This is a genomic window from Paenibacillus sp. FSL H7-0943 (assembly GCF_037963265.1).
Classification (GTDB): Bacteria; Bacillota; Bacilli; order Paenibacillales; family Paenibacillaceae; genus Paenibacillus_AQ; species Paenibacillus_AQ odorifer.
Genome location: NZ_CP150148.1, coordinates 403,701 through 865,073, shown reverse-complemented (window position 1 = coordinate 865,073; position 461,373 = coordinate 403,701). Strand labels below are relative to the sequence as shown.

The window sequence follows — 461,373 nt, the reverse complement described above, 5'->3', positions numbered from 1 at the left end:
CGCTATTGTTAATCACGACGAGTATTTTACTTTCTGGATAATAAGCACACTCTGTATATAAATTATCCGTAATATACTTTGTTTCCTTTAACTCATTGCCGGCAAAACGGATCACATTTAACAGCAATCTTGTATTTTCAAAGCTTAAGGTGAAAGAAGGCAGGTAGATCCCCGTTCCTTTACCAAAGGCATGGGTGGACAATGTTATCATCCCACTCTTTTCACACAATACCGCTGCTGAGCCATCCGTAAGATAGATGTTATTTTTAGGTGTTATGCTGGCTCCTTCAGGCACTAAACCTTGCTCATCTCTAGCCTCAAATGTCCATCTTCCATGAGCTACCTTGGAGCCTGTATCCTCATCCAGACCAAGCACATGTGCCATTCTGAAAAAGCTGTCATAACCATCAAGCGCCGAAGGCTGATTGATACCTATAAAAGTACCGCCCTCATAAACCCATTCTGTCAGTAAGTCCACGCACTTATGGTCACTCCAGTATTCTCCACCACTCCATGCTGAACCTGCCGAGCCGGCATTGATCACTACATCACACTCTTGTAATACTCCCTTACGGATATCTTCAAAATCAATGAACTGCACCTCAACCGGCAACCCGGACAAAGCCTCGTTGATATGAATCAGATCATGCATATACGTTTCATGGAAATGCCCGGACAAGGTCCACGATCTCAATTTGCCCCAAGCGTGCAAAATGGCTACCTTCGTCTTAATGTGATACGGTTTGCCTTTATGATGCAGCTCTTTAATTTCTCTGAATTCATCCGCGATCTTTTCGATATAATCACAAAAATCCGGATAAGGCTCTACAAGATGCAAATATCCGCCCAGTCCAATCCGATCTATAGGCTCTCTGAGCAAGGCGCGCCGGATATTAATCCAATACTTTTTGGCATCGAGCGTAGGGTTACCTCCCTCCATAAACGTAGGAAGCCCTCCCAATCCAACCGGAAATAAATAGGGATGCAGCCGAATCTCATGGGTATCTACTTTTACACCAGAGCAAAGCCTTGCCTCATACCCTGAGAACACACATTTAATCATCCCGTCAAAACCAAACTCCTCAAAACGGTCATTGTAAGGCTCCATGCCAACCCAACTATCATCATAGAAGACATACGCCAGCTTATCGTGCTTATGCACAATATCAATTAATTGCTTACCAAATTCGATGACAAAATCATTGATAAATGCCATATAGTCCAGCTTCCGCTGCTGCGCCGGGATATGACTGACCCGATATTTCCCACCATTCACAAAATCCTCGGCCGTGAGCGAATACCCATATTTCTTGGCAAACAGATCAAGCGCCCTTGAGCTTACCGTAAAATCATATGAACCCCAGTCCGAGAACAAATGGCGATTGCGCTCATCACTTCCCCAGATCCAGGCGAAATTATAAAAGAGGGAGGTGAACCGAACCACTGTTGTTTCCTTATGCTTATGACACCAATCTTCTATCCAATGGAGTAAATATTTTTGCGTTTCTACATAGATGGGATCAATCTGCATCAGATGCTCTTTTTCCCAGTGATTCGTGGTGTGATTGTACATGGAGATCTCTTCCCAAATCCGGTAGACCATGAAGCTGACTGTGTATTTATGCCAAGGCGTTATTCCAGTAATGACTACATTTCCCGATTCCCGCTCATAATTCCACAGTTCTCTTGGAACCTCTTCGCCCGTCGTTCGGTCAAAAACCTGCCAGTACTTAAACGCCTCTTTGGAATCATTCACTCGGAATTGTTCAGCAAAAAAATCCTCCATCAGATAGATGGATAAATAATCTTGTACCGCTACCTTCGGATTAGTTATTAAAAAGCTCTGCTGCAGCTTGTCTGAATTCTGGGACGCCCATTCGTTATGATCTCTGATGATGCAGATTGTAGAATAAATGCCGTATCCTGCGTTGATAATCTCATCGGACAACTGTGTGCCGTCACTGTCACGGATGACATCGGCACCCCAACGTTCAGCTAATTCCAGGGTCAATGCCTCATAACCGGATTCTCCCGGCAGTGTAAAGGCCCCCGTTGTTTGTTTGGACAACTTGGATCCCTCCTATTTAAGCATATCGGATAGAAAAGCTAATGCTAAGCCTTGCCCCCAGCCTTGAATCCAGTCTTTTGGAATATTGCGGTATCCTTCCCGGTCCTTCATAACCGCTGTTCCGCCAGAGACACCCAGTACCCGTCCATCTTCGCTGATATTGTTCAAAATACCTTTCAGGGCTTTTTGCACATATTTGGTATGCAGCGGATTGCCGTTATTGATCATAGCAGCCGCAATACCGCAAGACGCGGATACTTCTTCATAAGACTCCTCGTCATCGAGTACTGTCCGCCACAGGCCGTTCTCCGTTTGCACCAGCTTGAGTGCGGCCAGCTGATCGCGCAGCGAACACTCCACGTCCATACACTGCGGATACAGATACCATTCTTTCAAAAGCTTTTTAACTTGCGACATGGTGTATGCGCCCCAAGCATTCGCTCTGCCCCAGAATAGTCCAGACATGTGATCCTGCTTCACATTATTGTAGCCATGGTACCAAAACCCGCTGCTAGGATCTTGCAGGTATTTGATATGCCAATAATATTGATTCAAGGCATCTTGAATCATTTCCTGATCCTTTAATTTGCTTCCTACACGGAGCAGGAAAAATGCCGCCATAAACAGGGTATCCGCCCATGCCTGTTCTGGAAAATCATTAGAAATAGAGACGGTATGCTGCAACACATGATCTCCGAATCTAAGCGCATTGTTCTGCAGATAATCTACTTTGCTCATCACAATATCCCAATATTTCTGATTGCCTGTTTCCTCATACAAAGTGATCAGCATATGGCCCATGGCACAGGTATTTACCGTCCAATCCGGCAGACCCAGCTCGATATATTCATCTGCCCACTGGACAAGCATATCCAAATACTCTTTATTTCCTGTAGTTTCATAAGCTCTGGTTACCCCATAATAAGCCACACCACAAGGCCAGTCCCATGTTAAATCCATCGCCATTGTTTTTCTGACCACTTTGTCGATGACCCTTAAAATCTCTTCTCTGTCATAAGTTAATTGAAGCATCTTGTTTCTCCTCTCTTTCGCACACGCCCCCAAAGGCGCTTGAGAGCTGTCCGTCCATATTGTAAACGCTTTACTAACTCTATTGTAAGTAGTAAAATGGTCTGATTCTAAGCATATTCATAACTAAACTGTGCAATTTCAACCATTAACTAGTAGTTCTTATATTTCGAGATTGGCCGTGACTACAGAGAATGTTTGGACTTCCGGCCGCTGTTTTCGTAAGAATTTCTTGATTTTATACCGCTCTTCGCGGTGGAAATCTGCTGACAAAGGCGGACGCTAACGCTCCTACAGTTCCAAACTTCTCCTCCGCCACTTTTTTCCCAAATTGTATAATATCAAGTTCTCTTTATATAGTTGAATTTGATATAACGTTAACCTATAATCTACTCAACCTACGTAATAAGAATGGGAGTATTGAGAATATGCCCAGAAAAAAGAAGCCCGTCATTGAATACCGCCACTACAGCTTACCGATAAACTTTCCTATCTTGCTGTTAAGCGGTGAACGTTGGAAGATTTCTGATATTAAAAGTGAACATCTGCATTTCCATAATCATTTGGAGATTGGCATTTGCCATTCGGATAGCGGCATCATGGAGATCAAAGGAGAATCTGTGCCTTTTAAAGCCGGAGATGTGACCTTCATCCCTAGGTATCTCCCTCATACAACTTATAGTTCGCCGAATGAAGCCAGTCTGTGGTCTTATATCTTTTTTTCGCCTGAGGATCTTTTTCAGCAATCCTTCAAGAGCGCTTACAGCAACTTTGAGCCGAATCTGTGGGCTATAAAGGGAACAAACTGTATTTTGAATAAAGAGGAACATCCCAAGGTTTATACCCTTGCGACATCGGTCGTGGAGGAATTGAAACAAAAAAATCCTTACTATCAAGAAAGTGCCTACGGCTTATTGTTATCGCTTTATATAGAACTCCTAAGAATTCATTCCCGGTATGAACCCTTGGTTAATCAAGAAACAGAGCATAGCCTGAAGGGCGATTTTGTCATCTCACCCGTTCTGGAATACATCACTACAAACTACATGATGCCAATTACTATCGATTTTTTAGCTGATCTGTGCCACCTAAGTACTACTCATTTTCGCAGGAAATTCCATGAGATTATGGGGTCCGCACCTCTCGACTTCCTAAACAGTACCCGTATTGAAGAGGCCTGCAAGCAGTTAAAAAGTACGGATGATTCCATTCTCTCCATCTCTGAGCAAGTAGGTTTTCAGTCCATATCCAGCTTCAACCGATGTTTCTCCAAGCTTATGGGTGAGTCACCTAAACAATGGCGTAAAGGCGCACAATCCGAAGCACAATCCGCTAAAGCGTCTATATTGGAATTTACGGGGTGGGTATGATCCATTTATCCATTGGTCTATTCTAGATCATCTTTCTCCCGATCGTTTTATATAACATGGTTCTTATCTTCTTTAACTGCGCAAAGTTTTCTTCAAATGAAATGCTGTGGGTCAGTGCCAGCCCTTTTGAGAAATCTTTTTTATATAGAAAAATTGATTCCAAATACAAACCTATGACATGAATCTGATTCCAAGTAGGATAACTTGAATTATGATAGAAGACAGTCAGCGTTTCTAATGCATAAAAATTATGACACCATCTCGCTTCCTCCATTATGTACTTCATTGCCGGTCCGTTATTGTTAATCATTATGTCTCGGAATTCATCTAAATGATTAGGCTGAACATCGACATATTCAATTGCATAAAATGGCTTTACATGCCGTTTTCGCGCGCCTTCCCCTGGTGTAGGGTACGTGCTGTTTGGTGTGGTTACAAGTAACTCCATACGGATTGTTTCGAGCACGAAAGGTATATTCACATTTTTTAAGTTAGGTAAAATGATTTCGGCATCTTCTTTTTCCTTGATCTGCATTAGGATAAGATAATCCCATATAATGAATTCTCCATGTTTTTCGGCTGTTTTGTTATGACTGTAAACTGAAATATCCTCCACAGCATTATTTTGAGCCATGGATCCTAGAACGTCTGTGAGTTGGCTCTTTATTTCTTTTTTCATATGCTTTTTATACTTCTTATCAACTCCGATACTCCAAGCAATATAATAAGTATCATTTTGTGGTGTCAGTTTTAGATTCTCTACGCTTATTTTCTTATCCATTTCTGTTTCCCTTTCTGTACAAGTCCCCAGCCATCGATGTATAATTCGTCTAAGATTTCTAATAGCTCGGAAGGGGTCTGAAGCAAGGCTGCTTATGGTTAATCGTAACGCTGCTTCCCAATAAACGCAAATAAGCCCCCCCTCTGAACTGCCCCATCAAGCACAACAAAAAGGCATGCGTCCGGTACACTACCGAATTCATACCTAACAATTCACCTAATAAAATAAGCTGTTATGTGATAAGGCTAGCCTTTACTTGACCTCACAAAATCTATTTAACAAGGGAATGATTTGTTCCTTGCTCATAGGGGCGTCGTGCCCCGGGATATACGTAGTAAATGAAAGAGTCGATAAAAGCTCAATATATTCTTTCATTTTTATCGGATCAATTTTACCTTCTCCATGATAATAATCCCCGCTATGTGCATCGCCTGCGAATAATACTCCCGCTTCTTTTATATATACAACACAAGAATCGTCTTCATGTGGCCCTCCTACCTTTATAATCTGGCAAGTGGTGCCCCCTAAATCCAGCGTTAAAGCATTCTCGAACATAATATTTCCTGTGCTAACCTTAATCTTATCAAACGTATCATATTCTTTTTTCATACAGTTATAGGCGAATTCTATTTCTTCTTTGGTCTCTAAGCGTTTTACAACAGCTTCTTCATCCCATTCCCATTCTTTCAGGCGCTTTAGTGCCTCATTCGTTGCTGAAGAGACTATAGTTTCCCCGTCAAAAGCATGCATACCAAAGGTATGATCCCAATGCCAGTGCGTGATCAAAGCATATTTGGGACGTGGCAGATTGTTATCATCTAAACACTTTATAAAGGCATCTAAATGCGATTTTGAATTGCCACAATCAATCATAATTGAAAAGCTGTCACCTACAACATATCCCAAAACAGGTCTGTCTGTTTCTCTGACGTTTTCTAAATAATAAATAGAGTCATTTATTTGTTTCAGTTTCATCCTATGGGTTCCTCTCCTTTATGGATACAGGCTAAAGTTACGCTCTATGGAGGAGATGATTACCTATTTATAATGGATGAAGCAGGTCCCATTGGGCAAGGGAGAGTTTAGTTATATTCACATTGTACTACGACGTAGTTCATAAAAATATTGCACAATCGGATGCTTTAACTGCATCTTCTCGCTCATGTTTAAAATTCGCTTTTTCCCAACCCGTCTGTCCACTAAAGCCAGAATATTCAATAAGATATCATCGCTCTCTATGCTTTCCTCTATAGAAGTAGATAGAAACTTATTAGCTATAACGATAAAATTCGATTTACTTAATGAGGTCTGTGCTGATAAAAGCTCCTTTGCAATTTCTGATATTTTTCTGCTTCTTGCAATGACTATTAGACGATCCTCCGGGATGATCCCTTTACTATCTTTTCTAACCGCTTCGATGTCTTCAGGGTGGATTGGAATTTGGAGTTCTGAATCATTCTTAATCTCCTGCTCCGTCTGATACCATCTGATTGAGCTAGTTCTATCATTCATATTGAGTACGTTCTTTTTATCTACCGAAATATAACAGCTCCCTGATTTATCAGGTAAATAACGGTAGCTGCTTGCGCGATATTCAACCTTGCCGGATAACGCGGGACATAGAAAACTCTCCAGTTGTTGCTTTAATTTGCTCCAGGACATGTATCCTCCAACAAGACGATCTCTTCTCCTCGTCCTTGTCTTATTTTTATATTTTCTTTCCCCCAAGAACACATAACATCCACGATCTTATTGGCTGTAACGCCATATTCCGTGAGGCTGTATTCAACTTTTGGCGGCATCTGCTGGTACACGAATCTTTTGACAAGCCCATCCCTCTCAAGTTCACGAAGCTGCTGGATCAGAACCTTTTGTGAGATGCCTTGAATATTACGCTGTAATTCACTTGTTCTTTTGGTACCGGACATCAAAAAGCAAATGATCAAAGCTTTCCACTTTCCGCCGATGATTTCTAGTGTTGCCTCTATCCCTAAATGATATTGTTTCATAGAATAACACCTCGTTCATGCTGATCAAATTAAGCTTACTCAAAACTTCATTGTTGCATATATTTTTTTCGGAGTCCAGTACACACCTCGAAGTAACCATCTTACTTTATTGTGTGTATTTTCTTTTTTTACAACCTGCAAGATAATAATAATATTCATAAATAATATAGGCCTGAGAATGGAGATTCATCATGAAAACACTAGTGATTTTGGCGCATCCGAACCTTGAGAATTCGAGGGTCAACCAGTGCTGGAAAGAAGAACTGCTATTATATCCCAACGATATTACCCTTCATGAGATTTATAAGGAGTACCCTGACTGGAATATTAATGTTCCTAGAGAGCAGAATCTAATGGAAACATATGACCATGTGATCTTTCAATTCCCGTTGTATTGGTACAGTTATCCGCCGCTATTAAAAAAATGGTTTGACGATGTGTTGGCTTACGGATGGGCTTATGGATCAAACGGGAACAAGCTTAACGGGAAAAAGTTAGGGCTGGCCCTGTCCATCGGTGATAAAAAAGAAAATTATCAGCCAGCGGGCTCTGTTTCTTTTACCGTAGACGAAGTGATCGCACCCTTTAAAGCCAGTGCCAAACATGTAGGCGCAGAAGCCCTACCGTACTTTGCTGTTTTTGGAGCTTCATTTCAAGCCAGCGATGAAGAAATTTATACTAGCGCAAAAGAATATATCGAATATATCTTTAATCACCGTATTTGACACAAAACAAATTGGGCTATCCTTAGTCTTGTTCAAAGACTTCAAGGATAGCCCATAGCATTGTTGAAGCAGTCTAAAGATTCTCTGTAGTAAGGGTGAAGCCTTCGATCACGGCATCTTCGTCAACCTCAATCAAAATGCAGCGTCTCCCATGATAATTCACTTGCTTCACATATTTTAAATCCTGCGGGCTGACCGAAATCGTAGCTACCTTTGTATCGATCTTAATCGATTTGGTAGTGAATTTCGGCATTACGCTGCTCGCCTTCATCTCATAATGCTTATCGTCAACGATCGTTTCAAACGCCCGTTCCACTTTTTCCATTGTCACGTTCTCTACGCCACTTACCGTGAGTACACGTTCCAGATCTCTATAATCGAGCTTTGGAGGTTCTTCCTTATCGTCGTTGGTTTCGATGACCTGATGGATCTCCTCGTACACCTGTGCGAGAGTGGTTGCATCAAGCTGTTCGCCCGCCACTTCCTTCACGATGTCTTCGAATATAGCTCTCTCTTCCAGAGCCGTATTGGATCTTTCGGCATTCAAGACCTCTCCGACAAAATGCGGATCTGGAAAGTTCGATTTCCCCGTACAATACAGAATGCGGTTCACATCGGAATAATTGTCCGTCACGCTTGGGTAAAAGAAACCTTGCTCCGGCGTACTTAACTTGACGATCGGATCTACAATGACATTGTACTTGAACTCCCGCTCCACGTAATCAAACAAGAGAGCTTTCCGTTGTTTCTCCGTGGAATTCACGCTGCATAGGATAAAAGGATGCGCGAATAGTTCGTTTTTCTCACTTTCCTCGGCTTCATCGTTTCTATCTTTAGTCGGGCGGAAATATTGTCCGCGAACGAAAGTGATCACCGTATCCCGTTCATAATGAGTATCCGCCATCATTCTGTCCACCAACAGCAGCATCAGATCCTGCCATTCATCCGGATCCCCTGTCACCAAAGCTTGATGAAGCATCACCTGCGCCGGCTCCTCCGCTTCCGCTTGAAACTTCAACTCGAACAATTTCTGATCCAGTTCACCGGTCAGGAGTTTTTTGAAATTGCCCATATACAGCTCCTGCTTCTCTCTGTCCACCATTCCAAACGGCTGGCGCTCCCAATGATAGATTTCGTTGCTTTCCTTCATAATATACACGTTGAGAATATCGTAAATACTCATTAAATCGTGATCCAGCTTAAATTGCTTGCGTATATGCGCGACTTCTTTCTTTATCATGATTCGTTAGACAACTCCTAGGAAGATTAATTGGTCTTTTCAGTATAAAGGATAAAAAAAAGCTTCGCTAGAAGGGGTTTTTAACGTTACTTCATTTCAGTTTTGTTCCAAAGCAATAATACAACGACTTTACGTGATAATACTAGGCGGCTTAATCAGTTGAGACTCACGAATCGCTTGTGGGCGCGATAGTCTTCACTCTCTACTTTTGCAACAATGCTCTCTTGGGTCCAAAAATTATAAAACTGATCGCGGCCAACACCCAGACACCAATACCGCCATAGAGCATCACCAAACCAAAGCCGTGTACAAGCGAGGCATGGACGATAGCTCCGGATGCATCCAGTGAAGATAGTTCTGGAAAACCCTGATTGAGAGACGAAGTGTTTCCGGCAGCTGTTTTTTCGGCCAAAGATCGCAATTGTAAAACATCGACAGTCTCAGGAAAAGCTTTCTTCAAATAAGAAAAGATGCCTTCCTGTAAAATGAAGCCCATTACGGCAATGTTGATGGCTAGACTGATTAATCTGGCACTCATGTCTATGCCGGAAGCCATACCTGCACGAGTACTAGGTACCGAGCCGGTAGTCGTGTTGGTGACAGGCGTGTTGGTTAATCCCAGCCCAATACCAGCCAACAGAGAGCCGGGGAGCATAGTCAACCAGCTGGCGTGATCACCGCTGCTGCCATACTTCATCAAAATGAAGCCCAAGCCGATAACGAATAGACCCAATGGGATAACTATGCGCGGTTGGTAGCGGAGCGAAAATCGCTCTGCCAGAGGCGGAATTACCAGGGTGGGCAGTGCATAAGCCAGAACAGACAACCCGGCACTTACGATGTCGTAATCAAGCCCGCTCTGGAAATAAATTGGAAGATAGATCATGAATGGCCAAAAACTGAAATTCATCCCGACGGAGCCAAGGAGAGCACCAGAAAAATTACGTACCTTGAATACGGAAAAGTCGAACATTGGATGAGCACTGTGCTTCTCCGCAAATAGAAATACTATGAAACTTATTGCCACTGCAACAAGGATGCTGAGGGATGCTGTACCTCTAAAACCAAGTTCCGACCCTTGTGTGATAAAATAGACCAGGCCAAAAACCGTCAACGAAAGCGTGACGATGCCGATAATGTCCAGCTTTTTTGCCTGTGGATCGCTGGACTCCTCCACGCCGCTGAAGACAAGGATCAAAGTAAAAAGGGTCAGCGGGACATGGACCAGAAAAACCCAATGCCAGTTCAATACAGCCACGATCATACCGCCAATGATAGGTCCAAAACCGAGACCGATACCAAACACGATCCCCCATGTGCTAAAGGCTTTGCTGCGTTCTTCTCCTTTCTGAAACCGATGTGAAAGAATGGCTATCTGGCAAATCTGCATCGCGCCAGCACCCACGCCTTGAAGGAACCGGCTGGCGATCAGAACCGATGTGCTTTGCGCCAAGCCACAAATCAAAGATGTAATACCGAACAAGATAAGGCTGATAATAAAAATACGCCTCCTTCCATACCGGTCAGCCAGCGTTCCAACAGCCATCAGAACTGTCGCACAGGCAATGGTGTAGGCGTTCATAATCCATTGCATATCCTTGAGGCTACCGTGCAATACCTTTTCCAGGGTAGGCAGTATCACAGGCACACTGGAAATTTCGAGGCCAAACATCAATGCGGACAAACATATAGCAGCTAATGTGATTATATTTTTGCGGGAGTGGGAGAGTCTCATTGGGAGTTTCCTCCAGACTCATCAATACGTGCCTGTAAATCTTCTGTACCTACTTTATTTAAATCAAATTTTCTCAATGGTAGCCATCCTCTCTAACTTTCCAAGTGTAGATCATCATTTTGGTGAGAGTCATATTATATAATGTAAATTATTCATTTTACATATTATAATCAATCAATTATGATGATTTAACAAAGTAATTAAAGGAGTTTTAATGAATTACCTTAAATATAAAGGAGGCCATCCAAAGTGGATCATGTAGACAAACAAATTCTCTTCTATCTTCAAAATCAAGCGAGGATTTCAATGACAGAACTGGGGAAATCCGTAGGTCTGTCTCAACCTGCGGTTACGGAACGAGTTAGAAGAATGGAAGAGAAAGGAATCATTGAGGAATATCGCACCATCATCTCCCCTGAAAAAATCGGGAAAAATACGGCAGCCTATATGTTGTTTCGGACTAGAGACTGCCTGGCATTTCTTGACTTTGTCCATGCCTCTCCCCAAGTTGCCGAGTGCCACCGTATAAGTGGAGAACACAGCTATTTATTAAAAGTAGTTACCGAATCTACACATGCTCTTGAAGAGTTTGGCAATCAATGTGATAAGTATGGAACCTATACGATCCTGATTGTTATGTCTTCACCGATAGATCATAGATTTCTCATTCATTCTCTCGAAGAGGCATCTAAAGTTGACTAATGCCAAGCAGAAGGACAACGAGTTTACAGAGAAGTAGCTTTATTAAGAGCGTCTTACAATAAGCAGGAATAAATGTTTAGTTAAAAAAAACGACATCTCTGTCGTTTTAAGGAATACGTATGGTGGCACTTTAGCGGATCGAATCGCTGACCTCCTTTTTTACTACTCATTTATCGCATGCTCTAATGCATAGTCTTCAAGCTGAATATCTACCTGTTGATTCATGGCCAGCTTGGCTAGTTGCTCACCAAGAAAGGGTCCCATCGTTAATCCGGATGATCCTAGTCCATTAGCAACAATTAGTTTATTCCATCCTTGAACCCTGCCCAACACGGGAAGAAAATCTGCTGTAAATGGACGGAACCCTACTCTTATCTCATTTAGGCTACAGTCCGCAAGACCGGAAGCCGTTTGCAGACCTTTATTTAATATTTCTTGCATCCCTCCTGCGGTTACAGCAGTATCATAACCTACGACATCATTTTCGTGAGTAGCACCTACCACGATATTTTGATCCGCAAATGCGAGTATATATTGATCTGTAGGCGGCATTACCACAGGCCATTGCTCTGTACTCGCTTGTTGAGCAAGCTTCAAATGCATAATTTGAGCTTTTTGATAACGCACCTGAAGCATGATCCCAAGCGGATGAAGCAAAGCGTTAGACCAAGCCCCTGCGCACACAATCACTTCATCCGCTGTGAATGTCTGTTCTCCTACACTAACCCCTTTAATTTCATGTTCATCATGTTCTAAAATAGCATCGCCCTCAATCATTTGCGCACCATTACGCTGAGCAGCCCTTAGCAAAGCATCACGTAATTCACGTCCGTTCACTCTTGCTGCACCGGATACATGAAGCGCATGATAACCTTCCGACAATAAGGGAAACTTCTCTTGCGCTTCAAGATCCGTCAGCATCGTAAGTTCCCCTATTTCAGGGGCCTCCTCTCTGCGCAGCTCCGCTCTTTCTTTCATCGCGAGTAACTTTTTCAAATCCTCATGGATACATATCGCTCCAACTTTTGCGTATCCAGTCTCGGTTTCTCCAGCCTCTTCCAACTCTTGAATAAGTGCCGGATAAAAGCTTGCTCCCGCTTTAGCAAGACGATACCATGCTTTGTTTCTGCGTTGAGACAACCATGGACAAATAATCCCTGCTGCTGCATCCGTCGCTTGTCCAACATCCTTACGATCTATAATGATGACCTCAGCACCTAACTTACTTAGCTGATAAGCTGCTGAAGCCCCTAATATGCCTGCACCAATTACAATAACCTTGTTCATATTCGAAGTCCCTTCAGTTATTCATTTTTTTAATCATTCACTACTTACCCATTGTATCTTAAATTTGACATTTATAATGAATTATCGTACTATAAATCTCACTCAGTTAAAAGTACTTTAATTGGAGTACTAAAATAAAAGTGTTATTCAGAAGAAAGAAGGAATACAGTTGAAGTTTTCACAGTTTTTGAAGTCCAAAGGGGCCATTGGTTCTATTTTTATGGGTGTGTTCTATGCCATTGCGATGCTTGGTATTTTCTTACCAGGGTATACAGCACTTCCAGGGAACATGGATGATTTAAAAATTGCTATTGTCAATGATGATGCAGGTCAATATGGGGCTCAGATTTCGAGTCAGTTCTCGGAGAGCTTACCATTCAAAACGATAAAAACCGATGTATCGAATAAAAAAGCGATGGATGAATTAGAACATAATAAGTTAGCTCTAGTTGTCCATATTCCAGAAGAATTTTCAGCCAACGTTCAAAGCGGTAAGGTATCCGCAAGTATTGATTTCACAGTCAACGAAGCTTCTGCCACCATGGTATCTTCAGCCATGTCTTCCGTGGTAGGAGAAATTAACAAACAATTAAGCGCGAACTTCTCAGAGCAAACCGCAAAAGGTGTGTTAATGAACTTTAACGTACCAGAAGAACAAGCCACCGCAATGGCTACACAAATTGAAAATAGCTATGTCGGGAATTATGTTGTCATCAATGATGTTCCGGACGGCATGCACAACAACATGTTACCTATGTTCTTAACTATGGCTGGTTATGTTGGGGCAATGATTGCCTCCATGCAATTAGTTGCTTCTTTTAAAGCGAACCGCGGGAAAGCAAGCAAGACAAAACTGTTTATGTTCGTTCAATTCACAGCTTTATTAATCGCTGTATTATCAACAGTCGTTGCTTTAACCATTGCCTTCTCTGTTGCAGATGTAGACCTATCCTTACTGTTACCAGTTGCTGCTCAACAAATTCTAATGTATATGGCTGCATTCAACGTGTGTGCGATTATGGTCTTCCTAGTTGGCGAAGGCGGTATGGTCTTAAATATTCCAATCCTGCTCATGCAAACCATCGCCAATGGTGCTACCATGCCTCGTGATATGATGTATACACCATACGATTGGTTCGGCCGCATCACCCCGATGTATTATTCTGTGCAAGCTTATTTGGCACAAATGTTTGGTTCCATTAGTCCAGCCCCCTTCTTATGGGGATTAGCAGGCGTATTTGCCGGGGCTATGATGATTAACATTGTAATCGTCCGGTTTGTTCATAAACCTGTACCTGTGACTAAAGAAACTATACTGCCCGTTGAAGTTAAAAATACAGCTGAAATAACCGCCTAGGTTTGGTAAGATAGAGTTTAGCCAACAATTAGGAGTGGGTTCTGTGATGTCAATTCAAATTTATATCTTAAGTAAGTTAATGGATGAAAATAATTATCCTTATAAATTAAAAAAAGAACTATCCACCCCTATTCCTTTTGATAAATTGCTCAATCTATCTGAAAGCAAACTATATTATCACTTTGAATCTCTTACGAAACAGGGCTTAGTTGAACAGGTAGAGATTATCAAAGAAGAACATCGTCCAGACAAACAGGTGTTTTCCATTACCGATAAAGGGCGCAAGCAGCTCCCGCTCAAAATTTATAAGGTAATAGAAGATGCAGAATCTATTTCAGATATGATTGTCGCTCTTGTGAATCTTCGTTTTGTAGAGACTGATAAAGTGATCCCGATTATCGAGAAGAAAATTGAACAGTCACTTATAAAAAAAGATCAATTAAATCAAATCTACCAGCAAATAGATGTAGATAGCTCCACTCGTGAAAGTGTAGATTTCATGGAAAGCTACTACGCTTCTCAACTTGAGCAATCTATACACTGGTGGAAAGTTCTTTTAGAAAAGCTGAAAACGAAAACGATATAAAAAAGAATGCCTTGGATTATTGCATAATCAAGGCATTTTTTTTTTATTTCCAGCATCAATCACACAATAGCTTTTTTCAGTTATTCACTTTTAATTAATAAATATAAAAAGTATGGAGCACCGATTAAAGCCACGATTACTCCTGCTGGTATTTCAGTATTGGCTACTACCATTTTACCAAGCGCATCTGCAATAACAACTAATCCGCCACCGATTAATAAACATACGGGAATCATTATTTTATGGCCACGAAAGAGTCGTCTAACTAAATGTGGAACTACTAGTCCTACGAATCCAATACTTCCACTAACGGCAACCGCTGGTGCCGCCAATAAGACACTACACACTAAAAACCAAACACGATATTTATTTAGAGATACCCCTAAACTAATGACTACAGGATCGTTAAGCCTTAGTACATCCAATATAAGATGATTCCGAATTAATAAAGGCACAATAAGAAGTAACCAAGGCAGCATAGCATACACGTGACTCCAATTACTATTCCCTATGTTCCCTGCCAGCCACACCTTAATCATCTGATATTGCGAAGGATCTAGTACGAAGGTTAACACAATCATAAATGCACTAATCGCAGCCGCAACAGCAATACCAGTATAAATTAATCGAATGGGAATAATGCCTTGATTGCGATCATAGGAAAGCATAAATAATAGAGCGACAACGATAAATCCGCCCAATAAAGCATACAGTGGCTGAACATACGTATGTAAGCCGGTTGAGCTATTTTGTAAGAGTAAAAATAACATCATGGATAATCCAGCACCAGCATTTATCCCCAGTATGCCCGGGTCGGCCAAAGCATTTCGGCTTATAGGTTGCAGCAGCATTCCTGCTATTGCCAACGCGCCACCTACTAGAAAACCCAAGATCATACGTGGAATACGGAACTGAAAAAGTACAAGCTCCTGCCTCGGTGTTCCATTTCCCAATACGGTTTGCCATAACTCTTGTAAGCTTAAGCTGCTTTGACCAGTAGATACACTATATATAAAGCCTAGCAGTAAAATGATTGCTATAATTATAAATTTCCATCTTAGCTTCACTATAGTTCCCGCCTTTCTTTACGTGCCAAATATAGAAAGAACGGAACACCAATAACCGCAATTACAGCACCTACAGGGATTTCATAAGGGGCATTTACGATACGTGCCACTAAATCAGCAAGCACAACAAGGATGGCTCCCAGAATTGCGGATAATGGAATAATATAACGATAATCCACACCCACTATGTAACGTACCAAATGCGGAGCAATTAAGCCCACAAAGCTTACAGATCCGGCTAAAGCACATGAAATCCCAGCTAACATAAATGCGGCTAAAAGCGAAAGATTTTTGATAAGTTTTATATTAACGCCTAACCCTTCCGCTGTCTCATCCCCTACAGAAAGTATAGTAATCGACTTTGAAATTACGATGGCAAGTAATAGCGCAAGAAGCATCCACGGCAACATTTGCTGTAGATGGGCCATGCTAATGCCACTTAAACCTCCTCCATACCAAAAAGCCACCTGCTGAGCCACTGAAAAAAAGATACTTATTCCTTCACTTAGGGCAGTTAGCATAGCAGAGATGGCAGCACCCGCCAATACAAGCCGAATAGGCGTCATGCCTCGTTTACTTAATAAACCCACACTAAAGACTAAACCCGCTCCCAATCCCGCACCTAGAATACAGAGCCAAAGTGTACCTGTGAATGAAATCGTCGGCAGGAAAACCATAGCAATAACTAACGTGACCCCGGCCCCAGCATTTAATCCAAGAATCCCCGAGTCGGCTAAAGGATTGCGACTAATCCCTTGAATAATCGCTCCACTTACTGCAAATCCAGCGCCTGTTGCCATAGCGGCAAGTACCCGGGGTAAACGAATCGACTGGATCACCTGATGAGTAGACGCCTTATCATCAAAAGCGATGATCGACATGAATACATCTGCGAAGGGTATTTTTTTCGCGCCAAGGGCCATAGCAAGCACTAATACACCTATTAATAGGAGGAGCATGAGGATTAGCAATAATAAAAAGGAGAACTTTTTTTCTCCTGCTAGTGATGATTTCTGAACATTTGCGGCCAATGTTTCCAACCCTTTCCCTTCACTTTACAAAAAGAGCCAGCCAAGGGCCAGCTCAGATGCAAAATAATATGATTTCTAACGCAAGTCAGAGGATGTGGTGAGCAAAAATTTGACGGCCCGACTAATCGCACCCGAGATTACACTCACATGCTCCTCTTGCTCAAGCAATGCCCAGCTTACTTCAAAGCTTGGAAGGTGTAAGGCCATCATGCTGTTACATAAATCCAAGCTATCCTTGACCATATAATCGAGCTCTTCTCCACCGGCAATCATAAGCGTTTTAGGTAACTGACTTAGTGTATTGCTGTGTAAATCAGCTTTAAAACTCTCATACTCCTTTAAAAGTGCGTAATCATTCCACCAGATGGAAGCACTACTTGCAATATAATGTGAGAACAAGGTGGGTTGTGTAAACAACGCATGCAGAACAAATAATCCGCCAAAGGAATGACCAAACAATGCTTGCTTCTGCTTATTGATAACAAACCGCTGGGCAATGGCTGGCATTAACTCTTTTTCAAAAAAAGCTAGCAGCTCATCTGCCCCGCCAAATTCAGGCCAAGGCTCCCCGTTGGGACGTTTCGGTAAATTCGCGAGCTCGGCTGGCATGGTTAGATCATAGGTTCGACGCACGGTATCAAACGCCTCACCCCCAGGATAACCAATTCCAACAACAATCGCGGGTGGATAGCCTTTAGGCTTACGCGTCAGCAATCGGGTGATTTCAGCAGCGGTTTCAAAAAGCCCATTGCCGTCAAGAACATAAATGACGCCGTAGCCATCTTTTGCAGACTCATCCAACGGTTTTGCAATAAAGATTTCATAGTCCTTATGATTAGCTTTACTCGTGATCAGCATCGTTTCATAGTTTGGTTTTACGTACGGTTTGATAATCATGGCAGCAGGAACGCTACAATATCGTCCATCGTTTTTTGATAAGCAATTAATCCACTGGATCTCCAGTGATCGCCATCCACCTCGAACACTTTACCTGCTTGAACTGCTGGCAGCGCCTTCCATAAAGGACTAGCTTTAATGTCTGCCAGGAAAGCATCTCCCAGACCATCATTATCGTTAATAAAGATATAATCCGCGTCTAAATCAGACAACATTTCCAGCGAAATATCAGCGGACATTTCACCTTCTACAAGAGCACTTTGAGCAAAGCCTAGCTCACTCAGCACATAACCCCCGTAATGGAAGTTACCCACTAAAAAGATTGCACGGGCATTCGCATTAATATAAATTGCTTTTTTACCGGCAGAAACGCTGGCTAACTGTGCTTTAGTTGCTTCTAGCTTTGTATTGTAAGCAGCAATAGCTTCTGTTGCTTTATCCTCTAAACCTAGCAATTTCGCAATCGTTTCTGTGGCCTCCACTACATTGCCGAGTGCATTCTTAAACACGTAAGTTGGAGCAATTTGCGAGTAGTTTTCATAAACACCATTTTGTGCATAAAAAGCAGTGGGGAATATAATTAATTCCGGCTCCAAATCTACTACAGATTCTGGAGAGGGAACACCATGAGCGAAGCTGATTTCTTTTACACCACTTAACGTATCCTGTAGATACTGCTGCGGTCTTTCACCCGTGGACCATTGGGCTACTGGGGTTACACCAAGGGTAACTAAGTAATCCTCTAGACCAGGGGCATACACCTTTTGTACAGTCCCCGGAATGTTTACTGTATTGCCTACTTGGTCAGTTACTACAAACGCATCTCTAGCCGCTACTTCCGTTTCTTGTACAGCGGGTTCATCGGTTGCAGTTGCACTCGCTTCACTGGTTGTTACTGGAGTATCTGTTGCTTGCTGATCAGCTGTATTATTGCCGCCGCAAGCTGTTAGTAGAATGGATAATAAACCAACCATTACAACATAACTTATTGTTTTTGTATTAAACCCCTTCATGATAGACCTTCCCTCTTTCCTATATTCTCAATAATAATCATTCTCAGTATTGAGTGTATAAGAGATAGGACGCATTGACCATGTAACATCTTATGATTAGACATGTACATTTTCAAGGTATCATCATTACTGCAACTTCCTCTAGCATTCGTTTTAAAGCCACAGGAGAGTATTCAAACCAAGGATCGGAGTGAATAACATAGATTTGTCCCTGTTCGATAGCCTCTAACTGTCTAAACCCAACATCTCTCTGCAAATGATGCCAAGTTGCTCGTGACTCATCATCGGGGCAGATAATCGTAAACAGCTTATCTACCTTCAATTTACCTAATTCATCAAAAGTAATCTCAGTATTATATAGACCGGGCTGTTCATAACTAGATTCCGCTCCCAAATCCTGAAATAAAAGATGCTGAATGCCTGTATTACAATAAGCAAAGATTTGCTGCTGATAGATACGTATAACTAGAACTTTAGGTGGTGTAGAGTTCCAGCCTAATCCGCGACGAACGTCTTCCAATCTTGCCCTATATTGCGTGATCCACTGTTTCGCTTCTTCTTGTTTATTTAGTCGGGCAGCAAGTTCAGTTAAGGCTACTAAACAATCTTGCTTATCATCCAGCCAATAGATTGGAAAATGATCCTCTATCCGTTTTACCAGCTCTGACGACAAATCTTTGGGAGAAATAAGAAGATCAATTGGCAAATGCAATAGCTCATTGGGGCTGCAATAATTTTTGTTTTGCGTCAAGGTTACCTTATGCTCGATTTCTTGCGCCCACAAATTATAGTAGTACGGTGTCCACTTTGCACTTAAAGGTGCAGCAAACGGGATGATCCCTGCCGCGTGTAGATACCCCATCATATTCCCAGTTACAACACCGATATGAGATTTTTGCTGGCTGGAATACATCGTTGGCGAGATCCCTTCAACCTTTTTGAACACTCGGCTAAAATAAAACTCATCACTATATCCAACAGCCTCTGCTATAAACTTTAAGCGAACATCTTCCTTTTGCAATAATTGTTTAGCCTTTTGAATCCGCAGCTGGGTAACGAACTCCATTGGACTTTGTATATATTCCTGTTTGAACGCTGAGGAAAAATAACTGGAGCTAAGGCCAGAAAGATTAGCTAAATGTGCTAAAGACAAGTGCTTCGTGAAATTCTCTTCTATATATTTTCTAACCTCAGTTAAATCTGTCTTTTGCGATTGTTTTTGCATGCTGTCACCTCTTTACTGCTTATATAAATGCACTTAACTCTTTATTCATTCATTAATTGATAATCATTATCAATTATACTTTTGTTTTTGGGGGGTGGCAATGGCTGGGGAACGTTCTATAAAAGTGTGCTCAAAAAAGAAGACGCTCAGGGGACTAATCCCCTCGCGTCTTCTGTGTGTAACTATAGGCTGCTGCTGCCCAGAGTAAGTCTTTTATTTTGAATCTACAGCCGGAGCCGGAGCCGGAGCTGCAACTGCTGCGCCATTCTTTTGCGAGTTCTCCTTCACTTGACCTTGCTCTAAAGGCTGAACAGGCGCACCAATGTTAAAACTTTCAATGATTTTCCCTAGTGTAGCTTGGTCAAAATCTACTTGGGAATACAACTCTACTGTATAGCCATCCTCTTCCCAAATCACAATTCCATTTGCATAATAAACCTTAGTCCCGTTAATTACTTCTGTCTTCACTTCTTCCGTAGTGCTGATCCCATTGTCCCCGCCCTTGGAGATTAAAAAATTCACAGCATTCTCACCGGAATTATACTGCACTTCAACCATGCTGGTCCCCTGAAGAACACAATTCACAAACTCATAGTCTCCCATCCAATCGGGTGCCGGGAAGTTCATGCCAAGTGCTGCACGTGCTTCATCTAGGCTCAACTTAGCTGCAACCGGCAATTCAATGACCGCATTCTCCCCACCTTGGGCATCTTCAGATGGAGTCATTGACTGTGCAGCCGATGGGATTTCCTTATCGTATTGTGTGATTTCGAGATTTCCCACTTCAAACTTTGCCATGATCGACTGGAACATATCCTGTGCATAGGAGGTTGCAGAGAATGCTCCACCCAGACAAATTACTGCACTGCCAATCACTATTGCATTTCTCCAGCTGCTTTTTTTCATCGTTATCCCGTCCTTTATCTCTGATTGGGGGTTAAGTGCCCCATGGTCCAATTTGTATATCAAGCGGTTATAGATTCTTTCTTTGGCGGTAGTGCTGCCCTGTTCGGCATTCTCAAGCAGTTCTATGGTTTTGCTGAATTTGGTGAGATCATCTTTCTTATTCATTTTTGAACCCTCCTGCCTTTAAGGAAATATGCAGTTTTTTCAAGCTTCTATATACTACGACACCGATATTGGACTCACTAACTCCCATGATCTGTGCAATTTCGGAATTTTTCAGCCCAGCCCCATATTTCATTGCAATGATATTTCGTTCCTTCTCACGCAGCTTGGAGAGCGCCTTGAACAGTGCCTGATTATTATCCTCACGGATCGCCAGCTCCTCAGGAGACGGCTTGGGAAATATAAGCTCCAGCAACGAATCCAGTGAGGTATAGCTTCTTTTCTTCTGCGCCCGAAAGTAGTCCGTCACAGCATTTCTTACAATGGCAAACAGCCACACCTCAAAATTCGATTTTTCTTGTGAAAAACTATAATACTTACACATCACCGTCTCAAACACCTGACTGCATATGTCCTCTGCCGCGTGGTGGTTATTAATCCGATAACAGATATATTTGTAAACACGTTGGTAGTACGTATCATACATCCGGGTAAATTCCTCTTTGGACATGATAGCTTCACGTGATCTTTCGGTATTCATGTAACGCTCCACTTTACCCTGGATAACCTCCATCTCCACCCTCCTTCCACTCACCTTCATCGAAAAGCTAAACAAATTGCGCAATTTGTTGTGAAGAAACTTACATATGTTAATACGGAGAAACGCCCAAACCATTAACAAATCTTTTGATATAATCGTGGGATGGCAAGAAACCATCATACAACTTATAGTTCACCAAATGGAGACTGGGGACCTTTTTCAACGTTGGTTCATGAGATTAACAATCACAACACAAAAAACGCAACCCCGAAAGGCTGCGTTAATGTTAACCCCTAACTTCCTGTTCTCCCTAATCTAATTAGTTATTTTTGCAGGTGCAAGCTTTAGTAATTCCACGGTTAGCCGCTGCTCCGCTTCCTCATCAATACGATACCCATCAGCTTCTAAGCGTTCAATTTGCCGATCCAAGAAATAAACCGTATTTAAAATCTCAGTAGCACCCAGTACAGATAAGACGGGTTTTAATGCATATTCAATCGCTAGAAGATGGCCTAACGAACCCCCAATAGCAATAGGTACAATTCGCTTACCAACCAGCGCTTTTTGCGGAAGGAGATCTAAATAGGTCTTCAAGATTCCCGTATAGGAGGCTTTATAGATAGGCGTTAATACGGCGACAATATCCGCTTCTTCCACTAGCGCATTGGCCCGCAGAATCGCCTCACTGGCGAAATTGGCCGTAAGCAAATCGTCCGCTGGTAACTCATGTACATAGATCGAATGATGCCAAATCCCCTCTTGCGTTAGAAATCTTTCAACCTGCTGATGAATAGCTGTTAATCGAGATTTTCTAGTATTTCCTCCATTAATAATGACTGCTTTGCTCATTACACATTCCCTCCTGTGCTCGCACCGGTTAGTGCTTTTTCAAGTGTTGTTACAACAGGTACAGATAGCCCTAAATTTCCTCGAAGCGTATAACTCTCATATTCAGTACGGAATAAGCCTCTACGCTGTAATTCAGGAATCACTAATTCAACAATATCGTTAAAGCCCTCCGGGAAATGGGGAGGCATCACATTAAATCCATCTGCACCATCGTTTAAGAACCATTCTTCTAATTGATCTACGATTTGTTCAGGGGTTCCAACGATTTCCCGGTGTCCGCGTGCTCCAGCGATACGCTCATAGATTGCACGAATAGATTGCAGATTCTCACGTTTGGCGATATCACGAATAATGTTGTAGCGGATCCGCGGATTGGTGTCATCTTCAATTGAACTGAATTCCGGAAGTGGTTCTTCGACATCATACCCTGACAGATCAATGTTAGTGAAAGACGACAAATACGATAATCCTACTTCAGGTAAAATATAGCTGTTTAATTGCTGCTGCTTCAACAAAGCTTCTTCCTCTGTTTTTGCTACAGTAATAAATACACCCGGCATGATCTTCAAGTCCTCTGGTTTACGTCTATATTTAGCCAACCGCCCTTTCACATCACGATAAAAGGTTTGCGCTTCTTCAAGCGTCTGCCATGCTGTAAAAATAACCTCTGCGGTCTTCGCGGCTAACTCTTTTCCAGATTCCGATGATCCGGCTTGAACAATCACGGGATGCCCTTGTGGTGTGGTTGATGAATCCAGTGAACCCTGTACCTTAAACCAAGCTCCCTGATGATCAACAGGATGTACCTTTTCTACATCTAAATACCGACCTTGCTCCTTGTCGATGACCAGCGCCTCAGACTCAATAGACAACCAGAGTTGTTTGACAACCTCCACAAATTCCTCAGCACGTTCATAGCGGGACGCATGCTGCAAATGTTTATCCTTACCAAACAGGAGAGCTTCACCCTCATTGGCTGATGTTACTACATTCCAGGCGGCACGCCCCTTGGACAAATGATCAATCGCTGCGAATTTACGCGCTACATGGTATGGATCGTTATAGGTAGTAGTCAACGTGGCCGTTAGCCCGATATTCTTAGTCACTGCTGCAAGTGCGGAGATAATAATAACGGGATCTAGCTTTAATGATGATTGTGCATTTCCGGACAGCTTTTGACCTAATACATCTGCAAAAAATATCATATCGAACTTGCCACGCTCAGCCGTTTGTGCAATCTCCGTTAAATACTCCAAATCAAATGCCCGACTTGCCCCTGAAGAAGGATGACGCCAGCTTGCTACATGATGACCGGGTAGATTAATGAATGCCCCTAATTTCATTTGTTTTTTTGTCATGTTAACCACTCCTATTGTTTGATTTTCTATTAAGGAAATCCGTACACAAAGGCGGATGCTCACGCTCCTACAGTTCCAAACTTCCCCTCTGCCACTCTCCCTTTTTAGATTGTTGTAGAGTCAACTTATATAAAAAATTATTTAGCAAATGGATTAAATTCGTTCGTATATAACTCTTCCGGTTTCACTTGGCCTTCTTTTAGCTCCCCATTTGCCACAAGCCAATCAATCCAGACATCGTATTCCGAGGGTGTAATCACGCCGCCTTTTTCAGAGATACCCGTACTCTTCCAAAACTTAAGATTATCTATGGTTTCCTTTCGTTCACGCTTATTAATAATTTCCTCGAATCGTTTAATTACTTCCTCCCTAGGTGTCGTTCGGGCCCATTCAATGGCTTTTGCAACTCCATCTACAAATTGCCTGACGGTATTCGGATTCTCCTTGATATACTGATCTGTAAAGAAATAATCACCCGCAGTAAACTCTGTGCCAAACACATCAATATCCTTAAAAATTTCTGCGACCCCACCTGTTGTTAAAGCCCGATCCCGGGCAATCCCGCTTAACATAACCACATCGATCTGATGATTTCGCAGAATCTGTTCTGCACTAGAACTTGGAACTGTCACTAAGGTTACTTGTTCAATTTCCTTTTCGGTCAAGTTGCCTTGGCGTAAATAATCTTTAATGACGAATTCCGAATGGGCACCGAGAATATTCACCCCTACTTTTTTACCAATAAAATCTTTAGCCGACTTTATAGCTCCCCCCTCGAGGGCATATGCACCTACATACGTATTTTTATCACTGCCGTAGGAGCCAATGACGGACTTTATTTTTACATTCTTGGCGTAGGATTTAATAATGGCTCCATTGAATGCTGCACCAAAGTCAATTTGTTTCGTCGCGGTTAATTGAATACTTTCCGGACCACCCACGCTGTCACCTATAGACTCTAACTTCAAATCTCCTAGGTAACCTAAATCGGCGGCCAGCTCTGGGAAAGACACACTTCCAGGTGCAGACTGATATTGCAGGATCTGATCTTCTCCACTTTTGGCGGAGGACTTCCCCTCTGAGCAGCCAGATAAAATACCACTAACCAAGCCTACAAGTATAAGCAGTGCTACTGTTTTGTTCATCTCGCTTCTCCTTTTCCAAATGAATTGTATTTTTCTGAGCTACAGTTCCAAACTTCCCTCCGCCACTCTTCCTTTTTAGATTGTTTTAAGTACAATTAATTCAATTTATTTAGTTGGTATTATTCATAAAAAATATCACTTCATAATCCCCATTCTATTCATTCACCGGTTGCTTCCATTTAGAAAATTTACGCTCAAGCATAGTCAAGCCTTGGTTGATTAGCAAACCCAACAAAGCAATGGTTAATATACCGGCGTACATTTGAGGGATCTGAAAGTTATATTGAGAATAAGTGATTAAATAGCCTAAGCCTTCTTTTGCCCCTACCATTTCTGCCGCAATCAACACTAATATCGCCCCTGTTCCTGCCATTCGAATCCCTGTAAAAATAGTTGGCACGGATGCCGGCAAAATCACCTTTAGAAATAACTTAAACGACTTAATATTCATGGATTTGGCCGCTTTTATAAGCAAGGGATCAACGTTACCTACAGCAGCAATCGTATTTAGAAGAATAGGCCATGTACAAGCAAATAGGACGATCGTAATCTTGGAGGTTTCACCAATCCCTAACAGCAGCATAAATACCGGAAGTAAAGCGAGCGCAGCCGTGTTTCGAAACAATTCCAACACTGGATTTAACAGCTCTCGGGCCAATGGATACCAGCCAATCAGTAATCCTAACGGGATCGCAATCACTAACGCTAATGCAAATCCACTGAACGAGCGAATGATACTCGCTAAGAAATGAGTGAATAGCTCACCTGAAGCTATCAAATTCCATAAGGCGGTGATTACCTCAGAAATAGGCGGGAAAAATGCTGCGTCAACTAAGCCGGTCCGTGGTGCGACTTCCCATAGTAAGAACAATAAGACTAAGACAATGGACTGTTTGAACACCTTAAGCACGCCGGAAAAAGAAATAGGATTTCGTTTCTTTAGCTGTAACGTTGAATGAACAGACTTAACGGATTCGATGGGAATCCCCCCCCTTTATAGATTAAATATATGCACCTTTGTATTCAGGTTCATGCAAATAACCCCATACCTCATGTCGAGCCTTCACAAAATCAGGATGTGAGCGAATATCCGCATCTTCCAATCGTGATTGAAGCGGAATATCTACAATCTTCCTCACCGTCCCGGGCCCTGGTGTCAGTACGACTACCCGCTCCCCAAGATAAACGGCCTCATCAATGCCATGCGTAATAAATATGATGGTTTTTTGGGTCTTCTGCCAAATCCGTAAAAGCTCACTTTGCAGGGATTCACGTGTTTGGGCGTCCAGTGCGGCAAAAGGCTCATCCATTAACAAGACATCTGGGTTAAAGGCAAGACTTCTGGCAATGGCTACACGCTGCTTCATCCCCCCGGAAAGCTCATGTGGATAACGGTCTCCGAAATCACTAAGCCCAACTAACGAAAGAAAATGCCCAACCTGTTCGCTACGTTCATGCTTCGGAATCCCCTTTGCTTCTAACCCAAATTCAATATTGCCACGCGCGGTCTTCCACGGAAATAAAGCATACTGCTGAAACACAATACCTCGATCAAGGCCTGGACCTGTTATTGGGTGACCATCTATTAAAATGCGACCCTGTGTTGGGGATGATAAACCACTAATCAAATCAAGCAAAGTTGACTTACCGCACCCGCTTGGCCCCACTATCGTTATGAATTCACCTTTTCTTACGGAAAAGTCCAACTCTTTTACCGCCGTGAATTGCTGCGTTCCCTCCTTTTGCTTAGAATCTCGGACACTGAACGTTTTGGTGACACTCTCAAATCTGATTTTCTCAGCAGCAGCCATTGACTTCACCTCTTTTAGTTATTATTACGGGAAAGTGATTGTTCGCCAAAAAGGCTCAGATGACAACGACTAGCGTTTGTCCCCTGAGCCTCTGGTTGAACCAGTCAGCATATTCCGTTTCGTACTCACGATCACTAAAATTTAAACATCAATAATTTGTATTAATCTGATGGGATTACTATATTTTAATCCGCTGGGGTTGTCAACAATAAATTCATAATTATGGAATTAACTAAACAAACCTTACTTCATGTTCACTAACCTTAAATATTCCGAACTTCAACAACCTTTCCCAAGTCCACATACTGCTCATGATCCAACTTCACCTTCACTCTGCCCCTTCGGCGTTTCTCACGCCATTCACGAAGATCTCCCTCCGTTTCTAAGCGAAGCTCCGCGATTTCCAAGGCACGATCCAGAATATATTTACTCGTATAGAGCACCGTTTGTATTCTTTGACCACCTAGCATGATAGGAGACGTAATTGCTTTCCATTCCTCGACCGTAAATCGTACATACAGATCTTCTTCAGTACCCGGGCGACAAGGAACCTCTTTAATCTCATTACGCCGCAGCACCTTCCAATCCGCTACTTTCCCTACCCAGTGAATCCCCGTTTTTGCAGGATCAATGAACTTTTTGCGGGATTGGCACATCGCTACGTATTCAATTTGCGTTAGGATCTTCTGATTTGCAAGATTCCTTAACGGCATATGATAAAAAGCTTTCCCCAGCGCCACCTCCACTTGTTCGGGTCCCCGGACAGAACCAACAAGCACATTTTTGCCCGCGAGTTGGTTGGTATAGTATTCTTTCGTGCCGCGTGGACGAGTCGAGCGTTCATAAGCTTTTTCCGGACTATCCTGAATAATCTCATCCAAGAATCGCTCCACTAGGCTTGTAGAATTCGGTAGGAATGGCAAAGCGCCAATATTCAATAGCTCGATGCTTTTGTAGAATCGGTGGGTCTTATACCGCTCCTCATCCGGGTAGGGGAATAAAACATAGGCGCCAAACATGCTTCGCTCATATTCTTCCGATCCCTTCTCCTGATACACAATGGCATCCCGATAACGGTGCATGGTGTTGATGTCATCCTCTTCAGGACCAGGCTGCCTATAAGTGCGGTGATAGGAAGTCCCTTCATAAGCCGGATTTAACCGATATTTCGCATCAAAAACATACTTATACTCTTTGATTTTGCCAGCATCCTTCTTCTTCAGTGTCAGCACATTATCCGGACGCTGATTGAGCGTCGGTGCCTTATCCGAGCTAGGAATCGCATTATAATACAGGATGAACTGCTCTCCGTTAACTGGATTCTCGTACACCATCTTAGCGCTCTGCGAGCGGTCAAGGGTAACAAAAATACCATTCCGATTCACCTTAATAATATCCTGCTTCACCAGCTTATACTTCTGACCCAGAAGCTGATTCAACTTGAGGAAGCACCAGTATTCATAGAGCTGCGCGACATCCTTCATAGACAGGCGCAGCAGATCACCTTGGATCGACAAGCCTTTGAGCAGCATTAGATAACAGCGATAGACCTCGCGGTATCCAGGGGCCATCTGCAGCACCAGTGTAACGGACATCTGCCTCAGTACTCCAGCCTCACGCAAAAAATCCATCTTGAGCACCCGCTCTAGTTGAGTGAGCATGTTGTCTAACCTTTTTATAAGTAATGGATCTGGGGTTCGGTTTTTAATCTTCCAGCGACCCTTGAGCTCTTTCAGCTTTCCATGAATGCGTTCCAGCATCCAGCGGATGAACCGGTTTTCATTAGTATCATAGGCGAGGCGTCTTCGTGTCTCCATTAAATGTGTGGCTGTGTAATTTCGGCTGCCGATGGTCAAGAATCCATGGTTCATGTCTTCTCTTAATCGTTCGGGATGCTTCGCGAGCTCGCGGATGTTCTCTCTTCCTGCCTTTTTGACCCGATTGGCATCCACTAGTCGGCAGTCCTGAAGCAGAGCGTAATGGGGATTCTTGTTAATCCGCTCAACCGCATCCAGAAGCTGTCTAAAAACATGCTGAAGTATGGTAAAAAACTCCGTCAAGCTCTGATGCTGCGTCTCCCGCAAGCCTGTTAGTTGGTAGGTTTTGCGCAAAAAATCAAAGGCCAAATTATAAATCTGCTCATTCACTTCATTTAAAATATTCTGGTAATCCAGCTTGTAATCCATTTTAGAGGGGAAGATCTCCATCTCTACCCGCAGCAAAGCCTGTCCCGAACTGCGGATCTCCCATTCCGTCAAACCGACCTCATTCCCAAAGTTCAGCACACCCGCAAGAATAGACTCCCCTAGGGGCTTAATTGCCTGCCGAAGCAGCACATTGTCATGATAAAAAGAGAGGTTAGCAGCGGTCTTCCTCTGAATCACCAGCTCATACGACTGTGTCTCATAAAAACAAGGAAAGACCGACTCCCCCGGCTGCCAGTCCACCATCCCGTGAGCTTCAGGAGAAAACACTTTAATCTGAACATTACCAAGCCGTTCGGAGCATGTAATCCCAAACTGAGCATTTACCCACTCCTGACTAGAAGAACGATGAAGCTGCAAGGTCTCCACAGTAGGATGATATGGCCTTCCTTGAAGAAAAAGCGTAAAAAGCTCCGTTTCTACACGGAGCAATTCTACCGCCTGATTAAGAGAGCCAGTATGAGGTGAATCCATCTTCCTCCAGCCTCCTAAGCATAAAAGCCAATTTACGCGCACTTTGTGGATGTTTGGCTGTAGGGGGAGTTTGTCCAGCAGCCCATTTCAGGTAGAGTGGAGAAGCATCATTGTCCATAAGATCTTCAATATTTACCGTCACACCAGATCCGGTACCAAGAGCCCCTTTCATCAATTTCAATAATACCCGGCGAACCGAAGAATGGCTCCCTTGAATACGCGGCAGTATCTTTTGCAGCAGTTGCCAGTCAAAGGCTTCTTCCTCACTCATCAGCTTGTACCGTTCGTTATAGATCATATAGAAGCAAATCGCATCCCGTACCCGAAAACCTACATGAGCGTGGATATCCTCAAGCAAAGCATTGATCTTAACCAATCTCTCTGTCGTCCGTACAACAAGCTCTTTGTTGGTATCATAGGCATCCACTAGCTGCAAATAATCGGAACGTAGAAAAAGATGATTCAGTTCGGCAACGTCAGAGCTATCACTGGTCTCTACCTGCACACCCAAATCCGGATACTGCTGCAGATTAATATAATTGAATTCTAGTGTATTGGCTCGATCCAGTACCTTTTTGCTAAAAGGATGTGTCGTTTCGTCCATGTTTACAGTCCCGATTAAGAACACATTCTCCGGAATACCAAGACTGCCATACTTCACTTGATCCTCAGATGTATCCAGCATGGTAGAAGATATGAGATCCTGTGTCTGGATCTTTCCCTCCTGCCAGTCCTGTGTTTCCAGCACACTTAGCAGGTCACTGAAATAATGCTCTACCCGCGCCAGATTCATCTCATCCATGCAGATAAAATAAGGTTTATACTGATTCTCCGGTTTCCACGCCTCTACTAATACTTCCGTGAGCGGACCCGGTTTGAACCTGCCCGAAAGATCCTTGTACCCCAACAGATCCGCAGGATCACTCCAATCTGGCCGCACTGGGATCAAGGTAAACTGGCCGTTATTCCCCGTTGCACCAAGAGCTTCTGCAAACAGCTTCACCAACCGAGTCTTCCCTGTTCCGGATATGCCTGCCAGAATGACAAAAGGCTTTGTCTTTAGCGAGAGGTAAAAATTCTCGATAAGGTGCTCAGGGAAGAAGAAACCTTTGCGACGGATGTGGGATTGGATTTGGTGGAGTAATGTTGTAATACTAGAATCTGATGGCGGTAGAATAGGAATCACCTCATGCGGGCTCTCCGTATTGGAGGCAGCCTCATCTTGATCTAGAATGGTAAAATCAGGCCAAGTGACCTCTGGCGTTAGCGATTGAAGTACTTGAAGTCCTTGTCTTGAAAAGCGAAACAAATATCCTTGATTAACTCCGCCTCCAGAATGAAGCGGACCTTGGGTTAAGTTCACTTGCATAATTTGCTGATTAAACTGTTGTAGCATAATGGGCGGAATGAGTTTCACATACTCCGTCCGAACCAAACGACCATCCTCTTGCCAGTTCGTATTGGCCATAGAGCCTGGCTTGGTTGCTTCAACCGCAGCATCTGTTACATGGCTTACATAACGAATAGCTTTATTAGAATAATGGAGGATGATATCTCCTTGTTCAACTTCCTTCATCGTCTCCCAATGATATAGCTTTCGGCCTTGCGAATTCAGTAGGGGCGCCCACAGAATCCCCTCTTCCTTCTCCGCTTGAATAGTCGTTCCCTGATTCACCCACCAAACATTAGGCTTCGACTTAAACGTTATAAACGCTAAACGGTATTCGAAAGGAACTCCTGTGGCAAAGAAATCTATGTATTCAGCTTGATCTTCAGGAACAACAACCTGAGGTCTCTTCGCATCATCTGCTTGTTGGTTCGTTCTCTCTTGCATAATGTAGGAATAGGAATGCGAGAAGGTTTCAATTAATAAATTCTTCAACGTTTGGTTTCCGTTATAGCGGAGTTGAAGGGCTTCCCGACCAGCAGATACTTGATCAATTTTAAATAATGTGGCTTCATAGTTCCGATCTTCATGGACCAGCTTAACTTTTCGCCCTTCACCTAAACTAGGCTGTTGACCTTGATTAGCTTCCAAAAAATCCGGATGAAACTCAACAGGAATATGAGTGCCATCACGAAAAATGGAAAAGTCCACCTTTTTCCGACCGATTAAGTTAGGGATCTCTGTATCCTTCCACCAGCTTCGTAGTTGTTTGATCATTTATGTTAACTCCCTTAGTACAATGATAGGTAACTCATAGGTACTTCTAGTTTTTTTGCTTTATTCTCTGTACGTGAAGCTTGCGAATCTCCGCATCGGTTATATTGGCATGAAGCAAATGCTCATAAAACGTTTGTATTTGCGCCGGAGAGATAGAAGGTTCAGGAGTTCCTGTTTTTAAACTGATCAGCTTCCTAGAGATAAACTCACTTAGTTCCACATCAAAGACAACCAGTTCGTCCGAGTGGATTTTCCGAAGATCCGAATAATACTGAACCGACATCTCATCGTGAATGAAACCATAGAGATAAATTTCACTGCAGCTATATCTTGTATCAGGCTCTCGATGGCCTTAATATGTCCATAGTTTTGCTTCAGCGGATTATACATCTTGTAACGATTGCTCACTGACCATTGATGATCCGTTCGCCCACCTTTAATTTCTCCATTGTAGTTTTTCGTCTCAATGACAAATAAGCAATACGGTGAAATAACGATATGATCAATCTGGGTGTAACCTGTTCGAGACTTGGGATTAGGGAGCATTAGATCGCTTAACGATTTACACTCCTTAGGTAACTGATCGAGTTGAATATTGATTTTATGCTCACCTAACTCTCCAATTCGTGTGGAAGCAACCTTCGGTTTCGACTTGGGAGTTTGTGCCTTACGCACTGCCTGTGGTGGCTTAGTGTCGGATTTTTTAAAGAAGGACTTTAGCGCTTTAAACATAGCAAAACCTCGTCTGATATAGATTTACAATATGTATGGTTATTCGACAATATGGGAAGATATCCCTTTATTCATATCATAAATGGAGGTCTGCCCTCTTTTGAATGAACAGCATCTAAAAAACAAAAATTCCAAATATATATAAAGAAAAAAAGACTGTCGCATTGACAGTCCGAAAATAAGATATGCGTATATCCCCTTTGGTTCCGATACCTATGTGCTTCTCCGCTACCCGCAGGGCATGTCTTAGTCCGAGAGAAATGAAGGGGCAGTAAGGGCATGTTCAAGCTGCATGCCATCCTTTAGTCCTTGAAGATATAGACGTTCATAAAGAACGGCTTGCTTCGATTGAAGCTTATCCTCCCAGTGCTCAAACTCTGGCATACGTGCAATGTCCATGGAGTCAAACAACGCTTGAAAAGCTTTGCGCTCTTCTTCAAAAACATATCTAGGTTCGGATTGATGTTCAATCTGTGCGGTCACCTCATCCAATCGACCTTGAATCGTCTGTAAAAACCATGCCGGAAAGCCCACCATATCCCCTCCAAGATAGAAACTCAAACGAAACGACACTGTATGTCCGTTTTTTTCTTGGTACATCCGATTAATGAGTTCGTCAACCTTACGACTCTGAGCCTGAACCGCTTCATTGCTGCTTAACGGAATTCCCTGCTCCAGTGATTGCAGTCCGAGTTCATTCAGCTTGCGCTTTTCCTCCTCATATTTGTGCTTCAGATGTTGCATTGCACCCCCACCTTCCTGGAAAAGCTATGTCTGTAGACGATGTGCAGAGATTTTAATGCGGTTATCGGTTTATTTTATTTTAATTCGATATTCGCATTAAAACAACCGTTACCTCGCATACAATTTGGTTAAATTGTGAGGTGACACGGAAATGAGACATCGCAAAGAGCCCCCTGGTGACAAAAACATTATCGGGACGCGAGTTGTAGCTATTCGAAAAGCTAAACGAATGAAGCAAAAAGACTTCCTCGCCAAGTTGCAAACCTTCGGTTTAGACATTAGTCCGACTAGTTTATCGCGGTTGGAAGGTCAATATAGGCTTGTGCAGGATTATGAAGTGGTTGCCATTGCGAAAGCATTGGATGTTTCTGTTGGGGAGTTGTTGGGGGAGGGTTAGTGCCGGAAGATTGGGATATAGTTCGAGAACTGTAGTACATAGCTGATCTATCATGAACATTCCGTGTTACAACTAAACTAGTATCCTTAGTCAATTAATTCATATCACTTTCATATAAAACCAGATATAAAAAAAGGAAGGCATCCCTCCAATTTGCTAAGACGGGATGCCTGCAACACCCATGAAATTAATTTATGTTGTTCTTAGAATTGTTACCATACTACATACACCATATTAGATTTTATTGTTACTCAAATTTCTAAAATTCCATTTCAACTAATTCCTCAAAACTAATTACTTTAATAGGAGAATTGAACAAGTAAGGGCTAATCATTGATTTACTTATTACAATTAACGGTCTAACTTTCCACACTTCTAAATTATTTATTTGAATTTGATTATTAGACAAAACAATCTGTAGATTTTTTTCGAACCAATCTGCACGCCTTTTGTGTTTAGTTACAATGCAACTATCTTTTTCTGAATCTACGAAAAGCTTACAAAGTTCATGATGTATTTCAAAAGGAGTGCTCGCACGATTTAAATCTTTACATTCAACTAACCAGATAATTTGCTTATTAGGGTTTATAATCATAACATCTATATCCCCGAGTTCTCCCTTTTCGCCTGAAATCTTTTGCTTGCCTATTTTTTTTACTTGACTTTTAACAATAAGATCGCGATCTGTTTTAATGTATTGTTCAACTTTTTGATTAAATTTATTTCCCGTTTCATTGACAAGCTTGCTGATATATTGCTTCATCTCTAGAGACTTTGCTTTAAATGTACCATTAACAATCAAATTAAAGAAATAATACAAAGAATTGTATAAATGATTATAACTAAAAATTATAAAACCATCTTGAAGTATGATGGGTCTTCGTAAATAAGATAATTCTCTATTAAACCTCCAAGGCCAAACATCATATTTTTGAAACGGTGTACCGGGATTAATAAATGAACTCCTCATTGATAGGCTCATTAAAGCAATGAATTGATTAAAGACAGCGTCTGCTACACCATATTTATCCTGGGCGACTAGCTTCAATTTTTCAACCGGCTCACAAACTATAGGCACTTCTTTTTGAATAGATAGTTCCAATAACAGCCCTGCTAATTGTAAGAATTCTATATAACTCAATCCAAATTCTTTAACAAAACCAGCATTAAACTGCACGTCAGTTGATTCGTCTTCTGTTATATCGTCCTCAGAATCTATCCAATTATATTTAAAACCCGCTATTCTTTGATGTACGTTCCCCCTTATAATCATATTGTGGAAACCATTATAAATATCCGCAAACTTATTAGCACGCGTGCTAAAAACTCCATTATCAATTATGATATCAACCTCCCCCAGTTTATATCTAATAAGATCACTTTCTTGACCGAGAGAAATAATCCGTGAAGCAATCGCAATTAAACGATCCAAGGACTCCAAAGTGAAATTGCGACTCCCTTTTTTGGGTGAAGCAGCAGCATATTCTATCAGGAACCTAATTGCTACACTAGCTTGATTGAGTTCCTTTGTCTCTTTTTCAATTTGTTTAAATGCATAATCTTCTTCAGGAAAACATGCCATAAATGCCGGAGCATTTAAATCTAATGTCATTCTTTTCTTTACTGCGGAGTCATTATACATAACCAGTGTATTAATTAAAGTAGATGGCTCAAATAGTGCAGTTTCTTTCTCTAAATTCTGAAAAAGGAAACCTACTATCTCATTTAATAAGTTCTCTTTCTCGGTTAAACTCTCGGATGGTACAAATTTCTCGTTTACAAAATTTGAAATTTCCATCAAAAGAAAATTTTCATCTTCAGGTTGAACCGGTCTGAAAGGCGGTAACGTTCCAATAGGGGTAAGTTCTGATAAACCTGGGTTTGTCAAAATAATCTTCTTTTTTTCTAAAGGGAACATTACTTTGTTTAATCCATCTAATAGTAATGCTCTATCCAATATAATACCTTCCCGTTCAAACATATCTGCCATGCCTTGCAGCAAGTGCATCATTATTTGTTTCTCACCTAAGTTATCTGCTCTGGATAGTAGAGTAGTAAATGATTTATCAATATCTAAACAAATGATGTTTTTAAAACCACCTGTTATATAAAAAGGGGTACACTCTTCATCATAATTAATGGGTACTTGTTCCCATTCCTCAATCGCCTTCAAGTTAACCTCAACATTTATGGTTTCATAAGGTAATTGTTCAATATCCTTCAATAAAGAAGCAACTTGCCATATCCAATATGTAAGCATGTCTATAACTAAATAATAATATTTCATTTCGTATTCATTATTTAGCGCTTTTTTAGGAACAACCCAAATCCATCGTGATGAAGTAACCTCAACTGCAAATCCAAAATATTCATTCTGAACTTCTTTAGGTACATTGCAAAAAAATATAGGAATGAGGCTATTTAGATAAACAGAAGATACTTCAATGGTTGCATTTGTGTATCGCGATGGTACCACATGTACTCTTGAATGTAAAAATGCTTCCTGCTTTAATGGAAGACCAGTATTAGTTCTTAAAAATAACGCCGCCTTTTCTGAATCTAATGGCAATCTAAACTGATAGCCCTGAGATCGATAGAAAAAAAATAAATCTAATTCGTCAAAATAAACTAAATCAACCTTGGTTTTAAAATTTTCTTTGTTAATCACATATTTATAGAGCCTTAGAACTTCGTCTTGTTCTAACGTAGAAATTACAGATAAACTTTCTAAATTTATAACTAGAATTGGGAATTGAAATTTTTCCTCTATTAAAAACGATATTTCTCGACCGAAATTTTGAATTGCTATAATAAAAAACATATTATTAGGAGGATGCGGATGTTGTCGAAACAATTCAATTGTATTAATAATAGTATTTTTCAGTGCTGTTGCTACATGGTTACCGTTTGCCTTTGTGAACATTTGGTTTGCATCGTAATCTTCTAAGGGATCAGTTACAGTCAATGTTACTGCTACTTTATTTGAATCCAGATTATAAATGCCTTCTTTAATAAAAAAAAAGTTCGTAGTTAATTTAGCTAGCAGATTGGAACCCATCTTTTGCATAGACATCTCTGAGCTTAGTTCGGCAGCTTCATTTATAGCAGTAGCCAATTTATTCAAACAATTATATTCTTGAGCTTTAGAAAAAATATAATGGATCAATGATGAAATAATTAAGTGAGGAGAAGTAACTATAATATTCCCTTAATGGTTTGAGGTTTAATATCGTTTGGTCGGGTACATATTTTTCTTTAGTTGAACCTAGTTCAAAACAGAATTCATTTAATATTTCTATAGATATTTCAGTTTTTAATAGCTCAGCCATAGTGAAAGTAACGGAATTTGTTAGACGTTCCAAGTTATGTTTTGATGGAATTTTAATCTTGTGATTACTATCACTCGAAACAATGACTCCATAATTTAGCCCAGCTTTTTTCAACATACTATCACTTAATGATAAAATTGTAAGCACTACTTCCTCAATATGATTCATAAACTTCGATTCCCCATGGCTCAATTTCACAAGGTTAAGTCCTCTTAAAATCAATCTCAATTGAAATGAACCATTAATAGAAATTCCAGGAAATACAATGTATCCTCCCCCAACAAAATGAATATTTTCAGTAAATAAATTTTCACTGGGATATTCATAATCAAGAAACTCTAAGTCTAGCGAATCTAAATTATTGCATAAATCCTCTAATTCACTCTCGTTTCCTTCCTTCTTATTAGGGTCTGGAGCAATCGAGGCACAATAATGACATAACGCATCTAGTCTTAGATGATAATCTGCATTCTCTGGCATTAACCTTAATGCAGATAATTTTCTTATTAGTCTAAAACTATTGAATGCTTTCAATTCTTTAATTAGCTTTATATGCATTTTTCCACTTCCATTCAAAATCATCGGTAAATATTATTTATATAGATAGGGGAAATCCTCCAACATAGAGTATTTAAAAATATTAGTAAATGTAAGCCCTCTTCCGAGAAAATCGAGACCGATCACGGAAACTCAGCCTTCATCTACGCTCAAATCATCGGCTAATGTAAGAACTCCAAGGTGCCACGCTTCAAATAATAATAAATGGGAACTCTCATACTCTTACAATACTTTGTAAAGATTTTCAATTATAATTCTAAATTTCTTTATTAATTTCAATAATAATTAACCCAATCCGGCTGATTTTCTCCGACAGTTTTTTCAACAATACTAATCCAGTCCGCGATTTGCTGAAGTTTTACCTGCAATTCCTCCAGACTGAGATTACCATCTTCCGCGTCATCCCACAGATTGCTGAGCGCATGTTTAACACCGTCTTCCGGAAAAAATATTGAATCATGATGTAAATTCATCATAAGGGCTCCTTCGCCATCCTTAGCGCACTTACCATTAATAGCGATATGATTAACTAACCATCCGTCAACTGTCCGCTCTATTCGATAGACGTCCGGATGCCCCCACCTTCTGTTATATACGGAAAAGTTCATTTTTTTGTTTAGCGTGTCATCTCCTTTGGTTTCCATCATTTCCCCTCCTCCTCTAATTTCATTCAACAAAGCAGTAAGCATATCATAATGATCATAAAAATCGATTATGTTATTTTCCGGAAGCCTTCCACTATTGATCATCAACCATTTCGATAATATTGGAAGCATTCCCCAATGAAGGATTTGGATTATTGGATGCAAGTTAGAATAAATTTTTCGCAGCCTTGCATGATCAAATGAGAAGCCCTTGCTATTTTTATAGTCATCATAAAATCTTCCAAAGGATTTTAAAAATAGGACTTTGGCAGTTTCTAACTGTCCGATTACCTCATGGTGCTTCTTGAGTATTTTTTGGATATCCTCAAGCTTTCTTGGCTTAAGAATGAATTTCCCACCGTTTTGTTCAAAAAAATACTCTAAATTATAAGCGATGTCCCTCTTACGAAAATGAAAAACCGTCTCGATTTCTAATAGTGAATATTCCCTTGACAGTTCAAAATCCCCTCTTGAAATTCCACGAATAATTGAGATTAATAAATTCCTTCGCCTTGCAGTTGTTTCTGTTATCGACATTGTTTCTTCCTCCATCATCTACATCTGTTGATATTAAAAATCTGGCACCCACCGTGGCACATCTCATAGCTTTCACAGTTTCGACACTTAGAGATGGACTGTTCCTGTACGCTGGGCTTGCTTAATCTCTCACGCATTTTGATGAATTCTTCTCCAAATCTCCATCCATCCTGTAGTGAATGCTTCCTTAAATCAATTCCATTCCCAGAGATATCATTCATGAACGAGCATGGATAAAAGAGCAGGTTTTCTGATATATAACCTGAAAATCTAGCAGCTTCACAAAAATCCACTGTCTCCTTTAAGAGAGATTCTCCCATCAGTGGCAGATACGAAATCATACAACTATCAAATCCTATCTTGCATTTTTTGAATTTTTTTAAGAACTCAAAAAAACCCTTAATTTCATTTCCATCCGTCAGACACAATTCATCTGAGGAATGTACGGGTTTATAATTCAAAAACACGATTGCATTGACGCCTTCTAGTTGATTGGATTGCTCCTCCATCAATTCCATTGCCTGGAGAAGGCTACGTTTATTAAGCATAAAATGAATATTGACTTTAATACCGTATTCCCCAGCTCGTTTAATAACATTCAATGCATCCACGTAAGGTTTATACCAGCTGACAGCCATTGCACCACAAAATTTTTTCGTTGCCTCATAGATCTCATCCGTCATACCTTGTCCGTTTGTTGTATATGACGGAACAATGTTATGTTCGCGTGTTTTTTGCAGTATCTGTACAAATTGAGGATGCTGGTTAGGGTTCCCTCCACCCAAAGCCACCTGTAAAACTCCTGACTTTTCCGCCTGCTCCATGACAAGCTCGTAATCTTCCAAACGCATGGAATAACCATGCCTGTTTGAAGCGCGATAACAAAAATAGCATCCACGCTCGCAATAATTTGTAATTGCTATATCCAGCAGTTCTGGCCCTACTTTGTTATAGAATGGGTCGCTCCCCTCTTTGCCATATCTTATAAACGTTCCCTCTTCCTTATCAAAACCAAGGATGTATCCGCTTTCTTTACAATTTCGAATCAACCAACTCCCCATCACCAACCCCCGATTTTGCCGTTAAAATATATATCTTCTTCACAAATCAGAAAGCTTTCCATACAAAAATATACTTCCGCAGCCGAATTCCCATCTGAACTAAGATTACCGTAATACACCTTTCTGTTTTCTGCCAACAACTTCTCTACTACTTTGACTGTTTCTTCATCGTAGCGTTGCTCTTGCAGAAATTCGGCGATACCACTATAAGATGTTCCATACTCCTTTAAATATTGCCTTATCTCCTGCTTATTCTGATCAACTGCTTCGTATAAATCTTCAAAAATCTGATTAATCGGAGATGCCCCTTCGACTCCTAATCCTTTTAAAAAATAATCTTTATTAAGTTCTTCCTTCATTGAAATAATGAAGGAAGTAGAGGAACTGTTTGTTACAAAGTCTTGTCTGATCTTCATATACTAATCTCCTTTAAAGCCTGATTCAGATTATCTAACCCGTTTTCTCCATATTCGATCAGGTTGTCGGCGTTATAGCTCATCAGATTTAGATTGAGCTTTAATAAAGTTTGATGTTCGCTCAGCTCCAAATTATGAATATTCCCCCAATCTAACAACTCTTTTATATACAAGTAATCAGCAAAAATTTCATATTCCTCTTGATAGTACTTCATATACTCTTTTTTTAAATCTCTAGCATATTGAAAAAAGGCTCTAAGGATCCTCTTTGTGTAGAATTCTGCAAAGGAATTCTTTCGCAGATGCGACAAATCAACTATTTTTTTTTCAAGTTCTTCATAAAGAAAATCATCATTAGCAATACAATAATATACACCAGCTATATTTAGTATTCTCATGTTATTCTCCGAATTCATCGAGAAGCAATTTCGAAAAAAGCTTAACGTCGATAGAAATGTCCCTACAAAAATTGTTTTCCTGATCTAAACGTTCAATTATCAAATCGTATTCATCGCCCTTCCTAACCTTTTTGAGATGACGTAAAATTTCCTTTACATTACATAAAATTAAGCTACTTTTATGCTGATTTGTTTCATTCAGTATGTAAACAGCTACCTCAGGCGATATTTCAAAAAGTTTGTGCCATAAATCAAGCGCACTCCAGTATTCCAATTCAAGTAAATAAATTACCAATCGATATAATTCGGAATGATTCACATTCCAATTATCAACACTCACATAATTAGTAATATCTTGTACCATAGTATTAAATGGCCAGATCGACTCCGACCGCGAACTGGTGTAGATATTTTTCTCCTGCCGTTGAACACCAAACATTCTCTTAATAAATGCATCGTACAGATCTAATTTTTGGACAAGCACATCAAGCGCTTCAAACAGTAAATGGATATTGATATTTCTAAAAAACTCACAGTCATATTTGATAATTAGGTCACGAACAATCTTTTTCGCGTAGCGTTCATTCGTAATAAGCTGCATTTTCCATAATTCCGCATCCTCGGCTGTAAAATGACGATCCTCAAGTCCCCAAATATGTTCCCAATATAGAGTTTCATACTCAGGAAGATTTTGTATGATTGGCAATAGATCCTCCTGCGACTCGGTTCGTGCTAAATAGAAAATGTATTTTTGAACGCCTTCTTTGATTGTCAGATTCTCTTCGTTCATTTGGCTCCAGAACTCCAAAAAAGCTTGCTGCTCTGCAAGGTGGGTTAAAATATAGTTTGTAATGCAGAAATCTCGGAACTCATCAAAGGTAAAGCTGATAACAACGGTGTTTCTCTTTAACATACCCATTTTTATTATCTGTTCGTCTTTGAATATAACCTCATTATCAAGCATTTTATAAAGCAATTCTTGCTCTGATTCATTGAAAATTCCCGATGGGATATTAAAGAACGATTTTTCACGAATCATGTACTCCGAAATTTTATCAAGCAGGGCATTTAAAGAGTCTTGATTATTTAATATCTGTTGATTTTTTTGATATTCAAGTGATTTAATAGCCAAATAACTCTTGAAAACATCATATTTGTAAACATCATATACATAGATTAGCTTCTTGTTTTCGTTCACTTCGCAAAAAAATCGCAACAGCAGTATATCATTCGTTAATGCGTCATAGAATCTATTCGTTAATGTATTTTCCCTAATCGTGATCCCAAAAAAGCGTAGATAACCCCGGAAGATCCGCTCCTTGAAATCGTTTCCTCTTTGCCACATATCGATATGTTGATAAGCACTCGAATACATACCTTCTTCAATCACCGCAAAACGTTCCTGAAAGAGCTCATTTCGGGTTGTCATAATCACCTTAATATATGGATAATACTTACATTCTTCAAGGAAATCCCGTATACCCTGACCAAAGTTCTCCACAAGTGTGTTCTCATTTAAGCCGTCTATGATAATTACAAAGGGCCTTTGGCTGCGTTGCCACTCACGAAGTAAAATTTTATTTGCATAGAGAAATGGGTACCTCCCGTCAAGAGATAATTTTCGCTTTATGAAACCCATTGGATTGTCCCTAAAATCATAGGCATTAAAATATAGTGCGCAATATTTTTTTCTTATTAGGAAATTCAACGCGAAGTCACATACAAAATTTGTTTTCCCCTGCCCGGCATCTTTGCTTAATAGGATATATTTTTTCATTATAAAGTCGATGTTCTCTTTTATATTAGATAAGTAATATTTAACGGAGTTGTTAAGACTGTTCTGTCTGACATCGAAGTACTTTTCTAGGTCCTTGTATGACTCATTATTCTCCCCCAATTCATCTAATAAGGAAATAGCATTTGAAACTCTGTCTTTTAGATAGGTGGATACCTGTTCCAAATCCGTTGATAAAAAATCCTCCGTAAAATCGGAAAAATCAATGCTCTCTTTGCCAATATTTTTTAGGTCTACATTCATACTTTTAAAATCAATAATTTTCACATCATTGATTGCCTTTTTCAAAAACAACAGGGGATCTGAGAAATATCGGAGATTTTCTTTATATCCACCCTCTTCCACAAATATATCCGCAATATACTTTTTACTTCTCACATTTTTCTCGATCTGGCTTTTCGTATATTGGGTACAGGTCTCTTTCAGCAACATATAATATTCATTTGGTTTAAAATTTTCTTTCATTAGCAAATCCTGAAACGTTTTCACAGATGACATGCGTACACCAAGTGCGCCGCTGCTATTATAAGCCTGCATTTGGAGAATACCCACAACTCTGTTATCGCAAAAAACTGGAGAACCAGATAATCCCTCGTAATTATCAGCTGCTCCACCCGTAATTGCTGATAGACAATAATCCCAATCAGTTCCCAATAATGGAGAAAAATCAAATCCAGTTCCTTTTATATGATGCTCATGCTGTTGGGACGTAATGAATCCCCTAACGGACCAGGGAGATGCTTCATCTAATATTTCATCATCCGAAAAAAAATCTGCTACGCTGTATGTATAGTCGGATTGACTGATCTCCATCAGTACTGCGAATTCATTCCCTTTTATAATGTGAGCCTCAATCTCTTTATCATCGATACATACCATATGACAGTCTCCGCAGGCCACATGTTCAGCCGTTAAGACGAGATTTGGCGCAATTATAATTCCAGTTCCGTTTTGGATACGCTCACCTTGATAATATGATTGTACCCTGACTATATATTTCTCCATATAGTTCTCCTTAGATTTCGATTTGCCGTTGTGCAAAAACCATAGAATAACCATATTGATCCTGCATATTGAGTAATTCTTTTTTTTGTCTGATTTCATAATTAAAATATATATTTTTATTTCCACTTAAAATGGCTCTTGCCAGCAAATCATTTTCCGGATGTCGATTTTGTTTTCCGCCGTCTGTAGAAACAAGTATTCTTTTACCCTTTGTCTTTTCTAGTAACGTTATATTTGGCTTTGTTGTACCGTGGTGTGATAGCTTGATGACATCATATTCGTCTGTCAGATACTTTGCCCAATTATCGCTATCCGAGTCACCTGCAAATAACAGTCTTATCCCCTTATATTCTATTTCAGTTACAATTCCTGCATTGTTGACATCATTCATATGCGCTAGTGTAGAAGTTCCTATCCAATGTTCAAGCCGCGCCTCAGAAGCCGATATGTATTCCTCGGAAATACCGGGCTCTATTTGTAGTTCCATTAAGCGTTCAAACAAAAGTGAAAATTCCACATGATCTGAAAGTTCATAATTGATACCAAAGTTTTTGATCAACTCAATATTTAGTTTATGTGCCAATCTCTCTAACGAAACTTCGTTTGGAGATAACACAATTATTCTACAGTCTCCAATTTTAATAGCATCATTGACCAAATGACTTCTACTATCAATACTTCTTTTGATTACCCTATCATCAAACTGCATGTTTAGCTGATAACCGTTCTGAGCGCATAGTTCCTCAAAGCTTTTGCTATGAACTGCCGATATTGGGCCGTCATCAGCGTTAATCTGCATGGATAGCTGACCCAATACTATCTCCATCCGTTTCTTTTGCAAATCCCCAATTACAGACCGTCTTCTCTCTTGAAATTCATCCCGCATAAACAGCGTGTTGAAAAATCCGTTAAACCAAATATTATCTACCTTGATGATGCGAGGCGCGGACGAAGGACCGTTCTCGCGTAAAAATTCAATTGCTCCTTCTATGTGATCCTGATCTATGTGTGTAATGAGCATCAATATTACCCGGCATCCTTTTTGGTTTAACTGGATCAACAAAGGTTTCAGTTCGTTTTCGTATGTGGGTTTATATCCGCAGTCGACAATGATACACTCCCTATTGTCAAACTCTACAACAAAACAATCTCCCGCTTTGGCGGGAAGAAAGTGTACAATACAATTGCTCATAGTAAGCCCTTCTTTCTATTGACTGTTAGCAATTATGCTTTTATTTCATGACTATTTATGGAAAAGTGATCATTTATTTAGGTTATCATAAATTTTACCAATCTAAAATATTACAAATTTAAAATATCATCCCAAACTTTCATATGTATCCTATCATTGTATACATTGTATTAAAAAATCCCATCACCAAAAGGCATAAATTTTAACATTTTTAATATTGAACTTAGTCCTAAACTTTATAATTATTCATAAATTCATCTGTCAACTTAATTGCCTACTCTTTCTTTACGTCATTCCTTTCTAAGTATCAATATCCTGTAGTCTAGGTCATTCATCGCCAACTACACCGTAAGAAAAATCTCAAAGTAAGCACAAAAACCGCAAGACTCACCTTCTAAAGGTAGGTGATCTGCGGTCTTCTGTCTTTACTATGGTTATAGGTAAGGTTGCTCCAATATTATGAAATTTCTGTTCAGTATGAATTACTCCTGCTAAAGGAGTCGTCAAATCCGCATCCCACCGTTGCACGTTAAAATAATGTCTTGCTACAAATCACGATTTCCGCTTAATTAAATAACAATAAAGAGGGGTACTCCGACCCTCTTTACTATTTTGCGCCAATACATCTCCGGTTTAATTGTCCTTCCGCACCCACAGTGAGCAGCACTCCACATACGTAGAGTAGGCAGTGTGAACAAACTTTATATGATGAGCCCCCATCAAATGAAAGCCAGACTACGGAAGAACGTGGTTTGGCATTTATTTTTTTATACCCATTCCTACCTCACCCAATAATCTTCACAGCATTCTCTTTAATCTGTGTAACCATCTCTACAAGTCTTCGTTGCTTCGTTCCATCAAACAGCTTAATGAAGCTCTGTGGCTTGTCAAAAGGCGGTTTAATCAGTTCAGACACATTGTCGATATAACCGTTCTGGACAATATAATCAATTACCTTTTTGACAAAGACAATCTGCCCCTGACTCAGCGACTGATCATTGATGAATTCCGAAAAAGCAGCCGTTGCCGCCTCATATTCCAGCTTGGCAATTTTGCGCACCAGCAAGCCGAACGGAGTGTCCTTGAACTCCCGCTGATAATCCTCTGCTGTGCCAAGTTCGCCTGTAAAAATCTTCTCCAATGCTTCATAGTCCAGCGCCGTTAACGGAATATTATTGCGGAGCTTATGAATCACAAGATTGTCCCGGTTCTTCTCAATATAGCGGTTAACCTTGAGCTTATAATCCTCAAAGGTATAAGCCTCGTACATCGCTTTTCCCTCATGGATTTCAAGAACCTCATCGGCGAGATTGGTATAAATCGGGTTCTTGCCGCCTTCATCTACGATAAATTTAATGAGACTGCGTAGCTCCGTGCGTACTTTTTCAAAATTCAGTATATTAGCACTTTCCCAGAACTCATCCGTTCCTATGGTTTGGATAAGCGGCAGTTTTTCTCTAACCTGCGGTATAGTCGCACGCTGCAATAGGGTGGTAGCTACCTCTATGAGTTGCTTCTTACTCTTCTTGTATTGTGGCGATTCCTCAACCTGTGCAAGCATAAGTCCATACATTAAATTATCAAAGCGTTTGGCATGCTCATCTACATCATCCATATAGACAATAGGCGCAAGATATTTAATCAGATTGGATTGATCCTGCTCCAGAAGGCAGACAAAAGCCGCATTATGTTTATACTTCTCTATGTATTGCAGCTGCATTTTTACAGATATTAATTCCGTATTAAGAGCTTGAATTTGTCCAATTACTATTTCTATCAAATCAGTACGAATCAATTGATAGGGTTCATCTATAAAGATAGACTGCTGCATATGATGAATTATCCGGACCCGCTTGGCAAAAATAGCTTCGGACAAGCTGTAGGCTTCATTCCCCTGCAATCCCTCCTTATGTTGACGGAAGAACTCAAAGTTGCCCAAATAATCAAAAATAACAAAAAGTGTCTTGTCCTCTCCCTCTCCAAACAGATCATTACGAAGCCTTGTCCCCCGGCCAATCATCTGCCAGAACTTAGTTTTGGAACGAATCCGTTTGAAGAACACCAGATTGACGATTTCCGGCACATCTATACCTGTATCCAGCATATCCACCGTTACGGCGATATAAGGACTTTTATTGGGTATTTTGAAATCATCAATCAAGCTTTGCGTGTAATTATCCCCCGATACAATTCGCTGGGAAAAATCACCCTTATACTGAGGGTATAGTTTATTAAATCGATCTACGATGTACTGTGCGTGTTGTTTGGTTTGCGCAAAAATAATCGTTTTTCCCAGTCGGTCTCCACCTGATACTTTGATCCCCTGGGTCATTAAATCCTCCAGTACTCGATCCACAGTTACCTGATTAAAAATAAATTCGTTGATTGCTGGAGAGGGAATAAATTCAGGCATCTCGCCATCATCATCTGTGAAATCCTCTTCGTATCGCGCCTTGTCATCCTCGGAAAGAGTCTCATAAGTGATGCCCTGCTCCAGAAACTTCGTCGTAACTTCAATATTATGATATGGCACCAGAACGTGGTCTACCTCAACAGCCGTCTCGTAAGGATAAGCATAGGTCGGCACACCGCTCTCCATCTCGAAGAAATCATACGTATTACGATCTACTTCCGTCTTGGGAGTTGCTGTCAGCCCCACAATAATGCCATCAAAATATTCAAAAATGGTACGGAATTTCTTAAATATACTCCGGTGTGCCTCATCCACAATAATTAAATCGAAGTGGGCGGGAGTGAATAAACGCTTGCCATCATCGCTCTTAGCCCTATCAATCGCATTCAGCATCGTTGGATAAGTGGAAAAAACAATACGAGCCGTCTTGTCATCCTTATTGCTAAGCAGATTACAAAGAGACATATCCGGCAGATAGTTCTTAAAATCGTCCTTCGCTTGTTTGACCAAGGCTTTTCTGTCGGCCAGAAATAGGATGTTGGTCACATACCCTCCACGGGATAACACATCAGTTAAACTGGAGGCTGTTCTTGTCTTCCCGGTGCCAGTCGCCATAACCAGCAAAGATCGTCTATGACCTGTCCCAATATTCTCGCATACCGCACGAATCGCTTCCTTCTGATAGTAGCGGTCTGTGATCTTATCATCAATAACCACTTCATCCAAAACCTTGCGTTCCTTCCGCCGATTCATCAGCTTCTGCAGATCTGACTTGGAGAACACACCGCTTACCTTACGCTGTGGAGAGGTAATGTCATCCCACAGATTGGTCTCGAATCCGTTGGTCGTGAACATCATCGGACGTCTGCCAGTCATTTGCTCCAGACAATCTGCATACAGCTTGGCCTGATGGGTTCCGACCTTCGGGTCCTTGGAGGTACGTTTTGCTTCAATGATTGCCAGAGGCAAGCCATCCTTGCCATAAAGCACATAGTCGGCATATCCTTTCCCCTCATTATTAGGCATCCCGTACAGTTCTACTTCTTCCCTTACATCATCACCGATTGTCCAGCCAAGTAGCTTTAGGTCTACATCTATGTATTTCTTGCGCGTGCGGAACTCCGAGATATCCTCTGGAGTAAAATGGCGCTCTTCCTGGTGCTGCTCTTTGTCAGCGGTGAGCTTGTTACTCATTGCCGCAATCTGAGCACGTAGAGCTTCAATTTCAGATTCTTTTTGCTCTATTAAACTGTCTTTCTCTTTGATCCTGGCTTCATCCAGAATTACCTTCTCTACAGGGATATTACTCTCTGCGAAATGGCGTTCTTCATAATTAGCACCATAGCAATAATCAATCCACTGCACGAATTCAAATAAAGCGGCTAGTGACAACACCGCATCACTACTGTTGATCGCCTTATCCGTATGTACCGCAAGATTCCCCAGCTTGATAATATAGGAAAGCTTGCCCCAAGTCTGGTTGTCCATCGCGAATTTAAAAGTAGGTTCATGAATCAACGCCTGCAAATTGTCCTTATACGGCATGGTGATGGTGTTATCAGCAGCGTAAACCCATTTCACAGCAAGCTCAAAAGCCTTACGGCTACCTACTGCCGCCATTGCCGGAGAGGTGGCAAGCACCCTCTCCGCTTCAATGGAAGCTGTAGCAAATAACTTATATTCCGTTTGTCCCTGTAAGAATTCAAAGTTAGCAGGCATTGGATTCACCTCACGGGTAGAATGTGGTAGAGATTAATTGAAAAGAGAAAATGATTAGTATAAGCAATTCGCTTGTTATTCGAAGTACTCGCTCATTAGGCTGTCGAAGAGGTGCTGCGTCTCGTCTATGGCTTGTTTGACGAGAGATTTTTGTTCTTCGATTTTGGTGACGATGTTGGCGAATTGGGTTTGGAGTTCAATTGGCGGCACAATAATATCTAAATCATTTAAAATTTTCAAATTAATGTTTTTTTGAGCAGACTCAGGTGCTTGGGCTTCAATAATTTTTTGAGAGAAATCAAACCATAAATATACAAAAATATTATTTGTCTGCTCATTCGCAGTAAATCCTACAACACTATCTGGAAAACACGCATCAAATCCTAAAATAGCAGTTTTTGCGATATTTGCAGCTATTGTTATGCATAAGGTTCCAGCATCCCATTTTTTAGATTGTTGCAACCCTAAATCTGAATAAGTCTGCTTATATTCTTTTATGATAAAATCCGCATTAGCAACATCACCTGTTTGAATAAGTGGATGAGCACCACCTAAAAGAGCAGGCTCATTTCTAGGTCTATGTTTTGAGATTCCCCTATTCAAATCTCCGATTTCTGAAAGTTTCTTAATATCCCATTCTTTTTCATTAGTTATTGGGTCACCAAACATTTCGAAATAAGTTGATTTTATCAGATTGTCCAGCCTTGCAAGCTGCTGTTTACGCATAGCAAGCAGTTCAGCGGCAGTGTCTAATGTTTTGACAATTTGCTTTTGTTTATCAAGAGGTAGTATTGAAATTGGAATTTCTTTAATGGTTTTTACAGACAAGTGTTTAACAGTTACAAACGAAGTTGCTCGTTCAATATCTTTTAAGGCTTTTGGTAAAAAGTATAATACGTATTTTTCTATAACTTCATTTGATGAGCACCATATTTTGCAAACTCGTTGATTTAGCAATGCATCGACACTATTCCAAGGTGCAATATTAAATTCACCATCCATGCCAATAAGCAGATCACCGTTTTTCACTATATATTTTTTATCAAAGTTTTCTTTTGTGTAAGTGGTTGTATATCCTCTCATAACATCTCGTATCCTGATTAATGGTGTATCTTGAGAGTTATCAGTAAAGAGTTTTGAATCAAAGGCATATCCACTTATAATATTGCAGATATCACCAATCGTTTTGTTAACCATCAATAAGCACCCTCAATTCCTCCATCTTGGCAGCAATATCAAGGTTCAGCTCATTCAGACGAGCCATGATTACTACTGGCTTGTCGTACTCTACCTTTTCATACACAACTTTTTTATATTTATTAATGGAAAGATCATATTCATTCGCTTCAATCACAGTTTTATCCACCAGGAAGCTCTGCTCTGTTGGCTGACGGTCAGCTTCACCTTCAAGTTTATGGTAACGGGCAATGATATCTGGGATATCATTAGCCTCGATGGACGAACGTTTATCATCTAGAGAATAACCGTCCGCTTTCATATCATAAAACCATACTTTATCCGTACCACCCGCACTTGTCTTAGTAAACAACAGAATAGCCGTGCTGACTCCTGCATACGGTTTGAATACGCCGCTCGGCATGGAAATTACCGCTTGAAGCTGATGATTCTCTACCAGCTCTTTGCGAAGTGATTTATGCGCCTTGGTCGAACCAAACAAAACGCCATCTGGCACGATACAAGCGCAGCGACCACCTTTACGAAGAATACGTAGGAAGAGCGCTACGAATAAAAGCTCCGTCTTTTTTGTATCAGTGATAGATCTCAGGTTTTCGTTGATACTCTCAATATCCACGGTTCCAGTAAACGGAGGATTTGCAAGCACAATATCATAGGCAGATGCCGTATTATTCTGTCTGGATACACTATCCACATAATCAATATGTGGCTGGCTAATGGAATGGAGCATCAAATTCATGGCAGACAGACGCAGCATGGTTCTGTCTGTATCATAACCTGAGAACATCGCACCTGAGAAATGTTCCCACTGCTCGCTGGTCATCTCAGACTCGTATTTTTCACGAATATATTCGGCAGAAGAGACAAGAAAACCCGCTGTACCACAAGCCGGGTCAACGATCTTATCATTAGGTGTGGGTGCAAGCAGATGTACCATCAAGTCGCGAATATGCTTGGGTGTTCTGAACTGACCGTTTTGTCCAGCCGAAGCCAGTTTGCCTAGCATGTACTCGTAAAGATCACCCTGCATATCCAGGTTCTTAATATCATGTTCATAAAGCTCATCAAGACCTGTGATCATCTTCTGCAATACTTGCGGAGTTGGAACTAGGAACATGGCATCCTGCATATAACGCGAGAAAGCCGTCATGTTCGTTCCATTCATTGCTTTGATAAAAGGAAATACCTTCGTGCCAACAATATCATAGATGATTCGGGCATCTTTGGTTTTGAATTTACTCCAGCGCAGTTCTTGTCCATCTTCGTCCTGCGGGAATATCTTCGGCATGGCTTCACCGCTTAAAGCTTCAAAACTCTCATTCTCTAATTCCTTCTCATCGAGAGAACGAATAAACATTAAGTAGGTAAGCTGTTCAATAACCGTTAATGGATTACTGATACCACCTGCCCATATATCAGACCATATTTTATCAACCTTGTTACGAACTTCTCCTGTTAGCATCCATATTGCTCCATTCTATTCCATAATCACTCTTTATTCGATAATACTCCCTATATTATACACTTATCTCATCAATCAAAGTACCCAAATTACCTATACTTCCACTACCCTCCGTCAGATCTATAAAACAAATTTGAACCGTAACTCCGTCATTACTTCTGTATATAATAGGTGCTGTAATTTCAGACATTACGGTTGTCCAAGGATAGACCAGAATCACGGTTCGAGCGTTATATTTGTTATGATACGCATAGGCTTGATACATGTCCGCTTGCGAGATTCCGTAGTCTTTAGAAGGCGACAGAATTCAGAATCATTTACTATTACAAGCAGCATAATTGTGCCAATGACACTCTACTCTTTATTTACCATCAAAAAAATCCATCCCTGATTCAAGATGGATGATATTCCTCTATTTAGTTTTATGAATGAATTCAATATAATGATTTAATGCTGAACTGTGCCTATTATGCCCTCTGCTATTTTATTAATATACTCTGAATTGTTCACTATTTTTTTTAACCATTACATCCAATTCTAGCGTCGATGAAACATTATACAGACTTTTATCAATGATCCTTAACTTCTTCATACCAGTATCTATATTTTCAATTGTTCTTATATAAGCGTCTATAGTACTTGAAATATAGTGCTCTCCGTTTTTCTTTCTTTTTGTTTGAGTTAACCAAGTTTTAAAATCCTCTTTAAGCTTCATATAACCACCTCGTTTTTTTATAAATCTACCATGTTTATGATGTGAAAAATATTAATATCCTTCTTCTATCGCTCCATCCTCGCTCACAAACAATATAGTGATATTTGTTCGTTCTTTTGCTAACTTAGGAAGTCGTCCCCACAATACACGATATTGTTTCATATTTGGCAAGGCGATGCTATATTTAGCATTTGGATCATCCATTCGTTGAAGTATCTCTCCTAGCATAGACAAGAAGTAGTTCACTCTCATAGCGCTTCTTGAACCACAGCCTTTGACTTCAATGACCCATCGTTCTGTTCCTTTATATGCATCTATATCTATGCCACGTATCTTACCCATCGCAATATGAGTAGTCCACCCTAATGACGTCAAATAGCGATTTAACTTTTCCTTTACATCATCTTCTTGTAATTCATTAATCCCTACGTAATCTTGTATTATCAATTCCTGTTCCATCGTAGCTCTAATGATCTCATTAAGATGAATATTCTTCGAATAGACTTCCGAATACCATCGGAATAACAAGCCATATGTAATTATCTGATCATTGTCCTCTGCTGTGAATACTTGTGTGTCGGAATCAAGAAGCCGAGGTGGGTATTCTTTAACACCATTAAATTCGCCGATCCTTGTTAATCTTCTTTCTTCGTTTACTGCACGTAGATAATTATAATTATTATTCAGATGATCCCCGTTGCACCATTGGCTGATCCTGGCTGATTGTACATCCTTGACACAAATTCTTTTGGCTAAATACTGAATTTCAGTTTGCTTCAATAACACAACTCCTTTGACTTTTGTTAACTCAATAGCTTCATAGGTCAGTATTAATGCTGCAAACCATACAGACCCGCAAACGTCATCTGTAATATTTTCATAAACATTTATACTCATATACACACCCCTTACTTTTATGGTTATGCCAAAATACTTGCCACTCCAGACTGTATAATCAATGATTACTTTTATACAAAGTAGATGCTGGTGTATCTAGTAACACTCTATGATTTATTATTGCTAATTTAGTATGGTTTTTGTCATATCTATTAGTATCCAAGATTTTTTCATAAAAAAAAGCCCTCTCTGTCCATTAAACAGATTAGGCTGACTCGACTTTAATTCTTTATTCTGATTGGTTCACTCCATACTATACATGTTGAGAAGATCATAAATATTCAGCCAAACATGATCTTATCCCATAGGCTAGATCCTGAAGCGATACGAGGTCCAGTATGTATGTTAATCTCGCAAGCAATACTCCTAAAAGGATTAACGGAACTGAATGCTCGAATTCATACAAAAACCGAGAAAAAGCACTTCTTTTATAAGTGTCTATCTCTCGGTTACCGTTTTTCAATCCGTTATATTAATTAGTTAGGTTGCTCTTCCATCGCTCGAATGGATTCATCCACCTTTACCATCATGGAACATTCGACTCTTTTGCGGAAGACGTCACAGCTGAAGTCATAGGTTCCGACCAGGGAACCCGTCGCGTGCAGCGCATTGGCGGGACAACCGCCGCTGCAGTAGAGTTTCGCCCAGCAGTCCTTGCATTCCGGCTTCGAGTAGCAGTTGCTCTCTTGGAATTGACATTGCAGCTCCGGTTGTGTGATGCCATCCCAGAGGTTTCCCATGCTGTATTCTTCATCCCCGACGAACTGGTGACAAGGAAAAAGCTCTCCCCAAGGGGTGACGGCAAGATATTCGGTTCCTGAACCACAGCCAGTGATTCTCTTCTGGATGCAAGGTCCTTCCGAGAGGTCTAGCATGTAGTGATAAAAGGTAAAACCCTTACCTTGTTCACCGCGACCGATCATTTCCTTCGCGAGAATTTCGTACTGGTTGTATATCTCCGGCAGGTCCTCCTCGGTAAGTGCATAGGGCTCCTTTGGATCACAGATGACCGGTTCCATCGAAATTTTGTCAAAACCAAGGTCTGCGATATGAAATATATCGTTGGTGAAATCGACATTGTTACGAGTGTAAGTTCCTCGTACATAGTACTCTTGGTCTCCGCGCTTACGAACGAATTCCTGGAACTTCGGAAGAATATGATCATAGCTGCCTTTTCCGTTAACCGTTTGGCGAAGCCGGTCATGAACCTCTTTTCTTCCATCCAGGCTTAATACGACATTGTACATTTCCTGATTTAAAAACTCGGTGACCTCATCGTTCAGCAGCATCCCGTTCGTCGTGAAGGTGAAGCGGAACTTCTTTTTGTATTCTTGTTCTTTGCTTCTTGCATAAGCTACGATCTGTTTAACCACTTTCCAGGCTAAAAGTGGTTCCCCGCCGAAAAAGTCAATGTCCAGGTTTCGATGATGACCTGAGTTTTCAAGCAGATAATCGATAGCTTTTTGTCCAACCTCATAGCTCATGATTGCTCGATCTCCGTTGTATTTCCCCTGACTAGCGAAGCAATAGTCACATGACAAATTACAGGTATGCGCAACATTGAGGCAGAGTGCCTTGACATAAGTTTTGCGTTTTTTTAAATCGAGCGAGAGGTTCTCATACTCATCTTTTGTAAAAAGCTGTCCATCATTTATAAGCTCCTCGATATCCACGATGGTTTCTCGAATGTCGCTCTCGGAAATGCTGGAATCATCTTTATATTTATCCAACATTGTTGTCACGATTTGATCGACAGAAGTTTTCTCATAATCCGCTATAATTTCATATGCTAGGTCATCAACAACATGCACCGAGCCACTATAGGTATCGAGCACGATATTGTATCCGTTTAGTTTATATTGATGAATCATACTTACTAATCAAGCTCCTTTTGCACACAAGTAGAAACGGCTTCGCCATCCTTTAGGGATAGTATCCATTTCTTAAAAATAGCCGCCCATCAGCAGAGCAATGGGCGGTAAAATTCCGAATCCTATCTGTTCATTGCATTTTCACACTTCTGGTTTGCAACGCCGCAGGAAGTTTTACAAGCGGACTGGCAAGAGGTCTGGCATGCGCCGCATCCGCCGTGTTTTGCGGTATCCATCAGTTTGCGGGTGCTTAGGGTTACGATTCTTTTCACGTTAAATAACTCCTTCTGTAATTTCTTGTGTTCACTTTCACTTAATTTCCATGGAACATCGTAGCAACATCACGCAAGTACGTCTATGATGCCCGTCACCTAACAGAGTAGAGAGGGCTTAAACATAAGTATCAACGTTAATTTTCGTGCAATCGTTCATGCTTGTGATCGTAGGATGCGGTAGCCGGAACCAGAGTCAGGGCAATACTAAAAAAGTGAAACAAAAAAGAGACGGCAATGATGCCATCTCTTTAACAACATTTTTTCTCATACTTGTCCGTAAAGTCCAATAAATATAAGGATCTCATAGCACTGTATCCTTCCTTACCAGTAGAGCGACACTCTCCACATGCGTGGGTAGACAGTGTGAACAAACTTATATGAGGAGCCTAAGACACTCTTGACAGTTTATCTGCTCTTGAATAATCAATGAAGTTATTTATTTTTATAATGTACTACGCCTTAGTTCATAAAAATATTGCACTATTGGATGCTTTAACTTCATCTTCTCACTCATGTTTAAAATCCAACCGTTTTGATAGAAGGCGGCTCCGAGCATAACATCTATGGCGTGCTGCAGAGGGACGAGAATGGCCCTCCTATCCATAACCGAACGGATGCTTTTTGTACTCTAAGGGGCTTGAGCCGACTCTATTTTTGAACACACGACTAAAATAGTACTGGCTCTTATACCCTACCTTCACGGCCAGATCCCCGATTTTGATATTCGGCATTACGTCATCCAGAATCTCCTTCGCCTTCGATATCCGAAGCTCGGTGACATAGTCAAGGAATGAAGCACCGATTTCTTGCTTCATACGCTTACTAAGATAGGTTTGGTTGATATGAAATAGTGCTGCTACTCGAGTAATAGACAGCTCCGGATCCTGATAATGACTGTCAATATACTCGGTCACTTTTTGGATAAGCACTGTTCCATCCCCTGTATACCCGGGAAGCTCCCGCTCCTTATCCACCCTGTCTTCATGTGAATGCAAAGGATATTTTACCTGAAGATGCTCATCGATCCGATGAAGCAGCTTGTTCAGATCACTCTTCGGCACAGGTTTCAATACATAATCGAATGCTTGCAGTTGCACGGCTTGACGCGCATATTCAAAGTTATCGTACCCGCTGATGATGACAACCAGAACCGACGGGCAGCGTTCGCGCAATATGTTCATCAGATCGAGCCCATTCATATTCGGCATGTTGATGTCCACAAGACATACATGTGGTGGGGCTTCCTCCACCATATTCAATGCTTCGTTTGCACTTTTCGCTTCTCCTGCAACCTCAAAAAGATACGGACTCTCCTCAATGTATTGTCGCAAGCCTTTGCGAATGATCGTTTCATCATCGACGATGACAATCTTCCACATCTTCATTCCACTCCCCGTCCAAAGGTATTCGAATGACCATAACGGTAATGCCATCTTCGCTCTTCACTGCAAGGCCATATGGCACTCCGTAAGCTAGTCGAATGCGATGGTTTACACTGTATAGCCCAAAGCCTGTGGCAGAACGATCATATGTATCATCAAGAAGGGCTTGATTTATCTGCACAAGCTTCTCTTCCGGAATCATAACCCCATTATTTTCAACCTTAATGACCAAATAATCGGCCTGTTTATATGCTGTAATCGAAATTTTGCACTTTTGATCCCCAAGTGGCTTAATCCCGTGATAAATCGCATTTTCCACCAAAGGCTGCAGTATGAAGCGAACGACTTGGCACTGAGCAAGCTTTTCATCATATCGAAGCTCGTAGTCCAGAATCTCCTCATATCGCACACCTTGAATATGAAGATAACTCTCGACATGGTACAACTCCTGATCAAGCAGAATGTAGGGACTGCCTGTGCCAAGCCCTAATCGGAAATACGCGCTAAGCGCTTCCACCATCTCCACCACATTGTCTGCTCCATGTTCCGTTGCCATCCACTGGATCGTATCCAATGTGTTGTATAAAAAGTGCGGCTTGATCTGCTCATGAATCAGTCTGAGTTCCATCTCCTTTCGGTCCTGCTCCACAGCGTATAATTGAACAAGCATGTCATTGAAGCTTCGTCCAAGATCGCCGATCTCATCCGAGCGCGTAACATCTGCTCGTATGGTTTGGTTGCCGTTCTGCACATTTTCCATTACCTGGCGAAGCGACTGAATTGGACGAATAATGGAAGAAGCAAGCAGCACCAGAAAGACGATAAACGCACTACCGATAAGAACGCCTACCAGCAATGCAGTCCGCTGGGTTTTGATCACCGCTAACGATAGACTTGAATTCGGTACTTTGAGTACTAACTTCCAGCCTTCCACATTTTGAATTGGAGCCTCAAATACACTCATGTTCTTCTTATCTGCTGTATCCTCCGCTCCATCTTCTTCACCCAGCTCTCTGCAATCGACGATAAGCTGGCCTGACTGGTCATATAGCATTACATCTTGAGCAATCTCCCTCATCTTCTTGACGGAGACGGCTGCGGCAATATAAGCTACCTCATCATTCACCGATGGATTCACGCGATAAAGAATGACGACGATTTCGGCTGCATTCGCTTTGGATACGATCGGATTGCTTACCACATAATTGGAATCTGAATTCAGCAGTTTTCGATAGTAGGGTCGGTTTAGTATCGAAAAAGGCTTGTCCCTTGCTGACCAGGAATTTCCGTGAATATCCACCACGCGTATGGATTCGTACTCTACTTTCTTCTTCGCCTCGAACTTATCGAACTCTTGCAGCAATTCATCTCGTGTCCACTGATGGTCCGAAGCTAGAGAAGCAAGCATGTCTATCTCTCCAATGCGCTGATTAAACCAATAATCAATCTGGTCGCTGCGTGCAGTAACCACTTGCTGCGTTAAGTTCTTATTCAAAGGGACAACCGTATGGTTCATCTCCAAATATATTGTTACAAGCAATGCAACGAACAGCAGCAAGAAGCAGCCTCCTGCGATTAACGTAATTTTTAAGTGAATTGATTTCATTGTAATCATAGCCCTTCACAATATCCGTTTCTTACATGCCCGAAAAAGACAAAAAAACACTAATCTGTGCAAATACATAATGCTGTACTAAATCTATAATAGGTCTTGTGCATATTTTCACATGAAATAACATTCATGTCTAGGCTAGAGATAAAGGATTTGCCTAGCAAATCTTCCTCTCCCTAGTGTATGTAACCAATCCACAACAGAATGAAGGAGATATTATGCGAACTCACACGAAAAAGCTGTTATCTATTCTACTAGTCCTCAGTCTTATGTTCACGCTTGCTGCTTGCGGCAGTAAAGATGCAGAGCCCGCTGCAGATGCAAACGGAGTTCAAGTCTTTGAAGGAGTTGGGCAAGGTAAACATGGCGATATTAAAGTACAAGTCTCCTTATTAGATAACAAGATCACTGACATTAAAGTGACAGAGCATAAGGAAAATGAAGTACTTGCAGAACCTGTTTATACGCAGCTCAAGCAAGAGGTCATGGCAACTAACAGCGCAAAAGTTGATGCCATTAGCGGATCTACAGTTACAAGCAAAGGATATCTCGAAGCCATTCAAGATGCAATTACGAAGTCTGGACTTACCCTTGTCGCTGGCGCTGCAGTCAGTGGAAGCAAAGACAAAGAAGAAGTCGAGCAAACCTATGATGTTGTCGTCATCGGTGCCGGGGGTGCTGGCTTTAGTGCGGCTATCGAAGCGAAGAGCGCTGGAGCTAATGTAGTTCTGCTCGAGAAAATGCCAGCTGTTGGCGGCAACACATTGATTTCCGGTGGTGAGATGAATGCGCCTGACAACTGGGTTGAACGTGCTCTTGGCATCACAGATGACACGGCTGACTTGTTCTATAATGATACGATGAAAGGCGGAGACAACCTCGGGGATCCAAAGATGGTTCGTATTCTTGCCGACAATGCTCTAGCATCTGCCGAATGGCTGCGCGATGATATCAAGGTAGAGTTCTTACCTGATCATCTGTTCCAATTTGGTGGCCATTCCAGAAAACGTGCGTTGATTCCTGTAGGTCATACAGGTGTTGAATTGATTACTAAGTTAAAAGCCAAAACAGACGCTGATCAAATCACGATCAAAACGAATATGAAAGCCGAAACCTTGCTGAAGGACGAAAGCGGCAAAGTAACAGGTGTAACTGCGACTTCGGGTACTGGCGACAAAATCACATTCCATGCGAACAAAGGCGTCATCATCGCTACCGGTGGTTTTGGATCCAATGTAGAGATGCGTAAGAAGTATAACCCTACAATGGATGAAAAATATATGACTACCGATACACCAGGATCTACAGGTGATGGTATCGTTATGGCAGAAACGATTGGCGCCAAACTGACAAACATGGAGAGTATTCAAACGTATCCAATCTGTAATCCTGAGACAGGTGTTATTTCTCTGGTTGCAGACTCCCGCTTCGATGGTGCAATCCTGATTAACCAAGAAGGCAAGCGCTTCGTTGAGGAATTAGAACGTCGTGACGTTATTTCTAAAGCAATTCTTGCCCAAACGGGTGGATATACGTATCAATTATGGAATCAAGGCATTGAGGATATTGGTAAAACGATCGAAGTTCATCAAGACGAATACGATCAACTCGTTAAACAAGGCTTGCTCTTTAAAGCCGATACGATTGAAGAGGCGGCTGATTTCTTTAAAATTGACTTGAACACTTTGAAAGAAACGATTAATAAAGTAAATGATTATGCGAAAACAGGTAAAGACCTTGATTTCAAACATCGCGGTGGATTGAAATCTCTTGAAAAAGGCCCTTACTACATCGAAAAAGCTGTACCCTCCGTTCACCATACAATGGGCGGCTTGGTGATCGACGAGAAGACTCGCGTTTTGAATGAAAAAGGCGAAGTCATCCCTGGGTTGTTCGCTGCAGGTGAAGTAACAGGGGTCATTCATGGTACAAACCGTCTTGGCGGTAATGCCATCGCTGATATCTTCACATTCGGCCGGATTGCAGGCAAACAAGTTGTAGCAGAGTAATCTTATTTTTTGTGTAACTGCTCTATTAATAAGTTATCCTTAAAAATGTACAAGATAGTTTGTAAAGTGCAGGTTGACTCTAACTTTCAAGCTGCCCTCTATGACATAGCAAACCGCCCTGTTCGCAACATTGCGAATGAAGTGCCCCCTTAAAGTTAGACAGGTATATAATTAAGCGACTTGTTGGGCCTGAGTTCGGTACTGTACCGGACTCAGGCCTTTTAGTTTTGCCTTAATTCGCTTGTTTTTGTAATAATCGATGTATTTTGATAGCTCTTGTTTGAAATGTGTGATACTTTCGAATTCCTTTAAATATAGAAATTCAGATTTCATGATACCAAAGAAGTTCTCAATGACGGCGTTGTCGTAGCAATTACCTTTACGGGACATACTTTGCTTGATATCTCGTTCTTCAAGGGCATGACGATACTGCTTCATCTGATAGTGCCAGCCTTGGTCAGAATGAATAAGGAGGTTATCTTCATCGGTTAATCGACGGAATGCTTGATCTAACATCGTTGAAACAAGCGAGTAGACAGGCCTTGAACCGATTGTATACGTAATAATCTCACCATTATATAGATCTAGAATTGGAGATAAGTACAGCTTTTCTCCAAATAATTTAAACTCTGTAATATCCGTAACCCACTTCTCATTTGGATTCTCAGCGTGGAAGTTACGTTCTAATATGTTCGGTGCGAGTTTGCCAATCGTCCCTTTATAGGAACGATATTTCTTCATACGTACCACACACTTTAAACCCAATACCTTCATCAAGCGTTGTACCTTTTTATGATTCACATGGTGTCCTCGATTCACTAACTCGTCACGAATACGACGATAACCATAACGACCCTCATGCTCCTCGTAAATCGCTTGAATAACGTCTTTTAGCTCCTTATCTCTATCGGGCATACCAAACGTTTTTACCACGAAATAATACGTACTACGAGGGATATCTGCTAGCTGCAGGAGGGCTTTCACCGAAAATTCGTTCCTTAGTTCATAGACTACTCGTGCTTTGTCTTGTTTGGTGATTTTTCCTTGTTTTGAATTAAGGCATTCAACTTTTTTAAATATGCATTTTCCATTCTCAAACGCTCTACCTCTGCTTGTAATGCCTCAACAGACCCTTCTTTTAACGTTTGAATCTTTCGTTTATTAGGTTCTTTTTTCATGGATGGACGCCCCTTCTTCTTTGGTTGTAGGGCGTCCATTCCATGTAACTCTAAGCTTCTATGCCAGCTTAAAATGGTACTATGACTCGCAATATTAAATATCGCAGCCGTTTCTCTAACAGACGTCCCGAATTCGTTCATATAATTAAGTACGTCTAGTTTAATCTGTGCAGGATATGATGTATAGCCCTTTTTAAAAGCTTCTTCACCATGATGCTCATATTGACTAATCCAGTTTAAAAAGACAGAATTGTGAAATTGCAATGGTTTTTAAGCTCTCGGATCCCTTTTTATAACGCATAATAGCTTGGATTTTTTCGTCTGTACTGTACCTGGTCATAAAAAAACTGCACCTCCAAATGTTAGTTATGTCTAACAATTGGGGTGCAGTTCATAATTAGGCGGTCAATTTTGAACTATCGTGTCCCATTAGCGTAATAGTTTTTTTAAATTTGTGATTGAGCTATAAATTCTTTTGCCTAATTACTTTAAACTTAACTTATTTAATATCTCTATAAATTGACTTTTAGTTTCAGGCTTCTTATCATTTTTTGTGAAGTTTAACATATAAATAGCCTTTCCTTTTATAGGTAGTGATGCATAATAAATATCATGTGTTCCTGTAATACCTGAGGCAGCAGAACCATTATCGGAATCTAATGTAATTAATCTAGATTTACCCAAAGGTAGATCAATATATTCATCATTAGTTACACTACTATGATTAGGCATTTGTGTTAGAAAATTAAAGTTATCCATGTAGTTAATTGCACTAACTGTTCCTCTATTCTCGTCGTTTTCATCTAAAAAATTATATACAACAGTTTCACTTTTATCAAGCTTCCAATCTTTAGGTAACACAATATTTAACAATGTTAAACTATCTTGATTGTTTACAATCTCGTTAGAAGACTCTCCATTATTTTGTTTTGCTTGGTTGGTTGAGGTTGATATTCCTTCCCGCTGCGGAGCTTCGACATTAGAACAAGCCGAACAGATCAGCATAAAAATTAAAAGGCATGAGCTAATAGCTTTGTTTCTCATAAATACCTCCTGTATTTGTTATTATTGTTTTAGACTATATATATGCTTATAAAGTTGTAAGTTTGTGGAAGTAATATGAAGAAGCTACCAACTTTATTCAACAATCCTGCCAGTTAGCTTAACGTGAACATCTATAGGAGAACGCTAAGTTATCCGAACGTATAAAGTTGGGACTACAATCTAGTGCAAGACAGGGTACACGTCGAGTTTCAATTCCGCCATACGGATACACGTTCAACGAGACGACAAACGCCCTTGAAATTGACGAGAATACCGCCCCAATCGTGCGAGAAATATTCGAGTTATACTTACACAAAGGTCGGAGAATGTTCACGATAAGCAATGTCCTAATGCGTAGGAGTATTCCGACCCAAGGGCTAGCGCGGGTGTTTCAAATGCAGGCACCAAATGGCAACAGAGCACGATTAAGGGCATTTTATCCAATCCCGTATATCTAGGTAATCTTGTTTATCGGCGTGAAGAAACGACAGGAACACTTGCAGAATCGGAACTATATAAAATTCGCAGAAAAGTCGAAGCGGATAAGCAAATTATTACCGTAAACACTCATCCTGCATTAGTGTCTGACGAAGATTTCGAAGCGATTCAAGTACTCATGCGTAAGAAGGGTACGCATAAAAGCAACGGTAAAGAAAGCCTGTTTTCCTATATCGTTGTTTGTCCTGCTTGTGGTAGCGGAATGCACTTCAAGCCCGATAGACGACGTAAAGGGGCGTATGTTTGCGGCGGATACGTTAAATATACATCTAGTTACTGCTCGTCGCATATTATCGCAGAAAAAGAATTACTACAAGCAGTTAAGGACGACCTAGCGGCGTTGGTTAGGGATAACGTAAGTATGGATAGGCTATACGGTATTGCCGAGGAAAAAGCTAATTCGGTACACACTAATACCAAAAAGGAATTGGCGCGTATTGACAAAGAATTAGCCGAAATGGATAAACGCTTTGACAAGCTGTTAAGTCTACACGTTGATGATAAGATTACGTCAGAGCAATTCAAGCAACAAAACGAACGAATAGTAAAGCAACAACAAGAATTATCGAATAGAAAAGCTGAACTAATTGTATTGTTTGAAGCAAGGCAAGACCTCACCGAACAATTACAAGTTTTCAAAAAAGAAATAGAACGGTTCTCGACCCTCGACATTAGCGATGTACAGGTCGTGAAACACGTTCTAAAAAGGTTAATACAGAAAATTGAAGTATTCGAGGGCGAAAAGATTAAAATTCACTATAATCTCTCTAACCCTCTTCCACAGAACTAAGATACAGTTTAATCGGCTGTGTCTTTTCTTTCAAGTCTTACTGTACACTCCACATGTGTAGAGTAAGCAGAGTCAACACATACATTATTTCAAAATTTGGGTTGCCTAAACCGAGTTGTCATGTATAAACAGTATTGGGAAGCAAGTAAACTCATAACTTACTTCTGTTGATTTCTTGCTCCTGGAGCAAATTCATCCCGACACCATTTGATAAAATTACCTGAGTGAAGGAGATAGGTCTTAGCAGTATTTTCGGCAATTAAGCCACTGCTCAATTTGTCGGACACTTCCTTCTCATATTCTTCAAATAATAGTTCCAGTCGCTTTATAACATCCGCTGGCGCTTTCATAAATTTTCCTCCATAGCATCGCTTTCTCGATTCTCCGTAATACATTTCAAGCCAATTAAAATAAATCAATGGCATCCTATTCTGACATGTTCCATTCAACGTTTGCCACATGAGCAGTGAGATTTCTAAATGTTCCAAACAATCCTTTGGTAAAGCTAACGAAACCTTTTTTCTCACTTATTTCTGACTCACTCCGATATTGATTAATCTTAAGCAGCGGAAAAGTTATAGATCCTAAAAAAGACTGCTTCCATTAAAATATCCAGCATAATGAGCAGTTAAACATCTATTTCACGGAAACTCATGATATCCTTTGTCGGAACGCTGAATGTGTCCTTTAAACGTATTATCGGGTTATCGTAATCACTCAACTGACCGAATAACTGTTTACTGAAGTAGTTGATTATATATCTGTAAATACGAAATATCTTCTGTTTGTTGTTCAGTCGGTCATTATAATCAAATATTACCTTTGATATATCTGCTTTAAAATTGACACTGAATATTTTACGCTGTTGTCGCCATTCAGAAAGAATGTCTGTCCTGCAGAGTACTCTGCACATATCTTGCATTATTTCTGGTCCGTATAATATATGCTTAACATCCGAATGCTCATGTATCCCTTCACTAAAGAGAAATCCATTAACACACTTATCTTGAGAGACATTTTTTGAGCCAGCAAATCTCCGCTTAATCATACCGACAGAATGCTTGTTATCATCATTACAATAATCATCCCAATTTACGAGTACTTTATTATAGTAAGTTTGCAATTTCCCTTGATTCTCTTTAAACTCTAGGCCGTTGCTTTGTAAGAACTCTTTCAAACATGTCTCATTTACCAGCGCATCAACAAGATTGTAAAGTGGCTCTCCATCTGGATTATTAACACCGATTCTAGTTGTCAAGTGATTAATAGAGACTTGTTCAAAGATGACTTCATTAAAGCTGAGCTTTAATTGCCCTCTTTTCCCAGCCACATATCCAAAAAAATGATTAATATCCACATTTGAAACTTCTGAGACATCCCTCAAGATTCGCATGTTTGATGTAAAGTATTTCCTCACATCAACTGCAGGAATAGTCAAAATATCCGCTAATGAAAAAATAAGCTTAGCATCATCCGTTGTATCTAAAAGCTTTGTCATAAAACTTCACCTTAAGTTTATATTTAAATTTGTTATTATCGTTAATTTTAGATATCTCGTCAGTACAAAAAGCAAGAGGTGGACCTAAAAGGAATAGGTTCCACTCCGTAAGATTACTCGACATCATCCGAAGTATAGACATGACCGCATTTTGTGCATGTGAATACTTGATCTCCAATGCCTTGAGTTGTTACTTTCTTATCGACTTCGTGACACGTCGGACACGAAATATGAGTGTAATGGCTAGGGCAGTTAGGGTTCTCACAATAATATTCTGCTTGTGACCCTACACCACCGATATTCGTCTTAGTTCTTCCGCAACTGGTACATTTCATTCAAACGACCTCCCTTAGAAGAGCATCATGTTTCCACCTGTAGATATTCACCAAAGGCGTTTATTATTCCTGCTTAAAAATCAAGAATCGACAATAATTTGAAGTCGCAAGGCCCCCCCTTAAACTTCATGCCAATAGCCAGAATGCATTACTTGTTGATCTTCCTTATACCTGGCTCAAAATCGTTATTAGACCATTGAATAAACGTGGATGCATGCCGGAGGAACGTTTTGGCGGTCTTTTCTTCAAGTTTACCGTCATTCATCTTCTTTGTGACCTCTTGCTCATATAACCCTTCCCCCTATAAGTATTAAGACCATTATATTAGAAAGGGAAATTTCTTATAAGTAATTGGTGATTATGACTGGAGTATTGTGAGTCGGAGATTGTGATCAAGAATATCATCGTAACAAATAACCAGTTTGTCGGAACTCATTAAGCATCTGATTTAAAGCTTTCCCAATGTGGAGACGAGTCACAATTTGTTTCCGCTCAAGGTTATTACTTGCTTCAACCCAAGAATACCCGCCTTCCAGTGATTTTAACTTATCCAGAAAAACTTCCTTATTAATTTGAACATACCCCATAAAAGTGTCCTTCTCTAAAGTGTCCTCGAATAGCAGTACGACCTCAAAGAATCTCCGCCGCGCATACCCCTCTTCAAAGCTAACTTCGTCATATATGAACTCATTCAATTTATAGTGTGGACTATCTTTTGTAAAATACTTCATGGCGAATTCAGGATTAGACTTGTACTCACTAAAAGTGAAAAATCCCCATTCAGGAACAGGAGTACTATACTGAGCGCTGTCAAGAACTGCAACTTGTCTACCATAGAGTTGAGTACCAAAATATTTGACACTTAACATTTGATACATAGTTGATGAATTGGTCATCGCATAAGCATAAAACTCCGACCGAGCTTCTCGACTGTCCTCTTCAAATTCCAACGTGATTGTTAATTCTGGATTAAAGATATTGTAGTAAGTATCTTCATCTTTCGTCCATTCTTCTTTATTCTCAAGCCGTTTAATGATCTGCTCGAAGGGAGATCTGGTCAGTAAAAAGCGCTTCTTCCACAAGTACTCGATATTATTGATATCAGCACTTTTATCGATATCGGTATTTGTGTCACCAACTCGGGTGTAAATATGGTTGGCGCGAACTCTTCTTCCTACGTTGGGAAAGTCCTCGGTCAAAAAATAGGGCGTGTCGGTGCTGTTCTTAATTATCAAGACATCAACTTCACGGTTTGAAACCATTAATGTCCGCATTTCAACTCGAGGACGAATACCAGTTACAAACTTTTTACTTTTCAAAAAATCAATCATCTGCTGCTGATTCCTTCGATTTTCATTGTCCTCAACTCCAACTACTTCGAAGGTTTTGTCGGCAATACCAAAGATGATGTAGGCATCCCTATCAACTCGGTTGTTTGCCATGCAGATAATATCGTGTAATAGGTCTGCTGTATTGGAATGAAACTTCTCCTTGAAGTCCCAAAAATCGTCTTCTCGCCTAGAATCAATTAACTCCAGAATTTTTTTCTCCAGTTCGAAATTCCTCAAAAGTTGTCACTTCCTTTTTTTAAAAAAGCTACAAGTCTTATTGCAATGATAGCATCCTCTTTGCAGCTTACCTTCACTGAACACTTTTCTCAATTCTGCGCAGAACATATGATGCTAAAGTAAACAAGTCTATAGCATCCTCCTCAGACATACTCCATTCTATTTTAGCAGAGTGCGCTGTAGGATTTCTAAAGGTTCCAAACAATCCCTTGGTCAGACTGACGAATCCTTTCTGCTCACTAATCTCAGATTCAGTCTTATACCCATTAATTTTGATTAAAGGATCACTTCCCGTAAATGCTTCATCAACAAGTTTTGCTCCATCACTCAGCAAACCAGTTTTATCCCTTATCATAGAAGCAATACTCTTCGTAGCTTCCAAGACTGCGTGAAAGTAGTTGTTTTGAAGCAATTCAGGTTTACAATACTTAAGGAGGTGTGGATGCAGTTTTCGAGTTGCTATTTTTTCTGATAGTCTTGACACTCTAATTTCCGCTTCGCTAAGAGTGTTTGCTACCTTCACCTTGTGAAACTTCCCATCTTCCTTATACTCTAGTCCCCGAAAAATTAATATTTTGTTCATCTGCTCCAGTAAATCAAGATATACGTCTAATTGACCCACGTATCGGCTTGGAGCTAGAGCTTTCGTAATGAAGGATAACACACAGTTTCCCGATTGAGTCTCATTCTGCCTGTTCGCGAGAGCATTATACAATCTTTTCCACTTCGTCATAAGTGGATCAATATCCTTATATTTCAATGCCTCCAAGTAGTGCTCAATTTGAGATCCAGTAATGCCGTTGTTGGTATCGGCAATTATCCGACATAACGCTTCCAGTTCTACATCTTTAAATGATCTCAAGTTAATACTCACCATAATTTCCACCTCATTCCTTCATTCTATTCAACCGAATAGATGCTAATCTTAGACTTATCCATTCTAGTGGTAAAGGTAACTTACTTTTTCATGATTAATACTCTCTCAAAATGTATATAGCTTTGCTTGGTAACATCGAACAAATAAACATTCGTAGGATAATGAAGATTTTCATTATCTTCTGAAAGAACAAGCTGAGTAGGTGATAATGAATATAGGACATGCAGGTACCTTTTATCTACATCCTCTGGAGTTGGTGAAACCACATACCCCCAATGTCTCTTCATATATCCCAATAAATATGTCATCGCCTTTACAAGAACACACGTTAGTACAAAAAACTGAACTATACAGTATAGTATGTCTCCTGCAAATTCTACTTTAGTCTTTCCTGAAGTGAAAAATGTGTCGCTAAGAACCATTGAGTATATTACAATGTTTAGAAATACAACAACGAAAATCAACCGAAGAACTTTCTTCTCAGAAATATTGTAAGGTAAGCCGCTCTTCTTCTCCTTGAAATATTTCATCAAGCAAACAATACTTACTATGATAAGTCCAATCAAATAAAAAACTGCCAGAATCCCAGAAACAGCTTCGGTATACTTATAACTTTTCACCTGAAAATAAAGCGCACCTAAAATCATCCCATATATTATAAAAAGTACAATCAGAAGGATGAAGATGCAAAGAGTCTGCAAAGCCTTCTGGTGTTTAGGAACAAATAGCTTATCAAATTTACTTGAGGTTAAAGTCTTAAAAACGAAGTTTATTGCAAAGATAAGAGTACTGCTCAGTAATAACTTCAGAAAAAAGTCCATGTCGATCTCCTTTTTAACTCTATAATTAATTTATTACTTTTCCTTGCGAATACCTTTAAACTTCCCACCAGAAGTTTTCTGATCCATGATACGTCCAGTGCCTGGATCACGTTTTGCCCAGTTCCCGTTAGGAATTTGAAATTGGGTACGTTGTTTAACTGCACCCTTACGAAATCCGCTACCTGTATTTTTAGCCATGTTATTTCCACCCTTCTCATCTAAATTCTTATGATTTGTCTGCTACGAAACAGTGGTGCTCATTATTCTCCTACTTACTCTCCTTCTCCGCTTTCTTTTTTTCAAGATATGCTTGATGCTGCTCTTCCGAAACTTCAAAACAAATTGCTTTAAGACCCAACTGTGCTGCTGTTACAATGGTTCCGTCTTTTCGGCGAATAGACTTCCGACAAATTAAAATTTCTCTTCTCTCCCTTAGTTTTATATTTTGTAATATCCACACTTGAGCATTTTTCCGAAAAAAGTTTATTTCAGGTATACACTCTAAATTTTTAATGAGGATTAAGATACCTTCTATCTAGTCTAGTCCTCTACCGTTTTCAAAATTAAATTTGAAAACGAAATGATAAAAAAGAGTTTGACATAGATTTCAATTCTTATTTTGAAATCCCTCTTTGTTTAAAGGGGACTTCTCCCCTTAGAACAAGCTGCTATATACAAATTGTCTGCCGCCCTCTTCGAGCTGCTCTTCTTGCCGCTGCAACAACCTTTGATCATGAAGCTTAATAAGTTGTGTGCTAACTGAGTTGTTTTTCTTACCAAGCACATCGGCAGCTGTTCTAGCTGTAATTTTCCTATGCTGATAAGCCAATTCCAAAAGATCTTTTGAAGCATCGCCGAGATCACCAATAATCTCTACTGATGTTTCGGTTTGAGCGACCAAAACCACTTCTTCGCCCTGCAAGCTCTTTCGTAAATTGTATAAATGATCTTCTTCTTCATTGAGATTAATTAAATACAAATACTTATTATGGGTTTTGGACTCTTGTAGAATCCATTTCAAAGGCTTAATGATCACTTCATCAATTCCAGACCCATTCATGCCTTCTACTTGCACCATATCATAAACCAAAATTGATCCATATGGAGCTTCTTCGATCTGCTTCATGACCTTCTGGTTCAGCGGAATCATTGATCTTCTTCCGATTAAGCTTACCTTCGTGTCAACAGCAGGAAGTAAGTTAACCTTTAGCATAATGATCCACCACTCTTATTAGATTTGGAGACTCGATTTCAATTCCGGTTTTGAAATCTCCCTCTTCTTAAATTTATAACACCTTAAGAAGGATGTCAACCCCTCACACATTAATTATTATATAATAAAATGTACCTGGGAAATATTTCCCTTTGTCTAATAGCTCTAGCCGATCTTCGTAGATACGATATATACTATCGTGAGTTCTAACATAAAACTCTGCATCTGAAGACCAACCAAAGGCAGTTCTACGCACATTATTAAAACCCTTACCCCTATCCTGTTCAGGCAAACGACTGGCTCTGGTGAAAATAGCCTTTTCAACAATCTTATCATTTGAAGATCCAAAATCAACATGATCTCTAAGAGAGTCAACAATACCACGACCAGTATCAGAAATCGCAATCTCGACTCTGCCGGGTTGAGTGCTCGTTTCTTTATAATACTGTACACATGAATAACATTCAGCATCACTTACTTCATCCGCATGTTCTACGGCATTCTGTGCCAATTCAGTCACAATTTCCGCGATATCTGAGATTCTATTGATATGAAGTCCCTTCCCCTTCATTATCCGTTTTATTGACCGCTCCAAATCTTCAATGTCCCTATCACACCGAGAAATACGTAGCTCGTCAAGTTCTTTTTCCTTACGTTTACGATTTCGGTTATAGTAGTAATCCATATTTATCATTTTCTCAAACGACAGTTTTACATCTTCAGGGCAAGATGTGAGAAAATTCATCCGTTCCATATAACCAACAATGTCGAACTTATCAGATCTAGAGTCATATCTTGGCGGTATAGTTTCTAAAAAATAAAACCGATCCAAATAGTTTAATGTAGACAGGAGAACAGTAAATCCAGCAGGCGTTAGCCACTTCAATTGACCCAAATCAACCTTTAATGGGCCATATTCCATTATTTCATCAAATATATAAGCACAACTGTCCAGCCATGAGTGAATATGATAAATGTTTTTAAATTTCTCAGCGGTTTCTAACAATAGTCGCTTCTCCCAGCCTTTTGATCTGTAATCATTTCCATTTTACTCCCATTCAGTAGATGGGTCAAAGACTTATTTCTTAATTGCTAGTTCTCTACATGTATAGATTAAGTAGAGTCAATACATGCAATAACTATTAAAAAAGATGCATAAACCTCTCAAAGGTTTATGCATCTTTTTGATTGTTAACAATCAGTCTAAGAGTAGGCTCAATTTCCTTAAGTTTAAGTGATCCTTTTTCCATGGTACAAAGCATTTCGATAAACTCCCGCGGTACACCACTCTCATTGATAATTTGTAGCTCATTTTTAAAATTATCTTGGAGCAACATCTTTATACCTTTATTCAACAAAATAGGCTTAGGAACAGGAATCACATCATCTAATGGCTCTTTTGATCTCATCTTATGAATAGACATTTGCTTCAATAAAGAAGTATATCTGCTCTGGTCAATTATCCCAAGCTCTTGAGCTCGATATAACATAGCTGCGATTGATACTTTCCAATATTTTTTCAACTCAATAAAGTGAATCAATTTTGTGGAAGTAACTGTCTTTGCAAATGCCTCTGCTGGTAATAGTAATGCTGATGCGAAGCGATTGGCCTGATTCTCAATGATCTTGAATTCCTCTCTTGAAAGGATATCCTGGTTGTGAATATGATTGTGCATTAAGCGATGGCCAATTTCATGAGCTGCATCAAATTGTCTTCTTGCTGCAGACTCCTTATCATTCCCTAAAAAAATATATGGGCGCCCTTTTCTGGATTGGCAGAACGCATCTACTTTCAAGCTCTCCATATCAATAGAAAAAACAACAATACCGTTTCGTTCCATAAGGTTAACTATATTGTTGATAGGATTTTCTCCAAGTCCCCAAAACTGTCTTACATTCACGGCGAGAATCTCTATAGAATCATCATCCCAATCAGCTTGATCAAATGAAGATAAATCAGGCAAATTCAGTTCGGGGAATTCAATATACTTTTGGAGATAATCATAAATATACCCTGCAAGCTTTGATTTATTATATTGAATTTCCTTATTCTTTTTCGTTGCTGCTGCAGATGCCCTAAAGAAAGTATTACCTATGATATGTTCTTCATAAGTCTTATAGAAAAAACTCTTAGGGAAATCCAACTCCCTTATAATCCCCATCATCGTGCTGGGCTTTGGTTCATTTTCTCCCAGCTCATATTGAGATATGGCTTGCTTAGAAAGGCCTACTCTAGACGCGAGTTCATTAATGCTTAGGCCTCTTACTAAACGAGCCTCTTTAAGCCTAGCAGGGATGAATCTCTGATCTTCATTAATCATATTACTTTCCTACTTTCATACTGACGGATCAGATTTCAGCTTTAGAGGGATATCCTCGTCAGTTTGATGCGCTGTCTCCTTAAACGGTATCATGATATCGTCACTGTATTCATAAACATTAATCGGTGTCACATTGTCCAAACTTTTACTTAATACCATACTCGTAGTATCCTCTAAAAATATCCAATCCGTATGATCAGGCAGTAACGCACCTTCTCTAATTGAACCATCATAAGGATCATATGCAACAATTAAACCAAAGGGGTAACTGTCCGTGCCTAACGGATGAAATGCCCTCTGGTATTGAATGTCAATATCTGGGGAGTCCTCAGGTAAACCTTCCTCAATTAACCTTGGGATGTTTGAGACAGAAAAGTTCATTCTGTAAGTACTCGCACTGTCAAACATGTCTTTTTTAGTTGCTAATGGTAATACAAGAACAGATATATTCCTTAGCTTTTCTCTTAATACTATGTAGGGATGAAATCCCGACTTTTTCATCTCAAATTCAATCTGCAGGTGCGGATGTTCCTTAATAGAATTCATTACCTCAGTGTTAACAAGGTCATAACGGTTTTTGGGAATTGAAGTATCTGTTACTATATCAGAGAATAGTTCTAGGTATAGCTGATGCCTCTTAAATCCTTTTTTAATACCTTCACATATAACTGTTCGTTGCTCCAAGAGAAGCATACATTTTTGATATATTTCAGTACTCATAATTCATCCCTCCCGATTGTCGATGCCCTTAATACTAAGGTATACCAAAAACTATTTTTTGTCTAGTTTTGTATATATTAATTTTATTTTGTAAAGTTACACCTTGTTCATCGGATAATTGTCAACCCATAATGAACAATTATATCTTATTTCACTATCAAAAAGAGCAGGCTGTAACTCACAAAGGAGTTTAACCTGCTCTTAAATATAATCTCTTCGGTTTTTTAATTGCCCTAATAAAGAATCTAAAGGCAAGCTTGGTATCTCAGCAATAATAAAATTATTCTCTATTACGTAGATACAGATGGGGTCATTTATTCATCTCTGCTCTGCATCATTTTTTTAACCCAATTAGTCAGTCTACCTGATTTATTTTCGGCAGCATACCACTTATCGTTAACATTAACAACCGCACACTGATCAGTTAACAAATAAAATGTATTTTTTTCAAAAGTAGTCAGTCTCTTTTTAGAAAGACTCTTAATAAGATCTTCTAGTTTTACGCCTTTTTCATCCAGCCATTTTTTGAAACCAGGTTCCTCTGTATTAAGTTCTTGATGTAAGCAGAGCCAATTAATTATAAACCACTCTATTTCATCAAGTTCCGCAGGCTGCCACTCAAAAAATAAAGGCTCATGATCAAGTCCTTCTTTTGGGATAAAAATATAACTTGTCTCCCAGCCTATTTTATCATCACTCTTTTTAGCCTTAGTCCGCAAAAAGGGATGAAAAGCTTCAAAATCCAGATCTTCGCCTGTTGGCAAAGCTTAGGACCTCATCGGCGAACTCTTCAGTATCATGCGCATATGTTACTAGAACTTTTGGTGGTGCCTTCTCCATTAACCCACTCTCATTTCCGACTCGAATTTTGTAATGAAATCTGTTATTTCAGTAAGAAAATTACTCTCTTTGCTGAATAAATAACTTTTCTATTATAACATGCAGATTAATACAAATTATACTGCCTGATAGTTCGTTTGCCTGATAGTTCGTTTCTAATGCAAACAGCTGTGTAGATCGCTTTAGGGCAGCGAACGGTCGGACACCGGTTACGGGCGCAGAGGCGCGCCGTGCCAGTTGGTCCGCCAGCTGCTGCAGATCACTTTAGGGCAGCGATTACGCTCTCAGTGTCCACAAAAATAATGAAATAAATTTTAAAAATAGTTTCCCGGTGTCTTCTTTTCATTTAGGTTGAATTCCTGTGGATTTTCACATCAATTTTACATCAAGTCTCTTCTCCGCTATCTGTACCACCAACGTTTTTACTCTGTACCATATTGAAAAACCTAAGTAAATAAAAGGATTTCATTTCACTATTCCACCCTTCACCAACATCGCCACCGATTCCACATGCACCGTATGCGGGAACATGTCCACCGGAGTTACCTCCACTGTCTTGTACCCGCCATCTTCGAGCACCCGCAAGTCTCTTGCCAGTGTCGACGGATTACACGACACATACACCACACGCTCCGGCTTCATAGCCAGGATCGTCTCCAAAAGTCGCGGATCGCAACCCTTACGCGGTGGATCGACAACGATAACATCCGCCGTAATCCCCTGCTCTTTCCAGTTAGGGATTACATCCTCAGAGGCACCAACCTCGAACACTACATTCTTCATCTCATTTAACTTCGCATTCGCCCGAGCATCCTCAATTGCCTCAGGCACAATCTCTACTCCATATACCTTGGCTGCATGCTGCGCCAGAAAGAGGGAGATCGTACCGATGCCGCAATAGGCATCGATAACCGTTTCGTTGCCAGTTAGTCCGGCATATTCAACGGTTTTACCGTACAGCACTTCGGTCTGTGCCGGGTTCACTTGATAGAACGAACGCGCTGAGATAGCGAACTGTACATCGCCGATGTAGTCATAGATGACGTCTCTGCCCCACAGGACGCGGGTTTCGCCACCGAAGATGACATTCGTACGCTGAGTGTTGACGTTCTGGCAGATGCTGACTACATCCGGCAGCTGTTCACGGATGCTGCCAAGCCAGGCGTCCAGGTGTGGGATGTCGCGGCCGTTGGTTACAAGAACGACCATCATTTCACCGGTGCGGAAAGCTTTCTTCACGACGACATGACGCAGCAGGCCACGGCCAGTTTCTTCACTATAAGCAGAGATGCCAAGTTCTCTGCCAATGTCTTTCACCTTGCGCACAACGTCATCATTATCTTCGTGCTGGATCAAGCAGGTTTCCATATCGATGATGCGGTGACTTCCCCGTGCGTAGAAGCCGCCCACAAGACCGCCTTCTGTAACCCCAATTGGCACCTGTGCCTTATTGCGGTAACGCCAAGGTTCGTCCATGCCGAGTGTAGGGCGAACAAGAATGCCATCTGTCTGAGCTACTCCAGCGCCATCAGTCGTACCATCCACGATGCCACCATCGTTAGCACTATCTATCTGACTCTCAACAGCTTCATTCTCTTTGCTCTTTCCGCTATCCCCGCCACCACTCACCCGAAGCTTCCCAATCCGCTCCAGGTTGTCCACCACCAGCTGCCGTTTCCACGCCAGCTGAGCAGTGTAGTCCATATGCTGCAGTTGGCAGCCGCCGCATTGGTCATAGATCTCGCAAGGCGCCGCGATGCGGGCGCTGCTCGCTTCTACTATATTCAGCAGTTTGGCGTAGCCATACTGCTTTTTGGTCTTGAGCACCCTTGCCCGGACTTTCTCTCCGGGAAGGGCTCCCTGCACAAAAAGGGTAAAGCCTTCTACGCGGCCTACCCCTTCACCTTCATGGGTCATGCCGATAATATCGAGCATAACCTCATCATTTTTATTCACAGGCAGTCCGGCGACAGGCGTCTTGCCGGCTGGGCGGCTGGTGCTGCGTCCACTGCGGTGTTTACTCATTATTTATAGTTCACTTCTTTCATTATCATCGCTGTATAATCCCACACTCTTGCTTTCAATCAACCTAATTATTCTGAGCAAAAATCCGCAGATGCTGCGGCAAAATCCGAAAACGACCCGGCAGCTCTCCGCCAAGTTCTCCATCCAAGTTCAATTGGACATGCCCTGGAGAGATTACATCCATTGCATCCGTACGGAAATACACAACCTTTTTATCCTGCAAATGCTCGCCACGAAGGGCCAATCTAACCAAACGGACAAACTCTGCCAAGTTGCATTTTTTAACCGCAATAACATCTAACAGACCGTCATCGATTCGAGCGCCGGGAGCAAGCTTTTCAAAGCCGCCAACAGAATTCGTATTTGCAATCAGGAACAGCATAAACTCATCATGAATAACCTCCTGCCCATTGGCACGAATGATTAGTTCCTGAGGAGATAGGCTGACCATTTTTTCAATACCTTTTAAATAGTACGCAAGCTGCCCTATCATGGTCTTCAGCTTACTGGGAACTTCATAGGTCAGTTCGGTTAGACTGCCACCGCCTGCTATATTAATGAAATAACGATCATTGGCTTTACCGATATCAATCGGACGCGACTCTTGACGAAGGATCAAATCAACGGAATCTTCCCAATTCTTCGGGATCCCCATCGCACGTGCAAAATCATTGGTAGTCCCAAGTGGCAATACGCCAAGCGGGGGGAGATTAGGTTTCTCCGCCATACCATTGATAACCTCATTTAAAGTGCCATCCCCACCGGCTGCTATGATTAGATCATAACCGCGCTCTACTGCATCCGCAGCAGCTAACATAGCATCGCCTTCTCCGGTCGTTGCATGGCAGGAGGCTTCAATGCCACCCGTATCCAGCCGGTCCAAAATGTCGGCGAGCCGCTTCTTCATTTCTTCCCGTCCAGAAGTGGGATTATAAATCAATCTCGCAGTTTTCATTACCGGAACGCCACCTGTTTTTTATAATAGAATAACCTAATTGATTATACCTAATTCGGACCACTACAATCAATGTCAGAGGACATTTATCGTAAATATTCCATTATACAACAATTCACGACACCTTATTAGGCAAAAATAACTATATATATGTCTATGCAGCAAATCCCGTATTATCCACGGAAATGGGCACTATTTTTCATGATTAAGTGGGCTAAAAAGGAAACTTTTTAACTCTTTTTTCGAATCTGTTCGAGGAGTGTCTCTACCTGTCTCTCAATCCAATGCGCAAGTAGCGGGTGCGGCAAAAGCGTCTGGCCAGAATACTTATAGGTTAACCCTTTAAGTCTGTTCGGAACCACATGTTTAGTGAAATAACCTTCACTCAAAAAAAGCGGCGCCACCAATACCTCGTGACCCTGCTCCTGCCAATACTCCACTTTGATTCTTACACTGTCCGGATTCAGCAGACCATAATCGGCCGCCGCTACGCCGCTCACCTCACGTACACGTCCTGCCAGTGAAGAGATGCCCTGCTGCCAACGCTGGCGGAAGCCATCATAAATGCTGCCGTGACCTACCAACAGAATCGTCTCACGTTCAGGTTCCGTAGACAGCTTACGGAGCTTGTCCCAGATCATCACAGCGATGTCCGGGTCATCGTCGACAGGATAACCATAGTGAACCTTAGCCTTCACGTGGAACGGCTCTAAATCGGTCTCACGTTCAGGTGCAGGTTTAGCCCCTAGTGCATATTCTATTTCATCGACATGTGTGCTTCCCGAGGAAACGAACAATGGGATCACAATTATATCTGTGACCCCTGCATGTTCCAGTTCATTTATTCCATCTTGAATCAGACGGCCCTCTACCAGCTCTAAAAAAGAGATCACCACTGGCATCTCTTCATCTAGCGATAATTCGCTTACGGCCTCTTCCACGATCGACACCCAAACCTCGTCGCGGGAGCCGTGACTGATAATAAGTACGCCCGGTACCATAAATTAGCGTCCCAAACGTTCCAGCGTTAATTTATAACCATCATTTCCGTAGTTCAGGCAACGTTTTACACGGGAAATAGTAGCTGTACTTGCTCCTGTCTCTGCTTCGATCTGATTGTAGGTCGAACCTTTGCCAAGCATACGCGCTACTTCCAGTCGTTGCGACAGCGATTGAATCTCGTTCACGGTGCACAAATCATCAAAGAAAACATAACATTCTTCCATATTCTTTAATGTTAAAATGGCTTCAAATAATTGGTCTATACTTTTATCATTTAACTTCTTAAGTTGCATCAATTTTTCATCCCCTAAAAGTTCTATCAGCATTAGTTTCTCTGATTAAGCTCCGTACAAAACTAGCTCCGGAAACATCAACCTAATGTCACTATCCTGCCTTTACTATATTGCACTGGAGCGCATTTTTCAAGCATTAACGATTTCACGCTGTAAAGAACGAAAATGATGGACAAACGTCCACCCCACGCGCACACCATTTATGTACCCCAATACAAGTATTTTTCTCTACATAAGAATTATCGCCTACACTATAGTACTACAAAAGCGCCGAAAATCAAGCTCGTACACGGTTTCTTCACTACTTTAACCTGTTTATAGGCATACGCCCTTTTCCGCTCCTATCCCTATTACCCGGGCATTCGTCTATACCGTATGTTCGCCCATGACATACAGTATAGCAGACCACTAACAAAGGAATGTGATATTATGCCTGATCATTACTATAATCATTCCCGCCGGAATCAGCGTTCACTGAGCGATTCGTATAATGCCTCTGCCTACCCCGGCCTCAGTTCATATGCGCCCTCAGCTCTCCCAGGTGAGACCGGAATCCTTCCTGCTTTAGGAGCAGAAGCTGCCACCGAAACTGCACTAGCGCTCCCTGCAGCTGAAGCTGCAACAAAGGCAAGCGGCGGGCTTGCCGGACTGCTCAGCGGCTTAGGCGGCGGTGGCGGAATTGGTGGGAATATGGAGCAAATCAAAGGTATCATCGATCGTATGGGCGGCATTGACGGGATCGTAAACTCTATGGGTAAAGTACAAAAGGTGATGTCCGGCTTCCAGCAGATGGCTCCAATGGTTAAGCTGTTCATGGGTAGCTTCGGTAAAAACAAAGGCGCAGCAGGCGCACTAGCCGCCGAAGAGGATGCTGCCCTGTACAGTCCTAATCGCCGCAAAAAAAAGCGCTCCACCTCACCCCGTCGCAAATCTACTACAACTACTCGCCGACGCTCTACTTCTTCCACCGGAAAACGTCGCCGCAAATAGCGGTGACGTTTTCTAGCTATGTATCAGAAAAACAGCAATTCTCGCAGGAAAGAGATTTGCTGTTAGCGCTTCTGCTCTATTTTTACTTAAACCAGCCACTCCGTCGAAACCATCGGAACATCCCAAAACCAACCACCAGCATAAACAACAACACGGCAAAATAACCATACTTCCACTCTAGTTCAGGCATCTTCACAAAGTTCATTCCGTAGATCCCGGCGATAAGCGTCAGCGGCATGAATACCGTCGTGATTACCGTTAGTGTTTTCATAATCGAATTCATCCGGTTGGAATTGAGTGAAATGTAGCTGTCACGCAAATCCGCTGTCATTTCCCGATCAGCCTCAATCATATCGGAGAGCTTTAGCAGATGGTCATAAATATCGCCAAAATAAATCCGTTCCTCGCCATTGCTCTGGACATGCTGTGAATTCACGATCCGGTACATCAAATCGCGCATCGGCACAATCGTCCGCCGCATTTTGAGGAGTCTTCCGCGCACGCCAAACACCTGGCTCATCAATTCCTCCACCGACTCACTGCTGCCGCTGCTCTCCAGATCCGCAAGCTCGTCCTCTAAACTGTAGAGACATGGAAAATACTTGTCCACCAGCTTGTCCATCACCGTATATGCAGCTGCCATCGGCCCACCCGACCAGCCTTTTCGACTATGTATTTCGCTCTTCACCTGTTCCCACGCTTCATTCATCTCTGCTTTTTCCTGATGGTGATAGGAGACAAGAAAGTTCGCGCTTAAAAATAGGTCAACCTCCTCAGCATCCAACGTCCGCTCATTCAGCGCATGCAGCACAAAAAACTGCACATTCTCATAATGATCCAGCTTCGGCCGCTGCAACACATGCATACAGTCCTCTATCGCTAAGGGGTGAAAATGAAAATATTGATCCAGCAAAAGCGTTTCTTCTGGCGTAGGCGTAGCAAAATCTGCCCATATCCAAGCATAATCCTCCAGCCGGATATTTTGCAGAGGGATCTCTGTCAGCACCTCACCTTTATGTGTGACAACAAGTGTACGTATCATAAATGTTCCTCCGCTTCATCTTCTTCCACGCCTCTATTGTACAGCAAGAAGACAACTCTTCCAAAAAGCAAAAAACATAGCCAGCAGCACCGCTCAAGCTAGACTAAGAAACATTTGGTGCTTCGTCGTTCGTTAATGCTCGATTCATTTGTGTAAGGTTGGTTGCGCTGGGGGCGAGCTGTCCTTATTCTCTGCTGTCGGTATCGGGTTTATGAGTGAGATGAATTCATAGCTGTGAATTACTATCGCTATTTTTACTAATTAGTTGGTGAAAAGGTGCTCATAAGGGATAGTAAACAACCCTTCGATCGTAAGCAGACTGACCTTGATTTCGCAAAAGGTTGAGTCCATCGCCTCGCGTTCATTTAACGTAAGTAACATATGGTTTACTTTGGGCTGGTAGTGACCGTGGGATAGGGATGCAATTCTTGACTGTAAAGTTGAGTGCAAGTGGGAATTGTGAATATAGTGATGCTCATGGACGGCAGAAAAGCAGGGAGAAAGAGAATAGGGTTGGGTTGGGTTGGGTTGGGTTGGGTTGGGTTGGGTTGGGTTGGGTTGGGTTGGGTTGGGTTGGGTTGGGTTGGGTTGGGTTGGGTTGGGTTGGGTTGGGTTGGGTTGGGTTGGGTTGGACTAGTTACTTTGCGCAAGATTGGACTGTGGTGCGGTGGATTCCGTTGGAATGTGTTACGTCGGACTGGGCTGAGTTATTTTGTGCCAGGTTACGTTACGATGGACTGGATTAAGGTGCGCTGGATTCCATTAAAATATGGTAAATTGGGCTAGGTTACTTTGTGCAGGGGCTGGACTTCGGTGCGCTGGATTCTGCTGAAATGAGACAAGTTGGACAGTGCTGATTTAATTTGGGCTAGGTTACGTTACGATGGACTGGATTTAGGTGCGCTGGGTTCCCTTGAAATGTGTTAAGTTGGGCTGCATTGATTTAGTTTGATCTAGGTTACGTTACGATAGACTGGATTAAGGCGCGCTAGATTCTGCTGAAATGTGTTACGTGGGGCTTTGCTGAGTTAATTTGGGCTAGGTTACTTTGTGCAGGGCTGGACTTCGGTGCGCTGGATTCTGCTGAAATGAGGTGAATTGGGCTGCGTTGAGTTAGTTGGATCTAGGTTACTTTACGATGGACTGGATTAGGGTCGCTGGGTTCCCTTGAAATGTGTTACGCGGGGCTGGACTGAGTTAATTTGGGCTAGGTTACTTTGTGCAGGGCTGGACTTCGGTGCGCTGGATTCTGCTGAAATGAGGTAAATTGGGCTGCATTGATTTAGTTTGATCTAGGTTACGTTACGATAGACTGGATTAAGGCGCGCTGGGTTCCCTTGAAATGTGTTTAGTTGGGCTGGTCCACCTTCATACAAGTCAGGTTCCATCGTTCTAAGACATATATGCCCTTCCTTTTACTTCTTCGACCCTATTCTACTAATTCTAAGGCATTTATGCCTTTATTTTTGCTTCTTCGACGTTAGTTCACCAATTCTAAGGCATTTATGCCTTTCTTTCTGCTTCTTCGACGAAGTGTCTCCAATTCTAGGGCAATTATGCTCTTCTTTTTATCACCATCCTCGAATTTCGTAAATTCTACGGGATATATACCGTACATTCCCCATCCATCGCCAAACTTCGTCATTTCTACGGGATTTATACCGTACATTCCGCCTCCATCGCCAAACTTCGTCACTTCTACGGGATTTATACCGTACATTCCCCCTCCGACGCCAAACTTCGTCACTTCTACGGGATTTATACCGTACATTCCCCCTCCAGCGCCAAACTTCGTCATTTCTACGGGATTTATACCGTACTTTCTCCCTCCAACGCCGAATTCAGACATTTCTACGGGATTTATACCGTACATTCTTCACTCTCCTCATGTCCAAACAACAAAAAAAGATGTCCGCAGCCCAATGGCTAACTGACATCTTTATTAAAGGGTGTTTAAAAAATGATTTTGAAAATCAGACCTGCTAATACCGCACTGATTGGAATCGTGATGAACCAAGTGACCACAATACGTCCGGCTACTCCCCATTTCACTGCAGAGAAACGTTTGGCAGAGCCTACCCCAAGGATCGCTGATGTGATCGCATGCGTTGAGCTTACTGGCAAATGCAGCAGCGTTGCTGAGAAAATAACAGATGCCGCGGAAATATCAGCCGCGAAACCGTTAATAGGTTCGATTTTAAAAATCTTCGTACCCATAGTCTTAATAATCTTCCAACCGCCAATGGAGGTACCGAGCGCCATAGCCGTAGCTGCAGCTATCTTAACCCACAAAGGGATAACATCCATAGTTTCTTGACGTCCTGAGGTAACGAGTGCAAAAGTAATGATCCCCATCGCTTTTTGCGCATCATTCGTACCATGTGTGAACGACTGTAACGCTGCCGTAAGGACCTGCATAGAGCGGAAGCCCTTGTTGACCGTATGTGGACTACGCTTGGCAAAGATCCATTTCAGGATGGTCATGATAATATAACCGATAACAAACGCAATGATTGGGGAGAAAATCAGTCCTTCGACAATTTCCACAAACCCGCCCCAATTGATGTGTGCTGAGCCTGCCCCCACGTATACTGCACCCGCTAAAGCGCCGATCAGTGCATGAGACGATGAGGATGGAATCCCGAGCCACCAAGTGATCAAATTCCAAATAATCGAAGCAATCAGCGTGGCTATTATGATATCCAACCCATTTTCAAGCAAGGTCGGGTCGGTGATACTTCCGCCGATTTTTTTGGCCACACCTGTAAACATCAAGGCCCCAACAAAGTTCATCAGTGCTGCCATAATAATTGCTGTTCGCGGTTTTAAGGCACGTGTTGAGACAGAGGTAGCAATTGCGTTGGCCGTATCATGGAATCCATTGATAAAGTCAAACGCAAGCGCGAGAAATATAACAATTCCAAGAATCCATATAGATGTTTCCATATTCTAGTACCCCTTATGAGTTGCGCATGATGATCGATTCCAACATGTTGGCTACATCTTCACATTTGTCTGTAGTGGTCTCGAGCCGCTCATACAGTTCCTTGCGTTTAATCAGCTCAATCGGGTCTTTTACAGTTTCGAACAGGACCTTAGTACAAATACGAAGCACTTCGTCCCCTTGATTCTCAAGGTCATTCAGACGGATTGTATATTCACGAATCGCAAGCAGCTTCTTCTGGGAGAGCAAATGAACCGCTTTTTGGATTTCATAAGCACACTGACGAAGGATTTCGGCGAATTGTACAATGTATTCATCCGGGTCAAGAAGGTTGTACATATAGAAACGTGAGGCGGATGCCTCCAGACCATCGATGACATCATCCATGCTTGTGATCAAGTCCATAATGTCGTCACGTTCAAGCGGCGTAATAAACGTCTTGTTCAATTCTTTGATGACGGTGTGCGTGTAAGTATCACATTGGGATTCGTACTTTTTCATCTCTGCAGCGAAATTATCGACATTATTCCGGAGATCAGTGATATTCTGAGCAAAGTAATCTGCAGCTTGGACAATAGTATCGGCCATATTTTCCAGCGTCTCAAAGAATATGTCCTTTTTTCTCAACTTCATTGTTTTAAACCCCTTTACATAAAATTACCGTGAATACAGAGCCATTCATATGTAAAAAGCATGAAAATGAATGACAACCCTTGTTATCTTATCATATCCGTACAAGGTATAGAAGCTATAGAAATGAACTTTTTTACACTCTATTAACACATACCCATTATTCCGAACACAAATCTGTATAACACTGGATATTCCGACTTTCTTATGTTGTACCATCCGCCCCGCCATATACCACATGACTGCTAAATGAAGGTGCATTAGGGACCACCAAAATATGGGTAATTCCTGGATACATCAGCTCTTCTTTTCCATCCCTCACAAAGCGGATCACATCCCCTGGTTCACGCGACCATCTGCCTTTGGTGACCTGTCCCCGCTGAAAAAGCAACGCTTCCCCGCCAAGCTCCACATCAATCTGAAGTCTTCCGACATCATCAAGCACTTTATGATCGGCTCCAATAACCATCACATTGGCCGCTTCCACCGGATTATCGTTATTTAGATCCAAATGAGGTTTGTCATTCACATAACGCTGATAGGTCTGACGTTTAGGATCATATTTATAGTCAACTTTATAACTTTTGAGCAGATAGTTTATGCTAAATTCAGCGGCTTTCTCTCCGTCCGCCGGTATGTAATCTGGATTGTTAAAAAGATACCCGGGTACCTTCACACTTTGCGCAAACCCAAGCTTCTCGGCACCTTCCCGCAGTTTGGCTGCGTTGCTGTACAGGTTATGAGGTGCTTTTCGCGCTTTATCCCGCCAAAAATAAGCTCCGGCACGGCCGATCTCGTCCATATCTTCTTTTTTCTCTTTTTGCAAAATGGCGTAAGCTGCCGGACTTCCTCCTGCATGCACCGTCACACCACCGTAGCTCTCGCCAATATCCAGCAGATAGGGGCGGATGCTGCGAATCGGTCCGATTTTCACCACACCTGTATGGCTCTGAAAAATACCAATCAAACGCGTAATACCACCTTCGGCAAGAATCTCATACAAAATATCTGCTTCACTAACCCCCGATTGCGGCCGGGCGGCAGGAGCATTATTTATCATTACGGCCAAGGGACGTGGAAGACTGTCTTCAGAAACTGGAAGACCTGTTAATCCGGATACGAGCTCAGCAGCGGGATCAATGGTAGGTGAGGGTTGAATCGTTTCGATAGGCGTGGGCTCTGCGGTAGGCTGCTGTGTCGGGGTGATCTCATTATTTGCACTCTGTGTTCCGCAAGCGGAGAGCAATAGGGTGGTCAATACAATGGCAGATAACAGACGGGAAGAAGAGCAATTTACTTTCATAAGCTTGTAGTTCCTCCTAAACGTTTTATGAAACTCACTGATTCCTTCCATTTAATCACAGTCAGTCCCATTTGTCTTGATCACCTTCTCCCTTTTTTCATAGCAAGCATAAGGAAATTTTATAGCATGGAATAGATAAATTCTTATATTAAAAAAAGGGTACAGCCATTGCGGCTGCACCCTGCGGGTCTCTTATTCATTCAGTTAGTCTAGCTTCCAGCAATTCAGACTTAATGTCCCATACTGATAAGCCTGAAAAATCCGCTCTGCCTTCCTGCTGCCATCCGCTGTTCCCATCGCGTAAAAGAGAGGTGCAAAATGCTCTCTTCCATAAGAAGGAACCGCATCGCGTACATGTGGAGCTTTTTTCTCATACGCAAAAAGTGAAGGCAAATCCCAGGCTTCTAGTCCCTTGGCAATCCAGGCATCGAATTCAAGTGCCCAATCCTCAGGCTGCTCACTTTCACTTAGCATCCGCAAATTGTGAACAAGTCCACCGCTTCCAATCAGCAGTATGCCTTCGTCACGAAGCGGTGCTAACATCCGCCCGATATTGTACTGCTCCTTGGGAGAGCGCAGAGAATCGACGGATAAAGCAACTACCGGAATGTCGGCGTTGGGGAACATTTTTTTCAGTATCACCCAGACTCCATGATCGAGTCCTCGCCCCAGAACGGGCTGATGTGATAGATTGTTATCCTTGAAGAGCTCAGAAATCCGTCTTGTTAGGGCCGGATCGCCCGGGGCCGGATAGGTCAGCGTGTAAACTTCTTCAGGGAATCCGTAGAAGTCATGCTGTGTCTCGTGCAGTTCATCAACGGTAAGTAGCTGTTCAGGGCTATCCCAATGCGCTGAGAAAACTACTATACCGCGTGGCGCTTCAAGTTCTTGACCAAGCCGCTCCAGAAAACGGGTATACTCGTTATCCTCCAGTGCGAGGAGCGGAGAACCGTGCGCAATAAAAAATGACGGTAATTTCATAGGATGCCAACCTCCATAACCCAGTATATGGTGTGCATCTTTATTTTACCGCTTATTGCAAGTTAATGCGAATAAAAACCTTCTCCTAAATCATCCAATTCTGCCACTCTGTCTGCAGATGCTCTTGTTCGTTCATCCATTCTATAGTCCGCTTAAGCAGCTGCTGCTGCGCCGGTCCAGAAGAAAAGGTGTGATCCCCTTGAAAAATGATCTCTTTATCGCAACGTCCTTCGGGACGTGTCCAGAACAGCTTCTGGTAAAGAAAAGCGTAATCCACCGGAATGACATCATCAGAGGTGCCATGAATGACGAGTACATCGCCGCTAAATTTGCTCGCTTCTTGGAAGGGCTGAAAAGCCGCCAAAGAATTAAAATATACCGGCGTAAACGAGTAGCCCACATAATCGGCTGATCCATTCTTCACAGCACGATCATACGCCTCCCGCCCTACAATTTTCACAATATCATTGAAAGGATAACCAACAGAGGCCCATAACACGAGATTCTTCACGCGGCGATCGCGAATACTTGTCAGCAACGCCACCGCGCCACCCAGGCTATGGCCAATCAGCGTCACGCGCTGTGGGTCCACATCAGCAGAGCTAATTCCGTAATCAAGCACCGCTCTAGTCTGAGCGATCATCGATTCCATGTCTTCGCCGCCATAATTCCCGCTGCTCTCGCCGCAGCCCACATAATCAAAACGAATAACCATATATCCCTCTTGTGCCAGCTCACGAGCAGCCTTCACAAAAATCCGGTCTACGCCAATACGATTCCCCACAAATCCGTGGCAGATCACGGCTAATGGCAGTCTATCCTTGCAACGCGAAGAGGTTCCCTTCTCTTTGTTCGGGTAATGTATGCTCGCCGTCAATTCTTCTCCGTTATGCCGGATTACAATATTCCGTTCCATTGCCGCATCCTCCTATAATTATATTTATAATTTAATTTATTTTAATTTATTAGAATTCCGATTAACTTAGTATGAATTATAATCTAATTATAAAGATTTCGTTCATATTGTCAACAGCAAGGGGACAATTCTTAATAAACGCACGGAGTATTTGGGCATTAGAGTCTGCGCGACAAACAGGGTGTCCCGTAAGATATGAACATGACTCTAGGGCTCCCACGTCGAGTGGATTGAAACCGCCAATCCGGGATTCAGCAGCTCTATCGGATTCACTTGCTCCAGCGGACTCAGCAGCTCCTTCGGACTCAGAAACTACATCGAACTCAGCAGCTCCTTCGGACTCAGTAACTACATCGGACTCAGTAACTACATCGGACTCAGCAGCTCCTTCGGACTCAGTAGCTTCAGCGGACTCAGTAGCTCCTTCGGACTCAGTAGCTCCAGCGGACTCAGTAGCTCCAGCGGACTCAGTAGCTCCAGCGGACTCAGTAGCTCCAGCGGACTCAGTAGCTCCTTCGGACTCAGTAGCTCCTTCGGACTCAGTAGCTCCTTCGGACTCAGTAGCTCCAGCGGACTCAGTAGCTCCTTCGGACTCAGTAGCTCCAGCGGACTCAGTAGCTCCAGCGGACTCAGTAGCTCCAGCGGACTCAGTAGCTTCAGCGGACTCAGAAGACCCTATTCGCAGATTTAGCACACTTTTTGAATTCTATCGGACCCCATAGTCGCTATCACCCTATAAAACAGCAAATAAGAGCTACTTTTCGAGCAATAGCGTCACTGGGGTCCGAAACTGTACTGAAAAGGCGATAATTTGGCTAATAACGTCATCTGAGTCCGAAAGATGGTGGAAACTACGACAACCGGGGGTCTGGGAGCTCTCGAGTTCCCGGGGTTCCCGGAGTTCCCGGGGTTCCGGGGTTCCGGGGTTCCGGGGTTCCGGGGTTCCGGGGTTCCCGGGGTTCCCGGGGTTTCAGAACCCCACCAAAAAACAACAGAGCAGCGATCCCAGTATCGGAGGATCGCTGCTCTATTGTTTTTTCGAGATGAATGACCAGGGTTGTTAATCAATCGTAGCTGTCGTTAAACATCTCATGGGTTTCATGGGTTTCATGGCTGCCTTGCCAATCCTTAAGCAGGCCCTCGGGGGTATCTTCCGCGGAAATCCCGCTGCTGAATCCATCGGATTCAGCAGCTCTATAGGACTCAGAAGACCCTATTCGAAGATTTAGCACACTTTTTGAATTCTATCGGACCCCATAGTCGCTATCACCCTATAAAACAGCAAATAAGAGCTACTTTTCGAGCAATAGCGTCACTGGGGTCCGAAACTGTGCTGAAAAGGCCATAATTTGGCTAATAACGTCATCTGAGTCCGAAAGATGGTGGATGCTACGACAACCGGGGGTCTGGGAGCTCTGGAGTTCCCGGGGTTCCCGGAGTTCCGGGGTTCCGGGGTTCCGGGGTTCCGGGGTTCCGGGGTTCCGGGGTTCCGGGGTTCCGGGGTTCCGGGGTTCCGGGGTTCCGGGGTTCCGGGGTTCCGGGGTTCCGGGGTTCCGGGGTTCCGGGGTTCCGGGGTCCCGGGGTTCCGGGGTTCCGGGGTCCCGGGGTTCCGGGGTTCCGGGGTTTCAGAACCCCACCAAAAAACAAAGAGCAGCGATCCCCAGTATCGGTGGATCGCTGCTCTGTTGTTTTTTCGAGATGAATGACCAGGGTTGTTAATCAATCGTAGCTGTCGTTAAACATCTCATGGGTTTCATGGCTGCCTTCCCAATCCTTAAGCAAGCCCTCGGGAGCATCTTCTGCGGAATCCCACATGCTGAATCCATCGGAGCCGCCCCAATCCCCCATTGAATTATTGGGCGTAGGCTCGAAACCGTTGCCCATGGATCTTCCCTGTTCTTTCTTGTTCTCATGTTCCATAAAGCTCCCAACCTTTCCCAATGCTATATTGATCAAGCAACAACATTATCAGTGTTCACTCTTCTAAAAGGATTATGCATATCGCCATAGAAATGGTTGTCCTTGCGTAGACCTGTCATGCAAACGTATACTCTAGGTTAAAGACTATACCGATTAACAACACTGGAGGTTTACATCCAAATTATGAAAGTGAAAGATATGATTAAGGAAAATAACGCCCTGCGTGAGCAGTTGACGCCCTTCAATCGCTCCTATTTAGAAGATATGATCCTTGCGGTGCGAGCCAGTCGAATTGACCCTCTGCGCGGAGAGGAACTTTTGCTGGATGCGGCCAAGCTGCTGTTGAAGGAACAACGTAAAGGGAAAAATGCCAAGCAAGTATTCGGCGAGAATCCGCACGATTATTTTAAAGAAATCATAGACAGTGTTCCCGGGCGCCCGGTGCGCAGTAAATGGAACTATTACTTGATGATTCCCTGCGCAGCTCTGACCTGTCTTTTTGGGATATTGGCAATCGGTGGACTCTTCTTCCAATGGACTGACGATTCACCTGGAATGTTCGGACAGATCAGCCTTTTCACCCTGCTCGCTGTGGGAGTAGGCTCCATTATCTTAATTGAACTCATTATGAAATGGATGTCTTCCTTGTCGGAAAGCGATGCACCCAGTGCCAAACCTTTTGATATAAAAAGCCTTGGCATCTATATCGGCATTGCAGTAGCTGCTGTATTTATCGGTATGTTCCTCGATCGGTTATTTCCGGTCATTACAATATCCCCGTGGGTAAGCTTAATTCTGTGCATCATTGGGGGGTTGGGACTGAAGTTTATATTTTTCAAAAAATAAAGTTCTAGGCTGAAAATTTTATTCCATCCGATAGATAGGGGGAAACTTCCATGATTAAGAAGCATTATATTCTCTACTCCGTTCTAGCTATAGCCTTAGGGCTAGGCATAGTGCCCAGTGCTATTCACGCCGAAGGTGCTACCAGCCCTCCTGGGGAAGGCTCTAAGGCAATAACCCAAGCAGCTAGCAATAATCATGCAGAGGCTGTCTATAAAGCTGCGTTACCGCTGTTATCTACCTCTGACAAGTTACCCGAAGCCATAAAATATTTGAACTCCAATATGTATGCGGTAGGTTCGTATCATGCAACAATGATGACGCTGAAGCTTGAGAATCTGCATAAAGCTGCGCTGCAAGCCTGGGAGAGTAAATTCAGTACCAGCACTGTCCAGCGGAAGCTCACCGCCATTTATAAAGCAGGCGCCAGCATGTCTTCTCTTGCCGCTATTACTGATGATCTCCAACTGCGTACACTGCTGAAAAGTGCCAGCGAAAGCGGATATAAGCTGGAGACAGCAGAGGGTACTTTTTTCCCGGTGATCGATTATGGGGCTTACCGCAAGTACAAGCTATACGTCACCAATGATATCAGCGCTTATATTACCATTATGGCCACCGAATCGGACCTGCCCTCTTCCAAGGACAACGGGCTAGTTATCGCCTGGACTGAGGTAGCAGCCAGAGCTTTATCTCAAGAGCAATTCATTCAAAATCATCCGAAATCAAACCGAATTTCTGCTGTAAAAGCCTTGTATACTATGTATGTGAATAATACGTTTTACGGCCAGAATAACACTCCTCTCTTCCATTATGACAATCTGGAAATGGATTTGGAGGCGCAAAAGGCTTATTCCAGTATTCTGACCAAAAATAATGACAACAGCCCATTTCTACAAAAGCTGGATAGCTTCATGAAATTAATGAAAGACAATAGCTATAAATTGACCGATGAGGTCGAGCAATATCGTAAGACTTCGTTACCTCTCTAATAAAGAAATCACAAAAGCCCGTCCCTGAAATGAATAGGGACGGGCTTGTTTATGTTCATTAACGTGATTATGAAGTGGATGCGAGCATTAAATAAGGATGTTAAAGAGATTAGAATCCTTATTGATCTCTACATAATCGACGCCCTTCTGCTGCATCCGTTCGATGAGAGGTTCGTAGGCATCCGTTGACAATAATTCAATGCCAACAAGCGCGGGACCATTTTCTTTATCATGCTTCTTGATATACTCGAAACGGGTAATATCATCGTGAGGTCCAAGGATTTCGCCCAAGAACTCACGCAGCGCACCTGCACGTTGCGGGAAGTTCACCATGAAATAGTGTTTTAAGCCTTCGTAAATCAATGAACGCTCTTTGATCTCCTGCATCCGGTCAATATCGTTGTTGCCGCCGCTTATGATACAGACAACTGTTTTGCCGCGGATTTGATCACGATATTGATCAAGCGCTGCGATAGGCAGCGAACCTGCTGGCTCAACCACTATGGCATTCTCGTTATATAGTTCCAGAATCGTGGTACAAGCTTTACCTTCAGGCACCATCACGATGTCATCCAGATGACGGGAACAAATATCGTACGTCAATCCGCCAACACGTTTTACAGCCGCTCCGTCCACGAACTTATTAATTTCCTTTAGAGTCACCACTTCTCCAAGCTTAATCGCTTCCGTCATAGAAGCTGCTCCGAGTGGCTCCACACCAATCAACTTGGTAGAAGGACTAACTGTCTTCACATAGGTGGCTATGCCCGCTGCCAGGCCGCCTCCACCAATGGTTACGAACATAAAGTCTGCAGGGTTGTCCAGACTCTCCATCACTTCCATTGCAATGGTGCCGTTGCCCGCAATGATTCGTGGCTCATCAAAGGGATGGATCAACGTCATCCCATGATCTATACAAGCTTGCAGTGCTTCATCATAAGCGTCATCAAAGGTATCGCCCTTCAGAATGACCTCAACAAACTCACCGCCGAACCGCCGAACCTGCTTAACCTTCTGGTTAGGTGTAGTGCTTGGCATATAGACCTTGCCTTTAATTCCAAGCGCCTTACAGGAATAGGCTACGCCTTGTGCATGGTTGCCCGCACTCGCACAGACAATGCCTTTCGCTCTATCTTCTGCTGACAAACTACGAATCATATTATAAGCTCCGCGGATTTTGAAAGAACGTACAATCTGCAAATCCTCGCGCTTCAAATACACATCACAATCATACTTGGCTGACAGCACAGCATCACGTTGTAGGGGTGTCCGGATTATGACTTCACGCAGTACGTGATGAGCCCGCACAATATCTTCCATTCCTACGATTCGGTCTTCCTCTTCTCTCATAACCCTCTCGCCTCACTATCTATCTGTTATTCTACTTCTTGTAACATACTCTCCCGAGGACATTTTTTCAAGCATCCTAATCAGTGATAAAGAAAAAGAGACTAAAGGAACCCTATAGTCTCTTACTAATATTTGCTATCCCTACGCTATGAAACCTACTAGTCCTGTTGCTTCAGCATCCACTTCACCAGGTCTGGTAAGCTTGTCCACAAACGTGAATGTACAATAACATATTCGATAGCCTCGTTAGCGTCACCCACGCCTACAAAATCAGGCAGGTTATGCGGCAATCTTTTGATACCTAACAGATAATCTGGCACATGCTTGTTCACATTCTTCGCCACGCGGTATAGCATTTTGAGCTGGGAAGTAATCCCGTTCTTCTTATATTCTAAAACCATACGGTCATATGCTACTGTTGCTGCTGCATCCTTGCCGAACTTCTCCAGTACCTTCTCGGTCTTCTTAAGCTTATTAGTGTAAAGGTACGTTGCCGTTAGAAGGTAACGTGCACCTGTGTTATCTTCTGGGTTCAATTCTAGAATGTGCTCCAGCGTCTTTTGTGCTTCTTCTGCATTTCCGCTAAACCAGCAGGAGTCAGCGTAGCTTTTGCAGATTCGAATGTACGAACGTGTCTCGTAAAGACCCCAGAAATGTCCTTTGTTCTCAGTGAAAAAGGCTTCTCCAAGCTCACGCGCACCCGCTTCCATCCCTGCTTTCAGATAAGCACGGGCATCTGCTTCATTCTCAGCTTCCTCTGCCAAAATGAGATAGGCATCCGGACTGTCCGGATAAACTTCCAATGCCGCTTCTGCTAGCTGGATCCGGCGATTGGATGCTTTAGTTTCCATTGCTTTTTGCAGCAAAGCCTGTTCCTGATCCTTCGGAGTGCCTGAAACGTTGAGCAAAAGTAATTCTTCCTCTGCCCCGCCCATGCCATACTGTTCGATATAATTAAGCATCTCTTTAACTTTTCTGGAGATGGTAGGTGCAGTAACCTCATGTTTGATCGCTAGATCAGCTTGAGTTTGAAGGAATCCATATTCCTCAGACAAGATAAACTCGATAGCTGCACAGAAGGAGCCCATTTTCTTCACTGCAGGCTTGATGTGACGGGAATAACCATTCCATAGAACCAGACCTTCCCAGATTAGCTCCCGGTCATAGCTGTCTCTCATGGTCTCAATAAGATGCAGAGCCAATTGCTCATGCGCCGGATGCTCCCATTTCAGATCACGTGACACCTTTTTTTTGAGCGTAGTTAGGGTAAGCTTAGCTTCAGGAATTGCTGCCGCTTCTGGTTTCTCGGCCACAGCCACAGTAGCAGCGGATTCTTCCGTTGTTACCAGTCGCATGATGGATTCCACTGCAGAAGTTTCTTTCCCTAGGCAGCATTTCTTATATTTTTTCCCGCTTCCGCAAGGACACATATCATTTCTTCCAATCTTACTCAAAACGAATTCCCCCTTAAATCTGTGAGTAGCCATTCGCCATAAGCGTATCGCTAGTATGCACTATAAGTATCAACATTTTCAGGCACGAGGCATCCTTTATAAGGTTACTGCACAAAGTCTGAAGGACTCCGATTTAAAAGGGCCTTCCCATGATCGGAAAGGCCCTTATCTGTATATATCCGCACATTTTCCCCCGTACGTGTAGTATTATAGCACTTCTTCTATCACTTGTCAGTCCTTTTTTAGGACTTAAAGCGCAAAAAATTGCTAGATACAGTGCTTTATCCTTATACCAGAGCCTTCATAGCGATGTCGCTGCGATTCTGTTTCCCGGAAAAAGAGATTCCTTCAGCCCTAGCATAGGCTGCTGAACGAGCTTCGGCAATCGTAGCACCCAGGCCTACCACGCCTAAGACCCGTCCGCCGTTCGTTACCCAGCTGCCATCTGCCCCCCGTGCTGTACCGGCATGGAAGATCAGCCCTCCTTGGCTGTCCTCAAGCCCTTCGATCGGCACTCCCTTAGGATAAGAGCCTGGATATCCTCCAGAAGCGAGAACCACGCACACCGCTGCTTCGTCGCTCCATTCAATGTCGATATCCACAAGTCTACCCTCGGTTACTGCCAAAAAGATTTCTAACAAGTCGCTCTTCAATCTAGGCAGCACGACCTGTGTCTCCGGATCCCCAAACCGGGCATTAAATTCGATGGTCTTTGGTTTACCTTCTGGAGAAATCATCAGCCCTGCGAACAAAACGCCGCTGAAAGAACGGCCTTCAGCTACCATAGCCTTGGCTGTTGGCTTAATGATGGTCTCAATCGCTTCTTGGATAATCGCCTCGTCGATATGCGGCAGAGGCGAATAGGTACCCATTCCACCGGTATTAGGGCCTTTATCTCCATCGTAAGCGGGCTTATGATCCTGAGCGGCAGCCATCGGACGCACTGTCTCTCCATCAACAAAAGCCAAAATCGACATTTCCTGACCCGCTAGGAACTCTTCAATGACAACCTGAGCGCCAGCCTCACCAAACACTTTGGTTACCATAATATCAGCTAGTGCCTGCTCTGCCTCTTCCCGTGAATAGGCAACGGTCACGCCTTTTCCTGCGGCAAGCCCATCTGCCTTGATTACGATCGGCAGCGGTTGCTCGCGTAAGTAAGCCAGTGCAGCTTCATAGCCATCAAATTTTTCATAGGCTGCTGTCGGAATATTATATTTGTGCAAAAGATCCTTCATAAAGGTTTTGCTGCCTTCGATCTCAGCTGCATTCTTACGTGGACCAAACACTGGAATAGCCTGTGCTTCAAAAGCATCCACAATGCCCCCTGCTAACGGATCATCCGGTCCGATTACGACAAGGCCAACTTCCTTCTCTTTGGCAAAAGCCGTCAGACGATCGAACTCGAACACACCGATAGGCACAGATTCTGCTAGCTGCGCGATTCCGGCGTTGCCGGGTGCGCAATAGATTTTACCAACCTTGGGGCTTTGGGACAGGCTCCAAATAATCGCATGCTCCCGGCCGCCGCCGCCAACCACTAAAATATCCATTAGAATAAAATCCTCCCAGCGTTCTAGTGTTTGAAATGACGGACGCCTGTGAAGACCATAGCAATTCCATACTCATTCGCGACCTTGATCGATTCTTCGTCTTTAATGGAGCCGCCTGGCTGAATAACTGCGGTAATACCTGCTTTAGCTGCCATTTCAAGTGTATCTCCCATTGGGAAGAAGGCGTCAGAGGCAAGGACTGATCCTTTGGACTTCTCGCCAGCTTGTTCAATCGCAATTTTTGCCGCGCCAACGCGGTTCATTTGCCCTGCACCTACGCCAACTGTCATATCATCCGCCGCTAATACAATCGCATTAGATTTCACATGCTTAACTACCTTCCAGCCGAACAACAGCTGTTTCAATTCTTCTTCGGTTGGCTTACGGTCCGTAACAACTTGCAGATCATCCGGGTTCACAGAATGCACATCGCTCTCCTGTACAACCATTCCTCCATCAATAGAGGTGACTACGAAGCTGCTCTTACGCGCGCTAGCCGTGCTAAGATTGCCGATTTTGAGCAAACGCAGGTTCTTTTTCTTCGTAAGGATTTCCAGTGCTTCATCCGTAAACCCTGGCGCCAATACGATTTCGAGGAAAATCTCTTTCAGCAGATTAGCAGTGTCTGCATCGATAATCCGGTTAGCGGCTACAATTCCGCCAAAGATAGAGGTTGGGTCTGCGTTGTAAGCTTTTTGATAAGCTTCGTATACACTTTCACCGACACCTACACCACAAGGATTCATATGTTTAATGGCTACGACAGCAGGTTCTTCAAATTCTTTCACGATTTGCAGCGCTGCGTTAGCATCGTTGATATTGTTGTAGGATAATTCTTTGCCATGCAATTGCTCAGCTGCTGTAAGAGTATCCCCCGCAGCCAAAGGCTTGCGATAGAAAGCCGCTTTTTGATGCGGATTCTCGCCATAGCGCAGATCCTGAATTTTCTCATAAGTCACGGTGTAGCGCTCAGGAAGCGGTTCGCCAGTAACATTAGCCAAATAATCGGAAATTAAGGCATCGTAAGCCGCCGTATGACGGAACACTTTTGCCGCAAGACGTTTGCGTGTTTCCAGCGTTGTATCTCCACCTGCGCGAACCTCTTCAAGCACTGTAGCATAGTCGTTAGCATCTACCACTACACTTACAAAAGCATGGTTCTTCGCCGCAGAACGCAGCATCGTCGGTCCGCCGATATCGATATTCTCGATGGCTTCTTCATACGATACATCCGGTTTAGCAATGGTTTCCGCGAACGGATACAGATTTACTACTACCAGATCAATGTAGTCCAGACCAAGCTCTTTCATTTGACGCGTGTGTTCCTCATTGTCACGAACCGCTAGCAATCCGCTGTGTACAGCCGGGTGCAAGGTTTTGACACGTCCATCCATGATCTCCGGAAATCCTGTAACATCGGAAATGCCGATGACTGGAACACCTTCCTTAGCCAAAAGCGTGCTTGTTCCACCTGTGGAAATAATCTCTACGCCTAATGCAGACAACTCGCGGCAAAAATCCACGATACCTTGTTTATCCGATACGCTAACTAGCGCTCTTTTGATACTCACTTTGAATAGTCCTCCTTCGGGTTGTACGTGCGATTTAATGTGATGACATCTAAAAGCTTGGGAAATTACTATAAGAAAGAATCTGACTCTATTACCTACTACACGACACATAATGCCGCTTATGCAATATTTCCCGAGAAATACCCTGAAATCTCTCCGCCTGTCACCAAATGTCGATCCAAAACTTCGAATGGCTACAGTGTGGCTTACTTTTCGCGGATAATCGTCTTTCTTCCACTTAGTTCCACTTTCCCGCTGGCAAAAGCGCCCACCACTTCAGGATACAACTCATATTCAACCTTATGAATCCGTTCCGCCAATGAATCCGCCGTGTCGTTATCCAACACAACTACGCTACGCTGAGCAATAACTGGCCCGGTATCCATACCTCCATCGACAAAATGCACAGTGACTCCCGTCAGCTTCACGCCATAATCCAGCGCTTGGCCGATCGCATCCTTTCCGGCAAAAGCAGGCAGCAGCGATGGGTGAATGTTAATAATCCGACCCGCATACGGCGTTAAAAGCACTGGTGTAATGAGGCGCATATACCCTGCCAACACAACCAGCCCGATTTCCCGCCGCTGAAGCTCTGCTACAATCTCTGCTTCGTAGAGTTCACGGCTGGCGAAGTCTTTTGGCCGCAGCAAGAGGGCGGGAATTCCCGCATCCTCCGCACGTTGTGCTACAGGCGCTTCCGGCTTGTCCGAGACAAGCAATTCAATCCTGCCGTCTCCAAGCAAACCTGCTTTCTGTGCCTCGATCAGTGCTGCAAAATTGCTGCCCTGCCCCGAAGCAAAAACAGCGATTCGACTTGATTGCATCACACTTCAGCTCCAGTAAAGGTTACTTTGCGTTCCCCTTCTGTTACTTTCCCAATGATATACGCCTCTTCTCCGCTAGCTTTAAGCAGTTCAAGAGCGCGTTCTCCATCAGCAGCGCTAACTACCAAAACAAGACCAATTCCCATATTAAAAGTAGTGAACATATCACGGTTGCTTACGTTTCCTTTGTCCTGCATCAATCCGAAGATTGGCAGAATCGGCCACGATCCGTAATTGATCTCCACATCTACATTATCAGGCAATACGCGTGGGATATTCTCGATAAATCCGCCACCCGTAATGTGAGCCATACCTTTTACCGGAAGCTGCTCCAGCAGTGCCAGCAAAGGCTTCACATAAATCTTAGTTGGTGCAAGGAGTACATCCGCCAGCGGAGCGCCAAGCTCAGGAAGCACGTCATTCAGGCCATAACCCTCTTGCTCAAGCAAAAGCTTACGCACCAGCGAGAAGCCATTGCTGTGCACACCACTGGAAGCCAGACCAATCACTGTGTCGCCAGCAGCGATGTTAGCGCCTGTTACCAGCTTCGCTTTGTCAGCTACGCCCACTGTGAATCCAGCGATATCATATTCACCTGCTGAATACATACCCGGCATCTCAGCCGTTTCGCCGCCAATCAGTGCACAACCCGCTTGGTGACAGCCTTCAGCGATTCCAGCTACGATAGCCTCGATTTTCTCCGGCACCACTTTGTCGCAAGCCAGATAGTCGAGGAAAAAGAGTGGCTCTGCGCCTTGCACTACAATGTCGTTCACGCACATAGCTACAGCGTCGATGCCAATCGTGTCATGGCGATCTGCCGCGAACGCGATTTTGAGCTTTGTGCCTACACCATCGGTTCCCGATACAAGCACTGGCTCTTCATATTTATCTTTATTGAGGCCAAACAGCGCTCCGAACCCACCAAGATCCGTCATTACTTCTGGACGGTAAGTACGTTTTACGTGCTTTTTCATGCGTTCTACCGCTTCATTACCAGCCGCAATATCCACTCCGGCGTTTTTATAAGCTTCCGACACTATTGGACACCTCATCTTTTAATAGTTTAGAGCGCGTTTGGGCGCATTCGGCTTTTGGGTGGTTGTAGGGGAGTTATTGCGAGGAATGTTTGGACTTCCGATCGCTGTTATGGTTGGATTTCCTGATTCGAACCGCTCTTCGCGGTAGAAATCCAACCATAAAGGCGAACGCTACGCTTCTACAGTTCCAAACTTCCTCTCCATAACTCCCTCCAACCACCGGTTTGTCCCTACTGCAAGCCGCAGTGCGCGCCTTGCACACGGACCTCAAGACCTCGGTACATGAGCTGCGCCATGCACCTCCTTATGCGAGACAAGCGGCCCTCGTATTTGCGAAGCAAACAGAGGGAAGCTTGGCGAGCCAGTCCCGGCGGCGGATGCAGCCGGGGGGCGGAGCGCCGTAAAGCGTGTCCCGTCCGTGCGCAGCACACAGGGACAAAGCGAGCACTCGTACCCAAGTCTTCTTAGCAAGTTATAACCTAACTCCTACCGCCGAGCTTTCGGGTGGCCGGAGGGCAGAGCCCTTCGGAATCCCCCTTTGAAAGGGGGACTTAGGGGGATGTCAACACGAGCAGCCATCTTTCTCTGCCCCGCCAAAATCCACCTGCGTCGGGTAATCATTATCAAAGCAAGAAAGGCAAAGTCCGCCTTTGTAGTCGTCTTTGTTGTGTCCACCAATGGAAGAGATTAAGCCTTCCGGCGACAAAAATGCCAAGGAATCGGCGTTGATCTCTTCGCACATTTCCTCAATGGTCTTGTAGGACGCGATGAGGTCGCGGCGGTCTGGTGTATCAATGCCGTAGAAGCAAGGATTCTTGAACGGTGGCGAAGTAATCCGCACATGCACTTCAACAGCTCCCGCTTCCCTAAGCAGATTGACGATTCGGCGTGAGGTCGTGCCACGAACGATAGAATCATCGATCATAACGACACGTTTGCCATCAACTACGCTGCGCACGGCGCTCAGCTTCATCTTCACACCTTGCTCACGCAGTTCTTGGCTCGGCTGGATGAAGGTTCGTCCAGTGTACTTATTCTTAATGAGCCCAAGCTCATAAGGAATTCCCGTTTGCTCGGCATACCCGATGGCTGCTGAAATACTGGAATCCGGCACCCCGGTTACGAGATCAGCATCGACAAAAGCTTCCAGTGCCATGCGGCTACCCATCCGCTTACGGGCGGAGTGCAGGTTAGAGCCGTTCATATCACTGTCTGGGCGTGAGAAGTAAATATACTCCATCGCGCACAGCGCTTTACGTTTGGGTTCGGTAAAACGGTCCTCCAAGAGACCGTTTTTGTCGAGGACTAGCAGTTCGCCCGGCTCAATATCTCGAACCAGCTGTGCCCCAATGACCTCTAATGCGCAGGACTCGGAAGCAAAAATATAAGCTTCACCAATCCGTCCCATCACTAGCGGACGCAAGCCATGGGAATCTGAAGCGACAATTAACTTATCATTTGTCATAAGCAGAAAAGCAAACCCGCCAACGAGCTGCTGCAGCGCATCTTTTGCCGCTTCAACAAAATCCTTTGGCGAACGGGCAATTAAATGCGCCAGCACTTCTGTATCACTCGTAGTTTGAAAGATCGATCCGCTTTGCTCCAGCTGTTTGCGGATCAACGGTTCATTTACTATGTTGCCGTTCGTAGCAATTGCCAAATCGCCGTCACGATATTTAAATACCAGCGGCTGCGCATTGGTTAAACGGCTGTCTCCACTAGTGGAATAACGTACATGCCCAATGGACATGTCTCCAACCAATGAGGCAATTTTGTCCTTGTCGAATACTTCTTTTACTAACCCCATCCCGCGGTGATAGTTGAAATCGCGACCGTCTGCTACGCAGATTCCCGCACTTTCTTCTCCACGGTGTTGTAAGGCGTGTAAGCCGTAATAAGACATGGACGCCGCTTCCGGGTGTCCGAAGACCCCGAAAACGCCGCATTCTTCTTTTAATGTGTCAAAAATATCTCCCGAGCCCGTTCCTTCATTGTAAAAGTCACCAGTCCACAGGATAGGAGTCTCCTGCTCTTTCCCGGTCTTTATTTCATAAGACATGGAATAGCATCCTCCCAAACGAATTTCAATTCTGCTACAGCTTCATCTAGTGCGGACACGCCGTCCAGATTTACGCGCAGTCTGTCTCCACCTACAGTTCCGATGATTTCCACGGGAACACCACTGGCTGCAATCGCTGCTTTCAGCTCTTCCGCACGTTCAGGAGCGGCTGTCAGCACAATGCGTGATTGGCTTTCGCTGAACAAAGCTACATCAGATCTAAGACCGTTAGCTGAAAGCTCAACGTTTGCTCCGATTCCGCCGCTGATACAGCTCTCTGCAAGCGCTACGGCAAGTCCACCTTCGGACAAGTCATGTGCGGAACGCACCAGACCGCCACGAATTGAGGTAAGGACTGCGTTCAGTAGTTTTTTCTCAGTAGCCAAATCCAAAGCCGGAGGACGACCTTCGGTCACACCATGAACAGCATATTGGAATTCACTGCCGCCCAGCTCAGCCTTGGTCACTCCCAGCAGAAGAATAGAATCGCCTTCTTGCTTGAACCCTTGAGTCGTAATATGATCCGTGTCCGCTACTAAACCAACCATGCCGACAACCGGCGTTGGATAGATGGAACCCGTAGTATTTTCGTTATAAAGACTGACATTACCACCGATAACCGGAGTATCCAGCACACGACATGCTTCAGCCATACCATCAACCGCACGCTCCATTTGCCAGAACACATCAGGCTTCTCAGGATTTCCAAAGTTCAGATTATCCGTAATAGCCAGCGGTTCAGCACCGGAACAAACGATGTTACGTGCCGCTTCGCTGACTGCAATACGTCCACCCACTTCAGGATCAAGATGAACATAACGGCCATTACAGTCTGTAGTCATCGCAAGTCCTTTACGAGTACCATGAATGGTAACTACAGCCGCGTCAGACCCAGGACGTACAGCTGTGCTCGTCCGCACCATGTAATCGTATTGATTGTATACCCATGCTTTACTTGCTACGGTTGGTGATCCAAGTACTGTACGCAATGCACCGCCCAGATCCGTAACTTCCTCATAACGAAGGGTATCTACCTTTTCATTCGCAATATAATAAGCAGGAACCTCAGAAGGTTTGTTATATACTGGACACTCATCCACGAGCGCCGTTACTGGCATGTCACCAACAACCTCGCCGTGATGATACAATTTCAAGCGGCCATCATCCGTAACTTTACCGACTTTACAGCAGATAACACCCCAGCGGTCAAAAATCTCTTGTGCCTGGGCCTCATCCTTCGGCTCAACGACGAACAACATCCGTTCTTGTGATTCTGAAAGCATCATTTCGTAAGGCGTCATGCCCTCTTCACGTTGTGGCACCTGATCAAGATACAGCTCCAGACCGTTGCCTGCTTTACTTGCCATCTCCGCACTAGAGCATGTAAGACCCGCTGCACCCATATCCTGAATCCCGATAACGATGCCGCTGTCGATCAGTTCTAGACAAGATTCCATTACGAGCTTTTCCATAAATGGATCGCCGACCTGTACAGCGGTACGTTTAGCTTCTGATTCCTCACTAAGCTCTACCGATGCAAAAGTGGCACCATGAATTCCATCACGACCTGTAGGAGGACCTACATAGAAGACTGGGTTGCCAACACCCTTAGCTACACCACGTTGGATTTTGTCATGATCAATTAGACCGACACACATTGCGTTAACAAGCGGGTTACCGTCATAGCTATCATCGAACATGATTTCGCCGCCAACCGTTGGAATCCCGATACAGTTACCATAACCGGCAATACCAGACACTACATGTTCGAACAAATACTTCACTCGATCACTTTCCAGCTTCCCGAAACGTAGTGAATTGAGGATTGCGATAGGTCTGGAGCCCATGGAGAAAATATCACGAATAATCCCGCCGACACCCGTTGCCGCACCTTGGAAAGGTTCTACCGCTGAAGGGTGGTTATGACTTTCGATTTTGAAAACAACCGCTTGGTTGTCACCGATATCTACAATCCCTGCACCCTCGCCAGGTCCCATCAGGACACGTGGTCCGGAAATTGGGAAACGTTTCAGGAGGGGTTTGGAGTTCTTATAGGCACAGTGCTCGGACCACATTACGCTGAATACGCCGATTTCAGTGTAGTTCGGCAAACGTCCCATAAAAGACTTGATCAGCTCATATTCGCTGTCCGACACACCGAACTGGCTGTAAATTTTCTGCTCCGCAATCTGTTCTGCGGTCGGTTCCTTAACGGATACTTGCTGCGTCATGACGATCCCTCCAAGTCTTCAGTATGGATGTAAACATTCTTTTGCCGTCTTCTGAACCAAGCAAACTATTAGCCGCGCGCTCAGGGTGAGGCATCATGCCAACCACATTCCCTTGTACGTTACTAACACCCGCAATATCGGCTACGGAGCCATTAGGATTATCGCTATAGGTAAACACAATCTGATTGTTAGCTTTCAGCTCTGCCAAAGTCTCGTCATCACAGTAGTAGTTGCCTTCACCGTGTGCGATTGGGATGATGATTTCTTCATCTTTAGCATAGTCAATAGTAAATGGGGTTTCATTATTAACAACCTTAAGCACTGTATCGTGACAGCGGAACTTCATCGACATGTTGCGGCGAAGCGCACCTGGCAGCAAACCAGCCTCAGTAAGAATTTGGAACCCATTGCAAATGCCTAGCACGTATTTCCCTTGCTCTGCTGCTTTAGCAACTTCCGCCATAACAGGAGCAAAGCTCGAAATCGCGCCACAGCGCAGGTAATCACCATATGAGAATCCGCCTGGAACCAAAATGCAATCATACGCCGACAAATCCGTCGCTGTATGCCACACATAGTCGACTGGTTCGCCGAGACTGTCCTCTACCGCCTTGTAGCAATCAATATCACAGTTGGAGCCTGGGAAGACAAGTACAGCAAATTTCATGTCGTTTAGTCCTCCAATTCGTAGCGGTAATCCTCGATCACCGTGTTGGCAAGTAGCTTTTCGCACATTTCCTTGAGACGAACTTCCGCTTCAGCACGGTTATCCGTATCCAAAGTCAGCTCCATATATTTCCCGATACGCAAGCTTTCAACTTCTTGGAAGCCTACCGAATGAAGTGCTCCTTGTACTGCTACCCCTTGTGGATCAAGAACGCTTTTCTTTATGGTGACATATACCGTCGCTTTTAACATATGCTTGTAGTTCCTCCTAAATTTTAATGAGCATACCCTCTGAAACTGAAATTCTACAATGAGTACATTTAGCTTCAAAAATATATACTGAATTTATTCCCATGAGTGCACACACTATGTTGAACTATAAAGACTTGCCAGTAAGACGATGATAAATGTCCAGATAACGCCGTGTAGTTTCTTCTACTACTTCCAGTGGGAGCGGATCAGGTTTACTATTCTTGTCCCAGGAAGATGCAGATAGATACGTACGAACAGGCTCTTTATCCATACTATCAATTTCAATATCAAGCGCGTATTTATCCTTAGCCCAGAAGCGGGAAGCATCCGGTGTAAAAATCTCATCGATCAGAATCACCTTACCGTCCAACAAGCCGAATTCGAATTTGCAGTCCGCAAGAATGATCCCACGCTCAGCACAATACTCTCTAGCAAAAGCGAACAGCTTTAAGCTCTTTTCCTGCAGCTCAAGCGCCAGATCAGCTCCGATTAATTCCTGCATTTTCTCAAACGGAATATCCTCATCGTGACCTACATCATTTTTAGCCGCAGGAGTAAAAATCGGTTCTGCCAGCAGCGCGTTTTTGCGGAGGTTAGCAGGAAGTTCAATACCATTTACCTTGCCGGTTTCTTGATACTGTCTCCAGCCGCCGCCAGTGATGCATCCACGCACTACGCATTCGATATCAATACGCTCCGCTTTGCGTACCACCATGACACGGTTTCTGAGAGCCTCTTTGTCCTTAACTACGTCGCCGAGCAGATCCACATCGATATGAACGACATGATTCTCCATCAGCTCTTTAGTCTGTCCGAACCAGAACGCACTCAGACGGTTAAGCACATTGCCCTTTTCAGGGACCGCCGGGTCCAGCACATAGTCAAAAGCAGATATCCGATCCGTAACTACGATCAGTACATTTTCCCCTAAATCGTATAGCTCACGAACCTTCCCTTTGTAGAGCAGCGGCGCATTGATGAGTTCCACGGCTGTGGATACGGCCGATGATGTCATGACCTTTCCTCCCTTGAACTAATGATCTTCCTAATAACTAATTGGTCTCAAAGGCGTAACTCCGAGGAATGTTTGGACTTCCGATCGCTGTTATCCTCAGATTTCCTGATTGAACCGCTGCTGCGGTAGAAATCCGAGGATAAAGGCGAACGCTAACGCTTCTACAGTTCCAAACTTCCTCTCCATTACTCCTTCGACCGATTTCTTTTATTCCTAGTTCCTTAGTTCACCACTAACTTATCTTTTTTAGAGTCTCAAAGGCGTAACTACAAGAAATGTTTGGACTTCCGATCGCTGTTATCCTCAGATTTCCTGATTGAACCGCTGCTGCGGTAGAAATCCGAGGATAAAGGCGAACGCTAACGCTTCTACAGTTCCAAACTTCCTCTCCGTTCCTTATCGACCAGTTGCATTTCAATTCTGCACAACCTTAACCGCTCGTACTATTCCTAGCTCCTTAGTTCACCACTAACTTATCTTTTCTTAGATAAGTTCTAGCTTGCGGAAGATGGTATCCACATGCTTAAGGTGCCAAGAAGGGTTAAATGCATCTTCAATCTCTTCTGGGGTGAGGACATTAGTGATTTCAGGTGTAGCTTCCACGATATCACGGAACTGCTTTTGCTCTTCCCAAGCTTGCATCGCACGTGGTTGAACAGTGTCGTATGCTTGCTCGCGGCTGAAGCCTTTATCAATCAGCTTGGTTAAGATCCGGCCAGAGAAAGGAACGCCGAAGGTACGGTTCATGTTACGCTTCATATTCTCTGGGAATACAGTCAGGTTCTTCACGATGTTTCCGAAACGGTTCAGCATGTAGTTCAGCAGCATTGTTGCATCCGGAAGGATGATACGCTCCACTGAAGAGTGCGAGATATCGCGTTCATGCCAGAGCGGCACGTTCTCGTAAGCTGTAACCATATGTCCGCGAATCACGCGGGACAGACCGGAAATATTCTCGCAGCCAATAGGATTCCGTTTATGCGGCATAGCAGATGAACCCTTTTGACCTTTGGCAAAAGCTTCTTCTACTTCGCGAATCTCACTCTTTTGCAGAGCGCGGATTTCGGTAGCGAATTTGTCTAGCGAGGTTGCTACCAGAGCAAGAGCTGCCATATACTCAGCGTGACGGTCGCGCTGTAGAGTTTGTGTCGAGATCGGCGCAGGGCTTGTACCCAGCTTACGGCAGACAAATTCTTCTACGAATGGATCAATGTTGGCATACGTACCCACGGCTCCGGAGATTTTGCCAAATTGCACACCGTTCGCAGCATGGCGGAAACGCTCCAGGTTACGTTTCATTTCTTCGTACCACAATGCCATTTTCAGACCAAAAGTAGTTGGCTCAGCATGAACCCCATGTGTACGGCCCATCATCGGTGTATCTTTATAAGCAATAGCTTTATCTTTAAGGATCTCAATGAAGTTAATAATATCCTTCTCTAGAATCTCATTCGCTTGACGCAACAAGTAACCCAGTGCTGTATCCACCACATCTGTGGAAGTAAGGCCGTAGTGTACCCATTTGCGTTCTGCGCCAAGGCTTTCGGAAACCGCACGAGTAAAGGCGATTACGTCATGACGTGTTTCCTGTTCGATTTCATCAATACGTGCGATGTCGAATTTAGCATCCTTACGCAGCTTAGCAGCGTCTTCATGTGGGATGACTCCCAGCTCCGCCCATGCTTCACAAGCGCATATTTCCACTTCCAGCCACGCTTTGAATTTATTCTCCTCAGTCCAAATGGCCCGCATCTCGGGTCTGCTGTAACGTTCGATCATATTCTTTAGTTCCTCCAAAGTTTAGATTGCTCCACCCAGGATAAGCCGTCTCCGGTATCCTTGCACAGCAGATTGATATGACCCATCTTACGACCAGTCTTACTCTCAGTCTTGCCATATATATGAAGCTTAGGTACAATACCCAGCTTATTATCTTTTTCCTCATGTGTACAGGTCGCTTTAATCGCACCATCCAAATGCTGACCTAATACATTTACCATAACTACAGGTGTCAAAAGCGTTGTATCGCCCAGCGGCAGATTACAAATCGCCCGGACATGCTGCTCGAACTGTGAGGTCACGCAAGCATCCATGGTGTAATGGCCGGAATTATGCGGCCTTGGTGCCAGCTCATTGACGAACAATTCACCGTCCGCTGTGACGAACATTTCCACGGCAAGCAGTCCAACCGCATTCAGGCCTGCGATTAAAGTCTCAGCCAGCTCGCAAGCTCTGCGCTGAATGTCCGCTGACACTCTTGCAGGCACAATGGACAGATGCAAAATATTGTTTACATGAATGTTCTCAGAAGGCGGGAAACTTTTGACCTCCCCAGATGCACTACGTGCAGCAACAACGGATATTTCGCATTGAAAAGCTACAAACTTCTCAAGCACCAGCTCCGGAATCACCTCACCGGGTGCAACCTGCCGGAAGGCTTCTTCCAGCTCTTCTTCCTGACGAATCACAGCTTGACCCTTGCCGTCATAACCGCCTGTGGCTGTCTTGAGCACACAAGGTAGTCCAAGTTCAGCCGCCGCCTCTTTTAGCTCCGCAAGGCTGTCCACCTTCCGGTACGGGGCGACCGAAACGCCCGCCGCCTCGATGGCGGCTTTTTCGCGCAGCCGATGCTGCGTGGTATACAGCAGCGCGCTGCCCTGCGGCACGTACGATTCTTCCGCCAGCAGCGCGGCAACGCCCGCGTCGACGTTCTCGAACTCGTACGTGATGACGTCCGCGCGGCGGGCCAGCTCCCGCGCCGCGTCCCGGTCGTTATACGCCGCCGTAATCTGCGGCGTAACTTGACCGCTAGGCGCATCCGGCGCAGGATCCAGCGCCACGAAGCGGTACCCCATGGCGCTGCCGGCCAGCGCCATCATGCGCCCGAGCTGCCCGCCGCCGAGCACGCCGACGGTCGAGCCGGGCAGCAGCGTCCGGACGGTGTCTGCACCGGACGCTTGTGCGGCTGGCGAAGCTGCGCCGCCAGCCTCCTGCAGCTTCAGCTCCTCCGGCCTCATAAGCTGTCGCTGCTTTCCAATACTTCATCGCGGATCGCATCCCGACGCAGCTGCACACGCTGCTGCACTTCGGGGTCGAACGCTCCGATGATCTGTGCGGCCAGCAGGCCTGCATTTACAGCGCCTGCCTTACCAATAGCTACCGTTGCTACCGGTATGCCTCCAGGCATCTGCACGATGGAGAGCAGCGAATCCAGCCCATTAAGTGCTTTCGACTGCACGGGCACACCAATCACTGGCAGGATCGTCTTTGCAGCCACCATACCCGGCAAATGCGCGGCGCCGCCTGCTCCTGCAATAATCACGCGAATGCCGCGGCCAGCGGCTTCCTCCGCATAGCGGAACATCAAGTCCGGTGTACGGTGCGCGGATACTACCTTCTTCTCATAAGACAAACCCAGCTCTTCCAGCACCCCACAAGCGTGCTCCATCGTATCCCAATCCGACTTACTACCCATGATGACAGCTACCTGCACAGACATGATTCGACCTACCTTCCAATCACTAGTATGAGATATCTTTATCTTGTAAATCCGAACAAGCAGAGACTACATTCTCGTCCTTCAGGGATGACTATCGTTTTCCTTAATAATATAAGGTTGATGTATTACGTGTAACTTATTCCTTATATTAAAAAAGCCCGATGTCCAGACGCATTTTGCTGCGGGAGGATCGGACTAGTAAAGGAATTAGGAAAAAACACTCCCGCTTGCCTCTCACCAAACTGGCATTAAGCGCGGAAAGCTGCACAATGCATCACTCCATTATCTGGACTGCATTATCGCATTCTAGCATCCTATTTCCTCGTAGTCCGGTAATTTACGGTTCCCGGGTAGAAACTTCCGGGCCATATTCCCGGTTTTATACGAGCTCTTCATGACATCAGTTTAACAATCCCCTACACATGATGTCAACTCAAACACGAACATTGGTAAAATCACCATAATAAATGTTCGCTTTTGGGCGAATTTAAATTCTCAATAACCTTATATTTTGTGAAGAAGCACTTCTTTCCGTACGCTCCTACCTCTAGCGCTCTATGGTGTTTAAGCTCCAGATTAAGACCTGTACAGCCTTAAATTGAAAAAAAGGAACGCTATCAGCGTCCCTTTGAACTCTATATTATTTTACAACCAGCACTGGAATACGAGCGCTTTGTACTACATTATGGCTGACACTGCCCAGAACAAATTCACGTATACCGCCAAGCCCGCGGCTGCCGATAACTATGATGTCTATAGCATTTTCCTTAGCATATTTCAAAATCACTTCCGCAGGAGATCCTTGTAAAAGCTCAACCTCAGCATTCAGGCCTTCAGCCTCAAGGCGTCCCTTCACTTCTTCTGTAGTCTGCACTGCCAAATCATAATATTCTTTATTTACTGAAGCTGGTAGTGGTGCAAGAGCTTCTCCGATAAAAAATCTTGGGAATTCAAATGCGTGTACGACATGCAATATAGAACCTGGTGTGACTTTAGCGAGTTCAATTGCGCGCTCCAATGCTTGATTAGAAGCCTTTGAACCGTCATAGGCTAGCAAAATTTTAGAGAATAACATGTACGCCACCTCTTTTTCTAGTTTGTAATCCTAAAGACTATTATCTTAAAAAATAGCTGTACAAAAAGATATTCAGCAGCAGCAGAAGCGGAATTCCGATCCTGAAGGATGTATGACGCGTCTTGTGGCGCTTACGGTACATGGCAATCAGCACACCTAGTGCGCCGCCCATGGCTGCCAGCAGAAAAAGTGTTTTCTCAGGTACACGTTCTCGCCTTTTGCGGGCTTTGTTCTTGTCCTCGGACATCACTACATACCCGATTATATTAATTACCACAAACCACAACATTACAACCTTGACCATTCTCCCGGGCTCCTCCTCCTTGCTTCCTATCTCTATTATATTCCCCTTTTGCACAAAAAACCAATCATCCTTACACGCTCTGCCAAGTCTGTTAAGTTGCTTTTAGCTGCTTCTGCTTCGTATCCTTCATCCATACCCAGGATAAAATTGTAGCCAACACCGCCGCAATCCCACCTAACCAGAATCCTCCGGTCAAGCCATATACAGAGCTCATCCAACCTGCTACGAATGGCCCTGCTGACATCCCTATCGCATAAACGGCCTGATAGAAACCCATAGCTGTAGCCCGTTTAAAAGGATCTATTTCTGATACGGATTTACTCAACAGCAGCGGAAAAATAAGTCCCTGCATAAAACCATTCCCCACCTGAGTCAGACAAAGCGCCGCTAACGTCGGCATAGAAGGAATGAGCAGCGTAAACAGTGCGCTTCCCGCAAAGCCTAGCATAAGCTTCCCTCTATCACCCAGCAGCCCTCCAAACAGACGTGAGCCGTAGAGCGTTGCGATGGCATGCGGAATCATAAAAGCGAGTGTTAGCCAGCCCAAGCTTTCTTTGCTTGCTCCGATATTCAGCGCCTGGTTCGGAGTATATCCGAACATTGTTATAAATAGCACACAGTGTGCCAGCACAGACAACAGTGATACTTTTACCAGCAAAGGTTCCTTTACGACACCAGCCAGCTCCTTGATCTGTATGGCATTTTGCCGTTTTTCCTGCTTTTGTTCCGGTAACCGAAGCGCAAGTATTAGTGCCGCAATAGCTACAATTCCCCCAATCAGGAAGGGGGCATTCCAGCCCCAATGCTCTACCATATAGCCGCTGATCATCATGCTGGTCAATTGGGCGATTACTGTAGTGAATTGCAGCATGCCCATCGCTTTTCCAGCTTCCTCTTTTGGAAAATATCCTGCGAACATCACAGAGTACACAACCCATGCCGATGCTGCTATCCCGGATACCGCACGTGCTGCCAACGCCCACCCCGGCTGTGCTCCCCACATAAAAAGAAAACAGCTGACTCCACTCGCAATCAATCCCAGATAGATAAACGGCCGCCGCCTATTTAAATAATCTGAACCGATGCCAATGGGTATACGGAATAGGATCTGCATTAACCCATATATCCCAAGCACCATGCCCATCATAAAATACGATGCTCCCAAATGCTCAACATATGGTGAAAGCACCGGCACATAAATATAAGAAGAGAACCAAAACATAAATACAATAACCAAAAAGAAAAACCTGCTGCTTCCTTGCCCCTGTGGGCGATCTGCCGCTTTCAACGGATTCGCCTGCTGCTCAGCTGCCACCTAATCACCTGCTCCACTCATTTGCTTTCCATTCTAATTCAAAGCCTATCCGTAGACCACATAAACTTACTAGGATAGAAAAAAGACTACTGAGCACACTCAGCAGCCTTCATTATTCTAATCATTCGTTTTAATTGAAGCTAACCATCCGATGATTCCTACTACTTATCCTTCTTTTGTCCTTCAAGCGCTGCTTTCAGCAGTTCCCCAAGGTTAGAACCAATGCTTTCCTGCTTGCTGTATTGCTGCACCAGCTTTTGCTGTTCACGTTTATTAACATGCTTGTGATCCTTATCTAAGGTCTCTGTGATTCCACAGCCTAGACATTGTACGAACACGCCTGCTTTACCCTCTTTAAGCTCCATTTTCTTATGGCACTGTGGGCAGCGGCGATTCGATAGTCTTTTCTCACCTGCACGGGTGTAACCACAGTTATCTGCAGGACACACCAGCAGCTTCCCTCGTTTGCTCTTCTTCTCGAGTAGTCTTGTACCGCATTCCGGACAATGACTGTTAGAGACATTATGCGGCTTATATTCTGCTCCGCTAGTTTTCACACCTGTTACCAATTCCTGTGCCATACCGCGGATACCTTGTAAAAAGAGCTCCGGTTTGCCTTGACCACGCGCTATTTTCTCCAGCTCAGCTTCCCAACGTGCGGTTAGATCCGGGGTTCGTAGCTGAGTGGATACCAGCTCGATTAACTGCTTACCTTTTCCTGTCGGATGCAGGAGATTACCTTGCCGCTCAATTGTATCGGAGCTTACCAGCTTCTCAATAATATCCGCGCGTGTAGCCGGGGTTCCGAGGCCGTGCTTCTCCATTTGCGTCAACAGCGAAGCTTCATTATAACGCTTCGGTGGCTGTGTTCGGCCAGCACGCACCATACAGCGGCCAATCGTGACAGTAGCCCCTTCGCGCAGCTCAGGCAGCTTTACACTGCCCGCTGCCGGCTCGTCCGCAGATTCCTCCTCGTCATCACTACTCATATCCCCGCCGTATACTTCGCGCCAGCCGGCATCTTTTACTGTCGTCCCTTTGACATGGAAGCTTTCGCCTTCCACATTGACGGTTACAGCTACCGCATCATAACGAGCTGGCGGATAGAACAAGCTTATAAAACGCCGCACAATCAGATCATACAACTTACGTTCCTCAGTACTCAGACCATTTAACAATACGGTCTGTTCTGTAGGAATAATAGCGTGGTGATCACTGACTTTACTATCATCCACGATTCGCTTCGTAATCGGCAGCTGCTTGCGCAGCAATGGACGTGCTAACGCTGCATATGGACCGACCGCAACACTATCCAGTCTTTCCTTGAGTGTGCCCGTCATATCTGAAGTTAAGTAACGACTGTCCGTACGCGGGTATGTGACAAGTTTATGCTGCTCATATAACCGCTGCAGCACACTGGAGGTCTGCTTCGCGGAGAAGCCGAACTTCCGGTTCGCATCACGCTGCAGTTCAGTCAGATCATAAGCCAGTGGATGAGGTTCACTTTTCTCACTCTTCTGTACCTTAATAATACGGCCGCTGCGTCCTGTAAGCTTATCCTTTAAGCTGGCTGTCTTATCCTTTTCGAATATTCGACCATCACCGTTACTGGCCCGCCATGCCGCTTGGAAATCCCCAAAATCAGCAGTCAGCGTCTCAAAATCGACGGAACGGAAACCCGTAATCTCCTGTTCACGATCCATGATCATCCCTAATGTCGGCGTTTGTACCCGTCCTGCTGAGAGCGGCGAACCGAACTTACAGGTCAAAGCTCTTGTGACATTCAGTCCAATCATCCAATCCGCCTCTGCGCGGCAACGTGCAGATTCATACAACCGATCAAATTCCCGGCCCGGACGGAGTTTTGCAAATCCCTCTTTAATTGCCTTATCAGTCTGCGAGGATATCCATAACCGCCGGAATGGCTTTTTCCACCCTGCCATATTCATAATCCAACGAGCCAGCAGCTCCCCTTCACGAGCAGCATCTGTAGCAACAATAAGCTCCTCAATGTCCTGACGCTTCATTAGGTGCTGGACAGCTTTATATTGCTGGTTGGTCTCCCGCAGCACCTTCAGCTTGGTCTTCTCCGGCAAAATCGGCAGATCCTCCAAGGCCCAAGTTGCAAACTTTTTATTATAATCCTCTGGCTCTGCCAGGCCGACCAAATGACCCAGCGCCCAGGTAACCACATATTTTGGACCTTCAATATAACTCTTCTGTTTATTATTGCATCCCATGACCCGTGCAATCTCGCGTGCAACAGACGGCTTTTCCGCCAATACTAGTGTCTTCATAATGCTCCCCTTTCCACATCAAATTTCATTATAGCATTAAATGAATGTTAGCAAATATCGTCAGGCTTTACCGTATGCCTCTGTTATACACTAGATCATATCTGATACCCGAAAGGAGTCATAGTCAATGAATGAACAAGAAAGCTATAATATATTATCTATAGGATCGGTTAGAGGTACAGCACATAATTTGCGGCTTGAAATCAACCCGGAATTCAGACCAGCGCTTAAAGGTTTATCTCAGTTTAGTCATTGCCAAGTGCTTTGGTGGCTGCATGAGTTTGCAGAGGATCATTTCCGGCAGACTACACAGATTCAGCCTCCTTATGATGCGACCTTAACTGGAGTATTCGCTTCCCGTTCCCCTATTCGCCCTAATCCGATTGGGCTAAGTGTAGCAGCAATCCTGTCTGTCGATGTAGACTCTAGAATAGTAGAGGTGGCCGGGCTTGATGCCTATCCGGGCACACCGGTTCTCGACATCAAAGCCTATTTTCCTAGTGCAGATCGCGTAATGGAAGTGACTGTTCCCGATTGGGCTGCTGTTTGGGGCGACTGGACAGCAAATCATTGAAGTAATCGTGCTAGACACCATTTCTATTAACTGTTATGGGAGGACATCTCTTGAACAATCGCCAACTAATCATTCAAGCCTTAGATCTCATTGAGGATCGCTTAACCACGTTTCTTCCTGTAGCTGTCCTCTCCAAAGAAATGGGATACTCCCTTTATCATTTCACCCGTCTATTTCAAGCAGTCACTGGGATAGCACCCGGCGACTATATAGCCAGACGCAAAATCACTGAAGCAGCCTTAGACATTCATCGAATGCCAGAACGTTCACTCCAGGACATTTCATTAGACTATAACTTTAGTAACTATGAGACCTTTACCCGTGCCTTCAAAAGAATGCTGCACACGACTCCCTCTCTTGTTCGAAAAAGACTTACTGAAACGAAACTCCCTTTGCTCCCTAGACTATATGAACAGGATCTACTTCAAGTCCTTTCTGATAGTGATCTCTCCCCCCAGCTCGTTGATTTCGGAGAAATTATACTTCAAGGACCCGTAGTTAAAGTAGACCTAGATTTCTCCGTCATTTCTGATACTTGGCCTTTGCTTTTCAATAAGGTAGCCACTATATCGGATAGAATACAGCCTGAAAAATATTATCAGCTTGGCTTCTGGCCAGATGACTATGAGAGTAATGGGTTTTCGATCATGTGTGCCTGCGAGCTTAGTCCTATAAAAGCAGACCACAATCAGACTTTCCCCCTTCAGATCTTACCACCCATACGTTATCTGAAATTCATCCATAAAGGCCGCTCTTGTGATATCCCTTCTACCTATAAATATATCTACGGAATCTGGCTGCCGAAAACAGAATACAGGATGTCCATTCCATTTGAATTGGAATATTATGGTGAATTGTACCTTGGACCAGATAACGAAAACTCGGTGAGTGAAATCTATATTCCATTAGAATTTTTACAAGAAGAGACTACGTTGTCGTCTTTTATAGATGACAACCGTTACTCTTAGAAATATAAAGATATTATAGTTTTTCAGCTTATAAATTCTCATTTTTTAACAAAAAGCCCGTATCTGCTATGCAGACACGGGCTTCTTTTTGCTTATGGGATTAATAGTTACTTTTGCTCCACCTGAATCGTTTGTTCAAGCTCCGGATAATAATGTTTAACTTGTTTTCCTTCTTCATCCCTTAATGCTTTATGATTTTCATCAATGGAGTAAGTAAACGGCTTAACTGTAATTGTCTTTGGTGTTTGCGCGAACGGTATGAAATCTTTGTCTACCAAAGGATAGACTATAGCTGGCAAGTTAAATGAACCACCCGATGAGAACGCATTACCTAGTTCATCAACGATTTCATAGAACATTTCAGAGGTTGTGTATCCATCCTTTTCTTTCACAGTTGGCGCTTTACCTTCTTCGCTGAGCTGTAATCTGCTTGTGGCTGGAGTTAATTCCAGCTTGGTAATCGTATAACTGAATTCTTCTGCCTCTTTTGTTTGGTTCAGATCAAGCTTGATAATTCCTTCCGTTACTTTTTTCACCGGCACCTTGATTACAAAAGGCTCTGCAATTTGTGTAACCGGCACACTGATGCTTAATTCAAATTCATCCCCCAAAGCCTCTATATTATTTAGATTTCTGTAATCGTATAAAATAGCATTCTTTTTTCCCTCAACATCACCAAAAGATGACATTTGGCTCTCCAGTTTTTTCCCATTCGGCAATTTCACTTCTGCTGAACCCAACAACCCTTTTTCGGACTGGTTCATTGTCACTTTCGCATGTTGTTCTGTTAGCGATGGATCGAACTCAATCGGTTCAATAATCATCTCAGCCATCATCTTATCATTATCAATGCCTTCCCGTTCAATCGCAAAAGCCAACCGCGAGCCGTCATAATAGGCATCGGTAACCTTTAAGGTCACTCCATCATGGGTAACGCTTTGGTTAGGGGCAGTAGATAATCCTTTTTCCTCAGCAGCATTTAGACCTTTATCGTCAATCCCCTTAAAAATACTTCCTACAACAGGAATCTGCTTCAATGTTTCAGCCATGACCGGGGATACAAATCCGCTACCGATTATCCCCGCACCCAACACTGCTGCTGCCGAGGCAGCCACCAATGATTTTTTCAGAAACTTATTTCCATTCTTTCTTGATGCTCGTTTTTCCATTCCCTCGTCTCCTATTCGCTTCATAATTGAATCGCTGAAACTGTCTACCGGCATTTCATGATTTTGGAATGTTTGACGAATGTGCTCCATCTTCTGACTTTCAGTTGGATCTTGCCATTTCTCCATGAGGGCTGCCTCCTTCATTCATTCTTTGCCGGACTAATTTTTTGCGTAGACGTTCAAATTTCTTGCGTAAAGTAGCTGAATTACAATCCATAATCTGACCCATTTCTTCAAAGCTGTACTGCTCAACCACCTTAAGAATCAGGAGATTGCTCTCTTCGGCTGTCAGGTCATCCATAAATAACTTCTGCAATGGCTCCTCATCGTTAGGATTATAATAGGCTTTGGGCTGCTGCTCTTTATATAGCGACAACAGACGGTTTCTTCGCTTGCGTTTGCGAACCTGATCCAGACAATGATGATAGGCCACTTTATACAGCCATGCACTAAAAGAGACTCGTTTCTCATAACGTCTGAGTTCCTGATACACTTTTACAAATATATCTTGCACAGCATCCTCTGCTTCTTCATGACTTCTCAAAATATAATAGCAATACGTATAAATCTTTCTTTCATAGGCTTGTATTATAGTTCTATAGGCTTCGCGGTTACCCGCAAGTACCTGATCGATAGCCTCTTCAATTATTGTTTGATTCACTTGGACCCCGGGGCTGCGACGTTCCAAAGAATCACCTCCTTGTTATTGACTACAACTATATAACGAATGTGATCCCTTTAATTGTGACAGGCTCGAAATAAATTTTCCAAATATGTTAGAAACACCATCCGGTTTTCAATAAAAAAAGCGACTGCCCCGATTGATGTTCGGAGAAATCGCTTCTATAATAATATTCCATATTTATAAATTACTTACTTATTCGTACTAATGGACACCTTTTAACGCTATACATGCTTCAAAATATACAGTATCACTATTCTGACCGCGTACATATATACCATCATCCGTTACAGCTGAACGTAAAATAGTCAGTTCATCCCCAAACTTAGCTTCTTGTAGATAAGTAATCCGGAAGCGTGTGAACTCTGCATTATCCCATTCCGCTAAAATGAGCGCATCACAACATAAATCCCCGTATCGGGCATTATTCAAATGTCCGTTGCTGTCCAGCCCACTATATCTTACCTGATACCGATAAGCTTCTTCCATAGTAATATCAGAAGGGATCGTTACCTTAACAGGCATATCGCCTACTGAATCGCCATTATAGTGCTTAACCTGAACTGGAAGGGCATTCGGTCTAAGTATCTTTCTCTTCTCAATATCTACTAAAGCCCATATGGATCGTGCTGTGGCGATTTCTATATGATCTGCATCGAAAATACGATAATCCCGTTGCCACAGTGCCCCTTTAGTGCCTTTGCTCCAGGTATGTACGCTAAGCACATCATTCGGGCGGGGAATACGCTTAAAATCAAGATCTAACGTAATCATCATCCAGCCCATTCCTGCATTCAGAATTTCTTCCACACTTATCCCCAAATTACCCACTGCGAAGTCTGCCGCACATTGCATGATATCCAGAATAAAGGATAACTTACCCTGCGAACGATAATCCGTGTCGCTCGCATGTACAGAAAAATCTTCTATCCACACAAGATTGCTACTGTTGTCCATTGTTTATCCTCCTGCCATGCAAAATATCCTTGCATTTACTTGAAGTATCCACATATACCACTGCTCTATCCACATAAATTGGGGACTACTTTCATTTTTGAATATATTTTATTATTTCATCCACATGTTAGTAACTTTTATAATTTCGTTAATTCCCCATAACTTATCCACATTTTTAAAATTAAGCGGTAAAGGGAACAAAAAAGCCATTGTTGATAAATCAACAATGGCTTCGTGTGCTTGGCAACGTCCTACTCTCCCAGGACCCTTCGGTCCAAGTACCATCGGCGCTGGAGGGCTTAACGGTCGTGTTCGGGATGGGTACGCGTGGAACCCCTCCGCTATCGCCACCAAACATGCATCTGTGAAACAGACGCTGCCGCGTGAAATTCAGTTCATCACAGAAGTGACAATGAATTTCTAAGCGTGTTACAGGCTTGATGCCTGAAAACTGAATCCGAAACGAATCTGCATTCTACGTATAGGATAAGCCCTCGACCGATTAGTATTGGTCAGCTCCATGCATTGCTGCACTTCCACCTCCAACCTATCTACCTCGTCGTCTTCAAGGGGTCTTACTAATTGGGAAATCTCATCTTGAGGGGGGCTTCACGCTTAGATGCTTTCAGCGCTTATCCCGTCCGTACGTAGCTACCCAGCCATGCTCCTGGCGGAACAACTGGTGCACCAGCGGTACGTCCATCCCGGTCCTCTCGTACTAAGGACAGCTCCTCTCAAATTTCCTGCGCCCACGACAGATAGGGACCGAACTGTCTCACGACGTTCTGAACCCAGCTCGCGTACCGCTTTAATGGGCGAACAGCCCAACCCTTGGGACCTACTTCAGCCCCAGGATGCGATGAGCCGACATCGAGGTGCCAAACCTCCCCGTCGATGTGGACTCTTGGGGGAGATAAGCCTGTTATCCCCAGGGTAGCTTTTATCCGTTGAGCGATGGCCCTTCCATGCGGTACCACCGGATCACTAAGTCCGACTTTCGTCCCTGCTCGACTTGTAGGTCTCGCAGTCAAGCTCCCTTATGCCTTTGCACTCTGCGAATGATTTCCAACCATTCTGAGGGAACCTTGGAACGCCTCCGTTACTCTTTAGGAGGCGACCGCCCCAGTCAAACTGCCCGCCTGACACGGTCCCCGTACCCGATAAGGGTACTAGGTTAGAACCTAGATACGATCAGGGTGGTATCCCAACGGCGCCTCCACCGAAGCTTGCGCTCCGATTTCTACGGCTCCCACCTATCCTGTACAGATCGTACCCAAATTCAATATCAAGCTGCAGTAAAGCTCCATGGGGTCTTTCCGTCTTGTCGCGGGTAACCTGCATCTTCACAGGTATTAAAATTTCACCGGATCTCTCGTTGAGACAGCGCCCAAGTCGTTACGCCATTCGTGCGGGTCAGAATTTACCTGACAAGGAATTTCGCTACCTTAGGACCGTTATAGTTACGGCCGCCGTTTACTGGGGCTTCGGTTCATAGCTTCGGGTTACCCCTAACCACTCCCCTTAACCTTCCAGCACCGGGCAGGCGTCAGCCCGTATACTTCGCCTTGCGGCTTCGCACAGACCTGTGTTTTTGCTAAACAGTCGCTTGGGCCTTTTCACTGCGGCCCCCTCGTGCTATTCACACTACCGGGGCACCCCTTCTCCCGAAGTTACGGGGTCATTTTGCCGAGTTCCTTAACGAGAGTTCTTCCGCGCGCCTTAGAATTCTCTTCTCGCCTACCTGTGTCGGTTTGCGGTACGGGCACCTTCTCCTGGCTAGAGGCTTTTCTTGGCAGTGTGAGATCATGACCTTCGCTACTACAATTTTCGCTCCCCATCACAGCCCAGCCTTATCGATGTGCGGATTTGCCTACACATCAGCCTCACTGCTTAGACGGACATCCATCAGTCCGCGTCACTACCCTCCTGCGTCACCCCATCGCTCATAGCGGATTACGGTGGTACAGTAATTTCAAACTGTTGTCCTTCGACTACGCCTTTCGGCCTCGCCTTAGGTCCCGACTTACCCTGAGCGGACGAGCCTTCCTCAGGAAACCTTGGGCTTTCGGCGGATCAGATTCTCACTGATCTTTTCGTTACTCATACCGGCATTCTCACTTGTGTAGTGTCCAGCGCTCTTTTCAGTACACCTTCAACCCCTACACAACGCTCCCCTACCCCAGATACATAGTATCTAGCCATAGCTTCGGTGGTGTGTTTAGCCCCGTTACATTTTCGGCGCAGAGTCACTCGACCAGTGAGCTATTACGCACTCTTTCAATGGTGGCTGCTTCTAAGCCAACATCCTGGTTGTCTGTGCAACTCCACATCCTTTCCCACTTAACACACACTTGGGGACCTTAGCTGATGGTCTGGGCTGTTTCCCTTTTGACAATGGATCTTAGCACTCACTGTCTGACTCCCGGCAATAAGTATATGGCATTCGGAGTTTGACTGAGCTTGGTAATCCTTGCGGACCCCGCACCCAATCAGTGCTCTACCTCCACTACTCTTATACCGAGGCTAGCCCTAAAGCTATTTCGGGGAGAACCAGCTATCTCCGAGTTCGATTGGAATTTCTCCGCTACCCCCACCTCATCCCCGCACTTTTCAACGTACGTGGGTTCGGGCCTCCAGTGCGTGTTACCGCACCTTCACCCTGGACAGGGGTAGATCACACGGTTTCGGGTCTACGTCCACATACTAATTCGCCCTATTCAGACTCGCTTTCGCTGCGGCTCCACCTTCTCGGCTTAACCTTGCATGTTAAACGTAACTCGCCGGTTCATTCTACAAAAGGCACGCCATCACCCATTAATAGGGCTCTGACTTTTTGTAAGCACACGGTTTCAGGTTCTATTTCACTCCCCTTCCGGGGTGCTTTTCACCTTTCCCTCACGGTACTGTTTCACTATCGGTCGCCAGGTAGTATTTAGCCTTAGCAGATGGTCCTGCTGGATTCATACGGGGTTTCACGTGCCCCGCACTACTCGGGATCCGTCTCGGAGAGAATACAGTTTAGGCTACAGGGCTTTTACCTCTATCGCGGGCCTTTCCAGACCTCTTCACCTACCATATTCCTTTGTAACTCCATGTGAGACGTCCCACAACCCCTAAGAGCAAGCTCTTAGGTTTAGGCTGTTCCGCGTTCGCTCGCCGCTACTGACGGAATCACTATTGTTTTCTCTTCCTCAGGGTACTTAGATGTTTCAGTTCCCCTGGTCTGCCTCTACATTTCCTATGTATTCAGAAATGAGTAACTGCGAATTACCACAGCTGGGTTTCCCCATTCGGACACCCCCGGATCAAAGCTTGCTTACAGCTCCCCGAGGCAGTTTCGTTGTTCGCCACGTCCTTCGTCGGCTCCTGGCGCCTAGGCATCCTCCGTGTGCTCTTATTAGCTTAACCTTGATTCTTCCGAAGAAAAATCTCACTAATAACATTTACTTGTTTACACAAGTTGCTAAAAGATGTTCTAAAACGCAAATTCGTTTCGGTATCCAGTTTTCAAGGATCAAGTCTTACTTGAGAGCTTAAACTCTCAAAACTGAGCAACGAGTGAGTAACAGGCCTAAACCTGAGTTTTGGAAGCTTAGCTTCCGATTTGAATGTCCTCATTGCAGAGAACGATTCTCCATAGAAAGGAGGTGATCCAGCCGCACCTTCCGATACGGCTACCTTGTTACGACTTCACCCCAATCATCTACCCCACCTTCGGCGGCTGGCTCCCTTGCGGGTTACCCCACCGACTTCGGGTGTTGTAAACTCTCGTGGTGTGACGGGCGGTGTGTACAAGACCCGGGAACGTATTCACCGCGGCATGCTGATCCGCGATTACTAGCAATTCCGACTTCATGCAGGCGAGTTGCAGCCTGCAATCCGAACTGAGACCGGCTTTGATGGGATTGGCTCCACCTCGCGGCTTCGCTTCCCGTTGTACCGGCCATTGTAGTACGTGTGTAGCCCAGGTCATAAGGGGCATGATGATTTGACGTCATCCCCACCTTCCTCCGGTTTGTCACCGGCAGTCACTCTAGAGTGCCCAACATTACTTGCTGGCAACTAAAGTTAAGGGTTGCGCTCGTTGCGGGACTTAACCCAACATCTCACGACACGAGCTGACGACAACCATGCACCACCTGTCTCCTCTGTCCCGAAGGCCGCTGCTATCTCTAGCAGATTCAGAGGGATGTCAAGACCTGGTAAGGTTCTTCGCGTTGCTTCGAATTAAACCACATACTCCACTGCTTGTGCGGGTCCCCGTCAATTCCTTTGAGTTTCAGTCTTGCGACCGTACTCCCCAGGCGGAGTGCTTACTGTGTTAACTTCGGCACCAAGGGTATCGAAACCCCTAACACCTAGCACTCATCGTTTACGGCGTGGACTACCAGGGTATCTAATCCTGTTTGCTCCCCACGCTTTCGCGCCTCAGCGTCAGTTACAGCCCAGAAAGTCGCCTTCGCCACTGGTGTTCCTCCACATATCTACGCATTTCACCGCTACACGTGGAATTCCACTTTCCTCTTCTGTACTCAAGCCACCCAGTTTCCAGTGCGACCTCAGGTTGAGCCCAAGGTTTAAACACCAGACTTAAATAGCCGCCTGCGCGCGCTTTACGCCCAATAATTCCGGACAACGCTTGCCCCCTACGTATTACCGCGGCTGCTGGCACGTAGTTAGCCGGGGCTTTCTTCTCAGGTACCGTCACTCCGGTAGCAGTTACTCTACCGGACGTTCTTCCCTGGCAACAGAGCTTTACGATCCGAAAACCTTCATCACTCACGCGGCGTTGCTCCGTCAGGCTTTCGCCCATTGCGGAAGATTCCCTACTGCTGCCTCCCGTAGGAGTCTGGGCCGTGTCTCAGTCCCAGTGTGGCCGTTCACCCTCTCAGGTCGGCTACGCATCGTCGCCTTGGTGGGCCGTTACCCCACCAACTAGCTAATGCGCCGCAGGCCCATCCCTCAGTGACAGATTGCTCCGTCTTTCATTCTTCTCTCAGGAGAAAAAAGAAATTATCCGGTATTAGCTACCGTTTCCGGTAGTTATCCCAGTCTGAAGGGCAGGTTGCCTACGTGTTACTCACCCGTCCGCCGCTAAGTTATTTTGAAAGCAAGCTTTCAAAATAACTCCGCTCGACTTGCATGTATTAGGCACGCCGCCAGCGTTCGTCCTGAGCCAGGATCAAACTCTCCAATTAGTATTGAAAAGAGCGATATGCTCATTTTGAAACATCTGACGAGAAAATTAATTCTCTAATTTTGGATTTCACTTACGTGATTTCCTACTCACTCGTTGTTCAGTTTTCAAAGATCAAGTTCTCGTTGGCGCCGTTTAATGTCTCAGCAGCAACTCTTATAATATATCATGTTGTTTTCAGAAATGCAAGCTTTATTTTTCGAAGCTTTTTATCAGCCTCGTCTGTATCGCCTGTACGCTGTCTAACAACGCTTACCTATAATACCCCAACTATTAATAGAAAAGCAACCCCTAATATAAAAATAAACAACTAGCTTAATAATTAAGCTAGTTGTTTATTTAATAGAGTTATGTTTCTAGCGACGAACTTAATAGTATTTTGCCGCAGTATATTTGCTTGAGGCTTTAATTAAATCGGTTTTCTTATCACTCTTTGAAAGTCCTGCATCCACTGTAGTATCAATGGTAACCCACTTCCCATTAAGCAACACTTCGTTCCAGGCATGATATTGCGTAACGTAGCTTGTATTCCCCATTACCAACTTAGCAGGAACATCTACACTCCGCAGCATTGCGGCAAAAAGAGAAGCGTAATCATAGCAAATCCCTTTTTTAGTAGTCAATGTCTTATCGATGCTTGGAATATAATCAGTAGTTACACTATTAGCAAGAGAGTAATCATATTGTACATTCGCAACTACATAGTTATAGATCGCTTTAACTTTCTCTTCGTCTGTTGTTTTGCCTTGTACTAATTGTTTAGCTTTGACAATCGCTTTATCAGAAGAACTCCATTTCACATTCTGTACGGAGCCCAAATATACGGAATTCGAGTCACTCATGGTTACGTCTACTACTTCGGAATATAACGCTTTGTATTTATTGCCGGTTGTATTCACCAGAACAGAAACCTTATAAGTCCCATTTCCTTGTTGCAAAGGGAAGTCCTCAGCTTGTCCAGAAGCATACAAGTTATATGTATAGCTGCTGTTATCTTTGGTGATCATGAGTTTGATTCTTTTATCTTTCGGAATATCATAGTTAATACCAATAACACCTTGAGCCACTTTGGATGTAATCAACCAGCTGGCATCTGCACTTGCAGCTTGAGCTGTACTTACCGGAACTGAAGTCATTAGGACGAACAACGCCACCAGCATAAAATAAATCTTTTTCACGGATAAAACTCCTTTCGGTAGCTGGCTGCCATCCTTTCGGGAAGGCCCTTTAGCTTTGCGTCCCTACCTTTCGATAGGTTTGCCGTTATCGTATAAGCTCTATCTGTTCTAGCTTTACTAGATATAATTGATAGAATCCATTTGAAACAAACAAAAAAAGCCTCTTCATTCGGTAGCTGGCTGCCATCCTTTCGGGAAAAGGCCCTTTAGCTTTGCGTCCCTACCTTTCGGAAGGTTTGCCGTTATCGTGTTTAGCTTTCATAGTATAATACTATCATATTTATAGTTGTGAACAAGACCTAATTTACTAGATTACCCATTATTTTATAAATATCTCCCGGTATTTGTGTTTTCTTGTCATTCACTATTCTCCTTTTGTTAATTTGGCATGAACAATCAGCCGATGCGTTGGATTCACTAACGGATCACATGTAATCAGAGTAAGAATCTTATCCTTGTCATTCCCGTCAAGAACGGAGACATCACTCGGATCTACAACAGAAATATCGTATACCTCATAGTTAAACACCTGATCACTAGTCTTTACCGTGATAACATCCCCCACAACAACCTCATTCAATCTGTTAAACAAACGACCCGTAGTTCGAGCCCGATGCGCCGCGATTGCAGCATTCCCGATCTCTCCAAGGGGTGCCGTTTCTTTCATATGGGCTGCAGCATGTTTCATATTAGCTTTTGTAGCCCCTTCTAATACAGGCAGCTTCAAATCAATCTTATCGATTTCAATTAGTGCGATTACTTTGCCACCGACTTCAATCTCCGGTTCAGGCTTTTCTGTCTCTTGGGGTTGGGGCTGTGCCTGGGCATCCAGAACCGATTCCTCTGCTAACAGCTGAGTAACTTCAGCATACCTGCTCCTCAGATCTGACTGGGGAGTACTATCGGCAGTGCTTAGTTCAGCCGTTTCTAATAACTTCTCCTGCTGCCTGTCGTTGTACCATTCGTTAGCTGTCGGATATAACATGATAAGTATCCCAGCCAGTATGAGTAAATAGGAGAATTTACGCAATGTTATTCACCTCCGTATATTGTTTCTATGGTTATATACAAATCAAGCAGAAACAGCTACTTGCCTTTAAGCATAGCAACTCCTTCTGCCTGAAATTAATGTTTAAAATACCCATTTACGACTTCCAAAGAAATTGATGATCACCGTGATAAAGGTAACCAGCACCTTGGAGATCAAGACTTGAATACCTAGTTTGTCTGTCAACAGATGCATTAGCAGCAGTGATATTCCGAGCACTACCAGATTCAGCACGATAAACTTGACCAGCTGCACGCGGTCGAAGCCTTCTTTATTCCCCCGGTTGCGATCACGAAAGGTTACTTTTTTATTCAAAATAAAGCTATTCGCCGTGCCTGCACTATAGGAGATCACCTGCGCCAATGCGTATACCATCCCTAGTGAATTCAACAATGTAAAAATCACAAAATCAATAAGCGTATTGAGCAAACCTACGGCATTAAATTTGAGGAACTGTATGAATGCAGCGCGCAAGTTCTTATCTGACATCATTGTGGTCCTTCCGGCGGTCCAGTTGTTCTTCGTTCTGGTAGCCTTTAGTCTCACTAACAATATATAGCGGTCTATCTTTAGACTCGTCATAAATCCGTCCGATATACTCCCCAATCACACCCAACAGCATCAGAACGATACCGTTAAAGAGCAGATTAACGCCTACAATGGAAGCCCAGCCCGGAACCGTCCAGGAGGTAAAAAATATCTTTTGAAACAAGACGAAAAATAAATAGAGAAAGCTAGAGAATGAAAGGAAGAATCCAATATACGTAGCAATCTTAAGCGGCTTATGTGAAAAAGAGGTGATGCCATCTAACGCAAAACGAATCATTTTCTTCAGCGGATATTTGGTTTCTCCGGCAAAACGTTCTTCCCGTTCATATTCCACCATAGTCTGCTTGAAGCCAACCCAGCTCACCAAACCTCTGACATAGCGGTTCTTTTCTTTAAGTCCCCGCAGGACATCACATACCTTACGGTCAATAAGACGGAAATCGCCTGTATCCGTAGGAATATCCACACTTGTCATACTGCTGAGCAGGCGGTAAAAAAGCTTCGCGGTGACCTTTTTGAACATCGTTTCTCCGTGGCGCTTCAGGCGTTTCGCATATACAACGTCGTAGCCCTCTTTCCACTTCTCGATCATTTGCAAAATGACCTCCGGAGGATCCTGAAGATCAGCGTCAATAACAACAACCGCTTGACCTTCGGCATAGTCCATGCCAGCTGTAATCGCTACCTGATGTCCGAAATTACGCGAGAAGTCAATCAGCTTGACATGCTCGTCTCGTTCACAGATCTCCCGAATCATCTGGGCGGAACGATCACGACTGCCGTCATTGACGAAGACCAGCTCATAAGTATCGCCGCACTCGTCCATTACTTTTTTCAAACGTTCATAAGTATGGCTAATTACTTGCTCCTCATTGAACATGGGTACAATCACACTATATCTGGCTTTCACCTTTATTCCTCCTACAAGCTTTTTGGAGCGTTACATCCATCTACACTTCATAATAACGCTGCATGCATAAACTTATTTTATAGATTTTTATTAAATCCTAGAAAACCCAAGTAGGGAACCAACGCAGCATATCTTTCACGTAATCTCCACTGACCTGCATCCCTGACAGTACCGGGTAGAAAGCGATAAAGAGCAGCAAAGCAACAGCTACATAGACATACTGTACGTAACGGGCCTCAGGGAATTTAGTATCCAGCAACTTCATTATATATACAATACCAAGAATCATAAATGGCACCATAGCAAAATAATGGTAAATAAATGTTTCTCTTGGGACAAGCATCCACGGAACATATTGCGAGAAGAAGGCAATCCAGATCATGTAGAGATTCTTATCTTTACGTTTCAGCGTAATCCACAGTGTTGCCAACATTGCAAAAATACCCGTCCACCAGATAAGAGGATTCCCCATAGTCACTATACTGCTGACCTGACCTTCCGGCAAACCTTCACCACCGCTAAAGAACCAGACCGGTCTCTTCATAAACGGCCATTGCCACCATGAGGAAGCAAAAGGATGTGTAGCTACAAGCTGGCTGTGGTAGTTGTACATATTCTTTTGGGAATCAATCAAACCTTTTATAGTGAAGCCCTCTGCTGATGCAGATAACCCCGGCACAAAAGATAAGCTATAAATAATTACTGGAATAATTACAAAGAACCCGATACAACTAGCCAACGTAATAATAGTCTTTTTCCAAAAAGAATCTACTGCTTCACGACAGGTGCCCAGCAATTCCTTGTCTTTAATCTTCCCCTCTGCCAGCAGGCGTCCGGAGGCTTGGTATTCTCTGTAGCGTTCAAAAAGGGAGATAGCCAGCATAATGGCCAGCCCTGCTCCTCCATAGAGCACAATCCATTTCGAAGCTACGCCGATTCCGAAGAATAAGCCAGACCAGAATAACGGAATTAATGTTTTTCTTAAAGGCTGCTTGTAGAAATTCATTGTGTAATACCGCTGCATAAAATAGAACATCAACATAATGAAGAATACTCCGTATACGTCAATCGTGGAGATTCTTGTCTGTGTGAAATGCATGAAATCCAGCGCAAACAATCCTGCCGCGAGGGCGGAGTATTTGCTTTTCTTAAACAAACGAAGCGCCATTACATATATGAGAGGTAACATGGCAACTCCGAACAATGTTCCGATAATACGCCAGCCGAATGGATTGACTCCGAACAGCTCCATACCTATGGCAATCAAAAGCTTGCCAAGCGGTGGATGCGTATTCTCGTAAGGCACTATCCCGTGTGTATATTCATAAGCTGTTCGCGCATGATAGATCTCGTCAAAATAAGTACTATTCATAAAGTTAGAATATTCCGGAATGAGCGCCTGCTCGTCAAAAAGATTGGCCGCTGCTCCTCTTTTAGGTACTGCGTTAGCATCCGGTGTCACACCAGCAATAGGAAGGGGGATTCTTTCTCCCCCCTGCTCATAAAAGGCCATTTCGTTCAAAGTGAACCCTGGAGAGGTAACTGTTAACTTCACATATCTCGCTGTAACGTTCAGGGGTTGGCTTTTCCAGATGAAGACATTCCCAACATCCTCACTGACATCCATCGGACTGCTCCAGACCTCAGGATTGTCGCTGAATTCCAGCTTGAACTTCCCCGTGCCCACGCCACCAAAGATATTGACCCGTTCCAATGGTTTACTCTGCCCCAAATCTACATAGAAGCTTTCACCACTGGCAGCAGGCTCCCATAAGGTCTCTGGAGATTTAGTAGAGCCAAGATTATATAAAGCAAGCGCTGCGTAAACGGCCGTAATAGCTATTATGCATATCCAATCTATACGCTTAAACTTCATCGTTAAATCGCCCTCCCTTCTGATGCGGTTTAATTTGCCCGACAACTCTCAAATCTTCTTCATACTGTTCTTCCGGTGTAATTGGCGCTGGAAGAGGTTTTATTCCCTTGCGGACATACACATCGTATCCGATATTCAGCATATAAAGCAGCAATGCTAGATTAGCTATAGCAGTCACTAATACGATTCCGTCTGCACCCGGGCTAACATCTGCATTCAGGTGGGATAAGGTGTACGCCACATTGATGTATTGCGTTAAGCTGAATCCGAGAAATAGCGATAAAAAGCGGCGGTCCCGACTTTCTATATAAGTAAACAAACAAAGAATAAGAGCAGGGAACATATAACGTTCATGCATTTTGGTGCCAAGCACAAAGACCACTACTATAAGCACCATGCCGATAAAATAGGATTTGGTCAGGTCCAAGCGATCCTTTTTAAAGGAATAAAATGCCGCAACAGCTACAGCCACTAAAATAAATATGAAGCCCCATACACGGTATGGAATGCCAAGCCAGGTTAGATCAAGGGATGACCACATCGGATCAGTCAGTGCATACAGATTAAATGCATTCACTGAAGAATACGGATAGGAAGATAACGTACTCTTGTAAAGATCAATAATCCCTACCAGACCTCCGTTATTCCAGAAAAACGGTGCCGCAAGCAATCCGAAGATCCCTAATCCATACAAAGCTCCGAATCCAAGCTGCTTCCAAGCGCGGTGATGATAAAAAGCAAGCAACAATACCGGCGTGAATATCAACGCTTGCGGTTTAATTAGCGTCGCTAAGGCAAACAAAATTGCGGAGCGAACAAACTTTTTGTTCGCAGCGCCATGGATACTGAGCAGCAGGAAGATCAAAAAGAATGAATCTGCTTGTCCCCAAGCCGCTGAATTAATAAGTACCGCTGGGTTAAACAGAAACAACAGCATTAAGCCGAAAGCTATTCCTGTGCCGAGTTTTTTGCGTGACATTTTATAAATGAAGTAGCCGAGCACCAAATCAGAAAGGATCGCAGGGAGCTTGAAGAGCAAATTCTCTCCACCTGAGCCCTGAGTGAATCCTAAAACGCTACGAATGGCGCTAAGCACGTACAATATGTACAAATAGCCAGGAGGATAATCGGCAAAATAACCTTCTTCATAAAATTTGCCTGGACCTAAATCCACCATACGCTGTCCCCAAGAAATAAAGGTATTCATATCATTCTGATATCCTTGCGCGGTAAGACCAATCCATACTCTCAGGATAAAAGCAATTCCGATGGCAATGCTCAGCCATTTGGAATAAATATTCTCAGGCTGCTTCATAAGCTTCTCACTACGGAATGCCTTAGTATAAAGCACTGCAAAAAACACGCTAAACAGCGCTGAGATCAGCAACATCTTAGTTGGAGATACTTTATGTGGAGTGTCTGCCTTTTTGTCGCCGGCATCTGGACTAACCGCTGAACTATCCAGCGAAATGACGTTAGCCCCTTCAGGAGCCGCGTCTAATTTTTCTACAGCAAAATCATCAAAATAAGCCTTACCTTGAATCAAGCTAGAGTAGCCGCCCAGACTTGCACCTATGCCAAATGACTTCTGCTCCGGTCCTGTCTGGCCGATATATTCAAGATACTGCCATTCACCTGCCGTATCAGTTACGCTGGGATACCCCCCGCCTACTCCAACGGCAAGAATGTTGGCGCCCATTCCCTCCCCTGCTGTACTTACTACTTTGATCCATCCAGAGATTTTATAATAACTATTCGGCGTAGCCTCAATCGTCTGCACCCATTTCGAATGATTGGGCTCGATATTCTCAATGACTGCCGCCTTGCTGCCGGAATGAACTTCCTCCGATTGGATTGAAAGTAGGCCTGAATTATCTCCTGAAATCCACATATCCTTAGTCCAGTTAGAAGGCGCATCATCTCCCCCCTCCTCAAAGCCAGGGTTCTGCAATAGATTCCCCTCTGCATAAATGCTTGTTACAGGAAGCACAAACAATAACAGCATCAATACAGTCATTACGGCCGCACGTGTACTCTTGATCATCGTCCCAACCTCACCTCGTCCTATATTCATCTTAGTCCAGCCAAAAGCATATCCCTTCTGAAAAACAACTCCCGAATTAGTGTATTTCACCGTTGCTAAGAAATCATTTGGATTGATTTTCTCATAAAAGAGCATATAAATATAGGGTATGTTAACCTTATCTGGATCGCAGACCCTTCCATCCACAATATTCCATTCCATAGGATCGCTCTAAGCTTCAAGGCTCTTATATAGACTCTTATATAGAATAGAAGAATCGCAGTGGCTAAAGCAAATACCGGAGCAAAAAAACAGGCCATTCTATCAGCATAAAGCGAGAGAACTAACAAAATGGTAAGACCATAGGACCACCTAGGGGTTTGAAGTATTTTCAGTACAAAATCAACAGAGATCAGGATCAAGGAGGGAACAAATTGGACTCTAACGCCAAGGCTGCCTCGTCCTGAACATCACCTCTTCAACAATATAATCTAAATCATAGATGATGAAAAGCTAGAAACATAGACTAGCCTGAATGGTTAAGTGCCAACAAAAATATAAAAAAAGGGCCCCCTCAGTTATGAAGGAGCCGTTGAATGCACATCTGTATGCTATATATGAGTTAGCCCGCACTACCAAGAAATACATAACGAAGAATAATCAGAATAGCAAGTACCCACATCATCCAGTGAATATCGTATTTTTTCTTGCCAGCAAGGTTAGCTACACAAGCAAGGATTACATAAGTTACGATACCAAAGGAAATACCATTAGCAATATTATAAGTGAAAGGCATGATTACTAGAGTAAGGAACGCTGGAATCGCAACAACCATATCTTGAAAATCAATTTCGCGAATCGATTGTGCCATGAGCACACCTACGACAATCAATGCTGCGGCTGTAGCAGATCCAGGGATCAGAGCCACTATTGGTGCAAGGAATAACGCAAGCAAGAAGCACACACCCGTTGTTACAGCTGTAAGACCTGTACGTCCACCTTCAGCAACACCTGCCGCGCTTTCTACAAAAGCAGTAGTAGTGGAAGTACCCAATGCCGCACCACCAGCTACAGCGATGGCATCGACAAACATTGCATTACCTACACGTTTGTTACCTTCTTCAGGGTTGTCCATAATACCAGCGCGTTGAGCAGTACCTACAAGTGTACCAAATGTATCGAACAATTCTACAAAAGTGAATGTTGCGATTGCTGAAACAATACCGGTGTGCAGGATACCATCCCAGTCAAATTCGAAAAAGTTCAATTGCGTCAGGTCAGGCACCCAAGGGGTTGTCGGACTGGACAAAGAGCCAAAATCAACTACACCCATCAGTATACCCGCGAGGGTTGTACCCAAGATACCGAATAAAATCGCACCTTTAACTTGCAGTACCATCAGGATGGAAATAAGAAGCAATCCGATAATTACCAATTGTACATCAGTGTTCTCTAGGCTACCCATATGAATAATTGTTTCAAAGGATAGGACATCTGTGAATGTATTGGCGGAAATATCTTTACCAGCTTCGACACCAATCGTCATCAAACCACTGTTCTTAAGCCCAAGGATTGTAATGAACATCCCGATACCTACGGTAATGGCATGCTTCAAGCTGTCAGGAATGGCTGTCAGTAAGATCTGCCGCACTCGGGTAACCGTGAGCAGGATGAAGATCAAACCGGAAATAAATACTGCGGTCAGACCCATTTGCCAAGTGAATGGATGTTCTGAGGTTGCAGAAGACAAAATTACGGAAGCAAAGTATGCATTAAGTCCCATACCTGGTGCCAATGCTACTGGAAAGTTTATAAACACGCCCATTGCAATGGTGAAAATACCTGCTGCCAGCGCAGTCGCTAGAAATACAGAGTACCAGCCCATATCGATGCGGCCAAATGCTGTTAATGTGCTCGGATTAACCGACAGGATGTAAGCCATGGCCATGAACGTAGTCAAGCCGGCCATTATCTCTGTACGTACTGTAGTGCCGTTCTCTTTCAACTTGAAAAACCGATTCAAATTGTTCTCCCCCTAAGGTATGTTGTGGCTGACAGCAACAAAAAGCCGGTATCTGATCGACACCGGCTCGAAAAAAAGAGTAGCACCCATGACTATAGCCCTAGATTCAGGACAATACGGGTTGCTCAGCTCTTCTTAATCGTAGCCAGGTCATTACGGTGACCTCGTAGAAACTTCCAGGCCTATTCCCGGAAATATACGAAAGAATTATGTTGTTGTGCTTTATCATTTTAGGTGGACATCACATAAGTTGTCAATGAAAAAAGCGAACATTTTCGACTTTATTTTTTCTATTGTTCGTAATTCATACATTTTTATCTTTAACTTCAACCCCAAAATTCTTTAAATCATGCAGCTTATTAACTATCAAAAGCCTTTTCAAATGGGTATTTTTCCCTATAAAACAATTTCGATGTTCCCTGGCTTATTGGCCTTTGGAATACTGATAGCTATGCCAAGAATTAGCAAAATGCCCTATAGCTAAACAAATCACTGCAATACCCAACCAGAAAGATCTGCCCCATATAGCCGCAAATCCAAATGCACAAACAGGGAGAACTGCCATGGGAATCGGAAGAAACAATAATGGAGCCCATAATAATCTGAATTGCTGTCCCTTAACCATATAACGAATCCATAAACCGTAATAAATCGTGATAAACACAAAGATAAGTGCAGCCCAGATCCCGAATTCTACATTTTCAAAGTTATCCTTTGAAATCGCAAGAATGGCTATACACCCCAACTGCCCTACTCTCTCCAAAAGAGTGTAGACGATGCCGGCATCTTTTAAACCGCTGGGAACATGATCGGGCGGAAACTTAATCATCAGTAAACTTGGGGCAAGAATAACCATAGCTATCAGTGTTCCAATAAGTGAGAATCCCATTCTAATGGCTCCTATAAGTATATTTTTCCCAGTTTATCACATTCTCTAAAGTTGCTATATAGGGTCCGTCACAAGCTTCACGGTTAATAAAAAACCTGCAGTCCCTTAATAAATAAGGAGCTGCAGGTTTCTTATTGCTATATGCTATTCCCACTCAATCGTTGCAGGTGGTTTCGAAGTAATGTCATACACTACGCGGTTTACATTCTCAACTTCGTTGACAATACGTACAGAGATTTTTTCAAGAACATCCCATGGGATACGTGCCCAGTCAGCGGTCATGCCATCGATGGAAGTTACTGCACGAACACCTACTGTGTAGGAATACGTACGAGCATCACCCATAACTCCGACACTCTTCATGTTAGGCAGGGCAGTGAAGTATTGCCAAATTTCACGGTCTAATCCCGCTTTAGCAATTTCTTCTTGCAGAATGTAGTCAGAATCACGAACGATGGTAAGCTTGTCCTCTGTTACTTCACCCAAGACACGAATAGCAAGACCTGGACCTGGGAAAGGCTGACGCCATACGATCGCACGTGGCATGCCAAGCTCTTCACCGAGTTTACGAACTTCGTCCTTAAACAAGGTGTTTAGCGGCTCGATCAAGCTGAATTTCATATCTTCTGGCAGGCCGCCCACATTGTGGTGGGATTTAATGGTTTGCGCTGTAGCTGTTCCACTCTCAACGATATCCGTATAAAGCGTACCTTGTGCAAGGAATGAAAAATCTCCGAGCTTAGCTGACTCTTCGTCGAAGCAGTAGATAAACTCGTTACCAATGATTTTACGTTTTTGCTCAGGGTCTTCAACACCTGCAAGTTTGCTCATGAAGCGATCGCGTGCATCGATTTTCACTACATGAATATCGAATTTGCCTACGAAAGTCTCCATAACGCTTTCTGCTTCACCTTTACGCAGAAGGCCGTGGTCAATAAACATACAGGTCAATTGATCTCCGATTGCACGGTGGATAAGCATAGCCACAACGGAAGAATCCACTCCGCCACTAAGAGCGCAGAGTACTTTTTTATCTCCGACTTGATTGCGAATATCTTGAACGGCTTCATCGATAAACGATTCCATTGTCCATTTGCCGTCGCAACCACAAACTTGGTATAAGAAGTTCGAGATCATCTCGTTACCTTGAACGGAGTGACGTACTTCTGGGTGGAATTGCACAGCGAACAGTTTGCGCTCAGCGTTGCTCATTGCTGCAATTGGAGCACTTTCTGTACCTGCATCCAGCTTGAAGCCTGTTGGAAGCTCAACTACATGGTCACCGTGGCTCATCCATACAGTCTGGCGGTTCTCCAATCCTGCAACTAAAGCAGTTCCTTCTGCAAAGTCAACATCAGCTTTACCATATTCCCGTTTAGCCGAACGTTCTACTTTACCATCAAGCTGATGAGCCATCAGCTGCATACCATAACAAATACCGAAGATCGGCACTCCTAGATCATAAATAGCCGGATCTACGTGTGGTGCATCTTCAGCGTATACACTGCTAGGTCCGCCGGAGAAGACAATTCCTTTAGGCGAAAGTGCTTTAATCTTGTCAACTGGCGTATTGTACGGCAAAAGTTCGCTGTATACTCCCAGGTCCCGAATTCTGCGCGCGATAAGTTGGTTGTATTGTCCCCCAAAATCGAGAACGACGATAATTTCATTTGGCTTGTTCATTACGTGCCTCCCTTGATTATTGGATTCATTATACTCATGGTTAATTCTCATCGTCAAGGAAAGGAGGACACGCCTCTCATAATCAGAGAGTGATAAAACTTCATGCAGAACCTTCCTTGCTATGGCATAAATTAGATAGCGGATCTAAGCGTTATTAGCCGTTTATGTTAAACGGAAGGTAATGAGCAGACATTCGCGAATAAACGCGGCCGCATCAGAAGCCGCAGGTTCGCCGCCAAGGGCGGGAGCGGAGTCTACGGGATTGTCGCGGGCAGAGATCACGGCTGTGGAGGCCGAAGCTGGCGCGTACGCCAGGGTCTCCCACTGGCGGACAAACTGCCGGACGGCTACATCTAGTCCGGCATCGTAAATCCGCAGGGAGTCCACATACTCCCTGCCAGTAACGCCGGGCGGCGGCGGTCCAAACCGCTCCGCCAGCCCGTGCCAAGCCAGAGAGGCCGCGCGCAGCTGCCTCTCCCGGCTCAAGCTGCTGCCGCGACGCGCGGCCAGCAGCAGAGCCAGGCTGCGCCGCCAGCGCCAAGCGGCGGCGGGAAGCAGCGCCGCGGCAGTCAGCGGCGCTGAAAAGGGCCCGCCCGCCAGCGGCAGGGCGGGCAGTTCCGCGCTGCGCGTTGCTTGCGGTGCGACTGCTGCGGCCGCAGGCCGTGCCGGCGCAGGGAAGCCAGCCGCAAGCGCAGGACCCGGCGTCGGATCGAAAGGAACCCAACCTGCGCCGGCAAAATAAACCTCTACCCAAGCATGCGCATCCCCTTGGGTGACTAAATACTTCGCCGGCATGGCTTCCTCCTGCTGGGTCCCAGGTCCGTAGCCTTGAACATACCGCGCTGGAATACCTGTGCTTCGCAGCAATACGGTCATCGCTGTGGCAAAATGCACACAGTAACCTTGTTTGGTCTCAAACAGGAAATGATCCACAAAATCAGCCCCAGCTGGCGGAACCATGGTATCCAGCGTGTAAGAATACCCGTTTTGCAAATAATCCCGAATGGCGGTTGCGGAGTCATATCGGTTGCCCGAGGAAGCTGTGAGCTTCTCTGCCAGAGCTTTCACTCGCTCAGGTAATAAATCAGGCAGCTGCAAATATTTGTTCTTTATCTCTTGAGGATCAGCATCACCCAACCCGCGCAGCAGTACTGGATTACTCTCGGGAAGTATAGAATCAACTATATACTCAGTGATCCGAGTTGACCCCACCGAATCTGGCAGACGAAAGGTATCCCTGTCCTTATTCGCCAGAACATAACCAAGCTGGCTGCCATTGGATAGTTGAACTGTCTCAACATCTGTTATGGTGCCCGCATTGAATACAGGAATTCCACCGGAAGAGGGAATAGCAAATTGTATCCGCTGTTGCAAAGTCCGCCCCCCATTAGTAGTGGTTACCGTCGCCGGAATCTGAGGCAGGCTGGACAAGTTAAGCGGAGTAAACTCCTCACCACCTCTGATCCAACGGCGACCGTCATAGTAGGCAATGCTCTCCCCGCGCCAATAGGTACGCTGACTGGTCAACGCTGTGAAGACTGGCTCGGTATTGCGTGATAATGGAGCACCCAGTTCTCCATCATTTGTACTATACCCTGTTGTTCCTGCAGGTATAGCCTCATTATCTTCCGGCATATGGCCCGAAGCCCATTCCTGCAGCTTTTCAAAGGTTGACTGGAGTGTAGTTTGGTTAGGCGGTCGTACTTCATATACCTGCCCACCAAACCATGCTGTCATCATGACGAATATAGCAGCCGCTAATGCCAAAACTCCCCATCGGGCATACGGCAGGTGAATGCTGCCCACCCGTTCCCGCAGACGGAGCAAACCACTCATTGCTTGCATCCATACAATAAGCCCCACTGATATTACAACATCCGTTGTCGTATTAACGCCAAAGCCAATATCCAGAACTAATAGATAAATGAGGGTCACCGCTGTAAACAGCAGCGTACTACCTCTGAAAAGTGCAAGCTGCTGCACCGAAGATACCAGCAGCCCCCAGCCAACAATCAAAATCAAAAGTCTGCTGATCTCGCTTAGCTGAGAAACATGCCCGGAAAAGAGCAAAATCAGATCATTTGGAATTTCTACTGCATAAATGCCCAGCCATCCTGTCCCTACGCTCTCGCTGCATAGATATAGCCAAGCTGTTCCGATCATCAAACATTGGATACTTAGCAATAGCCACCCGGGAATCTGAAGGATTCCCCACATCAACAGCACGGCAGCAGAAATCATCAGAATCTGCAGCAATCTAGCAGTATCTTCCAATGAAGTCGTTCTATATAAAGGGAGCAGCCATTCTAAAAACAGCCCCAAAATAGCCAAAGAGAACAGCATGCGATAATACAGAGGTATCTTTCTCTGTTTACCGGCATGACTGTTCTCCAGTTTTTCCAAATGGAGCTGCTTTGGTTCCTTCCCACTGTGCTCATTCATAGAGAAGCTTGTGTCACCCGGTATCCGCTTACCGTAGCGTTGGTTTTCCGGATGATTCATGGTACTCTACCTCCCTGAGCCTGTAAGCTGGCAATGCATCATCCAGACAAAACATCCGTGCTCCCAGACGACCCAGACTATCCCCGACCGTTCCCCGCACAGGCTGGCGGATCTCCTGCAGCATTACCTCAGCAGGCAGCGGAGCTGGCTGATCCCAAGCATAATAGAGCTCAACTTTTACACCTTGCACTAAGAATTTAGCGATAACCTTAGCGGATTGTTCCTCTAATCTTCCGGTCACTATAGCAACGGTCATTCCCGGAATCCAGCCTCTAGAAGCATCCTCCAACAGCTCGGACAGGGTTCTTGTTCCATTCGGAGAAATATCAGTTAGAATATCCAGCACTCTCCCTGGGATTTTACCCAGTCCTTCATGCCTAGCCATTCCTTCCGGCCAGCCTCCGCTAAATAACTGGACATAAGCACCTGACTGCTCAGCAAAGAGCATCAGCCCCATCGCCGTTGACACCGCCTTCTCAAATACCGGAGGCTGCTCCTCCCGACTGCCACGAGGTGTAAGTGCATTGGCTGGAATCTCATAGCTTTTGGGATCATTAGCCAACACGATACAGCTCATTCTTGCCTTTTCACGCTCTGGAACTTTGCTCTGCAGATTTCCTAGCCGGGCGCTGTTCTTCCAATGAATTCGGCTAAGCGGATCACCGGGCTCATATTCCCGCGATTCCATGGTCTCATCATTGCTGCTTCTTCCCCTTCTGGAATAGAGCGAATTACCGCTAATAAAGCCGCTATCCGGGACTGCTCCGCCATAATATAGGGGGGCTGGCAGCACTTTAACCCTATGCTCTTCAGCAGGCTCAGATCGGCCTGTGAACCAGCCGGGCAAATCTCCCCAAGTTACTCTACAGCCCTGCAAATGATGATGTCCCCGCGGCATATTCTCAAGAAGGTAGGTGTATTCAAAAGAGCGTCTGAATCCCGGAAACAGTAGCTTGTGATGTCCTCTGTCCCCCCAAAAATCAGCGATAGTCAGCCATGGCAGTGGAAGCCGGGCAGAGAAATTCACCCGCACCTTCACAAGCAGTGTACTTCCAGCTATCGGTCTTACTGGAGTGATTGTCCGTTCAATCTTTATCGCCCGTGGACCTGAAAGTTGAACAATCAGTCCGCCAACCATGATAACGCCTACAGCGATCAGCAGAAATAAGAGTGATGCGCCTCCGCGCCATGCATATAAAACACCTATAATTCCAGCCACAGTCAGCATCCGCAGCCATTCAGCCAACGCACTACGGCTACGCGGATAGCTTCTAACTCTTTCAGTCTTGTTATTTAATTTGTGTTCTACTTTTTTTGAAGAGGACAATGGAACGAACACCCTTCCTTTGGGTCTAGACTTGTTCCCAGCTGAGGAACTTATTACTATCTATTCTTCCCATGAAAAAGGGTGCCCAGACATTGTTTTTTTCTTTTAAAAAAACTGCCTGAGCGCTAAATCTCAGAAGGCTATTATCCGGCGCTCACCTTCCGTCACGCTTATATTTAAAGGAGGATGATCGGCTGTCTCCAGCAGCTCACGCAGCGATACCCAGATAGAACCGCCAATCATCTCCACACTGGCACCGTTTATCTTTTGAACATGATCAGGAAGATTTAACAGGAGTTCCTTGTTCGCCACATCCGCGATGATATCTTTGCCGTTCCAGGCAATCTTCCCACTGCGACTGCCCGCATCCCAACTAATCTGCCCTCCCAACCGTTCGATCACAGCGCGAAGTGGCACCATATATTTCCCTTTTTGCAGAGCATATTCACCTGGCGCCAGCTTCGTCTCCAGCTTTCCAACCTCCAGCACCAAAGGTTTGCCGGGCGCAAACAGCTCTGCATTCGGTATGATATTCGAGGTGATCCAAGCTTCCGAAGGTTTCACTCTGCCCAAGCTATTTGCTTTTGAGGAGACTCTGAATTGTACAGGCTCCACCGTCTCATCTAAAAGGCCAAAGCTGTACCCAGCAGCCTTATAACGCGCAATAATATCAGGCAGTGCTTTAACACTCTCCTGATGGCCGCCGCCATCATGCAGCAGAAGAATAACCCGAGAGGACTTCAGATCTGCAGTTGACTCTTTTAAGATTTCTGACGCCGGTACCCCTTTGCGTTTAGAATCCCCGCTGTCCACCGTCCAATCCGTAACGATATAACCGGCTTGCTTCAACAAATTGAAGTAGGTATTATCAAAGTGATCAAAGGTTCCGCCCGGGGCGCGGATAAGTTGTGGGCGAACCCCTGTAATGCCCCGAACAATTTCTTCGGTCTTTTTAATCTGGCTCCAAAATTCAGTGAATCCACTATATAAATCATGGTAATTATGATTATAGGTATGATTGCCAATAGCATGTCCTTGTTCCCATATGGCATTAATTAGCTCTGGATGGCTTTTCGCTTGATTACCAAGGACAAAAAAGGTCGCCTTCACACCTTGCTGCTGTAAAATTTTTAGAACGTTGAAGGTATTGTCACTCGGTCCGTCGTCAAATGTAATATAGACCGTTTTTGAAGCTTTCTTTGCGGCCGTAATTGCTGAATATGTTGTCGACACCTTGGATACTTGTGCCGTACTGGAATTCAATTTAACTTCTGGAGAAGCAGTCACAATGGACTCTGCTTTAGGAGGCAATTCTTGCATCGCCACTAACGGGAGATTATTCTTAACAGAGACAGACTCCGCGCTTGCGGAATGTAATGAACGATTCATCCAAGAATCTACACTCTCCCCTGCATTCCATCCCAGCATTACGATGACGATTACAACCATAACAAGCAATCCGCTTATCAAGTTTCGGCGGCCGTGAGTGTTTTTGTTACCTTTCATCTTCTCTACCTCCAGCATTCTATTGGCTCAAAAGCCATTTGGTAGATTGTATGAAGACAAGCTTCAAAATAGAATAAGGCAACTGCCCCTTGGAGAGTGAGAATCTTATGGAAATGCTGAACTTTATACAAGAATTATTCAGCAAATATGGATATAGCGTATTGTTTTTTGGATTGCTGCTCGAATTCGTTGCCTTGCCGTTTCCCGGAGAAACTACCATGGCTTTTGCAGGTTTTCTTTCCTATACGGGAAGACTTGATTTCATAACGTTGATTCTAGTGGCGTTTGCTGGGACCACAGCCGGGATGACCCTCACCTATTTTGTCGGCTTAAAAGCCGGAATGCCCTTCATCCAGCGATACGGAAAGTGGTTGCTGTTCTCCCCTGCCAAGCTGGATAAAACGCAAAAATGGTTCGAGAAATACGGCAGTATCCTTATTTCCATCGGATATTTTATTCCAGGCGTTCGTCACTTTACCGGCTATTTTGCTGGTATAGTTGCGCTGCCCTTCCGTAAATTCGCCCTCTACGCTTATAGTGGAGCATTATTCTGGGTAGTGCTGTTTCTTGGCATAGGACGGGTATTTGGTCCGCAGTGGATGGGTATTTTCCATTTATTCGAGTTATATGCACTATGGATTATCTCTGGCGGTGTAGCTATAGCTGCCCTTGTAATCCTGTATCGCTACCGCAAAAAGATAAGCATCCGCCTGTTCCCGCGCAAAGCTGCCATTAAGCTACAGACTCAGGTTAAAAAAACTTCCAAGGGACGGTGAAGCCACCGCCCTTTTTAAGTACGTTTTTTCTTGCTGCGTACCCCCGCGTATCCTGCGAGTAAAAGCGCAACTATGGCAAATCCCGCTCCCCCAGCAAACCCTACCATTCTTGGTTCTACCCCTTCTAATAGCCACCCGGCGAACAGCATAGATAATCCCAGCAGCGTATTTCCTACTGCAGACAGGAGTCCAAACACAAAGGGCTGCATAGCAGATGGGGTTTCCTGCATAACGAGCGTATCCAGACAGGCATTCCCCGTCCCCCCGGCAAATGACAGCAGGATGTATAACATAAATGCTACCGCAAAATGATTGCTGACACTGATGCCCATCAATAATACTCCTTCTAGTAAAAGCCCTCCGATGGCTACAATCAGCAGCCCCTTTTTTAAATAACGTGAGGTAAAAAAACTAAGGCTAAGACCGATGCCAAGCGCCGCATAAAATGCCCCCACTCCAATATCCCCCGCGTGAAATACCTGTATCGCATAGACACTGATCAGTACATTATCCAGACCATTTAGCAACGGCACCAACAGCTCATAACCGAAAATGACCTGCAACGTTAAGCTTCCGCCAATTACCATTCCCAGAGCACGCAGCCGACCGTATTGTGCTTCTTTATCGGATTTTTCTAAGTCCCCCTCAGGAGAATATGTAGCCTTCTTAGCCACCGTCACCATTTCCGTATGTTGTGGAAAATCGATACCGTAAATTAACATCGCTGCGATTAAAAAAGACACTGCATTCATAATGAACGCTGCCTCCGGACCAAACCACATCGACACCACCCCTCCACTGAACGCTCCAAGGATCAGCACGCAGCCGCTCATTAACTGCTCTAGTCCGTTGACGGTCAGCAGAGAATCTTTGGTGACGAGCAAGGGGATAGTGGACCTACGAACAGGGCTGTAAATGGCTTCACCCGCTGCCAGCAAAAAACTTGCCATATATAACAACCACAACTTCTCCTCCCCATCCACCCATAAAAAGGCTAAGGCTACTGGGACCCTCAGCATATCTGTAGCTATCATGATATATTTGCGTGGAATTTTGCTGCTAAGTATGCCTCCAAGCGGGGCCAGAAATAAATAAGGAAACAGTCTCACACCTAACGAAATCCCTACCGCCATGCCTGATCCCGTCAACTGCAGAACCAGCGCCAGTACTGCAACGCTAGTAAAACGATCACCAATTCCATTGATCAAGCCGGCTGTGAACAATCGTGAATATCCCTTATGACTCCTAAACATCGCAACAGCTGAGTGATTATTCATAAAATAAACCTCATTTCATCTATTTATACACATATCTAATTAGATATTAATCGAATCATTAATTTATGACAATGCTTTATTTTCAAGGATTTGCTAAGATGAAATACAGCATTACTTCACGGAAATCTCCGGGAAAGAAGGAATTGTCTTTTGAAAATAGATCGATTGCTCTCTATCGTTATCCTGCTAATGAACCGCCGCCTAATTCAGGCGAAGGAGCTAGCCGATATGTTCGAGGTATCTGTGCGCACGATTTATCGTGATATTGAAAGCATTAATGGGGCCGGAATTCCTATCGTCACCTATCAGGGAGCGAACGGTGGGATCGGGCTTATGGAAGGATACCGGCTGGACCGCAATGTTTTGACGGATCGTGAGCTGGCGGATATTTTCACGGCTCTGCAGAGCGTCTCGTCTTATGGAGGAAATGAACATACTCTGCTCATGGAAAAAATCAGCAGCGTAATCCCGCCCTCCCAATCCGCCGCCTTCCGCAGCAAAACGACTCAGCTCATCATCGACTTCTCCCCATGGGGTCTTCAACGTATTCTGGAAGAAAAGCTTGCCACTCTAAAAGAAGCACTTGAGGAAAGCGTGACCGTAAACTTTGATTATGTGGATGCTGCGGGTCAGACAAGCCAGCGTTCGGTAGAGCCCTATACTTTAGTGCTAAAGGGGCAAGCATGGTACTTATATGGATTTTGTCTCAATCGTCAGGATTTCCGTCTATTTAAGCTGTTGCGCATGAAAGAGCTCGTTAAGAATACCCAAGTTTTTATTGCAAAAGATGTGGATGCAAGCGAGCTGCCTTGGAGCAACGAGTATCAGAGATCAACCGTAACAACAGCAACACCCATCGTTTTGCAGTTTAAGGCTGAAAGCAAACATCTAGCGGAAGAGCGGTTTGATTCTACCGAGCTACTGCCCGACGGTAATGGAGGTTACAAGGTAACCATCAACTATCCTGAGGATGGATGGCTGTATGGTTTCCTGCTAAGCTTCGGGATGCATGTAGAAATCTTAGAGCCACCGCATATTCGGCAAAAGCTGGGGCAGCTTGCAGCAGGCATAGCAGCAAAATATACAACCTAACAATAAACCTGACGGAATGCCGTCAGGTTTATTGTTCTATACTGAACTTAAAGCGGGCGCTCGAGAGCTTGCATACCTTTAAAGGAGTGTTAAATATGGGACATGAACATGTAGAGCAAGGAGATCTTAAAATTTGTCAAAGCTGTGGGATGCCAATGCCTACGGCGGAATTGCTTGGAACGGACCAGAATGGCAACAAGATCGAAGATTACTGCGTGTACTGCTATGAGAATGGCGCATTCAAACAGCCTAATATCACGTTGCAAGAAATGGCTGACATTTGTACAGGCTATATGGTCGAAGAAGGAATGGATGAGAATGTTGCCCGTAAACTTCTCGCGGAGCAGCTGCCACATTTGAAACGCTGGAGTGATCCTGCAGCTGTGTCTCCAGCTAACTAATAGCATCACAACAAAAAGAAGCGCCCTAGGAACCATAACGGTTCGTGAGACGCTCCTTTTCCCATTCTTTTTTAGCCCAGTTTTTTATTGATTGTCCTGCTGTGGCTGCACTTCTTCCGTCTTCAGGAAGTCTGGCTGCGGTGAAGTCTTTTTAATAAAGAAAGCCAATACCAAAGCAACTACAGTGATCCAGGTAGCAATGTTAAAGGCATGCGTAACCCCGCTAATTGTAGCCTCTTGCGTAAGCTTAAGCATCGCTGCTTTATCGTTTAACGAAACCGTTCCGCTCATAAGCGTATCAGTGATTGTGCTCTTCGTCTTATTGGTCATTAGACTGACGAACAACGCCATTCCCAGCGCGCCTCCGACCGTCCGCAACGTATTCGACATTGCTGTACCATGCGAGCTTAAACGCTGTGGAAGCTGGTTAAGTCCAGCCGTTACAATCGGCATCGATAACATCGACATGCCTAACATCCGAACCGTGTAAGTAATAATCATATGCGTATACGTCGTACTGTCTGTAAGCTGGCTGAATTGCCAGGTCGTAATTACTGTAATAATCAGGCCTACCACAGACAGCCATCTTGCCCCGATTTTATCAAATATAATCCCCGTGATTGGAGACATAATTCCCATTAGAATGGCTCCCGGCAACAGCATAAGACCGGACTCCATTGGCGTAAAGCCACGGATCGTCTGCAAATAAATCGGCAGCAAAATCATACCCGAATATAAAGCCATCGTAATGATGATATTGATTAATGTCGTGAGTGAATACATATTGTATCTGAAAATCCGGAACTCAAGCAGTGGTGTCTCAGCCTTAAGCTCTCTCCATACGAATAAAGCCAGTGCAATCACACCCACAATGAGGCAGGTAATGACTGTTGCACTTCCCCAACCATCGGTTCCAGCATCACTGAAGCCGTACAACAATCCCCCAAAACCAATGGTAGACAGGATAACACCCGTTTTATCCAGCTTCGGAGAAGTTGTTTGCCCTACATTTTGCATTGTTTTCATACCTAGCAAGGTAGAAAGAATAGCCAGCGGAAGAACGATAAAGAACAATACGCGCCAAGAATAGTTCTGAACTACCCACCCTGACAACGTTGGACCTACAGCTGGAGCAAAAATCATGGCTACCGCCATTAGCCCCATCGCTTTTCCCCGCTCTTCAATTGGGAAGATGCGAAGAAACACAATATTCATTAACGGCATCAAAATCCCTGCGCCAACCGCCTGAATGACTCTGCCGACCATGATCATTTCAAAGCCTGTTCCGATTCCACAGACAAGTGTACCTAACGAAAAAAGTGACATCGCGGTGATGAATAGCTGGCGGGTCGTAAACTTTTCCACCAGAAACGCACTAATCGGTATCAGCACACCGTTCACGAGCATAAATCCCGTTGTTAGCCACTGTGCCGTATTCGTTGCGATTTTTAGATCGTCCATTATGCTCGGCAATGCCACATTAAGAAGTGTTTGGTTCAAAAGTGCGACAAATGCACCTATTAAGAGCGCTGCAATAATCGGTCCTCTACGTATTCCCTTAGTTGCCGCTGCAGCGTTACCTGTAATTGTACTCATAAATTCTGTTTGTCTCTCCCCTGCTCTAAGATCTGAATGATTTCGGTATGAATCCTAAGTAATTCGCCTGCATCCTCGGCAGGTATATTGGATAGTGGAAGTAAGTGTCTTCTGAGCGATTGCTTACTTCTTTCCCTGATCTCTCTGCCCTTTTCAGTAATCGCCAAGTTGTATATACGCCGATCTACCTCAGAGCGCTGTCTTGTGATCAAATCGGCTTTCACCATCCGGTCCACTACGCCGCTCGCTGCACTGTTCCCCAAATGTAATAGCTCGGCAAGATCTGTAATGCCAATATCGGGATTTGCAGATATTTTGCGGAGAACCATCAACTGTGTTGGTGTGATGTCCAGCTCTTCGGCATCCTTCCACAGCAACTGCTGAAATGCATGGCTAATCCGGCGAAAAGAGGAGAAAATATCATCTAATTGCTGCTCCTTATCTTCCAAATCTTCACCTCCAAAGAATTAATTAGTTAGATCATCTAATAGTTCGCATGCGTACTATTTTACACCTTAACTAAATTTCGGTCAATAATTTGCTGTAACTTTCTGAAAGATAATTTTATATTGCAACATGAAAATCATACATAAGTGCACAAAGCATAAAAAAAGCGAACCAAGGTAGATCCTTGGCCCGCTTTTTTTCGTCTGAACAATGCTCAGGTTAAGCTGTATGAACTTTCAGGTAAAGTCTGCTGCTGAGGCTTATCCTGCAGTTTTAAATTAGATGGCTTAGTCTCTTCCTGGCTGCTGGCAATTGACATCATCAGCTTAATCCGATTCGCTTGGTTGACTACGCTGACTCCAGCATCATAGTCAATCGCCACGATATTTGCACCCGGATATAATTCCTTAAGACCTTTAATCATCCCACGCCCGGTGATATGGTTGGGCAGGCACGCGAACGGTTGAATACAGGCGATGTTGTTCACACCATTATCCAACAAATCCATCATTTCTGCGGTTAAAAACCAGCCCTCACCCATCTGATTCCCTACGGACACCAGTCGGCTGGCCTTCTCGGCAAGACCATAAATATTTTCCCGTCCTTTAGCCAGCCCCGCATCCTCAAGGGCAACCTTAATCGGCTTACGGTAAATTTCCAGATAAGAGATCAGCATGGGATTGATATAGCCGAGCCGTTTGCTTTTGCCGAATTGCTCAGCTTTGTAGATCGGATTATATACACAATAGAAAATGAAATCCAGGAAGTCCGGCATTACCGCTTCCCCGCCCTCTGCCTCGATCATCTCTATAATGCGGTTATTGGCATCCGGATGGAATTTGATCAGGATCTCACCGACAATGCCTACTCTTGGTTTAGTAATACCTGTAACGGGCAGCTTGCAGAACTCTGCAACAATCTCACGAATCAGGCGTTTGTATTCTCGGAATGAAAAGTTGGATAAGCTTGCCTTGCAACGCTCCATCCCTTTGCGGAATAGAACTTCCGCACTTCCTGAAACAACCTCATGCGGCCTAAAGTGATTTAACATCCGCATCATAAGATCACCATAACAAGCGGCAGCTATCAACCGATTCGCCAGCTTAAGACTGATACGGAAACCCGGCTGATTCTCCATCCCTGAAGCGTTGAGTGAAATCACCGGAATTTGTTCAAGGTCTGAATCCTTTAAGGCTTTGCGCAGCAAAGAAATATAATTCGTAGCCCGGCAGCCGCCACCCGTCTGTGACATAATCACAGCAGTACGATCCGGATCGTATTCCCCACTTTTCAGCGCCGACAGAATCTGGCCAATCGTCACAATTGCCGGATAACACGCATCATTATTAACGTATCTCAGACCTTCTTCTGTCTCTTCGGGTCCGGTCGTCTCAAGTATCTTCAGACGGTATCCGGCATCGCGAAACACCTGCTCAAACAATTCAAAATGAATAGGCGACATCTGTGGTGCAAGAATGGTATAGGTCTCTTTCATTTCCTTCGTAAATAACACATTAGCCTGCACTTTTGGCGGCTTTTGCGGCACTACCTTACCTTTTTCACGCTCACGCATTGCCGCCAGCAATGAACGAAGCCGAATGCGCGCTGCACCAAGATTGCTGATCTCATCGATTTTGATCAATGTATATACCTTGTTATGTCTTTCCATAATATCCTGTACGGCATCACAAGTGATCGCATCGATCCCACAGCCGAAGGAAGTCAATTGAACAAGCTCCAGATCCGAGCGGACTGCAGCAAGGCGGGCTGCACGGTACATCCGGGCATGGTAGGTCCACTGATTAACAACAGCCACATCCCCTTCGCTGTGGTCCAGATGGCAGACAGAATCTTCTGTCAGCACGGCGAGTCCCATCCCGGTTATCATATCCGCTATCCCGTGATTAATCTCAGGATCGGCATGATAAGGGTGCCCACAGAGCAGGATTCCTTTGGTTCCAGTATCAGCTAGATACACAAGGGTCTCTTCCCCTTTGGTACGCACATCACCTTTGGCGTTATCAGCCTCTGTAAGTCCCGCTTGCACCGCGGACGCAATCTCTTCTCGCGGAATGCTGGTAAATGTCTTCACCAGCCCTTTGGTCAGCGCAGAAATATCATCGAAGGTCAGGAATGGACTGACAAGCTTGATTCCATTGTCCTTTAACCCATCCATATTGTTGCGAATGACTTCGGGATAAGAGGCGACCACTGGACAATTGAAGTGATTATCCGCAGCTTCATCTTCTTTTTTCTCATACACCACCGCTGGATAAAAAATAAAATCGACACCTTTACTGATCAGGCTTTGCACATGTCCATGCGCCATCTTCGCAGGATAACATATCGATTCTGAAGGAATCGTATCCATTCCGCTTTCGAAAAGCTTCTTGCTTGATTTAGGGGAGAGAATCACCCGATAGCCCAGTTTGGTGAAAAAAGTGTGCCAGAACGGGTAATTCTCAAACATATTCATGGTACGGGGAATCCCGACGGTCCCCCGCCATGCCCCTGTTTCCGGTAAACTCTCGTACTCAAAAAACCGTTCATATTTATACTGCATCAGATTCGGCAGGACATTTTTCTCTTTTTTGACTCCTGCGCCGCGTTCGCAGCGATTGCCGGTCACATAAAAGCTCTTATCCGGAAAACGACTGATCGTCAGCGCACAGTTATTCCCACAGCGGCCACAGCGGCCTGAGGAGACCTCATATTTAAAGCTGGCAAGCTCCTCTGCTCCAAGCAGCGTACTGGATCCGTTAACCCCTGCTTGCTCACGCGCAATCAGTGCACAGCCGTAAGCTCCCATTACGCCAGCTATATCCGGTCTAACCACCGTCCGCCCCGTCAAGGACTCAAAGGCGCGCAATACAGCTTCATTATAGAAGGTACCGCCCTGAACGATGATATTTCGCCCTAAGTCCTCCGGATTGCGGATTTTAATTACCTTTTGCAGAGCATTCTTGATCACAGAGTAGGCAAGACCCGCCGATAAATCCGCTAATGATGCGCCCTCCTTCTGAACCTGCTTGACCTTAGAGTTCATGAACACCGTGCAGCGCGAGCCCAAATTAACAGGCTGAGTCGCTTCGAGTGCAGTTTTGGCAAATTCCTCGATCCCAAGTCCGAGGGCAGAGGCAAAGCTCTCCAGAAAAGAGCCACAACCGGCTGAACAAGCTTCATTGAGCATAAGGCTGTCGATAGCACCGCCACGGATTTTGATGCACTTCATGTCCTGCCCACCGATATCCAGTATGAAATCTACTTCTGGCATGAACTTGGAAGCTGCCTTATAGTGTGCAACAGTCTCTACTTCTCCGCCATCTGTCCGCAGAGCGGCCTTGATTAACCCCTCACCGTACCCTGTCACATATGATCCTGCGATATGGCAGCCTTCAGGCAGAACCCGGTAGATCTCCTTCAGTGCATCGCTGACCGAATGCAGCGGGTTGCCTTTGTTGCTGCCATAAAAGGTATAGAGAATTTCGTCAGCCGAACCGGTTAACACGAGTTTAGTTGTGGTTGAGCCGGCATCAATTCCTAGATAACAAGGTCCACGATATAAGGCTAAATCTGATCTCGCTGCAGAGGCTTTGCCGTGACGAAGCCGAAATTCTGCAAGCTCAGCGGCATTCTCAAAAAGCGGAGGCAATTCAGCATCCGCAGCTCGATCCGCAGTAAAATCAACCGCCGCAATTCGCGTGATCCAGCTTGAAAGTGGCAATACGACTGGATCAGCTTCGGAGAGCGCAGCTCCAATCGCCACGAAATACTGTGAGCGTTCCGGGAACAGGATATCCTCCTCCGCCAGCTCCAGCGTTTCCGCAAAACGCTGCCGCAAGGCAGGCAGAAAGGTCAGCGGGCCGCCAAGAAAAGCCACCCGTCCTCGAATCGGACGTCCACAAGCAAGACCGCTAATCGTCTGATTAACGATACTCTGAAAGATCGAAGCCGCCACATCCTCCCGGCGCGCTCCTTCATTAAGCAGCGGCTGTACATCGCTTTTGGCAAATACACCACAGCGTGAAGCTATGGGATAGATTCGCTCATGCTTCTCCGCCAAAACATTTAAGCCTGCCGGATCGGTCTGCAGCAGCGCTGCCATCTGATCGATGAACGCTCCTGTTCCGCCAGCGCAGGCTGTATTCATACGCTGCTCAATGCCGCCCCGAAGATATATTATCTTAGCGTCCTCTCCACCCAGTTCAATCGCCGTGTCACATTCCGGGATCAGCGCACTGATCGCCTTCGTACAGGCAATCACCTCCTGAATAAAGGGAACTCCACCTAATTTGGATAAAGACAACCCCGAGGAACCGCTTACAGTAAGCCTAGCTCCCCTCTCTGGGAATCTGTCACGTACATCAGACAGAAGAGAGAGGGCCGCTTTTTTAATATCGCTATAATGTCTTACATAGTCTTGATAAACAATGATGTCCCGCTCTATGACAACTAATTTAGCAGTAGTTGATCCGATATCAAGCCCAATATGCAGCATTATCACTCCACCACCTCTTCTTGCTCCAAATTTGAAGCAATTATGAGGAAACTATATCATGACAACACCTTATATAAGCTGTTAAAAATGTAATAGACATCAATAAAAAGTAATTAGTAAAATTTATGATTCGCTTATTCCTGCTATCGTGTTTGCGACATGCCCTTTTACCCGTACCTTCCGCCATTCTTCCACTAATATCCCCTGCTCATCAATCAGAAAAGTAGATCGCACAATTCCCATAAATTCTTTGCCGTAAAGTTTCTTGAGCTGCCATACGCCGAACATTTCACTTACCTTATGATCCTCATCAGACAGCAGTGGAAAGGGCAAACTATGCTTCTCTGTAAATTTAGCGTGTGATGCCAAAGAGTCCGGACTAATGCCCAGAACAACCGCACCCACCGCCGTGATTTGATCAAAAGCATCACGAAATTCACAGGCCTCCTGCGTGCAGGCTGGTGTCATATTTTTAGGGTAAAAATATAAGATGACCTTTCGGCCCAAGAAATCACTCAAACTAACCTCATGCCCATTGGAAGAGGGAAGGGTGAAATTGGGCACTTTTTGTCCAATAGCTACTTCGATCAAGATATATCCACTCCTTCTTAAGATTGGGGAATTATTCCTAAATTGCACGTATCCCCAAAAGAAATTATAATGTAGTCAACGTGAATGCGAAAGGAAGAACGAGAAATGCCACCTAGAAAGAAAAGGCACGCAAAGACTGGTAAGTCAAAAAAGAAACCGCTGCTTTGGACGCTGGCCATTATACTCCTCCTTATTATCGGTGGGGCCATTTTCTACATTACAACCATTTACAATGAGCTTGGTAGCATGTCGAATACTGAAGATTCCCCTTTTCAAAATGCAGAGACCGTTGATGTCGACACCCCTGAGCCTCCTAAGTGGGAAGGTACAGAGCCTGTTAATATCCTATTAATGGGTGTAGATGCCCGAGGTGTGAAGAAAGGGGAAATCCCCCGTTCAGATACAATGCTCGTCGCTTCTCTCGACCCTGTGAAGAAGAAAATCAGTGTATTTTCAATACTGAGAGATACGTACGTTCCGATTCCAGATCATGGCGAGAAACGTATTAATACAGCGATTATTTATGGACCTAATACTGCGATGCAGACCGTCAGCGATCTGCTCGGTATCCCAATTCAATATTATGTCTACACGGACTTCCAAGGATTCATCAAGCTGGTTGATGCCGTTGGGGGTGTGGATTATGAAGTCGAAAAAGATATGGTCTACAAAACCGTTGCAGACGGTCCGGAATATGATATTGATCTAAAAAAAGGATATCAGCATCTTGACGGCAACATGGCGTTACAATATGTTCGCTTTCGGCATGACGCTACCTCTGATTTCACTCGAACCGAGCGCCAACGCGGTTTTCTCAAGGCTGTGGCTGATAAGCTGATCAGCACCACCTCCATTGTCAAGCTGCCAAATATCCTGTCGCAGGTTACGCCTTATATTGAAACCAATATGTCAGTTAATGATATGTGGAAGCTGGCAAGCGTAGGGTATAATAGCAGTATGGGTGGCAGTGAGCAAATTCCGCCAATGGATCTGCTCACTGAGGAGACTACAAGTGACGGATCACAGGTTATCGGAATTCGTAGCGAAAAGAAGCTAAAAGAATTTATACAGGATACCATAAATGGTCCTGAGCCAACATCAACCCCTACATCGGAGAACACCTCCAATAGCAGTTCTGGCGGGACCAATTAAGGGCCTGACAAGCAAAGTTCACATGTACACAAAGCAGTGACTTGGTATAATACGGGCGGACAACGGAAAACACCGTTGTTCGCCCGTTCCCTTGAGCACCAACAATCGAAAGGATGATCACATTATGAATCGCTCCACATCTGAACAACTTTATCACGAAGCCCTCCAGCATATCGTTGGGGGTGTAAATAGCCCTTCCCGCTCCTTCAAAGCCGTTGGCGGCGGAGCACCTGTATTTATGAAACGCGCCAGTGGATCTCACTTCTGGGATGAAGACGGCAATGAATATATCGATTATCTCCAAGCCTATGGACCGATCATTACCGGCCATGCCCACCCTCATATTACCAAAGCAATTACGACAGCAGCAGAAAATGGTGTTCTTTACGGAACCCCAACCCAGCTCGAAATTAAACTTGCTAAAATGCTAAAAGAAGCCATTCCTTCTATGGATAAAGTACGTTTCGTCAATTCTGGAACCGAAGCGGTTATGACAACGATTCGTGTAGCCCGTGCCTATACAAAACGCAGCAAAATCGTAAAATTCGCTGGCTGTTACCACGGTCACTCTGATCTGGTGCTTGTAGCAGCAGGATCCGGACCTTCTACACTTGGCATTCCAGATAGTGCCGGTGTTCCAAGCAGTATCGCCCAGGAGGTAATCACCGTTCCCTTTAATGATCTGGACAGCCTGAAAGAGGCGCTGGAGAAATGGGGCGAAGATGTCGCAGCTGTTATGGTTGAACCGATTGTGGGGAATTTCGGCATGGTGATGCCTAAGCCTGGTTTCCTCGAAGGACTTTGCAAGCTGGCTCACGATAATGGCTCCCTTGTTATTTATGACGAAGTCATTACTGCCTTCCGCTTCCATTATGGTTCTACACAAACCTATGCGGGGCTGGATAATCATGAGGACATTACTCCTGACCTTACTGCACTTGGCAAAATCATCGGTGGCGGCCTGCCTATCGGCGCTTACGGCGGCCGCAAGCATGTTATGGAACAGGTAGCTCCACTTGGACCGGCATATCAAGCCGGCACAATGGCGGGCAATCCTGCGTCTATCTCTGCAGGGATTGCTTGTTTAGAGGTTCTGAGTGCAGAGGGTGTATACGAAGAAATGGATCGGCTTGCAATCCGCCTCGCCGATGGACTTAAAGCATCTGCAGACCGTCATGGCATTCCACTGACAATCAACCGCATCCGTGGTTCGTTCTCCACTCATTTCTGTAATCATCCGGTTACGAATTATGACGAGGCCCAGGATACAGACGGCGAATTGTTCGCCAGCTTCTTCCGGCATATGCTGAACCGTGGCATTAACCTTGCCCCTTCGAAATACGAAGCTTGGTTCCTGACCACAGCACATACTGATGCAGATATTGATGCTACACTTGTCGCAGCTGAAGAATCCTTCCGCGCTATGGCGACTGAGAAATAAGAATGGATTATGAAACGCAGTGCTCTATAAGCTGAATAACAGCTGCATAGATTAAGGGGCTGTCCCAGTCCCATAAACCGCAAATGTTAAAAGAGCAGCGATTCTCCTATATTGGAGGATCGCTGCTCTACATTTTTACTCATCCACAGTCTGCATCTGTAGCTTGTGGCAAGCTTAAGCCAGCCGTTCTCAAGCGTCAATTTCTCTAGGCTACGTAACAGGTATCGCCGGACCTTCCCCGTGTTTAGTGCAAGGGTTAGGGAGCTTCGATAGATAATCAGGGAAATCCTCCCTATAATTTAGCTAATTTAGCGGAAAACAAGGAACTTACCCGTTTTTTAGGGAGAAAATCCCTAATTCTGTTCATTTACAGAGAATATAGGTTGATAGTGACCACCTTTATCTACGGATTTCATCCGCTAACAGCGTTTGGAAGTCCAAATATTCTACTACTCTCATGTAAAATCCACCTGCTTGTCCAACGTAATCTCAGTCATTAACGGTCTTAACATTTGCTCGCTCCCAGGCACTAGTGAAAACTCTACACCCTCCAGATGCTCCGGCAGCGTTGGGGCGACCAAGAATTGCATTTGTGTATGCGCTCCACCTCCATGACCACCATGCGGCTGCACTTCATATTCATTCTCACCCGCCACTTCAAGCGTTAAAGCCGTTCGAAGATGAATATGTCCTACAGCTTCTTTTAAATATTTGATTTCCACAGTAACTATGCTGAAGGCTTCATACTGCATAGCATGCGTAAGTATATATTCACATTCTTCAACGACCGTCCGCTTCACAATCGGAAGTACTCCCAGCAATAAACCAGGCTCTTCCCAATATTGTCTTCTGGGTACAGTTTCATTCATAAGGTGCAAATGCTGCACAATCTGAGTAGTATTCATCTCGAATCTAGTTGCCCATTCCTCAAGTAGCTTACTATCAGGGGATAATCGTTTCTTGCCTGTTATAGCTTTACGTTCCTGAATCAGACTCAAAATCTGCTCATCAATCTTTTTAACCTCATCATTGTATTCGTTGGCGAATCCTCTAATTGGCATTCTGCTCCAGTTCATTTAACGCCCTCCTCTTATTACTAATTTAAATCCATTAATTGTAAGGGTACATCCTTTCGATTGATTTGTAAAATATTTGAAATATCATAATCTTGCCGATAGGTAAAAAAAAAAGCGACCATCAGCTTTACGCTGTAAGGTCGCCCGCTTTTTAATTCAGAGTTACTCGCCTACTCATATAAGTTCCGGATCTCCACGCCCTGAGGCAGCTTAAACGGATTCTCCTTGTTAATTCGGTCATAGAACATAATCCCATCGAGATGGTCTATTTCATGCTGGATGATGATAGCTTGGTAGCCTTTAAATTTAAGGACAACCTCCTTGCCCTCCAGATCATAACCCTTCACCTTCACGGTTTCATACCGAGGTACAAAGCCATGCACGGGACGATCAACGGACAGACAGCCCTCGCTTTCTGGTAAGTACACCATAGACAAGGAGTGGCTTATGATCTTAGGGTTAACCCAAGCATGCTCTACAGCCCGCCCTCTCTCGTCTGTAAGATACATCGCGAACATCCGCTTCTCCAGTCCGATTTGATTCGCCGACAGACCTACGCCAGAGCGCAGCTTATATTCTTCGGAAATCTCCGGGTCCTGACTGTTCTTCAGAAATTGAAGCATACATTGCAAAGCCTCACGATCTTCCGCGTGTAATGGAAGCTCCACTGGTTGTGCTACGGTACGAAGTACGGGATGACCCTCCCGCACTATATCATCCATGGTGATGATATATTCAGCATTATATTTTGAACTAGACAATATTCCATCCACCTTTTCCTTACGGGCTTAATTTAATTTCTTATGATGTATAGTATGCAGCTTTATGGATTTATGAAAGCAGTTCGCAGTTTGCTGCTGTAATTAACATCGAATCCAAGTCCTGTCGCCAAAGCGGCAAGGGGTAAGTAGGTTTTGTCCTCCTTGCCTACCTTTTGCAGAAAAGCTGGAGTATCAATAGCCACGTTCTCTCCATTCACCTTAATAAATTTCGAGCCAATGGTGATCACAACGGTTCTTCCACCATACACGATGGTAGCGCTGGAGGTTTTGTTATCCCACTTCCCGCTTGCGCCCACGGCATTTAGAATATCTTTTAGCGCCAAAAAGTTCTGCCCATTTTTAAGGATAGGCTTATTGGGTGTATTCAACTCCACGCCCTTCACTACAATCGACATCGGTACCGATGCAGTAGCCATTGTAGCTACAGTAGGAACGCGATACTCTCCCCATTGTAACTCCGCAAAGACCTTAGCAATAGTCTCGTATCCAAGCTGCGTCGGGTGAAAATCAGTTTGCCCTGCTCCAATAATATGTGTCAGCGAGCCTTCTACCCCGGCAAACTTAGCCGCAACATGAGCTACAAGCACCTTCGCTCCCTCTTGGTTCACGCTTGCAGCTACACTATCCGCTGCTTCCGTAAATTTGCCCGCTGCCGTCATTAATCTGTTGTACATTTGACCAAGCGCAACCTTAGGGGCAGGCTGATATTGATCGGCCAGTATAATCGTCGTTTGCGGACTTACCGCACGAATATTCTCCAGCACTGCCTTCACATTTGTTTGATAATCCGCTAGCCGCTGGTCCAGCTGTGTTTGGAAATCCGCATCCGTCAGCTCCTTGAACTGCAAGAACAGACTGCTTACATCATTCCCACCAATCGTAATGGTAATCAGATCAGCTTCCTTAAGCTCTGCTGCGATCTGCGGAGTTAGCTTCACGAACTGCTCTATTCGTGGATCTGGGAGACCTGCCTGAACTCCTTCAACAGTAATCACTGAACCATCCTTGATCGCTCCTGTGTAATTACGTAATCCGGCCGTAGTCAGCCCTAGAATACCATAATTAGTAAGTGCACTTCTGCCATGATACCAGCCCTGCTCAAGCAATCTCTCCGCATAGCCGTATGGCTTAGTATTCACGTCCGTCATTCCTGGCTCGTAGCCAGCAGTAATGGAATCACCTAGAGCTACGATGCGAAAGACATCTTGCCCAGAGTCTTGTATTGCAGTCGTGTCAGCCGCATTTGCCGTGCCTGCTCCTACGCTAATCAGCGCAGATAACAAAAGAAGGCTGCTTATGCCAGCTGCCCAAATTTTTTTCCAATTGCCTAGCATCGTATCCCTCCCAAATTGTTCTAATTCCATTCTACCATCCCAGTATAGCAACGCAAAAGAGCGGCCTCCTATATTCAGGAAACCGCCCTCGCAAATCACTGGCTATTATTGTCTGAATCTTCATCTGACTCTAACTTCTGCCCTGCACGCTCCAGATATTTATCATAACGGTCATCCAGCTCATATCCAATCTTACGATAACGTAATGTTTCTTCCACAATAGGATCGAGCGTAGTCTGAATACGAATTTCATATTTAGGTGAGATTTCCCGGATTTCCTTAGCCGTACGATCGCCTTGTTCCATCTCACCATCTACCAACATTTCGCTCAGCTTGCGTTCCAAATCATCCTTCTCACTCATGCTGTATCGTCCTCCCTAAAGCTTATATCCTGTTGCTTCAGCATTCTTCAGTGACGAAACCAAATATTCGTGAATGTGGCCATTACTTGCTACTACATGGCGTGTACCAATATCATATGAACGTCCTAGGGTATCCGTAATCTTGCCTCCTGATTCAAGTACAAGCAGTACTCCTGCTGCACAGTCCCAAGGGCTTAAGCCCACTTCCCAATAGCCATCTACACGGCCTGCCGCCACATAAGCTAAATGTAGAGCAGCCGCGCCTCCGGCACGAATACCACGAATCTGCGGAAGAATACTTTGCAGTCCGGCCATATTCACAGGTTGTGCAAACTCACGATCCGGCGGAAAGCCCATAGCAATCAGGCTGTCCCCAAAATCAGTCTCCGTAGAGACCGAGGTAGGGACACCGTGCATATAAGCTCCCTTTCCTTTTTCAGCGACGAACATTTCATCACGAGTCGGATCATAAATAACGCCTACTGTTAGTTCACCGCGAATCACCAATGCTATGGAGACACAGTAAAAAGGAAATCCGTGTACGAAATTAGTCGTACCATCTACAGGATCTACAATCCACAAATATTCATGCTCACGAGCTTCTTCCAATGCAGCGGTAGCCGCTGCTGCTCCCGGCGAAACCCCCTCTTCCCCGAGAATGGCATGGTCGGGAAAATGTGTCAGGATCAGCCTGCGGATCATTTGCTCAACGCCTTTATCAACTTCCGTAACCAGATCTTGTGCTGAAGTTTTTGTATTCAGCTCCTTCACGAGACCCTGTCTGCTCTTTATCCATTCTCCTGCTTTGGCAGCCGCATTAATGGCCACCGCCGTATGTCCCTTGCTTGTTACTACATAGGGTTCACGTTCATTCTTACCCTCTGGATTTAAAGGACTCATATCTTCACTCCACTTTCTTGAACATAATCGCCAATGGCTTTAATTCTAAAGCAATCCTATTCACAATACCGTGCAATACGTCAAAACGTTCCCCAAGTTCCCAAAGTTCCGCCAAAAGAGGACCCAATTCTCACCTGCGAGCATAAATGCCCCAGGTCCATATAAAGACGATAAGCGATTAAAGTTTCATTCAACGTACCCTATTTCAAGTTACATATCAAGTCATGATAGGACCCGTATTCGGGACCTATCTCCTTATTTTCATTGTTTAAGGTTCAATATTCACGCTTGCCCCATTTAATAAGGAAATTCCGTTACCGGCCTCAGCCAGCTCCTTCATAGCCTCCATCAATCCAAATAACGCGCCATCTTTTAGTTTCGCCTCAATCATAACATCGACAGCAGGCGTATCTGCGGCAATACGTTTCAGAAAAGCCAGCAAAGGCGCAGGTTCCACGCCATCCGCATGGCTGCGCGGATCAGACGGGCTGCGCGGACTGGATACATGAATCTTAGGCGGCAAAAGCTCTCCAGAAGGAACGTCCTTCTGTGCTAGCTCGCTTCGCCATGTCTGCAAAATGTCAGGCCACAGCTCCCAAGGGAGCTCTCCTTCATTATTCACCCATTGGTGGTGAATATCCAGCACCATCGGTAATCCTACGCTCTGACTGACTGCCAGTGTCTCCGGAGCTGTAAATGTCTTATCGTCATTCTCCAGCGTTATACGCTCCTGCAGCGCTGCCGGCAGCGCGCGGAAATGCTCCTCGAATCGCTTCGCCGCTACAGGCTTGTCCCCATAAGCTCCGCCAATATGGATATTGTTCTTCGCCATGGCAGGAAGCCCCATAGCAACTAGCATGTCCACATGGTACTGCAAATCCCGTACGGAGTTTATCAGCACCTCCGGACGGGGTGTACTAAGTACTGTAAAGTGATCTGGATGAAAAGAAACACGCAGCCCGTGCTTTTTCACATATTGGCCCACTTCCGCAAATTCCTCGGCGAGCGCCGCAAACGGATTCCAGTCCTGCAAATCCGGATGCGTCGCCAAAGGAATGATTTTGGAAGTGAGGCGGTACACCATGATGTCCGAAGCCACATTATGCTTCATCAACCGCAGCGTATTATGCAGATTCATTCTAGCGATGTTCTCCAAACGCCGAAGTGCCGCTTCACGGTCATCCAGCTTCTTAAAAGAGGCCATCGTCATTGTCTTAGATGGGGAGCAGTCTTTGATAACGGTGGACATCGCTACATATCCGAAGCGGACAATCATCCCTGTGCTCCAAAAAACATTTCCTCAGCCAAAGCCGTCTGCACTCTGGACTCTTCTTCATTCAGCTTACGCACAAGCTCCATCTCGACCGCGGTAACCTCATGCCCTTGAAAATTAATCTCTGCAATCGAGGCTGAAATTTTGACAATGGCTACAGCTACATTCTCAGGGGTGTAAGCAATAACCTTTTGGCCCGTTGGATACACACGAAAGCCTTGTTTCACCATTTTGGTGCGCCCATATTCCAGCAGCTCGTACAGCTCTTGTTCACTCTTGAATTTGCAGACGGAGTTGAATTCTGTTTGAAAACCCATGTTTCTTCTCTCCTTCCAGTCGGGATATTCCCGCTATAGCTTCTATTACTCGTTGTCGTACTTAAGACCTTGTTTAAAATTATAGCGCTCCAAGGCTAACTCAATCATTCGGTCTAACAGAGCTCTATAAGATACACCCGTCTCACGCCACAATAGCGGATACATGCTGTAAGGAGTGAAACCAGGCATCGTGTTCACTTCGTTAATTAGAATTTTACCATCCGATTTTCGCAAGAAGAAGTCTGCCCGGGTAATTCCACTGCCCTCAATCGCTCGAAAAGCAACTATCGCGGACTCCTGCAAACGATCGGCCACTTCAGAATCCACTGGTGCAGGAATCATCATTTGCGATTTGCCGTCCGTATATTTGGCTGCGTAATCATAATATTCACCAGAAGAAACGATTTCACCCGGAACAGAGGCTTCTGGTTCATCATTTCCAAGCACGCCAACCTCTACCTCACGCGCATCCACAAACTCCTCAATAATAACTTTGGTATCATAGCGGAAAGCAAAATCAATGGCTTTTACAAGACTATCCTTATCGGCAGCCTTAGAAATACCTACACTTGAGCCTAGATTGGCAGGCTTCACGAATACCGGATACCCCAGTTTATCCTCTACACCAACAATCAACTCATGACGTTTTCTTTTCCAAGCGCTGATGTTGAAATAACAAAACTCGCATTGATCCAGACCGGCATCAGCGAACAGCTTCTTCATGACCACCTTATCCATACCTGCCGAAGAGGCAAGAACACCAGCACCGATGTAAGGAATATTCGCCATTTCGAACAACCCTTGAATCGTTCCGTCCTCACCATACGTGCCGTGCAGCAGCGGGAACATTACGTCCACTGTTTGGTCAGCACCCGATAATCCACTAAATACCACGTTCAGGGCTGTGCCCATATCTTCGGTCGCTTCTGCAAGCTTGAGCTGCTCCACTTGGCTGTAAGGCGCTGATAACTTCTCTCCAACCTTCCACAATCCCTGTTTTGAAATGTAAAAAGGTATAATCTCATATTTATCATAATCAAATGAGTTCATCACGGCAAAAGCCGTCTGTAGCGATACCTCATGTTCTCCTGATTTGCCCCCGTACACCAGCCCTACGGTTAGTTTTGCGTTCCCCATTCCCTTAACCTCTTTCTGTATTATAAATAGTCGTTAATATGAAAAAAACGGTATTTCGTTTGATCAGTCCATGCGTAGGAATCACGATAGTCCCAATACCGATGACGGCTGCTAACGGTACGTGCATTCACAAGCGGCATACCTCCTGCATCAAAAGCTGTGACGATTGTGCTGTGCTGATACTGCCCGTTGCCATCCCAGTCATATTGAATGATATCGCCCAGCATCAATTGCTCCGGTCGCTCCATGACTTCCGCACGCAAGCCACTGCTCCGACTTCCGCTCAAATAGCGTTGCAGACTGTCTGACACAGCCCAGCTATAGCTCCACCATTCTTGTTTGCCTTGGTAACCTTTGTACCACCAGCCCGTTTCTCTTTTACCAGTATAGTTGATAGGTGCTCCCCCTGCAAAGAGACATTGGGAGACATAATTTGTGCAATCCACCTCGAAGGTTTCGAACTCCGGATTGCCGTCTTTCCACCAGCGGTCGGCATACGCCACAGCTTCTTCACGGTTATAACGAACCTCTCTTGAACCTGCAATTTCTCCGAGGACATTCCGGTTTAGCAGGGGCTGTGATGGCAGCGGTGCCGGCAAAGCCTCTCCCCATTTTGATAGTCTGCCCGATAGCTCTACCTCTGCCCGATGAACCGTATTTCTTTCAGGGACACTTCGTTCCACACCAGCAATCTCCCAGCCCCCACCGTCCCGTACAAAGGTCAGCCGCTCCAGCTCGATAATATCCTCGCGGTGGTTAACGCCGCCTTTTTCATAATAAAGCGCACTATGCAGTGTAACCTCTGCTACTACCTCAGTCGGAGTCTGCCGGACGGTCCGCAAAGTCTTAACCCCTGTCTCTCCGCGCAAAGGAGTTATCCCACGTTCTTTATACCACTCAGCAAGACGTCTTGAACGCTCCCCTTGTTCTACCAGAAAACGCGGATCTTTAACGGATACGGAAACGGTATGCGATGATGACTTAGGCTCCACCCTGGCCTTATTCACTTGATCAACATATACATAAAGACTTTGCTTCCACTGTTGTTCCATTATACTCGCGCCCCTTCTTTCCCTTTTAACTGCTGTTCTATGTATATGAAAGGAAACAGGCCGCTATACAGATCGGTTGAATAGTTAAGGATGTTTCAGGCAAAAACTCTAACCCCAAGTCCGACATCTCAATCCAACATGGACAACGAGGACCCTATCACCTAATGACTGAGGAAGAGAAATTCAGTGTGTATTTCGCCTAATAATTAAGTAAAACCAAGGATTCCGGTGAATTCTTTCGAATTATCTCCTTTAAATGGCTCTTTTTGAGGTAAAAAGAATATCCCGAAACGATACAATATAACAATGGAAGGGTAGCTTGGGCATTTTCTCAGGCATAATTCGGGCTTTAGATGTAGGAAAAAAAACTTTACTCCCCACTTTGTAACCGTTATAATTAAGCTAGAAGCAATTTGAAATTGGGTTTCATTAGACGAAACAAGGAGGCGCATATATGCCAAGCAAGGATCATTTTTCATTGGCTCGGACCCTGGAATCAGGCGGCAAATCTTATCGCTATTATGATCTGAAGTCCCTTGAGGAACAAGGATTGGGCTCTATTTCTTCCCTGCCTTTTTCGATCAAAGTCCTACTAGAGGCTGCTGTACGTCAGTTTGACGGACGGGCAATTACTGAAGAACATGTGAAACAACTGGCCGATTGGTCAGGTGACATTGACCGTAATAAAGAAATTCCATTTATCCCTGCTCGTATCGTGCTTCAGGATTTCACCGGAGTTCCGGTAGTCGTGGATCTCGCAGCTATGCGTGATACTGTAAAAAAAGCCGGAGGAGATCCTAAACAGATCAATCCGCTTGTCCCGGTTGACCTTGTAATTGACCACTCTGTCATGGTTGATGCTTTCGGTACAGCAGACGCCTTGGAATACAATATGAACGTTGAGTTCGAACGCAACGAGGAGCGTTACCGTTTCCTTCGTTGGGCACAGACAGCTTTTAACAACTTCCGTGCAGTTCCACCAGCAACAGGTATCGTGCACCAGGTAAATCTAGAGTATTTAGCTTCCGTTGCCACTACTAAAACTATCGATGGTGAAACTGTCGTTTATCCAGATTCCCTTGTAGGAACGGATTCCCATACCACGATGATCAATGGTCTGGGTGTTGTGGGCTGGGGTGTAGGCGGTATTGAGGCTGAAGCAGGAATGCTTGGACAACCGCTCTATTTTGTTACACCTGATGTAGTGGGCTTCAAACTTACAGGCAGCCTTATCGAAGGAGCTACAGCAACGGATTTGGCACTGACAGTAACTGAAATGTTGCGTAAAAAGGGTGTAGTCGGCAAATTCGTCGAATTCTACGGACCTGGCCTTGCTAACATCAGTCTGGCTGACCGGGCAACTGTTGCCAACATGGCGCCAGAATACGGAGCAACTATCGGTTTCTTCCCTGTAGATGACGAGACACTCGCTTATCTTCGCAGCACGGGCCGTCCGGATGATCTGGTGGCGTTGGTTGAATCTTATTACAAAGCACAAGGGATGTTCCGTACCTCGGATACGCCAGACCCTGAGTTCAGCGATGTGATTGAGCTTGACTTAGCTTCTGTCGTTCCTAGCTTGGCTGGACCAAAACGTCCGCAAGACCGGATCGAACTTACGCATATGAAGGAAAATTTCGAAGGTATTATCCGTACACCTGTAGACAAAGGCGGTTATGGTCTCAGCGATGAGAAAATCGCTCAAGTCGTAGAAGTGCAGCATAAAAATGATACTACCAGCAAGCTCAGCACAGGCGCAGTCGTAATCGCAGCTATTACTAGCTGTACGAATACTTCCAACCCTAGCGTTATGCTTGGAGCAGGTCTTTTGGCGAAAAAAGCTGTGGAACGTGGTCTGACCAAACCAGCTTACGTTAAGAGCAGCTTGACTCCAGGATCCTTGGTGGTTACTGAATACCTGCAAAAAGCAGACTTGCTGAAACCACTCGAAGCACTGGGCTTCTACTTGGCTGGTTATGGCTGTGCCACTTGTATCGGTAACTCCGGTCCATTGCCTGAAGAAGTTAGTCAAGCCATTACTGACAATGACATGACCGTAGCCGCAGTCATCTCCGGTAACCGGAACTTTGAAGGCCGCGTACATGCTCAGGTAAAAGCAAACTACTTGGCTTCACCGCCGCTCGTAGTTGCTTACGCACTGGCTGGTACAGTAAATATCGATTTGCAGACTGAGCCACTTGGATTTGATCCGCAAGGTGAGCCAGTATTCCTGAAAGATATCTGGCCAACCACTGCTGAAATTCGTGAAGCCATTGGTCTCTCCCTTAGTCCGGAGATGTTCCGTAGCAAATACGAAAATGTATTCACCGCTAACGAACGTTGGAATTCGATTCCTGTTCCGCAAGGCGAGCTGTATGAGTGGGATGATAATTCCACGTACATCCAGAATCCGCCATTCTTCGAACATCTGGCAGACGGTCTGGGAGACATTAAGGATATCAAAGATGCACGCGTTCTAGCGCTGCTTGCTGATTCCGTGACAACCGACCATATCTCACCAGCGGGTAATATCTCTACCTCTGGTCCTGCTGGCGAATATTTGCGCGATCATGGTGTAGAACGTGCAGACTTCAACTCCTACGGCTCACGCCGCGGAAACCACGAAGTCATGATGCGCGGTACGTTCGCTAACATTCGGATTCGTAACGCAGTAGCTCCTGGTACAGAAGGCGGCGTTACTACTTTCTTGCCAAGCGACGAGGTTATGTCCATCTATGATGCTTCCATGCTCTATCAGGATGCTGGACAAAATCTGATCGTCATCGCTGGTAAGGAGTACGGTACAGGAAGCTCACGTGACTGGGCGGCTAAGGGTACGCTTCTACTTGGCGTTAAAGCAGTTATCGCTGAGAGTTTTGAGCGGATTCACCGCAGCAATCTGGTCGGTATGGGTGTACTCCCACTTCAATTCCAAGAAGGCCACGGCTGGAGCAGCTTGGGACTGACCGGACGCGAGACCTTCAACATTACTGGTCTCGATAACAACGTGGCACCAAGTCAAGAGCTAACTGTCACGGCTACCCGTGAAGACGGCACACAATTCGATTTCCCTGTCATTGCAAGACTCGACAGCACAGTCGATATTGATTACTATCGCAATGGCGGTATCCTGCAGACTGTTCTTCGCCAGATGCTGGCAGATGCTACAGACTCTTCCGCGGTGTCGGTAGAATAGATTTAAAGTAACTTAAAAAGGGACTGTTTCACGGCCATGAGTGGCTGTGAGCAGTCCCTTTTTCATGGGGTGGTTCCAGCAGCCAATTTGTGGCGGGTGAGGTGCCACTGTCTGTTGTCTTTGGGATCTTCACCATTGCTGCGTGAGGCTCAGGGGACATTTAGGATTCCGCGCGCCTCAGGGGACGCCTAGGATTCCATGCTATCGGACTCAGATGACTCTATTCGCTCGATTATCCGACTTTTGGCGTGGGATCGGACTCAGATGACTCTATATGCTGGATTATCCGACTTTTGGCGTGCGATCGGACTCCATAGTCGCTATTGGCATAAAAAACACGCTGAATGAGCCCATTTCTGCCGAATAGCTGCACTGGGGTCCGAAGCTACGACAAAATGGCTGTCAATTCGCAAATAGTGTCCCCTGAGTCCGCACGTCTCAGGGGACACTTAGGATTCCGCGCTATCGGACTCAGATGACCCTATTACCTCGATTATCCGACTTTTGGCGTGCGATCGGACTCCATAGTCGCTATTGGCATGAAAAACATGCTGAATGAGCCCATTTTTGCTTAATAGCTGCACTGGAGTCCGAAACTACGACAAAATGGCTTTAAATGGGCAAATAGCGTCCCCTGAGTCCGCACGCCCCAGGGGACGCTTAGAATTCGGCGCTATCGGACCCAGATGACCCTATACGCTCGATTATCCGACTTTTGGCGTGCGATCGGACTCCATAGACCCTATTGGCATGAAAAACATACTAAAGGTTCCCGTTTTGGTCGAATAGCTGCATTGGGGTCCGAAACTACGACAAACTGGCTGTAAATTCGCAAATAGCGTCCCCTGAGTCCGCACGTCTCAGGGGACGCTTAGAATTCGGCGCTATCGGACCCAGATGACCCTATACGCTCGATTATCCGACTTTTGGCGTGCGATCGGACTCCATAGACCCTATTGGCATGAAAAACACTCTACAGGAGCCCATTTTTGCCGAATAGCTGCACTGGGGTCCGAAACTCTGCCAAAAAGGCTTTAAATGGGCAAATAGCGTCTTCTGAGTCCGGAAGCCTCAGGGAATATCTAATTATCAACCCGAGATTACTTGTGTACGAGTTATGAGATACTTGGGTTCGTGGGTTCGTGGGTTCGTGAGTTCATTAACTCGTGGGTTCGTGGGTTCGTTGGCTCGTTGGCTTGTAGGTTCGCGGTGGATTCTCTACCCTCCCGTCCTTCCATCCTCCCGCCCCTCCGTCCCTCTGCCTATCTAGACCCGGGGTTCAAACGCTCGAGCCTCAGCATTACGAGTTACTGAGGATTCCAAAGAAACGTATATTCACTGAAGCTCACCAAACCAACGCAAGGTAGGGGAGCCGTTAGCCATTAGCTAGCCGTCAGTTAGCTGTTGATTACCCATCAGTTAGCCGTTAATTACCCATCAGTCAGCCGTCAGTCACTCATCAGTTACCCATCAGTCACTCATCAATTACCCTCAGTTACCAATCAGGCTGTCAGTTACCCATCGTTTCCTGCCACTTACCCACAATAGGCTAGTCCCTCCCCAAAACAGCAAAGCAGCGATCCTCCAGTAACGGAGAGATCGCTGCTTTGCTGTTTAACAAGGTATGTCTCAGCCAGCGAATTAAGGAATCATCATGCCCATTTCACTAGCCGCTTCCTTCAGTACCGCGGCATATTCCACTAGCGTATCTCGGGATAGGCGACTAACTGGGCCTGACAGCGATAACGCCGCGATCACATTTCCACTGCGGCCCGTAACAGGCACCGCCACCGCGGCCGCGCCGGGCTCGCGTTCCTCGAAACTAGTGGCATATCCGAGCCGGATAATGTCATTAAGCTGCTCTTGATAGACATCCTTCTCAACATAGTTCGGCCATCCCGAACTCTCCAGCAATTCTTTCAGCACCTCTGGAGGAGCATAGGCTGCCAGCACTTTACTTGATGCGCCCACAGATAAAGGCAATCTCGCACCGATCTGCGCCACTCGCCGGATGGCCTGCTGACTCTGAACCGCCTGAATCCGCACACGTTCTATGCCGTCGCGTAAGTATAAACTAACGGTCTCCCCTAACCGATCCCGCAGCCGTTCCATTGACGGCAATAATACCGCGGCCGACTCATCAAAAGCAGGCAAATGCGTAGACAATTCCCAAATTCGTATACCCAAACTGTATTTCTCAGTGGCCGGATTACGAATGAGGAAGCCCTTTTCCTCCAAGGTTGCCAGCAGCCGATGGACGGTACTTTTATGTAAATCAATCTTTGAAGCGATCTCCGTCAACCCTAAATCTCTGTCCTGCGTAAAACAAAGCAATATATCAAGCGCACGTTCTACCGCACGCACTGTAAGCTTTCGGTCCTCCATGACAATCTCCCCCTCGTGTTTCATCAAATGAAACTCGGTTACATTATAACTAACTCTATCTTAGTGCAAAACTCTATGGAAAGTCCAGTATATTCACTCCGCCGGAGTTGTGCCAAAAATGTGCCGGAAAAGGTTGGGCCGCACTTTACAGTTACATTACAAAAGCGTCTAATTCATTGACTTTGTAAGGGCTTTTTCATACGATTAACATATTAAATTATCTACTGATGCTTTAGAATCATTTTTACAAATTCTTCTAGGCACTAGTACTCACATCATTCTTAGGAGGGGACCATATGGATCTGGCAACTCGCCAAACCGGCACAACCGTCTCCCGTCGACCTAAACTACCTAAACAAGGCAGTTCGTCCCGGCTATCGCTGCGGATGATTCGTGTGAAGCATATTATCGTTGCACTGCTATTATCTATTTTTTTCTTCTTAGCCTTCTGCTTTGTCTCACTTCATGGCTATATCGCCTGGGTATTATCTAATCCAACGGTCGCACCTCTGTATTCCAATCCCATGCAGGCCAAAGGTCTCGCATACGAGGATGTGACGTTTCCAGCTAAAGATGGAAGTCGGATGATGAGCGGCTGGTATATTCCCTCCGAAGGGGCTACCAAAACTATCGTGTTCAGCCATGGCTATGGCGCCAACCGGGAAGAATCTTGGGTACCTATGTACGATCTCGCTCACTATGCACACAGTCTTAATTTCAATGTCGTGATGTTTGATTACGGCTTTGCTGCCCAAGGCAACAAGGATATTGCAACCGGAGGTAAAAAAGAGTCCCAGCAGCTTCTAGGCGCTATTGATTTTGCTAAGGAACGTGGAGCTGAGGAGTTAGTGGTATGGGGCTTCTCCATGGGAGCTGGCACAGCACTGCAAACAGGATTAGTATCAGAGGACATTGACGCGATGATTCTGGACAGCACCTTTTTGTTAGAACCAGATACGCTGTATCATAATATTAAGCAAAATATTGATCTGCCCCGCCAGCCTTCCCTGGCGATTATGGAAATGCTGTTCCCAGTTCTGAACGGTACGGGGCTGAATCAAATTCCTTATGCGAAGGTCAAATCCGAAGATTATCCTTTCCCTATTCTACTCATGCATGGAACCGAAGATGATAAAGCTCCTTATCCTATTGCCGAAAAGCTGGCCGCGAACCAAAGCAATCCGTTCTCAGATTCCTGGGTCGTAGAGGGCAGCCATCATGAATTGCTGTTCCGTGAGCACCCGCGTGAGTATTTGCGGCGAGTCTCTGCTTTCTTAGGAAATGTTCAACTAGCCAAAACCTACAATGGCAACCAGCCGGCGATGGCAAGTAACTAGTTAAGCACTACAATCCGCCTCTGTCCCCTGATGGGTCAGTTGCTTCAACCATTTACCACGGCGAAAACGCACGTAACCTATAACCAATCGAACAGCCTCTTCCAGGGACAGAAAGAAGTATACCCAGGGAAGAGGCTGTTTCCATCCCCATGACAACAGTAGCCCTAGAGGCACCCCAAGCAACCAAGTTGTGGAGGCTTCCATAATAAAGACGAATTTACTATCGCCACCACTCTGCAGGATCCCTCCCGCAATCATCATATTGCCCACCTTTATCCATAAAAAAAGAGCAAAAAAGCAGATAACGGAAGTGGCCATTCGGCGTTCTTCCAATGTTAAGTTAAAGGCTGAGACGTAGAGCGGGGCAAGAACAGCAATAAGCACACCAAGCAGCAATGAAATCCCTACTCCTATTCGAACAAAAAAACGAGCATACTGAAAAGCACCTGCATTATTATTCTCTCCCAGCTTATGTCCGACCATAATGCCAGCTGCACCAGAAAGCCCTGCCAGAAGTCCAATCGTCAACCCCTGCAGCGGAAAGGTCACTGTCATAGCGGTCATCTCTGCTGTGCCCATACGGCTATATATAACGGAATAACATGCCTCCCCTAAGACCCAAACCAATTCCGTTAAAACAATAGGCGCTATCGTTCTTAAAAAGGGTATGCACAGCGTTTTCGAAAACAAACTTAGTTCCTTAATTCCTCCGGCACCCGGCAGCTTTCCACGATATACGGCTCCGACAATCAAGGCACTTTCGACTATACGTGAGATTAACGTTGCATATGCCGCACCTGCAAGTCCAAGCGCTGGAAATCCCCAATGCCCAAAAATAAGCGCATAGTTTAAAATAATATTCATTCCTACAGCAGCTATGCTAACAATCATTGGATACTTTACATGTCCTGAACTTCGTAGAACCGCCGAATAGAGCATCGTCAACATCGTTGGAATATAACTGAGGGCAACGATTTTCAGAAAAATGTACCCATTCTCCAACACTTCTTTATCCGTTGTAAAAATAGACAGGCATAGCCGAGGGTTGAAAAAAACAAATATCGTAAATGAACCCGACAAGATCAGGCCAATTCCAAGACTTAATCCCAGTAGTGGTGTGACGCTCTTTCGGTCTTTACTCCCCCAATATTGAGCCGCGTATATAGCAAGACCCGTAGCAAGACCCGCCAGCACCACTGAAATCACGCTATAGATTTTACTAGCCATCCCAACCGAAGCGATTGCTACACCCCCAAGCTGCCCTACCATCAATTGATCTACTAAATACAGCACCGCCATGACTAGACTTTGGAGGGATATCGGTACCGCTAATTTTAACAGCTGATTATAAAATTGCTTCTTCTCAAGCTTGTTCATACCCTCATCTCATTTCTCAAAGTTTTTCTGCTACCCCATAGGATTTCATTAATCGGTCCACACGACAAAAAAAAGGTACACCCTCCTTTTCGCGAGGTTGTACCTTTCGGTATCATTGCCTTTATTTTCCTGTATTATTTCACCATATCAAACAGTTGTCAACGATATTATTATCGCGTTCTTATGCTCTTCATAAGCTATCATGAGCACACATATAATGGACTGATGAAGACATATCACGGGAGGTTTTCTTGGAATGTTATATGTATACGGGCCGATGCTGCCAGTACGTATTTTAGAAGAAATCGTATTCTGGAAAACACAAGAGAAAGAGCATACCGAGGTTATCAAAGCAATCGTACCTAACCTGGAGGAACCCTATGTTAAACTGCTGGATGAATGGGCAGTGGTCTTCGGTGCCACAGAGATGGCCGCTCAGCAGTTATTGAATTCTGCCCTCTCTGCTTCTCCACCAAGTCAGGCTGAACTCACTGCGGAAACAGAAAAGCTGCTGCATATCTCCTGTACCCAATCCCAAGAATTTGTTCGACAGCTTTTTGCCATTATGGAAAGTAGCGCAGCCGTCAAAGCCGTCCCCCTTGCAACCACTGTGATCCTGCATATTATTCGCGAATCAGAGTATTTCCTTGCCGTACTGCACACTCTGAGCTCGCCCGGACAGCTCACGCAAATTATGAGAGATTATACAGCAGCCGACTATGTCGTAAGAACAGAAGAGGACAATGTCACGCGGAATGAGGGACTTATTCCTTCTACAGATACTATCCTTGATATTCGTGAAATGAGTGCTGTGCCAATTGGCGGACATACGCTGCCTCCATTGCCTTATGCTTATAATGCGCTGGAACCATACATCGATGAGAAAACCATGCGGATTCATCACGATAAACACCATCAAAGTTATGTAGATGGACTAAATAAAGCAGAGAACAAGCTAGCTGAGGCTCGCAAGAAAGGAGATTTCGATCTCGTTAAGCATTGGGAGCGGGAGCTAGCCTTTAATGGGGCAGGCCACTATCTCCATACAATATTCTGGAACGTAATGTCTCCACAAGGTGGCGGGCGTCCAACTGGAGCCTTACTGGAAGCCATTGAACAAAGCTTCGGCAGCTATGACAGCTTCAAGAAACAGTTCACAGAAGCTGCGAATAAGGTTGAAGGTGGCGGCTGGGCTATTCTCGTCTGGAGTCCACGCAGTCATAGACTGGAGATTTTGACTGCGGAGAAACATCAGAACCTGTCACAATGGGACGTGGTTCCGTTACTGGCTCTGGATGTATGGGAGCATGCCTATTACCTTAAACATCAGAATAATCGGGCCGATTATATTGAGGATTGGTGGAAGGTCGTTAACTGGCCTTACGTCTCAGAACGTTATGCTGCTGCCAGTAAACTGGCCTGGAAGCCTTTTTGATATTATTTCAATTCACAGTGAACATCACTCTTATTCCCACACCCTGACCAAAAAGGACCCATCATTCACATTACGTGAACGATGGGTCCTTCCAATTTCGAGGTATGCACCCCGATATTTATTCCTTAATCAAGCTTAGAAACTCCGCACGAGCGGCGGCATCCTCACGGAAGACCCCTCTAGTAGCCATAGTTACCGTTTTGCTGCCTGGCTTCTTCACTCCGCGTGCACACATACACAGATGTTCTCCCTCCACAACAACCATAACACCGTGGGGGCCTAGCACCTCCGTCATAATATCAGCAATTTGCGCCGTAATGCGTTCTTGAACCTGTAGACGCCGGCTTACTGCTTCAACAAGCCGAGCTAATTTGCTGAGTCCAGCAATACGTCCGCTCGGAATGTATCCTATATGCACTTTACCAAAGAAAGGAGCCATGTGGTGTTCACATTGGCTGTAATAGACGATATCCTTAACAATCACTAGCTCTTCATGAGACTCATCAAAAGTAACGCCGAGCGCCTCGCGGGGATCTATCGAATAACCGCCGAATATCTCCTCGTACATCCGCGTAACACGTGCCGGTGTTTCCAGCAGTCCCTCGCGGCCGGTATCTTCACCGATTAATTCTAATATTTTCTCAACGTGATACTCGATTTGCTCACGGTTCTCTGCAACTTTACCGTTCACATATTCCTTGATGTTCCCCATGATGTCTCCCCCTTCCGCACCCGTATACATGTTATCCGGACCCGGTTACTTACTTCTACGTTTATTCCCTTTAGCTGCTCCTGGGCGCGCACCTGGCTGTCCCTGAGTCTTCATCATTTGCTGGGCACGCTGCATTTGCTTCCCGTTCAGGTTATAACCCATTTGCTTTGCAACCTTTTGCAGCATTTCAGGATCATTCTGCATGTTTGTCATTTGTTTGCGCAGATAATATACACCGATGAAAAAACCACCGATGAGACCTACGACCAATGTAATAATAGGTAATGCGATACTCATCTAAAGCCCACCTCTACACTCTATTGTCTGCATCGCCATATGGCACGCGAATCTATCATAGCATTTCAGGAACTGGACAGCAATTGGCAATATGCAACCTGTCTATGAACTTTTTCCTCCATTAATATCGCTGTCCTCTCGTGCCTTCTTCCCAGTAAGGAGCACATCCTGCGCCCGGCTTAGCATTTCCCTCACCGTGCTATCCTCCTCGCGCTCTAAACCCGCTTCTACAGCCGCTAGAGCCTCATCACCGCCAATACGTCCAAGCGCCCAAGCAGCAGTGCCCCGCATCTCTGGCCGCGGCTCTTTCAGAACAATCTCTGATAGCTTTGGCACAGCCCCGGCTTCCTTAAAATTGCCTAGGGCAATGATCGCATTTCGCTGCATCGGCTTTTTGCCTCTCCAGGCTGCTGAGCTATTGCCGAATTTCTCTTTGAACTCACGATTGCTAAGATCAAGGATCGGCAGCAGCAGCGGCTTCACAATTTCAGGATCAGGTTGCATCTGAGGGCGATGATTCCAGTTCTTACCTCTATTCTTGGGACATACAATCTGGCAAGTATCACAGCCGTATAGACGATTGCCGATCTTGGTCATATACTCCTCGCTGAGGAACCCTTTAGTCTGCGTCAAAAAAGAAATACAAGCCTGTGCGTTAAGCTGACCCGGACCCACCAGCGCTCCGGTCGGACAAGCATCAATACACTTGGTACACTCCCCGCAGCCTTCTTCAACAGGTTCATCCGGAGCAAAAGGAATGTTCGTAACCATTTCCCCAAGATAAATCCAAGATCCCCATTTGGGCGAGATGATAGAACAGTTTTTGCCGCTGAAGCCTATTCCCGCTCTTTCCGCTACCGCTCTATCTACTAGAACACCAGTGTCCACCATACTTTCCAGCACAGCCTCTGGTACACGCTCGTGAATAAATTCCTCTAGCTTACTTAAGGCTTCCCTCAGTACATGGTGATAATCCCTGCCCCAAGATGCCCGGGCGAGGATGCCTCTACGTGCACCCGGCTCAGATTTAGGAGGGTTCTCCATTTTAGAAGGGTAAGCCACTGCAATCGAAATAATAGATAACGGTTTGTCTCCAGAAGACAATGCTGGAACTGTCCTTTTATCCAGATCGGGTTCCTCGAAGCCAGATTCATATCCTTTGTCCCGGTGGTCTTGCAGTATATTTTTTAAATATAAAAAAGGTTCTGCTGTTGTAAACCCGATATCATCAATACCGAGTGATGTCGCAGCCTCCTGAATCTCTGCTTTAAGCTGTGCCCACTTGGAAGGCGGGGGAGCATACGATGACTGAAATGTATTGGTCATTTCCGCCTTCTCCTTTCATATCTTCGCTGACTTTCTTATAATCTATTCAGTTTTGACAGAGGCCACCATATATAATCAGCCCTGCCGACAATCATATCCTGTGAAATAGAGCCGAAGTAACGGCTGTCCTTGCTGGCTGAAGCATGACGGTTATCGCCCATTACAAAATAATTGCCACTTTCCACGGTTAACGCTGCAAAATCCGGATCTTCAATCTCAGTATCGATATAGGGCTCATTCACTATTTTTCCATTCACGTATAACTGATGATTCCGTACCTCTATGATATCTCCAGGTATGCCAATCACTCGCTTCACTAAATACTCCTTATGACTAGGTCCGGTACTTGGATCATGAAGAATGACAACATCACCATGTTTTGGATTTACGAAGAGCAATGAAATTTTATTAATGAAGAGCCTCTCACCCTCCCAGAGCGTTGGCTGCATAGACTGACCTTTAACCGTTGATATATTGAACACAAAAACATTAAGAACAGACATCACAGCAAAAACAATCACAGCTGTAAGCAGCCAATCCTTCATTTCCGAGACCAAACGACCGCCCAGGGTAGTCTTGGATCTGGAGGATCTATGTCTTTGTTTCCTATTTCTCGTGTAATCTACTTGGGGCTCCTGATTCAATATGTCACCTCTGTTCTCAATAATTGAAGTCTATACTTGCAGATATTATAACAATAAAAAAGCATATCTCCCAGCCATTAGCAATGGACTTCTGGAAAATACGCTCGAGTATGAATGAAACAGACTATATCGTCAGCTATAGTTCTTTTTTCTAGAAAATGTTTCCGCTTTCGCAGCTGAGTGATCAAAATTACCCAACAATGCTCAGCTTCCGGACAGATTTAAAGATTTGATTCTCGCTATATCCCATAGCTTCATACAATGGCAAAGCAAAAGAATTATGCTCATCGACGGCTACATAGATACCACTGACTTTACGAGCTTGAAACCTGGATTCCATAGCTGATACCAGACTTCTACCGACTCCTCTGCGGCGATAATCAGGATGTACAGCAATCCGGAAATAACAACCGTGGTTTTTCTCAATTGTACCAATCAGTGCTCCAACAATTTCTTCTTCATCTTCCGCAACTACAATGAGATCTGAATCCCAAGAAAGCTGCCTGGAGAAAGGCTCGATAGTGTTCTCGAAACACTCTTCCGATAATGCGGTTTGCAGCAAATCAGTCACAGGGCTAACGTCGCTTAATTGAAAGGAACGAACGTGCATTCTTTAAAATCTCCCTTGTCTATGGCTTATGAATTTAACAAAAAGAAGGGGTTCCCTTAACATAGAGAAAATAAAAAAAAGCATCAAATATCGAGGAATACCTGCTTTTAAATCTATTAAAGCACACTTTTCTCGTGATATCATCATTTTTCTTTTGAAAGCGCTTAATATCAAGCGTTTACATTTCGGATGGGGTTCATTTCTTCATTAAAAGGGTATTAATAAGGATATATGTCTATAGGTTAGGGACTATTTATTTTAACATTCTAAATACAATTGTAAAACCCTTTCCCTCTCCAATTATACTTTATAAACATTTATGTTTGTTTAGTGTTGCATTATTGGTCTAGATACGGTTTAATTAAAGTATCCTATTGGGCGAAACCCTATAGTACATATTTACAATAAAGGATTTTGACGTTAGTTCGCCAGAATTCTTTATCTATAACAAAATTCTAATATAACTCAGGAGGGATTTTTCCATGGCATTTCAATTACCGGCACTTCCTTATCCGAACAACGCACTCGAACCACACATCGACGCATTGACGATGGAAATTCACCATGACAGACACCATAACACATATGTAACTAATCTGAATGCAGCTTTGGAAAAAGCACCTGAATTGCAAAGCAAAAGCATTGAAGAGCTTCTTACAGATCTGAACGCTGTACCTGAAGCTATCCGTACTGCTGTTCGCAACAATGGTGGCGGACACGCTAACCACACTTTGTTCTGGGAAGTTATCGGACCAAACGGCGGCGGCGCACCAACTGGCGCATTGGCTGAAGCTATCGATAAAGAACTGGGCGGATTCGAAAAATTCAAAGAAGATTTCGCAGCAGCAGCAACTACTCGTTTCGGCAGCGGCTGGGCTTGGCTAGTTGTTAAAGATGGCAAACTGGCAGTAACAAGCACACCTAACCAAGACAACCCAATCAGCGAAGGCGCTACTCCAATCCTCGGACTGGATGTATGGGAGCACGCTTACTACCTGAACTACCAAAACAAACGCCCTGATTACATCAAAGCGTTCTGGAACGTAGTAAACTGGGAAGAAGTTGGCAAACGTTACGAAAGCGCAAAATAAGAAATTCCATTTGGCTTATGCCATTTAACTAAAAAAGAAGGTATCTCAGAGCCGAATAGGCTAAGGGATACCTTCTTTGTTTAGGTTGGAGATATAGAGAGATAAAGATAAAGACAGAGATTGACTGATTGATTGATTGATTCAGATCCTCCCAGACACCGCATTTCACGCCGCTTGCGTCGCTTAAATGGATGCAACTGGATCGGTATAGATCGAAATAGATCGGTATAGATGAGAATAAATCGGAATAAATCGCAATAAATCTATACTCGGCTTACGAGAATCTGCGTTTGGAGTCGCTGAGCAATAGATTAGGGAATAACTCCCTAAAATTCTGCGATATACTCCATAAACACGAGTAATTAGGGAAATACTCCCTAAAAATCATCCGTTTTGGGCATAAAACCGATATTTTCCTAATTATTAGGGAGGTTTTCCCTAAAATGATCAATTACAAGCCAAATCGACCTATTTTTAGGGAAAAATTCCCTAATTAAGTCTTTACCACTCTCGTAGCCATAGAACACCAGAAGAATTTAGTTGGAACAAGACTGAACTAATCTGAAACAAATAAACAAATATTTGCTACGAAGAGACTGAAGCATACGACCCTACTTAGGCGCATACGACCATACTTAGGTGCATATGACCCTATTTAGGCGCATATGACCATACTTAGGTGCATTTGACCCTACTTAGGCGCATACGACCCTACTTAGGCGCGTACGACCATGCTTTGGTGCATACGACCATGCTTTGGTGCATACGACCATGCTTTGGTGCATACGACCATGCTTTGGTGCATACATCATACTCACGTTTTGTACATTTAGCACTTTAGCAACGCAACACGGCGAATCTTCTACTTCTCTAGCTTCGCCCGCTCTTCCTGCTCATCAAAATAAAGGTTCAGTAGCTTCAGAAAAACGTTAGGGAACGCATAGTTAGCCATGTCTTCGCGGCTGATCCAGCGCACTGCTCCGCCATCCTCTGGACTAGCGGTCCCGTCCTCAAATCTCTCGATAGGCATGCTGCTGTCGATCCCCGAGAATAAGTCCGCATCCGCGTTGTACACCGCCCGTCCTTCTGCCGCTATCGGCAGCGGAAGGGCGTCCTCTTCGCTGCAGCGGTACACCTGCAGCGTCCACACGATATGGCTGAAGATATGCTCAGCAGCCATCCAGTGCTTCTCAGGCCGGGCAGAGATCCCGGCCTCCCGCAGTGACCGGCGCAGCCGGTCCAGCGCCGCCGCTTCCGGCAGCCGCGCGCCTTTGGCGCCGCCTTCCACAGGCGGTGCCGGCCAGTGCGGCAGCTCCCACATGCGGGCTAACAGCCCGCTTTGTGGCCGCTGCCGGATGAGCACTTGGCCCGCGTGGGCACCGCGGCCCTCAATCAAAGCCGCCAGCCGCTCCTCAGGGCGCGGCGGCTTGGCCTTGGTCTTGACGGGCAGCGAGGTCTCGCAGCCCGCCAGGCGCGCGGCGCAATGCTCCATCACCGGGCAGGTTAAGCAGCGCGGTGATTTAGGAGTGCATACGAGCGCCCCGAGCTCCATCAGCGCCTGATTAAAAGATGCCGCTTCCCCCTCCGGGATCAGTTCAGCTGCCAGGCGCTCCATCTTTACGCGGGTGGGTCCCTTGGCGATATCATCCTCTATCAGGAAGTATCGGGACAACACCCGCATCACATTGCCGTCGACCGCTGGCTCCGGCCGATTGAACGCAATGCTAAGGATAGCCCCTGCCGTATAAGGTCCCACTCCCTTTAAACTGAAGACGGCCTCGCGATCATTGGGCACCTGCCCGCCATACAGCTCTTTGACCTGTTTGGCCGCATGCTGTATATTGCGAGCACGAGAATAATAACCTAAGCCTTCCCAGCACTTAAGCACGTCCTCTTCTGGTGCATCGGCGAGCGACTCCACGGTAGGAAACCTTTCGATAAACCGATTGAAATACGGGATTACCGTATCCACCCTTGTCTGCTGCAGCATTATTTCAGAAATCCAAATATAATAAGGATTGCGGTGCCGACGCCAAGGCAAATCCCGTTTCTGCCCTTGATACCACTCCAGCAAATGATAGCTGAAATATTGCTTAGCCTCCCGCAGCTCCTGTTCGTCTTGAACTTGTAGATCTTGTTGTGTCATTATAACGCTCCTTGCCCTTCTATAATCAGGGTTCAATTTATGAACCTGGCCCTTCCACGACAGCAAAAGCCGAAGCCAAATCACGGCCATGTGTTATCGTAAGATGAATGGTGTACCTCTGTCCATTTGGCAGATCTAGTCTGCTCCAAGCTTCACACGATAAAGTTACCTCTGGTTTTCCTTTAGCATCAGGCAATATCTCAATATCCTGAAACCCAACTACATTGCCGATGCCACAGCCTAAAGCCTTCACAACTGCTTCCTTGGCAGCAAAACGCCCGGCTACGAACTCAGCCAACCTCCCGCTTCGCTCTTCAGCAAGTTGATATTCTTGCTCTGTTAAGACGCGCTGGTTAAATTTCTTACCCAGTCCTCTATTTATTACCTCTGAGATTCGTTCAATTTCTAACACATCATGTCCGATTCCGTAAATCAACACTTCACGCTCCTTATGGACGTGTATCCCATTTTGCTTCAATAATGGTATGATCAATCATATGAAGTATTATTAAAAGTAATAGTCCTGCAAGATTCTTTCTGCTATCTTAAAAGAAAATGCGCTCTAAGTCTAATAAGACTATCCAGCGACTTCACGATAGACTAGCTGATTTACTTCATTTTTATATATGGAGAGGGGATTACCCTATGAATCATCGTAATTTTGAAATACCTGCCGGAGACGGAGCTGTTCTCCGCTGCTCACACTTCCCAGCCCAAGGCAAAGCCAAAAGCGTTATAGTTATAGCCCATGGCTACAAAGGTTTTAAAGATTGGGGAATGTTTCCTTACATAGCCACAACTCTCAGCCAAGAGCATGAAGTAATTACTTTTAACTTCTCTCATGCTGGCATCGGGGAAGATCTGCTGCATTTCACTGAGCTTGAGAAGTTCGCCCGCAACACCTATCGCCGCAGCTTAAAGGACATGGAAATCCTGTTGTCCTATCTTAGCCAACACCCGAAATTCGGCAGCCTGCCCTTATTCCTTCTCGGCCACAGTCTCGGAGGGGGAATTTGTTTGGTCTACACGCTTGATCATCCCAATGAGATCAGCGGAGTAATCTCCTGGAACGGGGTTACGAAACTCGATTTGCTGACGGAAGAACAAAAGCAGCAGATGAAGGAAACAGGAAGAACCTATGTCCTTAATGGACGTACTGGCCAACAAATGCCGCTGGATGCTGTAATTTTAGAAGACATGGAGAACAACAAAGAACGCTATAACATCCTTGAACGCATACAGAAAGCGTCCTTCCCAGTTGTCCTTATTCAAGGCAGTCAAGATGGAGTACATCTCCGCCAAGGATCTGAGCATCTCATTAAACTTCGGCCAGATATTAGCTGGGTGCAGGTTCCTGAGGGTAATCATACGTTCAACACTGTGCACCCTTTTGCTGGCACGACTCCGCAATTAGAGCTCGCGATTGCTGCGACAACTAATTTTATCGATCAGACACTTACGCTTACAGAATAATTATTCTTCTTAGTCTATCCAGCTATCCAACTCACAAAAACCGCCACGAGCTCTGCTGCTACGCAGACCCGTGGCGATTTCTAGTTCAACCTATTCTAAATCCCCGGAATAACATTACGCTTATGTGCCGTTCTCCGGTAATAATTCTCAAGCTTCTCAGCTACTTCAGGATTAACCTGTTTACCTTCCAGATAGTCGCTGTTATCGTCATAAGTAATGCCCAGCTCGGTTTCATCCGTCTGACCCGGCCATAAGCCCGCCGTAGGTGCTTTTGTGACAATATCCGCAGGCACACCGATATGTGCAGCCAATTGACGTACCTGACGTTTATTAAGTGTGGATAGTGGTGTAATATCTACAGCGCCATCGCCCCACTTCGTGTAGAAGCCGGTAATCGCTTCAGAAGCATGATCCGTTCCTACTACAATCAGATTGTTCTCAAAAGCGAGTGCATATTGCATAACCATACGTGTTCTGGCTTTAACATTTCCTTTGCCTTGATGCGTCATATGGCGGTGTTGGCCTATTGATTTCAGACCATGCTCAACTTCAAGGGCAATTTCATTTACCGCTTCCTCAATGTTGGTCTCCACAGTATGAGTCAGATTAAAAGCTTTGGCAACATCATAGCTGTGCTCGATATCTTCCTGAACCCCATAAGGCTGGAATACTCCAAGCGTCATATACTCTGTGCCTTTTTCTGCCGTCAGCTCGTCCGTAGCCTGTTTACAAAGACCCGCGGCTACCGCACTGTCCACTCCACCACTAATGGCGATCAATAATCCTTTAGCCCCTGCGTTCAGCACGTACGACTTTAAGAAATCAACCCGTTTGCGTGCCTCAACCTCTACATCAATCGTTGGCTTCACGCCAAGATCCGCAATAATTTCCTTCTGTAAACTCACCAAACACACCTCGTTCCATCAGAAATGGTTCCATATCCATCAAAATATCCACCCAAACGAAGCTCATGCTTCTAAGCATATTCTATCCCATTATTGCTCTTATATTTTGAAAAATCCCGCATGCAGCCGATTTGCCGGCTGATGCGAGATTATATGGAATAACTGTTTTTACTGGCACAAACGATTGAAGACTTCTTTCAATTCAGCAGCAATTTCAGCAGCCGAACGATCTTCTACGCCATGACGTTCAATAAAGTGAACGAGTTCTCCATCCTTCATCAGTGCGATGGAAGGTGAGGATGGCGGATAAGGAGCAAAATATTCACGTGCTTTAGCAGTAGCTTCTTTCTCTTGACCTGCAAACACTGTGAACAAGTGATCCGGAGTGATTTCATTTTGCAAAGCCTGAGCTACACCTGGACGACATTGTCCAGCAGCACAACCACAGACCGAATTTACGACTACAAGCGATGTTCCTTTTGCGGTTGGAAGAGTAGCTTCCACCTCTTCTGGAGTCATAAGCTCCTGAAACCCGATACTTGTCAGGTCATCACGCATAGGCTGAATTGAATCTCTCATATATTGATTAAAAGACATGGACATTTCTCTGCACTCTCCTTCACTTTTCAACTGTTTGTCAGATAATATTACAGCAGTACTTACTAACTTTATTATACATTCATACTCTGTGAAAGCAAGAGATGCTGTAGAGGGTGATTCAATCTAAGAGCGAACCCCGCTGGGTTCCTCCTTATCCAGTGGGAAGGAGATCGTAAATACCGTACCCTCTCCTTCTACGGACTCTACATTTATTTTACCGTTATGCCGCTCCACAATACTAAGACACAAGGATAAGCCTAGACCTGTTCCCTGAATTTTCGTCGTAAAAAAGGGTAAAAACAGCTTCTCGCGTTGACTTTCTGACATACCAACACCGCTATCGGTGACAATCAACTCCACTTTATCATGAGTACTGCGTGTCTCCAGCGTCAGCACCCCCTTGGGTCCCATAGCCTCCATACCATTACGTCCTAAATTGAGAATAAGCTGCTTGATTTCCCGGACATTTAGCTCCAATTCATGCAGTGATGGGCTCAGCTTCAGTTCCACACTTTGACCGCGAAGATTAGCATCAGCCCACAGCAATGGACTAACTTCTTCTATAATATGGTGCAGCAGCACCTTCTCTTTATCAGAAACCCGGCTCTGTGCCAAGGATAAAAAATCATTAATAATACTATTAGCGCGGTCCAGCTCTTCCATCACAATCTGATAATAAGAATCCAATTCTTGAGCACTCTTTTCTCTCATCAGCTGCAAAAAACCCCGAACTACCGCCATAGGATTACGAATCTCATGGGTAATTCCAGCAGCCATCTGCCCGACCAAGCTCAAACGTTCCACATGATCCAGCTCTACACGTAGTTTTTCCTCATTGGTCATATCCTGCACAATAATTACAGCACCACTTGTTACCCCTGAGCTCTTATGCATTAACGGCGCTGAATAAATCTGATAGATGCGCGACTCATGAATCATTTTTTCACTGGAACGCCGTTTAGAGCGGATATTATCACTTACCCGCATATATGCCTGTGTATCCACTGAGCTGTGAAAAAACTTTTTTACCGGTTCGTCAATAATATCCTCTTTTCGCAAATTGGGATAATGAGTCCTCATCATTCCTAACATACAATCATTAAGATCAGTTACAACTCCGTGTTCATCCAGAGACATAATACTCAGAGGGACTACATTGGTAATCTGCTGTAGCTTCTCGGACTCCCACTGGAAACTTTCACTGATACTCTCCATTTGTACTTTATCCCGCAATCTACTTCTAACCATCTCAACAAAATATACAAAAACACCACCTAAAGCGATGGTGAAAAACAGATATACCGTAATCAGAAATGCTTGCACGGAATTTGATTCATATATATTTTCCCCGCCTATAATCGGGACTAACGCAATAAATAGCATGCTTGGACAAAGAATCATCCATAACATACCGATCTTCTCAACTACTGTACCTTTCTTAAAAGGTTTGGCCAGTCCAAACAGCAGCGGATATAATAAAACCCCTGAATTCAATATCACGTTACTGATTCCTGTAGGCTCCGCAATGATTACATTGCAGATAAGCAAGAAAATGGACAGCAAAATGCCCGAACGGGTAGTTCCATATAAAATACCAATATACGCAGGGATTAATCCTAAATTCAAATAGGCTACACCAAACAGAGTTGTCGAAAGAAGAGAGCACAGGATAAGACTAAACGTACACGCCAAAATTAAAAAGGTCTGATCATTTGGGAGCTTCCCCTTTTTCCGAGTCACAAATCTACGGTCCACCCACCATTGAAAAAGAAAAAGAAAGGAGCATGCTGCCGATATTTGCAATAAGATATCCTTAACCGCACCAATAATTACAATCACACCCCAAAATGGACAAATTACCCTACATGCTTAGATTAAAGCACAGGATTACTCTCCTGACAACGATAATCACCTAATGATTGGACAAGACTGGTTACATGTGAATCAGAATGGTATGATTCCGTTAGGAATACCCGCGGAAATCGCTTCCGTGTCTTAACATGTAAAGGAGTAAAATTTCATGAGCAATTACGATGTGATCGTCATTGGGGGCGGCCCTTCGGGTCTAATGGCAAGCGTGGCCGCTGCAGAACACGGGGCATCCGTTCTGCTAATCGACAAGGGAGCAAAACTAGGCCGAAAGCTCGGAATATCCGGTGGCGGACGATGCAATGTTACCAACGTCAAGGAAAGAGACGAGCTAATCGCCCATATTCCAGGAAACGGGCGTTTTTTGTATAGTGCCTTCGACCATTTTAATAACCAGGATATCATCGCCTTTTTTGAAGGTTTAGGCATTGCATTAAAAGAAGAAGATAACGGGCGGATGTTTCCCGTTTCCGATAAGGCCTCTAGTGTCGTATCTGCCTTAATTAGCAAAGTACGGAGTCTAGGCGTGCAGATTATGACCGACAGTCCCGTCTCAAGAATAATCTATAACGAAGGGGCTGTTAAGGGAGTCCAGCTGAGCTCGGGCAAGACGATCGCCTGCACTGCTGTTATCATCGCCACCGGAGGCAAGTCTGTACCACAGACCGGCTCCACTGGAGATGGCTACCCTTGGGCAGAAGCCGCAGGGCACACGATCACCGAGCTGTTTCCGACAGAGGTGCCGATTCTTTCACGGGAAGAATGGATTAAGTCCGGCGAGCTGCAAGGCCTGTCGCTACGTGATGTAGCCCTCACTGTGTGGAATCCTAAAGGAAAGAAGGTCATCTCTCATCGAGGAGATATGATATTCACCCATTTTGGATTATCAGGGCCCATTGCACTGCGGTGCAGCCAATTTCTGAGACAGGTCCAACGTAAATCCGGCACAGATACGGTGGAGATGTCCATTGATCTCTTCCCTGATCTGAACACACAGGAAGTAGAATCAATGTTGCAGGATAAGCTGGATCAGGAACCTAAGAAAGCAATCCGCAATTCGCTAAAAGGGCTGTTGCCAGAGCGTCTCATCCCCCTCTTGCTGACTAAAGCTGACTTAGATGAGGATATAACCGGTCATCACGTCTCCAAGAATGGATTGCTTCTATTAGCTGGGATTTTGAAACGCATGCCGGTTTATGTGCATGGCACCCGTTCCCTATCCGAGGCCTTTGTTACCGGGGGCGGGGTAAACCTGAAGGAGATCGATCCCAAAAGAATGGAATCGAAGCTTATGCCGGGGTTATTCTTCTGCGGCGAGGTACTCGATATCCATGGCTATACAGGAGGCTACAATATAACAGCGGCCTTCTCAACAGGATATACAGCAGGCAAGCACGCTGCTGACATTCGACTGGGATAATCTCTAATGCAACGTGAATATCCTCCAAGCAGCTTACTACTTTGAAAATGGCGGTCTGCGCGATTCTCTCATTAATTGGAGAATCGCTCCTCTGTTTTGGGTTCCTCAGCTGCTATGTGGAGCGTCTGTCCTAATCAGCTACTGCGGCTTCGGACCCAGATGACGTTATTGGCGAATTTATCACCTTATGGGCAGTGTTTCGGACTCCAACGACGCTATTCATTATAACGAGGCTCATATAGGGTGTTTTTCATGGCAATAGAACTATGGAGTCCGTTAGCATCCCAAAAGTGGAAAAATAGTATGTTTAGGGGCAGCTGTGTCCCATAGGCTAGCTAGGTACCTCGTACGTACGTGCGCACAATAGATCGAATCAAGACAACAAAAGAAGAGTGCTCCAGCAGCCTTTTCACGGCTTATGGGGCACTCTTCCGTTCTATTTATATCTTTATTTCGCTAAGCGAAATGTTCCAAATATTCTAGAGCTAAACAGTGCAACGATATAGCCTAGCGGGATGAACAGGATAATCCCAAACCATCCATATAAGGAAATACAGATCAGCGCAGAACAAATGATTGAAAAAGGAAGCAGTAAGATAGGGACCGCACGCAGCCCCGCTTCGGCTTTTTGTTCCTTTGTAAACGGCAGAATTCCGATGTAATCATCTCCCACGAATAACGACCAGAACGACAACAGCCAATTGGTCATGAGAGAAACTAAAACTATAAAGCCCAGCCATTTGAACCCTGATGGAATGATAAATATCGCTAGAAGGGACACAGCAGTAAACGATAAGTAGAGCTTTAAATGGGCAGGATTCCGTACAAGGGCCTTAATCGCTGCCGCAGAGAAACGGCTCTCGGCAGTTTTTGATTTTAGCAAAGGCTGTGATTTCCGGAAAATCCACGGCTTATGGCGGGTCGGACGTGGCTTATCCAGTACGCCGCGGAGTAATAGGGCCGCTATTTTCATCCGCTGCTTATAATCTTCACGCACATCGTTCATGAACGTCCCACGCATCACTATACGCCGCTGAAGAGCGATTACCGCTACGACTGCAAAGAGTGCTGCAATCAGCAGCATAAAAACTGGACTGTTGTTCCAAAACGTAGCTGCACGGAAATAAATCCCACAAGGAACGGAGATGGCCAGAATCAGCCACAGCCAGCGCCGCCAGCCTTGCTTTTGTACTTTTACAATATGCCCAAGTAATTTAACGCACCAGCTACATGCCAGAGTCAGAGCGAACAGCGCCCATACCTCGGATGACAGCATTCCATACCCCCGAACCAGAAAAGGTAATAACAGCACAAAAGCTGCACAGAACTTCAACGATGTTACGATCAGGCTGTACAGCAACCCGCGGAACATGATCGTATTTATCCATCGCTGCCGTTGTCTTAGAAATAATAGATCGCCTTCCTGCAATAATAGCACCAGTCCCCCTCTACAGAGCAGGAGCACAAATAATGAAGGAATCAGCATAAACGGCAAATCTGCACTCCAAGCTGGCAATGCCTCGTTCCAGAACCCGTAATATAACCGTCCTCCCAGAAATCCCCCGGGAATCAGTATATATAACAGCACAGTCCAATCGGCAGCCGTACGAATAATAGCAGATTGCTCACGCCAATGAGAAAATAATCGCCGCCAGAATAGCTTTTTGGAGGTAGGAAAAGCAAACCCTCGCTGCTTCTGCTTACTCATGTCAGTTCGTCGAAGCAATCAAACAACGACGCCTCCGGCAACCCAGCATAATCACGTATATCTTCGAGCGTTCCAGCAGCGGCAACCCTGCCACCCGAGATCAGCACAAAATCATCGCAAATTTTCTCAGCAGTATCCAATACATGCGTAGACATTAATACACCAGCTCCGCGCTGCCGCTCCGCTTCCAGCAGTCGCAGGAAATCTTTAGTAGCCCGAGGATCCAAGCCGATAAAAGGCTCGTCCACAATATAAACATCCGGCTGTACCAAAAAGCCAAGCATCAGCATCATTTTCTGTTTCATACCCTTAGAGAAACCAGCTGGAAGATCATCACGGACATGATTCATGCCGAACTGCTTCAGTAACCTCTCCGCCGTTTCTTGAAACTGCTCATATTTTAGTCCATAAGCAGCAGCAGCCAAATCTAAGTGCTCCCATAAGGTCAAGTCCTCATAAAACACCGGCTGCTCCGGTACATAAGCATAGGATTTATTAACTCCATTAAAGGAGACCTTAGCTTTGGTATTCTTAAGCAAACCGAGCAGTGTTTTGATTGTAGTACTTTTTCCCGCACCGTTTGGTCCGATCAGTCCGAGCAGCTGTCCACGCCGCACCTGAAATGAAATATCGAATATGCACGGGGCACCTGCTTCATAGCCTGCTTCATCGATCTCAACATCGAGTACAATCTCTTCGTCGCTCTCGGTATCCCCTGTTATTTCTACATTCTCCATATTCGCCAACTCCTAAATATTTCTAATGAATATTATTATCGAAATTCCAACCCAGAAAGATAGCTTCTCTAATCGTACTATATATACTTTCTCCAAGGAAGCAAACTGATTTTTTCACAGCTCAGAGAACTACTCTCCTATTTAAAAAAGAAACCTCCCATTAAAGAGAGGTCTGTCCGAGAAGCTCTAGGTTATTTGTTGCTGAAATTTCTTCTTCACGTTTAATTGCCGCTTCATCTCTACGCTCGACTTTACCACGCAGCATTAACAGTAACACTCCGAGCAGGGCTGTAAGCAAACCAGAGAGAATGAAAGCCGGGACAGGTCCTGACGCTGTAACTAAAGCCCCACCGGCCACAGGTCCCAAGATAACAGCCGCACTTGTTAGACTGCCTATAGTTCCAAATACACGGCCCGTGTATTCCGCAGGGGTCCGCTGTTGCAGCATAGAATTGAAGGGAATGAACGCAAGGCCTGCTCCCACACCAGCAAACATAAAAGAACCAAATAAAGCGATGTTCATCCATAATCCAGCCTGACCGTGGGCAGTTACAATTCCTGCACTTGAGAAAACAACCCCCATAATTACAGCTCCCAATCCCATGAAGACGAGCGTATGTTTACCACTGCCTATACGGCTTACAAGCAGGGCTGACAGTAAGGTGCCAAGACCACTGGCTGCCACACACCAACCCAGCAGATCACCGTTCACACCCGGAATTTCCCGGAATAACGTTACAATCTGCGAATCACCAATTTGCAGCATTAGCAGCACTAGTACCAGCATAGCAATCCCGCAAAGTACTACTGGCATTCCCACGATCACCTGCAGACCCGCCGACATTTCTTGGCGAAAAGACTTCCGAGCACCATTCTCCCCTGTGTTATCCTCTGCTGCATCTTTCTTCAGTGCAGCCGCACGCGGCAGTCCTATTAAGATGACCGCCGATAAAATGAAGGTAGCCGAGTCAATCACATAACAAGCGGCAATACCAAATGCGGCAACCAGCAGTCCACCTAGAGCAGGACCTACAATTTTGGTTATTTGTTCAATAGATGAGCTAAGCGCCATGGCTTTATCCATCTGGGCCGCAGGGACAAGCTCCTTGAGCTTTCCGCTTTTGGCTGGTGAAAAGAGTACATCCATGATCCCTTTAGCCACCAGCAGGACATATACCTGCCAGAGAGAACCTGCAAATACCAAACAAACAACGATTCCGGCACGAGCTAGATCCGAACCAATCATCAACGCCTTGCGGTTAAAACGATCACTTAAATAACCTGCAAATGGCCCTCCTAAGAGCAACGGCACAGCCATACATAAAGATATAGCCGTAATTTCCCACGGTGTAGCATTCCATTTAAAACCTACCATTGTCAGTAGTGCTAGGATATGCAACCAGTCTCCCACATTCGATACAAGCTGTGCGGCAATAAGCAGCATAAAGGGCTTATTCGCCGTCAGCTTTCCTTCTTTTGAATCATGAGCCAGCCGTTCCTCCATCTTACTTCACTCCCCGTTACTATTTCTCGATGAAGTAATAGTAAAATATTGGAGAACATCAATCATCCGTCTGGAGGCGTAAATAGCGCTTGAACCTAAGACTGAAATTCTTATCCTTTCAAAGACTGAAATCAAAAAAACCTTCGTTTTTATCGCATTCAAAAAATTGTTTGATTTTTAATAATTAAAAGTGTGCTCATTGTGACAAATCACATGTTCTTCATTCGCTCTTTCACGTATTCTAAGGTTATCTCAAGGTTCGTTGCACAGGTAACCCGTGCACTAATGACTATTGATTGCAAACTGTGCGATGAGTTCACACATGATTAACGATAGAGGGTGGAGAAGCATGATACAATCTTACGAACGTGATACGCAATTAACACTACATTTGTACCGGGTATTTGCCAAGTCTTTTAAGAGCATTAATGAACATGCTGTTACCGGCAGCAAAATTGAAGGTTTTAATCCGACTGCCTTTGCCGTTATGGAAGTGTTGTATTATAAGGGACCACAACCCATTCAACAAATTGGCGCCAAGCTGCTGCTGCAAAGCGGCAACGTTACTTACGTAATCGATAAGCTTGAGGAACGCGGCTATTTGCAGCGTAAGCCTTGTCCGAGCGACCGCCGTGTGATTTTTGCGGAGCTGACTACGGAAGGTGAACGTCTCATGAATGAGATGTATCCGAAATATTCAGAACGCCTGCATCTTGCTTTCAGCGGTCTGAATGATGATGAGAAGGAACAAATGATTGTTCTGCTCAAAAAGATGGGTCTACAAGCTGAGAAGCTATCCCCTCTTCCTCGTAAGTAAGAGTCGCTTATTTATGTGTTTTAGACAAGCTGTTATTGATTTCTGTTAATGTTAAAAAGAAAACCAATAGGCGATTCTCCGATTTATTTGAGAATCGCCTATTGGTTTTTTTGTTCTGCGGCGGCTTACTTGAGCAGATGATATAAGTCCTTATGACCCCTCTGAGCAAAATTCGAGTGCCTTTTTACAGCCTCCGTTAGCCGAACATTAGTTGGGAACTGATCAGTTAGGGCAGTAAGTCGATGCCGAAGACGGACTTTGAGGTCCGCTTTTGGCAAACCTCGGATCATCATCATCCTTATTCGGCAGGACTTGCGTGCACACTTCCGATTGGACTTGTCGTGCACGCTTCCGATTGGACTTGGCGAACACACTTCCGATTGGACGTCCCTTCTAGCTGACCGTAACTACCACTCTCAGTAAAATCCACTTTTGATATAACCCGCTATATTTTCAGCGCCCGATCTTGATGGGAACCTGAGCAGTAACTAAAGGAATAACTGCATTCTATACAGCTATTTCGTATGCAAATCGGATTATTCTAACTTTAAGTGTATTCTGTACAATTAAAAACCAGAAAAAGTACCCCTAGGCGAGTAAATCAAGAAAATAGATGCACTAAATACAGCTATATATCTATTGAAGAGTTACCGACAGGATTATAGTTGTACGAAATACAACTAAATATGTCTAACGACTGCTTCCACTGCTTCCATCGACGCTCTACTCTAGAGGTTACATCAATCTGGCGTGCCACCCATCCGTTATTCCATGTGATACTCCGTCCGTTAGTCCATGCGTCATTCCATATGCCACACCGTCGGTCAGTCCCTGCGTCATTCCATGCGCCACTCCAGGGAGTTAATTCGTATGGTTCAACCACTTTAACACGCTATCTACCTAATAAGTTATGCCTTTTTCAAGGACGATGAAGCATCCTCTACTGAAGGCACACCCTTGCGCAAACCCCAGGAAATTATCAGCGACAAAACAGCGAAAACTGCCATTACGATAAATAATGAATGAAGACCACCTTCAAGGGCATCACGCAGACTGTTTGATACTTCCCCAGACAGGTTGGTTCCTGCATGTGATCCAAGCAGCTTATTAATATCATCTCCTGAGATGTTTGAATCTGGTTGTTTTCTTAACAGCTTATCAATATTCAAGTTCAGCCAGGAACCAAAAATAGCCACCCCAACAGTCTGTCCTAAAGAACGCGTGAACGCATTAAGCGCTGTAGATGCTCCCCGTTGCTCATACGCAACAGAGGACTGCGCGATAATCGTAAAGACTGTAGAAGAATACCCAAAGCCAACTCCACAGACCAGCATCAAGCATAAGAGCAGCAGCTGTGAAGACTCCCCTGTTAAGAAAGCCAGACCAATAGCCCCGGCAGCGATCATAATCAATCCAAGCATTGCGGTTCGACGCGAACCCGCTTTTAGAATCATCCGCCCTCCGGCGATCGAACCAAACATCCAGCCTACCGACATCGGCGCCAGTAGCAAACCTGAGATGGCGGCGCTTTTTCCGGATACACCCTGCACCCATAATGGCACATACGTAGAAAGCCCAATAATTAATGTGCTTACCAGCAGGTTAGCCCCAGTAGACACCGCTATGTTGCGGTTCGAGAATAGACCCAGCGGCAACATAGGTTCAGGAGCACGACGCTCCACAAAGAAAAATAAGACTAGCAGGATAACAGCCACAATTAGAGTTGCAATTAGCAGTGGGGATGTCCACTCCAGATTCTGTCCTCCTGTGGAGAGACCGAAGAGTAATGCGCCCATACCAGCAGCGAATAGCAGCACCCCTGCCACATCAATTTGTGCTTTCCGGCGTACCTTTTCTTCCTTCAAATAACGGGCAATAAATACCATTGCTAGTAAACCAAATGGCAGATTAAAGACAAATACCCAGCGCCAGCTTAGGTAATCTACAACATATCCTCCAAGAAGAGGGCCTACCAAAGAGGAAATCCCCCATACAGAGCTAAGTAATCCTTGTGTCTTCGCTCTCTCTTCAATACTGTAAATATCCCCGATAATGGTAAAGGTCATTGGAATGAGCGCACCCGCGCCAATCCCCTGTATTGCCCGGAACAGGATCAGCTGTTCCATACTTTGCGAAATACCGCATAATAATGAGCCTAATAAAAAAACAGCTGCCCCCCACATGAACACAGGCTTGCGTCCAAAGAGGTCACTGATTTTGCCGAAAATAGGAGTAGTAATAGCCATTGCCAGCAAATAAGAAGTGAATATCCAGCTAAGCCACTGCATTCCCTGAAATTCACCTACGATAGCTGGACCCGCTGGTCCTGTTACCGTTCCTTCAATCGCAGCCAGAAAGGTAGCTAGCAGCACCCCTATCAGTATTAATTTACGTTCTAAATCCCCTGTTGACTTCAATGTTCCAAACCCTCTCTTTATGTAATCAAATCATTGCCATTCCCCACGCAGAAGCGCATGCAGAGTCACATCCTGAAAGCCGGAAGGGGTCTGACGATATTGACGCAGTATACCTTCCTTCTGAAAGCCGAGCGTTTGAACCAGCCTCTCCGCACGATTATTATCAGGATGACACAGCGCTTCTATCCGATTCAGCCCCATCCTATTGAAGCCGAAGTTGAGCACTAAACCAAGCGCTTCTTTCATATATCCAAGCCCCCATAAGGCAGGCGCCAGATCGCAGCCAATTTCCCCGCGGTAAGCTCCCTGTAACTGCCAATAGTTATACCCGCAGCTCCCTATAACTTCACCTCCGGGTCCTACAATACTCCAGCGTAAGCTGTCCTCTTCCTGAGCCATCTGTGATAAAAATGCAATCAGTTGCTCAGTCTCTTCGATAGAGGATAATGCTGGAGCCCCCAGCCAGCGGGTGACCTCTGGATGAGACCAGATCTGATACAATGCTGAAGCATGTTCAGTAGTCATAGCACACAGCTTCACTCTACTGCCGACCAGTGTGGGTATCACTCCATTGCAGATGTACAAGTCTCTGCCCCCCTTCAACTTATCAATTATACATCATTCAAGAGTATATCCTTAAGATAAAAGTTCTAAATTCTTTAACATTGAAAAGAACAAATTCTACGCGTTAACGTAAAAAGACGTCTGCAACAGGGAGCAAACACTCCCTAAATACAGACGCTTTTTATTAAACTTAACTACAATGATTTCATTCCGCTTCATGAATAACTTCACTGCATAACACCTGAAGTTTGGCTCGAATATCCTTGAACTCTTCAATTCCAGTCCCCGTAATACTGTACCCTTCGGTATGGGCAGTCAGAAAGTTGTCCAGTGTCAGCTTTTCCAATTCCTGTTTCACTTCGCGTTCTCCTACACGATACCCCAGATCTTCAAGTCCGAGCAGCATCTCTGAGATCGTCACATCTTTATCCCGTGCACAATAAAGCATATGAATTCCTATGAACAAGTTCTGTACATCAGCGCGCATATTCCACCTCTTCCGGCTATATAGCCTTCGGTATTTATACTAGCATTACCCTCTGACCGATCCCCGGAAACATTATTGTGGCTGTTCCGCATTTCATGGACTTCAAGGAACATTCCATATTGTTACAGATTGGTATTGTCGCTTGACGTATTATGTCTAGCTGTACTATGTTGATAATTACAGTTATGAGTTCATATTTGAATTTAAAGTACAGGAAGGTGATGCTTCATGTTTCAAGCTATGCCTTACGATGGAACACGCAACGAGCAGTTTGAAGCGGTTCTAATCCAACTAGAAGCATTAGTAAAGGACGAACCAAGTGCTACGGCCAACCTGGCCAATGCTTCGGCACTGCTTAAACACGCTATGCCGGATACGAATTGGGCCGGTTTTTATTTATTTGATGGCAAGGAGCTTGTGCTCGGGCCTTTCCAAGGTCTTCCTGCCTGCATCCGCATCCCGTTGTCTCGTGGAGTCTGCGGAACGGCTGCTGCGGAACGACGCACGTTAGTAGTTGGAGATGTGCATGCATTCCCGGGACATATCGCCTGTGACGCCGCTTCAAACAGCGAAATTGTTGTCCCGCTGATCAAGGATGATCGTTTGCTTGGCGTACTCGATATCGACAGTCCGCTGAAAGATCGTTTTGATGATGAGGAACGCCGGTTCCTGGAGCGGTTCGCAGCCCTGGTATCGGAAGTTATCTAAAGCAGCTCTGCCCTATAGAGCATAAGAAATAGGCTGTCTCATTTGTAGGAATCTCCTACTTATAAGACAGCCTATTCTTGTTGAGCCTATAGCCGTACCGGACTGATATTCCAAATCTCCGCGGCGTAGCGGCTAATCGTGTTATCACTTGAGAATTTACCGGAATGACCAATATTTATAATAGACTTTTTCAGCCACTCCTGACGGTTGCGGTATGCCCGGTCAATCTCGACATGAGTCTCGACATAACTTGCGAAATCCTTAAGCACAAAGAATTCATCGTTATTATCCAAAAGAGAATGGAAAATGGTCTCAAACTCCGCACCATGACAGCATATAGGTCCCGGATTAACCAACTGATCCAATACTTCCTTCACACGGCTATCCCCATTGTAGATATCACGTGCGTGATAGCCGCCATGCTGATAATAATCCATTACCTGCTCAGCACGAAGACCGAACAGGAACATATTGTTGTCCCCTACCATCTCATGCATTTCCACGTTAGCACCGTCCATCGTACCTACGGTTAATGCACCGTTCATCATAAACTTCATATTCCCCGTACCGGAAGCCTCTTTACTCGCTGTAGAAATCTGTTCACTAATATCCGCAGCAGGAATGATCTTCTCGGCCAAGGATACCGAATAATTCTCAAGGAAAAAGATACGGATCTTGCCTTTAACATCCGGATCCTTGTTGACAGCCTCCGCCACAGTATTGATCAGCTTGATAATTCGCTTCGCCAAATGATAGCTTGGTGCCGCCTTTGCTCCGAATATAAACGTGCGCGGTACCATATCCATCGAAGGATTATCTTTGATTTGGTTGTACATATGCAGAATATGCAAAATATTTAGCAGCTGCCGCTTATAAGCATGCAGGCGCTTCACCTGAACATCAAAGATAGAGTCGGGGTCTACATGTACTGAATGCTTGCTGTAAATGTATTCAGCCAACTTGAGCTTATTCCGCCGTTTAATGCTGGCTACTTGTTCCTGGAAGGAAGCATCCTCACAATATTTAATCAAACCAATCATCTCTTGCGGATGGCTCATCCAGCGGGTTCCTATCGATTGATTGATAAGGTTAGCCAGATCCGGATTGGCATGCATCAGCCAACGCCGGTGAGTAATCCCATTCGTCTTATTATTGAAGCGGTGCGGGTACATTTCATTAAAGAGCCGCATTTCGCGTTTCATCAATATTTCTGTATGCAGCGCTGCTACCCCATTGACACTATGGCTCGCCACAATCGCCAGATGAGCCATGCGAACCTGATCGTCATGAATAATTGCCATCTGTGAAATCCGGTCCTGATCGCCGGGATAACGACTCATCAGCTCGCCGCAGAAGCGGGCATTAATCTCTTCAATGATAAGAAAAATACGTGGAAGCAAGTCCCTGACCATTTGAATAGGCCATTTCTCCAGGGCTTCGCTCAAGATCGTATGATTTGTATAGGACACCATACGAGTTGTAATACTCCACGCTTCATCCCATCCTAATCCATGTACATCCATCAGAATCCGCAGCAATTCAGGAATTACAAGCGTCGGATGTGTATCATTGATATGAAGTGCAACCTTGTCGGGCAGCGATTGTATAGGGAGTCCAAGCTTTCCAAAGGTTCGCAGAATACTTTGCAGGCCAGCGCTGCAGAGGAAGTATTGCTGCTTCAACCGCAACAGCTTGCCTTCGTATTGAGAGTCATCCGGATACAGGAACTCCGAGATGGATTCTACGGAACGTTTATATTCCAGGAATTTATGATAGTCTGATCCGGCAAAAGAGCCAAAGGTTCTGGTAGGCTGGGTGATGGACTCCGCGCTCCAGTTGCGCAGTGTATTCACATGCCGCCGATCTGCACCAATGATAGGCACATCATACGGAACTGCACGAACGGCCTCATATTGACTATGCTCAAAGATAAGCCGCCCGTTCTCCTCCCGAGTCTCAATCACGCCCCAGAACCTTACTTCTACCTGCTTGTCTTCACGACGCACTTCCCATACATTATCATTTTGCAGCCAGTAATCGGGCAGTTCCACCTGATACCCGTCAACGATTTTCTGCTCGAACAGGCCGTATTTATAACGTATGCCGCAACCATGCCCCGCATATTGCAGGGAGGCCAGTGAATCCAAGAAACAAGCAGCTAGACGTCCAAGTCCTCCATTGCCAAGCCCAGCGTCGGCTTCTACCTCCTCAATATCCTGCAGCGAGAAACCAAGATCGGCCAATCCCTCACGCACGACCTCCAGCACGCCCATATTCAGCAGATTGTTCCCCAGAAGTCTTCCGATCAGAAACTCCATAGAAAAATAGTATACCTGCTTATCCTTATCCGTCTTGTACTTTTGATTGGTATCCGCCCAATTTTTCCCGGCATTCTCGCGAATCATGTTGCCTAATATTTTATAGACATCAGCATTCGAGGCTTCCTCCAAAGGTTTGCCCAATTTACTGATGAGCGTCTCGCGAAACACCTGTTTGAAAGTTTCTTTATCGTTAAACAACAGCAGGTTCCTCCTGACAAAAGCTTTTTTTAGGGATGCATTAGACTATGCCTGTAGATCAGATAGGTTATACTGTTTCGTTTCATCTAATCCAGTTGGTTTATATTTTGCTGCTCTTGGCGATGACAAATGGACGTTTACTATCCCCGACGAGAATTCGATTCTTACTTAAATGTACGTCCTTATCCATGATCACATTCTCAATAACAGCATCTTCCTCTATAATGCACTTCTGCATAATTACAGAGTTGATGATCTTCGCTCCTTTACGTACCTGAACCCCACGAAAGATCACGCTGTTCTCCACCGTTCCAGCTATAATGCAGCCGTTAGCCACCAGTGAATTGCTGACATTTGCGCTCTCTAAATATCGGGTAGGAGCCTCATATTTAATCTTCGTCTGCACTGGACTTTCTTTGAACAGACTAAAGTAATTCTCCTGCTGAAGCAGCTCCAGACTATTCTTATAATAGCTTTCCAATGAATTAATTACGGCATGATAGCCATGATACTCATAAGCAGCGATTTTGAATTTATGGCGGTTTTTCTGGATCACATCACGGAAAAAGTAACTCTCCCCATGTGCAATGCAATGTTCCACCTGCTCCAGGAACAGTTTTTTCTCCATAATGAAGATATCGAGATATAAATTGGGATGATCCTTCTCATGATGGATATTGGTCACATTATTCTCTTCGTCCACTTCAATACGCTGGCATAACTCATGCTCTGGCTGCAATTGCTCTATTTTTTTGTATACTACTGTAACATCGGCACCCTTCTCCAAATGGTAGCTGTACAAGTCCTGGAGATCGATAGTATTAATATGCTGGCTGCCGGAAAACACAATATATTTAGCAGATCCCCGTTTAAAAAGATCCAGATTATTATGATAATGCTGAAGGTCGCCAAGAGAAGTATCGGTGGGATCATTCCAGTCCGGAGGCAAAATAAATAGTCCCCCATGCTTGCGATTCATATCCCAAGATTTCCCGTCACCCAAATGGTCCATTAAAGAACGATATTTACGGCGAACAAACAGGCCCACGCTCTCCAGATCCGCACGCATCATATTGGAAAGCACGAAATCTATCAACCGATAACGACTGGCAAAAGGTACGGCTGCACCACAGCGGAAATAAGTGAGTTCATTTAGTTTATCGAGTTCATGATCCAGATTAATTACACCCATGAGTTGCTTCATCGGAATCCACCGTCCTCTTATAATTTATAAGAAAGTATAAGTTTCACTATATACTTTATCCTTATAAATCTCGCATAAACGCTTACCGTCCCTAGAAGGACGCCGAAGGCGTTTTAGCTTGATTATATGGTTTTGGCCACAGCTGATTTACGTTTTTTGCTTTTATTGTCGATCAGCAGAATTTCGTTCTCGTTCTCCCGCTCGATGCCTATTTCCATATAATCGTCGATTACCGTATTTTCACTAATAATCGCTTTATGAATGCGTACGTTCTTACCAATCTTAACCTTAGGCATAATTACGGAGTCCGTAATCACACTGCCTTCACCTACTTCTACGCCATAAAAAAGAACCGAGTGCTTCACTTCACCATGCACAATGCAGCCTTCATTAATAATGCATCCTGACACTTTCGCCCCAGGTGCGACATATTGAGCAGGTTGATTCGGATTGCGTGTAAATATGCGCCAGCTGGGATCATTTAGATTAAGCGGTGGATTATCGCTCAGTAAATCCATATTCGCTTCCCACAGGCTTGCTACCGTACCAACGTCTCTCCAATACCCTTCAAAAGGGTACGCAAATAAAGAGTTCCCGTCTTCCAGCATCAAAGGAATGATATCCTTACCAAAATCGTGAGATGACCCTATATTCTCTCCGTCCTCCAGTAAATGCTTGCGGAGAATTTCCCATTTAAAGATGTACACACCCATAGAAGCTAGCGTGCTTTTTGGCTGTGCAGGCTTCTCCTCAAATTCGTAAATTTTCAGATCGTCCTCCGTATTTAAGATTCCAAATCGACTTGCTTCCTCCAGCGGAACGTCAATCACAGAAATTGTGCAATCTGCATTTCTCTCCTTGTGGTATTGCAGCATAGCATGATAATCCATTTTATAAATGTGATCACCGGATAGAATAAGAACATGCTCGGGGTCGAACTGATCTACAAATTTAAGATTTCGATAAATCGCATCGGCTGTTCCCCGATACCAGCTGCTTCCATTCTCACGTTCATGCGGTGGCAATACGAATACTCCACCATTCTTACGGTTCAAATCCCAATCACTGCCTACTCCGATGTAAGAATGTAGTATAAGTGGCTCATACTGTGTCAATACACCGACAGTATCAATACCCGAGTTGGAGCAGTTACTTAAAGGAAAGTCGATGATCCGATAAGTGCCCCCAAAATAGACAGCGGGCTTGGCAAGCGATTTGGTTAAACCTTTCAATCTTTTGCCTTGGCCTCCAGCCAATAGCATGGCTACCATTTCTTTTTTCTTCATGGAAAAGCCTCCCTTGACTTATGGGTAATATAAAGTTCAGCAAACCTAGGATGAATGAACAGAATTCCAAAAAGAAGTGAATTAGAAAAGAAATACACCAGAAAGAAATGAGCCTTGATAGGAAGATGACAAAGTTGAAAAAACGAGGAAGGAAATTTTACACGTTCGGATGATCTAACCTAAAATAGGGAGAGCATTCTCCAAAATCAGGAGCCTGAATCAGGAGATTATCCTTATTGTAAAGTGTTCTATATTCTTCGTCAAAACCCTTTATCGCAATTCCGAAAATCCGGAATTTTTAACCCTGTTTGTCATTAAACACGTTAATATTCCTTATAACTAGATTAACCAATTTAAAGCCATGTGAAAGAAATTCACTCATTTATTCTAGAAAAAGAATCATTCGGTCTTCAGCAAACATTCAACCGGATATGGCATAATGAAGCTATCTATCACCGATTTGGAGGAACCTATGATGAAAGCAGTACAAGGAGTTCGACTTCTGCTCGTAGATGATGAGCCTCATATATTACAGTTCCTGGAGCTGGGTCTCCTTAACGAAGGTTTTGAAGTACGAACCGCGTCGGACGGGCTAAGCGCCATTTCGATTGCAGCTGAATTCAAGCCCCATGTAGCTATCCTGGATGTTATGATGCCGGGTATGGATGGATTCGAGGTATGTCACTATCTGCGCTCAGAAGAGACAGAGGTAGCTGTCATCATGCTTACTGCAAAAGACGAAGTGGATGATCGCGTAAAAGGACTATCTATTGGTGCTGACGACTATATGGTCAAGCCCTTCAGCTTTGATGAATTACTAGCGCGGATCCAAGCGCGGCTGCGGAATCAGTTTCCGGGGCTGCTAGGTGAGGTCCGCTGCGGTCCTTTCCGAATTGACAGTCGGCGAAAGGAAATTCGCTTCAGGGAGGAAGTACTTGAACTCTCCCCTACGGAATACGAGTTATTACAGTATCTCGTTATCAATCACGGCCTTGTACTCAGCAAGCCTATGATTCTTGATAAAGTGTGGGGCTATGATTTTGGCGGTGAGGAAAATATTGTTGAGGTCTATATCCGTTCGCTTCGTGAGAAGCTCGGAGATAAGGAGCACCGTATTATCCGTACCCTGCGGGGCGCAGGCTACCGGGTGGATCTATGAGCACTCCCATCTTCAGATGGCTTCGCAGACTGCCTGCACCACGTTCCTTGCGTAAACAGCTGCTTGCCACATCGCTGCTTATTCTATCAGGATTGCTGCTGCTAATTGGAGTCTTACAATATATCCTTATGCGAGATTTTATATACAGCAATAGAGCCGAGTCTATGGAAGCGCAAATACGTTCTGTCCCCCGTGAGATGTTTTTTAACTTTTTTAATTCCTATGACGAGGACAGCACAGGTATAAATGACACGAACAACGAGTTTAACAGCAATTTCCCGTTGGAAAGAGAAGACATGAATAAAATGCCAAGTGGGCTGCGAACTGGCGAGAACCGGCGCCCGCTTCTGCTTGATGCCCATACAACTCTCGCCATGTACAGCTCGGATGGCACCTTCAGGGATTTACAGCAATTAACCCTCTCAGATATAGCAGCACCCAGGCTGACCAATGAGCAATACGATGCGCTGCTGATTCACACCACGGATAGGGCAACAGGAAATTACAAGCTCATCCAAGCTGAAGACGGAACTGAACATCTAGCTATATTCATGAATCTTTATAGACCTGGAAATACTAGATTGCTGCTGCAAATGAGTGTGAGCACAGGGCCATTGACGGATGTGATAATGCAGCAGCTGCTGATCTACGCAGGTTTGTCAGTGATTGCTTTATTGACTGGATTATTCCTATACTTACCGGCCCTGCGAAAGACGTTAGTTCCTCTATCTAATATGGGAGAATCGGCTGAGATCATTAATGCCGGTAATTTGGACATTCGGTTTCCAGTTGACCAAGGACAGGCCGAGATCGACAAGCTTGCTCATTCATTCAATGGTATGCTCGAACGTCTCGAAATATCCTTTCATAATGAACGGGAGGCCAAGGAGCAGATGCGCAGGTTCGCTGCCGATGCTTCCCACGAGCTTAGAACTCCGCTTACCTCAATACACGGTTTTCTTGAGGTCTTGCTGCGGGGCGCCGCCGATAATAAAGAACAGTTATATAACTCGTTGCGAAGCATGCATGGTGAATCGAAACGGATCAACAAGCTGGTCGAGGATCTGCTACTGCTCGCTCGAATGGATGGAGCTCCACAACTGCAGATGACTGATCTGATTCTCAGCGAGGTAATTCACGAAATGAAGCCGCATCTGCTTTTGCTCGCGGATCAACGTAAAGTTACATTTGATATCTCCTATGGCATCCGTGGTAAATATGATCCCTATAAGCTCAAGCAGGTGATTCTGAATCTGTTCCACAATGCAGTTCAGCATACCAATGCCACGACAGGGAGCATTCATCTCTCTTTGCAAGCGGAAGGAAATCAAGCTCTATTAAGCGTGCGGGATAATGGCTACGGAATTCCCGGAGAGCACATCCCACATATCTTTGATCGATTCTACCGCAGTGACTCCTCTCGTACACGTAAATACGGCGGATCAGGGTTGGGTCTCTCCATTACAAAATCTATTGTCGAGGCACATCACGGCAAGATTAGTGTAAATAGCACCGTTGGCGAGGGCACAACGTTTACGGTTAGTCTGCCTTGCGAGGAAGGATTAGCCAAGGAAGAGTAACAACCGTTATAATTAAGAGGAACTGGAGCATCGCTCCACAAAACTTAAGCGTATGCTTTCGTTGCCAGTTTTGCTATGTAGTCCATTCTAAGGAGCATCGCTCCACATAACTTTTAGGAGGTAAATACATGTACGAAATCGCCGTAATTGGCGCCGGTCCTGCCGGTGCAAGCGCAGCCCTGTTCGCCGCCAAGGCGGGCAAAAAAACGCTGCTGATCGACAACGATAAGGGCATGACCCGCAGAGGTTGGTTTGAGAACTTTTATGGAATTTCCGAAGTAGGTGGTCCTGAGCTGGTAGAAACCGGGCATAAGCAAGCCGTTAAATTTGGCGCTGAGCTGGTTTCCGAACAGGCTATCAACCTCACCTCCAGCGGCAATGGTTTTGTCATTGAAACTGAAGATGGAATTATCTATGAAGCAAAACATGTCATTCTTGCCACAGGCGCCCTTACAGATCTAGCTGTCAAAGCTGGTGTGGAGATTAAGGATGGTACAGAGCCAAGAATCAAAACTGTAGTAGCCGTTGATGCTGAAGGCAAAACGAATATCGCAGGCATTTGGGCAGCTGGTACTGTTGCTGGAGTAAGTGTACATGCCATTATTACCGCAGGCGATGGTGCGAAGGTAGCTATTAATGTAATTAGCGAGTTAAATGGTGCGCGTTACGTTGATCATGATGTGCTGAAAGCTTAATCTATACTCAAAACATAAATCCGGAGGATGATTCTTAGGAATCGGTCTTTCGGATTTTTTCGTCACCCAGGAGAAACAAGTTACGAAATTTAAAAATAACTGCACTTGATGCAGCTATTTCATACAATAACACCCACACGGCTGTTTTAAGTGTATTTTATGCAACTAAAAACAGGCTAACTGAGCATTCTAGCTAAAATGTAAAGATATAGATGTATCAAGTGCAACTAAATCGATTTGCAGCTGTCCCCCCATACTTTTAATTGTATAAAGTACACTTATTTGCTCGTCCCTCACCGTCCTTTGAACACCACACGCAAAAAAACTGCTTCAAAACCTCATCCCACCGCCGAAGCCGATGTTATGATCGTTTGAAACAGTTCCTCTCCCTCAACTGTGTATACTCCAATGCAAGGAATCCACTTCTTCTTCTCTTCCCTTAAGACTAGCAGCCAGCTCCTGCAAATACGGAACCAATAATGGGCGCAAATCCTCCCGCATCAAACCTACCTCCAGCGTGGCTTTAATGTAACCAAATTTATCACCAATATCATAACGTTTGCCGATTAAATCCAGCGCCAGCAATCCTTCTTGCCGGCATACCTCGTGCAAAGCATCCGTCAGTTGATATTCACCGCCCGCTCCACGTTTGAGGTTAGCCAGCACTGAGAATATCGAAGGCTCCAAAATGTATCGCCCCATAATGGCGTATTCTGAAGGTGCTGTTTCAGGCGAGGGCTTCTCTACCAATCCTTTTACTTCATGAACTCCATTTAGTGAGCCGCTGGAAGCTATAATCCCATATTTGTTAACCTCCTGCCGTGGCACCTGCTGCACACCGACGATAGTCTGCTCCTCTTGCTCATACAATCTCATCATCTGCAGCAGCGCCGGGTCCTCCGAAACCATAATATCGTCACCAAGCAAAACAGCAAAAGGTTCATCACCGATAAATTGTTCCGCACAAAGGATGGCATGGCCTAGTCCCAGCGGCTCTTTTTGCCTAATGTAATGGATGCTCGCTAGCTCACTGATTAGCTGGACTTCACGAAGTAGATCCTCTTTCCCTTTTTCTAAAAGCGTCTGCTCCAGCTCCACCGATTTATCAAAATGATCTTCAATCGACTTCTTATTGCGGCCGGTCACGATGATAATACTTTCAATACCAGAGCGGACGGCTTCTTCTACGATATATTGAATCGCTGGTTTATCCACAATGGGCAGCATTTCTTTTGGCTGAGCCTTAGTGGCAGGCAGGAACCGAGTGCCTAAGCCCGCGGCGGGAATGACAGCTTTTCTAATCTTCATCATGAATCCCTCCCTTGCAGTTTATTTACGGAGATGGGTCACAGGGTGCTCACGAATGTTCTTTTGCTGCCCCTTACCTTCATAGAACTCTTGGACAATATAAAGCGGACGTCCCTTAGTTTCGTCATAAATCCGGCCGACATATTCACCTAGTATTCCTAGCATAATGAGTACAAATCCGTTGAAGGTCAGCGTAATTCCAATCATCGAAGCCCAGCCCTTAACAACTGAGTCTGTAAAAATCACCAGGTACAAAACATACATAAGGTACAGAAAACCAGAAGCCGACAGCAGTGCGCCCAAATATCCTGCCAGCTTCAGCGGCTTATAGGAAAAGGAGGTGATTCCGTCCAAAGAGAGCTTGATCATACGTTTTAGTGGATATTTAGTTTCCCCCGCCAGACGTTCATCCCGTTCATATTCAATCGCCTTCTGACGGAAACCAACCCAGCTGACCAGTCCGCGCACGAAACGGTTTTTCTCCGGTAGACGTTTGAGCTCTTCGCAGACCCTACGATCTATGAGCCGAAAATCACCCGTATCCACAGGGATAGAAATATCGGTTGAATAACGCAGAATTCTATAAAAGAGGCTGGCCGTCCACTTTTTGAATAAGGATTCACCATTACGCTTCACCCGTTTAGCATATACAACTTCATACCCCTTCTTCCATTCCGCAATCATGTCCAAGATCAGCTCAGGCGGGTCTTGCAAATCAGCATCAATAATGACAACTGCATCCCCAAGGGCATAGTCCATTCCGGCAGTAATAGCGATCTGATGTCCAAAGTTACGTGACAAATCGATCAGCTTCACACTCTCATCCCAGTAGCTATATTCCTCGATCATCTGGGCACAGTTGTCGGTGCTGCCGTCATTCACGAAGATCAGCTCATACACTTCCTCCGTCATTGCCATCACTTTTTTAATACGGCGATACGTTTCCTGAATGACTGCCTCTTCATTAAACATCGGTATAATAATGGAATAGCGCACGTTGATACTCATGAGCAGCTCCTCCTTTAATTTGAATGCTGAAGCGTGCCTGTAAATGTATTAGCACGCTTCGTATCCTCAAACACTGAACTAGTTAACTGTAACTTTGTATAACGTTCCGCTGTTGCCAGCGTCGTTTCCTGCCCAATCCGCTGCTGGAACCTCTGTGCCATTGTCGGTAATCCAGGTAGAGAGCGTAGAATTCCCTCCACGTCCACCACCCATACCGCCGCTGCTCAGCAGGAAGTATTTCACCTTTCCACTCTTTACTAACGCCTTTAGGGTATCTGTGGTATATACTGTGTCCGAATTGGAAAAACCGTTCAAAATAACAACCGATGCCCCCTTATCGACGATATAAGGAGCTGCTGTGCCATAATCCAATACGGCAAACAGATAAGGCTCCCCGGTATTATTTTCCTCCAGATAGGACAACAGACTCTCGTTCGCACTTGTGGCGCTATTACGCCCAAAGTTGCTAGAATTGCCGCCCATTCCTCCTCTGCTCTCACTGCTCCCTGGTCCTGCTTCAGGGGTTTGGCTATTCAGACCATAAGTAATTGGGGTAGCTGCCCAGTAGAGCGGGCCAATTAACAATACTAGTACAGCAACAATACTTGCCGAGAAAACAAATGGCTTCTGCTTGCCTTTAAGAACGACCAGCACCAAAGAAACAACTATACCGGCAGCCAGAATGCCAATCGACCAGCCCCTGCCAATCGTATCGTCATAAGGATGAATAATGTAACATTGAAAAACTGCTGTAACCAGCGTCGCAACTGGCAATAGCCATGACAGCCAACCAGAGTGCTCACGATACAGACTCCAGAGCTTTGACCAGCCTGCACCGACCAGCGCGGCTATCGGCGGAGCCATCATCACCAGATAATATTGATGGAAGAATCCCGCAATACTGAAGAATCCCATCACCGGCACCAGCCATGCTAACCAGAATAGAGCTTCTTTATGCCCTTGCGTAAAGTTCCTTCTCCGCAGATTAGCGAATAATCCAATACAACCAAACAATACAAAAGGCAGCATCCAGCTTGCCTGACCTGACAGCTCTGATTGGAACAGGCGCAGTGGACCTGCGGTTCCAGTATTGAACATTCCTCCACCGCCGCCATTCATGCCGCCGCGTTGTCCTTGGCCCCCACCTTCACCACCAAATTTCCGGTTTTGATTATCTGTTCCACCGCCGAGTGGTTGCCCTGGAGAACCTCCATCATCGGTGCCATTTTGACTGTCTGAGGTTGAATTTATGCCTTGCCGACCCGAAAATGCTCCACGTCCGCTATCCGTACCATTTTCAGCATCTGCCCCGTTCATAGCGGGTCTTTCACCGTTCATAGCTGGCATCTCGCCATTCATGTTCGGCATCTCACCACCATTCATTGAAGGCATTCCACCTCCGCCACCACCTGTCCCCCGATCACCCGTCAATCGCGCGACACCATTATAACCAAAGGCAAGATTGAGCACGGAGTTAGTACCGCTGCTGCCGATATAAGGTCGTTTACTAGCGGGAATCGAATCCACTATCACTGCCCAGGATAACGAGACCACGAGTAATATAGCTGTCGAGGCCGCTAATACTCCAGTTTTTCGCTTCCAGTTCACTTTCGCAGCCAAGACATAAAAGAGATAAAAAGCCGGCAATACCATATAAGCCTGCAACATCTTCTCATTAAACCCAACACCGATTAAAGCGAATGCGGCAAGGAGACTGCCCAGCTTATTACTCTTCGTTCCTTTAAATAAAAACCAAACCGCCAACAGTAACGTGAATACTAACAAAGCATCAATGTTATTCGTCCGGCTAACAGCCGCCGCTACTGGAGTTGTTGCCATGGCCAGCGCTGCTAAACGAGCTGCTGCTTTACCAAAGGTAGGTTTTACCAGAAGGTATACGAGCAACACGGAGCCCACGCCCCCAAGCGCCTGAGGTAAAATTACACTCCAGCCATGCAGCCCGAAAATGAGTGCGCTAAGAGTCTGAATCCAAAAGGTGACCGGTGGTTTATCCACCGTGACTGAACCTGCAGAGTCGAGTGAAGCGAAGAAGAAATTATGAAAGTTTTGCAGCATACTTCCCACGGCAGTGGTGTAGTATGTATTCACATAGTGGTCATTCCAAACTCCATAACCGTACAAAAAAGCAGCGAGTATTAAAATGAGCCACAGTATAAGATCCGAGCTTATTTTTCTAGCAAAACTCATCTCCATTTCACTCCTATCCCTTGATCATTCTATATGCCGGCAGTTCTGTAACTCCGGCCCAAGCTTTCCGTAGGTGTATTATTTCATCCATACCTTAACTCTCAATGAGTGCAAGCTGAATGTTTGCTGAATAAATGAGGCTGCCGGAACGCAAAAAAGACCCCACAATGTGGAGCCTTTCGGTACCCTGTTCAATCCAAACTATGTTATTCCATCTTGCCTATGGCAACAAGCTTATTCACCGTGTTCCAGTTGCGTGCGGTAATGGGCATCCCGAGTATTTTGTCAAAAGGGACTTTAAAAAGCGATGATTGGCTCACACTGACCTCATATAATATATACATCTCTCTGCCGACAAAACGCACTTTATCCGGTCCATTCTCATAAGTGCACAGTTTATCCAATGCTTCCCCTGAAGGCTCGGCTGGTAAAAAAGTAACATACCATCTTTTGAATTCCTCTGGCTCGGACAGCTGAAAAGGATCGTTAGCGATCACATTCTCCATTTCTGCTAAAGTACGGATAATAACAGAGACCTCGAATCCAAAAACCTCATGAATCTGACGTTCAATGACTCCTCTAAGCAGGCTTACCGAACCTTCATCACTCTCAAAAACGACATTTCCACTCTGAATATACGTTCGTACATTTGCAAATCCAAGAGACTGAAACATCGCCTTCAGGTCCAACATTTTAATAATTTTGTTCCCGCCGACGTTAATTCCACGCAGCAGCGCTATATAGGTAGTCATAGAATACGCCTCCGTTTTTGTGCCATGATCAGCTTACCTCTGCGGCTAAGGTGTGTAGACGTTTACGAACTTCTTTTACCAGCAGCTCCTTCTCTGGAGGCGAAAGCCCCTCCACCAGACGTGCGGCAGCGATCGGCAAAATCCAGCGGTCTACGTCCTCATAAGTGTGTCCTGATAATCTGAGATACTCTTGAATGTATCCCTTAGTTAATCTTTTTCTTATAAAACCTAACATTAATTTGGAGAAGGCCGAAGCTCCCGGAGGCATAGCTCCCAAACTGAACATCACTACGGAACGCGCAGCATCTCCAGCAGGTTCTCCCACTACACCCGTCATCCAGTCGATCACCCAGAGCTGTTCATCCATAAGCACATTGTCGGGATGAAAATCCCCATGACATAAACGAGTGCCTTCCGGCAGCTTCTCCAGATACTTCAAAATGACGGATTTTTCCTCTTCGCTCAGCATAGGGGCAACCATGATCTGACTTTTCAGCATATCCTTTTGCTGGCCGATTTCCTCTGTAGTTTCAAGCTTATGTAAATCACAATGAAGCCCCGCCATCAGCCTGGCATATTGGGTAACTTTCCAAGGCTTCTCACCCATCACCTTTAGTAAAGAGGGACCCTGAATTTGTTGAAAAACGATACCTTGTCGATTCTGTTCAGAAATAAGCTCAAAAGGCTGGGGGGTCCGAACACCCCGCGCATGTACAAACTGGCTGATTTTATATTCCCGGCTGACGTGTTGCTCTGCTATATCCTCCCGGTACAATTTAAGAATCCTCTGATCGTCATGCTGCCAGATCTCCGCTGTTCTGCCTTCCCCAACAAGCTTGGCCTTCATTCGGTATCCTCCATTTAGTCCAGATTAATGTGGGTAAAATGCTCAACTACCGGAAATGGGTCGTAGTAATGGTGAAGGAGTGCTTTCCATTCCTGATATTGGCTGGATTCTCTAAATCCAACAGTGTGGTCTTCAAGCGTTCTCCACTTCACCAGCAACAGATACTTATGATCATCCTCCAAGCAATGTTGTAATTCATGGCCCATATAACCTTCTATCGAGGAGATTAAGCTTGATGCCTCCTTGAAGCTTTGCTCAAATTCAGTAGTCAAACCAGGCTTCACTTGCAGCATCGCAGCTTCCAAAATCACACTCATCATCTCCTAAAGTTATTAATTTAAAGCATCCCGGAAAAATTCATGATAGAAATTAATGATGACCAGCAGTATTGCTAGTGACTCGTTGACACTGCCTACCTCCAGCGAATGATTGGCATCATCGATTCTATACACCTTCAAATGATTCAGCCCACTAATTTCACCCGAATGCTCTTCACCAAATAAGGGGTCACTGCCTCCATAAATTACAGTCCCCCGACTCCGCTGAATCAGCGGCACCGCCTCAGGCAACGGGGTGATATATAGATGAGACGTCTTCTTCTGTATTTCTAGCTCATCAGCTATTCTACCTGCAATAACAGCTCCCATGCTTTTACTTATAAAAAGAAACCTCTTATAATCCGGCAGAGAAGCAATCACGGCTTTACATTCCTCAATGATAATACTCATTTCTTCACGCTTGAAATCCACCCTAGCACTCTGGTAACCATATTCTAAAAGCAGAACATCACAATTATGCTCCCGGGCAGCTTTAGCCGCATAATCCAGCAGAGAGCGATCAGCTGAATAATTTTTACCCGGAAAAATAACAGCCAGCGCTTTGGAACCTTGGGTGATATATTTATGTTTAACCTCTCTACCCCAATAAGAGGACATAATGATATTGCTAACGTTCATACATGTTTCCCCTCTTCTACTCCTTAGACGGATTTAAAATGTTTAAAGAAATCTATCGTTTCTTGCAAATCTGCCTCATCTTTATAGATACTCATTACTCGCCCAATTTCAAGCGCAAAATCTACATATCCATTCGGCTTAGCGGTAATGATTGTTCCATCGACAACGACGTTAGATACGCCGGATTCATTGTCCACATAAACCTTACCATCCAGTACTCCGGCAGCCTTAAGAATGGATACCCCACCGCAAATGCCCGCGATGACTTTGCCTGCTCGATTCAGGCTTCTGATTAAATCTAATAGAGCCTCCTGCCCTATTAAATTATCTGTTTCCCCACCAGGGATAATCAATAAATCTATGGTGCTAACGTCCACATTTTCAACCAATACGGATGGATTCACAGAAAAACCCTCGCAGGAGATTAACGCCTTATCTTCCAAACCTAAGGTATAAACCTCACCCTTTGTTTTCATAAAATAAGCTGCCAATGTAACCTCAAACTGCACAAAGCTATCATATATAAGAATATATGTATTCAATGATGGATCAGCTCCCCTGTTCTCAAAAAAAGTAACCTCTATTCTATGTATCTATCATTATAGCATCATCGCCCTCTCCTGAAACTTACGGACTCAGAGGACGCTAATCAATAACAACTATGCGCTCCGCTAAGATTCCGAATGTGGGATTTCACCTAATTACTCATAACAAAAAAGGACACAAGCATCCCAACAGCCACCTTTTATGGCTCACGAGACACCTGTATCCTCCTATTTAGAGCTATTGCTACGACTGCGGCGCTATCTGTTTATTTTTACCTCGGCTCACAACAATTTCAGCGCAAATCCATAATATCAACGGAATAATCACCTGGAAAGGAAGCGCATATATTGGATAAATAGTATAGGCAAAATGCTGCATCTCCATAATATCCTTAAAGATAAATTGTGAGAAATAAACCATAATCAATCCCAGCTGAAGCACAACGGATCGGTAGCTCTTCAGTTTGAACAACTTAGCGACTCCAACACTAGCCACATATAAACATAAGCTGGCCTTTATGAATATCGTGATTACAAATCCAAGTGCTGATGATGCCTCCATTCGGGTCAAAAAATCCCCTATATTAATCCTACTAACCGCAACATACGAGGGGAAGTATAAGCTTTGAACAATATCAGGATTGAGAATCAGCAAATTCCGCAGAGAAACGAGCAAAATCACCACACCAGAAATCAGCAATCCGCTTAGCAGAATCTTTTTGGCTGAGTCTTTTGCCGGCAAATGACTAAATACGCCCATAAAAAGAACAATTTCAGCAAAAGGAAAAGTAAATGATCCAATTGTATCTGCAAATATCGGTGACCATCCACTGTCAAGAAAAGGCTTCAAATAGTGATACTTAAGCTTGGGAATGGCTAAGATTTCAATAAACAGAATCTCCGCTAAAAGAAGCAATAGAAATAGCTTAGCACATCTCCCAATCACCTCAATCCCTGCCTTAACCACCCAAATACATAACAGACCCACGCATAACATAGGTGCAATCATAGGCGTCTCTGTCAAGGCAACCGTTTTACTAAACTCCCCAAAATTCCGTAGAACAAGTGCCCCCATATGCAGTGCATACCATATATATAGACAGGACACTACTCTCCCAAAGATAGATCCAAATACGATGATCAATATATCAAATAGATTCTTACCCGGAAAAAGCACATGAAATCTGGCGTACATAAACAGCAGGGGAACCGTTAATGATATGGCTAAAAGTAGAGCAATCCAGCTACTGTTGCCCGATTTTCCCGGCAGTCCCATGAATAGTGAAGTTCCAATAATAAATAGAACAACAATACTTATAGAATGCCCTGTGGGTATGATCTCTTTTTTCATGCTTAAATCTCCTCTTGGGCTTGTAACTAGAATAACTTGCTGATCCAACTCACAATTAAAGGTGAAGGACTAGGAAGCTGCCATTTCATGGCCAATGCAAAAGCTATACAGAAAGAAAGCAGACATAGTGTAGTACACACATAAAAATCCCGTTTCATCCCTTGCTTTAACAGTCCGTAAGGATCTATCAATACAACAAAAAAGTATATCATCACAACGATAACAGCCAATTTAATCACCTATTCTTGATGGATCTGTATAGACCTTGAGTTCTGAGCACTGCTCTCAATAATAACTGTTGAATTTACAACCACATCTAGACTAGAGAATTCTCGTTCCCAATCTTTATCGAGCTTGGTCCAGGTCTTAGGCATATTCTCAAAGATAATCTCTCCGAATCCAAAAATATCGGAATGATATTCCTGCTGCACCTTTTTAATTACAGAGAGAGTATTCTCCTGTAATTCCTTAGCGGCACGCTTCTCTATAACATTTTTACTATTCAGACTAGTGAATCCTTCAGTAGTCATTACCTCATCAAGCCCGGTATGCGTGACCATATTTACCTGTAATTGGAGTTTACCGTTTATCCAAACAGGCTTTACTTTTGTTTTATTAGAAAAGATCTCAAGTGTGAAGTCGGGGGCTCCCTTTTCGTTATTCACGGTTAACACCCCACCCTTTATCTTATCTTTAATAAACAACATGAATTTGGTCTCTTCGCCACTCAGCTTGCCTATCATTTTATCCATTCTGAAGATAGCTGTACCGCTGACACGCGGATTTTTCTGGCCATTTTTCTCGTGAATATAAATAAGAGGAGCTATAGCACAATCCCCGGGCGTCTCCAGCTTTTCAATGAAGTCCCAAATCTCCACAACCGGGGCCGTACTTACATTTTGTTCAATTGCCATCTGCTGAGCAAGACCATAAGACATAATAGTTTCTGTTGAGCTATTTAAATTAATTACTTCCTGAGCCGTCTTCTCTTTAGAAACAAACACGTATACATCTGATCGAGTTTCTGTATCTCTGTTATACCAATCAATCACTTTTACAACCCCTTCCTTGGCTACTTCCTCACTAATAATGATCGCCTTGGAATGGCTCCAAAATAATTTCTTTCCCGTAATTGAAATCATACCTCGCACAATTTCAAATAACGTTTTACCTGAAAGACTGACCATCTTATAACCCGCTTGACTGGATTTCATCCCCTCTTTCGTATCCACGATTTCGACCGTTGCTAACAGCTTTCCGTCAGAATCTTTATCGATGCCAATGCCTGCTACAACCGCCCTATCTTCAATTTCGGCGTAATCCCAACAGCCCAAGATACTGACCAGAAGTAATAGCGATATACAAGCTAGCAACCCTTTTTTAATTTTATTCATGACCGATTCCTTACTTTATTTGCCGCTTTTCTCTTTCGGTTACGTGCTCCAATCATCGCCGGACGTAAATACATGTGCCACCACGGCGCCCTTATAGCTGTATCCTTAATATCCTGCGGGCGAATAGAACCTACTCCAAGCATGTATTGAACTCCAAAGGAACGTAAACTCATCAAATGAATAACTAAACCGATCACACCTAAGAAATACCCGTATAACCCCAGAAAGAAGGTAGCCAATAGTAAAAGCGATCTTACCACGATTAGAGGACCCGTCAGTGTAGGGTTAAGCAAAGCCATAATTCCTGTTAAACCCACTACAATAATCATAGGTGCGCTAACTATTCTTGCTTCCACAGCCGCCTGACCCAACACAAGCGCACCTACGATGCTAATCGCCTGACCAATGTAGGTCGGTATTCGTTCTCCTGCCTCTCGCAGAATTTCAAAAATCGTTAGCATGAACAAAACCTCGACCACAGTCGGAAAAGGAACGGCTACTCTCGACGTTGAAATACTAAGTAACAACATGGTAGGAATCATTTCCTGACTATAGGTAACTAAAGCTACGTACAAAGCAGGAATACTAATAGACAAAAAAGCTCCAAGTACCCTTATCATTCGGTTAAACGAACCAAAGTAATAGTTAATATAATAATCAGCACTGGCCTGAAAATTCTCCACAAACAAATAGGGCACTGTCATTGCATAAGGGCTGCCTTCCATTAATAAGGCAACTCTCCCCTCCATAATTTTGCTTACTACAGAATCAGGACGTTCTGTGCTTCCCGTCATTTCAAAGGGTGAAAAAGGTTCATCTCGAATAAGCTCCGAAAGAATAGATGTATCCAAAACAACATCTATGTCCACCTGCTGAATTCGGTTCTGCAGCTCTTTAACAACATCCGGTGAGGCCAAACCTTCAATATAACAAATACAAGTTTCTGTTTTGGAGCGGACCCCGATCTGGCCATAAATCAACTTTAAGTCCGGACTTTGCACTCTTCGGCGAATGAGAGTCAAGTTTACAAGCAGTGACTCTGTAAAACCTTCTCGTGGACCCTTGACGCTTTTTTCCGTCACAGGCTCTGCGATAGCCTTAGTTTCCCACCCCTGTGCACTAATGTTTAGCGCACCCGCAAAACCATCCATCAGAAATAATGTTTTTCCAGCTACGACCGCGCTAACCATCTCATCCAAACTCGTAGAGCAGACTACATCGCTAATATTAATAACCATCGTCCGGATTTTCTCCATCAGTTCAGCTCTATTCCCACTATCCATTTCCGTAAAATCAAATTTCATTAGGGGCTTGATCACCCCATACTGAATCATTTCCCTGTCAACCATCCCGTCAACATAAACTAATCCGCAGCGGATGCCGTCACTATGAATATTATTTAGCACTCTTATCCTAAGCGTTCCATCATTATTAAAGATTTGCCGAAACAGACTCAACATATCATCCAGTGACGTACTTAGAGTCTGCTCAGACTTATCGTTATTTTGAGAGTTGTTACTGATCCCCTGTGCTGATTGTTTCTCCACAGTAGTCACTCCTGTCACAATAGGTTTCCTAGAAATTATCCCCTGCATCTCCCCCTTTTATCCTCCAAAATTATGCTAAAAAGGGATCAACAAGAAAGAAGCAGGTATACTCCATATACTGGATTCTTTTCGGTCTCCGAAACCTAATCATCCCTTGAGCTCATGCAAATAACGACTCTTGAGTCCGTTAGCATTGAATCACACTCATCACTTGGGGCTTACTGACCTAGCACAAAAACACCCAACACATCATCAGGCGCTTTCGGACTCAGCCACGATAACACCGCATACATCCTCAGGCGCTTACTGATTCAGCCACGATAACACCCTAAACATCCTCAGGCGTTTACGGATCTAAGGCGATAACAACGAGTACATCCTCAGGCGCTTAAGGACTCAGAAGGCGTTATTTGCTCAATTATCGCCTTTTGGGCACAGTTTCGGACTCCAGTGCAGCTATTTCATCCAAAGTGGCTCTGATCGGGCGATTTTTATGCCAATAGCGACTATAGGGTCCGATAGCACGCCAAAAGTCGATAAATGCATCGTTTAGGGGCTACTGGGTCCGTTACCGCCGCATCCCACTCATCTCTGGGGACTTACGGACCTAACACAATAACACCCAACACACATCAGGCGCTTTCGGACTCGGCCACGATAACACCGAATACATCCTCTGGCGCTTACGGACTCAGGAGACGTTATTTGCATATTTATCGCCTTTTGGGCACAGTTTCGGACTCCAGTGCAGCTATTTCATCCAAAGTGGCTCAAATGGGGCGTTTTTCATGCCAATAGTGACTATAGGGTCCGATAGCACGCCAAAAGTCGATAAATGCAACGTTTAGGGGCTACTGGGTCCGTTGCCGCCGAATCACACTCATCCTTTGGGGCTTACTGACCTAGCACAAAAACACCCAACACATCATCAGGCGCATACGGACTCAGGAGGCGTTATTTTCTCATTTATCGCCTTTTGGGCACAGTTTCGGACTCCAGTGCAGCTATTTCATCAAAAGTAGCTCAAATCGGGCGTTTTTTATACCAAAAGCGACTATGGGGTCCGATAGCACGCCAAAAGTCGATAAATGCAACGTTTAGGGGCTACTGGGTCCGTTACCGCCGAATCACACTCATCCCTTGGGGCTTACGCACCTAGGCACGATAACATCGAATACATCCTCAGGCACTTTCGGCTCAGCCACGATAACACCCAGTGCATCCTCAGGCGCTTACGGACTCGGCCATGATAACACCCAACACATCATCAGGCGCATACGGACTCAGGAGGCGTTATTTTCTCATTTATCGCCTTTTGGGCACAGTTTCGGACTCCAGTGCAGCTATTTCATCAAAAGTAGCTCAAATCGGGCGTTTTTCATGCCAATAGTGACTATGGGGTCCGATAGCATGCCAAAAGTCGATAAATGCAACGTTTAGGGACTACTGGGTCCGTTGCCGCCGAATCACACTCATCCTTTGGGGCTTACTGACCTCGCACAATAACACCCAACACATCATCAGGCGCATACGGACTCAGGAGGCGTTATTTTCTCATTTATCGCCTTTTGGGCACATTTTCGGACTCCAGTGCAGCTATCTCATCAAAAGCGGCTCAAACCGGGCGTTTTTCATGCCAATAGTGACTATGGGGTCCGATAGCACGCCAAAAGTCGATAAATGCTGCGTTTAGGGGCTACTGGGTCCGTTAGCGATCTCTTGCGTGCAAATTACATACCATGAAGCAACGTTTGTTTTAAGAGCGTGGTGGATACGAGCATGAGATTAGGTTTGGGGTTGGCAGCTCCGAGATAGCAACTTGATCTAGGCGCTTGGCACTGGCAGCTCCGAGATAGCAACTTTGATCTAGGCGTTTGGCACTGGCAGCTCCGAGATAGCAACTTTGATCTAGGTGCTTGGCACTGGCAGCTCCGAGATAGCAACTCTATCTACCCTTTTGGGTTGGCATCTTGTTCTAGTAGTTTGGCACTGGCACCTTTAAGCTTGCAGATTTGAACTAATAAAGCTGGCGTTCGGGGCATACGGTCAGCAGCAAAAAGACACAGGTGCCCCAGCAGTCATGATCATGACTACGGGACACCTGCGTCTTTTTTATATCTTGTATTGCTGCACGATTATTGAAGCTGCTCAAACAGGCGGAAGATCACGGTCGCTGCTTGCGCTCTTGTAGCCTTGCCGTTTGGTCCAAATTGGTTGGATGTCATACCGTTAATAATTCCACTAATACGCATCACTTCTACAGCTTTGGCTGCATCCGCAGACAACTGGTTCACATCAGAGAATGCTTCACCAGAAGCATTTGTTCCGTCAGTCAATGGGATATTAATCGTCTGAGCCAAACGATAAATCATGACCGCCATTTCCTGACGAGTAATCTCCTCGCTTGCACCAAAGTTGCCATCCACTTTGCCTTTAACAATACCGAGCTTTTGAGCGCTCGCAATCGGACTGGCATACCATGCCCCATCCTTAACGTCTGTAAATGTGCTTACAGCCGTCTCATCTAGTAAATCAAAAGCGTTCATCAATATTTTGATGAATTCTGCACGGGTCACATTTCCACTTGGATTAAAGTGTTCAGCATCCATCCCTTCAATTGCACCTCGTGCTGCGAGTGCTTCAATGCTGTTTACCGCCCAATTAGCTGTAGCGATATCTTTGAATGAAACATTCGAGTGAACCACTACATAACTGCCAAGCTGTTGCAAATTTAACTCAAGCATCTGTGTTCCTGTATTAAATCTTCCGTTCTTAACGATCTCTAGTTGCTGATTACTGTTCAAGTAATAAACCACTACTTTATGAGCTTTCTCACCAGACTTCAGCGTATAAGGAAGTGCCAGCTTGATCCCCGATGTCTTCAGTACATCGCCTGGAATAACCACACCATCTACGCTAAGACTGATGTCTTTAATTGTACCTGCATTCAACTGACTGCTTACCGAAAGTGGCAATCCGGATATATCTCCAGTGCCCACAATAAGCTTAAGTTTGCTGTTCTTAGCATCTTTGTAAGTCTTCAGGAAATTTTCCGGCAGCATTATGCTTGCTGTTCCTGTATCAATCTTGAGGGATTTAACATTCCCCGCTGCTGCCAGTGACTGCAGTGGCAGCTCAACTACAATTTGTTTCGCGTTTCCGGTAGGATTCACGACAATGGACAGAATACCATCCTTTGCATCCTTTGCTGCCTTTTCAACATCTGCGGCAGCCAGTTCAGCCAATGCATTTCCATCTGCTCCGATGATCGTCTGGACAACGATTTTACCATTGCTTACAGCAGGGGCAGCTGTCGCAGACGCGCTAGGCGACGGTTTTGCCGTGGCTACCGGCACATAAGTACCCGGTGCATCTGTTGGTTTCGGCGTTGCCGTTGGCGTTGGTGTCGTTGTCGGTGCAGGTGTTGATGTTGGCGTAGGTGTTGGCGTAGCTTCTGAAAGCAACTTCAGGCCCGCAACCGCCGCAGTAAGCTGACTTAATGCCTCATCAATGTCTGCCTGAGTAGCAGTTCCACTCTCCAGCAACATCACTGCACGTGCTACCTCTTTCTCAAGAGTATTCCAGCTCTCCTCTACATAAAGGCTCTTATCCAGAGCCTCTATTGCTCTAAGCTTCTCCTCCAAGGCTGCCGTTATGAGAGGTGGATTTACAGAAACTAATGTTAAGGTATACGTTCTGGTCGTTGTTTTATCCAGTGCCGTCACAATGACCTTGTAACCCGTTTGAATTTCTCCCGCAATAGTAATGCTATCGGGTTCATACACAGCGAAGGTAACCCCTACCGGCACAGTAAGTCCTTCCTTCAGCTCATCAAGTGTAGTCGTATCCGGTAAAATAATTTCTTTGGCTACCTGATCAATAGATCCGCCCGGAATTGTGATTCCGCTGATCGTTGCATCATGAGCTTCGACAGGCTGTAAGGCTTCAAAGGCATTTTTCAAATTGGAATATGCCACATTAATATCACCATCGGTAGCACCGTCATTTGCATAAGTGGCTTTAGCAGCCTCTAGTGCAATGCGTAGTGCATCCCATTGCTCAGGCGTTCCGGTATAATTCTCTTCATTTACCGAAGGATCTTCCGCTGTATCAATGGCTGCTTTAAGTTTAGATTTATCGTACCTCACACTGATGCGGCAACTGGCAGCAATATCGGTGCCCGCCACTTTACCAAATATAGTGAAGTCTGTAGCAATGGTGAGTTTGTTAAGGGGAATTTCCTCCCATACCACACTTGCCAAGCCTGTCGTTTTATCGGCGTAAGTTACCGTAACCTTAGCTGGAAGATTAGGCACGACGTTAACTGTCGTACTCACCGCAATCTGTTCAATGCTTACAATCGCACCATGGTCGCCGGGAGCAGGAACTTCTCCTTCTGGCTTAGACGAAATTGCCCGCCATTCCTTAACGCCTGTCCAAATACTAGTGGACTGCTTATTAAGAATCAAACGGAGTTTATCCGTCTTCACCTCGTCAAAGGTTACCTCGTTAAATGCATTTCTTGCTTTGCCTTTCTCGCTCAGGCCCGTTACCGGTAAGTATTTTCCGGCATCCTTATCCCAATATTCGAAGCTGTAATCTCCCGGTACCTGTACACCGCCTTCATCATCATAGAAGTACACGGAGCTGCCTGACAAAGTCACGGGCTCTTTCCAGGTCAGTTGTAGCCAGTGGCTTTCACCGGGACCGCCCCAGTTCCCATACTGAGTTTCTGCTTCGCTATTGTAAATACTTGCTGAAGTATAAGGGATATAACCATCATTAATGCCATATACAGACTCCCATGCCGAAGTGTAAGAGGCACTAGGGTTAGCCAAAAGGGCAGCATTTCTGTATCTAAGGTTCTCCACCGCCATCCGCATTTGACCCGTTGCCACTTTGATCTCTTCCAGCGTATATTCTCCCTGAGCCAGCAATGCCTTGGCAGCAGTCAGCGCAGCTTGCAGCTCTTGCCATGTTGCCGCAGTAAAATCATCCTTGTTCCGGACAAGTCTGCCGGAATCCCGATCCGCAAACTTAGCGATCATCTCTGTCAGTTCTGCAGTAGCTACAAATACGGTGACTGGAACCTTCACGACAGTTTCAAGTTCCCCATCGCTGACAGTCAGGCGGTATTCATATTCACCAGTCGCCTTAAAGGTTGCTTGCAGCATGGCCTTATCAAGCCCTGTCTCCTCTACTTCTCCTTCACCTGAAATCTTCTCCCAGGTATAAGTCAGCTTGCCACTTGGCAATCCATCATCAACGATTTGCGGCATAATCGTCAGAGGCACATTTTGCTCAACCTTCAATGGTGTTTCTAGATAAACCTTTGGTGCCTGATTGGCAGCCGCCTTAACCTCCAGATTATTGTTGTAGATCTGAATCTCCTTGATGGCGGTCGCAAGTTCCAGCGAATGCGTCACATGAATGCGAATCGCTGCAGTGTTAACCTTTTGGAACTCTACATTGTTATAGTTAGAAGCAATATACTCCGGATAGCGGAATTGCCCCTCCACTGGTTTCCAGCTTCCATCAGCATCCTGATATTCGACACCAAATGTCTGTGGTGTACCATAACCGTTCAGAAGCCGGTCATTATAGAAATAGACTTTTACATTGTCCACAGCCTGGACTCCATCAAATTTGAACGTAACCGTATCGACGGAATTCGGCGAACCTCCGAATAAAGCTGTGTTTGAGGTATGATTAATCGATGCGATTGTCGAATTGTCCGCCAGGTTGCGGATGTTCGAACCGCTCTTGATATAAGTCGATTCAACAGTAGTGCCTGAAGCAACAGCCAGATTCGTACCGTCATTAACAATATCTACGCCTGCTTTATTAAACATATCGACAGTCTTCTCATTGCTGGCTAGGGATGTTTGATCTGCCGCAGCAAGCGTCGTAGCACTGCCTTTTTCATATAACACCTGTGTCTTCGAGTTGTCGCCAACAGCCCCAGTTACATCACCTGAAGGTTTTTCCACCTTACCAGTAGCTGTATCATAAATCAGATGGGACATTTCGTTAGTTGTCATTACGAGTTCATCATTAATGAAGAGCGAATAACCTGCTGGAATACCTTGATAATGAGGATTGTCACTGTATTTAGCAGGATCCTGCCATACGATAGATAAGTTAGCATCATGATAACGCACGTTATCTACAGCAAAATAGTCATAATCAACATTAATCGGCCATAGCTCGATTTTGTCATCTGTCCGTGGCTGAATACCCGCCATATCTTCAACCACAGTGTAATTCATCATGCCAAGCGTATCGTGGTGAATCCATGCCCGTACCATATCTCCACTAGGGTTAGGAGGATTGTCTTTTGTCCATGGCGTGCCGAAGAAGTAATCCTCCAGCCAGAAAAATTCATTAGAGTCCAGGTGGTCCGTATTGCCCGGCTCCACTGTATGCAACCAAGCGCCCCAATCAAACAGTGTTTTGTAAACGTCACTGTTGATGTTATCTATAGGATAATAGCGCAGAGAGGCACGAACGGTATTAATATAGTTGCCGAAGTTACACCATGCGAACTGGTCTGTACCGAAGGCATCCGTCTTGCCATTCTTGAAATCTTCCACCCGCTTCATAATGCTGTTCTGATCCGCTGTAAAGAAGGGAAAGATCGGATAATAATTTGGATCTGCGTAATCAGACAACTGGGATAAATATTTCGCCTCATATCCTTCTTCACCTTCAGTTGGTACTACACCAAAGTTAAAGACAAACATGTTATTATCCCGCCAAGGGTTGAAAACATCGGTACCGCCTACAACTTTTTTGTGCAAAAAGCTGCCTGTACCATTCGTATCTGCCACACCGTCACCATCAAAGTCAGCCTTGTCGTACCACATCTCATTCAGAATTGAATTCTTAATATTCTGCGCCACAGTGTTCATTTTAGCTGCACCCGCAGTATCCCCAAGCTGCTCGTACATCTTCGCTGTTGCCACTGCATTGGCGTAGGTAGTAGAAGAACCATCCAGCCGGGCATAGTTACCACTGCCATTCCAGTGCATGGATACGGTATCTCCGTCATTACCTGTAATCGGACCGTGGTTATAATAAACAAGATTTGGATTAGTGCCTTTAAAATGTTCAAGTGTGCCGGTAACATCAGTGGCGGAAAAATCAGCGAACTTCTTCAGTATTTCCTGACCACCACCGTAAATCTTGTAAGCATCCCAGCCTACTTGCGACGTGTTCTGCATCATATCCCAAGTCCAGATGTTAGGACGTCCGGGATTATTTTTATAGTTCTTATTCTCGGAATATTCCCCCTGAGCCAGCCAGGTTCCATACAAGTAGGAAGGATCACGCAGCCATTTCAGATCCTGCATCGCCCATGGTACACTGACCGTAATCCCGTTGTTGTAGCCGAGAACGCCCTCCATGTTCATCGGGAACTGCCAGTCATTGCCCGGAATGTTGGCATCCAGCAAATTAAAGCGGTTACACCACCAACGATAATAAAGTACCTTCTTCACATTCTCATCGGGAACATCGATATATGGAATGTTCTCTGCCCACCACTCGTTGTACTCCCGCACCTGTGCGGAGAAGGCTGTATCATTGCTGTCAGCAGCCTTAAAGCTCTCATAATGCAGCTTTGAGCCTGGTATTTCATCCGCGAGCCAACCCATGACTACCTTTTGGTCAACGGAGCCACCGGCGGGCACTGTAATCTCTTTAACCAGTTCATTTCCGGAAGGACTCATGCCGTTTCCGCTCAGGTGAACATCCACGTAGGACATTGCTTCAACTACCTTTTGCCCGGCTTTGCCTATCATTAGCGGAGCAGCCACTCTGTAACCCACCAGCTCATCACCCTCAGCCGCTGAGACGAAAGGTGATTTAACCTTCATCGTCAACGTTATATCGCTGGCTGTAGGATTCTTCAATTGAAGCAGCGTTACAGCACTGTTATAGCTGGAAATAAATTTCCGCTGGTTAATCTCCAGGCCTCCGCTTGTGTAGGTCTGATTCTCATGACTCGGGTAGTTCTTCCGCACATTTTTCCGTTCCGCCAAGTCTCCTGTAGAAAGGGTGATGTTATACATCGTGTCCTTGTTCAAAGTATCCGCGTAATGCACTGTTCCCACAAAACCCAGCTTGGTATTATCCTGAGTCTTCATGTACAAAGCGCTTCCCCGGCTGAACAGAGTATTGGCGCTAACTTCATCGTTCACATCATCCGGAATGACACCTTCGTTAACAAGCAAGGCATCAAGCCAAGGCAAATCGGAATTATCTTTTGCAAAAGCCTCAAAATCAAAAGCTTCAATCGCTTGCATCATTTCTCCGACGGTGACATCGCTGAAATTAACGCCTTCCTTAACAATAGAATTATCCTTCCACTTCGCCTGCCCGTAATCGGTGCCTACACCTTCATGATAGAAATCAGTCGTGTAGTTAGCCGATACGGGAACAATCCCTGCATTTAATACCACAGCCGCGCATAATGCCGCTACAGAAGCTCTTCTGGGCCATTTATGACTTGTCATTTGGATGAATTCCTCCTTTTTATCCCTTGATTCCTGTTAATGTAATGCCCTCAACAAAATATTTGTTGCCGATCAAGAAAAATACTAGACAAGGAGCTGTAACGACGAGCGCCAGTGCCATGACCTGTTCATAGTTCGGAATGCGCATCCCGTTCACAATATACAAGCCCATAGGCAGCGTATAATCTGCTTCAGTCTTCAAATAAATCATGGTGTAGAAAAATTCATTCCAACAGTTGATAAAGCTGAACAACGCCACAACAATCATTGCGGGACGTATAAGCGGCAGCATGATGCGGGAGTAGATACGGAAGTAACCCGCACCGTCAATCTTGGCAGCTTCACTGAGTTCTAGTGGAATCGTCATGAAAAATTGCCGGAGCAAAAAGACAAAATACGCGTTGCCGCCTGCACAGAAAAAGGCTGGAATAATAAGAGCAGGTTTGCCAGCCAGTCCCAAAGAAGTGTACAGAGAATATTGTGGCAGCAGGGTTACGGCACTAGGCAGCATCATCGTACTGATGACCAGCACGAACCACATCCCGCGCAGCGGAAAGTTCAGCTTAGCAAAGGCATACCCCGCAAAGCTTGTCGTCAGCACCGTCCCGATCACATAAGGAACTACAATCGAAACTGAATTCCAGAGCTGCCGCAGGAACTGAATACGTTCCAACCCAAGCCGAAAATTATCGACATTTAGTGACTCAGGGAAAAACACAGGCGGCCGCGCCAGTATTTCTGTATGGCTCACGAAGGCACCTCGCAGCAGCCAATAAAGCGGAAAAGCAAACACCACTGCTAGCAGACAGGAGAGCAGAATCAGCCCGGTATTGATGGCTTTAGCTCTTTTCTTTTTTTTCTGGATACTTGTATAATTCATAATTGCGGTAGCCGCCATTATCTCGCCTTCTTTCTTTTGCCCATCGAATCGTCCCTTTTAAATGCGCCCTGGAAGTAGAACAGCACACCAGTAATGGCCATAGTGATTAGGAAGACGACCCATGCCTCAGCAGACGCCAAACCGCGCATCCCTACCTGAACAAATGAATGGTCATAGATCATAACGTTGATAAAATAAGTCATCCGATCGGGTGCACCATTTCTGGACAACACCACACTTTGCGTATAAATTTGGATAGAGGTCATCATGCACATAATCAATTGGAAAAAGAGGACAGGCTTGATCGTCGGATAGGTTACTTTGAGGAACTTGTGCCAAGCATTTCCCCCGTCCATCTCGATAGCTTCCAGCAATTCTCCCGGAACATCCTGCAGCGTAGCGATGAACACAACAATCGTCCCACCACAGGTCCACAAGCTCATGATAAACAATGTCTCAAAAATACGGATGGGATCTGTCAGGAAATCAACAGGGGCTATTCCTATCTGCAATAAAATCCAGTTAAGCAATCCACCCTTGGCTTGGTTCTGTAGAAGCATCTGCCACACAATTGTTGTCGCCAGCATCGGAACTACAGACGGCAGAAAGAATATAGCCCGCATCAAGTTTCTGCCGATAAATTTACGGTTCAATAAGAGTGCAACAACCAGACAAAAGGTGATTACAAGCGCCACGTTAATGAAGGCATAAATCAAGGTTACCGTTATGGATTTCTTGAATTCGGAGCTGGTATTGGTGAATATGTACCGGAAATTATCCAGTCCAATCCACTCCATAACTTGGCTTCCGCTCATAATCGTTATTTTATGAAAGCTGTAAAACAAACTGGCCAACATCGGATAAAGCGTCAATACCAAAAATCCAATAATGGCCGGTGCTGCAAACAAATATCCAGCCACCGCCTCTTTGGTGACACCTCTGGCATGCTTTTTAACATAGACCGCAGCCGTTTCGGTTTTGCTCTCTGGGTTCATAAGCAATAGCCCTCTTTTCAAATATAAGCTCTAATTAGGAAACCTTGCCGCTCTCGAACAACTGCTTGATCGCTGGCATGATCGCGTCATAGACTTCTTTAACACTTTTCTTACCTGCCAACGCCTGATCAATAGATTTCTCATATTCAGTATTCATCTTGAGGTAGGCAGGAACGTAATATGCAGGCCATTGTGCGATAGAGTCTTTCGTTGTGGAATAACTAAGGATAGTTTCTTTTGCGCTTTCAGGAAGATCGGAGGTCCACTTTTCAACCAAGGTAGGATCGGTATACCAATCTGCCTGGTTCGGCAACCACGCACCACTCTTCAGCAGCTCCAGACTGTTCTCAGGGTTGACCATGTAAGCATAGAATTTCTTGGCTTCCTCAATGTGCTTCGATGTATTGTACACAACAAGCGGAGCACCACAGTTCATCGTTACTGCCTTTTCCATCTTAGGCAGAACGCCAACGCCGATATCTTCATTACCTTTGATATTAGCTAGATCCCAAGAGCCGCTGATTGCCATGGCATAACCACCACTCAAAGCGTCTACCGCAGAACCAATTCCGGAATTCCAAGTGTAATTGAAAGCGGATGCAACCTTGTCTTTGTTAACGAGATCAGCTAGCTTCTGGATGGCATCAACCGTTTTGGGAGAATCCCATTGAAACTCCTTTCCATCCGGGGAAACAATCCCACTACCGTTGGCATAAGCTGCCCAGAAGTGGTGGAACTCCCGTCCCGCTGTCATACCAAGCCCGTAGTTCTCGGTCAGAGCAGCATCAAAGCCTTCATCTGCCGCTGTTTTTCCTTTAGTATCTGTCGTTAGCTTTTTCGCGTTTGTCACGAATGTATCCCAATCCCACGCATTTTCAACTTTGGAGGGTGGATATTCAAGACCTGCTGCATCAAATTTGGACTTGCTATAGTAAAGCAGCTCCAACTGGTTGGATAGGCCGACTCCAATCACTTTTTGCTCAGGTGAATGGATTGTAATCGCTGATAGTTTTTCAGGAATGCTTCCGTCCGCTAATAAATCGCTGATATCTTCGATAATTCCCATTTCATTGTACTTTTGGATATCGCCTTCACCCATATAACTGATATCTGGAAGTTCACCGGATTCGAGCCGGGTCTGAATAAATGTATCAAAGGAGCCATCTGCTGGAAGTACTTGTGCATTGATTTTCACTCCGGTGTCGGCTGTATATTTTTCTGCTGCCGCTTCTACCAGCTTTTTCTGTACATCATCACCCCAATACAATAATTCCAAGGTTACATCTTTATCAGGCGTAGTTTCTTTGTTGGCTGCTCCAGACCCTTCAGATGCCTTTGGAGCCGCGTTGTTGGAATTGCCCGAACAGCCTGCCAGTGCGGAAAAAACCATCATTGATGCTAAAGATAGAACTAGAGTACGTTTTCCAAACTTCATGTTTGTTGCCTCCCTTTTTTTCATATCTATTTATTTCAAGCCAAGCATTTAAAGCTTTAGCCTAAAATCATCATGGTTTGTCATTCTTAGCGATTACAGACAAGGGCTGAATATTCCTCCGCCTGCCAGTCTTACGCGAGGCTCTAGTATCCCCTCAGTTGTGCGATATTCGAGCTTATCCTCAAGCAGCACATATCTTGACGGATATGCAGCGTAACTTGTTACGATCCAGCCCTCCGAGTCTTCTTCAATATAACCGTTAATACAGCGCATCTTTCCGCGTGGATCCCTGTACAAATATGTGGTTGTCCCGAAGCCCATTAGATAGGCCACTAGCTCCTCCCCCATATCCCAATCATCTCCTGTCACACCCGAGAACAGCGAAGCAAACAAGGAATCACTTGCCCCCACAAATACGGATTGCCCAAAACGGTTTCGCGACAATTCTGGCATGTTCAGGTTAGGAGCTGCCACACTATATGTAGAGGCTGCCTCTCCAGGCAACAAACGGCGTGGAGTAGAGCGTACATTCCAATCGTAACAATTGAATACTGCCATCGTAGAACGGTAAGCGGCTTCCAAATATTCAGGGTCTCCAAGGAATTCATAGGCAACCCGGGATGCACCTGCTACCAATCCACCCCAAAGGGAATGAATCATATACGACAAAGCTTCCCACCAACGATCCGGATTCTGCACTCTGTAATCATTGCTGAATCCGATATTTGCCAGAATTAGTTGCCCATAACGCTGAGCCTCCTCTTTATTTCCAAGGTGACACAATGTTTCACAGGTAGGACCAAATCCTGCATTATCGTAAAAATGCTCCGTTATAGCTCCCTCATACTGCTGTATCCCTGTCTCCAGATTTCTGCCAAATTGCTCCCATAAGGTAAGTAGACGTTTATACTCTTCTGAAAGACCGCTCTGCTTCAGTGCCTCTAATAAATCAAGAATATAGAGCACAAATATACCATTTAGACGGCTCTCATCCTGCTCGCGCTGCCCACTATGCCGCTCAGGGTCTAATCGAAGGCACATGATTTCAGCAGCCCATTGTAGATATTCTCTAGGAGAATGAATTTTAAGTAATGAACCATCCATTCGTGACAATAGATAAAAGACATGCCCAATATAATCCAGATCATAAATGCGGTAGAATTCTCCATACAAGGGACGCGGATGATTGAAATCTCCGCCTTCAAACCAATGCTCCTTCACATCCAATACTGCGGCAATCTCGGCCTTAGCTACTTGTTCGGGGACAGCCTTGGCCATGCTATTCTTCATCAGAAGAAAAGCAACCTTACCCAGCGATTCTCCCTGATTCGATAGCGGACGGAAGGCATATGGCCTCTCAGCCTCACCTGTCCCTCCAAAGTTGTTATTTACCAACCACTCGGCTCTCTTTTCCAGAATCCGGTCAATCGACTCCAGTACATTCCAGACCAGGATATCGGTCCGTCCATCTTCTAGCCCCAGCTCCAGCTTATGTTCTCCCGGCTCCAAACGCTGTAAAGATATGTTATAGCTGCTGCCTGACTCCAACCGTACAGCTTCGTTCGTAATATTCTCCTGGCGGATCAGCTCCGTTGCCGGTGAAGTGTTATACAAACGCAGCTCACGTAGAGCCTGGCCCTGCGGCAGATCAACAACAGCTTCGAACCTTCCTCCCCGGGTTAATACAGGCGTATAGCTCCAGCGTGGATGTCCATAGGCCATACCCTGCCTATAGAAATCATCTCGATTCTGACAGGGATGGAATATGTATTCCCAGCTGGAGGTCTCTCCAGCGTCAAGATCCAGCGGACTGTAAGCGCCACCATATATCCAGTCGGCAGCTGCAGATTCGGTCATAGATGATCCGTCCTCCACCAACGATAGCCGATGATACAGCAGACCATCCAAAGAAGGGGAGACCTGCTCAAGAAAACGATTCTTATAACTACAATAAGTACCTACGGTTACTGTTCTGCCCTGAACACCATAAACACCCAGATGTGGTGCTTCGTTGCTCCGTCGAATGGCAGCAATTTTAGCGAAATCTCCACCAAGATGGGGGAATACTGCACAGGACTGACTCATATTGCGCTGCACATTTTCATCTCTGTACATGACATAAGCGAGCGAAAACCACACATGAAGTCCATTAATTCTTACAGACTGTGTTGAGCGGTTCATAGCTTCAATAGTCCATCTTAGTCGCTCATCTTCCAAAGAATATGTAAGTCTGATTGCAATCGGCGCGCCTTCAAAATCCACAATTACACGGTGTTTTCCTTCTGGCGTGATTTTGGGCAACAGATCAGTGCTTTTTATGATATTCCCGTCTAGCTCTATTGTCCATTCTCCGAATAGCTTATCTGTATCCGCATAACCTGCCTCTTTCAAATAAGACGGATCAACTACCCAATTCATTTCACTAGGGTCGCCTTGTAATATCAGAGACTGAAGTGCTCCGCGGTCGCTTAACTCCATCCTGAAATTTTCGTTGCCTAGAATCGTCATTGCCTAGCACCTCTTCAATATTTTAAGTTAAACGTTTAGATTTATGAGGAAAAAGGAGCTGTGAAACTTATTTTTGTCTCACAGCATTTTTTAACGTAGCCACAGAATCACGTTCGATCAACCGGCACTCCGGCATGGTCAGTGAATCCATCTTCGTCCCCTTGATTAAATTGAACAAAACCTCAATAGCTTGATAGCCCATCTCATGTAGCGGAAGTCCCATTGTTGTTATACGCGGGCGTAAGTAATCACTGAATTCACGATTATCAAAACCGACAACCGACAGATCATCCGGTATTTTAAACCCTTTTTCCTCTGCCGCCTGCAAAATACCTACAACCATTACATCATTCATGGAAAGAATCGCGGTTGGAGGCTCCGGCAAAGCGAGCAACTCGGAGGTAAGACGATACCCTGATTCCCTCTCCCAGTCTCCCATCTTAATTAACAGTGGATCGAACGGTAATTGATATTCAGTAACGGCCTTGTAATAACCGTTCAGTCTTAATCTGGAAGGGATTGAATCCATCAAACCACTGATTACAGCAATTCTGCTATGTCCTTGGTTAACCAAGTAGGACATGGCTTGGTAAGCAGCTTGCTCATCATTATACTGGATAGAGATATCGTCCTGTGTGTAAGAGTAGGTATACACAATAGGCTTACCTTCCGTATCGATTAAACCCGTTAAATCACGGGGATGAACACCGATATAAATAATCCCATCCACTTGATTACTGAGCAGTTCGGCAACCGCATTAGCGGCATACTTTCGATAGTCTTCCGTATTCGAGAAGTTACGGCCGATACGCTTGTCCAAACGAAGATTCACCAGTAAAATATGCAAATCATTACGATCTCCAAAATCATTAATTCCATCGATAATATCGGGGGTGTTAAATACCGTCACATCTTCTGCAATAACACCTATTGTATTCGTACGGTTGAGTTTGAGACTCTTCGCAATAGCATTCGGCTTATAATTCAACTCCTCAATGGCTGCAACAACTCGTTCCCTTGTATCGGAACGTACATTGCGGGTACCATTAAGCACATAGGAGACTGTAGCAATCGAAACATTAGCCTTTGCGGCTATGTCTTTAATGCTGGTTTTCCTCATTACACCTTCTCCTATCTTATTATGGGAACTCTTTTAATCACGTTGTTAAACGTTTAGATTATTTTTACAGTTAAAATATACCACGCGTATTTATTGCTTTGCAACCCCTTTTTTGCTATTCTCAAAAAATCCTCCTGTTCGTCCCCCGTTTCGTTTAGAATTGATTTATCTGTTGTTCATTGGATAAAAATAAGATATAGGAGCTTGAGCTTGCTATGACACCATTTACTGAGAGAGTTATTCATATCATACAGTCTATACCAGAAGGTAAAGTGATGACTTACGGAGGAGTTGCCCGCGCGGCAGGCAGCCCAAGAGGAGCGAGGCAGGTCGTTCGCATCCTTCATTCCATGAGCAAAAAATATAAGCTGCCCTGGCATCGGGTCATTAATGCTAAAGGAATGATCGCACTAACTGAGGATGAGTCTAACTCCCTCCAGAGGCTCTATCTACAGGGAGAGGGAGTTAGTTTTAATGAAAAAGGTGTGGTAGATCTGAAGCAATTCCAGTTTGAGCCGGAGTGTGCCGATTAGTACCCTCTGGTAACTCTTCGTCTTTCTCCGGTGCCAAGAGCATTGAGTAGACAATACATCGTCGCGTAAATGACCAGCAGGACAAAGGCAATGAACAAGCTGAAAAATACGGACTGGAGATTCAGGCTATCCAGAACAAGTTGATACAACTGATGCCTGTCCGTCAGGACGTCCCAGCTATTGAGTCTGTAGACTCGGCCAAGCAGTACACCATATCCCCCGAGCATACATGCCGCAAGCACGAATACCCATGACCACAGCAGGTTGCTTTTACGATAAATGACCGTCTGGAACTGATACAATGAGAAAAAACCGGTCAACCATCCACTCCAAGTGAACAATAAAAGAGTGACCAAGTCATACCAGTAGCGATTCTGAATGGCTCCCTCCACGATATATCTACTTTTTCTTACCGTTAAATGCACCAGATCAGTCATGAGATAAGGCGCGTTGGGAAAGAACAGCAGCCACGCGACACCCAAAGGAAGAAGTAATAGACCGCCTATCTTCCTTTTGTCTAGCTCATAAGCAGCCATGGAGAATAAAAACGGAATCCAAGCTAAGAACAAATTCCAAATTAAAAAAGCGTAAAACGAATCCGTCTGAAGTGACACTACACGATATACCGCCAATGTAGCGACAGACAATCCCGCCAAGAGCATAAACACCTTCGGATAATTCAATTCCTTCATGAGCTTATATTCTCCTTATCGATATTGATTACATTAAACTTATACCCAATTGTACAAATTCAGAATTCCGAAGTCCAATTTTAATACAAAAGCCCAGACGCAAGAATAGCGCCCAGGCCGACTTTATTTATTAAGCTCAAGTACCGCTGATTAGTTCAGAGGCAATGCTGGCTTCTTGCGTCCTGTCAGACCTCGTAGTCCACCTGCATCCTCCTGACAGGATAATGCCGTACACTCCCTAAACGCCGCATGACTGCATCCGATACATTTATTGTGATTAATACTGCTAAGAGCTTCATTGATCGCTTCACCGGTATGCTGATAGAACTGTGCCTCTCCTATTTTGTCATATAGCCCGGTTCTCTTAAGAAGCTCAAGCGGCTGCGGCTGAACACCGGAGATCATCAGTTTCCCTCCATCAGCATGGAGATGCCGCACCAGCTCCGCCAGATTGGATTCACCCGTAGTATCCATGAATGGCACTTTTCCCATCCGCATTAATATAATTTTCGGCTGATCGGAGCCATAACCCGGCATGGTGTCATCAAATCTATACGCAGCGCCAAAAAACAGCGGCCCTTCCACGGTATAAATCCCAATCTGCGGACAATCATGACTCTCCGTTACCATATGTGCTCCTACCTTGACGGAATTAGGATCAGGCAATACTTTGGATACCAGATGAACCTCTCCCATCCGTTTCACAAACAAAATCACCGCAAGAATCAATCCCACCTCTACGGCCAGCGTTAAATCTGCAAATATCGTCAACAAGAAAGTGATGAATAATACCAAAGAATCGCCTGTTTTGATTTTAAGCAAATGAAGAAATTGTTTACGCTCACTCATATTCCAAGCTACTACCATCAAGATAGGAGCCATCGCTGCCAACGGAATACTAGAAGCATAGGGTGCAAACAACAGAAGAATTAGGAATACCACTACCCCATGAACGATCCCTGAGATCGGAGAAACTGCGCCGCTTTTGATATTTGTGGCGGTTCTGGCAATGGCACCTGTGGCTGGAATTCCTCCAAACAATGGAGCTGCAATATTGGCGATTCCCTGACCAATCAGTTCACGGTTGCTGTTATGGCGGCTGCCTGTCATCCCATCAGCTACGACAGCTGACAATAAGGATTCAATAGCACCCAACATCGCGATGATAAAGGCCGGACGAATCAGCAGTGTAATCCGCTCCCAGGTAATGGTCGGAAAACGGAAGCTTGGCAGTGTATTAGGGATATTCCCATAGGCCAAACCAATCGTAGTCACCTTACCGCTAAAAAATAACGCTGCTATGACAGTCGCACAAAGAAGACCGACCAATGAACCCGGCACCTTCGGAGCAAAGCGAATCGCTAGGATAACAACGGCCAGACAAATCGCGGCGGTCAGGATACTATATCCATTGATCGTCGATAGATGAAGTCCAATTTCTTTCATGTTATCTACAAAGCTCTCGTGCCGTTCAATATCCCTTAACCCAAGGAAGTTAGCAATCTGTCCGGTGAAGATAATAACCGCTATTCCTGCTGTGAAACCAATCGTGACCGGCTTCGGAATAAATTTAATCAGTACACCCAGCCTTAACAATCCCATGAGGACTAAAATAACCCCCGCCATCATCCCCGCTAACAGCAGGTTCTCATAACCATACTGCATCCCAATGGCGAACAAGATAGGAATAAATGCACCTGTCGGTCCACCAATCTGAAATTTCGATCCCCCGAACAATGAAATACATATGCCGGCAACGATTGTCGTATAAATGCCATATTCCGGCTTTACACCAGAAGCAATAGCAAATGCCATCCCTAAAGGAATGGCAATAACCCCGACGATTGTCCCTGATATCAAATCCTTGCGAAAAGCGTTCATGTTGTAGCCTTTATAACGACCCCGCCCTGTCATGTTCAAACCTTCTTTTCTTTAAATATCTGATTATTTGAATATAAGAAGAACATTACTCTAGGACGCGACTGTTGTCAACGCCAAAATAACGTTAATCTATTCCATTTTCACTCGCCGCGCATGCCTTCCAGCAATGAAATGGTATTCACGAGATGGTTATCAAATATTTGTTTGGCCACGACCAGAAGGTCCTTGATCAGAGGATCACGTAAGGCATAAATGACTGTGGTGCCTTCTTTCACACTGGTTACTACATTTTTGGCGCGTAAAACAGCTAGCTGCTGGGATACAGCAGAACCTTCCGAGCCGAGAATAGCCTGCAGTTCATTCACATTCTTCTCACCTTCGCTAAGCAGCTCCAGAATACGAATACGCATCGGATGAGCCAGCGCCTTGAAGAATTCGGTCTTAAATTGCTGAATTTCGGTGTTCATAGCTTTCTACTCCTCATGCTTAACTTTCTGAATCTAATGTTATCTTTGTATGTTATCTTAGTCCCTAAGAAGCGTCAAATACTGAAGGGATAGATTCGCACATCACGGACCTGCAATTCTACGAACACACCCAGTGCCATAGGTTCACCGAGACACTCGAACATCACTAACCCTTCACCTATTCGTAAAAATCCTGTGCCATCTTCTTCAATATTCTCCAACACGCCCGTAAAAATAACCCTATCCTGTTCGAGCCTGATGTTGAACTCACCTGCAGGCACAGGATGGATATCCACCCACCTCATAAGCAGCTCCGAAAGCTCGAATTCCACATCCATTTCTGCCCCTGGATTCACAGGAGCACCACACCAGATTCCCCGGCCCTCCCCAAATTCTGTGAGAAAGAATACCTCGTCCTTTTTCAAACCACTTTTTGTAATTTTGATTTGCATAGCCAATACTCCATCCTAATGATTTATAACGATCATTATATCATGAGAATTAGCCCAATTTATCAAGTATAATTCTGGGTTGCCTTATTCAGATAAGTACTAGGATGTAACCAAGGATGCTTAAAGAACTCACTTTTACTGGTAATCTTCCGCGAGACACTCAGGTCATAATCGATCATAGACTTTATCTGCTCTGCAAAGGCCTCCCCTTTTACCAGCATTCCCAGCTCAAAATCGTGGCAGGCACTTCTTTCGTTGATATTATATGAACCATGAAAAACGGCTTGTGATCTATGATCATAGGTAATTTTCCAATGGGAAAATCGACCGGTGGCACTGTAGTCATAGAAGGAAACACCGTTAATAAACGGCATATACATATTGCCTCTTACCGCCGCGCGATTTGTAGGATGATCATTAACCTCCAGCGGGTTACAAATGTTCAAATTACACGAGCATTCCGGACCAAGCAGCCCGAGCCGATCCCAAAAATCCTGATCAATCAAATAAGGATTCACGATGATAGTCTCTTCAGCCGCGTAAGTAATTAAATCCAGATAATATTGTTGAATCAGGTTAACCGGGTTACCTGGAAAGCTTGCTAACAGCGTACATTCTTCCTCACCAAAATGATAATCCACATCAGGATAATAAAAGACATCATTCACATCAAAATGATCTCCGCCTAGAAGCAGCCAGCGAGAATAGAACATCGCATTCAAAGGCTGCGCTGCAGCGCCGCGAATCCGGAAGCAACCATCATGCCACTCAGCCTCTTTACTAGGAATCCCCTGTGGATGTCCATCTATACTCATTGCAGAGGATGCCTGCACTGGGGTCTCATACGTATATTGGTCACCAATATTTACACTGCCTATAATCGAGGTTACCCCATCTATGACCATAAACTTCCGATGATCGATGACATTCAGTCCTGTAACCTCAACATCCTCTTGCACTTTATCCTGCAGAAACAGGATACTTTCCGGCACTCCCTCTTGCTCCAGCGCCTTTCGTTTCACCCGCCATTCAATGGCTGTATAATACGAATTGAAGGTATTCAGCAGCTTGGCTCCTGCATTCTCAAGCTGATCAGCAATCTTGGAGAACTGGCCGTACTCCAGATTATTTCCGTACCCCAAAGCCGTCAATGTGTAATTGACCATAACCCTTACCTTAACGCCACGCTTAAGAGCATAAAACAGTTCATCTGCAACCAGATTGCCCGAGCGATCATTAAAAAAAAGCATGACAGACAGGTGGATATAATGCTGCGCTTTTCTGATCTCCTCTAATATCATTCCTAGACACTCCGGACCATTCACGTAAGGTGTTACTTGATTATTCCACGTAGTCTGCGGAGCCAGAACCTTTAGCTTGCCTGAGTCTAGTCTGCCCAATACTTCAGTAAGTTGTTCCAGTAAGCTTGGGCTAAATCCAGGAAGCTGGAATAGCTGCTGACTTGTCGTAATGACTCCGCCAAGCGTCTGACGATAGGCTCTGGCAGCCTCTAGGTCTATCCCCTCAAGCTTACGCTCCACCTCTTCTCCTGCTACACCCATAATACGGGCAAGCGATCCGCCGGATAGATAATAATTCAAGAAATCAATCATATTTCTCTGTGTCTTCATATGTAAAGTCCCCCATCGTTTATATTGCATGCCTTTGAATCAAGGTAAGGATAGATACCCTAGATCTCCTTTTTATAAACGGGGTGAAATGCAAAATAGGGATGCCCCACAGCCTTTATGGCTATGGATCATCCCTGTTTAGGTTTAAATAGAATTCGCTAAGAATGGAGACAGCTTATTTTACCTGTTCTGCGCTAAATACTTTAACATCTAGAGGAGCAGCCAAGAATTCGCCAGCTTTAGCTGAGAAAGCAGTGAAATGAGCGCTCGTATTGTGGCTGGATACTGCTTCAGCATCACGCCATTGCTCAATCATAATAAATGAGTTGGCTTCTCCAGCATTCTCATATAGCTCATAAGAAAGGTTACCCTCTTCAGCATGAGTAGCAGCCAGTAATGCTTTAGACTCCGTCAAAAACTGTTCGCGACGCTCTGGATTAACTTTAAGTACAGCATGAATAATGATCATTGTATATTCCTCCTAAGATTAGTGTTTATGGTAGCGTGTTGGCTTACTAACTTTAACAATTATTTCCACTCAGCAACTTTATCGATAGGCAGACGAACAGAGGGGTAACCTGCATCAACAGCTTTACCAATGGAGAGCAGCATTACAGGAACATAACGATCTTTTTCCATACCAAACGCTTCAGCGATTTGGTCTTTTTCAAATCCACCAATTGGGTTTGTATCGTAACCATGTGCACGAGCAACCAGCATCAGCTGCATAGCAACAAGTGCGCCATCGATAAGCACGGTGTCTCTGTTAATTTCCCGTGGCAGGTTAGCGAAATGAGCGGATAATCTGGTTAATTGATTTTCTTTTACTTCAGCAGGCATAAGTCCACGTTCAACAGCCGTACCGTAAATTTCTTCAGCGTAATCGAAGTTGTTCAGATCACCAAAGATGGCAATCATAGCCGCAGAAGTCTCTACTTGTACGTTATTAAAACGAGCGAGAGGCGCTAAAGTAGCTTTAGCTTCGTCACTTTCAATGACCAGAAAACGCCAAGGCTGCATGTTCACTGAAGATGGAGCAAGTGTAGCTTCGGCAAGGATCTGTGTCATTTCTTCTTTGCTGATTTTAACGGATGGATCATATTTGCGGATAGAGCGGCGTCCTGTAATAATTTCTTGAAAATCATTTGTTTGTGTAGCGTTCATATGTTTAATTCTCCTTTGAGTGTGTTTTGTAAGTTACAACAGAATGATATTAGATTGCAGACGATTGAGCATATCAATGAGCACTGCTCGCTCCTGATCGTTAAAACCTGTTAGAAGAGTAGCGATAAACCGCCTTTTCTCTTCGCTATATTTAACCATTCTTTCCCGACCTTGATCGGTTAATGAGACCAATGTGACCCTGTTATCGGCTGGGTTATTGCGGCGAGCGATCATGCCACTCTCTTCCAATCCCTTCAGATGACGTGTGACGGCTGCCGCATCAATATCCATTTCCTTTTGCAGACTGATTTGGCTGACTTCATCTACCCGAAACAGTTCATGCAGGAGGCGAAGCCGTGTGGGACTGATCCCTGCACAACGTTCAAATTTTGGAGAGATTCCTTTGTTTAAGGCCTGCAGCAGTTCAAATATATGTTCTTCCTCAGGACAGTACTCCGTCAAAATATACCTCCTTTCTATATTTAATTGCATGCAATTGTTTTGTATGAAATTATACTAACGCATAATCATTGACCCGTCAACTAATATATCAAATCATTTGTAAAAAATCAACATTGCTTATCCTCATCCGGTGCTATACGCTTGAACAAAAGAGGAGGATACCTATGAGAATATCCCTGATTCAGCTGGATATAGCATTTGGCAATCCCACTATGAATTATGCTGCTGTTGCCCAGAAAATAAATGAAGCCGCTGTCGCTGCCCCCGATTGTCTGATTCTCCCTGAGCTATGGACCACTGGTTATGATCTAACTCGCTTAGAAGATATTGGCGATCCGGAAGGAGAAATTACCAAGGAATTCATCTCCAGCTTAGCTAAACAATATAGCATCAATATCATCGCTGGTTCTGTCGCTAGCCGAAATGATACTGGTGTAACTAATCGAATGTATGTATTTAATCGATCAGGTGAGCTCGTCGGACAATACAGCAAGCTGCATTTGTTCCAGCTGATGGATGAACATTTGTATCTACAACCGGGAGAAGCCAAAGGACTATTTATATTAGACGAAACGTTATGTGCAGGGCTAATCTGTTATGATATTCGTTTTCCGGAGTGGGTTCGCGCCCATACTGCACAAGGGGCGGAAATCCTGTTCGTCTGTGCTGAATGGCCACTGTCCAGAGTGTCCCACTGGCGGGCGCTATTGATCAGCCGGGCCATCGAGAATCAATGTTATGTTGTAGCCTGCAACCGTGCAGGCAGCGATCCTGCCAATATCTTTGCTGGGCATTCAATGATTATTGATCCTTGGGGAGATATTGTGTGTGAGGCTTCTGAAGAGGAACAAATTCTAACCGGAGAGATCGATTTACATCAGGTGCGTGAGATTAGGAAACAAATTCCGATTTTTTCGGACAGACGTCCTGAGTTGTATAATTAAAAGAGCGTGATTGTTGAATATTAAAAAAGACGTTACGTAGGCTGGCTCTAGCCAGCTTTCCGTTACGTCCTTTTTTAACAGACTCCAACCCATGCTTAGATCTCAGGAATACCGCTCGCGAAGCACCCGCGTTGCATCGAGCACACGTGGATCATCATAGTCCAAGTTGTATCCTGTCTCTTGCTGCAAAATGCCGGATGGTCTAAGGGACACTCCCCGATGAATTAAAGCCTGAATAATTCCCTCCACAAACACTGTTGCCACTTCAGGTCCACCTAGTTCACCAAGTCCAGCAATCGTCTCTGGACGAACCCGTGGATAAGCTAATGAGGAGTCTCCTCCGGAGGCTTGCGCATAGAAATTCCGAATTTGTTCACCACGTTCTTGACCCGAGCCAGAAACTACGACAAAAGCATGTACAAAATAGGCATTGTTCTGCCTACGCTGAGCAATACCACAAAACTTCCGGCCACCAATGGCCAGATCGAAATCACCAGGGCAGTAAGAACCAACAATCTCACCAGCCTCAATTTGCGCCGCAGCCTGTGGATGACTTATAGCAACCGCTTCCGTGATCAAAGCAGCCAAGAGCCTAAAGTCATCATGAAAGTCCAGCTTTCCACGTCCTTTGGGCAGAACTAGAGAAATATTAATGATCCCTGCATCCAGAGGCACCGCAGCCCCGCCGGAATGCCTAACCGCCGTTCTAATCCCTTGCGCCTCAAGCGTAAGCATCGCCTGAGCTGCACACGGTAGCTTACTGTCCCGAAGTCCAAGTGCCACACCACCAGAATGACTCCACAGATGTAAGCTAGGAGGTATAAGTCCCGCTCCAACATCCCGGCATAAGGTTTCCTCAAAAGCGAACGGGACCAGCATATCCTCTAAGCTCCCTGCTTCTGTACCTTTGCTCTCATCCCTTGCACTCAGATGTTGAAAGAGCCCCATTTCTGAAGGAAGTTTACTAAATATTGAATCATACTCACGAGTATCCACCAAAGCCCCTCTTTCCCGAATATGAGCCACGAGACCTGCTATTCTCTACCAGCTAAAGATCCAAGCCTATCCGTATAAATAATGATAGTAATATTGTAACCGATCTGTCTCCATGCTGTGAGCAGAGAATTGAAATGAGGTTATGATAACGCTATTCTTATAGTAAATGGACTTACCCCAGAGCATAATAGGGGAAGCCCTAAATTCATGCTATCCCAAACGTTAAGGAGTGATGCTGCATGACAGGAGACAAGCTGACCAAAGAACGACAGCTAACCAAAACAAAGCAATGGGAACAAGCCCTTAACCACCTTTATATCAACTTTTGGGATTACAGCCATGACGCATTAAATAAATTCGCTGATGAAGATATCCACCAGGCAAGAGTGAACTGCCGTAAGCTGCTAAGTCTATTATCCATTCTTGATCCGCGGCACACTTCAGGCCTGTACCCTATTTTCAAAAAAGCGCAAAAGAGATTAGGTAAAGTGAGAGATGCAGATGTTCTAATAGAATCTTTCAAGAACAAGCGCAAGCAAGCGAAGGAGAACGGAGATTCCAAAACTGCAGACCTGTTAAAGGCAGTGATTGCTTACCAAAAGGATAAGCGCAAAACTTACCGCAAGAAGCTTGCTAAGGAGCTGCCTGAACTAATCAATGAAGACCTCGAGGAAAAGTGGAAGACCTTCCTAAGCGAGCAGCTTGAAGCCCTAGCCGCCAAAAAGAATGTTAACGTTGTTATGCGTGAGCTTGAGATCGCTTATGAGCAGAAGAAAAAAACCTGTAAAGCTATTTTCCATGAAGACAATGCCGAATCTAAAGAAGCCTTCGACGCTTTGCATCAGCTAAGAATTGCTGCTAAGGAACTGCGTTATACCGCGAGTGCAGCCGATTTTGCATTAAATCAGAAATTCCATGCGCATGAGGAGATCTATAAGGAGATTCAAGATCAACTTGGGCTGATTAACGACAAACGTCTATGGCTGGAAACACTGAATGCTATTGGACGTGAAGAGCTGGACATCGGTAAAAAAGCATGGAATTCCTTCACGTCGCAATTAAAGGATGAAGTGCTCGATGCACTGCATCATAATGATGTCATTCCTATCCAGACACAAACGAAGTAGCTCCATACAACATTGCAAATGGTCCTTTCTATTCAGCCGTTGTATCTGATGCACCATACTCTTCAATATTCAGTTTCACTTCATACGTAATCGGAATCTCGCTAAAGGTTTCATCCCAGTTATCCTCTACGCTCCGCCATACGGCTGGATGTTGAATACGCAAAGCGTTGCCGAAACCTGCAACCTCTGTATGCAGCTCCTTCTGCATTTTTTTCACAGTGACCTGAAGCATGTCTAAGACATGCTTCTCCAGCACTGCTTTATCCTCCTTTACAATTCCGTCATGTAACTTTTTTGCACTCTTGGCAAAAGCCTCACCATATCTCCCCGTAGATTCTATTTTCACATGAAAGGAGATCTTCCCATCCTTCACATTGGCCTTATACTTGCTACCCAGGGATTTGATTTCATAGGTAATGAGCTTATTGTTAGACGGGTCGTATGCTTTGAGAGCACCCCCCTCTCCCTTTCCAGTCAGCCAGACCATTCCTTCCAGCTCCGATGCATCTAAAAAACCAACGAGCTTTCCCGTTTTCCCTTTAATTACGCCTGCTCCATCCAGCTTTGTCTCCTTCTCTTTTTCTAAAGAAATTACATTCTGCAACATGAAACTTCTTTTACCATGCAAAGGACCCGCTACTTTAGCTATTGAAACCGGCTCCCATATCCTCGTGCTCCGACTTCTATTCACAAAAATCCCCTCTAATACAAATGAAGGGGTTTGGCCCGGCAGCGCATTTTCCAATACATCTCTAGCTTTTCCCTTGCTGACATATAGTAGAACACTGGGACGGATATCGTTATCCCTGCTAAAGAAATCAATTAACTCAGAAAACTTGGTAGAGCGTGCAAGCTTCTCACCGATCACAATGACCTTAAGGTGATGTCCGATCGGAGTACGTCTAGTACGCAGTGAAAGTGCCCGTAATGCTTCAAACATCGAATCACTTACTTCACTCATGTTATAGTAATTTCTGGTTGAGGATGGGGAAGCCCCAGACTTCATACCTGACCCTCCTGAGCCTTGAGGAATCGTAAACTGGTAGGTACTCATTATTTGGGCAGGCATAGGATTCCCCCCGCCTCCTTGCTGGGTTGCCTCCTCATCCCCTGTCTCCTCCGCACTGTCCAGGGCAACGCCAATCTCCATACTTAACTCCTCAACTGGTGTACTGCTCCAGCAACCGGTCAACAGAATACATACTATAAGAAATGTAATCGACACTCTCCATTTTTTCATGAAGCCGCCCTCCGGAAATGTGCGATGATCAACAGCGGCAATGGAATTAATCCAAATAAAACGATCATCCAATTACCTACGACTGTCCCTAATGCAAATAGAGCATTCACATTTGGTGGCATTCTGGAAACTACATAGGCTAATGGAAGTATAGCCAATAAGCAGCTATTAAATCGTTTATGAAATATTTGAGAAACTCCCAAAGCAGCAGCATAAATAGTGATGCAGAAGGTGCAGAAAATTTGCATAATCCAGATTACCAGCAGCAGCGATTCAAACCTCTCAAAAATAAGATAATTCACCTCAAAGCTTCGCACTAGATCAAGAAATGGCCAAGTTCTTGTGACCACTCCATCTATAGAAAACGCACCAATAGTCATTACAACAGCTAAAAGATAAAAGAACGTTGATATACATGATCCAGCAATAATTACCTTTACTGCTTTTTGTGGCTTATCCATAAAAGCAACAACGAACAGCATCGCTTCACCAGCAGTAAAAGTCAGAATGGTCGGCCTGATGCCCTTCCATACCGGTCCTAAACCATCTCCAAGGAAAGGCCGCAAATTATCGATATCGAAAACTTCAATACTAAGCAAGCATACTCCAACAAAAACTGTCCAAGTAATCGGAACAATCAACCTACACATGCTAGTGATGGCATTAAGTCCTCCTCTGCATAAATAGAAGGCTATCCAAATAAATATGGCAACAATAGCCCAAGGAGGCGTTCCCTCCAGCAGAAAAAAAGAGGTCACTTCCTGTACGGAACGTGCTTCAAAACTGGCTATACACAGAAAATAAACAATCACTAATATAGAGAGCATCAATCCAAGTGGCTTGCCAATGATTTTCCCGCTAAATTGAAAGATAGTTTGACCTGGAAACCGTTGACTAAGTTTCACTATAATTAAACCTGTTAAAAAGGTAATTACTCCCCCTAAAAAAACGGAGATCCACACGTCTGGAGTTTCACTAGCCTCTACAATCGTCCGAGGAAGTGTAATTATCCCTGCCGCAATAGTATAATTGGCTAGTATGATTGTCGCTTGAACAGCAGTAATTCGATCCTTCACCTCGGCACTCATATTCTCTTCCTCCTTTACTTAGATCTCTCACCCTTTGCGTCGGGGGTCCTTCGGCTTCAACAGCGTAGGACGGCCTGTTAGAAATTGCAGTGGCATACGGAATATAAAATCTTTCCAATCCTTAGTCTTATACGGTATAAACATGCCAAGATAGGGTATGCCAAAGCTTTTTAGCTTGATTAAATGGGCACTCAGGAAAAGAAAAAATAATACAACTCCATATAATCCAAAGACTGCTGCAAAAAACATAGCCACAAAACGGAGCATACGCAGCGTCATTCCCGCACTATACATAGGGATGGTGAAGGAGGAGATTGCTGTAACTGAAACAACGATGACTAGAATTGGACTCACAATTCCCGCTTCTACCGCGGCTTGGCCGATGATTAGACCGCCAACAATCCCCATCGCGGGACCGATAGGTTTAGGCAGCCGGAGTCCAGCCTCCCGTAATATTTCGATTGAGGTCTCCATGATCAAAGCTTCGATTAATACCGAAAAAGGTACACCTTGGCGGGAGCTGATGATTGAAATGGCCAACTTTGTCGGAATCAATCCCGGCTGAAAGGAGAGGAAGGAAATATATAGTGCCGGTGCAAACATTGATATCAATGCGGCGAGAAAACGCAGTAAGCGCACCAACGACCCCACCATCCACCGATCGTAATAATCCTCTGGGGATTGCAACAGCATCCCGAAGGACACGGGCATGATCAAGGCAAAAGGTGTGCCATCCAGCAGGATAGCTACTCTCCCTTCCAATAACGCTGCCATTACGCGGTCAGGTCTTTCCGTATTCTGAATCTGCTGGAATGGCGTGAAGCTATTATCTTCGATTAATTGCTCCACATAACCAGATTCTTGCACATCATCTATATCAATCGTCCTAATTCTTCGTTTGACTTCTTCGACAAGTTCATCATTCGCGATATCTTTGATATAAGTTAGAACCAGATCCTTCTTCATCCTCTTTCCTACAGTAAAAGAAATCATGGCTAGCTCTGTGCTCTGCCCATGTCGGCGCAGTAATGCCGTGTTATCACTTAACGTCTCATTAAATCCGCTTCGAGATCCCCGCAAGACAGCTTCTGATTCAGGCTCCTCTATCCCTCTTGTGTTCCCCTTCGGGGTGCTGAGCACAATAGCCTCCGGTATCCCTTCTACTAACAGCACTACAGAGCCGAACAATACCTTTTGAAGGGAGAGCTTCACATTATCCGTAAACTCAACTTCCGAAATAAGCACGATCTCATGAATGAGAATATCTTTTAGATCCTTTGCTTCCGGTATCGTATGGGGATCCTTAAAAACCTTATAGGCATCCATTAAAGGCTTCAGAATATTCCGATCCATTTTATCTTTATCTGTCAGTCCATCTACAAATATAAGGGCCGCTTGCAGCTTTATACCTCCGATACGCAACTCCCGAAAACTCACATCATGCATATCTGTGCTCATCTCTTTAAATCTTTGCAAATCCTCCCGAAATTGACCGCTATAGCTTGCTCCTGTAGGAGATTCTTCACTGATTCCAACGGAATCGTCCGCCTTAGTAACCTTTTTCGTATTGCTAGAACCTAGAGATGCTTCTCCGTAAGGAACCCCACCACCTATGCTGCCGGCAGCTTTTTTTGCTCTAGTACTTATCGTATCTTCCTTTACATTAGCCCAACTCATCATCCGGATTAGAATAAACGGAACGAAAAAGATCATAATAGCTTGGAAAATCACACTCCATTTAGGAATTATCTCTAGAATAATATTCCACACCCTCATCACCTCCTTTATAACTGTGTTCGTATTTTTTACCGAAGATGGGTAAATCATGCACGCAAAAAAGACCCCACAATATGGAGTCTCCCTAATTTCATCTTTAAAATTATCGCCTTATGCTTGAAGAACCTTGTTCAGTATGCCTTGGTAGGCTGCTTTCGGACGCAGACCGACCAGCTTTTCCACGGGCTGCCCCTCTTTATATACAATGACTGTAGGCATCCCCATAACACCCGCTTCTCCAGCCAAATCCGGCAGTTCATCACAATTCACCTTAACAATAGAAACATCGTCTCCATATTCCTGGTGAAGATCTTCCAGAACAGGCAGCAGCACCTTACAAGGGGGGCACCATGGCGCACCATAATCCACCAGTACCGTTCCTCCACCACGTATTTCTGACCGCACCCAATCCGCACTATCGGCATTTATAATAGACATTTGCCATTCCTCCTCATATTTTTCAACACCAGCAGTACTATTCCAAGTTCTCCAGTGGACACGTTCCCAGCTTGCTCTCATCCTGCTCCTGCAGAATAGATGCCATTCGTTCTTCCAAATTCCTCTTGATCTGATTCAGCTCTACAAGCTGACGTTCAATATCTTCCAATTTACTGCGGTATAGTGGCATCACTTCTGCGCAGAAAGCTTCTTTGTTCTTCAAGACACAATGTAGAAAGCCCGCGATCTGCTCTGTCGACAGACCCAGGTTCAAATATAGTTTAATCGTTTCTACCGTCTCTACAGCAAGTGAAGAATACTCCCGATATCCGTTGGCCTGACGGATCGGCGAGATTAATCCTTGACTCTCATAGTAACGAAGTGAACGGACGCTTACGCCCGTCAGTTTAGCAAGCTCACCTATTTTCATAGCATTCTCCCCGGGGTTCATGAGAATTGTTCTACCCCAGTATAAACCCTGACACCAATGTTAGAGTCAACAAAAAAAATCCAACCGCGGCTAACCTGCAGTTGGACTCGTGTTTTATGTTAAAACAGGTATATCCGCTTATATCCTATAATAATCCTGCCGCCCAAAGTCCACCTCTAAGAATCATCTGGCGAAAGGGCTCTACGGAAAATGACGGCAAATGATGACCAGGCATTAAATAAACAACCCGGCCTAGACCAAATTCATGGCACCAAGCCGCCTGCCTCATTGCCCCATCATGAGGATATTCCATAAGCACAGTTGTTTCGAAATAGGGATGCTGCTCAAAATAATAAGGCTCATCATCGATCACAAATTCTTCGATCCCCTGCATAATGGGATGCTCCCGTGCCGGTATAGACATCTGGAGCGAAGTGAATTCTGGATGATGAGTGAAATGCGCTCCCAGCATAGCGCCTAGCTCCTGATTACGCTGTAAGGAGATTCCGTTATGTACCACTAGTAATCCACCACCGTTAGCCACATAGGAGAGCAATGCGCTGCTTTGTTCCGCCGGTATTTTATCATCGGAGAATTCGGTATAAGAGATCACCAGCTTGTAGTCAGATAATGTTTCTTTATTAAGCAGCCCATAATCCTCCGAGGAGAATACCTGCAGGTCATTGGCAAGGATCTGCTCAATCTCCCGGTCTACTCCCGCAAATGGGTGATATTTAACCTCCGAATAACTTCCGAGTGCCAGTGCTTTTAGTGTAGACATCCTATCATCGCCTTTCTTCGTGTAGTTTTTTTGATTACGGAAACCCATCTACCAAGGCCATGTATTTCCATCCACATCAAGATAGGCCGGCTCATCCCCTAGATGCTTTTTATACTCCATAACCTGACTTATAATCTGGTCTGCGGACACATCGGGTGAAATATCCGCTTGCTCATTTTTTTCGCCATGCATATAAGTCTTCATCCAGCCGGGGTGAAACACCATCACTTGACCCCCAAGCGTCTTTAGATGATTGTGCATCAGGGAGGATTGCATATTGAGAGCCGCCTTAGACATGCAGTAGCCGTACATATTAATACGTTTATTTCTGCCAATGCTGCCCGCTTCCGAAGAAATATTAACAATCAATTTATCCTTACTTTGCAATAAAAGTCCCATAAGTGCATTGCTGACTCTCAACGCGCCTAGCGTATTCACATTATAAATCTCCGCCATGCCCTCATCATCCATATCCACCAGCATCGTAGCATCATCTGCGGAATGAATAATTCCGGCATTATTAATAAGAATATCAACATGCCCCGTTCTGCTGGCGATAGCCCTTGCTGCCTGCTTTACACTGTCCTTACTACCAATATCGAGTGGAATAAGTTCCAGCTGTTCCGGATACTCCTCTTTAAGCGCTTTCAGTTCATCTGTATCTCTCATGTATTGTCCAGCAAATACTGAGAACTGTTTCTCTAAAAGAGAGTGCACAAGAGACAATCCGAGACCCCGATCAGCTCCAGTCACACATGCAACTCTGTTCATTCTTATCAACACTCCTACCTAGTAAGGATTATTGAAGCAAGTTGTCTTCCTTTCACCTTAGCATGCCATCCCCTTTTTTTCAACGCGCTAAAATGAGGGTTTAGTCATCCTTGGATTAGCTGCTCCAGAATCCTTTTTGTTTTAAATTTAATATATGTTACAATCATGATTACAGGTTGTTAACAACACAATGGTTAGTAAAATAACGATCCCAGGAGGGTGATATCTATGTCTATTCAACAACTTCATACATTGGAAGATCTTGAGCAGTATGTGGCTAAACCTGGCAAGAAGCTGCTGTTCAAACACAGCACTACCTGCCCGATTAGCGCCAAAGCTAATGAAGAATTCCAGGCTTATCTAAAGGATGCGGATACTGCAGCAGCAGTAGTTCTAGTCATCGAGGATCGTCCAGTTTCCAATCAAATTGCCGAGGATTTCGGGATTAAGCATGAATCTCCACAGCTCTTCCTGCTTGAGGATACTGAGGTCCGCTGGAACACTTCCCACTGGAAGATCACAAGAGATGCTATCAAAGAGGCTGTGAACCAATGAGCCAGCAAGTGATTGTTTATTCAACAGCAGGCTGCAGCGACTGTAATCTGGTCAAACAATATCTTACGGAGCAAGGTATCCCTTTTGAAGTAAGAGATGTTATGACTAGCACCGTCTATCAAGAGGAAGTCGAAAAGCTTGGTTTCATGGGTGTTCCTGTTACTGTAGCAGGGGATCACGCCACCAAAGGATTCAATCTTCCCGAGCTGAAAGCACTTCTCGAAGCTGCTCAGTAATTCATTCGTTTAATTATTTAGCACTTGATATATGCTTACAAAAAAGGGGATTCCAGCAGCCACTCGGCAAGGAATCCCTTTTTTTCATTGTTCTAAAGCTTAGGGTTCCTCACGCATAAGATTTGCCACGACCAGTACATCTACATTTCTGGCCGAACGCAAAATCTGTTTAGTGACATCCCCGCGTAGCCATTTGCGCACCCATGAGCGTTGGGACTGGCCGATAATAATCTGTGTGCTCTGTAAGGCTTGAGACCTTTCAAGCAGCAAGGAAGACACTCGTGCCGGGAGCACGTTAGGAATCATCTTAAACGTTCCACCCAGTCGTTCCGTCAATTCTTTCAAATCATTAATTCGTTTATCGTAAGAAGGCCCGCTCTGCTTATATTCCTGTACGTACGTAACATACCAGCAAGCTTTTAGACGATAGGCAATCCTAAAACCGCGCCGAATCAGACGTTCCGCATGATCTCCTAAGGTGATGCACACATAGATCACTTCCTGCCGCCGCCAAGGTCCCCGCAGCGACCCGACACGTTCCCAGGCCTCCAGACGTTCATCCACATCATCAGCAATTTCCCGCAGCGCCAGTTCACGGAGGGCGATTAGATTGCCGATTTTGAAAAAAGCACCCAGCGCCTGATCCACTTTGGTCATCGCATATATTTTTCCATCCTTCATCCGCTCTTGCAGTGTTTTGGGGGATACATCGATAAGTTCAACTTCGTCGGCCCGTTGCAGAATGCTGTCCGGGAAAGTCTCTCTAACTCTAACTCCGGTAATTTGTTCTACTGCATCATTCAAGCTTTCTAAATGCTGAACATTCACTGTGGAGATTACAGAGATCCCCGCATCCAATAACTCCATAACATCCATATACCGCTTCTTATGCTTGCTGCCCGGCATATTGGTATGTGCCAGTTCATCTACCAGTACGACCTCCGGATTACGCTTAATAATAGCTGCCGTATCCATTTCCTCAAGGACAGTCCCCCGATAGTCAATGCTCAGTCGCGGAAGGATCTCCAGATCACCGATCTGTTCAAGGGTTTCTTTACGTCCATGCGTTTCTAGTAGTCCAATAACAACATCGATCCCTCTCTTTAAGAGATCATTTCCTTCTCGCAGCATCTTATAAGTCTTGCCCACCCCGGGAGCAGCACCAATGTACACTTTAAATGTGCCCCCACGAATCGCATCGATTTTATCCTTTACTTCCTGAGTGCTTAATCTGTGATAGGCATCAGCTTTCCGCTCATTTCGGCTCTGCCGGGTAGGAAGAACACGTTCTCCCTCACGCTCAGCACGATCAGCCACGAAAAACACATCTACTCCACGGATTTGCTTTAACAATGAGTTAGCAATCGAACCCTTCCACAGCTCCTGCCACGCCGTTTGCTTAGAGTGACCCATAACGATACGGGTAATATTATGCTGGATGGCGTATTTCACTAGAAGTCCCGGAATCTCCCTCTTCGAGCGAAAAGAAATCTCCTCCATCGAGGCCCCAATCTTCTCAGTCAGCTTCCATAGGGATCGCTTGAAGGTTGCTGCTTCCTTAGAGGGCGTCAGGCCCTGCTTCCAGAAGGATACCACCGCCAGATCTCCGTTTAACCGTTTAGCGATTTGCTGCCCACGGCGGATATGAATCGAGCCATTCCAATAATACTGTGCGGACACCAACACTTTTTCGGCAATCCCCGAAGCCCCCAGCAATCCTTGCTCCTCCCGATGCTTCTCCAGCGAACCATTAACATCCTCCGCAACCATTCTCAGCGCCAGCTCCCGCAGCTTGCTTAGATTCCCTTTGTTAAAAAGCGAAGTCCGCTGCTTCTTGCCCAAATGTCCTTCGGACAAACGTTGAAGTATCTTTTCCGGAGTCACATCAATTAGAACGATATCATCTGCAAGGGTGAGCACTTCCGCAGGCAAGGAATATTCCACCTCAATCCCCGTCCACTTCCGCGCAAGATCTGCTGCGCCTTCCAGCTCGTATACGTTTACAGTTGTGATGACACTAATTCCACAGCCCAATAAATATTTGATATCCTCCAGCCTAGTCGATCTCTCCGCACCCTCGCGATTATGATGAGCCAATCCATCGGTCAGTACAACCTCTGGATTACGCGCCACAATGGCCTCCACGTCCAGATCCTTCTTCTCGATCTCCTTCTGAAACCAATGAATACTTGGAATCCGTTCCAAGTCACCCAGCTGATCCCTTGTTTCTGGACTTTGGTTGGTTGAAACCGCACAGATTACAACATCGATGCCCTGTGCTTTCAGCGCCTGACCCTCACGCAGCATCTGATAGGTCTTGCCTGATCCACTGACCGGACCTATATAGATCTTCAGACGTCCACGATGCAGCTCATAAATAGAGAGCAGCAGTTCCTCCGGCGTCTTCCTCCGATATGTTCCCATCAAGACCACTCCTTAATAACCCGTTCACCCATTCACTCTTCTATGCCAGAAAGCAAGATATCCCTGACCCAGTTTGAACAATCGGGCAGGGATATTAGCTATATTTATTTGTTCGTTAATTTCTGCAGCTCCATGTTCAGCTTCAGAACATTTACCCGCTTTTCACCAAACAGCCCTAGATCGCGACCTTCGGTCTGCTTATTCACTAGCTCTTCCAGCTGCGCGGCTGGAATCCCAGTCAAATTACTGATCCGGGGAATCTGCACAATTGCCGACGCAGGAGTGATATGCGGATCAAGACCTGAACCCGAGTTGGTTACTAAATCAACCGGCAGCTTGTTTACAGGCACATCCGGATTATCAAGCTGCCACTGTGTGATGGAATCCTTCGTCCGCTGCAGCATATCCGGGTTGGATGGGCCGTAGTTATTGGAGCCTGAGGCTTCCGCTTTATAATCAATGCTGGATACACGGCCATGGAATAATGCCGGGTCCGTAAAGCTTTGCCCGATGAGTTCTGAGCCCACAACTACTCCAGCGTCATTCTTCAGCTGACTGCCGTTCGCTTGCGATGGCATCAGAACTTGAGCAATCGCTGTAGTAGTCAGAGGATAAATCACTCCGCAAAGAACAATAAACACTAGACATAGCCGTAATATAATAAAGAAATTAGCCCCCTTCGATGATGACAACTGTTCTTCAGCGTCCGCATTCGATTTTCTGTTATTCACGATGCTCTCACCCTTTCAATGATTAGTCAATCCGTTGTTATATCCATACACTTACGAGCAAATCAATAAGCTTGATGCCCGCAAAAGGAACGACTACTCCACCTAAACCATAGATAAAAATATTACGTCCCAGCAGCTTCGTAGAACTCATCGCTTTATACGAGACACCTTTCATAGCCAATGGGATCAGCAGCGGAATAATAATCGCATTAAATATTAATGCAGATATAATTGCCGAGCTAGGTGAACCCAATCCCATGACATTCAGGGCTTCCATTTCGGGAATGGCGAGCATGAACATTGCCGGAATAATTGCGAAGTATTTAGCGATATCATTCGCAATACTGAACGTTGTCAACGCGCCCCGCGTCATCAGTAGCTGTTTACCAATAGCTACAACCTCAATGATCTTCGAGGGATCGGAGTCCAGATCAACCATGTTTGCTGCTTCCTTAGCGGCTGTAGTCCCACTGTTCATCGCTAAGCCCACATCAGCTTGGGCAAGGGCAGGTGCGTCATTCGTACCATCACCAGTCATTGCCACCAGCTTGCCTTCGTTCTGCTCACGGCGGATAACCGCTATTTTATCCTCAGGTGTACTCTCTGCAATAAAATCATCTACCCCTGCTTCACGGGCAATAGTAGCTGCGGTCAGCGGATTGTCCCCTGTACACATGATAGTCTTGATTCCCATTTTTCGCAGCTCATCAAACCGCTCTTTCATCCCTGGCTTAACCGTATCCTTTAAGTAAATAAGTCCATAAATCCGGTTGTCTACCGCAACAGCAAGCGGGGTCCCCCCCATCCGAGCGATAGCATCGGAATTACTGTCGAGGTTCGCGGGAATGACTCCGCCCTTCGACTGTACCCATTTCTTCACGGAATCGACTGCCCCTTTACGAACAGATCGTCCATCAAGTAGATCTATACCACTCATCCGGGTCTCAGCCTTAAACTCTACGAACTCTCCGCCTTCAGCAAGTTTGCTGTCATAGCTGCGCTCCAGCTTCTTAGCCAGCTCAATAACCGAACGTCCTTCCGGAGTCTCATCCTTTAGCGAACTAATAGCTGCCCAAGCCGTAAGCTCAGCTTCCGTTTCATCTCCAACAGGCACAAAATCACTCGCCATCCGGTTTCCGAAAGTAATCGTACCGGTCTTATCTAGAATCATTGTATTAATGTCACCGGCAGCTTCAACGGCCTTCCCTGACATAGCAAGGACATTAAACTGTGTGACGCGGTCCATCCCTGCTATCCCGATAGCGGAGAGCAGTCCCCCGATTGTGGTCGGGATCAGACAGACCAGCAAAGCGATCATAACAGGAATATCTAGATCAACGCCCAGATAAGTCGCAATAGGCCGCAAGGTCACTACTACAATCAGGAAAATCAACGTCAGACTGATCAAGAGTGTATTTAGTGCAATTTCATTGGGTGTCTTTTGACGTTTCGCCCCTTCAACGAGGGAGATCATCCGATCCAGGAATGACTCACCGGGATCACTGGTAATTTTGACTTTAATCTCATCACTGACTACCCGGGTGCCGCCTGTGACTGAGCCGAAATCTCCGCCAGCTTCCTTAATAACAGGTGCAGATTCACCTGTAATTGCCGATTCATCTACGGAGGCCAGCCCTTCAATTACTTCACCATCGCCAGGGATAAGTTCTCCCTGACTGACGATGACGATATCTCCTTTACGAAGCTCGGAAGAAGAAACGGTCTTCACAGACCCTCCAACGAGTTTGTTAGCTGTGATATCCTGTTTCGTTTTCTTGAGTGAATCCGCCTGGGCTTTCCCGCGGCCTTCAGCCAGCGCTTCAGCGAAGTTGGCAAACAGCACTGTGAATAGCAGAATGAACAACACTGTGATATTGAAGCCTACCGATTTCTCTGCATTAAAATATCCGGGGGCCAGTACCATAAGCAATACAATAATCGTACCGATTTCGACTACGAACATGACCGGATTTTTGATTAACGTCACCGGGTTAAGCTTAATAAAGCTATCCTTTACAGCGCTTAGGAGTATGGGTCCCGTCAGCAGCTTTTTTCTTTTTACAGTACTCATCTTGTTCTCCCTCTTCCTACCGTAAGGTCAAATATTCTGCAATCGGGCCGAGCACAATGACCGGCAGAAACGTCAGAGCCCCGATAATTACAACGGTACCAATCAGAATTCCGGTGAACAGACCATTGTCTGTGCGGAATGTGCCAATCGTCTCAGGAACTGGCTTCTTCTGGATCAGTGAGCCTGCAACTGCCAGCATCGCGATTATAGAGACATAACGGCCAAGCAGCATTACGATCCCGGTTGTAACATTCCAAAAGGTGGTGTTGTCCGCAAGCCCTTCAAATCCTGAACCATTGTTCGCGGCAGAAGAGACATATTCATATAACACTTGGCTAAGTCCATGGAATCCGGGATTCGTGATGGAACCGTTGCCCAAGTCCGTTAAGAACGCACCTGCTGTTGGTACAAGGATAATGAACGGATGCACAAGGATAGCAATCGCAATTAGCTTCATCTCCTTGGCTTCTATCTTTCGCCCGAGAAACTCTGGTGTTCTGCCAACCATTAGTCCACATAAGAAGACACCCATGATGGCATACATCAGCATATTGATTAGTCCGACACCTTTTCCCCCAAAGACGTTGTTGAGCATCATTAGGGCCAGAGGGGTAATGCCACCCAGCGGTGTCAGCGTATCATGCATATTGTTAACACTACCTGTCGTAGCTGCCGTTGTTACCGAAGTGAACAGCGAAGATTGCGGGATACCAAAACGTACCTCTTTACCTTCCATGCTGCCTTGCGAAGACTCGATCCCCAGCGCATTGATAGCTGGATTGCCTTTGGTTTCCGCATAATAATTCAATCCCAGCAGTAGTACGAACAAGGTCATCATTGCTGTGAAAATCACCCAGCCCTGACGTTTGTTCTTAGCGAACAATCCGTACATATATGGCAAAGAGGCTGGCAGCATCCACATAGAGAGAATCTCCAGAACGTTCGTAAGTGGATTAGGGTTCTCAAAAGGATGTGCTGAATTGGCTCCGAAGAAGCCGCCACCATTCGTACCTAAGTGTTTAATTGATTCCAAAGAAGCGACTGGACCGATAGCGATTTGTTGCGTCTGCCCTTCAAGTGTAGTGACCTCAAGCGATGGCTTGAGCGTTTGTGGCACATGCAATCCTACCAGCACCAATGAAACTAGCAGAGCTAATGGAATGAATACACGAATATGTGCTTTTACGAAGTCCTCGAAAAAGTTCCCGACTGATTTCTGTCCTGTAATCCCTCTGACAAAAGCAACCGCAACAGAAAATCCGCTCGCTGCAGACGTGAACATCATCATCGTGATGACTGCCATTTGTGAAAAATACGATAGTCCCGTCTCCCCGCTATAATGCTGCAGGTTCGTATTGGTCATAAAGCTGATCACCGTATTGAATGAAAGCGTCTGTTCCATATCGGCAATTCCATTCGGGTTCAGCGGCAATCCCCGCTGTAATCTCAGAAAAATATAACTGAAAGCAACCAGTACGATATTAGTTAAAACAAAGCTGAGTGCATACTTCTTCCAGGACATTCCGTCCCGTTTTTTCAGGCCGATCAGCTTATAAATACCTTTCTCTGTGCCTGCAAACCAGCGATCCGTACGATTCGGTTCGTTAGAAAATACATGATATAAATACGTTCCCATCGGCTTGACCAGCAAGATGAGAATTACAATTACGACGACTATTTGCAAAATGCCCATGAATGCCCCTCCTTAAAATTTCTCAGGATGAATCAACGCGTAAACCAGATATATAAACAACAGTAGGGTAACAGCGATTACTAGAATCACAGCTTATCCCTCCCCGTATCCTCAACTACACCTGCGCACCAGCGCATAAAGCCATAAAATAACCCGTAAATTACAGCTAACGAAGCCACCATATACAGATCCATCATATCTTCCGCACTCCTTCCATTATCCTTGATGAGGTGATCTATCGATTAGAAAATCAGCATCACCACTATGGGAATAGATTACATAGCTCGCACCAAGTCTTTTATAGACCAATCTAGGATTTATTGAACTTGTAATCACAAAAATCGGCTGTGTCGTCCAGGTACGGCACATCTGAATATAGCGGCAGCAAAGCGGAAAGCTGCTCTCAAACAGATATACCCTGCCTACCGGGAACGATGGGCGAAACCAAGTGCTCTGATGGCGGGTATCCACTAGAATAACCTGCTCAATCCCGAGCTCCTCAAGTAAAGCTTTCTCAGCCACATTGTTGGTTAATCCCGCCATCTTAATACCCCTGAACTTCAGAAGTTTAATGAAATGTTCTCCCGCCTTTGTAGGCGCACATACAAGCACATATTCATTCTGATCCGTCATCTTTTTTTCTCCTCCTGCTCATTTACAACAAGGAGGCAACGAAAATCTCCGAAAGGATGTTGACCTATCGTCATTTTCGGGCACAACCTAAAGCTCGGTTGTGTCACGTCATTAGACGCTGCCTTACAAATACCGCTAATGATGAATTTAGCGACCTCTTAGGGGAGGCCTCCATAAATGCTTTGCTTCTAAGAGCACAGCAAAAAGCCACAAAGGATCTCCTCTGTGGCTCGCTAGCGGTCACATTGCACTCATCCTCTCTCCATACGCTTACGAGGTTAGCTGTCGGATTCGGGCGGTGAGAGTCGCCCTACCTGTATAGATGCAAGCTCACTCACACCCTCTACAGGATTCACCCCATAATCGGCTTCCGACTCTCACATCGGCTGCCGATTGTTGGTTCCCCCGCTTTCCTTACCGGAAATTAAGCGGATCAAATATTCGATTGTCGTTGAAACAGGAGTAATCATACTCTTATGCACGAAGACTTGTAAAACCTGAATGATGCCAAAATAATGCAAATTAAAAACTATTTTCCCATTAGATAGCGCTTACTTGATATCTAATCTCTCTATATCTCTTGTTTACTCGAGTTTGGAGCGTTTAATCGCTATCTATAGTACATGTGATTTTATTCACCTTTTTAGAGCGAAAATACTGCAAATTCCCATTATAGGTAGAAACGCAAGAAGCTGAGGCTGAGCGAGAAAGAGGCGCGATAACACGCCATAAATACCTATTTACCTCGTTTTTCAGTCGTAGTCGGCAGGATATGGTTAAAATTGCTCTAAAAGAACATTTTCCGTTTTTTACAGAAAATCTTGAAAAGAGTATGATTCGGGTTGAATCTAATTCATGAAAAACAATCAACGCTGAGTTCCTGCATTCGCAGGGAACGGGGGAACCATCAGGCCATCTGGCCTACTTGGGGTGAATCCAAAGGAGACTGCATAAGTCTCAATAGGTAGGGCGACTCTCACCGTCCGAATCCGACAGCTAACCTCGTAAGCGTAAAGAGAGAGACCCTTGATCCGCCACGCTTTGGCCCAGGTATATCTGCCTGTAATCCAAAACCGCAGCAGAGGTCCTCCTCTTGCTGCGGTTTTTGCGTTACCTAAGCTTATTAGGTGATAGCACGCTGGATGGGGTGAATGTTTTGAAGCACTATTATTTAGGGATACATCAAGGGCTGCTTGAGCCGATAAGTCTAAATTACGTTTGTTTCGGGGCCTTGTGGTTCGAAGAACATAATCACAGGTACATTGTAGGCTATGCATTTGGCCAGAACCAGATCCAAGCCCTTCGCCAGTTCAGCACACCTTCTTCTTGTAAAGACTGTTTAGACTCTAAGATTGTATATGAGATATATAAAAAAATTCGAGAACAACAGCAGCAGCAGGATTGGTCATCACACCAAAAGCTCCCGTGGTTTACAGCCTTCAAGGAGCCTTGGAAAGATGTAAGCGCCGGTTGGTATGTCTTGAGATCCCGCAGCACCTTTCCCTTACATCTATCTGTTATACGAAAAGAGAAGTTCCGACTATGGCTAGAGCATACCGCAGTCTGTGAGAATAAAATGGAGATGCTCGCTTGTGTAGAAAAGGCTAGTGTCACTCATCATGTTGACTTAAAGCTTTTGGAAATCTAAGGAGGAACCCTACTATGGACCAGCGCAGACTATCCCGCATTGAAGTATTTGTATTGGATGAACCCGAGCCTATTCACTATGGAATGGAAGGGGCTGAAGGCTGCCGTTATGGTATTCTGAAGCTCACCTGTAAGGGAGGCTGCAGTTGGGGGGCTTGTCTGATCTCTGCCAACACCAAAAATTTCGATCTTATTAAATGGAGTTCTTTTTTACGGGCCATCTGTCATTGCCGTCTTGAAGAAGCGCTGGATAAGGTCCGCCGCGAAGGTTCAGATTGGGAGCAGGTTAAGCTTGAGCTAGTTCAGGGTGCTTTGCAGGATTTAAAGGCCAAGCTCCAGGGTAAATCCTTGGCAGGGCATATTCAGCAAGGGCGTCTGTACAGTGTTGCAGCAGGGGGGAGCAATTCCAGAAGTGAACGGCTCTACTACAAGCCTTCAAAAGCTTTATCCACTGCCTCCCAGCAGAAACACAGTTGCCCGGAACCAGACACCGCCGATCTCATCAATAAATCCATCTCTTACTTTTCTATATTATAGATTCAAGCAAATCTCTCAATCTGAAAGGATCGTGTTCACCATGCCTGACCCCTTACCTCCCGAGTCCACCTACAGTACTAAATTTGCAGAGTGTGTTCAAAAGTATACTAATGAAGTCTACGTACTTAGTTCCATGTTGTTAGAACAATCTAATGAGGCAGACAAGATTACTATCCGCACCTTCACAGAGCTTCATAAAATATATCGTCAGGATGAATTCGATCCTCAGTTATTCTCTATCCACGCTTACCGCACTTGTATTCGCCAGTGTGCTGATTCTTTTGCCCGGCGCTCGCTTCTATCGGCTAAGGCATTACCTTGGGAGGAACAGCTTGTGAAGGTATTGTGGTACGGCTTAAAGCTGCCTCTTTCTCAAATAAGCATTATTCTGCAAAAAAGTGTTCCTGCATTGAAAGCACAGCTTAGAGCTGTACGGGAGCAGATGACCGCCCAAGCGGATGTACTAACGAGCGCAAATCTTTCTATAATTTAGTCTCTGACTAGAATTCAGACAATCTTTAAGCGTATGAAGCATCTAACGGACTCAGGAGCCTTTAATTGAAGCTTTTCCTCAAATATGGTCGGCGTTCGGACTCCAGAGTCACTAATTGTTTATAGAGCACCAAATATACGCCTACTTCCACTCAATAGCATCACTGGAGTCCGCACCCCCTTCAAAAGACCTTGAAATCGCCAAATAACGCCTTCTGAGTCCGAAAGTAAAAATCCCGAGCGATGAACGTCTCGGATCGTCTTAAAGCAAGCCCTAATCATCTTCCACCAAGACAAGGCTTACGGACCCAGATGACGTTACTTGCACGTTTATCGCCTTTTGAGCATAGTATCGGACTCCAGTGCAACTATTTGGTTAAAAGAGCTACTAATTCACCATTTTTCATGCCAATAGCGACTATAGTGTCCGATATCTTGCTAAATCTCGATGATTGCTGCATTTAAGTGCTGCTGGGTCCGTTAGCTATATCAGCTCGTATACAAAGAGATTGCCAACTCAAAAACGGGGATATCCCAGCAACCATAAATGGCTGTTAGGATACCCCCGAAAATTCAGTTCCTACTATTACACTTTACTCTTACGCGCCTTACCGTACATCCACAATCCTGCCAACATCCCCACTATAGCAACACCAGTCAATACGCCTTGAACGAAATCCATAAAAGTGGAGCCATCCGGAAGCATTCTACTAACCGTAGCCAGCGATACCGAACTCATTAAAAGCATAATGGTATATTGTTCGCTTGTAGACATCATTAGCACTCCTTAAAAGTTATATGAGGTCTTCTTAGATCTTGTAAGCTTTCATTGCTTTTCTGATTTCTTTAATACTTGGGCGTTTGCCGTACATCAGTACGCCGGTACGATAGATCTTGGCTGCCAGCCATCCGAAGATGAAGGTAGTCACAAGCAGGATCAGCAGCGATACAATGACTTGCCAGATCGCCACCTCGCCGACACCAATTCGGAGCAGCATCGTCAATGGTGAGGTGAAAGGCACATAACTCGCTATCTTAACCACTAGAGTATCTGCATTGGAGATACTGAACAGTGGAACATAGAACGCTACGAAGCCTAACATCATGATTGGCATTACCGCCTGACCGAGATCCTCCGTACGGCTGACAATCGAACCTACAGCCGCATACATCAAGGCATAGAGGAAGTAACCTAATACGTACAAGACAAATCCATAGAGCAGCAAGTTAATATTGAGCTGGCCTAAATCGAGATCAAAATCAGCCAATACAGTCGCATTATGCGGGAGCGTCAAATTGACGACGATCGCTGCGACAAAGATCCCAATTTGCAATATTCCTACTAGGAAAACACCGATAACTTTACCGAACATTTGCGCTAAAGGTGAGGCACTTGTAATCAGAATCTCCATAATCCGCGAGCTTTTCTCAGAAGTTATCTCTGCGGCAATCATGTTGCCTGTCATCATAATGGACATAAAGAACAACATAAGCATGGCATATACGATAATGTAGTTAATGGCTGGAGTGTCCTCCTGAGAGCTTTCACTGCCACCGCCTGCGTTAAGCTGTTGTGTAGTAATCTGCACAGGCGTTGACATTGCAGCAATCTGTTCAGAGGTCAGCTTGTCGCCAACGATGAATTGTGTGTTTGCTTGCTGAAGTGCATTTTGGAGATAAACTTGCACATCTCCGTTTAGTTCCCCATCATTACTATGATAAGTAACGGGTGGAAGCCCTTCACCAGTAGGTTCCGCAAAAGTAACATAACCTTCTACGGTCTCTTCATCTAATGCTTTCTTTAACTCGGCATCCTCCGCAGAAGCATATTGTACTATCTTAGCCTGTGGCATGCCCTCTGGCGCAGTATAAGCCTTCAACAATTCTGCAACCTGATTTCCCTCTTCAGCAATCACAGCAATTTGAGTAACTTCACTTTTGGCCGAATCACCCTTAAACTGATCGATGATATAGGGAAGATTCATCCCTATGCTGAGCAATAATACTAGAATCAAAGTAGTAATCATAAATGATTTCGTTCTAACTTTATTTTTAAAGGTAAAGCCGATAATTGTCCCCATCTTATTCATTAGATTCACCCACCGCTCTGATAAAGATTTGGTTTAACGTAGGTTCCTTGATTTCAAAATGCTCCACTTCACCCTGTGCTATCGCCTGCTGTAAAATACGCTGTGCTGCACCGATCTCACTGATCGATAACAGATACCCACGCTCCAGCCGTTTAACTGCTGTAACACCTGCGATGGACTCCAGACCTTTTACCTCATTAGCTGTACGCAGCAATACTTCTTCCCGCGGGTAGCCATTCTTGATCGTGCGGATATCCCCTTGAACGACCGTATTGGATCGATCGAGAATCGTAATGTTACGGCATAGCTCTTCCACATGCTCCATCCGGTGCGTAGAGAAGAGGATACTTGTTCCCGAATCACGTAATTCTTTGACCGTATCTTTCAGCAGCTCCACGTTTACTGGATCCAGCCCGCTGAAAGCTTCATCTAGAATCAGAATCTGCGGCTTATGAACGACAGCGGCGATAAAGCCCATTTTTTGCTGATTTCCTTTGGAAAGCTCTTCTATTTTTTTATTGTAATAATCCGGAACCTCGAATCGATCCAGCCAATAGCGCAAGCTCTTATCTGCATCACTAGCTGACATCCCACGCAGGCGGGCCAAGTAAACGATTTGATCGCTGATCTTCACCTTAGGATATAGTCCACGTTCTTCGGGCAGATAACCCATAAGTTGCTGCAGTTCACTGTTGAAAGGTTTTCCGTTATACAAAATATTGCCCTCATCAGGGTAGATTAGGCCGAGCACCATACGCATCGTGGTTGTTTTCCCCGCGCCGTTCGCCCCCAGTAATCCGTAAATTTCCCCTTTACCTACGGTTAGGTTAATTCCGTTTACTGCGGTTTTTTCTCCATATTGCTTAACTACACTTTCCAGCTTTAAGGCTTCCATTTCTCTAGTCCCCTCTCTTGTGGTCAATTAGAATAGGACGATGACCCTGTGTCCATAAACTTAATATTTCGTCCAGCTCCAAACTGCGGCTCTTGATAACCTTTACGCCCAAGTCATGAATGCGTTTCTCGTTTTCAGAAAATTGTTCTATGATAAAAGAAGCTACACCCGGTGTATCCATGGTAAAGTGCAAGCCTCCTGGCAACTCAGCCGATAACTCCGCAAGCTCCTCTTCATCCGCAGCATTCACCCAAACCTCGGTCCAAGCACCGAACAGACTGTCTTTTTCAGCCATACCCAGCAGTTCTCCCCGATGCATAAGGACGATATAATCCGCCAGCCGTCGCACCTCATCCACAATGTGTGTGGAGATGATAATCGTTGCGTTGTGCTCATCCATATATTTACGAAGTGTCTCGATCATAATCTTCCAGGCAAAAGGATCAAGACCCGATGAAGGTTCATCCAATAGCAGCAGACTTGGCCGTGCCGCAAGTGCTGCAGCAATTTCGAATTTCCGGCGCTCCCCTTTAGACATCTTCGAAAGTCTCGTATGATACGGAACCTCAAAGCGATCCATCAGCTCGTGAAAATACTGATCGTCCCAATTTGGATACCAATACTTCCGAAATCGCGCTGCCTCCTCTGCATTCCAGTGGTTCTCCTCAGTAATTGACGTTTCAGGAACATAGGCAATGGTCTGGCGAAGCTCCAGAGACAACCCGCTATCATACCTGTTCTCGAACCAATAAATCTCGCCTTCCTCTGGATTAGTCAGCTGCATCAGCAGATTCAGCAGCGTGCTTTTGCCGGATCCATTCTGACCTACCAAAGCTGTAATATATCCTTTAGGCAGATTCAGGGTCAGTGGCCCTATCGTCTTGTTTCGCCGCCGTTTAAGTACATTCCGCAATTCTATAGCCATCTGTACCATATGAGTAAGCGCCCCCTCTCAATCCTTTTCTCTATACTTACGTTCTACAATCTCCATAAAAATCTGTTCAAGTTCATCCTTGCTGCAATGTACCGATCGGGCGATATCCACTGCACTTTCAAGTGCTTTGCCAACCGTTTCACGTTTATATTCTTCCATTGCTCCGTCACCTACATGGGATACAAAGGTACCCGTTCCTTGTCGCGTTCGCAGCAAACCTTCGTTCTCCAGATCCTGATATACCCGCCGCACGGTAATTACACTGCATTTCAGATCTCCTGCGAACTCACGAATCGAGGGCAGCAGCGTACCTTCTGTAATGACTCCGCTAATGATTAATGATCTAAGCTGAGTCTCTATTTGATGATAGAGGGGCTCTGCACTATTTTCGTTGATTTGTACCGGTATCCACATTATTTACACCTCGCCTTCCACTCTAGCGTGCTAGAGCGCAGTCCTTGCCATTTCCGATTTTTTATATGAGATTGCGACTTTTCAGCCGATGTATAGTCCATTTAGAGAATAACTGCACAGATATTGTTCCCAGCAGAAGTGACCCCCACATGATCGGAGATAACAGCCCCCACTCCTTAGAATAGGAGATACTGTATAAGAACAAACTGCCTCCGCCCAGTGTAACTAGGAACGATGTTGCCCACGATAAAACTACGATAAGCAATGTTAGCCATAGATAAGCTTTGCCGCTAAAAAGATATTCAATAAAAATATATAGACCTGAGACCATGAATCCGAAGCCGAGCCAAGTAATCGCAAAAGCTATATACGATGGAACCGCCAGCTCTGCCCGGAAATTCTCTCCTAACAAGTAAATAATACCGAAGAATAACGTGCCATTTAGAGTAAAGGAGATCACACCCTGAAGTTTTCTCCGCAATAATATTACTGAAGCTGGAATCGGTAAAGTTCGTAAGTAAACCAACATTTTTGTGTATGAGTCTTCACTCCAATATTTCATGGAACGGCGAGAGAATGTTAATCCCAATAAGGGGATAAAGGAAAGAAATAAGAAATCCGCTAGCATCGTCCGATCCTGCTCACCTAGTACATCATTTGCTATCAGGCTAGTCAGTCCACCAAGATAACTCATAAAAACAACTGTTATCACGAGGGTCCCTAATATTTTTAATTTGTCTCCGCGAAAATCAGAGCGCAACATAAACCATGAATCTTTTAATGTTCTCATTAATGCTAACCTCGCTTTACAATGTCTTCAGCGTCTAGCAGAAGCAGGTGTTCATATCCCTGTGCTTACTGTATATATCTATATACACAGTATATGACCTTGGTTTTTCATTGTCAATCCTGTAACTGGAAATTATTCTAAAGAAATAGGAGGTTTGGGCAACCTCATACTTCAAGCTTATGAAGACACTCTCAGACGTTAGGTAACGCTTATTAATTGAGATTAACTACAATGAGGGGGAATTGAGGCAGAATGCTGCTACGGGGGCGAATGTAGCTGGGATAATGGAGTTTATTAGATAATTCATTCTGGAAATGAAGTAGTAAGAGCTCACTCTTGCTTCTATGCAACGTGTTGGTGTGATGTGTGTTGAGGGAGGCGGGTATGGCGGATGGTGCGGTATCGGGGGCGGGGTGCTGATTCGGCTGCTGACTGGTTCAGGTTTCGGGTGTGGGATACCGTTTCGGCTGCTAGTGCAGTTTCAGGTATGGGATATGGGCGACTGCCGGGCGGATTAACATTAGGGAAAAACTCCCTAAAATCTGCCCAACCGAGCTTAGATTATTAGTTTTTAGGGAAATCCTCCCCAAAATTTCAGCTATTACTCCGTTATTGAGCTAAATCCATTCACTTTCAGGGAGGATTTCCCTAATTATGGCCTTTTTTAGCTAATTTCGTGCATTATCAGGGAGGTTTTCCCTAATTGCGTCTTTTTCGAGCTAACTTCGTTCAATTTCAGGACAGATCCCGAAGCTCTACAAACCAAAATAAGCCCATCACCCGCAATCCCTACTCAGGAACATGCGGATATATAGGCTTATTTCATAACTATTTACGGTTCTGCTACTCTAGTGCTGTTCATTCGCTCAACGCACTAAACTCTGTGCTCTATTCAAGCACTTATTTTACGCACCCAAAATAACTTCCCACACCGGCTTGGTGTGTCCACCTGGATACAAAACATACAACAGCACGTACACCATAACGCCTGTAATCGCTGTGATAAACCAGATTATGGATGTCACTCTGCCCCACTTACGGTGCTTGGAATACTTCGCCTTGAAACCAAGTGTTAACGTAGTAAGTCCGAATACCGCAGCTACGGTTGCCAGAACGATATGGAAGATCAAAAACACTTGATAAATCGTCTTCAGTTCATCCGGTCCACCCCATGAGGTATTTCCCACAAACAACGTTCTCGATACGTAAACAATAAAAAACAGCAGCGCAGCGATAGCGGCAGCAATCATCGTTTTCTTATGCGCCTCGCGTTTGCCCTTGATAATGAGCCACCAACCTATAGCCACCAGCACCGCGCTGATCACGATGAATGACGTACTAATAGTCGGAAACACTGTGAAAATATCCATGATTCTCCCCCTCGGCAGTCTACCAGTTATGCACGGTTCAAGTTGCTCTCCTGAAGTGTTGAGGATGGCGTCGACAATTCATCGTCGTCTTGTCCGTTCTCTTTTTTATACCAATGATAGAACACATAAGCAAGCATAGAGGCAAAAATAAATTCCTGAATGAACTTCATCGCGATGCCTCCCACCTGTTGATCTACCTTCGGCGACATCACTTCAAAGAATGCAGGACCTCCAAAATTCTGAAGTAAAACAGAGGGGTCTCCCGAGATACAATAGCCCATAGCACGCGCCCAAGTCTCTGGATCACTGTAAGTGGCGTAGAGCGGATGATCGGCAAATATAATCAGCCCGCAAGCCGGCGTCAGCAATACCATGTTCAGAAAAATAAATCCAATCTTCCCAAGCCCACTCGCCATACGATGTTCCGGCAGCGGATTAATCAGTGTCCACCACATTAAAGCAGAAGTCAGGAACAAAACAATGTAATAAATACGATGAACAGTAAAATGCAGCATCACATAATCATGAATAACAGGAATATGGTACAAGGAAAAAAGTCCGTTAAACAATAGAGCAGCTACTACCGGATGAGCTAAAAAAGATAACCGCCGAAGCGGATTCACCTTTAGTATCCTGCGCCAGATAAAATCTGGAATTCCAAGCATAATCAGCGGCACCGCTACCAGATAAGACAAGGCCATACTGACCATGTGGAAGGAAAACATCATATGCCCTAAAAGGCTAATGGGTCCTCCTTGTGCCAGGTAAAGGGCAAGCATCCCACAGACAAATAACGCTCTACGCCAAAATGGCACCGGTAATGAATCGGCATAACGCCCAGCAATCGGACCAATCCACACAAAATAACCTGCTGTCAGCAGCAGCATTACCGCTAGAAAAAGCGGACTCCATAGTTCAGCAAAACTAAAGTATTCTAATCCCAGCATAATCCCAACCTCCTAGCGCAGGAATTCATATATCTAAACATCAAAAAGAGGGGGCATCGCAGCCCACCTCTTTCATTATCGTCCGTTAATTCCACCAAACCCAATACAGCGACATAACAATACAGGTCCCAGCGATAAAGAAGCCGCCCAGCATGAAGAGAATCGGCAGAAGATGCCCTTTATCTTTTAGATGCATCCAGAAGCCCATCTGCACAATAACCTGAAGAACAGCCATTACCAGCAGCAAAATAATCGCAAAGGTTGCATTTACGCCCCCAGCCGCAACAGCAGCGAAAGCAATCAATGTTAAGACAATGGAGAAAATAAAGACAACAATATGTTTCTGTGGTCCTTCATGCCGATGACGTTGCTTATACCCGCCGCTATCTGGCATATGCTGATCCGTCGTCATAGTGCCTAGCCCACCTTTCCGAGTAGGTATACAACCGTAAAGATGAAGACCCATACTACATCGATAAAATGCCAGTACATGGCTGACACATACACTTTTGGTGCAGTAACAACCGTTAACCCCTTGCGGGCGAGCTGCCCGATCAAGATGGAGATCCAAGCGATCCCGAAGGCTACGTGCGCACCATGAAATCCTACCAGTGTGTAGAATGCCGAGCTGAATGCACTTGTGGTCATTCCGAATTCTTCGTGTCTTACATATTGAGTAAACTCATAGATCTCCAAAACCAGGAAACCTAAACCTAAACCTACAGTAACTAAAAGCCAATTCCGTAGCAGTGCCGGCCGATTTCTGTGCATTGCTTGAATAGCGAATACACTCGTCAGACTGCTTACCAGCAGGATGAATGTTGCAGCGGCTACAAGCGGCAGGTGAAACAGTTCATTCGCCGAAGGCCCCTCATTCGTCTGATTACGCAGTGCGAGGAAAGTAGCGAACAACGTGCCGAACAATACCGCTTCGCCGCCTAGAAACAACCAAAAGGCAAGAACCTTGTTGCGTCCTTCGAGCGTAGCTTTTTCCGGCTCGTGCGGAAAGGTATCCTTAGAAGCTTCTGCATGTGCCGTTGTCATGTCCGCTCACTTCCTTCCAGCTCTTCAGGTTCAATATGCCATCCGTGATCATCATACAGCGAACGCATCAGCATGGATCCAAATGTAATAATAAGACCGATGGCTGTAACGATATAATTATTAAACAGGAAGCTCATAAAAGCATTGCCGAATTCATCACGGCTAAACATAAAGCCAAGCCCAGCGATAAAAATTCCGACAGACATCGTAAACGGTAAAATCGTTGCCGACGGCATATGAATTGAGCCCACCGGCTCTGCTGGTGTCATGCCTTTATTCCCTGCTACTTTTTCTTTCCAGAAGGCATCAATCCCCCGAATAAGAGGTGTTTGCTTGAAGTTATATTCTGGCGGCGGTGAAGGAATGGTCCATTCCAATGTACGTCCATCCTCCCACGGATCATTGCCTGCATCCGCTGGTTTTCTGGAAGTCAGGAAGATGTTCACCAAGAAAATAATCATACCAACACCCATAAGTCCTGCACCAATGGTACTGACTAGATTTAGCAAATCAAATTGCTGATTTGGTAAATAAGTAAATACGCGGCGCTGCATCCCCATAAGCCCAAGGAAATGCTGTACAAAAAAGGTCAGATGGAATCCGATGATAAACGTCCAGAAAGTCCACTTGCCCAGCGTCTCACTCAGCATCCTTCCGAACATTTTGGGCCACCAGTAGTGCAGACCTGCGAACAGGCCAAGCACCAAACCACCTACAATAACATAGTGGAAATGCGCTACAACAAAATACGTATCATGGAACTGAAAGTCAGCAGGTGCGGACGCCAGCATCACTCCAGTTACTCCCCCCATAGTAAATGTAGGAATAAATCCTACAGCGAACAGGTTAGGGGTTGTGAAACGTACTTGCCCGCCCCACATCGTGAACAACCAGTTAAAAATTTTAATCCCGGTCGGAACCGCAATTAACATCGTTGATACGGAGAACAACGCGTTAGCTACAGGTCCAAGTCCAGTTGTGAACATGTGGTGAGCCCAAACCATAAAACCTAAGAAGGCGATCAAGATGGTTGCAAACACCATGGAGCTATATCCGAACAGTCTTTTACGCGAAAAGGTTGGGATGACCTCGGAAATAATCCCGAAGGCAGGCAGAATGAGAATATACACTTCCGGGTGACCAAATATCCAGAAGATATGCTGCCATAGCACTGGACTTCCTCCGGCTCCGACTTCGAAGAAATTGGCTCCTAGAATCCGGTCGAATGTCAGCAGTACTAACCCTACTGTTATTGCTGGAAAAGCAAACAAAATAATGGCGGAAGTAATAAATGTGGTCCAGGCGAACATCGGCATCCGCATATAGGTCATTCCCGGCGCACGCATCGTAATGATCGTGGCTAGAAAGTTAATCCCCCCGATGAGGGTCCCTAATCCGGCAATTTGCAAGCCGATCGTATAGAAGTCTACACCGTGTGTAGTGCTGTATGTACTCGTAGATAGTGGGGTGTAGGCGGTCCACCCGGCATCAGGAGCACCACCCATAACCCAGCTAAGATTCAGTAGAATCCCGCCGAACAGGAAGGTCCAGAAACCAAGTGCATTTAGAAAAGGAAAGGCTACGTCACGTGCACCGATCTGTAGCGGAATGACGGCATTCATGAGTGCGAAGATGACTGGCATGACGCCGAGGAAGATCATCGTCGTACCATGCATAGTTATGAGTTCATTAAACGTTTGTGCATCCAAAAAGTTATTCATCGGCTTGATGAGCTGCCAACGAATCAGAAGCGCTTCAATTCCCCCGATGCCAAAAAATAATCCTCCGGCCCATAGGTACAAAATCGCGATTTTTTTGTGATCGACGGTTGTTAGCCAATCCATAAGTCCTGTATGGCGCTTCACACTGTGACCGTGCCCCAGAGGCTTGGATGAATTCAAGGTATGCGCTGCTTGAGCCAAAGTTCGTCCCCCCTTTTCGAAAGTTCCGCCCGCCTTTAGGCTAAGGCATTAGTCCAGCTTATAGTTGGCCAGATACTCTGCAATGCCATCAATCTCAGCATCACTCAGGCCCAGATCTTTGGGGTTAGGCATCAGATTGCCTGGTTTTACGGATTGCGGGTCGTGCAGCCAGGTTTTGAGATTCTCTTCAATCGGCGCACCATCTTCCCTCGTGTCGTCGTTGAGAAGAATTCCAGCAATCGATTCCCGAGAACCAATTCCGGTCAAGTTCGGCGCATTATTAATCCCTTGATCACCTACAGCGTGGCAAGTCAGACATGCCGCTTTGAACTTCTCAGCTAAAGCAGGATCCTCTGGCAGCACAGCTACAGGTGCTTTCATAGAATCAATCCACTTTTGAAACTCTTGTTCACTAACTGATTTCACCTTAAATTCCATCAATCCATGAGAAGGACCACATAGCTCCGCACATTTCCCACGGTAAACGCCTTCATTAGGCGCACTAAAGCTAAAGCGGTTAATCGTTCCAGCTGGGTTAGTATCGATTTTACCGGAAAGAGAAGGGACCCAGAAGGAGTGCAGCACATCTTTAGTTTCCAGTTCAAAGGCGATATCTTTGCCCACCGGAATAATCAGGTCCTGCGCTGTAGTTACCTTATAGTCGGTATACTCAAACTCCCACCAGTATTGGTGGCCGGTTACTTTAACCTTGATCGCATTCTTGTCATTGGAATGATCATCTCCAGCGGCAAACACAGCTTTAACCGTTGGCACGGCCAGTACTACAACAAGGATGAGCGGAATGACTGTCCAGAGAATCTCAAGTTTCATACTGCCCTCAACCTGCTCAGGGATTTCATTCTGACCCGGTCTTCTGCGGAAGCGGATCAGTACATAAGCTGCAATCGTAAAGACAATCAGCAACACCACGATCATAATGCTGATCGACAGCTCCATTAATCCGTAAGATCTGTCTGCTGCAGGTCCCTGTGGTCTGAGTACTGACAAGTCCTCACGACCGCACCCGGCAAGAAAGAGTCCAAACATAGCGGTCATGGGAAGGAGTCGCTTTACAGCCTGCCACGTTTTCATCATTGATCTACCCCGCTTTTCCCGATTTCGTAGATTCCTGTTTTTTTCTGTCAATTATAACAATCACTATTAATATAAGTTTAAGGGAAAGTTTTGTCAATCGTTCACAACTAGTTCACATTGTAATTTTTGACACAATAAACCCTTGTCCCATCTGGATTTTATAGCATTTTATGAAAACGCAAACAAATAAAAAATAATAAAGAAAGCGCATTCAATTTAAAATGTGTCTATTAATTCATTTGACTATTCTATGAGGAAGACTTTTCCTTATTCGTAAATGGACATACAAAAAAAACCGATTCCAGCAACAAAAGTCGCTCGGGCACGGTTTATAAGAATCCTCGTGGATGTTATTACTCAAAATGATGTCTAAAGTTAAGCAAGTGACAAACGTATCTGTTAGCTAGGAGACGGATGAATTCATCCGTACCAACTCGTGTTCCACGACCATGGTCAGTTCTTCTTCATAGCCTCCTGTAATCCGATACTTTCGGACGTACTCCTTTACGAATTTCTTGGGATCTTTGGGCCGGAAAATGCGTGTCATTTCCCGTAGACTTTCCTTGACTTCGTTATGACCTTTACTTGCCATGATCAGTTCCCTCCCAAAACATTGAAAATGAATGCTCCGTTGTAGAGAATGCATGATGAAAAGTACGCCGTAACCTCGAATGCAAGTGAAGTATCCATTACACATACGTGGCTTGCACTATCCGTCAAAACGTGGAATCTAAAGCTAAATCTAGCCTTTGAGACACCGCCTTGCCGGTGAAGCAGGTTCGTCGTGATTTGGGCTGAGAGTAAGGACGCCTGATGAACGATAGCTCCTTGACACTTTTATTACCCGAAGAGCCACTTACTGAATCACTCCTTTCGGGCCTTATCGTTATATTGTATCATATTCCGGATTAACTTCCACCTTTCCTTGTAAAATGTACTATTTGGAAAATATTATTTTTTACAGCTGTCTTCGTAAGTCAGATGTCTCCAAACTGGTTAAAATACAATAACCTATACAGCAAGCGAAATTGTATTTATCAACAAATGAGAAGGAGATCTTTATGGCCCAGCCTGCAATTCCCCTAATGACTACCGCAACGCCAGAAGACACCGATACACGCCGGGAGGGTCTTGAACAAGCCCATCAAGCTATCCTAAAAGAATACCCCAAGATGCATAGCATGCTTATTGTGCGTCATGGAAAACTTATCTTCGAACGTTATTATAACGACCATCATGCTGGAGCATTAAATGATCTCCGTTCTGCCACCAAAAGTTTTGTCAGTGTCCTTACGGGAATCGCTATCGGCCGTGGAGAGATGCCTGATCTCCATATTTCTGTGTCCGAGGTCCTTCGCAAGCATATTCCATACCTTCACTCCCCACATCTCTCAAAAATCACACTCCGTCATCTTCTTACCATGACTTCCGGTTTTAGCTGGATCACAGGGAAGAAGCTTGGTGAACCGCTTGTTCGGAACCTCCATCGCAGCCGCCGCTGGGGTTCCTTTGGCCTTAGCTTGAACATTATTCCAGAACAAATCGGCCAGTTCCAATATCGAAGCATCGACTCACATCTAATCTCGATAATGATTAGTGAATCTACAGGTCTTGATGCATTTTCCTATGCAGCACAGCATTTATTCACTCCACTCCGAATGGCTAATACCGCTTGGTTACCTAGCCCCGAAGGACATAGCATGGGTCATATCGGTTTGCACCTAACGTCTCGGGATATGGCTAAATTCGGAATCTGCCTGCTGAATAATGGAGTGTTTGCAGAGCAGCAAATCATCCCAGAACATTGGTTGCAGGATGCACTTACCGCTCAAGCTAAGGGATATCCAGCGTTTGGTGATTACGGATATCAGTTTTGGATCGGTACGATGAGCGGGCAGCCCTACAAGCTCGCCCACGGGCATGGCGGGCAGCAGATTCTGCTCTTCCCCAATCTGGATGCTGTAGTGGTCTTTACAGCAGAGAGCAAGACAAACAACTGGAAGAACCCTCGCAGGCTGCTTGAAAAGTATGTTCTCCCTTCAATGAGCTAAACATACTTTTTCCTGACAAGTCATAGGCTTGTAAGGAAGAAGGATTCGAACAATCAAGCCCCTTCTTCTCCAAGCAGAAGGAGAGTGAGCCCATTGTCCCCTTTTAAATCATCCACCGGATTGCCCGATAATATAGCGGGCGCGTTGTGTTACTTTTTCCCTTTTCTCGGCGGCGTCGTCTTTCTCGCATTGGAGAAACGCAGCCGCTTTGTGCTGTTCCATTCGCTGCAATCACTGATTACCTTCGGGGTGCTGATGATCCTCCACGTTCTAACCGGATTGGTCCCATTCCTCGGTCCCTTGATGAGTGCCCTCGTCTCTCTTTGCAGCTTTGGGGTGTGGCTGTTAATGATCTACCATGCCTTAAGTGGCAGGTGGTATAAACTCCCTTGGGCAGGTGATATCGCAGAAAGTCAGATTCGCCATCTGTAATCCCCCAAAAAGCGGCCCCTCTGATCGCTGAAAAGTATTCCCTTTTGCCCATCCACTCCTTACAATGTAGAAAGGGCATCAATGGAATTCTACAGGCTGGAGGAAATCATATGTATCTATTTATCATAAACCCGCGTTCCGGCGGGGGAGCAGGCGGCCGGACCTGGCATACTGTAGAGGCGCTCATGAAGGAGCGTTCGCTGCCTTTCATGTCCTTGTTTACGCACAGCGTAGAGGGTGCAGAAGCCCTTGTTTTAAATACACTAAAGCATCGCGAGGATTGGAAAGCCGTGATTGTAATCGGTGGTGACGGCACGCTCCATAGCATTTTGGGTGCACTTTGCGGCAAAGATATCCCCATGGGCGTAATCCCTGCCGGCTCCGGCAACGACACCGCCCGGGGGTTTGGCATTCCACTTTCCATAGAAGCCGCGCTGGAGGCCGCCCTTAGCGAGCGGTATATCGAAGCAGACCTGCTTTCAGGAGCAAACGGACTGACCGTAACAGCCGTTGCCAATGGCTTTGATGCTCAAGTGGCCGAGAATGTGAATGCCAGCCGATACAAAAGGCTGTGCAATGCCATTGGAGCAGGCCAGCTCGCGTATATCATCGGCATATTGCATACGCTGATGACATTCAAGCCCTGCCGGGTAAGCGTAGTCTGCGACGGTACGGAGCACGCCTTCGAGAAGGCATGGCTGGTCTCGATCTGCAACCTGCCCAGCTACGGCGGCGGGCTTTTGATCTGCCCGCAGGCAAAGGCCGATGACGGCCAGCTTGACGTCTGCGTCGTGCATGGGTGCAGCCGCGGGCAGCTGCTGCGGTTGTTCCCCACGGTACTGAAGGGCAAGCATGTGGCGTTGCCCTTCGTGTCTATGCTGCGCGGACGTAGCGTAGCTGTGGGCTTTGCCGAGGCCCGGCCTGCGATCGGCGACGGCGAGAGCCTCGGCAAAGGGCCGCTGGCCGTTCGCTGCGAGCCGGGGGCGCTGCGGGTGCTATCGCCGCTGGCGGCGGACAGCGTACAGCTGCCCGTCGACACTGCAGCGGCATGCGGCAGCAACGGGTAACCTGACCCGTGCATACCATACACACAAAAAACAGCAAGCGACTGGTTCATTACCAAGTCGCTTGCTGTTTTGTATATCCTATAGCTTTTGTTTGAGAATGCATTCCAAAAGCCTCAAACAAGAGGCTCTTCCTCGTCTTCCACGAAAGTGACTCTTCCGTCCTCCAGTGAAGCAATACGCACAAGTGACTCTACGCGATATCCCGCTTCCTGCAGCAGCCGATTCCCTGGCTGGAACGCTTTTTCGATCACAATACCAATTCCAACCACACTTCCCTCCGCCTGCTCAACAATACGGGCAAGTCCGAAGGCGGCTTCACCATTCGCCAAGAAATCATCAACAATCAGCACCCGTTCTCCGGGAGCAATGAATTTCTTCGAAACGGTAATTTCATTCGTTTCTTTCTTCGTGAAGGAGTAGACCTTCTCCACGTAAATGTCTTCTGTCAGCGTCAGCGATTTCTGCTTACGGGCAAAAATCAGCGGAACCTCCAGCTCTAATGCTGTCATAATCCCCGGAGCAATCCCCGAGGATTCTATAGTCAGCACCTTCGTAATTTCTTCGCCAGCGAACCGGCGGATAAACTCACGGCCAACCTCACGCATCAGGAAGGGGTCCATCTGATGATTCAGAAAAGAATCCACCTTGAGCACTCCTTGCCCGAGTACAATACCTTCTTTCAACACTTTTTGTCTCAACAGCTCCATAGTGCTCCTCCTTCTCCCATCATTGAATCCATTCTCCCCACATTACAGACCTGTCGGCTTCTGAGGCAATAAATTTCCAACGATCGATTTTAAATTATGATCATCCTTGCTCTTTTCCTGACCGTTATCATAACCCGTAATTCGAATCTCCAAGAAATCTCCCGGATTTACCGGTTTAAAAATCAATTTTTCGCGGTCTTCCAGTCTCACGTTAAAATTCATATCCTTAAACATTTCGACTAATTCTGCTTCTCCAGGAGATGCTCCCTTATCCAGAAACAACAGTCCACGCAATTTTTTAGGACCATCATTGTGCACCACTTCAAAATGAACGATACATTCCATGCTTCTCACCTCCCTATGATAATAACTACTGCGCCTGTTCTTCCCCATCATCGCCTTGATCATACATAACATATTTGCTATGAATTTTGCTGTAACGTTCTCCATAACGCTCTACTAATTCTGCGCCCATATCCTGCTCCAGCTCGAACAAGACCATTTCCTGTGTGAAATGATTCAACAGCAGCTCCACTAACACCGGGTGCTCTGTTACCACTGCTTGCGCCGATCCATCATCATAACGCATCCCCAGCATACACCAGCTCCGGTCAATCACAAATGAGAACTTCCGTCCATCCGCCCGCTGCGAATCTTTTCCGAATGACGGCCATACCGGGTAAGAGGCAGCAGCAGCATTGCCACCGTCAAAAGCCCATAAAAGCCTAACGCCACGCAGTTCGGCCTGTTCAAGTTCGCTCCGCAGAAGCGACGCTTCCTCGCGCCACATATCCACTACAATTTCCTGCTCTGCCATGTTAAGCTGGCGAATCAGCGCCCCCATTACATTGCGGTCGCCCTCTACATTATAAAAAGAAGGACTAACAGGCCCTCCGCGAGGCATCTCACTTTCCATATAAGCCAGCGAAGCTTGAACTCTTCCCGAGATCATCGTCGCCAGCTCCTCCGGATTAAGAACACTATACCGCGCAGGCTCTCCTTCACCACATCGTACATATCCCTGCTGTGTTAGGCGCTGAAGCGCCGCATACACATTTGATCTTGAAACTCCGAGCTGTTTGGCAACCTCATAGCCAGAAGCCTGACCTTTAGTCGCAAGCTCGACCATGATTTTGGACTCCATCTCCGTGAAGCCCAGATTGCGCAGATGCAGCAGCAGCTGTTCCATCTTGTTGTCCCCCTAAGCCCTAAGCTGACTGATATCTGTACTATATTTGCTCCGATCCACAACGTGGACACCATAAGGAGCCCTTTGGCAATTCATTCCGACAGATTTGACACTTAATCATATCACGAACACCACTGTCCTGGGTGACTGCGGTCTCCTCCTGATGTTCATTCGCGTTCCAATCGCGGATGCGACGATCCAGCTCAAGCTGTCTTTGTCTTTCCCGTTCCAGCTGATCAGCATGTCTGCGATCCCGTTCAATGTCATGTTCGTTCGCCGCATATTCCTCCAATGGCAGCTCATCATCCTCTGAAGGCAGGATCTCAGAATACACCACACTTTGCGGATGGAGCTTCATTGCAATCTCCTTCTCTTCATCCGTTAGCTCATCCGCACCATAGTATTGATCCTCATCCTCTTCGTCCTCATCCACAGTTTTGACGAATACCGGCGGTGACGGAATCTTTCTTGATGTGGTTAGCTCCTCCAGCTTACTTCCACACTTTGGACAAAAATTTGCATCGAGCGCCACAACATTGCCACAAGAACATAACCGTTCATTTTTCAGTTCAGCAATTCTTGCGCGTTGGACTTCAATTTTTTCCTGAAGCTTGGAACAGGTCCGTGCCAGTTCTACCATTTTGCCTTCAGCTACAGACATATCCTTAGAGCGATACCCTTCATAAAAAAGCCTGCCCATTTTCGTGAATTCCACTTCCATCTCACGTTCAATATCGGAAATAAGCCCGTTCAGCTTGCCGATCTCAACAGAGCTTTGTGCTTTTTCGGTAACCCGGCTCGCACTATCTTTGATTCGTTTCATAAAACTCATTACAGTTCCTCCCTCTCCAGCGATACGTGTTTCTATCATACCAAATGTATCGAACAGATTCATTAATGTGCTTTAATACGCGATTTAGCGGAGAATGTTCCTATAAATTCTTATTTTCCCTGATTTCAGACGTTATTTTGCGTCAGGGGTTCTACATCGGTTAAAATAGAATTAATCACAAATAACGAAATTGGGAGAGTTTCAGTGGAAGAACATGACAGCACACAGCTTACGCTAAAACAGATGCAGGTACACGTTAAGGATCTGCAACATTGGCAAGATAACGAGGATTTCACAAATCTTATCAATGAGTTCAAGTCTCTGCCAGCACTCTATCGCCATGCACTAAACGATCTTGAGAATAAAATCGATGTGATCAAAACGGAATGGCAGGTCCGTGACGGCTTCAGTCCCATCGAGCATGTTAAATGCCGAATTAAAGAACCCAAGAGCATCCTTCAAAAGATGGAGCGCAAAGGTTTCGAGTTCAACTTGGAAAATATGGAGCAGCACATTCACGATATTGCAGGTATGCGGATTGTATGTGCTTTTGTTAAAGATATTTACCGTCTGGTTGATCACCTCAGCACACGCGAAGACATTCGCGTATTGGAGATCAAAGATTATATAGCCCATCCCAAGCCGAATGGGTATCAAAGCCTGCATCTTATCGTCGCAATTCCGCTCGTCCTGCTGGAAGGAACACGCTGGGTCAAAGCCGAAATACAGCTGCGAACCCTAGCCATGGACTTCTGGGCAAGTATGGAACATATTCTGTATTATAAATTCGATAAGCAGCTTCCTTCGCATGTTGCGGAAGAATTGAAGGATGCCGCACGCGCCGCCGATGAACTGGATCAAAAAATGCTGCGCCTACGCCGCGAGATTCTGGAACTTGCAGAAGGGGAATCCCCTGCCGGCGGGCAGGTTTAAGCTTTCATATTTCTACATTTCTCAAAAATTAAGGGGATGTCTCATAAGCCATGACAATGGCTGCTGGGACACCCCCTTCTTTTTAATCGATTAGGCCGTTTGATCGTTACCATTTGCCGCCGAAGCAAGGTGCTATCGGACACAGCCTATCTTATTCGCAAAATAATCCTCCATTTTGCATACTAACGGACCCCAAAGTCGCTAACGGCATAAAAAACTCCGGATCTGCGCCCTCCTATATAGGATAGCTGCACTGGAGTCCGAAAACATACTGGATAGGCGATAAATGTGTGAATAACGCCTCCTGAGTCCCTAAACCTCAACCAACGGCTAATCATGACCCGGCGTTCCGCTGTATTCAGCCTCAAGGCTTACTAACCAAAGGCTTCCATGTAACGCCGCCATCTGTAGTGGTCTTTAGAAATCCTGGACCCGCCAACCAACCGTTTTTCGGCGTAACGAACTGAATGTTTTCTGCCTTCGCGAATAGCTGTGATGTCGCAATCAACCTCCAGCTTACACCCCCGTTGACAGTCGCCACCAGTTTGCCGCCCTCCTGCAAAGCCCAACCTTCACGAGCGTTCAGCCATGTTGTTCTCGCTGCCTCAGTACCGAGCAATTGAGGGCCAAGCTTCCATGTCCTGCCTCCGTTATCACTTGTGTAAAACACCATACTTCGAATCCCATCGTCAACGATCTCCAGCGGCAGGATGCCTTTCATATTGTCTTTGCCTGAGAATTTAGGCGGATAACTATTACTGTAAGTAAAGGCTGCCAGAGCAGCTGGCTTCTTTAATTGCTCCGGCTTCCAGCTCTTCCCGCCATCCGTAGTTCTGAATGTTAAAATGTATTCTTGCCCATGGTTGCTGGAGGTGATCCAGCCATTCTGGGAATCCTGAAAGGTTATCCCTGTTGGATAGGCTTTAATACTCTCCGTTAGATTTCCGATTCGCTTCCAGCTGTTCCCGCCATCAGCCGTGCGATACAAGGATTTCTCCATCATCCCGAGACCAGGTTCTGAATCCAGCAGCACATACCCGTTATTCACATCGATAAAATGAATAAAACCGCCACTGTATCCTTGCTCCCAATCCTCCGTGACGGGAAGTTTTGTCTCCTTCCAGGTCTGGCCCAGATCAGAGGTATGATAGATCAGGACAGGTTGCCCTATACCATGACTACTTATAATCCAGCCATTTGTGGCATTCAGGAAAAAGCTTGCTGCGGCAAAGATGCCTGTTTCTTGTGGAATAGGAACAATATTGCTGTCCGGATGGTACCAACTACTTCCTCCATCGTTCGTAGTCCATAATCCAGTCTTATCTATTCCCCACCCATGCTTTATGTCATTCATGCTAAATTTAGCAGGATACCCCTGCAAAGAATTCATATCCGTCTTCAGCTCAGCGGTATTTATCCCCATACTCGAATCTAAACCAAGATTATCATTTACCATGTAGGATTGCAGAAATAACCCAGCAATGATTATCGGGGCAAAAACGGCATATAGTCTCAAATGAAACCCTCCTTTTTCCATTTCCTTCTATTCTATAATCATAGACAGAGTTTAATAGTAAAAGGTTACAGAAGCTTTACACAAAGAAGAAGCCGCCTCCTCAGATAGGAAGCGGCTTCTCTAAACTCCACTGCTGTTTAACTACGCCTTACTTGCACGACGGGCAGCAGCTTCTGCTACTCGATTCATAATCAAAGTTAGGCCTTCTAGAGCCTTAGGTGTCTGAGGCAGCAAAGCTCCCCAGTCTTCCGTTACCGCTGCTACTACCGGCGATGAGGGAAATGGCCTAGCCGTAATCTCATGGAACTGCGGTCCCGGCTGGTGAAGCGAACCTTCAGCAGCCGCTTCTGCAAGCCATTCCCCAGAAGAAATTGCGGGGCCCTTGCGCTCTAGCCGTGCTAATTCTGTTGCAAGCTCACTAGCTGGGGCTGCCTCTGTCTCAGAATCATCGGCAGCTATATCAGTTTCAGCCCAAAGGGCAAATATTCCATCCAGGAGTTCTCCCTTAGTAAATCCTCTCAGAGAAAGCGCCAGCAGCGGCTCTTCAGCAAGTCGTTCTTTTATAAGCTGTAGAGTCTCCGCCTGGTTCTCTAACCCTTCCCCCTCAAAGAGGGCTTGCTCCAGCTCAGTATCTGTAGGCAGAAGCTCCAGTTCCGCCAGCCCACCCGTCAATCTCCCTTGCAGCAAAGCAAATACCTCATCCGGACTTAGCGCCAGACGCCGCAATATTTCTTTTCTACGGGCAGCATGCCAGACTGGAACCTTCAGAGAGAGAGGTTGCTCCGTTCTTTGTCCCTGAGGAACAGCAGAAGTACCGACATTCCATTCACCTTTTGCCCGCGACCCTCCCGTCACTTTCCCGGGCGAAGCCGTCCATGCTGCTTTTACTAATCCAGGCACAACTTCCAGCCGCATCTCTAACAGTTCACTCATTGTTCGATCCCTCCGTATTGCTCATGTCTTTCTTTACATCCAATCCTGATCCTGCAGTTCAATAAGCTCCTTCAGTTCATGATTAGACATCTCGGTCAACCATGTTTCACCAGAACCAACAACCTGCTCCGAAAGGCTTTTCTTCCGCTCAATTAATTCGTCAATACGTTCCTCCAGCGTTCCTTGGCAAATCAGCTTATGAACTTGTACGTTCTTATCCTGCCCAATTCGGAAAGCCCGGTCTGTCGCCTGATTCTCCACTGCCGGATTCCACCAGCGATCGTAATGAATAACATGATTGGCCCGGGTTAGGTTCAATCCTACTCCGCCCGCTTTAAGAGATAACACGAAGAAGGCTGGCCCCTTGCCCTCTTGAAAATCATGCACCATCTCGTCCCGCTCCCGTTTTGGAATCCCCCCATGAAGGAACAGCGGCGATGTACCATAACGCTTAGTAAGCTTGCTCACCAGCAGCTCACCCATCGCTACGTATTGCGTAAAGATCAACACAGATTCGCCAACTTCAGCGACACTGTCCAGCACCTCGAACATAACCTCCATTTTACCGGAATGTTCATTGCGTGGACTCCGTCCTTCTTCTTTCCGGAATAGCTGAGGATGATCGCAAATCTGCTTCAGCTTCGTCAGAGAGGATAACACCAGTCCACGGCGGGCCATACCACTGCTCTCCCCGATCACACCGAGCATTTCATCCACGACACCCTGATACAGGGCAGCTTGGGTCTCGGTCAGCGGGCAATAAGACTTCAGCTCCAGCTTCTCCGGTAAATCCTTAGAAATATCCGGGTCACTCTTCAGACGCCGCAACAGGAAGGGGGATACCAAGCGATGCAGCTCCCGCAGACGTTCCCCACCTTCACCAGACACATAACGCTGCCGGAAGGAATGATAGGTTCCTAAATAGCCCGGGTTTAAAAAGTGGAAAATAGACCATAACTCGCCAAGTCTGTTCTCTACCGGAGTACCTGTCATAGCTATGCGATGCGGCGCTGATAACTTCATCACACTCTGCGCCTGCTTCGTACGGTGATTTTTAATATATTGAGCTTCATCCAGCACCACTGTTGACCACTGGACATTGGCTAAATCCTCACTGTCACGGCCTGCCAAATGATAGGTCGTCAGTACGATATCATGACTGGTTGCCAGTTCTAAGAAGCTATCTCCCCGAACACGGCGTCCACCATGATGTATGTGTACATTAAGCGAAGGTGCAAAGCGCTGCAGCTCCCGCTGCCAGTTGCCAAGAAGCGATGTTGGGCAGAGAATCAGTACAGGCTCCTGCTTCTCTTCAGGGGGAGCACTTAACGCCCGGTCCAGCAGGCAGGTGATAACCTGCACCGTTTTACCTAGACCCATATCATCGGCGAGGCATACCCCAAAACCCAGACCACTGAGCTCGGCCAGCCACTGATAACCCCGCTCCTGATAAGGTCTTAAAGTTCCATGCAGACCCTCAGGTACAGGACGCACCGGAAGATTACGTAATACATCTCCGCGCATAAGTGATGCCAACAGCCCGGATGTCTCCATCCCAGTGACGGACATTCCTTTCCAGAGCCGATCTTCACCATCCTCGGCTTCTAGACGCATCCAATCCGCGGCAGTCATTTCTCCGTTTTCATGGCGTTTCATATATCTAAGAACCTGGCGGATTTCTTTAGGATCTATCTCGATCCATTCCCCGCGGAAACGTACAAAAGGTACACCGGCCTCTACTAATGCATTTAATTCTTCCTCACTAATCGTACTATCTCCAAGCGAGGCCTCAATACGGAACGAGATCAGCTCTTCCATACCCAGAGCTGCGGGCGCAGGGCTATCGCCCCCGTTCACGCCCGGCTGCATTTTCATCTTCATGCCAATGCGGCGGCGTCCCTCACGGCTCCAGCGCGAAGGCATCTGCACCGTTATTCCCCGATCGCGCAGCTGCTGCACCGTCTCCTTCAAAAAGAAATAAAGACGCTCCGGTTCCAAATCCGCCCCCGTGGGCGCAGGCTTAGCAAGAGCGCGCTGAATATCCGGCGATATCTTCGCAGCCCGGCCCAGCGCTATAAGCAGCTGCTGCTGGATATTGCGATAGCGTTTACCCCATAACGTAAACTCTCGTTCTTTACTACTCCAGATCGATTTGGCGGGAAACCAGAATTCCCCTTCTTCCTTATTCTCCGCCCAGAAGGTTAACCGCCAGACTTCATTATTGTTTTCATTGTCTTCTGGCGGCTCCAGCCGTAGCCCAAGACCCAGCTGCCCGCTCCGTGCTTCCTCTGGCTCTGAATGTGGTACATCGCTGCCAGCGGTCTCGTTCACAGTGACCAAAAGGTCTGTCACCTCTGCTGGAGTTCCTTGCACGGGTATATCTCGGCTTCCAGTGAGAAGGCTATTCCACCACAGTTCAGTTAAAGGGGAATAACCCCGGCGATAATTCGCTTTATAAGGGATTAACTCACTTTCAATGCCCGCAATTACTTTTTTTATCTCAGCAGTCATTACAGCCTGCATAAAGGAGTAAAGCACATATGCTCCAGCCTCATCACGAGAGGATAAATCCCCTGCCTCTGCGATATGCGTTCCTAGTGCAAGAACAGGCATGGATGCTGCCAGCTGCAGAAAGATCTCTTTGTCCTCCTGCTTTCGGAAAGCTGGCGACCAGCAGACCGTCGCCGCCTGTTCGCCGCCGCGGCGACGTGAGCCCACAGGGCGTGGTGGCAAGGCCCCCGGCGTAATCCCGCCCGTACCCATCAGCTCCAGCGCAAAACGTGCCGCTGCTGCCCAGTAACGCAGTTCGCCGCCTGGCTCCACTCCCTGATCTCGGCATAACGTCTCATCCCATGCCAGAAGCAGTTGAAATGCATCGCTAGGAACCAAGGCGAGCCCTTCGAACGTTCGTCCGGGCAATCCGCGCCGGGCTGGCTTCCCCTCTACAGGGGGAGCCGGATATTTCACTTCTGCCAGACGCAGAGCAGCAGTTGCAAAAGGACGCACTCCTCCCTGTAGCTCCATCCGCTTCACTACGCGAGTCCAAGCGTCAACCTTCGGCTCCGAAGTTTCGCCAGAGAAGCAAAATAAAACGTCCCCTAACCATATTGCATACAGATGCTTAGTCATCGGTGATCTCCTGTCTTTTAAGCAAGCAAAAAAAGAACCAGCCCCCTACCATCAGGAAGGGTAACTGCAACCTTTTCCGCGAGAAATAAATTTTGAAGCTATACAAGTAGAAGCCGCTTCTTCCTCTTTTAGAGAGGCGATGCGCTCCTGCGGTAAATATAAGGATAAAGAACTAGGACAAAACTTATATTTTCTTGAATCTTCATCTCTTCATCTTATACGAAAAAGCGCTGATTTAAAAACATTTCTGCATATTTTCTGTAGATTTTTATGAAATAAAGTTGAAGGATATAGAAACACCCAGTAATTTGATTCATTTAAAATACCCCGCACTACTGCCCTGCTATCCAAGAATGTTATGACTCACTAGTCACTTCTTTTCTTTTTATAGTCTTAATTAGGCCAAAAAGGGGTATATTCTAAATAAGCAACACTCTATTAAAAAAGCTAGGGAGTGAATTATTTGAGACGTTATAATCCTTATAAATGGTGGAACCTCGTATTCTTTGTGGGTGTAATTATCGTAAATGTGCTGGCGGTAACCTTGCCTTTGGGCGGAAACAGTACAGGAGAAATCTCTGACAAATATAAGACTTACATGACTCCTGCTGGCTACGCGTTCTCCATTTGGTCGCTGATCTACCTCTTGTTAGCCGGTTTCGTTATTTATCAATTCCGCTCCTATACAAGTTCTAGGGATTCTGTACGAGCTATTTCGTTCTGGTTTATCCTGAGCTGTGTTTTTAATATGAGCTGGCTTTTCCTCTGGCAGTATCTATACATCGAGCTTTCTTTGATTGCCATGGTGTTAATGTTAATTTCCATCATTGTTATCTATCGCCGAACGCGCCAGATCGCAAATCCTACTTCAGGTGAGAAATGGCTGATCAAGCTACCCTTTAGTATATACCTTGGCTGGATCTCTGTGGCGACTATCGTGAATGTTAGCGTTGTTCTGGAGAAAAATCATTGGGATGGGTTTGGACTTAGCGGGATAACCTGGGCCGTGATCATGCTCTGCGTGGGGACACTGCTTGCGGTGTTAGTCAGCTACCCTAACCGAGACAGCATCTATCCTCTGGTCTTCGTATGGGCTTTCATCGCGATCGCCTTGGAACATAGAGAAGCTAATGCAGTCTTTGTAACGGGCACAGTAACGGCAGGTCTTCTGCTGCTCTACAGCATTTGGCTATTGCTCACACCACGCCGCAGAAGATACAGCAGATACTGATTGTCCTCTTGATAATATAAAAAGGCAGGCTAAGAAGGTGATCCTCCTTAACCCGCCTTTTTTTGTAGAATAATCTAGAAGTGCGAAATCATATTTATTTCTTACGTGCTACCGCTTCGATCTCAACAAGTCCGTCTTTGGGCAGCCGAGCAACCTCAATGGCACTGCGGGCAGGATAAGGTTCTTTAAAGAAAGTGCTGTAAACCTCGTTAACTGCTGCAAAATCATTCATATCTTTTAGGAATACGGTGGTCTTCACTACATGATCCAGTGATGCACCAGCTTCCTCAAGAATAGCTTGTACATTGCTAAGTGCTTGACGAGCTTGTTCCTGAACGCCTTCAGCCAAATTCCCTGTCTCGGGATTAAGGCCCAGTTGTCCTGAAGTGTATACCCAACTACCGGTGGTAATGGCTTGACTATAAGGACCAATGGCTCCTGGTGCTTTTGTAGTAGCTACTTGTTTTTTACTCATCTTGTTACCCCTCTCCATTAAACGCTGATCATTTATTGTCCATTGTAAGTCCTGTTCTCACCGTAATGCAAATTTATTAGCAGCCCGAAAAACTTAACGTTTTCCAATCACATGTATTACTTCATTCGTGTAGATATGCAGACCATGCGTGTCAGCAGAGGCAATGTTAACCATAGCTCTCGCCACAGTTACACCAGGTATGGCACGATATTTAGCCGCTTTGCCAACCATCACAAACTCCAGTGCTTTCATCAATCTAGCCGCGACGCGTTCTCCCAGTCTGAATTCCTCACGATGACCCAGCAGCAAGGATGGCCGAAACAAATGCAGCCCTTGAAAACCGATTTTGCTTAACGCTTCCTCTGCTCTCCCCTTAGTCCGACTGTAGAAATTGCGCGATTTGGCATCTGCCCCCATGGATGAAACAACCAAGAACTGTTTAACACCGTGATCTCTCGCAATAGCAGCAGCTGCAAGCGGATAATCCAGATCGACACGTTCGAACTGCTCTTGTGAACCTGCCTTCTTGATCGTAGTCCCGAGGCAACAGAAGATGGAATGAACGCCTTCGAACGAATCGCTATACTCCGCCAGGCTCTCCCAATCCACAACGATTTGCTTAAGCTTAGGATGTTCTAAAGCTAATGGAGTCCGTACAAGCACTCTCACCTCACCCCAACCTTCACGATTCAGCAATTCCTCCGTAACCGCTTTCCCTACTAATCCAGTAGCCCCTAATACCAACGCAATCCTTAACATGGAATAGTCCCCTTTACTTCTATTCGTCCTTTAGAATACGACGGCCCAGCAGGAAGGCAAGAGCGATCATAAGCGTTCCCACTACCAACTGCATACCGTATACTTGGGTCCATTGCGGCCAGTGGGCAATTTTTTCATACAGCTGTCCCCCAATAAGCGGACCAAAAAAGGATGATAAACCCGTAAGCGCCGCATAGGTCGCCATATACATAGGCCGTTCTTTTTTCGGCGTGTCTCCAATAATAAAATTAAAGGCCAGCTGGTTGAAACCGCCTACACCTACACCAAAAACAATATGAGCGGCAAACAACACCAACAGCATCGGCAACACAGACAAGAGTCCCCACATCAACGAGGACAAGGCAATAATCGGCAACGTAAAGAACAACAGACGTTTATTGCTATATTTTGCATTTAGATTACCCCAAACGTAGAAACTAGCCATCATAAAAAGAGTCTGGGACACATTAAGCAGTGATAACGTTTCATAATTTATATGAAGTAACTGCAACATGACATACGAGTATAGCGGAACAGTTAAATTCTGCAGCAGCAACCAGGCGGCCAGAAACAAAGTAGACTTCATAAATAAAGTATCTTTAAGCGGTTTCTTAAACATCGGTAAAAATTTATGTTCTTCCGATTTCTCGAAAGGCACGTCGGGATAAAAAAAGAATACAACGACGTTAGAGATCGCGAAGATCCACACAACAATATAAAGAATCAGAAAGCCATGGCTCCCGGGATAACGATCCAAAACGATACCCCCACCATACATCACCAGACTACCGAGTGCATTCAGGAACGTATTACGAATCCCAAAATAACGTCCACGCACACGTGCCGGAACAAGATCGCTGATCACAGAGCTCCACAGCACACCACCCGCCGTATTGGCAATAAAAGCAGTAGTATATAAGGCTATAAAAGCCATGACCCAATACTCTTTAGGAAAAATAAACGGAATTAGCCCCGTAGAACTCCAAAGTATCCTATGCAGGCCGATAAAAGTAACCATAGCCCATTTGCGGCTTGGCAGCTTCTGAATCAAAAAAGCTACCCCGATCTGCATCACGTTAACCAAAGTGGTAAGCGCTAGCACAAATCCAATTTGACTTGAAGTGGCTCCTAAATATAGCAGGAATCCTGTTAGAAACTGCCCTTGCAGCAGGACCTGGAAAATGGTCGATGGCACACCTTCCCAGGTAGCAATGCGCAAATTCCTGCGATGTACTGAGGTTTTACGGACACGCTTTGAACTAGTAACTGTGTGCTTAGTTTCCATGTTGTTCATAGAAAGGGGTAACACTCCTTTGATGCGGCATTTGCTTCATTCTACTCCGCATCAATCTACTGTCAATACGCCAAATTAACAAATAATATTGGAGCTTACTCTTCTATGAATTCGAGGGGTAAATAAAGCGAAAAACGACTCCCTTTACCCTCCTCACTTTCTAAAGTAATGAACCCTCCGAGCAGTCTGGCCAAATCATTACTAATAGAAAGTCCTAATCCTGTTCCGCCATATTTTCGACTAATTGTTCTATCCGCCTGTTGGAAGGCTTCAAAGATCATGGCATGCTTCTCTGGTGCAATACCTATCCCACTATCTTCTACCTCAAATACAATCCAATGCTTCACAATAGCTCTTTCCCCACGTTCCTCTTGACGAATACGGAGTGCGACATGGCCAGACTTTGTAAATTTAAAAGCATTAGAGAGCAAATTACGCAGGATCTGCTGAATCCGCTGTGGATCGGAATGAATCATTTGCGGGATGTTTTCTTCCATAGCAATAGTAAATTCTAATTCCTTTTGTTTAGCCGTGACAGCGAATTGCATAGCCAGGATCTCTGGGATCTCAATAACACTTAAATCTTCATTTATAATATCCAATCGACCTGCTTCCACTTTGGACAGATCTAATATATCGCCAATTATCATCAATAATTCTTCACCAGAACGGCGGATAATGGCTGCATACTCACTCATTTCTGCTTCCGTAAGAGAATTATCATTGTCTTCAATTAATTGCGATAAATTAATGATGCTATTCAGTGGTGTTCGAAGCTCATGAGACATATTGGCCAGAAATTCGGATTTAAATTGCGAAGCCATCATTAACTGATCGGCACGTTCTTCAAGCGCTATCTTATTCTTATGCAGCTCCTCCGTCTGGGCGGACAGTTGTTCATTAGCACGCTGAATCTGCACATTCCGTAAGAGTCCTAATTGAAAGTCACGAATAATTAAGGAGAATAGAACACTTAGAATCAACCCCGCAGGGAAAGTAATCGGCATAATCTCTCTTATGTACTCTGGGGCGGGAATCACACCAAACACCATAATGTTGATTGCATTCATTACATTTACGACTAGAATCACGATCAAACCTTTGTTCACTATGCATAAGCTAGATCGTCTGACCCAGTAGCTAAGCGCAGCACAAATAAATCCTAGAATGGACAAATTAATTGTACCAGCCATTGCTGCCTCATTTACTCCAAAAGTTAACCGTGTAAGACCTGTTCCTATACCAATCAAAACAAGAATGAAAGGATGCGGATAAGCCAGCGTTGAAATAATAAGTGGCACAAAACGTAAATCAAAAATCACATGCTCATCCAGCCTATATCCAAAAAGAGTACTAATCCACCCGGCAAAGATGGCTAGTAATACCCAGCTTACTTTCTTTATTCTTACACTTGCATTTGAAATGGTGCTTTTATATATAAGATTAGCCAAATAGGCTACAGCTATTAGCATCGCGGTGTTTCCAAAAAATATTTTAAGATAACCCATAGATTCACTCCCACCTTGGCAAAATAAATTACAACTTTCATCTCATAATACTACCATACTAAAGCCCTATTCGATAACTAACCGCCCACGGACGCAGAAGAAGAGCGCAAATCAGATGCGATTTGCGCTCTTCTTCTGGAATTTTATTATAGACGTCATTAGTAACGAATTAATCGCGGTAGGAACGTCCCCAAGTTTGGTACTCTTTTTCCGCGTCTTCTTTCGTGTGTCCATAACGTTCTTGTAGTTTACCTACTAATTTATCCTTTTCACCATCAATTACGTCAAGATCATCATCTGTAAGCTTGCCCCATTGCTTCTTGGCCTCGCCTTTGAGCTGTTTCCATTTCCCTTTAAATACATTGTTGTCCATTATTAGCTCATCTCCTTAGCTGAATTAATTAGGGTAGGATCGTTATCCCGTGTTACCTTTACTTACCCTTCCCCATTCGCTATGAATCTTTCCGCCATTCATGGCATTAGCAAATTAAGTCGTATTCTGTCACATATATTTTTTAATTTATGTATTCAAATCTTTTAAAATTTGATATAATCCAGATATAAATTAAATATTTAATTTTTTAAGTGATTTATTTCACAAATGTTTTCCTATTCCATATGCTAGAATGCCATCGGAGATAAAACAACATCATTAAATTTTTTTCTAATCTATGCCGATATAAGTCATGATACTGTTACAAACGGGTAATGAGGTATGAGATTAAAGTGACAAATATCATTTATAAAGTGATTTTTATCACTTCGCTCGACTATTAAAATGTTTTACATTTTAATATATATATTTTAAACTATATTTTTGGAGGTCATTTGAAATGAAAAAAGCTTCTGTTATCTTGTCGAGCGCACTTATCCTTGGATTGCTCGCAGGTTGTGGTAACAACACAGACAACGCCGCAGCCCCTACTAACGCACCAGCTGAAACAACTGCTCCTGCAACAAATTCCGGTAACGCTGGAACTGAAGCTGGACAGTACAAAGACGGAGTTTACTACGGTACTGCTGACGTTGATGCTAAAACTGGCTGGCAATATTTCGCACTCTTAACTGTAGAAGGTGGAAAGATCACTAAAGCTGACTGGGATGCCTTTAACGTTAACACTGCAGGCGACCTGAAGAAAAAGGTTTCTGAAGATGGTAAATATGGCATGAAAGCTGGTGGTGCTTCTTCTGAATGGCACGAGCAAGCAGCTAAAGCTGAAGAATTCCTGATCGAAAAACAAGATCCAGCAGCTATAACTTTTGATGCTGAGGGGAAAACTGATGCCATCTCTGGTGTATCCGTACACGTATCTGACTTTGTAAAAGCTGCTCAAGCTGCTCTTGCTGCTGGTCCAGTAGAAGCTGGTCAATATAAAGACGGAGGCTACCATGCTGAAGGCGAAATGGACGCTGAATCCGGTTGGAAATCCACTGTTGACCTGACTGTTGCTAACGGTAATGTTGTAGCTGTTAAATTCAGTGGTTTGAATGCTGCTGGCGATGACAAGAAGCAATTCTCCGTTGATGGTAAATATGGTATGAAAGCTGGCGGCGCTTCTGCTGAATGGCATGAAGAAATCGCTTTGGCTGAAAAATACTTCCTTGAAAACAAAGGTACTGCTCCAACGCTTGATGCTGAAGGCAAAACTGATGCAATTTCCGGCGTGAGTATTCATGTTGGTGAATATTTTACACTTGCAGAAAAAGCACTCGAAGGCGCGAAATAATTTCGCAGGACCTTCTGCAGCTAATCAGACGAATGAGGTGAATTTCTCTTGAAGAAAATAGTCATTTTGGGCGGCGGCTACGGCGGCGTACTCACGGCTAAGAAACTGGCAAAGAAATTTAAGAAAAACAAAGATGTTGAAATTACACTGATCGACCGGAATCCATATCACACTCTATTGACTGAGCTGCATGAGGTTGCCGCGAACCGTGCTCCAGAGGATTCAATCAAGATCGATCTTAAGAAAATTTTTGCGGGCCTTAAAGTAGATGTTGTTCTTGATGAGATCAGCAATATCGATTTCAAAAGCAGAAAACTTAAGTCCGATAAAGCTACCTACGCTTACGATTACCTTGTAATCGGCACAGGTAGCAAACCAACCTTCTTCGGCATTCCAGGCGCAGAAGAAAACACCTTCTCCTTCTGGTCTTACGATGATGCGGTAGCATTGAAACGCCAAATCCGCGATATGTATACCAAAGCGGCTATGGAGAAAAATCCAGCTGTACGCCGTGCTATGCTGACCTTCGTTATTATCGGTGCCGGCTTTACTGGTGTCGAGCTGGTTGGTGAAATGGCTGAACAACGCGAGGAATTATGCAAGGAGTTCTTTATCGACCCATCCGAAGTAAGACTGATTGTGGCTGATATGGCTCCGAAGATTCTGCCTATCCTTCCAGATAAGCTGATTCAAAAAGCTGAAGCTCGCCTTCGTAAGCTGAACGTGGAAATCGTTACTGGCGCTAAAATCACCGAAGTAGGCAATGGTAGTGTTGCCCTTGGTGAGAAAAACGTCGTCGATTCCCAAACAATTGTTTGGACTGCTGGTGTTGAAGGCTCCGAAATCGTTGGTGGACTTGAAGTTCAACAACAAGGCCGCAAACGGATTGTTACGAATGAGAACCTGGAAAGTGTAGATCATAAGAACGTCTACGTAGTAGGGGACAACATTTTCTACATTCCTGAAGGTGAAACTCGTCCTGTACCACAAATGGTTGAGAACGCTGAACAAGCCGCTCCGATTGTTGCTGGCAACATTGCCGCCGACATTCAGAACACTGCTAAAAAAGCTTACAAACCAGGTTTCCACGGTACAATGGTCTCCATTGGTAGCCGCTACGGTGTAGCAAACGTTGGTCTGCCAGGTAAGTTCTTTATGCTTACTGGATTCATGGCAATGCTATCTAAACACTTTATTAATATGTTCTACCTTTCTCAGGTTGTCGGATTCAATAAAGTATGGACATATATGATGCATGAATTCTTCCATGTTGAGAACCGCAAGAGCTTCTTAGGTGGTCACTTCTCCAAACGTTCACCTAATTTCTGGCTCGTTCCACTTCGTGTTCTACTTGGGGGTATGTGGTTATACGAAGGTATTGAGAAGATCCAAAAGATTTGGAAAGATCCAGATAAGATTTTCTTGATTCCAGCTGCTCCTTTTGCAACGGATGCTTCATCAGCAGCCAGTGTTGCAGTAGATGCAGTTAAAGACACCGTAGATGCACAATCTGCAGCTTCAGCAGTATCCACTGCAAAAGAAGCAGTTGAAGCGTTGCCTGTACCTAACTTCGTATACAACATTACAAACTGGTTCATGGATTTGATGTTCTACAACAACGACGGAAGTTATACTTTCCTCGCGAAATGGTTCCAAATCGGTATGGTATGTGCAGAAATCGTCTTCGGTATTATGCTCATCGTTGGTCTCTTCACAGCACTTGCTTCTATAGCGACCGTAGGCATGTCGGTCATGATTTGGTCAACCAAAATGGCCTCGACAGAAATGTTATGGTACGTTGCTGCTGGTATTGCCTGCATCGGCGGATCGGGAAGCACACTTGGTCTAGACTACTATGTACTTCCTTGGCTTAAGAAACAGTGGAAGAGAATTCCGCTCGTCAGACGATGGTATCTATACACCGACTGATAATAAAACCCTGAATTTGTGTAATTTATCATATAGAACATATGTGCAAATTGTATTTTATTAGGGTTAAATATGGATATACTTCAGAGTAATGTGTCCCTAGGACACATTACTCTCCTTATTTACAAGAAGAAAATAACCTTCCTAATCCTAGGAAATGGTGGTTTTTTCTTGAATGAATGGTTTTGTAGGGATGATCGGGGTATGGTTTCTTCCGGCAAAACCGACAAGAAGGAGAGAATCTTGTGAACAAACAACTCATAGAAGATACCCTCCGGTTGTTGCATACTGAAATGTCACCTATTGCCGGAATTGAGCTTCAGCCCTCTCCGGCTGCATGTGAACAGCTAATCTCGGTACTGGAACGCCATGATCTGGAATACAGCCGCAAAGTCAATTTGCTGGGTATTTACACTATTCTCACTTTGGCAGCAGAGCGCCATATGGAATGTATCCCACATCATCCCGACCTTACACGCAACATTTTGGATGGAGATTATTTGTATAGCTTTTACCTGCAGTTTGCGGTGAAATGCCGTGAGCTCGACTTAGTTGCTTATCTAGCTCCTTCGATCAAAAAAATGCAGATTAGACGGTCAAATGGAGACTTCGCGGAACATGATCCAGCTACTGGAATCGAAGAGTTCTTGATTCAAGAGTGCAGACAGCGTAGTCGCACAAGCAAAGCCATTTGACAGGTGGGATCCATAAATGAAGCTGCATGAGGCCTTAAATATAGACATAAATGAAATCAACCGCGAAATCGTAAACCTTGTGACGCGTGATAAAGATGTACCTAAGAAATCTCAGCTCGCGCAAAGTGTTCTAGAGCTTATAAATTCCGGTGGTAAACGCCTTCGTCCCCTCATGGTCATTGTTGGCAGTCGGTTTGGCCGTAAGGATACCGGTCGCAGAGCGCTTCAATTAGCTGCTGCTGCTGAATTTATTCATGCCGCCTCATTAATTCATGATGATATCATTGACCGTTCTGAGTTACGGCGGGGCGTACCCGCCTTACATATTAAGACGGGTACATTGTCAGCAGTACATGTTGGTAATTACATGTCCGCTCGGGTCATCGAGCTGCTGAGCAAATATACAGGAGATAAAAACAGATACGTTCATGACTTATCCTCTGTAGCCACCGCTCAGCTGTGTCTGGGTGAATATCAGCAAATGGAACATGCTTTTGATTATGAAATTACAATGGATCAGTATTTGGAGAAATCCTTAAACAAAACCGCTCTTCTTATGGCAACCTGCTTACGGGTTGGTGCACTGTCCACTGAAAGCACCGAAGAAGTTGCCAATCTCCTTTATAATTTTGGAGAAGCCTTAGGGATGTCCTTTCAGATACAAGATGACTTGCTAGATTTCACACAGTCCGCCGATGTCCTAGGCAAACCTGCCGGTAGCGACCTGCGACATGGTCAAGTCACCCTGCCAGTGCTGTACGCCTTGCAGGACCCTAAGCTCTCGCCTGTGATCCGTGCAATCGGCCCGGATTCTTCCGACGCTGAAGTAGCACATGTGCTCACCCTAATTAACAATAGCGATGCCCTCGCTCGCGCTGAACGGGTCAGCCAGAACTATCTGGATAAAGCTGCAGCTATTGTGCAGCAGCTCTCCTCCTACCCGGCGCATGCTGATCTGGAAACGTTGCTGCAATATTTTGCGGACCGTGATCGCTAAAGCGTACGTTCTAATACAAATAAAAACGGATACCTCCCATTCACTTGGGGGTATCCGTTTTTTTGATTTAGACACATCATTTTATTGATCTTGTCGCAATTCAACTGCTATTTTTCCGCTTCAACAGGACAAGCTAAACACGCAAACGCAGCGTAGCGCACATGAGCTAATTCAGTCATTCTACTCCATCGGATATAATTAGGGAAAACCTCCCTAAAATTAGCTAATAATCGTTCGAAAACCATGATATTAGGGAATTCCTCCCTAATAAAGTCCACTTTAGCATGCTTTTAGGAGTAACCAGCTGTATTTCAGGGACAAATTCCCTAAAACAAAGTCAAAGGATAAAAAACTCAATAAGATTAGGGAGGTTTTCCCTAATCTTTGCATTCAACTCGTAGCTTCCCCCTTGCAGAGCGGGGAACCGAGTCAACACAAAAAAGGAAAGCTAGCGTAGCCAGCTTTCCAATTCCCTTGCCTACCCAAAAGGGGTAGGCTATTGTCTTTTGTTGTTAGTTTGAGGGCAATGTGCCAAATGCTCAGCCGGCTCACCAAAGCCAGCTCCCTAACTAACATAGAAAAAATCAATCAACGTACACAATAATATCACTATGCTGATTACCTGATTTAGATTATAAGAAGCCACCTTCATCAGCTTACGATTCGAAGGTTTTATAATCTTATGCTCGGTCATCAGGAGCAATGTAGCGATACCAATCCCAACTAAATACATCCATCCGAGATCCTGCCATACGTATAGAAATAATAGCAGCATAATCATAATGAAGTGTAGACCTTTGGCGATACGCAGCGCATTCTCTAATCCAAAGAAGCTCGGAATAGACCATAACCCATGCCGCCGGTCAAATTCAATGTCCTGAGTGCCGTAGATAATATCAAATCCGGCAATCCAGAGCATAACTACCGTCCCGATCACAAACGGGGTAAATGCGATATTTCCGGTTACGGCAAACCATGCACCAATCGGTGCGGAAGCAATAACAAAGCCTAAATATAAATGGCTGAGAAAGGTAAAACGTTTTGTATAAGAATAAGTCGATATTAACACGATTGCTACCGGCGATAAGAGCAGGCAGAGCAAGTTCAGCATGCCTGAAGCCACAATAAAGATGGCATAATTGACAATAACAAAGACAACCACTTCTTTTTCTGCCAATAACCGTTGTGGCAAATGCCGATGTGCCGTACGAGGATTCTGTTCATCAAACGTACGGTCTGCCAGCCGATTGAATGCATTAGCGCCATTACGGGCACCGATCAATGCAATCAGACCCCAGATCATCACATGCCCTGATGGCCAGCCCCCAGCAGCCCACACCATCGAGATAATGGCAAACGGCAGCGAAAAAAGCGTATGAGAGAACATCACCAGTTCACTGAACATTTTAAGCTTTAGGCCTGCAGTTTTAAAAATGTTTAGAATAGCCATTCGTTTTCCTCTTTCTTCGCTACTTGAAATTCATTATATTAGTCATTAAGCTCCGCAAAGACTTCATTCAGGTTGTTAAGCAGCCCGTCGATATCCTCTTCCGTAATAATCATCGGCGGTTGAAAGGCTAGTACGTTGCGTCCTATGCCATTTTTGCCGATCAGGTATCCTCTGTCTTTCATCGCTTCCAGTACTTGATCTGTAAGCGCCGCAGAGCCTTCTGCATCCTCACCAGCAAGCTCCGCTCCCAACATAAGCCCAATTCCCCGTACATCCACAATAAGCGAAGGATAACGGTCTTGAAGGGTCTTTAGCCCTGCTTTCAATCGTTCTCCGAGCAGCACTGAGCGTTCAGGAAGCCGTTCATCGCGAATATAATCAAGCACAGCCAGCGCCGTTGCAGCAGATACCGGATTGCCTCCAAAGGTTGAAGCCGACGGACGGTTCAGCGCGAGTGCAATCTCATCTGTTGTCGCAAAGGCTGCCACCGGAATTCCATTCCCCAGTGCCTTGGCCATACTAATAATATCGGGCACTACGTCAAAATGCTCCATAGCAAATATTTTGCCTGTACGACCAAATCCAGTTTGAATTTCATCAGCGATCAGAAGTACGCCATATCTCTCCAGCAACATTTTGACCTCACTGAAGTAGGTTGCCGTTGGCATAATCATACCACCATTGCCTTGGATTGGCTCTACGATCATTGCGGCGATAGTATTCCCCTTCTCCTCAAGCACTCGCTCCAGAGATTCCAAGGATAGTGCAGCGGCTTCCTCCAGAGATAGTTCTGGATGATATGGGCGAGGAATAAACTCAACGTCATGATCCAAGTATTTATCGGTACGCCACATCGGCAGACCTGTCACACTCATAGTTAGATTGGTACGGCCGTGTAAACCACTCTCCAGTGCAATGAACCCTTTGCGTCCTGTATACATCCGAGCGAGCAGCAGTGCGCCTTCATTTGCCTCTGAGCCGCTGTTCACGAAAAAGGTTCGGCGTAGACCGCCTGGCATAACCTCTTCCAGACGTTCAGCCAAATCCACATTTGGCTGAGTTAAATAGATCGTAGACGTATGCTGCAGCTGCTGCAGTTGCTCAATCGTACGTCCAGTTATGGCTGGATTGCAGTGCCCACAGGCAACTACAGATACACCTGCGAAAAAATCTGTATATTGTTTGCCATGTTCATCATACACAAACTGCATCGAACCTCGCACAAGCTGAGGCGCATCGCGGTAAAAATGCTGTGTACACGGATAGAAATATTGCTTACGCTTTGCCGCTACGGCTTCTCTTCCGATGAATTCTTGTTGTTCCATGATTGATTCCCTCTCTTCTTGTGAAAATAGTAACTTATTCATAGAGTACTGTGCATTCTTCTTACTAGCAGACGGTATTTTACCCCAAAAAATAGAATTAGTTAAATTGCAGCGAACCTAGAGTATAACCCGCATAAATGGGCTCAAGACCACCTAGCATATCATCTTTCACTTCAGTACGATTCATAGCTTGTTGATAAGAAATTATAATTTCACGCAACTGCTGAGCGCTATATGTCGCTCCTTCAATACGGAAACTAGATATGCCTAGATCAATCATCTCACCAAGCAACGGTAAATAGCAGAGCTCTTTCGCGAACAAAAGATGGCAACGGCCGTGCTGATCACGATATACCGGATTTTCACCTTTGTCTGTTTTTAGAACCAATACATTATTGTGCACATATTGATTATCCTCTTCAGCGATAGGCTCCATTACTTCAGTATTCTCATAAAGGTCATGTTCCATATACATTAGTGCAGGTGTACCATGTACAACAACTTCCAAAGGCGTGTCACAACGCGAGGCAAAGGTAGCAAAGTGCTCCAGCGTCATTTCCGGTGAAACCGAAAGCTGAGTTAAACCTAATTTTGCATATAATTGGGCTGAAAGATGATTGTAGACATTTAAACTACCATCTCCAATTAACGGATAACCTGTAGAGCTGTATCTGCGAATCGCTCCCAAATTAGTAACGATTAGACCGTCGATCGGCAAGCGTTCTCCACCAAGCAATTGATCATATTGATCAAAATGCAGCTCGGTCATCATGCGTGGCAACCCTAAATAGATTTTGCTATCGCCTTTTAGCTCACCAAGTTCCTTAATATCACGTTTTGTAAAAGGTCTGTCCGGTTCAAATACATCCCCCGGCAAGTATAAACTATCCACACCCAGCTCCAATACTACGCGCGCCTGTTCCATATTATTCACACGTACAGCCAGCTTCGCTTTTGTTGCCTTAGGTTTCTTTTCTTGCGCCAAACGTTCCCGTAATTCCTCTACACGTTTTTCAGATAGCTCACGTTCTGCGGTTGGGGTGCTAAATACTTTTCCAGTGCTATAGAATTTGCCCGTGCCTTCATAACGACGGTTAATGTTAGCTAACCCTGGTTTACCAAAAGCATAAGCTGTCGAAAAGTCGCGCTTGCGGTTGTTGTACAGCTCTTTAGTATCAACCGTACGATCAAAGCCAATCGGATCATCAATATATCGGTCAATGGCTTCGCCGTAGCTATTCGCCAGCATCACCATAAAATCCTTATCACGCATACGGCCTTCTATTTTGAAGGAAGTAATGCCTGATTCAATCAATTCCGGAAGATGCTCATACATAAACATATCTTTGACAGCCAGTGGATATTCGGCAGGATATACATATCCGTCTTTTTTAACCCGATAATCCCAGCGGCAAGGCTTCATACATTTTCCCCGGTTGCTGCTCATGCCAAAAACATGGGAACTGAAGTAACAATTTGCACCATGCACAGAGCACATATCCCCGTGAATAAAATATTCCAGCTCCATACCACTCCGCTGACCAAGCAGCTTAGCTGTCTGCAGGTCCATTTCCCGCGAGGTAACTACACGAGTTACACCCAGATCACGCAACGCATAGATCATCTCCAGGTTGTGAACATTCATCATTACGGATGAGTGAATAGGAAGGTTAAGCTCCATCTCCCGAATAAGCTCCAACACTGCCATATCCTGAACAATCAAAGCATCTGGCCGAGCACCATCAAGGAAACGCAAGTATTCTCTAGCTTCCTCCACATCTTCCTCACTAAAAAGATTATTCACAGTGATATACACTTTTTTGTCTAGACGGTGTGCGATATCAAGTGCCTCTACGATCTCTTCATGAGTAAGATTATAACCTTTACGCATCATTCTCATATTCAATACAGGTCCACCAAAATAAACTGCATCACACCGTGATTGGATCACTTCCTTGAAAATCTCAAACGTTCCTGCGGGTGCGAGTAATTCGACTTCTCTACCGTTAAAATAACGTGCCATTCAAGTTCCCTCCCAAGTTGATACTACTAATAGGGAATGAGTATTATAACAAAGCTACTGCAATTCCCATGACCACAAACATCCCAATAAAAACAGTATCGAATTTGCCCCACCTTAGGCGGTGATACCGACTGCGGGGAGCATCCATGCGAAAACCGCGGGCCTCCATGGAATACACCAGATCCTGAGCACGCCTAAAAGCACTGGCGATAATCGGGACCAGCAGGGAGACTAACATCCGTCCCTTTTCCTTCAAAGGCAGCTCTTTCAGATCGGCTCCCCTTGAGGCCTGCGCTTTCATTATGATCTGCGATTCATCTAGAATCGTAGGAATGAAACGAAGTGAAATGCTGATCATCAGCGTGATACGGTCAGGGGATAAGCCAAGCTTTTTGAAGGGTGTCAAGATCCCCTCCAACCCTTGATTCAGCTTCCCCGGCGTTGTTGTGAAGGTCAGAAGCGCTGTAAAGGTGATAAGAAAGAACATGCGGATGACCGAAAATGCCCCTAATCTTAGCCCTCCCTCATAGATAGACCAGGAACCAAGAGTCAGCACTACCTCCCCTGTCTTTACAGACACCACCTGCACAATAAAGATAAACAACATTAAATAACGTAAAGGCTTAGCTGCTTTCAGGAAGTATTTAAGCGGAATCCGCGTTGAAGCCATAACGGCTATCGAAAAAATAGCCAGCACAGCCATGGCCATCCACGAACGTGAGAGCAGGATAACAGCTACGTATAATAGCATGCCAGTGATTTTGGCACGAGCATCCAGTTTGTGCACCCACGAACCGGTCTCAATACTCCTACCTAAGATCAGTTTCTCATTCATGGTCATCCCTCTTTCCATCGGGCTTACCAGTGCTTATTGATTCCGCTGGCAGCGAAGCTATAAGCTCTGCCAGACTCTCAGCCGTCAAGCGGGGGGCTTCATCCACAAGACCTAAATGATCAGCAACTGCACGCCAGTAACGAAGGGACTGTGGAACCGTCAAACCACACTGTTCCAGAATTGAAGGATCATCTGCAAGCGCCTTTACACTGCCCTGAAACGCCGTGCTGCCCTCTTTAAGTACAACCCAGCTGTCCGCATAGGGCAATAACTCATCCATCCGATGCGTGACGATAATGATCGTTCTGCCCTGCTCACGACATAATCTCTCCAGCAAGCTGATTAGCTCTGCACGGCTAATGGGATCAAGCGTTGCCGTGGGCTCATCCAGAACGATGACCTCAGGGTCCATAGCTAGCACGGAAGCGATAGCCGCCTTACGCATTTGTCCACCGCTCAATTGGAAAGGATTCCGCTCTAGCAGTGCGAGATCCAGCCCCATATCTGACATGGCCTGACGTGCACGTGACTTTGCCTCTTCGAGACTCATGCCGAAATTAAGGGGACCGAAAATGAGATCCTTCTCGACCGTATCTTCGAACATCTGCTGCTCCGGAAATTGAAATACCAATCCAACTCGGCGGCGCAGTGGCATTAGCTTAGGTGACTTCTCACCAGCCTGAATAGTTACATCAAGCACTTTTACCGTACCCTCGGTTGGTTTCAGTATCCCGTTAAACAATTGCAGCAGCGTCGATTTACCTGAGCCCGTCGCCCCCGCAATACCAACCATCGAGCCAATGGGTACACTGAGGTTAATGTCCCGGAGCGCCGTCAGCTTCCAGAGGCTTCGGTCAGCGTAGGTGTAACTTACTTGCTGTAATTCTATGGCCATAACGTGTCTATAAGCTCCTTTTCACTGGTCGGAACATCCACATGAATACCCTGGTTCTGCAGCTCGCGTGCAAGGCGCCAAGGATAAGGTTCACGCAGATGGCATTTTTCCAGAAGCTCCTCGTTCCGGAACAACTCCGCCGGTGTAAGATCTGCAGCCAAACCACCTCCATGCAGTGCAAGCACCCGATCCGATGCCAAAATCTCATCTGCATCATGCGTAATCATGAGGATCGTGTACTTCCCTTCTGCCCGCATATCCTGCAGAATACCGAGAAGGTCATTTCTGCTTCCTTCATCCAACATAGAAGAGGCCTCGTCAAAAATGACGATGCCTGGTTCCATAGCAAGAATGGAAGCGATAGCAACACGCTGCTTTTGACCTCCCGACAGCTCACCCGGATGCTTGGACAACAGATGATTTATTCCTAGTCTCGTCGTATAGGAGTGCAAACGTTCAGCCATCTCTTCGTACGGCAAACAAAGCCCTTCCAGGCCGAATAGGATATCTTCCTCTACAGTGGCTCCAATAAACTGATTATCCGGATTTTGGAACACCATTCCGATACATTGCCGAATGCTTCCGATCGTTTCCTCACTAAGCAGCATGCCACTAACCACAATCTCACCAGCCCCCTTAGGCAGCAGAGCATTGAGCAGCTTGACCAACGTAGACTTCCCGCAGCCATTAGGACCAACCAAGCTGACCCATTGTCCTTGAGAGATAGATAACGTTATATTGTGAAGAATCGGATGCTCGGGATCATAGCCAAACGATACCCCATCCAGAGAGATGACTGCTTGTCCCTCTCCCTCTAAGTCTTGACCTTCGTATGATTCATTCATGTTAGTCATCCTTCCGCTGATGTGACTAATCAGTCCAAAAATTCTTCAAACAGCGATATTTTTGACAATGACGCCACCAAATAACGGACTGCATAGCCCACGGCAATTCCTGTTACTACCCCAGTGATCAGCAGCATGGGAAGATAATAAAAAATACTAAGTGATGCAAATACCATAGAAGCTGCCAGCAGCTGACCGATATTATGCGCAATCCCACCGGCTATACTAATTCCGATCAAGCTTATACTCTTACCTTTGCCACTAATCAGCATCAGCACAAACATAACAACAAAGCTAAAAAGTGAACCAAATAAACTAAACAGCAAGCTTGAGAAGGTACCTAGCAGAAATGCAGTAAGCAGTGTTTTGAGGATGACAAGCAGCAAAGCATCCCGTCCACGTAAAAAGTAAATACAAGTCAAAATCATAATGTTGGCCAGTCCGAGCTTAGCACCCGGCACCAGTCCCATCCCGGATAACGGAATCTGTGCCTCTATTAAACTTAACACTACTGCCACTGCGGCGAAAATCGCAATAATCACTGTTCTTTTTAAAGCTGTTGCAGATTCACTACTGGACATAGGCATCTATATCATCCTCCCCCGACGCACTGGTGATTTCGACTAATACTCTATGCGGTAGACAGACAATCGTCTGTTTGGGCAGGGTAATAAAACCAAAACCTAGGCAAACTTTATCAGCGCAATCGGCATCGTACATTTCAATCCCGTAATCATGCACCTTCAAAATGTTATAGCCGCGTTCCGTGCGGACCTCAATGGTTTGTTCTTCTTTTGTAAGCTTTACCGTTTTAAATAACTCACCGTCCACCGTTACATTGGCTATGAGATTTTTACCGGCCCCACCTTTGTCATCATTGTCCGAAAACCATCTCGGTACGAGAAAAGCGAGCGCAGCAATCAATACGATGGAAATCAGCCACACATCTGCGCGTTTCATAAAAATCTCCCTTATTTTTTAATTAAAATCCAGACTTATTAATTATAACGGTCTACCCTCAATCCTTCAATCAATGTTGGAGTTTATTGTCAGTTTTAGAGAGCTGTTCACAAAATAGGCACGCAAAATAACCCCAGCAGACACAACCCATTCGTCTCTGGCATTTTCAGTTGTAATTTGTAGCGTTTGCAAAAATATCCAACTTACATTTTAGCCCATTTGCACCGAGATCGCCCATCTCCTCTGGTTTACTAGCTTTTCCGGAATAATTCACAATTAACCCAATTTAAGTTACTTTCAAAATCTAAGCGCCCCTTATCGAGGTTTGTTCCTCTCTAGAATCAAATAAACCTTATCTTGGAATTCATTATTATATTTGCCTTTTAAACAATAGTGTGTTATATTTATATGGTATTTGTTTTTCGATATATTGAATATCCCCACCAAGAAGATGTCAGGCCGACTATTATACACATCGGCATTTTGGACAAAGAGGCTTTATGTTTTCTTGCAGTACTCTTCCTTTTTATGAGATTAAATTCGAAATATAGCATTCCGATTCACACTGGCGCGGTCAATGGAGCCGCAAGGGCAAAAGAGAGGTAGGGCTTTTGTCGTATTGGAAGGATTATTCTCGCCACACGGCTGCTGGAAATAACAAGGAATCAAGACACCCGTTACTCACGAACGGCGGGGGATGAATATAACGAGAAAGCATGACGGTACGATCCTTATTCAAGGACTACGTCATGTGTGGAAAAATATAGGCGCCCGATAACCGCTACCTAGCGGATATCGGGCGCTGTCTACGTTCAGGACTTATTTTACATATCGACTTACAAAAGCTGTTACTACATCTATATACCCCGCCTTATCCGTATCATAAGACAATCCATGCCCCGCTTGCGGTACTATGAGCCTCTCTTTTGGACTCTGGCATGCCTCATACAATTCATTCATCATAGCAAAAGGTACAAAGTTATCCGCATCCCCATGAATAAAAAGAATCGGAGCCTTCGCTTTCCGCACTTGTTTTAATGCAGAGGCTTCACCAAAGCCATACCCCGCCTTCAAGCGGGTGATTAGACTTGCACTTTGAACGAAAGGGAAACTTGGTAAGCGATACATGCGTCGTAGTTGGTAAGATAATTGTGCTTTTACTGAGGTATAAGCGCAGTCCGCAACAATAGCTTTTACCTGCGGCGGAAGATCTTCCCCTGAGGTCATTAGCACTGTAGCACCACCCATAGAGACACCGTGAAGCACAATTTGAGCACTGGGCCCAGTCTTTTTAATCATGTATTCAATCCATTGCAAATAATCTTTTCGTTCCGGCCAACCAAAACCAATGTAATCCCCTGCGCTATCTCCATGCCCTCTTGCATCGGGAATTAGGATGTTAAAGCCTAAGTTCTCGTAGTAGATTTTGGCGTACGCCCCCATATCCTTTGCTTTACCTGAATAACCGTGGGCTAGAATGGCTGTGCGTCCCGCAGCACGATTAGATTGGAGTAAGTAACCCCTTAGTTTAAGTCCATCTGCAGATACGATCTCAATATTCTCGAAGCTCTGGCGAGAGACCCAATCCTTCCCCTCCCCCCAAGAAGCTCCGGCAACCGGAGGATCAGCCTTCAGATTAGGATTATTACTTAGAAATACCTTTGGCGCTCGTTTAATAGCAATACCATAGAAGAAAAATCCCACATAGATTAGAATCCCTATGATGATTACAGCGCTAATAATGAACCATATCAATTCGCCTTCGCCATCCCCTCTACATTTCTTTTCCAACAAGAGTATACCATCTACTTAGAATGCACCAAACTATCGCAATCATGACATACAAATAGAGCCGCCATCGGAACACTCCCGAAAGCGACTCTATGTTGATCTACCCTTTATTATTTATTCTTTTTGGAGAACTTGGTTCTCATTAATAATCCGATAAGTGCAAAACCTAAACCTGCTACATAGTAAGGTGCAGGACTTGATTCACCCGTTTTTGGCAATTCCTTCACAGGTGGCTTTCCTAATGGGATCGTATCGTCCACTACGATGATTTCATCAGGTGTTGGTGTTGGCGTTGGTGTCACTGCCGGTACCGGACCTAATGGGATCTCATCATCATCAACAAGTACTTCTGTGCTATTCGACGGTGTTGGTACTGGCGCTGGTGTCGGCGAAGCTACAGGCCCAAGCGGCACGGGATCTTCTGCAAGAACTATAGTGCCAATTACGGATGATGGCGTTGGTGTCGGGAACACCGAAGTCTCTGGTGTCGACGTTGGTGTTACCTCTGGTGTTACCGTTGGTGTTGGTGTTACCGTTGGTGTTGGTGTTACCGTTGGTGTTGGTGTTACCGTTGGTGTTGGTGTTACCTCTGGTGTTACCGTTGGTGTTGGTGTTACCTCTGGCGTTACCGTCGGTGTTGGTGTTGCTTCAAGCGTCGGCGTTGGTGTCGGCGTCACTGTCGGCGTCACTGTCGGCGTTGGCGTTGGTGTCGGCGTTGGCGTTGGTGTCGGCGTCGGCGTTGGTGTCGGTGTTGGTGTCACTGTCGGCGTTGGTGTCGGTGTCGGCGTTGGTGTCGGCGTCGGCGTCACTGTCGGCGTTGGTGTCGGCGTCGGCGTTGGTGTCGGCGTCGGCGTCACTGTCGGCGTTGGTGTCGGCGTCGGCGTTGGTGTCGGCGTCACTGTCGGCGTTGGCGTTGGTGTCGGCGTCGGCGTTGGTGTCGGTGTTGGTGTCACTGTCGGCGTTGGTGTCGGTGTCGGTGTTGGCGTCACTGTCGGCGTTGGTGTCACTGTTGGCGTTGGCGTCGGTGTCACTGTCGGCGTTGGTGTCGGTGTCGGTGTTGGCGTCACTGTCGGCGTTGGCGTTGGTGTCGGCGTTGGCGTTGGTGTCGGCGTCGGCGTTGGTGTCGGTGTTGGTGTCACTGTCGGCGTTGGTGTCGGTGTCGGCGTTGGTGTCGGCGTCGGCGTCACTGTCGGCGTTGGTGTCGGCGTCGGCGTTGGTGTCGGTGTTGGTGTCACTGTCGGCGTTGGTGTCGGTGTCGGTGTTGGCGTCACTGTCGGCGTTGGTGTCACTGTTGGCGTTGGCGTCGGTGTCACTGTTGGCGTTGGCGTCGGTGTCACTGTCGGCGTTGGTGTCACTGTTGGCGTTGGCGTTGGCGTCACTGTCGGCGTTGGTGTCGGCGTCGGCGTTGGTGTCACTGTCGGCGTCGGACATGGTGTTGGCGTCGGTGTCGGCGTTGGTGTCACTGTCGGCGTCGGCGTTGGTGTCACTGTAGGCGTTGGCGTCGGCGTCGGTGTCGGTGTCGGCGTTGGCGTTGGTGTTGGTGTCGGTGTCACTATCGGCGTTGGCGTTGGTGTCACTGTTGGTGTTGGTGTCGGTGTCACTGTCGGCGTTGGTGTCACTGTTGGTGTTGGTGTCGGCGTCACTGTTGGTGTTGGTGTCGGCGTTGGTGTCGGCGTTGGTCCGGGTTCATCACCATCGTATGGATAGTGGTGAAATTCACCACCACCAGTACCTTTGAGTGAAGCCGCCACTAAAGTACCGTTAATCTGACCATTAATAAAATCAACATGAGCATAGGGGGCAAGTATGCTTCCCATTACACCTATGCCTGCCATATCAAGATACGCAGCTTGGCTAAAGTTAAGCAAAATTTTCTTGCTGTTCAACACGTTATTAGGTAGAAATCCGAAGTTTTTCATTTTTACGTTAGAACCATCAATATTAATAATTGCAGTAGATCCTGAAGGAACATTTATTGTAATTCCGTAGGTATTAGAGACGTTATCTCCTGAAACATTAAAAACATTGACCGCAGGATCTGTACCTGTCAGGGTAAGGCTGCCATATTGGTACACTGTTGTTCCATTCGCCGGCAATGCTGCAAGTTCTGCTGATTTGTCCTTCAAAGACTGACCTACTGCTGAAAAGTCAATCGTACTCCCCTGTCTTTTTGTACCACCCTTGAGGAGCGTTACATTCCCTGAAAAATCTCCCCCGTGCACGATATTCCCATAAACAGTACCTCCGTTGAAAGTAAGATTCCCTCCAACAACAAGTGTGTCAGTCAGGGAAACCTCTGCAGCGGTCAACCTATCTCCAACACTATAGTTGGTTAAGTTAACGTTACCTCCAGCAGCAAACCTTCCTTCCGTATCCGAAACTGTTGTTATATCCCCTAGAATAAACACGTTGTAGACCGCTGCAATTCCCAATGTAGAAGAACTGCTAGCTCCAGCAACTCCAGCTCCCAATGAGGAAAGCCCACTACCTACCGTCAAAATCCCAGCTAATACAAGCGAGAGTAACGGTTTTATTCTTCTTTTCAAATGGCACACCTCCTAAAACTATGATTTATATTAATCAGAATAATTACCAGAAACTCTAAAGGACCTAACAACAAAAAAGACCGCCAAAAAGAAGTGAAATTCCCTTCTCATGGCAGTCGGACGGTCATTGTGCCTTTAAGACACTTTAGACTCCTGGACTTTGCGTCCCGCCCTTTCAGACGGTTTGCTATTATCATGACTATATATATGTATTACACTGCAAGTCCAGAACTGGTAGCTGAAGCATTCTATCCAATAACAGTCTATGACTTTTAATACTTTTGAATTAATAACAGTTTAGCTCCCGACACCCACAATTGTCAATCAATTCCTTTCGATAATTCCCCGCATTAGTACCACACAAAAAAAGCGCCTAAAGGCGCTTCGCATAAGGTTTTTCATTAAATTTTAAAGTAACTGTATATAGCCCAATATGGATATCCATAAGGGAACACTCAGAATTAAACCAAAAAACAATCCACGCTGGAGGCTGCCCTCTTTTTCCATCATAATTCTCCTTTATTTGCGTTCGATACATTAATTTTTATTATTACAATTTTTAATATAATTTATTCTCCGTTATTTAGTTGTGAATTTTATCACATTGGATAAGCTGTTTAGAAATACCATTGATTATTTTTGGAATATCGGGGTAGAATACGAATATACGTTCCTATTAGAGGTGATGAGATTCATGCATAGAGCAGAAAGCAGGGACAACATGCTGGTGAAATCTTATTTATTGCTTCCGATGATTTTATCAGCTTTCGAACGGGACTCCGCCATTTTATCTACACACTTACGAACACCCGCCCCTTATCTGGAGGTGCTTGGAACAGCTGCTGCAGTAGCTACAACAGATCTAAGGGATGTTCGTGCAGAAATGAGAAGACGGGGAATCAAGGTGTATGAGCAAAACAGACTTAATACGGGAATTGAAGCCAAGTATATATGTCGTGGCTATCATGAACGAATGCTGCTGTTGAATGACATTGTTGCGGCTCAGGCTGCCATCCATATGCGCAGATATCTAGGGCTGGATATTTCATCTTTTAAGAGTTACGAAGAACAGTACCAGATTAAGTAAAGCTGTATAGAAGCCGCTGCGCTCTCTCCCCCCAATCAATTAGTGAACAAAAAAATAGGCCTTACCATGGGAGTTGGCAAGACCTGAGAGAGATATACCACAAAACACTGGGGGGTGTTTGGTGTCTCTAATATATACCTCGAACCTGAAAAAAAGCTGATAGGCACATAAAAATTACATTAAAAATATTGTTCGCCGTTCAGAAGTGATTAGAGTGCTCCCACAAGCTTAGCCGACCTTTAGCTGGAATTGGATGGCTTAATGGATGAACCCCTTTAAGCTTCCAGGCAAACCGTCCTTCACTATAGTCGCCAAAATCATATTCGTTCCCATTGATCCATTCCCTTAAATCCACCTCTGGAGTAACCACATAACATCCCGCGAGCTGACCTGTAGCAATAATAGCTCCTGTCGGCAAATTATTCGCTGTATAGCCATGTTTCGCCAATACTGATTTGTACGGTTCCTGTTCACAAATCTTTTTGTCAATCCTCACTCCGGCATGGATGCCTAACTCGCCGCGGTAGGCTGTTCTCCATGAACGAGTTTCAAACTCTTTTTCACCAAGAGCAATTAAGGTCGCCCAAGGCTGCCGTATTGTTATACACCGCATGATATTTATCCCCTTTGTTTTACATACATTCTTTATACAATAACAAATTATTATTATTATGGAATATAAAAGAATATATTGATTATCTATCACTATATTTCATAAATAGGAATTTATGTTTGGACAATCTTTGATGAGTTAGATAAATTTGTATAGTTATTAATATACATAAGGAGTTGTATTCTTTTGTTAAAAAAAACAACATTACTACTTAGTTCTATAATTCTTATCTTAAGTCTGTTCTCAGCCTTTTCTGTATCCGCTGAAGAAACTGTAAAATGGGAAACAAAAGCTAGTTTGCCCATAAACTTGATGGGATCAGCATCAGCAGAGTTGAATGGAAAGATATATATTTTCGGGGGAGCAAATGGATCAGGAGAGGCAGCTACAGGAACAAGAACAAATAAAACTTACATGTACACTCCAGAAACTAACAAGTGGTCTGAAAGAAAAAGTATGCCCACTGCTAGAGCCGCAACAACTGCTGCAGTTATAGACGATAAGATATATGTTATTGGAGGTTACTATAGCGGGGGTAGAACCAACGTTGTTGAAATGTACGACCCTATAGCAGACAGTTGGGAAACAAAATCACCATTACAAACTCCTAGATCATGGTCAAGTTCAGCGGTAGTCAATGGGAAAATATACGTTTTTGGTGGATCAAAAGATAGCAGCGGACTTTCATTATTTACCGTCGAGGAATACGATCCATCAACTAATCAATGGACTTTTAAAAATAATATGCCTATTAACCCGAATGGCCCTTTTATCGCTACTGTTAATGATAAAATTTACATTACTGGCGGGACCAATGTTGCAGCAGGTGCTTCAATATTCTTCAAAAATCTTTATGAATATGATCCTGTGTTAGACACATATACTGAAAAAAAGAGTATGCCCACTCAAAGATCCGGTGGTGCCGCAGTTGTAATAAATGGAGAGATCTATTATTTAGGTTATGGTCTTTCTGTTGAGAAGTACAGTCCTCAAACTGATACATGGAGTGTTTTTACCAACTTAACTTCATGGAGATTTCAAAATTCAGCCGCGGTAATTAACAACACTATTTTTATCATCGGAGGTTCGAATCAAACTGCCGCTATATCAACAGTAGAAGCAATCACTATACCTATACCTGAAGTTACTCCTACACCAACACCAACCCCTGAACCAACACCGGGTCCGGAGCAACCTACTGGTGATCGCGCTATACTTGTCATAACAATGAATACAGGACTTGAAAAAGAATTTGATTTAAGTATGGATGAGGTTAATGCCTTTATAAATTGGTATGAGAATAAACAAACTGGTGCAGGAACTGCATCTTATGCCATTAATAAGCACGATAATAATAAGGGGCCTTTTACCAGTAGAAAAGATTATGTCATTTACGATAAAATACTAACCTTTGAAGTCAGTGAGTATACAATTTAATAAACAAAAAAAGCCCGCCAACCATTTAAAATTGACGGGCTTTTTTATGAAGTTATAAATGGAGGCTTTAGCATTGTTCCCAAATTCAAAGGAAGAAAACTGTATGTAGAATTAATTGAATTAAAAGTATCATTCTCAATTTATATAATTAAGCTTTTTATAAGACACCTATGAAATAGCTAGTCACCACTTATGATTGACGCATTAAATTTACTATTTATATTGATTAAGAAAAAATTGTTGCAAATCCAATTCAGATTTTATACTCTCAATAACACTTTTCAAACCAGGTACCCAGAGAAAAGTATCTTGTCGGATATAATTCATTACTAGCTCATAACTACGCTCAAACTTTTCAATGTTAGGACTATGTTCGTTTTCCAGTACTGTACGTACCCTTTCTGCTAATTCTACGTAGTCAGCATCAATGTGCTCTTGTTTATAGCTCTCCGCCGATTTTAACTTGGTCCAGGCAAAGGCCCCGCCAGCTACAACTTCTTCAGATCCTTCTACGTATTCAATGCATGAATCATAATTTATAAATGCATTAATTCGTTCTTCAAGCAATTTAAAATCTTGTACATAATTAAGGGTTTTTTCCAAATAAGACACCTCCCCAAATGATAAGAAGATGTGATCTAAACTCACCAAAAAAATTCTAGTTGGTAATCACAACTTGATAGTGAATCCAGTATATACTCTTTTGAAACATAAATATATGTATTATTTTTCACATATAAATTCACACTTATTGTTGAGTTGGGATAAATGTGTTTATAGGTATAGCATTAGTGATAATGTAATCACTTAAAAAAAGAGGTGGCTTGTTTTGATCAACAAAAGAGTCGAAGAGTCAATAAAAGAACATTCACCAGTGCGCCTATACTTAATCAGTGGCGAAACCTTTGAAGGCATTTGCGAAGAAAATTTTAGTGACCAATTCGTCCATTTAAACACAGGTAATGGTATTATTTCATTTCCGCTTTGGGTAGTAAAATATATCCGATTACAACCTTTATAGTGCATATATTGATAAGGAAACTCTAACCTCGTTTCCTTCACTGGAACTCCTAGTGCAAACTCACTGGGGGGGTTATTTTATGTATGCTCTGAGTTCAAATCGGTCCCGAACGAACCGGGCTCCAGCAATTTTGATGGACCCGTAGTATATGAGACTGTGACAGAGCAGCCGTTAAAAATTCAGAGTCTGTCTTAAGGACTTTGTATACATTACTCAACATGATCATTCCTATGTAATATAACGAATCTTTAGACTGGTCTCTTACCTTTAGATCGTTTTTCCAATATAAAATTTATACATTTTTTTGTAATCATACATTGCTTCACAACTATATCGGCATTCAAAGGTCACGCCCTAGTAAGTGACTAAATGTTTATGTACATCTTCGGGCTTAATCCCTACGAATTCTAATCTTTGATTTCTTGCTTCAGCAATTCGCAGCTTAACTTCTCATCTCATAACCTCCTGATAACGAAATACCCCGCCATCTGGCAGGGTTTCGGCACTTTCGAATCAATAAGTTAAGTATGGTTCGTCTGGACTATTTTGTATATAAACTTTAAGCAGTTGATTAGCAAATTATCCTTAGGAATAATTTAGCAAGCTAGCAAGTTGCGAAGTTCGTAATTTTACAATACATACCGTTAGATAACGATTGCGGACCAGTTAAAGCGTATATTTTCCCATGGTGGCCTTCTTCAGTGAGCACTTTGACTGCAACAGCGGCAATATCTGCCTCGTGAATTCTAACGCCCAAAGCATCAGGGAATCCCGTTCTTACAATTCCTTCTTTTTGAATGGATTCTGCCCAAAAATATAATGCATTCTTCATAAATTCTGACGGCCTTAAGATTGTCCATTCCATTCCGCTATTTTGAATAACGGTTTCGATAGGGTTTCCCCCGTAATCCATTAAGGCTACAATTTTCTTTACATTTGCCCAATTACTGTATGACAATTAAATAGAAGAGAGCTGCTAAAACAAACCGGTATAGAGCAAACCACTCCAATCGAAGTCTCTTAATCAGTTTGATGAACGTCACTACTGCAATCATTGCCACAAGAAAGGATGTCGCAAAGCCAATTAACATTAGAAGCAAATCGTCAGAACTCAGCAAATCACGACTATCGTACAAATCCAACAAGCTTGCACCAAACATAACAGGCACAGAAATAAGGAATGTAAAATCTGCAGCGGCTTTTTGGCTAGTGCCAAGCAACAGGCCACCTGAAATCGTCGAACCTGATCTCGAAAATCCCGGCCATAACGCCAAGCATTGGAACAGACCAATTCCGAAAGCCTGTTTATAATTAATCCCATCGATAGTACCAGCGGTTTCAGTCCGCCTATTCCGCGCTGCAATGATCATCAACACGCCACCAACAACTAGACCGATCAAAACAGGGGTTGGGCCAAATAATTGGCTTTTTATTGTGTCCTTGAAGAGAAGATATAGGATTAATGCTGGTAACATAGCCAAAATCATATGAATGACATTTAATCCTTTGCTTTTGGAAAAATCCATTCTAATCATATTAACCCCAATCTCCAAATACCTTTTCCAATAAAGAATTAAAACTGCCATCACTGCACCCAACTGAATAACAATTTTAAAAGTTATTGCAGCATCTCCCTCAAAGCTAAGCAAATCGCCTGCTAGAATAAGATGTCCAGTAGATGATACTGGTAAAAATTCAGTTAAGCCCTCTATTATGCCAAGTATTATTGCTTTAATTACATCAGTCATTAGTGCATTCTCCCCTTTCGGAAATAAAATCATTTAATTTCCAGTATAAGGGAGACACGTAAACTTCCCCATCGATTAACCTAACAATATTCAATTCAGAATGACATAATTGTCACATTGCTCATTATTCCAGTCTTAAGTAACTCCTTTATTAAACTATCCTTTCCCGTTAGCATAACAACAGTATCAAACATTAAATTCAACCTGTATCAATAAAAAATCCGTTAACCTTCTGAACTTGCTGCCCGTTATTTTGGATAATCAAGTTCAGAGCATACAGCAGATATGAATACCGAAACGTAACTTCCATTTGATCATTCTGCAGCCGCGTGCGTGGAGCCTCAATGACCATCATGATTCCAAAGCGCTGAGAAACCACACAGAACCGCCACCCCGACCAAGAATAGGGGGTCCTTTTTTTGGCAAAACACAAAATATTAAGTATAATGTTATTGTCGAAACGCTAAGGCGTCTGTACAGGATGGCTACCTGGCACTGATGATGGCAGGCCAAGCGCTTTATAAAGTTTTCTTTATGTGTATTTATACTTTAGGAGCGTGGTTATCTATGAAAATTAATATTACCGCACATTTTAACATTGATATTACTTTATCTCTTCATCTGTTAGCCGTAGCCAGTCTTGCTTATGAACTCAGTTCACTGACGAGCTCGTGAAATTCGAGCGAAAAGTATCTGTACTAAGACACCTTGTGGTGTCTTTTTTTATTTTTATAGTAATTACCATCTAACCGATCTGCCCCCGCAAGAGAAAAGCAGCTTATGCTGCTCCTCCTCCACCATTCTTCATTCTGATTGCTGTCAGCTTGCGCCACACCTTCCGTCTGCTCGACAGTGACCACTAGTCATACCGTTTTCATTAGCGATTTCGCGCCATGTCTTATCTTCCTTGATACGTTTCTCCAGAAGAACAGGGAACGGCATTGGCTGTCCATCATATTCGACTTCAGGAAAGATTAGGCCATTCATCAATAAATATCACCCTGGGTACTTATTCACATGTTCTCCCCAACTTGCAGGAAGCAGTGCCCCGATGTATCTGAGATTCTATTCTAGGAACCCGAAAAGAAGTGGAGAAAATTGACGAGACACCCACTTTACTCGGATAAAGGGTAGAAGAATGGAAGAAGTCAGGGGGATTTAACGAAAAATGGCACGGTCCCGGAATCCCGGAAAACCGCGCCATTGCGCCATTCTTAGATATGCTGGTGAAGGGAATTGAACCCCCGGCCTACGCATTACGAGTGCGTTGCTCTACCCCTGAGCTACACCAGCTTAACGCTGTTTTTCTGTCAAACAAAAAATATTATACAACTTCCAGCCAGAAACGCAAGCCTATTTCTCCCTGTTTTCCGCCCTTCTAAAATGCTAATCCACCTGTAGCTTACGCTCCACAGACTCTAACTTTCCACGGCTAGTAGAGGGTTTATCGCGGCGGTCGTCTATTTTAAGTGAGGTAGAGACACGTTCTGCACCTGCGGCAAAAGGAGACTCATGCAAAGCTTCTACCGCGGCAAAAATGCGTTGCAGAGGCCCTTCGATGATCGTCCCCATGGACGTAAGTTCATAAGTAATCCCTTCTACTGTCTTCAGCACCCGCTGCATATCCGCAACATAGCTGCTAAGACTGGTACTGCCTGTTCCAATTGGAATAACTGTAACTTCAGCAATAGGCATGAGAATACCTCCTCGAAATTTTATAGTAGCTGTCTCCTCCCATTGTAACAATTCCACCGCTCTGTCACAAACTAAGCAAGATTATCCTCCCTTATCTCTTCTATTTCTTCTGATTACTCCAAAATATGACTTTGGGCTAAGGGTATTTTCTCATGAGCAAATTCTAGGGTCATCTGCACTATATTTATGGACTCTTTGTGGCATCTTTTCGGACAATTTATGAATCATTTCGCATCTCCCTGTGGATCAATTGTGGATTACTTATGGACAGCCTGTGGATCATTTGTGGAGTACTTTTAAAGAACCCGCTCCCCGCGCGGGTTTTCTAAAAAACTGTTTACAAACACAACATCTTGGGTTATTTTTATCTAACGACAACAAAATATAGTGGAGACAGGCGCTTTGATCCTTAACCGGATTTAGAGCTTAATAGGGAAGCGCGGTGAGAATCCGCTGCGGTCCCGCCACTGTAACCGGATGGCCTTCTTAAGCTTCTGGGAAGCTTGAGAATCCACATCTCCCGGCAAATGCCACTGAGGGTTAGGAACACCCTTGGGAAGGCGCCGAGAGATCCCACGGAAGCCAGGAGACCTACCTGTTTCGACGACACCAACTATTGATGCCTGCGAGGAACAGGGATGGTGTCCGCATGCGGTCATCTGCGTAGAGACCTCTGCAAATATCCGTGTGGATATTTACATAACGCATCGGGCATTTTCTGCCATCCTCGGGTAGGGGATGCTTTTTTTATGTAATCTGAACAAATATACGACTGCTTATAGCAGTCCAACTTCTTATGGATATATGGATTTGATGATAGATGTTTTTCTTTTATACTGAGAGGAGAGCTGTACAATGACGTTGTTGGAGAGACAATTTAATGGAGTAGAAAATGCACGGGAAGTTCTTTTAGAAGAGCTCATTGATTTAGGCCGGGATATTATCGACAGTCGGGATATGGACCTATTGCGCGAGAATGCCAATTTGAATGGAGAGAGTTTCTCCGGTAAAATGAGCAAGTTCGGCAGTGAATATTCAAAATGGTACGCCCGCAATTTTACGATGCCGCCACAGCTAGTGCAGGCTATTGATGACAATGTCGTCTATGTGCATGATCTGGATCAATACGCGATTGGAACGACGAACTGTATTTTTATCCCGTTTGATAAACTTCTCCGTGAAGGTTTCAATACCGGCAACGGCAGCGTTCGTCCTCCGAACTCAATAATGACAGCTATGTCTCTGGTAGCGATTATTTTCCAATCCCAGCAAAATGCTCAATATGGTGGTGTATCCGCCAATAAACTCGACTATGATCTGGCACCTTATGTAACCAAATCCTTCGCCAAGCTGTTCCGCAAGGGTCTGGATTATTTTGAAGAAGGACAAGCTGATGAATCTTTGGGCGAGATTACGATGAGCCGGACCGATCTGGCGGAGTTATATCCAAGAGCGTTCCGTTTTGCACTAAAGGAAACCGAAATCGAAACTCTGCAAGCGGCTGAAAGTATGGTACATAATCTGAATACCATGTCCAGCCGATCCGGTGGACAAATACCGTTTACCAGCATCAACTACGGTACTTGTACTTCACCAGAAGGTCAGCTTGTGATCAGTTCTCTGCTAACCGCAACTATGAACGGACTTGGCAGCGGAGAAACACCGGTGTTCCCGATTCAAATCTTCAAATGCAAGCAAGGAATCAATCAACAGCAAGGCGATCCTAACTATGAACTGTTCCTAAAAGCGGCTGAATGTTCTGCGCGCAGACTATATCCAAACTTCGCTAATCTGGACGCTCCGCTCAACTTGCAGTATTATGATCCAAGTGATCCTGATACGGAGTTCGCTACAATGGGCTGCCGAACCCGAGTGCTCGGTGACCGTTTTGGGCGTAATCATTGCTCTGGGAAGGGCAACCTTTCCTTTAATACACTGAATCTGGTTCGGCTAGGTCTGGCACACGGCACAGTAACAGGCAGACGTACCATCGCAGACGAAGCTGGCTTCTATGAAGATCTAAATCATTACATGGATATTGCGCTGGAAGGACTTCTTCATCGCTTCCACATCCAAACCGCACAAAAAGCTAAAGCTTCCGATTTCATGATGCGAGAAGGCGTCTGGGAAGGCGGCGAACATCTTGCACCTGATGACACTGTAGGCGATCTGCTGAAGCATGGCAGTCTGTCTCTTGGCTTCATCGGTATGGCGGAATGTATGAAAGCTATGTACGGTAAACACCATGGCGAGGATATGGAAGTTCATGCCAAGGCGCTGGCTATCGTGCGTCATATGCGGGACTATTGCGATCGGAAAAGTGAGGAACTGGATCTTAACATCACCCTGTTCGCAACTCCAGCAGAAGGTTTGTCCGGTAAATTCACCAAAGTTGACCGCAAGGTACTGGGTTCCATTCCGGGCGTAACCGACCGTGAATATTATACGAACTCTTTTCACATCCCTGTATACTTCGATCTGGGTGCTGCTCAGAAGATCAGCTTGGAAGCTCCTTTCCATGAATACTGCAATGCCGGGGCTATTTCTTATGTCGAATTAAACGGCAATGCCCGCAACAACCCATCGGCTTTTATCAAAATCATTAAATATGCGCTCGAACAACAGGTCAGTTATTTCAGCATTAACCATCCGATTGACCGCTGCTCCAGCTGTGGATACGAAGGCGTAATTGGGACAAACTGCCCTTCCTGCAACGCACATGAGAATGACGTGCACATCCGCCGTTTGCGCAGAGTTACAGGTTATTTAACCGGCGACTATCAGACCCGCTTTAATGCCGCCAAACAAGCTGAAGTACGGGATCGCGTTAAGCATCTATGAATATTTGCGGTTACTATCCGGAGTCGATTAACGAGGGAGAGGGCATGCGGGCCGTCCTCTTTCTCAGCGGCTGCCGCCATCGTTGCCCGGGATGTTTTAATCCCGAGACATGGAACTTTAAATATGGAGAAGTCTTCACCTTAGAACGACAACATGAAATCATTGCAGAAATCGCCGCTAACCCTTTGCTGGATGGTCTGACACTGGCAGGCGGCGATCCTTTTTTCTCAGCAGAAGAGTTGCTGGGGTTCATTCATGAGCTTCGCACTGTACTGCCAGGGTTCTCAATCTGGATTTACAGTGGTTATACGTACGAAGAACTTACAGCCCTTCCCGGTACGCCGGAGTGGAATCTACTTAAACAGTGTCAGGTGTTAATAGATGGAAGATTTGTAGAAGAACTGAAAGATACTACGCTTCTCTACCGGGGAAGCTCCAACCAACGCATTATCGACATTCCGGCCAGCATGAACGGCTCGGAGGTCTTTCTGTGGCAGCCTGCTGCGCTATAATATATCAATTTTTGATATTGAAAATTAATTTGAAATAAGAAGGGATGAACTAACTATGCCGCAATTCGTAGTAAAACCTGATAATCGCCAACTGGCTTTTGATGAGAACCGTCTCTCCGTCTACGCTGACCGTATTCTGGAAGGTCTCGATCAACTAAATAAAGAAACTTTGCTGCGTGGAGTGAATTCCAAACTGCGTCGTGACTCGGTAAGTGGAGAAGAAATCAGCAATGCCTTCACCATGAGCGCTCTAGAGCTTGTAACAAAAGAAGAGCCTAACTGGAAGTTCGCAGCTGCCCGCGCCCTTCTGACTACCCTTTATAAAAAAGCTGCCGTTCATCGCCGCTACAAAGCTTATCCAGAAGAGCCTTACGGTGAATTGTATCCACTAATTACGGATCTCGTGAAAAAAGGAATCTATCGCGAAGAACTTCTAAGTCATTACACCAAAGAACAAATTATCGAACTAGGCGGGTGTATCGATTATACACGCGACCTTTTGTTTGACTATATCGGCCTGCTTACGCTATCCGACCGTTATTTGGCGCATGATTTTGACGGCCGTGTAATGGAGCTTCCACAAGAACGTTATATGATTATTGCTATGTACCTGATGCACCGTGAGCCAGCTGAGAAACGTCTTGAGCTTGTAAAAGAAGCTTATTGGGCTATGAGCAACATCTACATGACTGCTGCTACACCTACAATGTCCAATGCCGGCAAAAAGGTCGCTGGACAACTATCCAGCTGCTTTATTGATACTGTAGACGATTCCCTAGAGGGTATCTTTGACTCCAATACAGACGTAGCACGTCTAAGCAAAATGGGTGGCGGCATCGGCGTTTACCTTGGAAAAGTACGAGCACGTGGTTCGGATATCCGTGGCCACAAGAACACAAGCTCCGGCGTAATCCCTTGGATTCGCCAGTTGAACAATACAGCAGTCAGCGTAGACCAGTTGGGCACACGTAAAGGTGCTGTAGCTGTTTATCTTGATGTATTCCATAAAGATATTCTCGCTTTCCTCGATCTTAAGCTGAACAACGGTGACGAGCGCATGCGTGCACATGACGTGTTCCATGGCGTCTCCCTACCTGACCTGTTCATGGAAGCTGTAGAATCGCGCAGCCATTGGAACCTCTTCTGCCCTCATGAGGTGAAAAAGGTCATGGGCTGGACAGATAAAAATGGCCGTCCACTAGGATTGGAAGATTTCTACGATGAAGAGCTTGGCAAAGGTACTTTCCGTGAAAAATATGCTGAAGCTACAGCGAACCTGGAATTATCCCGGATCACTGTTCCTGCGATCGACATCATGAAACGGATTATGAAATCACAGCTAGAAACAGGTACACCGTACATGTTCTACCGCGATACCGTGAACCGGACTAACCCAAACCGTCATCAAGGTATGGTTTTCTCCTCCAACCTGTGTACAGAAATTATGCAGAATCAGTCTGCAACAGTTATTGAGCAAGAAGAATTAGTAACTAAAGATGGCCAGACCCGTATCGTTATTTCCAAAATCCCTGGCGACTTCGTAGTCTGCAACCTGAATTCGATTCACTTAGCACGGGCGATTCCAGCTGGCGTATTAGAAAGACTTGTTCCGATCCAAGTTCGTATGCTTGATAACGTAATCGACATTAATAATATTGAAGTTCTGCAGGCACAATACACGAACAGCCAGTACCGCGCAGTAGGTCTCGGCACATTCGGCCTGCATCACCTATTGGCACTCAAGGGCATTCGTTGGGAATCCGATGAAGCCGTAGAATATAACAATCATTTATATGAACATATCAACTACCTGTTGGTTCGTTCGAGCATGGAGCTTGCCCGTGAAAAAGGCCGTTATCCGAAATTTGCTGGATCCGATTGGGAGACTGGCGCATACTTCACTTCCCGCGGTTATGTTAGCGGTGAGCAAGAAGGTAAATATGTAACGACTGAGCAATGGCGCGAGCTGCAAGAAGAAGTAGCTAAGGACGGCGTACGTAACGCTTGGATGTTCGCCATTGCGCCGAATGGATCTACATCGATTATTGCCGGCTCCACCGCCAGCATTGATCCGCTGTATGAACTGCTTTCCTATGAAGAAAAAACAACTTATAAGATTGCTAACCCAGCACCGGATCTGTCCGACAAAACGATCTGGTACTATAAGACAGCATTTACGATTGACCAAAACTGGTCGATCCGCATGGCTTCTGCTCGCCAGCGTCACGTCGATCAAGGCCAAAGCTTCAACCTGTATGTCCGTCCTGACATCAAGGCTACCGAGTTCCTGGAACTGCATCTGAATGCCTGGAAGGGCGGCTTGAAATCAACTTATTATGTGCGTAGCCGTGCTTTGACTATAGAAGAGTGTGAATCTTGCGCTAGCTAATTATCTTAGTGCCCTAAATAGAAAAACGATGATGAATTTCGTAACTGCGAGGAATGTTTGGGCTTCCGGCCGCTGTTGTCATCAGAGGTCTTGATCTTTACCGCTATTAGCGGATGACATCCGATGACAGCATATGCTTTCGATGCGAGCTTTCCTACGGAAAGCTTTCGGGCGAACGCTGACGCTCCTACAGCTCCAAACTTCCTCTCCGTTACTCCATCACCGTCTTTCTATGAACAAGACACCAAGAAAGATTACCCACGCAAAAAATGGAGGGATAAGAAATGCAATTACAAAAGATTTTTAATACTGAAGCACCTAACCAATCCACACGCATTATCGACGGTGAATGCTCAGGTATTCTGAACTGGAATGATATTCGCATGCCTCATATGTACAAGCTGTATAAGGTGCTGCTGCTTAATCACTGGATCGCGGATGAAATTCCAATGTCCAAGGATGCGCAACAATTCCCGATGCTGGATGCCGAGGAACAACGCGTATTTAAGATTAATATCTCCCTACTCGCTGTGCTGGATTCGATGCAGACGATGTTCGTGAGCGACGTGAAGCGTTATTTCACCGATTCCTCTTTGGAAGCTATCTCCGCTATTATCGGGCAGCAAGAAGTGGTGCATAACCAATCCTATTCCTATGTTCTTTCCTCTATCGTGTCGGAGAGTGAGCAGAAGGAAATTTTTGAATATTGGAAAAAAGACCCTGTCCTGCTGGAACGCAATCAGTTTATCTCTGATATTTATCAAGAGTTCCGTGATAACCCTACGAGACAGACCTTTTTCCATGCGCTGGTAGCAGATCTCATCTTGGAAGGAATTTTCTTTTACAGCACTTTCGCCTTCTTCTACAATCTGGCCCGTGACCAGAAGATGATGGCAACCAGCCAAATGATCTCTTATATTCAACGTGACGAGAATCAGCACTGCTACTTCTTCGCAGAAGTATTTAAGCAGCTGCTTGTAGACTTCCCTGAGCTGAACACCAAAGAAAACATGGATTACGTATACCGTACCATCGACCGCGCGGTAGAGCTCGAAACCAACTGGGCTTATTACACACTTACTAACGTGCGTGGTATTGATCTTAACGAGCTTAGCGACTACATTAAATATACAGCGAACAAACGTCTGACTTTGATGGGTATGGAAAAAGCTTATCAAGGTGTTGACGTTAACTGTATGCCTTGGATCAAACCTTTCTCCGATGATGCGCTTAATGCTACCAAAACTGACTTCTTCGAAGCTAAGTCCCGCAACTATGGTAAGGTTGGCGACGATAACGGATTCGACGATTTGTAAGACCGGATATATAATAACCCCTATATAAAAAAGAGGCCATTCTCTATTTTCTTAGTGAGATGGCCTTTTTGCTATAGCTTATATAATGCAAAAAGCGCCCCTCTCCCCTGGTATCAGGGATGAAAGAGACGCTTATACGTTTGTTATTAGCACTAAGCACAGAAGGCTTGCTACTTAGTCTTATGCCTTGCGTTCCACACGATGTGTAGTTTCTTCTGCAAGCTCATCTAATGCATCGTTCAGGCGCAGCTTCAGCTCCTCAGCAAGCTCTACCACTCCCTGATCATTACGAACCACTTGAGAATCCACGGCATAGACGCCGCCAAGAATGTAACGCGCGCCCAGTACAGACAACACAGGTTTCAATGCGTAATCAATTGTGAGCAGATGTGCAAGACTGCCGCCCATGAACAGCGGGAGTACAACTTTTCCGGCCAATCCCTTTTGTGGAACCAGATCTAAAAAGGTCTTCAACACGCCTGTATAAGAAGCTTTATAAACCGGGCTAACCACAATTACCGCATCAGCTTCCGCTACAAGGCCATTGGCTTTGACGATAGACTCACTTTCAAACTTAGTGTGAATCAAATCCTCCGCTGGTAGTTCTGCTACGTTAATACGCTCAACCTCGAAGCCCTGATTGGTTAAGCTGGCCTCCGCATATTCTATAGCTGCATTGATACGCGATACCAGGGAAGGCGTTCCGTTAATCACAACAATTTTAGCCACTTTTCCACCTCTTCCATCCCACTTAAGCAGCTCACACTGCTTTATTTATTATCCCGACAAAATTACTTTAAATTAATACTAATCCTAACGTAGAATTGATATTTTTGTCAAACCATAACCACTTGCGCTCCTCCCACTCTTACGTTATACTAAGCAACAATATTAAATCCAACAATCAGGCCAATGATCGGCATCCAACCGTGAGGCGTCTGCGACCGGAGTCTACAACAACTCCCTAAGTTCACCGGGTTTCGCCCGTTATCGCGAAGACCAAAGAGGGTCGGATTGTTCCTGCAGTTAAGGAGATTCGATCAACCTGGGTGGCACCGCGAGCTGACGCTCCTCGTCCCATGGATGAGGGCGTTTTTTGCGTTTTTTTAACCAAAAAGGAGCGAAACGGTATGCTGGATATGAACTGGATCAAAGACAATCAGGAACTTGTAAGAAACATTACGGCTTGGAAAAGAGTCGACTTCCCACTGGATGAACTGCTGGAATGGGATGAGAAACGGCGCGAATTGCGCCAAGATACGGAACAGTTGAGAGCCCAGCGTAACGGGCTGACCAAAGAGGTTGAACGACTTTTACGACAGGGTGACAGCGTGGCAGGAGAAGCAGTTAAAGAACAAGTAAGAGAACTGAACAACCGCCTGAATCTCTATGAGGCAGAACTAACTGAGGCAGACCGCCGCTGTGGAGAACTCATGCTGCTCGCACCAAACCCTGTATCGCAGGATACACCGATTGGCCATGATGATAAAGATAATGTAGAACTGCGACGAACCGGAACGTTGCCGGAATTCGGCTTTAAACCGCGTGATCATGTAGAACTAGGCGAGCTCCACAATATCATCGATATCCCCCGTGGCGTCAAAGCAGGCGGCCCACGCAGCTATGTGCTGAAGGATGCAGGGTTGTTGTTACATCTCGCTGTACAGCGGCTGGCCATTGATGTACTAACTGCCCGCGGGTTCACGGTGATGGATGTTCCCGTGATTGTCCGTCCGGAAGCGCTGGAACGTACGGGCTTCTTCCCCGGCGGGATGGATCAGACCTATGAGCTAAACGGAGACAATCGCTGGCTGGTAGGCACATCGGAGGTGTCGCTTGTCTCGCTGTATAGCGATGAGATTGTCGAACTGGATTCGCCAATGCGACTCGCCGGAATGTCGGCCTGCTTCCGCCGTGAGGTAGGATCGGCGGGACGAGACGTGCGTGGTCTGTACCGTGTTCATCAATTCTCAAAAATTGAACAAGTTATCTTATGTCGGAATGATGAGGGCGTATCAGAGGGCATGCTGCAGGAGATTCTTGCGAATGCAGAGCATATTCTACAGCTCTTGGAACTTCCCTATCGGATCATGTCTGTCTGCACAGGAGATATGTCCCTGAAGACACATAAGCAGTATGACATCGAGACTTGGATGCCAAGCAGAGAGGCATACGGAGAGACACACTCGGCTTCCAACCTGCTCGATTTCCAAGCTCGTCGTTCGGGCATTCGTTACCGGGATGCCGACGGTAAGCTGCAATACTGCCACACCCTAAACAACACCGCAGTGGCTACACCAAGGATCCTAATTCCGCTGCTGGAGAATCATCAACTGGAGGATGGATCCATTTACATTCCGCAGGCACTGCGTAAATATATGGATGGAATTGAACGGCTTGAGCTTCCGTACCAGCAGTGATGTGTTGTCCAAGTAGATTTAAAATTAATAATGCCCTTCCACTTCTCGATAAGAAGCTGGAGGGGCATTATTTTTGTTCCGATACATTCTATATAATTCTAATCTCAATTGTTTTCCCTATGTAAAAATTAATAAAACTCTAGAATAAATTTGTCGTAATCCATAATAAATTCAACAATATATATAACATAAAATTAAAATATCGGTGATCTATTAACCATAAAAATACTAAATTTATAATTAATATTGTATTTATGCACTGTTTTTATACTAAAATCACAACATTTCAATTTTTAGATTTAATTGATGCAAACTTTAATTTATATTCATGAAAGACAACCTTTCATTTTACATTTGAATGCTAAGATTTAATAGGTTGTAAATAAAAGATTCGAGGGGAGAATGACTTATCCAAATGATTATTTCTTCAAGAGTAAGGAAATGGTTCGCTACTGGACTGGCAATGTTAATGGTTGCCGGCAGTGTGTTACCAGCTGTCCAGACCGCCGAGGCAGCACCGGATAATAGCAATATTGTTATCTCGCAGGTCTATGGTGGTGGTGGAAACGGCGGAGCGGAATTTAAAAATGATTTTATTGAATTATACAATCCTACAAATCATCCAGTAGATTTGACTGGATGGAAAGTTCGCTATACCTCAGCTGCCGGAACCTTTAGTAGCGGAACAGACTTAAATGGAACCATCCCGGCAAATGGATACTTCCTTATTGAGGAGGCCGCTGGAACGGGAGGAACTACCGACTTGCCTACTCCTGATGTTAGCAAGGGAATCCTTGCTATGAGTGGTACAAACGGCAAAGTCGACCTCGTTGATAAATCAGGTACAACAATTGATTTAGTTGGCTACGGAACAGCTACAAATGTCGAGGGAAGTGCGACCGCTGCTCTCTCCAATACGACAGCCGCTATCCGTAAAGCTGCGGCTGGTGCACCGGCTGATAGCCGCGGTCTAGATACGGATAACAACTCTACGGATTTTGTTGTCCAAGCACCAAGTCCACGGAACAGCACCTACGGTACGTTACCTGAATTACCGGAAACTGCTAGTTCCGCAGTAGCTTTACCAGCCCCTAATGCCTGGCCGGCTGGTACAGAAATATCTTTGAATTCTCCAACGGTTGGAGCATCCGTCTATGCAGCTGTTTATGGATCAGGTGGTTCAACTAATTTCCAACCTTACACAGGGCCTATTACCTTAACTGAGGACACTACGATTAAAGCGTATGCTTCAGAACCAAATATGCCAGACAGCCCTATATCGACTTTTGATTACACCATTCTGGCCAAAACAGATGTTGCAACAGCACGCCTTGCTAGTAAAGGTCAGAATATTTTAACAGAAGGTATCGTAACTCACATTAATGCAGCAAAAATGTATATTCAGGATGAATCCGGCGGGATCGTACTTTATGGTTTCCCAGAGTTCGCAAACGTTGGAGATCGTGTTGAAGTAAGCGGCACAATGGATATCTACAGCAACCTGCAAGAAATCAAATTCCAAAGTGGACTTCAATACAATGTAGCTGCACAAAATGTTGGGGTGCCTGCACCAAAATTGATTACAGCAACCGACTTGTCTGCCGCGAACGGCGAAAGCCACGAAGCTCAGCTGGTAACTATGAATAATGTGACCATAGACAATGTAAATGGCAGCACGGTGACTGCTAGCCAAGGTGGACAACAATTCACAATTTTTTCAACCCTGCCTAAACTAGTTAAGGGTAAAACCTTTGACAATATCACTGGGGTTATCGAGCAATATAGTACGACTTATCAATTCATTCCACTTAATGAAAATGCTTTGGTGGAAGAAACTTTTTCCGTTATGGCCCGCCCTGGCGCAGGTCGCATCATCAAAGGAAGTTCTGTGACCCTATCCAGCCCTACTCTTGGAGCACAGATTTACTACACGACCAACGGAACTGAACCAACAACAGCAAGTAAGCTTTATTCAGATCCGATTACAGTTAATCAAGATCTTACCATCCATGCAATTGTCGTAGCAGATGGCAAGACAAGTAAGGTTTATACCTTTGCATATAAAGCATCTGAACTCCCTCGTATACATGATATTCAAGGAGAATCTCATACTTCTGAGTATGCAGGTCAGAACGTTTCCGATGTAGAAGGCATCGTTACCCAATATGGGTACACCTTCGCCACTGGCGCTTATAGAGGTTTCTTTATGCAAGACCCTCAGCCAGACGATAATGTAAACACTTCGGAAGGTATTTTTGTATACAGCACTAATTCATCCCTTAAGCCTCAAATTGGAGATTTAGTCCAAGTTAGTGGAGCTGTTTCCGAATACAACGAAGGTAACGCAAGTAATTTAACCTCTACTCAAATTACTATGACTTCAATAAAAGTAGACTCCTCTTCAAGTTATACTGTGCCAGAGCCTGTCGTACTTGGTAAAGGCGGGAGAGCCATTCCGTCTTCCATAATTGACAATGACGGCATGGCTGATTTTGAGCCTAATGAAGATGCAATTGATTTCTACGAATCGTTAGAAGGTATGCTCGTCAAGCTCCCTACCCCTACGATTATCAGTCCTTACTGGACAAGTGGTAGCGGAAATTCCATGCTGTATAACATCCCTACAAGAGTAGAAAATGAAACACCTGATGTCATCACACCAGCTGGTGGATTAGTTCTCAAAGAATACAACCAATACAATCCTCAGCGCCTCATCATTGCTTACGGAAATCCGGGTCAAGAAGTCATCACCGGAGATAAGTTCGCGGGAGATGTAACTGGCGTCATCGGATACAACAACGGTAACTTCAAAGTGATTCCGGAAAACGGTAAGCTTCCAGCCATCACTCCAAGTACCTTTAAGCAAGAAACAACTACTCTTGAAGTCAATGATAGTAAGTTGTTGATCGCATCGTACAACATTGAAAACTTCTACCCGGGTGTCGGAGCAACAAAAATCCAGAAACTAGCCGACTCCATCACAAACAATATGAAAAAACCTGACATTATCGGCGTTGTCGAAATGCAGGACAGCAATGGTGAAGCCAATAATGGTATCACTGAAGCAAGTGCAGCCGAACTGATTAAAGCCATTGAAACCGCTGGAGGTCCTGTATATAAATACACAGACATCGCTCCGGAGAACAATATGGATGGCGGTGCCCCAGGCGGAAACATTCGCGTAGGATTCCTGTACAATCCAGCAAGAGTACAGCTTGCAGACAGTGTGAGCGGACAAAAAGGTACAGCTACACAATCCGTTGGATATAACGCAGCGGCAGATCAATTGACCTACAATCCAGGACGAATTGATCCAACAAACTCTGCCTTTGCAAGTTCACGTAAACCCCTTGCTGCACAGTTCGTATTCGGTGGCGAAACAGTAATTGTGATCGCTAACCATTTCAATTCAAAAGGCGGCGATACCGGTCCTTTCGGAAATGTTCAGCCCCCTGTATTGTCCAGTGAAACACAACGCCATAAAATCGCGGCGGTCGTAAACGGATTTGTCAAAGAGGTTCTGACTGCAAATCCTAAAGCCAACATCGTAGCTCTTGGCGATTTGAATGATTTTCAATTTACTAAAACTGCAACCCTCTTAAAAGGTACAGAACTAGATAATTTGATCGATACATTGCCTTTAAATGAGCAGTATACGTACACCTATGACGGAAACTCTCAAGTGCTAGATCATATTCTTGTCAGTAAAAATCTAACGGCTTCTTCTAAAGTAGATGTCGTTCATCTAAATGCCGACTTCTCACCATCGAACGGTCGGGTATCCGATCATGATGCGGTTTTGGCACAGATTGATTTTAATACTGCTGAAGACTTCCCACTAACCATTCTGCACACCAATGATACACATGCAGGATTAGATACTGTCAGCTCACCAAACAACATCTTGCGCCGTGTAACAGCAATCAAAGATGCCAAGGCGACTACAGAGAATCCTATTCTTGTAGACGCAGGTGATGTGTTCTCCGGAACGCTTTACTTCAATAAGTATCTGGGTCAAGCAGATCTGGCCTTTATGAATCTGGTTAAATATGATGCTATGACTTTCGGTAATCATGAGTTTGATAAAGATTCAGATGTACTGTCCAAATTCATCGGCAACGCAAAGTTCCCATTTGTCTCCTCCAATGTGAACTTCTCAGCGGATGATATTCTTAGTAAAATGTTCACCAATGAAATCGGCCGGTCAGGTAATGCTGGAACCATCTACCCTGCGCTGATCAAAGAAGTAGACGGCCAACAGGTCGGTATCATGGGTCTGACGACAGAAGATACGGCGAACATTGCTTCACCAGGTAAAGTGACCTTTGAGAATGCCTTCGCTAAAGCGGAAGCAACGGTCGCTATGCTTGAAAAAGAGAAAGTTAACAAGATCATTGTTCTCTCTCACCTTGGCTATGAAGAAGATCTCAAGCTAGCCAAAGCCGTTAACGGCATTGATATTATCGTTGGGGGTCACAGCCACACGCAACTGAATCAAGCCGTTGTTGATAACACCGATCCAAAAGCACCGAAGCTAATTGTACAAACTGGTGAAAAAGGTCTTTTCCTTGGCCAACTTGAAGTTAAATTTAACAAAGATGGCGTACTGACCGATTGGAAAGACCAATTAATCTCCATCGATGCTAAAAACGGTACTAACTACGTTATCGCAGAGGATCCTGAAGCTAAAAAGATCCTGGATACCGAGTATAAGCCGGGTATTCAAGAACTAACCAATGAGGTAGTAGGAAATTCAGAGGTTGTTCTAAACGGAGTTCGTGATAATGTGCGCACAAAGGAAACTAATCTTGGTAACCTGATTGCCGATGGCATGCTTTATGCAGCTCAAAAAGCGGGCACTAATGCCGTAATCGCCTTGCAAAACGGCGGCGGTATTCGCGAATCCATCAACGAAGGACCGATCACACAAGGCGAAGTACTCGGCGTACTTCCATTCAACAACGATCTGGTTACGATCACTTTGACTGGACAAGAAATTAAGGATGCTATGGAGAACGGGGTTTCCAAAACGCCGGCAGCAGACGGACGTTTCCCACACGTTGCAGGGTTGAAATTCTATTACGACTCTACGAAACCTGTGAACGAACGTGTATTGCGTATTGAAGTGAAAAACGGGGAGAAATACGTTCCTCTAGATCTAAAAGCATCTTATGAAGTAGCTACTAATGCTTTCACAGCTAAGGGTGGAGATTTCTATACTTCACTTGAAAAGGCTTATAAAGAAGGCCGCGTGAATCTGCTGTACCTACCGGACTTTGATGTATTTACGAAGTATCTGCAGAAGGTTGGAACGGTCACTGCGAACACTTCCGCCGTTGAAGGCCGGATTGTTGATCTGAAAGGTGCACCACTGCCGGAGACAAATCCAACTCCGACACCAGACCCAACACCAGTACCAACACCAGATCCAACTTCAGTACCAACTTCAGTACCAACATCAGTACCAACATCGGCTCCAACAGTACCAACAGCTACACCATCACCAACTGTTGCTCCAACTGTGGCTCCAATTGCTTCAGCACAAGTAACAACAATTGATGCTGCTGATCTAACCAAACAACTTGCTGAACTGCCAGCGGGTAGCCAAGAGCTGGTTATTCCGGTTAAAGCTACTACAGGCGGCGCTCAAGTAGTGCTTCCAGGCAGTGTGCTTGTAAAACAAGCAGCAGCACAGCCTAACACAGTTCTTACCTTTACTACGGATGGCGCTTCTTATTCCTTGCCACTCCGTGTTGTAAACAGCGCAGCACTTGCCGCTCAATTAGGCACCAGCGACTTTACAATTACGGTATCCATTCTAGTAGCGAATTCGGGAACACTAAGCAGCACAAACCAAGCTATAGCATCACAGCTAGGTAATGCTACTTTAGCTGCTCCAGTAATCGAATTCAGCGTTTCAGCGCAAGCCGGAACTAAGAGTGTGCCGCTGAACAATTTCGGCAGCACTTACGTGAAGCGCACGATCAATGTACCTGCCGTCTTAAATTCAAATAACGCAACGGCAGTAGTCTTCGATCCTGCTTCAGGTAAGATCTCCTTCGTGCCTGCTATCTTTGTTCCTAAAACAGATGGAACAACGGACGTTACGATTAAACGGAACAGCAACAGCTACTACACCGTTGTTAAGTCTTCCAAAACGTTCGCAGATATTAACGGACACTGGGCTAAATCATCCATTGATCTATTAGCTACCAAACTAATTGTCAGCGGAACAAGCAACGATACGTTCTCTCCTTCACAGTCGATCACACGTGCTGAGTTCGCCGCATTAATTACGCGTTCTCTGGGACTTGCGACAGCTAATGGTGAGACCACATTTAAAGATGTAAACTCAAGTGCTTGGTATGCTGATGCTATACGCACCGCAGCAGAAGCCGGATTGATTTCCGGTTATACCGATGGCAGCTTTAAGCCGGGTAGCCCAATCACTCGTCAGGAAATGGCCTCGGTATTAGCGAAAGCCATCAAGTACACAGGTAAAACCTTAAATGCCGATCCTGCGGCACTGGCTAAATTCAGTGACGCAGCAAGCATTCCTGCTTGGTCTCAAGCAGCAGTAGCAGAAATCGCTGCTGAGGGAATTATCCAAGGAGCAACAGACGGTTCCTTTGCTCCACAGAAGCTAGCAACTCGTGCCGAAGCGGTTACGATGCTGGAGAAGACATTGAAATCTCTCCAATTTATCAACTAGCAAAAGCTGATCTCCAGCTCTGAAGACAAAAAGGCGGTTTCCCGAGTGCGTAATGCACCCGAGGAACCGCCTTTTTTTATAAACCCAATCTGATCTGTAGGAAGTGTTATGATTCCATCCCAGCTTCACTCTCTTCGTAATGGCTCGTATCCCCATGCAGCAGGATTTCCGGCACACCATCCGTAAAATCAACCCTGCATAAGCAGGTCGGATAAATGTAAGGCAGATCCCAGAGCTTAGGCAGCGCTCTGCCCTCAAAATAGGCCATTAACAGCTTAATCACTACTGTATGTGTGACAATAAGAATGGTCTCACCTTGATGGTCAACGAGAATTTCCTGAAGCTTACCCAGCGCCCGTGCCTGCACCTCTGCGAAGGTCTCACTACCCTCCACTTTAAACTGCTCAGGGTCTTGCCAGAAATTGCGATGCTGCTCCGAATACTCGCTCTCCAGCTCAGTAGAATCACGGCCTTCCCACATACCCATGCCAATCTCTTTGAACGCCTCAGAGGTCTTAAGCGGAGTACTCCGCTCTCCACGAATAATCTCAGCTGTGCGCAGCGCCCTTGGGCTGGGGCTTGCATAGATGACATCCAGCTGTTCAGTGCGCATTCCCCGGCTCAGCCATTCTGCCTGTTGCACACCAAGAGCCGTCAGTTCAGAATCCATATGTCCCTGCATCCGATGCTGCACGTTCCATTCCGTTTGACCATGCCGGGTTAAAAATATCGTTGTTGTACTCATGCCAGCTTCTCCTTCCATTTCCCCTATCCAATGAGGTTTTACTTCCTGTTCTGTTCCATCCAGTTCACTGCATAATCTACGATTTCCCGTTGCGGAATCAATTGAGCGGTTGCGGAAGCAACCTGTCCATATGTAATAAGTCCCGTCTCTTGTCCAAACTGATCTGCCAGCTGAACGAAATCGTCAGAATCCCAATCCAGCTCCTTAAATTCCACCCACTGCCTAACTCCATCCACCATAATGGGCGCCCCGCCAAGGGTTTCCTTCTTGCCAGCATAAGATGCGCGGCATTCGGCAAGATGCAGAGAAGTATTATTAAGATTGCCAACACCCAGCAACAGTACATGTCCGCCCAAATCGTAAATCCGAGCCAACGGAGAATCTTCCCCCAGACCCATTTCAATCGAATGACCATACATAATTTCGTCTCTATGCTTGCCCCAAGCGGCAAACGAATGAATCGGATGGTCACTGCGTTTTACTCCTTTTTGTTTACGGAAGCAGTCCGGAATAACCCCCATTCCTCTAAGCTGGGTCAGGTCTGGATCATAAGCCGGCATCTGCTCGCGGATACTCTGCCACCACGCCTCCGGCACCGGTGGGTTGCTCCAGCCTGCGGGATCAGTCAGGTCACTGGAATGAGTGGGCATTACCAGCGTGCCAGATTCTCCGAGGACCTCCTCCAATGCCAAAATAACAGTGACCGGGCCCCCGGCTACCCATTGGCCTAACGATTTAAAAGAAGAATGCAATAAAATCGTCATGCCCGCCTTAACGCCCAGTCGACGAAAATCCGCTGCTAATGTCTGAACCGTAATCAAATTGCCTTGTATTTCTTCCACCCTTCATTCCTCCAATGAATCTTCTCAAATCCATTATATAGGAGGGCCGCTTCTAAATGCATCTTCAATAGCCTCAACACTCTTCGGATACTATTTTCGCTCTATAATCACCTGGGGAAATCCCCTCCAGCTCTTTAAAAACACGGGCAAATTGTTTACTGTTCTCGAAGCCTACCTCTTCTGAGACTGTTGCGAGCTTACTGCAGCCTTTTGCCAATAGCTCTTTAGCGTGACGGATACGGACCTTTTTTAAATAAATAACAAAATTCTCACCGGTATATGCCTTAAAGGCTTCGCTAAAATAAGAATAATTCAGGGACACATGATTGCTGACCATAGCCATATTCAGTGGACGGGCATAGTTGGCTTCAATATAGCTCAGTGCCTCTTCCATATCCGCATGCTCGGTATGCGCAGACCTTACGCCTACAATGTATTCATTCACACTCAAGAGTAAGTTCTCCAGCGCACGATAATATTCGTGGAAATGACGATAGTTGTACATATTGCCTACCGTGCGATACAGCTTCAATACCTCTACTGAGGCTTCGCCATGCACCCTAAAGACTTCATCCAACACCAGTTCGTTTACATTCTGACCCACGGACTCCAGATAAGCTAGGTCCAGTTCCTTCAAATGCTCAATTTGAAAAATAACAGATAGAAGATGCTTCATCTCCTTCTCGCGTTCTGTTCCCAGCATATTGAGCAGCTTGCGAAGCTCCTCCTTCGGTATGGGAAAATTACACCGTCCCTGGCCAACATCCCCATAATCCAACAAACTCAGTTGCGGATATAAAAAAGTATATTGCAGTGCCCGGCATGCTTCCTTATAACAGGAACGGAGGTCCTCAAGACTTCCTCCTTCGCTGCTAATCCCAATCGATAATCCCTTTATTTCCTTAGCTTCAGCTTGTCTGGACAGCTCTATAAAATCCTGTTTTCTGCTCCCGATCAAGACTAATTTGCCATCCCAATCCGTTGTGATTTCCGAGAAAAACTTTTCAAGCGGTCCGATCAATCGTTCCGCCAGTCCCTGAACATCCCCCGACTTCATTCTTGTTCCGTCATTGTAATAGTAATTCAACACACCAACTGTAAAAGGTGCTTGCAGATCACTTAGCCACTCTTGCTGCTCACGCTCCAGCGGAACCTCCTGCTGCATTAGCAGTCCCCGTAAACGACTGGACCGCAGTTCCCTGCGGAAGTGTTCCGTTTCCTGTTCCAGCTGCCTTGCGCTGAGATCCTGTTCTTCCTGTTCCTTATCGATATTCTTCAAAATTTCGAACAACTCATCTCGGCGAATCGGCTTCAGCAAGTAATCCTTCACGCGATAACGAATCGCGCTTTTGGCATATTCGAAATCATCATACCCGCTTAAGATCAGCACTGCTGGGCTTTTCTCACCACTTGTTACCTTAGATATCTGCTCCAACAGCGTAATACCATCCATCACTGGCATACGTATATCTGTAATAATAATATCTGCACCTTCGGTCTTAAATATCTCGAAACCCTCTGCGCCATTACTCGCCATTGTGATGGTATACACGGACGGAAATTCTCTTTCTATCATAGTCTTGAGACCGTAACGGATATTCTTTTCATCATCAATGATCAGTAGCTTCTTCATAGTTGTTTTTCTCCTGTCAAAAGAACTTTCGGCAAGGTCAGACGTACCATCGTCCAACTCCCTGCTTCACTCTGTACTACAAGCCCATATTCATCACCATAAAAGATTTGCAGTCGCTGATGTACATTTCTCAGTCCAATACCACCTGTTCGACGGTCAACATCCCTCTGTTCTGAGGCACTCTCACAGCGCTCATCTTTCGCATAAATCGCCTCGTTTAAAGCAACCAAACGCTCTGGAGTTAAGCCGATGCCATTATCACGAAGCTCTATGCAAATATCACCTTCCGTTTCCGAAATATGAATATGAATGTTCGGGTCCTGTAAATTCTCTTTCTCGTCGCACCAAGCATGCTTAACACTGTTCTCTACAATAGGCTGCAGTGACATTTTCAGCACCTCCAGCTCCAAATATCGAGGTTCAATATGAAGCACTAACTTAACCGGATATTCAAAACGAATATTCATCACTTCAATGTAATTTTCAATGTGGCGGACTTCATCCCGCAGCTTCACATACTCTCCGGCCCATTTAAAATTATAGCGCATCATCCCACCCAGCGAGGTCAGTGCATCCGAGATCGTTCGCTGGTTCTCAATTTCAGCCAGCATTTTTATATTTTCCAGCGTATTATATAAAAAATGTGCGTCAATCTGGTTATGCAGCGTACGCAGCTCAGCCTCTTTAGACAACGCCTGCTTGCTCACTGCCTGAGCCACCAACGTATTGATGGTGTTCATCAGCTTGGAGAAATGATGGGCAAGCTCACCGACTTCCCCTCCACCACGGATCATTATTCCAGTGTACGCTTCACCTCTACGCACTTTTTTCATTGTTTCGGTCAATCTACGCAGATTTTTTAGAATAAAGGCGTTTGTCACATAAGCGATCAGCGTTAGTAAAGTAATAAAACCAACATTGGCTCCAATGATTAAGTTGCGCGTGCGGGAGATATCCTTCATCACTCCCTCCATTGACACTACATTTAACAAATAAGCATCAATTCGTTCTAGCGGAGTGTTAATTAACAAAAACGATTTACCATTCTCCGAGTAATTACTGTCCCATTCGCCAGTTTCCCGGAACTGCTTATACCGTTCTGCAATCATATCAGCCATCTCTAGATTATCCTGCAAAAAAGAATTGTCCGGCCTTGTGAAAAGCTGCAGCTCACTATCCACAAGGAACATCTGGGTCTGATTATCCCGTACATCTGTATACGTCTTGGGTGTAAACCGACTAAGCAGCATATCCACCTGCACCATGCCGATATGATTGTCTGCTGGCCGACTCTTCTCACGCAGCAAAGAAACCTTTGGCAGACTCTCCGTCGGTGCTCCCGAGTATCTCTGCATCAAATCCGGATCATTTTTCTGAAAAGACCAGTATTCCTGCCCCTTCAATTGAAGCGCTTTCTGAAACCATGGGGTGGAAGAAACCCGCTCTTCGCGAAAGATAATCGGCCAAATTTCATGCACCTTATTACTTCTCGAATACAGCCTTAAATGCTCAATATTCGGATTATTAAATTGAATACGAGTCATATTTACATAAGCATTTGTATTAAAATCAACCAAATCTACTAGCTGCGGTTCGGTTTCATTCGCTAAGAATTTTTCTACTTCGGCATCAGAATAAGCCATTTGCGCCGCCCGTTCCATCGCTTCGATCTGATTATGAATATGCAGCTTCTCCATTTGCGACAAATAATCATTTTTCTCGACGGCATCGCGGAGATAGGTATTATTAATGGCTTTATAGGAGTAGACAGAAACCAGCATACACGGGCCTAAAACAATAAAAACATAAGCTGCAATTAAACGGCTCTGAAGTGATCTTCGCCCCCACCAATAACTAAAAGAATGCCATAATGCTCTGGTTCGATCTCGCCTATTCACTTTATACACTTCTGTCCTGTCCACCTCGCTAAAATAGTGAATATTCAAATACTTAATATCTATTCCTTATTATAATTCGAAAATAACCCAAAAGCCCGCAGTTAGCGGGCATTTTGGGTCATGCTTTTTATTTTATGGACAGCTTCACTTTATTCTCTTCATATTTCTTTTGTTGGTAGGCATCAAATACATCTTCGCCTTCCTTCTTTCTCTTCTCTAAATACTCATTCCAAATCTTATCGAATTCCGCATCGGAGGAAGCCATGAGCAATTTCGGCATAGTTTTACCGCGCAGCTGTTTCAGCTTCGAAGCGATGATACCTTCAGGAGAGTTTCCTGTTGGTTCGATTTGTTGGAACTCGGAGGAGCCTATGGATTTACCTCTAGTCCAATCTTCCAATTGCTTAAATGGTTCTACCGATTTAGGAGCCCATTGGTCTGTGATATTCGTATTTTGCAGCATCCAGAATGTAAAGGAAGATCCGATTTGCTTATCAAACGTCGAACGGTCTTTATTCATCAAATCAAACACTTCTGGTTTAAATTGATCTTTTCCATCAATCGTATCGTAGCTGACACCTTTTTCGCCTAAGAACAAGTCTTTGTTGCCTTCTTCACTGTTCAAGTAGCTGAGGAAGCGGATAGCACGTGCTTTATCCTTAACATCTTTGGAGATCAGTGTTACCGTCCAACCGGAGATACCAGGGCCATCAAGGGTTGGTTTATCCAAGTTCGTATTGGAAGGTCCGTCAACAGCGATATACGTTTTAGTTGGATCCTGTTGGTAAATCGTTCCTAGTTGTGCTGCAAAGTCTGTACGTTGATACAGCATTGCGAAATAACGGCCTTGGGCAATTTTTTCTTCCATTTGTGGGCGTTTGTCGATAAAGATATCTTTAGCCAGCAGACCGTCTTGATTCGCTTGACGAAGTGCCTTCATCCAGCGGATATATTCAGGATCGGTTTCACGAGCATATACCTTGCCATCTTTTTCTCTTGGGATTGCCAAGAAGTTCTGCAGGTAACCTTCCAAAGAATCGTTACCGTTCTCGGTAAATTCATGCAAACCAAGTGGAATAAGCGGCTGTCCATTTACGTCAGGGAATTTCTCTTTCGCTAATTTAAGCGCATTCAAGAAACCTTCTGGTGTGCGCATATCTGGACTTCCAATAGCTTCATACATATCCTTGCGGACAGCGAATACTTGGTTGGATACGTAATTTTCTCCATATTTCTCATAGTCGGCAGGAGAGGAAGAAGAGTTAGGATAGCCATACACATTGCCGTCTTCTTGTGTATACCAGCCCAGCTTATCAGCATCGGATACTTTAAAGAAGTACGGATCATATTCATCAGCAAGTTTGTTCAATGGAAGAACAAGTTCACCTTCGACCATTTTCTTAATCGCATCTTCCCAGAAGCCCAAAGTGATGAAATCAGGCAATTTACCGGATGCAATCAGCGTGTTAAGCTTCTCATTCTCGTTACCAGCCGGAACGATGAAATTAATATCAACTCCGGTCTTCTTAGTTACATATTGGGAGGTTGGGTCCACGCCCCATTTATTAGGGAACCATGAGAAGTTCAGGTACCAGTCAAATGTAATGGGTGAAGTATCAATCTTCCATCCCGGTTCATCTGCTGATAATGCAGCAGCAGTCGGTTCAGCACTTGCCTCCGTATTAGTAGCTTTAGCGCTGTTAGCATTACCTTCGGCATTCTTGCCAGCATTATTCCCGCTGGAGCAGCCTGCGGCTGACAATGACATCATTATTGCGAGAAGCAGAACTCCCATTGCTTTTGGCTTACGTTTCATGCCCATGCTTGTTTACCCCTTTTCTATGAATGTTAATTATAAGCTCAACCCCAGTGCCTACAGCTGTAGGCAACCGGAGGAGTTATCACTGCTAGACATCAGCCCTTAATGGAGCCGATCATCATCCCTTTAACGAAATAACGCTGCAGGAACGGATACACGAATACTATCGGCAGTGTGGTCACTACCATCGTCGCCAGCTTAATGGACTGTGACGTTACGCTTCTCGTAACGCTGCTGCCTTGTACAGCGACCATCATTTGACTAGAGCTCGATTGTGCGACGACCCGGAACAAATACGTCTGAATCGGCTGCAGATCAGTATTATTGATATAGATCATACCCGTGAAGTAATCATTCCACTGATACACGCCATGGAACAGCGCAATGGTAGCAATTACAGGCATGGATACTGGAAGTACGATTCTTAGAAAGATGGACCAATCATTAGCACCGTCAATCCGTGCCGCTTCTTCCAGCCCATCGGGAATCTCCCGGAAGAAGGTCATGAAGATAATAAGATCAAAGAAGCTAAACATAACCGGAATAATATAGACTAGGAAATTCTCCAATAGGTGAAGGTCCTTCATCAGCAGGAAGGTAGGAATGAGTCCCCCGCCAAAAAAGAGAGTCACTGTACCCATCAGCATGTAGAACTTACCGCCAATGAGGTTTTTTCTGGAGAATGCATAAGCTACCATCGCTGTGAAAAATACATGCAGTACAGTACCCAAAAGTGTTTTGGCGACAGTAACCCACATCGCCTGCATGATGCCGGGGCTGGCAAACACGGCCTCGAAATTCTCAAAGCTGAACATCCGCGGCCACCAGTAGATTCCTCCCCGCATGGCGTCATTACCGTTATTGAAGGCGTTAACCAATACGTACCAGATCGGGTAAAGCGTTATGAAGCAGATACATAACATGATAAGGTTATTGATGATATCGAACAGGGCCTCGCCCTTCGTTTTACGCTTAAGTGCAAACATATATGGTCCTCCTTATCCTAGAACAACGATGTATCGTTGATTTTTTTAGATACTTGGTTGGCAATCAGCAGCAATATTAGAGCGATAACCGATTTTAACAATCCAACTGCAGTTGAGTAAGAGAAGCGGCCTGAGAGAATCCCTGTATAGTACACATAGTAATCAATTACATTACTTGCACTATCATTCAGTGAGTTGCGCAGGACCAGAATCTGATCAAAGTTGGAGTTCAGCACTCCGCTGACCGCGAGAATGAAGAGAATGCTGATTGTCGATTTAATCGCCGGCAAGGTAACATACCACATCTTCTGAAATCTGCCCGCGCCGTCGATTGTCGCCGCCTCGTACATTTCAGGAGATACACCGGAAATTGCTGCTAAATAGATAATCGCTGACCATCCAAGTTCTTTCCAGATATCAGAGGAGATAATAATTGTCCAGAAGTAACCAGGCTCAGCCAAGTATGTAATTGGCTGATCAATCAGATGAAGCGCTAGCAAAATGTTATTGATAATTCCTACATCAGCAAGCCATGTAGCCAAAATCCCTCCGAGTACCACCCATGAGAGAAAGTGGGGCAAATACGAAATCGTCTGTATGGTCTTCTTGAATTTCATTGAACGAACTTCATTCAGAAATAGAGCAAATATTATTGGCAATGGAAATCCGATAATTAGCTTAAACAAGCTGATGCCGAGCGTATTTTTAATTACATTCGAGAGATTGTCATCATCCATGAACTCTTTGAAATGTGTAAGTCCCACCCATGGGGCTTCTGCAATCGTTTTAACGATGTTGTAATCTTTAAAAGCAATGATAATTCCATACATGGGAATGTAGTTAAAGATTATCATCCACGCAATGCCGAGTAGAGCCATTGTCTGCAAATGACGCTGGGCAATGAACCTCTTCCAAAGCGGGCTCCGATTTACTTTACCGGTTTCGAAATTGCCAGGAATTAACGGCTTCATCGCTGAGCTTACTTCCATGCTTTTTTTGTTCTCCATCCTTTGGACCTCCAGGCTCTATATCTGTATTTAATCTAAAGCGCTTACAATGTTTATGTATCCATTGTATTTGCTTTTGCCTGTCTCCGTAAGGCTTTGAATTTCGGATTATAGGTACCATTTTTCGGATTGAGTGAAAATTTAAGGGCGAGCCGCAGCTCGCCCCTCTATTTTTATGCTAATACTGCTTGAATTTGTGCAATTTCTCCACGCCGCAGAGCCTCTGCCTCTTCACCGCGCACGAACGCTCCAGATATTTTAGTCACAGTTCCATTACGGTATACAAGCATCAAAGATTGAATGCTGACCTTCTTCTCGCCAAAGGTATTTTCACGTTTTGGGTTAGAATAGATTACCTCCGTATTCCCTAGGAAAGTGAAAGACAGTTTGCCCTCTTCATCAAACAGCCATCCTGGCAATACCGGATCGAGAGACAGCGTAAGCGCTCCATCCTCCATTCTGAAAACATGGCTTCCAGCCATCATTGTTCTCCACATGCTTAAGAATTCCGCGGTCGATCCACTAAGTCTCGCTACGAACCCTCTACCATGGTTATTTGGATCAGGATTGCCTCCAGTTGCGATAAATGATGAATTCTCCAGTGTACTGCGTCCATAAACAGCAGGATCAAGGAATGGCACCAGCGACGTCTTCAGCTCGCCGTAGAATTCCTCATACAGCCCGCCCTTCAGCAGCTCAAGCAAATACTTATAGGACATGTGCAGGAAGTTAGACTCCCGTTCTAGCCAGCCTGGTGTGAAGGCTCTCATCCGTCCGATTTCATGCGATTCACCTTCTAGACTAACAGAGGTCTGATACATAGATGTTGCCTGATCATACAGCTCTGTTTGCTTAATCAGATTATAGATTTTTTTTGCCTGCACCGGGTTCTTCATCGTCTTCAACCAGCGGGTAGGTCCTTCAAGGAAATAAGGCAAGGCATAAGCCTTAAACTCCTCTACCACAGCCTTTGGCAATCCGTATCCGCTAATGACTGGCTGACCCTCAGCATCTGTTACCTGATGGAATTTCTCCGCTTCAAAACGGAAATAGGTTGGGGTAAGTCCATTGCCCATTTCTACCGCCTTGTTGATCCCCTCATCAATTTTAACCAGGAACTTGGAAAGGGCTTCGCGGATGTGTTCCAAGGTTACTTCAGTTTCAGCACCCGTAATGCCAAACCGGATACTTGCTCTATAAGCTTCACGGGCTGAAGCTACTGTATCCCAATAGTTGAATTGTTCCACTTCTCCTGCTAGGACAGCAGTTACCGCGTGATATACCGCTTCAAGCAGCTCCGCGATTTCTTCTGGCAGCTTTACAGCTCCCTGTACATTCTCAGCACCGTTCAGCACATCCAGCAAAAAGACTACAGTACGCTTCAGCTCAAAAGTCTCACTCATTCCGGAGCCAAACAATCCCGGCAGACCGTTCATAGCATCGTTCCAGCCCGGCTTGTTGCCTTCCATCTCCACACCCATGCCGTAAGGGTCAAGCGTAGCAAATTTATTCAAAGCAAGAGACAACATCTTCACGAACAGATTGGTGTGGTAAATAGCACCTTGCCCACCTTTGGTACGCAGCCAATGGGTATCTCCAGCTTTCCATTTCAGCTTATGCAGCTTCTCCTCATCCTCAAGGAGGGCGCCATATTGCCGGGCTTTTCCGTCACTAATTACATACTTCTCACTACGTGGCAGCACATATGCTGGGCTGTCATAGAACGCATAAGTACTATCCCCAAATAAAAGCTCCTGCTTCTTGTCAGGGAAAATGTCCAAATAACCTACTACGAGATCCAAATTATATGTCCAGTGATCAGACCAGAAGCCTTCGCCAAAAGCAGCCTCAATGTTTTGCTGTGAAAGAGCCAGCAGACCCGACAGAAACTCCTGCTCACTAACCTTCAGCGTAACGTTTTGATCCGCAATGTAATTGATCAGGCTGCCTGGGGTGAACCGGCTGTTGCATAGCTTAACAAGCTCAGCTTGATGATCCGCAGCCGCTTCTCCGATCCATTCCGCAGCCTTAGCTTTGCTATCTGGCTTCACTTCAAAGGTTGTTCCTTGAACACTTAGTGGATTGTAGCCATCTGCTTGAATCAAGCTATAGAACATTTTGATGTTGAAGCTGCCCACCTTCGGATTAAAAAACACATCATTCCGGCGGTTCTGATTCATGTCGCGGAAGTTACCGTTCCCCTGTGAATAGTATTCTGGGGCAAGTGAGAAGAAGTTATAGTCGCGCTCCAAATCGCCATGCTTGCGGGAATATAAATGAACTACAAAGCCATCTCCGCCATTGTCAAAAATAAAAGGATAGCCTCCCCGCAGGAAGTTATCGAGATAGGACTGACGGCAATAAGCATCAAACACAGCCGATGAAGTGTGCGTGGCAATGTCTTCTGTTAATTCCTCTGTCAGACCTGCGGCTTCCTTGGATTTGGACAGGATATATTCATCCCGGCATAACTGCTCCGCCTTTTTATTGATTTTGTCGATGTCATTTACATGCCCAACCAAAGTATTCAGGGTCAAGCTGCTGCCGGGTGCCAAACGTCTAGCCACACCACTGAAGCCGCAAGGAACCTTATTGACTGGATATTGTGGAAGCTCACTCAGCTCCGAAAGCGTTAATCCCGCAAAGCGGTCTGGGTAAGTAAGAGAGGTATTGCCTCCGAAAATAAGTTCGAAATCAACGATTGGCGCGACTTTTTCTCCTTCTCCAGTAAACGACAGAAAGAAATGTCCATTTGTGATTTCGCTAACCTGTGCACTATCATTGGTGCTGGAACGCAGCTTATAGAACGGAATACCGTTCTCCAGATTGTATACGTCCATCCAGCTGCGCAGCAGGTTACCAATCTCCTTGTAGCCGCTGTTTTCTACTCCGTAAGGCAAAATCTCAGGCAGACCATCCATCAGCTCCAGCTCAATCTCTTTGCCACCGATATTCTCAATCTCCACCCGACGTACCAACGCGGCATAATCGTCATTAGGCAGATTGAAATAGTGTACAGTCGTCTTCAGCCCATGCCCGGCATGGCTTTCTTCAAGGGTCAGTCCGTTAGGCAAAATGGTCATGATCCGCTTGGCGGCAGGATCTGGACGTGCCGATTGAAATGGCTCATAAATCTCTTGCTCGCCTTTTATTTTAATAAAGGTTCGGAATCCGGTGGTTCCTACGTCTTTATAAGAGATATTTGCTGGAGAGAATTCCATGATTGGCGAGTTCTTGTCGCGTACCCCAAAGCTGCAAATCGCTTGCCCCCGGTTTACATAAAAAGTCCACATTGGAATTCCCTTAAGACCTGCAAGACCTGGCAGGAAACTAGAGAAAGGCTTTCCTGTATCAAACTGCTCCATTACAAAGTTACCTGATTCGAAATAATAATTACTCACGTTAATGTCCTCCTAAACTGTTACTTATTTATGAAATCAGATGCGTTACGATAGAATGAGGGGATAACTCGCAGTTGGCAATCTCTTCGCCAAGCCCCAGGGTTACCGTGCGAACTTCTTCGCTCTCATTCATCAATATGACAGCAATGCTGCCGTCCGGATTACGGAATGCTGTGGATAGGATTCCTTCCGCTTCAGAAGTAAAGCCAATCCGTACCGCACCTGGCGCGATAAATTTACTGAAATGCCCGATATAATAATAAGAGCTGTTATAGTGCAATTCGTCTGTTGTTGTATCTGCAATAATTGGGGCATCACAGAGATTCCCTACATGATTGGGCCCGCCGGTCTCATCCAGTACCAGGTTCCAGTCCAGGTACCCTTCTGTCCATGCATTGAGATCCCCAATCATATTTCTGCCGTAACGTTCACCTGTAAACCATTCGCCAAGCTTGACGCCGCCCTCTTGACAGCCCTCAGTGAACAATAGATGTTTGTCAGGAAATAGATCATGTACCTTTTCTACCTTGTCGAACTCCTCACCACCATACCAGTGGATGCCTGTACCCCACACATATTGTGCAGCTTCAGGATCAGACAATACGACCGAAGCACGTTCGACCATAATATCGCGGTTATGATCCCAGATGACAATGTTCACATCGGAATGGCCTGCCTGCTGCATCACTGGACCGAGATGATTTTTAACAAAATCGCGTTCCTCTTCCGCACTATAAATACAAGAATCCCAGACTTGAACAGCAGCCGGCTCATTTTGCACGGAAACCGCCCAAATAGGTACGCCTTCCTTCCCATAAGCTTCGATAAATTTGGTATAATAGCGTGCCCAAACTTCAGCGTATTCTGGCTTGAGTGATCCTCCATTATTCATTTCACCATTTGTTTTCATCCATGCCGGAGGGCTCCAAGGAGACGCCAACATTGTGAACGGCCCGCCTTTTACCTGCATTGCATCCTTAATCAGCGGAAGCACCCACTTATGATCATGAGAGATATCAAAGGTAGCCAGCTCCGTATCATGATCAGCGACATAAGTATAATTTCCAAGAGCAAAGTCACAGCTATGGATATGAACACGACCCATGTTATAGCCTAACCCCTCTACCGGATGAAAATAGCTGTGAATAACCTCTGCCCGTTTCTCAGGACTGAGCCGTGACAACGTATAAGCCGCAGCTTCTGTGAAAGCGCCACCAAATCCGATCATCTTTTGGAACTCCTGCTCTGGCTTAAGCTCTACATCGGCAGATCCAGAATCTACTCTTGTGCTAAAAACAATTGCCTCTTTCGGAGTTAAGCGTTCCCCTGTATCTTTTGCAGTTACTACAGTTTGGACTTTTGCCATTTCATCCATCTCCTCTAATTGTTTTGTTACTAACAACAAGCACTGTCTTTACTGGATCACCATCCGATGTTAAGGTTCGGAGCGATGGGCCACTGAAACGTTTGAGAAAATTCAAGGAAACCCTCGGTAAACTTTGATTTCATTCTCAATTCGAAACCTATAATCGAAACCGGTTTCGATTATAACGAAAAAAAATGATCTAACGAGAGCAGGAAAAAAGCGACTTATTAATATGCCCATTATAGCCCTATTCCTCTGAATACGCTGTAGCAAATACCACATAGGAACAATTCAAGCTATGATGTCCTCTACTTTATCAGGACTCTTTTCTCTACGTCAAGATTTATCCTGTGGATAGCAGCCCGCTCTCTGTAGTTATGGAATTTGATACAGCTCTAATTCCTGCTAGCCGGAGGCGCACAGGATTCCCGTTCGATCACTTCTACCGGAACTAAAACCGCTTCCTTATCCAACTGTTTCCCTTCAATCGATGCTAAAAGAATGTCCGCTGCCCGGCTTCCTAAAAGTGCCGTATCCTGACGAATGGTTGTCAATGCAGGTGTAACATACTCAGCTAGATCAATATCATCGTAACCCACAACTGAAATGTCCCGCGGTACGGAAAGTCCACTATCTTTTGCCGCCATAATAGCCCCTAAAGCTAACATGTCACCCGAAGCAAAAACAGCGGTTGGCCGATCAGGCAGCTTAAGAAGCTCCAGCATCGCATGGTAACCACTTTCACGAGAATAAAAAGCTCCATTCACAACATAGGACTCCGGCACGTCAAGCCCCTGCTGCTTCATAGCGTTCTTATACCCGAACTCCCGAGTTTTACCGGGAAAAGTGTTCATCCCCCCGGAAATATGAGCAATCTTGCGATGACCCAAAGAAACTAAATACTCTATCGCAAGCTGAGCTCCAGCCGTATTATCCGAACATACCGTATGCGACTGCGTAGTCTCAAAATCCAGAATCACAGTAGGAATATCACTCTCTAGCAGCTCACGGAAATAGGGGTCCTCGTAATCAGACAAGAAAACGACAACACCATCTACACCACGGATTCGGCAATTCTCCAAATACCCGCTTTGTTTACCCCCAACATCCTTGGAAATAAACATGAGGGCATACCCCTTATCCACAGCAACCTTCTTAAAGCTCTCAATCACAGCGCTAAAAAAGGGATGGCGAATACCAAATCCCGTATTCTCTACAAACAATACACCAATGGTCCATGATTTCTTAGTAGTCAGTGTACGGGCATGGGAATTCGGCAAATATCCCATTTCTTGGGCAACCCGGAAAATTTCCTGGCGAGTCTTCTCCCGTACATCGGAATAATTATTAAACGCCTTGGATACCGTTGTAGGAGAGTAACCGGTTCTTTTGGCAATATCGTATATAGTTGTCAATCCGGTTCACTCCTTGCCCAGACTAATGAAATACCTTCTGTTCACTGCAATTTTAACGTCTTTCGGTACCGCCGTCCAGCAAAAAGTAACTTTGTACGGAAGGAAGCAGCGTAACAGCTTGGATCAAAAGCCCTAAACTCATATAGACCAGATGTATGATTACCACACTGTCGAGCATATACGTCTGTACCATAATCCAAATGATTAGACCAAATCCGATATATAGGGACAATGCCCAGAAGCTATATAATTTCTTAAAGGGATTCAAAGTATTCACCCAATGCCATTCTGGTCTCTTGATCAACCCATATAACACGAACATAGGCAGGATACCAAATACGATGAATAGCAAAATACCCGGAATTAAAAAATCTGAAAATGGCGATCTTTCCAGCATAGATGTGGGTATGTGTATCAGATCACCACTAGGATCTATGACCATTGACCCGCCTCCTGCTAACGCTCCAACCCCCAAAAATATATGAAGAATATAAAGCAATGTTACCGTAAACGGCCTTCTTTTGGTTGGCTTCATTTCAGTTCCCCTTCCCATGTTTAAAAAGTAGAGCATTCCTTATAGCTCTTTTCGATTTTACATGTTTTTCCTGAATGTCACCAAGACAGATATCACACAAAAAGCCGTATTTAAGCATTTTTTGAGTGCGATGTGAACGATTGTATTTTACGCTATACTAAGATTAGAACGAAATGTTAACCCTGCCGATTGAATCTAATAAATAAAATACATTGGATCCTAAAAAACAAGGAGACAGGACGGGCGCTAAGTTGCGCTGAACCTAACATATCTATGAACGATACCCATCTTTTATCCACCAAACAATGTACCTATTGCCAGCAACAGAAGCCGCTCTCTGAATTTCGTAAACGTACCGGCAAACGTTCCAAAGGCCAGTCTCGCCGTGGCGCTTGTCGGGAGTGCCGCAAACAACGACAAAACATAGATCTCACTCTTGCAGCAGGTCCCATTCCAGTACAACCTGATACCATTCAATCCCCTTCTTCAGCTGTCAAGGAACGCTCCAAACAAGGAAAGCCTTCTTCCACGGTTGCTTCTTCACCGCAATCCAACCCAAATCAGCGCATACGGGGCTTGGAACAACGAAGGAAACATTCTCATTCTCAAGGCGCGAAACTGAGTCCCGAAGATCCAACGCAATTGATTCCCTCTGCCAAAGGGAAAATTCTAATGCGTGGCCACAGTGATAAAGGACGGCGCTGGCATCAGGAAATTGACTACGAGCTTGCAGTTACTCTAGTCAGAGAACATGCCGCTATCGTAGTGAATCGCCGAACCATCCGCCGGATTTACAGCAATAAGGATTTCCGTGCTTATATATTGACCAGAGACAACTATACTTGCTACTTCTGTGGCTCCTATGGAGACACTATAGATCACTTGCTCCCCCGTGCTAAAGGTGGCCATACTACTCCGGATAATTGCGTTTGCGCTTGTACGTTATGTAATCAGACCAAAGCCGATCAGTCCGTTGAGGATTTTATGAGCAGATAAATAAGAAAAGCGCCCCAATTTCTGTTGATTAGGGGCGCTTTTTTATAAAAATCAAAGGTAAAGTTTATTATTGTTAGTTAGCAACAATATTCTTAACTCGTCCTACCTGTCCACTGGTTAAACGCACCTTGATGCCATGCGGATGTCGAGGTGAGTTCGTGAGAATATCCTTTACCGTTCCATGTGTTAGCTTACCCGTCGGCTGATCCTGCTTAAGCACAATATCCACTTCAAGCCCAGGACGAATATCGGCTCTTACCTGTCCGTTCATGATGTAATCCCCTTTCAATGGGTTATAATGTTGTCAACTATACTACATAAGGAGGAGACGTAATGGCCTTCGGCATCAACAGAGAAGAATTAACCCGCTGGAAAAAGGCTGTCTCCGCAGGAGAGATCGCTTTCTTAACCCATTACTGGCTAGACCCGCGTTTTCCCGGCATGACTACTGTCACCAAGGTCGGCTGTAGTGACCTAACCAGACTAACATATTGGTGTGAGGAAAATGGACTGCCGGCTAAATATATTCATAATCGTTCGCCATTCCCCCACTTTGACCTTTTGGGACCCAAACAAGCAGAAATCCTTCGGAAGGAAGGATTATGGGAACAGTTGGAACGTTTCAAAATGCTCTAAAATCACTTCTTTTTACGTAAATCCTGCATGATCTTGCGGCCGGTAGGTGTCTGTGCTAATCCGCCACCTGCGGTCTCGCGGTGTTTTTCTGGCATAGCTGAGCCTACCTCAAGCATGACCTTGATTACTTCATCTGAAGGAATCACGCTACGTACGCCAGCCAGTGCCATATCGGCGGCGGCGAGCGCGGTCACTGCACCGAATCCGTTTCTAACGATACAAGGAATCTCTACAAGTCCTCCCACCGGATCACAAATCAGTCCTAATGTGTTCTTAAGCGCCAGTCCAACAGCATGCACTGCTTGTGCAGGCGTTCCTCCACGCAGTTCGGCTAAAGCTCCTGCCGCCATCCCGATGGCCGACCCGACCTCCGCCTGACAGCCACCCTCTGCACCAGATACAAACGAATTGTTGGCAATGACATAACCGATCGCTCCTGCAGCGAACAAACCGGAAACCATATAGTCATCATCCCAGCCAAACCGTTCCTGGCAGCTGAGAAATACACCCGGAATAATTCCGCATGAACCTGCGGTAGGTGTAGCAATTATGCGGCCCATTGAGGCATTAACCTCGGACACAGCCAAGGCATAGGCCATTGCTTGACCAGCGGGTCCACCTAGGCATGGTTCATCTGCTGCGTTATAGGCTCCTACACGCTGGGCATCCATTCCCGTAAGACCGCTGCGCGAAGTGGTATCTTCATGCATCCCACGATGAACAGCCTCTTTCATCACCCCATAATATTCACGCATAGTGGCAAATTCCTGTTCACTGGAACGTCCCGATTCCGCGCTTTGCTCTTCAAGCATAAGGGCTCCAATGGTAAGGCCACGTTCCTCACATAATACAGCCAGTTGACTAAGTGTTTGAAAATTCATGTTAAGCTTTCCTTCCCCTTCTCATCTTGCTTATCCTCGTTTAAATTAACCAATTTCACTGATTTCACCGCAGTGAGCGCTTTAAGCGCTTCAATAAGCTCTGGAGTAGCAGCTTCATCCAGCTCCAGTACCGTTAAGGCTGCACCGCTGCGATTCTTCCGATCCAGAGACATATGCCCTATATTAAATTGTCCGTTACGCATCACTTCTGTAACACTCGCCAGAACACCTAAATAATCCATATGATGAATCAATACCGTCGGATACATTCCCGTAAGCTTTACTCCAAAACCATCCACATCGACGATCTCAATGTTTCCACCACCGATGGATGTCCCCGTTAAAGTTAGCTCACTTCCTGTCTCTTGTCCGATAAGATGCAGTTTAACTGTGTTAGGATGAGGAAACAATCCCGTTCCTTGCTCAAAAGATACTTCCATCCCAGCTTCAGCCGCTAACTCCAGAGAGTCGGGTAACCGATGATCATCGGTAGCGTAATCCAAAAGTCCTCCGACAATAGCCCTGTCTGTGCCATGGCCCTGATAAGTAGCTGCAAAAGAACCAAAAAACGTCACTTCTGCCACACGCGGCACTTCACCCAGCACCTGCCTTGCAGCCCTTCCGATCCGTGCCGCACCGGCTGTATGCGAGCTTGAAGGCCCGACCATGGCCGGACCAATAATTGAAAACACATCTTTGAAACGCATAAAAGACCTCCTGCCTGCAAATAGGCAATTATCAAACTCATATATAGTATACTGCACTGGCAGTCGGAGTTCACCGTTACATTTGCTGTGATATATCCACTCCAAATCTAATGATATTTTACTTAGATAGTATTTTCATTTCGCATCTTATGTATCACAAGATATCCTGGGAGTATAACATAATTCCACCTCTATACTGCCAGCCTATCCCTTCCCAGAATCCTCTTCCTTGTTCATTGGTTCCAATCACCATCAGATGACATTTTGCGATACCAGCTGCATGTAAATTACCGAGGCAACGCTTTACAAGCTCACGCCCGATGCCCATGCCTCGGCAGTCATTACTAACTGCAACATGATACATATAACCTCTTCGCCCATCATGTCCACACAATGCAGTTCCTACAATCCGGCCGTCTTCATTCTCGCAGATCTGGCTGAAGCCCGCATTACGCTCCAGATAACGCGTAATCTCCAGTCTCGAATCCGCTTCACTAAGTCCCATTCCCTCTGTATTTTCCCATAGCTGGTGGGCAGCTTCATAATCATCCGCAATCATCTCTCGATAATTCATGTCTATCCCCTCGCTTGTATAGAATGACAAAAAGCATAAAGAGCACTCCGCGGAAGCTTTTCCAGCATCAGCAGCGCTTCATAAGGGTCACCTTCCAAGCCCAGCACTTGCGCGAAGGCAGGTTCGGTCTTCCACCCGTTTGTTTTCATTGTAATGATCTGCTGGCGAAAATCATTATCCAGCTGAGCTAGAATTTCCGCTTCAATGATCATATGTAAGTAACCATTCTGCAGAGCTGTGGGTCGCGGCTGCCCAAACAGTTCTATAGGCCAGCCCCCGGCCATAAAGTTAATTTTCGTTCGTGGGACCCCATCAACCACACGCGATACACTAGTAAACTCATCCATGGTTCCGAAATATCGACTAACAATGTCCGTAAACTTTACGGAATCATGCACCTCACAAATAATATCCAGGTCGCTGCCCTTCACCTGAATTCCAAGCGGCACTGTGCCAACCAGCACCGGGTTATAGTCGGCCAGCAAACTCATAATATTTAATTTTCTTAACAGGGTATAGACCTCTTTTTGCACTGGAGTTCCACGATTCAGATACTCTATGTTTCGCCAATCATTCATCTCTGACAAACGCTCCCTCGAACTAGGTTATAAACACAGGCAGGACCGGATAACAGCGCACGCTTTTCTAGGCGCATGCATAGAAATATACGGAAGATAGAAGGCAAGGAGGAGTGTATGTAAAAATGAACCCCACCTACCCCTATTATGGGGAACAAACGATATGTAAGGAACAGCCTATTGCTTTTCCCCCACAGCACCAAGACCGTCAGCCTGGTCTAGAGAGTCTAATGAATCCTCGCCCCATCAGTGAAAATCCGGAGATCACCGGCAGTGGAAAGCTAAAAGGAAAAATTGCGCTCATCACCGGAGGCGACAGCGGAATTGGTAAAGCGGCGGCCATTGCTTTTGCAAAGGAAGGCGCAGATGTCGCTATAGCTTATTTATACGAAGCTTCAGATGCAGAGGTCACTCAGCGGCGAATTGAAGAATTAGGGCAACGTTGTTTGCGGATCGAAGTTGATTTACGCCATAAGGAAAACTGCTTCAAGGCTGTGGAGCATACCCTTCGCACTTTTGGCAAGCTGGACATCCTCGTCAACAATCATGGCGTCCAGTATCCGCAAAAAAGTATTCTGGATATCACGGAAGCACAGCTCTACCAAACGTTTCAGACAAATATATTTCCATTCTTTTACCTGACACAAGCCGCACTTCCACATCTAAAAAAAGGCGCAGCCATCATCAACACTGCTTCCATTACTGCCTATCAAGGAAATAAAGAGCTTATAGATTATTCCTCAACTAAAGGCGCGATCGTCTCCTTTACCCGCTCTTTAGCCTTATCACTCGTAGACTCTGGCATTCGTGTCAATAGCGTAGCTCCCGGACCTGTATGGACACCACTAATTCCCTCCAGCTACTCTGCAGATGAGGTTAGTGTATTTGGGACGGATACACCCTTTAAACGTGCCGCACAGCCATATGAGTTAGCAGGAGCCTATCTTTATTTAGCGGGACCGGATTCTTCGTATGTTACCGGGACATGTATTCATGTCAATGGTGGAGACATGGTCACCAGCTGATGCATTACACCACGAGAGGAATGTATATCAAATGAATAAGATAAATGATTATGATATCTCTTCTGTCCGCCTAAGCAGTGGCATGTACGCATTAACCAAATTAGCCTGCGCAGGGCTAACTTACGTCCTTATTACCTTACTTATGCTTGGATTTCCACAATCCGAAGGAATTCCTGAAGGCTGGCCACTATCGATTCCTTATGCCATTTATGCTTATGGATTGCCTGCGGCGTTAGTAGCAGATGTACTGCTGCGTATTCTGCGCTCCAAATCCCCTATCCTGCCCCTTGCTGTATATGTCGTCACAGGTTTTGGTGCAGGTCTATGGCTGGCAGCGGAACAAGGTGCAGAGTATCTGCTATGGGGTCTGGGTGGAGTCCTTGGACTACTCCTTCTCAGAGTGACCCAGCTTGGTGTAGAAAGGTTTCCTCTGTTGCTGCCAGTATTCGCCCTATTTCTGCCACTGCTCTGCTTACTGCTGTCATAAGCCTTATTAGGGATACTCAAAGCGCTTCAATGATATCTCCGGCAATAATAGCCGCCGGATTATTCCGCTGACGGGCTGCTCCCTCTCCTGCTAATCCGTGCAGGTATACCCCAAAAGCTGCTGCCTGCGTAGCATGAAGTCCCTGAGCCAGCAGGCTGGAAATCATGCCCGTTAGCACATCACCAGCTCCACCAGTGCCCATGCCGGGATGGCCTGTGGTATTTACATAAGCTTGCCCTTCAGGAGTTGCTATCACGGTATGTGCTCCTTTTAACACAAGCGTAACCCCATGCTCCTTGGCATAGTCCATAGCCAGACCGATTCGGTCACGTTGGACCTCAGCCGTAGTTAGGTTAGCCAGGCGAGCCATTTCGCCTGGGTGAGGTGTCAGAATTACAGAATGACGGCGCCGCGCCCAACTCTTATAATCGGAGTCAGCCAGAATATTTAAAGCATCCGCATCGATAACCAGCGGGCAATCACTGCCTTCCCAAAGACTGCGAAGCCAATCTGTATCACCCGGGAACCGTCCAAGACCTGGTCCCACAGCGATTACATCTCGCTCTTCGCTTAACTTCAGTAGCTCGGGCGCGGTCTCAGCCTCCCAGTTTCCCTCTTCACTGCCACCTACATCAGCCAGCATGAGTTCAGGAACAACACCGATGACGGAAGGTAACAGCTTCTTAGGAAGCGCCCACGTCACCAGTCCGCAGCCCGTGCGCAGCGCAGCACGGGCTGCCAGTAGTCCGGCGCCGCTCATCCGTAAGGTGCCGGCAGTAAGGAGTACATGCCCATAAGTTCCCTTATGGCCTTCTGGCGACCGCCGCCGGGCCAGATCGACCCCCAGATGGGCATGCAGCACTTCCGGTGTCAGCAGGTGAACCTGCACACCGCTGTTAAGAGCCAGAGCAGTCGGAATGCCGATGGCCCGTACCTTGACATGCCCCGCTGCGCCTGCACCGGGGTATTGCAGGAGGCCTCGCTTGAGAAACGCGAGGCATACCGTCACTGACGCATGAATGCAAGGCTCATGCGTCTCTCCTGTGTCCGCGTTCAGACCACTGGGGATGTCCGCGGACACAATGACCTTGCCGCTGCTGTTCGCTGCGGCAATCAGCTCCGCATAGGCGCCGCGCGGGGCTCCCGCGCCGCCGGTGCCGAGCAGCGCATCCAGGATGCCGCTGCACTCGGCAAGGTCCAGCCGATGCCTGCCGTATACTACGGCAGGCAGGCCCATGACTGCAGCCGCATCGCGCTGCAGGGCGGCCTCGCCGGAGAGCGACTCCGGCGGCACCGCATAGACGAGCGTGACGGCGATGCCGGTCTCGCGAAGGTACCGTGCGGCGGCGAGGCCATCGCCGCCGTTGTTGCCTTTGCCGACGAGGATGAACCATCGCTCGGCTGCGGCAGAGGCAAGCGTCAGCGCATGATCTGCGCTGACCTTAAATGCCTTGCCTGGGTCACCCAGCGCGGCCTCCTTTAGCCCGGCATCGTTCCCTTCGGCTGCATTCCTGCAGCCTGCCCCGCCTCTCTCCCGGCAAAGCGCGATGATCTCCTCTGCGATAACTCTTCCCGCATTCTCCATCAGCGCAATCGCTGGAATCCCCAGCTGCTGGATCGTTTCGCTGTCCAGCTGCCTCATTTGCTCAGCAGTTACCAGATACATGATTTAGCCCCTTTCCGCTATCTACCGTTCCAAAGCTTCACAGGCAATTCCAAATACAAGTCCGAGCGCAAGTCCGGCGCAAGTCTGATATCAGTAAGCGACAGTAAATCGGGCCCGACTAAAATTCCCTTCCTCCAGCTCGTCCACCATAGCTACAGCGAAATCCTCCACACTAATCTTGCTTTCACTATTCTCATCTAGAATAAGACGGTCCAATCCGATGCGGAAATGACCTGTACGACGACCTGGATGAACTACCGCAGCAGGACTGAGATACGTATAATCCAATTCTGTATTTTTGTAAATCTCATAAGCCTGCGCATGCGCCTCTGCAACTGGTTTAAACTCTTCCGGAAAATCCGGTGTATTCATCAGCAGCTCTCCAGTTTCAGTCTTTAAGCTACCTGCACCTCCAACAACCAACAGCCGATTTAACCCTGCCGTCTGCATACCCTCCACCAACGCTTTTGCCGCCGTAATCAGATCCAGCTCGTGGCCCGCTCCTGGTCCATAAGCACTAATTACCTCTTCATGGCCACGGACCGCAGCTGCTACTGAAGCCGGATCAAGAATATCCACCGTTGTGACATGTAAACGCTCGTGTTCGAGAGTTACTGACTCTGGATTGCGTACCGCAGCTGTTACTTCGTGTTTTCTTTTTAATGCCTCCTGTACAATTGCCTTTCCAATCGTTCCTGAAGCGCCCAATATTACAACATCCATCTTGTTGTTCCTCACATTCTACGAGCAAGACCATTATCGTGCTGCCTTCTGCTCAATTATTTTTTTGATGCTCATCTGAATAGCTTTTCCCTTACAGCCTTTAAACATTATTTATCCCCTGAGATCCAATCGAAACCAGATCGCACCTACTACTCCACTTCCAGACCAAAAACCCCTTAACCAATACAAGGGGCACTCTCTACTAAAAAAGCAGCATGAATTCGCCTTAGCTTAGCGACGCAAAAACATTCCCTGAGAACGTGGCATAACCGATTCAAATCCATATTGTGCATAGAGCTTCGAGGCTTCTCCATCTGCAATCAGACTTACATAAGCCTTGTCCGGTACAGTATTAAGGAACTCTCTAATTTCCCGCATGATCAGCTTTCCCAAACCTCGTCCTTGATGTGAAGGCTTGACCGCAATATCTGTGACCTGAAAAAAGCATCCCCCATCGCCAATCACCCGCCCCATCCCGATTAGGTTATTCTCCTCATACAAAGTTACCGCAAAAATAGAACGAGGCAAACCGATCGCTGCACCTTCCACACTCATTTCACTCAGCCCAGCTTCTTTTCTCAGCGCCAAATACTGTTCCACTGAAGGCTGTTCATGGCGTATATCAAGCTTACTAGTTGTTTCCATCCGCACTCCTCCGTTCAGCATTGCTGTTCCCACTATATACGACTGCATGGTTCACAGGCAAGGCTCACTGCTAGGGATGTTTTTGAAACTGAGGGATAAGCATTATATTCTTGAATTCCTTTACTGACTGTGTGGAATAGTATCTGTAACAATATTTTTAAAAGGGTGGGTGAAGCATTATGTCTCCTGTAGCCAAGCTGTTTAAATGGGGAACATGCCTTTATGAAGCTTTTCTGGCTCTGCCGTTGATTGGCGGACTCTTTATCATTGCTAATGGTTGGGTCCCTTTGGCCATTGCCTTTTTGCTTCATGCTGTAGCCGTTGTTGTGCTGCAAAGAGAACATAAACCATTCATGGGTAACGTTCTGGGCATTATCACCTCGATTTTAGCTTTTGTTCCGATCGTTGGTTGGATTATGCACGCCATTACTGCGTTCATCCTGTTGATGGAGGGCGTATCCGCCTCACGCCAAGCCCCTCGTTATTAACAAACGTACTGCGTCATCAAAATATGTAGCTATCCCACGGGCCGAATCATTTGTAAAAGTCGTAAAAAGACAGATCATCCTCTGCGACCTACGGACCCAGATGACATATTGCCGTGTTCTTACTCATGGGCGGTTTGCTTCAACACTCATCATTCCGGCGACCTACGGACCCAGATGACATATTGCTGTGTTCTTACTCATGAGCGATCTGCTTCAACACTCATCATTTCCGGCGACCTACGAACCCGGATGACATCTTGCTGTGTTCTTACTGGTAGGCGGTCTGCTTCAACAATCATCATTCCTGCGACCTACGAACCCGGATGACATCTTGCTGTGTTCTTACTGGTAGCGGTCTGCTTCAACAATCATCATTCCTGCGACCTAGGGACCCAGATGACGTTATTTGCACCTTTTCAGCTTTTGAAGCGTGGTTTCGGACTCCAGGGACGTTATTGCTTAGAATCAGGTCCATATGTGGTGTTTTTTATGCCAATAGCGGCTATGCGGTCCGTTAGCGGGGCAAATGTGGCATAATACTGCGTTTAGTGTCAACTGAGTCCGATGGGGTGCGTCATATGGTGCGTCATATGGTGCGTCATACGTGCCAAATATCAAGCATACGAAGAAAAAGGAGTTGCCCCAGCAGCCATTTCGTGGCTTATGTGACAACTCCATAATCTTTTATCCAAAAAGATGATATATACCTTTATGATTGCCCAGAGATTGAATCAACGTCCCGCCGATTGAGAATCGGCCCGCCGGCTGCCGCTTTCACCAATATAACGTCCATTTGCGTTGCCACTGCTATTCTCAAACCGTTTGCGTTCCGTACGCTCCATCTGAACAATCTGACCTTCATGAACCACAATATGCAATGAGCCAAATTCCATATCATCCAGAAGTCCTGCAATCCGCGTAAGCCATAAATCGTCCACTTTCAGCGGTTTAGCCATTTTCTAGCCTCCCTTTCTCACCAAAGGATTATATCCGCCTAAATTCCTTTTTTCCTCAATTCCGTTATTACCAACCAGTATACTATGAATTAACTTAGCATGGAACTAAAAGTCATGTCAATGGGCATTTTTTCGCGACAACCAGCTTTTAATAATCATCGTTACCAAAGCCAATAACAGGAGCAAAGAAGCTACTGCAAAAGATGCTGAGAATTGATATTCGTTGTACAAAATCTCAACATGCAGCGGCAGCGTATTCGTCTCCCCACGGATGTGCCCGGACACCACAGAAACCGCACCAAACTCACCCATGGCCCGCGCATTACACAAAATAATGCCGTATAGTAACCCCCATTTAATATTAGGCAGCGTGACTCTGAAAAAGATTTGCCACCCATGTGCGCCGAGTGTAATTGCCGCTTCTTCCTCCTGTGTACCCTGATCCTCCATCAGCGGGATTAACTCACGCGCTACAAAAGGAAACGTCACAAACAACGTGGCTAGCACGATACCCGGAAGCGCAAATACGATCTTAATATCATGGGCGCTCAGCCAAGGGCCAAACCATCCGTTTGCTCCGAAGACGAGTACAAAGATTAGGCCGCCGATGACTGGCGAGACTGCAAAAGGGAGATCAATCAAGGTGATCAGAAACCCTTTGCCGCGGAAACGGAACTTGGTTACAGCCCACGCCGCTGTTACACCAAAAAAGGTATTCAGAGGCACAGTTATCGCCGCAACAAGCAGCGTCAATCGCAGCGCTGAGCGGGCATCCGGATCAGTCAGGGCAGCAATATATACGTCCCAGCCCTTTTTAAGTGCCTCGGTTAACACAACAACTAATGGCAGAGCAATCAGCCAAAAAAGGACTAGCCCAGCCGCTCCGATCAACACCCATTTTACAATTGGGGTTTCCGTTGTCGCGGACGAGGACGCATTCTTTTGTAGCCGGGGGGTATGGAGAGGGACGGTACCGGCCAAAATTATTCCTCCTTTAAAGGGTTTTACGAAGACAAGCTAGCTTGGAAAATTCAGTATCGACGGCAGATATCGAGTGTCTCCAAGTAAGTTTGAACATGTTCGGACGTCTGCTGTCATGGCAATTACCTCAACGAGAAGTCTTACGAACCCAGCGCTGAAGTGTGTTAATAACAAGTAACATTAAGAAAGAGATGAGGAGCAATAGCAGGGCAACGGCGGTAGCTCCGGCATAATCATATTGCTCCAGTTTAGACATAATAAGCAGCGGAGCAATCTCCGTCCTCATCGGCATGTTACCGGAGATGAACACGACGGAGCCGAATTCACCGATGCCCCGAGCAAAAGCTAGAGCAAAACCTGTTAGCAGTGGCGGAAACAGCTCAGGCAGAACTACTGAACGAAAGGTTCTCCAGCGGCCTGCGCCAAGGGTTGCCGAAGCCTCCTCCATATCTCTGTCCAAATCCTCCAGCACCGGCTGCACCGTCCGGACAACGAACGGTATGCCGATGAACATCAAAGCCAAGGTAATCCCGAGCGGAGTGAATGCCACCTTTAATCCCAGCGGCTCAAGCCAAGACCCAATCCAGCCATTGCCTGCATAGAGCGCCGTCAAGGAGACACCGGCTACAGCTGTCGGCAAGGCAAACGGGAGATCGATCAGCGCATCAAATATTCTTTTGCCCGGAAATTCATAACGTACCAGTACCCACGCCAGCAAAAGACCTAGAATTGCATCTACAAAAGCGGCGGCAGCAGCTGTCGACAGGCTCACACGATACGAAGCTAATACCCGCGGGTCCGTAGCTACATCCCAGAATTTCGCCCAGCTCAGACCTGTAGAATTGAACAGCAACGCCGAAAGTGGCAGTAGAACCACTAGACTCAGATATAATACACTGTAGCCCATCGTCAGCCCGAAGCCGGGCAGTATTTTTCGCCGCGTTGCTGCTGGTGCAGCCGTAGTGGTGACATTCATCCCCTATTCATCCTTTCTCGCCTTCGGCCTTTTAGCCGATCAGCCCCTACCGGGACAAATCTCAATAATCATATCCTGCATTTCATTCATCTGTTATTTGGCACCCGGCACATAAATCTTGTCAAAGATCCCGCCATCATTAAAATGCTTCTCTTGCGTTTCTTTCCAGGTTCCGAATTTGTCAGCCAATGTGAACAGCTTGATTTCCGGGAACTTATCTTTGTATTCTTCTTTCACGCTATCTAATGTAGGACGGTAGTAATTCTCAGCCGCGATTTTTTGTCCCTCTTCACTATAGAGATACTTCAGGTACGCCTCGGATACCTCACGCGTGTCTCTTTTGTCCACAACCTTATCTACTATAGCTACTGGCGGTTCAGCCAGAATACTCTCCGAAGGATTCACGATATCAAATTTGTCCGGTCCCAGCTCTTCCACGGATAAATAAGCTTCATTCTCCCATGCGATCAGCACATCACCAATTCCACGCTCCACAAACGTTGTTGTAGATCCACGCGCGCCGGTATCCAGCACTGGCACATGCTTGAACAGTTCTTTTACAAATTCCTCAGCCTTAGCCTCATCGTTATTGTTCTGGTCTAGTGCGTAACCCCAAGCCGCCAAGTAGTTCCAGCGTGCTCCACCTGATGTTTTCGGGTTTGGTGTAATAACCTCTACGCCCTCTTTGAGCAGATCTGGCCAATCCTTGATTCCTTTCGGATTCCCTTTGCGTACAAGGAACACGATAGTCGAGGTGTAAGGCGAGCTGTTATGATCGAATTTACTTTGCCAGCCCTCGTTGATCAGTCCCTTTTCCTGCAAGGCATCAATATCATAACCAAGTGCTAATGTCACAACATCCGCTTCCAGGCCATCAAGCACAGCACGGCTTTGTTTCCCCGATCCACCGTGGGATTGTTTAATGGTGACCTTCTGTCCTGTTTCTTTCTCCCAATAGGTAGCAAAAGCTTTATTATAATTCTCGTACAATTCGCGAGTAGGGTCATAAGATACGTTCAGTAGTTCTACTGGATCTTTAGATGGAGTTTTGGTGGCTTCAGCCGCATTTGTGGCCTCCGCTGAATTGGTTGTTGCTGGTGCGTCTGTTGCCGGACTAGCACTATTGCCGTTATTGTTATTGCTGCCGCAAGCAGCAGTAAGCCCTGCCGTCAGCAACAAGCTAAACCCTACAAGAAGCCCTTTATTCATCTTTTTCTTCATCTTTTCCACTCCCCCATGTTTTTTCGTACCAGACAAACCCTTGGGTAACACAAAAAGAACGGAGGAAAGCCTACGTATGGCAGGTCAAACCGGTCCTAAGACCGTGTCTGCGAGCCTAATGCAGGCGTTCCTCCGTTCGTACGGTAAGAACTTTCTTCAATTATTCCTATCTACTTAGTTGGTTTATATGGATATAATACTGAAACCCTTTAACTGTGTCAAACCTTTTTTTCCAGCCTATGTCAAAGAAAACTCACACACACCACACCATACAAGCTATGGGGTCGGTTCCTGTAAGATCCACTTGTTATTGATGCTATAAAGTAATATTATTGCTACAGCTTATGGGTTAAGAGAAATTACCGCTTTATGTCAGGGGAGAGAGTCATGGGTATGGATTTAGAGTACGTCCCTGCGCCGTTGAAACCGCGGCTCCACAGACGTATGGCTCAAGAAATTGGACGAAGAATTAGGGGAACCTACCGTTACGATACAGCAGTTTGGAGAACAGCTATAGCTGGTCTGTGGATAGTATGCTTTTTAGCCTTTAGTACTGCCGTGTTAGGCATTCCTACTGGATTAGGTAAACCTACCGATATCGCTCTTGCTGCAGGTGCAGGCACTGTCCTGCTGGCGATTTCCGGCAATATCTTGGCTGTTCTGCTAGCGTTGACCGGACTGCGTATCCCAAGATTATTCGCAGGCTGTGTATTGAGTGATTTTGGAGCTATTCTACTAATCTTATATTATGCGGATTTTGAGATTGAGGCTGCGGTTGTCATTGCGGTCGTGCTTGCACTGCTAGGAGCACTAGGCGGATTAGCCATTGGCCTGCTCCGCAGCAAAAGAATAACACTAGGACTTCTGCTAACAGTGGCAGTGACTTTTTCCCCACTTGCGCTGGCAAGCGGAGTGCAAGAACTGCCTATTTCAGAGTCGGTCGACATCAACGATACGGAAGTTGTTCCACTTACAGCCTCCGATCCTGGAAAACCAGGTAATCTAGCTTATCAGACCTTCACCTATGCCAGTGGTACCGATCTACATCGTGCCGAATACGGTAAGGATACAAGCTTGATATCCTCTACGGCCGATGCTTCTGCTTATATTAAGGATTGGTCAAAGCTGCGCACTTTATTCTGGGGTTTCGATTATAAGGCACTTCCCTTGAATGGTCGCGTATGGATGCCAGAAGGCGAAGGTCCATATCCAGTAGTACTGATGGTGCACGGCAATCATATGATGGAAGATTACTCTGATGGCGGGTACGCTTATCTCGGCGAACTATTGGCAAGCCGGGGATTTATCGCGATCTCGCTCGATGAGAATTTCCTGAATTATTCTGCTTGGTCCGGTATTCCGGACAATGATTTTAAAGTACGGACTTGGATCCTACTGAAACATTTAGAGCAGCTAGCAGACTTTTCAGATGATCCGGGCAGTCCTTTTTATCAGAAAATAGATTTCACAAAAACCGCCCTGCTCGGCCATAGCCGCGGAGGACAAGCCGTAGCTATGGCCGCGGATGCCACTCGTTGGTTCAAGGATGATCCGGTGATGGCGGCAGTTAATCGCTTTAATATAACCTCTGTAATCGCGCTTGCACCAACGGACAAAACGATAGATGACCAGCAAGCCCGTCTCAAAGACATCAATTATTTGACCCTGCAGGGAGCCCGCGATGGAGATGTACATGATTTCTATGGTGATCGGCAGTATATACGTACCTCCTATTCCCAAGGATCGTCTGCTTTCAAAAGCTCACTGTATATTGCGGACGCCAATCACAGTCAATTCAACAGCGATTGGGGCGGGTATGATCAGACCTTGCCAGCTGGACTCTTTTTAAATCGGGCACAAATCATAGATGCAGACAAACAACGGCAAATCGCTAAGGTCTATGTATCAGCTTTCTTGGAGACCACCTTGCATGAAAAAGAGGAATACCAAAGCTTGTTCCGGGATTATCGAAGCGGGCTGAAGTGGTTACCAGATACCGCCTACTACAATCGATTCCAAAGCGGGGGATATCGTCCTGTAGCCACATTCGACGATGACCGTAACAAAAACACAGTAGAACTGGGAACAGCAGAAGCATCGGGTGTTTCTTGGTCAGAAGAGCTGGCTAAAGACCGGGAGTCAAAAAGCAAAGCCACCTATGGTGTTGTCCTTGAACGCACAGCCAGCAAAAACGAAGAAGCTTATTACAACATTAAGCTTAACGACAGTGTCCGTACTGAAACTGCTCTTTTAGGGGCAGATGGCCTTACGTTCTCTATGGCAAATCTGAATGGTGACATTAGTGAAGAAATGGATGTTCCACTACCTCCAAAGGTTGAGGTGGAGTTAACTGACCATAATGATACCTCAGCCCGCTTGACGCTGGATGAAGTAATGGACATACTGCCGCTTCCACAAACTCAGTTCACGTTATTCCCATGGCTTGAAGAGCGGATAAACGATGGCAAATACGGTGACCTTTCCGAAGCTGTATTTCAAACCTACGAGATGCCGTTCGAACAATTTCAAGAGGAAGAACCAGAGCTGGATCCTGACAACCTGACGGAAATCACCTTCTATCTTGATGAAGAAGGCGACCGGATCATGCTGGATGACATCGGTTTTTACGATTTAGGTATCCGAAATACATTTTAAAAATCACTTGCTATTATCCTTAGGTCTTCATTTGCAAAATAGGGCTATTCCCAACCTCCACTCACGAAAAAATGAATGGATTACGGGAATAGCCCTTATTTTTACGACATACAATAACCTAGTCTCAGCCTACAACGCTTGCACACAAACAGGTGACTTCATTTCCAATTCATTTCCTGTAGGGATTAATCTGCCACTCTCACTATCGATGGAGAAGGAGGTAATATTATCACTATTCTGATTAGCAGCAAGCAGCTTATCCCCAATAATTGCAAAGTTACGCGGAGTACGCCCGCCGGTACCCTGCCAATCCACTGCTTCAAGCAGACCCGTTAATTCATCGATATGGAACAGGGCGATACTGTCTTGTCCCCGATTGGAGACATACAGGAATCTGCCACAAGGGGAGACATGAATATCGGAAGCTGTATCGTCACTACCGGCAGTATAATTATCAGGAAGCGTGCTAAGATGCTGTAAAACATTTAGATTTGCATCCTGTTCATCATTAGCAAATGCCGTTACTGTACAATTCAGTTCATTCGCCAGGTAGATCCATTGTCCAGAGGGATGCACCGCCAGATGACGTGGACCTGAACCAGGTGGCAGATTAAGCTCACGATGTTTTACCAGTTTGCCCTCTTCAGGGCGATAGATCACAATTTGATCCAGTCCCAAATCGCACACCAGCACATGTCTACCACTTGCGTCCGGAATGACAGAGTGCGGATGCGGAGCCTCCTGACGGTCTTCACGAATGCCTGAACCCACATGTTTTACTTGGTCGGACATCTCTTGAAGCGAACCATCTTCATTTACAGGAAAAGCATTAACATTGCCTCCCGAGTAATTGGAGACGAATATGTAATCTTCCTTAGGACTAATGGAGACATAACAAGGAGCGCCACCTTCCGTAGGACGACTTCCAAGTGATTTCAACGCTTTAGTTGCAGGATCAATTGCATATGCGTAAACCTCACCTTGATCCTTCTCACTAACTGCATACAACACGCTGCCTGCTTTATTCACAGCTAAAAACGATGGATTCTCAATTCCCTCGGTACCCTCAAGAATTCTCATTTCCCCCGACAAAAGACTAAGCGCACATAACTGAATCGCCTTCTCGTTCTCAGAGTTATACGTTCCTACATAAAACAATGCCTCATTAGCCCGTTCCATAATAGTGGCTCCTTTATCTTTTATGTATTGTATTACTTCTTACTTACCCTTTACTAATAGGGGTTTACTCATAATTTTATAATATTTTTTCACTATAGCATGTTTATAGTTGTAATACATTATCGAAACTGCATTTAGAGCCCACTTCCTAACCATTCCGGAAGAAGTAAGTTTTTCCATGTGGTTTAAAGATGGTCACAAAGGTTAATAGTAGACATCGCAAACAACAAAACGAAGGAGTTGAAGTAACATGAGTTTTCTATGGATGTTAATCGTTGGTGGGGTTATTGGTTGGTTGGCTGGTCTGATTATGGGCAGAGATATTCCTGGTGGTGTTATCGGTAATATCATCGCTGGTATTATCGGTTCATGGCTGGGTGGCGTGCTTCTGGGAAGCTGGGGACCTAAAGTAAGTGATTTCTACTTCTTCCCTTCTTTGATCGGTGCCGTTGTGCTGATCTTTATCGTGAGCCTTATTCTTCGCTCGACAAGTGGACGCAGCCGTTCGTAAGTCTGGGCTGAGATAATAATATTCACATCAATAAATCCTCGTCAGAGTATGCTCTAGCGGGGATTTTTGTATGTATCGTTCCTTTAAGAAAAAATTCCTCTGCTGGAATTGTTGCGGGGATGGAGCCAATACACTTCAATGTTTTGCCATCGTTTTTCTGTTATAATGAAGATACAAGTGACTGAAATCATAGAGAGGTCGTGTATCATGGGTAACATAAACCCCTCGCTTCTACATATTGGCTCCACATTAGGGGCTTTGTTCATGGCGCTGATGGTTATTTTCATTCGTCTAAAAGCAAGCGCACGTCCGGTTACCATTCGAAAAATATGGATTCCACCTCTCGGTATGTCGACGGGTTTTGCCATGTTTGTGGCACCTGCGGTCAGATTCCCATTATGGTGGGCGGCAGTCGCCTTTTTGATTGGCTGGTTCATCTTCGCGTATCCTCTTATACGCAGCACCCACTTTGAACAACGTGATGGACAAATTTACGCTCAACGCTCCAAGAGCTTTGCGTTTATCCTGCTCGGACTTCTTCTAGTCCGCACTTTACTCCATGAATTTATTAACCGTTATGTGTCTATTCCACAGTCCGGTGGTTTGTTCTTTATTTTAGCCTTCGGCATGATTGTTCATTGGAGATTTTTTATGTTCAAGCGTTATAAGGCTATGACCTCCTCGGGGAGTCTGCTGCCGCAGCCATGATTATCAATAATAATCCTAAGAAGCCATCTCAGGGTTCTTACCCGATTCCTTGAGATGACTTCTTACCTCTTGTAACTCAAGCTTATGTTCTCCTCTGCTTTTTTCTACTTTACACCCTTTTCTGACATCAATTAGCCATCCTCTTATTACATCCTCTTTAAGTACTTTACATACACTATAGGGATAGATCTCCTGAAATATCTAACTCATCATGTCACTTATTCAGCATTAAACAGAAAAAATATAATCTTTGTAAGTCCGATGTCAGGTAACTTGCGAAGGGATACGTTAAACTATAAGCATACCTAACGATAAGCTTCCAAAAGACCTTAATGCTGAAATAAATATCATTTGGAAGCCTATACTGCGTATAACTTTTAGAGAGTGAGGACAAGGCAATTGAAAAGTAAATCGAGAAAAGTAGCCATCGTCGGGGCCGGAATGGTGGGTTCAAGCTGTGCTTACTCCATGGTTAATCAGGCCATTTGCGACGAAATTATGATGATCGACCGCACCTATGATCGGGCTATGGCACAAGCACTTGATCTCTCGCACTGTATGGATTTCACAAGCACACGCACAAAGGTGTATGCCGGAACCTATAGCGATTGTGCAAAAATGGATGTCGTTATCTTAACCGCTGGCGCTAATCCAACAGCCGGGCAGACCCGACTTGACGTATTGGAAGCCTCTGCGGTTATTACTCGAGAAATCATTACCAACATCATGGTTGGGGGATTTGATGGAATTTTCGTAGTCGCCGCTAATCCGGTCGATATTGTCACTTATATGGTCTGGAAAATATCAGGTCTGCCTCGCCACAGAATTATTGGTACCGGGACCTCCATTGACTCGTCGCGCCTAAAAACCCTGCTCTCCGATGTGTTCTCCATTGACCCGCGCAGTGTTAATGGCTACGCCTTAGGTGAACATGGCGAATCCCAATTTGTAGCTTGGTCCCATGTAACAATTGGCGGCAAGCCTATTCTGCAAATTTTAGATCAGCATCGCGAGCGGTTCCCGCATTTGGATCTGGAGGATATCTCCCGCAAGACAAAAGATGCCGGCTGGGAAATTTTCACCCGTAAAGGCTCCACACATTTCGGGATTGGCAGCGCACTTGCCTACATTACCCGTTCGATCCTGAATGATGAGCACAAAATTATCGCCGTATCCGCCATTCTGGATGGAGAGTACGGACATAGTGGTGTATGCACGGGCGTGCCCGCCATCATAGGCAACACTGGGATTCAAGAGCTGCTGGAGCTTAATTTAAATACAGAGGAAACCCAGAAATTGAACCACTCCTGCAACATTGTACGTGCAGGCATCGAGAGCCTACAGCTGGAAGACAGCGTTTAATTCATAAAAAAATCGCTACTTTGGGAATTGGTGAGATCACCTACCAGCTCCCAGAGAGCGATTTTTTGTATTATTAGGAGATGAATCTCAGTTTATCTCCTACTTTTTAAACTTTTCGATTTCTTCTTTCAGCACAGACATCACTTCATTAAGTGATTCCGCGGAGGACACGACATCCTTCATAATCTCTGTCTGCTCCGCTGAAGCTAAGGAGACCGCCTGAGCATTCTCAGCAGATTCTTTAGCTATTCCGAGCATATCGGATATAGAAGCCGTTATTTCTTCCGTGCCGGCTGACATCTCTTCATTAATTGCTGACACATCCTGTATTTGCGACGATACTTCACGGATCGAAGAACGGATATGATCAAAGGAAACACCGACGTTTTGCATTTTCCCCATTCCATCGCCAATTTCCTCAATACTCTTCTTCATGGAATCCGCTGCACTTGTTGTTGAAGACTGAATGCCGCCGATTAGCTCCACTATACTAATGATGGAGCTGTTTGTCCGCTCTGCTAACTTCTTCACCTCATTCGCAACTACACCGAAGCCACGACCATGTTCTCCAGCTCTGGCAGCCTCAATAGAAGCATTCAAAGATAATAAGCTTGTCTGATTGGATATCTCAGAAATTACATCCACAATTTGTCCGATTTGTTCCGATTGCTCACTTAATTTCCCAATCATCTCGGCAGTCTGATTAGCTGTGGAACTGATAACAGCCATCTGTTGCAGTGTAGATTGAATTTCCAAATAGCCACTCTCTACTTCTGAGTTGACTGTCTCAGCCTGATCTGATACCGCTGCAGAGGACTCAGCAATACGTTGTAAACCTACAGCCATCTCTTCCGTTGCTCTTGCGGATTGCTCGGAGCCTCTAAATTGCTCTTCCATTCCTTGAGCTACTTCTTGGATAACTGTAGCAACCTCTGCTGAAGTATAGGACGAACGTTGAGCCGATTTCAGCATTCCTTCTGAGGAATAAGTAACCTCCACTACTGTTGTATCAATCTTGTTGACAATACCGGAGAGTGTCTCAATCATATCATTGATATTTTGACTCATCTCGCCGATCTCATCTCCGGACTGCACTTTAACCCTCTCATTCAGATGACCCTCTGCCACCTTTTTCATAGTCGAGGAAATAGCTTTAATGGGTCTAACGATAAGACGAGTAAGGTACAGTGAAACAAAAATTATGACAAGTATAACTGCCAGTAAGATGAACATTGCTGTTCTTTGTGCAGAGGTCACTTTGGCAAAAACCTCTTTCTCCGGCACTGTTACAAGAAGCTTTAGATCGGTATCTGGAATTGTCTTAAAGTATGTAATGACTTTCTTACCATCTTCGCCCTTATAAGTTTCAGACCCCTCTTTATTGCTTAAAATCTTGTCAACGACCTTCTGAAGAGCCGGCTCTTTAGCGAAATCGGTAATTTTTTTGCCCATACGACTGACGTCTGGATATGTATAATACATGCCATCATTTGAGATTACATATCCAAATCCGGTATCCGCCATAGTAATTTCATTACTCATTTGGGCAAGAACTTCAGGAGTAATCGAGAAGACAATACCTCCCATAAATTGCTTATCCTTATCCATGACAGGAACTACGATTGGAATGATATATTTATCAAGCTGCTCCAGATAGGACATTTCCCCCAACACAGGCGCATGTGTTTCTTTCGCTTTCAAGAAATAGCTCGCATCTGCTACATTTGCGGTCATGTTCATCATATTGGTTAACTGGCCGTCTTTACTAATGACACTGTAACCTTCTGTCTCACTGTCACTTTCCTCCAGCACTTCTATCACAGGGAAGATACTTGCCGGATTTGTAAAATCGAACTCAGGATGCTGGGACACCAGATCCTTTACGGACGAGGTTTTGTTGGATAGCCACTCATCCATCCGGAATGTGTTCGTATTAATGGTGTCCTGCGCCATTTGCTCACTGTCTGTGCGTGTGACATTGCCGAAATAATCAAGTAAAAATATGGTCGCTACCATGAGCGGCACGATTGCAATAGCTAATATAACAGATGACCACTTAAGTTGAATTGACGTCGCTTTTCTCTTCGTTACATTTTTTCTCATTTTTTTCATCTTGTTTCCTTTCATTTCATTTTCATTCACGATGAAATAGCCTCCTCACTCCATTTGTTATAATATCTCCTGATGTGGATATATCTTCTATATCGGCAAAAATAGACAAATTCTTTGCTGGAGAATAAAAAAAATAAGCCCTAAGACCCTTAAAACCGGAATCCTAAAGCTTACTTTTGTTGAAATCATTTATTTAATACACCAAAGATTCTTAACCCTCGTCTTGCACTTTTAAAGCTCGAATACTGTTCAGTACGGCAAGTACGGTTACCCCTACATCTGAGAATACAGCCTCCCACATCGTGGCAATCCCAAATGCACCGAGCAGAAGGAATATAGCTTTTACACCTAAAGCAAAAATAATATTTTGCCATACGATGGCTCGAGTACGCTTGGCAATTCCGATAGCTACAGCAATCTTCGAAGGCTCATCGGTCATAATTACAATATCTGCTGCTTCAATGGCAGCGTCGGAACCAAGTCCTCCCATAGCGATCCCGACATCGGCTCTAGCCAGTACAGGAGTATCATTAATTCCGTCTCCGACAAAAATAATCTTCTCGCGTGGAGACTTATCACGATCCAGCTTCTCGATGGCCTCTACCTTATGCTGTGGTAAAAGCTCTGCGTGTACCTCATCTACCCCTAACTGCTTCCCTACATCTTCAGCTACGGCGGAAGCATCACCTGTCAGCATCACCGTCTTGCGTATTCCCAGCTTTTTGAGGCGCTGAATGGCCTGCAGTGAGTCCTCCTTCACTTCATCAGCGATCACCAGATAACCTTCATATTGATGATCTACCGCTATGTGAACAACTGTACCGCTCTGCTCTGGGACCTCATAAGCAATTCCCTCACGCTCCATCAGACGTGCGTTACCTGCAAATACGGTCTTGCCTTCGATAGTTACTTCGATACCATGACCAGAGATTTCATTGTAATTCGAGATAGCTTCCTTAGAAATCTGTTCACCATAAGCCGTCCGAATCGACTCAGCGATCGGGTGATTGGAATGGCTCTCCGCATAAGCGGCTGTCCGCAGTAATTCATCCTTAGATTTGCCACCCGACGGATAAATTCCTGTCACCTTAAACTGTCCCTTGGTCAACGTTCCCGTTTTATCAAAGACAACTACCTTCACATCATTTAGGGCTTCCAGGTAGTTACTTCCCTTAATCAGAATACCGCTGCGTGAAGCTGCACCAATCCCTCCGAAGAATCCCAGTGGAATCGAGACCACAAGCGCACAAGGACAAGAGATTACGAGGAATACAAGTGCACGGTAAATCCAATCCGAAAAAGTTGCACCACTGATCAGCAGTGGAGGAACGACGGCCAGCAGGACTGCTGTGATCACTACTACAGGCGTGTAGGCACGTGCAAATTTAGTAATAAAGTTCTCCGTTTTAGCTTTGTTGCTTGATGCATTCTGCACTAGCTCCAGTATTTTGGATACGGCCGATTCTCCAAAGGTCTGAGTAACTTGCACAGTAATTACGCCGTTCCGGTTAATAAAACCACTTAACACCGCACTTCCTGGACCAGCTGATCGTGGTACCGACTCTCCAGTAAGTGCAGATGTGTCCATCATGGCGTTACCTTCAAGTATTGTTCCGTCAAGGGGTACCTTCTCACCGGGTTTAACAACAATCAAATCTCCGATGGCTACTTCCTCAGGTGAGACCTTCTTCAGATCATTTCCAAGCTTGAGATAGGCAAACTCGGGGCGAATATCCATAAGTGCCGTAATAGATCGGCGTGAACGATTCACAGCCAGACCTTGGAACAGTTCTCCAATCTGGTAAAACAGCATTACTGCCACGCCCTCTGGATACTCACCAATCGCAAATGCACCGATAGTTGCCAGAGCCATCAGGAAATTCTCATCAAACACCTGGCCACGGATGATGTTCTTAACCGCCTGCCAGACAACTTCACCACCCACGATAAGATAGGCTGCCAAAAAGATCAGCAATTCAACTACTCCATTCACGGGCAGGAATACCCCAGCTAGAGCAAGAATTCCACCAGCGCCTAACCGCAGCAATATTTTGCGTGTATCACCTTCCCCATGCTCGTGCGTATGACCATGACCTTCAGCATCCTCATGACCATGATGATGTCCAGCAGCTTGATGGCCGTGCTCATGACCATGCTCGTGATCATGCGTATGTTCATGAGCGCCACTATTGCGCGCCTTGTGATTGCCCCCAACCTTCTCTTTCACATTTACGTGGGGCTCAAGTGCCTTCACCGTTTTCTTCGCTTCTACAATCGCTGACTCCTCATACCCTGCGGCAGTTTCCAACGTCATTGTTTTTGTTACAAAATTAACGGAACAAGACGATACACCTTCAATCTTCTTCACCTTATCTTCAATTTTCATCGCGCAATTGGCGCAATCCAAGCCTTCTAATTCCCACTGACGTTTTAATTTTCCTTGCATTGTATCCATACGGCACATCTCCTCAAATAAAAACCATATATGAGCACTTGTTCATATGTTATCTTAGCCCTATTATATTCCCTTTATATTTCAAGGTCAATACGCGATATACACCATTTTTCTACATTATCTTAAAAATTAAATCAATTGACCTTTACGAGAAAATATGTAAAATCATGTATGACCCAAAGTAAGTTTCTTACATACGAATGACCCCATTATCAATGAAGCTCGATGGGCAAATGATTTACACAGAAGGGATGAATTTAGAACATGTCAAAGCTAGCCAAAACGTCTTCTTTTTCACAGAAACACCCTATTTGGAGCGTAGTTATTATCGAAGTGTTATTACTTGTAGCCGTAACTGCCGCCGGGGCTTTCGCAACAATTAAGGAACTTGCGTACACCGCCCCTGTACTTATCTCCTTCATCCCAATCGCGCTTGTACTCATCATCTACTTTACAGTTAAGCGCAAATGGAGCACGCTCGGCTTCCGACCTCTAAACACCATATCCTCGGGCAACTGGATCTATTATGCCCCGCTAGTAGTGGTCCTGATTACCATATCCTTTAAGGGATTTCGTGAGATCAGTGCATCTGAAGTACTGTTCTTTATCTTCTTCACCCTGCTGGTCGCTTTTGTGGAGGAAAGTATCTATCGCGGCTTGATTTTTAAGACCTTGCTTCCTAAAGGGGCTAAAACAGCAGTGATCACTTCAAGTATTCTTTTCTCTATTACCCACTTACTTAATGCATTATCCAGCACAGATATCACACAAATTCTTCTACAACTCGTATATGCGCTTCTGATCGGTTTTGCGCTAGCCTTGTTGATGCTAAAAAATAATAATATTCTTCCGCTGATATCCTTTCATTTTATACATAATTTAATTCAGTTTGTGGGCAATGATAATACGAGTGAATACATGGGAATCGATCTATTTATCCTGCTAGTGCTTGCTGTGCAATGTGTCTGGCTAGTGTTGTCCTTTAGAAAACCAAACCTAACGAAGAACCTAAATCAAGCCAGCTAATAAGCTAAATCCTTACTTCAAAATACAAGGCTTCTTGGATTTAAACGCATTGGTTAACCCCTATGCAGCCTGGTTTAATTGAGGTGCTACTTAGTTTAGTTGAGATGCCACCTAGCTTCATTAGAGCAATATTTGTCGCAACCCACACAGCTAACGGACCCAGTTGACCCTAAAAGTAGTATTATCCCCGATTTAGCATATTATCGGACCCCATAGGCGCTATTGGCATGAAAAAGAGCAAAATAAGACCTCTTTCTAAAGAATAACTGCACTGAGGTCCGCAACTCTGCTCAAAAAGCGATTATTGTGCAAATAACGTCAGCTGGGTCCGTAAGCCGTAGTGGATGGTTAGGACTCGTCGGCATAATAAAAAGAGGAACTCCCAAAAGCCATCCAATGGCTGCTGGGAGTCCCTCTTTTTTTGCAACTAGCTATTCGTGTCGGACATGCTCGTGGGTCTGCAAAAAGATCTGCTCCACATGCGCATCGTTCAGCGAATAGAATACCGTTTTCCCCTCTTTACGGCGCTTCACGATCCGTAGATTCCGTAAATAACGGAGCTGATGGGATATCGCAGATTGGCCCATATCAAGGATCACGGACAAATCATGTACACATAATTCTTGCTGTGACAAAGCGTAAATGAGCCGCACTCGTGTTGGATCACCCAACGCTTTGAACATTTCTGCCATTTTATCAGTAATCCCACGGTCTGGCAGGATCAATGCAATGGATTCCGGTTCAAGCTCTGAACCCTTGCATGTATTGTCGCAGTCCTCTAATGCTGTTGGCTCCATGCTCTCGCCCTCCTCCATCTTAGCTAATTATATTCTTTAATTATAAGAAAAACAGCACGGGATGTCCATTGAGGAGGAGTTTATAGCCTCTGATTGTGAATTAGACTGCTTTACGATAAAAGGAGATTAGTCCTGCGGCAAAAAAGACAATCAAGCTTCCTCCCACTATCATCATCAGTGTCTCTAAAGGCAGATTAAAGGCACCAAATCCGTCATCACCATAAGGACTCATGGCCAACAACGGCTGTACCCAAGGATAATAGGGGCCGTAGGTTGAAGAATTAGCGATCAGTATATTGGGAATGGTCAGACTCACATTCAGCGCCAGCGGTGCGCCGAAGCTGCTCCAGCTTTGCGAGATCGCCAGCTGCAATGCGGCGAGAGGTAGACAGGCTACAAAGCCGCCAAATATTGATTTTAGCAGCAGCTCCCAAGGGATTGGATCTGGAGCCCCTCGGAACAAGCCCATTCCCAGCACCATAACGAGGAACGTTACTTGCACAGCAGCCAGCAATCCGATGATCATCACATATTTTGAGAGATACACCGACAACCGGGTTACAGGCAGAGACAACAATAGCTTCCAACCACCGTCATGATGCTCATAACGACAGATCAGGGCCGCAAAAATGCCTGAAAGCACAGGCAGAAACAGCAAAGCATGCATCATTGACATCACACTTAACAGCAGCTCCCAAGACATCTTCTCACCTTGATTATCCGATAACAATCCGGGAACCAGTGATAAAACCGGACTTCCTATGACTAAAAGCCAAGCATATGATTTAGACATTTTTAATCGCTCTGAGGACAATACTCTCCAAAATGACATCATCTTAATCCACATCCTTTCGAGCGAAATGCACTGCACCCGGCAAAAACACCAGCATTCCCAGCAGCAGACCCGCACCGCTGAACAAAAGGCGATTAGAGGAGTCCCACGCCAAATATGGCCAAGTTAAAGGCACCCACTCCGAAAGGAACATGGAGAAAAATGACGTCAAAGATAATGTGATCCCCAGGGCAACTGGCAGTGTCTGATTACGATTAGCCAGGGAAAGCCACAGCTGTAGCGCGATGACCGGCAGAGCCGCAATATAGGACATAAAGCCAATCCGCACTACATCCACATAAGGAATAAGATCCGCTTTGAAGCCCAAAATAAGCCCTAAAACAACTATCCCCACTGAGAGCAACAAGCAGGAAACTGCCACTAGCAGCAGACAGAGCATTAACTTAGCCATAAACACTGAGGTACGAGAGATAGGCAGTGCCAAGAGCTGCTTCCATGAACTCATCTGATGTTCGACATTTGCAATCAACGAGCATACTAAAGTGCCTCCCAGAAAAAGAGCTGTGGGCACAAACCCGGACACATTATCCAGAAGTCCTCCCCATAAATCCGCGCTATACTGCTGACGCAGATAATCATAACGAAGGCCAAAGTTAAGGCCCTGCATGGCTACTAGACCAATCGGTCCTAGAAACACTAGAAACCAAATTCCTTTGCCGCGGATTTTAAGCCAATCCGCTGACAACGCCCGCCACATCATGATTCCCCGCCTCCCACAACCTGTAGGAAGAAGTCCTCAAGCGATTGTCTCCGCTCCTCTACACGATAGACAGCGTGCCCATTCTCTACCAAAGCCTTGACTAGCAGCGCTACTCTTGCATCGTTCATTCTTGAAAAAATCAGTTTTTGCTCTTGTAGTGTCCCTTCATACCCCCGGCCTCCAGCGAGACGTAACGCAGACTCTGGTTCCGAAACCGCAAGGCGTATCTCGCCAGCAGCCTGTTGTTGCAGATTAGCTATTGTATCTTGGTATACCATTTGCCCTTGGCGAATAATACCCACGGTATCTGCCATTTGTTCAATTTCACTAAGCAGGTGACTGGATACTACAACCGTAATTCCTTGCTCCTGTGGCAAACGTTTGATAAGCCCACGAATTTCCTGAATCCCTGACGGGTCGAGTCCGTTCGTTGGCTCGTCCAGAATAAGCAGCTCTGGATTCCCTAGCAAGGCAGCTGCGATACCGAGTCTCTGCTTCATCCCGAGGGAGAATCCTTTGACCGGACGTCTCTCTTCCCCGGTTAGAGAAACAATATCTAGCACCTCAGCGATTCGTGACTTCGGAACATCCAGAATGCGGCGGATCGCTTCGAGATTGTCCACAGCACTCAGATGCCCATAATACGAGGGGGATTCGACAAGCGACCCTACCTTCCGTAAAATTTGCAGCTTATTCTTCCGAAGATCCTGGCCGAACACTTCAATTTTTCCAGATGTCGGTGTAATTAGGCCAAGCAGCATACGGATTGTTGTAGTTTTCCCAGCTCCGTTTGGACCCAGAAAACCATAAATCTCTCCCTTACGGATATTTAAATTCAAATTTTCTACCGCAGCCCGGCCACGATATTTTTTCAATAAATCCTTAGTTTTAATCACTGTTTCTTCCATGTTCTTCACCTCGGTATACAGCATAACGTCCCAAGGTTAAGAACAAGGAAGTGCCAAGTTTAAGTTTTGTTTAAATTTCACGACGCGGATCAAAGATTACAATAGAAGTGCCTTTGCCTGTGCTCTCCACAACCCATTCCAGCTCCATATGCTTCATCAAAAGATCGACGATAGACAATCCCAAACCTGCCCCCTTGTAATCGGATGGACTCTGAATGCCTCGACCATGATCCGCAATAATTATGGCACGTTGTTCATTACGTTGCTCCGTTGAGATCCCGACATAATGCCCGCTGCTGGCATGTCGTACAATGTTTTGATACAAATTATCGAGAATACGGCGGAACCAGACCTCATCCACCCTCCAGAATAGCGGTTCGGCTTCCAGGTTAATATCAATATCGAAGCCCTCTTTTTCCCATACGGGGTACCAAGCAGCCGCACTCTCCCGTAACAAGCGTAGAACATCTTTACGTTCCAGCTTTAAGGTTACCCGTCCACTATTGAGCAGATTGTAAGATAAAAGATTCTCAATCAGGACGCTAAGATCCGCAATACGCTCATCCATAAGCTGTAAGGACTGCTTACCTTTTGAGGTCAGATCCTCTTTGGTCATAACATGGATATGGCTGCGAATGACGGTTAGGGGTGTGCGTAAATCGTGAGATAAATTCGAGACTAGACGCTTACGCAACTCTTCCTCTTCTATTTCCCTGCGTCGGCTTTCATCCAGTTTAGTTACCATCGTATTAAAAGCTTCCTCCAAGCGACCGATCTCGTCCAGTTTTCCTGTCACTATAGACTTAGGCATTCTATCCGGGCCTGTGATCGTCATCGCGGTTTGCAGTTGCAGCAGCCGTTTGCGAATTTTTCTAAAGAACATCCATGAAACCAGAGCGAACCCTCCAAAAAGGGTAAATAACACAAAGTTATACCAAGCCCAAGCCCCTAATCCCCCATAAGCCCCTTTGTTCAGCAGCTTGCTTGGAATTTGCATCACCATAAATCCCTTGTCTGCCTCCACTTTGTCCCCCACGAAAGCAACGATGGCTAAAGGATCACGATTCGTACTTTCTTTCATAAATGAAATAGCCTCAGCCGCAGTCCACTGATCAGGAACTTCAGGGTAAATCTTATCCTTATCCCCTTCTTCAGGCGTGAGAATCAACTGGGTTTTTCCCTGCCCGTCTACCCAAAACATAGTAGCCTCGGTGTATTTTCGACTCAATTCAATCAGCCGCTGATTTATGGCTTCCGAAGAAGCATTTTCTAAGTGAAGTGCCTCTTTATGCCACATAGTCTCCAGCGGTGCAATATTCGAATACAGGGATGTATCTACAGGCGGGGCACCTTTGGTCACTTCGTTAAGAATATTGTAGCCAACAAAAGACAACGGAAGGACCACAGGGATAAATAGCAGTGCAGATACGATAATTAGCAAATACCCTGATAACAAGGAGGAATTACGTTTCTTGCGAATGCGCTCTAATCCTCTCATGCTCTTACCCGGTAGCCGATCCCACGGACAGTTTCGATAATTTCCGGATTACCCGGATCAAGCTCCAGCTTTTCGCGCAAATAACGAATATGTACCATCAGAGTTTTATCCCCTTCGATATAAGCCTCACCCCACACGGCCTCGTAGATCTGCTCCTTCGTCATAATTTGGTTAAGATGACGCAGCAAATAGGAAAAAATCTGAAATTGCTTACCTGTAAGCATGATTTCTTCCTGAGTCTGAGCATTCATTACGCGGTTATCCCCTTCATATACGACTAGATGTTTAAGTGTGAGCGAATCCTGAACAGATGCCCCATTCCTTCGGAGCAGCACCTCAATTCGAGCGGCCAATTCATCCGGATGAAAAGGCTTGGTCAAATAATCATCTGCGAACTCCAAACCTTGCAGCTTATCATCAATAGAGGTCCGGGCGGAAAGCATCAAAATGGGCAGCTTAGGGTAAGAACGTTTCAAACGTTGCCCGATCGTAAACCCGTCCAGACCTGGTAGCATAACATCGAGAATAGCCAGTTGGCAGGCGCCGGCTTCTTCCATTGCTCCTTCGCCGCTCCGTAACCAGCGGACACTATATCCTCTTTCGCTTAAATCAGCAGACACTACACTGCCAATTTCACGATCATCTTCAATATATAACAGAGTAACGCTCATGTAGCTTTAGCTCCTCCCCGATATGAATACCTAAAAAGTTGAAGTCATTATAACACATCAAACAGCCCTCCTACCCCATATGGGATAGGAGGGCTGTTTGATCAATTCAAAGCTATAGCTTACGGCTGCCATACTCCATGCTCTTTATTGCTGCCTACATACTCAATACGTGTTGGAGTAAGCTCCAAAATTACATAATTAGGATCATCAGGTCCTGTAAACCATGGCTCCAGCTCTTTATTCCATACCTTGGAGCGCAAGCCTTCATCCTTAGAGACGGTAGCAGTTGCTTCAATCTCCAGCACATCTTTGCTTCCGCCTGCCTCATAGCCAAGCAGTACAAAAGCATTCGGATTATCGGATAACTCCTCCACTTTATGAGTTTTGCGATTTGTAGCCAAATAAATTCTCAAACCCTCATGGAAAATGGCCATATAACGTACTTTCGGCTTATTTCCTTCTTCGATCGTACCAAAGGAACCGAACTTGTTGTCATCCAATGCCTTAATAATGAGTTGCTCCAGTTGTTTGTTATCCATTACGTAAATCTCTCCCTTCAAGCATGTAAACAAAAGTTTATATATCCAAGCTCACCGTTTGGATTTATCATAACAATGGTGCTTATTATAATGTACCCTTCAGGTTCACATTGAATCCGACCTTACCTCATAAACTACTTCAAGATAAGGAGCTTACTTCGTGAAAAAACTGATTTGGATCGGCTGTCTTTCCTACTTCGTTATCGGTCTGGCACATGTTGTGCTGGGATCTATTCTGCCCGTTCTACTGCAACATTATGATCAAAATTATAGTGCTGGCGGTGAATTAATCTTTAGTCAATTCGCTGGTTTTTTAGCAGGTGTGTTGGTCTCTCCCCTGCTTAATCGCCGCTTCGGAAAACGTGGAGGCATCCTCATTGCCACCAGTCTTCTACTAGTTGCAGAAATTGCCTACGCCTTTCTACCGCCTTGGGGCTGGATGTATGTTATCGCTGTTGCCGCAGGTTTTGGTTTCGGGATGATCGAAGCTGTTATCGGCACCATTATTATTGGTGCTGTAACCGAAGGAACTGCTATTGCAATGAGCCGGCTTGAAGTGCTATTCGGGATAGGCGCACTCGTGATGCCGCTTATCGCCAGTCCGCTCATTGCTGCCGGAGCGTGGAGATTGGCCTTTCTAATCGTCGCTGCCTTCTCCTTAATTTCTCTTATCCTCTGGACAAGAGGGCATTTCGGTAATCTACAACGAATGCTGGATGAACGCGCCTCTGTCCAAGGAGCAGACAATTCGCAATCCTCAAGCTCACGTTCTAACAAAAAATTTCCGTATAAAGGTAAGCAATGGATTCTGTTAGGGATCTTCATCGTTTTCTTTTTTCTTTATGTAGGCACAGAGATGAGTTTAGTCAACTTTATGCCGGCTATCTTTATTGCCAAGCTAGGGATGACGGAGTCTGCCGCAGCACTGACAGTCACTTTCTTTTGGCTGGCGATGTCTACAGGAAGATTGTTTGCGGGTGTAATTGCCGAAAAAATATCTTATCGCGTGTACATTCTCAGCAGCTGTTTACTAACCTTGTTACTGCTGACACTCTTTCCGTTCACTGACAATCGAATGGCTGCTTTCATTGTAATTCTGCTGCTGGGGCTGTTTATGTCCGGTATTTTCTCCGTTGCTTTAGTCTACTCCAGCAAAATGCTGCCTGGCACCGAAGAGTCAACACCCAGCATTATGATTGCTTCCGGAGGTGTTGGCGGTGCTTTGCTACCTCTGTTTATGGGCTGGTCTATGGACCATTTAGAAGTGGCACAAACAGCCGGATTACTGGCCGCTTTTGCCGCCTTCTTGTTTCTGCTAAGCATTGCCGCATGGAGGTTCCAGTCCATGCAAGCGTTGAAAGGAAAGAGTTCCCGTATTTAGAACAGTATCAACGTTATCCTTTTAGGGTAATGTGATCTATAAGCATATTCTGAGCACAAGGATGGACGATGAATGAATGAGTCTTCAACTGAGCCTTTGTTACATACTGCGCTCATGCAGTTTATATTTCCCTTTTCTATAAAAAAGGGCGATTCTAAGCAGCTTATCCAGCAATTACAGGACGACGGCTTCACACGTTTTTTTCTGGATAATAAAGAGCTTGAAGCTGCCTATTACGGAGATGGCTACTGTGTTTCCCATGAACGAATGGAGCGCACCTATTTACCGTTTGCTGCACATGTCCTTTTTCCACGCAGGAAGGATGCCGACTCGTTTCGCCGTTTTTCCAGAGTAAATAATCTCGACTGCATTCTGGAGATTCCGCAGCAATCTATATTTTTCAAAATTCTCTCGACGGATATATTCATATGTCCTTTTCAGCTTGGATTCGTGACGATACGTGTCCAGCTGGAGGGGGATTCAATTCCCTTTAGTATTGCCCTAGAATTCGCGGATCGTTTCCGTGCGCTAGAGAATACCTTCATACAGGATGATTACACTTATATTCATTGTGGGGAACAGACCTATGAGATGGTAGAGGATTTTGTCTTCCGAAATTTGGTGGATGGACTGGAGCCATATCTGGATCAATCGGATATCAATGGGGCTTATTTCGAGACCCTTCCTTTTTTCGTAGATGAAAGAATGCAGGTGCAAGCTTTTTACGGCTTTCAGAATGAAGAAAGCTCTGATGAGATTAGTGTAAATCTACGCTATCGCGCCTCACAGCTTGATGGAATTAATCTGAACGGAAAGCCCTATGCCAGTGCCAGCGATCCAGCGTATATTGCAAACTATTGTCATGAGCATTCCTATAATCGCTGGGGTCCAGACACATATTATATGATGAATGAGCAAACCTTTTGCTGCATGACCCGCGCTGAACAGGAGATTGCTGTTAGTCTAGCCAACCAGATGTACGGGCAATATTATTACGGATTTTTACTCAATATTTTCCACAAAATCGTTCTGCTAAAGCTCGCCAATATGCACTCCCGACTTCGGATTAATCATGATTATGAGGAAATAGACAATCTAATCTACTCCATCAATAAGTTCTCGGCAAAGTTCTACTTCTTGGAGTTGATTTCCCAGTCGCAGGGCCGGGAGATATTTCTTCAGCTGCGTAAAGTATACGGAAACGACGCTTTGTTCGAGGAAGTGAAAGAAACCTTAAATGACCTGTTTCAGTATCAGGATAAGTTTCAGTCCAAGCGACGGGATAATCTGCTGATGATTCTTACTGTATTTACGGTAGTAAGCGGGATTTACGGCATGAATCAGGTCATTGACGATCTGGATGGAAAGATTCAATGGAGTAAAATGATTGGTTATTCTCCCTTTGAATTTCTTGCCCTCTTCGTGATCATGAGCGGGATTCTGATCAGCGTTGTCCTCACGCTAGGGGCGCTGGTTAGTGAGCTTAAACGGCGTCACCGCAAGAAATATAAAGATCTAGACTAGCAAAAAAGAAACTACTTGATTGGAAAAATTCAGGAGTGCACTACTAGACATTCCGAGTACAGCCGTCTATAATACACCGTATGCGAGAAATATAAGATATAAAGTATGGGTACAAAACTTATGCTTACTTATATTGCACATAGAAATACCCGTTAACTTCATAGAACCAGGGGTGCTGGAATTGGCCGGCTGAGATTGTATCCCACAAGATACTGACCCTTATACCTGATCTGGATAATGCCAGCGTAGGAATCGCCAATTGGTTCTGGTCCCTGTGACCTTAACTAACCTTGCGCCAAGCCAGCGTCCCGATCACTCGGGGCGCTTTTTTTGTAAGATCACTAAAAGATGTAGAAAAACGTACATACTACACTTTACGGTTCATGTTGTGAAGACGGGATTCTTGTAACCTTAAAGGAGAGAAGAAGACATGCACCTTAAAAAAGCACTTACGTTGTGCCTCACCTGTGTACTCATTCTTGCCATTGCCGGATGCGGCAGCAACAATGGGAATACAGCCGGAAACAAAGCAAATGCTACTGATCCAACTGCTGCGGCTGGGACGGATGCTCCAAAAGAGCTCACCAAAGTTAAAGTCGCACTCGACTGGACACCGAACACAAATCATACCGGTCTATACGTAGCTAAGGATCTTGGTTACTACGCTGAAGAAGGTCTGGACGTCGAGATCGTTCAGCCAGGCGCAGCGGGTTCTGATACTATGGTTACCTCTGGCGAAGCCGCTTTTGGCATCAGCGCCCAAGAAGGATTAACGCTAGCCCGTCTACAAGGCGTGCCCCTTGTCTCGATAGCAGCTATTATTCAGCATAATACGTCGGGATTCGCTGCTCCAGTAGATCGCAATATTAAATCACCAAAGGATTTTGAAGGTAAAACCTACGGAGGCTGGGGCTCACCGGCCGAAGAAGCAGCCATGAAAGCTATCATGGATCCTGAAGGTGGCGATGTGAAAAAGGTGAAGCTGATCAGTATCGGTGAAGCTGATTATTTTACCGCCGTCAAACGTGACATTGATTTCGCCTGGATTTTCTACGCTTGGACTGGTGTTGAGGCTGAGTTGCGTGGCGAGCCATTGGATATGCTGTACTTAAAGGATTATGCGCCGCAGCTCGATTATTACACGCCTGTGCTGACGACGAGTGAGAAGCAAATTGCAGATCATCCTGATCTGGTGAAGGCCTTCATGAAAGCCACATCAAAAGGTTATCAATATGCCATTGATCATCCGGAAGAGGCTGCCGGTATGTTATCGAAGGCCGTTCCTGACCTGGACGCCGACCTTGTCCTAGCTAGCCAAAAATGGCTTAGCCCAAAATACAAGGACGATGCTGCCCGCTGGGGCGAGCAAAAAACCGAGGTCTGGCAAAATTACGGCGACTGGATGTATGATCTGAAGTTGCTGGATAAACCGCTGGATGCTGCTAGTGCATTCAGTAATGATTTTTTACCGGCGGAGTAGAGAGCGGACTTCAGAACCAAGAAGGTTGGACGTTACTTGAGGAAGGAGGAACGGAGCGTAGTGATGTGCTACGTGAGTACCGGACTTCCCAAGTTCGTTCAAGATTCGATGTCGAGTTTGCTTCCTGAGTTACTTCGTTATCAAAGTTGGCTTTTTGAACTTACCTTATAAAATGAGAGGATTGATTATTGTGGCTAACACCCTACTAAGCATTCAAGTAATTCCAAAAACTCCGAACAATGAGGATTCCATCCCATACGTAGATAAAGCGATTGAGGTCATTCAGAAATCCGGTGTTAAACATCAAGTGAATCCGCTGGAAACCACAATGGAAGGTGAGCTTAGCGAGCTGCTGGAGGTTGTGCGTCAGATGCAGGAGGCGTTGATCGAAGCAGGCAGTCCAAGCGTAATTTCGCAGATCAAAATCGCTCATAATCCTAACGGAATCAGCATGGATAAATTGACGGAGAAATATCGGCCGTGAGATCGACCTGGAAGCTAATATGGCCGCCCCTTGTGGCGGTCGTCTTCTTTTTAACCGTATGGCAGCTATCTGTATCTGTATTTCATATTGAATCCTGGATTCTGCCGAGTCCTGCTGATATTGCCCGTGAATCCACCAGTAACGCTTCTGGTCTTTGGGCTCATACGATGGCTACGCTGCGGCTCACTTTAATTGGTTTTCCCATTGGTACGGGGGTAGGCCTGATCGTTGCTTTGCTTTTGCATCTTTTGCCTTGGGCTAGACGGGCTTTTTATCCACTTATTATTCTGAGTCAAAATGTTCCCTCCATCGCGCTCGGACCCCTGCTCATTATCTGGTTCGGCTTTGGTCTTTTGCCCAAAATCGTGCTGATTACACTAGTATGTTTCTTCCCGGTAGCTGTCGCTGCGATGGGCGGTCTGGCCCAAAGTGATCAGGTCATGATGAATTATATGAAAATGGCTGGCGCAAGCAAGTGGCAAATCTTCACCAAGCTGGAGCTGCCCTCTTCTATCCCGGCACTATTTTCCGGCGTAAAAATATCTGCTACTTATGCGGTTATGGGCGCCGTGGTCGCTGAATGGATTGGCGCGGATAAAGGTATTGGTTATTATATGCTCCTGCAGAAATCCGCATATCGTACGGATCGGATGTTTGTCGCTATTGTTATTATTGTACTTTTAAGTCTTGTACTCTTTGCTATTATTGCATTGCTGGAAAAATGGCTGGTTCGCTGGAAGCCGCGCCGTAACTCATAGAAAGGAAGATGCCTGTATGTCTCAAGCGACGCAAATGCAACACAGAACAACAGAAGTCATAAGCTCTCCTGAAGCTCATACCGTGGCACCCGCCCTTGAAGTGAGCGGCATCTCCAAATCTTTTTCCCATCGTCGCCGTGAGACGAAAGTTCTGAATAATGTCTCTCTCAAGGTAGAGCAACAAGAGTTCGTTTCGATCGTTGGTCCTTCCGGCTGCGGAAAAAGCACCTTATTCCATATGATTGGCGGCCTTGTGAAACCCGATGCAGGCACGATCCGCATGAACGGTAAGGTCGTTACAGGTCAACGCGGTGAAATTAGTTATATGCCGCAGCAGCCTGCGCTTTTTCCTTGGCGTACGATTGAGGATAATGTGCTGCTTGCTGGGGAGATCAAGGGCGCACTGCGGGAGGGAGCCCGCGAGGAAGCGCGCCAGTGGCTTGCCAAGGTTGGGTTAAGCGGTTTCGAACATGCTTATCCGCATATGTTGTCTGGCGGGATGCAGCAGCGTGCAGCTTTTCTCAGAGCATTGCTCGCTCCCCAGGAGCTAATGTTGCTGGATGAACCTTTCAGCGCACTCGATGCACTAACTCGCAGTGAAATGCAGCGCTGGCTGCTTGAGCTGTGGGAAGAGAATCGCCGCTCTGTGCTGTTCATTACTCACAACATTGAAGAAGCGTTGCTGCTCTCTAATCGTATCTATGTATTTTCCGGTCGCCCCGGCTCCATTCTGCATACAGTCGATGTGCCGTTTCCGCGGCCACGCCGTGATGAGATTACGGACTCTCCCGAGTTCCTTAAGCTCAAACGCCAGTTGTCACAGTGGATGCGAGAGGAACAAGCTAAAAATAGGCAGCCGCTAGCTTAATCGCTAAGCTCTGTAAACTGATATCGCTGGTATAGCGGTGTCAGTTTTTTTATTTTGCAGCGATAAACTCCTACCCTATTTATAATTGACGCGGATGTATCTGCTCAATTAAACAAATTTCACTCATCATAGTAGGGATCACATTAAATGTGTGGCGAAAACCGACTCCCTGTTGGTAATGGATAGTAACCGGGCGGGTTGGGGACATTCTACGGGATTTATACCGTTGATTCACTTCGTCGGGCCGGATTCGGCTCATTCTGCGGGATTTATACCGTTGATTTACTTCGTCGGGCCGGACTCGGCTCATTCTGCGGGATTTATACCGTTGATTTACTTCGTCGGGCCGGACTCGGCTCATTCTACGGGATTTATACCGTTGATTTACTTCGTCGGGCCGGATTTGGCTCATTCTGCGGGATTTATACCGCTGATTTGATTCGTTGGGCCGGACTCGGCTCATTCTGCGGGATTTATACCGTTGATTGCTTCGTTGGGCCGGACTCGGCTCATTCTACGGGATTTATACCGCTGATTTGATTCGTCGTGCCAGATTCGGCTCATTCTACGGGATTTATACCGCTGATTTGTTTCGTTGGGCCGGACTCGGCTCATTCTGCGGGATTTATACCGTTGATTGCTTCGTTGGGCCAGATTCGGCTCATTCTACGGGATTTATACCGTTGATTTGTTTCGTTGGACCGGATTTGGCTCATTCTACGGGATTTATACCGTTGATTTGCTTCGTCGGGCCGGATTTGGCTCATTCTGCGGGATTTATACCTCTGATTTGATTCGTCGGGCTGAATTGCACCCGATCTAGGGCATTTTTGCCCTTGTTTTGTCACTTCGGGCTGAATCACACCGATTTTAGGGCATTTTTGCCCTTGTTTTGCCACTTCGGGCTGAATCACACCGATTCTAGGGCATTTTTGTCTTTCTTTTGCTACTTCGGGCTGAATTGCACCCGATCTAGGGCATTTTTGCCTTTCTTTTGCCACTTCGGGCTGTATTGCGCCCGATCTAGGGCATTTTTGCCTTTCTTTTACCTCTTTAGGCTGAATCGCACCGATTCTAGGGCATTTTTGCCTTTCTTTTGCCTCTTCGGGCGGAATTGCACCCGATCTAGGGCATTTTTGCCTTTCTTTTGCCACTTCGGGTTGAATTGCACCCGATCTAGGGCATTTTTGCCTTCTATTTCCCACTTCGGCGGAATTCCAGTGACTCAGGGGCATTTTTGCCCTTATTGTTCCTCTTTAGCTTTTAGTTTGAATTAAATACGAGACTATGGCATCAACCAGAATCGGTGTTGTTTATTATTATTAATTTGTTTAAAGGTCACAGCTATAGTCGCACTTACATTCTACTCACTACTCTTACACATACTCCCCCTACTCACTCTTGCTCATACTCCTCACCTTACTCCCACTAATCTCTCTTACTCTTCCCCCTACTCCTTACTTCCTACACTCACATCTGCCCCCTCCTCCTCTCCCACCAACCGAACCTAAAAAAGGCCCCCATAAACGAGGCCTTTTCTTCATTTCCTAATCATAGCTCGGAACACGAATTTGGGCAGCACTGCCTGTCTGCGCCATCGCGACTTTTGTCCCTTCGCAACGGGAGCGAACAAAAGTCGATGCAACCACTCCAGATTGAGTTTTTTCCATAGCGCTGGTGCAGGAGTAACTTTTCCCGCTATTACATCTAAGCTGCCCCCCACGCCAAAAACAACTTTTACCTGCGCAAGCTCCTGTTTGTGCTTATATACCCATTTGTCAGAGTATGGCGCACCCATCGCAACGATCAGGAGATCTGGCTGTGCGCGCTGTATTTCTGCTACAATGGCAGGCTCCTCTTCCTTGGTAAGAAAACCATTATGTCTTCCTGCAATCTTCACATTCGGATATAACTCCGTGATCTTTTCGACCGCTTTACAGCTGGTAAGCTCATCTGTTCCCAAGAAATAAAAACTCCATCCCAAGCTATTTCCTTGCTCCAAAAGCTCAAGAAGCAGCTCATATCCAGTTACCCTCTCAGCAATAGGATCGCCTTTTCTTTTTGATGCCATCACAATGCCAATCCCGTCAGGAGTGATTAAATCCGCTTCTTGAAGTATGGTTTGTAGCAGCTCGTCCGATTGACTTGTTATCGTAATTTCCGGGTTAGCCGTGATCAAATGGAAAAGTTTCGATTCCCCAGATTGAATATGTTTTGTTAGATGAAGTGTTGTCTCATGTAGTGTTAGTTTTGAAAAGGGAACTCCTAATATTGAAACTGTCCCGTCCATATAATCACCTCTCACTAAAATTCCACTTCAATATACCTTACCATAATCAAGAGGAGGAAGGGGAGTCATTTAAGTTACTTAATCACCCCAGCTACTACGCTACCCAAACACTTCAGCCTTTCCACCGCTTCAACCATTTCAGCCCACTACAGCCATCCCCAGCAACCCCGCCACCACAGCTACTCTACTCACCCAAACACCCTATAGCTCCACTCACTCCTCCATAAACTTCCACCACTCTACTAACCAAGGTTCATCGATCCCCCGCATGCGGAATTCCTCTACAAGTATCTTCCGGAATCGTTTTTCCATTTTGACAAAGTTATTATCCTCCTGGTACATAGGGGCAAAGGATTCATCATCTCTAACAAAACTCCAAAAATCGCCCGCACACTCCAAAATCTTTCGGCCGACAGTCGTTTGTTTGGCTACAGGTACCAGCCATTTGTCATAGGGGTAGGGGTGACCTTCAATAGTAATGGCACAGCGTAATGCTTCTTTATAAAGAGAAACCGCTAAAAATAAAATAGGAAAGGCGTCGCCACGCACTACCGGATTATCTAAGCTTTTGGCATAACTTCTTAACTGGATGTATGAATTCTTACGAAATCTCATTAGGACTCCAGGTTGGAGGGGCACATAGGCATCAAAAAGCGACTTTACATCCAATCGGTCATAGTAGATATAAGAAATAGAAGCATTCCACAGCCATTCCATATTTCCGCTCATTAACGCCTCTTTGATTTCTGATATTTTATGCAGTGTGTAATGTCCGGTCTTGCCGCTGGGAAGTCGTAAATCCATAAAAAAACTACTTTGCTCCGGGATCAGCCCCGCTTGCTCGAACCGATGATTAATGCTGCTATAATACTCATCCTGACAAATAATAATTACATCCACATCCGACTGCTCATCCACCACACCAAGTGCGGTCGATCCATCAAGGAGAATACTTACCTGCTGACTCTCCTCTTTCATTAACGGATGATTTAGAATTTCTTGTGTGATATACTGCCCAATTTCCTCTAATAATTCGCTATGAACCTGCGTCTTATCAGGTGTTAATAAAATATCCGACAACACTGATTTCACCATCTCAACCCCAACCTCCAATCAATCTCAATTTCTCAAAAAATAAAACGCTTACACCTAACCTAATATTTGGATAATGGAGTACCATTCTACACTCCTAATATATATCTTGCAAGGATAAATGAAGTACCCTTTTGCCTAAGCCTAAATATAATGAAGTATCTATTTACTTGGAAAGGGGTAAAAGCATGGCGCAGCCAAAAGTGATTGCTACAGTCCGCTCTGCCGGACCGATCGGAGATATAAAAGTAAATGTCGTCACGAATCGAGTATACTTTGTAAACCCAGACACCGAGGCTGGAACTATCGGGGTATTGGAGGGCAGAACTAATCGCATTATCGCTCGGATCCCTGTAGGAAGACTGCCGTCTCAGCTCGGAATCAACCCCCAAACCAACCGGATTTATGTACCTAACTTCCGTGACGAAAACGTATCTGTCATAAACGGGCGGACAAACCAGGTAATCAAAACTGTCAAAGTAGGCCGATTCCCAGACAATATCGGAGTAAATGTTCGAACCAATCTGATTTATGTAACTAGCGCATTCGGAACCCTATTCGTCATAGACGGGAAAACAAATCAGGTCCGTAAAAAGATTGAAATCGGTGGACGCCCCTCCAGAATTGTTATCAATGAGCTTACCAACCGTGTCTATGTGACCAATACAGTAAATGATAGCGTCACCGTCATTAACGGAACTACACAGGCGATCATTGCGACAATAAAAGTCGGAAGTAACCCCGTGATAGCGCCAGCACTTAATAAAATTACCAATCGTATTTATGTCGCTAATAACTTGAGCCGGTTTCTTTCTGTGATCAATGGCCGAACCAATAAATTGTTGCGTAATGTACAGCTGGGACGTTTGCAAAGTGAGGTCGTTATAAATCCGCTGACGAATCGTATTTATGTCTCAAGTGCACAAGTGGAGGGTAAGGGCAGGCTGTTTGTCATAGATGGGCGCAACAACAAAATTATAACCACAAAGGTGTTGCCTACCTCCTCCAACACGATTATCAACCCGAATACAAATCATTTATTTGTTGGTAATTTTGATAAGAATCATATGTCCGTTTATAACGCCACCACGTTTAAACGGCTCGCAAGATTCTCCTCCGTATCAGGCAGCACTGTGCTAAACCCGCTCACAAATAGAATTTATGTAGGTGGAAACGACTCCATAACGGTCATTCAGGATGGACCAAGACTCACTCAGAGTTCTATTTTTAATTAAGACAAAAAGACGCCCACCATAGGTGAGCGTCTTTCTACATATCAAATTACATCGATCTAGCGGATGAAACTTGTTTAACAGCCACTTTTTCCTCGACTGTTTCTGTATCCTTAGGCTGTATCCCTCTTTTTATGAAGAAAGCTAGGATAAAGGCAATGATGGCTACGCCTACTGACACTAAGAATGCATCGTTAATTCCTTCGATCGTTGCTTTTGCGATGACTTGGTTTTGAATGCCAAGCAATTGCTCTGCAGAAGGCTTAGCCGTTAATTTACTCACAGCCTCAGCTACCATATCTTTGACATGTGAAGTAGTACTGTTAGACATAATCGTTACAAGCAGCGCCCCGCCAATCGCCCCGGAGACTTGCTGAATCGTACTGTTCATGGCTGTACCATGCGGTGTATATTTAGCCGGGATGGAGTTCAGACCATTGGTCATCACAGGCATCATAACCATTGAAATCCCGAACATTCTCACAGAATACAAAATCATAAGTGTCGAATATTTCGTTGTCTCAGTTAGATCACTAAAGAAATACGTACTGATCACTACGATAGCCAGACCGATTAACGCTAAGACTTTGCCGCCGAATTTATCGAACAATTTACCTGTGATTGGAGACATAACCCCCATAATCAAAGCACCAGGCAACATTAGGAGTCCCGAATCCAGAGGTGAAATACCTCTAATATTTTGCAGATAAATCGGCATTAACATCATGGCTGAGAACATCGCCATATTCAGTGTAATCGAAATCGCTGAGGATAAAGCGAACATCGGATATTTGTACACTCTGAAGTTAAGCATAGGCTCCTTCATCTTCATCTGGCGCATAATGAATATCACTAAACCAATAACCCCGATAATAAGGGTGGAGTAGACCATTGGATCATCCCATCCTTTATTCCCAGCGGAACTGAAGCCGTATAGAAGACCCCCGAACCCAATCGCTGATAGAACTACAGATAGAATATCAATTTTAATAGCCACATCTTTTTTAGGATCATGCAGTTTGAAGAAGGCAAGAATGAACACCAATACGGCGATCGGTGCAATCATAAAGAACAGCACAGGCCATTCATAATGCTGAATAATCCATCCTGAGAGTGTAGGACCAATGGCTGGTGCAAAAATCATAACCAAACCAAACATCCCCATGGCCGAGCCACGTTTTTCAGGTGGAAATGTGGTGAACAATACATTCATTAATAATGGCATCATAATCGCGGCCCCTGAGGCTTGGACCATTCTCGCAATCAATAATACAGGGAAACTTGGAGCAAAGCCTCCAATAAAGGTCCCTATTGCAAATAATCCAATGGCGATTAGGAATAATCGTCTGGCTGTATACTTTTGAATTAAAAAGGCCGTTGAAGGAATCATGATCCCGTTCACTAGCATATAACCCGTCGATAACCACTGTACCGTTGAGGCACTGACATCAAAATCCTTCATAATCGATGGTAAAGCTATATTGAGTAAGGTATTACTCAGTAAGGCAACAAATGCACCAATCATAAGGATTGCCAAAATCCCGTAGGACGCTTTACTTTCTTTCGTTTTCATTTTGGAATCCTCCATTCTATAATCATACCGTCGGTTCATATTTGAACTTATGTTACAACGTAGAATATATTACTCTTATATTTACTGCTTGGCAAGTCAGAATTCATTTAAAAACTAAATTGTATTAAGTGGAAATATAAGCTAGTCTATTCTACGTGAAGAGTTTTTTTGCACAAAAGAGTCCAGCTTAAAGGGGCACCTAAGATGATAAATAAACGGAAAGAGCAAGTGATTCAAAAAGCACATGAATTATTTATTGAAAAAGGCTACCACGCCACATCCATACAGGACATTCTGAATCACAGCCGGATCTCCAAAGGATCTTTTTATAATTATTTCCCTTCCAAGGGGGATCTCTTTAAAGCTGTATTCACCTCTATTCATGACCAGCTGGAAGAAGGCAGAAATGGCCTGCTCATTGGCCAGGACCCCTCTGACATTGATATATTCGCTAAACAAGTTCAACTGGTTATGAAAATCAATAAGAAAAATAAATTGTTGCAGCTGGTTGAAGATGCCCTGGTCTCCAATGATCCGGACTTAATTACGTTCATCAAAAAAACTAAATTCACCTTATTAACCTGGGTGCATGAACGGTTCCTGCATATATTTTCTGAAGATAAAAAACCCTATCTACTGGATGGAGCCATCATTTTTACAGGCATCTTGCAAAATATGCTGCAAATTAACAGTGCCATGAACGAAGTCATTACCTCTCAACAAATCATTAATTATTGCACTACTCTTATCCAGACGATTGTTGAGGATGTAAGCGAAAAAGGAATCCAGCTTATCTCCCCCGATCATGTAGGGAAACTATTGCCTGTTGCTGAATACACTGATTTTTTTAATAATGATCTATCGTTTGCGACCGTAAGCTTAAAAAAAATCATTGATAAATCATTCGCCGCCGATGATCCTAGCCTGTCCAATGCACTGAAGCTGTTATATTTTATCCAAGAAGAGATCATGAACAACAAGGAACCAAGAGAGTTCTTAATCGAAAGCGCCCTGCTCTCCTTGAAAATGTGCCCTCAGTTTAATGAAACGAAGGAATTTGCACATTATCAGACAGTGTTATCTGCAATGCTCTAAGCACAATCAAAGTATGGCTTCAATCATTTAAGCGTATTCTAAACGCAAGGCACGAAACTAAAAGTGTGGTGACCGATTTGTTCAAGCTTTTATTAATCGAAGATGATACAACGCTGTTTAATGAGATCAAAGAACGGCTTACGCAGTGGTCTTATGATGTATATGGCATTCAAGATTTCAACAATGTTACGCAGGAATTCACGGAAATCAAACCTGATTTAGTGATAATTGATATCCAATTACCCAAATTCGATGGATTTCATTGGTGCAGAATGATTCGCTCTCACTCTAATCTGCCGATTATCTTCTTATCCTCTCGGGATCATCCGACAGATATGGTGATGTCCATGCAGCTGGGAGCCGATGATTATATCCAAAAGCCCTTCCATTTCGATGTACTCATTGCCAAGGTGCAAGCCATTCTCCGGCGTGTGTACAATTACAATACGGATAACATTGAACTCAAAACGTGGTGCGGAGCTACCGTCGATTATGAGCGGAATTCAGTGACCAACGACACGGGAACGATTGAGCTTACCAAAAATGAGATTTTCATATTGAAATTGCTCATTGAGAAAAAGAATAAAATTGTCACCCGCGAGGAATTAATTAATAGCTTATGGGACGATAAGCGCTTTATTAGCGATAACACCCTTACCGTCAACGTAAATCGGCTGCGCAAAAAGCTCGACGAGCTTGAATTAGGGGCGTTTATTGAGACGAAGGTTGGACAAGGGTACGTAGCCATTGAAGAGGATTCTCTATGATTAAAAAGTACCTGCTCGAAAGACTCGGTTGGATTTTGCTTTTTCTCTTTGTACATCTATTTATGCTCTTTATCACCTTTATGGACCCGACCATCCCCCTGTCTTCAGTGCTCTATCTGGTCTCTTTATCGATGATTTTTTTCGTAATTTTTCTAGTCATTCGCTATCCTAAGGAAACCAGATTTTATAAAAGCTTAAATGAGCGGGACGATGATCTCGATCTGACAAGCATCGCTCTTGCCGAAAGTCCTTTTGAGAAAATCATCGAAGAGAGCATCACCAACCAAGTAAAATTGTTAAAGCGGACTGCTTCAGACAATTTAATGAATTTGGAGCAAGAGAAGGATGAGTTGTTATCCTGGATTCATGAAGTAAAGACTCCACTGACCGCAATGCATCTAATGATTGAGCGTATAGAAGATGATGTTATGAAGGGGCACTTGACCTATGAGTGGCTGCGTATTCACCTGCTGCTGGATCAGCAGCTCCATCAAAGACGGATACCATTTATTGAAAACGACCTGTACATGGAGCAAATCGATATAGAAACGCTTATTTTTAGTGAGATTAAGACATTACAATCTTGGTGTATTCAGAAGGGAATCGGCTTTGAGTTGAACTTAGAAGCTGCTGAAGTGCTTAGTGATGCTAAATGGCTGGCTTTTATCCTCAGACAACTCCTAACCAACGCCGTAAAATATAGTGAATCTTCTGATATTACAGTGAATAGCTACCAGCAAGCTGAACATATCGTTCTTGAGGTGAAGGATTGCGGGCGCGGGATAGATCCGAAGGACCTGCCGCGCATCTTCGACAGAGGGTTTACTTCCACTACTGTACATCGCGACAATGCCGCCACAGGCATGGGCTTATATTTAGCTCAGAAAGCAGCTCAATCCTTACTCATCATCATCGGAGTTCAATCCAAGCTCGGAGCGGGATCAACATTTACGCTAACCTTCCCACTCAAAAATGAATTCGTTAAAATCTCAAGCATGTGACAACAATGTCACATGCTTTTATATTTTGTTCGGGCAATCGCAGGATAAGAACAATAAACTTTTTTATAATAAAGCTATACAAGAAGAAACGAAGGAGTGAATCATTATGGCAATTCTAGAAGCTACTAAAATTCATAAAAGCTATGGCAATAAATTAAACAAACAATCCGTGTTAAGCGGACTCGATATTCGTATAGAAGAAGGCGAATTCGTTGGCATCATGGGGCCTTCCGGTTCAGGTAAAACCACCCTACTCAACGTACTCTCGTCGATCGACAAAATCAGTAACGGATCTATTACCATCGAGGGCAATGAAATCTCCAATATGAAAGAGAAGCAGCTTGCTGAATTTCGCAAGAATCATTTAGGTTTTATTTTTCAAGAATATAATCTCTTGGACACGCTGACGGTAAAGGAGAACATCCTGCTGCCACTATCCATTACCAATACACCCAAGAAAGCCGCCAATCAGAAATTCGAAAGTCTCGCAAAGGAATTGGGGATTTTGGAATTAAAAAATAAGTACCCCAATGAAATCTCTGGCGGTCAAAAACAACGTACCTCAGCAGCTCGTGCCTTCATTCATGATCCAAGTATTATTTTTGCTGATGAGCCTACCGGGGCGCTGGATTCTAAATCCGCTTCTGATTTATTAAATAAGCTAAGTGAACTCAATCAAAAACGAAGAGCAACCATCGTTATGGTTACACATGATCCAGTGGCTGCCAGTTATTGCAGTAGAGTTATTTTTATAAAAGATGGAAAAATCTATACGCAACTAAATAAAGGAGAACAATCAAGACAAGTTTTCTTCAACGACATTATAAAAACACAGGGTGTATTAGGCGGTGTGCAGAATGAGCATTAATGTATTAATGATTCGAAATCTGCGAAAAAACATCCGAAATTACTACCTATACGTGTTTGCGCTAGTTTTTAGTGTGGCCTTATATTTCGCCTTTGTCACCTTGCAATACGATCCCTCGATGGATGAGCTGGAAAGCTCTATCAAAGGGGGCGCAGCCATCACGGCTGCCTCGGTTTTACTAGTCGTAATTGTCTCTATTTTCCTGTTATATGCTAATACGATCTTCATCAAACGACGCGGCAAAGAAATTGGCTTATTTCAGTTAATTGGAATGACCAAAAATAAAATCTTCCGCATTCTTTCGGCAGAGAACTTTATTCTGTATTTCGGTTCCTTGGTCCTGGGGATATTAGTAGGCTTTTCTATCTCAAAATTGATCCTCATGATCTTATTTAAAATAATGGGGGTCGATGCTATAGCCTCCCTTCATTTCTCTATCGAAGCTTTGATTCAGACGTTGATCGTATTTTGTGTGATTTATCTTTTGATCATGCTGATGAATTATGGATTTATTAAAAGACAAAGTATCTTATCCTTGTTCCGGGTAACCTCAACAACAGAAGGTACAGTGAAAAAGTTATCCTTCTTTGAAATGATCATAGGGATTGTCGGAATTGGCCTAATCCTACTGGGCTATGTGCTCTCCTCTAAATTACTTACCGAAGACGTAACCTCAATGAATCAATTGGCTATATCCATGATTACTATTTTGGGATCCGTCATTATTGGGACCTATCTATTTTATAAAGGCTCGGTAAGTTTTATTTTTCATATCATTCGTAAGCGGAAAAACGGCTATCTGAACATTAGAGAGGTTCTATCTCTTTCCTCCATTATGTTTCGCATGAAATCCAATGCCGTATTATTAACCATCATTACAACGGTATCGGCACTAGCCCTGGGTTTATTATCCCTTAGCTACATTTCCTTTTACTCTGCTGAGAAAACTTCCAAGCAATATGTCCCAACGGATTTTGTATTCACGAATGCCCAAGAGGCTGAACAATTTACAAAGATCCTAACGGCAAATGATTTAGTATTTACAGAAAGAAGGACCCAAGTCCTTCAGGTCGATGTAGATGTTGAAGAGATTCTTGTTAAAAAACCGGACGGAGACAATATGTTTTCAAATATTATGACCCTGGCGGTCATAAGTGAAAATGCACTTGAAGACGTTGATCTAACTCCAGATAAAGCTTATTTTACGAAATCAAGCAGTGCACTGGATAATTTTGTTACTATGAAAGATAAAGGTGCAATTGAACTCAAAGGGTTACATGAGGTTTTTCCACAGGATTATAAAAGATTAGATATCGAAAGTCCCATTTCAGGGTATTACACAGGAGGTGGCTTACCGGTTGCGGTTGTAGACGAATCGATCTTTAAGCGCTTAAAGAAGGATTTAGATCCTGCCCTTCAAAGAGGATCCTCCCTTAATATCGGGATTGATATGAAAGTCCGGGCCAGCGTTGAACAGGCAAATGAACTTTTTAAGACCTTGAAATTTGATGAGAAAAACAAACAAGACTCTCAATTAGAGTCGATAAAAGGTCAAAAACAAAATATGGGACTCATTATGTTTATCGTTGCTTTTCTGGGGTTAACCTTCTTGATTACCTCCGGATGTATTCTATACTTTAAACAAATGGATGAAAGTGAAAATGAAAAACCTAACTACACCATTCTGAGAAAGCTAGGGTTCACGCAAGGTGATCTGCTCAGAGGTATACAGATGAAACAATTGTTCAACTTCGGTATTCCATTAGTCATAGGTCTGCTTCACAGCTACTTCGCCGTTAAATCCGGCTGGTTCTTATTCGGCACAGAGCTTTGGACACCGATGATTCTGGTGATGCTGTTATACACTGCTTTGTATTCGATCTTTGCAATATTGTCCGTCTTCTATTACAAAAAGGTAATTAAAGAGGCGCTTTAAAATAACAAAGGTGTTCCAAAAGCCATCATGGCTTAGGGACACCTTTGTTTGATTTGATATCATTTACAGGTAGGAGGCACCGGCATCTATCGGACACAGATGAACCTCTTTCTAAGTAATAGCGTCACTGGAGTCCGAAACCCTGCTCTATAGGCTAAAAATTCGCAAATAACGCCAACGGGGTCCGTAACGCTCAGAGGATCTGTCGAATCCCTCAGCTATTCACAATCCCCAATACAAATCCATCATAACCTTTGCTTCCCACCGTCTGAATGGCAGTAGCCGAAATTCTAGGCTCTTCAGCCAACAGATCATAAAATTCCCGTACGCCTACTACACGAGCGTCTTCGCTATTCTCATTAATGACCTCACCTTCACGAATCACATTATCTCCAAGGATCACCGTTCCGGGCTGGGAGAATTGCAGCGCCCACTTTAAATAGTTAGGATTATTCGGTTTATCGGCATCTATAAAAATAAAGTCGAAGGGTTCAACGCCCTCTTGTTTCATCTGAGACAGTTGCTCTAATGCATCCCCTACACGAAGCTCTACCAGATGATCCACCTCGGCAAGCGAAAGATTAGCTTTAGCTACCTGCGCATGAATGGGATCCAGCTCCAAGGTAACTATCTGTCCGTCAGACGGCAGGGCTCTTGCCATCCAAATCGTACTGTACCCGCCCAAGGTGCCAATCTCCAAAATCCGGCGTGCACCTTTCATTTGCACCAGTAGATTGAGGAATTTCCCCTGACTAGGCGAAACATCAAAGGGCGGCAGCCCTGCCTGTTGATTGGTGACCAACACTTCTTCCAACACAGCGTCCTGTGGAATCAGGCGCTCTGTAATATACTGATCGACTTTATCCCAAGTAGTCGTTTGATTCATATTTATCACTTCTCCTTTAGTATTGATTTTGGTTTAGATGAACTTATAAATTCCACATTTAGGGATCGTTCGTAACTACGAGGAGTGTTTGGACTTCCGGTCGCTGTTGTCTCCAGATTTCTTCAATTTAAACACTGTTCATGGTTGAAATCCGGAGACAAAGGCGATCGCTACGCTCCTACAGTTCCAAACCTCCTCTCCATTACTCCTTTCCCTAATCTCATCTTTCCAAGTTCATCTTTATATCTGTATTGTAAATCAGTTATAATCATAAATATAATATATCTTTATATTTAATTTATATATTTAATATATGAATCGAAGAATGGGAGTTTAACCATGAACCTACATGCCTTACGCTTATTCCATGTAATCGCATCGGCAGGCAGTGTGACACGCGCTTCAGAAATTTTAAATATAAGTCAGCCTGCCATCACTGCGCAGATTAAGAAGTTCGAAAAGGAACTGTCCTTTGCCCTATTTAAACCTCAAGGCAGAGGAATTGCTTTAACGGATGCAGGGGAAGAGCTTACTCTACTCGCCAAGCGACTATTCGCCGTAGAACAACAAATTGAGCAATTCGCTCAAGATTATGTTAACGGCAGTAACGGAAGTATCCGTCTAGCCGCAACGTATTTGCCTGCTCACTTTCTCATTCCTACCTGGATTGCAAAGTTTAAGCAGCAATATGAACAAGTGGAGATGATGATCACCACTACCAACTCAAGTGATGCCCTCAAGCAGCTGTTAAATGTAGATGTGGATATAGCTATTTATGGAGGAATCGCCGAGGCTTATCCAGATACAATCCAGACAGAGGAGTTATTTCAGGACGAGTTATGGTTTGTAGTCGCACCCAATCATCGTTATGCCAATCAGCAAGTTTCTCTATCCGAAATGATGAAGGAACCCTTCGTTATGCGTGAAGAAGGGAGTTCAACGCGGGAGCGATTATTATCTTTATGCCGCACATACAACACACCCGCTCCTATCATCTCTCTGCAATTTAATGGACTACATGAAGCCATCAAAGCCGTTATCGCCGGATATGGCGCAAACTTCGTTTCTTCATTAGTCGTACGCAAATATGTAGAGCGTGGAGAATTGTGCCGAGTATATGTAGAAGGAGTCCATCTGAAAAATACCATTGCAATCTGTACACGTAAAAATGAGCCCTTATCAGCAGCCGCAGTGAATTTAATTGAGATGATTCGACACAATCCTTATACGATATAGCGGAATGATTGCTCATTCCCAACAAAAGAGGCCTTCCCTTTCGGGAAAGCCTCAAAGCTTCTTTTTTTACACCGTCCGATCCAATTTAACTTCAAACGCACCTCCAGTTACATAATCCATGTACCTAGTATTTCCGTCGAAATCCAAATAAGCTTGATAGCGGGTACGAATAGCCGCTGCAGAAATCAGATCCAGCACCTTCTCCTTGGCTACCCACATCACTTCAGATGTTTCCTCCGAAGTACTTAATTCTCCACCCACGGGCTTGCAGATAAAGTCTAACATGACCTTGGTAGGAACATCCGTCTCACCGTCATACCATTTATGCATACCTGTATTCGAATACACGCCAATCAATTGAGAAACAACAACATCTATTCCACTTTCCTCTTTAATCTCGCGAATTAGTGCATCCATTAGGTTTTCTCCAACTTCCACTTGTCCTCCAGGAAATACCCAGCCACCATGATGTGTTTTTACTAAAAGAATATCTCCCTCTTCATTTATTGCAATTCCACCCACCGCTACAATATGTGTTGGCCAAGCCATAGATAGCACCTCTTTTTTTAGAAGAGTCTAGCAATTTATCGATAATCTGTAAACGATATTTTTCTATTCCATAACGCTTTAAAAGCTTCGCACTGTTCTATTAAATCATCAAACTTCCCTTCCCCAACAATTGATCCTTGATCCACTACCAATATCTTATCAACGTCTTTTATAAAATTAAGCCTGTGGGCCACAATGATGATAGTTTTATCCTTAAATTCATTCAAAATCGTCTCCATAAGACTTTGCTCAGTGATATTATCAAGCGCTGACACGGGCTCATCCAGAATTAGAATATTTCTTTTTTGGGCAATGACTCTGGCAAACGCTAATCGCTGTCTTTCGCCTCCTGATAATTTGAGACCTTTTTCGCCTACCAAAGTATCTAAGCGATCCGGTAAATGGCTTACTTTTTCCTGCAAATGAACTTTATCTAGAATCTCATATAGCTCTTCATCCGACAGAGTATCCTCATCAAATACAATATTATCCCTTATCGTAGCATCAAAAATCGGCGTATCTTGGGATAGATAGGAAATATGATCATAGTAGCTATTCAAACGAATCTCATCGATATCCTTACCGTCCAGTAAGAGTTCACCTTCGCCCTTTTTTAATAACCCCACAATCAATTTAATCAGCGTAGATTTCCCGCCTCCACTTAATCCGACAATAGCAACGGAAGCTCCTCGCGTAAGCGAAAAAGACAGGTTATTCAGTATCTGCACATTCCCATAAGTAAAGGACACCTTCCTAAACTCAATATTGCCTTGGAGCTCAGTGATGGCTTCTCCGGATTCCAAGTTCTTATCTTCTGGGGCAGCAATAAATTCCTCGAATCTTCTGTAGGTCACTTTATTCAGTTTGTAATCTACAAATAAAACATTAAAGATGGCAATTGGGGTATAAATTTTATCGATGAACATAAACAATGCGACCACAATACCTAGTGAGGTCTCGCCTGCGACAATGCTTTTCACACCATAAATCAGGACAACAACTTTAATGATCGTGACAAATAACTCGAATATAGCAAAAAAAGCTTCATGGATCATTTTTAGCTGAGCATTTTTATGAATGATAGTGCGTGCAGTCTGGCTTAATTTATCGATCTCTTTCTCATATCTCTTGTTGGTTCTAAAGACGACCAATTCCATAAACCCGCGGATAGAGAATCTGGACATCTTTTCTTGCTCTTGGAGAATGGCAGCCTTCATGGCATACAGAAATTTCAACAACAGATTTGTTATCAGAAAGACAACCACGTAGCCAGCTGCAATCACTAACATGATCCTTAGATCATAGAAGCTGATAAAGACTAGACTGAATAGAAGAGTAGGTAACAACTCATGTAATGTTTTGAGAAAAAAAGAAAAAATAATGCTGTTTCCAGCCGCTGCCCCGTTCTCGATCACCTTAATCATCTGCCCTGTTCCCATATCCTGATACGCTTGATAATCCATTTTTGATATTTTGGACAGTGCAAGAATCTTTAACCGCTCCGTGATGCTGTTCGATAAAAACACACTCGGGTATTCGTCTATATAATTCAGGATCGCCACCCCAGCTAGCAGAAACCCATACACCATAATTAATGTGGATATTTCACCAAAACTGTTGATTACCGTGGCCTTATCTAATATTTTTTGAAAGACAACAACCCCTAAACTACTTAACAGCTGAATGGCAAAACCCAATAAAATATAACCACATACCCACCACTTTAGATGAGCTAGACTCTTTTTTAACATATCATTTATCCCCTCTTTTAATTGAATGCAAAAAAGCCAGGCGCCCCTATCCCACTGTAAAAAACCATCCACAAATAAACGGTTCTCTAAGTTAAATAGGTTAAGTGCCTGGCTCTACAAAAATAGCTGCCTATGGCACCGTTCAAAGCTCTAGTTAGTTGTAATCAAAAGGGTAGACTCCCCCCTTGATAGCTGGTACGCGTTTCACCCAGCCCGATAACTAGTTCCTTGTAACGGTACGGAAAGACATCCATTTCACCTCAATTAAAAGAATTGACCCTATTATAATTCTGTAAGCCTTTTTATTCAAGAATTACGTTTAACGATACGTAGTCCGGCCACTTGGCCAACCTTATGTCCTTCATGAGAAGCAAACTTGATCGTAACTGCTGATTTGCCGCTCGTGATCGGCTGCGGGAGTTCATAGCGAATCGTCTCCAGCTTATTCATCTCCTCAGACTCAAGAGTGCCTACACCAAGTTGCTCCCCATCCGCCAAAATATCAAATGCCAGCGAAGTATCGTTCGACTTCAGATACGTGACCACCAAATCCACTTGCTTATCCGGCAAAACTTCCATCGTGAAGGAGAACCAGCCATTGATCCAGCTGTCCCGATACTTGCGATTGTGGATTTTACCTAAGCCTACAAATTCACCTGTGAAATTATGATCGCGTTCAGGCTGCATTTCAGCAGGTTGTACCGAATCGACAGTTAACTGCTCAAGCAGCAAGTTATTCTCCACAGCTTCGCGATATTCAGCCTCTGCCAGCTTCCACTCTTCCGGTGTAAATAAATCCCAATACACGGAATAACGATGATCATGCATAGGGTAGAACGGACGAAGCTCATGATCCCCTGTATACCCTAAACCTTTCATCCGGAACACATTTTTGCTCACATTAGATTGGATGAGGTTGTCCGTCAGTGTGTCCCGATCTCCGATTAATACGGAAGCAAGGGCGCGATCGCTATTGGCCTCTGCATTTATAGGCCCAAAATCACCTGCCAGCACAAGTGGCCCGTAAAGGAATGCAACTCGGTTCGGATTATCCGGCATCGTCTCGATTCTCACCGACATCGGAATATCGTATTCGACAACGTCTCCATCCTGCCATTCTCTATCCAAAGTAAAGTAGTTAGATTTGCCTACATTTACTTGAACATCTTCACCATTTACGCTAACACTCATCCCTTGCTCAGCCCAGTAAGGATATCTTAGCTTTAATGTGAATTTCGTTGACTGTGCTGCACTGATCCGCAGTACACCTTGTCCCTCTGCCGGGAACTTGGTCTCTTGCTGCAAGCTAATGCCTTGCTCTTTCCAAGCCACTGTAGAAGGTACGTACTGATTGACATAAAGCTCATCTGCACTATGGAAGTATATCGCCGAGCCATACATAGAATGGCTTTCCATTCCCGAACCTACACAACACGTAAAGCTTTCGAACTGCGAATTAAACGATTTATGTCCACCCATCTCGAGAGATACGAAGTAACATACCCGGCCATCTACCGGCTCCTGAGAGGCTAAGATGTGATTATACATCGCACGTTCGTAGTAATCCGCATACGCTGCATACGCATCCCATTGGAACATATGCTTAGTCAGCTTCAGCATGTTGTACGTGTTGCATGTCTCACAGGAACCTTCACCCAATCGATCATTTAACTTATCCGGTTCACCAAAATGCTCATTATAGCTGTTGCCGCCGAGCACATAAGAATGATGATTCACGACCCGATCCCAGAAGAAGCGGGAAATACCTGCATAATGCTCCTGCCCAGTTACCTCATATTGTCTAGCAGCTCCGATGATTTTTGGAATCTGTGTATTAGCATGTCTTCCAGCTAGGGTATCTTTTTCTACGGCCAGATCATTAAGCACTTCCCCATGATAAAAGCTTTCCGCTAACGCGAGGAAACGATCTTCTCCGGAATCCTTTGCCAAATCCGTCAGCGCTTCATTCATGCCGCCAAACTCACAACGCAGCACCTCTTGGATCTGATCTTTACTCAGCCCTGCAAAAATATCCTCAAGCCACAGCCCCAGCTTCGTTTCAATAACGAGCGCCTTCTGATTGCCGGCCAATCGATAAGCATCGCGAAGACCTGCAAACAGCTTATGCATCGTGTAAAGCGGCACCCAACCTCCGTTGAGGTCAAAGCCCTGTGAGCGAATGTCGCCTGCCTTCACTTCCTCAAATAACTCCTTGCCACGAGGAATGCCGGAAATAAAGCCATTGCCATGCGCATCCTGACATTGCTCTAATTCATCTACTACATAATTCACGCGTTGTAGCAGCTCTTCATTTCCCGTAGAGGCATACATTAACGCACATCCAGAAATAAAATGGCCTAACGTATGGCCGCTAATACCCTGAGATTCCCAGCCCTCGTAGTGAGCAGCCTTAGGCTCTAAGCCAGCATATTCGCGAAAACGCGACAGAAGCCGATCTGCCTCAAGCTTAAGTAAATAATCAGTATTTAACTCCATCGCATGGAGAAGTGGACCTGAATCAATTCGTACGTTCTGTAGATCAAAAGCTTGCGTCTTCAATGAAATCGCTCCCTCGCAATCTTGTCAGGGTTAGATGACAAGTGTATATTTGTATCCATAAGATAACACCGGAACGTTGATTTGTCGGTAGATCAGTCGTACAAATAGTGGACAAACCCGACTTATTGATTGCTAGGAGGACCGCATGACCTACTTAAAAATAAATGCAGATGTACCTGTTCATTTTACAGCGGCAGGTGAATTTATCTCAGAAACACCATGGAAGCATGTGGAGCGTGTTATGAGGAACTACGAACTAATCATTGGCGTGAACGAAACGGTATATTTGAGTGAGGAGAACAAACAATTTGAAGTAGGTCCTGACGAAGCTTTTCTGCTCATGCCTAATCGCACACATGTCGGCTATAGAGAGTCACGACCCGGGGTTAAGTTTTATTGGTTTCATTTCGAACTGACAACCGAGGGGTTATTACTGAGTGAGGAGGAAATGAAGCCTGAGGCAGAAGAAATCTTTTCGCGCACACAGCGCTTATGGTCCGTACATGATCTATATCTGCCCCAAATCATAAAAATCGAACATAGTGACCGGATTCATATTCTGGCGAATCAAATCCTTCATGTGGCCAACTCGGGGTATTTAACCTATTCCAGCGTTAATTATTTGCTGACCTCGCTTTTAATTGAGCTGTCTGAGCATGCACTTCAGCCGTTCGCCAGTAAGCTGATCCGCGCACAGCAAGATGTCACCTTCGTCAAAATAGCTGAGTGGACAAGGATACATGCAAGCGAACCGCTTACCGTGGCCATCATCGCGGATAAATTCAATTACAACAAGGACTATCTAGCTCGGCTATTTAAACAGCATACCTCCATGGGGCCATTAGAATATATCCATTCAGTACGTGTGACTAAAGCGAAGGAGCTACTAACCAGAACCGCATTAAGCGTGAGGGACATCGCGACAGAGACGGGATTCACCGACGATAAATATTTCATGCGCCTCTTCCGAAAATACGAAAACATGACACCCACCCAATATCGTAACGCTTATCATAAGACGTTTATGAATAATGACTGAAGTAAAGCCACCCCTAAATATGGAGTGGCTTCTTGTTTGGGTATTGTCTATCGGATAGAATGAACTTCACACCAATTACGTAGGAATTGCAGATTAGTATTGAAGTAATGATCGTTTTGCCACCCACAACTCCAAACCTGTGCGTTCCCTGTGTGCAGACCCATCAACCATATCTCCCGGATAGCAACAAATATAGGGATTGCCTTTAAATCGTTCTCAGATAATACTTTATGCTTTTGGTATGAGTTCAGGAAAACAGTCCATTGTTCATTGTCAAAATGCTCTCGTTCTTTCCCTCTAACCCTTGACCACAAAAACACGGAAACATCATAGGCCCTCCAGCCAAAACCTCCGCAATCAAAGTCGAAATGAGTCAGGGTATCCTCGTAGAAATGTACGTTCGCTCCATGAAGATCACCATGACATGCCCCCCAATCCAGCTCTGATGAGATTTCAGCTATGCTATTTGCCAATACTTCCGACAAAGATTCTAGATAATCGATATCCTCTTGCCTGTGGGATAAAGGCTTGCGAATCGATTGAAGCGGTTCTTGAAGCAGATGATCCAGATTAAGCGTAAATCTTTGCTGCCCACATTCGAAATCATCCATAGCCAGATGCATCTTAGCCACTTGTTCACCGTATAATTCACAGCTAGCTTTTTCATCGGAATAATTGCCTTTTGCAAAAGTAAACAGAACTGCGTAACGTGTTCCTTCAGGAGCCTCCAGCTCAATTAGGTAACCACCATCCCTGCTGATTACCGGAGCCGATACCGGGATATTCTTCTTATTTAAGTGATTCAATAACTCCACTTCAAAATCAATCTCATGTTTATTTCGCCAATGAGCTTTATAGATCCTAAGAATGTATTTATCAATAGAGGTCTTTAGTAAATAGGTATCATTAAGTCCGTTCTCATAAAAACTACACTCCAAAACATCCCCGATTTCATAAAGATCATTAATTACGGGTACTATGGCATGGGAAGAAATTACGGAATGATACACCGGCAGTTTCAGCATATAAATCACCCTTCAACGTTAATTACTACTCACTATTTATTTTCACGTTTGGCCCGTATAAAGGCGAGGGATTTATTAAATATAGCTAAACTTTCCGCATCGTTAATTTAATTGCTCTATAAAGCTCTGCTTCGATATTGATCGTCTAACAAACTGAACCATACCAGTCTGGACAAGTAAAATAACCAAGAAATACAGGAAAATAGCACTCCAAGGGAATTGGTATTGAATGTAGGAAAGCCCCCCCATATTCCCTGCACTCTTACTTATCATGTATCCCATTAGATTGCCCGTAAAAAGAGCCATCGTAAAGCTTCCAACCACTAAAAATCCTGTTTCATAGGTTAACATAGCCATTAATTGTTTTCGGCTCATTCCTATGGCTTGCATAAGGCCTAGCTCCCCTTTTCTTGCAGAAATAGTGGTGATTATGGTGTTCAAGAGATTGATCATACTGAATACTGCTATAAAAACCATAAAACTATACACTGAAATAGTGATAGTTCTAAAAGCAATTCTATTGGATTCCACAACTTCGGAAAAAGACAATAATTTGAGTGTATCCTCATTGAGAATCACACCCTCTAACTCACTCTTTATTGACTCTTCATTCGATTTATCCATAGTAATAACTTCGTAGCTCTTATTGCTATTAAAAGGGGCTACAGTTTGCATTACTTTGGGTGGAAGATAAAATGAAGTTCCTGAATTCTTATCCGTAATATCTCCAATGATCTCAAAATCATGTTTGGCCTTCTCCTGATCATTAGCAATTATGAATGAAATATGATCACCGACAGCGTAATGAGCCCCGTAATAATCTAAGTCACTACTGGCGCTGTTAAGGAGTATGTAGGATGCATCCGACGAATCAACATCTGGGATCTTCCCCTCAGCCAAATGACTACTCCATCTTTCGTTGTTTAACGTAGGGATATTCTCAATACTGACTATCGCGGCCCCGTCATCCGTTTTTATTCCTTCGATAGCAGCTTCAATATACTGATGTTCGATTACGTCCTCAACTTCATTTATAGCTAGGATTTTATTTTTTAAAGAAGTAGATAGTTGCCCTTCCGTCTGAAGATCACTTAATGAGGTTGTTTCAGAATACAACTCATTATTAATTTGAATATCAAACCGACCATGATTCGGAAAATATTTCTCTGCTTTTGAGATTGGATCGACCGAGTTTAATAATGTCCCCAAGGAAACAAATAGCGTTCCGCTTAAAAAAAGAGACAGCAAAGTTAACACCGTCTTTTTCCTGCTTCTTGATAAGTTCAATGCAGCTAAAGAAAATGGTGTGAGTCTTTTCGAGTTTCTTTTCTCCTTTTTTGTATTAACATCGGCATCTACATGTCTAATCGCCGTTATAGGAGAGATTCTTGATGCGAATTTAGATGGTGCGTTTAATGAAGCTCTAACTGTTACTTTGGTGAGCAAACCGGCTAAAAAGGCAAGTGAAAAACTTGGAACTGCATTCCAGTGAAAGCCACTTAAAATCCAGCTCATTAAACATCCTAAGATAACTCCAATAGGGATATATTTTCTTGAAAGATTTTTCCCTTCATATAGAACTAGCTGTTTTATCTGCTTTTTTGTTGCACCGATTGCTCTAAGTTGTCCGTATTGTTTAATTCGCTTAGTAATTGAAATATAAAAGATATTGTAGATAACTAGCCAACAAGCCAGTGCGATGATCAGCATGATAGACAAGATGGATATCACAGTGCTTCCTGACAGATTATTACTGTCCACATTCACATTATTGATCTGAATATTTCTCTCAGAGATACCCATTCGCTGCCCTATTTCTTTGATTTTTGACTTCAGTTCCTCGTTGGAATAACTGCTGCTGTTGTTGATGCTAATTGCCGCGGAGTAATCCTCTTTGGAAAGAAACGGATCTGCCTCAACGAACGCGCTTGATACCAGAGCATTGTAGCCGATTCGATTCTCGTTACCTGATGCGGTTGTTTGCAGAATTCCAGAAATCACAAATTGGCTGGTTTGAAATTCTTTGCTGGCATTGTTTCTAAATTGCAAAGAAATAGAATCGCCAAGCCCCAGGCTTCGATCATCGGATAACTGAAAGTCTTTTTCTATTGCAATTTCATTTTCTTTTGTAGGGAACTTCCCCAGAACGATATTGGCATTTGATAAATCCATCATGGCTTGATCCGTGTAGAGAATGGACAATAAGCGTTCTTCTTTTTTCTCTCTGCCTATTTCCTTATAGAGTCCGATTTTATTAATTCCCTCTATTTCTTTCAATCGTGAGATTTCATTGTTATTGAGATTATAGAATAAAGCCTGGAAATTCGACTCATGTTGTAGGTTAGTAAAAGAATTATAACCAAAGGTCATTACAACAGTTAATAAAAACGCAGCTAAAGCTATCACACTGCCCACAAAGTAATTTTTGGTTTTTTCCGCTTTTAAATTTGCTTTTGCAATTCTTATCATTGCTGTTTTATTCTGTATGGACATTGATACATCATCCTCCTATCGTATAACGAATATTCCTCCCTTTGCATCATCAAGTGAATACTTTCACTATTTATTCTATAGATAATATTCTCCAACAAAGATCAATCACCCTTTAAATAGATGATATATACTATATTTACTATTCATATAATATATGGATACAACAAAAAAGCCTTCCCCCTCTGGAGCGTTTGAGTATCTCCAAGTTAGTGGAAGTCTTTTTATGCTCAATATGCCTTGTGTAGCAAACATTTAGATTAATAAATTACGCCTCGGCACTTCTCTCCTGAAGCGCACCGACCAACGGATTCCACCGCCAGCGCGGAGTCAATCCTTGCAGATGTACACCTCCAAACCACTCATCGCTGCCATTCTTCTGCACCCAGTCTTCGTTTCCAGCTATTACACTCTTACCTAGCTCTGTTAATACAAGCTCACAGTCTTTAAATTGCATTACTGAATCGTTATAAACAGGGAACTCATTGCATCCATGGGTTTGTAGCAAAGGGTACGTGCCTTGTACCATCTTTCTTAGGATATGCCAATATTGCAGGTCGCCCATTCCTAAGATGTTAAGCTTATCACCCACATTTTTGAACAGCTCATAGGGTGATTTTATTCCCTCACGGATCATCTCCAGCGTGATTTGTTCTACGATGCCAAGTCCGTTTGTAGTAGAAGGAAAGCGCGATAAATGCGCCCGGAAGGCGTCATGTGCAAAGGGTAAAGCCGATGTATCTGTAGTTAATCGTTGTTGCAGCAATTCTGGATTCGGTGATACATAGGCTTCCCAGAGTGCTTGACCTGCTTCTAATTCTTTGGCTCCGATTAGCTTCCATGTGCCTGATAATGTTTCCATCTGCTCTATAGAAAGTTGTCCAAGTCCTCGAAATAACTTTATTCCCGGATACTCTCCAATGCATAGTAAGCTTAGCTTGGTGGTTAACATTTTCTGCTTCGAGAACCAATGGAGTAAATAACTGAGCATCGTCTGATCGAAAAGGTCATGCTCGAACCATAACACCACTTCTTCATATTTATGGAAATCAGCTAAAATCTTCTCTTGCCTCTCACTATTGGCGATAAATTCCCTCTGCGGAATCCCCATCGTTTGTTCCAAATATTGCGCTCGAACAGCGCGGTTATCTCCATCGGCAGGATCCAAAAATACCGGCCCATGCGAATATACCTCTCTCCACACTAGTACATCACCTTTCACGATTCCTTGCCGCAGCTTCTCTCCCACTACATCTCCATTTACAATGTGAAGCACAGCTTTTCCCCCTTCGTACAAATGGTTGAATACGGAAAGAACATCTGCCACAGGCAATGCACCTTTCAGCTTGCGGCGGGCATCAAAAAGTCGCTTCTTCAATACCGAAACCGAAGTCCCCAGAAAGTCAGCAATCTCTTGTAGTGAGTAGCCTTGAAAATAATATAATTGAACGGCAATCCGCATATTGGACGTTAATGCAGCTATAGACTCGTGAACCAGCCGTTGGGTTTCCTTTTTCTCAATAATATCTGCTATAGAAAATGAAGATTCTGTCGCTTGCGCAGCTTCATCGTAGGGTAATGCAGGATGCTGCTTTCTTCGCAAGATGCGATAACATTGCCGCACCACAATAGCTTTAAACCAGCCCGGGAATGCCTCTACTGCTCGTAATTTATTCAAATGCAAAAAGGCTTCTGTGAAAGCTTCCTGCACAGCATCTTCCGCTAATTGATAGTCACGCAGCTTTTCGAACGCAACTGCATTGGCCATCGGTGTAAAGTGCTTAACAATCTGTTCAAAAGCTTGTCGGTCTCCTTGTTTAGCCTCTTCGATATACTGAAGCATCTGTCCTCCGCTCCCTTCTTCCGTATTATATACAAGTGCCAATGAAGTTCCTAAAGGTTACGGATGGGATTGAAAAGTCAGACGTTATTTATTTTTTCCTATTACATCCTTTGCAACCTCTAGAGCTGAAGAGGCTCGCGGCCAACCTACATAAAAAGAAAGGTGGGTGATGGCCTCCACGATTTCTTCAAGTTGTAAGCCGTTCTCTAAAGCCAAGTGCAGATGATAGGGGAGTTGTTCCGTCATGCCCCCCATCACCAAGGCAGAAATCGTAATCATGCTACGATCCCGAAGTGATAATTGCTCACGTCTCCATAAGTCCCCAAATAACACATTTTCCGAGTAGTCGACGAATGCCGGAGCGAACTCCCCTAACGATTCCCGTACATTTGTGACGATTTTCTGATGCGCCATATTACACCTCCCTAACCGGAGGTTGTAGCATTTGAGCAACACCGTTACCAAACGACCAATCTTCGAATTCCGTATCGACGAGCACAATGAATATATCTTCTTTTCTGATGTTTAGCGTCATCGATAATTCCTCGGCTAGCCTCGCGTAAAAGCTTTTCTTCTGTTCCGTTGATCTTCCGGATTTTAGCATAACTTGGATATATATCAGTCCGTCGCTTCGTTCAATATTTAAATAATCTTTACTATAAAAAAATTCCCCCGCTTTATGCGCATGAAAAACCTGAAACATATCATCCTCCGGTACATGGAAATGCTGAATTAACGCGCTCATAATCGCTCTGCATATTCCTTCTAGCTGATGAATGTCGTATTGTTGCTCCAGATAACTGACTCTAATGAATGGCATTTTAATTCACTCCTTCTTTGGAATTCTTTTATTGTACTCTCAGTATTTTGATTTATATAATTGAATAAGATAATAATCTTAATCAATTATACCGATAGAGGTGACAATCGATGGATCTAAAAGAACTGATGGCTTTTAAGACCATTCTTCAAGAAGGCACTTTCTCACGCGCTGCAGAGAAGTTGAATTATGCACAGTCTACTATTACCAACCAAATTCAACGACTTGAAAAAGAACTGGGCATACAACTCTTTCACAGAGGCTGGGAAGTAGAACTGACAAGTGCTGGGCAAGTTTTTGCAGGGGAAATCGATAACCTTATTCAACATTGGAACTATGTAACAGAACTCACCAAAGCTTTACAGCATGACGAAATTGGTACACTTCATATCGGAAGCATTGAATCCATGATGGAATCCGTCCTACCGAACGCCTTGCGAAAGTTTCAGGAGCAAAAAACAAAGATGGCATGTAACTTCATTCAGGGTAACACTGATTCCCTCTCACAACTTGTTCTACAAAGAGAACTGGATTTCGCCATCTGCGGTGAGCCGTCCGACCTGTCTTTCTTTTATTTCGAACCGCTTTATCACGAGAAAATCGCTTTTATAGTAGATGAAAATCATCCTTTAAACGGACGAGACGAGATTTCATTTCGAGAAATTCTTGAATATCCAATTATAGCTGGAGGACGCACTTGCTTATATTACCTTCGGTTAGCTAAGCAATTTTCGAGATTCGAATCAAAGCCCACTTTATCCACCATAAGCCAAATTTCTGCTATTCCTCATTTTGTAAGAAAGAACCCTGGGGTGGGGGTAGTGCTTGATTCGACAGCTTTAATGACAGATATCGTAAAAATAGATGTTGAACTAAGCGAGCCGTTCATTCAAGTGGGTATATTACAGCAGCGCAACCGAGAATATCTAGCAACATCATCTAAAAAACTAATCCTACAAATCATAAAAAAAGAAATTGAGAGGATTAGTAACGCTAATCCTACGCTCCACATTTGAACCTCAAGCTAGTTCCATATATGATAGCTTTATCATCGTTATCAGGGGAGGATTCATAGCAGTGGCAGTATTAATCAATGAACAAATCAGAGCATCCGAAGTAGTCCTTACAGGACTTAGGGGTGAGAAGCTGGGGATCGTCTCCCGGGAAGAAGCGCTGGCCATGGCCAGATCAGCAGGTGCTGATCTGGTATGCACCTCGCTAATGAGCAGCCCACCGCCCTGCAGCCTAACTGCAAAGGGCAAAGCAAAAGCGGCCGCGCAGAAGGAGGCAGCCTCAGCACGCAAGGCCAGTGGGGGCTCAGCTGCAAAGGGCGGCAGCAAGGAGAAGGTCAAAGAGCTCCGCTTCACTGCTCATATTGAAGAGCATGACTACGATACTAAGCTCCGTCAGGCTGAGAAGCATCTCCGCTCCGGCAAGCCGGTGCAATTAGTTGTCAAAGCTTCCGGTGCGAAGGAAGCTGCTGCCGCAAAGACGGTACTAGAACGCCTCGTAGCTGACCTCAAGGAAGTCGGAGTCAAAGATACCGGCATCCAGACAGGCGGCAAAGGTTCACAGGTGAAATTAAATCCACGGTGAGAGTGGATTTAATTTCAGATAATTTAGGCTCAAAACCAAAATTAGTGGACCATTTCATGAAAATGCTGCTGCTATCTGCAAATGTAGCTTTATTGCGAGCAGAATTCAGAATTGCGTTCGGACACCACAGCCCTTATTCGTAACTATTTCGCTGTTCTGGGATGCTAACGGACTTCAGAGACTTTATATCACTAAAATAGCACGATATTCCCTCCATTTATGGAAAATAAGATCTCTCGAGTCCGCAACTTCCTCCAAAAGGCTTAAAATGTACAAATAGCTGCATCTAAGTCCGTTAGCACAATAGCAAGTGGAAATCAGGAACTGGGCAAGGGGCATGATTCTTATATGCAAGCAAAAGCGCCTTCGGTGTCCCTAAAGAACGGTAAGCGCTTATGCGAGAAATAGAAGGATAATGTATCGTGCCAAACTTATACTTTCTTGTATTATTAAAAAAGGCCATCCTCTACAGGATGGCCTTTCACTTCATAGACAATGTCCTTGCTCGCTCTTAATCAGTCACCTTAAACATGATTACCCATTAATCCCCTTGGGCGAAAGTTCATACCCCCAGCATAGAGGTGGGAGACATCTCCCAATCCAATACATCTGGGAACTGCATAGTGCTCGCTGCGCTCTTCAAACAAGATCGTCGTTACCGAGCTTGGAGCAAGCCAAAATACGGACCAAGCCAAGGCTAAAGGAATCTGCAATAAATGGGCTAGCCATGCAAGGCCAAAGCCACCATGACACACAACTCCAATCTTCTTGGTAGAAGGCTCGAGGATACGATATAGGCCATCCTCTCTTTTATAGTGGTGGCGAAGCAAGAATTGATCTGAAGCCGCTTGTAGTTCGCTAAACCGCAATTTGTATTCCTCTTGTTTTAACCAATGATCTGTTTGATCAGACCATTCTCTTTTTCCACTCGATAGTTCACTAATATGTTCTCCGGGGCTATCCCATATAGGTGCCAGTTGTCCATCCAACATAATCCCTGTCCAATCCAATTCACAAGTCCAAGGTTCTGTCTGAATTACAAGTCCCGTCTCTTTGGCCACATAACTTGCTGTTGTCTGTGCTCTACCCAATGGTGAAGCATATAATTCATCCAGTCCGATAGATCCCATGCGTTTTCCCAATGCCGCTGCTTCCTGATGCCCGAATTCCGTTAGATCATCTATAGAATAGTCCGGATCACCATGACGAATCAGAAATATTTGCATAACAATGCCCTCCTCCCCTCAAATCCAGCCTTTTTCTTCCGCCAGCCGTACCGCCTCAATCCGGCTTTTCACTTCCAGCTTATTGAGTATTTCAGAGATGTAATTGCGGACAGTGCCATAAGACAGATGCAGCGAAAAGGCTATCTCGCTCGCGGTTTGCCCTTCTCCAGCCAGTTTTAAAATCTCGCGCTCCCGTGCTGTTAATGGATTCTCCTCCCGCAGACTGCCGAAGACTAACTCAGGAGATACCTCCCGATGTCCAGCCATGACACGACGAATAGATTCAGCTAGCTTATCTACAGGCTCGTCCTTCAACAAATACCCTTGAATACCAGCCTTTACTCCACGCTCAAAATACCCTGGACGGGCAAAGGTGGTCAAAATAATAATTCGGGTCGGACAACCCTTACTCCGCAATATTTCTGCAACCTCCAGCCCGCTCTTGAACGGCATTTCAATGTCCATGAGACAGACATCCGGCTGAAGCTTGTCGATTAAAGCTAACGCCTCCGCCCCATCACAAGCTTCTCCGACTACTTCGATATCGTCTTCAAGATCCAGCAAAGAAGCCATCGCTCCCCGAAGCAGACGTTGGTCCTCCGCTATAACAATGCTTATCATGCAGTCTCACCCCCTTGTGCATCTTTTACGATTAGCGGGATGGTAACGATCAGCGTAGCTCCCTGACCCTCAGCTGAGCTTAGCGACAGGGAGCCATCAATCAGGGATAGACGCTCTGCCATTCCCTTCATGCCATTTCCATCGCTAAGCCCACGATTCCCTCTCTCCCCATGCTGTAGACCAATGCCGTTATCCTTAACGGTAATTCGCACTTCTCCAGCCAGCTTTGCCACTCCTATGAAGCATTTGTCCGCTCTACTATGCTTTACGATATTAGTCACTGCTTCTTTGATACAGAGGCTGAGGATATTTTGCGTCAGATCGGATACCCCCTCCAGAGAGATATCCCCTTCCACTTCTAAGGCGATCTCTGCCGTTCGCAGCATCTCTCCAGCTTCAGCCAGTTCCTCTGCCACTGAGACCGCACGCATTTCCGACACTAGCTCACGCACTTGACGGAGCGCAGCCCGTGAAGTGCGCTGAATTTCTCGCGCCTCCTCTTGGGCTCGCTCCGTATTTTTCGTCACCAGCTTCTCTACGAGTTGGCTCTTTAACGTAATCAAGGACAAGGTATGGCCAAGAGTATCATGCAGGTCACGGGCGATTCGCATTCGTTCCTCACGCTTCACCAGCTCTTTAATCACCTCATTGGCTCGATCCAGCTCTTTCTCCAGCTTCTGATTCCGATTCATGGACCTCACTCCGAACGGACTAATCAACATAATAATAATAAACGGAGCTAAAAATATCACACTTCCCCACTCCATCCCACGACCCACTAAGACCAGCACCGAAAGGATCATGATCACAAAAGAAGCAAATGCAATTTTGAACCCTTTATTCTCCGTATAATATGCGATAAAATTTGCGGTGAAAAAGCCCATGTACAGATTATAGGGGGTATAGAACACACTAAGCACCACGATGATCAACATTTGAATAATTAACCAAACATTAAACACTCCACCCCGCACCCAATACAGCTGGCGATAGCTGAGGGCAAATACCGCTATCATAATCCCGCCCAGAATGAGCTTCATTCCAGTCTCCCCGCGCAAATTCAGGATGGGCATAACCAGATAAACAGCCCATACAAAAGGGAAAAAACCCTGTTTTTGTGGAAATAACCGGAACTTCGCACGCTCAGACATTCATTCACACCGCTTCCTGTTTTTTTCGAATATAGACCGATAGTAACATAAAAACTACCAAATATCCGAGCAAAATCAAGACATTACTCCACGTCGGAGCTGAGCCACGAACGATTTCCCAGGCTCCATTCCCATAGTTATAGGAAGGCAACCAATGACCAATCCGCTGCATTAATCGTGGCAGTATCTCAATCGGCATCCACATGCCTCCTGCTACAGCAAGAGCCATATAAATCACGTTGCTGACTCCACTGGCTGTATCCACCCGTTTCATAGCACCTACAAGCGTACCAATCGCTAAAAATGGTAGAGAACCGATCAGGATCCACAGCCCGCTAAGCACCCATTGACCTGCGGATAAAGAGACGCCATTGATTAAATAGCCTGCGATAAAAATACAAATGACCGAAAACAGATGCATCATCGTCTGTCCGAACATTTTTCCGAAAAAATAGATCGATCCCGGCAGCGGTGTAATCCGAATAAAGGTGGTCCAGCCTTGTGTTCGTTCTTGCACCAACCGGATGCCAAGCGTCATAATGGCTGAGCCCATTACACTGAAGGTCGCCATAGACATTAAATAATGAGCACGCCACGTTAGGTCATCGCTACCTGTATTGACCACCCGGGTGAAGATGAAATAGAACATGATGGGCATGAGCAAAGACCAGAACACATAATAGGGATTACGGATGATCCGCAGCATTTCCGCTTTACACTGTACAGTAATTAGTCTCATGGTTAGACAGCCTCCTCTTGGTTCATGGTCAATTGTTCAAAAGCCTCATCCAAACGTCCCTGATCAATTCGAACATCTTTCACAGGAAGTCCAGCCACAAAAATCGCTTTAAGCGCCTCATCTGTATCCTCTGTGGTCACGTGAATGCGGCCATCTTTTTCATAACAATCCTCTATAGCAGCTAGGTCTAGCAGGTTTCTGCGCAATTGCGAGCGATCACCCACAGGCAGGAAGGACACGGAACGCTTCACAATCCGCGATTTAATCTCATCTGGACTTCCGTCCGCAACTAAGTGTCCTTTACTGAATAATAGAATACGATCCGCGATATCTTCTGCTTCCTGCAAATAATGGGTCGTGAACACAATCGTTTTTCCTTGCTCCGCAAGTCCACGAACCGTTTCCCAGAACCGCCGCCGGGAAGTAATATCAAGTCCGACTGTAGGTTCATCGAAAAAGATCAGCTCCGGATTACCCGCGAGGGCTAGCGCAAAGCCCAAACTACGCTTTTGACCGCCCGAGAGCTTCTCGGCGTATCTATTCAAATCGGCTGGCGCAAGTCCAGTAGCCTTAATTAGAAACTCCATATCCATAGGCTTTGGATAATAGCTGCGGATCAGATCAATGATCTCCCGCACCTTTAGCCGATCCATTACACTTACCTCCTGCAGCATCGCTCCAGTCTTTTCACGTACTGCTTTATCCTTCGGATGATGACCGAACAACTCCACTGTACCCTCGGTAGGCTCTATTAGCCCCAGCAGCATGCCTAATGCCGTTGTTTTACCCGCTCCGTTCGGTCCCAGAATAGCTGTAATCGAACCTTTAGCAATGTTAAAGCTGATATTATCTACGGCCTTTTTATCCTTATATATTTTGCTGACCCCGTGCATTTCTATAATATTATCCATAACGTAATCCCTCCGCTTCCGAATGCGTTTGATCTATTTCAATCATATGGAAAAAGAAGACATGACATTAGTATGGACTGTCATTTCTTTAAGATGACAACTGTCACCTTCCTGGCTTCGAATAAAAAAAAGAGGCTGCCCTATCAGTAGAATGAACTACTAATAAGGCAGCCTCTTTAGGTGAAGAGAGTTTAGTTATCTCCGGAGGAATCCTTTTTCCAGCAGGAACTCCTTCATATGCAGCCGTGCTGGCTGTGCCAATCGCTCCGCCATAATGGCCGACCAAGGGGTGTCTTTGGCGCCGTGGGTCCGCTCACGCATATAGTCTGAGGAGACTTTATCGTAAGTTTTGACCTGCTCCACAGTGGTTTCCGCATTGTAGCGATTACGATGCAGAACAGCCTCTAGTGGAAGCCGCGGACGCAGGCCCGAAGCTCCGTCAGGATAACCTACACACATCCCGAATATCGGATAGACCAATTCAGGCAGTCCCAGCAATTCCGATACCTCCGCGATCCGGTTACGGATTCCACCGATATATACAATTCCAAGTCCTAGTGATTCCGCAGCCACTGCAGCATTCTGTGCAGCAAGCGCAACATCAACGGTAGCTACAATCAGGTTCTCAGCAGAATCTTCATAAGAAGTCTCTCCCTGCAAATGAGGTTTCGTCACCTCGCGCAGCCGATACAGATCAGCGCACCAGACCAAAAACACTGGGCATTGTTCTATATAAGCCTGATTGCCCGCTAGTCCCGCAAGCTCCGTCTTTAGTGCCGGGTCAGTAACTGCAATAACACTATAAGCCTGAACATTGCTTGAGGTTGAAGCCATCTGAGCTGCTCCAATAATAGCGCTAAGCTGATCTTCACTTACTGGCTTATCCTGAAACTTGCGGACAGATGCATGTTTCATTAACAGAGAAATTGTATCGTTATTTACTTGCACTGTGGCCACTCCCTAAATAGTGATAGTGATATTACAGCTTTACCCGCTGTAGCCGAAGTGCATTCAAGACAACAGACACGGAGCTAAATGCCATCGCAGCTCCTGCCAGCCATGGGGCTAGAAACCCAAGTGCAGCAATCGGTATTCCTATTGTATTGTAAGCAAGCGCCCAGAACAAATTTTGTTTAATATTTCTCATCGTTTTGCGGCTCATCATGATCGCATCAGGAATACTCTTCAGATCCCCGCGCATCAGCGTAATATCAGCTGCTTCCATAGCTATATCCGTTCCTGTCCCAATCGCCATACCCGTATCGGCAGTAGCCAGTGCCGGAGCATCGTTGATCCCATCCCCAACCATGGCAACCTTAGTCCCATTCTGTTGGAGCTTGCGAACCTCTTCGGCTTTGCCCTCTGGCAGAACCTCTGCTAACACTTTTTCGATCCCTGCCTGCTTCGCAATAGCCTCAGCTGTAATTTTATTGTCACCAGTGATCATTACGACTTCAATACCCATATCATGGAGCGCGGCTACAGCCGCTTTTGAGGTCGGTTTAATCGTATCAGCAACGGCCACAATCCCAGCGATTTCACTCTCTACCGCTACTAGCATAGCTGTCTTCCCCGACTCCTCCAGCTTCTTCATAATTGGAGTCCATTCTGTGATATCAAGCTGATGATCTTCCATCATCCGCCGCGTGCCTACCATAACCTGCTGATCGGAGACAACGGCCATAATTCCACGTCCGGGCACATTATCAAACTGCTCAGCAGTAGGCAAAGCCAAACCTCTATCAGCAGCGCCAGCAACAATAGCTTCCGCAAGTGGATGCTCAGATAGCTTTTCAGCAGCTGCAGTTAAAGCTAACAATCGGTTTTCCGCGTTTTCTTTTCCATAAGCTGCAATTCCAGTAGTAGTCACAACATCGGTAAGCACGGGTTTACCATTCGTCACTGTACCTGTTTTATCTAGTACAACGGTCTGAATCCCTTGCGCTCCCTCTAAATGCTCCCCACCCTTGAAGAGAATTCCAAGCTCTGCTGCCCGGCCCGATCCTGCCATAATGGAGGTTGGCGTTGCCAGACCTAGCGCACATGGACAAGCGATTACGAGCACTGCAATGGCTTTTTCGAGGGCATCAGCGAACTGGCCAGGGGCTGCCCAGAAATACCAGATCAGAAAAGTTATTACGGCAATACCCACAACAATCGGCACAAAAATCCCTGAGATTACATCGGCAATCCGCTGAATCGGAGCTTTGGAGCCTTGAGCTTCCTCCACTACTCGGATAATTTGAGCCAGCGCAGTGTCGCGACCCACTTTATTGGCTTTGATTCTCAAGATACCATTCTTATTCATAGTGGCACCGATCACGGTATCCCCTGCTTTTTTCTCCACAGGAATACTCTCTCCGGTCAACATAGACTCATCCACAGAAGAAGATCCCTCGACTACCTCACCATCCACAGGTACCTTTGTTCCGGGTTTCACCAGTACAATATCGCCAGGAATGACTTCATCTGTCGGGATATTCATTTCTTGCCCATCCCGAATTACGAGGGCGGTTTTTGCCTGAAGCCCCATTAAGCTTTTGATTGCGTCAGAGGAACGGCCTTTCGCCAGCGCCTCAAACCATTTACCGACAAGGATAAGTGTAATGAGTACAGCACTCGTCTCATAATACATTTCTACAGTATGATTCATTCCCTTCATGCTTAAGGAATCAATAGTCAGATAAAGACTGTAGAAATAAGCTGCCGACGTCCCTAATACGACTAACACATCCATATTGGCACTCCGGTTACGAAGGGCTTTATAAGCACCGACGTAGAACTGCCAACCGATGATAAATTGCACAGGGGTAGCCAGCACAAGCTGGAACCAAGGATTCATAAATATATCCGGTGTTGGAATCCAGCCGGTGAAGGAGAAATGACCCGCCATCGCCCATAACAATGGGAACGAAAGAATTGCAGAAATGATCCATTTCCACTTTTTATGCTGAATTTCTTTTCCACGACGATCCACATGATCCTTGCGGTCTTCTTTAAGAGAAGCTTTATATCCGATACTGCTTACCTTCTCCATGATCTCCCTTGGACTGATATTACCGGGTGTATATTCTACATGTGCTGTTTCCAGCGCTAAATTCACATTAACTGCTGCTATACCCGGTGTACGGCTCAACACTTTTTCAATCCGTGAGGAACACGCAGCACAGGTCATCCCCGATATATCAAAATCCGCAGATTCTTTAATAGTGTCATAACCAAGAGAACGGATTTTATCCTCAATTTGTGGCAACCCTGATACTGTCGGATCAAATCCAACTGTAGCCTGTTCCAAGGCTAGATTCACATTCGCACGAGATACGCCGTCCATCCGGGACAAACCCTTCTCAATTCGGGTTGCACAAGCGGAACAGGTCATACCTGTAATCTGTACAGTTGCCTGCTGTTCGTTTGGTGAAGCTGTTGTTTTGGTTTTATCCATGATTTCCACGCCTCCACATACCCCTATAGGGTATGATAATTTCTAAAAGAAAAGGCATTGGAGCTTTGGGCAGCTTCCCCATATCACTCCAAGCCTTATTACTGTGCTTCAAATTAAACTACGTCATACCCTTGATCTACAATTGCTTCTTTAATCGCACCAAGGCTTACTTTGTTCTCATCATACTCGACGGAAACTTTCTTAGCAGCAAGATCAACTTTAGCTGTGGCTCCAAGATTGCCTACGGCTTTCTCTACAGAGTTAACACAGTGACCACAAGACATTCCTTCAACGTTTAATGTAGCGTTTGACATTAATATAACCTCCAATAAATGTTGTGAAGCTATGCTCTAGAAGCATTAGCTTATTATTTCATTAATTTGTTAACCGTAATTAGGAGCTCGTCGATAACCTCATGTTCGCCAGCTTCGATTCGCTCAACAATGCAACTTTTCATATGTCCTTCTAACAGCATCTTACCGACACCATTTAACGCCGCCTGTACCGCCGCGAGCTGGTTGAGTACATCATCACAATAGGTATCCCGCTCAATCATACCCTTTACCCCGCGGATCTGGCCTTCAATCCGGTTGAGGCGCGTATTCAAGTTATTCTTGAATTCTGCCGAATGATGACTTTTTCGTTCTCCTGATGATGAAGAATGACAATTTATGTCGCAGAATTCTGCAGCTTGCTCTTTCTTGGCAGTAGACATAAGAATCAGCCTCCTTGGTTATAATATAATATACCCCCGTAGGGTATGTCAAGAGGCATTCCTAATTCATCCACAGATGATCTCCACGGGTAGTTTGTCCCTATATTACCGCCGTATTCTTCTACGGTTGGCTATACATCTCTATTTTTTCAAAAAAACTATTGCCTCCCTATTCAAATTTGAATATAATAAATTTTGCTTCTAATTATGAACATTTTTCGAACAGAACTATCACTATCACTATTAAGAAAAAGGAGCTGCGAAGCATGCATACTAAAGAAAGTAATCTTAAACTCGTAGTGGTTGGCCTGCTGCTTGGGATTCTTATGTCCGCAATGGACAATACCATTGTAGCTTCAGCTATGGGAACGATAGTCTCAGATCTTGGCGGTCTGGATAAAATCGTATGGGTCACCTCGGCTTACATGGTAATGGTAATGGCCGGAACTCCTATCTTCGGCAAGCTCTCTGATATGTATGGACGTAAACGTTTCTTCATTTTCGGATTGATTGTATTCCTGATTGGCTCGGCTCTGTGCGGTACTGCCACCAGTATCACACAGCTCAGTATTTACCGTGCCATTCAAGGGATCGGCGGCGGTGCACTAATGCCAATCGCCTTCACCATCGTTTTCGACATTTACCCGCCTGAAAAAAGAGGGAAATTGACCGGTCTCTTTGGAGCCGTCTTCGGAATCTCCAGTGTACTTGGACCTTTACTCGGTGCCTATATTACCGACTATGTTGGTTGGCAGTGGGTATTCTACATTAACCTGCCGCTAGGAATTATTGCACTGTTCCTGATTGCAACTTCTTATAAGGAGTCGATCTCCCACGCTAAACAGCGCATTGACTGGGGCGGAGCCTTCACTCTGGTTGGCGCGATTATCTGCCTAATGTTCGCTCTGGAACTTGGTGGTAATCAATATGCTTGGGATTCCAGTGCCATCCTTGGCTTATTCGTAGGTTTTGCTGTTCTCTTGCTGGCGTTTATCCTTATTGAGAGAGTAGCTGCTGAACCTGTGATCTCGTTCGCTATGTTCCGCAAACGGTTGTTTGCAACAAGCAGCGTGACCAGCCTATTTTATGGCTCTGCTTTTATCGTAGCTACTATTTACATTCCTATCTTTGTGCAGGGTGTATTTGGCGGCTCAGCTACGAACTCAGGGCTGATCCTTATGCCGATGATGATCGGTACGGTCGTTGGCAGTCAGACCGGGGGGCTGCTTACAACAAAAACCAGCTTCCGCAACATTATGATCCTATCCGCAGTCTGCTTTGTCGCAGGGGTCTACAGCCTAAGCACTTTATCACCAGATACCTCCCGTCTCATGCTTAATGTATTTATGGCTCTGACTGGGTTCGGCGTAGGCTTTTCCTTCTCCGTGCTGAGTATGGCAGCTATCCATAATTTCGATATGCGCCAACGGGGATCGGCAACATCGACCAGTACCTTCATGCGCTCCCTTGGAATGACGCTGGGAATTACGATCTTCGGGATTATTCAGCGGAATAGCTTTACTAACAGTCTAAGCGATGCTTTTGGCGGTAGTGAACAGTCAGCAGCTTTCGGAGATCCACGCGCTGCGTTAACACCTGAAGCAAGAGCGAAGATCCCTGCTGAAATATTAGAAAAAATATCAAGTGCGTTATCCACCTCTATTGCCCAAACCTTTATGTGGGCCTTGATTCCTGCAGTGCTCGGTCTAGTCTTTGTACTGCTCATGCCAAAAGACCGTCTTACCATTCCTGCTAAAGCTGTTCAGGCGTCTGAGGGCAAAAGGTAACCATTATGTCCATGAAATTAGCCATTTTAGGTTTACTGCTGGAGCGGAACATGCATCCCTATGAAATCACATTAGTGATGAAGGAACGTTCCATGGACCGGATCACGAAGCTGCAGATGGGATCACTCTATTATGCTGTGGATAAGCTTGCACAAGATGGTTATATAGAAGCTTTAGAGGTCATCCGCAGCAGTGATCGGCCGGACAAAACAATCTATGCCATAACGGAGCAAGGTAAAGCTTTATTCGAACAGCTTATCCTGCAACAAATTAAGAAAAACGAACCCTTCTATCATCCGATGTATATGGCCCTGGCTATGTCCCGTCATATCGATCAGAGCAAGGTTGAGAAGCTGCTCGAGGAACGCCTCCGGGAAACAGAACATCAGGTTAATCTGGCTTATCAGGTATACGAGGAGCATATCTCCATCGTGCCTCGTTCTGCCCTGCATCTAATGTACGGTACATATGAGCACACCCTGACTGAGCTGAAATGGCTGCAGCGCCTATACGATGATGTTGTAGCACGCAAGCTAAAAGACATAGGGACACCGTTGAATTTAGAGGCCTAATGGCCTCTTTTTTCTGTTTAAGGGAGTCAAAATACGTTTATTAACGAGCACAATAGCCATTAAATCTCAAAGAAAGGCGAGGCGGTAAAAATGACTCAAGAAAAACATCAGCGGAATAGTGACAAACGGGATCACCCGGAACAATATCCAACAGAGAAAGAAAGTCTATTCGATCTTCATGAAAGTGAGCAGAATGTAGACCCGATTCCGATGGAAGATTTGACGCTGGAAAAGCAAGAAGAAAAGAATAAAGAAGAGACCAAACACCGCTCTTCCAGCGACAAAAAATACCATACGGGCTTCTGAGAGTGTACAATATCTACAAGTACGCAATCATAATTTCCAAGGAGGAATCACATTGTTGAAAGCGTTACCTTTAAACAAGCGCGGGATTCCCGCAAGCCGCATTGCTTTAGGCTGCATGGGGCTAGGCGGTGACTGGGACCATGAGCCGATTACTGCGGAGAATGTTAAACAGGGACATGAAGCGGTTGATGCCGCCCTTTCCATCGGCATCAACATGTTTGATCATGCAGATATCTATACTCGTGGGAAGGCGGAGAAGGTATTCGGTCAGATTTTTAAGGATCGTCCAAGACTACGTGAAGAAATCATAATTCAATCTAAATGTGGAATTAAGCTAATGGAGCCTGGAGACAGCACTAATACGTTTGATTTCTCTGGCCAACATATTCTGAACAGTGTAGATGGAATATTGTCACGACTTGGGACCGAATACATTGATATTCTTCTACTGCATAGACCTGATCCCTTAATGGATCCCGAGGAAGTAGCCTCCGCATTACATCAACTGAAGGCCGCTGGTAAGGTTCGTCATTTCGGGGTTTCCAATATGAGCGCCGCTCAGATCAAGCTGCTGCAGACTTATTGCGATGAACCTTTTATCGTAAACCAGCTGCATATGAGCTTGGCTAAGATCAGCTGGGTGGATGCTGGAATCAGTGTAAATCGTGAACCCTGGAAGGATATTATCTTCCCTGAGGGAACCCTTGAACATTGTCGAATGGAGAACATTCAGCTTCAAGCTTGGGGGCCACTCGCCCAAGGTCTATTTAGCGGGCGTTCATTAGAGGATCAACCGGAGAATATCGTCCAAACAGCAGCTATGGTCCAACAGCTCGCAGATGAAAAAGGAACAACACCCGAAGCCATTGTACTGGCTTGGCTAATGACACATCCAGCTGCCATTCAGCCTGTTATTGGAACTGTGAATCCGAAGCGTATTACTGCCTGTGCCGATGCGGACAAGCTGGAGCTTAGCCGTAAAGAATGGTATGACCTGTATGTTAGTTCACGCGGTTCAAAACTTCCGTAACATATACATTTATATTCTCAACTTCATTACTCCGCTTATGCCCGGCTCGCGTTACTACTGCGAGCCGGGTATTTTTTTGCGAATCACTCTAACTCATCGTTCTTTATTGAGAATATATTTAGTAATCGAGCGATATATGGAGTTATTTAGAGATAAATTATCATTTTCGTTCTTTATAGAGTACAAATGCGCGTTATTGGCAGTTTTCTTTTTGATTTATTCCATGTATGATTCATTACAGAAGTTGTTCTTAATAAAGAACGATAATAACGAACCAAAGAAACAGACATTGAGGGGAGGTATTCCTCTGAGACCCAGATCAGCAAGGAGAAGACCTAGAAGAAACAGGAAAATCGGATTACGTATACTGCAATCAGGAATGGCTGTCTCCGTCTTATTTCTATATACCTCGCAGCAAGTTGGTGGTACCTATGGAGGCTTTGGAGCCGCTACGCAAACCACTAGCACGATTAGCTTTTGCGAAGTATTTCCGAATTCGATCAAGGCACTGCTTACAGAGTTCAAAGAGCATGTTAATCGAGCGCTCACTTTAAAAGAATCACTACAGCCCTTTTCCTCATCAGCTAACTACTCGGACGTTTCGGGAATAGAAGGGATGTCGCTGGAAGAGCTTGATGTCGCTGCAGAAGAGATTTCTTCGCAAATAGCGGCGCTTCAATCCCAAATAGATAGCGTTAACGAGCAACTGGCGGCTAACAGCCAAATTTGGAATCAAATCCACAATGAGCTAAGTGCAGCAGCAGCCTTACTCTTCCAGATAGGAGGATATATGACTTCTCTAGATTCCAACTGTCTAGAAATCAAGGACGAGCAATTTTTCAGAGATTTACAAAGCAGCCTGAATCAAAGCGGTGTGATCTCGGAATCCTTGAATGCTTCCTTAAATGGAGTTATTAGTTACCTAACCTCCATACACGATGTCGGTCTTCCATTCGCTTCGGTAGTTACCAGTGATGTTTATGGACAACTTGAATTACGCGAAGGAGAGTTCCCACAGCCACTGCCATTCCTGATTACCTTCACTCAACCAGACGGCGTGATCTCTAGCGACCTCACCTCATCTTATGAAGCTCTAAATACCGAATTGACTAACCTTAAAGAATCGGCAACCTCAGGTATCACTACCCTTCAAGATAAACTCCAATTGATCAGTCAGACTCGCGAGCAAAAACTAGAAGAGCTTGAAAAAGCTCGGCTAGAAGAAGAGCAAGCAAAGAAAGAAGAAGAAGCGAAAAAAGAAGAAGAACGTTTGGCTGAGGAGAAAAAGCAACAAGAAGCCGAGGATAAAGCGAAAGCTGAGGCAACCCCTCCAACATCAGGTGAAGCTGCTCCGGAAGCCCCAAATAAAGAACAACCTGAAGCCCCAGCCACTGACCCGGTTAAGCCGGAAATTGGCGAAGAGCTCACAATTCCAAAAGATGTCCCTCAGCAAGAGGCTCCACAAGAGACGCCAAAGGCGGAAGACAGTACGACTACCCCGCCGGTAGCAACCCAAGCTCCTTCGGACCCTCAACCTGAGAAAGGTGGAGAATAAGATGCGAATTAAAAAAATTATCAATAATACCCTATCGAGCTTAATGCTTGTGATCTTTATTCTGCTGGTGGCAGCCGTAGTGTTATCCAAGGCCTCCGGCGGTGAACCTGCTTTCTTCGGATATGAGATCAAAACCGTACTCTCAGGATCGATGGAACCAGGAATTCAGACAGGCTCAATTGTCGCATTAAAACCCGGAGGGGATATGAATCGTTTCAAACCAGGCGATGTCATCACCTTTAGGAATGAAGATAATCTGCTCATTACTCACCGGATTGTAGAAGCGACCGTCAATAACGCTACTGGTGAAGCTGTTTATCGCACTAAAGGCGATAACAACGACGCGCCCGACATGAACCCTACCAGTTCTGTGAATGTTGTAGCTCAGTATACCGGGGTCACTGTACCCTATGTCGGTTACGCTATGAATTTCGCGGTTTCCAAAGCTGGAAGTGTAGTCCTCATGATCGTGCCTGGCTTGATGCTTCTGCTCTATGCTCTGTATACCTCTTGGAAGGCTGTAGCTGCATTAGAAAAGAAAAATGCTGCCCTACTGCCAGCCTCACCGCCCCCAACAGAAACACAGCCCTAAGTTGATTGTCCACTTCCGCTTACGAACCGGAAGATACAATATATAAATTTTATAAAAAATTCAAACACAAATTTGAGGAGGAATTTTATTATGGGTATCAAGAAAACATTGGGTCTTGGCGTAGCATCTGCAGCACTGGGTTTATCATTAATCGGCGGAGGAACCTTCGCATACTTTAGCGACACTGCGCAAAGCACAGCTACATTCGCAGCGGGCACGCTCGATCTGAACTCCGACCCTTCTGTCATCGTTAATATTCCTAACCTGAAACCAGGTGATACTGTAACTAAATCCTTCAAATTGAAAAACGATGGTTCGCTCGATATCGGATCTATTATTCTGAATACATCGACTCAAATCACGGATGCTAAAGGAGATAACTACCTGGATTTAGCCGAGTTCATTAAAGTTAAATTCCTTAGAAATAATGATAAAGGAGTACCTATCGTCTCTCCTGAAAATGTAGTTTATGAGACTACACTTGCTGCTTTAAAAAGTCAGCATCCGGATCTCGTAAAAAATACAGGTTGGGATCAACTCTTTACCGAAGCATCCGGTATTAAAGCCGGTACCAACGACAGCTTCTCCGTCCAATTCGAATTTGTGGAAAATAACCAAGATCAAAATATTTTCCAAGGCGATAGCTTAACACTGACTTGGGATTTCGTAGCTAAACAAGGTGCGAAAAAAGACTACTAAGATCAATAAAGTAATTTAATAAAATACTCGAAGAGCAGCAGATCCTGAATCCGGTCACGGATAAGCAGATTGCTGCTCTTCTCTTTACAATAAACTTTGTCCGATTTATTGATATTTGCTATACTAATAACAAAAATTACGGAGGGGCGTCAGCATAGTGCCACAGAATATGGGCCAACGTATCCAGCAGCTCCGCCTAGACAAGGGTTTCTCCCTATCTGAGCTTGCGGACAGAGCAGATGTGGCTAAGTCGTATCTTAGCAACGTGGAGAGAAACATCCAATCCAATCCATCCATCCAGTTTATCGAAAAAATCGCTGACGCGCTTCAGGTATCCATTCATGCCCTACTCTATGGAGAACCCAATAATGCAGAGGAATCACATTTAGATTCGGAATGGTTCCGATTGGTGCAGGAAGCTATGGACTCAGGCATTAGCAAACGCGAATTCAAAGAATTTCTGGACTATCAGAAATGGAAGCTCGATCAAAAGGATTAATACTTCCTACTAATCTGGTAAGATCCTCTCTTCTACTAATCATATCGAAAAAGGACACAGCGAAGAACCGCTGTGCCCTTTTTCGATATGTAACCCCTCTAATGTATTACTGCACGATCTGCACAGTTTTCTCATGAAAGAACTGGCGGATTTCATCTGCCTTAATGCCAGCCTTCTTAGCTGCTAATAATAAATGTACCCACTCTTGATCCAGATCAATAAACTGCTGTTCTCTGTTGCTACCCTGGTTGGACTTTTCCAAAAAATCTCCCCCTAAGATTTTACGTCCCCAGGCAATCCGGCTGTCATAGTATCTCTACCTTAGACCCGCGACTTTGTGCCCCTGCCTTTCGGCAAGTTTACCTTTTACTGGACCCTTTTCACGAAAGGATCTGCTTAAAAAACTATAAAATTACTATCTGCAATAACATTATACAAAAAGAAAGCGGAAAAGTGTGTCGATTCCTGGTTACTTTCTATTTTAAAAACGAAAAATAAAAGATTTTTTTTCAAAGATCTTGTCCGATTATCACGATACTCGTCCGTTACATAAAATAAATTGTACTAGCAAAATAAATATTTACTGACCTAATAGTTAAAAATAAGGATAATAGAATCATTTTAATAGGCCTTTAGAATGGGTAATGAGAAGAAACACCCTTCTTTTCATTAGAACAAGCTAACCCATACCATTTTGCGAACGTATTGGACGAAAGAATGAATTGATTACAGTGGCCGAAAGTAGCACAATAAGATGAGAAATGAAACCGCAATCATCACAGCTCCAGTAAGCGTTGACACAAAATGTCACGTATGGAGTTCATCCGTTAAGGAGGATGTATTCATGGCAGCCAAAGAGCCCTATAACGAATCCATTTGGAGTAAGTATTACGGACCCAATTTAGGCTACATTCAAGAAAGATATGAACAGTTTGTGAAAGATCCCTCCACCGTAGAAAATAATTATCGCGAGCTTTTTACAAATTCGGGACCTCCTCCCCTAACTCCGGATAGCGAACCGGCTCCTCAGCCGCGCATCTCGGGAGACACCGAATGGCTTAGAAAAGCAGTAAGAGCTTCCAAGCTAATCGCCAATATTCGTATATATGGCCATATGGCCGCTGAAATTGATCCGCTGGTACGCGATCAGAATCCCATGGCAAAATATCTTGAGCTTGAAACCTATGGGCTGACCCGCGAAGACCTGATCGCACTGCCTGCCACGCTTATATGGGAAAATGCGCCGAATGATGTGCATACCGGATGGGATGCCGTGCAACGTATGCGTCAGGCATACACCAAGACTATCGCCTATGAATTCGGGCATGTGCATGAAGAAAAAGAACTGCAATGGCTAAATAGACAGGCAGAATCCACCAGCTCACCAGCACCCCTAAATAATACAGAACGCAAAGAGCTCCTGAACCGCCTGATTCAGGTAGAGCAATTTGAAACCTTCCTCCACAAGACTTTTGTAGGTCAGAAGCGTTTCAGTCTTGAAGGCAATGATGCTCTTGTGCCGATGTTAGATGAAATCGTACGTGCTGCTGCACATGACGGTGCGGAGCATATTTTGATGGGCATGGCGCATCGCGGCCGCCTCAACGTTCTTGCACATATTTTGGGCAAACCTTATGATATCATATTTTCAGAGTTTCATCATTCTCCGAACAAGGAGCTTTTCCCTTCCGAAGGCTCCACAGGCATTAACTATGGTTGGACAGGTGATGTGAAATACCATCTCGGTGCAGACCGTGCTGTCCGTGAAGGAGAAACGGTACGCACAAGAATAACACTAGCGAATAACCCAAGTCACTTGGAATTCGTCAATCCTGTCGTGGAAGGTTTCACTCGTGCCGCACAAGAAGATCGGAGCACTGCAGGACTGCCGAAGATTGATACCAGTAAAGCTATGGCGGTGCTGATGCATGGCGATGCTGCTTTTCCAGGTGAAGGCATTGTTGCAGAAACGCTTAATATCGGCAAACTTCAAGGTTATCAAAATGGTGGGACGATCCATATCATTGTTAATAACCGAATTGGTTTTACGACTGAAAGTGAAGATTCCCGTTCTACGCATTATGCGAGTGACATCGCCAAAGGGTATGAAATCCCAATAGTCCATGTCAACGCTGATGACCCAGAGGCCTGCGTAGCAGCTGTACGTTTAGCTAGCGCATACCGCCATCAATTCAAAAAAGATTTCGTAATTGATCTCATCGGCTACCGCCGTCATGGTCACAACGAAATGGATGATCCTGAAACCACACAACCTATTGTCTACGGCAAGGTTCGCAATCATCCAACCGTCTACAAGGTTTATGCAGAGAGACTGAAAAACGAAAAGGTTCTTACCGCCGAAGACGTACAAAAGATGAATGCTGAGGCAGAAAGCGTATTGCAGCGTGCGTACGATACTATGAAGGAAGGCAATCATAAGAAAAAAGAACCCAAAGCCTTCATTCCTCTACAAACGGACCGCGCAGCGGCAAACACTACAGCGGTATCCATCTCCAGCCTGCAGGAGATCAATCGTGAACTGTTGACGGTTCCTGCTGGATTCCAGGTTTATCCGAAGCTGGAGCGCATTTTACAACGTCGTAAAGATGCACTGAATGAGGGTGAAAAGGTCGACTGGGCACTAGCTGAAACATTAGCCTTCGCTACCATTCTGAAAAATGGAACGCCCATCCGACTGAGCGGTCAAGATGCCCAGCGCGGAACCTTCGCACATCGCCATCTGGTGCTGCACGACAGTAAAACAGGAGATTTATTCTCTCCGCTGCATCAGCTAAGCGATTCCCGTGCCTCCTTTGGCGTATACAACAGTCCATTGTCAGAGGCATCAGTATTAGGCTTTGAATATGGTTATAATGTGTTTGCACCGGAAACCTTCGTAATCTGGGAAGCACAGTATGGTGATTTCGCCAATGCGGGTCAGGTTATTTTTGACCAGTTCATTGCCGCTGGACGCGCCAAATGGACACAGCGCAGCAATCTCGTCATCATGCTGCCGCATGGCTACGAAGGACAGGGACCTGAGCACTCCAGCGGTAGGCTGGAACGGTTCTTGCAGCTATCCGCTGAGGAGAACTGGACGGTCGCTAACCTGACTACCGCTTCGCAATATTTCCATCTGCTGCGGCGCCAAGCAGCGTTATGCGGGCAGGAAGATGCTAGACCGCTAGTCATTATGACGCCGAAAAGTCTCATTCGGAATACGCGCAGCACTTCTGCCGGAACCGAGCTGGCTTCAGGACAATTCAAGCCTGTATTAGCTGAATCTTTGCTTGGCCAGAAACCAAGTGAAGTTAAACGGCTCGTAGTCTGCAGCGGTAAAGTCGCTATCGACATCCAAACAGAACTGGAAGCAGCACCGGATAAGGATTGGTCATGGCTGCATGTTCTTCGCCTAGAGCAGCTTTATCCGTTCCCGGAACAGGAGCTAAGCGAACATTTAAACTCCTTCAGCTCCCTTCAGGAAATTGTCTGGGTGCAAGAAGAGCCGAAAAATATGGGCGGCTGGAGCTATAGTGAGCCTCGGTTGCGCGCCATCGCACCGAAAAATGCCGGCGTAAGATATATCGGCCGTCCGGAACGTTCCAGCCCGGCCAGTGGTTATGCAGATGTGCATAGCTTCGAACAACGTAGAATTGTAACAGAAGCCCTAAAATCAAATTCGAACGTACAAGCGGCTGTACCGTCCTCTTAAGAGGACGGTATCACAATAGCGTAAACCATTATGTTTGGGGAGGAAACGGCCTGTGTCAGAAATCTTAGTACCCGATCTGGGAGAATCCATATCCGAAGGAACCATCTACAAATGGCTGGTTAAAGAAGGCGACACGGTAGGTCAAGGCGATGTGCTCGCTGAGCTGGAAACGGATAAAGTCAATCTGGAAATTAGTGCAGAGGTGGAGGGTGTCATCTCCACCATCCTGCGTCAAGCGGGCGAGAACGTAGCCGTTGGCGAAGCCATCGGCATCATTGGAGCCGCAAGCGGCAGTACGCCGCAGGCCGCTGCAAGCGAAGCCGAAGCGCCTAAAGCGGCTCCGGCAGGCGGCAACGCAGTAGCAGCCGCCGCGCCTGTAGCTGCGCCCGAAGTGCCTGCAGCAGGTGGCGACAGCCACGCTGCCTTGGCATCGCCGGGCGCACGCAAGCTGGCACGGGAGCGCGGCATCGACCTCGGCGAGGTTAGCGCCCGTGATCCTATCGGCCGGATTGGTCAGGCCGATGTGTCCGGTCATGGTGCAGCAGCACCGCAGGCCGCTGCACCGGTAGCTCCGGCGCCGCAAGGCAAGCCGGAGCCAGCGAAGCCGGCAGCGGGCAAAGCCACGCCGGACGAGGGCAAAAACGTGGAGCGCAAGCGCATGTCACGCAGACGGCTCACGATTGCCAGCCGCTTGGTCGAAGCGCAGCAGACCGCGGCCATGCTTACCACCTTCAACGAGGTGGACATGACAGCGATCCTCGACATCCGCAAGCGCCGCAAGGATGCATTTAAAGAAAAACATGAAGTTGGACTAGGCTTCATGTCCTTCTTCACCAAAGCCGTGATCGGTGCGCTTAAAACCTATCCACTGCTGAACGCCGAAATCGACGGTGAAGATCTGGTCGTTAAGAAATTCTACGACATCGGTATTGCTGTTGCAGCGAAAGAAGGACTTGTAGTTCCCGTAGTCCGTGATGCGGATCGGCTCAGCTTCCCGGAAATCGAGCGCCAGATTGGCGAGCTCGCTTCCAAAGCACGTGCCAATACGCTCAGCCTCTCCGAGCTGCAAGGCGGAACATTCACCATCACCAACGGTGGCGTATTCGGCTCCTTGTTATCCACACCGATTCTGAATACACCACAGGTGGGTATTCTAGGGATGCATAAGATCCAACTGCGTCCGATCGCGCTGGACGAAGAAAGAACCGTAAACCGTCCAATGATGTACATCGCCCTTTCCTATGATCACCGGATCGTTGACGGCTCTGAAGCGGTAAGCTTCCTGGTCAAAGTGAAGGAATTGCTGGAAGATCCGGAAGCACTACTGCTAGAAGGCTAACGCTCTTCGAATTTTCGAAGATATAAGAATATTAAGAAGGTATCCCTACAGCTCTCGCTTTGGGGATACCTTTTTTTATATCTGGATCCAATTTCAGCCTTCCCTGCATACGATTTAACTGTATTTTATACACTTATTTATTTCTGATCCGCTCATAGCCTCTTCTCTAATTGCATTCTCTACAACTAAAATCCGTAAAAACGTCTATTTCCACTAATCTAACCAGTAATAGCTGCATCAAATACAACTAAAGTACTTATATACAGGTATTGGTGAACTTTAATTGCACATAATACAACTAACTTAGCGCATGCACCTTCAAACTACATACTACACACTACGCACTACGCACTACTAACTACTAACTACTAACTACTAACTACTAACTACTAACTACTAACTACTAACTACTAACTTCAAACTTCAAACTTCAAACTTCAAACTTCAAACTTCAAACTTCAAACTTCAAAACTCTACTTCAATAGCTCCTCAGCCAGCTGTAAAAATTGCTCCTGGGTCAAAATCTTATCTCCATAGCTGGTGAGTGTATAATACGCATCCTGCTTCTCGTTATACCAGTTCAGATAATCATAGCTGACTTCTTCCCTTACTACCTTGTTATAGATAACTTCTGTCCCTGCAACTGTGAGCTTATTAGCTTGATTCTCAGGCGTTTGTTCCACGAAAACCTTGCCCCCATGCATGAGCGTTGCTGAGATCCCTATAAAAGCATTGTTCTTCGAATAAGTTACACTTAGCCCCCCTGGCTCGGACCACGATATAGCCTTCATAAACAAATTGCGGGTCCCCTTATCCTTATTTGCCTGAGCGGTAAGATCATTTAATGTTTCCTTATACAGAGAACTTCCCTTAGCTGTATCCGTAGTCGGAGAATTAGGATGGATTACACTATATTTAAAAGCGTACCCCGCTGCCGTTTCGGGAAGCATTGGCGCCCCTGTTCTTTTGATTTCTTTTAAAAAATCAGAATACGCATCTATCCGCTGCTCTTTATACTTAAACTGCAATTCTGTCGCCAAGCCTGCTGCACCTGCTTTATTTTTCACAAGATAAGCGATCAATTCACCCGGTTTAGCGAACTTTTCTGCTTGCTGCGCATATTTATCATAAGAAGCATTTTCTGCAGATTCAGTCGGCGCAACATGTTGGACCTTCACTACTCCTTCACTATTGCGGATTTGGATATATTCAGACGCAGCATACGCAGTCACAGAAATCAGCAGAAACAGCGTTAACATACTGGCCACTGCCGTTGTTTTATTCATCACCCTCAGCGAGAACGATCGCTTTCGACCTGTTATGCCAGTAATACGCCCCATGACCTTATCTTCTACATCTACCTCATCCAAAAGTTCATTGCCCGCCGAGGCATAAATTATATCTTGGTATTCATTGCTGATTTTGTTTCTTTCCATGTGATCTCCTCCTCCGACTTCATAGCTTCCTGAACCTTTAGCTTGATCCGATTCATTCTTTTAGTTAGCGCATTGGGACTGACCCCTAGAATCTCACTTATCTCTGCATAAGTTTGTTCCTCAAACACCCGCAGAATAAGCATGTTTCTCTCCTCAAGCGACAATCCCGCTAAAGCCGCAGACAATGAAGGACTGTACAACCGAGCATCCAGCTCCTGTTCAGGGCTTGCAGACAGTACTTCCGGACGAAAAATACGCATGACTTGCTTATGCAGACGACGCCTGCGCAGCAGATTTAAGCAATGATGATATGCGATACGATAGAGCCATGCCGAGAAATGCATTTGCGTTTTGTATTGCCGGATAGATTGATAACCCTTTACCAAAATATCCTGAACCGCGTCCTCCGCATCCTGCTTGTTTTCTAACAAACGATAGCAATATCGATAGATCGGCTTTTGGAATGACCTGACAATTAAAGCATACTGCTCGGAATCTCCCTTTTGAATCCTAACGATTAGCTCTTCCAACTCTGTCGAGTCTAGCGAATCCTGTGGCGATGTAAGCACCTCCTTAACCTTTATATCTCTATAACACTTGACCACCGAAAAAAGTGCCTATGTAAACCAAACTAAAGGAAATTTTATAAAAGCTGACAATCACGGCTTCGGAGAATGTTTGAATCACTGACTGCTGGTGTGCCCTGATTTCTTACTTATACCATTATGCACGGTTAAAATCTGGTGAGTCTATGCTTAGCAGATGCATAACAAAACCTCCCATTAGACCTGATAACTCCAGGTTTGCTTCTAATGGAAGGTTTTTTAATAAGGCTTCATTATTCTAAGACTGAGGTGTAACTTCAAAGTCTACTAGATTTGTAAATTGTGCAAAGGTTACTCTCTTATCATGGAAGGAGATAGAGTGATCGTAATCGTCTTATCGAACGGGGTCATAAAATTGACCAACACCGCCTTGCAGTTATCCTGTAGCTTCGCCTCACGCACCGTAGCCGCCAGATGGCCAAGCTCGCCCCCTGTCAGTTCAATCCAGTCCTCTTCACAACTATAGCGGAGGTTACCGCCGTTCCAGAGATAATGGTCCTCTCCGACAGCCTGCAATTCACCCGATGTGAAACATCCTTCCCGTCCAAAAATAAAAGACAGCTGTGTCATAACCTCTGTAGGTTCCTCAGCATGCAACCGGAGGGTCCACCCTCTGTCCGTGCGTTGAACCTCCGTCTCCACACGGAATGTCTGTTCATGCGTAAGTGCGCGGCTCTGATGCGGTAGCAGATACCAAGGGCTTACTGGCTCCCCAGATGTTTGCGGAAGCAGTTCACCTTCTACAGGACCGTAATAACCCTTCTTTTGTTCTCCTGACAGGTGGTATCCGTCAGGTAGTTTGATCATTTTCTGCATCGGGACATAGCCCGGATTAAAGTAAGAAGCCAGTTGCACTGCAAGCAGCCTGACGGCACCGTGACGGAGTGCAAAAAAAGACGGCGTCTCCGTGATTAAGGTCACGCTAGTGTTCCCGTCCCTGTAACGCGCAACCGGTGCTCCGAAATCAGTATGCAGCCGGCTGTGGTAAATTCGCCCTTGATGGCCGGACTTCTCCATATCCTGCAGATAGCCGTGTCGCGGAAAATCGCCGTTCAGTATTTTCTCATATTTTACAGGCAGAGCTGCCGAATCTTCAAAAGGTTGCTGAAGCTCCGGCTCCAGCAGCATACGTACAAGTACGTTGACAGAGCAGACCCCCGGATTTTCCAGTGCTCTGCCTGCCCATTCGGCCATCCCCGCAAACAATGGCTCCTTATCGGAACGGGCCAGAATAGCGTACGGTAAATAATATGGAGACAGGTCGTGAAAGCTCCCCAGATCCTGGCGCCCAGAATAATCGGTCACAACTTCGCCCTTAGGATGCACCAAATAGACCATCATGTGTAAATTCAGACGAACTGGCTCCAGCAACTGCGGCCGATCCAGCAGACGAGCGGCATGAATCAGCATGATGTCGCTGACCGCACTATAAATACCGTTGCTGCGCTCCGTCCATTCTCCATCAGGTGTAATATCCATCCCTTCCGCCAACCACTGTTCCGCCCGTTGGACAGCCTCCTCCAGTCCGAACAGTTCATGCAGAAATCCCAGTGCTGCACACAATACCCAACGGTGATTCGGCGTGTGACAGCCCCCTGTAAGCATGACGGGAATAGTTCGCTTAAGAAACAAGAGCATATTATCAAGCACCTGTTGCAGTGGCGCCCAATCCTGCGACGCCAACAGTTGGTATAGCTGAGCATAGCCGACGATGACAAAGGCTGTATCCGGGGGAGAATGATAGTTCGTCCAGCCCGGAGAGATCGAGCCATCCTCATGTTGTGCACGCAGCACGAACTCCGTCGCCAGCAGCAGGCGGGCCAGCAGCAGCTCATCACGGTAGAATGCGGAATCCGGGTTAACCAGAGCCGCTCCCCAATAACACATATCGGTTGGTGTGCCGGTCGTATGATTAACCCAGGCAACGCCAGTACCCGGATCTATTGTCCCTCCATAATAGCGGCTCGTCGGATCAAGCACCTGCCGGGATAATCCCTCCACTGCCGCTCTATCATTACTGGCTACCAGTTGCTTGTACATTATACTTCCCTCCATGTTAACAATCTGCTCAATGTCTGGGTGGTAACAGGAGCTAAAGCCGCGCCAGCTCTTGTCGGATACGGTCAGGAATTTCCGTGAACAGTTGATTCCAAGAAACGAACAATTCCTCCCGGTCCGCATATTCCCAGCACGAATAGGACAGGGAAGGCGTGAACCGGCAGGTTTGCAGATAACGGTGGACAAGACGGTCAGTTTCTCCATCGGACGCCAGAATGCCGTGAAAAAAGTCGCCATAAATCAGACCCTCCGCACCTGCTCCATCCTGTGTACTGGATGCGAATCCCGGTAACAGCTCAAAGACTTCAGGGAACGGGGCAAGAGCATGCTTGCCGGGTTGGACATAGAGGTCCACCCGTGTCCCGCTTAGATTGCTGCCCCCGCGCAGCAGCGCTTTAAGGAATTTCCCGTGAAAGCTCGCTTCTGCATCCACCACTTCCCCGTCTCTACCGATGTAAACCCACACATGCTCCAGATCATATAAATGCTGAATATCATAATCGTAATAAATCGCGTATTCCACAACGGCCAGCACATCCGGATGGTTCACAGCTAGACGGCGCCGGAAGGAAGGAGACTCCTCCTCCTGCCGCATCACCGTTATACCGAGACGTACCGGAAAAAATGGCTCGTTCTGATCGAATAATAAGCGCGGAGCATACTTCATAGCTAACCTACGGTCTTCATCGTTCAACATCAGACCTGTCCTCTACGCGCCAACTTGGCCATAAGCAGCTGATGACTTTCAGCAATTTCTTCCGGCTGGCAAGCTGCCTTCAACTCATACACCTTGACCCGCGCCCGTTCAATCATCGGCAGATAAGCATCATAGAATTCCATATTCCCGCTGTTTACATAAGGGCACCAGTGATCAGACAGACCGATGGTCTCATGAATGTGAACACCTACAATATCATCCATCAGACCTTCCATTTCCCCCACACTGTCGTACAAACCCAAACGGTCCATCATAATGGCATGCCCGGTGTCATACCATATGCCCACAGGCGATCCTTTTAGCGCCTTAATAATCATTTTGGCTTCCGCAAGCGTCGGAATCTGCTGCGGTTTGGAACGTGTTTCGATACCAAAGCGTACGTTTAGCCCCTCAGAAACTGCCCGGTTACATACTTCATCTAGGCTTTCAATAATTTTCTGCACATAGCCGGCGCTATAGGCTTCCCGCCGCTCCATCAGTTCCGCCCATTTGCTGCGATAAGCGTTAGAATCTCTACCCTCTCCGTTATAAATCTGCTCCAGCTCTTTGCTGATATCATTTGGAAAGGGTACCTCACCGGGATGCACAACAACAGCTTCTCCTCCGTAACGCTGAGCGTACTTAGCCGAGCCAATCAGCAGCTCAATCGCCCGCTGCCGCTTCTCCTCATCCTCAAAACCTAGCAGCACGGAATCTGTGCCATAATCGGAGTCCTGCACATGCGGGAAGGTGTTGTGGACACTGGAGATCCCCATCTCCCCCCGCTCAAGCATCGGCTCGATCGTTTCCAGCATTTCCTTAGTCACATTATAGTTCAGCTCCACTCGCTGAAAGCCCAGATCGCGGATTTCCCGCAGCATTTCACTGCCGATGGAATGACGCTTAATGTTCCAGCAAGTTGAGAACGAAAATATGCCTTTGTCCTCCATAATTATGTTCTCCTCCCTTGTTACAGCTTACGGTTCAACCTTTTACGGCACCAAGCATTACACCGCTGACAAAATATTTCTGCAGCCATGGATATACGGCAAGGATCGGTACTGTTGCAAAGATAACGGTGGCCGCTTTTAGGCTCTCTGGTGTCAGTGGGGTCCGGTTGGCACCTTCCATTTGTGTCAGTTCGGATACCATATTGTTCTGCACCATCTGGAACAGCTTGAGCTGGAGCGGATACAAATCCGGATTATTGATATACATCAAAGAATCCTGAAAGCCGTTCCACCTTCCCACTGCGTAGAAAAGCGCCAATGTGGCCATAACCGGCATGGATAGCGGCAATATAATACTCATCAGGGTACGAAGATGGGAACTGCCATCGATTTCGGCCGATTCCTCCAGGCTGGCAGGGATGTTATTGAAAAAGGAGATCAGGATAATCAGGTTAAAGGGGCTGACCAGACCTGGCAGGATAAGCGACCAGACCGAATTAATCAAATGCAAATCACGGATCAACAAATATTCAGGAATAATACCGCCGCTGAAAAACATAGTGATAACGATCAGATACATAAAAAATTTACGGCCCTTCAATTTTCTTTTGGTCAGCGGATAAGCTGCTGCGACAGTGAAAAGCATACACAGCACCGTTGTGGCAAACGTCAGAATAACCGTAAAGACAAGAGAGCGGATCATCGCATTATTGGAAAAAACATTAATGTATGCATTCCAGTTCAATTCAATGGGGAAAATCGTTACTTCTCCAGAAGTAATTGCCCGGTTGGAACTAAGCGACACGGCAATCACATGCAAAAACGGAGCCAAGCAGAACAAGACGAACAAGGCAACAAACGTTATATTGACGATATCGAATATCCGGTTTGAGGTACGTTCACTCATAGCACTCCGCCTCCTTCTTTCTTTATCATAAAATACCGTCTCCGGTCACTTTTTTCGAAATATAGTTGGAGCCAAAAATAAACACCAGTCCCACCACGGCCTGGAACAATCCGACTACAGTAGCCAACGTATATTGTCCGGATTCTAGACCCACCCGGTACACAAAGGTACTGAGCACATCAGAATACTCACGCACAGCAGTGTTACCGATAATGTAAGGGCGGTCAAAACCGATGCTGACCATCTTTCCCAGATTGAGGATAAGCAGCGTCACGATGGTTGGTTTTATGCTAGGAAGCGTAATGTAGCGGATTTTCTTCAGCCTTGTCGCTCCATCCACTTCAGCAGCTTCAAACAGCTCTCGGTTGACACCGGTTAACGCCGCCAGATAAAGGATAGTCCCCCAACCGGCACTTTGCCAGACGCCTGTGAATAAATAAGTGATCAGCCACGGATTTTTTTCAGTCAGAAACGGGATGGGAGTAAGGCCTAAGCTCTCCAGCACACCGTTCACCATACCGGACTGGTTGCCGAACAATTGATATACGATCCCCCCGATGATCACCCAGGAAATAAAGTGGGGGATATACAAAATCGTCTGCGATATTTTCTTGAACCACACCGAACGAATTTCGAACAGCATAATCGCCAGGATAATCGGAGCCGGAAAAGAGACAAGTAAATCCAGAAAATTCAGCATAAAGGTATTGCGCAAGGTGGTGTAGAACTCTCTCATTCCAAAAACCTCGCGGAACGCATCAAAGCCAATCCACTCGCTGCCTCCAATCCCCTGAAACAAATTGAAATCCTTAAAAGCAATCTGCACACCATACATCGGACCATAGCGGAAGATCAGGAAATAAATAATAGGCAGCGAAAGCAGCGCGTACAATTGCCAATACCGTCTAAAGTATGTCGCTTTGCTCAAGTCGTTTTCCTCCTAAGGAGAAAAACCGGGTGGAGCGCAGCACCATCTCCCCCCGGTTTTCACTATATATTTGTTTATTGAGCCGAAAGTTCCTTAAACGACTTCTCCAGTTCCTCTTTCAGCTTGGTTCCGCCCAAAGTCATGTAATCTTTCATTTCTTGCTCGTAAACCGCTTCAAATTGCTCTGGTTTGGCCATTGCCGTCTTTACAATAATTACGTTGAGCTTATCTTTGAGCGTTGTGCCATATTGCGATTCCGCTTCTATCGGCTTGCCGAAGACGAGCGGACCCACCGTGTCAGCGTTGGCGATAGCGATAGATTGAGTCAGCATCTCCCGGTTACGTTCCGGGAAGCCCAGCGCCCATGCTTTTTCATTAGTGGCCTGATCACCGATGTTTTTGCCGTTGGAGATAATGGCCATGTCGCCAGCATTAAATAGACGATCGGCGAACTCCTGGGAAACATCTGTTTTGGCCACTGGAATACCGTCTACCAGGTCGTAGTTTTCACCTTCAACGCCATTTTGGATATCAATCAGATTATTATCCGAAGCCATCCAATCGAGATACTTAACGGCTTCCACGGCGCGTTTACTACTCTTCGGAATCATGATGTACATGCCGTTGGAGGCATACCGGGATTTAATGTGCTTGTTATCAACGTTGGCGTTGGTTAAGACGTCTACCGGCAGCACCTTGCTTCCCTCTACATTTTTGTAGAGATTATCCAGGGTACCATCGGCATAGAACAAGACATCCACATCCTCCGACCAGTAGCCTACATTGCCGTTTTGGATATCCTTGGCCAACTGTGTTTTATCCTCGTCCAGACTGAAGTCCTTACTGATCATCCCTTCATTGTAGAGCTTATTGAGAAATTGCAGGGCATCCTTAAAGCCCTCATGCAGCGGCAGCTCATAACGTTGGCTGTAGGTCAGATCGCCGCTGATCGGCTTCATGAAAGAGAAAATCAACGTCTCGAATTGGGCTGGTGCCAGTGCCATGCCCATCGGGATGTTTTTGCTGCCGAGATTGCCCGGATCCTTTTCTTTAAACGCTTTCAAAGTAGTGTACAGCTCATCGGTCGTCGTTGGCACAGGCAATCCTAATTTATCTAACCAATCCTGACGGATGTAGGAGCTATAACGGCCTGTGATCGCCCGTTTACCAGGGATCGCATACTGCTGACCTTCAAGCTGGCCGAACGCCAGCGTATCCTCGCCAATAAACTTTTTCAGATTCGGGCCATATTCGTCGAGAATTTCTCCGACATCAGTCAAGCCACCTTGCTGGGCATACCGATAAAACACACTGGAATCATACGTAAATACGATATCGGGCACATCCGTATTGCTCGCCATCAAAACATTCAGCTTGGTAACTTCCTCAGAACGCTGGATAGGTACAAATTCTACATCAATGTTATTCGGATCTCCGAACTTTTCCTGCACTAGTTTAGTTAAGTAGTTATTGGTAATGGTATGAGGGGCTGGGCTGTTGCCGCGGTCAAACACTTCCACCTTTAATGTAACGCGCTTGGCACTTTCGCCGGCTGGGGCACCCTCGGATGCTGTGTTGTTTTTAGAATCATTGGAACAGCCTGCTAGCAGAGAAACGCCCATTATTGCGGTTAATCCGATCCCGATTGCTTTCTTCAGAACTCCTTGATGTACGTTCACTGTCATTTTTCCATCCCCTTCGCCCTTGCAGGCTTTAATGGTGTATTTATGATCCCCTAGCCTTAACTCTATCCATCCCCAGCGGAATCCATATCACGTGATGCTTTTTACTGCCGTGCTACTGGGTCGCTTGTTGTTCTGGATGCCCACAGTATTTCATGAATTCCGGCAGTCTGACAATAAACCTCTTTCGGATGCTCATATCCCAGCAAAATCGGACTTCCGGTTTATCCATACAACCATTTTCGTAGAATAAACCGCTTTCAAAAGTGTGAAAATAAAGACCGCATCGGTGTTCGCGCCCTCATCATAGAGGTTGGCGTGCACAGATGCGGTTATAAAAACTATTGTTCACGTGCTATTGGATTAATAAAGTCGGCAGCTATAGTCTGGAGGTCCCGCGCCCGCGCTTTAAAGAACGGTAGTCACCCGGCGTGATTCCTAATACTCGTTTGAATACCCTGCCGAATGTAATTGCATTCGCATATCCCACCTGGAGTGCGATATCCTGCAGCGAACATTCCGTTTCCACTAAAAGCTTTTCGGCTTCCTTCATGCGTAGCTCTGTAAGAAAATCAACAAATTTCATTTTAAATTCTGTTTTAAATAGATAGCTGGCATATTTGCCGGATACCTGAAACCGGTCGCTCAAATGCTTTAGGGAAAGATCGGGATTTGTAAAATTCTCTTCAATATAATTCTTCATCTCGGTTACCATCGCCCGGTAGCTTTTAGTTTCACTGACAGAAACATAAGTGCGGAATAAATCAGTCAAATACTCAAACAAAATCCCCTTCATTTCATCTATGGATTCTGCCTCTTCCAGCCGCTTCAGCTGCTTCTCCGCATTTTCTGCTGACAGCTCATCCTGCAGCTGCTCAGACATGACAGCCACTTCCCGGCTCAGCATCTGTAGCATGGCCTGAATTAGAGAGCGAATATCATCATCTTGTAAATAATCCTGTTTAAAACCATCAAAAACACCTTCCAGCAGTTCCCGCCATTGGCCGCTCGACATCCGGAACTGCTTAACAAACTCGGCAATCATTTGTAGATACTTGAATGTCTCAAGAAGCGGCTGGCGCGTTTCTCCAAATTCCGTTAAAGCGATGTCTTCGTGCATTAAAAGCTTGTGCTGCATCACATTCTCCGCTGCCGCATAGGAATCCCGGATCTCCCCTGGCCCAGCCGCCACTGGCCCGATAGCGAAGCTTAAGGAGAGGCGTAAGTTCTGCTCCACCCAGGTGCGGCAGTCCTCAGCGAACACACGGATTTTCTCTGCCATCTCTTCATCACTTCCTGTGGTCAGGAAGAGAATTGCCGCCCGGTCAGTCCCAATCCACTCCGCCCAAGCTTGCAATTCCGCACTCCGCGCCAATTCTTGAAAGACATTCATCAGGGCAAATTTAAGCGTGTTCTGATCGCCCCTTGTATAACGATCTTGAAAAACCTTGTCGTAGCGGTTGATTTCGCTTAGCACAACCATAAAGCGGGATGTGGAATGAGCTCCGGAGAGCGGCGACAGCTCTTCCATCCGCTGGACGACATTGTCCAACCGCTCGCTTTGCAAGAGATCGTTGAAAAGCTTGCTGCGCTGTAACAGCAAATTCTCTCTGCTTTTCTTATCATAATCCGTCATATGGTTGATTAGATCTTCCAGCACCCCGTCAATGAGCATCATTTCGTCCGGTCTGTCGCTGGATTGGTCCAGCTTGCGAATTTGATGGCCTTCAATCCGGTTCATAATCACCTGAATCGGCTTATAGTTCCGCCGCGTAACATAGATAAGGTAAAAAATCGCGCACACAACCGTACCTAAGGCAATAGCTACCCAAAGGTAAGAAATCACTGACACCCAGCTGAATAGACTGCCCGTTTTGATCCCGCTGGAAAACGTCCAGCCAAGCCTTTCCATATATAAAGTGTTCAACTGCTTCCCATTCTTGGCACCTTCACTGTCCGAATGAGCCTGATAGACCACCTGTCCATCTGCGCCAAAGATGGTCAGAAAGGACAACTGTTCGTTGACCATACCGTCGACGATCTGTTCCATTCCGCTCATTTTGAGATTGATTACGAGCACTCCCTCCGAGCCGAAGGGCAGCGGCATACCTTTATTTATGGTAAGCACACGTATAGACGTACGCTGAAATTCATCTTTGTATTCCCTAACAGGCTGCCAGCCTTCCGATAAAGAGCCGGAGGTGATGCGGCCAATCCAATCCTCGTCTACAAATCCTGAAAGGTCCTTTAATCCAGTTTCTGTTAAAACGCTTTCATTTCTCTTGTCATAAAGATAGATGGACTGAATATAGGGCGATTCACGCGTCAAATTGCGTAGATTCTGGGCAACAGCGTAGACGGTCGCCATATCAATCTGGCCTTGATTGTTAAAATAACGTTTATAAGCATCGCTGCGTTCAGCAGCCTCCAGCACTGACAATTCAGCTTCCTTGATCGTTCGGTCCACATTATCCATAAGATAGCTGGCGGTGATACGGTCCGCTTTTTTGGTTTCCATTCGTGAAATATCATTAATAAATACAAAAGAGGCAAAAATCAGTATCGTCACAGTAAGCAAAAAAATAGGAAAATAGGACAGCAGCAATCGGCGATACCAGGAACGGAACAATAGATAACCCCCTCTGTACAACCGTTAGGATACCCGGCCACGGTTCAGCCGTTAATGCACGAGTAGTTCATAGATATTTGGCTGCACCATCATGGAAATGGAAACTCTTCCGCCTAATTTGCTGCCATTATAACACATACAACATGAGCCCGACCAACGAAGCCATTCGTATTTTACACCTGCTCATTAAAAAGGCGAGGTGCGCACAGCCATAGCCGTGAACCCCCGCATATAAATCTGTCCGAGCAGCCGCCAAGCACCAAGTTGTAGCCCTCCTCGGCCTATAAACCACTCAGATCTCTGATATAACGGCGCGCCTTGATCGCATATTCCAGCGGATCGGCAAGTGCCGGATCCTGCTCCGCTTCCACTACAAACCATCCCGTATAAGAGTAACTTGCCAATTCGCTGAAAATCTCCGCAAAGGATATACATCCATCGCCAGGTACGGTGAATGCGCCCGTTTTTACAGCCTGGAGAAAACTGAGCTGATCCCGCAGCACACGCTGAACAACCTCCGGACGTATATCCTTCAAATGGACATGTTTAATCCGAGGTAAATGGATGCGCAGTACCTCTAAGGGATTCTCACCCGCAAAGGCTAGATGCCCGGTATCGAACAGCAGAGACACCTCTTCCGGTTCCGTGAGCTCCATTAGCTTAGCAATTTCGGCCCCAGTCTGCACCCCTGTCCCCATATGATGATGGTATACAAGCGCCATACCTTTTTCAGCAGCCAGCCGGCCAAGCCCACCCAGTCCATCGGCAAGTGCGGCCCACTCCGCTTCTGTGAATACAGGTTTATTAGCAAATAGCGGCGTATCCATTTGTCCCTGAATACTCCGCCCTTGCTCTGAGACGACAATCACCTTCGCACCCATCTCATATAAAAAATCACGATGCGCGCAAAAAGCCTCCACTGTCTCCTCATATGGCCGCACAGTCAGATACGCGCTGAACCAAGCGCTGGCAATCTCAAGTCCACGAAGCTCAAGTGCCCGGCGCAGCCGTTCCGGAGAGCGTGGATACTTGTTGCCCACCTCGCTTCCCTGAAACCCGGCAAGCGCCATTTCGCTAATGCACTGTTCAAAGGTATTGTCTTTTCCCAGTTCAGGCATATCATCATTAGTCCAAGCGATAGGAGCAATCGCCAGCTTGACCGCATGTTCTTTGAACATCATCGATTCTACCCCTTCCGTTTCACAGTATTACTAATACTAATAACTGCGGGCCTTTCCAAGCTGTTCAAGCTTCTGCTCGTGGGCAGCCCGAACGGCTTCACTGCCGGACACTTCTGGAACACCAACATTCCACCAGGCTCCGTAACCATGTGTCATTGTCTTGGGCAGCACCTTAATGTCAATTAGGGTGGAACGATCCTGCAGCTGAGCCTCCCTCAAAGCGTCACGCAGCTGCTCAACCGTTGACGCACGAAAGGTCTTCACTCCATATCCCGCGGCACTTGCTGCATAATCTATGCCTATCAGTTCGCCGCTCAGCTGACCTTCCGGGCCCCGGTAGCGGAATTCAGTCGCCATGCTATCCAGTCCTTGCTCCATCTGCAGGTTGTTGATGCAGCCGAACCCCATGTTATCCAGCAGAATGACGTTGATCTTCTTGTTCTCCTGAAGGCTCGTCACTAGTTCCGAATGCAGCATTTGATAGCTGCCATCGCCCACCAATGCATATACCTCCCGGTCCGGCTCCGCCAATTTCACACCGAGTGCACCGGAGATTTCATACCCCATACACGAAAAGCCATATTCCATATGGTAAGTATCCGGCACAGTGGAATTCCACATCCGCTGCATGTCGCCCGGTAAGCTGCCTGCGGCCCCTATCACAATGGCGTCTTTCGGAAGATATTCATTGAGGATCCCGAGTACCTGTGTTTGCGCCAGCGAAGTGTTCAACTTCGCCGCATATTCAGATAGCTTCTCGTCAAGATGTCCGGCAACTTCCGGCACGAAGGAAACTGAAGAACGATCTGGACGATCTGCCTCCTGATTCACCGTATACTCCACGTCAGATAGACGCTTTCTTTCCACTTCCCATGCCTTTTTTGCCACTACAATTTCATCTGTATAAGCGGTGCGGTAACCGCGCTCCTCCAACGTAGCAGACAGCGCTCTAAGACCTTCGGCAGCATCACAGACCACAGCCAGTGCATCCAGCTTGGAGGCATGGTAAAGGGAAGCGTTAATTGTCAGGAACTCCACCTCGGGATGGGCGAACAAACTCTTCGAACCTGTCGTGAAGTCCGTAAACCGGGTACCCACACCGATCACCAGATCCGCTTCTGCGGCCAACGTATTAGCACAGCCATTCCCGGTAACTCCTATGCCACCGAGATTGTAGGCACAGTCGCTTGCCACGGCACTTTTTCCGGCTTGTGTCTCACCGAATGGGATGGCGAACTTCTCCGCAAACGCACGTAATTCCGTCCCTGCATCCGCATATCGGACTCCACCCCCACAGACCAGCAGAGGTCGCTGTTTGCTGGCAATAAGATCAGCTGCTGCAGCAAGCTCATCCGGATGCGGAGTACGGGAAACGATCCGATGGATGCGCTTGCGGAAGAACTCAAGTGGGTAGTCCCAGGCCTCCCCTTGCACATCCTGCGGCAGCGCAATCGTAACTGCCCCGGTATCTGCCTGATCAGTCAGCACACGCATCGCGTTCAGCAATGCCGTCATCAGCTGCTCTGGCCGATAAATCCGGTCCCAATATTTGCTCACCGCTTTGAAGGCATCGTTGACCGTTATCGACAGATTGTAGGTATGCTCCATTTGCTGAAGTACCGGATCCGGTTGACGGGTGGCAAAGGTATCGCCGGGGAGCAGCAGCACGGGAATCTGATTCGCCGTAGCAGTGGCAGCGGCTGTCAGCATATTAGCTGAACCCGGTCCTACCGAAGCGGTGCAGGCCATGATTCGCCGTCTGCGGCTCTGCTTGGCAAAGGCAGTCGCCGCATGCACCATTCCTTGCTCATTCCTCCCCTGATAGACCGTCATCTCACCCGGCGCTTCCTGAAGTGCCTGCCCCAGTCCAAGTACATTGCCATGGCCGAAAACGGTGAATATACCGTGTACAAAACGCTCCGGTCCATTGCCAAAGTCCACATATTGCTGGTTCAGAAATTTCACCAGCGCCTGCGCCGTCGTTAATCTAATCGTATCCACGTGAAACCTCCCTTTCGCCGTTTTTGTTACTGCCAGCGGGCAGTGACGACTTTTTTGCGTGTATAAAATTCAACCCCGTCGCTTCCATTCGCATGCAGATCGCCATAGAAGGAATCCTTCCAGCCGGAGAAAGGGAAAAAGGCCATCGGGGCTGGCACTCCGACATTGACACCCAACATGCCTGACTCGATATTTTCCCGGAAATAGCGCACTTTCCCGCCGTCATTCGTAAAAATACAAGCCCCGTTGGCAAAACGAGAGGTATTGGCAATTTCAATCGCCTCTTCTACATCCTTGACACGGATCACTGCCAGGACAGGCGCGAAAATTTCCTCCTGCCAGATTTTCATTTCCCGGGTCACTCCATCAAACAACGTTGGGCCGATAAAATAACCCTGTCCCTGCACCGCAGCATCCGCCCGGCCGTCTCTTAGCAACTTAGCGCCCTCGGCCATGCCTTGTTCAATATAAGCGACCGTTTTGTCTTTATGACTTTGGCGGATAACCGGCCCAAGAAACGTGTCGTCGTCCAAACCATTGCCGATGGTCATCTGCTCACATTCACGCAGGAGGATGGAGATCAGCTCATCAGCAACCTCTTCCTGCACCGTTACCACGGAGCAAGCCATACAGCGCTCTCCCGCCGAGCCGAAGGCTGCGTTGACAATCTGTGTTGCTGAAGCCTCAAGATTTGCGTCTGCCAACACAATAGAATGATTTTTCGCCCCTGCCAACGCCTGAACCCGCTTCAAACACGCCGTTCCCTTCTTGTAGACATATTCGGCCACCGGCTGTGAGCCAACGAAGGAAATCGCCTTCACATCAGGATGCTCCAGCAGGCCGTTTACCACCTCATGCGCACCGTTAACCAGATTGAGCACACCTTTCGGAAGCCCGGCTTCCTCTAACAATTCGACCAAACGTGCTGCCAGCAGCGGTGTGCGTTCGGAGGGCTTCAGCACAAAGGTATTCCCACAGGCGATGGCCAACGGGAACATCCAGCAAGGCACCATCATTGGAAAATTAAACGGTGTGATCCCGCCGACTACACCGATGGGATAGCGATACATCCCAGACTCGATGCCTGTCGCGATGTCGGGCAACTGCCGGCCCATCATCAGCGTCGGCGCACCTGCCGCAAATTCCACACACTCAATGCCGCGCTGCACCTCTCCGTAGGCCTCTTTGAAGCTTTTTCCATTCTCCAGCGTGATCGTCTTCGCCAGTTCATCCCAATGGTCCACCAGCAGCTGCTGATATTTGAACAAGATCCGCGCTCTGCGCGGTACCGGTGTCTTGGACCAGCCTGCAAAAGCCGCCTTTGCCGCAGCCACCGCCCGATCAACATCGACTCTGCTGGACAGCGGAACCCTTGCCATCTCCTCTCCAGACGCTGGATTGTATACCGTTTCTGTCTTCTCCGCAGCCGCCTCTACCCACTGCCCGTCAATATAGTTGTTCAGCACTTGCACGGTTTGCTGTGCCATTCTACTCACTCCTTCATCTCTATTAATGCGATCCCGCGAATCTAATCTAATCTTGCATAGCTATTCGATCTGGGGTTGTTTGAGTTGTGTCCTCTCAAACCTCGCCTACTTACTCTGCACCTGAAGTGATTTCCTCGTTAGACAATAAAAACGCTTCCAATTCGTCCAAGGTTGGCATGGCATCCGAACAGCTGTGGCGGGAGATGACAATGGATGCCGACGCGCTGCCGCGGCGCATGGCCTCACCGACGCTTTCTCCCCGCATTAGACTGTGAATGAAGGCTGAGGCGTAAGAATCTCCGGCTCCAAATGTCTTCAATACTTTAGCGGGAAAAATACCACTCCGATGCTTCTGCCCATCCGCCGTGTAGGAGATTGAACCACTCCCGCCACGCTTGATAACGACCAGCTTTGCTTGGTGCGAGAACCAGCGGTTAACTGTTGCTTCGTCATCTGCATCTGTCACATTGTACAGGCTCTCCATCATATTAAATTCCTCACGGGTACCGATGATACAATCGCATTTCTCAGCTGCCAGATTATAATAGACCGCTGTTTCTGCGGCTGACTTCCAAGTATAGGGGCGATAATCCAGATCAAAAAATACAGTAACATTGTGCTTGCGGGCGAACTCCAAAGCGACAAACACAGCCTCACGGGACGGACTTTGTGCCAGTGCAGTACCTGAGATCAGCAGTGCCTTGGACTTCCGAATATACTCTTCCGAGATCTCCTCCGTACTCAGCAGCAAATCAGCCACATGATCCCGGTACATCAGAATGCTGCACTCCTGAGGACTCTTTATTTCAGTAAAAGCAAGCCCAGTCACTGCACCGGTCTGGTCAACGCGCACCTGGCTATCGTCAATGCCATTCCGTTGCAGATAAGTTCGGATAAAACGGCCCATCTGATCATCGGATATCTTACCGATAAAGCCAGTGCGCATCCCTAGCCGTGCTGCTCCAATTACGATATTGGCGGGAGAGCCGCCGACATATTTGGTAAAGGTCAGTGTCTCTTCCATTGGTCTTCCGGTTTCATTAGCGTTCAAGTCAATACAGAGCCGACCGACAGCGATTAAATCCAGCGGTCGTGCAGGATCGAACTGTAAACCGTTCATTATGACGCCTCCTTGAGAAAACTTCAGTAAAATGGATTAATGAGATACAACAATCATCGGGGGATGGGTTAAGCGCTTAACCTAATTTCCATTAGTATAGTTTAGAAATTGGAGTTTGGCAATCCTGAACTTAAACGAAGTTGGGAACTGAACCCATGTACCAGAAAAAAACAAAGAAAAGACCTGTACCTCGCCGCTAAGCGAGGTACAGGTCTTCAGATAGGAGTCGGCGTTCTTACTCCGTTTGTAGAGTTTGTGTCTTCCTAATGCGGTGCCGGTCCGGTGGAATGGCGGACTATCAGTTCCGGCATCAGCATGATCTTGCGCTTAGGACTATCGGGATTGTCGATAGATTCGTTCAGCAGAATCATCGCCTGTTCCGTCATCTCACGCAGAGGCTGAGCAATGCTGGTCAAGGTGGGATGGCAAATTTCAGCCAGCATTGTATTGTCAAAACCCACCACGGACAGATCACGGGGTATTGACAAGCCTGCGCTGCGCGCCTCCTTCAATATCCCAATCGCGAGCAGATCGTTGCAGGCGAATATGGCGGTCGGCCGGTCTTCCTGCGCCTGAGCCAGCATCGCGGCAGCCGCTTTGCGGCCGTTCTCCAGCGTGGCTGAAGTATGCGTGAGATTAGCCGGATTGTCAAAGCCAACACCCGCTGCCTTGAGCGCATCCATAAAGCCTTCCACGCGCAGCTTACTCCCCGGTAAATTGTCAGAGATAATGCCGAGCCTGCGATGGCCCAACGACAACAGATATTCTGTCGCCTGATAGCCTCCCTTATAGTCATCCACCGTGACGCTGTTGCTCTCCATCATCCGGATATCAGCCGAAAATAACACAAGCGGTACGTGATCAGCCAGCAGGCGGCGGACCATATCCGGATTCCCTGTATGAGAAGCAATGATTATACCGTCCACCCGTTTGCGCAGGAGCAGTGAGATATACCGGGCCGCCTTCTCATCATCCCGGTCTGTACTGCATACAATCAAGTCGCTTCCCTGCTCCTGGGCATAATCCTCAATACCTCGGGCCGCCTCAGCAAAAAAAGGGTTGGAAATATCGGGAATCATCAGCCCGATCGTTCCCGTTCGGCGACTCGTCAGCGCAGAGGCCACCAGACTCGGCTGGTAATTCAGCTCCTCCATGATCCGATGAACCTTCTCCCGTGTCTTATCGCTAATTCTCCCGTTCTTGTTCAACACCTTGGACACCGTAGCGATGGAGACTCCCGCTTCCCGTGCCACATCATATATCGTAGGTTTCATCGTTAGTGAGCCCGCCTTTACGTTCGTACAATCCTATACCTAGATTATAAGGAACTCTTCTGACAGTGTCTATTCAGCGGTGCAAGAGACTCTGTTACTGTGGCGATCATTTGGTCAATACATCGACACAAAGAAGGAGCCTCCGCCTTGCGGAAGCCCCCTTTTCGTGCGTGCTGCTACACTATTTCTTCTTATCCTTCTGGTGTTGCTGCATCTCGAACAGCCATTCATGTTCCGGATCATTATGAAAAACCCATGTGCGGACCGGACCTGCCATCACATTGAGATAATAAGAATCATAACCCGGCGGAGCCGATACAGGATGATAGCCCTCCGGAACCAATACAATACTGCGGTCAGACACGGCCATCGTCTCATCAAGGCTGCGATCGTCATTATACACCCGCTGCACTACAAAACCATGAGCCGGGTTAACCCGGTGGTAGTATGTCTCTTCCAGGTAAGACTCAGCAGGTAGATTGTCACAGTCATGCTTGTGCGGAGGATAGCTGGACCAATTGCCGCCACCCGTACGTACTTCCACGACCAGCAGGCTCTCGGCTTCACTCTGCTCAGGCAAAATGTTGACCACTCGCCGTGACATACTGCCAGAACCGCGGGCTTCGGCCACAGTATCGCACGGAGCGATCAAACGCGGCGCATATTTGCCCGTTCCTGGTGCAAGGCAAACCGCAAGTTCCAGCTCCGTCAAGGCCGTAACTTCATAATGCCCTCCCGCCGGAATATACACCGCATACGGCGGCAAATCCTCAAATACAGACATACGTTCACCGATCCCGGCGAACAACTGGGCGCCTGCTCTCACATCCGCCTTGCCCGCCAGCAGCACCAGACAGATTTCATTCCCTTCCGCGCTGCGGCTCAGCGTATCCCCAACCTGCAGCTGGTACACTTCAAAACCTACATACTCCCATCCAGCGCTCTCCTTGCTAACTGCCGCTACAAGTCCATCTTTGCCGGGTGCTCCGGCTTTTATGATTAGATTGGACATCTTCACAGACCTCCCCCATCTTCAGCATCTGCATCCGCTTACAAAGCTTGTGTCGCCGATATTCTCTCTCCGGCACAAGAAGACAACTTGACCGGAAGCCCGGTAAGATAGGATTCCTTAGCGGCTTCGGCAATCCGTTCCGCCTGTTGCCCGTCAGGCCCGCTGCAAATGATAGGCTCCTGCAGGCGGATTGCCCGGGCAAACGCGGCAACCTCTTCTACGAAAGCCTGGTTATATCGCTCGAGAAAGAAATGAAGCGGCTGATCGCGTGTGACCGAAGCAGCGGTTGAAACCTCTACAGTTGTTGGACGGCAGTTGTCGGCGGTGGCTGAGCCGCAGGAACCGAACACCTCCACGCGTTGATCATAACCATATACAGCCTTACGGCTGTTATCAATGACGCAGATTGCGCCACTGGCAAAGGTCAGCGTGATGACAGCTGTATCCACATCATCGCAGCGCCCAAACATCGGATCAACGAGATTGGCACCTCGGGTATAAACTTCTGTTACTTCCTCACCCATCAGATAACGGGCCATATCAAAATCGTGAATCGTCATATCCATAAACATCCCGCCGGAAGACCGCACATAAGCCTCACCCGGAGGCTGCGGATCACGTGATGTGATCTTCACAATATGTGGACTGCCTAGCTCTCCTGATTGAACCAGTTGCTTAAGTTTGCGGAAGCTAGGGTCCATTCGCCGGTTGAAGCCGACCTGTAGCAATACACCCTCATCCTCCACTATCTTCAGTGCCTGGTGGGTAAACTCTGACGACAGGCTGATCGGCTTTTCACAGAAAATATGTTTTCCAGCCCGGGCTGCTAGCTCAATCCAAGAGGCGTGGGTATCCGTAGGTGTGCAGATAAACACAGCCTCGATTTCAGGGTCATTCAGAATGTCTTGCCCATTCACAAATGCAGAGCCAAGATTCCGGCTCTCTGCCCAGACCAGCAATTCCTCACTTACCACAGCCTCCGCAATGGATTTCAACTTAAACGACGGCATCACACGCAGATTATCTGCATGAAGCCGGCCAATTCTGCCTGCCCCAATAATGCCAACTACGATCGGATTTACCATGTTTGCTTATCCTCCTTCGAGGTAAGCGCTTAACCATCCCGAAAATAGTATACTCCAAGCACAAGTGAAGTTACAAGCAAATATTTCTCCAGCTTTTTTAACTCTCTCCTTAGCTATCTACTCCTCCTCAACAGTAATGTAACGCTTCACCTAGTGCGACTAAAACCATGGCCTGTCCGTAGGCCATAGGGGCAATAATGATTTCCTTATAATCTTCTTTTGCAGCACCAATCGGAGTGCCGCCGGATACACCAAGCACCGTGCCTTCATCGTCAATTCTGTCCAGCACCGCCCGGATCGCTTTCAGGGCATGATTTGCATACGATTCCGGCAACAACCCCCTGCGTACGCTATGCAAAATACCCGCTGCGATAGCTGCTGAGCCTGACGTTTCAGTATAACTGCTAGAGTCGTCTAGCAGCGTATGCCATAATCCGTCTCCGCTCTGGCAGGCTAATAAAGCTGTTGCCTGTGCGTTCAGGATCTGTTGAAGATATTCAAACACTCCACTGTCCAGATACGGCCCCATCAACTCCAGGTATTCTGGCAGACCGAGTGTAAACCAGCTATTGCCCCGGCACCAGAAGGCTCCACTGAAATTATGCCGGCCGCCAAAATGCCAGCCATGAAAAAACAGCCCCGTCTTTTTATCATACAGGTATTTGATATGCAGCAACAGTTGGTAAAGCGACGCTTGCCGCCATGCGGAATTATCGTATTTCACACCCATTTTTGCCGTGAACAAAATAGCCATAAATAACGTATCAATCCAGATTTCATTATCATTGAGCGTAACTTCATCCTTGCTCGCTCCTGTTGTGACATGCTGATAACCAGACTCCTCCGTCCGCGGCAGGTCATGCATCAACCACTGCACCCATTCCAGGCTTAATTCCTCCGCTTCCTCCAGTTCCATTAATGACAGCAACGGCGCTGTTGTATTGATATTCCGGCTCGGCAGTCCCTTGCCCAGTTGCTTGCTCATCCAAGGCTTGGCATATTCTTGATAACGCTCATCCTTGAAATGCTGCTCAAGCTTTTGAAGTCCGTAAAGCCCCACTCCCTGCGGCCAATCCCATTCCTCCATGCCAAAATCACGGGCAAAATACCCCCTTCGTCCCGCATCCTCCCCTAAATTTTGCAGTTCGGCTTCGTTTTCCGGCCGCTCCAGCTTCAGCAGCTTATCCGTCACGCGGTTCAGCTTTTCAATGATCTCAACTTTACTAATCCGGCTGTTGTTCATCTGTTTCCCGCCCCTTCGCCTGCTATTTTGGGTCTTCCCTCATGTTGGATAGTTCCATTCACCCGTAATATATCAAACCATTCCATACAAAAACTACTTTATATTTGCTGTAATAACCCTCATATATTGCAAATCTTGCTTTTCTGAACCTATAATAAGTGCATATTACAGAATAAGGCGGTGAGAGCATTTGCTTGAAAGCGACTTACTGTACGAACAAGGGTATAGCGTACGTATCAACACGCCCGTTGACCCCCTTTTTTATTATTTTGATTATGACCAGCGTTCTCATGATATCAATATGGAGTTTCAGCATTTTCATGATTTTTACGAGATTCATATCTTAATGGATTCCCGAGCCACTCATATTATCGATGGGAATGTCTGCGCCCTCCAGCAGTATGACATCGTGCTCCTGCGTCCTTATCGGATGCATAAGACACAATATCCGGAAGGGCCGCCGTTTAAGCGGCTGATCATAAACTTCGCCATGCCCAAGGATATACCCGGTTTAGAGAACGCTTACAAAAGTATGTTTCTCTCATTTTGGGAAGAAATACCGATCTACCGTTTGCCAAAAGAGTTGCGCAAAGCCGTATTTGATCCTCTTAACGCTATCTTCACCTTATCACACAGCACTTCACCGTTAAATCCAGTACTGATTCACAGCCTTTTCCAACAGTTCCTCTGTGCTTTATACCAGCGTAGAGACCAGAACAGCTATGTCCCAGAGGAGATCGGAAATGCCATTATGCAAAAAATCTACTCGATCACCGCATACATCCATAGCCATTACAACAGCGAGTTGTCCCTTGATTTCCTCGCTAAAGAGTTCTTTATCAGCTCCTATTACTTATCACACCAATTTAAGTTAATTACCGGCTCCACGCTGACAGAATATATTCAGATGACCCGGGTCCGTAATGCCCAGCAATCGCTGATCTACACCCGCCTGAAGATTTCCGAGATCGCCGGGCAATGCGGATTCAACAGCTTCTCCCAGTTCAACCGCATATTCAATAAACTTAGCGGGATGTCCCCATCCGAGTTCCGCAAGAATCAGGTCATATCCAACACTGCTTCGACCACATTTTCCTATTGATGTACTTGCTTACCTAGTTACAAAAAATCCGCTGTGCGTCCGACAAATCTATCTACCCTCTAAGTAACTATATTGAGCAGTAACAGAGGCAATGTTTAGACGCAAAAGAGAGCCGAAGGGAAAGGGATAGCAAAAGCGATGGTGCAGGCACACACATGTTGGTATAGATGCAGGTACTGGTGTAGGTGCTCGTAGTGATGTAGGGGCTGGTGCTGGTGCTGGTGCTGGTGCTGGTGCTGGTGCTGGTGCTGGTGCTGGTGCTGGTGCTGGTGCTGGTGCTGGTGCTGGTGCTGGTGCTGGTGCTGGTGCTGGTGCTGGTGCTGGTGCTGGTGCTGGTGCTGGTGCTGGTGCTGGTGCTGGTGCTGGTGCTGGTGCTGGTGCTGGTGCTGGTGCTGGTGCTGGTGCTGGTGCTGGTGCTGGTGCTGGTGCTGGTGCTGGTGCTGGTGCTGGTGCTGGTGCTGGTGCTGGTGCTGGTGCTGGTGCTGGTGCTGGTGCTGGTGCTGGTGCTGGTGCTGGTGCTGGTGCTGGTGCAAGGGTAATCACATTTAACTGTATTTCATACAACTATTTTTTCACGCATCACGCCACCATTAGATATAGCTGTATTTGGTGCAACTATTTCCTTGGTTTTTTCGCCTATAAGCTACATCTCGAGTTTTTAGTTGTACAGAATACAACTAAAATCCGAAGATTCACTATTTCATACGGAATAGTTGCACAGAATGCAGTTACTTCTCAGATCCCAGCAAAACTCCTTCTCCCAATTGAAGATAATCCGCCCAAACAAGTCTCAGCTCAGCAAGCCACCACAAATCAAAAAAACCAGGCAGCGATTCTCCACTAACGGGAGAATCACTGCCTGGTTCTAGCTTCAATTACATCTTAAGCCGTACGTTCCGTTGCTTTGAGACGCAGCGCTTTTTTCTCTTTCGACTTCGCCACTGGCGGTTTCAGGGAAACCGCGATGATGCAGGCCAGCAAGCACAAGAGGCCAAAGATAACAAAGGTTGGTTTAAATCCGCCTAGGAAGACGGCGATAAACGAACCGGAAAGGGCACCAATACCAAAACCTTGGTAAACGATTCCGTAGTTCTTACTGTGATTTTTCAGTCCGAAGAAGTCGCTGACAATGGCGGGGAACACCGTGATATTCCCGCCAAAGCAGAACGCAATGGCTGCTACACAAGTGAAGAAAAGTCCGAAATTCAGGGTCGCGTAGCTGAGGGTCAGCATAGCCGCCGCAGTTACAGCAAGCGATGCGCCTACCAGCTTCAAGCGACTCATTTTGTCAGATAAAGCACCCAGAATTAAACGTCCCGCTGTATTAAAGATCGCAATCATAGCCACCGCACTAGCTGCTGTCTGTACATCAAGTCCAGCCAGCTTCACGCCGATATCTTTTACAATACCGATCAAATACAGACCACACATACAAGCGGTGAAAAAGATGATAAATAGCAGATAAGCTTCTTTTGTCCGCAGCATTTCTTTGACCGTATAGTCTTTCGGTGAACTCATTACTGTAGCTGTCGTTGAACCCGCTGGTGCTGGGGCCGCTTGAACCGGAGCTTCTCTTACGAGCAAGGAACCGATTACAATCATTCCCATAACAATCAAACCCCAATACATAAATGTATTAGACACACCCACTGAGTCAATCAACCCGCCGTTAATATATTTAAAGATCAAACTCCCCGTTCCATAAGCACCAACGGACACGCCGGAGATTAAACCTTTATTATTCGGAAACCATTTAATTAAATTAGATAATGAAGTGATATAAGCTGTCCCATCCGCAAAACCAACGATCACCCCAACCAATAAATAGAACATGAAGAGTGAATTGGCTTGGGAGCTAAGAATCAATCCTAGTCCGAGCACAATCCCAGCAGTAGCAGTCAAACGGCGAAGCCCGAAACGATCCTGCAGCTTCCCTGCGAACAAGGTCGCGAAAGCGAGTGCAAAGCTCGTTATAGAAAAAGTAATGGAAACAGAGTTAAGCTCCCAACCAAATTTTGTTACCAGATGCGCATTAAATAAACTCCATGTATAGATGGTACCTAGGCCCATTTGCATAATTACTGTACCTAATACGATTAGCCACCGTTTGGTGCTTTTGCTGTCCATTGTCGTAGTCATGGTCTTTTCCTTCTTTCTCTCTCGTTGTCTGCTACAAGAGCTTCTATCGCCTCTTTATTGTAGCTAAACCAGCCAATGTTGAGAGAAATCCGGCATGAGATGACGGAAATGAAGAATGAATTGCATTTATAAGCGCATAATCTGCCTGAATTCCTTTACCTTACTACGACTTACCGGCACTTCAAAATCTAAATCATGCAGGCGCAGCAAATACGTGTTGTTGAACCACGGGATGATTTCCTTGATCTTGGACAGGTTAACAATATAGGAACGATGGCAGCGAAAAAAACGATCCTGCGGCAGCCGCTGAAAGAAATCGCTAATACTAAGTGCCATGCTGTATTCCTCACCTTTAGTCATCACACTTGTACTTTTTTCCTGCGCGGAGGCGTAATAAATATCGTCGGCATTCACTACGATAATCTTTTCATTTTTCCACAGATTAACCTTGTCACTGACCGGATTACGCTCTTCTTCCCCCTGTCGTCCACGGCTGGCAAACGAATTCTCCAGCTTGTGCAGCATGGCTTTGATGCGTACCTCGCTATAAGGCTTAAGAATATAGTCAAAAGCTTCAATCTCAAACGCCTCAGCGGCATGCTCCTTATACGCAGTGATGAACACTATGTAGGGTTTTACCGAGAATCTACTGATATTTTGTGCCAACAGCACTCCGTCGATGGAGGGAATATTAATATCCAGAAAAATCACATCTATCGTATCACTCTGCAAAAATTTAAGCGCGTCCAGCCCATCTTCAAACTGTGCCGTTATATCAATCCCGCTGTGCGTCTCTATTAAATAAGCCAGCTCCTGTCTTGCCAGCTCTTCATCCTCTACAATGATCGCTCTCATTGTTCCTCCTTTTTAACATCAAAAAAGATGTTCGTCCCTTTATCCAATCTCTGAATGGTAAGTCCAGTCCCATAGATCAGCTTTACCCGTTGGTGTACATTAAACAGCCCGATTTTATTCTCCGGCATATCGCCAGTATAGACCTTCTCTATCGTTTCCTCGCTGATGCCAGCTCCGGTATCGCGAATGCCCACCCGTACGGTATCCCCGTGGTCTTTTACAGAAATCGTTACTGTTCCTGTCCCTCTTACCTTCAGTATGCCATGTATAATCGCATTTTCTACAAGCGGCTGAATGATCAGACTCGGAATTCGAACCTGAACCTCATCAATATCATAAAGCACGTTAAGCCGGCTTCCAAAACGCGCCTTTTCGATCTCTACGTATTGCTGGACCTGCTGTAGCTCTCGTTTGATATCAATGAATTCATCGGTAAGCTCCAGATTGTATCTCATATAACCGGACAGATTCACAATCAGCTCGCGTGCCTTATCCGGATTAATTCGAATCGAGGACGCAATCGCATTCAGTGCATTGAACAAAAAATGCGGGTTAATGCTGGTCTGCAGTGCCTTCAGCTCCGCTTTGTTCGCCATTTCCTTAATGCCTTCCACCCGCGACACTTCCATCAAGGTAGAGATCATTTGTGACAGACCCACGGCCATAGCTTGAAGCGAATAGGTAATCTTGTGGGCTTTGGTGTAATAGATTTTGAGCGCTCCCGTCACCTCACCCTTTTCCTTCAAAGGAATAATGATCAGCGACTTGATCTGCGGATTCACGTAATCACTATCATCGTTACGGATGGTAATTTCACCACTGGACAACGTTACTTTAGTTTCCTCACTGATAATATCGTTAGTTGTCTCATAATCCTCCTCACCCACGCCAACATAGGCACGAATAAACCGAGTATCCGTAATCGCTACAGCGTCTGCACCGATATCCTCTTTGATGATCTGGCAGATGGTGTGCAGCGACTCCTGATTAATATTGCGAAAATACGGCAAGGTCTTATTGGCAATATCAAGCGCCAGCTTGGACTGCTTAGCCGCGATCCGTTCCTTCTCACCTTCCACGCTCTGCACTAGCACAACAATCAGGCCGACACTAATCTGGCTCATAATCATCGGAAAAGCGATCTTGGACACGATATCCACACCCAGCGACATCGGCTGAGCCATCGCTAGAATGAGCAGCATCGTCAGTGCCTCACAGGCCATTCCCGCCAAAATCCCTGCTATCCAGCGACGTTCACCAGAGGTGCGGCGATAGATTATCCCAGACACTATGCCTGCGGTGATACTCGTAATCAGACAAGGAAGAGAGGTTACCCCTCCGATATCAATCAGAAAACGGTGAACCCCTGAGATGATGCCTGTTATAAGTCCAACCCATGGCCCGAACAAAATCCCGCCAGATACGATGGCGATAATTCGCACATTCACAAGCGAACCTTCCACATTAATCCCGCTATAAGTGCCGAAAATGGCAAATAAGCTGAAGATCATCGTCGCAATAGCAAGCTCTTGCGGAGCGTAACTCCCTTTTTGAAAAACCTCTTTAAACCGCGGCAGACGAGTCAATACAAACAGACACATCAGCAATAACGCAGCTCTTTCCAACAATTGCAGTAATATAGTAAACGTATATTGCACGGTCACCGCCTCCAAAGGTCTCGATGTCGATTCATTATAAAGATAGTTCATGCCTCTGTCCATTCAGCCTGTCCCTTTATACCTCTATTGAAACTCTTGTTGTATGATATTAACAGATTGGAAGCATGAATATTCGGAGGTGGCAGTTTGCACAAGATAGAACACGAGGCAGATATCATTCAGCTTGTACATAATGACCCCTGGATGATGGATATTTTAGAAAATGCCAGATCGCTACAGTTACCTGACTGGTGGGTTTGTGCTGGGTTTGTACGTTCAAAAATCTGGGATACCTTACATGGCTTTGAAGAGCGGACCCCTTTGCCAGATATTGATGTTATTTATTATGACAGCAGCAATCTTCATGAGGAAGTGGAAAAGCAATGGGAGGCAAAACTAAGAAATTTAAATCCCCATGTGCCATGGTCCGTTAAGAATGAAGCAAGAATGCATACCATTAACAACCTTGCGCCCTATACGTCATCTGTAGATGCCATCTCCAAGTTTCCGGAAACAGCTACAGCGCTTGGGCTTTCCTTAGATGAATACGGTAAGGTTATCCTAACCGCTCCGCATGGGATTGCAGATGTTATTAATGTAGTGTTACGGGCTACCCCTCATTTCAACAATAATCCGAACTTACTCCCTATTTATGAAAAACGAATTGCACAAAAAAACTGGCAGGCAACGTGGAAGCAATTGCAGGTCAGCGCTACCTAAAGCTAAGTTGTGTTAGCATCGGAATAAAAAAGACAGCAAGCCTCTGCTACAGAAGGGCTTGCTGCTGTTGCTTTATCACACCGCTAAATCAATACCAACCACGCCTACTACATCTCCCTGACGATTCCGGATTGCTCTAGATAATGTAATACAAGAACGTTTCGTAATCGCGGATACATAAGGTTTAGAGACATATTCACCTTCATTCATGGCCCCATTCCACCAATCACGCCGCTTAGCATTCAACAGGCCAGCCGCTGGCTCGGAGTAGATAAAGGTTCCATCCGTCCGATTGGACCAAATGGCTTGTACATCTGGAATTTTCTTAATGTAAGCGTTCAAAACACCTTGATGAACTTCAGTATCTGGAGCGTAAAGTTCTTCCTTGGCGGAAATTGTCTCCAAGAGACTCTGCATTTCCTGAAGCCGGGCTGCATATTGGCTCATCTCAATTTCCGCTCTGCCCGCAATGCTAGTAACCGATTGCTGCAAGGATTGCGACTCCGCTAACAGATTGGCGCTGACTTCGTTCAGCTGCCCAATCTGGTCCCGCTGCCGTGTCACCTGCTCAAGCGTAAGGTCTACATTGGCAATCGTCTCATTCACGATAGCCACCGCACCGCTCAGCTCCGTTGTCACTTCTACAATCAGCTTGCCCTGCTTCGCGGCAGCATCGATTGTTTCCGTCACGGCGCTGCCTACTTCATCTACTCTCGACGCGATATCATCGAGTCGAAGCTTAACCGTGCCGACCTCGTTCACCCCACGCTCCACTGAGACTTGCTCTTTCGTAACGGATTCCAGCACCTGCTGTACTCCATTATTAATGTCAAGCAAGATGCCTGAGGAGCGGTCTACCGAGCTCTTGCTTTGATCAGCCAGCTGCCGAATCCGGCTGGCCACTACTGCAAATCCGCGGCCCTGTTCACCGGCCCGGGCCGCTTCAATAGAAGCATTCAGCGCGAGCAACGAGGTCTCATTCACAATGGAGTTAATCAATGTATTGATCTCCTCTACCATCGCAATATGATTACTCAGGGTAGTAAACTTAGCTAACATGTCCCCACTCTGTGTTTGCAGATCCTTCATCACCACATCTGCAATGCTCAGGGAATCTACCATTGCTGTCATTCCTTGCCGAGCATATTGCATATTCGAGCCTAGTTTTTCCGTCAATTCTTCGATATGTGCTGTAACTGAGGCTACACCGCCCATCGTCTGATAGGCCCCTTCAATATTGGCTTTAGCTTCGTTGCTGCGAATCCTTAAATCCGTTTCATACGCGTGTGAATAATCTGCTGTCTGCTGCAGCTGCTCTGTATGGCGGCTGATTTCTTCAAGCGCACCATGCAGCCGATCCGAGGTAACTACAATCTCATTGCCAAGAAGCTCCACTTTGTTCTGTGACTCCTTCAGCAGCGCTTCTTTGCGATAACCGTAGCGGGATGTATTCAGCGAGAACCATCCTAGAGAACCCATAAGCAGAATAATCACCAGCTTATGCATCCAGAGCATATCAATCAATAAGCTGTACACACTGACAAGAAGCAACAGGACGACTACGAAAATCTGGTTTCGACGGATCTGCATCTTTACTTCCACTCCACTCGATTGATGTTATGTATTCTAACATTATATCAGCAGAGTTAATTAAAGGAAATACTTTCTATAGTATTCCTTTTCGATCAATCATTCCCCGGGCCAGGCAATCTCCCCTTATAAAGATGCTTGTTGATCTCCCGCTTCCAAGAAAGCCATCAAGAGGAAACCTGAGCTTATTGTCGAATATATAAGCATATTGCCACTGGAAAAGAGGATCACATTATGCGCGCCACACCTCAAACTCCTCGTCAGACCTATTGG

Annotated in this window: 394 protein-coding genes, 1 tRNA gene, 3 rRNA genes, 2 pseudogenes and 10 riboswitches (2 of these 410 running past the window's edge); of the genes and pseudogenes, 99 read left to right on the top strand and 301 right to left on the bottom strand. The window is 45.1% G+C overall.

Translation table 11 applies throughout. The features are described from left to right. Positions 1 to 2,068, bottom strand: partial view of a 1,3-beta-galactosyl-N-acetylhexosamine phosphorylase gene (gene gnpA, locus NSQ55_RS03805; RefSeq protein ID WP_248549421.1) — the 5' portion only. It extends 95 nt beyond the left edge of the window; 2,068 of the gene's 2,163 nt are visible here — the first part of the coding sequence; its start codon is at positions 2,066 to 2,068; the stop codon falls past the left edge of the window. A gap of 12 nt (positions 2,069 to 2,080) precedes the next feature. After that, positions 2,081 to 3,100 (bottom strand): glycoside hydrolase family 88 protein, encoded by a 1,020-nt coding sequence (locus NSQ55_RS03800; protein ID WP_076128555.1) that lies wholly within the window; start codon positions 3,098 to 3,100, stop codon positions 2,081 to 2,083. Between the two features lie 425 nt (positions 3,101 to 3,525). On the opposite strand from NSQ55_RS03800, the gene NSQ55_RS03795 reads away from it, so the two are divergent. After that, entirely contained in the window at positions 3,526 to 4,467 is a 942-nt protein-coding gene (locus tag NSQ55_RS03795) for an AraC family transcriptional regulator (protein ID WP_076274717.1), read from the top strand. Between the two features lie 22 nt (positions 4,468 to 4,489). Here NSQ55_RS03795 and NSQ55_RS03790 read toward each other — a convergent pair whose 3' ends face one another. The 4 genes from NSQ55_RS03790 to NSQ55_RS03775 form a co-directional block, all read right to left on the bottom strand. Beyond that, on the bottom strand, positions 4,490 to 5,248 hold the full coding sequence (locus tag NSQ55_RS03790) for a hypothetical protein (protein ID WP_076274716.1): 759 nt from the start codon (positions 5,246 to 5,248) through the stop codon (positions 4,490 to 4,492). Positions 5,249 to 5,500: 252 nt separating this feature from the next. Next, entirely contained in the window at positions 5,501 to 6,223 is a 723-nt protein-coding gene (locus tag NSQ55_RS03785; protein WP_076219484.1) for an MBL fold metallo-hydrolase, read from the bottom strand. A 117-nt stretch (positions 6,224 to 6,340) separates the two neighbouring features. Beyond that, positions 6,341 to 6,910, bottom strand: coding sequence for a hypothetical protein (locus NSQ55_RS03780; RefSeq protein ID WP_339171344.1), 570 nt, complete (start codon positions 6,908 to 6,910; stop codon positions 6,341 to 6,343). Next, positions 6,892 to 7,257, bottom strand: coding sequence for a helix-turn-helix domain-containing protein (locus tag NSQ55_RS03775; RefSeq protein ID WP_076219486.1), 366 nt, complete (start codon positions 7,255 to 7,257; stop codon positions 6,892 to 6,894). The genes NSQ55_RS03780 and NSQ55_RS03775 overlap by 19 nt, the downstream gene beginning before the upstream one ends. A gap of 191 nt (positions 7,258 to 7,448) precedes the next feature. Here NSQ55_RS03775 and NSQ55_RS03770 point away from each other — a divergent pair, with 191 nt between their 5' ends. After that, the gene (locus NSQ55_RS03770) at positions 7,449 to 7,982 is read left to right on the top strand and encodes an NAD(P)H-dependent oxidoreductase (RefSeq protein ID WP_076219487.1); all 534 of its coding nucleotides are present in this window, start codon (positions 7,449 to 7,451) and stop codon (positions 7,980 to 7,982) included. A 73-nt stretch (positions 7,983 to 8,055) separates the two neighbouring features. On the opposite strand, the gene NSQ55_RS03765 is transcribed toward NSQ55_RS03770, so the two are convergent. Together NSQ55_RS03765 and NSQ55_RS03760 are read right to left on the bottom strand one after the other, a co-directional pair. Beyond that, a complete protein-coding gene (locus tag NSQ55_RS03765; RefSeq protein WP_076128541.1) occupies positions 8,056 to 9,222 on the bottom strand; it encodes a DUF4317 domain-containing protein in 1,167 nt (388 codons plus the stop codon). Between the two features lie 202 nt (positions 9,223 to 9,424). Next, complete coding sequence (locus NSQ55_RS03760) at positions 9,425 to 10,957, bottom strand: MFS transporter (RefSeq protein ID WP_339171340.1); 1,533 nt, start codon at positions 10,955 to 10,957, stop codon at positions 9,425 to 9,427. A 249-nt stretch (positions 10,958 to 11,206) separates the two neighbouring features. On the opposite strand from NSQ55_RS03760, the gene NSQ55_RS03755 reads away from it, so the two are divergent. Continuing rightward, positions 11,207 to 11,659 carry an Lrp/AsnC family transcriptional regulator gene (locus NSQ55_RS03755; RefSeq protein WP_076128537.1) on the top strand — a complete coding sequence of 151 codons (453 nt, stop codon included), beginning with the start codon at positions 11,207 to 11,209 and terminating at the stop codon, positions 11,657 to 11,659. Between the two features lie 162 nt (positions 11,660 to 11,821). On the opposite strand, the gene NSQ55_RS03750 is transcribed toward NSQ55_RS03755, so the two are convergent. Beyond that, positions 11,822 to 12,946: an FAD-binding oxidoreductase gene (locus tag NSQ55_RS03750; RefSeq protein WP_339171338.1), complete on the bottom strand. Its 1,125-nt coding sequence runs from the start codon at positions 12,944 to 12,946 to the stop codon at positions 11,822 to 11,824. Positions 12,947 to 13,115: 169 nt separating this feature from the next. On the opposite strand from NSQ55_RS03750, the gene NSQ55_RS03745 reads away from it, so the two are divergent. Beyond that, entirely contained in the window at positions 13,116 to 14,303 is a 1,188-nt protein-coding gene (locus NSQ55_RS03745) for an ABC transporter permease (RefSeq protein WP_076185138.1), read from the top strand. Between the two features lie 46 nt (positions 14,304 to 14,349). Beyond that, positions 14,350 to 14,889, top strand: coding sequence for a helix-turn-helix transcriptional regulator (locus NSQ55_RS03740; protein WP_076128531.1), 540 nt, complete (start codon positions 14,350 to 14,352; stop codon positions 14,887 to 14,889). A gap of 80 nt (positions 14,890 to 14,969) precedes the next feature. Here NSQ55_RS03740 and NSQ55_RS03735 read toward each other — a convergent pair whose 3' ends face one another. The 16 genes from NSQ55_RS03735 to NSQ55_RS03660 all read right to left on the bottom strand — a co-directional run bounded on the left by NSQ55_RS03735 (position 14,970) and on the right by NSQ55_RS03660 (position 33,212). Further along, positions 14,970 to 15,956 carry an iron ABC transporter permease gene (locus tag NSQ55_RS03735; RefSeq protein ID WP_339171335.1) on the bottom strand — a complete coding sequence of 329 codons (987 nt, stop codon included), beginning with the start codon at positions 15,954 to 15,956 and terminating at the stop codon, positions 14,970 to 14,972. Beyond that, a complete protein-coding gene (locus NSQ55_RS03730) occupies positions 15,956 to 16,996 on the bottom strand; it encodes an iron ABC transporter permease (RefSeq protein WP_076276960.1) in 1,041 nt (346 codons plus the stop codon). Before NSQ55_RS03730 ends, NSQ55_RS03735 begins: the two co-directional genes overlap by 1 nt. Before the next feature lie 66 nt (positions 16,997 to 17,062). Further along, the gene (locus NSQ55_RS03725; RefSeq protein ID WP_339171331.1) at positions 17,063 to 17,884 is read right to left on the bottom strand and encodes an alpha/beta hydrolase-fold protein; all 822 of its coding nucleotides are present in this window, start codon (positions 17,882 to 17,884) and stop codon (positions 17,063 to 17,065) included. Then, entirely contained in the window at positions 17,881 to 18,897 is a 1,017-nt protein-coding gene (locus NSQ55_RS03720; protein ID WP_339171328.1) for an ABC transporter substrate-binding protein, read from the bottom strand. Before NSQ55_RS03720 ends, NSQ55_RS03725 begins: the two co-directional genes overlap by 4 nt. 112 nt (positions 18,898 to 19,009) lie before the next feature. Then, complete coding sequence (locus tag NSQ55_RS03715; protein WP_339171325.1) at positions 19,010 to 20,122, bottom strand: helix-turn-helix domain-containing protein; 1,113 nt, start codon at positions 20,120 to 20,122, stop codon at positions 19,010 to 19,012. A gap of 213 nt (positions 20,123 to 20,335) precedes the next feature. Continuing rightward, entirely contained in the window at positions 20,336 to 21,193 is an 858-nt protein-coding gene (locus NSQ55_RS03710) for a hypothetical protein (protein ID WP_339171322.1), read from the bottom strand. Beyond that, a complete protein-coding gene (locus tag NSQ55_RS03705; RefSeq protein WP_081383426.1) occupies positions 21,186 to 21,764 on the bottom strand; it encodes a sigma-70 family RNA polymerase sigma factor in 579 nt (192 codons plus the stop codon). The genes NSQ55_RS03710 and NSQ55_RS03705 overlap by 8 nt, the downstream gene beginning before the upstream one ends. Before the next feature lie 282 nt (positions 21,765 to 22,046). Then, the gene (gene ssuE, locus NSQ55_RS03700) at positions 22,047 to 22,580 is read right to left on the bottom strand and encodes an NADPH-dependent FMN reductase (RefSeq protein WP_076185145.1); all 534 of its coding nucleotides are present in this window, start codon (positions 22,578 to 22,580) and stop codon (positions 22,047 to 22,049) included. Continuing rightward, positions 22,580 to 23,938: an LLM class flavin-dependent oxidoreductase gene (locus NSQ55_RS03695; RefSeq protein ID WP_339171320.1), complete on the bottom strand. Its 1,359-nt coding sequence runs from the start codon at positions 23,936 to 23,938 to the stop codon at positions 22,580 to 22,582. Before NSQ55_RS03695 ends, ssuE (NSQ55_RS03700) begins: the two co-directional genes overlap by 1 nt. A gap of 137 nt (positions 23,939 to 24,075) precedes the next feature. Next, positions 24,076 to 25,083: an ABC transporter substrate-binding protein gene (locus NSQ55_RS03690; protein ID WP_339171317.1), complete on the bottom strand. Its 1,008-nt coding sequence runs from the start codon at positions 25,081 to 25,083 to the stop codon at positions 24,076 to 24,078. Positions 25,084 to 25,237: 154 nt separating this feature from the next. Then, positions 25,238 to 26,008: an ABC transporter permease gene (locus tag NSQ55_RS03685; protein WP_254857081.1), complete on the bottom strand. Its 771-nt coding sequence runs from the start codon at positions 26,006 to 26,008 to the stop codon at positions 25,238 to 25,240. A gap of 76 nt (positions 26,009 to 26,084) precedes the next feature. Further along, the gene (locus NSQ55_RS03680; protein WP_081387204.1) at positions 26,085 to 26,894 is read right to left on the bottom strand and encodes an ABC transporter ATP-binding protein; all 810 of its coding nucleotides are present in this window, start codon (positions 26,892 to 26,894) and stop codon (positions 26,085 to 26,087) included. A 263-nt stretch (positions 26,895 to 27,157) separates the two neighbouring features. Beyond that, positions 27,158 to 29,572: a restriction endonuclease-like protein gene (locus tag NSQ55_RS03675; RefSeq protein WP_339171314.1), complete on the bottom strand. Its 2,415-nt coding sequence runs from the start codon at positions 29,570 to 29,572 to the stop codon at positions 27,158 to 27,160. Continuing rightward, positions 29,544 to 31,736, bottom strand: a complete 2,193-nt coding sequence (locus NSQ55_RS03670) for an AAA family ATPase (RefSeq protein ID WP_339171311.1) — start codon at positions 31,734 to 31,736, stop codon at positions 29,544 to 29,546. The genes NSQ55_RS03675 and NSQ55_RS03670 overlap by 29 nt, the downstream gene beginning before the upstream one ends. Before the next feature lie 210 nt (positions 31,737 to 31,946). Further along, a complete protein-coding gene (locus NSQ55_RS03665) occupies positions 31,947 to 32,468 on the bottom strand; it encodes a nuclease-related domain-containing protein (protein WP_339171308.1) in 522 nt (173 codons plus the stop codon). A gap of 246 nt (positions 32,469 to 32,714) precedes the next feature. Continuing rightward, positions 32,715 to 33,212, bottom strand: coding sequence for a hypothetical protein (locus NSQ55_RS03660; RefSeq protein WP_339171305.1), 498 nt, complete (start codon positions 33,210 to 33,212; stop codon positions 32,715 to 32,717). 151 nt (positions 33,213 to 33,363) lie between these two features. Between NSQ55_RS03660 and NSQ55_RS03655 the strand changes: the two genes are divergently transcribed. Continuing rightward, a complete protein-coding gene (locus NSQ55_RS03655) occupies positions 33,364 to 33,609 on the top strand; it encodes a helix-turn-helix transcriptional regulator (RefSeq protein WP_339171303.1) in 246 nt (81 codons plus the stop codon). A gap of 259 nt (positions 33,610 to 33,868) precedes the next feature. On the opposite strand, the gene NSQ55_RS03650 is transcribed toward NSQ55_RS03655, so the two are convergent. The 18 genes from NSQ55_RS03650 to NSQ55_RS03565 form a co-directional block, all read right to left on the bottom strand. Next, positions 33,869 to 36,733, bottom strand: coding sequence for a hypothetical protein (locus tag NSQ55_RS03650; protein ID WP_339171300.1), 2,865 nt, complete (start codon positions 36,731 to 36,733; stop codon positions 33,869 to 33,871). A 19-nt stretch (positions 36,734 to 36,752) separates the two neighbouring features. Next, on the bottom strand, positions 36,753 to 37,496 hold the full coding sequence (locus NSQ55_RS03645; RefSeq protein ID WP_339171297.1) for a hypothetical protein: 744 nt from the start codon (positions 37,494 to 37,496) through the stop codon (positions 36,753 to 36,755). Between the two features lie 275 nt (positions 37,497 to 37,771). Further along, positions 37,772 to 38,677, bottom strand: coding sequence for a hypothetical protein (locus NSQ55_RS03640; RefSeq protein ID WP_339171294.1), 906 nt, complete (start codon positions 38,675 to 38,677; stop codon positions 37,772 to 37,774). 14 nt (positions 38,678 to 38,691) lie between these two features. Continuing rightward, entirely contained in the window at positions 38,692 to 39,738 is a 1,047-nt protein-coding gene (locus NSQ55_RS03635) for a radical SAM protein (protein ID WP_339171291.1), read from the bottom strand. Further along, the gene (locus NSQ55_RS03630) at positions 39,738 to 40,154 is read right to left on the bottom strand and encodes a hypothetical protein (RefSeq protein ID WP_339171288.1); all 417 of its coding nucleotides are present in this window, start codon (positions 40,152 to 40,154) and stop codon (positions 39,738 to 39,740) included. The genes NSQ55_RS03635 and NSQ55_RS03630 overlap by 1 nt, the downstream gene beginning before the upstream one ends. After that, a complete protein-coding gene (locus NSQ55_RS03625) occupies positions 40,151 to 40,552 on the bottom strand; it encodes a hypothetical protein (protein ID WP_339171285.1) in 402 nt (133 codons plus the stop codon). Before NSQ55_RS03625 ends, NSQ55_RS03630 begins: the two co-directional genes overlap by 4 nt. A 1-nt stretch (position 40,553) precedes the next feature. After that, positions 40,554 to 43,352, bottom strand: coding sequence for a hypothetical protein (locus NSQ55_RS03620; protein WP_339171283.1), 2,799 nt, complete (start codon positions 43,350 to 43,352; stop codon positions 40,554 to 40,556). Positions 43,353 to 43,362: 10 nt separating this feature from the next. Beyond that, on the bottom strand, positions 43,363 to 44,544 hold the full coding sequence (locus tag NSQ55_RS03615; protein WP_339171281.1) for an MBL fold metallo-hydrolase: 1,182 nt from the start codon (positions 44,542 to 44,544) through the stop codon (positions 43,363 to 43,365). A gap of 784 nt (positions 44,545 to 45,328) precedes the next feature. Then, the gene (locus NSQ55_RS03610) at positions 45,329 to 48,676 is read right to left on the bottom strand and encodes a DEAD/DEAH box helicase family protein (protein WP_339171278.1); all 3,348 of its coding nucleotides are present in this window, start codon (positions 48,674 to 48,676) and stop codon (positions 45,329 to 45,331) included. A gap of 75 nt (positions 48,677 to 48,751) precedes the next feature. Further along, complete coding sequence (locus NSQ55_RS03605) at positions 48,752 to 49,873, bottom strand: restriction endonuclease subunit S (protein WP_339171275.1); 1,122 nt, start codon at positions 49,871 to 49,873, stop codon at positions 48,752 to 48,754. After that, on the bottom strand, positions 49,866 to 51,335 hold the full coding sequence (locus NSQ55_RS03600) for a class I SAM-dependent DNA methyltransferase (RefSeq protein WP_339171271.1): 1,470 nt from the start codon (positions 51,333 to 51,335) through the stop codon (positions 49,866 to 49,868). Before NSQ55_RS03600 ends, NSQ55_RS03605 begins: the two co-directional genes overlap by 8 nt. 55 nt (positions 51,336 to 51,390) lie before the next feature. Next, the gene (locus tag NSQ55_RS03595; RefSeq protein ID WP_339174392.1) at positions 51,391 to 51,639 is read right to left on the bottom strand and encodes a hypothetical protein; all 249 of its coding nucleotides are present in this window, start codon (positions 51,637 to 51,639) and stop codon (positions 51,391 to 51,393) included. Positions 51,640 to 51,822: 183 nt separating this feature from the next. After that, complete coding sequence (locus NSQ55_RS03590; RefSeq protein WP_339171268.1) at positions 51,823 to 52,050, bottom strand: hypothetical protein; 228 nt, start codon at positions 52,048 to 52,050, stop codon at positions 51,823 to 51,825. A gap of 51 nt (positions 52,051 to 52,101) precedes the next feature. Further along, positions 52,102 to 52,947 carry a hypothetical protein gene (locus NSQ55_RS03585; RefSeq protein ID WP_339171265.1) on the bottom strand — a complete coding sequence of 282 codons (846 nt, stop codon included), beginning with the start codon at positions 52,945 to 52,947 and terminating at the stop codon, positions 52,102 to 52,104. Between the two features lie 476 nt (positions 52,948 to 53,423). Further along, positions 53,424 to 54,818: a thioether cross-link-forming SCIFF peptide maturase gene (gene scfB, locus NSQ55_RS03580; protein WP_339171263.1), complete on the bottom strand. Its 1,395-nt coding sequence runs from the start codon at positions 54,816 to 54,818 to the stop codon at positions 53,424 to 53,426. 122 nt (positions 54,819 to 54,940) lie between these two features. After that, entirely contained in the window at positions 54,941 to 55,090 is a 150-nt protein-coding gene (gene scfA / locus NSQ55_RS03575) for a six-cysteine ranthipeptide SCIFF (protein ID WP_076098734.1), read from the bottom strand. Positions 55,091 to 55,689: 599 nt separating this feature from the next. Continuing rightward, entirely contained in the window at positions 55,690 to 56,472 is a 783-nt protein-coding gene (locus NSQ55_RS03570; RefSeq protein WP_076128491.1) for a response regulator, read from the bottom strand. Beyond that, positions 56,447 to 58,033, bottom strand: coding sequence for a histidine kinase (locus tag NSQ55_RS03565; protein ID WP_339171260.1), 1,587 nt, complete (start codon positions 58,031 to 58,033; stop codon positions 56,447 to 56,449). Before NSQ55_RS03565 ends, NSQ55_RS03570 begins: the two co-directional genes overlap by 26 nt. Before the next feature lie 272 nt (positions 58,034 to 58,305). Here NSQ55_RS03565 and NSQ55_RS03560 point away from each other — a divergent pair, with 272 nt between their 5' ends. Further along, positions 58,306 to 60,096 carry a flavocytochrome c gene (locus NSQ55_RS03560; protein ID WP_339171258.1) on the top strand — a complete coding sequence of 597 codons (1,791 nt, stop codon included), beginning with the start codon at positions 58,306 to 58,308 and terminating at the stop codon, positions 60,094 to 60,096. A gap of 171 nt (positions 60,097 to 60,267) precedes the next feature. On the opposite strand, the pseudogene NSQ55_RS03555 reads toward NSQ55_RS03560, so the two are convergent. Both NSQ55_RS03555 and NSQ55_RS03550 read right to left on the bottom strand, forming a co-directional pair. Then, positions 60,268 to 61,614, bottom strand: a pseudogene (locus NSQ55_RS03555) (IS3 family transposase). A gap of 143 nt (positions 61,615 to 61,757) precedes the next feature. Next, positions 61,758 to 62,318 carry a hypothetical protein gene (locus tag NSQ55_RS03550; RefSeq protein WP_339171255.1) on the bottom strand — a complete coding sequence of 187 codons (561 nt, stop codon included), beginning with the start codon at positions 62,316 to 62,318 and terminating at the stop codon, positions 61,758 to 61,760. Positions 62,319 to 62,934: 616 nt separating this feature from the next. Here NSQ55_RS03550 and NSQ55_RS03545 point away from each other — a divergent pair. Then, on the top strand, positions 62,935 to 63,606 hold the full coding sequence (locus NSQ55_RS03545) for a recombinase zinc beta ribbon domain-containing protein (protein WP_339171253.1): 672 nt from the start codon (positions 62,935 to 62,937) through the stop codon (positions 63,604 to 63,606). Positions 63,607 to 63,764: 158 nt separating this feature from the next. Here NSQ55_RS03545 and NSQ55_RS03540 read toward each other — a convergent pair whose 3' ends face one another. The 17 genes from NSQ55_RS03540 to NSQ55_RS03460 form a co-directional block, all read right to left on the bottom strand. Next, positions 63,765 to 63,956 (bottom strand): hypothetical protein, encoded by a 192-nt coding sequence (locus NSQ55_RS03540; RefSeq protein ID WP_076282536.1) that lies wholly within the window; start codon positions 63,954 to 63,956, stop codon positions 63,765 to 63,767. A gap of 278 nt (positions 63,957 to 64,234) precedes the next feature. After that, on the bottom strand, positions 64,235 to 65,104 hold the full coding sequence (locus NSQ55_RS03535) for a hypothetical protein (RefSeq protein ID WP_076282535.1): 870 nt from the start codon (positions 65,102 to 65,104) through the stop codon (positions 64,235 to 64,237). A 113-nt stretch (positions 65,105 to 65,217) separates the two neighbouring features. After that, positions 65,218 to 65,439 (bottom strand): hypothetical protein, encoded by a 222-nt coding sequence (locus NSQ55_RS03530; RefSeq protein WP_339171251.1) that lies wholly within the window; start codon positions 65,437 to 65,439, stop codon positions 65,218 to 65,220. Between the two features lie 401 nt (positions 65,440 to 65,840). Further along, a complete protein-coding gene (locus NSQ55_RS03525) occupies positions 65,841 to 67,007 on the bottom strand; it encodes an ATP-binding protein (protein WP_076282534.1) in 1,167 nt (388 codons plus the stop codon). A 73-nt stretch (positions 67,008 to 67,080) separates the two neighbouring features. Then, positions 67,081 to 67,869, bottom strand: a complete 789-nt coding sequence (locus tag NSQ55_RS03520) for a TIGR02391 family protein (RefSeq protein ID WP_339171248.1) — start codon at positions 67,867 to 67,869, stop codon at positions 67,081 to 67,083. 95 nt (positions 67,870 to 67,964) lie between these two features. Next, positions 67,965 to 68,705 (bottom strand): hypothetical protein, encoded by a 741-nt coding sequence (locus tag NSQ55_RS03515; protein ID WP_076282532.1) that lies wholly within the window; start codon positions 68,703 to 68,705, stop codon positions 67,965 to 67,967. Positions 68,706 to 68,738: 33 nt separating this feature from the next. Continuing rightward, positions 68,739 to 68,903, bottom strand: coding sequence for a hypothetical protein (locus NSQ55_RS03510; protein WP_175623616.1), 165 nt, complete (start codon positions 68,901 to 68,903; stop codon positions 68,739 to 68,741). A 70-nt stretch (positions 68,904 to 68,973) separates the two neighbouring features. Continuing rightward, positions 68,974 to 69,165, bottom strand: coding sequence for a hypothetical protein (locus NSQ55_RS03505; protein ID WP_076282531.1), 192 nt, complete (start codon positions 69,163 to 69,165; stop codon positions 68,974 to 68,976). A gap of 195 nt (positions 69,166 to 69,360) precedes the next feature. Beyond that, positions 69,361 to 69,918, bottom strand: a complete 558-nt coding sequence (locus NSQ55_RS03500; protein WP_076282530.1) for a hypothetical protein — start codon at positions 69,916 to 69,918, stop codon at positions 69,361 to 69,363. Between the two features lie 103 nt (positions 69,919 to 70,021). Further along, on the bottom strand, positions 70,022 to 70,924 hold the full coding sequence (locus NSQ55_RS03495; protein ID WP_076282529.1) for an ATP-binding protein: 903 nt from the start codon (positions 70,922 to 70,924) through the stop codon (positions 70,022 to 70,024). A gap of 166 nt (positions 70,925 to 71,090) precedes the next feature. After that, a complete protein-coding gene (locus NSQ55_RS03490; RefSeq protein ID WP_076282528.1) occupies positions 71,091 to 72,239 on the bottom strand; it encodes an XRE family transcriptional regulator in 1,149 nt (382 codons plus the stop codon). 15 nt (positions 72,240 to 72,254) lie between these two features. Then, positions 72,255 to 72,959, bottom strand: coding sequence for a hypothetical protein (locus NSQ55_RS03485; protein WP_076282527.1), 705 nt, complete (start codon positions 72,957 to 72,959; stop codon positions 72,255 to 72,257). A gap of 314 nt (positions 72,960 to 73,273) precedes the next feature. Continuing rightward, complete coding sequence (locus NSQ55_RS03480) at positions 73,274 to 73,723, bottom strand: hypothetical protein (RefSeq protein WP_339171243.1); 450 nt, start codon at positions 73,721 to 73,723, stop codon at positions 73,274 to 73,276. A gap of 541 nt (positions 73,724 to 74,264) precedes the next feature. Beyond that, positions 74,265 to 75,824 carry a 23S rRNA (uracil(1939)-C(5))-methyltransferase RlmD gene (gene rlmD / locus NSQ55_RS03475; protein ID WP_339171240.1) on the bottom strand — a complete coding sequence of 520 codons (1,560 nt, stop codon included), beginning with the start codon at positions 75,822 to 75,824 and terminating at the stop codon, positions 74,265 to 74,267. A gap of 64 nt (positions 75,825 to 75,888) precedes the next feature. Then, positions 75,889 to 76,779 (bottom strand): diacylglycerol kinase, encoded by an 891-nt coding sequence (locus tag NSQ55_RS03470; RefSeq protein WP_036680719.1) that lies wholly within the window; start codon positions 76,777 to 76,779, stop codon positions 75,889 to 75,891. 230 nt (positions 76,780 to 77,009) lie between these two features. Next, positions 77,010 to 77,780 carry a CbiX/SirB N-terminal domain-containing protein gene (locus tag NSQ55_RS03465; protein ID WP_339171235.1) on the bottom strand — a complete coding sequence of 257 codons (771 nt, stop codon included), beginning with the start codon at positions 77,778 to 77,780 and terminating at the stop codon, positions 77,010 to 77,012. 3 nt (positions 77,781 to 77,783) lie between these two features. Next, positions 77,784 to 78,074, bottom strand: coding sequence for a YerC/YecD family TrpR-related protein (locus NSQ55_RS03460; RefSeq protein ID WP_019913624.1), 291 nt, complete (start codon positions 78,072 to 78,074; stop codon positions 77,784 to 77,786). Positions 78,075 to 78,503: 429 nt separating this feature from the next. On the opposite strand from NSQ55_RS03460, the gene NSQ55_RS03455 reads away from it, so the two are divergent. Beyond that, positions 78,504 to 79,064, top strand: coding sequence for a hypothetical protein (locus NSQ55_RS03455; RefSeq protein WP_038568686.1), 561 nt, complete (start codon positions 78,504 to 78,506; stop codon positions 79,062 to 79,064). An 82-nt stretch (positions 79,065 to 79,146) separates the two neighbouring features. Here NSQ55_RS03455 and corA read toward each other — a convergent pair whose 3' ends face one another. After that, the gene (gene corA, locus NSQ55_RS03450) at positions 79,147 to 80,106 is read right to left on the bottom strand and encodes a magnesium/cobalt transporter CorA (RefSeq protein ID WP_076190057.1); all 960 of its coding nucleotides are present in this window, start codon (positions 80,104 to 80,106) and stop codon (positions 79,147 to 79,149) included. 459 nt (positions 80,107 to 80,565) lie between these two features. Between corA and NSQ55_RS03445 the strand changes: the two genes are divergently transcribed. Beyond that, positions 80,566 to 80,892, top strand: a complete 327-nt coding sequence (locus tag NSQ55_RS03445) for a hypothetical protein (RefSeq protein WP_339171228.1) — start codon at positions 80,566 to 80,568, stop codon at positions 80,890 to 80,892. Between the two features lie 694 nt (positions 80,893 to 81,586). Here the strand turns inward: NSQ55_RS03445 and NSQ55_RS03440 are convergent. From NSQ55_RS03440 to NSQ55_RS03400, 9 genes are all read right to left on the bottom strand, one after another. Then, a complete protein-coding gene (locus NSQ55_RS03440) occupies positions 81,587 to 81,979 on the bottom strand; it encodes a hypothetical protein (RefSeq protein WP_339171225.1) in 393 nt (130 codons plus the stop codon). Between the two features lie 80 nt (positions 81,980 to 82,059). Beyond that, the gene (locus tag NSQ55_RS03435; RefSeq protein ID WP_036686873.1) at positions 82,060 to 83,052 is read right to left on the bottom strand and encodes an inorganic phosphate transporter; all 993 of its coding nucleotides are present in this window, start codon (positions 83,050 to 83,052) and stop codon (positions 82,060 to 82,062) included. A gap of 13 nt (positions 83,053 to 83,065) precedes the next feature. Further along, positions 83,066 to 83,683 carry a DUF47 family protein gene (locus tag NSQ55_RS03430; RefSeq protein ID WP_036686871.1) on the bottom strand — a complete coding sequence of 206 codons (618 nt, stop codon included), beginning with the start codon at positions 83,681 to 83,683 and terminating at the stop codon, positions 83,066 to 83,068. A 202-nt stretch (positions 83,684 to 83,885) separates the two neighbouring features. Beyond that, positions 83,886 to 84,983 (bottom strand): DUF3048 domain-containing protein, encoded by a 1,098-nt coding sequence (locus NSQ55_RS03425; RefSeq protein WP_076104156.1) that lies wholly within the window; start codon positions 84,981 to 84,983, stop codon positions 83,886 to 83,888. 204 nt (positions 84,984 to 85,187) lie between these two features. Continuing rightward, on the bottom strand, positions 85,188 to 85,964 hold the full coding sequence (locus NSQ55_RS03420) for a class III extradiol ring-cleavage dioxygenase (protein WP_038568677.1): 777 nt from the start codon (positions 85,962 to 85,964) through the stop codon (positions 85,188 to 85,190). 85 nt (positions 85,965 to 86,049) lie between these two features. Beyond that, positions 86,050 to 86,880 carry an alpha/beta fold hydrolase gene (locus tag NSQ55_RS03415; RefSeq protein ID WP_076195105.1) on the bottom strand — a complete coding sequence of 277 codons (831 nt, stop codon included), beginning with the start codon at positions 86,878 to 86,880 and terminating at the stop codon, positions 86,050 to 86,052. Positions 86,881 to 86,956: 76 nt separating this feature from the next. After that, complete coding sequence (locus NSQ55_RS03410; RefSeq protein WP_339171216.1) at positions 86,957 to 87,574, bottom strand: hypothetical protein; 618 nt, start codon at positions 87,572 to 87,574, stop codon at positions 86,957 to 86,959. A 370-nt stretch (positions 87,575 to 87,944) separates the two neighbouring features. Beyond that, positions 87,945 to 88,112 carry a hypothetical protein gene (locus tag NSQ55_RS03405; protein WP_162636641.1) on the bottom strand — a complete coding sequence of 56 codons (168 nt, stop codon included), beginning with the start codon at positions 88,110 to 88,112 and terminating at the stop codon, positions 87,945 to 87,947. A 487-nt stretch (positions 88,113 to 88,599) separates the two neighbouring features. Then, on the bottom strand, positions 88,600 to 88,800 hold the full coding sequence (locus tag NSQ55_RS03400; protein WP_036680885.1) for a hypothetical protein: 201 nt from the start codon (positions 88,798 to 88,800) through the stop codon (positions 88,600 to 88,602). Between the two features lie 183 nt (positions 88,801 to 88,983). On the opposite strand from NSQ55_RS03400, the gene NSQ55_RS03395 reads away from it, so the two are divergent. Together NSQ55_RS03395 and NSQ55_RS03390 are read left to right on the top strand one after the other, a co-directional pair. Then, positions 88,984 to 89,646 (top strand): DUF1129 family protein, encoded by a 663-nt coding sequence (locus NSQ55_RS03395; RefSeq protein ID WP_076128474.1) that lies wholly within the window; start codon positions 88,984 to 88,986, stop codon positions 89,644 to 89,646. Positions 89,647 to 89,696: 50 nt separating this feature from the next. Then, a complete protein-coding gene (locus tag NSQ55_RS03390; protein ID WP_339171209.1) occupies positions 89,697 to 90,635 on the top strand; it encodes a hypothetical protein in 939 nt (312 codons plus the stop codon). An 87-nt stretch (positions 90,636 to 90,722) separates the two neighbouring features. On the opposite strand, the gene ilvA is transcribed toward NSQ55_RS03390, so the two are convergent. The 18 genes from ilvA to NSQ55_RS03300 form a co-directional block, all read right to left on the bottom strand. Further along, positions 90,723 to 91,985 carry a threonine ammonia-lyase IlvA gene (ilvA, locus tag NSQ55_RS03385; RefSeq protein WP_076104158.1) on the bottom strand — a complete coding sequence of 421 codons (1,263 nt, stop codon included), beginning with the start codon at positions 91,983 to 91,985 and terminating at the stop codon, positions 90,723 to 90,725. 158 nt (positions 91,986 to 92,143) lie between these two features. Next, positions 92,144 to 93,439 (bottom strand): SEC-C metal-binding domain-containing protein, encoded by a 1,296-nt coding sequence (locus tag NSQ55_RS03380; RefSeq protein ID WP_076128473.1) that lies wholly within the window; start codon positions 93,437 to 93,439, stop codon positions 92,144 to 92,146. A 287-nt stretch (positions 93,440 to 93,726) separates the two neighbouring features. Beyond that, the gene (purD, locus tag NSQ55_RS03375) at positions 93,727 to 94,992 is read right to left on the bottom strand and encodes a phosphoribosylamine--glycine ligase (protein ID WP_339171203.1); all 1,266 of its coding nucleotides are present in this window, start codon (positions 94,990 to 94,992) and stop codon (positions 93,727 to 93,729) included. A 23-nt stretch (positions 94,993 to 95,015) separates the two neighbouring features. Next, the gene (purH, locus tag NSQ55_RS03370; protein ID WP_076279485.1) at positions 95,016 to 96,563 is read right to left on the bottom strand and encodes a bifunctional phosphoribosylaminoimidazolecarboxamide formyltransferase/IMP cyclohydrolase; all 1,548 of its coding nucleotides are present in this window, start codon (positions 96,561 to 96,563) and stop codon (positions 95,016 to 95,018) included. 206 nt (positions 96,564 to 96,769) lie between these two features. Further along, positions 96,770 to 97,387, bottom strand: a complete 618-nt coding sequence (purN, locus tag NSQ55_RS03365; protein ID WP_076128467.1) for a phosphoribosylglycinamide formyltransferase — start codon at positions 97,385 to 97,387, stop codon at positions 96,770 to 96,772. Next, positions 97,387 to 98,427, bottom strand: coding sequence for a phosphoribosylformylglycinamidine cyclo-ligase (gene purM / locus NSQ55_RS03360; RefSeq protein ID WP_076136912.1), 1,041 nt, complete (start codon positions 98,425 to 98,427; stop codon positions 97,387 to 97,389). The genes purN and purM overlap by 1 nt, the downstream gene beginning before the upstream one ends. Positions 98,428 to 98,989: 562 nt before the next feature. Further along, positions 98,990 to 100,486, bottom strand: coding sequence for an amidophosphoribosyltransferase (gene purF, locus NSQ55_RS03355; RefSeq protein ID WP_036680905.1), 1,497 nt, complete (start codon positions 100,484 to 100,486; stop codon positions 98,990 to 98,992). After that, entirely contained in the window at positions 100,471 to 102,717 is a 2,247-nt protein-coding gene (gene purL, locus NSQ55_RS03350; protein WP_038568661.1) for a phosphoribosylformylglycinamidine synthase subunit PurL, read from the bottom strand. The genes purF and purL overlap by 16 nt, the downstream gene beginning before the upstream one ends. Then, the gene (gene purQ, locus NSQ55_RS03345) at positions 102,695 to 103,384 is read right to left on the bottom strand and encodes a phosphoribosylformylglycinamidine synthase subunit PurQ (RefSeq protein ID WP_339171195.1); all 690 of its coding nucleotides are present in this window, start codon (positions 103,382 to 103,384) and stop codon (positions 102,695 to 102,697) included. Before purQ ends, purL begins: the two co-directional genes overlap by 23 nt. Positions 103,385 to 103,389: 5 nt before the next feature. Further along, positions 103,390 to 103,635: a phosphoribosylformylglycinamidine synthase subunit PurS gene (gene purS / locus NSQ55_RS03340; RefSeq protein ID WP_036680912.1), complete on the bottom strand. Its 246-nt coding sequence runs from the start codon at positions 103,633 to 103,635 to the stop codon at positions 103,390 to 103,392. Positions 103,636 to 103,759: 124 nt separating this feature from the next. Then, positions 103,760 to 104,650, bottom strand: a complete 891-nt coding sequence (locus NSQ55_RS03335) for a phosphoribosylaminoimidazolesuccinocarboxamide synthase (protein WP_076279486.1) — start codon at positions 104,648 to 104,650, stop codon at positions 103,760 to 103,762. Positions 104,651 to 105,133: 483 nt separating this feature from the next. Next, the gene (purB, locus tag NSQ55_RS03330; RefSeq protein WP_036680917.1) at positions 105,134 to 106,429 is read right to left on the bottom strand and encodes an adenylosuccinate lyase; all 1,296 of its coding nucleotides are present in this window, start codon (positions 106,427 to 106,429) and stop codon (positions 105,134 to 105,136) included. A 5-nt stretch (positions 106,430 to 106,434) separates the two neighbouring features. Then, a complete protein-coding gene (purK, locus tag NSQ55_RS03325) occupies positions 106,435 to 107,667 on the bottom strand; it encodes a 5-(carboxyamino)imidazole ribonucleotide synthase (RefSeq protein ID WP_339171184.1) in 1,233 nt (410 codons plus the stop codon). Beyond that, positions 107,664 to 108,149: a 5-(carboxyamino)imidazole ribonucleotide mutase gene (gene purE, locus NSQ55_RS03320; protein WP_036680920.1), complete on the bottom strand. Its 486-nt coding sequence runs from the start codon at positions 108,147 to 108,149 to the stop codon at positions 107,664 to 107,666. The genes purK and purE overlap by 4 nt, the downstream gene beginning before the upstream one ends. 305 nt (positions 108,150 to 108,454) lie before the next feature. Next, positions 108,455 to 108,556, bottom strand: a riboswitch (purine riboswitch). A 233-nt stretch (positions 108,557 to 108,789) separates the two neighbouring features. Beyond that, positions 108,790 to 109,224 carry a universal stress protein gene (locus tag NSQ55_RS03315; RefSeq protein ID WP_036680923.1) on the bottom strand — a complete coding sequence of 145 codons (435 nt, stop codon included), beginning with the start codon at positions 109,222 to 109,224 and terminating at the stop codon, positions 108,790 to 108,792. 40 nt (positions 109,225 to 109,264) lie between these two features. Beyond that, the gene (locus NSQ55_RS03310) at positions 109,265 to 109,528 is read right to left on the bottom strand and encodes a DUF1294 domain-containing protein (RefSeq protein ID WP_036680925.1); all 264 of its coding nucleotides are present in this window, start codon (positions 109,526 to 109,528) and stop codon (positions 109,265 to 109,267) included. A gap of 91 nt (positions 109,529 to 109,619) precedes the next feature. Continuing rightward, entirely contained in the window at positions 109,620 to 110,843 is a 1,224-nt protein-coding gene (locus tag NSQ55_RS03305; RefSeq protein ID WP_339171178.1) for an MFS transporter, read from the bottom strand. A gap of 161 nt (positions 110,844 to 111,004) precedes the next feature. Beyond that, on the bottom strand, positions 111,005 to 113,140 hold the full coding sequence (locus NSQ55_RS03300) for a DNA topoisomerase III (protein ID WP_339171176.1): 2,136 nt from the start codon (positions 113,138 to 113,140) through the stop codon (positions 111,005 to 111,007). A gap of 127 nt (positions 113,141 to 113,267) precedes the next feature. Between NSQ55_RS03300 and tsaA the strand changes: the two genes are divergently transcribed. Then, positions 113,268 to 113,714 (top strand): tRNA (N6-threonylcarbamoyladenosine(37)-N6)-methyltransferase TrmO, encoded by a 447-nt coding sequence (gene tsaA, locus NSQ55_RS03295; protein WP_339171174.1) that lies wholly within the window; start codon positions 113,268 to 113,270, stop codon positions 113,712 to 113,714. A 50-nt stretch (positions 113,715 to 113,764) separates the two neighbouring features. Further along, positions 113,765 to 114,682 (top strand): AraC family transcriptional regulator, encoded by a 918-nt coding sequence (locus NSQ55_RS03290; RefSeq protein WP_076195118.1) that lies wholly within the window; start codon positions 113,765 to 113,767, stop codon positions 114,680 to 114,682. 107 nt (positions 114,683 to 114,789) lie between these two features. On the opposite strand, the gene NSQ55_RS03285 is transcribed toward NSQ55_RS03290, so the two are convergent. The 18 genes from NSQ55_RS03285 to NSQ55_RS03200 form a co-directional block, all read right to left on the bottom strand. Beyond that, complete coding sequence (locus tag NSQ55_RS03285) at positions 114,790 to 115,977, bottom strand: DUF4179 domain-containing protein (protein ID WP_076278145.1); 1,188 nt, start codon at positions 115,975 to 115,977, stop codon at positions 114,790 to 114,792. Then, the gene (locus NSQ55_RS03280) at positions 115,952 to 116,539 is read right to left on the bottom strand and encodes an RNA polymerase sigma factor (RefSeq protein WP_076128449.1); all 588 of its coding nucleotides are present in this window, start codon (positions 116,537 to 116,539) and stop codon (positions 115,952 to 115,954) included. Before NSQ55_RS03280 ends, NSQ55_RS03285 begins: the two co-directional genes overlap by 26 nt. Positions 116,540 to 116,737: 198 nt before the next feature. Then, positions 116,738 to 117,490 (bottom strand): acyl-ACP thioesterase domain-containing protein, encoded by a 753-nt coding sequence (locus NSQ55_RS03275; RefSeq protein ID WP_339171166.1) that lies wholly within the window; start codon positions 117,488 to 117,490, stop codon positions 116,738 to 116,740. Between the two features lie 238 nt (positions 117,491 to 117,728). After that, positions 117,729 to 117,845, bottom strand: a 5S ribosomal RNA gene (gene rrf / locus NSQ55_RS03270). Between the two features lie 127 nt (positions 117,846 to 117,972). Then, a 23S ribosomal RNA gene (locus tag NSQ55_RS03265) occupies positions 117,973 to 120,898 on the bottom strand. A gap of 232 nt (positions 120,899 to 121,130) precedes the next feature. Further along, positions 121,131 to 122,688 (bottom strand): 16S ribosomal RNA (locus NSQ55_RS03260). The 16S, 23S and 5S rRNA genes sit together here, the layout of an rRNA operon. Before the next feature lie 367 nt (positions 122,689 to 123,055). Beyond that, on the bottom strand, positions 123,056 to 123,865 hold the full coding sequence (locus tag NSQ55_RS03255; RefSeq protein ID WP_339171163.1) for a transglutaminase-like domain-containing protein: 810 nt from the start codon (positions 123,863 to 123,865) through the stop codon (positions 123,056 to 123,058). A 13-nt stretch (positions 123,866 to 123,878) separates the two neighbouring features. Next, positions 123,879 to 123,959: riboswitch (cyclic di-GMP riboswitch) on the bottom strand. A gap of 74 nt (positions 123,960 to 124,033) precedes the next feature. Next, a riboswitch (cyclic di-GMP riboswitch) is annotated at positions 124,034 to 124,116 on the bottom strand. 113 nt (positions 124,117 to 124,229) lie between these two features. Beyond that, the gene (locus NSQ55_RS03250; RefSeq protein ID WP_339171160.1) at positions 124,230 to 124,895 is read right to left on the bottom strand and encodes a class D sortase; all 666 of its coding nucleotides are present in this window, start codon (positions 124,893 to 124,895) and stop codon (positions 124,230 to 124,232) included. 102 nt (positions 124,896 to 124,997) lie between these two features. Continuing rightward, positions 124,998 to 125,405, bottom strand: a complete 408-nt coding sequence (locus tag NSQ55_RS03245; RefSeq protein ID WP_076130538.1) for a GtrA family protein — start codon at positions 125,403 to 125,405, stop codon at positions 124,998 to 125,000. Next, the gene (locus NSQ55_RS03240) at positions 125,392 to 126,372 is read right to left on the bottom strand and encodes a glycosyltransferase family 2 protein (protein ID WP_038568643.1); all 981 of its coding nucleotides are present in this window, start codon (positions 126,370 to 126,372) and stop codon (positions 125,392 to 125,394) included. Before NSQ55_RS03240 ends, NSQ55_RS03245 begins: the two co-directional genes overlap by 14 nt. Before the next feature lie 97 nt (positions 126,373 to 126,469). Further along, a complete protein-coding gene (locus tag NSQ55_RS03235) occupies positions 126,470 to 128,248 on the bottom strand; it encodes a phospholipid carrier-dependent glycosyltransferase (RefSeq protein WP_339171157.1) in 1,779 nt (592 codons plus the stop codon). Then, entirely contained in the window at positions 128,238 to 130,493 is a 2,256-nt protein-coding gene (locus tag NSQ55_RS03230; RefSeq protein WP_339171154.1) for a glycosyltransferase 87 family protein, read from the bottom strand. The genes NSQ55_RS03235 and NSQ55_RS03230 overlap by 11 nt, the downstream gene beginning before the upstream one ends. Positions 130,494 to 130,893: 400 nt before the next feature. Continuing rightward, complete coding sequence (locus tag NSQ55_RS03225) at positions 130,894 to 132,294, bottom strand: NCS2 family permease (protein WP_036679893.1); 1,401 nt, start codon at positions 132,292 to 132,294, stop codon at positions 130,894 to 130,896. Between the two features lie 122 nt (positions 132,295 to 132,416). After that, a riboswitch (purine riboswitch) is annotated at positions 132,417 to 132,516 on the bottom strand. A 202-nt stretch (positions 132,517 to 132,718) separates the two neighbouring features. Continuing rightward, positions 132,719 to 133,183, bottom strand: coding sequence for a hypothetical protein (locus tag NSQ55_RS03220; protein WP_076106071.1), 465 nt, complete (start codon positions 133,181 to 133,183; stop codon positions 132,719 to 132,721). Positions 133,184 to 133,327: 144 nt separating this feature from the next. Then, complete coding sequence (gene guaA, locus NSQ55_RS03215) at positions 133,328 to 134,866, bottom strand: glutamine-hydrolyzing GMP synthase (protein WP_036679874.1); 1,539 nt, start codon at positions 134,864 to 134,866, stop codon at positions 133,328 to 133,330. Between the two features lie 162 nt (positions 134,867 to 135,028). Further along, positions 135,029 to 137,368 (bottom strand): transglutaminase domain-containing protein, encoded by a 2,340-nt coding sequence (locus NSQ55_RS03210; RefSeq protein WP_339171150.1) that lies wholly within the window; start codon positions 137,366 to 137,368, stop codon positions 135,029 to 135,031. Continuing rightward, a complete protein-coding gene (locus NSQ55_RS03205; RefSeq protein WP_339171148.1) occupies positions 137,337 to 138,695 on the bottom strand; it encodes a DUF58 domain-containing protein in 1,359 nt (452 codons plus the stop codon). Before NSQ55_RS03205 ends, NSQ55_RS03210 begins: the two co-directional genes overlap by 32 nt. Positions 138,696 to 138,827: 132 nt before the next feature. Then, the gene (locus tag NSQ55_RS03200; protein WP_339171146.1) at positions 138,828 to 140,201 is read right to left on the bottom strand and encodes a polysaccharide deacetylase family protein; all 1,374 of its coding nucleotides are present in this window, start codon (positions 140,199 to 140,201) and stop codon (positions 138,828 to 138,830) included. A gap of 107 nt (positions 140,202 to 140,308) precedes the next feature. Between NSQ55_RS03200 and NSQ55_RS03195 the strand changes: the two genes are divergently transcribed. Further along, the gene (locus NSQ55_RS03195; protein ID WP_076106058.1) at positions 140,309 to 140,977 is read left to right on the top strand and encodes a DedA family protein; all 669 of its coding nucleotides are present in this window, start codon (positions 140,309 to 140,311) and stop codon (positions 140,975 to 140,977) included. A gap of 14 nt (positions 140,978 to 140,991) precedes the next feature. Here NSQ55_RS03195 and NSQ55_RS03190 read toward each other — a convergent pair whose 3' ends face one another. Then, positions 140,992 to 142,254 carry an MFS transporter gene (locus NSQ55_RS03190; RefSeq protein WP_339171143.1) on the bottom strand — a complete coding sequence of 421 codons (1,263 nt, stop codon included), beginning with the start codon at positions 142,252 to 142,254 and terminating at the stop codon, positions 140,992 to 140,994. Between the two features lie 150 nt (positions 142,255 to 142,404). On the opposite strand from NSQ55_RS03190, the gene NSQ55_RS03185 reads away from it, so the two are divergent. Both NSQ55_RS03185 and NSQ55_RS03180 read left to right on the top strand, forming a co-directional pair. Then, the gene (locus NSQ55_RS03185; protein WP_076130530.1) at positions 142,405 to 143,346 is read left to right on the top strand and encodes a YafY family protein; all 942 of its coding nucleotides are present in this window, start codon (positions 142,405 to 142,407) and stop codon (positions 143,344 to 143,346) included. Between the two features lie 95 nt (positions 143,347 to 143,441). Further along, positions 143,442 to 143,747, top strand: a complete 306-nt coding sequence (locus NSQ55_RS03180) for a zinc ribbon domain-containing protein (RefSeq protein ID WP_052096752.1) — start codon at positions 143,442 to 143,444, stop codon at positions 143,745 to 143,747. Between the two features lie 84 nt (positions 143,748 to 143,831). On the opposite strand, the gene NSQ55_RS03175 is transcribed toward NSQ55_RS03180, so the two are convergent. From NSQ55_RS03175 to bcp, 4 genes are all read right to left on the bottom strand, one after another. Further along, a complete protein-coding gene (locus NSQ55_RS03175) occupies positions 143,832 to 145,343 on the bottom strand; it encodes a DHA2 family efflux MFS transporter permease subunit (RefSeq protein ID WP_076106051.1) in 1,512 nt (503 codons plus the stop codon). Then, positions 145,340 to 145,792 carry a MarR family transcriptional regulator gene (locus NSQ55_RS03170; protein WP_076130529.1) on the bottom strand — a complete coding sequence of 151 codons (453 nt, stop codon included), beginning with the start codon at positions 145,790 to 145,792 and terminating at the stop codon, positions 145,340 to 145,342. Before NSQ55_RS03170 ends, NSQ55_RS03175 begins: the two co-directional genes overlap by 4 nt. A 212-nt stretch (positions 145,793 to 146,004) precedes the next feature. Continuing rightward, the gene (locus NSQ55_RS03165) at positions 146,005 to 150,288 is read right to left on the bottom strand and encodes an acyl-CoA dehydratase activase-related protein (RefSeq protein ID WP_339174383.1); all 4,284 of its coding nucleotides are present in this window, start codon (positions 150,286 to 150,288) and stop codon (positions 146,005 to 146,007) included. Positions 150,289 to 150,411: 123 nt separating this feature from the next. Beyond that, on the bottom strand, positions 150,412 to 150,879 hold the full coding sequence (bcp, locus tag NSQ55_RS03160) for a thioredoxin-dependent thiol peroxidase (protein ID WP_076186308.1): 468 nt from the start codon (positions 150,877 to 150,879) through the stop codon (positions 150,412 to 150,414). Between the two features lie 105 nt (positions 150,880 to 150,984). Here bcp and NSQ55_RS03155 point away from each other — a divergent pair, with 105 nt between their 5' ends. Then, complete coding sequence (locus NSQ55_RS03155) at positions 150,985 to 152,031, top strand: LCP family protein (protein ID WP_339171135.1); 1,047 nt, start codon at positions 150,985 to 150,987, stop codon at positions 152,029 to 152,031. Between the two features lie 124 nt (positions 152,032 to 152,155). Then, the gene (locus NSQ55_RS03150; RefSeq protein ID WP_076186305.1) at positions 152,156 to 153,472 is read left to right on the top strand and encodes a glutamate-1-semialdehyde 2,1-aminomutase; all 1,317 of its coding nucleotides are present in this window, start codon (positions 152,156 to 152,158) and stop codon (positions 153,470 to 153,472) included. A gap of 455 nt (positions 153,473 to 153,927) precedes the next feature. Here NSQ55_RS03150 and NSQ55_RS03145 read toward each other — a convergent pair whose 3' ends face one another. The 9 genes from NSQ55_RS03145 to NSQ55_RS03105 form a co-directional block, all read right to left on the bottom strand. Next, on the bottom strand, positions 153,928 to 154,548 hold the full coding sequence (locus NSQ55_RS03145; RefSeq protein WP_076220196.1) for a hypothetical protein: 621 nt from the start codon (positions 154,546 to 154,548) through the stop codon (positions 153,928 to 153,930). Positions 154,549 to 154,718: 170 nt separating this feature from the next. After that, positions 154,719 to 155,270 carry a peptide deformylase gene (gene def, locus NSQ55_RS03140; protein WP_076186335.1) on the bottom strand — a complete coding sequence of 184 codons (552 nt, stop codon included), beginning with the start codon at positions 155,268 to 155,270 and terminating at the stop codon, positions 154,719 to 154,721. Positions 155,271 to 155,371: 101 nt separating this feature from the next. Further along, a complete protein-coding gene (locus NSQ55_RS03135; protein ID WP_339171131.1) occupies positions 155,372 to 156,664 on the bottom strand; it encodes a stalk domain-containing protein in 1,293 nt (430 codons plus the stop codon). A 95-nt stretch (positions 156,665 to 156,759) separates the two neighbouring features. Continuing rightward, a complete protein-coding gene (locus NSQ55_RS03130; RefSeq protein WP_076130524.1) occupies positions 156,760 to 157,026 on the bottom strand; it encodes a hypothetical protein in 267 nt (88 codons plus the stop codon). 15 nt (positions 157,027 to 157,041) lie between these two features. Then, positions 157,042 to 157,926 carry an inositol monophosphatase family protein gene (locus NSQ55_RS03125; protein ID WP_036679857.1) on the bottom strand — a complete coding sequence of 295 codons (885 nt, stop codon included), beginning with the start codon at positions 157,924 to 157,926 and terminating at the stop codon, positions 157,042 to 157,044. 268 nt (positions 157,927 to 158,194) lie between these two features. Continuing rightward, positions 158,195 to 159,202 carry a UV DNA damage repair endonuclease UvsE gene (gene uvsE, locus NSQ55_RS03120; RefSeq protein ID WP_036679855.1) on the bottom strand — a complete coding sequence of 336 codons (1,008 nt, stop codon included), beginning with the start codon at positions 159,200 to 159,202 and terminating at the stop codon, positions 158,195 to 158,197. Next, positions 159,199 to 159,516 (bottom strand): hypothetical protein, encoded by a 318-nt coding sequence (locus tag NSQ55_RS03115; protein WP_036679853.1) that lies wholly within the window; start codon positions 159,514 to 159,516, stop codon positions 159,199 to 159,201. The genes uvsE and NSQ55_RS03115 overlap by 4 nt, the downstream gene beginning before the upstream one ends. A 45-nt stretch (positions 159,517 to 159,561) precedes the next feature. Then, positions 159,562 to 160,653, bottom strand: coding sequence for a D-alanine--D-alanine ligase (locus NSQ55_RS03110; RefSeq protein ID WP_339171125.1), 1,092 nt, complete (start codon positions 160,651 to 160,653; stop codon positions 159,562 to 159,564). A 20-nt stretch (positions 160,654 to 160,673) separates the two neighbouring features. Further along, the gene (locus NSQ55_RS03105; protein ID WP_036679850.1) at positions 160,674 to 161,708 is read right to left on the bottom strand and encodes an amidase domain-containing protein; all 1,035 of its coding nucleotides are present in this window, start codon (positions 161,706 to 161,708) and stop codon (positions 160,674 to 160,676) included. Between the two features lie 451 nt (positions 161,709 to 162,159). Between NSQ55_RS03105 and acnA the strand changes: the two genes are divergently transcribed. Next, positions 162,160 to 164,901 (top strand): aconitate hydratase AcnA, encoded by a 2,742-nt coding sequence (gene acnA / locus NSQ55_RS03100; RefSeq protein ID WP_038568617.1) that lies wholly within the window; start codon positions 162,160 to 162,162, stop codon positions 164,899 to 164,901. A gap of 1,641 nt (positions 164,902 to 166,542) precedes the next feature. On the opposite strand, the gene NSQ55_RS03095 is transcribed toward acnA, so the two are convergent. Beyond that, positions 166,543 to 167,286: an IclR family transcriptional regulator gene (locus tag NSQ55_RS03095; RefSeq protein WP_076305673.1), complete on the bottom strand. Its 744-nt coding sequence runs from the start codon at positions 167,284 to 167,286 to the stop codon at positions 166,543 to 166,545. A gap of 296 nt (positions 167,287 to 167,582) precedes the next feature. On the opposite strand from NSQ55_RS03095, the gene NSQ55_RS03090 reads away from it, so the two are divergent. Further along, positions 167,583 to 168,623 (top strand): alpha/beta hydrolase, encoded by a 1,041-nt coding sequence (locus NSQ55_RS03090; protein WP_139329954.1) that lies wholly within the window; start codon positions 167,583 to 167,585, stop codon positions 168,621 to 168,623. On the opposite strand, the gene NSQ55_RS03085 is transcribed toward NSQ55_RS03090, so the two are convergent. Further along, positions 168,624 to 170,000: an MATE family efflux transporter gene (locus NSQ55_RS03085; RefSeq protein ID WP_339171118.1), complete on the bottom strand. Its 1,377-nt coding sequence runs from the start codon at positions 169,998 to 170,000 to the stop codon at positions 168,624 to 168,626. A 256-nt stretch (positions 170,001 to 170,256) separates the two neighbouring features. Between NSQ55_RS03085 and NSQ55_RS03080 the strand changes: the two genes are divergently transcribed. After that, positions 170,257 to 171,435 carry a Fe-Mn family superoxide dismutase gene (locus NSQ55_RS03080; RefSeq protein WP_076138416.1) on the top strand — a complete coding sequence of 393 codons (1,179 nt, stop codon included), beginning with the start codon at positions 170,257 to 170,259 and terminating at the stop codon, positions 171,433 to 171,435. Between the two features lie 118 nt (positions 171,436 to 171,553). Here the strand turns inward: NSQ55_RS03080 and folE are convergent, their stop codons facing one another. From folE to NSQ55_RS03055, 5 genes and pseudogenes are all read right to left on the bottom strand, one after another. After that, on the bottom strand, positions 171,554 to 172,147 hold the full coding sequence (gene folE, locus NSQ55_RS03075; protein WP_036676830.1) for a GTP cyclohydrolase I FolE: 594 nt from the start codon (positions 172,145 to 172,147) through the stop codon (positions 171,554 to 171,556). A gap of 45 nt (positions 172,148 to 172,192) precedes the next feature. After that, complete coding sequence (locus NSQ55_RS03070) at positions 172,193 to 172,444, bottom strand: YneF family protein (RefSeq protein ID WP_036676828.1); 252 nt, start codon at positions 172,442 to 172,444, stop codon at positions 172,193 to 172,195. 171 nt (positions 172,445 to 172,615) lie between these two features. Continuing rightward, positions 172,616 to 173,770: pseudogene (gene queG / locus NSQ55_RS03065) on the bottom strand (tRNA epoxyqueuosine(34) reductase QueG); the annotation flags it as partial. A 35-nt stretch (positions 173,771 to 173,805) separates the two neighbouring features. After that, a complete protein-coding gene (lepB, locus tag NSQ55_RS03060; RefSeq protein WP_076101394.1) occupies positions 173,806 to 174,414 on the bottom strand; it encodes a signal peptidase I in 609 nt (202 codons plus the stop codon). Positions 174,415 to 174,604: 190 nt separating this feature from the next. Beyond that, the gene (locus NSQ55_RS03055; protein WP_036676822.1) at positions 174,605 to 175,024 is read right to left on the bottom strand and encodes a GNAT family N-acetyltransferase; all 420 of its coding nucleotides are present in this window, start codon (positions 175,022 to 175,024) and stop codon (positions 174,605 to 174,607) included. Between the two features lie 482 nt (positions 175,025 to 175,506). On the opposite strand from NSQ55_RS03055, the gene NSQ55_RS03050 reads away from it, so the two are divergent. After that, complete coding sequence (locus NSQ55_RS03050; protein WP_036676820.1) at positions 175,507 to 176,115, top strand: superoxide dismutase; 609 nt, start codon at positions 175,507 to 175,509, stop codon at positions 176,113 to 176,115. An 862-nt stretch (positions 176,116 to 176,977) separates the two neighbouring features. On the opposite strand, the gene mutY is transcribed toward NSQ55_RS03050, so the two are convergent. After that, positions 176,978 to 178,261, bottom strand: coding sequence for an A/G-specific adenine glycosylase (gene mutY, locus NSQ55_RS03045; protein WP_076124396.1), 1,284 nt, complete (start codon positions 178,259 to 178,261; stop codon positions 176,978 to 176,980). Positions 178,262 to 178,298: 37 nt separating this feature from the next. Next, a complete protein-coding gene (acpS, locus tag NSQ55_RS03040; protein ID WP_076124398.1) occupies positions 178,299 to 178,697 on the bottom strand; it encodes a holo-ACP synthase in 399 nt (132 codons plus the stop codon). 209 nt (positions 178,698 to 178,906) lie between these two features. Between acpS and NSQ55_RS03035 the strand changes: the two genes are divergently transcribed. Then, positions 178,907 to 179,734, top strand: a complete 828-nt coding sequence (locus NSQ55_RS03035) for an alpha/beta fold hydrolase (protein ID WP_036676817.1) — start codon at positions 178,907 to 178,909, stop codon at positions 179,732 to 179,734. A gap of 95 nt (positions 179,735 to 179,829) precedes the next feature. Here the strand turns inward: NSQ55_RS03035 and nadE are convergent, their stop codons facing one another. From nadE to NSQ55_RS03020, 3 genes are all read right to left on the bottom strand, one after another. Next, the gene (gene nadE, locus NSQ55_RS03030; protein WP_280753254.1) at positions 179,830 to 180,639 is read right to left on the bottom strand and encodes an ammonia-dependent NAD(+) synthetase; all 810 of its coding nucleotides are present in this window, start codon (positions 180,637 to 180,639) and stop codon (positions 179,830 to 179,832) included. A gap of 168 nt (positions 180,640 to 180,807) precedes the next feature. After that, on the bottom strand, positions 180,808 to 181,242 hold the full coding sequence (locus tag NSQ55_RS03025) for a BrxA/BrxB family bacilliredoxin (protein ID WP_036676813.1): 435 nt from the start codon (positions 181,240 to 181,242) through the stop codon (positions 180,808 to 180,810). 120 nt (positions 181,243 to 181,362) lie between these two features. After that, a complete protein-coding gene (locus NSQ55_RS03020) occupies positions 181,363 to 182,865 on the bottom strand; it encodes an ATP-binding protein (RefSeq protein ID WP_081393520.1) in 1,503 nt (500 codons plus the stop codon). A 394-nt stretch (positions 182,866 to 183,259) separates the two neighbouring features. Here NSQ55_RS03020 and NSQ55_RS03015 point away from each other — a divergent pair, with 394 nt between their 5' ends. Further along, complete coding sequence (locus NSQ55_RS03015) at positions 183,260 to 184,528, top strand: NAD(P)/FAD-dependent oxidoreductase (RefSeq protein ID WP_339171108.1); 1,269 nt, start codon at positions 183,260 to 183,262, stop codon at positions 184,526 to 184,528. Positions 184,529 to 184,976: 448 nt separating this feature from the next. On the opposite strand, the gene NSQ55_RS03010 is transcribed toward NSQ55_RS03015, so the two are convergent. The 3 genes from NSQ55_RS03010 to NSQ55_RS03000 form a co-directional block, all read right to left on the bottom strand. Next, positions 184,977 to 186,254 carry an ABC transporter permease gene (locus NSQ55_RS03010; RefSeq protein WP_339171105.1) on the bottom strand — a complete coding sequence of 426 codons (1,278 nt, stop codon included), beginning with the start codon at positions 186,252 to 186,254 and terminating at the stop codon, positions 184,977 to 184,979. After that, complete coding sequence (locus NSQ55_RS03005) at positions 186,233 to 186,973, bottom strand: ABC transporter ATP-binding protein (protein ID WP_036676805.1); 741 nt, start codon at positions 186,971 to 186,973, stop codon at positions 186,233 to 186,235. Before NSQ55_RS03005 ends, NSQ55_RS03010 begins: the two co-directional genes overlap by 22 nt. 160 nt (positions 186,974 to 187,133) lie before the next feature. After that, a complete protein-coding gene (locus NSQ55_RS03000; RefSeq protein ID WP_339171101.1) occupies positions 187,134 to 188,477 on the bottom strand; it encodes an MFS transporter in 1,344 nt (447 codons plus the stop codon). Positions 188,478 to 188,826: 349 nt separating this feature from the next. On the opposite strand from NSQ55_RS03000, the gene NSQ55_RS02995 reads away from it, so the two are divergent. Continuing rightward, on the top strand, positions 188,827 to 189,294 hold the full coding sequence (locus tag NSQ55_RS02995; RefSeq protein ID WP_036676802.1) for a MarR family transcriptional regulator: 468 nt from the start codon (positions 188,827 to 188,829) through the stop codon (positions 189,292 to 189,294). Positions 189,295 to 190,202: 908 nt separating this feature from the next. Here the strand turns inward: NSQ55_RS02995 and NSQ55_RS02990 are convergent. The 3 genes from NSQ55_RS02990 to NSQ55_RS02980 form a co-directional block, all read right to left on the bottom strand. Then, positions 190,203 to 191,711, bottom strand: coding sequence for an MDR family MFS transporter (locus NSQ55_RS02990; RefSeq protein ID WP_076186281.1), 1,509 nt, complete (start codon positions 191,709 to 191,711; stop codon positions 190,203 to 190,205). Between the two features lie 30 nt (positions 191,712 to 191,741). Next, positions 191,742 to 192,296, bottom strand: coding sequence for a GNAT family protein (locus NSQ55_RS02985; RefSeq protein WP_076186279.1), 555 nt, complete (start codon positions 192,294 to 192,296; stop codon positions 191,742 to 191,744). Between the two features lie 184 nt (positions 192,297 to 192,480). Then, positions 192,481 to 192,762 carry a hypothetical protein gene (locus tag NSQ55_RS02980; protein ID WP_036676794.1) on the bottom strand — a complete coding sequence of 94 codons (282 nt, stop codon included), beginning with the start codon at positions 192,760 to 192,762 and terminating at the stop codon, positions 192,481 to 192,483. A 228-nt stretch (positions 192,763 to 192,990) separates the two neighbouring features. Here NSQ55_RS02980 and NSQ55_RS02975 point away from each other — a divergent pair, with 228 nt between their 5' ends. Further along, positions 192,991 to 193,470: a GAF domain-containing protein gene (locus NSQ55_RS02975; protein ID WP_036676791.1), complete on the top strand. Its 480-nt coding sequence runs from the start codon at positions 192,991 to 192,993 to the stop codon at positions 193,468 to 193,470. Positions 193,471 to 193,556: 86 nt separating this feature from the next. Here NSQ55_RS02975 and NSQ55_RS02970 read toward each other — a convergent pair whose 3' ends face one another. The 3 genes from NSQ55_RS02970 to NSQ55_RS02960 all read right to left on the bottom strand — a co-directional run bounded on the left by NSQ55_RS02970 (position 193,557) and on the right by NSQ55_RS02960 (position 198,479). Then, positions 193,557 to 195,989, bottom strand: coding sequence for a glycogen/starch/alpha-glucan phosphorylase (locus NSQ55_RS02970; protein ID WP_036676789.1), 2,433 nt, complete (start codon positions 195,987 to 195,989; stop codon positions 193,557 to 193,559). A gap of 100 nt (positions 195,990 to 196,089) precedes the next feature. Beyond that, on the bottom strand, positions 196,090 to 197,193 hold the full coding sequence (gene glgD, locus NSQ55_RS02965) for a glucose-1-phosphate adenylyltransferase subunit GlgD (protein WP_036676786.1): 1,104 nt from the start codon (positions 197,191 to 197,193) through the stop codon (positions 196,090 to 196,092). A gap of 122 nt (positions 197,194 to 197,315) precedes the next feature. Beyond that, the gene (locus tag NSQ55_RS02960) at positions 197,316 to 198,479 is read right to left on the bottom strand and encodes a glucose-1-phosphate adenylyltransferase (protein WP_038568594.1); all 1,164 of its coding nucleotides are present in this window, start codon (positions 198,477 to 198,479) and stop codon (positions 197,316 to 197,318) included. A 475-nt stretch (positions 198,480 to 198,954) separates the two neighbouring features. Between NSQ55_RS02960 and NSQ55_RS02955 the strand changes: the two genes are divergently transcribed. The 3 genes from NSQ55_RS02955 to NSQ55_RS02945 all read left to right on the top strand — a co-directional run bounded on the left by NSQ55_RS02955 (position 198,955) and on the right by NSQ55_RS02945 (position 201,913). After that, positions 198,955 to 199,638, top strand: coding sequence for a response regulator transcription factor (locus tag NSQ55_RS02955; RefSeq protein ID WP_038568592.1), 684 nt, complete (start codon positions 198,955 to 198,957; stop codon positions 199,636 to 199,638). Then, positions 199,635 to 201,218: a HAMP domain-containing sensor histidine kinase gene (locus NSQ55_RS02950; protein ID WP_076186276.1), complete on the top strand. Its 1,584-nt coding sequence runs from the start codon at positions 199,635 to 199,637 to the stop codon at positions 201,216 to 201,218. The genes NSQ55_RS02955 and NSQ55_RS02950 overlap by 4 nt, the downstream gene beginning before the upstream one ends. A gap of 128 nt (positions 201,219 to 201,346) precedes the next feature. Further along, positions 201,347 to 201,913 (top strand): FAD-dependent oxidoreductase, encoded by a 567-nt coding sequence (locus NSQ55_RS02945; RefSeq protein ID WP_076193748.1) that lies wholly within the window; start codon positions 201,347 to 201,349, stop codon positions 201,911 to 201,913. Between the two features lie 390 nt (positions 201,914 to 202,303). On the opposite strand, the gene galU is transcribed toward NSQ55_RS02945, so the two are convergent. The 17 genes from galU to NSQ55_RS02860 all read right to left on the bottom strand — a co-directional run bounded on the left by galU (position 202,304) and on the right by NSQ55_RS02860 (position 229,283). Continuing rightward, the gene (gene galU / locus NSQ55_RS02940) at positions 202,304 to 203,224 is read right to left on the bottom strand and encodes a UTP--glucose-1-phosphate uridylyltransferase GalU (RefSeq protein WP_175617382.1); all 921 of its coding nucleotides are present in this window, start codon (positions 203,222 to 203,224) and stop codon (positions 202,304 to 202,306) included. A gap of 18 nt (positions 203,225 to 203,242) precedes the next feature. Continuing rightward, positions 203,243 to 204,229, bottom strand: coding sequence for a glycosyltransferase family 2 protein (locus tag NSQ55_RS02935; protein WP_076138397.1), 987 nt, complete (start codon positions 204,227 to 204,229; stop codon positions 203,243 to 203,245). A gap of 78 nt (positions 204,230 to 204,307) precedes the next feature. Then, the gene (locus tag NSQ55_RS02930) at positions 204,308 to 206,437 is read right to left on the bottom strand and encodes a glycosyltransferase family 39 protein (protein WP_339171091.1); all 2,130 of its coding nucleotides are present in this window, start codon (positions 206,435 to 206,437) and stop codon (positions 204,308 to 204,310) included. 206 nt (positions 206,438 to 206,643) lie between these two features. After that, the gene (locus NSQ55_RS02925) at positions 206,644 to 207,189 is read right to left on the bottom strand and encodes a DUF1697 domain-containing protein (RefSeq protein WP_076186269.1); all 546 of its coding nucleotides are present in this window, start codon (positions 207,187 to 207,189) and stop codon (positions 206,644 to 206,646) included. A 28-nt stretch (positions 207,190 to 207,217) separates the two neighbouring features. Continuing rightward, complete coding sequence (locus tag NSQ55_RS02920; RefSeq protein WP_076186267.1) at positions 207,218 to 208,036, bottom strand: aminoglycoside phosphotransferase family protein; 819 nt, start codon at positions 208,034 to 208,036, stop codon at positions 207,218 to 207,220. 14 nt (positions 208,037 to 208,050) lie between these two features. Then, entirely contained in the window at positions 208,051 to 208,347 is a 297-nt protein-coding gene (locus NSQ55_RS02915) for an antibiotic biosynthesis monooxygenase (RefSeq protein WP_339171085.1), read from the bottom strand. Positions 208,348 to 208,368: 21 nt separating this feature from the next. Beyond that, the gene (locus NSQ55_RS02910) at positions 208,369 to 208,992 is read right to left on the bottom strand and encodes a hypothetical protein (protein ID WP_076305613.1); all 624 of its coding nucleotides are present in this window, start codon (positions 208,990 to 208,992) and stop codon (positions 208,369 to 208,371) included. A 23-nt stretch (positions 208,993 to 209,015) separates the two neighbouring features. After that, complete coding sequence (locus NSQ55_RS02905) at positions 209,016 to 209,534, bottom strand: DJ-1/PfpI family protein (RefSeq protein ID WP_076124426.1); 519 nt, start codon at positions 209,532 to 209,534, stop codon at positions 209,016 to 209,018. Positions 209,535 to 209,781: 247 nt separating this feature from the next. After that, positions 209,782 to 210,888: an endospore germination permease gene (locus tag NSQ55_RS02900; protein WP_339171080.1), complete on the bottom strand. Its 1,107-nt coding sequence runs from the start codon at positions 210,886 to 210,888 to the stop codon at positions 209,782 to 209,784. Between the two features lie 239 nt (positions 210,889 to 211,127). Next, entirely contained in the window at positions 211,128 to 212,282 is a 1,155-nt protein-coding gene (locus NSQ55_RS02895; RefSeq protein WP_339171077.1) for a Ger(x)C family spore germination protein, read from the bottom strand. Further along, on the bottom strand, positions 212,279 to 213,829 hold the full coding sequence (locus NSQ55_RS02890) for a spore germination protein (protein ID WP_217696914.1): 1,551 nt from the start codon (positions 213,827 to 213,829) through the stop codon (positions 212,279 to 212,281). The genes NSQ55_RS02895 and NSQ55_RS02890 overlap by 4 nt, the downstream gene beginning before the upstream one ends. A 2,135-nt stretch (positions 213,830 to 215,964) precedes the next feature. Continuing rightward, positions 215,965 to 222,345, bottom strand: coding sequence for an S-layer homology domain-containing protein (locus tag NSQ55_RS02885; protein WP_339171073.1), 6,381 nt, complete (start codon positions 222,343 to 222,345; stop codon positions 215,965 to 215,967). Between the two features lie 19 nt (positions 222,346 to 222,364). Further along, entirely contained in the window at positions 222,365 to 223,243 is an 879-nt protein-coding gene (locus tag NSQ55_RS02880; RefSeq protein ID WP_081383335.1) for a carbohydrate ABC transporter permease, read from the bottom strand. Further along, a complete protein-coding gene (locus tag NSQ55_RS02875; RefSeq protein ID WP_081387232.1) occupies positions 223,243 to 224,220 on the bottom strand; it encodes a sugar ABC transporter permease in 978 nt (325 codons plus the stop codon). The genes NSQ55_RS02880 and NSQ55_RS02875 overlap by 1 nt, the downstream gene beginning before the upstream one ends. A 34-nt stretch (positions 224,221 to 224,254) precedes the next feature. Further along, positions 224,255 to 225,655 (bottom strand): extracellular solute-binding protein, encoded by a 1,401-nt coding sequence (locus NSQ55_RS02870; RefSeq protein ID WP_076220201.1) that lies wholly within the window; start codon positions 225,653 to 225,655, stop codon positions 224,255 to 224,257. A gap of 93 nt (positions 225,656 to 225,748) precedes the next feature. Beyond that, positions 225,749 to 228,163: a hypothetical protein gene (locus NSQ55_RS02865; protein ID WP_339171067.1), complete on the bottom strand. Its 2,415-nt coding sequence runs from the start codon at positions 228,161 to 228,163 to the stop codon at positions 225,749 to 225,751. Positions 228,164 to 228,230: 67 nt separating this feature from the next. Then, on the bottom strand, positions 228,231 to 229,283 hold the full coding sequence (locus NSQ55_RS02860; RefSeq protein WP_076193723.1) for a LacI family DNA-binding transcriptional regulator: 1,053 nt from the start codon (positions 229,281 to 229,283) through the stop codon (positions 228,231 to 228,233). A 215-nt stretch (positions 229,284 to 229,498) separates the two neighbouring features. On the opposite strand from NSQ55_RS02860, the gene NSQ55_RS02855 reads away from it, so the two are divergent. Further along, on the top strand, positions 229,499 to 229,816 hold the full coding sequence (locus NSQ55_RS02855) for an MGMT family protein (protein WP_076124439.1): 318 nt from the start codon (positions 229,499 to 229,501) through the stop codon (positions 229,814 to 229,816). On the opposite strand, the gene NSQ55_RS02850 is transcribed toward NSQ55_RS02855, so the two are convergent. The 8 genes from NSQ55_RS02850 to NSQ55_RS02815 all read right to left on the bottom strand — a co-directional run bounded on the left by NSQ55_RS02850 (position 229,813) and on the right by NSQ55_RS02815 (position 236,565). Beyond that, positions 229,813 to 230,508 (bottom strand): DUF1361 domain-containing protein, encoded by a 696-nt coding sequence (locus NSQ55_RS02850; protein ID WP_076103907.1) that lies wholly within the window; start codon positions 230,506 to 230,508, stop codon positions 229,813 to 229,815. The two genes, NSQ55_RS02855 and NSQ55_RS02850, sit on opposite strands and share 4 nt — an antisense overlap. A 150-nt stretch (positions 230,509 to 230,658) precedes the next feature. Next, positions 230,659 to 232,422: a SulP family inorganic anion transporter gene (locus NSQ55_RS02845; protein WP_339171060.1), complete on the bottom strand. Its 1,764-nt coding sequence runs from the start codon at positions 232,420 to 232,422 to the stop codon at positions 230,659 to 230,661. A gap of 107 nt (positions 232,423 to 232,529) precedes the next feature. Continuing rightward, on the bottom strand, positions 232,530 to 232,856 hold the full coding sequence (locus NSQ55_RS02840) for a metalloregulator ArsR/SmtB family transcription factor (protein ID WP_036676741.1): 327 nt from the start codon (positions 232,854 to 232,856) through the stop codon (positions 232,530 to 232,532). A gap of 74 nt (positions 232,857 to 232,930) precedes the next feature. Beyond that, a complete protein-coding gene (locus NSQ55_RS02835; protein ID WP_076185165.1) occupies positions 232,931 to 233,308 on the bottom strand; it encodes a hypothetical protein in 378 nt (125 codons plus the stop codon). A 62-nt stretch (positions 233,309 to 233,370) separates the two neighbouring features. Next, positions 233,371 to 234,939, bottom strand: a complete 1,569-nt coding sequence (locus NSQ55_RS02830) for a phospholipase D-like domain-containing protein (protein ID WP_052096745.1) — start codon at positions 234,937 to 234,939, stop codon at positions 233,371 to 233,373. Between the two features lie 175 nt (positions 234,940 to 235,114). After that, positions 235,115 to 235,408, bottom strand: a complete 294-nt coding sequence (locus NSQ55_RS02825; protein ID WP_036676736.1) for a putative quinol monooxygenase — start codon at positions 235,406 to 235,408, stop codon at positions 235,115 to 235,117. Between the two features lie 59 nt (positions 235,409 to 235,467). Next, positions 235,468 to 236,103, bottom strand: coding sequence for a nitroreductase family protein (locus tag NSQ55_RS02820; RefSeq protein ID WP_076223389.1), 636 nt, complete (start codon positions 236,101 to 236,103; stop codon positions 235,468 to 235,470). Between the two features lie 33 nt (positions 236,104 to 236,136). Continuing rightward, positions 236,137 to 236,565 carry a MarR family transcriptional regulator gene (locus tag NSQ55_RS02815; RefSeq protein ID WP_076304354.1) on the bottom strand — a complete coding sequence of 143 codons (429 nt, stop codon included), beginning with the start codon at positions 236,563 to 236,565 and terminating at the stop codon, positions 236,137 to 236,139. Between the two features lie 164 nt (positions 236,566 to 236,729). Between NSQ55_RS02815 and NSQ55_RS02810 the strand changes: the two genes are divergently transcribed. Next, entirely contained in the window at positions 236,730 to 237,509 is a 780-nt protein-coding gene (locus tag NSQ55_RS02810) for a carbon-nitrogen family hydrolase (RefSeq protein ID WP_179089422.1), read from the top strand. A 102-nt stretch (positions 237,510 to 237,611) separates the two neighbouring features. Here NSQ55_RS02810 and NSQ55_RS02805 read toward each other — a convergent pair whose 3' ends face one another. Further along, on the bottom strand, positions 237,612 to 238,505 hold the full coding sequence (locus NSQ55_RS02805) for a hypothetical protein (protein WP_339171048.1): 894 nt from the start codon (positions 238,503 to 238,505) through the stop codon (positions 237,612 to 237,614). A 239-nt stretch (positions 238,506 to 238,744) separates the two neighbouring features. Between NSQ55_RS02805 and NSQ55_RS02800 the strand changes: the two genes are divergently transcribed. After that, a complete protein-coding gene (locus NSQ55_RS02800) occupies positions 238,745 to 239,632 on the top strand; it encodes a CHAD domain-containing protein (protein ID WP_339171045.1) in 888 nt (295 codons plus the stop codon). A 28-nt stretch (positions 239,633 to 239,660) separates the two neighbouring features. On the opposite strand, the gene NSQ55_RS02795 is transcribed toward NSQ55_RS02800, so the two are convergent. The 7 genes from NSQ55_RS02795 to NSQ55_RS02765 all read right to left on the bottom strand — a co-directional run bounded on the left by NSQ55_RS02795 (position 239,661) and on the right by NSQ55_RS02765 (position 246,156). After that, positions 239,661 to 240,872: a Ger(x)C family spore germination protein gene (locus NSQ55_RS02795; protein ID WP_339171042.1), complete on the bottom strand. Its 1,212-nt coding sequence runs from the start codon at positions 240,870 to 240,872 to the stop codon at positions 239,661 to 239,663. After that, a complete protein-coding gene (locus tag NSQ55_RS02790) occupies positions 240,869 to 241,960 on the bottom strand; it encodes a GerAB/ArcD/ProY family transporter (RefSeq protein WP_339171040.1) in 1,092 nt (363 codons plus the stop codon). Before NSQ55_RS02790 ends, NSQ55_RS02795 begins: the two co-directional genes overlap by 4 nt. A 27-nt stretch (positions 241,961 to 241,987) precedes the next feature. Next, on the bottom strand, positions 241,988 to 243,736 hold the full coding sequence (locus tag NSQ55_RS02785) for a spore germination protein (RefSeq protein WP_339171038.1): 1,749 nt from the start codon (positions 243,734 to 243,736) through the stop codon (positions 241,988 to 241,990). A gap of 111 nt (positions 243,737 to 243,847) precedes the next feature. Then, positions 243,848 to 244,174 carry a thioredoxin domain-containing protein gene (locus tag NSQ55_RS02780; RefSeq protein ID WP_076124458.1) on the bottom strand — a complete coding sequence of 109 codons (327 nt, stop codon included), beginning with the start codon at positions 244,172 to 244,174 and terminating at the stop codon, positions 243,848 to 243,850. Positions 244,175 to 244,211: 37 nt separating this feature from the next. After that, positions 244,212 to 244,604 (bottom strand): MerR family transcriptional regulator, encoded by a 393-nt coding sequence (locus NSQ55_RS02775; RefSeq protein WP_076185170.1) that lies wholly within the window; start codon positions 244,602 to 244,604, stop codon positions 244,212 to 244,214. Positions 244,605 to 244,749: 145 nt separating this feature from the next. Beyond that, entirely contained in the window at positions 244,750 to 245,385 is a 636-nt protein-coding gene (locus tag NSQ55_RS02770) for a ThuA domain-containing protein (RefSeq protein WP_076185171.1), read from the bottom strand. A 48-nt stretch (positions 245,386 to 245,433) separates the two neighbouring features. Beyond that, complete coding sequence (locus NSQ55_RS02765) at positions 245,434 to 246,156, bottom strand: SDR family NAD(P)-dependent oxidoreductase (protein ID WP_076124464.1); 723 nt, start codon at positions 246,154 to 246,156, stop codon at positions 245,434 to 245,436. A 228-nt stretch (positions 246,157 to 246,384) separates the two neighbouring features. Here NSQ55_RS02765 and ytxJ point away from each other — a divergent pair, with 228 nt between their 5' ends. Together ytxJ and NSQ55_RS02755 are read left to right on the top strand one after the other, a co-directional pair. Then, the gene (gene ytxJ / locus NSQ55_RS02760) at positions 246,385 to 246,711 is read left to right on the top strand and encodes a bacillithiol system redox-active protein YtxJ (RefSeq protein ID WP_076302354.1); all 327 of its coding nucleotides are present in this window, start codon (positions 246,385 to 246,387) and stop codon (positions 246,709 to 246,711) included. Further along, positions 246,708 to 246,947: a glutaredoxin family protein gene (locus NSQ55_RS02755; RefSeq protein ID WP_076124465.1), complete on the top strand. Its 240-nt coding sequence runs from the start codon at positions 246,708 to 246,710 to the stop codon at positions 246,945 to 246,947. The genes ytxJ and NSQ55_RS02755 overlap by 4 nt, the downstream gene beginning before the upstream one ends. A gap of 99 nt (positions 246,948 to 247,046) precedes the next feature. Here NSQ55_RS02755 and NSQ55_RS02750 read toward each other — a convergent pair whose 3' ends face one another. The 5 genes from NSQ55_RS02750 to NSQ55_RS02730 form a co-directional block, all read right to left on the bottom strand. Beyond that, complete coding sequence (locus NSQ55_RS02750) at positions 247,047 to 249,371, bottom strand: histidine kinase (protein WP_076185175.1); 2,325 nt, start codon at positions 249,369 to 249,371, stop codon at positions 247,047 to 247,049. A 104-nt stretch (positions 249,372 to 249,475) separates the two neighbouring features. Continuing rightward, complete coding sequence (gene kdpC / locus NSQ55_RS02745) at positions 249,476 to 250,102, bottom strand: potassium-transporting ATPase subunit KdpC (RefSeq protein WP_081383332.1); 627 nt, start codon at positions 250,100 to 250,102, stop codon at positions 249,476 to 249,478. Positions 250,103 to 250,139: 37 nt separating this feature from the next. Then, complete coding sequence (gene kdpB, locus NSQ55_RS02740) at positions 250,140 to 252,173, bottom strand: potassium-transporting ATPase subunit KdpB (protein WP_076124469.1); 2,034 nt, start codon at positions 252,171 to 252,173, stop codon at positions 250,140 to 250,142. 16 nt (positions 252,174 to 252,189) lie between these two features. Next, complete coding sequence (gene kdpA, locus NSQ55_RS02735) at positions 252,190 to 253,866, bottom strand: potassium-transporting ATPase subunit KdpA (RefSeq protein WP_076141854.1); 1,677 nt, start codon at positions 253,864 to 253,866, stop codon at positions 252,190 to 252,192. 216 nt (positions 253,867 to 254,082) lie between these two features. After that, on the bottom strand, positions 254,083 to 254,499 hold the full coding sequence (locus NSQ55_RS02730; protein ID WP_076124472.1) for a hypothetical protein: 417 nt from the start codon (positions 254,497 to 254,499) through the stop codon (positions 254,083 to 254,085). A 251-nt stretch (positions 254,500 to 254,750) separates the two neighbouring features. Continuing rightward, positions 254,751 to 254,940: riboswitch (cyclic di-AMP (ydaO/yuaA leader) on the bottom strand. Positions 254,941 to 255,359: 419 nt separating this feature from the next. Then, a riboswitch (cyclic di-AMP (ydaO/yuaA leader) is annotated at positions 255,360 to 255,524 on the top strand. 68 nt (positions 255,525 to 255,592) lie between these two features. Here NSQ55_RS02730 and NSQ55_RS02725 point away from each other — a divergent pair. Genes NSQ55_RS02725 through NSQ55_RS02715 form a run of 3 tightly spaced genes read left to right on the top strand, consistent with a single transcriptional unit; the run spans position 255,593 to position 257,176 of the window. Then, positions 255,593 to 256,147, top strand: a complete 555-nt coding sequence (locus tag NSQ55_RS02725; RefSeq protein WP_076124474.1) for a hypothetical protein — start codon at positions 255,593 to 255,595, stop codon at positions 256,145 to 256,147. 14 nt (positions 256,148 to 256,161) lie between these two features. Continuing rightward, a complete protein-coding gene (locus tag NSQ55_RS02720; protein WP_051490930.1) occupies positions 256,162 to 256,683 on the top strand; it encodes a hypothetical protein in 522 nt (173 codons plus the stop codon). Positions 256,684 to 256,723: 40 nt separating this feature from the next. Beyond that, positions 256,724 to 257,176, top strand: coding sequence for a hypothetical protein (locus tag NSQ55_RS02715; RefSeq protein WP_339171025.1), 453 nt, complete (start codon positions 256,724 to 256,726; stop codon positions 257,174 to 257,176). Between the two features lie 585 nt (positions 257,177 to 257,761). Here the strand turns inward: NSQ55_RS02715 and NSQ55_RS02710 are convergent. The 6 genes from NSQ55_RS02710 to NSQ55_RS02685 form a co-directional block, all read right to left on the bottom strand. Then, a complete protein-coding gene (locus NSQ55_RS02710; RefSeq protein ID WP_143762355.1) occupies positions 257,762 to 257,953 on the bottom strand; it encodes a hypothetical protein in 192 nt (63 codons plus the stop codon). Positions 257,954 to 257,984: 31 nt separating this feature from the next. Next, positions 257,985 to 259,265 (bottom strand): ABC transporter permease, encoded by a 1,281-nt coding sequence (locus NSQ55_RS02705; protein ID WP_076124479.1) that lies wholly within the window; start codon positions 259,263 to 259,265, stop codon positions 257,985 to 257,987. Next, complete coding sequence (locus NSQ55_RS02700; RefSeq protein ID WP_339171019.1) at positions 259,258 to 260,160, bottom strand: ATP-binding cassette domain-containing protein; 903 nt, start codon at positions 260,158 to 260,160, stop codon at positions 259,258 to 259,260. Before NSQ55_RS02700 ends, NSQ55_RS02705 begins: the two co-directional genes overlap by 8 nt. 4 nt (positions 260,161 to 260,164) lie before the next feature. Continuing rightward, positions 260,165 to 261,094 (bottom strand): ABC transporter ATP-binding protein, encoded by a 930-nt coding sequence (locus NSQ55_RS02695; RefSeq protein WP_339171016.1) that lies wholly within the window; start codon positions 261,092 to 261,094, stop codon positions 260,165 to 260,167. Positions 261,095 to 261,112: 18 nt separating this feature from the next. After that, a complete protein-coding gene (locus tag NSQ55_RS02690; RefSeq protein WP_076124482.1) occupies positions 261,113 to 261,508 on the bottom strand; it encodes a GntR family transcriptional regulator in 396 nt (131 codons plus the stop codon). Between the two features lie 61 nt (positions 261,509 to 261,569). Next, positions 261,570 to 262,298: a hypothetical protein gene (locus tag NSQ55_RS02685; protein ID WP_076185183.1), complete on the bottom strand. Its 729-nt coding sequence runs from the start codon at positions 262,296 to 262,298 to the stop codon at positions 261,570 to 261,572. A gap of 344 nt (positions 262,299 to 262,642) precedes the next feature. Here NSQ55_RS02685 and NSQ55_RS02680 point away from each other — a divergent pair, with 344 nt between their 5' ends. Next, positions 262,643 to 262,816 (top strand): hypothetical protein, encoded by a 174-nt coding sequence (locus tag NSQ55_RS02680; RefSeq protein WP_179088739.1) that lies wholly within the window; start codon positions 262,643 to 262,645, stop codon positions 262,814 to 262,816. Between the two features lie 387 nt (positions 262,817 to 263,203). Here the strand turns inward: NSQ55_RS02680 and NSQ55_RS02675 are convergent, their stop codons facing one another. The 7 genes from NSQ55_RS02675 to NSQ55_RS02645 form a co-directional block, all read right to left on the bottom strand. Further along, a complete protein-coding gene (locus NSQ55_RS02675) occupies positions 263,204 to 263,668 on the bottom strand; it encodes a DUF420 domain-containing protein (RefSeq protein WP_076124485.1) in 465 nt (154 codons plus the stop codon). A gap of 26 nt (positions 263,669 to 263,694) precedes the next feature. Beyond that, positions 263,695 to 264,615, bottom strand: coding sequence for a cytochrome c oxidase assembly factor CtaG (gene ctaG, locus NSQ55_RS02670; RefSeq protein WP_076124487.1), 921 nt, complete (start codon positions 264,613 to 264,615; stop codon positions 263,695 to 263,697). Positions 264,616 to 264,700: 85 nt separating this feature from the next. Then, positions 264,701 to 265,027, bottom strand: a complete 327-nt coding sequence (locus tag NSQ55_RS02665) for a cytochrome C oxidase subunit IV family protein (RefSeq protein ID WP_036682505.1) — start codon at positions 265,025 to 265,027, stop codon at positions 264,701 to 264,703. Positions 265,028 to 265,032: 5 nt separating this feature from the next. Then, the gene (locus tag NSQ55_RS02660; RefSeq protein ID WP_038568531.1) at positions 265,033 to 265,659 is read right to left on the bottom strand and encodes a cytochrome (ubi)quinol oxidase subunit III; all 627 of its coding nucleotides are present in this window, start codon (positions 265,657 to 265,659) and stop codon (positions 265,033 to 265,035) included. Beyond that, positions 265,656 to 267,503, bottom strand: a complete 1,848-nt coding sequence (ctaD, locus tag NSQ55_RS02655; RefSeq protein WP_076185229.1) for a cytochrome c oxidase subunit I — start codon at positions 267,501 to 267,503, stop codon at positions 265,656 to 265,658. Before ctaD ends, NSQ55_RS02660 begins: the two co-directional genes overlap by 4 nt. A gap of 126 nt (positions 267,504 to 267,629) precedes the next feature. Beyond that, on the bottom strand, positions 267,630 to 268,676 hold the full coding sequence (gene coxB, locus NSQ55_RS02650; protein ID WP_076124488.1) for a cytochrome c oxidase subunit II: 1,047 nt from the start codon (positions 268,674 to 268,676) through the stop codon (positions 267,630 to 267,632). Positions 268,677 to 269,079: 403 nt separating this feature from the next. Further along, complete coding sequence (locus NSQ55_RS02645) at positions 269,080 to 269,268, bottom strand: hypothetical protein (protein ID WP_019913840.1); 189 nt, start codon at positions 269,266 to 269,268, stop codon at positions 269,080 to 269,082. Between the two features lie 469 nt (positions 269,269 to 269,737). Here NSQ55_RS02645 and NSQ55_RS02640 point away from each other — a divergent pair, with 469 nt between their 5' ends. From NSQ55_RS02640 to NSQ55_RS02630, 3 genes are all read left to right on the top strand, one after another. After that, positions 269,738 to 270,727 carry a serine hydrolase gene (locus NSQ55_RS02640; RefSeq protein WP_339171003.1) on the top strand — a complete coding sequence of 330 codons (990 nt, stop codon included), beginning with the start codon at positions 269,738 to 269,740 and terminating at the stop codon, positions 270,725 to 270,727. A gap of 93 nt (positions 270,728 to 270,820) precedes the next feature. Further along, the gene (locus NSQ55_RS02635) at positions 270,821 to 271,159 is read left to right on the top strand and encodes a membrane protein (protein ID WP_036682511.1); all 339 of its coding nucleotides are present in this window, start codon (positions 270,821 to 270,823) and stop codon (positions 271,157 to 271,159) included. Positions 271,160 to 271,269: 110 nt separating this feature from the next. After that, positions 271,270 to 272,226: a diacylglycerol kinase family protein gene (locus NSQ55_RS02630; RefSeq protein ID WP_052096739.1), complete on the top strand. Its 957-nt coding sequence runs from the start codon at positions 271,270 to 271,272 to the stop codon at positions 272,224 to 272,226. 113 nt (positions 272,227 to 272,339) lie between these two features. Here the strand turns inward: NSQ55_RS02630 and NSQ55_RS02625 are convergent, their stop codons facing one another. The 4 genes from NSQ55_RS02625 to NSQ55_RS02610 are packed head-to-tail and all read right to left on the bottom strand — an operon-like array spanning position 272,340 to position 274,954. Further along, positions 272,340 to 272,933 carry a xanthine phosphoribosyltransferase gene (locus NSQ55_RS02625; protein ID WP_339171000.1) on the bottom strand — a complete coding sequence of 198 codons (594 nt, stop codon included), beginning with the start codon at positions 272,931 to 272,933 and terminating at the stop codon, positions 272,340 to 272,342. Positions 272,934 to 272,975: 42 nt separating this feature from the next. Further along, positions 272,976 to 273,278 carry a hypothetical protein gene (locus NSQ55_RS02620; protein WP_038568522.1) on the bottom strand — a complete coding sequence of 101 codons (303 nt, stop codon included), beginning with the start codon at positions 273,276 to 273,278 and terminating at the stop codon, positions 272,976 to 272,978. Between the two features lie 25 nt (positions 273,279 to 273,303). Continuing rightward, positions 273,304 to 274,122: a TrmB family transcriptional regulator gene (locus NSQ55_RS02615; protein WP_036682516.1), complete on the bottom strand. Its 819-nt coding sequence runs from the start codon at positions 274,120 to 274,122 to the stop codon at positions 273,304 to 273,306. Positions 274,123 to 274,162: 40 nt separating this feature from the next. After that, positions 274,163 to 274,954: a zinc ribbon domain-containing protein gene (locus tag NSQ55_RS02610; protein ID WP_076124493.1), complete on the bottom strand. Its 792-nt coding sequence runs from the start codon at positions 274,952 to 274,954 to the stop codon at positions 274,163 to 274,165. Positions 274,955 to 275,158: 204 nt separating this feature from the next. Here NSQ55_RS02610 and NSQ55_RS02605 point away from each other — a divergent pair, with 204 nt between their 5' ends. Next, a complete protein-coding gene (locus tag NSQ55_RS02605; protein ID WP_076218890.1) occupies positions 275,159 to 275,887 on the top strand; it encodes a GTP pyrophosphokinase family protein in 729 nt (242 codons plus the stop codon). Between the two features lie 364 nt (positions 275,888 to 276,251). Here the strand turns inward: NSQ55_RS02605 and NSQ55_RS02600 are convergent, their stop codons facing one another. From NSQ55_RS02600 to NSQ55_RS02590, 3 genes are all read right to left on the bottom strand, one after another. Beyond that, on the bottom strand, positions 276,252 to 277,403 hold the full coding sequence (locus NSQ55_RS02600) for a YCF48-related protein (RefSeq protein WP_339170998.1): 1,152 nt from the start codon (positions 277,401 to 277,403) through the stop codon (positions 276,252 to 276,254). 141 nt (positions 277,404 to 277,544) lie between these two features. Continuing rightward, entirely contained in the window at positions 277,545 to 278,336 is a 792-nt protein-coding gene (locus tag NSQ55_RS02595) for a hypothetical protein (RefSeq protein WP_076124497.1), read from the bottom strand. A 33-nt stretch (positions 278,337 to 278,369) separates the two neighbouring features. Next, positions 278,370 to 281,465 carry a DEAD/DEAH box helicase gene (locus NSQ55_RS02590; RefSeq protein WP_076124498.1) on the bottom strand — a complete coding sequence of 1,032 codons (3,096 nt, stop codon included), beginning with the start codon at positions 281,463 to 281,465 and terminating at the stop codon, positions 278,370 to 278,372. A gap of 463 nt (positions 281,466 to 281,928) precedes the next feature. Here NSQ55_RS02590 and NSQ55_RS02585 point away from each other — a divergent pair, with 463 nt between their 5' ends. Then, on the top strand, positions 281,929 to 282,696 hold the full coding sequence (locus NSQ55_RS02585; RefSeq protein WP_076124500.1) for a TspO/MBR family protein: 768 nt from the start codon (positions 281,929 to 281,931) through the stop codon (positions 282,694 to 282,696). A 94-nt stretch (positions 282,697 to 282,790) separates the two neighbouring features. Here NSQ55_RS02585 and NSQ55_RS02580 read toward each other — a convergent pair whose 3' ends face one another. The 5 genes from NSQ55_RS02580 to NSQ55_RS02560 form a co-directional block, all read right to left on the bottom strand. Further along, positions 282,791 to 283,171 (bottom strand): RidA family protein, encoded by a 381-nt coding sequence (locus tag NSQ55_RS02580; RefSeq protein ID WP_036682524.1) that lies wholly within the window; start codon positions 283,169 to 283,171, stop codon positions 282,791 to 282,793. Between the two features lie 93 nt (positions 283,172 to 283,264). Next, positions 283,265 to 283,930 (bottom strand): oxidoreductase, encoded by a 666-nt coding sequence (locus NSQ55_RS02575; RefSeq protein WP_076124502.1) that lies wholly within the window; start codon positions 283,928 to 283,930, stop codon positions 283,265 to 283,267. Positions 283,931 to 283,949: 19 nt separating this feature from the next. Then, on the bottom strand, positions 283,950 to 285,215 hold the full coding sequence (locus tag NSQ55_RS02570; RefSeq protein ID WP_036682545.1) for an MFS transporter: 1,266 nt from the start codon (positions 285,213 to 285,215) through the stop codon (positions 283,950 to 283,952). Between the two features lie 104 nt (positions 285,216 to 285,319). Continuing rightward, complete coding sequence (locus NSQ55_RS02565; RefSeq protein WP_076124504.1) at positions 285,320 to 286,732, bottom strand: ATP-binding protein; 1,413 nt, start codon at positions 286,730 to 286,732, stop codon at positions 285,320 to 285,322. Positions 286,733 to 286,901: 169 nt separating this feature from the next. Continuing rightward, the gene (locus tag NSQ55_RS02560; RefSeq protein WP_036682530.1) at positions 286,902 to 287,105 is read right to left on the bottom strand and encodes a CsbD family protein; all 204 of its coding nucleotides are present in this window, start codon (positions 287,103 to 287,105) and stop codon (positions 286,902 to 286,904) included. A gap of 460 nt (positions 287,106 to 287,565) precedes the next feature. Between NSQ55_RS02560 and NSQ55_RS02555 the strand changes: the two genes are divergently transcribed. From NSQ55_RS02555 to NSQ55_RS02540, 4 genes are all read left to right on the top strand, one after another. Beyond that, on the top strand, positions 287,566 to 288,459 hold the full coding sequence (locus NSQ55_RS02555; RefSeq protein ID WP_076124505.1) for an FMN-binding protein: 894 nt from the start codon (positions 287,566 to 287,568) through the stop codon (positions 288,457 to 288,459). Between the two features lie 48 nt (positions 288,460 to 288,507). Continuing rightward, positions 288,508 to 290,388: an FAD-dependent oxidoreductase gene (locus NSQ55_RS02550; RefSeq protein ID WP_076124507.1), complete on the top strand. Its 1,881-nt coding sequence runs from the start codon at positions 288,508 to 288,510 to the stop codon at positions 290,386 to 290,388. A 245-nt stretch (positions 290,389 to 290,633) separates the two neighbouring features. Further along, positions 290,634 to 291,083: a hypothetical protein gene (locus NSQ55_RS02545; protein WP_076124508.1), complete on the top strand. Its 450-nt coding sequence runs from the start codon at positions 290,634 to 290,636 to the stop codon at positions 291,081 to 291,083. 16 nt (positions 291,084 to 291,099) lie between these two features. Then, positions 291,100 to 292,080 carry a polyprenyl synthetase family protein gene (locus NSQ55_RS02540; protein ID WP_076124510.1) on the top strand — a complete coding sequence of 327 codons (981 nt, stop codon included), beginning with the start codon at positions 291,100 to 291,102 and terminating at the stop codon, positions 292,078 to 292,080. A 565-nt stretch (positions 292,081 to 292,645) separates the two neighbouring features. Here NSQ55_RS02540 and NSQ55_RS02535 read toward each other — a convergent pair. The 10 genes from NSQ55_RS02535 to NSQ55_RS02490 form a co-directional block, all read right to left on the bottom strand. After that, positions 292,646 to 293,530: a UbiA-like polyprenyltransferase gene (locus NSQ55_RS02535; protein ID WP_036681005.1), complete on the bottom strand. Its 885-nt coding sequence runs from the start codon at positions 293,528 to 293,530 to the stop codon at positions 292,646 to 292,648. Positions 293,531 to 293,568: 38 nt separating this feature from the next. Then, positions 293,569 to 294,855, bottom strand: coding sequence for an aspartate aminotransferase family protein (locus NSQ55_RS02530; protein ID WP_339170993.1), 1,287 nt, complete (start codon positions 294,853 to 294,855; stop codon positions 293,569 to 293,571). Positions 294,856 to 294,952: 97 nt separating this feature from the next. After that, on the bottom strand, positions 294,953 to 296,878 hold the full coding sequence (locus NSQ55_RS02525; RefSeq protein WP_339170991.1) for a U32 family peptidase: 1,926 nt from the start codon (positions 296,876 to 296,878) through the stop codon (positions 294,953 to 294,955). Between the two features lie 43 nt (positions 296,879 to 296,921). After that, positions 296,922 to 297,713: an energy-coupling factor transporter transmembrane component T gene (locus NSQ55_RS02520; protein WP_036681014.1), complete on the bottom strand. Its 792-nt coding sequence runs from the start codon at positions 297,711 to 297,713 to the stop codon at positions 296,922 to 296,924. After that, positions 297,706 to 298,608 (bottom strand): energy-coupling factor transporter ATPase, encoded by a 903-nt coding sequence (locus NSQ55_RS02515; RefSeq protein WP_076124517.1) that lies wholly within the window; start codon positions 298,606 to 298,608, stop codon positions 297,706 to 297,708. The genes NSQ55_RS02520 and NSQ55_RS02515 overlap by 8 nt, the downstream gene beginning before the upstream one ends. After that, a complete protein-coding gene (locus NSQ55_RS02510; RefSeq protein ID WP_339170989.1) occupies positions 298,599 to 299,453 on the bottom strand; it encodes an ATP-binding cassette domain-containing protein in 855 nt (284 codons plus the stop codon). Before NSQ55_RS02510 ends, NSQ55_RS02515 begins: the two co-directional genes overlap by 10 nt. A gap of 29 nt (positions 299,454 to 299,482) precedes the next feature. After that, complete coding sequence (locus tag NSQ55_RS02505; protein WP_076124520.1) at positions 299,483 to 300,040, bottom strand: Gx transporter family protein; 558 nt, start codon at positions 300,038 to 300,040, stop codon at positions 299,483 to 299,485. After that, positions 300,024 to 300,413, bottom strand: coding sequence for a NusG domain II-containing protein (locus tag NSQ55_RS02500; RefSeq protein WP_036681022.1), 390 nt, complete (start codon positions 300,411 to 300,413; stop codon positions 300,024 to 300,026). The genes NSQ55_RS02505 and NSQ55_RS02500 overlap by 17 nt, the downstream gene beginning before the upstream one ends. Before the next feature lie 819 nt (positions 300,414 to 301,232). Then, positions 301,233 to 302,207, bottom strand: a complete 975-nt coding sequence (locus NSQ55_RS02495; protein WP_339170985.1) for an alpha/beta hydrolase — start codon at positions 302,205 to 302,207, stop codon at positions 301,233 to 301,235. 107 nt (positions 302,208 to 302,314) lie between these two features. Then, positions 302,315 to 304,750, bottom strand: a complete 2,436-nt coding sequence (locus NSQ55_RS02490) for a choice-of-anchor A family protein (protein ID WP_339170984.1) — start codon at positions 304,748 to 304,750, stop codon at positions 302,315 to 302,317. 108 nt (positions 304,751 to 304,858) lie between these two features. Beyond that, a riboswitch (cyclic di-GMP riboswitch) is annotated at positions 304,859 to 304,949 on the bottom strand. A 495-nt stretch (positions 304,950 to 305,444) separates the two neighbouring features. On the opposite strand from NSQ55_RS02490, the gene NSQ55_RS02485 reads away from it, so the two are divergent. Next, entirely contained in the window at positions 305,445 to 305,837 is a 393-nt protein-coding gene (locus NSQ55_RS02485) for a hypothetical protein (protein WP_051491249.1), read from the top strand. A 199-nt stretch (positions 305,838 to 306,036) separates the two neighbouring features. On the opposite strand, the gene NSQ55_RS02480 is transcribed toward NSQ55_RS02485, so the two are convergent. Next, the gene (locus tag NSQ55_RS02480; protein ID WP_339170982.1) at positions 306,037 to 306,450 is read right to left on the bottom strand and encodes an ASCH domain-containing protein; all 414 of its coding nucleotides are present in this window, start codon (positions 306,448 to 306,450) and stop codon (positions 306,037 to 306,039) included. Positions 306,451 to 306,636: 186 nt separating this feature from the next. Here NSQ55_RS02480 and NSQ55_RS02475 point away from each other — a divergent pair, with 186 nt between their 5' ends. Further along, positions 306,637 to 307,887, top strand: coding sequence for a kelch repeat-containing protein (locus NSQ55_RS02475; protein ID WP_339170980.1), 1,251 nt, complete (start codon positions 306,637 to 306,639; stop codon positions 307,885 to 307,887). A gap of 213 nt (positions 307,888 to 308,100) precedes the next feature. Here the strand turns inward: NSQ55_RS02475 and NSQ55_RS02470 are convergent, their stop codons facing one another. After that, positions 308,101 to 308,490 (bottom strand): hypothetical protein, encoded by a 390-nt coding sequence (locus tag NSQ55_RS02470; protein WP_339170978.1) that lies wholly within the window; start codon positions 308,488 to 308,490, stop codon positions 308,101 to 308,103. A 226-nt stretch (positions 308,491 to 308,716) separates the two neighbouring features. On the opposite strand from NSQ55_RS02470, the gene NSQ55_RS02465 reads away from it, so the two are divergent. Continuing rightward, positions 308,717 to 308,908: a hypothetical protein gene (locus NSQ55_RS02465; RefSeq protein WP_339170976.1), complete on the top strand. Its 192-nt coding sequence runs from the start codon at positions 308,717 to 308,719 to the stop codon at positions 308,906 to 308,908. Positions 308,909 to 309,512: 604 nt separating this feature from the next. Here NSQ55_RS02465 and NSQ55_RS02460 read toward each other — a convergent pair. The 6 genes from NSQ55_RS02460 to NSQ55_RS02435 form a co-directional block, all read right to left on the bottom strand. Then, the gene (locus tag NSQ55_RS02460) at positions 309,513 to 309,740 is read right to left on the bottom strand and encodes a hypothetical protein (protein WP_339170975.1); all 228 of its coding nucleotides are present in this window, start codon (positions 309,738 to 309,740) and stop codon (positions 309,513 to 309,515) included. A gap of 112 nt (positions 309,741 to 309,852) precedes the next feature. Beyond that, positions 309,853 to 310,656 carry an undecaprenyl-diphosphate phosphatase gene (locus tag NSQ55_RS02455; RefSeq protein ID WP_076138271.1) on the bottom strand — a complete coding sequence of 268 codons (804 nt, stop codon included), beginning with the start codon at positions 310,654 to 310,656 and terminating at the stop codon, positions 309,853 to 309,855. 199 nt (positions 310,657 to 310,855) lie between these two features. Next, positions 310,856 to 311,035 carry a hypothetical protein gene (locus tag NSQ55_RS02450; RefSeq protein ID WP_076185198.1) on the bottom strand — a complete coding sequence of 60 codons (180 nt, stop codon included), beginning with the start codon at positions 311,033 to 311,035 and terminating at the stop codon, positions 310,856 to 310,858. A 440-nt stretch (positions 311,036 to 311,475) separates the two neighbouring features. Then, complete coding sequence (locus NSQ55_RS02445; protein WP_175617348.1) at positions 311,476 to 311,643, bottom strand: hypothetical protein; 168 nt, start codon at positions 311,641 to 311,643, stop codon at positions 311,476 to 311,478. Positions 311,644 to 311,877: 234 nt separating this feature from the next. After that, positions 311,878 to 311,949, bottom strand: a tRNA-Thr gene (locus NSQ55_RS02440). Between the two features lie 93 nt (positions 311,950 to 312,042). After that, complete coding sequence (locus NSQ55_RS02435; RefSeq protein WP_036682575.1) at positions 312,043 to 312,351, bottom strand: MTH1187 family thiamine-binding protein; 309 nt, start codon at positions 312,349 to 312,351, stop codon at positions 312,043 to 312,045. 378 nt (positions 312,352 to 312,729) lie between these two features. Beyond that, positions 312,730 to 312,965: riboswitch (cobalamin riboswitch) on the top strand. 241 nt (positions 312,966 to 313,206) lie between these two features. On the opposite strand from NSQ55_RS02435, the gene NSQ55_RS02430 reads away from it, so the two are divergent. From NSQ55_RS02430 to NSQ55_RS02415, 4 genes are all read left to right on the top strand, one after another. Beyond that, positions 313,207 to 315,192: an anaerobic ribonucleoside triphosphate reductase gene (locus tag NSQ55_RS02430; RefSeq protein WP_036682578.1), complete on the top strand. Its 1,986-nt coding sequence runs from the start codon at positions 313,207 to 313,209 to the stop codon at positions 315,190 to 315,192. Continuing rightward, positions 315,189 to 315,704, top strand: coding sequence for an anaerobic ribonucleoside-triphosphate reductase activating protein (nrdG, locus tag NSQ55_RS02425; RefSeq protein ID WP_076124537.1), 516 nt, complete (start codon positions 315,189 to 315,191; stop codon positions 315,702 to 315,704). The genes NSQ55_RS02430 and nrdG overlap by 4 nt, the downstream gene beginning before the upstream one ends. A 55-nt stretch (positions 315,705 to 315,759) precedes the next feature. After that, the gene (locus NSQ55_RS02420; protein ID WP_076142084.1) at positions 315,760 to 318,093 is read left to right on the top strand and encodes a ribonucleoside-diphosphate reductase subunit alpha; all 2,334 of its coding nucleotides are present in this window, start codon (positions 315,760 to 315,762) and stop codon (positions 318,091 to 318,093) included. Positions 318,094 to 318,377: 284 nt separating this feature from the next. Further along, positions 318,378 to 319,409 (top strand): ribonucleotide-diphosphate reductase subunit beta, encoded by a 1,032-nt coding sequence (locus NSQ55_RS02415; RefSeq protein ID WP_036682584.1) that lies wholly within the window; start codon positions 318,378 to 318,380, stop codon positions 319,407 to 319,409. Between the two features lie 180 nt (positions 319,410 to 319,589). Here the strand turns inward: NSQ55_RS02415 and ssuE (NSQ55_RS02410) are convergent, their stop codons facing one another. Further along, positions 319,590 to 320,138, bottom strand: a complete 549-nt coding sequence (gene ssuE / locus NSQ55_RS02410; protein ID WP_076192779.1) for an NADPH-dependent FMN reductase — start codon at positions 320,136 to 320,138, stop codon at positions 319,590 to 319,592. A gap of 401 nt (positions 320,139 to 320,539) precedes the next feature. Here ssuE (NSQ55_RS02410) and serS point away from each other — a divergent pair, with 401 nt between their 5' ends. Further along, positions 320,540 to 321,829, top strand: coding sequence for a serine--tRNA ligase (gene serS, locus NSQ55_RS02405; protein ID WP_076192777.1), 1,290 nt, complete (start codon positions 320,540 to 320,542; stop codon positions 321,827 to 321,829). A gap of 415 nt (positions 321,830 to 322,244) precedes the next feature. Then, complete coding sequence (locus NSQ55_RS02400; RefSeq protein WP_339170972.1) at positions 322,245 to 328,541, top strand: 5'-nucleotidase C-terminal domain-containing protein; 6,297 nt, start codon at positions 322,245 to 322,247, stop codon at positions 328,539 to 328,541. 106 nt (positions 328,542 to 328,647) lie between these two features. On the opposite strand, the gene NSQ55_RS02395 is transcribed toward NSQ55_RS02400, so the two are convergent. The 11 genes from NSQ55_RS02395 to NSQ55_RS02345 all read right to left on the bottom strand — a co-directional run bounded on the left by NSQ55_RS02395 (position 328,648) and on the right by NSQ55_RS02345 (position 344,188). Continuing rightward, positions 328,648 to 329,286 (bottom strand): histidine phosphatase family protein, encoded by a 639-nt coding sequence (locus NSQ55_RS02395; protein ID WP_339170971.1) that lies wholly within the window; start codon positions 329,284 to 329,286, stop codon positions 328,648 to 328,650. Between the two features lie 38 nt (positions 329,287 to 329,324). Then, positions 329,325 to 330,128, bottom strand: a complete 804-nt coding sequence (locus NSQ55_RS02390; protein WP_339170970.1) for an AAC(3) family N-acetyltransferase — start codon at positions 330,126 to 330,128, stop codon at positions 329,325 to 329,327. Between the two features lie 73 nt (positions 330,129 to 330,201). After that, positions 330,202 to 331,761, bottom strand: coding sequence for a response regulator (locus NSQ55_RS02385; RefSeq protein ID WP_339170969.1), 1,560 nt, complete (start codon positions 331,759 to 331,761; stop codon positions 330,202 to 330,204). Further along, on the bottom strand, positions 331,758 to 333,668 hold the full coding sequence (locus tag NSQ55_RS02380; protein WP_081390546.1) for a sensor histidine kinase: 1,911 nt from the start codon (positions 333,666 to 333,668) through the stop codon (positions 331,758 to 331,760). The genes NSQ55_RS02385 and NSQ55_RS02380 overlap by 4 nt, the downstream gene beginning before the upstream one ends. Before the next feature lie 118 nt (positions 333,669 to 333,786). Then, complete coding sequence (locus NSQ55_RS02375; protein ID WP_036682600.1) at positions 333,787 to 335,481, bottom strand: extracellular solute-binding protein; 1,695 nt, start codon at positions 335,479 to 335,481, stop codon at positions 333,787 to 333,789. A 92-nt stretch (positions 335,482 to 335,573) separates the two neighbouring features. After that, the gene (locus NSQ55_RS02370) at positions 335,574 to 336,464 is read right to left on the bottom strand and encodes a carbohydrate ABC transporter permease (RefSeq protein WP_036682603.1); all 891 of its coding nucleotides are present in this window, start codon (positions 336,462 to 336,464) and stop codon (positions 335,574 to 335,576) included. Between the two features lie 17 nt (positions 336,465 to 336,481). After that, the gene (locus NSQ55_RS02365; RefSeq protein ID WP_051491255.1) at positions 336,482 to 337,435 is read right to left on the bottom strand and encodes an ABC transporter permease subunit; all 954 of its coding nucleotides are present in this window, start codon (positions 337,433 to 337,435) and stop codon (positions 336,482 to 336,484) included. A 209-nt stretch (positions 337,436 to 337,644) separates the two neighbouring features. Then, the gene (locus NSQ55_RS02360; RefSeq protein WP_339170965.1) at positions 337,645 to 340,872 is read right to left on the bottom strand and encodes a cellobiose phosphorylase; all 3,228 of its coding nucleotides are present in this window, start codon (positions 340,870 to 340,872) and stop codon (positions 337,645 to 337,647) included. Between the two features lie 28 nt (positions 340,873 to 340,900). Next, positions 340,901 to 342,238 carry a glycoside hydrolase family 30 protein gene (locus NSQ55_RS02355; RefSeq protein ID WP_339170963.1) on the bottom strand — a complete coding sequence of 446 codons (1,338 nt, stop codon included), beginning with the start codon at positions 342,236 to 342,238 and terminating at the stop codon, positions 340,901 to 340,903. Between the two features lie 395 nt (positions 342,239 to 342,633). Continuing rightward, a complete protein-coding gene (locus NSQ55_RS02350) occupies positions 342,634 to 343,653 on the bottom strand; it encodes a LacI family DNA-binding transcriptional regulator (protein ID WP_339170961.1) in 1,020 nt (339 codons plus the stop codon). Positions 343,654 to 343,705: 52 nt separating this feature from the next. Then, positions 343,706 to 344,188 (bottom strand): hypothetical protein, encoded by a 483-nt coding sequence (locus tag NSQ55_RS02345; RefSeq protein WP_280753297.1) that lies wholly within the window; start codon positions 344,186 to 344,188, stop codon positions 343,706 to 343,708. 273 nt (positions 344,189 to 344,461) lie between these two features. Here NSQ55_RS02345 and NSQ55_RS02340 point away from each other — a divergent pair, with 273 nt between their 5' ends. Next, positions 344,462 to 345,184, top strand: coding sequence for an HNH endonuclease signature motif containing protein (locus tag NSQ55_RS02340; RefSeq protein ID WP_339170960.1), 723 nt, complete (start codon positions 344,462 to 344,464; stop codon positions 345,182 to 345,184). A gap of 73 nt (positions 345,185 to 345,257) precedes the next feature. Here the strand turns inward: NSQ55_RS02340 and NSQ55_RS02335 are convergent, their stop codons facing one another. Then, the gene (locus NSQ55_RS02335) at positions 345,258 to 345,455 is read right to left on the bottom strand and encodes a YwbE family protein (protein ID WP_036682616.1); all 198 of its coding nucleotides are present in this window, start codon (positions 345,453 to 345,455) and stop codon (positions 345,258 to 345,260) included. A 62-nt stretch (positions 345,456 to 345,517) separates the two neighbouring features. Here NSQ55_RS02335 and NSQ55_RS02330 point away from each other — a divergent pair, with 62 nt between their 5' ends. Next, positions 345,518 to 345,820, top strand: a complete 303-nt coding sequence (locus tag NSQ55_RS02330; protein ID WP_076124555.1) for a hypothetical protein — start codon at positions 345,518 to 345,520, stop codon at positions 345,818 to 345,820. 2 nt (positions 345,821 to 345,822) lie between these two features. Here NSQ55_RS02330 and sdaAA read toward each other — a convergent pair whose 3' ends face one another. From sdaAA to NSQ55_RS02310, 4 genes are all read right to left on the bottom strand, one after another. Next, complete coding sequence (gene sdaAA, locus NSQ55_RS02325) at positions 345,823 to 346,701, bottom strand: L-serine ammonia-lyase, iron-sulfur-dependent, subunit alpha (protein WP_339170957.1); 879 nt, start codon at positions 346,699 to 346,701, stop codon at positions 345,823 to 345,825. Next, positions 346,698 to 347,408 carry an L-serine ammonia-lyase, iron-sulfur-dependent subunit beta gene (sdaAB, locus tag NSQ55_RS02320; RefSeq protein ID WP_339170955.1) on the bottom strand — a complete coding sequence of 237 codons (711 nt, stop codon included), beginning with the start codon at positions 347,406 to 347,408 and terminating at the stop codon, positions 346,698 to 346,700. Before sdaAB ends, sdaAA begins: the two co-directional genes overlap by 4 nt. A gap of 154 nt (positions 347,409 to 347,562) precedes the next feature. After that, a complete protein-coding gene (locus NSQ55_RS02315; RefSeq protein ID WP_076142075.1) occupies positions 347,563 to 347,982 on the bottom strand; it encodes a GNAT family N-acetyltransferase in 420 nt (139 codons plus the stop codon). A 2-nt stretch (positions 347,983 to 347,984) separates the two neighbouring features. Continuing rightward, positions 347,985 to 348,560 (bottom strand): DUF4269 domain-containing protein, encoded by a 576-nt coding sequence (locus NSQ55_RS02310; protein ID WP_076124562.1) that lies wholly within the window; start codon positions 348,558 to 348,560, stop codon positions 347,985 to 347,987. A gap of 125 nt (positions 348,561 to 348,685) precedes the next feature. Between NSQ55_RS02310 and NSQ55_RS02305 the strand changes: the two genes are divergently transcribed. Together NSQ55_RS02305 and NSQ55_RS02300 are read left to right on the top strand one after the other, a co-directional pair. Next, the gene (locus NSQ55_RS02305; RefSeq protein ID WP_076142074.1) at positions 348,686 to 349,585 is read left to right on the top strand and encodes an SDR family oxidoreductase; all 900 of its coding nucleotides are present in this window, start codon (positions 348,686 to 348,688) and stop codon (positions 349,583 to 349,585) included. 31 nt (positions 349,586 to 349,616) lie between these two features. Continuing rightward, positions 349,617 to 350,072 (top strand): hypothetical protein, encoded by a 456-nt coding sequence (locus NSQ55_RS02300; protein WP_339170954.1) that lies wholly within the window; start codon positions 349,617 to 349,619, stop codon positions 350,070 to 350,072. A 16-nt stretch (positions 350,073 to 350,088) separates the two neighbouring features. On the opposite strand, the gene NSQ55_RS02295 is transcribed toward NSQ55_RS02300, so the two are convergent. The 3 genes from NSQ55_RS02295 to NSQ55_RS02285 all read right to left on the bottom strand — a co-directional run bounded on the left by NSQ55_RS02295 (position 350,089) and on the right by NSQ55_RS02285 (position 353,106). Then, positions 350,089 to 351,738, bottom strand: a complete 1,650-nt coding sequence (locus tag NSQ55_RS02295; protein WP_339170952.1) for an NAD(P)H-hydrate dehydratase — start codon at positions 351,736 to 351,738, stop codon at positions 350,089 to 350,091. Positions 351,739 to 351,828: 90 nt separating this feature from the next. Beyond that, positions 351,829 to 352,461 carry an NAD(P)H-binding protein gene (locus NSQ55_RS02290; RefSeq protein WP_280753300.1) on the bottom strand — a complete coding sequence of 211 codons (633 nt, stop codon included), beginning with the start codon at positions 352,459 to 352,461 and terminating at the stop codon, positions 351,829 to 351,831. A gap of 231 nt (positions 352,462 to 352,692) precedes the next feature. Next, positions 352,693 to 353,106 (bottom strand): GNAT family N-acetyltransferase, encoded by a 414-nt coding sequence (locus tag NSQ55_RS02285; RefSeq protein ID WP_081383325.1) that lies wholly within the window; start codon positions 353,104 to 353,106, stop codon positions 352,693 to 352,695. Positions 353,107 to 353,285: 179 nt separating this feature from the next. On the opposite strand from NSQ55_RS02285, the gene NSQ55_RS02280 reads away from it, so the two are divergent. Beyond that, positions 353,286 to 353,594, top strand: coding sequence for a hypothetical protein (locus NSQ55_RS02280; protein ID WP_076134873.1), 309 nt, complete (start codon positions 353,286 to 353,288; stop codon positions 353,592 to 353,594). Positions 353,595 to 354,325: 731 nt separating this feature from the next. Here the strand turns inward: NSQ55_RS02280 and NSQ55_RS02275 are convergent. From NSQ55_RS02275 to NSQ55_RS02260, 4 genes are all read right to left on the bottom strand, one after another. Next, on the bottom strand, positions 354,326 to 354,550 hold the full coding sequence (locus tag NSQ55_RS02275; RefSeq protein WP_076101319.1) for a YezD family protein: 225 nt from the start codon (positions 354,548 to 354,550) through the stop codon (positions 354,326 to 354,328). A 117-nt stretch (positions 354,551 to 354,667) separates the two neighbouring features. Further along, positions 354,668 to 355,531 (bottom strand): sulfate ABC transporter permease subunit CysW, encoded by an 864-nt coding sequence (gene cysW, locus NSQ55_RS02270; protein WP_076101318.1) that lies wholly within the window; start codon positions 355,529 to 355,531, stop codon positions 354,668 to 354,670. 127 nt (positions 355,532 to 355,658) lie between these two features. Then, the gene (gene cysT / locus NSQ55_RS02265) at positions 355,659 to 356,507 is read right to left on the bottom strand and encodes a sulfate ABC transporter permease subunit CysT (RefSeq protein WP_076124574.1); all 849 of its coding nucleotides are present in this window, start codon (positions 356,505 to 356,507) and stop codon (positions 355,659 to 355,661) included. 93 nt (positions 356,508 to 356,600) lie between these two features. Continuing rightward, a complete protein-coding gene (locus tag NSQ55_RS02260; protein ID WP_076185215.1) occupies positions 356,601 to 357,728 on the bottom strand; it encodes a sulfate ABC transporter substrate-binding protein in 1,128 nt (375 codons plus the stop codon). 387 nt (positions 357,729 to 358,115) lie between these two features. On the opposite strand from NSQ55_RS02260, the gene NSQ55_RS02255 reads away from it, so the two are divergent. Beyond that, positions 358,116 to 360,383: an alpha/beta hydrolase gene (locus NSQ55_RS02255; RefSeq protein ID WP_339170946.1), complete on the top strand. Its 2,268-nt coding sequence runs from the start codon at positions 358,116 to 358,118 to the stop codon at positions 360,381 to 360,383. A 129-nt stretch (positions 360,384 to 360,512) separates the two neighbouring features. Here NSQ55_RS02255 and NSQ55_RS02250 read toward each other — a convergent pair whose 3' ends face one another. Continuing rightward, positions 360,513 to 361,562: a lactonase family protein gene (locus NSQ55_RS02250; RefSeq protein ID WP_076304330.1), complete on the bottom strand. Its 1,050-nt coding sequence runs from the start codon at positions 361,560 to 361,562 to the stop codon at positions 360,513 to 360,515. Between the two features lie 250 nt (positions 361,563 to 361,812). On the opposite strand from NSQ55_RS02250, the gene NSQ55_RS02245 reads away from it, so the two are divergent. From NSQ55_RS02245 to NSQ55_RS02235, 3 genes are all read left to right on the top strand, one after another. Next, entirely contained in the window at positions 361,813 to 362,073 is a 261-nt protein-coding gene (locus NSQ55_RS02245) for a GlsB/YeaQ/YmgE family stress response membrane protein (protein ID WP_036682650.1), read from the top strand. Between the two features lie 207 nt (positions 362,074 to 362,280). Then, complete coding sequence (locus NSQ55_RS02240) at positions 362,281 to 362,781, top strand: cytochrome c biogenesis protein CcdC (protein ID WP_036682651.1); 501 nt, start codon at positions 362,281 to 362,283, stop codon at positions 362,779 to 362,781. Positions 362,782 to 363,180: 399 nt separating this feature from the next. Continuing rightward, positions 363,181 to 364,143 carry an L-lactate dehydrogenase gene (locus tag NSQ55_RS02235; protein WP_339170943.1) on the top strand — a complete coding sequence of 321 codons (963 nt, stop codon included), beginning with the start codon at positions 363,181 to 363,183 and terminating at the stop codon, positions 364,141 to 364,143. A 99-nt stretch (positions 364,144 to 364,242) separates the two neighbouring features. Here the strand turns inward: NSQ55_RS02235 and NSQ55_RS02230 are convergent, their stop codons facing one another. Together NSQ55_RS02230 and NSQ55_RS02225 are read right to left on the bottom strand one after the other, a co-directional pair. Next, positions 364,243 to 366,285 carry a methyl-accepting chemotaxis protein gene (locus NSQ55_RS02230; protein WP_254847742.1) on the bottom strand — a complete coding sequence of 681 codons (2,043 nt, stop codon included), beginning with the start codon at positions 366,283 to 366,285 and terminating at the stop codon, positions 364,243 to 364,245. 181 nt (positions 366,286 to 366,466) lie between these two features. Beyond that, on the bottom strand, positions 366,467 to 368,710 hold the full coding sequence (locus NSQ55_RS02225; protein ID WP_339170940.1) for a heavy metal translocating P-type ATPase: 2,244 nt from the start codon (positions 368,708 to 368,710) through the stop codon (positions 366,467 to 366,469). Between the two features lie 264 nt (positions 368,711 to 368,974). On the opposite strand from NSQ55_RS02225, the gene NSQ55_RS02220 reads away from it, so the two are divergent. Continuing rightward, positions 368,975 to 369,736, top strand: a complete 762-nt coding sequence (locus NSQ55_RS02220) for a CPBP family intramembrane glutamic endopeptidase (RefSeq protein ID WP_076185221.1) — start codon at positions 368,975 to 368,977, stop codon at positions 369,734 to 369,736. Between the two features lie 431 nt (positions 369,737 to 370,167). Here the strand turns inward: NSQ55_RS02220 and NSQ55_RS02215 are convergent, their stop codons facing one another. The 7 genes from NSQ55_RS02215 to NSQ55_RS02185 form a co-directional block, all read right to left on the bottom strand. Further along, a complete protein-coding gene (locus tag NSQ55_RS02215; protein ID WP_036682656.1) occupies positions 370,168 to 370,533 on the bottom strand; it encodes a metalloregulator ArsR/SmtB family transcription factor in 366 nt (121 codons plus the stop codon). A 100-nt stretch (positions 370,534 to 370,633) separates the two neighbouring features. Continuing rightward, positions 370,634 to 371,368 (bottom strand): ABC transporter permease, encoded by a 735-nt coding sequence (locus NSQ55_RS02210; RefSeq protein WP_339170937.1) that lies wholly within the window; start codon positions 371,366 to 371,368, stop codon positions 370,634 to 370,636. A gap of 1 nt (position 371,369) precedes the next feature. Beyond that, on the bottom strand, positions 371,370 to 372,086 hold the full coding sequence (locus tag NSQ55_RS02205) for an ABC transporter permease (RefSeq protein ID WP_076124588.1): 717 nt from the start codon (positions 372,084 to 372,086) through the stop codon (positions 371,370 to 371,372). Then, positions 372,083 to 372,994: an ABC transporter ATP-binding protein gene (locus NSQ55_RS02200; protein WP_038568451.1), complete on the bottom strand. Its 912-nt coding sequence runs from the start codon at positions 372,992 to 372,994 to the stop codon at positions 372,083 to 372,085. The genes NSQ55_RS02205 and NSQ55_RS02200 overlap by 4 nt, the downstream gene beginning before the upstream one ends. 70 nt (positions 372,995 to 373,064) lie before the next feature. Next, positions 373,065 to 374,492 (bottom strand): HAMP domain-containing sensor histidine kinase, encoded by a 1,428-nt coding sequence (locus tag NSQ55_RS02195; protein WP_076185223.1) that lies wholly within the window; start codon positions 374,490 to 374,492, stop codon positions 373,065 to 373,067. Next, positions 374,489 to 375,163 carry a response regulator transcription factor gene (locus NSQ55_RS02190; protein ID WP_038568445.1) on the bottom strand — a complete coding sequence of 225 codons (675 nt, stop codon included), beginning with the start codon at positions 375,161 to 375,163 and terminating at the stop codon, positions 374,489 to 374,491. Before NSQ55_RS02190 ends, NSQ55_RS02195 begins: the two co-directional genes overlap by 4 nt. A 119-nt stretch (positions 375,164 to 375,282) precedes the next feature. Beyond that, complete coding sequence (locus NSQ55_RS02185; RefSeq protein ID WP_038568443.1) at positions 375,283 to 375,702, bottom strand: pyridoxamine 5'-phosphate oxidase family protein; 420 nt, start codon at positions 375,700 to 375,702, stop codon at positions 375,283 to 375,285. A gap of 160 nt (positions 375,703 to 375,862) precedes the next feature. Between NSQ55_RS02185 and NSQ55_RS02180 the strand changes: the two genes are divergently transcribed. The 8 genes from NSQ55_RS02180 to NSQ55_RS02145 all read left to right on the top strand — a co-directional run bounded on the left by NSQ55_RS02180 (position 375,863) and on the right by NSQ55_RS02145 (position 383,020). Further along, positions 375,863 to 377,083 (top strand): MFS transporter, encoded by a 1,221-nt coding sequence (locus NSQ55_RS02180; protein ID WP_339170934.1) that lies wholly within the window; start codon positions 375,863 to 375,865, stop codon positions 377,081 to 377,083. A 72-nt stretch (positions 377,084 to 377,155) separates the two neighbouring features. Continuing rightward, a complete protein-coding gene (locus tag NSQ55_RS02175) occupies positions 377,156 to 378,607 on the top strand; it encodes a hypothetical protein (protein ID WP_076185225.1) in 1,452 nt (483 codons plus the stop codon). A gap of 158 nt (positions 378,608 to 378,765) precedes the next feature. Next, positions 378,766 to 378,876: riboswitch (TPP riboswitch) on the top strand. 161 nt (positions 378,877 to 379,037) lie between these two features. Further along, the gene (locus NSQ55_RS02170; RefSeq protein ID WP_076124596.1) at positions 379,038 to 380,087 is read left to right on the top strand and encodes an ABC transporter substrate-binding protein; all 1,050 of its coding nucleotides are present in this window, start codon (positions 379,038 to 379,040) and stop codon (positions 380,085 to 380,087) included. A 190-nt stretch (positions 380,088 to 380,277) separates the two neighbouring features. Next, complete coding sequence (locus NSQ55_RS02165) at positions 380,278 to 380,571, top strand: MTH1187 family thiamine-binding protein (RefSeq protein WP_036682688.1); 294 nt, start codon at positions 380,278 to 380,280, stop codon at positions 380,569 to 380,571. Beyond that, positions 380,568 to 381,329, top strand: a complete 762-nt coding sequence (locus NSQ55_RS02160; protein ID WP_036682669.1) for an ABC transporter permease — start codon at positions 380,568 to 380,570, stop codon at positions 381,327 to 381,329. The genes NSQ55_RS02165 and NSQ55_RS02160 overlap by 4 nt, the downstream gene beginning before the upstream one ends. Positions 381,330 to 381,363: 34 nt before the next feature. Further along, a complete protein-coding gene (locus tag NSQ55_RS02155) occupies positions 381,364 to 382,197 on the top strand; it encodes an ABC transporter ATP-binding protein (RefSeq protein WP_339174380.1) in 834 nt (277 codons plus the stop codon). A gap of 198 nt (positions 382,198 to 382,395) precedes the next feature. Beyond that, complete coding sequence (locus tag NSQ55_RS02150; protein WP_339170928.1) at positions 382,396 to 382,737, top strand: hypothetical protein; 342 nt, start codon at positions 382,396 to 382,398, stop codon at positions 382,735 to 382,737. 97 nt (positions 382,738 to 382,834) lie between these two features. Next, the gene (locus NSQ55_RS02145; protein ID WP_248549112.1) at positions 382,835 to 383,020 is read left to right on the top strand and encodes a hypothetical protein; all 186 of its coding nucleotides are present in this window, start codon (positions 382,835 to 382,837) and stop codon (positions 383,018 to 383,020) included. Between the two features lie 717 nt (positions 383,021 to 383,737). Here the strand turns inward: NSQ55_RS02145 and NSQ55_RS02140 are convergent. Beyond that, a complete protein-coding gene (locus NSQ55_RS02140) occupies positions 383,738 to 384,487 on the bottom strand; it encodes a WecB/TagA/CpsF family glycosyltransferase (protein ID WP_339170926.1) in 750 nt (249 codons plus the stop codon). A gap of 213 nt (positions 384,488 to 384,700) precedes the next feature. Next, positions 384,701 to 385,582 carry a nucleotidyltransferase domain-containing protein gene (locus NSQ55_RS02135; RefSeq protein ID WP_339170925.1) on the bottom strand — a complete coding sequence of 294 codons (882 nt, stop codon included), beginning with the start codon at positions 385,580 to 385,582 and terminating at the stop codon, positions 384,701 to 384,703. 185 nt (positions 385,583 to 385,767) lie between these two features. Between NSQ55_RS02135 and NSQ55_RS02130 the strand changes: the two genes are divergently transcribed. Then, positions 385,768 to 386,814 (top strand): YncE family protein, encoded by a 1,047-nt coding sequence (locus tag NSQ55_RS02130; RefSeq protein WP_076278911.1) that lies wholly within the window; start codon positions 385,768 to 385,770, stop codon positions 386,812 to 386,814. Positions 386,815 to 386,860: 46 nt separating this feature from the next. Here the strand turns inward: NSQ55_RS02130 and NSQ55_RS02125 are convergent, their stop codons facing one another. Then, the gene (locus tag NSQ55_RS02125) at positions 386,861 to 388,384 is read right to left on the bottom strand and encodes a DHA2 family efflux MFS transporter permease subunit (RefSeq protein ID WP_076124605.1); all 1,524 of its coding nucleotides are present in this window, start codon (positions 388,382 to 388,384) and stop codon (positions 386,861 to 386,863) included. A 204-nt stretch (positions 388,385 to 388,588) separates the two neighbouring features. Here NSQ55_RS02125 and NSQ55_RS02120 point away from each other — a divergent pair, with 204 nt between their 5' ends. The 5 genes from NSQ55_RS02120 (at position 388,589) to NSQ55_RS02100 (ending at position 394,051) form a co-directional block, all read left to right on the top strand. After that, positions 388,589 to 389,479, top strand: a complete 891-nt coding sequence (locus NSQ55_RS02120) for a TetR/AcrR family transcriptional regulator (protein WP_339170923.1) — start codon at positions 388,589 to 388,591, stop codon at positions 389,477 to 389,479. A gap of 77 nt (positions 389,480 to 389,556) precedes the next feature. Then, positions 389,557 to 390,246: a response regulator transcription factor gene (locus NSQ55_RS02115; protein WP_076124606.1), complete on the top strand. Its 690-nt coding sequence runs from the start codon at positions 389,557 to 389,559 to the stop codon at positions 390,244 to 390,246. Beyond that, entirely contained in the window at positions 390,243 to 391,247 is a 1,005-nt protein-coding gene (locus NSQ55_RS02110) for a sensor histidine kinase (RefSeq protein WP_076192734.1), read from the top strand. Before NSQ55_RS02115 ends, NSQ55_RS02110 begins: the two co-directional genes overlap by 4 nt. A gap of 106 nt (positions 391,248 to 391,353) precedes the next feature. Continuing rightward, on the top strand, positions 391,354 to 392,115 hold the full coding sequence (locus NSQ55_RS02105) for an ABC transporter ATP-binding protein (RefSeq protein ID WP_076192732.1): 762 nt from the start codon (positions 391,354 to 391,356) through the stop codon (positions 392,113 to 392,115). Beyond that, the gene (locus NSQ55_RS02100) at positions 392,105 to 394,051 is read left to right on the top strand and encodes an ABC transporter permease (RefSeq protein ID WP_076192730.1); all 1,947 of its coding nucleotides are present in this window, start codon (positions 392,105 to 392,107) and stop codon (positions 394,049 to 394,051) included. The genes NSQ55_RS02105 and NSQ55_RS02100 overlap by 11 nt, the downstream gene beginning before the upstream one ends. Before the next feature lie 214 nt (positions 394,052 to 394,265). Here the strand turns inward: NSQ55_RS02100 and NSQ55_RS02095 are convergent, their stop codons facing one another. Beyond that, the gene (locus tag NSQ55_RS02095) at positions 394,266 to 394,937 is read right to left on the bottom strand and encodes an O-methyltransferase (RefSeq protein WP_076192727.1); all 672 of its coding nucleotides are present in this window, start codon (positions 394,935 to 394,937) and stop codon (positions 394,266 to 394,268) included. Positions 394,938 to 395,276: 339 nt separating this feature from the next. Here NSQ55_RS02095 and NSQ55_RS02090 point away from each other — a divergent pair, with 339 nt between their 5' ends. Then, positions 395,277 to 396,173, top strand: coding sequence for a LysR family transcriptional regulator (locus NSQ55_RS02090; protein WP_339170920.1), 897 nt, complete (start codon positions 395,277 to 395,279; stop codon positions 396,171 to 396,173). Positions 396,174 to 396,239: 66 nt separating this feature from the next. Here the strand turns inward: NSQ55_RS02090 and NSQ55_RS02085 are convergent, their stop codons facing one another. The 3 genes from NSQ55_RS02085 to NSQ55_RS02075 all read right to left on the bottom strand — a co-directional run bounded on the left by NSQ55_RS02085 (position 396,240) and on the right by NSQ55_RS02075 (position 401,032). After that, the gene (locus tag NSQ55_RS02085) at positions 396,240 to 396,722 is read right to left on the bottom strand and encodes an NUDIX hydrolase (RefSeq protein ID WP_076101239.1); all 483 of its coding nucleotides are present in this window, start codon (positions 396,720 to 396,722) and stop codon (positions 396,240 to 396,242) included. Positions 396,723 to 396,757: 35 nt separating this feature from the next. Beyond that, on the bottom strand, positions 396,758 to 398,473 hold the full coding sequence (locus NSQ55_RS02080) for an ABC transporter ATP-binding protein (RefSeq protein ID WP_339170917.1): 1,716 nt from the start codon (positions 398,471 to 398,473) through the stop codon (positions 396,758 to 396,760). A 306-nt stretch (positions 398,474 to 398,779) separates the two neighbouring features. Continuing rightward, entirely contained in the window at positions 398,780 to 401,032 is a 2,253-nt protein-coding gene (locus NSQ55_RS02075) for a beta-L-arabinofuranosidase domain-containing protein (RefSeq protein ID WP_339170915.1), read from the bottom strand. A gap of 145 nt (positions 401,033 to 401,177) precedes the next feature. Between NSQ55_RS02075 and NSQ55_RS02070 the strand changes: the two genes are divergently transcribed. Then, positions 401,178 to 402,071 carry a helix-turn-helix transcriptional regulator gene (locus tag NSQ55_RS02070; protein WP_339170913.1) on the top strand — a complete coding sequence of 298 codons (894 nt, stop codon included), beginning with the start codon at positions 401,178 to 401,180 and terminating at the stop codon, positions 402,069 to 402,071. A 47-nt stretch (positions 402,072 to 402,118) separates the two neighbouring features. Here NSQ55_RS02070 and NSQ55_RS02065 read toward each other — a convergent pair whose 3' ends face one another. The 5 genes from NSQ55_RS02065 to NSQ55_RS02045 all read right to left on the bottom strand — a co-directional run bounded on the left by NSQ55_RS02065 (position 402,119) and on the right by NSQ55_RS02045 (position 408,249). Next, the gene (locus NSQ55_RS02065; protein ID WP_339170911.1) at positions 402,119 to 403,096 is read right to left on the bottom strand and encodes a phosphotransferase; all 978 of its coding nucleotides are present in this window, start codon (positions 403,094 to 403,096) and stop codon (positions 402,119 to 402,121) included. 102 nt (positions 403,097 to 403,198) lie between these two features. Further along, a complete protein-coding gene (locus tag NSQ55_RS02060; RefSeq protein WP_339170909.1) occupies positions 403,199 to 405,589 on the bottom strand; it encodes an ABC transporter permease in 2,391 nt (796 codons plus the stop codon). A gap of 265 nt (positions 405,590 to 405,854) precedes the next feature. Beyond that, on the bottom strand, positions 405,855 to 407,429 hold the full coding sequence (locus NSQ55_RS02055) for a sigma-70 family RNA polymerase sigma factor (protein ID WP_339170907.1): 1,575 nt from the start codon (positions 407,427 to 407,429) through the stop codon (positions 405,855 to 405,857). 84 nt (positions 407,430 to 407,513) lie between these two features. Beyond that, entirely contained in the window at positions 407,514 to 407,843 is a 330-nt protein-coding gene (locus tag NSQ55_RS02050) for a carboxymuconolactone decarboxylase family protein (RefSeq protein WP_076124622.1), read from the bottom strand. A 1-nt stretch (position 407,844) separates the two neighbouring features. Next, positions 407,845 to 408,249 carry a tautomerase family protein gene (locus NSQ55_RS02045; RefSeq protein ID WP_076192719.1) on the bottom strand — a complete coding sequence of 135 codons (405 nt, stop codon included), beginning with the start codon at positions 408,247 to 408,249 and terminating at the stop codon, positions 407,845 to 407,847. A 110-nt stretch (positions 408,250 to 408,359) separates the two neighbouring features. Between NSQ55_RS02045 and NSQ55_RS02040 the strand changes: the two genes are divergently transcribed. After that, on the top strand, positions 408,360 to 409,265 hold the full coding sequence (locus NSQ55_RS02040) for a LysR family transcriptional regulator (protein ID WP_076185655.1): 906 nt from the start codon (positions 408,360 to 408,362) through the stop codon (positions 409,263 to 409,265). Between the two features lie 61 nt (positions 409,266 to 409,326). Continuing rightward, a complete protein-coding gene (gene infC / locus NSQ55_RS02035) occupies positions 409,327 to 409,845 on the top strand; it encodes a translation initiation factor IF-3 (protein ID WP_076185653.1) in 519 nt (172 codons plus the stop codon). 524 nt (positions 409,846 to 410,369) lie between these two features. Here the strand turns inward: infC and NSQ55_RS02030 are convergent. The 9 genes from NSQ55_RS02030 to NSQ55_RS01990 form a co-directional block, all read right to left on the bottom strand. Further along, on the bottom strand, positions 410,370 to 411,071 hold the full coding sequence (locus NSQ55_RS02030) for a histidine phosphatase family protein (protein ID WP_076192717.1): 702 nt from the start codon (positions 411,069 to 411,071) through the stop codon (positions 410,370 to 410,372). An 18-nt stretch (positions 411,072 to 411,089) separates the two neighbouring features. After that, a complete protein-coding gene (locus NSQ55_RS02025) occupies positions 411,090 to 411,692 on the bottom strand; it encodes a response regulator transcription factor (protein ID WP_036682756.1) in 603 nt (200 codons plus the stop codon). Next, a complete protein-coding gene (locus NSQ55_RS02020) occupies positions 411,689 to 412,843 on the bottom strand; it encodes a sensor histidine kinase (protein WP_280753312.1) in 1,155 nt (384 codons plus the stop codon). The genes NSQ55_RS02025 and NSQ55_RS02020 overlap by 4 nt, the downstream gene beginning before the upstream one ends. 4 nt (positions 412,844 to 412,847) lie before the next feature. Then, positions 412,848 to 413,582 (bottom strand): ABC transporter permease, encoded by a 735-nt coding sequence (locus NSQ55_RS02015; RefSeq protein ID WP_036682760.1) that lies wholly within the window; start codon positions 413,580 to 413,582, stop codon positions 412,848 to 412,850. A gap of 2 nt (positions 413,583 to 413,584) precedes the next feature. Next, positions 413,585 to 414,493 carry an ABC transporter ATP-binding protein gene (locus NSQ55_RS02010; protein WP_076124631.1) on the bottom strand — a complete coding sequence of 303 codons (909 nt, stop codon included), beginning with the start codon at positions 414,491 to 414,493 and terminating at the stop codon, positions 413,585 to 413,587. A gap of 195 nt (positions 414,494 to 414,688) precedes the next feature. Then, on the bottom strand, positions 414,689 to 415,441 hold the full coding sequence (gene nfsA / locus NSQ55_RS02005; protein WP_076101226.1) for an oxygen-insensitive NADPH nitroreductase: 753 nt from the start codon (positions 415,439 to 415,441) through the stop codon (positions 414,689 to 414,691). 31 nt (positions 415,442 to 415,472) lie between these two features. Further along, positions 415,473 to 417,935 carry a heavy metal translocating P-type ATPase gene (locus NSQ55_RS02000; protein WP_076124633.1) on the bottom strand — a complete coding sequence of 821 codons (2,463 nt, stop codon included), beginning with the start codon at positions 417,933 to 417,935 and terminating at the stop codon, positions 415,473 to 415,475. A 113-nt stretch (positions 417,936 to 418,048) separates the two neighbouring features. Continuing rightward, a complete protein-coding gene (locus NSQ55_RS01995) occupies positions 418,049 to 418,249 on the bottom strand; it encodes a copper ion binding protein (protein WP_076124634.1) in 201 nt (66 codons plus the stop codon). 53 nt (positions 418,250 to 418,302) lie between these two features. Then, complete coding sequence (locus NSQ55_RS01990; RefSeq protein WP_339170901.1) at positions 418,303 to 418,650, bottom strand: metal-sensitive transcriptional regulator; 348 nt, start codon at positions 418,648 to 418,650, stop codon at positions 418,303 to 418,305. 266 nt (positions 418,651 to 418,916) lie between these two features. Between NSQ55_RS01990 and NSQ55_RS01985 the strand changes: the two genes are divergently transcribed. The 8 genes from NSQ55_RS01985 (at position 418,917) to NSQ55_RS01950 (ending at position 425,690) form a co-directional block, all read left to right on the top strand. Then, positions 418,917 to 420,437, top strand: a complete 1,521-nt coding sequence (locus tag NSQ55_RS01985; RefSeq protein ID WP_036682771.1) for an MDR family MFS transporter — start codon at positions 418,917 to 418,919, stop codon at positions 420,435 to 420,437. Between the two features lie 5 nt (positions 420,438 to 420,442). Further along, a complete protein-coding gene (locus tag NSQ55_RS01980; protein WP_036682773.1) occupies positions 420,443 to 421,009 on the top strand; it encodes a PadR family transcriptional regulator in 567 nt (188 codons plus the stop codon). Between the two features lie 90 nt (positions 421,010 to 421,099). Beyond that, positions 421,100 to 421,315, top strand: coding sequence for a hypothetical protein (locus tag NSQ55_RS01975; protein ID WP_076275984.1), 216 nt, complete (start codon positions 421,100 to 421,102; stop codon positions 421,313 to 421,315). A gap of 52 nt (positions 421,316 to 421,367) precedes the next feature. Beyond that, complete coding sequence (locus tag NSQ55_RS01970; protein WP_076124641.1) at positions 421,368 to 422,345, top strand: aldo/keto reductase; 978 nt, start codon at positions 421,368 to 421,370, stop codon at positions 422,343 to 422,345. 379 nt (positions 422,346 to 422,724) lie between these two features. Next, positions 422,725 to 423,900, top strand: coding sequence for a hypothetical protein (locus NSQ55_RS01965; RefSeq protein ID WP_076304310.1), 1,176 nt, complete (start codon positions 422,725 to 422,727; stop codon positions 423,898 to 423,900). A 1-nt stretch (position 423,901) separates the two neighbouring features. Beyond that, positions 423,902 to 424,492, top strand: coding sequence for a signal peptidase I (locus tag NSQ55_RS01960; protein ID WP_076124645.1), 591 nt, complete (start codon positions 423,902 to 423,904; stop codon positions 424,490 to 424,492). Positions 424,493 to 424,582: 90 nt separating this feature from the next. Then, positions 424,583 to 425,191, top strand: coding sequence for a TasA family protein (locus NSQ55_RS01955; RefSeq protein WP_036682781.1), 609 nt, complete (start codon positions 424,583 to 424,585; stop codon positions 425,189 to 425,191). A 169-nt stretch (positions 425,192 to 425,360) separates the two neighbouring features. Next, the gene (locus tag NSQ55_RS01950) at positions 425,361 to 425,690 is read left to right on the top strand and encodes a helix-turn-helix domain-containing protein (RefSeq protein ID WP_339174378.1); all 330 of its coding nucleotides are present in this window, start codon (positions 425,361 to 425,363) and stop codon (positions 425,688 to 425,690) included. Positions 425,691 to 425,796: 106 nt separating this feature from the next. Here the strand turns inward: NSQ55_RS01950 and NSQ55_RS01945 are convergent, their stop codons facing one another. Then, positions 425,797 to 425,952: an anti-repressor SinI family protein gene (locus NSQ55_RS01945; protein WP_232061118.1), complete on the bottom strand. Its 156-nt coding sequence runs from the start codon at positions 425,950 to 425,952 to the stop codon at positions 425,797 to 425,799. A gap of 27 nt (positions 425,953 to 425,979) precedes the next feature. After that, a riboswitch (cyclic di-GMP riboswitch) is annotated at positions 425,980 to 426,064 on the bottom strand. A gap of 470 nt (positions 426,065 to 426,534) precedes the next feature. Between NSQ55_RS01945 and NSQ55_RS01940 the strand changes: the two genes are divergently transcribed. Beyond that, positions 426,535 to 429,402 carry a 2-oxoglutarate dehydrogenase E1 component gene (locus NSQ55_RS01940; RefSeq protein ID WP_076185640.1) on the top strand — a complete coding sequence of 956 codons (2,868 nt, stop codon included), beginning with the start codon at positions 426,535 to 426,537 and terminating at the stop codon, positions 429,400 to 429,402. A gap of 52 nt (positions 429,403 to 429,454) precedes the next feature. Further along, positions 429,455 to 430,741, top strand: a complete 1,287-nt coding sequence (gene odhB, locus NSQ55_RS01935) for a 2-oxoglutarate dehydrogenase complex dihydrolipoyllysine-residue succinyltransferase (protein WP_280753314.1) — start codon at positions 429,455 to 429,457, stop codon at positions 430,739 to 430,741. A gap of 473 nt (positions 430,742 to 431,214) precedes the next feature. On the opposite strand, the gene NSQ55_RS01930 is transcribed toward odhB, so the two are convergent. The 17 genes from NSQ55_RS01930 to NSQ55_RS01850 all read right to left on the bottom strand — a co-directional run bounded on the left by NSQ55_RS01930 (position 431,215) and on the right by NSQ55_RS01850 (position 453,036). Next, a complete protein-coding gene (locus tag NSQ55_RS01930) occupies positions 431,215 to 432,177 on the bottom strand; it encodes a hypothetical protein (protein ID WP_339170895.1) in 963 nt (320 codons plus the stop codon). After that, entirely contained in the window at positions 432,138 to 432,746 is a 609-nt protein-coding gene (locus tag NSQ55_RS01925) for an RNA polymerase sigma factor (protein WP_076124651.1), read from the bottom strand. The genes NSQ55_RS01930 and NSQ55_RS01925 overlap by 40 nt, the downstream gene beginning before the upstream one ends. A gap of 327 nt (positions 432,747 to 433,073) precedes the next feature. Then, positions 433,074 to 434,822: a hypothetical protein gene (locus tag NSQ55_RS01920; protein ID WP_076306525.1), complete on the bottom strand. Its 1,749-nt coding sequence runs from the start codon at positions 434,820 to 434,822 to the stop codon at positions 433,074 to 433,076. Positions 434,823 to 434,874: 52 nt separating this feature from the next. Next, a complete protein-coding gene (locus NSQ55_RS01915) occupies positions 434,875 to 435,537 on the bottom strand; it encodes a hypothetical protein (RefSeq protein WP_076185634.1) in 663 nt (220 codons plus the stop codon). Then, positions 435,537 to 436,487 (bottom strand): TIM barrel protein, encoded by a 951-nt coding sequence (locus NSQ55_RS01910; protein WP_248549131.1) that lies wholly within the window; start codon positions 436,485 to 436,487, stop codon positions 435,537 to 435,539. The genes NSQ55_RS01915 and NSQ55_RS01910 overlap by 1 nt, the downstream gene beginning before the upstream one ends. A 34-nt stretch (positions 436,488 to 436,521) precedes the next feature. Then, positions 436,522 to 437,394 (bottom strand): carbohydrate ABC transporter permease, encoded by an 873-nt coding sequence (locus NSQ55_RS01905; protein ID WP_038568356.1) that lies wholly within the window; start codon positions 437,392 to 437,394, stop codon positions 436,522 to 436,524. Between the two features lie 25 nt (positions 437,395 to 437,419). Beyond that, a complete protein-coding gene (locus NSQ55_RS01900) occupies positions 437,420 to 438,322 on the bottom strand; it encodes an ABC transporter permease subunit (protein WP_038568353.1) in 903 nt (300 codons plus the stop codon). 74 nt (positions 438,323 to 438,396) lie between these two features. Further along, the gene (locus NSQ55_RS01895; RefSeq protein ID WP_076124659.1) at positions 438,397 to 440,007 is read right to left on the bottom strand and encodes an extracellular solute-binding protein; all 1,611 of its coding nucleotides are present in this window, start codon (positions 440,005 to 440,007) and stop codon (positions 438,397 to 438,399) included. A 376-nt stretch (positions 440,008 to 440,383) separates the two neighbouring features. Next, a complete protein-coding gene (locus NSQ55_RS01890) occupies positions 440,384 to 442,633 on the bottom strand; it encodes a helix-turn-helix domain-containing protein (protein ID WP_248549132.1) in 2,250 nt (749 codons plus the stop codon). Positions 442,634 to 442,914: 281 nt separating this feature from the next. Beyond that, the gene (iolE, locus tag NSQ55_RS01885; RefSeq protein WP_076302365.1) at positions 442,915 to 443,811 is read right to left on the bottom strand and encodes a myo-inosose-2 dehydratase; all 897 of its coding nucleotides are present in this window, start codon (positions 443,809 to 443,811) and stop codon (positions 442,915 to 442,917) included. 39 nt (positions 443,812 to 443,850) lie between these two features. Then, entirely contained in the window at positions 443,851 to 445,815 is a 1,965-nt protein-coding gene (iolD, locus tag NSQ55_RS01880; RefSeq protein WP_339170887.1) for a 3D-(3,5/4)-trihydroxycyclohexane-1,2-dione acylhydrolase (decyclizing), read from the bottom strand. Between the two features lie 26 nt (positions 445,816 to 445,841). Continuing rightward, positions 445,842 to 447,302, bottom strand: a complete 1,461-nt coding sequence (locus NSQ55_RS01875) for a CoA-acylating methylmalonate-semialdehyde dehydrogenase (RefSeq protein WP_248549134.1) — start codon at positions 447,300 to 447,302, stop codon at positions 445,842 to 445,844. A 109-nt stretch (positions 447,303 to 447,411) separates the two neighbouring features. Further along, a complete protein-coding gene (gene iolC / locus NSQ55_RS01870; protein WP_248549135.1) occupies positions 447,412 to 448,422 on the bottom strand; it encodes a 5-dehydro-2-deoxygluconokinase in 1,011 nt (336 codons plus the stop codon). 263 nt (positions 448,423 to 448,685) lie between these two features. Continuing rightward, positions 448,686 to 449,696, bottom strand: a complete 1,011-nt coding sequence (locus NSQ55_RS01865) for a LacI family DNA-binding transcriptional regulator (RefSeq protein ID WP_076185622.1) — start codon at positions 449,694 to 449,696, stop codon at positions 448,686 to 448,688. Positions 449,697 to 449,877: 181 nt separating this feature from the next. Next, the gene (iolB, locus tag NSQ55_RS01860) at positions 449,878 to 450,708 is read right to left on the bottom strand and encodes a 5-deoxy-glucuronate isomerase (RefSeq protein WP_076219003.1); all 831 of its coding nucleotides are present in this window, start codon (positions 450,706 to 450,708) and stop codon (positions 449,878 to 449,880) included. 38 nt (positions 450,709 to 450,746) lie between these two features. Continuing rightward, positions 450,747 to 451,793 carry an inositol 2-dehydrogenase gene (iolG, locus tag NSQ55_RS01855; protein ID WP_076278932.1) on the bottom strand — a complete coding sequence of 349 codons (1,047 nt, stop codon included), beginning with the start codon at positions 451,791 to 451,793 and terminating at the stop codon, positions 450,747 to 450,749. Positions 451,794 to 451,920: 127 nt separating this feature from the next. Next, positions 451,921 to 453,036, bottom strand: coding sequence for a glycoside hydrolase family 88 protein (locus NSQ55_RS01850; RefSeq protein ID WP_339170881.1), 1,116 nt, complete (start codon positions 453,034 to 453,036; stop codon positions 451,921 to 451,923). Between the two features lie 190 nt (positions 453,037 to 453,226). On the opposite strand from NSQ55_RS01850, the gene NSQ55_RS01845 reads away from it, so the two are divergent. After that, positions 453,227 to 454,138, top strand: a complete 912-nt coding sequence (locus tag NSQ55_RS01845) for an AraC family transcriptional regulator (protein WP_076307958.1) — start codon at positions 453,227 to 453,229, stop codon at positions 454,136 to 454,138. A 215-nt stretch (positions 454,139 to 454,353) separates the two neighbouring features. Continuing rightward, positions 454,354 to 454,677, top strand: coding sequence for a hypothetical protein (locus NSQ55_RS01840; RefSeq protein ID WP_339170878.1), 324 nt, complete (start codon positions 454,354 to 454,356; stop codon positions 454,675 to 454,677). Between the two features lie 343 nt (positions 454,678 to 455,020). On the opposite strand, the gene NSQ55_RS01835 is transcribed toward NSQ55_RS01840, so the two are convergent. The 3 genes from NSQ55_RS01835 to NSQ55_RS01825 form a co-directional block, all read right to left on the bottom strand. Beyond that, positions 455,021 to 456,277, bottom strand: coding sequence for an OFA family MFS transporter (locus NSQ55_RS01835; protein WP_339170876.1), 1,257 nt, complete (start codon positions 456,275 to 456,277; stop codon positions 455,021 to 455,023). Positions 456,278 to 456,403: 126 nt separating this feature from the next. Continuing rightward, positions 456,404 to 457,132, bottom strand: coding sequence for a LytTR family DNA-binding domain-containing protein (locus NSQ55_RS01830; RefSeq protein WP_339170874.1), 729 nt, complete (start codon positions 457,130 to 457,132; stop codon positions 456,404 to 456,406). Further along, positions 457,129 to 458,733 carry a sensor histidine kinase gene (locus tag NSQ55_RS01825; RefSeq protein ID WP_339174374.1) on the bottom strand — a complete coding sequence of 535 codons (1,605 nt, stop codon included), beginning with the start codon at positions 458,731 to 458,733 and terminating at the stop codon, positions 457,129 to 457,131. The genes NSQ55_RS01830 and NSQ55_RS01825 overlap by 4 nt, the downstream gene beginning before the upstream one ends. Before the next feature lie 261 nt (positions 458,734 to 458,994). Between NSQ55_RS01825 and NSQ55_RS01820 the strand changes: the two genes are divergently transcribed. Next, positions 458,995 to 459,510, top strand: coding sequence for a nucleotidyltransferase family protein (locus NSQ55_RS01820; protein ID WP_339174372.1), 516 nt, complete (start codon positions 458,995 to 458,997; stop codon positions 459,508 to 459,510). A 75-nt stretch (positions 459,511 to 459,585) separates the two neighbouring features. Here NSQ55_RS01820 and NSQ55_RS01815 read toward each other — a convergent pair whose 3' ends face one another. Continuing rightward, complete coding sequence (locus NSQ55_RS01815) at positions 459,586 to 461,100, bottom strand: methyl-accepting chemotaxis protein (RefSeq protein WP_076304763.1); 1,515 nt, start codon at positions 461,098 to 461,100, stop codon at positions 459,586 to 459,588. 234 nt (positions 461,101 to 461,334) lie between these two features. Here NSQ55_RS01815 and NSQ55_RS01810 point away from each other — a divergent pair, with 234 nt between their 5' ends. Further along, a protein-coding gene (locus NSQ55_RS01810) for a GGDEF domain-containing protein (protein ID WP_076185610.1) crosses the window boundary here: on the top strand, positions 461,335 to 461,373 show its 5' portion. It continues 1,056 nt past the right edge of the window; 39 of the gene's 1,095 nt are visible here — the first part of the coding sequence; it begins with the start codon at positions 461,335 to 461,337; its stop codon lies off the right edge, out of view.

Bases quoted from the DNA above. Each gene is read 5' to 3' on its own strand.
- NSQ55_RS03800 (WP_076128555.1), bottom strand. From the start codon at position 3,100: ATGCTTCAATTAACTTATGACAGAGAAGAGATTTTAAGGGTCATCGAC.
- NSQ55_RS03795 (WP_076274717.1), top strand. From the start codon at position 3,526: ATGCCCAGAAAAAAGAAGCCCGTCATTGAATACCGCCACTACAGCTTA.
- NSQ55_RS03790 (WP_076274716.1), bottom strand. From the start codon at position 5,248: ATGGATAAGAAAATAAGCGTAGAGAATCTAAAACTGACACCACAAAAT.
- NSQ55_RS03785 (WP_076219484.1), bottom strand. From the start codon at position 6,223: ATGAAACTGAAACAAATAAATGACTCTATTTATTATTTAGAAAACGTC.
- NSQ55_RS03780 (WP_339171344.1), bottom strand. From the start codon at position 6,910: ATGTCCTGGAGCAAATTAAAGCAACAACTGGAGAGTTTTCTATGTCCC.
- NSQ55_RS03775 (WP_076219486.1), bottom strand. From the start codon at position 7,257: ATGAAACAATATCATTTAGGGATAGAGGCAACACTAGAAATCATCGGC.
- NSQ55_RS03770 (WP_076219487.1), top strand. From the start codon at position 7,449: ATGAAAACACTAGTGATTTTGGCGCATCCGAACCTTGAGAATTCGAGG.
- NSQ55_RS03765 (WP_076128541.1), bottom strand. From the start codon at position 9,222: ATGATAAAGAAAGAAGTCGCGCATATACGCAAGCAATTTAAGCTGGAT.
- NSQ55_RS03760 (WP_339171340.1), bottom strand. From the start codon at position 10,957: ATGAGACTCTCCCACTCCCGCAAAAATATAATCACATTAGCTGCTATA.
- NSQ55_RS03750 (WP_339171338.1), bottom strand. From the start codon at position 12,946: ATGAACAAGGTTATTGTAATTGGTGCAGGCATATTAGGGGCTTCAGCA.
- NSQ55_RS03740 (WP_076128531.1), top strand. From the start codon at position 14,350: ATGTCAATTCAAATTTATATCTTAAGTAAGTTAATGGATGAAAATAAT.
- NSQ55_RS03725 (WP_339171331.1), bottom strand. From the start codon at position 17,884: ATGATTATCAAACCGTACGTAAAACCAAACTATGAAACGATGCTGATC.
- NSQ55_RS03720 (WP_339171328.1), bottom strand. From the start codon at position 18,897: ATGAAGGGGTTTAATACAAAAACAATAAGTTATGTTGTAATGGTTGGT.
- NSQ55_RS03715 (WP_339171325.1), bottom strand. From the start codon at position 20,122: ATGCAAAAACAATCGCAAAAGACAGATTTAACTGAGGTTAGAAAATAT.
- NSQ55_RS03710 (WP_339171322.1), bottom strand. From the start codon at position 21,193: ATGAATAAGAAAGATGATCTCACCAAATTCAGCAAAACCATAGAACTG.
- NSQ55_RS03705 (WP_081383426.1), bottom strand. From the start codon at position 21,764: ATGGAGGTTATCCAGGGTAAAGTGGAGCGTTACATGAATACCGAAAGA.
- ssuE (WP_076185145.1), bottom strand. From the start codon at position 22,580: ATGAGCAAAGCAGTCATTATTAATGGAGGAAATACTAGAAAATCTCGA.
- NSQ55_RS03695 (WP_339171320.1), bottom strand. From the start codon at position 23,938: ATGACAAAAAAACAAATGAAATTAGGGGCATTCATTAATCTACCCGGT.
- NSQ55_RS03690 (WP_339171317.1), bottom strand. From the start codon at position 25,083: ATGAACAAAACAGTAGCACTGCTTATACTTGTAGGCTTGGTTAGTGGT.
- NSQ55_RS03680 (WP_081387204.1), bottom strand. From the start codon at position 26,894: ATGGCTGCTGCTGAGAAAATCAGATTTGAGAGTGTCACCAAAACGTTC.
- NSQ55_RS03675 (WP_339171314.1), bottom strand. From the start codon at position 29,572: ATGGATTCACCTCATACTGGCTCTCTTAATCAGGCGGTAGAATTGCTC.
- NSQ55_RS03670 (WP_339171311.1), bottom strand. From the start codon at position 31,736: ATGATCAAACAACTACGAAGCTGGTGGAAGGATACAGAGATCCCTAAC.
- NSQ55_RS03665 (WP_339171308.1), bottom strand. From the start codon at position 32,468: ATGTTTAAAGCGCTAAAGTCCTTCTTTAAAAAATCCGACACTAAGCCA.
- NSQ55_RS03660 (WP_339171305.1), bottom strand. From the start codon at position 33,212: ATGCAACATCTGAAGCACAAATATGAGGAGGAAAAGCGCAAGCTGAAT.
- NSQ55_RS03655 (WP_339171303.1), top strand. From the start codon at position 33,364: ATGAGACATCGCAAAGAGCCCCCTGGTGACAAAAACATTATCGGGACG.
- NSQ55_RS03645 (WP_339171297.1), bottom strand. From the start codon at position 37,496: ATGCATATAAAGCTAATTAAAGAATTGAAAGCATTCAATAGTTTTAGA.
- NSQ55_RS03640 (WP_339171294.1), bottom strand. From the start codon at position 38,677: ATGTCGATAACAGAAACAACTGCAAGGCGAAGGAATTTATTAATCTCA.
- NSQ55_RS03635 (WP_339171291.1), bottom strand. From the start codon at position 39,738: ATGGGGAGTTGGTTGATTCGAAATTGTAAAGAAAGCGGATACATCCTT.
- NSQ55_RS03630 (WP_339171288.1), bottom strand. From the start codon at position 40,154: ATGAAGATCAGACAAGACTTTGTAACAAACAGTTCCTCTACTTCCTTC.
- NSQ55_RS03625 (WP_339171285.1), bottom strand. From the start codon at position 40,552: ATGAGAATACTAAATATAGCTGGTGTATATTATTGTATTGCTAATGAT.
- NSQ55_RS03620 (WP_339171283.1), bottom strand. From the start codon at position 43,352: ATGGAGAAATATATAGTCAGGGTACAATCATATTATCAAGGTGAGCGT.
- NSQ55_RS03615 (WP_339171281.1), bottom strand. From the start codon at position 44,544: ATGAGCAATTGTATTGTACACTTTCTTCCCGCCAAAGCGGGAGATTGT.
- NSQ55_RS03610 (WP_339171278.1), bottom strand. From the start codon at position 48,676: ATGCCTGCTAACTTTGAATTCTTACAGGGACAAACGGAATATAAGTTA.
- NSQ55_RS03605 (WP_339171275.1), bottom strand. From the start codon at position 49,873: ATGGTTAACAAAACGATTGGTGATATCTGCAATATTATAAGTGGATAT.
- NSQ55_RS03600 (WP_339171271.1), bottom strand. From the start codon at position 51,335: ATGCTAACAGGAGAAGTTCGTAACAAGGTTGATAAAATATGGTCTGAT.
- NSQ55_RS03590 (WP_339171268.1), bottom strand. From the start codon at position 52,050: ATGAAGCTTAAAGAGGATTTTAAAACTTGGTTAACTCAAACAAAAAGA.
- NSQ55_RS03585 (WP_339171265.1), bottom strand. From the start codon at position 52,947: ATGAGTATAAATGTTTATGAAAATATTACAGATGACGTTTGCGGGTCT.
- scfB (WP_339171263.1), bottom strand. From the start codon at position 54,818: ATGATTCATCAATATAAACTAAACGGATACAATATCGTGCTCGATACC.
- NSQ55_RS03570 (WP_076128491.1), bottom strand. From the start codon at position 56,472: ATGTGGAAGATTGTCATCGTCGATGATGAAACGATCATTCGCAAAGGC.
- NSQ55_RS03560 (WP_339171258.1), top strand. From the start codon at position 58,306: ATGCGAACTCACACGAAAAAGCTGTTATCTATTCTACTAGTCCTCAGT.
- NSQ55_RS03550 (WP_339171255.1), bottom strand. From the start codon at position 62,318: ATGAGAAACAAAGCTATTAGCTCATGCCTTTTAATTTTTATGCTGATC.
- NSQ55_RS03545 (WP_339171253.1), top strand. From the start codon at position 62,935: ATGCGTAAGAAGGGTACGCATAAAAGCAACGGTAAAGAAAGCCTGTTT.
- NSQ55_RS03540 (WP_076282536.1), bottom strand. From the start codon at position 63,956: ATGAAAGCGCCAGCGGATGTTATAAAGCGACTGGAACTATTATTTGAA.
- NSQ55_RS03535 (WP_076282535.1), bottom strand. From the start codon at position 65,104: ATGACAAAGCTTTTAGATACAACGGATGATGCTAAGCTTATTTTTTCA.
- NSQ55_RS03530 (WP_339171251.1), bottom strand. From the start codon at position 65,439: ATGAAATGTACCAGTTGCGGAAGAACTAAGACGAATATCGGTGGTGTA.
- NSQ55_RS03515 (WP_076282532.1), bottom strand. From the start codon at position 68,705: ATGGACTTTTTTCTGAAGTTATTACTGAGCAGTACTCTTATCTTTGCA.
- NSQ55_RS03510 (WP_175623616.1), bottom strand. From the start codon at position 68,903: ATGGCTAAAAATACAGGTAGCGGATTTCGTAAGGGTGCAGTTAAACAA.
- NSQ55_RS03500 (WP_076282530.1), bottom strand. From the start codon at position 69,918: ATGCTAAAGGTTAACTTACTTCCTGCTGTTGACACGAAGGTAAGCTTA.
- NSQ55_RS03490 (WP_076282528.1), bottom strand. From the start codon at position 72,239: ATGATTAATGAAGATCAGAGATTCATCCCTGCTAGGCTTAAAGAGGCT.
- NSQ55_RS03485 (WP_076282527.1), bottom strand. From the start codon at position 72,959: ATGAGTACTGAAATATATCAAAAATGTATGCTTCTCTTGGAGCAACGA.
- rlmD (WP_339171240.1), bottom strand. From the start codon at position 75,824: ATGAGTAAACACCGCAGTGGACGCAGCACCAGCCGCCCAGCCGGCAAG.
- NSQ55_RS03470 (WP_036680719.1), bottom strand. From the start codon at position 76,779: ATGAAAACTGCGAGATTGATTTATAATCCCACTTCTGGACGGGAAGAA.
- NSQ55_RS03465 (WP_339171235.1), bottom strand. From the start codon at position 77,780: ATGGTACCGGGCGTACTTATTATCAGTCACGGCTCCCGCGACGAGGTT.
- NSQ55_RS03460 (WP_019913624.1), bottom strand. From the start codon at position 78,074: ATGCAACTTAAGAAGTTAAATGATAAAAGTATAGACCAATTATTTGAA.
- NSQ55_RS03455 (WP_038568686.1), top strand. From the start codon at position 78,504: ATGCCTGATCATTACTATAATCATTCCCGCCGGAATCAGCGTTCACTG.
- corA (WP_076190057.1), bottom strand. From the start codon at position 80,106: ATGATACGTACACTTGTTGTCACACATAAAGGTGAGGTGCTGACAGAG.
- NSQ55_RS03440 (WP_339171225.1), bottom strand. From the start codon at position 81,979: ATGTACGGTATAAATCCCGTAGAAATGTCTGAATTCGGCGTTGGAGGG.
- NSQ55_RS03435 (WP_036686873.1), bottom strand. From the start codon at position 83,052: ATGGAAACATCTATATGGATTCTTGGAATTGTTATATTTCTCGCGCTT.
- NSQ55_RS03430 (WP_036686871.1), bottom strand. From the start codon at position 83,683: ATGAAGTTGAGAAAAAAGGACATATTCTTTGAGACGCTGGAAAATATG.
- NSQ55_RS03425 (WP_076104156.1), bottom strand. From the start codon at position 84,983: ATGAAAGTAAATTGCTCTTCTTCCCGTCTGTTATCTGCCATTGTATTG.
- NSQ55_RS03420 (WP_038568677.1), bottom strand. From the start codon at position 85,964: ATGAAATTACCGTCATTTTTTATTGCGCACGGTTCTCCGCTCCTCGCA.
- NSQ55_RS03415 (WP_076195105.1), bottom strand. From the start codon at position 86,880: ATGGAACGGAATATTGTAATCCGGCATAACGGAGAAGAATTGACGGCG.
- NSQ55_RS03400 (WP_036680885.1), bottom strand. From the start codon at position 88,800: ATGGAACATGAGAACAAGAAAGAACAGGGAAGATCCATGGGCAACGGT.
- NSQ55_RS03395 (WP_076128474.1), top strand. From the start codon at position 88,984: ATGAAAGTGAAAGATATGATTAAGGAAAATAACGCCCTGCGTGAGCAG.
- NSQ55_RS03390 (WP_339171209.1), top strand. From the start codon at position 89,697: ATGATTAAGAAGCATTATATTCTCTACTCCGTTCTAGCTATAGCCTTA.
- ilvA (WP_076104158.1), bottom strand. From the start codon at position 91,985: ATGAGAGAAGAGGAAGACCGAATCGTAGGAATGGAAGATATTGTGCGG.
- purD (WP_339171203.1), bottom strand. From the start codon at position 94,992: ATGGATATTTTAGTGGTTGGCGGCGGCGGCCGGGAGCATGCGATTATT.
- purN (WP_076128467.1), bottom strand. From the start codon at position 97,387: ATGCAATCAAGTCGAATCGCTGTTTTTGCTTCGGGGCAGGGCAGCAAT.
- purF (WP_036680905.1), bottom strand. From the start codon at position 100,486: ATGTCTTATGAAATAAAGACCGGGAAAGAGCAGGAGACTCCTATCCTG.
- purL (WP_038568661.1), bottom strand. From the start codon at position 102,717: ATGACGCAGCAAGTATCCGTTAAGGAACCGACCGCAGAACAGATTGCG.
- purQ (WP_339171195.1), bottom strand. From the start codon at position 103,384: ATGAAATTTGCTGTACTTGTCTTCCCAGGCTCCAACTGTGATATTGAT.
- purS (WP_036680912.1), bottom strand. From the start codon at position 103,635: ATGTTAAAAGCGACGGTATATGTCACCATAAAGAAAAGCGTTCTTGAT.
- NSQ55_RS03335 (WP_076279486.1), bottom strand. From the start codon at position 104,650: ATGACATCATCGGCCGTATCCACAGCCGTGGAACTCATCAATGCGCCG.
- purB (WP_036680917.1), bottom strand. From the start codon at position 106,429: ATGATCGAACGTTACAGCAGACCCGAGATGCGGGCCATTTGGACTGAG.
- purK (WP_339171184.1), bottom strand. From the start codon at position 107,667: ATGAGGCCGGAGGAGCTGAAGCTGCAGGAGGCTGGCGGCGCAGCTTCG.
- purE (WP_036680920.1), bottom strand. From the start codon at position 108,149: ATGTCTGTGCAGGTAGCTGTCATCATGGGTAGTAAGTCGGATTGGGAT.
- NSQ55_RS03315 (WP_036680923.1), bottom strand. From the start codon at position 109,224: ATGTTATTCTCTAAAATTTTGCTAGCCTATGACGGTTCAAAGGCTTCT.
- NSQ55_RS03310 (WP_036680925.1), bottom strand. From the start codon at position 109,528: ATGGTCAAGGTTGTAATGTTGTGGTTTGTGGTAATTAATATAATCGGG.
- NSQ55_RS03300 (WP_339171176.1), bottom strand. From the start codon at position 113,140: ATGAAGACACTAGTATTGGCGGAAAAGCCGTCTGTTGCACGCGAGATT.
- tsaA (WP_339171174.1), top strand. From the start codon at position 113,268: ATGAATGAACAAGAAAGCTATAATATATTATCTATAGGATCGGTTAGA.
- NSQ55_RS03285 (WP_076278145.1), bottom strand. From the start codon at position 115,977: ATGGAGAAATGGCAAGATCCAACTGAAAGTCAGAAGATGGAGCACATT.
- NSQ55_RS03275 (WP_339171166.1), bottom strand. From the start codon at position 117,490: ATGGACAACAGTAGCAATCTTGTGTGGATAGAAGATTTTTCTGTACAT.
- NSQ55_RS03245 (WP_076130538.1), bottom strand. From the start codon at position 125,405: ATGATGTCAGATAAGAACTTGCGCGCTGCATTCATACAGTTCCTCAAA.
- NSQ55_RS03235 (WP_339171157.1), bottom strand. From the start codon at position 128,248: ATGAAGTTTAAGCGTATAGATTGGATATGCATAATAGCTATTACGGCC.
- NSQ55_RS03230 (WP_339171154.1), bottom strand. From the start codon at position 130,493: ATGGAATGGAATATTGTGGATGGAAGGGTCTGCGATCCAGATAAGGTT.
- NSQ55_RS03220 (WP_076106071.1), bottom strand. From the start codon at position 133,183: ATGGGATTCTCACTTATTGGAACACTGATAGCTATGGTTATTCTTGCC.
- guaA (WP_036679874.1), bottom strand. From the start codon at position 134,866: ATGAACAAGCCAAATGAAATTATCGTCGTTCTCGATTTTGGGGGACAA.
- NSQ55_RS03210 (WP_339171150.1), bottom strand. From the start codon at position 137,368: ATGAATCATCCGGAAAACCAACGCTACGGTAAGCGGATACCGGGTGAC.
- NSQ55_RS03200 (WP_339171146.1), bottom strand. From the start codon at position 140,201: ATGAAAGGTAACAAAAACACTCACGGCCGCCGAAACTTGATAAGCGGA.
- NSQ55_RS03195 (WP_076106058.1), top strand. From the start codon at position 140,309: ATGGAAATGCTGAACTTTATACAAGAATTATTCAGCAAATATGGATAT.
- NSQ55_RS03190 (WP_339171143.1), bottom strand. From the start codon at position 142,254: ATGAATAATCACTCAGCTGTTGCGATGTTTAGGAGTCATAAGGGATAT.
- NSQ55_RS03180 (WP_052096752.1), top strand. From the start codon at position 143,442: ATGGGACATGAACATGTAGAGCAAGGAGATCTTAAAATTTGTCAAAGC.
- NSQ55_RS03175 (WP_076106051.1), bottom strand. From the start codon at position 145,343: ATGAGTACAATTACAGGTAACGCTGCAGCGGCAACTAAGGGAATACGT.
- NSQ55_RS03165 (WP_339174383.1), bottom strand. From the start codon at position 150,288: ATGCTGCATATTGGGCTTGATATCGGATCAACTACTGCTAAATTAGTT.
- NSQ55_RS03155 (WP_339171135.1), top strand. From the start codon at position 150,985: ATGCCACCTAGAAAGAAAAGGCACGCAAAGACTGGTAAGTCAAAAAAG.
- NSQ55_RS03150 (WP_076186305.1), top strand. From the start codon at position 152,156: ATGAATCGCTCCACATCTGAACAACTTTATCACGAAGCCCTCCAGCAT.
- NSQ55_RS03145 (WP_076220196.1), bottom strand. From the start codon at position 154,548: ATGAACTGGAGCAGAATGCCAATTAGAGGATTCGCCAACGAATACAAT.
- def (WP_076186335.1), bottom strand. From the start codon at position 155,270: ATGGATGATATAGTGCGGGAGGGTCATCCCGTACTTCGTACCGTAGCA.
- NSQ55_RS03135 (WP_339171131.1), bottom strand. From the start codon at position 156,664: ATGCTAGGCAATTGGAAAAAAATTTGGGCAGCTGGCATAAGCAGCCTT.
- NSQ55_RS03130 (WP_076130524.1), bottom strand. From the start codon at position 157,026: ATGAGTGAGAAGGATGATTTGGAACGCAAGCTGAGCGAAATGTTGGTA.
- NSQ55_RS03125 (WP_036679857.1), bottom strand. From the start codon at position 157,926: ATGAGTCCTTTAAATCCAGAGGGTAAGAATGAACGTGAACCCTATGTA.
- uvsE (WP_036679855.1), bottom strand. From the start codon at position 159,202: ATGATTGTCCGCTTCGGATATGTAGCGATGTCCACCGTTATCAAAGAC.
- NSQ55_RS03115 (WP_036679853.1), bottom strand. From the start codon at position 159,516: ATGGGTTTTCAAACAGAATTCAACTCCGTCTGCAAATTCAAGAGTGAA.
- NSQ55_RS03110 (WP_339171125.1), bottom strand. From the start codon at position 160,653: ATGGGGAACGCAAAACTAACCGTAGGGCTGGTGTACGGGGGCAAATCA.
- acnA (WP_038568617.1), top strand. From the start codon at position 162,160: ATGCCAAGCAAGGATCATTTTTCATTGGCTCGGACCCTGGAATCAGGC.
- NSQ55_RS03095 (WP_076305673.1), bottom strand. From the start codon at position 167,286: ATGGAGGACCGAAAGCTTACAGTGCGTGCGGTAGAACGTGCGCTTGAT.
- NSQ55_RS03090 (WP_139329954.1), top strand. From the start codon at position 167,583: ATGGATCTGGCAACTCGCCAAACCGGCACAACCGTCTCCCGTCGACCT.
- NSQ55_RS03085 (WP_339171118.1), bottom strand. From the start codon at position 170,000: ATGAACAAGCTTGAGAAGAAGCAATTTTATAATCAGCTGTTAAAATTA.
- NSQ55_RS03080 (WP_076138416.1), top strand. From the start codon at position 170,257: ATGTTATATGTATACGGGCCGATGCTGCCAGTACGTATTTTAGAAGAA.
- folE (WP_036676830.1), bottom strand. From the start codon at position 172,147: ATGGGGAACATCAAGGAATATGTGAACGGTAAAGTTGCAGAGAACCGT.
- NSQ55_RS03070 (WP_036676828.1), bottom strand. From the start codon at position 172,444: ATGAGTATCGCATTACCTATTATTACATTGGTCGTAGGTCTCATCGGT.
- NSQ55_RS03055 (WP_036676822.1), bottom strand. From the start codon at position 175,024: ATGCACGTTCGTTCCTTTCAATTAAGCGACGTTAGCCCTGTGACTGAT.
- NSQ55_RS03050 (WP_036676820.1), top strand. From the start codon at position 175,507: ATGGCATTTCAATTACCGGCACTTCCTTATCCGAACAACGCACTCGAA.
- mutY (WP_076124396.1), bottom strand. From the start codon at position 178,261: ATGACACAACAAGATCTACAAGTTCAAGACGAACAGGAGCTGCGGGAG.
- NSQ55_RS03035 (WP_036676817.1), top strand. From the start codon at position 178,907: ATGAATCATCGTAATTTTGAAATACCTGCCGGAGACGGAGCTGTTCTC.
- NSQ55_RS03025 (WP_036676813.1), bottom strand. From the start codon at position 181,242: ATGTCCATGTCTTTTAATCAATATATGAGAGATTCAATTCAGCCTATG.
- NSQ55_RS03015 (WP_339171108.1), top strand. From the start codon at position 183,260: ATGAGCAATTACGATGTGATCGTCATTGGGGGCGGCCCTTCGGGTCTA.
- NSQ55_RS03005 (WP_036676805.1), bottom strand. From the start codon at position 186,973: ATGGAGAATGTAGAAATAACAGGGGATACCGAGAGCGACGAAGAGATT.
- NSQ55_RS03000 (WP_339171101.1), bottom strand. From the start codon at position 188,477: ATGGAGGAACGGCTGGCTCATGATTCAAAAGAAGGAAAGCTGACGGCG.
- NSQ55_RS02995 (WP_036676802.1), top strand. From the start codon at position 188,827: ATGATACAATCTTACGAACGTGATACGCAATTAACACTACATTTGTAC.
- NSQ55_RS02980 (WP_036676794.1), bottom strand. From the start codon at position 192,762: ATGCGCGCTGATGTACAGAACTTGTTCATAGGAATTCATATGCTTTAT.
- NSQ55_RS02975 (WP_036676791.1), top strand. From the start codon at position 192,991: ATGTTTCAAGCTATGCCTTACGATGGAACACGCAACGAGCAGTTTGAA.
- glgD (WP_036676786.1), bottom strand. From the start codon at position 197,193: ATGAAGCAACTCATGGGTGTAATTAATCTGGATCATGAACTCGATAAA.
- NSQ55_RS02960 (WP_038568594.1), bottom strand. From the start codon at position 198,479: ATGAAGAAAAAAGAAATGGTAGCCATGCTATTGGCTGGAGGCCAAGGC.
- NSQ55_RS02955 (WP_038568592.1), top strand. From the start codon at position 198,955: ATGAAAGCAGTACAAGGAGTTCGACTTCTGCTCGTAGATGATGAGCCT.
- NSQ55_RS02950 (WP_076186276.1), top strand. From the start codon at position 199,635: ATGAGCACTCCCATCTTCAGATGGCTTCGCAGACTGCCTGCACCACGT.
- NSQ55_RS02945 (WP_076193748.1), top strand. From the start codon at position 201,347: ATGTACGAAATCGCCGTAATTGGCGCCGGTCCTGCCGGTGCAAGCGCA.
- galU (WP_175617382.1), bottom strand. From the start codon at position 203,224: ATGATGAAGATTAGAAAAGCTGTCATTCCCGCCGCGGGCTTAGGCACT.
- NSQ55_RS02935 (WP_076138397.1), bottom strand. From the start codon at position 204,229: ATGAGTATCAACGTGCGCTATTCCATTATTATACCGATGTTTAATGAA.
- NSQ55_RS02930 (WP_339171091.1), bottom strand. From the start codon at position 206,437: ATGAGTTTTGCTAGAAAAATAAGCTCGGATCTTATACTGTGGCTCATT.
- NSQ55_RS02925 (WP_076186269.1), bottom strand. From the start codon at position 207,189: ATGACTACCTATATAGCGCTGCTGCGTGGAATTAACGTCGGCGGGAAC.
- NSQ55_RS02920 (WP_076186267.1), bottom strand. From the start codon at position 208,036: ATGAAGGCCAAGCTTGTTGGGGAAGGCAGAACAGCGGAGATCTGGCAG.
- NSQ55_RS02910 (WP_076305613.1), bottom strand. From the start codon at position 208,992: ATGAACGTTAGCAATATCATTATGTCCTCTTATTGGGGTAGAGAGGTT.
- NSQ55_RS02900 (WP_339171080.1), bottom strand. From the start codon at position 210,888: ATGAAAAAAGAGATCATACCCACAGGGCATTCTATAAGTATTGTTGTT.
- NSQ55_RS02895 (WP_339171077.1), bottom strand. From the start codon at position 212,282: ATGAATAAAATTAAAAAAGGGTTGCTAGCTTGTATATCGCTATTACTT.
- NSQ55_RS02885 (WP_339171073.1), bottom strand. From the start codon at position 222,345: ATGACAAGTCATAAATGGCCCAGAAGAGCTTCTGTAGCGGCATTATGC.
- NSQ55_RS02880 (WP_081383335.1), bottom strand. From the start codon at position 223,243: ATGGCGGCTACCGCAATTATGAATTATACAAGTATCCAGAAAAAAAAG.
- NSQ55_RS02875 (WP_081387232.1), bottom strand. From the start codon at position 224,220: ATGAACCCAGAGAGCAAAACCGAAACGGCTGCGGTCTATGTTAAAAAG.
- NSQ55_RS02870 (WP_076220201.1), bottom strand. From the start codon at position 225,655: ATGAAGTTTGGAAAACGTACTCTAGTTCTATCTTTAGCATCAATGATG.
- NSQ55_RS02865 (WP_339171067.1), bottom strand. From the start codon at position 228,163: ATGACGATTCTAGGCAACGAAAATTTCAGGATGGAGTTAAGCGACCGC.
- NSQ55_RS02860 (WP_076193723.1), bottom strand. From the start codon at position 229,283: ATGAGGAAAACCAGCATTAAAGACATAGCCGCAAAGGCTAATGTTTCG.
- NSQ55_RS02855 (WP_076124439.1), top strand. From the start codon at position 229,499: ATGACACCATTTACTGAGAGAGTTATTCATATCATACAGTCTATACCA.
- NSQ55_RS02850 (WP_076103907.1), bottom strand. From the start codon at position 230,508: ATGAAGGAATTGAATTATCCGAAGGTGTTTATGCTCTTGGCGGGATTG.
- NSQ55_RS02845 (WP_339171060.1), bottom strand. From the start codon at position 232,422: ATGACAGGGCGGGGTCGTTATAAAGGCTACAACATGAACGCTTTTCGC.
- NSQ55_RS02840 (WP_036676741.1), bottom strand. From the start codon at position 232,856: ATGAACACCGAAATTCAGCAATTTAAGACCGAATTCTTCAAGGCGCTG.
- NSQ55_RS02835 (WP_076185165.1), bottom strand. From the start codon at position 233,308: ATGCAAATCAAAATTACAAAAAGTGGTTTGAAAAAGGACGAGGTATTC.
- NSQ55_RS02830 (WP_052096745.1), bottom strand. From the start codon at position 234,939: ATGAAGACACAGAGAAATATGATTGATTTCTTGAATTATTATCTATCC.
- NSQ55_RS02825 (WP_036676736.1), bottom strand. From the start codon at position 235,408: ATGATCATTATTCATGCTGTACTTAAAGTTAATCCAGAGCGTCGCGAA.
- NSQ55_RS02820 (WP_076223389.1), bottom strand. From the start codon at position 236,103: ATGAACGCTACACAAACAAATGATTTTCAAGAAATTATTACAGGACGC.
- NSQ55_RS02810 (WP_179089422.1), top strand. From the start codon at position 236,730: ATGAGAATATCCCTGATTCAGCTGGATATAGCATTTGGCAATCCCACT.
- NSQ55_RS02800 (WP_339171045.1), top strand. From the start codon at position 238,745: ATGACAGGAGACAAGCTGACCAAAGAACGACAGCTAACCAAAACAAAG.
- NSQ55_RS02795 (WP_339171042.1), bottom strand. From the start codon at position 240,872: ATGAAAAAATGGAGAGTGTCGATTACATTTCTTATAGTATGTATTCTG.
- NSQ55_RS02790 (WP_339171040.1), bottom strand. From the start codon at position 241,960: ATGAGTGCCGAGGTGAAGGATCGAATTACTGCTGTTCAAGCGACAATC.
- NSQ55_RS02785 (WP_339171038.1), bottom strand. From the start codon at position 243,736: ATGAGGGTGTGGAATATTATTCTAGAGATAATTCCTAAATGGAGTGTG.
- NSQ55_RS02780 (WP_076124458.1), bottom strand. From the start codon at position 244,174: ATGTCTATTATAAATGCCGATAGTGCGGATTGGGTGCGGTCAGAAATA.
- NSQ55_RS02775 (WP_076185170.1), bottom strand. From the start codon at position 244,604: ATGAAAATAGGTGAGCTTGCTAAACTGACGGGCGTAAGCGTCCGTTCA.
- NSQ55_RS02770 (WP_076185171.1), bottom strand. From the start codon at position 245,385: ATGTCTACACTAAAAGCACTGGCACTCGGAAGTTATTCGGAGGTTAAA.
- NSQ55_RS02765 (WP_076124464.1), bottom strand. From the start codon at position 246,156: ATGAACAGAGTTGCATGTGTGACTGGAGCTGATCGGGGTCTCGGATTG.
- ytxJ (WP_076302354.1), top strand. From the start codon at position 246,385: ATGTCTATTCAACAACTTCATACATTGGAAGATCTTGAGCAGTATGTG.
- NSQ55_RS02755 (WP_076124465.1), top strand. From the start codon at position 246,708: ATGAGCCAGCAAGTGATTGTTTATTCAACAGCAGGCTGCAGCGACTGT.
- NSQ55_RS02750 (WP_076185175.1), bottom strand. From the start codon at position 249,371: ATGGGAACATATCGGAGGAAGACGCCGGAGGAACTGCTGCTCTCTATT.
- kdpB (WP_076124469.1), bottom strand. From the start codon at position 252,173: ATGAGTACTGTAAAAAGAAAAAAGCTGCTGACGGGACCCATACTCCTA.
- kdpA (WP_076141854.1), bottom strand. From the start codon at position 253,866: ATGGGCATTTTGCAAATAGTCGTCGTAATTGTAATTCTCATCTTGCTG.
- NSQ55_RS02730 (WP_076124472.1), bottom strand. From the start codon at position 254,499: ATGACGGATCAGAATGAATATGTGCTTGTATGTGCGCCTACAAAGGCG.
- NSQ55_RS02720 (WP_051490930.1), top strand. From the start codon at position 256,162: ATGGACCAGCGCAGACTATCCCGCATTGAAGTATTTGTATTGGATGAA.
- NSQ55_RS02715 (WP_339171025.1), top strand. From the start codon at position 256,724: ATGCCTGACCCCTTACCTCCCGAGTCCACCTACAGTACTAAATTTGCA.
- NSQ55_RS02710 (WP_143762355.1), bottom strand. From the start codon at position 257,953: ATGATGTCTACAAGCGAACAATATACCATTATGCTTTTAATGAGTTCG.
- NSQ55_RS02705 (WP_076124479.1), bottom strand. From the start codon at position 259,265: ATGAATAAGATGGGGACAATTATCGGCTTTACCTTTAAAAATAAAGTT.
- NSQ55_RS02700 (WP_339171019.1), bottom strand. From the start codon at position 260,160: ATGGAAGCCTTAAAGCTGGAAAGTGTAGTTAAGCAATATGGAGAAAAA.
- NSQ55_RS02695 (WP_339171016.1), bottom strand. From the start codon at position 261,094: ATGGTACAGATGGCTATAGAATTGCGGAATGTACTTAAACGGCGGCGA.
- NSQ55_RS02690 (WP_076124482.1), bottom strand. From the start codon at position 261,508: ATGTGGATACCGGTACAAATCAACGAAAATAGTGCAGAGCCCCTCTAT.
- NSQ55_RS02685 (WP_076185183.1), bottom strand. From the start codon at position 262,298: ATGAGAACATTAAAAGATTCATGGTTTATGTTGCGCTCTGATTTTCGC.
- NSQ55_RS02680 (WP_179088739.1), top strand. From the start codon at position 262,643: ATGCAACGTGTTGGTGTGATGTGTGTTGAGGGAGGCGGGTATGGCGGA.
- NSQ55_RS02675 (WP_076124485.1), bottom strand. From the start codon at position 263,668: ATGGATATTTTCACAGTGTTTCCGACTATTAGTACGTCATTCATCGTG.
- ctaG (WP_076124487.1), bottom strand. From the start codon at position 264,615: ATGCTGGGATTAGAATACTTTAGTTTTGCTGAACTATGGAGTCCGCTT.
- NSQ55_RS02665 (WP_036682505.1), bottom strand. From the start codon at position 265,027: ATGACGACGGATCAGCATATGCCAGATAGCGGCGGGTATAAGCAACGT.
- NSQ55_RS02660 (WP_038568531.1), bottom strand. From the start codon at position 265,659: ATGACAACGGCACATGCAGAAGCTTCTAAGGATACCTTTCCGCACGAG.
- ctaD (WP_076185229.1), bottom strand. From the start codon at position 267,503: ATGGATTGGCTAACAACCGTCGATCACAAAAAAATCGCGATTTTGTAC.
- coxB (WP_076124488.1), bottom strand. From the start codon at position 268,676: ATGATGAAAACGTGGCAGGCTGTAAAGCGACTCCTTCCCATGACCGCT.
- NSQ55_RS02645 (WP_019913840.1), bottom strand. From the start codon at position 269,268: ATGGCAAGTAAAGGTCATAACGAAGTCAAGGAAAGTCTACGGGAAATG.
- NSQ55_RS02640 (WP_339171003.1), top strand. From the start codon at position 269,738: ATGGCCCAGCCTGCAATTCCCCTAATGACTACCGCAACGCCAGAAGAC.
- NSQ55_RS02630 (WP_052096739.1), top strand. From the start codon at position 271,270: ATGTATCTATTTATCATAAACCCGCGTTCCGGCGGGGGAGCAGGCGGC.
- NSQ55_RS02625 (WP_339171000.1), bottom strand. From the start codon at position 272,933: ATGGAGCTGTTGAGACAAAAAGTGTTGAAAGAAGGTATTGTACTCGGG.
- NSQ55_RS02620 (WP_038568522.1), bottom strand. From the start codon at position 273,278: ATGGAATGTATCGTTCATTTTGAAGTGGTGCACAATGATGGTCCTAAA.
- NSQ55_RS02615 (WP_036682516.1), bottom strand. From the start codon at position 274,122: ATGGAACAGCTGCTGCTGCATCTGCGCAATCTGGGCTTCACGGAGATG.
- NSQ55_RS02610 (WP_076124493.1), bottom strand. From the start codon at position 274,954: ATGAGTTTTATGAAACGAATCAAAGATAGTGCGAGCCGGGTTACCGAA.
- NSQ55_RS02595 (WP_076124497.1), bottom strand. From the start codon at position 278,336: ATGAGTGAACTGTTAGAGATGCGGCTGGAAGTTGTGCCTGGATTAGTA.
- NSQ55_RS02590 (WP_076124498.1), bottom strand. From the start codon at position 281,465: ATGACTAAGCATCTGTATGCAATATGGTTAGGGGACGTTTTATTTTGC.
- NSQ55_RS02580 (WP_036682524.1), bottom strand. From the start codon at position 283,171: ATGAGTAAAAAACAAGTAGCTACTACAAAAGCACCAGGAGCCATTGGT.
- NSQ55_RS02575 (WP_076124502.1), bottom strand. From the start codon at position 283,930: ATGTTAAGGATTGCGTTGGTATTAGGGGCTACTGGATTAGTAGGGAAA.
- NSQ55_RS02570 (WP_036682545.1), bottom strand. From the start codon at position 285,215: ATGGAAACTAAGCACACAGTTACTAGTTCAAAGCGTGTCCGTAAAACC.
- NSQ55_RS02565 (WP_076124504.1), bottom strand. From the start codon at position 286,732: ATGGGTTATCTTAAAATATTTTTTGGAAACACCGCGATGCTAATAGCT.
- NSQ55_RS02560 (WP_036682530.1), bottom strand. From the start codon at position 287,105: ATGGACAACAATGTATTTAAAGGGAAATGGAAACAGCTCAAAGGCGAG.
- NSQ55_RS02555 (WP_076124505.1), top strand. From the start codon at position 287,566: ATGAAAAAAGCTTCTGTTATCTTGTCGAGCGCACTTATCCTTGGATTG.
- NSQ55_RS02540 (WP_076124510.1), top strand. From the start codon at position 291,100: ATGAAGCTGCATGAGGCCTTAAATATAGACATAAATGAAATCAACCGC.
- NSQ55_RS02535 (WP_036681005.1), bottom strand. From the start codon at position 293,530: ATGGCTATTCTAAACATTTTTAAAACTGCAGGCCTAAAGCTTAAAATG.
- NSQ55_RS02530 (WP_339170993.1), bottom strand. From the start codon at position 294,855: ATGGAACAACAAGAATTCATCGGAAGAGAAGCCGTAGCGGCAAAGCGT.
- NSQ55_RS02525 (WP_339170991.1), bottom strand. From the start codon at position 296,878: ATGGCACGTTATTTTAACGGTAGAGAAGTCGAATTACTCGCACCCGCA.
- NSQ55_RS02520 (WP_036681014.1), bottom strand. From the start codon at position 297,713: ATGAATGAGAAACTGATCTTAGGTAGGAGTATTGAGACCGGTTCGTGG.
- NSQ55_RS02515 (WP_076124517.1), bottom strand. From the start codon at position 298,608: ATGGCCATAGAATTACAGCAAGTAAGTTACACCTACGCTGACCGAAGC.
- NSQ55_RS02510 (WP_339170989.1), bottom strand. From the start codon at position 299,453: ATGAATGAATCATACGAAGGTCAAGACTTAGAGGGAGAGGGACAAGCA.
- NSQ55_RS02505 (WP_076124520.1), bottom strand. From the start codon at position 300,040: ATGCCTATGTCCAGTAGTGAATCTGCAACAGCTTTAAAAAGAACAGTG.
- NSQ55_RS02500 (WP_036681022.1), bottom strand. From the start codon at position 300,413: ATGAAACGCGCAGATGTGTGGCTGATTTCCATCGTATTGATTGCTGCG.
- NSQ55_RS02485 (WP_051491249.1), top strand. From the start codon at position 305,445: ATGCATAGAGCAGAAAGCAGGGACAACATGCTGGTGAAATCTTATTTA.
- NSQ55_RS02480 (WP_339170982.1), bottom strand. From the start codon at position 306,450: ATGCGGTGTATAACAATACGGCAGCCTTGGGCGACCTTAATTGCTCTT.
- NSQ55_RS02460 (WP_339170975.1), bottom strand. From the start codon at position 309,740: ATGAAGAATGCATTATATTTTTGGGCAGAATCCATTCAAAAAGAAGGA.
- NSQ55_RS02455 (WP_076138271.1), bottom strand. From the start codon at position 310,656: ATGACTGATGTAATTAAAGCAATAATACTTGGCATAATAGAGGGCTTA.
- NSQ55_RS02445 (WP_175617348.1), bottom strand. From the start codon at position 311,643: ATGAATGGCCTAATCTTTCCTGAAGTCGAATATGATGGACAGCCAATG.
- NSQ55_RS02435 (WP_036682575.1), bottom strand. From the start codon at position 312,351: ATGCCTATTGCTGAAGTTACAGTTATTCCAATTGGAACAGGCAGTACC.
- NSQ55_RS02430 (WP_036682578.1), top strand. From the start codon at position 313,207: ATGACGTTGTTGGAGAGACAATTTAATGGAGTAGAAAATGCACGGGAA.
- nrdG (WP_076124537.1), top strand. From the start codon at position 315,189: ATGAATATTTGCGGTTACTATCCGGAGTCGATTAACGAGGGAGAGGGC.
- NSQ55_RS02420 (WP_076142084.1), top strand. From the start codon at position 315,760: ATGCCGCAATTCGTAGTAAAACCTGATAATCGCCAACTGGCTTTTGAT.
- NSQ55_RS02415 (WP_036682584.1), top strand. From the start codon at position 318,378: ATGCAATTACAAAAGATTTTTAATACTGAAGCACCTAACCAATCCACA.
- serS (WP_076192777.1), top strand. From the start codon at position 320,540: ATGCTGGATATGAACTGGATCAAAGACAATCAGGAACTTGTAAGAAAC.
- NSQ55_RS02400 (WP_339170972.1), top strand. From the start codon at position 322,245: ATGATTATTTCTTCAAGAGTAAGGAAATGGTTCGCTACTGGACTGGCA.
- NSQ55_RS02395 (WP_339170971.1), bottom strand. From the start codon at position 329,286: ATGAGTACAACAACGATATTTTTAACCCGGCATGGTCAAACGGAATGG.
- NSQ55_RS02385 (WP_339170969.1), bottom strand. From the start codon at position 331,761: ATGAAGAAGCTACTGATCATTGATGATGAAAAGAATATCCGTTACGGT.
- NSQ55_RS02375 (WP_036682600.1), bottom strand. From the start codon at position 335,481: ATGGGCATGAAACGTAAGCCAAAAGCAATGGGAGTTCTGCTTCTCGCA.
- NSQ55_RS02370 (WP_036682603.1), bottom strand. From the start codon at position 336,464: ATGTTTGCACTTAAGCGTAAAACGAAGGGCGAGGCCCTGTTCGATATC.
- NSQ55_RS02365 (WP_051491255.1), bottom strand. From the start codon at position 337,435: ATGAAGCCGTTAATTCCTGGCAATTTCGAAACCGGTAAAGTAAATCGG.
- NSQ55_RS02355 (WP_339170963.1), bottom strand. From the start codon at position 342,238: ATGGCAAAAGTCCAAACTGTAGTAACTGCAAAAGATACAGGGGAACGC.
- NSQ55_RS02345 (WP_280753297.1), bottom strand. From the start codon at position 344,188: ATGAAGCCAACCAAAAGAAGGCCGTTTACGGTAACATTGCTTTATATT.
- NSQ55_RS02340 (WP_339170960.1), top strand. From the start codon at position 344,462: ATGAACGATACCCATCTTTTATCCACCAAACAATGTACCTATTGCCAG.
- NSQ55_RS02335 (WP_036682616.1), bottom strand. From the start codon at position 345,455: ATGAACGGACAGGTAAGAGCCGATATTCGTCCTGGGCTTGAAGTGGAT.
- NSQ55_RS02330 (WP_076124555.1), top strand. From the start codon at position 345,518: ATGGCCTTCGGCATCAACAGAGAAGAATTAACCCGCTGGAAAAAGGCT.
- sdaAA (WP_339170957.1), bottom strand. From the start codon at position 346,701: ATGAATTTTCAAACACTTAGTCAACTGGCTGTATTATGTGAGGAACGT.
- sdaAB (WP_339170955.1), bottom strand. From the start codon at position 347,408: ATGCGTTTCAAAGATGTGTTTTCAATTATTGGTCCGGCCATGGTCGGG.
- NSQ55_RS02315 (WP_076142075.1), bottom strand. From the start codon at position 347,982: ATGAATTATCGAGAGATGATTGCGGATGATTATGAAGCTGCCCACCAG.
- NSQ55_RS02310 (WP_076124562.1), bottom strand. From the start codon at position 348,560: ATGAATGATTGGCGAAACATAGAGTATCTGAATCGTGGAACTCCAGTG.
- NSQ55_RS02305 (WP_076142074.1), top strand. From the start codon at position 348,686: ATGAACCCCACCTACCCCTATTATGGGGAACAAACGATATGTAAGGAA.
- NSQ55_RS02300 (WP_339170954.1), top strand. From the start codon at position 349,617: ATGAATAAGATAAATGATTATGATATCTCTTCTGTCCGCCTAAGCAGT.
- NSQ55_RS02295 (WP_339170952.1), bottom strand. From the start codon at position 351,738: ATGTATCTGGTAACTGCTGAGCAAATGAGGCAGCTGGACAGCGAAACG.
- NSQ55_RS02290 (WP_280753300.1), bottom strand. From the start codon at position 352,461: ATGGATGTTGTAATATTGGGCGCTTCAGGAACGATTGGAAAGGCAATT.
- NSQ55_RS02285 (WP_081383325.1), bottom strand. From the start codon at position 353,106: ATGGAAACAACTAGTAAGCTTGATATACGCCATGAACAGCCTTCAGTG.
- NSQ55_RS02280 (WP_076134873.1), top strand. From the start codon at position 353,286: ATGTCTCCTGTAGCCAAGCTGTTTAAATGGGGAACATGCCTTTATGAA.
- NSQ55_RS02275 (WP_076101319.1), bottom strand. From the start codon at position 354,550: ATGGCTAAACCGCTGAAAGTGGACGATTTATGGCTTACGCGGATTGCA.
- cysT (WP_076124574.1), bottom strand. From the start codon at position 356,507: ATGAATGTCACCACTACGGCTGCACCAGCAGCAACGCGGCGAAAAATA.
- NSQ55_RS02260 (WP_076185215.1), bottom strand. From the start codon at position 357,728: ATGAAGAAAAAGATGAATAAAGGGCTTCTTGTAGGGTTTAGCTTGTTG.
- NSQ55_RS02255 (WP_339170946.1), top strand. From the start codon at position 358,116: ATGGGTATGGATTTAGAGTACGTCCCTGCGCCGTTGAAACCGCGGCTC.
- NSQ55_RS02250 (WP_076304330.1), bottom strand. From the start codon at position 361,562: ATGGAACGGGCTAATGAGGCATTGTTTTATGTAGGAACGTATAACTCT.
- NSQ55_RS02245 (WP_036682650.1), top strand. From the start codon at position 361,813: ATGAGTTTTCTATGGATGTTAATCGTTGGTGGGGTTATTGGTTGGTTG.
- NSQ55_RS02240 (WP_036682651.1), top strand. From the start codon at position 362,281: ATGGGTAACATAAACCCCTCGCTTCTACATATTGGCTCCACATTAGGG.
- NSQ55_RS02225 (WP_339170940.1), bottom strand. From the start codon at position 368,710: ATGGATACAATGCAAGGAAAATTAAAACGTCAGTGGGAATTAGAAGGC.
- NSQ55_RS02220 (WP_076185221.1), top strand. From the start codon at position 368,975: ATGTCAAAGCTAGCCAAAACGTCTTCTTTTTCACAGAAACACCCTATT.
- NSQ55_RS02215 (WP_036682656.1), bottom strand. From the start codon at position 370,533: ATGGAGCCAACAGCATTAGAGGACTGCGACAATACATGCAAGGGTTCA.
- NSQ55_RS02210 (WP_339170937.1), bottom strand. From the start codon at position 371,368: ATGATGTCATTTTGGAGAGTATTGTCCTCAGAGCGATTAAAAATGTCT.
- NSQ55_RS02205 (WP_076124588.1), bottom strand. From the start codon at position 372,086: ATGATGTGGCGGGCGTTGTCAGCGGATTGGCTTAAAATCCGCGGCAAA.
- NSQ55_RS02200 (WP_038568451.1), bottom strand. From the start codon at position 372,994: ATGGAAGAAACAGTGATTAAAACTAAGGATTTATTGAAAAAATATCGT.
- NSQ55_RS02195 (WP_076185223.1), bottom strand. From the start codon at position 374,492: ATGAGAGGATTAGAGCGCATTCGCAAGAAACGTAATTCCTCCTTGTTA.
- NSQ55_RS02190 (WP_038568445.1), bottom strand. From the start codon at position 375,163: ATGAGCGTTACTCTGTTATATATTGAAGATGATCGTGAAATTGGCAGT.
- NSQ55_RS02185 (WP_038568443.1), bottom strand. From the start codon at position 375,702: ATGGATAACAAACAACTGGAGCAACTCATTATTAAGGCATTGGATGAC.
- NSQ55_RS02175 (WP_076185225.1), top strand. From the start codon at position 377,156: ATGAATGAGTCTTCAACTGAGCCTTTGTTACATACTGCGCTCATGCAG.
- NSQ55_RS02170 (WP_076124596.1), top strand. From the start codon at position 379,038: ATGCACCTTAAAAAAGCACTTACGTTGTGCCTCACCTGTGTACTCATT.
- NSQ55_RS02155 (WP_339174380.1), top strand. From the start codon at position 381,364: ATGCAACACAGAACAACAGAAGTCATAAGCTCTCCTGAAGCTCATACC.
- NSQ55_RS02140 (WP_339170926.1), bottom strand. From the start codon at position 384,487: ATGGACGGGACAGTTTCAATATTAGGAGTTCCCTTTTCAAAACTAACA.
- NSQ55_RS02135 (WP_339170925.1), bottom strand. From the start codon at position 385,582: ATGGTGAAATCAGTGTTGTCGGATATTTTATTAACACCTGATAAGACG.
- NSQ55_RS02130 (WP_076278911.1), top strand. From the start codon at position 385,768: ATGGCGCAGCCAAAAGTGATTGCTACAGTCCGCTCTGCCGGACCGATC.
- NSQ55_RS02125 (WP_076124605.1), bottom strand. From the start codon at position 388,384: ATGAAAACGAAAGAAAGTAAAGCGTCCTACGGGATTTTGGCAATCCTT.
- NSQ55_RS02120 (WP_339170923.1), top strand. From the start codon at position 388,589: ATGATAAATAAACGGAAAGAGCAAGTGATTCAAAAAGCACATGAATTA.
- NSQ55_RS02110 (WP_076192734.1), top strand. From the start codon at position 390,243: ATGATTAAAAAGTACCTGCTCGAAAGACTCGGTTGGATTTTGCTTTTT.
- NSQ55_RS02105 (WP_076192732.1), top strand. From the start codon at position 391,354: ATGGCAATTCTAGAAGCTACTAAAATTCATAAAAGCTATGGCAATAAA.
- NSQ55_RS02100 (WP_076192730.1), top strand. From the start codon at position 392,105: ATGAGCATTAATGTATTAATGATTCGAAATCTGCGAAAAAACATCCGA.
- NSQ55_RS02095 (WP_076192727.1), bottom strand. From the start codon at position 394,937: ATGAATCAAACGACTACTTGGGATAAAGTCGATCAGTATATTACAGAG.
- NSQ55_RS02090 (WP_339170920.1), top strand. From the start codon at position 395,277: ATGAACCTACATGCCTTACGCTTATTCCATGTAATCGCATCGGCAGGC.
- NSQ55_RS02085 (WP_076101239.1), bottom strand. From the start codon at position 396,722: ATGGCTTGGCCAACACATATTGTAGCGGTGGGTGGAATTGCAATAAAT.
- NSQ55_RS02080 (WP_339170917.1), bottom strand. From the start codon at position 398,473: ATGTTAAAAAAGAGTCTAGCTCATCTAAAGTGGTGGGTATGTGGTTAT.
- NSQ55_RS02070 (WP_339170913.1), top strand. From the start codon at position 401,178: ATGACCTACTTAAAAATAAATGCAGATGTACCTGTTCATTTTACAGCG.
- NSQ55_RS02065 (WP_339170911.1), bottom strand. From the start codon at position 403,096: ATGCTGAAACTGCCGGTGTATCATTCCGTAATTTCTTCCCATGCCATA.
- NSQ55_RS02060 (WP_339170909.1), bottom strand. From the start codon at position 405,589: ATGTCCATACAGAATAAAACAGCAATGATAAGAATTGCAAAAGCAAAT.
- NSQ55_RS02055 (WP_339170907.1), bottom strand. From the start codon at position 407,429: ATGCTTCAGTATATCGAAGAGGCTAAACAAGGAGACCGACAAGCTTTT.
- NSQ55_RS02050 (WP_076124622.1), bottom strand. From the start codon at position 407,843: ATGGCGCATCAGAAAATCGTCACAAATGTACGGGAATCGTTAGGGGAG.
- NSQ55_RS02045 (WP_076192719.1), bottom strand. From the start codon at position 408,249: ATGCCATTCATTAGAGTCAGTTATCTGGAGCAACAATACGACATTCAT.
- NSQ55_RS02040 (WP_076185655.1), top strand. From the start codon at position 408,360: ATGGATCTAAAAGAACTGATGGCTTTTAAGACCATTCTTCAAGAAGGC.
- NSQ55_RS02030 (WP_076192717.1), bottom strand. From the start codon at position 411,071: ATGCAAATATTTCTGATTCGTCATGGTGATCCGGACTATTCTATAGAT.
- NSQ55_RS02025 (WP_036682756.1), bottom strand. From the start codon at position 411,692: ATGATAAGCATTGTTATAGCGGAGGACCAACGTCTGCTTCGGGGAGCG.
- NSQ55_RS02020 (WP_280753312.1), bottom strand. From the start codon at position 412,843: ATGTCTGAGCGTGCGAAGTTCCGGTTATTTCCACAAAAACAGGGTTTT.
- NSQ55_RS02015 (WP_036682760.1), bottom strand. From the start codon at position 413,582: ATGAGACTAATTACTGTACAGTGTAAAGCGGAAATGCTGCGGATCATC.
- NSQ55_RS02010 (WP_076124631.1), bottom strand. From the start codon at position 414,493: ATGGATAATATTATAGAAATGCACGGGGTCAGCAAAATATATAAGGAT.
- NSQ55_RS02000 (WP_076124633.1), bottom strand. From the start codon at position 417,935: ATGGATAAAACCAAAACAACAGCTTCACCAAACGAACAGCAGGCAACT.
- NSQ55_RS01995 (WP_076124634.1), bottom strand. From the start codon at position 418,249: ATGTCAAACGCTACATTAAACGTTGAAGGAATGTCTTGTGGTCACTGT.
- NSQ55_RS01990 (WP_339170901.1), bottom strand. From the start codon at position 418,650: ATGTCTACTGCCAAGAAAGAGCAAGCTGCAGAATTCTGCGACATAAAT.
- NSQ55_RS01985 (WP_036682771.1), top strand. From the start codon at position 418,917: ATGCATACTAAAGAAAGTAATCTTAAACTCGTAGTGGTTGGCCTGCTG.
- NSQ55_RS01980 (WP_036682773.1), top strand. From the start codon at position 420,443: ATGTCCATGAAATTAGCCATTTTAGGTTTACTGCTGGAGCGGAACATG.
- NSQ55_RS01975 (WP_076275984.1), top strand. From the start codon at position 421,100: ATGACTCAAGAAAAACATCAGCGGAATAGTGACAAACGGGATCACCCG.
- NSQ55_RS01965 (WP_076304310.1), top strand. From the start codon at position 422,725: ATGGCTGTCTCCGTCTTATTTCTATATACCTCGCAGCAAGTTGGTGGT.
- NSQ55_RS01960 (WP_076124645.1), top strand. From the start codon at position 423,902: ATGCGAATTAAAAAAATTATCAATAATACCCTATCGAGCTTAATGCTT.
- NSQ55_RS01955 (WP_036682781.1), top strand. From the start codon at position 424,583: ATGGGTATCAAGAAAACATTGGGTCTTGGCGTAGCATCTGCAGCACTG.
- NSQ55_RS01950 (WP_339174378.1), top strand. From the start codon at position 425,361: ATGGGCCAACGTATCCAGCAGCTCCGCCTAGACAAGGGTTTCTCCCTA.
- NSQ55_RS01940 (WP_076185640.1), top strand. From the start codon at position 426,535: ATGGCAGCCAAAGAGCCCTATAACGAATCCATTTGGAGTAAGTATTAC.
- NSQ55_RS01930 (WP_339170895.1), bottom strand. From the start codon at position 432,177: ATGGAAAGAAACAAAATCAGCAATGAATACCAAGATATAATTTATGCC.
- NSQ55_RS01920 (WP_076306525.1), bottom strand. From the start codon at position 434,822: ATGTACAAGCAACTGGTAGCCAGTAATGATAGAGCGGCAGTGGAGGGA.
- NSQ55_RS01915 (WP_076185634.1), bottom strand. From the start codon at position 435,537: ATGTTGAACGATGAAGACCGTAGGTTAGCTATGAAGTATGCTCCGCGC.
- NSQ55_RS01910 (WP_248549131.1), bottom strand. From the start codon at position 436,487: ATGGAGGACAAAGGCATATTTTCGTTCTCAACTTGCTGGAACATTAAG.
- NSQ55_RS01905 (WP_038568356.1), bottom strand. From the start codon at position 437,394: ATGAGTGAACGTACCTCAAACCGGATATTCGATATCGTCAATATAACG.
- NSQ55_RS01895 (WP_076124659.1), bottom strand. From the start codon at position 440,007: ATGACAGTGAACGTACATCAAGGAGTTCTGAAGAAAGCAATCGGGATC.
- iolE (WP_076302365.1), bottom strand. From the start codon at position 443,811: ATGTTCAAAGAACATGCGGTCAAGCTGGCGATTGCTCCTATCGCTTGG.
- NSQ55_RS01875 (WP_248549134.1), bottom strand. From the start codon at position 447,302: ATGGCACAGCAAACCGTGCAAGTGCTGAACAACTATATTGACGGGCAG.
- iolC (WP_248549135.1), bottom strand. From the start codon at position 448,422: ATGAACGGTTTACAGTTCGATCCTGCACGACCGCTGGATTTAATCGCT.
- NSQ55_RS01865 (WP_076185622.1), bottom strand. From the start codon at position 449,696: ATGAAACCTACGATATATGATGTGGCACGGGAAGCGGGAGTCTCCATC.
- iolB (WP_076219003.1), bottom strand. From the start codon at position 450,708: ATGTCCAATCTAATCATAAAAGCCGGAGCACCCGGCAAAGATGGACTT.
- iolG (WP_076278932.1), bottom strand. From the start codon at position 451,793: ATGGTAAATCCGATCGTAGTTGGCATTATTGGGGCAGGCAGAATTGGC.
- NSQ55_RS01850 (WP_339170881.1), bottom strand. From the start codon at position 453,036: ATGAACAACAGCCGGATTAGTAAAGTTGAGATCATTGAAAAGCTGAAC.
- NSQ55_RS01835 (WP_339170876.1), bottom strand. From the start codon at position 456,277: ATGACTACGACAATGGACAGCAAAAGCACCAAACGGTGGCTAATCGTA.
- NSQ55_RS01830 (WP_339170874.1), bottom strand. From the start codon at position 457,132: ATGAGAGCGATCATTGTAGAGGATGAAGAGCTGGCAAGACAGGAGCTG.
- NSQ55_RS01825 (WP_339174374.1), bottom strand. From the start codon at position 458,733: ATGTGTCTGTTTGTATTGACTCGTCTGCCGCGGTTTAAAGAGGTTTTT.
- NSQ55_RS01820 (WP_339174372.1), top strand. From the start codon at position 458,995: ATGATGGATATTTTAGAAAATGCCAGATCGCTACAGTTACCTGACTGG.
- NSQ55_RS01815 (WP_076304763.1), bottom strand. From the start codon at position 461,100: ATGCAGATCCGTCGAAACCAGATTTTCGTAGTCGTCCTGTTGCTTCTT.